At 68.6% G+C, this 461,373-nt stretch carries 429 protein-coding genes, 3 tRNA genes, 4 pseudogenes and 4 riboswitches (1 of these 440 running past the window's edge); of the genes and pseudogenes, 146 read left to right on the top strand and 290 right to left on the bottom strand.

Annotation, left to right across the window (positions count from 1 at the left end; all coding sequences use genetic code 11):
• Positions 1-2,817, bottom strand: partial view of a glutamate synthase large subunit gene (gene gltB, locus BJ970_RS16350; protein WP_184729147.1) — the 5' portion only. 1,734 nt of this gene lie to the left of the window's left edge; 2,817 of the gene's 4,551 nt are visible here — the first part of the coding sequence; the start codon lies at positions 2,815-2,817; its stop codon lies off the left edge, out of view.
• 389 nt (positions 2,818-3,206) lie between these two features.
• Between gltB and BJ970_RS16345 the strand changes: the two genes are divergently transcribed.
• From BJ970_RS16345 to BJ970_RS16330, 4 genes are read left to right on the top strand one after another with little or no spacing between them, the layout of a single operon-like run.
• Positions 3,207-4,148 (top strand): ABC transporter substrate-binding protein, encoded by a 942-nt coding sequence (locus BJ970_RS16345; RefSeq protein ID WP_184727057.1) that lies wholly within the window; start codon positions 3,207-3,209, stop codon positions 4,146-4,148.
• On the top strand, positions 4,145-5,188 hold the full coding sequence (locus tag BJ970_RS16340) for a FecCD family ABC transporter permease (RefSeq protein WP_184727056.1): 1,044 nt from the start codon (positions 4,145-4,147) through the stop codon (positions 5,186-5,188). Before BJ970_RS16345 ends, BJ970_RS16340 begins: the two co-directional genes overlap by 4 nt.
• Positions 5,185-5,958 (top strand): ABC transporter ATP-binding protein, encoded by a 774-nt coding sequence (locus BJ970_RS16335; RefSeq protein WP_184727055.1) that lies wholly within the window; start codon positions 5,185-5,187, stop codon positions 5,956-5,958. Before BJ970_RS16340 ends, BJ970_RS16335 begins: the two co-directional genes overlap by 4 nt.
• Before the next feature lie 57 nt (positions 5,959-6,015).
• Positions 6,016-6,195, top strand: a complete 180-nt coding sequence (locus tag BJ970_RS16330) for a helix-turn-helix domain-containing protein (RefSeq protein ID WP_184727054.1) — start codon at positions 6,016-6,018, stop codon at positions 6,193-6,195.
• Between the two features lie 42 nt (positions 6,196-6,237).
• On the opposite strand, the gene lgt is transcribed toward BJ970_RS16330, so the two are convergent.
• From lgt to BJ970_RS16300, 6 genes are all read right to left on the bottom strand, one after another.
• Positions 6,238-7,272, bottom strand: a complete 1,035-nt coding sequence (gene lgt, locus BJ970_RS16325) for a prolipoprotein diacylglyceryl transferase (RefSeq protein ID WP_184727053.1) — start codon at positions 7,270-7,272, stop codon at positions 6,238-6,240.
• Positions 7,273-7,351: 79 nt separating this feature from the next.
• Positions 7,352-8,146, bottom strand: a complete 795-nt coding sequence (trpA, locus tag BJ970_RS16320) for a tryptophan synthase subunit alpha (protein WP_184727052.1) — start codon at positions 8,144-8,146, stop codon at positions 7,352-7,354.
• 73 nt (positions 8,147-8,219) lie between these two features.
• On the bottom strand, positions 8,220-9,485 hold the full coding sequence (gene trpB / locus BJ970_RS16315) for a tryptophan synthase subunit beta (protein WP_184727051.1): 1,266 nt from the start codon (positions 9,483-9,485) through the stop codon (positions 8,220-8,222).
• A 54-nt stretch (positions 9,486-9,539) separates the two neighbouring features.
• The gene (gene trpC, locus BJ970_RS16310; protein WP_184727050.1) at positions 9,540-10,349 is read right to left on the bottom strand and encodes an indole-3-glycerol phosphate synthase TrpC; all 810 of its coding nucleotides are present in this window, start codon (positions 10,347-10,349) and stop codon (positions 9,540-9,542) included.
• Positions 10,350-10,626: 277 nt separating this feature from the next.
• Complete coding sequence (locus tag BJ970_RS16305) at positions 10,627-11,247, bottom strand: Trp biosynthesis-associated membrane protein (protein ID WP_184727049.1); 621 nt, start codon at positions 11,245-11,247, stop codon at positions 10,627-10,629.
• The gene (locus BJ970_RS16300) at positions 11,225-12,802 is read right to left on the bottom strand and encodes an anthranilate synthase component I (protein WP_184727048.1); all 1,578 of its coding nucleotides are present in this window, start codon (positions 12,800-12,802) and stop codon (positions 11,225-11,227) included. Before BJ970_RS16300 ends, BJ970_RS16305 begins: the two co-directional genes overlap by 23 nt.
• A gap of 87 nt (positions 12,803-12,889) precedes the next feature.
• Here BJ970_RS16300 and BJ970_RS16295 point away from each other — a divergent pair, with 87 nt between their 5' ends.
• Positions 12,890-13,522 (top strand): TetR/AcrR family transcriptional regulator, encoded by a 633-nt coding sequence (locus BJ970_RS16295; protein ID WP_184727047.1) that lies wholly within the window; start codon positions 12,890-12,892, stop codon positions 13,520-13,522.
• 31 nt (positions 13,523-13,553) lie between these two features.
• Here the strand turns inward: BJ970_RS16295 and hisI are convergent, their stop codons facing one another.
• Genes hisI through hisH form a run of 4 tightly spaced genes read right to left on the bottom strand, consistent with a single transcriptional unit; the run spans position 13,554 to position 16,116 of the window.
• Positions 13,554-13,895 carry a phosphoribosyl-AMP cyclohydrolase gene (hisI, locus tag BJ970_RS16290; RefSeq protein ID WP_184727046.1) on the bottom strand — a complete coding sequence of 114 codons (342 nt, stop codon included), beginning with the start codon at positions 13,893-13,895 and terminating at the stop codon, positions 13,554-13,556.
• A complete protein-coding gene (gene hisF, locus BJ970_RS16285; RefSeq protein WP_184727045.1) occupies positions 13,892-14,665 on the bottom strand; it encodes an imidazole glycerol phosphate synthase subunit HisF in 774 nt (257 codons plus the stop codon). The genes hisI and hisF overlap by 4 nt, the downstream gene beginning before the upstream one ends.
• Before the next feature lie 58 nt (positions 14,666-14,723).
• Positions 14,724-15,455, bottom strand: coding sequence for a bifunctional 1-(5-phosphoribosyl)-5-((5-phosphoribosylamino)methylideneamino)imidazole-4-carboxamide isomerase/phosphoribosylanthranilate isomerase PriA (priA, locus tag BJ970_RS16280; protein WP_184727044.1), 732 nt, complete (start codon positions 15,453-15,455; stop codon positions 14,724-14,726).
• A 31-nt stretch (positions 15,456-15,486) separates the two neighbouring features.
• A complete protein-coding gene (hisH, locus tag BJ970_RS16275; RefSeq protein WP_184727043.1) occupies positions 15,487-16,116 on the bottom strand; it encodes an imidazole glycerol phosphate synthase subunit HisH in 630 nt (209 codons plus the stop codon).
• A 192-nt stretch (positions 16,117-16,308) separates the two neighbouring features.
• On the opposite strand from hisH, the gene soxR reads away from it, so the two are divergent.
• Together soxR and BJ970_RS16265 are read left to right on the top strand one after the other, a co-directional pair.
• A complete protein-coding gene (gene soxR / locus BJ970_RS16270; protein WP_184727042.1) occupies positions 16,309-16,767 on the top strand; it encodes a redox-sensitive transcriptional activator SoxR in 459 nt (152 codons plus the stop codon).
• Between the two features lie 75 nt (positions 16,768-16,842).
• Positions 16,843-17,337 (top strand): DoxX family protein, encoded by a 495-nt coding sequence (locus tag BJ970_RS16265; protein ID WP_246470863.1) that lies wholly within the window; start codon positions 16,843-16,845, stop codon positions 17,335-17,337.
• A gap of 11 nt (positions 17,338-17,348) precedes the next feature.
• Here BJ970_RS16265 and BJ970_RS16260 read toward each other — a convergent pair whose 3' ends face one another.
• Together BJ970_RS16260 and BJ970_RS16255 are read right to left on the bottom strand one after the other, a co-directional pair.
• Positions 17,349-18,029, bottom strand: coding sequence for a response regulator (locus BJ970_RS16260; RefSeq protein ID WP_184727041.1), 681 nt, complete (start codon positions 18,027-18,029; stop codon positions 17,349-17,351).
• Entirely contained in the window at positions 18,026-19,645 is a 1,620-nt protein-coding gene (locus BJ970_RS16255; protein WP_184727040.1) for an ATP-binding protein, read from the bottom strand. The genes BJ970_RS16260 and BJ970_RS16255 overlap by 4 nt, the downstream gene beginning before the upstream one ends.
• Positions 19,646-19,790: 145 nt before the next feature.
• On the opposite strand from BJ970_RS16255, the gene BJ970_RS16250 reads away from it, so the two are divergent.
• The 6 genes from BJ970_RS16250 to BJ970_RS16225 all read left to right on the top strand — a co-directional run bounded on the left by BJ970_RS16250 (position 19,791) and on the right by BJ970_RS16225 (position 25,302).
• Positions 19,791-21,155 carry a cation:dicarboxylate symporter family transporter gene (locus BJ970_RS16250; protein ID WP_184727039.1) on the top strand — a complete coding sequence of 455 codons (1,365 nt, stop codon included), beginning with the start codon at positions 19,791-19,793 and terminating at the stop codon, positions 21,153-21,155.
• Positions 21,156-21,346: 191 nt separating this feature from the next.
• Positions 21,347-21,715, top strand: a complete 369-nt coding sequence (locus BJ970_RS16245) for a DddA-like double-stranded DNA deaminase toxin (protein ID WP_184727038.1) — start codon at positions 21,347-21,349, stop codon at positions 21,713-21,715.
• Positions 21,712-22,119, top strand: a complete 408-nt coding sequence (locus BJ970_RS16240) for an Imm1 family immunity protein (RefSeq protein WP_184727037.1) — start codon at positions 21,712-21,714, stop codon at positions 22,117-22,119. Before BJ970_RS16245 ends, BJ970_RS16240 begins: the two co-directional genes overlap by 4 nt.
• A 64-nt stretch (positions 22,120-22,183) precedes the next feature.
• Positions 22,184-22,978, top strand: coding sequence for a Type 1 glutamine amidotransferase-like domain-containing protein (locus BJ970_RS16235; RefSeq protein WP_246470862.1), 795 nt, complete (start codon positions 22,184-22,186; stop codon positions 22,976-22,978).
• 359 nt (positions 22,979-23,337) lie between these two features.
• Entirely contained in the window at positions 23,338-24,552 is a 1,215-nt protein-coding gene (locus BJ970_RS16230; RefSeq protein WP_312864274.1) for a helix-turn-helix domain-containing protein, read from the top strand.
• Between the two features lie 180 nt (positions 24,553-24,732).
• Positions 24,733-25,302: a DUF3039 domain-containing protein gene (locus BJ970_RS16225; protein ID WP_184727035.1), complete on the top strand. Its 570-nt coding sequence runs from the start codon at positions 24,733-24,735 to the stop codon at positions 25,300-25,302.
• Positions 25,303-25,699: 397 nt separating this feature from the next.
• Here BJ970_RS16225 and hisB read toward each other — a convergent pair whose 3' ends face one another.
• Genes hisB through hisD form a run of 3 tightly spaced genes read right to left on the bottom strand, consistent with a single transcriptional unit; the run spans position 25,700 to position 28,778 of the window.
• Positions 25,700-26,317, bottom strand: coding sequence for an imidazoleglycerol-phosphate dehydratase HisB (gene hisB / locus BJ970_RS16220; protein WP_184727034.1), 618 nt, complete (start codon positions 26,315-26,317; stop codon positions 25,700-25,702).
• The gene (locus BJ970_RS16215) at positions 26,314-27,432 is read right to left on the bottom strand and encodes a histidinol-phosphate transaminase (RefSeq protein WP_184727033.1); all 1,119 of its coding nucleotides are present in this window, start codon (positions 27,430-27,432) and stop codon (positions 26,314-26,316) included. The genes hisB and BJ970_RS16215 overlap by 4 nt, the downstream gene beginning before the upstream one ends.
• A 29-nt stretch (positions 27,433-27,461) precedes the next feature.
• Entirely contained in the window at positions 27,462-28,778 is a 1,317-nt protein-coding gene (gene hisD, locus BJ970_RS16210; RefSeq protein ID WP_184727032.1) for a histidinol dehydrogenase, read from the bottom strand.
• A gap of 207 nt (positions 28,779-28,985) precedes the next feature.
• Here hisD and BJ970_RS16205 point away from each other — a divergent pair, with 207 nt between their 5' ends.
• From BJ970_RS16205 to BJ970_RS16195, 3 genes are all read left to right on the top strand, one after another.
• On the top strand, positions 28,986-30,248 hold the full coding sequence (locus BJ970_RS16205) for a M14 family metallopeptidase (RefSeq protein ID WP_184727031.1): 1,263 nt from the start codon (positions 28,986-28,988) through the stop codon (positions 30,246-30,248).
• Between the two features lie 28 nt (positions 30,249-30,276).
• Positions 30,277-30,960 (top strand): YqeB family protein, encoded by a 684-nt coding sequence (locus BJ970_RS16200; RefSeq protein ID WP_184727030.1) that lies wholly within the window; start codon positions 30,277-30,279, stop codon positions 30,958-30,960.
• 72 nt (positions 30,961-31,032) lie between these two features.
• On the top strand, positions 31,033-32,325 hold the full coding sequence (locus BJ970_RS16195; protein ID WP_184727029.1) for a hemolysin family protein: 1,293 nt from the start codon (positions 31,033-31,035) through the stop codon (positions 32,323-32,325).
• 61 nt (positions 32,326-32,386) lie between these two features.
• Here BJ970_RS16195 and BJ970_RS16190 read toward each other — a convergent pair whose 3' ends face one another.
• On the bottom strand, positions 32,387-32,545 hold the full coding sequence (locus tag BJ970_RS16190) for a hypothetical protein (RefSeq protein ID WP_184727028.1): 159 nt from the start codon (positions 32,543-32,545) through the stop codon (positions 32,387-32,389).
• Between the two features lie 257 nt (positions 32,546-32,802).
• Between BJ970_RS16190 and BJ970_RS16185 the strand changes: the two genes are divergently transcribed.
• The gene (locus BJ970_RS16185; protein WP_184727027.1) at positions 32,803-33,594 is read left to right on the top strand and encodes a carbon-nitrogen hydrolase family protein; all 792 of its coding nucleotides are present in this window, start codon (positions 32,803-32,805) and stop codon (positions 33,592-33,594) included.
• Between the two features lie 7 nt (positions 33,595-33,601).
• On the opposite strand, the gene BJ970_RS16180 is transcribed toward BJ970_RS16185, so the two are convergent.
• The gene (locus BJ970_RS16180) at positions 33,602-34,534 is read right to left on the bottom strand and encodes a CPBP family intramembrane glutamic endopeptidase (protein ID WP_312864273.1); all 933 of its coding nucleotides are present in this window, start codon (positions 34,532-34,534) and stop codon (positions 33,602-33,604) included.
• A gap of 240 nt (positions 34,535-34,774) precedes the next feature.
• Here BJ970_RS16180 and BJ970_RS16175 point away from each other — a divergent pair, with 240 nt between their 5' ends.
• Entirely contained in the window at positions 34,775-35,284 is a 510-nt protein-coding gene (locus BJ970_RS16175; protein WP_376775122.1) for a Uma2 family endonuclease, read from the top strand.
• Between the two features lie 35 nt (positions 35,285-35,319).
• Here the strand turns inward: BJ970_RS16175 and nadC are convergent, their stop codons facing one another.
• From nadC to nadA, 3 genes are read right to left on the bottom strand one after another with little or no spacing between them, the layout of a single operon-like run.
• Positions 35,320-36,180 (bottom strand): carboxylating nicotinate-nucleotide diphosphorylase, encoded by an 861-nt coding sequence (nadC, locus tag BJ970_RS16170; RefSeq protein ID WP_184727026.1) that lies wholly within the window; start codon positions 36,178-36,180, stop codon positions 35,320-35,322.
• Positions 36,177-37,781: an L-aspartate oxidase gene (locus BJ970_RS16165; protein ID WP_184727025.1), complete on the bottom strand. Its 1,605-nt coding sequence runs from the start codon at positions 37,779-37,781 to the stop codon at positions 36,177-36,179. Before BJ970_RS16165 ends, nadC begins: the two co-directional genes overlap by 4 nt.
• Entirely contained in the window at positions 37,778-38,794 is a 1,017-nt protein-coding gene (nadA, locus tag BJ970_RS16160; protein ID WP_184727024.1) for a quinolinate synthase NadA, read from the bottom strand. Before nadA ends, BJ970_RS16165 begins: the two co-directional genes overlap by 4 nt.
• A 98-nt stretch (positions 38,795-38,892) precedes the next feature.
• Between nadA and BJ970_RS16155 the strand changes: the two genes are divergently transcribed.
• From BJ970_RS16155 to BJ970_RS16145, 3 genes are all read left to right on the top strand, one after another.
• Positions 38,893-39,597, top strand: a complete 705-nt coding sequence (locus BJ970_RS16155) for an NUDIX hydrolase (protein WP_376775048.1) — start codon at positions 38,893-38,895, stop codon at positions 39,595-39,597.
• Positions 39,598-39,862: 265 nt separating this feature from the next.
• Positions 39,863-40,543 carry an LON peptidase substrate-binding domain-containing protein gene (locus BJ970_RS16150; RefSeq protein ID WP_184727023.1) on the top strand — a complete coding sequence of 227 codons (681 nt, stop codon included), beginning with the start codon at positions 39,863-39,865 and terminating at the stop codon, positions 40,541-40,543.
• 30 nt (positions 40,544-40,573) lie between these two features.
• Positions 40,574-41,557: a DUF8017 domain-containing protein gene (locus BJ970_RS16145; protein WP_184727022.1), complete on the top strand. Its 984-nt coding sequence runs from the start codon at positions 40,574-40,576 to the stop codon at positions 41,555-41,557.
• 50 nt (positions 41,558-41,607) lie between these two features.
• Here BJ970_RS16145 and BJ970_RS16140 read toward each other — a convergent pair whose 3' ends face one another.
• The gene (locus BJ970_RS16140; protein WP_184727021.1) at positions 41,608-42,219 is read right to left on the bottom strand and encodes a DUF2567 domain-containing protein; all 612 of its coding nucleotides are present in this window, start codon (positions 42,217-42,219) and stop codon (positions 41,608-41,610) included.
• 156 nt (positions 42,220-42,375) lie between these two features.
• Here BJ970_RS16140 and BJ970_RS16135 point away from each other — a divergent pair, with 156 nt between their 5' ends.
• The gene (locus tag BJ970_RS16135; protein WP_312864272.1) at positions 42,376-44,409 is read left to right on the top strand and encodes an arabinofuranosyltransferase; all 2,034 of its coding nucleotides are present in this window, start codon (positions 42,376-42,378) and stop codon (positions 44,407-44,409) included.
• A 25-nt stretch (positions 44,410-44,434) separates the two neighbouring features.
• On the opposite strand, the gene BJ970_RS16130 is transcribed toward BJ970_RS16135, so the two are convergent.
• From BJ970_RS16130 to BJ970_RS16120, 3 genes and pseudogenes are all read right to left on the bottom strand, one after another.
• Positions 44,435-45,664, bottom strand: a complete 1,230-nt coding sequence (locus BJ970_RS16130; RefSeq protein WP_184727020.1) for a cytochrome P450 family protein — start codon at positions 45,662-45,664, stop codon at positions 44,435-44,437.
• Between the two features lie 111 nt (positions 45,665-45,775).
• Positions 45,776-46,099, bottom strand: a pseudogene (locus tag BJ970_RS16125) (DNA polymerase III subunit alpha); the annotation flags it as partial.
• Positions 46,099-46,287: pseudogene (locus BJ970_RS16120) on the bottom strand (PHP domain-containing protein); the annotation flags it as partial. The pseudogenes BJ970_RS16125 and BJ970_RS16120, both read right to left, overlap by 1 nt.
• A gap of 222 nt (positions 46,288-46,509) precedes the next feature.
• Between BJ970_RS16120 and BJ970_RS16115 the strand changes: the two are divergent.
• From BJ970_RS16115 to BJ970_RS16100, 4 genes are all read left to right on the top strand, one after another.
• Positions 46,510-47,469 carry an Lrp/AsnC family transcriptional regulator gene (locus tag BJ970_RS16115; RefSeq protein WP_184727019.1) on the top strand — a complete coding sequence of 320 codons (960 nt, stop codon included), beginning with the start codon at positions 46,510-46,512 and terminating at the stop codon, positions 47,467-47,469.
• Between the two features lie 70 nt (positions 47,470-47,539).
• Entirely contained in the window at positions 47,540-48,634 is a 1,095-nt protein-coding gene (locus BJ970_RS16110) for a Re/Si-specific NAD(P)(+) transhydrogenase subunit alpha (protein ID WP_184727018.1), read from the top strand.
• A 26-nt stretch (positions 48,635-48,660) separates the two neighbouring features.
• Positions 48,661-48,966, top strand: a complete 306-nt coding sequence (locus tag BJ970_RS16105; RefSeq protein ID WP_184727017.1) for an NAD(P) transhydrogenase subunit alpha part 2 — start codon at positions 48,661-48,663, stop codon at positions 48,964-48,966.
• Positions 48,963-50,342: an NAD(P)(+) transhydrogenase (Re/Si-specific) subunit beta gene (locus BJ970_RS16100; protein ID WP_184727016.1), complete on the top strand. Its 1,380-nt coding sequence runs from the start codon at positions 48,963-48,965 to the stop codon at positions 50,340-50,342. The genes BJ970_RS16105 and BJ970_RS16100 overlap by 4 nt, the downstream gene beginning before the upstream one ends.
• A gap of 2 nt (positions 50,343-50,344) precedes the next feature.
• Here BJ970_RS16100 and BJ970_RS16095 read toward each other — a convergent pair whose 3' ends face one another.
• The 12 genes from BJ970_RS16095 to ftsZ form a co-directional block, all read right to left on the bottom strand.
• Entirely contained in the window at positions 50,345-50,644 is a 300-nt protein-coding gene (locus tag BJ970_RS16095) for a hypothetical protein (RefSeq protein ID WP_184727015.1), read from the bottom strand.
• 45 nt (positions 50,645-50,689) lie between these two features.
• A complete protein-coding gene (locus BJ970_RS16090) occupies positions 50,690-51,574 on the bottom strand; it encodes an RluA family pseudouridine synthase (RefSeq protein WP_184729140.1) in 885 nt (294 codons plus the stop codon).
• Between the two features lie 41 nt (positions 51,575-51,615).
• Complete coding sequence (gene lspA, locus BJ970_RS16085) at positions 51,616-52,266, bottom strand: signal peptidase II (protein ID WP_184727014.1); 651 nt, start codon at positions 52,264-52,266, stop codon at positions 51,616-51,618.
• Positions 52,267-52,312: 46 nt separating this feature from the next.
• Positions 52,313-53,650, bottom strand: coding sequence for an aminotransferase class V-fold PLP-dependent enzyme (locus BJ970_RS16080; protein WP_184727013.1), 1,338 nt, complete (start codon positions 53,648-53,650; stop codon positions 52,313-52,315).
• A 38-nt stretch (positions 53,651-53,688) separates the two neighbouring features.
• Positions 53,689-53,804, bottom strand: a riboswitch (SAM riboswitch).
• A gap of 313 nt (positions 53,805-54,117) precedes the next feature.
• Positions 54,118-57,270: an isoleucine--tRNA ligase gene (gene ileS, locus BJ970_RS16075; protein ID WP_184727012.1), complete on the bottom strand. Its 3,153-nt coding sequence runs from the start codon at positions 57,268-57,270 to the stop codon at positions 54,118-54,120.
• A gap of 281 nt (positions 57,271-57,551) precedes the next feature.
• The gene (locus BJ970_RS16070) at positions 57,552-58,001 is read right to left on the bottom strand and encodes a hypothetical protein (protein WP_184727011.1); all 450 of its coding nucleotides are present in this window, start codon (positions 57,999-58,001) and stop codon (positions 57,552-57,554) included.
• An 89-nt stretch (positions 58,002-58,090) separates the two neighbouring features.
• Positions 58,091-58,924, bottom strand: coding sequence for a DivIVA-like cell division protein Wag31 (gene wag31, locus BJ970_RS16065; RefSeq protein ID WP_184727010.1), 834 nt, complete (start codon positions 58,922-58,924; stop codon positions 58,091-58,093).
• 47 nt (positions 58,925-58,971) lie between these two features.
• Positions 58,972-59,256: a YggT family protein gene (locus BJ970_RS16060; protein WP_184727009.1), complete on the bottom strand. Its 285-nt coding sequence runs from the start codon at positions 59,254-59,256 to the stop codon at positions 58,972-58,974.
• Positions 59,257-59,275: 19 nt separating this feature from the next.
• On the bottom strand, positions 59,276-59,908 hold the full coding sequence (locus BJ970_RS16055) for a cell division protein SepF (protein ID WP_184727008.1): 633 nt from the start codon (positions 59,906-59,908) through the stop codon (positions 59,276-59,278).
• A gap of 71 nt (positions 59,909-59,979) precedes the next feature.
• A complete protein-coding gene (locus tag BJ970_RS16050; protein ID WP_184729139.1) occupies positions 59,980-60,702 on the bottom strand; it encodes a YggS family pyridoxal phosphate-dependent enzyme in 723 nt (240 codons plus the stop codon).
• Positions 60,703-60,710: 8 nt separating this feature from the next.
• On the bottom strand, positions 60,711-61,430 hold the full coding sequence (pgeF, locus tag BJ970_RS16045) for a peptidoglycan editing factor PgeF (protein ID WP_184727007.1): 720 nt from the start codon (positions 61,428-61,430) through the stop codon (positions 60,711-60,713).
• Positions 61,431-61,527: 97 nt separating this feature from the next.
• Complete coding sequence (ftsZ, locus tag BJ970_RS16040) at positions 61,528-62,949, bottom strand: cell division protein FtsZ (RefSeq protein ID WP_184729138.1); 1,422 nt, start codon at positions 62,947-62,949, stop codon at positions 61,528-61,530.
• Between the two features lie 465 nt (positions 62,950-63,414).
• On the opposite strand from ftsZ, the gene BJ970_RS16035 reads away from it, so the two are divergent.
• Complete coding sequence (locus BJ970_RS16035; RefSeq protein ID WP_184727006.1) at positions 63,415-64,332, top strand: SDR family oxidoreductase; 918 nt, start codon at positions 63,415-63,417, stop codon at positions 64,330-64,332.
• A 35-nt stretch (positions 64,333-64,367) separates the two neighbouring features.
• On the opposite strand, the gene BJ970_RS16030 is transcribed toward BJ970_RS16035, so the two are convergent.
• The 15 genes from BJ970_RS16030 to mraZ form a co-directional block, all read right to left on the bottom strand.
• Positions 64,368-65,339 (bottom strand): helix-turn-helix transcriptional regulator, encoded by a 972-nt coding sequence (locus BJ970_RS16030; protein ID WP_184727005.1) that lies wholly within the window; start codon positions 65,337-65,339, stop codon positions 64,368-64,370.
• 58 nt (positions 65,340-65,397) lie between these two features.
• A complete protein-coding gene (locus tag BJ970_RS16025) occupies positions 65,398-66,300 on the bottom strand; it encodes an IS5 family transposase (RefSeq protein ID WP_312864098.1) in 903 nt (300 codons plus the stop codon).
• A gap of 102 nt (positions 66,301-66,402) precedes the next feature.
• Complete coding sequence (locus tag BJ970_RS16020; RefSeq protein ID WP_221467990.1) at positions 66,403-67,560, bottom strand: nitric oxide synthase oxygenase; 1,158 nt, start codon at positions 67,558-67,560, stop codon at positions 66,403-66,405.
• A gap of 169 nt (positions 67,561-67,729) precedes the next feature.
• On the bottom strand, positions 67,730-68,476 hold the full coding sequence (locus tag BJ970_RS38880) for a cell division protein FtsQ/DivIB (protein ID WP_184727003.1): 747 nt from the start codon (positions 68,474-68,476) through the stop codon (positions 67,730-67,732).
• Between the two features lie 2 nt (positions 68,477-68,478).
• Positions 68,479-69,927, bottom strand: a complete 1,449-nt coding sequence (murC, locus tag BJ970_RS16010) for a UDP-N-acetylmuramate--L-alanine ligase (protein WP_184727002.1) — start codon at positions 69,925-69,927, stop codon at positions 68,479-68,481.
• Positions 69,924-71,054, bottom strand: a complete 1,131-nt coding sequence (murG, locus tag BJ970_RS16005; RefSeq protein ID WP_184729137.1) for an undecaprenyldiphospho-muramoylpentapeptide beta-N-acetylglucosaminyltransferase — start codon at positions 71,052-71,054, stop codon at positions 69,924-69,926. Before murG ends, murC begins: the two co-directional genes overlap by 4 nt.
• A 20-nt stretch (positions 71,055-71,074) precedes the next feature.
• Positions 71,075-72,493 (bottom strand): putative lipid II flippase FtsW, encoded by a 1,419-nt coding sequence (gene ftsW / locus BJ970_RS16000; protein ID WP_184727001.1) that lies wholly within the window; start codon positions 72,491-72,493, stop codon positions 71,075-71,077.
• A 6-nt stretch (positions 72,494-72,499) separates the two neighbouring features.
• Positions 72,500-73,936, bottom strand: coding sequence for a UDP-N-acetylmuramoyl-L-alanine--D-glutamate ligase (murD, locus tag BJ970_RS15995; protein ID WP_184727000.1), 1,437 nt, complete (start codon positions 73,934-73,936; stop codon positions 72,500-72,502).
• A gap of 44 nt (positions 73,937-73,980) precedes the next feature.
• A complete protein-coding gene (mraY, locus tag BJ970_RS15990; RefSeq protein WP_184729136.1) occupies positions 73,981-75,054 on the bottom strand; it encodes a phospho-N-acetylmuramoyl-pentapeptide-transferase in 1,074 nt (357 codons plus the stop codon).
• A complete protein-coding gene (locus BJ970_RS15985) occupies positions 75,051-76,523 on the bottom strand; it encodes a UDP-N-acetylmuramoyl-tripeptide--D-alanyl-D-alanine ligase (protein WP_184726999.1) in 1,473 nt (490 codons plus the stop codon). Before BJ970_RS15985 ends, mraY begins: the two co-directional genes overlap by 4 nt.
• Positions 76,520-78,163, bottom strand: a complete 1,644-nt coding sequence (locus BJ970_RS15980; protein WP_221467984.1) for a UDP-N-acetylmuramoyl-L-alanyl-D-glutamate--2,6-diaminopimelate ligase — start codon at positions 78,161-78,163, stop codon at positions 76,520-76,522. Before BJ970_RS15980 ends, BJ970_RS15985 begins: the two co-directional genes overlap by 4 nt.
• Positions 78,164-78,446: 283 nt before the next feature.
• Positions 78,447-80,285: a peptidoglycan D,D-transpeptidase FtsI family protein gene (locus BJ970_RS15975; protein ID WP_184726998.1), complete on the bottom strand. Its 1,839-nt coding sequence runs from the start codon at positions 80,283-80,285 to the stop codon at positions 78,447-78,449.
• Complete coding sequence (ftsL, locus tag BJ970_RS15970) at positions 80,285-81,100, bottom strand: cell division protein FtsL (protein ID WP_184726997.1); 816 nt, start codon at positions 81,098-81,100, stop codon at positions 80,285-80,287. Before ftsL ends, BJ970_RS15975 begins: the two co-directional genes overlap by 1 nt.
• A gap of 22 nt (positions 81,101-81,122) precedes the next feature.
• On the bottom strand, positions 81,123-82,136 hold the full coding sequence (gene rsmH, locus BJ970_RS15965; RefSeq protein ID WP_184726996.1) for a 16S rRNA (cytosine(1402)-N(4))-methyltransferase RsmH: 1,014 nt from the start codon (positions 82,134-82,136) through the stop codon (positions 81,123-81,125).
• Positions 82,137-82,361: 225 nt separating this feature from the next.
• Positions 82,362-82,793, bottom strand: a complete 432-nt coding sequence (gene mraZ, locus BJ970_RS15960) for a division/cell wall cluster transcriptional repressor MraZ (protein ID WP_184726995.1) — start codon at positions 82,791-82,793, stop codon at positions 82,362-82,364.
• A gap of 598 nt (positions 82,794-83,391) precedes the next feature.
• Between mraZ and BJ970_RS15955 the strand changes: the two genes are divergently transcribed.
• From BJ970_RS15955 to BJ970_RS15945, 3 genes are read left to right on the top strand one after another with little or no spacing between them, the layout of a single operon-like run.
• The gene (locus BJ970_RS15955) at positions 83,392-84,435 is read left to right on the top strand and encodes an AAA family ATPase (protein WP_184726994.1); all 1,044 of its coding nucleotides are present in this window, start codon (positions 83,392-83,394) and stop codon (positions 84,433-84,435) included.
• 2 nt (positions 84,436-84,437) lie between these two features.
• The gene (locus BJ970_RS15950; RefSeq protein ID WP_184726993.1) at positions 84,438-85,685 is read left to right on the top strand and encodes a DUF58 domain-containing protein; all 1,248 of its coding nucleotides are present in this window, start codon (positions 84,438-84,440) and stop codon (positions 85,683-85,685) included.
• Complete coding sequence (locus BJ970_RS15945; protein WP_184726992.1) at positions 85,682-87,928, top strand: transglutaminase TgpA family protein; 2,247 nt, start codon at positions 85,682-85,684, stop codon at positions 87,926-87,928. The genes BJ970_RS15950 and BJ970_RS15945 overlap by 4 nt, the downstream gene beginning before the upstream one ends.
• A 134-nt stretch (positions 87,929-88,062) precedes the next feature.
• Here BJ970_RS15945 and BJ970_RS15940 read toward each other — a convergent pair whose 3' ends face one another.
• Both BJ970_RS15940 and BJ970_RS15935 read right to left on the bottom strand, forming a co-directional pair.
• A complete protein-coding gene (locus tag BJ970_RS15940) occupies positions 88,063-88,482 on the bottom strand; it encodes an SCO2097 family morphological protein (protein ID WP_184726991.1) in 420 nt (139 codons plus the stop codon).
• Between the two features lie 251 nt (positions 88,483-88,733).
• On the bottom strand, positions 88,734-89,465 hold the full coding sequence (locus BJ970_RS15935; RefSeq protein WP_184726990.1) for a class I SAM-dependent methyltransferase: 732 nt from the start codon (positions 89,463-89,465) through the stop codon (positions 88,734-88,736).
• 105 nt (positions 89,466-89,570) lie between these two features.
• Here BJ970_RS15935 and BJ970_RS15930 point away from each other — a divergent pair, with 105 nt between their 5' ends.
• From BJ970_RS15930 to BJ970_RS15920, 3 genes are read left to right on the top strand one after another with little or no spacing between them, the layout of a single operon-like run.
• On the top strand, positions 89,571-90,404 hold the full coding sequence (locus tag BJ970_RS15930; protein WP_184726989.1) for a ParA family protein: 834 nt from the start codon (positions 89,571-89,573) through the stop codon (positions 90,402-90,404).
• The gene (locus tag BJ970_RS15925; RefSeq protein ID WP_184726988.1) at positions 90,401-91,039 is read left to right on the top strand and encodes a LysE family translocator; all 639 of its coding nucleotides are present in this window, start codon (positions 90,401-90,403) and stop codon (positions 91,037-91,039) included. Before BJ970_RS15930 ends, BJ970_RS15925 begins: the two co-directional genes overlap by 4 nt.
• A gap of 7 nt (positions 91,040-91,046) precedes the next feature.
• The gene (locus BJ970_RS15920; protein WP_184729134.1) at positions 91,047-91,826 is read left to right on the top strand and encodes a DNA-formamidopyrimidine glycosylase family protein; all 780 of its coding nucleotides are present in this window, start codon (positions 91,047-91,049) and stop codon (positions 91,824-91,826) included.
• Positions 91,827-91,868: 42 nt separating this feature from the next.
• On the opposite strand, the gene BJ970_RS15915 is transcribed toward BJ970_RS15920, so the two are convergent.
• From BJ970_RS15915 to rimO, 7 genes are all read right to left on the bottom strand, one after another.
• Positions 91,869-93,146: a uracil-xanthine permease family protein gene (locus BJ970_RS15915; RefSeq protein ID WP_184726987.1), complete on the bottom strand. Its 1,278-nt coding sequence runs from the start codon at positions 93,144-93,146 to the stop codon at positions 91,869-91,871.
• A 157-nt stretch (positions 93,147-93,303) separates the two neighbouring features.
• Positions 93,304-94,149, bottom strand: a complete 846-nt coding sequence (gene pspM / locus BJ970_RS15910) for a phage shock envelope stress response protein PspM (protein ID WP_184726986.1) — start codon at positions 94,147-94,149, stop codon at positions 93,304-93,306.
• Positions 94,150-94,160: 11 nt separating this feature from the next.
• Complete coding sequence (locus BJ970_RS15905) at positions 94,161-94,997, bottom strand: PspA/IM30 family protein (RefSeq protein WP_184729133.1); 837 nt, start codon at positions 94,995-94,997, stop codon at positions 94,161-94,163.
• 267 nt (positions 94,998-95,264) lie between these two features.
• Positions 95,265-95,735 (bottom strand): helix-turn-helix domain-containing protein, encoded by a 471-nt coding sequence (locus tag BJ970_RS15900; RefSeq protein WP_184726985.1) that lies wholly within the window; start codon positions 95,733-95,735, stop codon positions 95,265-95,267.
• Between the two features lie 182 nt (positions 95,736-95,917).
• Positions 95,918-96,409: a CinA family protein gene (locus tag BJ970_RS15895; RefSeq protein ID WP_184726984.1), complete on the bottom strand. Its 492-nt coding sequence runs from the start codon at positions 96,407-96,409 to the stop codon at positions 95,918-95,920.
• Positions 96,406-97,029, bottom strand: a complete 624-nt coding sequence (gene pgsA, locus BJ970_RS15890; RefSeq protein WP_184726983.1) for a CDP-diacylglycerol--glycerol-3-phosphate 3-phosphatidyltransferase — start codon at positions 97,027-97,029, stop codon at positions 96,406-96,408. The genes BJ970_RS15895 and pgsA overlap by 4 nt, the downstream gene beginning before the upstream one ends.
• Entirely contained in the window at positions 97,026-98,462 is a 1,437-nt protein-coding gene (gene rimO / locus BJ970_RS15885) for a 30S ribosomal protein S12 methylthiotransferase RimO (protein ID WP_184726982.1), read from the bottom strand. Before rimO ends, pgsA begins: the two co-directional genes overlap by 4 nt.
• Positions 98,463-98,648: 186 nt before the next feature.
• On the opposite strand from rimO, the gene BJ970_RS15880 reads away from it, so the two are divergent.
• Positions 98,649-99,179 carry an amino-acid N-acetyltransferase gene (locus BJ970_RS15880; protein WP_184726981.1) on the top strand — a complete coding sequence of 177 codons (531 nt, stop codon included), beginning with the start codon at positions 98,649-98,651 and terminating at the stop codon, positions 99,177-99,179.
• 114 nt (positions 99,180-99,293) lie between these two features.
• Here the strand turns inward: BJ970_RS15880 and BJ970_RS15875 are convergent, their stop codons facing one another.
• Positions 99,294-100,631 (bottom strand): AAA family ATPase, encoded by a 1,338-nt coding sequence (locus tag BJ970_RS15875; RefSeq protein WP_184726980.1) that lies wholly within the window; start codon positions 100,629-100,631, stop codon positions 99,294-99,296.
• A gap of 267 nt (positions 100,632-100,898) precedes the next feature.
• Here BJ970_RS15875 and BJ970_RS15870 point away from each other — a divergent pair, with 267 nt between their 5' ends.
• On the top strand, positions 100,899-101,468 hold the full coding sequence (locus BJ970_RS15870; RefSeq protein ID WP_184726979.1) for a phospholipase: 570 nt from the start codon (positions 100,899-100,901) through the stop codon (positions 101,466-101,468).
• A 104-nt stretch (positions 101,469-101,572) separates the two neighbouring features.
• The gene (locus tag BJ970_RS15865) at positions 101,573-102,787 is read left to right on the top strand and encodes an alpha-hydroxy acid oxidase (RefSeq protein WP_184726978.1); all 1,215 of its coding nucleotides are present in this window, start codon (positions 101,573-101,575) and stop codon (positions 102,785-102,787) included.
• A gap of 50 nt (positions 102,788-102,837) precedes the next feature.
• On the opposite strand, the gene BJ970_RS15860 is transcribed toward BJ970_RS15865, so the two are convergent.
• Positions 102,838-105,345, bottom strand: coding sequence for an FtsK/SpoIIIE family DNA translocase (locus tag BJ970_RS15860; protein ID WP_184726977.1), 2,508 nt, complete (start codon positions 105,343-105,345; stop codon positions 102,838-102,840).
• Between the two features lie 120 nt (positions 105,346-105,465).
• On the opposite strand from BJ970_RS15860, the gene BJ970_RS15855 reads away from it, so the two are divergent.
• The gene (locus tag BJ970_RS15855; RefSeq protein WP_184726976.1) at positions 105,466-106,302 is read left to right on the top strand and encodes a lysophospholipid acyltransferase family protein; all 837 of its coding nucleotides are present in this window, start codon (positions 105,466-105,468) and stop codon (positions 106,300-106,302) included.
• Here BJ970_RS15855 and BJ970_RS15850 read toward each other — a convergent pair whose 3' ends face one another.
• From BJ970_RS15850 to BJ970_RS15835, 4 genes are all read right to left on the bottom strand, one after another.
• Positions 106,303-107,385 carry a beta family protein gene (locus tag BJ970_RS15850; protein ID WP_184726975.1) on the bottom strand — a complete coding sequence of 361 codons (1,083 nt, stop codon included), beginning with the start codon at positions 107,383-107,385 and terminating at the stop codon, positions 106,303-106,305. It lies immediately after the preceding gene.
• 105 nt (positions 107,386-107,490) lie between these two features.
• Positions 107,491-109,335: a hypothetical protein gene (locus tag BJ970_RS15845; protein WP_184726974.1), complete on the bottom strand. Its 1,845-nt coding sequence runs from the start codon at positions 109,333-109,335 to the stop codon at positions 107,491-107,493.
• Positions 109,336-109,537: 202 nt separating this feature from the next.
• Positions 109,538-111,067 carry a class I SAM-dependent DNA methyltransferase gene (locus BJ970_RS15840; protein ID WP_184726973.1) on the bottom strand — a complete coding sequence of 510 codons (1,530 nt, stop codon included), beginning with the start codon at positions 111,065-111,067 and terminating at the stop codon, positions 109,538-109,540.
• Positions 111,068-111,305: 238 nt separating this feature from the next.
• Positions 111,306-111,539 carry a hypothetical protein gene (locus tag BJ970_RS15835; protein WP_184729412.1) on the bottom strand — a complete coding sequence of 78 codons (234 nt, stop codon included), beginning with the start codon at positions 111,537-111,539 and terminating at the stop codon, positions 111,306-111,308.
• 369 nt (positions 111,540-111,908) lie between these two features.
• On the opposite strand from BJ970_RS15835, the gene BJ970_RS15830 reads away from it, so the two are divergent.
• Positions 111,909-112,769 carry a helix-turn-helix domain-containing protein gene (locus BJ970_RS15830; protein WP_184726972.1) on the top strand — a complete coding sequence of 287 codons (861 nt, stop codon included), beginning with the start codon at positions 111,909-111,911 and terminating at the stop codon, positions 112,767-112,769.
• 15 nt (positions 112,770-112,784) lie between these two features.
• Complete coding sequence (locus BJ970_RS15825; RefSeq protein WP_184726971.1) at positions 112,785-112,976, top strand: DUF397 domain-containing protein; 192 nt, start codon at positions 112,785-112,787, stop codon at positions 112,974-112,976.
• Between the two features lie 72 nt (positions 112,977-113,048).
• Here the strand turns inward: BJ970_RS15825 and BJ970_RS39485 are convergent, their stop codons facing one another.
• Positions 113,049-114,470, bottom strand: a complete 1,422-nt coding sequence (locus tag BJ970_RS39485; RefSeq protein WP_184726970.1) for a restriction endonuclease subunit S — start codon at positions 114,468-114,470, stop codon at positions 113,049-113,051.
• The gene (locus BJ970_RS15815; protein WP_221467187.1) at positions 114,467-118,057 is read right to left on the bottom strand and encodes a DEAD/DEAH box helicase family protein; all 3,591 of its coding nucleotides are present in this window, start codon (positions 118,055-118,057) and stop codon (positions 114,467-114,469) included. The genes BJ970_RS39485 and BJ970_RS15815 overlap by 4 nt, the downstream gene beginning before the upstream one ends.
• Before the next feature lie 220 nt (positions 118,058-118,277).
• On the opposite strand from BJ970_RS15815, the pseudogene BJ970_RS15810 reads away from it, so the two are divergent.
• Positions 118,278-119,102 (top strand): annotated as a pseudogene (locus BJ970_RS15810) (alpha/beta hydrolase); the annotation flags it as partial.
• Between the two features lie 83 nt (positions 119,103-119,185).
• On the opposite strand, the gene BJ970_RS15805 reads toward BJ970_RS15810, so the two are convergent.
• From BJ970_RS15805 to thyX, 6 genes are all read right to left on the bottom strand, one after another.
• Positions 119,186-119,437, bottom strand: coding sequence for a cousin-of-CoaP protein (locus tag BJ970_RS15805; RefSeq protein ID WP_221467186.1), 252 nt, complete (start codon positions 119,435-119,437; stop codon positions 119,186-119,188).
• A 217-nt stretch (positions 119,438-119,654) separates the two neighbouring features.
• On the bottom strand, positions 119,655-121,379 hold the full coding sequence (locus tag BJ970_RS15800) for a ribonuclease J (RefSeq protein ID WP_221467185.1): 1,725 nt from the start codon (positions 121,377-121,379) through the stop codon (positions 119,655-119,657).
• A gap of 7 nt (positions 121,380-121,386) precedes the next feature.
• Positions 121,387-122,319 carry a 4-hydroxy-tetrahydrodipicolinate synthase gene (dapA, locus tag BJ970_RS15795; RefSeq protein WP_184726969.1) on the bottom strand — a complete coding sequence of 311 codons (933 nt, stop codon included), beginning with the start codon at positions 122,317-122,319 and terminating at the stop codon, positions 121,387-121,389.
• 147 nt (positions 122,320-122,466) lie between these two features.
• Positions 122,467-123,093 carry a TIGR03085 family metal-binding protein gene (locus BJ970_RS15790; protein ID WP_184726968.1) on the bottom strand — a complete coding sequence of 209 codons (627 nt, stop codon included), beginning with the start codon at positions 123,091-123,093 and terminating at the stop codon, positions 122,467-122,469.
• 44 nt (positions 123,094-123,137) lie between these two features.
• Entirely contained in the window at positions 123,138-124,604 is a 1,467-nt protein-coding gene (locus BJ970_RS15785; RefSeq protein WP_312864271.1) for a serine/threonine-protein kinase, read from the bottom strand.
• A 236-nt stretch (positions 124,605-124,840) separates the two neighbouring features.
• Complete coding sequence (gene thyX, locus BJ970_RS15780) at positions 124,841-125,593, bottom strand: FAD-dependent thymidylate synthase (protein ID WP_184726967.1); 753 nt, start codon at positions 125,591-125,593, stop codon at positions 124,841-124,843.
• 163 nt (positions 125,594-125,756) lie between these two features.
• On the opposite strand from thyX, the gene BJ970_RS15775 reads away from it, so the two are divergent.
• Positions 125,757-126,323, top strand: coding sequence for a toxin-antitoxin system HicB family antitoxin (locus BJ970_RS15775; RefSeq protein WP_184726966.1), 567 nt, complete (start codon positions 125,757-125,759; stop codon positions 126,321-126,323).
• 14 nt (positions 126,324-126,337) lie between these two features.
• Positions 126,338-127,321: a DUF4097 family beta strand repeat-containing protein gene (locus tag BJ970_RS15770; RefSeq protein ID WP_184726965.1), complete on the top strand. Its 984-nt coding sequence runs from the start codon at positions 126,338-126,340 to the stop codon at positions 127,319-127,321.
• A gap of 33 nt (positions 127,322-127,354) precedes the next feature.
• Here BJ970_RS15770 and BJ970_RS15765 read toward each other — a convergent pair whose 3' ends face one another.
• Complete coding sequence (locus BJ970_RS15765; RefSeq protein WP_184726964.1) at positions 127,355-128,593, bottom strand: winged helix-turn-helix domain-containing protein; 1,239 nt, start codon at positions 128,591-128,593, stop codon at positions 127,355-127,357.
• On the opposite strand from BJ970_RS15765, the gene BJ970_RS15760 reads away from it, so the two are divergent.
• Positions 128,583-129,005 (top strand): VTT domain-containing protein, encoded by a 423-nt coding sequence (locus tag BJ970_RS15760; protein WP_246470860.1) that lies wholly within the window; start codon positions 128,583-128,585, stop codon positions 129,003-129,005. The two genes, BJ970_RS15765 and BJ970_RS15760, sit on opposite strands and share 11 nt — an antisense overlap.
• A gap of 52 nt (positions 129,006-129,057) precedes the next feature.
• Here BJ970_RS15760 and BJ970_RS15755 read toward each other — a convergent pair whose 3' ends face one another.
• The 10 genes from BJ970_RS15755 to BJ970_RS15710 all read right to left on the bottom strand — a co-directional run bounded on the left by BJ970_RS15755 (position 129,058) and on the right by BJ970_RS15710 (position 139,552).
• Positions 129,058-129,510 carry a hypothetical protein gene (locus BJ970_RS15755; protein ID WP_184726962.1) on the bottom strand — a complete coding sequence of 151 codons (453 nt, stop codon included), beginning with the start codon at positions 129,508-129,510 and terminating at the stop codon, positions 129,058-129,060.
• Between the two features lie 21 nt (positions 129,511-129,531).
• Positions 129,532-130,284 (bottom strand): 4-hydroxy-tetrahydrodipicolinate reductase, encoded by a 753-nt coding sequence (gene dapB / locus BJ970_RS15750; RefSeq protein WP_184726961.1) that lies wholly within the window; start codon positions 130,282-130,284, stop codon positions 129,532-129,534.
• 30 nt (positions 130,285-130,314) lie between these two features.
• On the bottom strand, positions 130,315-131,682 hold the full coding sequence (locus BJ970_RS15745; RefSeq protein WP_184726960.1) for a M16 family metallopeptidase: 1,368 nt from the start codon (positions 131,680-131,682) through the stop codon (positions 130,315-130,317).
• 145 nt (positions 131,683-131,827) lie between these two features.
• Entirely contained in the window at positions 131,828-134,113 is a 2,286-nt protein-coding gene (locus BJ970_RS15740; RefSeq protein ID WP_376775046.1) for a polyribonucleotide nucleotidyltransferase, read from the bottom strand.
• Positions 134,114-134,321: 208 nt separating this feature from the next.
• Positions 134,322-134,591: a 30S ribosomal protein S15 gene (rpsO, locus tag BJ970_RS15735; RefSeq protein WP_184726958.1), complete on the bottom strand. Its 270-nt coding sequence runs from the start codon at positions 134,589-134,591 to the stop codon at positions 134,322-134,324.
• A gap of 148 nt (positions 134,592-134,739) precedes the next feature.
• Positions 134,740-135,309, bottom strand: coding sequence for a 2'-5' RNA ligase family protein (locus BJ970_RS15730; protein ID WP_184726957.1), 570 nt, complete (start codon positions 135,307-135,309; stop codon positions 134,740-134,742).
• 111 nt (positions 135,310-135,420) lie between these two features.
• A complete protein-coding gene (locus tag BJ970_RS15725) occupies positions 135,421-135,924 on the bottom strand; it encodes a helix-turn-helix domain-containing protein (RefSeq protein WP_184729128.1) in 504 nt (167 codons plus the stop codon).
• A 155-nt stretch (positions 135,925-136,079) separates the two neighbouring features.
• Positions 136,080-137,066, bottom strand: coding sequence for a bifunctional riboflavin kinase/FAD synthetase (locus tag BJ970_RS15720; protein WP_184726956.1), 987 nt, complete (start codon positions 137,064-137,066; stop codon positions 136,080-136,082).
• Between the two features lie 141 nt (positions 137,067-137,207).
• The gene (truB, locus tag BJ970_RS15715) at positions 137,208-138,116 is read right to left on the bottom strand and encodes a tRNA pseudouridine(55) synthase TruB (RefSeq protein WP_184726955.1); all 909 of its coding nucleotides are present in this window, start codon (positions 138,114-138,116) and stop codon (positions 137,208-137,210) included.
• A gap of 110 nt (positions 138,117-138,226) precedes the next feature.
• Positions 138,227-139,552, bottom strand: a complete 1,326-nt coding sequence (locus BJ970_RS15710) for an MATE family efflux transporter (protein ID WP_184726954.1) — start codon at positions 139,550-139,552, stop codon at positions 138,227-138,229.
• Positions 139,553-139,621: 69 nt separating this feature from the next.
• On the opposite strand from BJ970_RS15710, the gene BJ970_RS15705 reads away from it, so the two are divergent.
• Entirely contained in the window at positions 139,622-140,191 is a 570-nt protein-coding gene (locus BJ970_RS15705; protein ID WP_184726953.1) for a CGNR zinc finger domain-containing protein, read from the top strand.
• A gap of 7 nt (positions 140,192-140,198) precedes the next feature.
• Here BJ970_RS15705 and BJ970_RS15700 read toward each other — a convergent pair whose 3' ends face one another.
• The 7 genes from BJ970_RS15700 to rimP form a co-directional block, all read right to left on the bottom strand.
• The gene (locus BJ970_RS15700) at positions 140,199-141,173 is read right to left on the bottom strand and encodes a DHH family phosphoesterase (protein ID WP_184729127.1); all 975 of its coding nucleotides are present in this window, start codon (positions 141,171-141,173) and stop codon (positions 140,199-140,201) included.
• 143 nt (positions 141,174-141,316) lie between these two features.
• On the bottom strand, positions 141,317-141,817 hold the full coding sequence (gene rbfA / locus BJ970_RS15695; RefSeq protein WP_184726952.1) for a 30S ribosome-binding factor RbfA: 501 nt from the start codon (positions 141,815-141,817) through the stop codon (positions 141,317-141,319).
• A gap of 24 nt (positions 141,818-141,841) precedes the next feature.
• On the bottom strand, positions 141,842-142,135 hold the full coding sequence (locus BJ970_RS15690; RefSeq protein ID WP_184726951.1) for a DUF503 domain-containing protein: 294 nt from the start codon (positions 142,133-142,135) through the stop codon (positions 141,842-141,844).
• A 71-nt stretch (positions 142,136-142,206) separates the two neighbouring features.
• On the bottom strand, positions 142,207-145,146 hold the full coding sequence (gene infB / locus BJ970_RS38865) for a translation initiation factor IF-2 (RefSeq protein ID WP_184726950.1): 2,940 nt from the start codon (positions 145,144-145,146) through the stop codon (positions 142,207-142,209).
• 92 nt (positions 145,147-145,238) lie between these two features.
• Positions 145,239-145,562 (bottom strand): YlxR family protein, encoded by a 324-nt coding sequence (locus BJ970_RS15680; RefSeq protein WP_312864448.1) that lies wholly within the window; start codon positions 145,560-145,562, stop codon positions 145,239-145,241.
• A gap of 104 nt (positions 145,563-145,666) precedes the next feature.
• Entirely contained in the window at positions 145,667-146,737 is a 1,071-nt protein-coding gene (gene nusA / locus BJ970_RS15675; protein ID WP_184726948.1) for a transcription termination factor NusA, read from the bottom strand.
• Positions 146,734-147,291: a ribosome maturation factor RimP gene (gene rimP / locus BJ970_RS15670; protein ID WP_184726947.1), complete on the bottom strand. Its 558-nt coding sequence runs from the start codon at positions 147,289-147,291 to the stop codon at positions 146,734-146,736. The genes nusA and rimP overlap by 4 nt, the downstream gene beginning before the upstream one ends.
• A gap of 261 nt (positions 147,292-147,552) precedes the next feature.
• Here rimP and BJ970_RS15665 point away from each other — a divergent pair, with 261 nt between their 5' ends.
• Both BJ970_RS15665 and BJ970_RS15660 read left to right on the top strand, forming a co-directional pair.
• Positions 147,553-148,044 carry a hypothetical protein gene (locus BJ970_RS15665; protein WP_312864270.1) on the top strand — a complete coding sequence of 164 codons (492 nt, stop codon included), beginning with the start codon at positions 147,553-147,555 and terminating at the stop codon, positions 148,042-148,044.
• Complete coding sequence (locus BJ970_RS15660) at positions 148,041-148,487, top strand: ferritin-like domain-containing protein (RefSeq protein ID WP_184726946.1); 447 nt, start codon at positions 148,041-148,043, stop codon at positions 148,485-148,487. Before BJ970_RS15665 ends, BJ970_RS15660 begins: the two co-directional genes overlap by 4 nt.
• 290 nt (positions 148,488-148,777) lie before the next feature.
• Here the strand turns inward: BJ970_RS15660 and BJ970_RS15655 are convergent, their stop codons facing one another.
• Positions 148,778-149,623, bottom strand: coding sequence for a hypothetical protein (locus BJ970_RS15655; protein ID WP_312864269.1), 846 nt, complete (start codon positions 149,621-149,623; stop codon positions 148,778-148,780).
• A 49-nt stretch (positions 149,624-149,672) separates the two neighbouring features.
• Positions 149,673-150,698: an aminotransferase class V-fold PLP-dependent enzyme gene (locus tag BJ970_RS15650; RefSeq protein ID WP_184726945.1), complete on the bottom strand. Its 1,026-nt coding sequence runs from the start codon at positions 150,696-150,698 to the stop codon at positions 149,673-149,675.
• Positions 150,699-150,751: 53 nt separating this feature from the next.
• Here BJ970_RS15650 and BJ970_RS15645 point away from each other — a divergent pair, with 53 nt between their 5' ends.
• Positions 150,752-151,162: a YjbQ family protein gene (locus BJ970_RS15645; RefSeq protein WP_184726944.1), complete on the top strand. Its 411-nt coding sequence runs from the start codon at positions 150,752-150,754 to the stop codon at positions 151,160-151,162.
• Positions 151,163-151,253: 91 nt separating this feature from the next.
• On the opposite strand, the gene BJ970_RS15640 is transcribed toward BJ970_RS15645, so the two are convergent.
• A complete protein-coding gene (locus BJ970_RS15640) occupies positions 151,254-151,856 on the bottom strand; it encodes a helix-turn-helix domain-containing protein (protein ID WP_312864268.1) in 603 nt (200 codons plus the stop codon).
• A 55-nt stretch (positions 151,857-151,911) separates the two neighbouring features.
• On the opposite strand from BJ970_RS15640, the gene BJ970_RS15635 reads away from it, so the two are divergent.
• The 3 genes from BJ970_RS15635 to BJ970_RS15625 are packed head-to-tail and all read left to right on the top strand — an operon-like array spanning position 151,912 to position 154,372.
• Positions 151,912-152,955: an NAD(P)/FAD-dependent oxidoreductase gene (locus BJ970_RS15635; protein WP_184726942.1), complete on the top strand. Its 1,044-nt coding sequence runs from the start codon at positions 151,912-151,914 to the stop codon at positions 152,953-152,955.
• A 36-nt stretch (positions 152,956-152,991) separates the two neighbouring features.
• Positions 152,992-153,636: a class I SAM-dependent methyltransferase gene (locus BJ970_RS15630; RefSeq protein ID WP_184726941.1), complete on the top strand. Its 645-nt coding sequence runs from the start codon at positions 152,992-152,994 to the stop codon at positions 153,634-153,636.
• 49 nt (positions 153,637-153,685) lie between these two features.
• Positions 153,686-154,372 (top strand): HAD family hydrolase, encoded by a 687-nt coding sequence (locus tag BJ970_RS15625; protein ID WP_184726940.1) that lies wholly within the window; start codon positions 153,686-153,688, stop codon positions 154,370-154,372.
• A 91-nt stretch (positions 154,373-154,463) separates the two neighbouring features.
• Here BJ970_RS15625 and BJ970_RS15620 read toward each other — a convergent pair whose 3' ends face one another.
• Positions 154,464-156,209: a proline--tRNA ligase gene (locus BJ970_RS15620; RefSeq protein ID WP_184726939.1), complete on the bottom strand. Its 1,746-nt coding sequence runs from the start codon at positions 156,207-156,209 to the stop codon at positions 154,464-154,466.
• Between the two features lie 328 nt (positions 156,210-156,537).
• On the opposite strand from BJ970_RS15620, the gene yaaA reads away from it, so the two are divergent.
• The 6 genes from yaaA to cobM (BJ970_RS15590) all read left to right on the top strand — a co-directional run bounded on the left by yaaA (position 156,538) and on the right by cobM (BJ970_RS15590) (position 162,763).
• Complete coding sequence (gene yaaA, locus BJ970_RS15615; protein ID WP_184726938.1) at positions 156,538-157,281, top strand: peroxide stress protein YaaA; 744 nt, start codon at positions 156,538-156,540, stop codon at positions 157,279-157,281.
• A 207-nt stretch (positions 157,282-157,488) separates the two neighbouring features.
• The gene (locus tag BJ970_RS15610; protein ID WP_184726937.1) at positions 157,489-158,451 is read left to right on the top strand and encodes a serine protein kinase RIO; all 963 of its coding nucleotides are present in this window, start codon (positions 157,489-157,491) and stop codon (positions 158,449-158,451) included.
• 225 nt (positions 158,452-158,676) lie between these two features.
• Positions 158,677-160,275, top strand: coding sequence for a DEAD/DEAH box helicase (locus tag BJ970_RS15605; RefSeq protein ID WP_312864267.1), 1,599 nt, complete (start codon positions 158,677-158,679; stop codon positions 160,273-160,275).
• An 87-nt stretch (positions 160,276-160,362) separates the two neighbouring features.
• Complete coding sequence (locus tag BJ970_RS15600; RefSeq protein WP_184726936.1) at positions 160,363-160,770, top strand: pyridoxamine 5'-phosphate oxidase family protein; 408 nt, start codon at positions 160,363-160,365, stop codon at positions 160,768-160,770.
• 23 nt (positions 160,771-160,793) lie between these two features.
• Entirely contained in the window at positions 160,794-162,020 is a 1,227-nt protein-coding gene (gene cbiE, locus BJ970_RS15595; RefSeq protein WP_312864266.1) for a precorrin-6y C5,15-methyltransferase (decarboxylating) subunit CbiE, read from the top strand.
• On the top strand, positions 162,017-162,763 hold the full coding sequence (gene cobM / locus BJ970_RS15590) for a precorrin-4 C(11)-methyltransferase (protein ID WP_184726935.1): 747 nt from the start codon (positions 162,017-162,019) through the stop codon (positions 162,761-162,763). The genes cbiE (BJ970_RS15595) and cobM (BJ970_RS15590) overlap by 4 nt, the downstream gene beginning before the upstream one ends.
• A gap of 872 nt (positions 162,764-163,635) precedes the next feature.
• Here cobM (BJ970_RS15590) and BJ970_RS15585 read toward each other — a convergent pair.
• Positions 163,636-163,830, bottom strand: a complete 195-nt coding sequence (locus tag BJ970_RS15585; protein WP_184726934.1) for a hypothetical protein — start codon at positions 163,828-163,830, stop codon at positions 163,636-163,638.
• 244 nt (positions 163,831-164,074) lie between these two features.
• On the opposite strand from BJ970_RS15585, the gene BJ970_RS39480 reads away from it, so the two are divergent.
• Positions 164,075-165,085, top strand: coding sequence for a transposase family protein (locus BJ970_RS39480; protein WP_184726933.1), 1,011 nt, complete (start codon positions 164,075-164,077; stop codon positions 165,083-165,085).
• Positions 165,086-165,180: 95 nt separating this feature from the next.
• Here the strand turns inward: BJ970_RS39480 and BJ970_RS15575 are convergent, their stop codons facing one another.
• Positions 165,181-165,915, bottom strand: a complete 735-nt coding sequence (locus tag BJ970_RS15575; protein WP_246470859.1) for a zinc-binding dehydrogenase — start codon at positions 165,913-165,915, stop codon at positions 165,181-165,183.
• Positions 165,916-165,922: 7 nt separating this feature from the next.
• Between BJ970_RS15575 and BJ970_RS15570 the strand changes: the two genes are divergently transcribed.
• Complete coding sequence (locus BJ970_RS15570; protein WP_312864265.1) at positions 165,923-166,453, top strand: TetR/AcrR family transcriptional regulator; 531 nt, start codon at positions 165,923-165,925, stop codon at positions 166,451-166,453.
• Between the two features lie 320 nt (positions 166,454-166,773).
• On the opposite strand, the gene BJ970_RS15565 is transcribed toward BJ970_RS15570, so the two are convergent.
• The 7 genes from BJ970_RS15565 to BJ970_RS15535 are packed head-to-tail and all read right to left on the bottom strand — an operon-like array spanning position 166,774 to position 174,951.
• Positions 166,774-167,697, bottom strand: a complete 924-nt coding sequence (locus BJ970_RS15565) for a lysylphosphatidylglycerol synthase transmembrane domain-containing protein (protein ID WP_221467180.1) — start codon at positions 167,695-167,697, stop codon at positions 166,774-166,776.
• Positions 167,698-167,756: 59 nt separating this feature from the next.
• Entirely contained in the window at positions 167,757-168,326 is a 570-nt protein-coding gene (locus BJ970_RS15560; protein ID WP_184726930.1) for a hypothetical protein, read from the bottom strand.
• A 15-nt stretch (positions 168,327-168,341) separates the two neighbouring features.
• Positions 168,342-170,849: a PEP/pyruvate-binding domain-containing protein gene (locus BJ970_RS15555; RefSeq protein WP_184726929.1), complete on the bottom strand. Its 2,508-nt coding sequence runs from the start codon at positions 170,847-170,849 to the stop codon at positions 168,342-168,344.
• Positions 170,842-171,882, bottom strand: coding sequence for a Rieske 2Fe-2S domain-containing protein (locus tag BJ970_RS15550; RefSeq protein ID WP_184726928.1), 1,041 nt, complete (start codon positions 171,880-171,882; stop codon positions 170,842-170,844). The genes BJ970_RS15555 and BJ970_RS15550 overlap by 8 nt, the downstream gene beginning before the upstream one ends.
• Entirely contained in the window at positions 171,879-172,940 is a 1,062-nt protein-coding gene (locus tag BJ970_RS15545; protein WP_184726927.1) for a Rieske 2Fe-2S domain-containing protein, read from the bottom strand. The genes BJ970_RS15550 and BJ970_RS15545 overlap by 4 nt, the downstream gene beginning before the upstream one ends.
• Positions 172,937-174,049 carry a Rieske 2Fe-2S domain-containing protein gene (locus BJ970_RS15540; RefSeq protein ID WP_184726926.1) on the bottom strand — a complete coding sequence of 371 codons (1,113 nt, stop codon included), beginning with the start codon at positions 174,047-174,049 and terminating at the stop codon, positions 172,937-172,939. The genes BJ970_RS15545 and BJ970_RS15540 overlap by 4 nt, the downstream gene beginning before the upstream one ends.
• Positions 174,050-174,051: 2 nt before the next feature.
• Complete coding sequence (locus tag BJ970_RS15535; protein ID WP_184726925.1) at positions 174,052-174,951, bottom strand: polyprenyl synthetase family protein; 900 nt, start codon at positions 174,949-174,951, stop codon at positions 174,052-174,054.
• Positions 174,952-175,407: 456 nt separating this feature from the next.
• Between BJ970_RS15535 and BJ970_RS15530 the strand changes: the two genes are divergently transcribed.
• The 5 genes from BJ970_RS15530 to BJ970_RS15510 are packed head-to-tail and all read left to right on the top strand — an operon-like array spanning position 175,408 to position 178,919.
• Complete coding sequence (locus BJ970_RS15530) at positions 175,408-176,172, top strand: hypothetical protein (RefSeq protein ID WP_184729122.1); 765 nt, start codon at positions 175,408-175,410, stop codon at positions 176,170-176,172.
• Positions 176,173-176,186: 14 nt separating this feature from the next.
• Entirely contained in the window at positions 176,187-176,891 is a 705-nt protein-coding gene (locus BJ970_RS15525; protein ID WP_221467179.1) for a transmembrane-type terpene cyclase, read from the top strand.
• Between the two features lie 4 nt (positions 176,892-176,895).
• Entirely contained in the window at positions 176,896-177,216 is a 321-nt protein-coding gene (locus tag BJ970_RS15520) for a DMT family transporter (protein ID WP_184726923.1), read from the top strand.
• 15 nt (positions 177,217-177,231) lie between these two features.
• Complete coding sequence (locus BJ970_RS15515; protein ID WP_184726922.1) at positions 177,232-178,494, top strand: cytochrome P450 family protein; 1,263 nt, start codon at positions 177,232-177,234, stop codon at positions 178,492-178,494.
• Entirely contained in the window at positions 178,491-178,919 is a 429-nt protein-coding gene (locus tag BJ970_RS15510; protein ID WP_184726921.1) for a protein-tyrosine phosphatase family protein, read from the top strand. Before BJ970_RS15515 ends, BJ970_RS15510 begins: the two co-directional genes overlap by 4 nt.
• 422 nt (positions 178,920-179,341) lie before the next feature.
• Here the strand turns inward: BJ970_RS15510 and BJ970_RS15505 are convergent, their stop codons facing one another.
• The 4 genes from BJ970_RS15505 to BJ970_RS15490 form a co-directional block, all read right to left on the bottom strand.
• Entirely contained in the window at positions 179,342-179,572 is a 231-nt protein-coding gene (locus BJ970_RS15505) for a hypothetical protein (protein WP_184726920.1), read from the bottom strand.
• 238 nt (positions 179,573-179,810) lie between these two features.
• Positions 179,811-180,374, bottom strand: a complete 564-nt coding sequence (locus BJ970_RS15500) for a helix-turn-helix domain-containing protein (protein ID WP_221467178.1) — start codon at positions 180,372-180,374, stop codon at positions 179,811-179,813.
• A gap of 565 nt (positions 180,375-180,939) precedes the next feature.
• Positions 180,940-181,827 carry a transposase family protein gene (locus BJ970_RS15495; RefSeq protein WP_221467177.1) on the bottom strand — a complete coding sequence of 296 codons (888 nt, stop codon included), beginning with the start codon at positions 181,825-181,827 and terminating at the stop codon, positions 180,940-180,942.
• 117 nt (positions 181,828-181,944) lie between these two features.
• The gene (locus BJ970_RS15490) at positions 181,945-182,250 is read right to left on the bottom strand and encodes a hypothetical protein (protein WP_184726918.1); all 306 of its coding nucleotides are present in this window, start codon (positions 182,248-182,250) and stop codon (positions 181,945-181,947) included.
• A 116-nt stretch (positions 182,251-182,366) separates the two neighbouring features.
• Here BJ970_RS15490 and BJ970_RS15485 point away from each other — a divergent pair, with 116 nt between their 5' ends.
• The 4 genes from BJ970_RS15485 to BJ970_RS15470 all read left to right on the top strand — a co-directional run bounded on the left by BJ970_RS15485 (position 182,367) and on the right by BJ970_RS15470 (position 186,532).
• Complete coding sequence (locus tag BJ970_RS15485) at positions 182,367-183,227, top strand: helix-turn-helix domain-containing protein (protein WP_312864447.1); 861 nt, start codon at positions 182,367-182,369, stop codon at positions 183,225-183,227.
• A complete protein-coding gene (locus tag BJ970_RS15480) occupies positions 183,224-183,397 on the top strand; it encodes a DUF397 domain-containing protein (RefSeq protein ID WP_184726916.1) in 174 nt (57 codons plus the stop codon). The genes BJ970_RS15485 and BJ970_RS15480 overlap by 4 nt, the downstream gene beginning before the upstream one ends.
• Positions 183,398-183,800: 403 nt before the next feature.
• A complete protein-coding gene (locus BJ970_RS15475; protein WP_184726915.1) occupies positions 183,801-184,904 on the top strand; it encodes a CRISPR-associated endonuclease Cas1 in 1,104 nt (367 codons plus the stop codon).
• A 371-nt stretch (positions 184,905-185,275) separates the two neighbouring features.
• Positions 185,276-186,532: an IS701 family transposase gene (locus tag BJ970_RS15470; protein ID WP_184726914.1), complete on the top strand. Its 1,257-nt coding sequence runs from the start codon at positions 185,276-185,278 to the stop codon at positions 186,530-186,532.
• Between the two features lie 104 nt (positions 186,533-186,636).
• Here the strand turns inward: BJ970_RS15470 and BJ970_RS15465 are convergent, their stop codons facing one another.
• Positions 186,637-187,725, bottom strand: coding sequence for a cobalt-precorrin-5B (C(1))-methyltransferase (locus tag BJ970_RS15465; protein ID WP_184726913.1), 1,089 nt, complete (start codon positions 187,723-187,725; stop codon positions 186,637-186,639).
• 50 nt (positions 187,726-187,775) lie between these two features.
• On the opposite strand from BJ970_RS15465, the gene BJ970_RS15460 reads away from it, so the two are divergent.
• A complete protein-coding gene (locus tag BJ970_RS15460) occupies positions 187,776-188,531 on the top strand; it encodes a cobalt-precorrin-6A reductase (protein ID WP_184726912.1) in 756 nt (251 codons plus the stop codon).
• Here BJ970_RS15460 and BJ970_RS15455 read toward each other — a convergent pair.
• From BJ970_RS15455 to cobG, 3 genes are read right to left on the bottom strand one after another with little or no spacing between them, the layout of a single operon-like run.
• The gene (locus tag BJ970_RS15455) at positions 188,519-190,039 is read right to left on the bottom strand and encodes a precorrin-2 C(20)-methyltransferase (protein WP_184726911.1); all 1,521 of its coding nucleotides are present in this window, start codon (positions 190,037-190,039) and stop codon (positions 188,519-188,521) included. The two genes, BJ970_RS15460 and BJ970_RS15455, sit on opposite strands and share 13 nt — an antisense overlap.
• Complete coding sequence (locus tag BJ970_RS15450; RefSeq protein ID WP_184729120.1) at positions 190,036-190,662, bottom strand: precorrin-8X methylmutase; 627 nt, start codon at positions 190,660-190,662, stop codon at positions 190,036-190,038. Before BJ970_RS15450 ends, BJ970_RS15455 begins: the two co-directional genes overlap by 4 nt.
• A 32-nt stretch (positions 190,663-190,694) precedes the next feature.
• Positions 190,695-191,939, bottom strand: a complete 1,245-nt coding sequence (cobG, locus tag BJ970_RS15445) for a precorrin-3B synthase (RefSeq protein WP_312864264.1) — start codon at positions 191,937-191,939, stop codon at positions 190,695-190,697.
• 109 nt (positions 191,940-192,048) lie between these two features.
• A riboswitch (cobalamin riboswitch) is annotated at positions 192,049-192,235 on the top strand.
• Positions 192,236-192,329: 94 nt separating this feature from the next.
• Here cobG and cobN point away from each other — a divergent pair.
• Positions 192,330-195,944, top strand: coding sequence for a cobaltochelatase subunit CobN (cobN, locus tag BJ970_RS15440; RefSeq protein WP_184726909.1), 3,615 nt, complete (start codon positions 192,330-192,332; stop codon positions 195,942-195,944).
• A gap of 101 nt (positions 195,945-196,045) precedes the next feature.
• Here cobN and cobA read toward each other — a convergent pair whose 3' ends face one another.
• Both cobA and BJ970_RS15430 read right to left on the bottom strand, forming a co-directional pair.
• Entirely contained in the window at positions 196,046-197,269 is a 1,224-nt protein-coding gene (gene cobA / locus BJ970_RS15435; protein ID WP_184726908.1) for a uroporphyrinogen-III C-methyltransferase, read from the bottom strand.
• A gap of 147 nt (positions 197,270-197,416) precedes the next feature.
• Complete coding sequence (locus tag BJ970_RS15430; protein ID WP_184726907.1) at positions 197,417-198,472, bottom strand: HoxN/HupN/NixA family nickel/cobalt transporter; 1,056 nt, start codon at positions 198,470-198,472, stop codon at positions 197,417-197,419.
• A 77-nt stretch (positions 198,473-198,549) separates the two neighbouring features.
• Positions 198,550-198,675: riboswitch (cobalamin riboswitch) on the bottom strand.
• Between the two features lie 159 nt (positions 198,676-198,834).
• Here BJ970_RS15430 and BJ970_RS15425 point away from each other — a divergent pair.
• A complete protein-coding gene (locus BJ970_RS15425) occupies positions 198,835-199,104 on the top strand; it encodes a DUF1876 domain-containing protein (RefSeq protein ID WP_184726906.1) in 270 nt (89 codons plus the stop codon).
• Positions 199,105-199,171: 67 nt separating this feature from the next.
• Here BJ970_RS15425 and BJ970_RS15420 read toward each other — a convergent pair whose 3' ends face one another.
• From BJ970_RS15420 to BJ970_RS15370, 11 genes are all read right to left on the bottom strand, one after another.
• The gene (locus BJ970_RS15420) at positions 199,172-200,602 is read right to left on the bottom strand and encodes a pyridoxal-dependent decarboxylase (protein WP_184729119.1); all 1,431 of its coding nucleotides are present in this window, start codon (positions 200,600-200,602) and stop codon (positions 199,172-199,174) included.
• 80 nt (positions 200,603-200,682) lie between these two features.
• Positions 200,683-202,437 (bottom strand): precorrin-3B C(17)-methyltransferase, encoded by a 1,755-nt coding sequence (cobJ, locus tag BJ970_RS15415; protein ID WP_312864263.1) that lies wholly within the window; start codon positions 202,435-202,437, stop codon positions 200,683-200,685.
• Positions 202,438-202,549: 112 nt separating this feature from the next.
• Positions 202,550-203,752: a precorrin-6y C5,15-methyltransferase (decarboxylating) subunit CbiE gene (cbiE, locus tag BJ970_RS15410; RefSeq protein WP_184726904.1), complete on the bottom strand. Its 1,203-nt coding sequence runs from the start codon at positions 203,750-203,752 to the stop codon at positions 202,550-202,552.
• Between the two features lie 246 nt (positions 203,753-203,998).
• Positions 203,999-205,456, bottom strand: coding sequence for a precorrin-4 C(11)-methyltransferase (cobM, locus tag BJ970_RS15405; protein ID WP_221467174.1), 1,458 nt, complete (start codon positions 205,454-205,456; stop codon positions 203,999-204,001).
• On the bottom strand, positions 205,450-205,767 hold the full coding sequence (locus BJ970_RS15400; protein ID WP_184726902.1) for a hypothetical protein: 318 nt from the start codon (positions 205,765-205,767) through the stop codon (positions 205,450-205,452). The genes cobM (BJ970_RS15405) and BJ970_RS15400 overlap by 7 nt, the downstream gene beginning before the upstream one ends.
• Positions 205,768-205,982: 215 nt before the next feature.
• Positions 205,983-207,329 (bottom strand): cobyrinic acid a,c-diamide synthase CobB, encoded by a 1,347-nt coding sequence (locus BJ970_RS15395; RefSeq protein WP_221467173.1) that lies wholly within the window; start codon positions 207,327-207,329, stop codon positions 205,983-205,985.
• 29 nt (positions 207,330-207,358) lie between these two features.
• Positions 207,359-207,973, bottom strand: a complete 615-nt coding sequence (gene cobO / locus BJ970_RS15390) for a cob(I)yrinic acid a,c-diamide adenosyltransferase (RefSeq protein ID WP_184726900.1) — start codon at positions 207,971-207,973, stop codon at positions 207,359-207,361.
• A 160-nt stretch (positions 207,974-208,133) separates the two neighbouring features.
• A complete protein-coding gene (locus BJ970_RS15385; protein WP_312864262.1) occupies positions 208,134-208,937 on the bottom strand; it encodes an ESX secretion-associated protein EspG in 804 nt (267 codons plus the stop codon).
• 56 nt (positions 208,938-208,993) lie between these two features.
• On the bottom strand, positions 208,994-210,736 hold the full coding sequence (locus BJ970_RS15380) for a PPE domain-containing protein (RefSeq protein WP_184726899.1): 1,743 nt from the start codon (positions 210,734-210,736) through the stop codon (positions 208,994-208,996).
• 43 nt (positions 210,737-210,779) lie between these two features.
• Entirely contained in the window at positions 210,780-211,319 is a 540-nt protein-coding gene (locus BJ970_RS15375; protein WP_184726898.1) for a DUF3558 family protein, read from the bottom strand.
• Positions 211,320-211,336: 17 nt separating this feature from the next.
• Complete coding sequence (locus tag BJ970_RS15370) at positions 211,337-211,750, bottom strand: hypothetical protein (protein WP_184726897.1); 414 nt, start codon at positions 211,748-211,750, stop codon at positions 211,337-211,339.
• 492 nt (positions 211,751-212,242) lie between these two features.
• Here BJ970_RS15370 and BJ970_RS15365 point away from each other — a divergent pair, with 492 nt between their 5' ends.
• On the top strand, positions 212,243-213,403 hold the full coding sequence (locus tag BJ970_RS15365) for an MFS transporter (RefSeq protein WP_184726896.1): 1,161 nt from the start codon (positions 212,243-212,245) through the stop codon (positions 213,401-213,403).
• A gap of 211 nt (positions 213,404-213,614) precedes the next feature.
• Here the strand turns inward: BJ970_RS15365 and BJ970_RS15360 are convergent, their stop codons facing one another.
• The 4 genes from BJ970_RS15360 to BJ970_RS15345 all read right to left on the bottom strand — a co-directional run bounded on the left by BJ970_RS15360 (position 213,615) and on the right by BJ970_RS15345 (position 219,061).
• Positions 213,615-215,657, bottom strand: coding sequence for a putative cobaltochelatase (locus BJ970_RS15360; RefSeq protein ID WP_184726895.1), 2,043 nt, complete (start codon positions 215,655-215,657; stop codon positions 213,615-213,617).
• 33 nt (positions 215,658-215,690) lie between these two features.
• Positions 215,691-215,863: riboswitch (cobalamin riboswitch) on the bottom strand.
• Positions 215,864-216,017: 154 nt separating this feature from the next.
• Positions 216,018-216,485 (bottom strand): GNAT family N-acetyltransferase, encoded by a 468-nt coding sequence (locus BJ970_RS15355; RefSeq protein WP_184726894.1) that lies wholly within the window; start codon positions 216,483-216,485, stop codon positions 216,018-216,020.
• 171 nt (positions 216,486-216,656) lie between these two features.
• The gene (locus BJ970_RS15350; protein WP_312864261.1) at positions 216,657-217,484 is read right to left on the bottom strand and encodes a S1 family peptidase; all 828 of its coding nucleotides are present in this window, start codon (positions 217,482-217,484) and stop codon (positions 216,657-216,659) included.
• 353 nt (positions 217,485-217,837) lie between these two features.
• Positions 217,838-219,061 carry an MFS transporter gene (locus BJ970_RS15345; protein WP_312864260.1) on the bottom strand — a complete coding sequence of 408 codons (1,224 nt, stop codon included), beginning with the start codon at positions 219,059-219,061 and terminating at the stop codon, positions 217,838-217,840.
• 230 nt (positions 219,062-219,291) lie between these two features.
• Here BJ970_RS15345 and BJ970_RS15340 point away from each other — a divergent pair, with 230 nt between their 5' ends.
• Complete coding sequence (locus BJ970_RS15340; protein WP_184726892.1) at positions 219,292-219,876, top strand: LysR family transcriptional regulator; 585 nt, start codon at positions 219,292-219,294, stop codon at positions 219,874-219,876.
• Positions 219,877-220,010: 134 nt separating this feature from the next.
• Here BJ970_RS15340 and BJ970_RS15335 read toward each other — a convergent pair whose 3' ends face one another.
• The 3 genes from BJ970_RS15335 to BJ970_RS15325 form a co-directional block, all read right to left on the bottom strand.
• A complete protein-coding gene (locus BJ970_RS15335; RefSeq protein ID WP_184726891.1) occupies positions 220,011-220,817 on the bottom strand; it encodes a S1 family peptidase in 807 nt (268 codons plus the stop codon).
• Between the two features lie 386 nt (positions 220,818-221,203).
• Positions 221,204-221,821, bottom strand: a complete 618-nt coding sequence (locus BJ970_RS15330) for a bifunctional 4-hydroxy-2-oxoglutarate aldolase/2-dehydro-3-deoxy-phosphogluconate aldolase (RefSeq protein WP_376775038.1) — start codon at positions 221,819-221,821, stop codon at positions 221,204-221,206.
• 2 nt (positions 221,822-221,823) lie between these two features.
• Positions 221,824-222,795: a sugar kinase gene (locus tag BJ970_RS15325; protein WP_184726890.1), complete on the bottom strand. Its 972-nt coding sequence runs from the start codon at positions 222,793-222,795 to the stop codon at positions 221,824-221,826.
• A gap of 185 nt (positions 222,796-222,980) precedes the next feature.
• Here BJ970_RS15325 and BJ970_RS15320 point away from each other — a divergent pair, with 185 nt between their 5' ends.
• The 8 genes from BJ970_RS15320 (at position 222,981) to BJ970_RS15285 (ending at position 229,905) form a co-directional block, all read left to right on the top strand.
• Positions 222,981-223,526 (top strand): YbhB/YbcL family Raf kinase inhibitor-like protein, encoded by a 546-nt coding sequence (locus BJ970_RS15320; protein ID WP_184726889.1) that lies wholly within the window; start codon positions 222,981-222,983, stop codon positions 223,524-223,526.
• 202 nt (positions 223,527-223,728) lie between these two features.
• Positions 223,729-224,757, top strand: coding sequence for a VanZ family protein (locus BJ970_RS15315; RefSeq protein ID WP_184726888.1), 1,029 nt, complete (start codon positions 223,729-223,731; stop codon positions 224,755-224,757).
• A 14-nt stretch (positions 224,758-224,771) separates the two neighbouring features.
• Positions 224,772-226,169: a mycothione reductase gene (locus tag BJ970_RS15310; RefSeq protein WP_184726887.1), complete on the top strand. Its 1,398-nt coding sequence runs from the start codon at positions 224,772-224,774 to the stop codon at positions 226,167-226,169.
• Positions 226,170-226,333: 164 nt separating this feature from the next.
• Positions 226,334-227,677, top strand: a complete 1,344-nt coding sequence (gdhA, locus tag BJ970_RS15305; protein ID WP_184729115.1) for an NADP-specific glutamate dehydrogenase — start codon at positions 226,334-226,336, stop codon at positions 227,675-227,677.
• 166 nt (positions 227,678-227,843) lie between these two features.
• On the top strand, positions 227,844-228,083 hold the full coding sequence (locus tag BJ970_RS15300) for a hypothetical protein (protein ID WP_221467171.1): 240 nt from the start codon (positions 227,844-227,846) through the stop codon (positions 228,081-228,083).
• Complete coding sequence (locus BJ970_RS15295) at positions 228,080-228,595, top strand: DUF6879 family protein (protein WP_184726885.1); 516 nt, start codon at positions 228,080-228,082, stop codon at positions 228,593-228,595. The genes BJ970_RS15300 and BJ970_RS15295 overlap by 4 nt, the downstream gene beginning before the upstream one ends.
• Complete coding sequence (locus tag BJ970_RS15290) at positions 228,582-229,436, top strand: helix-turn-helix domain-containing protein (protein WP_184726884.1); 855 nt, start codon at positions 228,582-228,584, stop codon at positions 229,434-229,436. The genes BJ970_RS15295 and BJ970_RS15290 overlap by 14 nt, the downstream gene beginning before the upstream one ends.
• A 40-nt stretch (positions 229,437-229,476) precedes the next feature.
• Positions 229,477-229,905, top strand: coding sequence for a hypothetical protein (locus BJ970_RS15285; RefSeq protein WP_184726883.1), 429 nt, complete (start codon positions 229,477-229,479; stop codon positions 229,903-229,905).
• Between the two features lie 563 nt (positions 229,906-230,468).
• Here BJ970_RS15285 and BJ970_RS15280 read toward each other — a convergent pair.
• The 7 genes from BJ970_RS15280 to BJ970_RS15250 all read right to left on the bottom strand — a co-directional run bounded on the left by BJ970_RS15280 (position 230,469) and on the right by BJ970_RS15250 (position 237,853).
• Entirely contained in the window at positions 230,469-231,119 is a 651-nt protein-coding gene (locus tag BJ970_RS15280; protein ID WP_184726882.1) for a hypothetical protein, read from the bottom strand.
• 89 nt (positions 231,120-231,208) lie between these two features.
• The gene (locus BJ970_RS15275; protein WP_184729114.1) at positions 231,209-232,441 is read right to left on the bottom strand and encodes an IS701 family transposase; all 1,233 of its coding nucleotides are present in this window, start codon (positions 232,439-232,441) and stop codon (positions 231,209-231,211) included.
• 632 nt (positions 232,442-233,073) lie between these two features.
• Entirely contained in the window at positions 233,074-233,319 is a 246-nt protein-coding gene (locus BJ970_RS15270) for a helix-turn-helix domain-containing protein (protein ID WP_184726881.1), read from the bottom strand.
• 785 nt (positions 233,320-234,104) lie between these two features.
• Positions 234,105-234,494: a hypothetical protein gene (locus BJ970_RS15265; protein WP_184726880.1), complete on the bottom strand. Its 390-nt coding sequence runs from the start codon at positions 234,492-234,494 to the stop codon at positions 234,105-234,107.
• Positions 234,491-235,849, bottom strand: a complete 1,359-nt coding sequence (locus tag BJ970_RS15260) for a recombinase family protein (protein ID WP_184726879.1) — start codon at positions 235,847-235,849, stop codon at positions 234,491-234,493. Before BJ970_RS15260 ends, BJ970_RS15265 begins: the two co-directional genes overlap by 4 nt.
• 36 nt (positions 235,850-235,885) lie before the next feature.
• Positions 235,886-236,080: a recombinase family protein gene (locus tag BJ970_RS15255; protein WP_184726878.1), complete on the bottom strand. Its 195-nt coding sequence runs from the start codon at positions 236,078-236,080 to the stop codon at positions 235,886-235,888.
• 504 nt (positions 236,081-236,584) lie between these two features.
• Positions 236,585-237,853, bottom strand: a complete 1,269-nt coding sequence (locus BJ970_RS15250; protein ID WP_312864258.1) for a CynX/NimT family MFS transporter — start codon at positions 237,851-237,853, stop codon at positions 236,585-236,587.
• An 88-nt stretch (positions 237,854-237,941) separates the two neighbouring features.
• Here BJ970_RS15250 and BJ970_RS15245 point away from each other — a divergent pair, with 88 nt between their 5' ends.
• Entirely contained in the window at positions 237,942-238,640 is a 699-nt protein-coding gene (locus BJ970_RS15245; RefSeq protein WP_312864257.1) for a FadR/GntR family transcriptional regulator, read from the top strand.
• Between the two features lie 41 nt (positions 238,641-238,681).
• Here BJ970_RS15245 and BJ970_RS15240 read toward each other — a convergent pair whose 3' ends face one another.
• The 10 genes from BJ970_RS15240 to dxr form a co-directional block, all read right to left on the bottom strand.
• Positions 238,682-238,924 (bottom strand): type II toxin-antitoxin system Phd/YefM family antitoxin, encoded by a 243-nt coding sequence (locus tag BJ970_RS15240; protein WP_184726875.1) that lies wholly within the window; start codon positions 238,922-238,924, stop codon positions 238,682-238,684.
• Positions 238,925-238,999: 75 nt separating this feature from the next.
• Positions 239,000-240,520, bottom strand: a complete 1,521-nt coding sequence (locus BJ970_RS15235) for a cobyric acid synthase (protein ID WP_184726874.1) — start codon at positions 240,518-240,520, stop codon at positions 239,000-239,002.
• Between the two features lie 72 nt (positions 240,521-240,592).
• Positions 240,593-241,450, bottom strand: a complete 858-nt coding sequence (map, locus tag BJ970_RS15230; protein ID WP_184726873.1) for a type I methionyl aminopeptidase — start codon at positions 241,448-241,450, stop codon at positions 240,593-240,595.
• 101 nt (positions 241,451-241,551) lie between these two features.
• Entirely contained in the window at positions 241,552-241,947 is a 396-nt protein-coding gene (locus tag BJ970_RS15225) for a type II toxin-antitoxin system VapC family toxin (RefSeq protein ID WP_184726872.1), read from the bottom strand.
• Positions 241,944-242,216: a type II toxin-antitoxin system Phd/YefM family antitoxin gene (locus BJ970_RS15220; protein WP_184726871.1), complete on the bottom strand. Its 273-nt coding sequence runs from the start codon at positions 242,214-242,216 to the stop codon at positions 241,944-241,946. The genes BJ970_RS15225 and BJ970_RS15220 overlap by 4 nt, the downstream gene beginning before the upstream one ends.
• Positions 242,217-242,272: 56 nt before the next feature.
• Positions 242,273-244,060 carry a penicillin-binding transpeptidase domain-containing protein gene (locus tag BJ970_RS15215; RefSeq protein WP_184726870.1) on the bottom strand — a complete coding sequence of 596 codons (1,788 nt, stop codon included), beginning with the start codon at positions 244,058-244,060 and terminating at the stop codon, positions 242,273-242,275.
• Between the two features lie 131 nt (positions 244,061-244,191).
• The gene (locus BJ970_RS15210; protein ID WP_184726869.1) at positions 244,192-245,028 is read right to left on the bottom strand and encodes a GNAT family N-acetyltransferase; all 837 of its coding nucleotides are present in this window, start codon (positions 245,026-245,028) and stop codon (positions 244,192-244,194) included.
• Positions 245,029-245,223: 195 nt separating this feature from the next.
• Positions 245,224-246,378, bottom strand: a complete 1,155-nt coding sequence (ispG, locus tag BJ970_RS15205; protein WP_184726868.1) for a flavodoxin-dependent (E)-4-hydroxy-3-methylbut-2-enyl-diphosphate synthase — start codon at positions 246,376-246,378, stop codon at positions 245,224-245,226.
• A gap of 448 nt (positions 246,379-246,826) precedes the next feature.
• Positions 246,827-248,110, bottom strand: coding sequence for a M50 family metallopeptidase (locus BJ970_RS15200; protein ID WP_184726867.1), 1,284 nt, complete (start codon positions 248,108-248,110; stop codon positions 246,827-246,829).
• Positions 248,111-249,358 carry a 1-deoxy-D-xylulose-5-phosphate reductoisomerase gene (dxr, locus tag BJ970_RS15195; RefSeq protein ID WP_221467170.1) on the bottom strand — a complete coding sequence of 416 codons (1,248 nt, stop codon included), beginning with the start codon at positions 249,356-249,358 and terminating at the stop codon, positions 248,111-248,113. It lies immediately after the preceding gene.
• A 122-nt stretch (positions 249,359-249,480) separates the two neighbouring features.
• On the opposite strand from dxr, the gene BJ970_RS15190 reads away from it, so the two are divergent.
• Together BJ970_RS15190 and BJ970_RS15185 are read left to right on the top strand one after the other, a co-directional pair.
• Entirely contained in the window at positions 249,481-249,753 is a 273-nt protein-coding gene (locus BJ970_RS15190) for a GlsB/YeaQ/YmgE family stress response membrane protein (protein WP_184726865.1), read from the top strand.
• A gap of 190 nt (positions 249,754-249,943) precedes the next feature.
• Positions 249,944-250,228 carry a DUF2631 domain-containing protein gene (locus tag BJ970_RS15185; protein WP_184726864.1) on the top strand — a complete coding sequence of 95 codons (285 nt, stop codon included), beginning with the start codon at positions 249,944-249,946 and terminating at the stop codon, positions 250,226-250,228.
• 120 nt (positions 250,229-250,348) lie between these two features.
• Here BJ970_RS15185 and BJ970_RS15180 read toward each other — a convergent pair whose 3' ends face one another.
• The 3 genes from BJ970_RS15180 to rlmN form a co-directional block, all read right to left on the bottom strand.
• Positions 250,349-251,776 (bottom strand): aldehyde dehydrogenase family protein, encoded by a 1,428-nt coding sequence (locus BJ970_RS15180; protein WP_184726863.1) that lies wholly within the window; start codon positions 251,774-251,776, stop codon positions 250,349-250,351.
• Between the two features lie 110 nt (positions 251,777-251,886).
• Positions 251,887-253,347, bottom strand: coding sequence for a PucR family transcriptional regulator (locus tag BJ970_RS15175; RefSeq protein ID WP_184726862.1), 1,461 nt, complete (start codon positions 253,345-253,347; stop codon positions 251,887-251,889).
• A 460-nt stretch (positions 253,348-253,807) separates the two neighbouring features.
• On the bottom strand, positions 253,808-254,920 hold the full coding sequence (gene rlmN, locus BJ970_RS15170) for a dual-specificity RNA methyltransferase RlmN (protein ID WP_184726861.1): 1,113 nt from the start codon (positions 254,918-254,920) through the stop codon (positions 253,808-253,810).
• A gap of 182 nt (positions 254,921-255,102) precedes the next feature.
• On the opposite strand from rlmN, the gene BJ970_RS15165 reads away from it, so the two are divergent.
• Entirely contained in the window at positions 255,103-255,780 is a 678-nt protein-coding gene (locus tag BJ970_RS15165) for a metal-dependent transcriptional regulator (protein ID WP_376775121.1), read from the top strand.
• Here the strand turns inward: BJ970_RS15165 and BJ970_RS15160 are convergent.
• Positions 255,757-256,245 carry an AAA family ATPase gene (locus BJ970_RS15160; RefSeq protein ID WP_184726859.1) on the bottom strand — a complete coding sequence of 163 codons (489 nt, stop codon included), beginning with the start codon at positions 256,243-256,245 and terminating at the stop codon, positions 255,757-255,759. The genes BJ970_RS15165 and BJ970_RS15160 overlap by 24 nt on opposite strands.
• Positions 256,246-256,502: 257 nt before the next feature.
• Between BJ970_RS15160 and BJ970_RS15155 the strand changes: the two genes are divergently transcribed.
• The gene (locus tag BJ970_RS15155; protein WP_184726858.1) at positions 256,503-257,267 is read left to right on the top strand and encodes a VOC family protein; all 765 of its coding nucleotides are present in this window, start codon (positions 256,503-256,505) and stop codon (positions 257,265-257,267) included.
• A 5-nt stretch (positions 257,268-257,272) separates the two neighbouring features.
• Here BJ970_RS15155 and BJ970_RS15150 read toward each other — a convergent pair whose 3' ends face one another.
• The 6 genes from BJ970_RS15150 to rpsB form a co-directional block, all read right to left on the bottom strand.
• Positions 257,273-258,004, bottom strand: coding sequence for a class I SAM-dependent methyltransferase (locus BJ970_RS15150; protein ID WP_184726857.1), 732 nt, complete (start codon positions 258,002-258,004; stop codon positions 257,273-257,275).
• The gene (locus BJ970_RS15145) at positions 258,004-258,849 is read right to left on the bottom strand and encodes a phosphatidate cytidylyltransferase (protein WP_184726856.1); all 846 of its coding nucleotides are present in this window, start codon (positions 258,847-258,849) and stop codon (positions 258,004-258,006) included. The genes BJ970_RS15150 and BJ970_RS15145 overlap by 1 nt, the downstream gene beginning before the upstream one ends.
• A 36-nt stretch (positions 258,850-258,885) precedes the next feature.
• Positions 258,886-259,443, bottom strand: a complete 558-nt coding sequence (frr, locus tag BJ970_RS15140; protein WP_184726855.1) for a ribosome recycling factor — start codon at positions 259,441-259,443, stop codon at positions 258,886-258,888.
• Between the two features lie 100 nt (positions 259,444-259,543).
• Positions 259,544-260,293, bottom strand: coding sequence for a UMP kinase (gene pyrH / locus BJ970_RS15135; protein ID WP_184726854.1), 750 nt, complete (start codon positions 260,291-260,293; stop codon positions 259,544-259,546).
• A gap of 198 nt (positions 260,294-260,491) precedes the next feature.
• On the bottom strand, positions 260,492-261,307 hold the full coding sequence (tsf, locus tag BJ970_RS15130) for a translation elongation factor Ts (RefSeq protein ID WP_184726853.1): 816 nt from the start codon (positions 261,305-261,307) through the stop codon (positions 260,492-260,494).
• Between the two features lie 187 nt (positions 261,308-261,494).
• Complete coding sequence (rpsB, locus tag BJ970_RS15125) at positions 261,495-262,340, bottom strand: 30S ribosomal protein S2 (protein ID WP_184726852.1); 846 nt, start codon at positions 262,338-262,340, stop codon at positions 261,495-261,497.
• Between the two features lie 407 nt (positions 262,341-262,747).
• Here rpsB and BJ970_RS15120 point away from each other — a divergent pair, with 407 nt between their 5' ends.
• On the top strand, positions 262,748-263,344 hold the full coding sequence (locus BJ970_RS15120) for a M23 family metallopeptidase (protein WP_184726851.1): 597 nt from the start codon (positions 262,748-262,750) through the stop codon (positions 263,342-263,344).
• 46 nt (positions 263,345-263,390) lie between these two features.
• Here BJ970_RS15120 and whiG read toward each other — a convergent pair whose 3' ends face one another.
• From whiG to ftsY, 23 genes are all read right to left on the bottom strand, one after another.
• The gene (gene whiG / locus BJ970_RS15115; protein ID WP_184726850.1) at positions 263,391-264,341 is read right to left on the bottom strand and encodes an RNA polymerase sigma factor WhiG; all 951 of its coding nucleotides are present in this window, start codon (positions 264,339-264,341) and stop codon (positions 263,391-263,393) included.
• The gene (locus BJ970_RS15110; protein ID WP_184726849.1) at positions 264,316-265,293 is read right to left on the bottom strand and encodes a tyrosine recombinase XerC; all 978 of its coding nucleotides are present in this window, start codon (positions 265,291-265,293) and stop codon (positions 264,316-264,318) included. Before BJ970_RS15110 ends, whiG begins: the two co-directional genes overlap by 26 nt.
• A 153-nt stretch (positions 265,294-265,446) precedes the next feature.
• A complete protein-coding gene (gene dprA, locus BJ970_RS15105; RefSeq protein ID WP_184726848.1) occupies positions 265,447-266,604 on the bottom strand; it encodes a DNA-processing protein DprA in 1,158 nt (385 codons plus the stop codon).
• On the bottom strand, positions 266,604-268,121 hold the full coding sequence (locus BJ970_RS15100; RefSeq protein ID WP_184726847.1) for a YifB family Mg chelatase-like AAA ATPase: 1,518 nt from the start codon (positions 268,119-268,121) through the stop codon (positions 266,604-266,606). The genes dprA and BJ970_RS15100 overlap by 1 nt, the downstream gene beginning before the upstream one ends.
• Positions 268,122-268,523: a YraN family protein gene (locus tag BJ970_RS15095; RefSeq protein ID WP_184726846.1), complete on the bottom strand. Its 402-nt coding sequence runs from the start codon at positions 268,521-268,523 to the stop codon at positions 268,122-268,124.
• Positions 268,524-268,878: 355 nt separating this feature from the next.
• Positions 268,879-269,202 (bottom strand): DUF2469 domain-containing protein, encoded by a 324-nt coding sequence (locus tag BJ970_RS15090; protein ID WP_009943624.1) that lies wholly within the window; start codon positions 269,200-269,202, stop codon positions 268,879-268,881.
• 33 nt (positions 269,203-269,235) lie between these two features.
• Positions 269,236-269,988 carry a ribonuclease HII gene (locus tag BJ970_RS15085; RefSeq protein WP_184726845.1) on the bottom strand — a complete coding sequence of 251 codons (753 nt, stop codon included), beginning with the start codon at positions 269,986-269,988 and terminating at the stop codon, positions 269,236-269,238.
• A 7-nt stretch (positions 269,989-269,995) separates the two neighbouring features.
• Entirely contained in the window at positions 269,996-270,910 is a 915-nt protein-coding gene (gene lepB / locus BJ970_RS15080) for a signal peptidase I (protein WP_184726844.1), read from the bottom strand.
• Positions 270,911-271,215: 305 nt separating this feature from the next.
• Positions 271,216-271,575 (bottom strand): 50S ribosomal protein L19, encoded by a 360-nt coding sequence (rplS, locus tag BJ970_RS15075; protein WP_184726843.1) that lies wholly within the window; start codon positions 271,573-271,575, stop codon positions 271,216-271,218.
• Positions 271,576-271,768: 193 nt separating this feature from the next.
• A complete protein-coding gene (gene trmD, locus BJ970_RS15070) occupies positions 271,769-272,563 on the bottom strand; it encodes a tRNA (guanosine(37)-N1)-methyltransferase TrmD (RefSeq protein ID WP_184726842.1) in 795 nt (264 codons plus the stop codon).
• 70 nt (positions 272,564-272,633) lie between these two features.
• The gene (gene rimM, locus BJ970_RS15065) at positions 272,634-273,173 is read right to left on the bottom strand and encodes a ribosome maturation factor RimM (protein WP_184726841.1); all 540 of its coding nucleotides are present in this window, start codon (positions 273,171-273,173) and stop codon (positions 272,634-272,636) included.
• 8 nt (positions 273,174-273,181) lie between these two features.
• Positions 273,182-273,421, bottom strand: a complete 240-nt coding sequence (locus BJ970_RS15060; protein ID WP_010305954.1) for an RNA-binding protein — start codon at positions 273,419-273,421, stop codon at positions 273,182-273,184.
• A complete protein-coding gene (gene rpsP, locus BJ970_RS15055; RefSeq protein ID WP_184726840.1) occupies positions 273,418-273,858 on the bottom strand; it encodes a 30S ribosomal protein S16 in 441 nt (146 codons plus the stop codon). Before rpsP ends, BJ970_RS15060 begins: the two co-directional genes overlap by 4 nt.
• A 190-nt stretch (positions 273,859-274,048) precedes the next feature.
• Positions 274,049-274,804, bottom strand: coding sequence for a CPBP family intramembrane glutamic endopeptidase (locus BJ970_RS15050; RefSeq protein WP_184726839.1), 756 nt, complete (start codon positions 274,802-274,804; stop codon positions 274,049-274,051).
• A gap of 109 nt (positions 274,805-274,913) precedes the next feature.
• Positions 274,914-275,768 (bottom strand): CPBP family intramembrane glutamic endopeptidase, encoded by an 855-nt coding sequence (locus tag BJ970_RS15045; protein WP_184726838.1) that lies wholly within the window; start codon positions 275,766-275,768, stop codon positions 274,914-274,916.
• A gap of 273 nt (positions 275,769-276,041) precedes the next feature.
• Positions 276,042-277,115, bottom strand: coding sequence for a metal-dependent hydrolase family protein (locus BJ970_RS15040; RefSeq protein ID WP_184726837.1), 1,074 nt, complete (start codon positions 277,113-277,115; stop codon positions 276,042-276,044).
• Positions 277,112-278,656, bottom strand: coding sequence for a signal recognition particle protein (gene ffh, locus BJ970_RS15035; protein ID WP_184726836.1), 1,545 nt, complete (start codon positions 278,654-278,656; stop codon positions 277,112-277,114). Before ffh ends, BJ970_RS15040 begins: the two co-directional genes overlap by 4 nt.
• Before the next feature lie 385 nt (positions 278,657-279,041).
• Positions 279,042-280,769 (bottom strand): DEAD/DEAH box helicase, encoded by a 1,728-nt coding sequence (locus BJ970_RS15030; protein ID WP_184726835.1) that lies wholly within the window; start codon positions 280,767-280,769, stop codon positions 279,042-279,044.
• 302 nt (positions 280,770-281,071) lie between these two features.
• Positions 281,072-281,656, bottom strand: coding sequence for an AAA family ATPase (locus BJ970_RS15025; RefSeq protein WP_312864256.1), 585 nt, complete (start codon positions 281,654-281,656; stop codon positions 281,072-281,074).
• A gap of 521 nt (positions 281,657-282,177) precedes the next feature.
• Positions 282,178-282,516: a P-II family nitrogen regulator gene (locus tag BJ970_RS15020; protein WP_184726834.1), complete on the bottom strand. Its 339-nt coding sequence runs from the start codon at positions 282,514-282,516 to the stop codon at positions 282,178-282,180.
• Positions 282,513-283,850 (bottom strand): ammonium transporter, encoded by a 1,338-nt coding sequence (locus tag BJ970_RS15015; RefSeq protein WP_184726833.1) that lies wholly within the window; start codon positions 283,848-283,850, stop codon positions 282,513-282,515. The genes BJ970_RS15020 and BJ970_RS15015 overlap by 4 nt, the downstream gene beginning before the upstream one ends.
• 121 nt (positions 283,851-283,971) lie before the next feature.
• On the bottom strand, positions 283,972-285,192 hold the full coding sequence (locus BJ970_RS15010; RefSeq protein WP_184726832.1) for a CynX/NimT family MFS transporter: 1,221 nt from the start codon (positions 285,190-285,192) through the stop codon (positions 283,972-283,974).
• Between the two features lie 123 nt (positions 285,193-285,315).
• Complete coding sequence (ftsY, locus tag BJ970_RS15005; RefSeq protein WP_221467167.1) at positions 285,316-286,755, bottom strand: signal recognition particle-docking protein FtsY; 1,440 nt, start codon at positions 286,753-286,755, stop codon at positions 285,316-285,318.
• 99 nt (positions 286,756-286,854) lie between these two features.
• On the opposite strand from ftsY, the gene BJ970_RS15000 reads away from it, so the two are divergent.
• Entirely contained in the window at positions 286,855-288,045 is a 1,191-nt protein-coding gene (locus BJ970_RS15000) for an anhydro-N-acetylmuramic acid kinase (protein WP_184726830.1), read from the top strand.
• Positions 288,046-288,053: 8 nt separating this feature from the next.
• Complete coding sequence (locus BJ970_RS14995; RefSeq protein WP_184726829.1) at positions 288,054-289,553, top strand: sodium:solute symporter; 1,500 nt, start codon at positions 288,054-288,056, stop codon at positions 289,551-289,553.
• An 80-nt stretch (positions 289,554-289,633) separates the two neighbouring features.
• On the opposite strand, the gene BJ970_RS14990 is transcribed toward BJ970_RS14995, so the two are convergent.
• Positions 289,634-290,254, bottom strand: coding sequence for a hypothetical protein (locus tag BJ970_RS14990; protein WP_184726828.1), 621 nt, complete (start codon positions 290,252-290,254; stop codon positions 289,634-289,636).
• A gap of 307 nt (positions 290,255-290,561) precedes the next feature.
• On the opposite strand from BJ970_RS14990, the gene BJ970_RS14985 reads away from it, so the two are divergent.
• The gene (locus tag BJ970_RS14985; protein WP_184726827.1) at positions 290,562-290,876 is read left to right on the top strand and encodes an anti-sigma factor; all 315 of its coding nucleotides are present in this window, start codon (positions 290,562-290,564) and stop codon (positions 290,874-290,876) included.
• 39 nt (positions 290,877-290,915) lie between these two features.
• Here the strand turns inward: BJ970_RS14985 and smc are convergent, their stop codons facing one another.
• The 3 genes from smc to BJ970_RS14970 all read right to left on the bottom strand — a co-directional run bounded on the left by smc (position 290,916) and on the right by BJ970_RS14970 (position 295,966).
• Complete coding sequence (gene smc, locus BJ970_RS14980; RefSeq protein WP_312864255.1) at positions 290,916-294,659, bottom strand: chromosome segregation protein SMC; 3,744 nt, start codon at positions 294,657-294,659, stop codon at positions 290,916-290,918.
• Between the two features lie 348 nt (positions 294,660-295,007).
• Positions 295,008-295,301: an acylphosphatase gene (locus BJ970_RS14975; protein ID WP_184726826.1), complete on the bottom strand. Its 294-nt coding sequence runs from the start codon at positions 295,299-295,301 to the stop codon at positions 295,008-295,010.
• A 353-nt stretch (positions 295,302-295,654) separates the two neighbouring features.
• Positions 295,655-295,966, bottom strand: coding sequence for a hypothetical protein (locus BJ970_RS14970; RefSeq protein WP_184726825.1), 312 nt, complete (start codon positions 295,964-295,966; stop codon positions 295,655-295,657).
• Positions 295,967-295,969: 3 nt separating this feature from the next.
• Here BJ970_RS14970 and BJ970_RS14965 point away from each other — a divergent pair, with 3 nt between their 5' ends.
• Positions 295,970-296,158 carry a hypothetical protein gene (locus BJ970_RS14965; protein ID WP_184726824.1) on the top strand — a complete coding sequence of 63 codons (189 nt, stop codon included), beginning with the start codon at positions 295,970-295,972 and terminating at the stop codon, positions 296,156-296,158.
• Between the two features lie 104 nt (positions 296,159-296,262).
• On the opposite strand, the gene BJ970_RS14960 is transcribed toward BJ970_RS14965, so the two are convergent.
• The 7 genes from BJ970_RS14960 to BJ970_RS14930 all read right to left on the bottom strand — a co-directional run bounded on the left by BJ970_RS14960 (position 296,263) and on the right by BJ970_RS14930 (position 301,391).
• Entirely contained in the window at positions 296,263-296,886 is a 624-nt protein-coding gene (locus BJ970_RS14960) for a nucleoside/nucleotide kinase family protein (RefSeq protein WP_184726823.1), read from the bottom strand.
• Positions 296,887-297,042: 156 nt separating this feature from the next.
• Positions 297,043-297,846 (bottom strand): ESX secretion-associated protein EspG, encoded by an 804-nt coding sequence (locus BJ970_RS14955; RefSeq protein WP_184726822.1) that lies wholly within the window; start codon positions 297,844-297,846, stop codon positions 297,043-297,045.
• A gap of 1 nt (position 297,847) precedes the next feature.
• Positions 297,848-299,134 carry a hypothetical protein gene (locus BJ970_RS14950; protein ID WP_184726821.1) on the bottom strand — a complete coding sequence of 429 codons (1,287 nt, stop codon included), beginning with the start codon at positions 299,132-299,134 and terminating at the stop codon, positions 297,848-297,850.
• A 10-nt stretch (positions 299,135-299,144) separates the two neighbouring features.
• Positions 299,145-299,804 (bottom strand): DUF3558 domain-containing protein, encoded by a 660-nt coding sequence (locus BJ970_RS14945; protein WP_246470856.1) that lies wholly within the window; start codon positions 299,802-299,804, stop codon positions 299,145-299,147.
• Positions 299,761-300,135 (bottom strand): hypothetical protein, encoded by a 375-nt coding sequence (locus tag BJ970_RS14940; protein ID WP_246470855.1) that lies wholly within the window; start codon positions 300,133-300,135, stop codon positions 299,761-299,763. Before BJ970_RS14940 ends, BJ970_RS14945 begins: the two co-directional genes overlap by 44 nt.
• Before the next feature lie 111 nt (positions 300,136-300,246).
• Positions 300,247-300,576 carry a DUF397 domain-containing protein gene (locus BJ970_RS14935; protein ID WP_184726819.1) on the bottom strand — a complete coding sequence of 110 codons (330 nt, stop codon included), beginning with the start codon at positions 300,574-300,576 and terminating at the stop codon, positions 300,247-300,249.
• A gap of 23 nt (positions 300,577-300,599) precedes the next feature.
• The gene (locus BJ970_RS14930; RefSeq protein WP_184726818.1) at positions 300,600-301,391 is read right to left on the bottom strand and encodes a helix-turn-helix domain-containing protein; all 792 of its coding nucleotides are present in this window, start codon (positions 301,389-301,391) and stop codon (positions 300,600-300,602) included.
• A 397-nt stretch (positions 301,392-301,788) separates the two neighbouring features.
• Between BJ970_RS14930 and BJ970_RS14925 the strand changes: the two genes are divergently transcribed.
• The 5 genes from BJ970_RS14925 to BJ970_RS14905 all read left to right on the top strand — a co-directional run bounded on the left by BJ970_RS14925 (position 301,789) and on the right by BJ970_RS14905 (position 305,506).
• Positions 301,789-302,319 carry an SseB family protein gene (locus BJ970_RS14925; RefSeq protein ID WP_184726817.1) on the top strand — a complete coding sequence of 177 codons (531 nt, stop codon included), beginning with the start codon at positions 301,789-301,791 and terminating at the stop codon, positions 302,317-302,319.
• Positions 302,319-302,663, top strand: coding sequence for a hypothetical protein (locus BJ970_RS14920; protein ID WP_184726816.1), 345 nt, complete (start codon positions 302,319-302,321; stop codon positions 302,661-302,663). Before BJ970_RS14925 ends, BJ970_RS14920 begins: the two co-directional genes overlap by 1 nt.
• Positions 302,663-304,246, top strand: a complete 1,584-nt coding sequence (locus tag BJ970_RS14915) for a putative T7SS-secreted protein (RefSeq protein WP_184726815.1) — start codon at positions 302,663-302,665, stop codon at positions 304,244-304,246. Before BJ970_RS14920 ends, BJ970_RS14915 begins: the two co-directional genes overlap by 1 nt.
• Before the next feature lie 30 nt (positions 304,247-304,276).
• Positions 304,277-304,717: a hypothetical protein gene (locus BJ970_RS14910; RefSeq protein WP_184726814.1), complete on the top strand. Its 441-nt coding sequence runs from the start codon at positions 304,277-304,279 to the stop codon at positions 304,715-304,717.
• Between the two features lie 84 nt (positions 304,718-304,801).
• The gene (locus BJ970_RS14905) at positions 304,802-305,506 is read left to right on the top strand and encodes a type 2 periplasmic-binding domain-containing protein (RefSeq protein ID WP_184726813.1); all 705 of its coding nucleotides are present in this window, start codon (positions 304,802-304,804) and stop codon (positions 305,504-305,506) included.
• A 39-nt stretch (positions 305,507-305,545) separates the two neighbouring features.
• Here BJ970_RS14905 and BJ970_RS14900 read toward each other — a convergent pair whose 3' ends face one another.
• The 6 genes from BJ970_RS14900 to kdpF form a co-directional block, all read right to left on the bottom strand.
• Positions 305,546-306,226, bottom strand: a complete 681-nt coding sequence (locus BJ970_RS14900) for a response regulator (RefSeq protein WP_184726812.1) — start codon at positions 306,224-306,226, stop codon at positions 305,546-305,548.
• Entirely contained in the window at positions 306,223-308,772 is a 2,550-nt protein-coding gene (locus tag BJ970_RS14895; RefSeq protein ID WP_184726811.1) for a DUF4118 domain-containing protein, read from the bottom strand. Before BJ970_RS14895 ends, BJ970_RS14900 begins: the two co-directional genes overlap by 4 nt.
• A 72-nt stretch (positions 308,773-308,844) precedes the next feature.
• Positions 308,845-309,465, bottom strand: a complete 621-nt coding sequence (locus BJ970_RS14890; RefSeq protein WP_184726810.1) for a potassium-transporting ATPase subunit C — start codon at positions 309,463-309,465, stop codon at positions 308,845-308,847.
• Positions 309,466-309,532: 67 nt separating this feature from the next.
• Positions 309,533-311,545, bottom strand: a complete 2,013-nt coding sequence (kdpB, locus tag BJ970_RS14885; RefSeq protein ID WP_221467940.1) for a potassium-transporting ATPase subunit KdpB — start codon at positions 311,543-311,545, stop codon at positions 309,533-309,535.
• A gap of 59 nt (positions 311,546-311,604) precedes the next feature.
• Positions 311,605-313,266 (bottom strand): potassium-transporting ATPase subunit KdpA, encoded by a 1,662-nt coding sequence (kdpA, locus tag BJ970_RS14880; RefSeq protein WP_184726808.1) that lies wholly within the window; start codon positions 313,264-313,266, stop codon positions 311,605-311,607.
• A complete protein-coding gene (gene kdpF, locus BJ970_RS37845) occupies positions 313,266-313,361 on the bottom strand; it encodes a K(+)-transporting ATPase subunit F (RefSeq protein ID WP_010305839.1) in 96 nt (31 codons plus the stop codon). Before kdpF ends, kdpA begins: the two co-directional genes overlap by 1 nt.
• Before the next feature lie 434 nt (positions 313,362-313,795).
• Here kdpF and asnB point away from each other — a divergent pair, with 434 nt between their 5' ends.
• On the top strand, positions 313,796-315,631 hold the full coding sequence (asnB, locus tag BJ970_RS14870) for an asparagine synthase (glutamine-hydrolyzing) (protein WP_184726807.1): 1,836 nt from the start codon (positions 313,796-313,798) through the stop codon (positions 315,629-315,631).
• Between the two features lie 105 nt (positions 315,632-315,736).
• Here asnB and BJ970_RS14865 read toward each other — a convergent pair whose 3' ends face one another.
• The 4 genes from BJ970_RS14865 to BJ970_RS14850 all read right to left on the bottom strand — a co-directional run bounded on the left by BJ970_RS14865 (position 315,737) and on the right by BJ970_RS14850 (position 321,475).
• Positions 315,737-317,188, bottom strand: a complete 1,452-nt coding sequence (locus BJ970_RS14865; RefSeq protein ID WP_184726806.1) for a sensor histidine kinase — start codon at positions 317,186-317,188, stop codon at positions 315,737-315,739.
• Positions 317,185-317,904, bottom strand: a complete 720-nt coding sequence (locus BJ970_RS14860) for a response regulator transcription factor (protein WP_184726805.1) — start codon at positions 317,902-317,904, stop codon at positions 317,185-317,187. The genes BJ970_RS14865 and BJ970_RS14860 overlap by 4 nt, the downstream gene beginning before the upstream one ends.
• 152 nt (positions 317,905-318,056) lie before the next feature.
• On the bottom strand, positions 318,057-320,198 hold the full coding sequence (locus tag BJ970_RS38855; RefSeq protein WP_184726804.1) for an ArnT family glycosyltransferase: 2,142 nt from the start codon (positions 320,196-320,198) through the stop codon (positions 318,057-318,059).
• A gap of 2 nt (positions 320,199-320,200) precedes the next feature.
• Positions 320,201-321,475 carry a bifunctional glycosyltransferase family 2/GtrA family protein gene (locus BJ970_RS14850; protein WP_184726803.1) on the bottom strand — a complete coding sequence of 425 codons (1,275 nt, stop codon included), beginning with the start codon at positions 321,473-321,475 and terminating at the stop codon, positions 320,201-320,203.
• Positions 321,476-321,770: 295 nt separating this feature from the next.
• On the opposite strand from BJ970_RS14850, the gene BJ970_RS38850 reads away from it, so the two are divergent.
• Positions 321,771-321,893 (top strand): hypothetical protein, encoded by a 123-nt coding sequence (locus tag BJ970_RS38850; protein WP_281399444.1) that lies wholly within the window; start codon positions 321,771-321,773, stop codon positions 321,891-321,893.
• Between the two features lie 27 nt (positions 321,894-321,920).
• Here BJ970_RS38850 and mutM read toward each other — a convergent pair whose 3' ends face one another.
• From mutM to BJ970_RS14820, 6 genes are all read right to left on the bottom strand, one after another.
• Positions 321,921-322,823, bottom strand: coding sequence for a bifunctional DNA-formamidopyrimidine glycosylase/DNA-(apurinic or apyrimidinic site) lyase (mutM, locus tag BJ970_RS14845; RefSeq protein ID WP_184726802.1), 903 nt, complete (start codon positions 322,821-322,823; stop codon positions 321,921-321,923).
• A gap of 52 nt (positions 322,824-322,875) precedes the next feature.
• Entirely contained in the window at positions 322,876-323,622 is a 747-nt protein-coding gene (gene rnc / locus BJ970_RS14840; protein ID WP_184726801.1) for a ribonuclease III, read from the bottom strand.
• A 14-nt stretch (positions 323,623-323,636) separates the two neighbouring features.
• Positions 323,637-323,819, bottom strand: a complete 183-nt coding sequence (gene rpmF, locus BJ970_RS14835) for a 50S ribosomal protein L32 (protein WP_184726800.1) — start codon at positions 323,817-323,819, stop codon at positions 323,637-323,639.
• Positions 323,820-323,821: 2 nt separating this feature from the next.
• Complete coding sequence (locus BJ970_RS14830) at positions 323,822-324,394, bottom strand: YceD family protein (protein ID WP_184726799.1); 573 nt, start codon at positions 324,392-324,394, stop codon at positions 323,822-323,824.
• 334 nt (positions 324,395-324,728) lie between these two features.
• On the bottom strand, positions 324,729-324,935 hold the full coding sequence (locus BJ970_RS14825) for a DUF397 domain-containing protein (RefSeq protein ID WP_184726798.1): 207 nt from the start codon (positions 324,933-324,935) through the stop codon (positions 324,729-324,731).
• 10 nt (positions 324,936-324,945) lie between these two features.
• Complete coding sequence (locus BJ970_RS14820; protein WP_184726797.1) at positions 324,946-325,791, bottom strand: helix-turn-helix domain-containing protein; 846 nt, start codon at positions 325,789-325,791, stop codon at positions 324,946-324,948.
• A 422-nt stretch (positions 325,792-326,213) separates the two neighbouring features.
• On the opposite strand from BJ970_RS14820, the gene BJ970_RS39475 reads away from it, so the two are divergent.
• Genes BJ970_RS39475 through BJ970_RS14805 form a run of 3 tightly spaced genes read left to right on the top strand, consistent with a single transcriptional unit; the run spans position 326,214 to position 326,949 of the window.
• Positions 326,214-326,447 (top strand): HC3 family zinc finger protein, encoded by a 234-nt coding sequence (locus BJ970_RS39475; RefSeq protein WP_312864254.1) that lies wholly within the window; start codon positions 326,214-326,216, stop codon positions 326,445-326,447.
• Positions 326,363-326,617, top strand: a complete 255-nt coding sequence (locus BJ970_RS14810) for a hypothetical protein (RefSeq protein ID WP_184729410.1) — start codon at positions 326,363-326,365, stop codon at positions 326,615-326,617. Before BJ970_RS39475 ends, BJ970_RS14810 begins: the two co-directional genes overlap by 85 nt.
• Entirely contained in the window at positions 326,614-326,949 is a 336-nt protein-coding gene (locus BJ970_RS14805; RefSeq protein WP_184726796.1) for a hypothetical protein, read from the top strand. Before BJ970_RS14810 ends, BJ970_RS14805 begins: the two co-directional genes overlap by 4 nt.
• A gap of 1,637 nt (positions 326,950-328,586) precedes the next feature.
• Here BJ970_RS14805 and BJ970_RS14800 read toward each other — a convergent pair.
• From BJ970_RS14800 to BJ970_RS14790, 3 genes are all read right to left on the bottom strand, one after another.
• The gene (locus BJ970_RS14800; protein ID WP_184726795.1) at positions 328,587-329,171 is read right to left on the bottom strand and encodes a DUF3558 domain-containing protein; all 585 of its coding nucleotides are present in this window, start codon (positions 329,169-329,171) and stop codon (positions 328,587-328,589) included.
• Complete coding sequence (locus BJ970_RS14795; RefSeq protein ID WP_184726794.1) at positions 329,168-329,491, bottom strand: hypothetical protein; 324 nt, start codon at positions 329,489-329,491, stop codon at positions 329,168-329,170. Before BJ970_RS14795 ends, BJ970_RS14800 begins: the two co-directional genes overlap by 4 nt.
• 127 nt (positions 329,492-329,618) lie before the next feature.
• Positions 329,619-330,473: an ESX secretion-associated protein EspG gene (locus tag BJ970_RS14790; protein WP_221467163.1), complete on the bottom strand. Its 855-nt coding sequence runs from the start codon at positions 330,471-330,473 to the stop codon at positions 329,619-329,621.
• Positions 330,474-330,927: 454 nt separating this feature from the next.
• On the opposite strand from BJ970_RS14790, the gene BJ970_RS14785 reads away from it, so the two are divergent.
• The 4 genes from BJ970_RS14785 to BJ970_RS14770 all read left to right on the top strand — a co-directional run bounded on the left by BJ970_RS14785 (position 330,928) and on the right by BJ970_RS14770 (position 332,994).
• A complete protein-coding gene (locus BJ970_RS14785) occupies positions 330,928-331,071 on the top strand; it encodes a hypothetical protein (RefSeq protein WP_184726793.1) in 144 nt (47 codons plus the stop codon).
• 2 nt (positions 331,072-331,073) lie between these two features.
• The gene (locus BJ970_RS14780; RefSeq protein WP_184726792.1) at positions 331,074-332,081 is read left to right on the top strand and encodes a WXG100 family type VII secretion target; all 1,008 of its coding nucleotides are present in this window, start codon (positions 331,074-331,076) and stop codon (positions 332,079-332,081) included.
• A 63-nt stretch (positions 332,082-332,144) separates the two neighbouring features.
• Positions 332,145-332,399, top strand: a complete 255-nt coding sequence (locus BJ970_RS14775; protein WP_184726791.1) for a hypothetical protein — start codon at positions 332,145-332,147, stop codon at positions 332,397-332,399.
• Positions 332,392-332,994 carry a hypothetical protein gene (locus tag BJ970_RS14770; protein WP_184726790.1) on the top strand — a complete coding sequence of 201 codons (603 nt, stop codon included), beginning with the start codon at positions 332,392-332,394 and terminating at the stop codon, positions 332,992-332,994. The genes BJ970_RS14775 and BJ970_RS14770 overlap by 8 nt, the downstream gene beginning before the upstream one ends.
• A gap of 88 nt (positions 332,995-333,082) precedes the next feature.
• On the opposite strand, the gene BJ970_RS14765 is transcribed toward BJ970_RS14770, so the two are convergent.
• The 5 genes from BJ970_RS14765 to rsmD form a co-directional block, all read right to left on the bottom strand.
• On the bottom strand, positions 333,083-333,274 hold the full coding sequence (locus tag BJ970_RS14765; RefSeq protein WP_184729408.1) for a hypothetical protein: 192 nt from the start codon (positions 333,272-333,274) through the stop codon (positions 333,083-333,085).
• A gap of 62 nt (positions 333,275-333,336) precedes the next feature.
• The gene (locus tag BJ970_RS14760) at positions 333,337-334,092 is read right to left on the bottom strand and encodes a DivIVA domain-containing protein (RefSeq protein ID WP_184729110.1); all 756 of its coding nucleotides are present in this window, start codon (positions 334,090-334,092) and stop codon (positions 333,337-333,339) included.
• 223 nt (positions 334,093-334,315) lie between these two features.
• On the bottom strand, positions 334,316-334,741 hold the full coding sequence (locus tag BJ970_RS14755) for a guanyl-specific ribonuclease (protein WP_184726789.1): 426 nt from the start codon (positions 334,739-334,741) through the stop codon (positions 334,316-334,318).
• 112 nt (positions 334,742-334,853) lie between these two features.
• A complete protein-coding gene (gene coaD / locus BJ970_RS14750) occupies positions 334,854-335,336 on the bottom strand; it encodes a pantetheine-phosphate adenylyltransferase (RefSeq protein ID WP_184726788.1) in 483 nt (160 codons plus the stop codon).
• A gap of 118 nt (positions 335,337-335,454) precedes the next feature.
• Positions 335,455-336,009, bottom strand: coding sequence for a 16S rRNA (guanine(966)-N(2))-methyltransferase RsmD (gene rsmD / locus BJ970_RS14745; RefSeq protein WP_184729109.1), 555 nt, complete (start codon positions 336,007-336,009; stop codon positions 335,455-335,457).
• 234 nt (positions 336,010-336,243) lie between these two features.
• Here rsmD and BJ970_RS14740 point away from each other — a divergent pair, with 234 nt between their 5' ends.
• The gene (locus tag BJ970_RS14740) at positions 336,244-338,340 is read left to right on the top strand and encodes a HelD family protein (protein WP_184726787.1); all 2,097 of its coding nucleotides are present in this window, start codon (positions 336,244-336,246) and stop codon (positions 338,338-338,340) included.
• A gap of 107 nt (positions 338,341-338,447) precedes the next feature.
• Here the strand turns inward: BJ970_RS14740 and BJ970_RS14735 are convergent, their stop codons facing one another.
• Positions 338,448-338,969 carry a hypothetical protein gene (locus BJ970_RS14735; protein ID WP_246470853.1) on the bottom strand — a complete coding sequence of 174 codons (522 nt, stop codon included), beginning with the start codon at positions 338,967-338,969 and terminating at the stop codon, positions 338,448-338,450.
• Between the two features lie 147 nt (positions 338,970-339,116).
• Here BJ970_RS14735 and BJ970_RS14730 point away from each other — a divergent pair, with 147 nt between their 5' ends.
• A complete protein-coding gene (locus BJ970_RS14730; RefSeq protein ID WP_184726785.1) occupies positions 339,117-339,398 on the top strand; it encodes a PIN domain-containing protein in 282 nt (93 codons plus the stop codon).
• A 53-nt stretch (positions 339,399-339,451) separates the two neighbouring features.
• On the opposite strand, the gene BJ970_RS14725 is transcribed toward BJ970_RS14730, so the two are convergent.
• The gene (locus BJ970_RS14725) at positions 339,452-342,829 is read right to left on the bottom strand and encodes a pyruvate carboxylase (RefSeq protein ID WP_184726784.1); all 3,378 of its coding nucleotides are present in this window, start codon (positions 342,827-342,829) and stop codon (positions 339,452-339,454) included.
• A 594-nt stretch (positions 342,830-343,423) separates the two neighbouring features.
• Here BJ970_RS14725 and BJ970_RS14720 point away from each other — a divergent pair.
• Entirely contained in the window at positions 343,424-343,627 is a 204-nt protein-coding gene (locus BJ970_RS14720; protein WP_184726783.1) for a hypothetical protein, read from the top strand.
• Between the two features lie 535 nt (positions 343,628-344,162).
• On the opposite strand, the gene BJ970_RS14715 is transcribed toward BJ970_RS14720, so the two are convergent.
• The gene (locus BJ970_RS14715; RefSeq protein ID WP_184729108.1) at positions 344,163-344,336 is read right to left on the bottom strand and encodes a DUF397 domain-containing protein; all 174 of its coding nucleotides are present in this window, start codon (positions 344,334-344,336) and stop codon (positions 344,163-344,165) included.
• A gap of 37 nt (positions 344,337-344,373) precedes the next feature.
• On the opposite strand from BJ970_RS14715, the pseudogene BJ970_RS14710 reads away from it, so the two are divergent.
• Positions 344,374-344,652, top strand: a pseudogene (locus BJ970_RS14710) (transposase); the annotation flags it as partial.
• 114 nt (positions 344,653-344,766) lie between these two features.
• Here the strand turns inward: BJ970_RS14710 and recG are convergent.
• From recG to BJ970_RS14685, 5 genes are all read right to left on the bottom strand, one after another.
• The gene (recG, locus tag BJ970_RS14705) at positions 344,767-347,001 is read right to left on the bottom strand and encodes an ATP-dependent DNA helicase RecG (protein ID WP_184726782.1); all 2,235 of its coding nucleotides are present in this window, start codon (positions 346,999-347,001) and stop codon (positions 344,767-344,769) included.
• Positions 347,002-347,086: 85 nt separating this feature from the next.
• On the bottom strand, positions 347,087-347,548 hold the full coding sequence (locus BJ970_RS14700; protein ID WP_184726781.1) for a hypothetical protein: 462 nt from the start codon (positions 347,546-347,548) through the stop codon (positions 347,087-347,089).
• A 176-nt stretch (positions 347,549-347,724) separates the two neighbouring features.
• A complete protein-coding gene (locus BJ970_RS14695) occupies positions 347,725-348,678 on the bottom strand; it encodes a DUF1648 domain-containing protein (RefSeq protein ID WP_184726780.1) in 954 nt (317 codons plus the stop codon).
• 61 nt (positions 348,679-348,739) lie between these two features.
• On the bottom strand, positions 348,740-349,090 hold the full coding sequence (locus BJ970_RS14690; protein WP_184726779.1) for a GntR family transcriptional regulator: 351 nt from the start codon (positions 349,088-349,090) through the stop codon (positions 348,740-348,742).
• A 139-nt stretch (positions 349,091-349,229) separates the two neighbouring features.
• Positions 349,230-350,783 (bottom strand): fatty acid kinase ATP-binding subunit FakA, encoded by a 1,554-nt coding sequence (locus BJ970_RS14685; RefSeq protein ID WP_312864252.1) that lies wholly within the window; start codon positions 350,781-350,783, stop codon positions 349,230-349,232.
• A 276-nt stretch (positions 350,784-351,059) separates the two neighbouring features.
• Between BJ970_RS14685 and rpmB the strand changes: the two genes are divergently transcribed.
• Positions 351,060-351,251: a 50S ribosomal protein L28 gene (gene rpmB, locus BJ970_RS14680; protein ID WP_184726777.1), complete on the top strand. Its 192-nt coding sequence runs from the start codon at positions 351,060-351,062 to the stop codon at positions 351,249-351,251.
• A 112-nt stretch (positions 351,252-351,363) separates the two neighbouring features.
• Here the strand turns inward: rpmB and BJ970_RS14675 are convergent, their stop codons facing one another.
• Both BJ970_RS14675 and BJ970_RS14670 read right to left on the bottom strand, forming a co-directional pair.
• The gene (locus BJ970_RS14675) at positions 351,364-351,951 is read right to left on the bottom strand and encodes an Rv1733c family protein (protein ID WP_184726776.1); all 588 of its coding nucleotides are present in this window, start codon (positions 351,949-351,951) and stop codon (positions 351,364-351,366) included.
• Positions 351,952-352,058: 107 nt separating this feature from the next.
• Positions 352,059-352,733 carry a uracil-DNA glycosylase gene (locus BJ970_RS14670; protein WP_184726775.1) on the bottom strand — a complete coding sequence of 225 codons (675 nt, stop codon included), beginning with the start codon at positions 352,731-352,733 and terminating at the stop codon, positions 352,059-352,061.
• A gap of 370 nt (positions 352,734-353,103) precedes the next feature.
• Between BJ970_RS14670 and BJ970_RS14665 the strand changes: the two genes are divergently transcribed.
• On the top strand, positions 353,104-354,441 hold the full coding sequence (locus BJ970_RS14665; RefSeq protein WP_184726774.1) for an MFS transporter: 1,338 nt from the start codon (positions 353,104-353,106) through the stop codon (positions 354,439-354,441).
• Between the two features lie 55 nt (positions 354,442-354,496).
• Here BJ970_RS14665 and BJ970_RS14660 read toward each other — a convergent pair whose 3' ends face one another.
• Positions 354,497-355,462 carry a thiamine-phosphate kinase gene (locus tag BJ970_RS14660; protein ID WP_246470851.1) on the bottom strand — a complete coding sequence of 322 codons (966 nt, stop codon included), beginning with the start codon at positions 355,460-355,462 and terminating at the stop codon, positions 354,497-354,499.
• 97 nt (positions 355,463-355,559) lie between these two features.
• On the opposite strand from BJ970_RS14660, the gene BJ970_RS14655 reads away from it, so the two are divergent.
• Together BJ970_RS14655 and BJ970_RS14650 are read left to right on the top strand one after the other, a co-directional pair.
• Positions 355,560-355,793 carry an Lrp/AsnC family transcriptional regulator gene (locus tag BJ970_RS14655; protein ID WP_168585018.1) on the top strand — a complete coding sequence of 78 codons (234 nt, stop codon included), beginning with the start codon at positions 355,560-355,562 and terminating at the stop codon, positions 355,791-355,793.
• Between the two features lie 142 nt (positions 355,794-355,935).
• A complete protein-coding gene (locus tag BJ970_RS14650; protein WP_184729107.1) occupies positions 355,936-356,478 on the top strand; it encodes a DUF3515 domain-containing protein in 543 nt (180 codons plus the stop codon).
• Between the two features lie 58 nt (positions 356,479-356,536).
• Here BJ970_RS14650 and BJ970_RS14645 read toward each other — a convergent pair whose 3' ends face one another.
• Both BJ970_RS14645 and pdxR read right to left on the bottom strand, forming a co-directional pair.
• Positions 356,537-357,628, bottom strand: a complete 1,092-nt coding sequence (locus tag BJ970_RS14645; protein WP_184726772.1) for a D-alanine--D-alanine ligase family protein — start codon at positions 357,626-357,628, stop codon at positions 356,537-356,539.
• Between the two features lie 140 nt (positions 357,629-357,768).
• Entirely contained in the window at positions 357,769-359,181 is a 1,413-nt protein-coding gene (gene pdxR / locus BJ970_RS14640) for a MocR-like pyridoxine biosynthesis transcription factor PdxR (RefSeq protein ID WP_184726771.1), read from the bottom strand.
• 60 nt (positions 359,182-359,241) lie between these two features.
• Here pdxR and BJ970_RS14635 point away from each other — a divergent pair, with 60 nt between their 5' ends.
• The 3 genes from BJ970_RS14635 to BJ970_RS14625 are packed head-to-tail and all read left to right on the top strand — an operon-like array spanning position 359,242 to position 360,731.
• On the top strand, positions 359,242-359,904 hold the full coding sequence (locus tag BJ970_RS14635) for a pyridoxamine 5'-phosphate oxidase family protein (protein ID WP_312864251.1): 663 nt from the start codon (positions 359,242-359,244) through the stop codon (positions 359,902-359,904).
• Entirely contained in the window at positions 359,901-360,092 is a 192-nt protein-coding gene (locus BJ970_RS14630; RefSeq protein WP_184726769.1) for a hypothetical protein, read from the top strand. The genes BJ970_RS14635 and BJ970_RS14630 overlap by 4 nt, the downstream gene beginning before the upstream one ends.
• Complete coding sequence (locus BJ970_RS14625; RefSeq protein ID WP_184726768.1) at positions 360,093-360,731, top strand: FMN-binding negative transcriptional regulator; 639 nt, start codon at positions 360,093-360,095, stop codon at positions 360,729-360,731.
• Positions 360,732-360,742: 11 nt separating this feature from the next.
• Here the strand turns inward: BJ970_RS14625 and BJ970_RS14620 are convergent, their stop codons facing one another.
• The 4 genes from BJ970_RS14620 to BJ970_RS14605 form a co-directional block, all read right to left on the bottom strand.
• The gene (locus tag BJ970_RS14620; protein ID WP_184726767.1) at positions 360,743-361,210 is read right to left on the bottom strand and encodes a cysteine dioxygenase; all 468 of its coding nucleotides are present in this window, start codon (positions 361,208-361,210) and stop codon (positions 360,743-360,745) included.
• 300 nt (positions 361,211-361,510) lie between these two features.
• On the bottom strand, positions 361,511-362,617 hold the full coding sequence (locus tag BJ970_RS14615) for a cystathionine gamma-lyase (RefSeq protein ID WP_184726766.1): 1,107 nt from the start codon (positions 362,615-362,617) through the stop codon (positions 361,511-361,513).
• Positions 362,618-362,705: 88 nt separating this feature from the next.
• Positions 362,706-363,713: an NAD(P)H-dependent glycerol-3-phosphate dehydrogenase gene (locus tag BJ970_RS14610; RefSeq protein ID WP_184726765.1), complete on the bottom strand. Its 1,008-nt coding sequence runs from the start codon at positions 363,711-363,713 to the stop codon at positions 362,706-362,708.
• Positions 363,700-364,476 carry a lysophospholipid acyltransferase family protein gene (locus BJ970_RS14605; protein WP_184726764.1) on the bottom strand — a complete coding sequence of 259 codons (777 nt, stop codon included), beginning with the start codon at positions 364,474-364,476 and terminating at the stop codon, positions 363,700-363,702. The genes BJ970_RS14610 and BJ970_RS14605 overlap by 14 nt, the downstream gene beginning before the upstream one ends.
• A gap of 127 nt (positions 364,477-364,603) precedes the next feature.
• Here BJ970_RS14605 and cofC point away from each other — a divergent pair, with 127 nt between their 5' ends.
• The 3 genes from cofC (at position 364,604) to BJ970_RS14590 (ending at position 368,656) form a co-directional block, all read left to right on the top strand.
• Complete coding sequence (gene cofC, locus BJ970_RS14600) at positions 364,604-365,236, top strand: 2-phospho-L-lactate guanylyltransferase (protein ID WP_184726763.1); 633 nt, start codon at positions 364,604-364,606, stop codon at positions 365,234-365,236.
• Positions 365,237-365,363: 127 nt separating this feature from the next.
• Complete coding sequence (locus BJ970_RS14595; RefSeq protein ID WP_184726762.1) at positions 365,364-367,661, top strand: RNA degradosome polyphosphate kinase; 2,298 nt, start codon at positions 365,364-365,366, stop codon at positions 367,659-367,661.
• Positions 367,662-367,711: 50 nt separating this feature from the next.
• Entirely contained in the window at positions 367,712-368,656 is a 945-nt protein-coding gene (locus BJ970_RS14590; protein WP_376775120.1) for an NUDIX hydrolase, read from the top strand.
• Between the two features lie 372 nt (positions 368,657-369,028).
• On the opposite strand, the gene BJ970_RS14585 is transcribed toward BJ970_RS14590, so the two are convergent.
• From BJ970_RS14585 to leuC, 3 genes are all read right to left on the bottom strand, one after another.
• A complete protein-coding gene (locus BJ970_RS14585) occupies positions 369,029-369,646 on the bottom strand; it encodes an HU family DNA-binding protein (RefSeq protein ID WP_184729106.1) in 618 nt (205 codons plus the stop codon).
• A 232-nt stretch (positions 369,647-369,878) separates the two neighbouring features.
• Entirely contained in the window at positions 369,879-370,481 is a 603-nt protein-coding gene (gene leuD / locus BJ970_RS14580; RefSeq protein ID WP_184726760.1) for a 3-isopropylmalate dehydratase small subunit, read from the bottom strand.
• 22 nt (positions 370,482-370,503) lie between these two features.
• On the bottom strand, positions 370,504-371,907 hold the full coding sequence (gene leuC / locus BJ970_RS14575; RefSeq protein WP_184726759.1) for a 3-isopropylmalate dehydratase large subunit: 1,404 nt from the start codon (positions 371,905-371,907) through the stop codon (positions 370,504-370,506).
• A gap of 89 nt (positions 371,908-371,996) precedes the next feature.
• Here leuC and BJ970_RS14570 point away from each other — a divergent pair, with 89 nt between their 5' ends.
• Positions 371,997-372,698 carry an IclR family transcriptional regulator gene (locus BJ970_RS14570; RefSeq protein WP_184726758.1) on the top strand — a complete coding sequence of 234 codons (702 nt, stop codon included), beginning with the start codon at positions 371,997-371,999 and terminating at the stop codon, positions 372,696-372,698.
• A 287-nt stretch (positions 372,699-372,985) separates the two neighbouring features.
• Here BJ970_RS14570 and BJ970_RS14565 read toward each other — a convergent pair.
• The 5 genes from BJ970_RS14565 to gltX form a co-directional block, all read right to left on the bottom strand.
• A tRNA-Glu gene (locus BJ970_RS14565) sits at positions 372,986-373,061 on the bottom strand.
• 450 nt (positions 373,062-373,511) lie between these two features.
• A tRNA-Glu gene (locus BJ970_RS14560) sits at positions 373,512-373,584 on the bottom strand.
• A 33-nt stretch (positions 373,585-373,617) separates the two neighbouring features.
• Positions 373,618-373,689: transfer RNA gene (locus BJ970_RS14555), tRNA-Gln, on the bottom strand.
• A gap of 174 nt (positions 373,690-373,863) precedes the next feature.
• On the bottom strand, positions 373,864-374,640 hold the full coding sequence (locus tag BJ970_RS14550; RefSeq protein WP_184726757.1) for an HAD family hydrolase: 777 nt from the start codon (positions 374,638-374,640) through the stop codon (positions 373,864-373,866).
• Positions 374,641-374,789: 149 nt separating this feature from the next.
• Positions 374,790-376,286 carry a glutamate--tRNA ligase gene (gene gltX / locus BJ970_RS14545; protein ID WP_184726756.1) on the bottom strand — a complete coding sequence of 499 codons (1,497 nt, stop codon included), beginning with the start codon at positions 376,284-376,286 and terminating at the stop codon, positions 374,790-374,792.
• A 103-nt stretch (positions 376,287-376,389) separates the two neighbouring features.
• Here gltX and BJ970_RS14540 point away from each other — a divergent pair, with 103 nt between their 5' ends.
• A complete protein-coding gene (locus tag BJ970_RS14540) occupies positions 376,390-377,619 on the top strand; it encodes an FAD-dependent oxidoreductase (protein WP_184726755.1) in 1,230 nt (409 codons plus the stop codon).
• Between the two features lie 57 nt (positions 377,620-377,676).
• Here the strand turns inward: BJ970_RS14540 and BJ970_RS14535 are convergent, their stop codons facing one another.
• The 8 genes from BJ970_RS14535 to BJ970_RS14500 all read right to left on the bottom strand — a co-directional run bounded on the left by BJ970_RS14535 (position 377,677) and on the right by BJ970_RS14500 (position 387,721).
• Positions 377,677-378,459 (bottom strand): fumarylacetoacetate hydrolase family protein, encoded by a 783-nt coding sequence (locus BJ970_RS14535; RefSeq protein ID WP_184726754.1) that lies wholly within the window; start codon positions 378,457-378,459, stop codon positions 377,677-377,679.
• Positions 378,460-378,547: 88 nt separating this feature from the next.
• The gene (gene cimA, locus BJ970_RS14530) at positions 378,548-380,185 is read right to left on the bottom strand and encodes a citramalate synthase (protein WP_184726753.1); all 1,638 of its coding nucleotides are present in this window, start codon (positions 380,183-380,185) and stop codon (positions 378,548-378,550) included.
• 362 nt (positions 380,186-380,547) lie between these two features.
• Entirely contained in the window at positions 380,548-381,591 is a 1,044-nt protein-coding gene (locus BJ970_RS14525) for a 3-isopropylmalate dehydrogenase (protein ID WP_184726752.1), read from the bottom strand.
• Between the two features lie 211 nt (positions 381,592-381,802).
• On the bottom strand, positions 381,803-383,398 hold the full coding sequence (gene serA / locus BJ970_RS14520; RefSeq protein WP_184726751.1) for a phosphoglycerate dehydrogenase: 1,596 nt from the start codon (positions 383,396-383,398) through the stop codon (positions 381,803-381,805).
• Positions 383,399-383,729: 331 nt separating this feature from the next.
• Positions 383,730-383,975 carry a DUF397 domain-containing protein gene (locus BJ970_RS14515; RefSeq protein WP_184726750.1) on the bottom strand — a complete coding sequence of 82 codons (246 nt, stop codon included), beginning with the start codon at positions 383,973-383,975 and terminating at the stop codon, positions 383,730-383,732.
• 341 nt (positions 383,976-384,316) lie between these two features.
• Positions 384,317-385,312 carry a ketol-acid reductoisomerase gene (gene ilvC / locus BJ970_RS14510; protein ID WP_184726749.1) on the bottom strand — a complete coding sequence of 332 codons (996 nt, stop codon included), beginning with the start codon at positions 385,310-385,312 and terminating at the stop codon, positions 384,317-384,319.
• A gap of 61 nt (positions 385,313-385,373) precedes the next feature.
• On the bottom strand, positions 385,374-385,880 hold the full coding sequence (ilvN, locus tag BJ970_RS14505; protein WP_184726748.1) for an acetolactate synthase small subunit: 507 nt from the start codon (positions 385,878-385,880) through the stop codon (positions 385,374-385,376).
• Positions 385,881-385,888: 8 nt separating this feature from the next.
• The gene (locus tag BJ970_RS14500; RefSeq protein WP_184729105.1) at positions 385,889-387,721 is read right to left on the bottom strand and encodes an acetolactate synthase large subunit; all 1,833 of its coding nucleotides are present in this window, start codon (positions 387,719-387,721) and stop codon (positions 385,889-385,891) included.
• 386 nt (positions 387,722-388,107) lie between these two features.
• Here BJ970_RS14500 and BJ970_RS39470 point away from each other — a divergent pair, with 386 nt between their 5' ends.
• Positions 388,108-388,512: a PH domain-containing protein gene (locus BJ970_RS39470; protein ID WP_312864250.1), complete on the top strand. Its 405-nt coding sequence runs from the start codon at positions 388,108-388,110 to the stop codon at positions 388,510-388,512.
• A gap of 150 nt (positions 388,513-388,662) precedes the next feature.
• On the top strand, positions 388,663-390,507 hold the full coding sequence (gene ilvD, locus BJ970_RS14490; protein ID WP_184726747.1) for a dihydroxy-acid dehydratase: 1,845 nt from the start codon (positions 388,663-388,665) through the stop codon (positions 390,505-390,507).
• Positions 390,508-390,572: 65 nt separating this feature from the next.
• Here ilvD and BJ970_RS39465 read toward each other — a convergent pair whose 3' ends face one another.
• Positions 390,573-391,331: a DoxX family protein gene (locus tag BJ970_RS39465; protein WP_184726746.1), complete on the bottom strand. Its 759-nt coding sequence runs from the start codon at positions 391,329-391,331 to the stop codon at positions 390,573-390,575.
• A gap of 111 nt (positions 391,332-391,442) precedes the next feature.
• Here BJ970_RS39465 and BJ970_RS14480 point away from each other — a divergent pair, with 111 nt between their 5' ends.
• Positions 391,443-392,408, top strand: coding sequence for an alpha/beta fold hydrolase (locus tag BJ970_RS14480; protein WP_184726745.1), 966 nt, complete (start codon positions 391,443-391,445; stop codon positions 392,406-392,408).
• A 155-nt stretch (positions 392,409-392,563) separates the two neighbouring features.
• Positions 392,564-393,721, top strand: a complete 1,158-nt coding sequence (locus BJ970_RS14475) for a PQQ-dependent sugar dehydrogenase (protein WP_312864249.1) — start codon at positions 392,564-392,566, stop codon at positions 393,719-393,721.
• A gap of 63 nt (positions 393,722-393,784) precedes the next feature.
• Here the strand turns inward: BJ970_RS14475 and BJ970_RS14470 are convergent, their stop codons facing one another.
• Positions 393,785-394,378, bottom strand: a complete 594-nt coding sequence (locus BJ970_RS14470) for a TetR/AcrR family transcriptional regulator (protein ID WP_184726744.1) — start codon at positions 394,376-394,378, stop codon at positions 393,785-393,787.
• Positions 394,379-394,463: 85 nt separating this feature from the next.
• Between BJ970_RS14470 and BJ970_RS14465 the strand changes: the two genes are divergently transcribed.
• Positions 394,464-395,888 carry an FAD-dependent monooxygenase gene (locus tag BJ970_RS14465; RefSeq protein WP_184726743.1) on the top strand — a complete coding sequence of 475 codons (1,425 nt, stop codon included), beginning with the start codon at positions 394,464-394,466 and terminating at the stop codon, positions 395,886-395,888.
• Between the two features lie 262 nt (positions 395,889-396,150).
• On the opposite strand, the gene BJ970_RS14460 is transcribed toward BJ970_RS14465, so the two are convergent.
• From BJ970_RS14460 to gatC, 5 genes are all read right to left on the bottom strand, one after another.
• The gene (locus BJ970_RS14460) at positions 396,151-397,263 is read right to left on the bottom strand and encodes an NsdA family TPR-like regulatory protein (protein WP_512700296.1); all 1,113 of its coding nucleotides are present in this window, start codon (positions 397,261-397,263) and stop codon (positions 396,151-396,153) included.
• A gap of 279 nt (positions 397,264-397,542) precedes the next feature.
• The gene (gatB, locus tag BJ970_RS14455) at positions 397,543-399,048 is read right to left on the bottom strand and encodes an Asp-tRNA(Asn)/Glu-tRNA(Gln) amidotransferase subunit GatB (protein ID WP_184726741.1); all 1,506 of its coding nucleotides are present in this window, start codon (positions 399,046-399,048) and stop codon (positions 397,543-397,545) included.
• Positions 399,045-399,242 carry a hypothetical protein gene (locus tag BJ970_RS14450; RefSeq protein WP_184726740.1) on the bottom strand — a complete coding sequence of 66 codons (198 nt, stop codon included), beginning with the start codon at positions 399,240-399,242 and terminating at the stop codon, positions 399,045-399,047. The genes gatB and BJ970_RS14450 overlap by 4 nt, the downstream gene beginning before the upstream one ends.
• Positions 399,242-400,771, bottom strand: coding sequence for an Asp-tRNA(Asn)/Glu-tRNA(Gln) amidotransferase subunit GatA (gene gatA, locus BJ970_RS14445; protein WP_184726739.1), 1,530 nt, complete (start codon positions 400,769-400,771; stop codon positions 399,242-399,244). The genes BJ970_RS14450 and gatA overlap by 1 nt, the downstream gene beginning before the upstream one ends.
• Positions 400,772-400,992: 221 nt before the next feature.
• Complete coding sequence (gene gatC / locus BJ970_RS14440) at positions 400,993-401,292, bottom strand: Asp-tRNA(Asn)/Glu-tRNA(Gln) amidotransferase subunit GatC (RefSeq protein WP_184729102.1); 300 nt, start codon at positions 401,290-401,292, stop codon at positions 400,993-400,995.
• Positions 401,293-401,557: 265 nt separating this feature from the next.
• Here gatC and BJ970_RS14435 point away from each other — a divergent pair, with 265 nt between their 5' ends.
• Positions 401,558-402,211 (top strand): ACT domain-containing protein, encoded by a 654-nt coding sequence (locus BJ970_RS14435; RefSeq protein ID WP_184729101.1) that lies wholly within the window; start codon positions 401,558-401,560, stop codon positions 402,209-402,211.
• Positions 402,212-402,251: 40 nt separating this feature from the next.
• Here the strand turns inward: BJ970_RS14435 and ligA are convergent, their stop codons facing one another.
• The 14 genes from ligA to BJ970_RS14365 form a co-directional block, all read right to left on the bottom strand.
• A complete protein-coding gene (ligA, locus tag BJ970_RS14430) occupies positions 402,252-404,411 on the bottom strand; it encodes an NAD-dependent DNA ligase LigA (RefSeq protein WP_184729100.1) in 2,160 nt (719 codons plus the stop codon).
• A gap of 119 nt (positions 404,412-404,530) precedes the next feature.
• On the bottom strand, positions 404,531-405,232 hold the full coding sequence (locus BJ970_RS14425) for a hypothetical protein (protein ID WP_184726738.1): 702 nt from the start codon (positions 405,230-405,232) through the stop codon (positions 404,531-404,533).
• Between the two features lie 105 nt (positions 405,233-405,337).
• Positions 405,338-406,354 carry a DUF6461 domain-containing protein gene (locus BJ970_RS14420; protein WP_184726737.1) on the bottom strand — a complete coding sequence of 339 codons (1,017 nt, stop codon included), beginning with the start codon at positions 406,352-406,354 and terminating at the stop codon, positions 405,338-405,340.
• Between the two features lie 243 nt (positions 406,355-406,597).
• Positions 406,598-407,188, bottom strand: a complete 591-nt coding sequence (locus BJ970_RS14415) for an FtsK/SpoIIIE domain-containing protein (protein ID WP_184726736.1) — start codon at positions 407,186-407,188, stop codon at positions 406,598-406,600.
• 56 nt (positions 407,189-407,244) lie between these two features.
• Positions 407,245-407,892: a caspase family protein gene (locus BJ970_RS14410; RefSeq protein ID WP_184726735.1), complete on the bottom strand. Its 648-nt coding sequence runs from the start codon at positions 407,890-407,892 to the stop codon at positions 407,245-407,247.
• A 10-nt stretch (positions 407,893-407,902) separates the two neighbouring features.
• Complete coding sequence (locus tag BJ970_RS14405; protein WP_184726734.1) at positions 407,903-408,307, bottom strand: effector-associated constant component EACC1; 405 nt, start codon at positions 408,305-408,307, stop codon at positions 407,903-407,905.
• Between the two features lie 76 nt (positions 408,308-408,383).
• On the bottom strand, positions 408,384-409,415 hold the full coding sequence (locus BJ970_RS14400; protein WP_184726733.1) for a methionine synthase: 1,032 nt from the start codon (positions 409,413-409,415) through the stop codon (positions 408,384-408,386).
• A gap of 58 nt (positions 409,416-409,473) precedes the next feature.
• Positions 409,474-411,006 (bottom strand): fatty acyl-CoA synthetase, encoded by a 1,533-nt coding sequence (locus tag BJ970_RS14395; protein ID WP_184726732.1) that lies wholly within the window; start codon positions 411,004-411,006, stop codon positions 409,474-409,476.
• A gap of 216 nt (positions 411,007-411,222) precedes the next feature.
• Positions 411,223-412,311, bottom strand: coding sequence for a tRNA 2-thiouridine(34) synthase MnmA (mnmA, locus tag BJ970_RS14390; protein WP_184726731.1), 1,089 nt, complete (start codon positions 412,309-412,311; stop codon positions 411,223-411,225).
• 3 nt (positions 412,312-412,314) lie between these two features.
• Complete coding sequence (locus BJ970_RS14385) at positions 412,315-413,550, bottom strand: cysteine desulfurase family protein (protein WP_184726730.1); 1,236 nt, start codon at positions 413,548-413,550, stop codon at positions 412,315-412,317.
• 63 nt (positions 413,551-413,613) lie between these two features.
• Positions 413,614-414,978, bottom strand: a complete 1,365-nt coding sequence (locus tag BJ970_RS14380) for an MFS transporter (protein WP_184726729.1) — start codon at positions 414,976-414,978, stop codon at positions 413,614-413,616.
• A gap of 127 nt (positions 414,979-415,105) precedes the next feature.
• Positions 415,106-415,951 carry a lysophospholipid acyltransferase family protein gene (locus BJ970_RS14375; protein WP_184726728.1) on the bottom strand — a complete coding sequence of 282 codons (846 nt, stop codon included), beginning with the start codon at positions 415,949-415,951 and terminating at the stop codon, positions 415,106-415,108.
• Positions 415,948-416,712 (bottom strand): GNAT family N-acetyltransferase, encoded by a 765-nt coding sequence (locus tag BJ970_RS14370; protein WP_184726727.1) that lies wholly within the window; start codon positions 416,710-416,712, stop codon positions 415,948-415,950. Before BJ970_RS14370 ends, BJ970_RS14375 begins: the two co-directional genes overlap by 4 nt.
• 282 nt (positions 416,713-416,994) lie before the next feature.
• Complete coding sequence (locus BJ970_RS14365) at positions 416,995-418,215, bottom strand: glycosyltransferase (RefSeq protein ID WP_184726726.1); 1,221 nt, start codon at positions 418,213-418,215, stop codon at positions 416,995-416,997.
• Positions 418,216-418,789: 574 nt separating this feature from the next.
• Between BJ970_RS14365 and rnhA the strand changes: the two genes are divergently transcribed.
• Positions 418,790-419,248, top strand: a complete 459-nt coding sequence (gene rnhA, locus BJ970_RS14360) for a ribonuclease HI (protein ID WP_184726725.1) — start codon at positions 418,790-418,792, stop codon at positions 419,246-419,248.
• A 54-nt stretch (positions 419,249-419,302) separates the two neighbouring features.
• Here the strand turns inward: rnhA and BJ970_RS14355 are convergent, their stop codons facing one another.
• Both BJ970_RS14355 and BJ970_RS14350 read right to left on the bottom strand, forming a co-directional pair.
• On the bottom strand, positions 419,303-420,262 hold the full coding sequence (locus BJ970_RS14355) for an electron transfer flavoprotein subunit alpha/FixB family protein (protein ID WP_184726724.1): 960 nt from the start codon (positions 420,260-420,262) through the stop codon (positions 419,303-419,305).
• A 34-nt stretch (positions 420,263-420,296) separates the two neighbouring features.
• Positions 420,297-421,079 (bottom strand): electron transfer flavoprotein subunit beta/FixA family protein, encoded by a 783-nt coding sequence (locus BJ970_RS14350; protein WP_184726723.1) that lies wholly within the window; start codon positions 421,077-421,079, stop codon positions 420,297-420,299.
• Positions 421,080-421,368: 289 nt separating this feature from the next.
• Between BJ970_RS14350 and BJ970_RS14345 the strand changes: the two genes are divergently transcribed.
• Entirely contained in the window at positions 421,369-422,214 is an 846-nt protein-coding gene (locus BJ970_RS14345; RefSeq protein ID WP_184726722.1) for a DegV family protein, read from the top strand.
• Between the two features lie 374 nt (positions 422,215-422,588).
• Here BJ970_RS14345 and hrpA read toward each other — a convergent pair whose 3' ends face one another.
• Both hrpA and BJ970_RS14335 read right to left on the bottom strand, forming a co-directional pair.
• Positions 422,589-426,533, bottom strand: a complete 3,945-nt coding sequence (gene hrpA / locus BJ970_RS14340) for an ATP-dependent RNA helicase HrpA (RefSeq protein ID WP_184726721.1) — start codon at positions 426,531-426,533, stop codon at positions 422,589-422,591.
• 102 nt (positions 426,534-426,635) lie between these two features.
• The gene (locus BJ970_RS14335; protein WP_184726720.1) at positions 426,636-427,814 is read right to left on the bottom strand and encodes a THUMP-like domain-containing protein; all 1,179 of its coding nucleotides are present in this window, start codon (positions 427,812-427,814) and stop codon (positions 426,636-426,638) included.
• 144 nt (positions 427,815-427,958) lie between these two features.
• Here BJ970_RS14335 and BJ970_RS14330 point away from each other — a divergent pair, with 144 nt between their 5' ends.
• Positions 427,959-429,647, top strand: coding sequence for a transposase (locus BJ970_RS14330; protein ID WP_446689075.1), 1,689 nt, complete (start codon positions 427,959-427,961; stop codon positions 429,645-429,647).
• A gap of 406 nt (positions 429,648-430,053) precedes the next feature.
• On the opposite strand, the gene BJ970_RS14325 is transcribed toward BJ970_RS14330, so the two are convergent.
• Positions 430,054-430,836, bottom strand: coding sequence for an enoyl-CoA hydratase/isomerase family protein (locus BJ970_RS14325; RefSeq protein WP_184726719.1), 783 nt, complete (start codon positions 430,834-430,836; stop codon positions 430,054-430,056).
• 77 nt (positions 430,837-430,913) lie between these two features.
• Positions 430,914-431,681, bottom strand: coding sequence for an ABC transporter ATP-binding protein (locus BJ970_RS14320; protein ID WP_184729099.1), 768 nt, complete (start codon positions 431,679-431,681; stop codon positions 430,914-430,916).
• Between the two features lie 483 nt (positions 431,682-432,164).
• Between BJ970_RS14320 and BJ970_RS14315 the strand changes: the two genes are divergently transcribed.
• The 3 genes from BJ970_RS14315 (at position 432,165) to BJ970_RS14305 (ending at position 434,548) form a co-directional block, all read left to right on the top strand.
• Entirely contained in the window at positions 432,165-432,803 is a 639-nt protein-coding gene (locus BJ970_RS14315) for a cysteine dioxygenase (RefSeq protein WP_184726718.1), read from the top strand.
• Positions 432,800-433,225, top strand: coding sequence for a rhodanese-like domain-containing protein (locus BJ970_RS14310; RefSeq protein WP_184726717.1), 426 nt, complete (start codon positions 432,800-432,802; stop codon positions 433,223-433,225). The genes BJ970_RS14315 and BJ970_RS14310 overlap by 4 nt, the downstream gene beginning before the upstream one ends.
• Before the next feature lie 198 nt (positions 433,226-433,423).
• On the top strand, positions 433,424-434,548 hold the full coding sequence (locus BJ970_RS14305; protein ID WP_312864248.1) for a hypothetical protein: 1,125 nt from the start codon (positions 433,424-433,426) through the stop codon (positions 434,546-434,548).
• Positions 434,549-435,129: 581 nt separating this feature from the next.
• On the opposite strand, the gene BJ970_RS14300 is transcribed toward BJ970_RS14305, so the two are convergent.
• Both BJ970_RS14300 and glgP read right to left on the bottom strand, forming a co-directional pair.
• Positions 435,130-435,702 (bottom strand): TetR/AcrR family transcriptional regulator, encoded by a 573-nt coding sequence (locus BJ970_RS14300; RefSeq protein ID WP_184726716.1) that lies wholly within the window; start codon positions 435,700-435,702, stop codon positions 435,130-435,132.
• A gap of 395 nt (positions 435,703-436,097) precedes the next feature.
• Positions 436,098-438,647 carry an alpha-glucan family phosphorylase gene (glgP, locus tag BJ970_RS14295; protein ID WP_184726715.1) on the bottom strand — a complete coding sequence of 850 codons (2,550 nt, stop codon included), beginning with the start codon at positions 438,645-438,647 and terminating at the stop codon, positions 436,098-436,100.
• Positions 438,648-438,740: 93 nt separating this feature from the next.
• Between glgP and BJ970_RS14290 the strand changes: the two genes are divergently transcribed.
• The 3 genes from BJ970_RS14290 to BJ970_RS14280 all read left to right on the top strand — a co-directional run bounded on the left by BJ970_RS14290 (position 438,741) and on the right by BJ970_RS14280 (position 442,261).
• Complete coding sequence (locus tag BJ970_RS14290) at positions 438,741-439,994, top strand: neutral zinc metallopeptidase (RefSeq protein ID WP_184729097.1); 1,254 nt, start codon at positions 438,741-438,743, stop codon at positions 439,992-439,994.
• A gap of 338 nt (positions 439,995-440,332) precedes the next feature.
• A complete protein-coding gene (locus BJ970_RS14285; protein WP_312864247.1) occupies positions 440,333-441,760 on the top strand; it encodes a neutral zinc metallopeptidase in 1,428 nt (475 codons plus the stop codon).
• An 87-nt stretch (positions 441,761-441,847) separates the two neighbouring features.
• On the top strand, positions 441,848-442,261 hold the full coding sequence (locus tag BJ970_RS14280) for a tyrosine-protein phosphatase (RefSeq protein WP_184729096.1): 414 nt from the start codon (positions 441,848-441,850) through the stop codon (positions 442,259-442,261).
• Position 442,262: 1 nt separating this feature from the next.
• On the opposite strand, the gene trxA is transcribed toward BJ970_RS14280, so the two are convergent.
• On the bottom strand, positions 442,263-443,186 hold the full coding sequence (gene trxA, locus BJ970_RS14275; protein WP_221467915.1) for a thioredoxin: 924 nt from the start codon (positions 443,184-443,186) through the stop codon (positions 442,263-442,265).
• A gap of 328 nt (positions 443,187-443,514) precedes the next feature.
• On the opposite strand from trxA, the gene BJ970_RS14270 reads away from it, so the two are divergent.
• Entirely contained in the window at positions 443,515-443,775 is a 261-nt protein-coding gene (locus tag BJ970_RS14270) for a cousin-of-CoaP protein (protein WP_184726713.1), read from the top strand.
• 67 nt (positions 443,776-443,842) lie between these two features.
• Here the strand turns inward: BJ970_RS14270 and BJ970_RS14265 are convergent, their stop codons facing one another.
• Positions 443,843-444,145, bottom strand: a complete 303-nt coding sequence (locus BJ970_RS14265) for an MTH1187 family thiamine-binding protein (protein ID WP_184726712.1) — start codon at positions 444,143-444,145, stop codon at positions 443,843-443,845.
• Positions 444,146-444,288: 143 nt separating this feature from the next.
• Here BJ970_RS14265 and BJ970_RS14260 point away from each other — a divergent pair, with 143 nt between their 5' ends.
• On the top strand, positions 444,289-444,789 hold the full coding sequence (locus BJ970_RS14260) for a MarR family winged helix-turn-helix transcriptional regulator (RefSeq protein WP_184726711.1): 501 nt from the start codon (positions 444,289-444,291) through the stop codon (positions 444,787-444,789).
• A 1-nt stretch (position 444,790) separates the two neighbouring features.
• On the opposite strand, the gene cutA is transcribed toward BJ970_RS14260, so the two are convergent.
• The gene (gene cutA / locus BJ970_RS40410) at positions 444,791-445,594 is read right to left on the bottom strand and encodes a divalent cation tolerance protein CutA (protein ID WP_184726710.1); all 804 of its coding nucleotides are present in this window, start codon (positions 445,592-445,594) and stop codon (positions 444,791-444,793) included.
• 673 nt (positions 445,595-446,267) lie between these two features.
• Between cutA and BJ970_RS14250 the strand changes: the two genes are divergently transcribed.
• From BJ970_RS14250 to BJ970_RS14215, 8 genes are all read left to right on the top strand, one after another.
• Positions 446,268-447,224, top strand: coding sequence for a LacI family DNA-binding transcriptional regulator (locus tag BJ970_RS14250; RefSeq protein WP_184726709.1), 957 nt, complete (start codon positions 446,268-446,270; stop codon positions 447,222-447,224).
• 14 nt (positions 447,225-447,238) lie between these two features.
• Positions 447,239-448,288, top strand: a complete 1,050-nt coding sequence (locus BJ970_RS14245; protein ID WP_184726708.1) for a class I mannose-6-phosphate isomerase — start codon at positions 447,239-447,241, stop codon at positions 448,286-448,288.
• The gene (locus BJ970_RS14240; RefSeq protein WP_184726707.1) at positions 448,285-449,049 is read left to right on the top strand and encodes an ATP-binding cassette domain-containing protein; all 765 of its coding nucleotides are present in this window, start codon (positions 448,285-448,287) and stop codon (positions 449,047-449,049) included. The genes BJ970_RS14245 and BJ970_RS14240 overlap by 4 nt, the downstream gene beginning before the upstream one ends.
• On the top strand, positions 449,049-450,098 hold the full coding sequence (locus BJ970_RS14235) for an ABC transporter permease (RefSeq protein WP_184726706.1): 1,050 nt from the start codon (positions 449,049-449,051) through the stop codon (positions 450,096-450,098). Before BJ970_RS14240 ends, BJ970_RS14235 begins: the two co-directional genes overlap by 1 nt.
• A gap of 42 nt (positions 450,099-450,140) precedes the next feature.
• Positions 450,141-451,118 carry an ABC transporter substrate-binding protein gene (locus BJ970_RS14230; RefSeq protein ID WP_376775036.1) on the top strand — a complete coding sequence of 326 codons (978 nt, stop codon included), beginning with the start codon at positions 450,141-450,143 and terminating at the stop codon, positions 451,116-451,118.
• Positions 451,119-451,308: 190 nt separating this feature from the next.
• Positions 451,309-451,494 (top strand): hypothetical protein, encoded by a 186-nt coding sequence (locus BJ970_RS14225; RefSeq protein ID WP_184726705.1) that lies wholly within the window; start codon positions 451,309-451,311, stop codon positions 451,492-451,494.
• Positions 451,495-451,677: 183 nt separating this feature from the next.
• Positions 451,678-452,076 carry a TipAS antibiotic-recognition domain-containing protein gene (locus BJ970_RS14220; RefSeq protein ID WP_184726704.1) on the top strand — a complete coding sequence of 133 codons (399 nt, stop codon included), beginning with the start codon at positions 451,678-451,680 and terminating at the stop codon, positions 452,074-452,076.
• A 155-nt stretch (positions 452,077-452,231) separates the two neighbouring features.
• Positions 452,232-453,551 carry a DNA polymerase IV gene (locus BJ970_RS14215; RefSeq protein ID WP_184726703.1) on the top strand — a complete coding sequence of 440 codons (1,320 nt, stop codon included), beginning with the start codon at positions 452,232-452,234 and terminating at the stop codon, positions 453,549-453,551.
• Between the two features lie 3 nt (positions 453,552-453,554).
• Here the strand turns inward: BJ970_RS14215 and BJ970_RS14210 are convergent, their stop codons facing one another.
• From BJ970_RS14210 to BJ970_RS14200, 3 genes are all read right to left on the bottom strand, one after another.
• Positions 453,555-454,304, bottom strand: a complete 750-nt coding sequence (locus BJ970_RS14210) for a hypothetical protein (RefSeq protein WP_184726702.1) — start codon at positions 454,302-454,304, stop codon at positions 453,555-453,557.
• A gap of 89 nt (positions 454,305-454,393) precedes the next feature.
• On the bottom strand, positions 454,394-455,581 hold the full coding sequence (locus tag BJ970_RS14205; RefSeq protein ID WP_184729093.1) for an acetyl-CoA C-acetyltransferase: 1,188 nt from the start codon (positions 455,579-455,581) through the stop codon (positions 454,394-454,396).
• A 241-nt stretch (positions 455,582-455,822) separates the two neighbouring features.
• Positions 455,823-456,830, bottom strand: coding sequence for a hypothetical protein (locus BJ970_RS14200; protein WP_184726701.1), 1,008 nt, complete (start codon positions 456,828-456,830; stop codon positions 455,823-455,825).
• A 131-nt stretch (positions 456,831-456,961) separates the two neighbouring features.
• Here BJ970_RS14200 and mce point away from each other — a divergent pair, with 131 nt between their 5' ends.
• Positions 456,962-457,408, top strand: coding sequence for a methylmalonyl-CoA epimerase (gene mce / locus BJ970_RS14195; protein ID WP_184726700.1), 447 nt, complete (start codon positions 456,962-456,964; stop codon positions 457,406-457,408).
• 60 nt (positions 457,409-457,468) lie between these two features.
• On the opposite strand, the gene BJ970_RS14190 is transcribed toward mce, so the two are convergent.
• The 3 genes from BJ970_RS14190 to BJ970_RS14180 all read right to left on the bottom strand — a co-directional run bounded on the left by BJ970_RS14190 (position 457,469) and on the right by BJ970_RS14180 (position 461,136).
• Positions 457,469-459,856, bottom strand: a complete 2,388-nt coding sequence (locus BJ970_RS14190; protein WP_312864246.1) for a penicillin acylase family protein — start codon at positions 459,854-459,856, stop codon at positions 457,469-457,471.
• Positions 459,857-459,926: 70 nt separating this feature from the next.
• The gene (locus BJ970_RS14185) at positions 459,927-460,589 is read right to left on the bottom strand and encodes a TetR/AcrR family transcriptional regulator (RefSeq protein ID WP_184726699.1); all 663 of its coding nucleotides are present in this window, start codon (positions 460,587-460,589) and stop codon (positions 459,927-459,929) included.
• A 148-nt stretch (positions 460,590-460,737) separates the two neighbouring features.
• Complete coding sequence (locus BJ970_RS14180; RefSeq protein ID WP_184726698.1) at positions 460,738-461,136, bottom strand: SPW repeat protein; 399 nt, start codon at positions 461,134-461,136, stop codon at positions 460,738-460,740.
• Between the last annotated feature and the right edge of the window lie 237 nt (positions 461,137-461,373).

Below are 461,373 nucleotides of genomic sequence, written 5' to 3'. Positions count from 1 at the left end.
GACCTGCTTGACCGCCGAACGCCGCTGCGGGTCGTAGAGCCGGTCCACGTCCTCGCCGCCCTCGCCGGAGTTGGACTTGCCGCCGATCCGGTTCATCGCGATCGCCAGCGTCTCGTGCGCCTCCGCGGAGATCGCGCCGTAGCTCATGGCGCCGGTGGAGAACCGCTTCATGATCTCCGAGATCGGTTCGACCTCGTCGATGTCGATCGGCGCCCGGCCGCTGTCCAGTTTGAACAGCCCACGCAACGTGCCGCCCTCGGTCGACAGCCGGTCGCACTCCGCCGTGTACTTGCGGAACACGTCGTACCTGCCGGTCTTGGTGGAATGTTGCAGCAGGAACACCGTTTCCGGGGTGAACAGGTGCAACTCGCCCTCGCGGCGGTAGGAGTAGTCGCCGCCGGTCTCCAGCCTGCGGTGCACCCGCTCGGTCGGGTTGTCCGGGTAGGCGCGGCGGTGCCGCTGCGCGACCTCCTCGGCCAGCACGTCCAGCCCGACCCCGCCGAGCTTGGAGGTGGTGCCCTGGAAGTATTCGTCCACGACCGCCGCGGACAGGCCGACGGCCTCGAAGACCTGCGCGGCGGTGTAGGCGCCGACGGTCGAGATGCCCATCTTGGACATCACCTTCAGCACGCCCTTGACCAGCGCCTGCACGTAGTTTCGGATCGCGACCTTGGCCCGCGTGCCGGTGATCTGGCCGGTGGCGATCATGTCCTCGATGGTCTCGAACGCCAGGTACGGGTTGACCGCCGCGGCGCCGTAGCCGAGCAGCGTGGCGACGTGGTGCACCTCGCGGGCGTCTCCGCTCTCCACCACCAGCGCGACTCGCAGCCGTTCCTTGGTCCGCACCAGGTGCTGGTGGACCGCCGAGACCAGCAGCAGCGACGGGATCGGCGCCATCTTGTGGTCGGAGTCGCGGTCGGAGAGCACCAGCACGCGCGCCCCGGCGGCGATCGCCTCGGACGCCTCCTGGCGCACCCGCTCGATGGCCGCGCTCAGCGCCTCGCCGCCACCGTCCACTTCGTACAGACCGGACAGCACCGCGGAGGCGAAGCCGGGCAGGTCGCCGTCGTCGTTGACGTGGATGAGCTTGGCCAGCTCGTCGTTGTCGATCACCGGGTTGGGCAACACGATGTGCCGGCACGACGCCGCGGAGGGATCCAGCAGGTTCTGCTCGGGGCCCATGATGCGCGCCACCGAGGTGACGATCTCTTCCCGGATCGCGTCCAGCGGCGGATTCGTGACCTGAGCGAACTGCTGCACGAAGTACTCGTAGAGCATCCGGGAGCGCTGCGACAGCGGGGCCGGCGGGGTGTCCGAGCCCATCGATCCGAGCGGCTCGCCGCCGCCGGTGGCCATCGGCGCCAGCAGCAGGCTGAGCTCTTCCTCGGTGTAGCCGAAGGCCAATTGGCGGCGGACGACCGACTCGTGGGTGTGCACCACGTGCTCGCGGTCCGGCAGCTCGTCGACGTTGAGCAGCCCGGCGTGCAGCCACTCGTCGTAGGCGTGCTCTTCGGCGAGGCCGGTCTTGACCTCCTCGTCGTCGACGATGCGGCCCTGCGCGGTGTCGATCAGGAACATCCGGCCCGGCTGCAGACGGCCCTTGGCCACCACTTCTTCCGGCTTGAGGTTGAGCACGCCGGTCTCGCTGGCCAGCACCACTCGGTCGTCGGCGGTCTGCCACCAGCGGGCCGGGCGCAGGCCGTTGCGGTCCAGCACCGCGCCGACCAGCGTGCCGTCGGTGAAGGTGACGCAGGCCGGGCCGTCCCACGGCTCTATCAGGCTCGCGTGGAACTGGTAGAAGGCCTTGCGCTTGGGGTCCATCTCGGCGTGGTTCTCCCACGCCTCGGGCACCATCATCAGCACCGCGTGCGGCAGGCTCCGGCCGCCCAGGTGCAGCAGCTCAAGCACCTCGTCGAAGGAGGCCGAGTCCGAGCCGTCCTCGGTGCAGATCGGGTACAGCCGCGACAGTTCGCCGGGAATCAGGTCGGAGGCCAGCAGCGCCTCGCGGGCCCGCATCCGGTTGCGGTTGCCGCGGATCGTGTTGATCTCACCGTTGTGCGCCACGTAGCGGAATGGGTGCGCCAGCGGCCACGACGGGAAGGTGTTCGTGGAAAACCGGCTGTGCACCAGCCCGATCGCGCTGATCAACCGGTCATCGGTGAGGTCCGGGAAGAACGCCGGCAGCTGCTCGGTGGTCAGCATGCCCTTGTAAACCAGCGTCCGGCTGGACAACGACGGGAAGTAGAGCTCCAGCCCCTCCCGCGCGGCCGCCCGCTCGGCACGCTTGCGCAAGCAGAAAGCCAGCCGGTCCAGCTCGATGCCGGCCTCGGCGTGGTGACCGGCGACCAGCAGGACACTGAAGTGCGGCATGCACTTCAGGGCGGTCGGGCCGACACCCGCGCGTTCCGGCGTGACCGGCACGTCGCGCCAGCCCAGCACCCGAAGGTTCTCCTCGGTGGCGACCTGTCCCACCAGCTCCACCACCCGGCGCCGCTGCTCGGCGTCGGTGGGCAGGAAGGCTATCCCGGCGGCATAACGGTTCTGCCCGGCCGCGTCCGGCTCCGGCAGTTCGACGTCGGCCTCGGCGCGCAGCAGCTCGTCCGGCAGTTGGAGCAGGATGCCCGCGCCGTCGCCGCTGGTGGGCTCGGCACCGGCGGCACCGCGGTGCTCCAGGTTCGCGAGCGCGGTCAGCGCGTCGGCGACGATGCCGTGGGAGCGACGGCCGCGGATGTCGGCGACCATGGCGACACCGCAGGAATCCTGTTCCGCAGCCGGGTCGTACAACCCCTGGGCTGCGGGGACGGCGGAGAAGACCACTGCGCAGACCTCCCTCGTCATTTCTCGTGCTGGAAGTCGACGGTCGATTCCTGACCTGACTTCATGACTCCTGGGCACGGGACGACGCTGGCCCGCAGATGACTTCCGGTTTCTCGACAGAAGTTTTCGGGCGCAAAAGCCCGCTCGCTGCGACCGGAGTGTTCAGAGAACTTTAACAGTCGCGATACGCAGAAGCAGCACTGCGGGAGTGATGCTGACCATCTTGTAGTTACGCCCTCGCTTGGGTTAGCGCGACCGCGACCGCACGCCGCTGGACACGGTCTGTCGTCAAATTTAACCGTTCGTTCGCGCCGGGGGTACCCCTGCGTGCCGGAAGACACTCCGCGGCATCTCTGACGGCCGATCTCCTCCTGATATCTTTCCAGCTCATGACCGGGTTCCGCCGACTCGCCGCCCTGCTGCTCGCGACGCTGGCCCTGCTCGCCGGGGTCACCGCGTGCGCCACCCGTCCCCAATCTGAGACCCCTGCGCCGGCCGACGATCCGGCCTCCGCGTTTCCGGTCAAGGTCGAACTGCCCGGCCAACCTCCGGTGACACTCGCGCAACAGCCGAAGCGAATCGTCTCACTGTCCCCGACCGCCACCGAGACGCTGTATGCGATCGGGGCCGGTGACCAGGTCGTCGCGGTCGACCAGTACTCCAACTTCCCGGCGCAGGCCCCGCGCACCGACCTCACCGGCTTCACCGCGGACGCGGCCGGGGTCGGCGCGCGCACGCCGGACCTGGTTATCGCTCCGGACAATGCCGGTCAGCTGGCCGAGGGGCTGAAGGTCGTCAACGTGCCGACGCTGCTCACCCCGGCGGCGGCGACGCTGGACGACGCCTACCGGCAGATCGAGGTGCTCGGGCAGGCCACCGGGCACACCAAGCAGGCCGCCCAACTGGTCGAGCGAATGCGCTCGGAGATCGCCGAAATCGTCCGCAACACCCCCCGGCCGCCAGTGCCGCTGAGCTACTACCACGAGGTGAGCCCGGACTTCTACACCGCGAGCTCGCAGAGCTTCGTCGGCAGCATCTACGGCCTGTTCGGGCTGGCCAACATCGCCGACTCGGCCGGCGGGAAGTTCCCGCAGCTCTCCGAAGAGCACATCGTGCACGCCAACCCGAACCTGATCTTCATCGCGGACACCAAGTGCTGCCACGTCAACGCCGCGGCGGTGGCCGCCCGGCCGGGCTGGAACACCCTCGACGCGGTGCACCGCGGCCAGGTGATCGAGCTCGACGACGACATCGCCGGCCGGTGGGGGCCACGGGTGGTCGACCTGGTGCGGGCGATCGGCGAGGGCGTCGCCAAGGCGCAGCACGGGTGACCGAACCGCTCGGCCCGGCTCGTGCCGCCCTGAAGCAGACCAAGCTGCGCCCCCGGCACCTGCTCGTCGGCGTGGCGGTGCTGCTGGTGAGCACCTTGCTGTCGGTGCTGCTCGGGGCCGCCGAACTCGGCTGGCAGCGCGTGCTCGGTGAGATCGTCGCGCAGCTGACCGGCGGCGTCTCGCCGCTGTCGGAGCGGGAAGCGGCGATCCTGTGGCAGCTGCGGGTGCCCCGGGTCGTGCTCGGCGTGCTGGTCGGCGCGGCGCTGGCGGTGTCCGGCGCGGCGTTCCAGGGCGTGTTCCGCAACCCGCTGGCCGACCCCTACCTGCTGGGGTCGGCGGCGGGTGCCGGGCTGGCCGCAACCCTGGTGCTCACCACGGCGCCGCAGGCCGGGGGCTCCATCCCGATGCAGCTCGCGGCGTTCGTCGGGGCGCTCGGCGGGGTGGGCCTAACCTGGGTGGTCGGCCGCTCTGCCGGCCGGGATACCGCGACGCTGGTGCTGGCCGGGGTCGCGGTCGGGTCGTTCCTCACCGCCGGGCAGACGTTCGTGCAGCAGCTGCGGGTGGAGACGCTGGAGCAGGTCTACATGTGGATCCTGGGCCGGCTGATTACCACGGGCTGGCGGGAAGTCCTGATCGTGCTGCCGTACCTGACGATCTCGGCGTTCGTGCTGTGGACCTGCGCGCGGCTGCTGGACTTGCTGGGCACCGGCGACGAGGAGGCGGCCGCGCTCGGCGTGCACCCGGGGCGGGTGCGCGCGCTGGTGCTGATCGCCGCGTCGCTGGCCACCGCCGCGGCGGTGTCGGTGGCCGGGCTGATCGGGTTCGTCGGCCTGGTGGTGCCGCACCTGGTGCGGCTGGCGCTCGGCGGCAGCTTCCGGATCATCGTGCCGCTTTCCCTGTTGTTCGGCGGGGCTTTCCTGGTCACCGCGGACATGCTGGCCCGAACCCTGCTGGCACCGGCCGAAATTCCGATCGGCGTGATCACCTCGTTCACCGGGGCACCGTTCTTCGCGATCCTGCTGCACCGGAGGCGCGCGTGAGCACTCTTGAGGTGCACGAGCTGTCGGCCGGATATCGCCGCAGCACAGTGATTTCCGGCGTTTCGACCACTGTGGACACTGGCGGTTGGCTCGGCGTCATCGGGCCGAACGGGTCGGGCAAGTCGACGCTGCTGAAGGCGATCGCCGGGGTGGTGCGGCACCGGGGCCGGGTGCTGGTCGACGGTCGGCCACTGGCGGCCCTGCGCCGCCGCGAACGCGCCCAAGCGGTCGGCTACGCGCCGCAGATCCCGCAGTTGCCGATCGGCCTGACCGTCACCGATTACGTGCTGCTCGGCCGCACTCCACATCTTGGCGTGCTCGGGCGGGAGGGGGCGGCCGATCTGGACGTCGTCCGCGCCCTGCTGGAGCGGCTCGACCTCACGCGACTCGCGGACCGCGCCCTGGCAACGCTTTCCGGCGGCGAACGCCAGCGCGCGGTGCTGGCCCGCGCCCTGGCCCAGCGGGCCGGGGTACTGCTGCTCGACGAGCCGACCACCGGACTGGACGTCGGACACGCCCAAGCACTGCTCGATCTGGTCGACGAACTGCGCCGGGAATCGGGCACCACGGTCGTCATGACGCTGCACGACCTCACTTTCGCCGCCCAGTACGCCGAGCGTCTGCTCCTGCTGGATACGGGCCGAGTCGCCGCCGAAGGCACCCCGGCGGCGGTGCTCACCCCGGCGGCCCTGGCCGAGCGCTACGCGGCCCGCGTCGCGGTCCTGCACACCCCCGACGGTTCACCGGTCATCGCCCCGGTACGGGACTGACGGGCGACTTCGACCTCCTCCCCCGGCATCACACGAACCGGGCGCTGTCCGAAGCGGATGGGCACCACGCAGTCCTCGGTGGCTCGTTGGGAGAGCGGCGGCAGCCTGCCGACCATCGATCTGCTGGACCGGCTCGGGCGGGCGGTCGACCTCCGGTTGGAGTTGGTGGCATCCCATCGGGACGCCACCGAATCCGAGGATTCGCCGAGCTGCGCGGTGTCCTTCGGGGCTCGGTAGGCGTCGGGCCGTGGCGAAGCCGCCCGCGCCCTCGGCGGCCTTTTAGGGTCGGTCGTCCTTCGCGCCGTTGCCGCCGTCGGCGTTATGCGCCTGCGCACGCTCGCCGTCCTCGGCCGTCGCCTTCGGCTCCGCAGAGGCCGAGGACTGCTCCCGCGCGGGCGTAGCCGCGGTGTCGTCGTCGCCCGGCATCGGATTGCCGCGCAGCAGCTCGGGGTCCTCGCGCTTGCCGCGCACCAGCACCAGGTACAGCACAGCGCCTGCGAAGACGATCAGGGAGGTGAAGACGTTGATGCGGACGCCGAAGATGTGCGTGGCGTCGTCGGCGCGCATCAGCTCGATCCAGAACCGGCCGATGGTGTAGCCGGCGACGTAGAGCGCGAACACCCGGCCGTGGCCCATCCGGAACTTGCGGTCCGCCCAGATGAGCAGAAAGAAGACGCCGACGTTCCACAGCAGCTCGTACAGGAAGGTCGGGTGCACGACGGTGATCGGCGTGTGGTCCATCGCCACACCGTTGATGGGGTCGGCGAGCCCGGTCTCCGGGTCGATGCGCCGGTAGATCTCCAGGCCCCAGGGCAGATTCGTCGGGCCGCCGTAGAGCTCCTGGTTGAACCAGTTGCCGAGGCGGCCGATGGCCTGCGCCAGGATGATGCCGGGGGCAACGGCGTCGGCGAACGCCGACAGCGGCACGCCCCGGCGGCGGCAGCCGATCCAGGCGCCGAGCGCGCCGAGCGCCACCGCGCCCCAGATGCCCAGGCCGCCTTCCCACACCTTGAAGGCGTCCAGCGGGTTGCGGTCCGGCCCGAAGTATTTTTGCCAGTCGGTGGCAACGTGGTAGAGCCTGCCGCCGACCAGCCCGAACGGCACCGCGAACACGGCGATGTCGATGACCGTGCCCTCGCGGCCACCCCGCGCCACCCAGCGGCGGCTGCCGACCCAGACGGCCGCGATGATGCCCGCGATGATGCACATCGCGTAGGCGCGCAGCGGGATCGGGCCGATGTGCCAGACGCCTTGCGGCGGGCTGGGGATGTTGGCGAGGAACGGACTCGCGGAGGCGGCAACCAGGGCACTCACGCCGATACCGTATCGGTCCTGCTACGAAAGGCGAGCACCACCCGGCCCGAAGGCGCAGCGAACGGTTCGTTCGTTCCGCTCAGCGGGACCGCACGCCCCGGGCGAGTTCCGCGGTGAGCTCGCGGACGCCGGCGGCACCGTCCTCCTCGGCGCGGGTGACGAAGGCCGAGCCGACGATGACGCCGTCGGCGAAGCCCGCCACCTCTGCGGCTTGCTCACCGGAGCGCACACCAAGACCGACGCCGATCGGCAGGTCGGTGTGGGCACGGGTGCGCTGCACCAGCCCGGCCGCGGCCGCGCCGACGCGCTCGCGGGCCCCGGTGACGCCCATCACCGACGTGGCATAGACGAAACCGCTGGTGGCCTTGGCCGTCAGGGCCAGCCGCTCCTCCGTCGACGACGGCGCGACCAGGAAGATCCGGTCCAGGCCGTGCGCATCGGTCGCGGCGATCCAGTCCTCGCCCTCGTCCGGGATCAGGTCCGGGGTGATCACGCCGAGGCCGCCGGCCGCCTTGAGGTCGCGGGCGAACGCGTCCAGGCCGTAGTGGTGCACGGGGTTCCAGTAGGTCATCACCACGGCGTTGCCGCCGGCCTCGGCCACCGAGGACACCACGTCGAAAACGTCCCGCAGCCGGAATCCGGCGCGCAGTGCCTTGTCGCTGGCGGCCTGGATGGTGGGGCCATCGAGCACCGGGTCGGAGAACGGGAGGCCGACCTCGACGATGTCGCAGCCGGCGGAGCCGTCAGCGCCGGTCAGCATGGCGGCGAACAGCTCCTTGGATGCCTCGACGGTCGGGAACCCGGCCGGGAGGTAACCGATCAGGGCCGCCCGCTGTTCGTCCCGGCAAGCCTGGAAAACATCGCGCAGGTTCACCGCGTCTCCTCTGTATCTTGCGGGACACCCGCACCGGATCGGCTTACATGAGCGGAAAGGTTGGCGGTGCCGCTCATGACGCCTCATCCCCGCTGTCGACGAGACCGAAGTACTTCGCCGCGGTGTCCATGTCCTTGTCCCCGCGCCCGGAGAGGTTGACCAGAATGATCGTCTCCGGACCGAGTTCGTGGCCGAGCTTGAGCGCGCCGGCCAGCGCGTGCGCGGACTCGATGGCCGGGATGATGCCCTCGGTGCGCGACAGCAGCCGGAATGCCTGCATGGCTTCGTCGTCGGTGACCGACCGGTATTCGGCGCGCCCGGTGTCCTTGAGGTAGGAGTGCTCGGGTCCCACGCCGGGGTAGTCGAGCCCGGCGGAGATCGAGTAGGCCTCGACGACCTGCCCGTCGTCGTCCTGCAGCAGGTAGGACCGCGCCCCGTGCAGTGTGCCGGGGGTGCCCTCGCCGAGGGTGGCGCCGTGCTCGCCGGAGGAGATGCCGTGCCCGCCGGGTTCGAATCCGACCAGCCGCACGCCCGGGTCGTCGATGAAGCCGTGGAAGATGCCGATGGCGTTGGAGCCGCCACCGACGCAGGCGGCGACGACGTCGGGCAGCCGACCGGTCAGCGCCAGCACCTGTTCGCGCGCCTCGTCGCCGATGACCCGGTGGAAGTTGCGCACCATCATCGGGAACGGGTGCGCCCCGGCGGCGGTGCCCAACAGGTAGTGGGTGTGTTCGACGTTGGTGACCCAGTCGCGCAGCGCCTCGTTGATGGCGTCCTTGAGGGTCGCCGAGCCGGACCTGACCGGGATGACCTCGGCACCGAGCAGCTGCATCCGGGCGACGTTGAGGGCCTGCCGCTCGGTGTCCACCTTGCCCATGTAGACGACGCATTCGAGGCCGAGCAGCGCGCAGGCGGTCGCGGTCGCCACACCGTGCTGTCCGGCCCCGGTCTCGGCGATGACCCGGCGCTTGCCCATCCGTTTGACCAGCAGCGCCTGCCCGAGCACGTTGTTGATCTTGTGCGAGCCGGTGTGGTTGAGGTCTTCCCGCTTGAGCAGGATCCGCGCGCCGCCGGCGTGCTCGGCGAACCGGGCGGCCTCGGTCAGCAGCGAGGGGCGTCCGGCGTAGTTGCGCAGCAGGTCGTCGAGCTCGGCGAGATACTGCGGATCGTTCTGCGCCTTGGCGTACTCGGCGGCGAGCTCGTCCTGAGCGGCGATCAACGCCTCCGGCATGAACCGGCCGCCGTAGGCCCCGAAGTGCCCGCGTTCGTCCGGGTCGTGCCCCTCCGGCACGGGCTTGCCCGGCCGGTGGGCGCGCGCAGTCTCTGCGCCGACGGTCATTGCCTTACCTCCTGTGACTTGCGCCGACCCCTGAGTTCCGCGAACACCGGTCCGCTACCGGCTCGGCCGCGGGCAGGCGGGATGCGACCCGGCGGTCACCAGCTGGGTGACGGCCGTCTTGGGATTATCGCTGGTCACTAGCCCCTCACCGACCAGCACTGCGTCCGCACCGGAACCCGCGTAGGCCATCAGGTCGCTCGGTCCGCGAACCCCCGACTCGGCGATCTTGAGGATCTCCTGCGGCAGCCCCGGCGCGATTCTGCCGAACACGTCACGGTCCACCTTGAGCGTATGCAGGTTGCGCGCGTTGACGCCAATGACTTTCGCACCTGCCTCCAGCGCGCGGTCGGCCTCCTCGGCGGTGTGCACCTCGACGAGCGCGGTCATGCCCAGCGACTCGACCCGGTCGAGCAGCGCTTCCAGCGCGTTCTGCTCCAGCGCCGCCACGATCAGCAGCACCATGTCCGCGCCGTGCGCCCGCGCCTCGTGCACCTGGTACGGGCTAATGATGAAATCCTTGCGCAGCAAGGGCGTGCTGACCCGGGCGCGGACCGCGTCGAAGTCGGCCAGCGAGCCGCCGAAGCGGCGCTGCTCGGTGAGCACGCTGATCACCCGCGCCCCGGCGGCCGCGTAGTCGGCGGCCAGATCGGCCGGCTCGCCGATCTCGGCCAGCTCGCCCTTGGACGGGCTGCGCCGCTTGACCTCCGCGATCACGCCGACGCCGGGGGCCCGCAGCGCGGCGAGGACATCGTGCGGCGGTGCTGCCGCAGCCGACATTCGCTTGATCTCGTCGAAGGAGATCACGGATTCGCGAACCGCGAGATCTTCCCGAACACCTTCGATGATGGATTCCAGAACGGTCACGCGAACACCTCGCCGACCGTGCCCCGCACACTCGTCTTCACATGGGTTCGCAAGTAGCTGGATGCGCAGATGAACTCATTGCGCTCGATCACGACACTCCCCTTCCCGCCGTGCCGTCGCATGGCCGATGCTAAACCTCACCGACCACCGACCCCACCAAGGGGTGGCCCAACGTCCCAGCGCAGCAAGGACCTTCGGCCCTGGTAACGATGTTGGGCACCCATTCGCCAGCCGTGCCGAACTGGGCTTTCCACCCCTCGGCCGATTTGAAATCTTTTCAACGATCCTGGTCGTCAGTGGGATCGCGTCCGGCGTCCAAGTCGTTCCACATCTGCCGGTCCGGATCGTGGGATTTCTGCTTCGCGACTCCCGGTGCCGAATATTTTGCGCCCATGGCCGGCATGCGGCCCGCTCGAAACGCCACCACCACCCCGGCGGCGAACAGCAGCAGTGCACCCGCAGCCATCAGCAAGGGCCCGAATGGCTGGCTGGACGCCGCGCCGATCGGCGTGCTGCCCGGCGGCACCCCACCGGCCGTCCCGTGCGCAAACCAGCCGGAGCTGAACTGCTGGTACACCCGCCACGCCAGCAGGACGCCCGCGAGCGCGATGAGGGCACCGATCACGCGCCGAAGCCACCCGCCAGTGGCCAGTACCGCGGCGACGGCGGCCAGCGACGCGAGCGCCATCGGCACCAGTTCCGGACGCAGGTCCTCTCCGGTGATTCCGGCCGCGACCTGGGTGCCGAACGGCGTTCGGTACTGCTGCCCGACCCAGCTGAGCGCGCTGGCGCCCCAGAGCAACCCGGCGGCCGCCAGCACCAGCAAGACCACCGCCCACAGCAGTCCCTTCGACCGCGCGGGCCGCGGAGTCGGCTCAGAGCTCGGCTCGGTGGTCAACGCGCTCCTCCGCCACCTGCTCGCTCGTGGGCTGCGACAGCGTCTCGGCGGTCGCCACCGCATTGAGCACCGCGCGGGCCTTGTTCAGGCACTCCTGATCTTCGGCGACCGGGTCGGAATCGGCCACGATGCCGCCGCCGGCCTGCACGTACGCGGTGCCGTCGCGCACCAGTGCGGTGCGGATCGCGATCGCCGTGTCGGCGTCCCCGGCGAAGTCCAGGTAGCCCACCACGCCGCCGTACTGGGCTCGGCGCGTGGGCTCCAGTTCCTCGATCAGCTCCAGCGCGCGCGGCTTCGGCGCGCCGGAGAGCGTTCCCGCCGGGAAGCAGGCGGCGATCGCGTCGAAGGCCGTCTGCCCTTCGGCGAGCTGACCGGTCACGGTGGACACGATGTGCATCACGTGGCTGTAGCGCTCGATGCGGAAGAAGTCGACGACGTGCACCGACCCCGGCTTGCAGACGCGGCCCAGGTCGTTGCGGCCGAGGTCGACGAGCATCAGGTGCTCGGCGCGCTCCTTGTCGTCGTTGATGAGTTCCTTCTCCAGCAGCGCGTCTTCGTCCTCGTCGGCGCCCCGCCAGCGGGTCCCGGCGATCGGGTGCGTGGTGGCCTGCCCGTCGCGGACCGTGACCAGCGATTCGGGGCTGGAGCCGACGATGTCGAACGGTGTGCCGCCATCCGGCGCATCCAGCCGCAGCAAGTACATGTAGGGGCTCGGGTTGGTGGTGCGCAGGACCCGGTAGATGTCCAGGGAATCGGCATCGGTCGCCATCTCGAACCGCTGCGATACCACGACCTGGAACGCCTCGCCGTCCCGGATCGCCTCCTTGGCCTTCTCGACCGCGGCGTAGTGCTCGTCGGGCTGGCGTCGCCGGACGAAGTTCGGGGCCGGCCGGGAGAACGCGGCGACCGTGGGGGCCGCCGGGGTGCACAGCCGTTCGGTCATCTCGTCCAGCCTGCGCACCGCGTCGTCGTAGGCCGCGTCCACCCGCTCCGGGCTGTCATCCCAGTTCACCGCGTTGGCGATCAGCGTGATGGTGCCCTCGTGGTGGTCCAGCGCGGCCAGGTCGGTGGCCAGCAGCATGACCATCTCGGGGATCCGCAGATCGTCCTCGGTCAGGTCGGGCAGCCGCTCCAGCCGGCGCACCGCGTCATAGCCGAGGTAGCCGACCATGCCGCCGGTCAGCGGCGGCAAGCCGGGCAGCGGGTCGGTGTGCAGCAACTGGATCGTCTCGCGCAGCGCCTCCAGCGGGTCGCCGGTGTCGGGCAGCCCTACCGGCGGCGTGCCGATCCAGTGCACCTGGCCGTCGCGAACGGTCAGCGCGGCCGCGCTGCGGGCCCCCACGAAGGACCATCGCGACCAGGAGCGACCGTTCTCGGCGGACTCGAATAGGAACGTTCCCGGACGGTCCCCGGCGAGCTTGCGGTAAACCCCGAGCGGGGTTTCGTCGTCCGCGAGCAATCGCCGCACCACCGGGATCACCCGGCGGCCCGCCGCCAGGGTGCGGAACTCGCCGCGTCCAGGGCTGATAGTGCCGATGTCACCGTCGCCGACCATGTCGTCATTGTGCCGCGCACCCGTTTCCGGCCCACGCGCGGCCTACGCACTTTGCCCTCCAGCCGCTGCGGCGGCGAGGATGGGCAAGTGAGCAGTGGAATCGACCAGGGCGGCACCGAACCGAAGCGCCGGGGGCGGCGGCGCAGCGGAGCTGACACCAAGGCGGCGCTGCTGACCGCGGCGCGCGAGATTTTCACCGAGCAGGGTTACGACGCGGCCACGGTACGCGCCATCGCGGGCCGGGCCGGGGTCGATCCGGCGATGGTCAACCACTGGTTCGGCGGCAAGGCCGGCCTGTTCACCGCGGCCGTGCGCATCCCGATCAACCCGGACGATGACGTGCCGCAGTTGTTGGCGGGTGGTCCGGAACAGCTGGCCGAGCGGATGCTGCGACGGTTTCTGAGCGCCTGGGACAACGCGGGCGGCGGCCAGTTCGTGGCGCTGATGCGCAGCATCGCCACCCACGACAACGCGGTGACGATGCTGCGGGAGTTCATCCAGAGCGTGGTGTTCATGCGGCTGATCAAGACGCTCGGCACGGACCAGCCGGAACTGCGCGCGGCGCTGTGCGGGGCGCAGATCGTCGGCCTCGGCATGGCCCGCTACGTGGTCCGGCTCGAACCGCTCGCCTCGGCCGACCACGATGTCGTGGTGGCGACCATCGGCCCCAACCTCCAGCGCTACCTCACCGGCGACATCTCCGGCGCCACCGGCCCCTGACCGCCAAGCCCGGTTTCGGCTGAAAGCGCGGTCAGCCGAGGAGCAGGTCGGCGTCGAAGCAGGTGTGGTCGCCGGTGTGGCAGGCCGCGCCTTCCTGATCCACGATCAGCAGGACCGTATCGCCGTCGCAGTCCAGCCGGACCTCGTGCACGTACTGCGTGTGGCCGGACGTCTCGCCCTTCACCCAGTACCGCCGGCGGCTGCGGGAGTAGTAGGTGCCGCGCCGGGTGGTGAGGGTGCGGTGCAGCGCCTCGTCGTCCATCCACGCCATCATCAGCACCTCGCCGGTGCCGCGTTGCTGGGTGACCGCCGCGACGAGCCCCTCGGAGTTGCGCTTGAGCCGGGCGGCGATCGCCGGGTCCAGACCGCTCATCGCACCGTGATCCCTTCCGCCCGCATGGCCTCCTTGACCTCGCCGATCCGCAGCTGTCCGAAGTGGAACACGCTGGCGGCCAGCACCGCGTCCGCCCCGGCGTGCACGGCGGGCGCGAAGTGCTCGACCGCACCGGCACCGCCGCTGGCGATCAGCGGCACGTCGACGACCTCGCGCACCGCGCGGATCATCTCCAGGTCGAAGCCGGCCTTGGTGCCGTCGGCGTCCATCGAGTTCAGCAGGATCTCGCCGACGCCGAGCTGCTGGCCCTTCGCCGCCCACTCCACGGCGCAGATCCCGGTGCCGCGCCGGCCACCGTGGGTGGTGACCTCGTAGCCGGATGGCGTCTGCTGTCCGCCTTCGGGCACGCGCCGCGCGTCCACCGACAGCACGACGCACTGGGCGCCGAAGCGCTGCGAAGCCTCGCTGAGCAGCTCCGGCCGGGCGATCGCCGCGGTGTTCAGGCTGACCTTGTCGGCCCCGGCGCGCAGCAGGCGGTTGATGTCGTCGGTGCTGCGCACACCACCGCCGACGGTCAACGGAATGAACACCTGCTCGGCGGTGCGACGGACCACGTCGAAGGTGGTCTCCCGGTCGGCCGAGGACGCCGTGACGTCCAAGAAAGTCAGCTCGTCGGCGCCTTCGGCGTCGTAGGCCCGGGCGAGCTCCACGGGGTCGCCGGCGTCCCGGAGGTTGGTGAAATTGACACCCTTGACGACCCGCCCCTGATCAACGTCCAGGCAGGGGATCACACGCACCGCAACGGCCATGCCTCCAGGGTAGAGACATGGCCGTGCGGTGCGGCGGAGGGGGCGCGGGGGGTGACCTTCAGCGCACCGCGGCGAGGGCCTCTTCGAGGGTGAAGTTCTGGGCGTAGAGGGCCTTACCAACGATCGAGCCCTCCAGGCCGACCGGCGCGAGCTTCGACAGTTCCACCAGATCGTCCACACTGGACACACCGCCGGAGGCGATCACGGGCGCGTCGGTGCGCGAGCAGACCTCGCGCAGCAGCTCGATATTCGGCCCCTGCAGGGTGCCGTCCTTGCTGACGTCGGTGACCACGTAGCGGCGGCAGCCGGCGGCGTCCAGCCGGGCCAGCACCTCCCACAGGTCGCCGCCGTCCTTGGTCCAGCCGCGCGCGGCCAGCCGGTGCCCTTGCTCGGTGATCCGCACGTCCAGCCCGACCGCGACCCGGTCGCCGTACTCGGCGACCACCCGGTCCGCCCAGTCGGGGTTCTCCAGCGCGGCCGTTCCCAGGTTGACCCGGACGCAGCCGGTGGCCAGCGCGGCCTCCAGTGAGGCATCGTCGCGGATACCGCCGGAAAGCTCCACCTGCACGTCGAGCTTGCCGGTCACCTCGGCCAGCAGTTCCCGGTTCGAGCCGCGGCCGAAAGCGGCGTCCAGGTCGACCAGATGGATCCACTCGGCCCCCGCACGCTGCCAGGCCAACGCGGCCTCCAACGGGTCACCGTAGGAGGTTTCGGTACCGGCGGCGCCTTGCACCAGGCGGACGGCCTGACCGTCGGCGACGTCAACAGCGGGAAGCAAGGTGAAAGTCACGCCCCAACCCTACTGTCAGCCGCTCGACGGTTTACAGGCTGTCCAGCCAGTTCCGCAGCAGCCGGGCGCCCGCCTCGCCGGACTTCTCCGGGTGGAACTGAGTCGCCGACAGCGGCCCATTCTCCACCGCCGCCACGAACGGTTCGCCGTGCTCGGCCCAGGTCACCAGCGGCGGCGCGATCCGCTCCGACGGCGGCAGCTGCCACTTGCGGACGCCGAAGGAGTGCACGAAGTAGAACCGGGTGCCCGGCTCCATCCCGGCGAACAGGGTGCTGTCCGCGGGTGGCCGCACCTCGTTCCAGCCCATGTGCGGCAGGATCTCGGCGTGCAGCCGCTCGACCGTGCCCGGCCACTGGCCGCAGCCGTTGGCCTGCATGCCGTGCTCGACGCCTTCGTCGAAGAGCACCTGCATGCCCACGCAGATCCCGAGGACCGGGCGGTCGCCGGCCAGCCGGTGGTCGATGATCTTGTCGCCGCCGACCTTGAGCAGACCTTCCATGCAGGCCGCGAACGCCCCGACCCCCGGCACGACCAGACCGTCGGCCTCCACCGCGGCACGATGATCGGCGGTCACCTCGACGTCGGCCCCGACACGCTGAAGCGCGCGCTCGGCGGAGCGGAGATTGCCTGATCCGTAGTCCAAGATGACGACTCGTGCCACGGCTCCAGGCTACCGGCGGATGTGCACCGGTCAGCGCCAGGGCACCGGCAACGCTGACCTTCGCCTGCTCCCGGATGCCGACGTCGAGGGTTGCTGCCCTCGTCGAGTTCGGCCTCGCTGGCGCTGGAAGTCAAGGCCGTAGCACCGGGAATACTTAGACCATGCTCGAAGTTTTCGGATAGCCTGGCGGACGTGTCGAAGCTACCGAGCCTGCTGACGATCGGAGAGGTCGCCCACCGCAGCGGGGTCGCCCAGACTGCGCTGCGCTTCTACGAGCAGCGCGGGCTGATCGCCACCACCCGCACCTCCGGCAACCAGCGCCGCTACGACCGCTCGGTGCTGCGCCGACTCGCGTTCATCCGCTCCGCGCAGCGGGTCGGCCTGAGCTTGGAGCAGATCTCCGAGGCGCTGGCGACGCTGCCGGCCGACCACGCTCCGACCAAATCGGACTGGGCCCGGTTGTCCCGCCGCTGGCGCGATGAGCTGGACGCGCGCATCGACGGCCTGCAACGGCTGCGCGACCGCCTCACCGGCTGCATCGGCTGCGGTTGCCTGTCGCTGCGCACCTGCGCGCTGCACAACGCCGACGACAAGCTGGCGGAGTTCGGTCCCGGCGCCCCGCTGCTGCGCCCGACAGGAGACCGCCGCTGAGGCGCACTCGCTCTGCGCAGGTGGAGCGCTGGCGTGATGCTGGTCTGTGGCACCGCCGTCGTAAGGAGCGAGATCATGACCACTGCAGCTTCTCGCCCCGCCTGGCAGATGTGGTTGTTCCACACGACCGCGCCGAGGGCGACCGTGCTCATCCGCATCGCGGTCGGTGGGATCTTCCTCTCGGAAGGCATCCAGAAATTCCTGTTCCCAGGTGAACTCGGCACGGGCCGGTTCGCCAAGATCGCTCTCCTGCCGCAGCCCGCGGTGTGGGCCAACGCCGACGGAATTTTCGAAATCATCTGCGGCGTCCTGATCATCCTGGGGTTGGTGACCCGCCTGGCGACCATCCCGATGATCGTCGACATGGTGGGGGCGCAGGTCCTCACCAAGTTCACGATGGCGGCCCACCAGGGGGCGTGGGTCTACCTCCACGAATCCCGCGTCGAACACGGCCAGTTGCTCGGTTTGGTGTTCCTCCTCATCGTGGGTGCCGGCGGCTGGTCGCTGGACGCGGCCCTGGCAAGCCGGATGGGCATGCGACGCAACGAGAATTCCCCCTTGCGGTCCTGAGCATTGCGCGCTCAGGACTCGCCGATCCATCGGTAGGCCATCTCCGGGCGGCCGACCGCGCCGTACAGCGGGCGCCGCTCGGCCATGCCGTTGTTGACCAGGTATTCCAGGTAACGACGGGCGGTCACGCGGGACACTCCGGCCGCTTCGCCGACCGGGCCTGCCGAGCCACCGTCGGGGTTGGCGCGCAGCGCCGAGACGACCGCCGCGAGAGTCTCCTCGCCCATGCCCTTCGGCAGCGCCGCGCGGTCGACGCCCCGCAGCGCGGAGAACGCCCGGTCGATCTCGGCCTGGCTGCTGACCTCCCGGTCGTGTCCGAGGCTGGTCCGGAATCGCGCGTAGTGCTCCAGTTTCTCCCGCATCGCCGCGAACGTGAACGGCTTCAACAGGTACTGCACCACGCCGCTGGAGACCGCGGCCCGCACCACCTTGAGGTCGCGGGCCGAGGTCACCGCGATCACGTCGGCATCGCTGCCCGCGGTGCGCAGCGCCCGAGCGACCTGCAGGCCGTCCATGTCGGGCAGCCGCAGATCCAGCAGCACTAGGTCGACCGGGGTGCGCTCGACGAACCGCAGCGCATCCTGCCCGGTCCGCACCCGGCCGGCCACCGTGAACCCGTCGAGCCGGTTGACGTAGGTCTCGTGCGCCTCGCCGACCAGCGGATCGTCTTCGACGACCAGAACCGAGATCACCGCGCCCCATCCGATCCGGGCGGCAGCCGGACGGTGAACACCGCGCCACCGTCGTTGTGCACCTCGATGCTGCCGCGATGGCGGCGCACGCTCTGCCCGACCAGCGTGAGCCCGAGCCCGCGGCCGTCGTCCTTGGTCGACCAGCCGCGCTGGAAGACCTGCTGGGCGCTGTCCGGATCGACGCCCGGCCCGCTGTCGGCGACCCGGATCAGCACGCCGTCCGCAGTGGACCGAATGGTCACCTCGACGCGCGGACGCGGGCCTTCCAGCGCCGCCTCGACGGCATTGTCGATCAGGTTACCGAGGATGGTCACCAGATCCCGGGAGTCGATGTGCTCGACATCGACGTCGTCGATCTCGGTGCCGGCACCGAGGACGACCTCCGCGCCGCGCTCCCCCGCCTCGGCGCTCTTGCCCAGCAGCACAGCGGCGATCACCGGCTCGCCGACGGCACCGACGACGCGATCGGTGAGCTGCTGGGCGAGCCGCAGTTCCGCCGTGGCGAACGCGACGGCTTCCTCGGCGCGGCCCAGTTCGATCAACGAAACCACCGTGTGCAGCCGGTTCGCCGACTCGTGGGCCTGGGAACGCAGCGACTCGGCGAAGCCGCGCATCGAGTCGAGTTCGCCGCTCAACGCCTGCAATTCGGTGTGGTCCCGCAGCGTGACCACGGCACCCAGGTCGCGATCGCCGCTGCGGATCTGCGAGACGTTGACCAGCAGCACGCGCTCATCGGTCAGGTGGACCTCGTCGCGCACCGTGCGCCCGGACCCGAGGGTGTCGACGAGAGACTTCGGCAGCCCGAGCTCGGACACGTGTTCGCCTTCGGTTTCGGCGGGATCCAGCGACAGCAACACAGCGGCCCCATCGTTGCACAACGTGACCTGCCCGGACGGTGCCACCAGCAGCAGCCCTTCGCGCACCGCATGCAGGATCGCGTCGTGGTACTCGTACATGCGGCTCAGCTCGGCGGGCCGCAGCCCGTGGGTGTGGCGGCGGATCCGCGCGCTGACCAGGTACGTCAGCAGTCCGCCGACCAGCAGCGCCCCCGCCGCGACCGCGACCATCGCGATCACCTGCTCGCGCAGCGCGGCGGTGAGCACCTGCACCGTGATGCCGACCGACACCAGGCCCACCAGCCGATGCGCGTCGTCGTAGACGGGCACCACCGCGCGCACCGACGGGCCGAGCGTGCCGGTGTAGGTCTCGGTGAACACCTGCCCGGCCACGGCCTGCTCGATGTGCCCGAGGAACCGCTGCCCGATGCGCGTCGGGTCGGGGTGCGTGTAGCGGATCCCGGCCGGGGACATGATCGTGATGAAATCGACCCCGGTGTCGGCCCGGACCCGTTCGGCCAGCGGCTGCAACGTGGCGGTCGGATTCGGCGCCGTCAACCCGTCGCGGACGGCGGGTTGCGCGGCGAGGGTGCGCGACACCGCGACGACCTTGTCCCGGGCCGCGTCCTCGTTGCGCTGCTGCGCGTCGTACCAGGCCAGCGCGGCGCCCGCGAGCACCACGACGGCCACCACGACCACCTGCAGCACGAACAGCTGGCGGGCCAGGCTCCAGCTGGGCCGGACGCGGCCGAACCAGTTGCGGTCACCGGCTGCAGGCATGACGAATCCGTGTCAAATACGTGAACACAATGAACAGAAGGATGACGCTGACGATACCGGGCGTCGATAGTCACTTCCCGGCCATACCGTGACCTGGGACACGGGTGGTTCGAGTGTTACCCGGTAGCCCAGTAGGAGTGCAACAGTGGCAAGCAAAGACGCTGCGCAGACACACCGTCGGGATCGCACGCATTACCTCTACATAGCGGTGATCATCGCGGTCCTGGCCGGGATCGCGGTCGGCTTCCTGGCCCCCGACCTCGGCAAAGCCCTCAAACCACTGGGCACCGGCTTCGTGAACCTGATCAAGATGATGATCTCGCCGGTCATCTTCTGCACCATCGTGCTCGGCGTGGGCGGCGTCCGGAAGGCCGCCAAGGTCGGCAAGGTCGGCGGCCTCGCGCTGGTCTACTTCATGGTCATGTCCGTGGTGGCGCTGATCATCGGGCTGCTGGTGGGCAACGTGCTGCACCCCGGCGAGGGCCTGCACATCACCGACTCGCTGCGCGGCCAGGGTGCTCAGCAGGCCGGCGAGGGCGCCGAGAGCACCACGGACTTCCTGCTCGGGATCATTCCGCACACCCTGGTGTCGTCGCTGACCGAGGGACAGGTCCTGCAGACCCTGCTGGTCGCGCTGCTGGCCGGCTTCGCGTTGCAGGCCATGGGCGACAAGGGCGCCCCGATCCTGCGCGGCATCGAGCACCTCCAGCGGCTGGTGTTCAAGATGCTGGCGATGGTCATGTGGGCCGCGCCGGTCGGCGCGTTCGGCGCGATCGCCGCGGTCGTCGGCGCGACCGGTGTACAGGCGCTCAAGGGCCTGGCCGTGATCATGCTCGGCTTCTACACCACGTGCCTGCTGTTCGTGTTCCTGGTGCTCGGCCCGGTGCTGTGGATGTTCGCCCGGGTCAACATCTTCTCGCTGCTGCGGTACCTGGGCCGCGAGTTCCTGCTGATCCTGTCCACCTCGTCGTCGGAGGCCGCGCTGCCGCGGCTGATCGCGAAGATGGAGCACCTCGGGGTGAGCAAGCCGGTGGTGGGCATCACGGTGCCGACCGGTTACTCGTTCAACCTGGACGGCACCATGATCTACCTGACCATGGCGTCGCTGTTCATCGCGAGCGCGCTGGGCGACCCGCTGTCGATCGCCGAGCAGGTCGGGCTGCTGCTGTTCATGATGGTCGCCTCGAAGGGCGCGGCCGGCGTCAGCGGCGCCGGGCTGGCCACGCTTGCGGGCGGGCTGCAGTCGCACCGGCCGGAATTGCTGGACGGCGTCGGCTTGATCGTGGGCATCGACCGGTTCATGTCCGAGGCACGGGCGCTGACCAACTTCGCGGGCAACGCGGTGGCCACCGTCCTCATCGGAGCGTGGACCAAGGAGCTCGACCGCGACCAGATGAAGCAGGTGTTCGCGGGCGACAGCCCGTTCAACGAGCGGTCCTTTGTAGACGAAGGCCACGGCGGCAGCCCCGAAGAAAAAACCGAAAAGACGCCCGCCACCACGGCCAGCTGACACCGCGCTTTCCCTTGCAAGGGGCACCCTTTCCACCGACCAAGTCGGCCAAGGGTGCCCCTTTCTCCATGGCCTAGGCGCTGGCTCATGCAGACCCATCCGGCGTAGCGCGGTTCAGGGTTCGCCAAGCTGTCGGTGGGGGTCGGCAGGATCGTCGGCACCAACTCGAATGTCGACAGGATCTGGGGCGCATGTCTGCACTCGAAGACGTCCAGCAGCAGCTGGTTGGCGACCGGCCAATCCCTGGACAGTTCCGGTCCAACCAACGAGACATCTGGGTCGACGAGGCAGACCAACGGATCAAGGCGCTCGGTATCCGGGCTCCGTGGTTCCTGCCCTTTCATGTCGAGCTGCGGGCCGCTGCGATGACGATCCGCAGAGGCGTAACCGCTGCGGAAGTTGTGATCAACAACGTCCCATGCGGCTACCAGACGCGCCCGCCAGGCTGTCACCAGGTGCTAGAGCCGTTCCTGCCGGAGGGTTCGCAGGTGACCGTGTCGGGTACGGACAACAAGGGGCGCCCCTACCGGCGCACCTACCAGGGGAAGGCGAAGCGATGATGATCAAGATGGAACTTGACGACCAAACGCCGCTTGACGCGGCCGATGTGCGGGCCACGCTGACCTCCCAGATGTCAGACGAGCACGTGATCGTGTACCTCGTCCACGACAACGGCACGGAGCTCGCAATCGGCTTCCGCGACGGTCGGGGCGTTTGTCTGTGGCAGATCTGCGGCGACGACCCTGCGGTGACGACCGGTGGAACGAACGACGACGTGATCGTCTACGGATGGTCTGAGATTCCGGTCCCGGCGGGCGCGGAACTCGACGCGGAAACCGTGATCGAGGCGGCCGAGGAGTTCGCGAAGACGGGCACGCGGCCGACCGGTGTCCAGTGGCGTCCTTACGGAGTCGAAGCGTTCCCGCTCGAAAGGTCGCCAGGTGACGATCTCGGACTCCGGTAGTCCAACGGGCAAGGCGGCTCGGGCGATCGCCTAAGCCTCGTCCACCACGACGGCACCGGGCCGCTTGCGGGCCATCCAGACTGAAGTCGTCGCGGTCGGCGCGCAGCAGGTAATTCGTTCACTCGCATACAATCTTGAAATTGTGACAGCTGTGGCGCCGACGATCATTGCTACGTCGATGGGCTTGAACCGTGCTCGCGAGCCGTGGCGGCCGGGGCCGATCTTTTCGTATGCCTTCGAGCTGGCGCGGCCATCTGGGATACCGCGGTTGTGCCTTCTGGCGACCGCTGGTGGGGATCAACAGGAGACGTTGGAACGGTTTGCGGTGTCGTTTTCCGGTGACGTGACGTTTTCAGCCTTGACCTTGTTCGACAAGCCCAACGTGCCGAATGTGGCGGCGCATCTCCGCAGCCAGGACGTGATTTGGGTCGATCGGGGCAGTGTCGCCAACTTGCTGGCGGTGTGGCGGGTTCACCGACTGGACATCGTGCTGCGCGAGTGCTGGCAGGCGGGTGTCGTACTCGGTGGCGAGTCAGCTGGCTCGCTGTGCTGGTTTGCGGGCGGCACGACCGACTCGTTCGGCGAGGTGCATGCCTTCCCTGACGGGCTGGGTTTTCTGCCGTATTCCAATGCTGTCCATTACCAGACCAGACGCCAGCAGTTCCAAGCGTTGATTGGCAACGGCGTGTTGCCTTCGGGTTTCGCCACTGATATCGGCGCTGGGCTGCATTTTGAGGGCACGAAGCTGGTCGCAGCGATCAGCGACCGCAAGAATGCGGGAGCGTACCGCGTCGAACGCAGCAGCAACGGCACTGCGGTGGAAACCGCGCTCGACGTTCGTCGGCTCAAGCGTTCGTAGTGTTGTTGTGCAGGCGGCGCAGCGCTAGAGCAACCTCGTCACGCGCGCTCCAGCGGCGTAGAACCGTTACCGTACTGCGGAGCTCGCCCTTGGCGGACAGGGATTGCAGTGCGATGGCGTGGTCAAGTGCTCGTGCGGAGGCGAACGAAGAACGGGGCGGGCGTCCGGCCCGGCTACACCGAAACCAGCGGGACGCCACTACGCCGAACGGGTGCACCGAGCCCGCACAGCGCCGCCCGACTCTTCGTCACCTGATCGGGAGATCGCTACGCTCGGCGGTACCTCCTCGCGGAGGTATGCCGCCGGTCGACGGGCCGGAGGTTTCGCGAAGAGGTCATCCGCGAAGAGGTGATGTGATCGTGTCCTCGAACGGTCCCTCTGTTGGTGCCCGCATCCGGAAAGCGCGGGAACGCGCCGGGATGAGCCGCCGCGTGCTGGGCGGCCTCGTTAACCGCTCCGGCGAGTGGGTCAAAGCGGTCGAAACCGGCCGCTTGCAGACGCCGAAGCTCCAGATGCTCACCAAGCTTGCCCACGTGCTCGACGTCCGAGACCTCGCCGAGCTCACCGGCAATGACGAAGCGGTATCGGTGTCCCGGTTTGCTTTCGGCGCTGCGCATCAGGCGCTCTACGACGTGCAAGCCGCGTTGACCGAATACCGGCTCACGCCCGACACACGGCCGGTCGACCTTGCGCACCTGACGGAACGATTGGCGGTGGCGTGGAAGGTGCGGCACAGCTCGCCGGACCATCGCACCCAGCTCGGCGCACTGCTGCCCGGCCTCATCCGGGATGCGCAGCGAGCTGTGCGAGTACACCAGGGCGCCGAGCGTCGGCAGGCACGGCGCATCCTGGCAGGCGTCTACCAGCTCGCCGACTTCTACGTCGCGTTCCAACCCGCGCCGGAGCTGGTGTGGCTGGTCGCCGACCGGGCCGTCACCGAAGGCCAAGAGGCCGACGATCCGTACGCGATGGCGGCCGGGGCGTGGGCGCTGGTCCAGGCGCTCCGGGAGTCCGGGCGCTGGGAGGAAGCGATCAGCGTCGCCCACGACGGCGCGGCACAGTTGGAGCCTTACCTGGAATCAGCACCGGATGACTGGCACGGCATGGTCGGCGCCTTGCGCGCCGAGAACGCGATCACCTACGCGCGCCGAGGCCGGCATGGCGAAGCCTGGCGCTACTGGGAGTCGGCCCACGGCATCGCCCGGAAGCTCGGCCCCGGATACCGGCACGTGCAAACGAGTTTCGGTCTGCCGGTGATGAAGGCCAACGCGGTCACGCTGGGCGTGGAGCTGCGGCGCGGCGGAGAGGCTATGCAGGCGGCGAACTTCGATCCGGCCGAGATCGCTTCGGTGCCGCGCCGGGCACGGCACATGATCGAGGTCGCTCGCGGTTCCGCCTTGCAAGGCAATCAGACTGCAGTGTTGGCAATGCTCGACAGGGCGGAGCGGACCGCGCCGGAAACCGCCCGGTTCAACGGCTGGGCACGCGAGTTGGCGCATTCGCTTCTCGACCGTCCGCCGGCTGGCGAGTCGGCGGCGGTGCGGTCGCTAGCGCAGCGCATCGGGGTCCGCTGATCGGGTAGGGGTAAAAAACGTACCTATTGCCCGTGTCGGACCGGGCGATCTTGGACTCATGCATGACGCGCTGGGGATGCTTCTCGGCCTACTGGCCTGGTCGGTGATCTTTGTTCCGCTGTTCATCATGTGGTGGCTGCCGGAACACCGAAAGAGACAAGCTTTCAAGGCAGCGGCCCGATGTCGAGCGGAACGGCTCCGCCGTCGCGCTCCGGGGCGTGCAGCGTGAACGGCCAGCGCTCAGGATCGATGATCCTGGCGCGGCTACGGTCGGAGTTCGCGCCACCGGATCGGCCGCCGGAAGTGCACGCCTACCGCGCCGACGGCGATCCGGTCGTGTGGGTGTCGCCGTGCGGTGACCGGATCAAGCCTGGCGAAGCCGAGATCGTCGATCCGTTCACGGGCAACCCGTGTCCTAAGTGCCTCATGCTCGCCGTGCTCGCCAGCGACGCGCCTCCGGTCACTCGCGCAGAAGCCGAAGACGCGCCGCCGCCTCATAGTGGGCCTCCGGAGGTGCCCCCCACGGACGTCGTTGCCGATTCGCCGGGCGTGATGCTGCTTTATGCGCCTTCATGGCGCGAGCGCGTCGTCCACTACGCGAGACCCGATGCACGGAAACGGAAGTACGAGAGCTCAACCGTCACGGTGGGGGTCTGCGGAAAGATCGGGTGGGGGCCGAACGAGCATCCGCCGGAGGACTGGCCGATGTGCCCGGACTGCATCGAGATTGCGAGCAAGGGGAATCCCTAGTCATGGCAACGGTGAAACACCGCCGCACGGGCATCGTCGCGGCCGGGTACAGCGTGAGCTGGTCTGGTGATCTCGCCGCCGACCTCGTCGACCCGACTTTACATTCCTTGACAGTCCTCCATGATCGCTCGGCTTCTCATCTGAAAGAACTGGAAGGCTGTCATGTCGCACCAAGGGCTCGGTGCAGGGTGAATCGGCGTGCCCAGGGAGTTTGACTCGTCACCCCAGCGCATTTTTCGCAAACTCGACCCGCTCGACAGCTGACAGACCCGGCTCGGTGTCGTGATTCCCCCGGCCGACACCGGGCCGCACGGCCGTGGCGGTGCGTGGCCCCCGACGCATCGCCACGGCCGACTCCAAACCTCCCCATCAGCACTGCGAAGCCTCGCGCGAACCCTTACAGGGCGCCCTTTGTCGATGGGACTACGCCGGTGAAGCGGGGGTCGGGTTCGACCGCCGCGCGGAGGGCTCGGGCGATCGCCTTGTACTGGGCTTCCGCGATGTGGTGCGGGTCGCGGCCGTGGATCACCCGGGTGTGCAGGTTGATCTGGGAGTGGAAGGCCAGCGACTCGAACACGTGGCGGTTGAGCACGAACGGGTAGTTCCCGCCGATCGTGAAGCTGTTGTACTGCTCCGGTTCACCTGTCATCACGCAGTACGACCGGCCCGAGACGTCCACCGCCGCGTGCGCGAGGGTTTCGTCCATCGGGATCCAGGCGTCGCCGAAGCGGCGGATGCCCTTCTTGTCGCCGAGCGCTTGGCGCAGGGCCTGGCCGAGCACGATCGCGGTGTCCTCGACCGTGTGGTGCGCGTCGATGTGGGTGTCGCCCGTCGACTTCACCCTCAGGTCGAAGGCCGCGTGGGTGCCCAGCGCGGTGAGCATGTGGTCGTAGAACGGCACCGTGGTGTCGATGTTCACCTGGCCGGTGCCGTCGAGGTCGAGCTCGACCAGCACCGAGGATTCCCTGGTGGTGCGTTCGACCCGGCCGATGCGGGTCCCCGGCTGGAATGTCACTGGCTGATCTCCTCGCTCACGACCTTGCTCGCCGCCAGGAAGGCGTCGTTCTCCTCCGGCGTGCCGATGGTCACCCGCAGGTGGCCGGGAATGCCGACATCGCGGATCAGCACGTCGGTGTCCAGGTAGCGCTGCCACGCGCGGTGCGCGTCCGCGAACCGTCCGAACAGGACGAAGTTGGCGTCGCTGGGCACCGGCGAGAAACCCTGCTCCCGCAACGCTTGCACGACTCGCTCCCGCTCGTCGATCAGCGCCTGCACCGAGCCGAGGGTGGCCTTGGCGTGCCGCAGGGCGGCGCGCGCGGCGGCCTGGGTGACCACCGACAGGTGGTACGGCAGGCGCACCAGCAGCAGGGCGTCGATCACCGCCGGGGCGGCGGCCAGGTAGCCGAGCCGACCGCCGGCGAACGCGAACGCCTTGCTCATCGTGCGGCTGACGATCACCTTCGCGGGATACTGCTCGATCAGCCCGATCGCGCTGGGTCGCGCGGAGAACTCGGCGTAAGCCTCGTCGACCACGACGACACCGGGCGCGGCGTCCAGGACGGCCCGCAGGTCGTCCTGCGACACCGACTGCCCGGTGGGGTTGTTCGGGCTCGTCACGAACACCACGCTGGGCTGCTTCTCCGCGATGATCCGGGCGGCTTGCGCGCCATCCAGGCTGAAGTCGTCGCGGCGCGGCGCGGGCAACCACTCGGTGCGGGTTCCAGCCGACAGGATCGGGTGCATCGAGTACGACGGTTCGAAGCCGAGAGCGGTGCGGCCCGGCCCGCCGAATGCCTGCAAGATCTGCTGCAGCACCTCGTTGGAGCCGTTGGCGGCCCACAAGTTCTCCGTCGCCAGCGGCACTCCGGTCGCCTTGGTCAGGTAGGCGGCGAGATCGGCTCGCAGCGCCGTGGCGTCGCGGTCCGGGTAGCGGTGCAGCGCCGTGGCGGCTTCCTGCACCGCGGCGGTCACGTCGTCGACGAGCTCCTGCGGCGGCGGATACGGATTTTCGTTGGTGTTCAACCGAACCGAGACGTCCAGCTGCGGCGCGCCGTAGGGACTACGGCCGCGCAGATCGTCCCGCAACGGCAGGTCGGCCAGCGTCGTGTCGGCGCCGGGCACGTCACTCATGAGTTCTACCTTCGGTTGTTTCCGGGTGCTCAGCGGGGAAAGCGGGCAGTGATCGCCTGACCGTGCGCGGGCAGGTCCTCGGCGTTGGCCAGCGCCACCACCTTGTCCGCAACGTCGCGCAGCGCCTGCTCGCTGTATGAGATCACGTGGATGCCGCGCAGGAAGCTCTGCACGCTCAGGCCGGACGAGTGCCGCGCGCAACCTCCGGTGGGCAGCACGTGGTTGGAGCCCGCGCAGTAGTCGCCCAGCGACACCGGCGCGTACGGGCCGACGAAGATCGCGCCCGCGTTGCGCACCCGCGCGGCCACCGCATCGGCGTCGGCGGTCTGGATCTCCAGGTGCTCGGCGGCATAGGCGTCCACCACCCGGATCCCGTCCTCCACAGTGGACACCAGGATGCAGCCGGACTGGTCACCGGCCAGCGCGGTGCTGATCCGCTCGACGTGTTTGGTCTGCGCCACCTGGCGCTCCAGCTCGGCGTCCACCGCATCGGCCAGTTCCACCGAGGTGGTCACCAGCACGCTCGCGGCGAGCGTGTCGTGCTCGGCCTGGCTGATCAGATCGGCGGCCACGTGCACCGGGTCGGCGGTCTCGTCGGCCAGCACCGCGATCTCGGTCGGCCCGGCCTCCGAGTCGATGCCGATCAGGCTGCGCAGGTGCCGCTTGGCGGCCGTCACGTAGACGTTGCCCGGCCCGGTCACCATGTCCACCGGCGCCAGCTCGGTGCCGTCGGTGTCGAGCCCGCCGTAGGCCAGCAGCGCCACCGCCTGCGCGCCGCCGACCGCCCAGACCTCCTCAACGCCGAGCAGCTGCGCGGCGGCCAGGATCGTCGGATGCGGCAGGCCGCCGAACTCGGCCTGCGGGGGGCTGCACACCACCAGCGACTCCACCCCGGCGGCCTGCGCCGGGACCACGTTCATCACCACGCTGGACGGGTAAACCGCCAGGCCGCCCGGCGCGTACAGGCCGACGCGGGCGACCGGCACCCAGCGCTCGGTGACCGTGCCGCCGGGCACCACCTGGGTCGTGGCGTCGGTGCGTCGCTGGTCGTCGTGCACCTTCCGGGCACGGGCGATCGACTCCTCCAAAGCCGCGCGTACCGCGGGGTCCAGCTCGTCGAGGGCCCGGCGCAGCTCGGCGGCCGCCACCCTCACCCGTTCAGGTCGAACGGCGTCGAACTTTTCGGTGAATTCCAGGACCGCTTCCACCCGACGATCACGGACCGCCTCGATCACCGGCCGGACCCGATGCAGCACGTGCTCAACATCCATCTCGGCGCGCGGCAGCGTCGCGCGCAGCTCGACGGTGGACGGAACGCGACCGCGCAGGTCGGTACGGGTGAGCATGTGCGTCCTTCCAATCCCGGGGGCTACGTCGACCAGGGTAATCGTCGCGGGTCACGGCTGTCCGCGAACCCGGTCCCCGCGCACACCCGGCGACTCGGCGAAAACGGGAAACTGTTAACTCCAGTCCATTGTTCGCCAGTGCCTTGCCAACACCGGATCACTGTTACAACCTTCCAACATCACCATCAGTGATCGATCGGAGACCCGATGTTCAGCTCACGGCGCAAGGCGACGGCGGTGACGGCCGCCGCGTGCCTGGCCTTGTTGGCACCGATCCAGGCGAGCGTGTCCGCGGAGCCGATTGCCCCGGCCGCCGCTCAGGAATTGGCCATCTACACCGTCCCCAACACCGACAGCCAGGGTCGAACGGAGATCAACCACACCGGCGCCCAGGTCCTCTCGGTGTCCGGCGGGGTGGCCACCGTGGAGGCCACGCCGGCGCAGGCCGAGCAGCTGCGAGCCAAGGGGTTCGTGCTGCGGGAGGAAGGCAAGGTCGCCGACGCGCTCCAGCGGGTCAACCGCGGGCAGCCGACACCGGGCGACTTCCCGCCCGAGGACCGGGGCTACCACAACTACGACGAGATGGTCGCCGAGCTCGACGCGACGGTGAAGGACCACCCGGACATCGCGGCGAAGTCCAGCATCGGCAAGTCCTTCCAGGGCCGCGACATCCCGGTGCTGAAGATCAGCGACAACGTCGGGCGGGACGAGGCCGAGCCCGAGATCCTCTTCGACTGCAACCAGCACGCCCGCGAGCACCTGACCACCGAGATGTGCTTGCACATCGCCAAGCGGTTGACCGACAACTATGCCGACCCGGCGATCAAGGCCGTGGTCGACAACCGGGAGATCTGGGTGATCCCAGTGGTCAACCCGGACGGTTCGGTCTACGACGTGGAGTCCGGCAAATACCGGGGTTGGCGCAAGAACCGGCAGGGTCCCGGCACCGACCTGAACCGCAACTGGGGTTACAAGTGGGGCTGCTGCGGCGGCTCCGACGACAACCCCAACGGCGAAACCTACCGAGGCAGCGCCGCGTGGTCGGCCCCGGAGACCGCGGCGATGCGGGACTTCATCGACTCGCGGGTGGTCGGCGGCGCGCAGCAGATCAAGGCGGCGGTCGATTTCCACACCTATTCCGAGCTGGTGCTCTGGCCCTTCGGACACACCACCGACCACGTCACCGAGGGCATGACGCAGCAGGAGCACGACCGGTTCGCGCGGGTCGGCGGCGAGATGGCCAAGTCCAACGGCTACACGCCGCAGCAGTCCAGCGAGCTCTACGTCACCGACGGCGACATCCTGGACTGGATGTGGGGCCGGCACAAGATCCTGGCGTTCACGTTCGAGATGTACCCGGCCAGCGGTAGCGGCGTCGACGGGTTCTACCCGCCGGACGAGGTCATCGAGAAGGAGACCGCGCGCAACGACGGCGCGGTGGACATCCTGCTCCGGGAGGCCGGGGCCTGACGCTGCGGGCCGCCGCGATAATGGCGGCATGGCAGCAGACCCCGCCACGACCACCGTCGCCGAGCACCGCCTGGTCCGGCATGGTTCGTGGCTCATCTGCCCGCTGCTGGGGGCGTTGCTCCTCTGGCTGTTGCGGCTGGTGGCAGCCTGGGTCTCCGGGCTGCCGTGGGCACCGTTCCAGGGCGTGTTCGAGTTGGCCGCGTCGGTGCCCGACCCGTGGGGCACGGTGGGCGCCATCGCCATCGGCGCGATCATCGGGCTCGGTTTCGCCGGATTGATGGCGCAGGAGCGGTTGACCGTCAGCGTCGCGCCGGAGCGGCTGACGCTGACCGTCGGGCGGTCGGCGCGGCACGTCGAGCGCGCCGAGATCGGCTCGGTCTTCGTCGACGGAAAGCATTTCGTGGTCCTGGATGAAACCGGCGGCGAACTGGCCCGGCAGCCGTCCGATTTGGATAAGGCCGCGCTGCGGCGGGCCTTCGCCGACCACGGCTACCCGTGGCGGGACAAAGATCCGTTCGCGGCCCGCTACAGCTTATGGGTCGAGGACACACCGGAGTTATCGCTGCGGCTCAACGCGCTGATGTCGGCCCGCGACCGTGCGCTGCGCAAACGCGACGGGAAGGAAGCGGCGCTGCTGCGCACCGAACTCGCTGAGCGCGGGATCCTGGTGCGCGACGAGAAGAAGCGCCAGTACTGGCGGGCGACGAGCTGACGATCACCTCTGCCCGCCCGGTCCGGCCGGTGACCGAAGGCCCAAAACGCCCTGGAATGGAACAATCGGACCATGGACGGCGTCGCTTGGAACCTGGGCTTGGTGCTGCTGTTCGTGCTGTTCGGCGGCTACTTCGCGGCTGCCGAGATCGCGTTGGTGTCGCTGCGCGAGAGCCAGGTCCGCAAGCTCGCCGGGCGCGACCGGCGCGGCGCGCGGGTGGCCAAGCTGCGCGCCGACTCCAACCGCTTCCTGTCGGCGGTGCAGATCGGTGTCACGTTCGCCGGGTTCTTCGCCTCCAGCTACGGCGGCGCGACGATCGCGGTGCGTTTAGAGCCCGTGCTGGCGGGCTGGGGACTGCCGATCGGCTTGGCCGCGTCACTGGCGCTGGTGCTGGTGACCCTGTTCGTGTCCTACCTGTCGCTGGTGCTCGGTGAGCTCGCTCCCAAGCGGCTGGCGCTGCAGAAGACCGAGGCCGTCGCTTTGGTGACCGCCGGGGTGCTGGACCGGGTGGCGGCGCTGTCGCGGCCGTTGATCTGGCTGCTGTCGAAGTCCACCAACGCCGTGGTCCGGTTGCTGGGCATCGATCCGCGCGCCGAGGAAGACAAGGTCAGCGAGGAAGAACTGCGGGACATGGTGCGCACCAACGAGCAGTTGACCGTCGAAGAGCGGCGGCTGCTCAGCGACGCGTTCCGGGCCACCGACCGGGTGCTCGCGGAGGTCATGGTGCCGCGCACCGAGGTCGCCTTCCTCCACTACACCCTGCCGTTGGCCGAGGCGATCGCCGAGGTCGCCAACAAGCCGCATTCGCGCTACCCGGTCATCCGGGAAACAGCCGACGACGTCGTCGGGTTCATCCACGTCCGCGACCTGCTCACCATCACCTACGCCAACCGCGAGGGGGTGCGCACGGTCGGCGACCTGACCCGTCCGGTGACCGCGCTGCCGGCGAGCAAGCCGGTGCTGGCGGCGCTGACGCTGATGCGGCGGCGCGGCGGGCACCTGGCGGTGGTGGTCGACGAGTATGGCGGCACCGCGGGCATCGTCACCGTCGAGGACCTCGTGGAAGAGGTCGTCGGCGAGATCTGGGACGAGTACGACCCCAGCGCCGCCCCGGTGCGGTCGGGGGCGGACGGTAACTTCGAGGTCGACGGCCTGCTGCACCACGCCGATTTCGAGCAGCGGACCGGCATCGCGCTGCCGGAAGGACCGTACGACACCGTGGCGGGCTTCGTCGTCAGCCGCCTCGGAAGGGTGCCGACCGAGGGCGACTCCCTAGAAGCTCTCGGCCACCGCTTCACGGTTCGCAAGATGGACGGTCACCGGGTGTCTCGCCTGCTGGTCACCAAACTCGATGGCCAGCAGTGATTGTGGGCGATTTCAACGGAAATCGACGCGCTGATTTCCATTGAAATCGCCTCTCCCTGGGTCAGGACAGCAGCAGGACCAGGGATCCCACCACGATTCCGATGACCACCACGGCCGCCGCGGTGATAAAGACTGCGCGCATCTTGGGGCGGTCGTCCCTGATCTCGGACTGGGCCCGCTCGCGCCACTGCATGAAGGTGGTGCCTTCGCCCTCGCTCAACCTCGACTCCTCGGGTCCGTCGTTAGTGCCGAGCGGTCCCCCGCAACCGCGTTCGCCCCACCATGTCATACCGCCTCGCCGAGACGCATCATCCCGCCAGCAAGACCTGCTGCGTCGCGGACAGGTGTTCGTTGATCGCCGCGGTGGCGGCCTACGGATCGCGGGCGGCGAGCGCGTCCCGACCGCAACGAAACCCCCTGTTTGCATATCGCTGGTATACAAAAATCGTAACGGGTGAGCGAGGGATGGTTGTGGTTATGCGGATTGCGTCGTGCCAGATCGTGTCCGGTCCGGACCCGAAGGCCAACCTGGAACTGGTGGCCGACGGCGTGCGGCGGGCCGCCGAGGCGGGCGCCGACCTGGCGGTGTTCCCGGAGGCGACGATGGCCTGCTTCGGAATCAAGCTCGGGCCGCTGGCCGAGCCGCTGGACGGGCCGTGGGCCAGCGAGGTGCGACGACTGGCCGACGAGGCCGGCATCGCCGTCGTGGCGGGCATGTTCACGCCCACCGAGGACGGCCGGGTCACCAACACGTTGCTGATCACCGGCCGCGGCCTGGACACCAGCTACGACAAGATCCACCTGTTCGACGCGTTCGGCTTCGCCGAGTCGCGCACCGTCGCGCCGGGTTCGCAGCCCGTGGTGGTGGACCTTGACGGCACCAAGATCGGCGTGACGACCTGCTACGACGTGCGCTTCCCCGGCCTGTACACGACGTTGGCCGACCAAGGCGCCTCGGTGATCGTCACCGCGGCGTCCTGGGGGGCCGGCGAGGGCAAGCGGGAGCAGTGGGAACTGCTGGTGCGCGCGCGGGCGCTGGACTCGACGTCGTGGGTGGTGGCCTGCGGCCAGGCCGATCCGCGCAGCGTCGGCCGCGAGCCGAGCGGCACGGCGCCGACCGGCATCGGCTACAGCCTGGTGGCCACCCCGCTGGGCCAGGTGCACGCGCAACTCGCCGACGCCCCGGAAGTCCTGGTCGTCGACCTGGACCCGGCCGCGGTCGATCAGGCCCGCCGGGCCGTCCCGGTCCTCGCCAACCGCCGATTCTGACGCCCGATCACGCGGCACTCGAACGGGCGGCTGAGAGCCGACGGCGGAACGCGAGCGCGGCGGCGACCGCGGCGATGGCAAGCACCACGGTGGCGAACAGGCTTCCTTCGATGCCGAAACCGGCTCCGGTGAGCAGGGGCGTGCTGCCCGGCGCGCCCCTGATGTCCAGCATGGTGGTCCGGATGTCCATTCCGGACACCTCGATGCCGTACACGTTGCCCTGGCACCAGTTCCACACCACGTGGAAGGCGCACACGCCCCACAGGCTCCCCTCCGCCAATGCCCAGAAGCCCAGCAGCAGCCCGATCAGCAGGATGTTGACCAGGGCGATCACGCTGACGTTGTGGTTGACGCCGTGCGACGCGGCGAACACGACCGCTTGGAAGGCGATCGCGGCGGTCAGGCCCCACTTCCGGTAGGTGACCTGCATCAGATACCCGCGGGTGAGGGCCTCTTCGGTGCTGGCCTGCACGACGAACCCGAGCAGCGCGACGAACGCGCCGCCGACCTGCGCGGCGTGGACGGCACCGGCATCGAACTGTCCACTGAGGACGTTAACGCCCACCGGCACGGACAGCAGCGCCACCGCGACGGCGGCGCCCAGCGCCAGCTTCGCGCCGATCCGCGAGGCCGGGAAGAAGCCCACGCTGCCGAATGAACGGCGTTCCTTGCCCCAGACCCACAACGCCAGCAGGCCGGTCGCACCGAGGAAACAGAGCAGCAGCGCCAACTGGTCGCGCAGGCTCATGCCGCTGCCCAGCAGAGCGTTCGGCGAAGCCCCGAGCACCGGGAGCAGCACCAGCGCGGCCGCCGCCTGCCCCACGACGAAGCAAGCCACCACCACGAGCAACCCGACCACCGGCCCGGTGGGCCGACGAGCCCGGTAGACCCCACCCAGCAACGGCGAAGGCAACACCCGGTCGCGCCGCGCAATGCTCACCAGTCCTCACCCCGATCAGTCGAACCCCGGCGAAATCATCTCAAGAGCAACCCGCCCGAACACAACGGGTAGCATCTAGTTGCTCTAGGTTACGGAATCATCGCGCAAGATCCCCGCCGACGGGGCGTTCTGGCTCCGCTGGTCCGGTACGCGCGGGGAGAGGGGTTCGACGATGACTGCGCCGCCCGACTGGATGGTGCTACCGCCCGGGGGGGGCTCAGCGCTGCGGAGTATGAGGCGCTGCCCGAAGAAGTATGCCGCCGCATCGAGATTGTCGATGGAGCCATCGTCGTGACGCCCGCCCCGCGTCGCCTGCACAAGATCATCGCACGGCGTCTCGCGAACGAACTTGAACTCGCCGCTGGAGCCGAGCTCACCGTGGCCACGGACGTCGACCTCCGGTTGCGGGACGTACCGCTGCTCAACCGCAGGCCGGACGTCGTGGTGTACGACTCCACCTTGCCGGATGATGCGGTCCTGCGGCCGCAGCACTGTCTGCTGGTGGTCGAGGTGATGTCGCCGGGGTCGGTGACTGCCGATCAGACTGACAAACCCGCCGAGTACGCCGCAGCGGGCATCGAACACTTCTGGCGATTCGAGAGCAATTCGCTGGACGAACGGCGCCTGACCGCGTTCCGCTACCGCCTCGACCCCACGACCCGCACCTATGCGCCCGCCGGAGCGGACACCGGCAAGTTGTCGGTGTCCGACCCCGTGGAGCTGCGAATCGACTTCGAATCCCTGCTGTGACCGAGTACGGCGCAGACCCGATTACCCGGGCGTGACTACATGTCGAGGCCGAGGTCGAGGGCCGGGGACGAGTGGGTCAGGCCCCCTACCGCCAGGTACTGGACGCCCGTTTCCGCGTAGGCCCGGGCGACGTCGAGGGTCAGGCCCCCCGATGCCTCGAGTTCCGTGCGCGGCGAAGCCGCTTGCACTCGCTGGACCGCTTGCGCGCATTGCTCCGGCGTGAAGTTGTCCAGCAGGACCAGTGCCACGTCCTCCGCCAGCACCGCGTCGAGTTCGTCCAGTGTGGACACCTCGACTTCCATGGGCAGTTCGGGCGCGTGCGCTCGGCACGCCCGCACCGCCGCGACCGCAGAGCCCGCCGCGACCACGTGGTTGTCCTTGATCAGCACCGCATCGCCGAGGCCCATCCGGTGGTTGACGCCGCCGCCGCAGCGCACCGCGTACTTTTGCAGCACCCGCAGGCCCGGCAGCGTCTTCCGGCTGTCCCGGATGCGGCAGCCGGTGCCCGCCACCGCATCGACCCACGCCGCGGTCGCGGTAGCGATGCCGGACAGGTGGCACAGCAGGTTCAGCGCCGTGCGTTCGGCCGTGAGCAGGCCACGGACCGGAGCTTTCACCCGCAGCACGCAGTCGCCGGGCGCCAGCACGTCGCCATCGGAGCGCTCGGACAGCACGGTGTAGGAATCCGCGCCGAGCACCTCGTCGAGCACTAGGCGCGCCAGCGGCAGGCCGGCGACCACCCCGGCGCGGCGGGTGTTGAACCCGGCCTCGGCGATGGCGTCGGCGGGCACCGTCGCCTCGGTGGTCGCGTCCGGCCCGTAGCGCAGGTCCTCTGCCAGCGCCGTGCGCACGACCTCGCGGGCCCCGTCCAGGTCGCTGTCCAGGTCGATAGTCATGCCGCTGTCCTCGCAATCCCGACCCCGGTGTGGATGAGCCACCCCGAGGCGTCCAGCCGGAGCACGGTGCTGCGCCGCCAGCGCAGGTCGTCGGTCTCCGTGAAATCCGTCCGGCGGTGGCAGCCGCGCGACTCGGCTCGTTGCCGGGCCGCCGCGAGCAACGCCTGCGCGGTCAGCGTCAGCGACGAGTCTTCCACCGTCTGCCGGGTCCGCAGTGGACGGACGATGGCGGCCCGGTCCAGCGTCGCCGTTGCGGACGACATTCCCTCGTCATCCCGCCCGATGCCGGCGTGCCGGCTCATGGTGCGCTGCAACAGGTCCCGGTCGACCACGGCCATCGCGGGCTGCATGACCTCGCCGATGGTCGTGCGGCTCAGCAGGCCGCAGCCCAGGTCCCTGGCCACCGCCTCGGCCGCGCGCCCACCGACCACGAGCCCCTCCAGCAGGCTGTTGGACGCCAGCCGGTTCGCGCCGTGCAACCCAGTGCACGCGACCTCACCGGCGGCATAGAGCCCGTTGACCGAGGTACGACCATCCACATCGGACACCACGCCGCCGCAGGAATAGTGCGCCGCGCTGGCCACCGGGATCGGCTCGTGGAGCGGGTCGATCCCGGCCGCCCGGCAGGCGGCGTAGACGGTCGGGAACCGCTTGGGGAACCCAGCACCGATGACGGTCGCGTCAAGGAACACGTGCTCCGCGCCGGTTTCGGCGGCGCGCCGGTTGATCGCCGCCGACACGACATCGCGCGGCGCGAGGTCGGCCAGCGGGTGCTCGCCCCGCATCACGCGCTGCCCGCGCACGTCGACGAGCACCGCACCTTCGCCGCGGACGGCCTCGGTGATCAGCGGGCGCCGGCCTCGCGGCCCACCCGGCATGTAGAGCACCGTCGGATGGAACTGCACGAACTCCAGGTCGGCAACCGACGCACCGGCCCGCAACGCGAGCGCGATACCGTCCGCAGTGGACACCTCGGGATTCGTCGTGGCCGCGTAGAGCTGGCCGAGCCCACCGGTCGCCAGCAGCACGGCCGGGGCGTGCAGCACGCCCGGCCTGCTCTCGGCATCCGTCGCGAGCGCCCCCGCGACGGCTCCGTTGTCGCCGCGCAGCACCTCGACCACGCAATGCTGTTCCAGCACCGGGATCCCGCCGCCGCGTACGGCTTCGGACAGCGCGCGCTGGACCTCCGCGCCGGTGGCGTCGCCGCCCGAATGGATCACCCGGAACGCGCTGTGCCCGCCCTCGCGGGTCCGCGCCAGCGCGCCGTCGGAACCCGCGTCGAACTGGGCACCGGCCGCGCGCAACCGCGCGATCGCCGCGGCACCGTCCGCGAGGATGTCCCGCACGGCTGTGCGCGAGCACAAGCCGACGCCTGCCGTCAGCGTGTCCTCGACGTGCTTGCGCAGGCTGTCGCCCGGATCGAGCTCGTCGGGCCGGACCACTGCGATACCGCCCTGCGCCCAGCCGGTGTTGCCCGCCGAAACGGCGTCCTTGCTGACCACCAAGACCCGCAGGCCCAGCTCCCGGGCCCGCAACGCCGCCGTCAGGCCCGCGACACCGGTGCCGACGACGAGTAAGTCCGCGCCCGCTTCCCAGCTCATTCGCCACCTCCGGGCTTGCCGATGGCGATCATCCGCTCGACCGAGGCCCGTGCGCGGTCGGCGATTTCAGTCGGCACATGCACCTCGTCGGCGCCCTCGCGCAGGCAGCGCAGCAGTGCGGCCGGGGTGATCATCTTCATGTAGCGGCAGGACGCGCGGTCGTTGACCGCCCGGAAGTCGATCTCGGGTGCGGCACGGCGCAGCTGGTGCAGCATGCCGACCTCGGTGGCCACCAGCACCGAACGCGCGCCGGTCTCCTTCGCCGCGCTCAGCATGTCGCCGGTGGAAAGGATCTTCACCCGCTCCTTGGCCACGGTGCCCTCGCCGGCCAGGTACAGCGCCGAGGTCGCGCACCCGCACTCGGGGTGGATGAACAGGTCGGCGTCCGGATTGGCCGCCGCCCGCTCGGCGAGCTCCGGCCCGTTGATCCCGGCGTGCACGTGGCACTCACCGGCCCAGATGTGCAGGTTGTCGCGGCCGGTCTCGCGCTTGACGTGCGCGCCCAGGAACTGGTCCGGGCAGAACAGCACCTCACGGTCGGCCGGGATGGAGCGCACCACGTCCACCGCGTTCGACGAGGTGCAGCAGATGTCGGTCTCCGCCTTCACGTCGGCCGTGGTGTTGACGTAGGACACCACGACGGCGCCCGGATGTTCGGCCTTCCAGTCGCGCAGCTGATCGGCGGTGATCGAGTCGGCCAGCGAACAGCCCGCTCGGGCATCCGGGATCAGCACCGTCTTGTCCGGGCCGAGAATCTTCGCGGTCTCGGCCATGAAGTGCACGCCGCAGAAGACGATCGTGCTCGCCGCGCTGTTCGCCGCGATGCGGCTCAGCGCGAGCGAGTCGCCCGTGTGGTCGGCGACGTCCTGGATCTCCGGGAGCTGGTAGTTGTGCGCCAGCAGCACGGCGTCCCGCTCGTCGGCCAGCTTTCGCACCTCGCGAGCCCAGTCGTCGGTGGGCTCCACACCGATGTAACCGGCATCGGTCCGCTCCCAGGTTGCAGTCGCGGCCATGTCGTCCTCCTCGCCGGATCCCCCGGGAGAACCCGCCCGGAAGCTCCGCTTATCCCCCGGACCAAGCGCCCCGAGGTTTTCGCCTTATAATCGAAAACGTGCCACATACTAACACCTCAAGTCGCGCGGACAAGGGCTATGTTGGTCACGAAGTGCTCGCCGGGGTCCTTCAGATCCGCGACGACCGGTTGCAGGTGATGCTCTGGCAACGCGCCCAGGAACCGGACGTCCACCGGTGGTCGCTGCCCGGCGGGAGGCTGGCCGACACCGAAGACGTCGAGAGCTCGATCCGGCGACAGCTGGCCGAGAAGGTCGACGTGCACAAGCTTTCCCACGTGGAGCAGCTCTCGGTGTTCAGCAAGCCGGACCGGCTGCCCGGCCGCCGGGTGGTCGCCACCGCCTTCCTCGGGCTCGTGCCCTCCGACACCGACCCCGCGATGCCCGCCGACACGGCGTGGCACCCGGTGGACGCGCTGCCGCCGACCGCCTTCGACCACGAGCTGATCGTGCTGGCCGCGCGCGACCGGCTGCGCGCGAAGCTGTCCTACACCAACATCGGCTTCGCGCTGGCGCCCGTCGAGTTCACCGTCTCGGAGCTGCGCCGGATCTACTCCGCCGCGCTCGGCTACCAGGTCGCGGCGACGAACCTGCAACGCGTGCTGTCCCGGCGGGGGGTGCTGGAACCCACCGGTCGCACGCTGCCCGCCGGCCCGGCCGGTGGCCGCCCGCCCGCGCTCTTCCAGTTCACCTCGCGGGATCTACAGGTCACCGACCCGTTCGCGGTGTTCCGCCCGCCGACCTAGCTAGAGAGTGTTTCAAACGTGGTTTGCGTAGCGGTGCGGGTAGCGGAACCTCACACGCCGCCTGGGCTCCGGGATCCCCGACTGATGTATAGCCCAATACACGGCGCTGGGGCTGTCCTCGCCAGGCGACGTCTGAGCCGTTTGGGATCCCTTGGGCAGGCGGTGCAAGCTGAGTCCCACACCACAAGCGGCTTACGCCGCTTATAAGACAGACCCTAGAGGTCAACATGCTGCCTCACCGGCGCCAGGCACGTAGGTTGGAAGCGTGACTGAGGTGCTCCCGCTGTTCCCGCTCGGATCCGTGCTGCTACCGGGCGGTCACCTGCCGCTGCACATCTTCGAACCGCGCTACCGGCAGCTGGTCACCGACCTGGTGGGCGAGGACCTGCCGGACCGCCGGTTCGGCGTGGTGGCCATCAAGCAAGGCTGGGAGACCGGCGAGGACAACGTGGACTCGATGTACGACGTCGGGTGCTCGGCGGTGCTGGATCAGGTGCGGCAATTGCCCGGCGGGCGTTATGACGTCAGCGCCAACGGCGACCGGCGGTTCCGCCTGCTACAGATCGACGGGAGCGCCGCGCCGTACCTGATGGCCGAGGTCGAATGGCTGCCGGACAGTGCCGCGGAGAACGATTCGGCAGCGCGCCGGGAACACCTGACCACCGCCGCGCGCTCGGCTTACCAGCGCTACCACGAGACCGGGTTGCGCGGCGGGCGGCGCGAGGTCCCCGGCGAAGACGCCGACGCCGCGGCGCTTTCCTACCTGCTGGCCGACGATTGCGTGCTGACCGTGGAAGACCGGCAGGAGTTGCTCGCCGAGACCGACCCGCTGGCGCGGTTGCGAAGCATCCGGCGGCTACTGCTGCGAGAGGCCCAGTTCCTCCGCGAGCTGCGCGCGGTTCCGGCCCCGCTGACCGAATTCGCCCAGCACACCAGCGTCAACTGACCCAGTCGGCGGCATCGCTAGGATCTTCGCATGTCGTCACCGGGCAATTGGGGTTCCCACGAGTACGGGCAGTATGATCCGAACACCGGGCAGCCCGTAGCCGGTAATCCTGGAGCGTCGGGGCAGCCCGGCATGCAGTACCAGGGTTTCGGCGCGTTCTCGCAACCCCATCCGGCGCAGCCCCATCCGCCGCAGCCACAGCCGCCCGTTTACCCCGGAATGGTCGGCGGCTTTCCGGCACCGCCGCCACCCCGCAAGAGCCGAGGTCCGCTGGTCGCCGCGATCGCGCTCGCCGCCGTGGCGGTGATCGCCGTCGTCACCACGATCGTCGTGCTCAGCACGGACGGCGGCAGCCAGGCGGCATCGCCCCCGGCAACCACGCGTACCACCGCGCCGTCCCGGACGACCAGCAGCGCGCCCACCACGTCGGCGGCCGCGGCCAACCCGAACCTGAAGCCGGTGGTGCCGGGCTGGCAGGTGGCATCGGTGCCCAGGCGGGGCGCGATCTACGACGTGCCGCCGAACTGGGAACTGGACCCCAATTCGGACAACGTCCACGGCATCGGCCCGCCCGACGACCCGGTGACGATGACCGGCGTGGCCGACTACCAGAAGGGCTTCTGCCCCGGCGACGTAAACAGCTACCGAGCGACGGCTGGCGCGACGGCGCGCAGGGGCTCGAACGACACCACGGTGGCCAACGAGACCCTGCAGAAGTTCGCCGCACTCGCCTACACGCGGGACGGCCACGCGCCCGTGGTCGTGCCGGGCCCGCCGGAGCAGCTCCAGATCGCCGGCGGCACCGTCCCGGCCATCCGGGTCACCGCGCAGGTCACGCTGACGGCACCCGGTCCCTGCGACTCCGCAGCGGTGGCGGTCAGCGTGCTCGCCACCAACAACGACGGGCAGAGCTCGGTGGTGTTCATCACTGCCGCCGATCAGAACGTGCCCGACGCGGTTTCCGTCGACACGCTCAATCAGATCACCCAGTCCTTCCGCGGCGCTTCGGCCTGATCGCCGGGTCCGCGGGGCACGGTTCCACCGCCTGCAGGGGCTTGGGTGGGTCAGCCCAGGCGGCGGCCGAGGTCGTCGAGGCCGTTCCAGGAGGCCGCGAGGCCATAACCGAGCGCAAGCCCAAACGGCTGCACCAGCACCACCCAGTAGCTGCCGACCTCCGGAGCGACCGTGATCAGGTCGCCCAACTGCGGGTTCGCGGGCATCGTGTACAGGCCCTGGGCGAACAACGCACCCATCTGCATGCCCAGCCACGATGCGACCACCGAACCGAGCGCGCCGGCGATGAGCAGCACCGGGCCTCGACGGCCGCGCGCCAGCCACAGCACGGCGGCGGTCAGCAACCCCGCGGCGAAGGCGATCAGTGCGAAGATCGCGATCGCGTCGAACCCGTGGTAGCCCTCCACCAGCATCGGGGTCAGCGACCCGTGCGGGCCGAGGACGTTCTCCTGCGGCGGAGCCAGCCGCGACCACACCCACCCGATCGGCAAACCCAGCAGCGCGATCAACGACACCGCGCTCACCGCGGGCAGCACGTCGGCCTTGACCACCACTCGGGGCGGCGGCGCGATGAGCTGCGGAACCAGCAGCTCCTCCTCGGGTCCGGAGGCGGGCCCGACCTGCTGCGGCGTACCGCCGGACTCCACCGGGCTGTCAGCCACTCGCCGACCTCCTCCTACCGGCTGCCACACACTCTCCTGCTGCGTCACCCTAGCGCTCCGCGACGTCGCGGCCGCATCACCCGATGCCCGGGCGGTCAGCGCACGTCAACTATTCTGCGCGAGCCCCCATGTCAGCTACGCCTAAGGACGCGTGAAGTGGCGGGAATCTTGCCGAGTCCCCTGTTGACCGGACCTAGCCCGATCGACGAACCGCGCCGAGATTCGGCCGTTCGCCTGCCGCTGCGCAGTACCGTCGCCGAGCTCTTCCTAGGCGCGGCGGTGGCCGCGCTGGTCAGCCTGCTGTTGCAGTTCGCCATCGCGCGGCTGAGCATCAGCGAACCCAGCTACGCGCCGGAAGCACTCGCGGCCGTCGGCAGCGCGCTGGTGTTGGCCGTGGTGTTCCTGTTGCTGATGTTCGGATATCGGCGTTCGCCGCGCTGGGCGCGACTGCTGGGCACCTGGGTGGCACTGAGCTCGTTCAGCACGTTCGCCTTGGCGATTCCGTTGGAGTCCACCCGGTTCTACTACGGTGGATCCACTGTGGACAACGGGTTCCGCCTCCAGTACATGACGCGGATGGCGTCCTCGCCCGCCTTGCTGGACATGAACTACGCCGGCGTCGGGCCCTACTACCCGGGCGGCTGGTTCTGGCTGGGCGGTCGCTTCGCGAACCTCATCGGGTGGGAGGGCTGGGCGGCGTACAAGCCGTACGCGCTGGCCTGGGTCGCGGTGACTACCGTCGTCGCGTTCACGCTCTGGAGCGTCGTGGTGCGGCGTCGGCTCGCGCTGCTCGCCGCGCTGGCCACGGCGCTCGCCGGCATGTTGCACGGCATCGAGGAGCCCTACGCGTGGCCGTCGGCGGCGTGGCTGGCGCCGGTGGCCGTGCTGGCCTGGCACGCGCTGCGCCGCCGGGAGCGCGCTCCACGATGGACATTGGTCTGCATCGGCGCCTTCGTCGGTTTTGCCGCGATCACCTACACCCTGCACTTCGTGTTCGCGGTGCTGATGGTCGTGCTGATGGCGGTCGTCATCGGGACGTTCCGGGTGCACCAGGGACAAGCGCCGTGGCCGACGGTACGGCAGTTGTTCCTGCGGCTGCTGCCGATCGGCATCGTCAGTCTCCTCATCGCTTTGCTGGTGTGGTGGCCGTACCTGCTGGAAACGCATTTCCTGCTCGACAACCCGCGTAGCGCGGCCCAGCACTACCTGCCCGAAGACAGCGCGTTCCTGCCGGTGCCGATGATGGAGGCCACCGCGTTCGGCGGCCTGTGCCTGGTGGGCCTGGTGTGGCTGCTGATGCGGTGCCGACGCAGCGAAGTGGCCGCGTCGATGCTCACCATCGTGATCGCGGTCTACGGCTGGTTCGTGCTCTCGACGCTGGCACTGATCGCCAAGACGACGCTGCTGGCGTTCCGTCTCAACGTGATCCTCGACGTGACGCTGACCGTCGGCGGTGTCTTCGGCCTGCTGGAGCTCATCGGCTACCTGCGGCGCAAGCTCGACACCAAGTACGCATTGCGCATTAGCATGGTCGCCGCCGCGCTGGGGCTGCTCGGTGCCATCACGATCAACCAGGGCGCGCTCGGGCTGGCGTTGCGCGACTCCGCCGAACGCGCGTACCAGGACTACTACCCGACCGGCGACAACGCGATGGGACAGCGGGATCCGGCCGAGCCCGGCTCCTGGATCGACGACGAGATCCGCGCGATCGCCGAGCTGACCGGCCGCAAACCGGACCAGAACGTGCTGCTCGGCACCGACTACCAGCTGATGTCCTTCCAGCCGTACTGGGGTTTCCAGCAGGAAACGCCGCACTATGCCAACCCGCTGGCGGACTACGCCGACCGGGCCGCCCTGATCCAGCGGTGGAGCACGGCGAAGACCCCGGACGACCTCCTGCGCATGCTGCGCACGAGCCCGTTCCTGCCCCCCAACGTGTTCGTCCTGAGCAATCCGGCGAGCCCGAATTCACCTACAGCAAGCCAGAATTCCCCCGCACCAAGCCGGGGGTCCACTGTGGAGGCGCCGGCGGACGAGGCGGGCAAGCTCGTCCTGCGGCTGAAGGCCGACGCCTTCCCCCAGCAGCCGAACGTCCGGGACTACGACGTCTACTTCGACCCCGCGGTGTTCGACTCCCCCGCCTTCGTCAAGCGCGAAGTGGGCCCGTACACCATCATCGCGCGGCGCTGACGGGCTCCACCGCGTCGATCGGAGGTCAGCCCTCCGCTAGGCAGACCCGGAGTTCCTGCAGTCCGTGGATGAGCGAGCTGAAGCGCCACTGCACGTCGTCCAGCGAGCCGACGGCACGGAGGTTCGGGAAGCGCTCGACGAGCTGCCGCAGCGCGATCTGCGCCTCCAGGCGGGCCAGTTGCGCGCCCAGGCAGAAGTGGATGCCGTGACCGAACGCCAGGTGCCCGCGAGCGTCGCGGGTGATGTCGAAGCGGTCCGGTTCGGCGAAGCGCTCCGGGTCGTTGCTGCCCGCGGACAGTCCAACCCAGACGATTTCGCCGGCCGGGATCTCCACGCCGCCGTACTCGACGGGCTCGATGGTGTGCCGCAACGTCCCGTGGATTACCGGACCGTCGAAGCGCAGCATCTCCTCGACCGCGTCGGGCACCAAGCCCGGGTCGGCCACCAGCGCCGCCCACTGCTCGGGGTTGCGCAACAGCGCCAGCACCCCGTTCCCGATCAGGTTCACGGTCGTCTCGTGCCCGGCGACCAGCAGCAGGAACACCGTCGCGATCAGCTCCTGCTCGCTGAGCCGGTCCTCGTCATCCCTGGCCTCGATCAGCGCGGTGATCAGGTCGTCGGCCGGTTCGCGTCGCTTGGTCGCGATGAGCTCGACCATGTACGCGGACGCCGACTGCACGGCGTGTTGCAACGCTTGCTCGTCGGAGGCGTCCAGGATGGTGTTGGTCCAGGCCCGGAAGTCGTCCCGACGGCTCTCGTCCACGCCGAGCATCTCGGAGATCACCTGGGTAGGCAACGGGAACGCAAAGGCGTCCAGCAGGTTGACGTCGGACTTGTCGGGGATCGCGTCGAGCAGTGCCGCGCTGATCTGCTCGATGTGCGGGCGCATGCTCTCCACCCGGCGCGCGGTGAATGCCTTGACCACGAGTTTGCGCAGCCGGGTGTGGTCCGGGATGTCCATGTTCAGCATGTGGACGGCCAACTCGGTAGCGAACTCCCCGTGGTCCGCGTCCGGCGGCAGCTTCGCGTTGACCACTTCCTGGGTCCGGATGGCGTTCTTGCCCAACCGGTGGTCGGCCAGCGCGGCGCGGGCGTCGTCGTACCGGGTGATTACCCAGACCTCCATGCCCTGGTGGGTGACCATCCGCTGGACCGGCGTGGTGCTCCGGAGTTGCGCGTTCCGGGTGTGCAGGTGCTGGACGAAATCGTGGTCGAAGACGGGAAGACCGGCCTGGGCCTGGATGTTGGACGACATCGGTTTCCTTCGCGCTCAGCAGCGATGACGAGAACCCTAGTGAACACTTTTCACGTCCTGCTGTCACGTCGCGACCCGGCACCGGTGGCGATTTCCATCGAAATCGCTACGTCAGTGGGCCTCGAAGCAGCCCGCGCCGAGGAGGCCCTTGAGTTCGCCCCGCAGGCCGTTCTCCGTGGACACGAAGTAGTCGCTGGACAGGGCGAGGCGGGTAATGCCGCGGGGGCTCTGCAGCTTCAGGTGCACCGGCGTGGTGCCCGAGTGCGCCCGCAGCGTCCGCTTGAGCTCCGCCACCAGGGTTTGGTCGACCCGGCCCACCGGCACCTTGATCACGAACGCCGGATCGGTGCCCGGGTCGGTCTCCGCCGCCGAAATGTCCACCGGCACCGCATCCGAGGCGAACACGCTGATCGTGCCCTCCCGCTCGTTGATGCGTGGAACCGGCTGGCCGGCGCGAGATACGCCTCGATGCCGATGATCGGTTTGATGCCGGTTTTCTTCGCCTGCTGGTAAAACTCGTCCGCACCGAACATGTTGCCGTGGTCGGTCATGCCCACCGCGGGCATGCCGAGCCGCTCCGCTTCGGCGAATAGCGCCCCGACCTTCGCCGCACCGTCGAGCATCGAGTACTCGGTGTGCACGTGCAGGTGGACGAAGGGGACGACAGGCACGGGGAAGTCCTCCTTCGGCGGCTGTGGGGAGAGGTGTCAGCCTAACTCGCGCCTCCGACGTGATCGGAGATTCCCCCGGCGTTGCGCGAGGTTTCCTGGTGAACACGTGGCTCGGCGAGCAAAAGCGCGTGCCCTTGACGCGACAGCGGGGCGGAGCGGGTAGCGTGGCACGACGTGGCTGGCCCTGATCCCGTGGACGTGCGGCTGTTGAGCGTCGTCGCCGAGATGGGCCGTGCGGCGGTTCCCGAGATCGCCGGCCGGCTCGGCATGGATGTGCGCGACGTCGCAGCGCGTCTTGCTGCCCTGTCCACGACCGGGCTGCCGCTGATCGTCGGCGTCGAGTGCGATGCGCAAGGCATCCGCAATGCGGTCGCCGCGGCGCAGCAATGGGCCGCGCAGAACACGGCAAGCGGTGCCTACCAGGTGTCCGGTCCGGTCAGCGGTGGCTACCCGGTGCAGCACTCCGGCTCCTACCCGCAGCCGTCCGGCGCTTACCCGATGCCCAGCGGTGGCTACCCGGCGCCCGGCTACGGGGGGCCGAGCGGCCCGCAGCCGTTCGTCCCGTCCGGCCCGCCGCCGACGTCCTTCCAGCAGCAACCCGCCAAGCCGGGACCGCAGAACCCGATGAACGTCTGGGGCCCGCCGGGGTCGGCGGCCTGGGCCCGCGGCGACCAGCAGCGGCCGGGCACCCAGCGCGCGCCGCAGCCGGTGCGCACCGGCAAGGTCGGCAGCAAGCTCGACGTCGAGGGCCTGGAGGGTGAGCGGATCACCATCCTGCTCGTCGAGGTCGTGGACCCGGCCGACTTCCTGTTCACCGCGGCGGGTTACGAGCTGCGGGAGGGCGAGCGCGCGGTCGTCGTGCACACCGAGCTGACCAATCGCGGGACCACGCCGTTCGCCTCGCTGCCCGACCTGTACCTGGAGTTGATCGCCAAGGACGGCTCCGCGGTGTCGAAGGCGCCGGTGTCGCTGTCCTCGCGTCCCCCGCACCGCATCGGCGTGCAGCCCGGCGAAACAGCGGGCGGCCACACCGTGTACGTGCTGCCGGAGTCCACGGAGCTCACCACGGTGCGCTGGACGCCCCGGCCCGGCGACGAGCAGCGCACCCTTACCTGGGACATCACCGACCTCTGACCTTCGCGGCCGGTCGTTCCAACGGGCGTGTGCTGTTGCGGTTTGCGCGCTGCTGTGGACACCTGGACACATGACCTCGCATGAGGGTGGTCGCACCAGCGTCGGCGTCCCGCGCGAAACGGAGCCCGGCGAGCGCCGGGTCGCGCTCGTGCCCGGCGTCGTCGAGCGGTTGTGCGCGCAGGGGCTCGACGTGGTCGTCGAGTCCGGTGCCGGGCAGGCCGCGCTGATCCCGGACGACGCGTTCACCAAGGCGGGCGCGCGCATCGGCGATCCGTGGCCGGCCGATGTCGTGGTGAAGGTGGTCCCGCCGACCGAAGCGGAGATCGGCCGGTTGGCGGCCGGGTCGTCGCTGATCGGGTTCCTGGCGCCGTTGACCGACCCGGAGCTCGCCGGGCGGCTGCGCGCCGCCGGGGTGCTGGGCTTCGCGATGGAGTCGGTGCCGCGGATCTCCCGGGCCCAGTCGATGGACGCGCTGTCCTCCCAGGCCAACGTCGCGGGATACCGGGCGGTGCTGCTGGCGGCGACCGAATGCACCCGGTTCTTTCCGATGCTGACCACGGCGGCAGGCACCGTGAAGCCCGCGTCGGTGCTGGTGCTCGGCGTCGGGGTCGCCGGGCTGCAGGCGCTGGCGACCGCGAAGCGGCTCGGTGCCCGCACCACCGGCTACGACGTGCGACCCGAGGTCGCCGATCAGGTGAGTTCGGTGGGGGCGAAGTGGCTGGACCTGGGCATTTCGGCGGTCGGCGAAGGCGGCTACGCCCGGGAGCTGACGGCCGAGGAGCAAGCCGCGCAGACCCAACGGCTCAACTCGGCCATCGCCGGTTTCGACATCGTGATCACCACCGCGCTGGTACCCGGACGACCGGCCCCGAAGCTGGTTCCCGCCGAGGCGGTGCACCACATGCGGCCCGGCAGCGTAATCGTCGACCTGGCCGGCCCGGCGGGCGGAAACTGCGAGCTCAGCGAGCCGGGGCGCACCGTAGTCAGCCACGAGATCACCATCGCCGCCCCGCTGAACCTCCCGGCGACCATGCCGGAACACGCCAGCGAGCTTTACGCCCGCAACGTCCAAGCGCTCCTGGAGCTGATGCTCGTCGACGGCCGCCTCGCCCCCGACTTCACCGACGAGGTCCTGGCCGCCACGTGCATCACCCGACCGGATTGATCTAGCACACGCAGAGAGGAGGAGCGATGTTCCTGGCCAATCTGGCGATCCTGGTGCTGGCGGGATTCGTCGGCTTCGCGGTGATCTCGAAGGTGCCGAACACGCTACACACGCCGCTGATGTCCGGCACCAACGCGATCCACGGCATCGTGCTGCTCGGCGGGGTTCTGGTGCTGGGGTCCGGCGTGTCCACTGTCGGATCGCAGCTGCTGGCGCTGGTGGCCATCGTGTTCGGGACCATCAACGTCGTCGGCGGTTTCCTGGTCACCGACCGGATGCTGGGCATGTTCAAGCGCAAGCCGGGCGCGGCGCGGAAGGGTGCCGACAAGTGATCACGCTGCGGACCGTGCTCTACATCCTGGCGTTCGCGCTGTTCATCTACGGCCTGATGGGACTCACCGGCCCGCGCACGGCGGTGCGGGGCAACGCCATCGCGGCGGCGGGCATGGTGGTCGCCATCGTCGCCACGCTGCTCACCCCGGGCCTGGGCAACTGGGGGCTGATCGCGCTGGGCCTGGTGATCGGCACGGTCATCGGGGTGCCGGCCGCACGGCGGGTGAAGATGACCGCGATGCCGCAGATGGTCGCGCTGTTCAACGGCGTGGGCGGCGGTGCGGTGGCGCTCACCGCGTGGGTGGAGTTCCGGGAGACCACCGGCTTCCGGGCGGAACCCGCCGTCACCACGATCTCGACGCTGTTCGCCGCGATCATAGGGTCAATCTCGTTCTGGGGCTCGCTGGTCGCCTTCGGCAAGCTGCAGGAGATCTTGCCCGGCCGCCCGGTCACCGCCGGTCGGCTGCAGATGCCGCTGAACGTGCTGCTGCTGGGCGGGGCAGTCGCGTGCGCCGTGGCGATCGGGCTGGGCGGCAGCGCCGAATTGCTGCTCGTCGCGGTGCTGGTGCTGGCCGGGCTGGCGGGGATCGCGGTGGTGCTGCCGATCGGCGGCGCCGATATGCCGGTGGTGGTCTCGCTGCTCAACGCGTGCACCGGGCTATCCGCGGCGGCGGCCGGGCTGGCGTTGGGCAACACCGCGATGATCGTGGCGGGCATGCTGGTGGGCGCCTCCGGTTCGATCCTGACCGACCAGATGGCCAAGGCGATGAACCGGTCGATCCCGTCGATCGTCGCCGGCGGGTTCGGCGGCGGCGAAACCGCGGCAGCCGCGGTGACCGGCGGCTCGGTGCGCGCCATCAGCTCGGCGGACGTGGCGATCCAGCTGGCCTACGCCGGACAGGTGATCGTGGTGCCCGGCTACGGCATGGCGGTCGCGCAAGCCCAGCACGCGGTGCAGGACATGGCGAAGTTGTTGGCGGACAAGGGCGTCGGCGTCAACTATGCGATTCACCCCGTGGCGGGCCGGATGCCTGGCCACATGAACGTGCTGCTCGCGGAGGCGGACGTGCCCTACGAGCAGCTCAAGGAGATGGACGAGATCAACGACGAGTTCGCCCGCACCGATGTCGCGCTGGTGATCGGCGCGAACGATGTCACCAACCCAGCGGCCCGCACGGACCCGGGCTCGCCGATCTACGGCATGCCGATCCTCAACGTCGATCAGGCCAAGGCCGTCATCGTCCTGAAGCGCTCGATGCGAGCGGGCTTCGCGGGAGTGGACAACCCGCTTTACACCGACCCCAGGACCGCGATGCTCTTCGGCGACGCCAAGGACACGGTCCGCGAAGTGATCGAAGAACTCAAGGCGCTCTAGTCTTAGGATTTCTTGTCGCGGCGGAAGAGGTCCAGCGGGTTGGCGCGCTTGGGGCGTTCGGGCTTGTTGCGGCTGCGGTATTCCAGCTTCGGCCAGTCGCCCGCATCGCGCTGCGCCCGCTCCGGCTCCGGGGCGCCGAACACCGAGGGCGGTGTCGCGCCGACGTCCTCGGCGCTGATCAAGTCGCGGAGGCTGGTGAAGCCGGCGGGCGTGGTTTCCGCATCGGCGCCGGGGTCGAGCGCCGGCATGCCGCTGGGCGGCGTCGGCGCGTCCGAACCGTCGAACGATCTCGACTCTGCCATCGAACCCCCTTGGTCGTCGCAGGCTTGCCTGCCACCGTACCGGGCTCAGCCGTCCTGCCCGCGCAGCTCATCCAGCGCGTGCTGAAGGTCGTGCGGGTATTCGCTTTCGAAGCTGACCCAGCCTCCGGAGGGATGCTCGAAGGAGAGGCCGCGCGCGTGCAGCCACTGCCTGGTAATGGCCAGCCGCCGGGCCAGCACCGGGTCCGCGCCGTAGGTCAGGTCGCCCACGCAGGGGTGCTTGATCGCCGCGAAATGCACCCGGATTTGGTGCGTGCGACCGGTTTCCAGCTTCACGTCCACCAGCGACGCCGCGCGGAATGCTTCCATCGTCTCGTAATGCGTGATGCTCGGCTTGCCGCCGGTGACGACCGCGAACTTGTAGTCGTGGCGCGGATGCCGGTCGATCGGCGCGTCGATGGTGCCGCGACTCGGGTCCGGGTGCCCCTGCACCACGGCGTGGTACCGCTTGTCCACGGTGCGTTCCTTGAACGCGCGCTTGAGCACCGAATACGCGTGTTCGCTCTTGGCGACGACCATGACTCCCGTGGTGCCCGCGTCCAGCCGGTGCACGACGCCCTGCCGTTCGGAGGCACCGGAGGTCGCGATGCGCACACCCGCGGCGGCGAGCCCGCCGACCACGGTCGGCCCTTCCCAGCCCGGGCTCGGGTGCACCGCGACGCCGATCGGCTTGTCGACGACGACGATGTCGTCGTCCTGGTGCAGGATCTTGAGCCCTTCCACGGGCACCGCGACGACCTGGCGCGGTTGCCCCACGACGGGCAGCATCACCTCCAGCCAGGCCCCGGCGACCAACCGGTCGGACTTGCCTGCGGGATTGCCGTCGACCAGCACGTCACCGGACTCCGCCAGCGAGGCGACGGCGCTGCGGGACAGGCCGAGCAGTTTCGACAGGCCCGCATCCACCCGCATGCCGTCCAGCCCTTCGGGGACCGGCAGCGTTCGAAGGCCGCTCACGACGCCACGGCCTTCTTCTTGCGGTGGACCGTGCCGTCGTAGTCCCGGCCCATCAGCGACAGCAGCACGACCAGGATGCCGCCGCAGACGATGCACGAGTCGGCGACGTTGAACACCGGCCATATCGCGCCGCCCGGAGCGAACACCGATAGGAAGTCGACCACATGCCCCTGCAGGGGGCCGGGAGCGCGGAAGATCCGGTCGACCAGGTTGCCGCAGGCCCCGCCGAGCACCAGGCCGAGGCCGACCGCCCAGCCCGGCGAACGCAGCTTCGGCGCCAGCCAGATGATCACCCCGACCACCGCGATCGCGAGCAGCGCCAGCAGCCAGGTCATGCCGGTGGCCAGGGAGAACGCGGCGCCCGGGTTGCGCAGCACGTCGAGATAGAGCACGCCCCCGAGCAGCCTGACCGGCGCGTGGCCCTCCAGGTTGGCCACCACGGCGATCTTGGTGACGATGTCGATGCCTAGGGCGACGACGGCCACCCCACCCAGCAGGGCGAGCAGCTTCCGGGACCCATCCCGCGGCGACTCGTCGGCCGCCTCGGGCTGCGTCTCAGGGGCTCGTTCCGCGGCGGTCGACCCAGCGTCCGCCTGCTCCGCTGAGGACTGTTCTTGGGGGGACTGCTCGGTGCTCACGAGAGTCATTGTCCCTGAACCGGAACCAAAGCATCGCACCAGTACCCGCTCGGGGTCAGGACAGGAAGTCCGGGGCGGGCCGCGGGTCGCCGACCGGGGTCCAGCGGCCGTCGACCTGCTCGTAATTCCAGCTCGGGCCCTGGGTCACCAGCCACCGCAGGGCGTTGACGAACCGGTCGACTTGCTCGTTGGTCGTGCCCAGCCCGACGCTGACCCGCACCGCCCGATCGGAGTCCGATCCCGCACGCGAGAGCAACCGTCGCGTGGCCACGTGCGCGCAGAACAACCCGTCGCGAACGCCGATGCCGTGCTCCGCGGAAAGCGCAGCGGCCAGCAGGCCGGGGTCCCGACCGTCAACGGTGAAGCTCACCACGCCGACCCGGTCGTGATCGGCGTCGAACAAGCAAAGCTCGCGCAGCCCTGGCACGTCGCGCAGACCGGCCCGCAGCCGATGCAGCAGCGACTCCTCATGCTCGACGACATGCGTCCAGTTCGCCGCGAGCGTCTCGCAGGCCCTGGCCAGCGCGTGCACGCCGACGGTGTTCGGCGAACCGGCCTCGTGCCGCTCCGGCCCGGTGGTCCAGCTGACCGACGCTTCCTGCACCAACCGGGTCGCGCCACCGCCCGCCAGGTACGGCTCGGCGGCGTTGAGCCAGTCCGCACGGCCGACCAGCGCGCCGGCCCCGAAGGGCGCGTACAGCTTGTGCCCCGAGATCGCCACGTAGTCCACGTCAAGCTCGGTGATCCGCACCGGCCGGTGCGGCGCGAGCTGCGCGGCGTCGAGCACGGTGCGAGCCCCGCGGCGGCGCGCCACCCGCGCCAGGTCGGCCACCGGCCACAGTTCCCCAGTGACGTTGGAGGCGCCCGTGATCACCGCGAGCCGTGGCCCTTCCGGGCAGTCGGCCAGCGCGGCGTCCAGTGCGGCGACCGCGCCCGCCGGTGTCTCCGGCGCGGGGAGGCGGCGCACCCGCGGGCCGGTCCAGGGCAGCAGCGCCGCGTGGTGTTCGGTGTCGAAGACCACGACAGACGTGCCGCGCGGCAGCGCCCGGCCCAGCAGGTTCAGGGAATCGGTGGTGTTGCGGGTGAAGATCACCGAATCGGTGCGGCGAGCACCGACGAAGTCCAGCAGCTTGCCCCGCGCCTCCTCGTAGACCCGGGTGCACACCTGGGAGGCGAACCCGGCGCCGCGATGCACGCTCGCGTACCAGGGCAGCAACTCGTTGACCGCCGTCTGCACGGACTCCAGGCAGGGCGCGCTGGCCGCATGATCGAGATTCGCGTAACCGATGCGCCCGCCGGTGACCAGCGGAACCTCCAGCGCGCCGCCGACCACGGCGGGAATCCGGCACTCCACATTGGACTGCGAGGGGATTTCGATGACGGCAGAAGACACGACGCCCTCCTCGGGGGCCTCATCGGACCCGCCCAGGGGGTCCGCGCTTGCCGGATCGCCCTGCACGACCGGCCAGGTCCTCACCCGGGGCACCCCACCGCGGTTGGAGGGTTGCCGGCCAGCAAGCCGGGGCTTGATGCTGGCGCTCATGACCTTCGACTGAACACAGTAGAAAACCGCCCCCACGCCGGGCAACAAGATTCCCGAAACGTGGGAGCGGCGTTGGTCACACCGACAAATGACGAGAGGGCGCTCAGGCCCTGTTTATAAGCGGCGTAAGCCGCTTGCCGTGTGGGACTCAGCTCGCACCGCCTGCCCAAGGGATCCCAAACGGCTCAGACGTCGCCTGGCGAGGACAGCCCCAGCGCCGTGTATTGGGCATACATCAGTCGGGGATCCCGGAGCCCAGGCGGCGTCTGAGGTTCCGCCACCCACACCGCCACGCAAACCACTTTATGATGCACTCGCTAGGCCTTGGTGACAGTGACCTTGATTTCGGTGCCTTCGCCGACGGCGCCGGTGAAGCCGTCGGCCACGTCGCCGGGCTCGACCGCGTTCGCCAGGGTTTCGCCCGCGATGAAGTCGCGGTGCGCGGCGATCGCTTCCTGAACCTCGGCCGGCGCCGACACCGTCACCGTGATCCGGTCGGAGACCTCGAAGCCCGCTTCCTTGCGGGCCTGCTGCACGACACGCACGACGTCGCGAGCCAGGCCCTCGGCCGCCAGCTCCGGGGTCACGTCGGTGTCCAGCACGACCAGGCCCATGCCACCGGGCAGGGCCGAGGCAGCCCCGGGGTCGGTCGAGACCAAGCGCTCGGTGAACTCGCCGTCCTGGAGCTCGATGCCCGCCGCGACCACGGTGCCGCCGGTGCGCTGCCACTCGCCGGACTTCACCGCCTTGATCACCTTCTGCACGTCGCGGCCCAGGCGCGGGCCCGCGGCCCGCGCGTTCACCGCGATCTCGAAGTGGCCGTGCGCGGCGACATCGGTGCTCAGCTCCAGTTCCTTGACGTTGACCTCGTCGCGGATCAGGTCCGCGAACGGGCGCAACGCCTCCGCATCCGGGGTGGCGACCACGAGCTTGGCCAGCGGCAACCGCACCCGCAGCTTGTTGGCCTTGCGCAGCGCCGACGCGGCCGAGCACACCTGGCGCACCTCGTCCATCGCGGTCACCAGAGCCGCGTCCGCGGGCAACTCGTCGACCAGCGGCCAGTCCGCCAAGTGCACCGAGCGGCCGCCGGTCAGCCCGCGCCAGACCGCCTCGGCGGTCAGCGGCAGCAGCGGTGCCACCACCCGGCAGGTCACTTCCAGCACGGTGTGCAGCGTGTTGATGGCATCCCGGTCACCGGCCCAGAACCGGTCGCGGGACCGGCGCACGTACCAGTTCGTCAGCACCTCAAGGAACTCGCGCACGCATCCACAGGCCCCGGCCAGGTCGAAGTAGTCCATTGCGGACTGGACATCGCCGACGAGCTCGTGGGTCTTGGCCAGGATGTAGCGGTCCAGCACATGCTTACTGTCCACTTTGGATTCCCCGGCGACGCCCTCGGCGTTGGCGTAGAGGGCCAGGAAATACCAGGAGTTCCACAGCGGCAGCACCGCCTGCCGCACCGCGTCCCGGATACCGCGCTCGGTGACCACCAGGTCCCCGCCGCGCAGGATCGGGCTGGCCATCAGGAACCAGCGCATCGCGTCCGAGCCGTCGCGGTCGAAGACCTCGTTGACGTCCGGGTAGTTGCGCTTGGACTTCGACATCTTCAGCCCGTCGTCGCCCAGCACGATGCCGTGCGCCACCACGTTGGTGAACGCCGGCCGGTCAAACAGCGCCGTCGCCAGCACGTGCAGCAGGTAGAACCAGCCTCGGGTCTGGCCGTTGTACTCGACGATGAAGTCGCCCGGGTAGTGGTACTCGAACCAGTGCGCGTTCTCGAACGGATAGTGCACCTGGGCGAACGGCATCGAACCCGAGTCGAACCAGCAGTCCAGCACCTCCGGCACCCGGCGCATGGTGGACTTGCCGGTCGGGTCGTCCGGGTTCGGCCGGGTCAGGCCGTCGATCTCCGGGCGGTGCAGGTCCTTCGGCCGCACGCCGAAGTCCCGCTCCAGCTCGTCCAGCGAACCGTAGACGTCGGTGCGCGGGTAGTTCGGATCGTCGGAGACCCACACCGGGATCGGCGACCCCCAGTAGCGGTTGCGGGAGATGTTCCAGTCGCGGGCGTTCTCCAGCCACTTGCCGAACTGGCCGTCCCGGATGTGCCCGGGCGTCCAGTTGATCTGCTGGTTCAGCTCGACCATCCGGTTCTTGAACTGGCTGACCGCCACGAACCAAGACGACACCGCACGCTGGATCAACGCATTGTCGCAGCGCCAGCAGTGCGGGTACGGGTGGTCGTAGGTCTCGTGCCGCAGCAGCAGGCCCTTTTCCTTGAGGTCACGGGGGATCTGCTTGTTGGCCTCGAAGACCTGCAGCCCCTCGTACGGCGGGACCTCGCCGGTGAACTTGCCGTGCGCGTCGACCGGGACCACCGGTTCGATGTTCGCGGCGTCGGTGACGACCTTGTCCTCCTCACCGAAGGCCGGGGCGATGTGCACCAGGCCGGTGCCGTCGTCGGTCGTGACGTAGTCGGCCGGCAGCACCTGGTGCGCGTTTTCCCGGCCCACGAAGAAGTCGAACGGCGGCGCGTACTTGGTGCCGAGCAGTTCCGTCCCCTTGAAGCGGGCGACGACGTGCTCGGCGATGTCGTCGCCGAGTTCCCGCGCGTACGCGCCGAGCCTGGCTTCGGCCAGCACGTAGCGCTCGGCACTGTTGCCCGGCGCGACGAGCACATAGTCGACGTCGGGATGCACGGCGGCGGCCAGGTTCGACGGCAGCGTCCACGGCGTGGTCGTCCACACCAGGGCCAGCGCGCCATCGAAGGCTTTGCCGGGTGCGTCGAGCCGCAGGCCCACGGTCACCGCCGGGTCCTGCCGCTGGCGGTAGACATCGTCCATCCGGGTTTCGGTGTTGGACAGCGGCGTCTCGCATCGCCAGCAGTACCAGAGCACGCGGAAGCCCTCGTAGACCAGACCCTTGTCCCAGAGGGTCTTGAACGCCCACATGACGCTTTCCATGTAATCCAGGTCGAGCGTCTTGTAGTCGTTCTCGAAGTCGACCCACCGGGCCTGCCGCGTGACGTAGTCCTCCCACTCGGCGGTGTAGCGCAGCACCGAGGTCCGGCACGCCTCGTTGAACCCGGCGACCCCCATCTTCTCGATCTCGGACTTGGACGTGATGCCGAGCTGCTTTTCCGCCTCCACCTCGGCGGGCAGCCCGTGACAGTCCCAGCCGAAACGGCGCTCCACCCGGCGACCGCGCATCGTCTGGTAGCGCGGCACCGCGTCCTTGACATAGCCCGTCAGCAGGTGCCCGTAGTGCGGCAGGCCGTTGGCGAACGGCGGGCCGTCGTAGAAGACGAACTCGTTAGAACCGTTGACCCCGGGCTCCCGGGCCTGCACCGAGGCCCGGAATGTCTTGTCATCGGCCCAGAAATCCAGCACCTGGCGCTCGATCTCGGGGAACGCCGGCTGGGCCGCCACGCCGCGCTCACCGGCGTCGCCGAACTGAACCTTGGGATAAGCCATCGCGGATGCGCTCCTCGCGGTGTGTCGTTTCCGCCGCACAATCCGGGGACGACACATCGCGCGCCTGCTCGCGCGTGTTCCGCGGTACCACCCCGATTGCCGCCGACCGGGGTCGGCGACCTCTCGTTGCCGGCTGTGACGGGCCGGACCCGTCCGGTTCTACTGAGGTGCCCTGCCGCTGCTACCGAGCCCGGCAGTGCGCCCGTTCTTCCGGAGGCTCCCCGGTGATGGCCGGATCAACGCCTGGTTGTTCCAGCTTACCGGGTGCCCGCCACCGGAATTCACCGGAGCGCGGAGTCCCGCCGGTGGTCAGATCTGCGGACCTCGGCGGCCAGCGTGGCGTTCGGTGCGCAGTAGGCGCACGGCGTGAAGCCGAGTTCCCGCGCCTCACGTAGCCGCAACGCGATCGTCTTCCGAGCACCGAGCCACTCGCAGGTCCGCACGTGGTAGCGCGGCAGCTCGTCGAGCACCAACACCTCGGCATCCGGATCTGCCGCCGCAGCCGCATTGCTGCGTTCCTCGCCGGGGTCCCTGCCACCGGCCCCCGGCTCGGCCGTCCGCCGCCCGCGCGCCGGGCCAGCCCGAAGTCGCCGCCGATCGGCGACCAGCAACGCCACGCCGAGGGCACTGGCCAGCACCGACAACCACGCCAGGTCCGGTTCGCCGACGAGGACCGCGACGGCCAGAACACCACCGGCCGCCAAGACCAGCAGCAGCACGACCAACAGCACGCGATCTCACGCCCCTCGCCGAACGGTCCGGATACACGTCGGCGGCAACGGGCTCTCCGGCCCGTCGCCGCCGATGCGAACGAACTTGGTCAGCCGGCTTCGGCCGCGCGCGCCCCGAAGCTGTAGCTGGCCTGCTGACCTGACGATCGGCTGCCGCTGCTGTCGGCGGGCGCGGCCGAGCCCCGGTCCTGCAGTTCGCGCAACTGCGACTCCAGGTAGGTCTGCAGTCGAGTGCGGTACTCGCGCTCGAACGTGCGAAGGGTCTCGATCTTCTTTTCGAGAGCGTTCTTCTCCTGGGTGATGTTTCCCATCACCTCGGCATGCTTGCGCTGCGCGTCGCGCTCCAGGCCAGCGGCCTTCTCGCGGGCCTGCCGCTCCAGGGTCTCCGCCCGGGTGCGGGCGTCGTTGAGCATCGTCTCGGCCCGGGTCCGAGACTCGTTGACCATGCTGTCGGACTTCGAGCGCGCTTCGGAAAGCAGCTGCTCGGACTTCGTCCGCGCCTCGGACAACATGCCGTCCGCCTCGGCCTTGGCCTCACCCGTCAGCCGGTCGGCCATCTCCTGCGCGAGGCCCAGCACCTTGGCGGCCTGCACGTGGTGATCACCGCCCGGGGACGTCTGCTCAGTGGCGGTCGGCGCCGGGACCGGGGTAAGCCGGCGGGGTTCCTCCGGTGGGGCGGCGGGGGTCGAGGAAACCGACGCCGCCTGGCTGCGGGCATCGTCCAAGTCGACCTGGGCGGTCTGCAGCTGGGACTCGAGCTGCTCCACCTGGCTACGCAGGTCGTTGTTCTCCTCCACCAGCCGGGCAAGCTCGGCTTCAACCAGGTCGAGGAATGCGTCTACCTCGTCCTCGTTGTAGCCCCGCTTACCGATCGGAGGTTTGCTGAACGCGACGTTATGCACGTCGGCTGGGGTCAAGCCCACAAGATCACCTCACGCACTCCTCGGCTGCGGGTAGCCCGGGTTCCCCGTCACCCGGGCTGCACCAGTCGCATCAGTATGAACACGACCAGCAGCAGCACCATAATCGATAGGTCCAGTCCGACGCCGCCGATCCGGACCGTCGGAATCACCCGACGCACCAACTTTACGGCTGGGTCGGTCACTGTGTAGATGCTCTCCAACGCGATTGCAACCCCCCCGACCGGCCGCCAATCGCGAGCGAACACACGAACGAGTTCGATCACAATACGGCCCGTGAGCAGCAACCAGAAGAAGAACAGAACGTAAAACAGGACGATCTGCACCGGGTTCACGCTTCAACTGTGCCACCACTCACCCGTAGTTGAAAAAGGCACCCTCGGCGAGCCGCCGCTTGTCCTCCGCCGCCACGTCCACGTTCGGCGGTGAGAGCAAGAACACGCGGTTGGTGACCTTCTCGATCGACCCTCGCAGCGCGAACGCCAGACCGGCGGCGAAGTCGACCAGCCGCTTGGCATCGGCCTCCTCCATCTCGGTCAGGTTCATGATCACCGGCGTACCGTCGCGGTACTGCTCGCCGATCGTCCGGGCCTCACTGTAACTGCGCGGGTGCAACGTGGTGATCTTGCTCAGGTTGAACTGGGTGCCGGTGTCGGTGACCGCCCGCAGCCGCGAGACGGATTCCCGAGGTGGGTCGGCGGACAACGTGCTGCGCGCCGGCGGGTCCGGCGTCCACTGCCGACGGGGCCGTGGCGCGGGTTCCCGGTAGTCCTCGACGAAGCTCTCCGGCTCGGCGGCGGCTTCCGCTTGGTAGCCACCGCGGGTACCCACCCGGCGGCGTCCCCCGATCCGGTCAGCTGGGCCGTCGTAAGGGTCTCGGTCGGAGTCGGCGTACCGGTCGCGGTATTCGGAATCGTCGTCGTACTCGTCGACCTCGTCGGCGGGGACCATGCCGAAGTAGGCCTTCAACTTGTGCAAAGCGCTCATCGGCATGCCCTTCCTCTGCGACTCCTTAACACCGAGCACGAGGCGGCCGGCCCTCGACCCCCTGTTCACGGCTACGGCGAGGTTAACCGCCGCCCACCGAGCAACGCGGTTCCGACACGCACCCGGGTCGAGCCGTGGGCAACGGCACTTTCCAGGTCACCGGACATCCCCGCCGACACTTCGACAGCTTCGGGGTGATCTCGGCGCAGCCGCTCGGAGATCACGGAAAGTGTGGCAAATGCCACATCGGGCTCACCACCCAAGGGGGCGACGGCCATCACGCCTCGCAATCGAAGATCACTCGTACGCATGATCATATCGGCGAGGGGCGGCACGTCGTCCGGACGACAACCCCCGCGACCGGTCGCCTCATCCAGGCTGACCTGCAACAACACGTCCAACGGGCGCTGTCGTTCACCCGCGTCGAGGGCGTTGGCGGTGGCCCGGCGCAGCGCCTCGACGAGCCGCTCGCTGTCCACCGACTCGACCACGTCGGCCCACCGGACCACCGCCCGGGCCTTGTTCCGCTGCAACTGGCCGACCATGTGCCAACGCACCGTCGCTTCCGGCCGCAGCGCGGCGAATTCGGCGACCTTCTCGCGCGCTTCCTGCTCCCGGTTTTCGGCGAACTCGGTCATCCCGAGATCGGCCAGCAGGGCCGCGTCCGAGGCTGGGAAGGTCTTGGTCACCGCGAGCAGGTCGACCTCGTCGGGCCGCCGCCCGGCCGCGAGGCACGCCCGGTCGACCCGATCGCGGACCTCGCGCAACGAATCCGCCAGCTCGGCCCGCCGCATTTCCTCGGTCACGCGGTCTCCTCCGGCTCGGCCCAGACGACAGCGGCGAACCGGCCGGTGCGCCCGCGGTCGCGGCGGTGGCTGTAGAGCTCCGGGGACTCCATGGTGCAGCGCGGATCGACGCCGATCTTGGCGATCCCAGCGGCGGCCAACTGCTCCCAGAGCCCCGCGCGCAGGTCGAGCCCGGCCGTGCCCTTGCGGGTCTTGCACGCGCTGCCGGGCAGGTGGCGCTCGACGTCGGCCTGCATCTCGGCGGGCACCTCATAGCACTCGCCGCAGGCCGCCGGGCCGATCAGCGCCTCGATTCGGTCCAGCCGGGCACCGGCGTCCCGCATCGCCTTCAGCGCCGCCACGAGGACGCCGACGCGCGCCCCGACCCGACCGGCGTGAACCGCCGAAACCACACCGGTTTCCGGGTCGCCGAGCAACACCGGCACGCAGTCCGCGCTCAGCGCGATCAACGCCAGGTTCGGCTCAGCGGTCACCAGCGCATCGGCCGCCTCCACCGCGGCGGACTGCGGCCCGTCGACGATGGTCGCGGTGCGTCCGTGGATCTGCTCCATCCACACCAGACGGTTCTCGGGCAGGCCGATGCCCTCGGCGAGCTTGCGCTGGTTCGCCGCCAGGGCCGCGGGGTCGTCGCCGACCCGGCCGCCCAGATTGAAGGAGTCGAACGGCGGCCGGGAACTCCCGCCCTCCCGCGTGGTGATCACGCGCCGAATCCGCACTGCTGCTCAGCCTCCCGCACAAATCGACACCGGAAACGAGCCGTTTCCGGTGTCGATTCTCGCTCATGCGCCGCGCGGGGCGGGGCCGCACACCGCTTCAGCGGCGCATGAAGGGTGGTATGTCGACGTCGTCATCGGTGTCGTCGTTGACCGGGATGGCGCGGTTGGGCAGCGACCCGGAACGACTGGAGGTCGGAGTGCCGCTGTGCGTCGGGTAGCCGCCGCTCGGGCGGCTCGGTACCGAGACGTTCTGCTGGCCGGCCGCGGGACCATCGCTGCCGTACAGGCCGGGCCGCTGGCCGAAGCTGGGCCGCTGCTGGGGCTCGTGCTCCGGGCCGGACTCCGGCTGCGCGGAAGCCACCGGCTGGGCGGACTGCGGCGCGACCGGCTGTTCCGCCTGCGGGGCAGGAGCCGGTGCCGGAGCGGGCTGCGGCGCCGCGGCGGGTCGCGGCGGCTCGGGTCGGATTTCGCCCTCCACCACCTGCGGCGCGGACTTCTCCGCGGCCGGGGCGGGTTCGGCGTCCTCGGTCCGCGAGCCGACCTTGGTCGGGTCGAGCTTCTTGTGGGTCGGCGTGCCCGCGTCGAACCCGGCGGCGATCACGGTCACCCGCACCTCGTCGCCCAGCGAGTCGTCGATGACCGTACCGAAGATGATGTTCGCCTCTGGGTGCGCGGACTCCTGCACCAACGACGCCGACTCGTTGATCTCGAACAGCCCGAGATCGGAGCCGCCGGCGATGGCCAGCAGCACGCCGTGCGCGCCCTCCATCGACGCCTCCAGCAGCGGCGAGTTGATCGCCTTCTGCGCCGCCTGCACCGCCCGGCCCTCGCCGCGCGCCGAGCCAATGCCCATCAACGCGCTGCCCGCGCCGGACATGACGCTCTTGACGTCGGCGAAGTCGAGGTTGATCAGCCCCGGGGTGGTGATCAGGTCGGTGATGCCCTGGACACCGGAGAGCAGCACCTCATCGGCGGACCGGAAGGCATCCATCAGGCTCACCCCGATGTCGCCGAGCTGCAGCAGCCGGTCGTTGGGGATGACGATGAGGGTGTCGCAGCACTCGCGGAGTTCCTTGATGCCCTGTTCGGCCTGGGCCGCGCGGCGCTTGCCCTCGAAGGAGAACGGCCGGGTGACCACGCCGATGGTCAGCGCGCCTAGCTTGCGCGCGATCGACGCGACGACGGGCGCGCCGCCGGTGCCGGTGCCGCCGCCCTCGCCGGCGGTCACGAACACCATGTCGGCGCCCTTGAGGACCTCTTCGATCTCTTCCTTGTGGTCTTCGGCGGCCTTGTGGCCGACCTCCGGCGCGGCACCGGCCCCGAGGCCGCGGGTCAGCTCGCGGCCGATGTCGAGCTTGACGTCGGCATCCGACATCAGCAGGGCCTGCGCGTCGGTGTTCACCGCGATGAACTCGACACCTTTGAGCCCGACCTCGATCATGCGGTTCACGGCATTGACGCCGCCGCCACCGATGCCGACGACCTTGATCACCGCGAGATAGTTGTGCGGGGGCGTCATCGGATCCGCCTTCCTGATCGTGGCTCTGTGCTCTCTGCGTCGACCGCCGGGGCGGTCGCGGTACCGGTCGCCGTCGGCGCGGGTTTCCCCGATCGCTGTCGGCGTGGGATGCGCGGTACTGCCGATCCCGTGCCTGGTCGGGACCGTAGGCATCCAACTGCCTCCGCGTCCAGCAGCCACGCCGCGATCCCCGGCAGGTGTGTTGTGCCGCGCACCTCGTCGCTTCCGTCCCGACCGCGTCCGCCGACGCCCGGCAAATCCGTTCGCCGCAGCAAGCCCAGTCTTGTTCCTCCCCTTGGCGGCGACCACGTCGCGGACGTGATCACCTCCAACACCGTACCCCGAGCCGTGCCCACGCGTTGCGGTAGGCAGTTTCGGACTCGCCCGGAAAAACCCGACCGGAGGTGTCCGGATTCGCTGTCATGGTCGCTCCCCGAGCTATTCGGGAGGAAAGGAAACCAAGGCATGACTGGACAACTGCACGGCAAGGTGGCGCTGGTGGCCGGGGCGACCCGCGGCGCGGGTCGCGGCATCGCCACGGAGCTGGGGGCGGCCGGGGCGACGGTCTACGGCACCGGGCGCAGCACTCGCGCGCAGCGCTCGGATTACGACCGGCCGGAGACCATTGAGGACACCGCGGACCTGGTGACCCGGGCGGGTGGCCGGGGCATCGCGGTCCGGGTCGACCACACCGAGCCGGACCAGGTCCGCGAGCTGGTTCAGCGGATCGAGTCGGAACAGGGGCGGCTGGACATCCTGGTCAACGACCTCGGCGGCGAGCACCTGATGGACTGGCACAAGCCGATTTGGGAACAGGACCTGCACAAGGGCCTGCAACGGCTGCGGGTCGGCATCGAGGCGCACCTGATCACCAGTCATTTCGCCCTGGCGCTGCTCATCAAGCGGCCCGGCGGGCTGGTCGTGGAACTCACCGACGGCACGGCGGAGGTGCACGAGCGGTACTACCGCAGCGAAGGCGGTGTGTTCTTCGACATCGTCAAGGTCGCGGCACACCGCCTCGCGCGGGCGCAGGGCGAGGAATTGAAGCAGCACGGCGGCACGGCGGTATCGCTGACGCCGGGCTGGCTGCGGTCGGAGATGATGCTCGAACTTTTCGGCGTCACCGAGGCGAACTGGCGGGAGTCCACCACGGCCCCGGTAGGCTTCGGCATCTCGGAGTCACCGCAGTTCGTCGGCCGCGCGGTGGTCGCGCTGGCTACGGACCCGGAACTGGCCCGGTGGAACGAGGAGTCGCTGTCCAGCGGCCAACTGGCGAAGGTCTACGGCTTCACCGACGTCGACGGCTCCCAACCCGACGCCTGGCGCTACATCCAAGAAGTCGAGTGGCGTGGCAAGCGCGGAAACCCCGCCGACTACCGCTGACGATCAGGCGCACCCAGGTCCGCTCGGGGTGCGCCTCACCCATCACTGTAAAGACCGGCTAGCCGGGTGGCGGCGTGGGCCAGGCGGTGCCGGAGGCCGGGCGGATCGAGGACTTCTGCTTCCGGGCCCAGCCTGAGGATCTGGTCGTAGGCGACGTCGAGGGATTCCACCGGCAGGGTCGTGGTGACCCAGCCTTGCGCGTCCGGCCCGCTCGCGGCGGCTTCGGCTTCCCGGACTGCCGTGCCCTCGGTGGTGGCGCGGAGTTTGCGCAGGCCCGCCGGGCTGATCCGGATTCCGACGCGTTCGGTCAGCAGGCAACGGGCGAACTCGTCGGCCTTCGCCTCCCAGAAGGTGGGGAGGTCGAATGCCTCGTCGCGGGCGAAGGCTTCGTCGCTGATTTCGACCTGGCGGAAGCGGTCGACGCGGTAGGTCAGGAACCGCTGCCCGTAGCGGGCGGCTAGGTACCAGACGCCGGCCTTGAGTACCAGTCCGTACGGCTGGAGTTCGCGCCGCACTTCCCGGTCGCCGCGCCGGTACTGGGCGACGACCTTGTGGTCGCGCCACACCGCGCGGCTCAATTCCGGCAGCACGGCAGGGGTTTCGGCCTCCCGGAACCAGCGGGGCGCATCCAGGTGGAAACGCTGCGCCACCCGCTGCGGCGCATCGCGGAACGGCGGGGCCAATGCGGCCGACGCCTTGAGCCGCGCGGCAGCGACGGCCTCCCCGAGCCCCATGTCGCACGCCGGGCCCGGCACGCCGGCAAGGAACAGCGCCTCGGCTTCGGCTTGGTGCAGCCCGGTGAGCTTCGCCCGGTAGCCGCCGAGCAGCCGGTAGCCACCGGCCCTCCCGCGCTCGGCGTACACCGGCACCCCGGCCGCAGCCAGCGCGAGCACGTCCCGGGCCACCGTCCGCTCGGAAACCTCCAGTTCCCGGGCGAGTTCCGGCCCGGTCATGACCTCCCGGACCTGCAACAGGCACAACAACGAAACCAACCGCGAAGCCCGCACGCCCCGAGCCTACGGCGAACCGCCGACAATCCTTAGAGGCTGTTGGGTATGTGAGTGATTACGCTGCGAGATGGGTCTCCACGGTGAGTCGGCGGGCGGCTTCGCGTTCGGTGGTGTTGGACCACTGGACGGTCTGGCCGGCCAGCCGGGTGGCCATGAGGCGGATCATCGCGAGCTTGATCATGGTTTCGGAGTTGACGGTCCGGCGTTCGTAGTCTCGTGCGAGGCGGCGATGACGGATCAGCCACCCAAAAGTTCGTTCGACCACCCACCTGCGCGGTAGCACCTGGAACCCCTTGACATCGTCGCTGCGTTTGACGATTTCCAGTACCAGTCCGAGTTTTTCCTTCGCCCAGGCCAGTAGGCCGTTGACGATGGAGTTGGCGTATCCGCCATCGGCCCAGACCAGCGCGATCGAGGGGAACCGGGCGGCCAGGCGTTGCAGGATCTCCCGCCCGCCGACGCGGTCCTGGACCGACGCGGAGGTGACCATGACGACCAGCAGCAGGCCGAGGGTGTCCACGATCAGGTGCCGTTTGCGGCCTGTCGTTTTCTTGCCCATATCGAACCCGCGCGCTTGGCCGCCCTCACTGCTTTTGATGGACTGGGCATCGAGCACCGCCGCCGACGGGTCCGCCTGGCGCCCGGCCTGGATACGGACCTGATCGCGCAGCGCGTCGTGAACACGGTCGATGGTGCCGTCAGCCGCCCAGGTCCGAAACCAGCGGTAGGCGGCGTCCCAGGGCAGCAGATCGCGGGGAATCATCCGCCACTGACAGCCCGAGCGCAGCACGAAGAAGACCGCGTCCAGCACCAGACGATCGCCGTATCTCCTTGCGGCACCGCCCTTTCGGCGGTCTCGTACCGGCATCAACGGTTCCAGGACCGCCCACACCTCATCGGTCAGACTGGACGGATAACATGAGCGGCGATCATCCCCGCCGGTATCGCAGTTGCACACACAACCAGATGACGGCGGGGATGATCTTTTGGTCTTCCCGACACGCCAACCATGATCAACATCACGTGGCGCTACGTGCCCACCCGGTTACCCAACAGTCTCTTAGGCGAAACGGGGTGGGCCGCCTTCGAGGGCGCGGCGGGTGGCGTCCTCGTCGAGGAGGAAGTCCGGGCGTTGCGGGTCTTCGTCGTAGTAGCGGTGGAAGACCGGGGTCTGCGAGCCCGACATCGGCGGCACGATCCAGGACCAGTCCACCGGGCACTTGCGGCCCGCCGCCTCCTCCTTGGCCAGATGCGTCAGGAAGCGCTGCGACTCCGTGTGGTGGTCGGTGATCGTCACCCCGGCCTCTCGGTAGGAGTGCAGCACCGCCCGGTTGAGCTCGACCAGCGCGCGATCCCGCCACAGGGTGTCCTCGCGCGAAATGTCCAGGCCCAACCGCTTGGCGACCACCGGGACAAGGTTGTAGCGCTCGGAGTCGCCGAAGTTGCGGGCGCCGATCTCGGTGCCCATGTACCAGCCGTTGAACGGCGCCGCCGGATACGACACCCCGCCGATGCTAAGCCGCATGTTGCTGATCAGCGGGACCGCATGCCAGCGCAGCCCGAGCTCGGCGAACCAGGGCAACTCGGGGTGGCTCAGCGGGACCTCTTTGATCGTCTCCGCCGGCAGGGCGAACATGTGCGGGCCCTCCTCGGCGGTCTCCACCACCAGCGGGAGCACGTCGAAGGAGGTGCGCTGGGCCGGCGGCCACCAGCCGAAGGTGGTCAGCGCTTCGGTGAAGCGCACGTAGCGAGGGTCACCGAGCACCGTGCCGTCACGGTGCTTGTACCCGGCGTAACGGATGAGCTGTTCGTTCCAGATCCGCGGTGCCGGGCACTGCGGGGTCTCCGGCGGGAACACGCTGATCACCGGGCGGATCTTGCCGTCGTTGGTGGCCATCCGCAGGTGTTGCACGCAGTGCGCCGCGACGCCGGAGACGGTGTGCACGTCCCGCAGGTCGCGTACCTTCAGGCTCCGCCAGTACAACCGGCCGATGCAGCGGGCGCTGTTGCGCCACGCCACCTGCGCGCCGAAGGTCAGTTCCGCCGGCGTGTGCCGGTAGGTGCCGACCGTGTCGATCTCGTAGCGCATCCGGTCCAGCCGCTGCTGCAACGACCCGCAGTCGCGGTTTTCCGCGTGGAACAGCCGCAAGAACTCTTCGGCCTCCGCCACGTCCACCGGCCGCGCGGAGCGATCGGACGACCGCCGCACCACGCGCAACCGCTTGGTCGGCTGCGATGCGGTCACGCTCCCGCCGAACACCGACTCCGGCACGTCGCCGCTAACCTTGAACACTTGCCTACGGTAGCGTCGAGGAAGACGATCTTGGTCGGGACCGGGGGTTTCCCGATTTTGCCTAAAATTGGGCAATTCCGCCACCGGCCAGCGATCAGGCCACAGTGGGCAGTGCCGGGGTGGTCACGTCGTAGACCTTGCCCGGGCGGGTCAGCAGCGGCGGGAGAATCGCCGCCTTCCGGGGGGTTTCCTCCAGGGCTCCCCAGGCGACCTCGCGGTCACCCGTCAACAGCAGGCGGATCGCATTCGACCGCTCCGCGATCACCGCCGTGACCTCGGCCCGCACCGACTGCGGCAGGGCCATCAGGACCGTCATCGCCGCCCGCGTCGTCGCATCGTTCTGGGACGCCGCCCGGACGCGGAGCTCCGGCAAATCGGCCGGAAGTTGCGGAACCACGTCGAACGGCACGCCATCGGCATCGACGAGCTGGATCCCGTTACGCGCCACCAGGAACGCCACCGGAATCCGCTCCGTGACCTGGACCCGCACCGTGGACGGCCAGCTCAGCGACACCTGGGCCGCCGCGATCTTCGGCACCGCCTGCAGCCGGGCGCGGATCTCGTCGACATCGACCTGCAGCATCGGAGTGCCGGATTCGATGCCCGCGGCCCGCACCACCTCGTCCTGGCCGAGCCTCGAGTTGCCGACGACCTGCACCGACCGGACCCCCAGCAGTGGCGTGAAATACAGCACGACCGCCACCAACGTCGCCACCGTTAACAGCGCCGGAAGCGCCCAGCGGCGCCACCTCGGCGGTGCCATCGCGCCGCCCCGCACCGGGCGGCCTCGGGTGCTGCGCAGCCCGGGGCGCGCCGGGGCGCGGCGACGCGTCGGGGTCACCCTTACTCCTCCCCTGCGTCGGGGTCGATCTCGCGGAGGATCTCCGGGCCGAGCATCGTCACGTCCCCGGCCCCCATCGTCAGCACCAGGTCACCCGGCCGGGCCAGGCTCGCTACCCGCGGCGCCGCCGCCGTGAACGACGGCTCATAGTGCACGTTCTCGGCCGGCAGCGGCACTTCGCCGGCGATCAGCTCGCCGGTGACACCGGGCTGCGGGTCCTCGCGCGCGCCGTAGACGTCCAGCACGACGACCTCGTCGGCCAGGCCGAGCGCGGTCGCGAACTCGCCGGCGAACGCCGCCGTGCGGGAGAACAGGTGCGGCTGGAACACCACGATCAGCCGACCGTCGCCGACCACCGGCCGGACCGCGCGCAGCTGCGCGTCCACCTCGGTCGGGTGGTGGGCGTAGTCGTCGTAGACCCGCACGCCGTCGGCGCGGCCCTTGAACTCGAACCGCCGTCGGACCCCGCCGAACGCGGCGAGCCCGTCGAGCAGACCACCGAGCGGCGCACCGAGTTCCAGCCCGGCGAGCAGCGCCGCGACCGCGTTGCCCGCCATGTGCTCGCCCGGCACCGACACCCGCACGTCGACGCGGTCGCCGCCGAGCTCCACACAGGCCACTCCGGAGGCGTGCTCGGGCCGGTACCCGACCAGCAGCGCATCGCCGTCGCCGGTCGCCGACTTCCCGTAGCGCCGCACCCGGACCCCGGCAGCCGCTGCCCGGTCGGCGAGCTCGGCCGCGCCAGGGTCGTCGGAGCAGGCGATCAGCACGCCGCCCGGTTCGATGCGCCGGACGAACTCCTCGAAGACCTCGGTGTAGGCCTCGGCGGTGCCGTGGTGGTCCAGGTGGTCGGGCTCGACGTTGGTCACCACCGCCACCGACGGCGCGAACACCAGGAACGATCCGTCGCTCTCGTCCGCCTCGGCGACGAAGATGCTGCCGTCGCCGTGGTGCGCGTTCGCGCCCGAGTCGTTCAGGTCACCGCCGATAGCGAAGGACGGGTCGAACCGGCAGTGCTGCAACGCGACGGTCAGCATCGAGGTCGTGGACGTCTTGCCGTGGGTGCCCGCCACGCAAGCGACCCGGTGCCCGGCCATCAGCGCGGCCAGTGCCTCGGCCCGGCGCAGCACGGTGATCCCGCGCCGCTGCGCCTCGACCAGCTCCGCGTTGTCCAGCTTGATGGCCGTGGACACCACGACCGCCGTCGGGTCCGCGTCGAACTGGTCCAGGTTCTCCGCCTGGTGGCCGATGCCGATGCGCGCGCCCTGCGCGCGCAGCGCGAGCACGGTGCGCGAGTCGCGGGCGTCCGAACCGGACACCTGCTGCCCGCGAGCCAGCAGGATGCGGGCGATGCCACTCATCCCGGCCCCGCCGATGCCGACCAGGTGCACCCGCGCCAACAAGGCTTCGAGCTCCACGGTTTCAAAGTTTGATGGGGACGGTCCGGTCATTGACCCGCCACCTCCAGCACAATCTGCGCCAGCACCTGGTCCGCCTCCCGGTGGCCGCTGCCCAGCGTCGCCCGGCTCATCTCTTGCAACCGTTGCGCGTCGCGCGCCAGCGGCAGCACCTCGTCGATCACCCGCTGCGCGGTCAGGTCCGCGTCCGCCACCAGCCGCGCACCACCGGCGGTCACCACCGGCTGCGCGTTGAGCGCCTGCTCGCCGTTGCCGTGCGGCAGCGGCACGAACACCGCGGGCAGCCCGACGGCCGAGACCTCGGCGACGGTCATCGCGCCGGAGCGGCACACCACCAGGTCCGCCGCCGCGTACGCCAGGTCCATCCGCTCCAGGTAGGGCACCGCCGTGTAGGCGGGCGCACCGGGAACCTGTTGCACCGCAATGGTGTTCTTCGGGCCGTGCGCGTGCAGCACGCCGATTCCCGCGCGTCCCAACGCTTCCGCCGCACCGGAGAACGCGGTGTTCAGCGTGCGCGCGCCCTGCGAACCGCCGACGACCAGGATCGTCGGGGCGTGCGGGTGTAACCCGAAGTGCTGGCGGGCCTGCGCCCGCAGCGCCCACCGGTCCAACCGGGTAATCGACTCGCGCAGCGGGATCCCGATGGTCCGCGCCCCGGCCAGGCCGCTGTCCGGGGTGGCCGCCAAGACGCGTGCGGCGAACTTCGCGCCCACCTTGTTCGCCAGTCCGGCGCGCGCGTTCGCCTCGTGCACCACGATCGGCACCCGGCCGCGCGCGGCCAGGTAGGCGGGCAGCGAGACGTAGCCGCCGAAGCCGACCACCACGTTCGCGCCGACGCGGTCCAGCACGTCGCGGGTCCGCTTCACCGATTCCCGCACCTTCAGCGGCAGCTTCAGCAGCTCCGGGCTGGCCTTGCGCGGCATCGGCACCGGCGGGATGAGCTCCAGCGGGTAGCCGCGGGCCGGCACCAGCCGGTTCTCCAGCCCCCGCTCGGTGCCAAGAGCGGTCACCCGGGCGTCGGGCCGCAGCCGACGCACCGCGTCGGCCAGCGCCAGCGCGGGCTCGATGTGCCCGGCGGTGCCGCCACCGGCGACCACCACCGACAGCGTCCGCCGCCCCACGGCGGCACCCCGCGGGTCGGCCACGGCGCCCTGGTCGATGCGAACCGTCTGCTCCCCGCTCAACGGTGTCCTCCTCGTGTCTGCGCCCGGGATCCGGGACCGCTGCGCGCACCACGCGCGCGCGTGTCCCCGCCTCCCCGGCGAGTTGCCGCCGTCCCGGAGCTCTTCGCGCCGGGCCGGCTTCGTGGGGTAGTGGGTCGCGCCGGACGCCGCCTGGCCGGCGGCCGGTACGGCACCGGGGTGGGCAGGCGCAGCAGCTTGCCGACCCGACCCGGCCCCAAAGACCGTAGCGCGGCGATCGCCTCGGGTTCGTGCCGGGCGAAGTTCGCCAGCAGGCCGAACACCAGCATGCTGGTCACCACCGACGACCCGCCGGAGGAAATCAGCGGCAGCGGCAACCCGGTGGTGGGCAGCAGGCCCACCACGTAGCCGACGTTGATGATCGCCTGCCCCACCAGCCAGGTGGTCAAGGTCGCCGACACCAGCCGGATGTACGGGTCGGTGTTGCGGAACGCGATGCGCATGCCCACATAGGCGGTGGTGCCGAAGAGCACCAGCACGATGGCGCAGCCGACGAACCCAAGTTCCTCACCGATCACCGCGAAGATGAAGTCGTTGTGCACGTTGGGCAGGTATTGCCACTTCGACCAGCCCTGCCCCAGCCCGCGGCCGAACAACCCGCCGTCGGCCAGCGCGAACAGCGCCTGCATCGCCTGGTAGCCGTGGCCGGAGGGGTCGGCCAGCGGATCCAGGAACGTGGTGAGCCGGGCCATCCGGTAGGAGGCGACCATCGCCAGCGCCACACCGCCGGTCACCGCGCCCAGCAGCATCGCGAAGAACAGCCGCAGCGGCGCACCGGCGAACCACAGCAGCCCGAGCAGCACCACGAACAGCGTGACCGTCGACCCCAGATCCGGCTGCATCATCACCAGCGCGAACATCAGCAGCGCCGCCGGCACCACCGGCACCAGCAGATGCCGGTACTGCGTCATCAGGCCGCGCTTGGTGACCAGCACATGCGCGCCCCACAACGCGAAGGCGACCTTGGCGAACTCGACCGGCTGGAACGACACCCCGGCCACCACGAACCAGCTCTGCGCCCCGTTCAGCTTGGTGCCCAGCGGCGTCAGCACCAGCACGAGCAGGCCCAGGCAGGTCGTCAGCAGGATCAGGCTGAACCGGCGCATCAGCCGCACCGGCACCCGCAGCGCGAGGTAGAACAGCGCCAGCCCGGCGAGGCAGTACATCACCTGCTTGCTGAACACGCTGTAGGACGAGCCGTCCCTGGTGAACGAGTCGACGCTGGAGGCCGAAAGCACCATCACCAGGCCGAAGACCGTCAACAGGCCGAACACCGCGAGCAGCAGGTGGAACGAGGCCAGCGGCCGGGTCAGCCACGCGGTCAGCGGCGACAGCACGGTCAGGCTCGTGCGTCGCTTCGAGCCCCGTGCGGGCGCGGCGTTGGTCGCGGTGGTCACGACGGATCACCCGCCGTGCGTCGATGCCGCCGGAGAATCGGCCACCACCGCGCGCACCGCGTCGGCGAAGGCCCGGCCTCGATGGGCGTAGTCGGTGAACATGTCCATCGACGCGGCGGCCGGGGCGAGCAGGACCACCGAGCCCGGTCGCGCGAACTCGCTGGCCGAGCGAACAGCTTGCAGCATGCCCGCATCGTCCCCCGCGGTCACCTCGCGGACCGGCACATCCGGCGCGTGTCGGGCCAGTGCGGCGGCGAACCGGTCCCGATCCCGGCCGATCAGCACCACGGCGTCCAGCCGATCGGCGTTGGCCGCGATCAGTTCGTCGACCTCGGCGCCCTTGAGCAGCCCGCCCGCGATCCACACCACTCGCTGGTGCGCGCGCAGCGCCGCGTCCGCGGCGTGCGGATTCGTCGCCTTCGAATCGTCTACATAGGACACACCGGCGGCTTCGGCCACCGCCACCGACCGGTGCGCCCCCGGTTGGTACGCCCGCAGCCCGTCGGCCACCGCACCGGGCTCGACGCCGTAAGCGCGCGCCAGCGCGGCCGCAGCCAGCGCATTGGCCACGTTGTGCGGCCCCGCCGGGTGCACGTCCGCGACCGACGCGAGCACCACCCGATCGCCGAAGGCCCGGTCCACCAGCGAGGCGTCCTCGACGCCGAGCTGGCCCTCCTGCGGAGCCGACAGCGTGAAGGAGACCCGCCTGGCGTCCGTCGCGGCAGCCGCGGACAACCGGGTCGACCACGCGTCGTCGGCATTGGCGACGGCAACTGAATTGCCGGAGTACACCCTCGCCTTGGCGTCGCCGTAGGCGACGAGGGAGCCGTGCCAGTCAAGGTGATCGTCGGCGAGGTTGAGGACGACGGCGGCGTACGCCGCGACGGAGTCCGACCAGTGCAGCTGGAAGCTGGACAGCTCCACGGCGAGCACCTGGTGTCCGGCCCGGACCGCGTCGACCACCGGCAGCCCGACGTTGCCGCAGGCCACCACGTCGACCTCGGCGGCGCGCAGGATCGACTCCAGCATGCTGACCGTCGTGGTCTTGCCGTTGGTGCCGGTGACCGCCAGCCACGTGGCCGGCGCTGCTCGCCGGCCCATCGACGCGGCAGGAGATTCCGCTTTCTCCTGGTCCAGCCGCCAGGCGAGTTCGACCTCGCCGATCACCTCGACACCGGCCGCGGCCGCCGCCGCCAGCAGCGGCGCATCCGGCCGCCAACCGGGGCTAGTGACGACCAGCTCGGTGTCTTCCGGCGGCTCGGACAGCCCGGCCACCAGCTCCGCGCCCTGCGCCTGCAGCGACGCCAGCGCGGCCAGCCGATCGGCGGAGGCGTCGGAAACGGTGACCGCCGCGCCCACCGCCAGCAGCGCCTCCGCGGCCGAGCGCCCGGACACCCCGGCACCGGCCACCAGCACGTTCAGCCCCGCGAACCGCCCAGTCACCGGGTCGCCTCCCCAATCTCTCCTCGTCCCTGCACGCTCAAGCGTCAGGGGTTGGCCAACGCCAGCCAGTCCGCGTAGAAAAGGCCGACACCGAACATGCAACTGATTCCGGCCAGCACCCAGAACCGGATGATCACCGTGGTCTCCGCCCACCCGGCGAGCTCGAAGTGATGGTGGAACGGCGCCATCCGGAACAGCCGTCGCCTGGTGGTCCGGAACACCGCGATCTGCAGCACCACCGACAGCGCCTCGACCACGAACACCCCGCCGATGACGATCATCAGCAGTTCGGTCCGGGTGACCATCGAGAGCCCGGCCAGCAGGCCACCCAGGGCCAGCGAACCGGTGTCGCCCATGAAGATCTTCGCGGGCGCGGCGTTCCACCACAGAAAGCCGACGCAGGCGGCCATTGCCGCCGCGGCGACCACCGCGATGTCCAGCGGATCGCGCACCGTGTAGCAGCCGGGCGTCGGGCCGGTCGGCGCGAAGCAGTCGTTGCGCAGCTGCCAGAACGAGATCAGCACATAGGTCGCCAGCACCATCGCCGCGGTGCCGGCCGCCAGGCCGTCCATGCCGTCGGTGAAGTTGACCGCGTTGGACCAGCCGCTGATCGCGACATAGGCGAAGATCACGAACCCGATCGCGCCGAACGAGATCACCGTGATGTCCCGCAGGAACGAGAGCTCCGTGGACGCCGGTGTGACGCCGTTGCGGTTGACGAACTGGATCGCCAGGATCGCGAACAGCACCGATGCGACCAGCTGGCCGACCAGCTTGGCGGTCTTGTTCAACCCGAGGTTGCGCTGCTTGCGGATCTTGATGAAGTCGTCCAGGAACCCGACGATGCCCAGCGCCGTGGTCAGGCCCAGCACCAGCAGCCCGGACGCGGTCAGCGGATCCCCGACCGTCAGGTGGGTCACCAGGTAGCCGACCCACATGGCCACCAGGATCGCCACCCCGCCCATGGTGGGCGTGCCGCGCTTGGCGGCGTGCTGGCTCTGCACCTCTTCCCGGATCTCCTGGCCGAAGCCCTGCTTGGAGAAAACCCGGATCAGGTAAGGCGTGAACAGGATCGAAACGACGAGCGACACGGCGGCCGCCACCAGAATGGGCTTCACGGCGTCCGCCACCCCGCAGAGTCCTCGGTCAACAGGACCTCGGCGACCCGCCACAACCCGGCGGAGTTCGATGCTTTGGTCAGCACCACATCACCGGCACGCAGTTCGGCACGCAGTAGCGCGACGGCCGCATCGATGTCCGGCACCAGAACCGACTCCTCTCCCCACGACCCTTCCAGCGATGCCGCCTGGTGCATCACCCGGGCCTGTTCGCCGACCACCACCAGCCGGTCGATGTTCAGCCGGACGGCCAGGCGCCCGATCTCGTCGTGCGCTTCGGCGTCCAATTCGCCGAGCTCGGCCATCGGCCCCAACACCGCCCACGCCCGAGCCGGGCGCCCGCGGGTCATCGCGGCCAACGTCTTCAACGCCGCGCGGACCGACTCGGGGTTGGCGTTGTATGCGTCGTTGACGATCGTGACGCCGCTCGGGGTCTCGGAGACCTCCATGCGCCGCGCCGACACCCGGCGCACCGAGCTCAGCCGCTTGGCCACCTGCTCGACCGTCGCGCCGAGTTCCAGCGCCACGGCGGCCGCCGTCAACGCGTTGGCTACGTGGTGCTCGCCGAACAGCGGCAGCGTCACTGCCGCCTCGCCCTGCTCGGTGACCAGCGTGAACGTCGGCCGCGCCTGGTCGTCGACCTCGATGCCCTCCGCGCGCACCTGCGCGTCCGGGTGTTCCCCGACGAACACCACGCGCGCCCGCGTGCGGCCGGCCATCGCGGCGACCAGCGGATCGTCCGCGTTGAGCACCGCCACCCCGTCCGCGGGAAGCGCCTCGACCAGTTCGCCCTTGGCCTGCGCCACCGCCTCCTGCGAGCCGAACTCGCCGAGGTGCGCATGGCCGACGTTGAGCACCGCGCCGATGCGCGGCGGCGCCGCCGCGCAAAGATTCGCGATGTGCCCGACGCCACGCGCGGACAGCTCCAGCACCAGGTGCCGCGTGCTCTCGTCGGCGCGCAACACGGTCCACGGGTGGCCAAGCTCGTTGTTGAACGAACCCGGCGGCGCGACCGTCGGCCCCATCGGTTCCAGCAGCTGCGCGATCAGGTCCTTGGTGGAAGTCTTGCCCGACGAACCGGTGACGCCGACCACGGTGAGCCGCGGCAGCCGGTCGACCACGTGGCGGGCCAGCTTGGCCAGCCCGGCCAGCACGGCGGCACCGGAACCGTCCACGTCGCCGGCCAGCGCCAGGGCGCCGGACCGATCCGCAGCAGGCACCGGCGCGACGAGCACTGCCGGTGCGTCGACCTTTCGCGCGGCGAGCACACCCGCCGCACCGTCCGCCACGGCCTGCGTGGCGAAGTCGTGCCCGTCGACGCGTTCCCCCGGCACGGCCACGAACAGCCCACCGGGTTCGATCTTGCGGGAGTCGAACTCGACCCCCGCGCTGACGATCTCCGAGCCTTCCGCACGATGAAGCCTGCCACCCACCGCTTGCGCGATGTCAGCGAGGCTGAGCCGGATCAACTTGCCTCCTCGTCGCCCTGCCCCCGACGAACATCGGTTTCCTCTGGCTCTCCGAGCCTATGGCGCAGCGCAGCGCCGAGTTCTTCCCGGTCGGAGAAGGGGTGCACGACGCCCGCCACCTCCTGCCCCGTTTCGTGTCCCTTGCCCGCGACGACGACGATGTCGCCCGGTTCGGCACGGTCGACCGCCGCGGCGATGGCCGCGCGCCGGTCTCCGATCTCGATCACGTCCCCGCGCTGGTCGGGGGGTATCTCCCGCGTCCCGGCCAGCATGGCCGCCCGGATGTCGGCCGGGTCTTCGCTGCGCGGGTTGTCGTCGGTGATGATCAGCAGATCAGAGCGGCGGGCTGCCGCCTCGCCCATCAATGGCCGTTTCGCGACGTCCCGGTCGCCGCCGCAACCGAGCACGACGATCACCTTGCCGTCGACCTGCGCGCGGGCCGCGTCCAACACCGCGGCCACCGCGCCGGGCTTGTGCGAATAGTCCACCACAGCGGTGAAGTCCTGCCCGAGCGCGACACGCTCCATGCGGCCCGGCACGTCGACTTCCGCGAGCCCGCGCTCGATCGCCCAGGTCGGCACCCCGGCGGCGTGCAGGACCCCGATCGCCAGCAGTGCGTTAGCCACGTTGAACGGGCCGGGCAGGCGCAGCCGGACGTGCAGCTTGAAGCCGTTGGGGCCGTGCGCGGTGAAGGTCTGCTCGCCGGTGGGGAACGCTTGCACGTCGGTGGCGGACCAACTCGCCTCGCCCTCGGTGGACACCGTGATGGTGTCCTCCTTGACCAGCCGACGGCCCCACTCGCCGTCGACGCAGACGACCTCGTGCTCGGCGCGGCCGTCGAACAGCAGCGCCTTGGCCTGGAAGTAGTCCTCAAGATCGCGGTGAAAGTCCAGGTGGTCCTGGGACAGGTTGGTGAACGCGCCGACGGCGAACCGGGTACCGGAGACCCGGCCCATGGCCAACGCGTGGCTGGAGACCTCCATCGGCACGTAGGTCACCCGCTGCTCGACCATCACGGCCAGCAGCGCCTGCAGGTCGGGGGCCTCGGGCGTGGTGAACGCGCTGTCCAGCCGTTCGCCGGCGATGCGGGTCTCGACGGTGCCGACCAGTCCGGTGCCGAACCCGGCCGCCTGCAGCGCCGACTCCAGCAGGTAGGTGGTGGTGGTCTTGCCGGAGGTGCCGGTCACACCGAGCACCTTCAACCGCCGCGACGGGTCGCCGTAGATCAGGGCCGATGCCGCGCCGAGCACGCCGCGTGGATCGTCGTGCACCAGCAGCGAGACCTTGCCTTCGCGCACGGCAGGGTGCTCGGTCAGCGCGGCGCGATCGATCCCGGCCTGGTCCGTGAGCACCGCGACGGCACCGGCTTCCAGCGCGTGTTCGGCGAAGTCGGCACCGTGCACGCGCGTTCCCGGCAAAGCGGCGAAGAGATCGCCGGGGCGCACGTGCTGAGCACGCAGGGTCGCCCCGGTCACCGGCGCTGCGGCAGCGCTGGGACCAGGGACGCGAAGCACACGCGCGCCGATGACGTCGGCGAGCTTCTCGATCTCCACCGGCTCGACACAGGACGGGCGAGGCGGAGCTGTTGCAACCGCGGAAGGCACGTCGCGACAGGCTACCCGTATCACCTGAGAAAGCATCCCCATGGTCGGCAGGCTGTTCGGCCGACCACTGGCTAGACCATTCGATGCATGCTCGTTCGGCCATACCGCCGCCACAACACCACGGGTTTCCCCGGCCGGCGTCCTTTTCTGCGCGGTGCGCGCTTGCCTTGAATTTCAAAGGAAATCAGCGCCCGATGTGTGACCGGCCGGGCACCCTACGTGAAAGTCGTTTGATACACATGGTCGACTGACCGCAGACATGCCGGGGGCCGGTGTGACCGAGGACCAGCGGCCTTCCCAAGCTTAGGGCGTTGCCGCCTCAGGGTTGGAGGATCTGGACCGGCGCCTGCTCCTTGGACACCGGGATCTGGTAGCGCTGGGTGAGAAACGCCGCGATGTTGTGGAACAGCGGGGCCGCCGAGGAGCCCTCGTGGGTCCCGTACGCCGGCTGGTCCAGCATCAATCCCACCACGAATCGCGGATTGTCCGCGGGCACGATCCCGGCGAAGGTGATCCAGTACTTTGACTGGCTGTAGCAGCGGCAGGCCGGGTCGATCTGCTGCGCGGTCCCGGTCTTGCCGGAGATCTGGTAGCCCGGCAGCGCCGCGTCCGGCCCGGTGCCGCGCTGCTGCGGGACGTTCTGCACCACCGCGCGCAGCATGTCCTTCACCGTGTGGGCCGTCTCCGGGCTGACCACCCGAACCCCCTCCGGGCGTGGGCGTTGCACGCGCGTGCCGTCCGGCCGGATCTCCGCCTCGATGATCCGCGGCGGCACTCGCACCCCGTCGTTGGCGATCGCCTGGTACATGCCCGCCATCTGCAGCACCGTCATTGAAAGGCCTTGGCCGATCGGCAGGTTCGCGAACGTCGACCCGGACCAGGATTCGCGCGGCGGCAGGCTGCCCGCGCTCTCCCCCGGCAGCCCGATCCCGGTTCGCTGGCCGATCCCGAACTTCTGGGCCAGGTCGTAGAACCGCTGCTCGCCGAGCTGTTGCGCGACCATCAGGGTGCCGACGTTGGAAGACTTGCCGAGCACCCCGGTGAACGTCAGCGGCATCGTGCCGTGGTCCCAGGCGTCGCTGACGGTCCGGTCCGCGACCTTGATGGAGCCCGGCACCTGCAGCACGGTGTCCGGCTTGACAATGCCGTTCTCGATCGCCCCGGACGCGGTGATCACCTTGCCCACCGAGCCGGGCTCGTAGGGCGTGGTCACCGCCGGGTTGCCGGTGTTCTCGGTCCACGACACGCGCGGGTCGAAGGTCTTGTCGTTGGCCAGCGCGTAGACCTCGCCGGTCTTGGCGTCCAGCACCACCGCGCTGGCGCTCTTCGCCCTGGCCTGCTGGGCGTAGTCGGCGAGCTCTCGCTGCAACATGAACTGCAGATCCGAGTCGATCGTCAACTCCACATCGGAGCCCGGGACCGCCGGTTCCAGTTCCCGTTCGGTGCCCGGAATCACGAGGTCCGAACCCATCGCGGTGTCGGAGACCTTCGTTCCGTCGGTACCGGCCAGCAGCGAATCCAGCGATGCCTCCAGGCCGATCTGGCCCTGAACCTTCTTCTCGTCCATCCGCCAGTTCGCCGCGCCGATGATGTTCGCGGCCAAGCCCCCCGCCGGGTACTCGCGGGTCGCCCGGTACTCGGCGCCGATCTGCGGGTACTTCTCGGTGATCAGGCGCGCCTGGCTGGGATCGATCTCCGGGCCGAAGTAGGTGAACGCAACGTCCTTGAACAGCGCGTCCAGCACTTCCTGCTCGGTGATCTTGCCCCGCAGGACCTGCGCGATGAAGCGCGCGATCTCCTGCTTGTACTGCTCCGCAGTCGGTTTCGAGGGGTCCTTGGCGTGCTCCTCGTCGAATTCCTTGGTCAGCAGCTTCGGATTGGCGTAAAGCTGGCGGGCCTCACCGCTGAAGGCGAGCACGTTCCCGCTGCGGTCCACAAAGGAGCCCCGCTCCGCGGGAATGGGTTGCTTGGTGAGCCGCTGCTTCTGCGCCTGCTCGGACAGCGCGGTGGCCTCGAAACCCTGCAGCTGGATCAGCTTGCCGCCGGTCAACACCAGCGCGAGAACCAGCAGCAACCGGCCGACGAGCAGCCGCCGGTTGCTGCCGGCCACATTGGTGCGCGCGGTGCGTCCCTTGATGCCGGTCGCCCCGCGGGCCATCAACGGCCCGCCAATGCGGCCGCCTCCGGCGGCTGCTGGGCCGGGTCATGCTGGGCAGGGGGCTGCTGGGCCGGGTCATGCTGGGCAGGGGGCTGCTGGGCCGGGTCATGCTGGGCAGGGGGCTGCTGGGCCGGCGGCTGCTGAGCTGGGGGCGGTGGCGCGGCGGTGACCTTCTTCGGCTCACCGATGACGAGCACCGAGCCGTCCGGTTGCTGGACGAGCCGCGCCGGCGGCGGTGCGGGCTGCATACCGGCCTCCGCCGCCCGCCGTTGGATCTCGGGGGTCGAGCTCATCGAACTGACCTCGCTCAGCAACTGCTCCCTGCGCTCACTCAATGCGTTGAGCGCTTCCTCGCCCTCGCGTAGCCGATAACTGCCGCTGACCGCCGCAATGGACAGCCACAATGTCGCCGCCAGCCCGGTGGCCAACACCGACATCACGATGATCACCATCGGCAGCCGCGCGAGCGAAACCCGCTCGTGCAGCTGCTTCGCCTTTGCCCTCGCCTTGGCATTCGTCTTGGCGTTCGTCTTGGCATTCGTCTTCGGCTTCACCGCGGCCGGGCGCCGCTCCTCCACGCCCTGCCGCACCCGGCGCGGCCGCCGCTCTGAGGACTCCCGCGCCGACCGGTCCCGCCGCTCCTCGCGGCGGGCGTAAGCGCGCTCGGCCGCAGCAGATCGCGTCCGGGGCTTCTCGGTCGTTTTCTGCCCGGACTTCTGGCCGCGTTTCTGCGCCGTCTGCTGAGCGGCCTGCTTCGTCCGCTCGGTGGAACCCGCCCGCGAAGCGGTTTTGCCGGCGCGCGTAGGTGCTGTCATGTCGCCTCCCTCGCCTTGCCGCTCATGCGCCCCCCTGCCCAATCCGTTCCGCGGCGCGCAGCCGCACCGACGCCGCCCTGGGATTGGCTTCGATCTCGTGCTCGCCAGCGAGCTCGGCGCCCCGGGTGAGCAGCCGGAATTCCGGTCCGTGGCCAGGCAGTTCGATCGGGAGGTCGACCGGGGTGCGCGACTTCGACCGGTCGGCGAAAGCCCGCTTGACCATCCGGTCCTCCAGCGAGTGGTAGGACATCACCACGATCCGGCCACCCACCGCCAGCGTGTCCAGCGCCGCGGGCAGCGCCCGTTCCAGCACGTCGAGCTCGGCGTTGACCTCGATACGCAACGCCTGGAAGGTGCGCTTGGCCGGATGTCCGCCGGTGCGCCGGCTCGCCGCCGGCACGGTGTCGTAGAGCAGCTGTACCAACCGCGCACTGTTGGTGAAGGGCTCCTTGCGGCGTTCCCGGACGATCGCCGCGGCGATCTTGCCCGCGAACTTCTCCTCGCCGTAGGTCCGCAACACCCGCGCCAGTTCGTCCGCGCCGTAGGTGTTGAGCACGTCCGCGGCCGTGCGCGGCGCACCCGGATCCATCCGCATGTCCAGCGGCGCATCGTGGGCGTAGGCGAAGCCGCGCCCGGTCTCGTCCAACTGCAACGACGACACCCCGAGGTCGAACAGCACACCATCCACTTCGGACAGTCCGAGATCGGCCAGCACCGCGGCCCATTCGTCGTACACCGCATGTATCAAGTGGATTCGCGAGGCGTAGGGCGCCAACCGCTCACCGGCCAGCCGCAGGGCGTCCGGGTCGCGGTCCAGGCCGACCAGGGTCAGGCCGGGATGCGCCGCGAGCATCGCCTCGGAGTGCCCGCCCATGCCGAGCGTGGCGTCGACGACCACCGCACCCTCGCGGGACAGCGCGGGCGCGAGCAATTCCAGCGTGCGGTCGAGCAGCACCGGCACGTGCTTGTCCCGGGCGGATCCGCCCTGATCATGCCGCTGTTCGGCCACGGCGGTCCTCCCTCCCGCGTGCCCCATTGCCGTTGAACACATCGTTGAATACCGCCGATCGCCACGCGCCGTTGCGCGCGTGGCGATCTCCGGTGTGCCCCCTCGTTTTCCGGATCCCGTCAGGTCCCCGCCCGCCCGTCGCGTCCTGGTGCCGGGGAAGATGCACCAGGCATGCGATAGCCGAGCGGACCGAGGCCTCACGAAACCCGGATCTCGTGCCGTCAACGTTCGTTCCGCCGGTCGGCGGGACACTCAGAACACGCCTGGCAACACCTCCTCACGCGCCTGCGCATAGCCCTCCTCGTGTTCGTCGAGGTAGCTCTGCCACCTCTCCGCGTGCCAGATCTCCAGGCGGCTGATCGCGCCGATGACCACACACTCCTTGGTCAGCCCGGCGTAACGCCGCAGCTCCGCCGCGATCGTGATCCGCCCCTGCCCATCGGGCTGCTGCTCGTCGGTACCGGCGAACAGATACCGCTGGTAGGCGCGGACCGCCTCGTTGGTGAACGGTGCCTCGGCGACCTTGCGCGCCATCTGCTCGAACTCGTCGCGCGGGAAGACGTAGAGGCAGTGGTCCTGTCCTTTGGTGACCATCAACCCCCCCGCCAATGCTTCCCGGAACTTCGCCGGCAGCGTCAAACGCCCCTTGTCGTCGAGCTTCGGGTGGTGGGTGCCGAGAAACATCCCGGTCCACCTCCCCCGCCCAGGCCGCCCGCGTGACGGCCCCGGACCCGCCTCGGCGCCGCCCACTCCCCTGAGCGCTCCCCGAACCGGTGCTCCCGCTGGTCGCCATTGGGGCCACCGGAAGCGGCGGGACCCCCGTTTGCCCCACCTTCCCCCACAGTACCCCACTTCACTCCACCGTCAACACGAGTTGCCCCGGTTCCCCCGGCCGTATTGCCGCCGTTTGTGCAGGTAGCACAGCGTCGGGACGAGGTGGGGTGATTCGGGGCCCCGACCTTGATCAACCCGCCGGGCTGCGCCGTTATGCTCATGACCCGCCCCATCCGCCCGCCGACGGAGCATCGCGGTGGGGCGAAGTGGGGCGGCGCCGGTCCGCCCAAGGTCGGTGATGGTGTCCCGCCGGGCACCGCCGGTTTGGCACACTGCACGTGCACGCCGGATCCGATCAGGTGATCGTTTGGTTTGCCCCGGGGACGCCGGCGCGGACCGCCGCAGCCGCCCGTCGGCCGCAGACTTTGGAGGCTTGCATGCGCGACCGTTCCGGCGAGCCGACTCCGCCGAACCCGCTGATCGCGCACCGCACCACGCAGGAGGTGGCGTGACGCCGAAAACCCAGCTGTCCGGCGCTGCGACGGCCAGCGCGACGACCGATCCGCTCGCAGCCGACCCGGCGACGCCGAGCATCGACCGATTGCACAGCACCATTCAGCGCATCGCCGCCAACGTCGAGCAGGTGCTGGTCGGCAAGCCGGAGGTGGTGCGGGTCGCGCTGGTCACCATGCTGGCCGAAGGCCACCTGCTGGTCGAGGACGTGCCCGGCGTCGGCAAGACCTCGCTGGCCAAGGCGCTGGCCCGGTCCATCGACTGCACGGTCAGCCGCATCCAGTTCACCCCGGACCTGCTGCCCAGCGACATCACCGGGGTCTCCATCTACAACCGCCAGGCCGAGACCTTCGAGTTCCGGCCCGGCCCGGTGTTCGCCAACATCGTCGTCGGCGACGAGATCAACCGGGCCTCGCCGAAGACCCAGTCGGCGCTGCTGGAGTGCATGGAGGAGAACCAGGTCACCGTCGACGGCGAGACCTACCCGCTCAGCACGCCGTTCATGGTGATCGCCACCCAGAACCCGATCGAGATGGAGGGCACCTACGCCCTGCCCGAGGCACAGCGGGACCGCTTCACCACCCGCGTGTCGATCGGCTACCCGGACGCGAAGGCCGAGCTCGCGATGGTGGACGAGCACGCCGGGCACGATCCGCTGCACGACCTGCGCCCCGTCGCCGACAGCGGCGAGGTGCGGGCCCTGTTGCGGGCCGTTCGCCAGGTGCACCTGTCCACCGAGATCCGGCGCTACGCGATCGACCTGGTGACCGCCACGCGCCAGCTGCCGGAACTACGGCTGGGTGCTTCGCCCCGGTCGACCCTGCAACTGGTCCGCGCCGCCCGCGCGCACGCCGCGCTGTCGGGCCGCGAGTTCGTCATCCCGGACGACGTGCAGGCGATCGTCGTCCCGGTGCTGGCCCACCGGCTGGTGCTGACCAGCGAGGCCCGCGCCGCTCGCCGCTCGGCGGCGGATTTGGTGCGGCAACTGCTAAACCGGATTCCGGTGCCGCGCGGCGACATCGACCGCGAACGCAGGTAACCGTGCTCTCCGGGCTGACCATCCGCGGACGCTGCGTGTTGGCAGCGGGCGTGGCCGCCGGTATCTGCGCGCTGGTGCTGGATGAACGGGATCTGCTGCGGGTGGCGGCGTTCGTGGTCGCGCTGCCCCTGCTGGCCCTGCTGCTGTCCAGCCGCGTCCGGTTCGGCGTCGGCGCCCGGCGGCAGGTGGTGCCGCCGCGGGTCCCGGTCGGCGCCACGGCCGCGGTCGAACTGCATGTCACCGGCGGCCGGCTCCCGGTCGGCGGGCTGGTGCTGGAGGACGACACCCCGCACGCCCTCGGCGGACGACCGCGGTTCCGGCTGGACGCGGTGCCCCGGCACGGCACGATCCTGGAGTATTCGGTCACGCCGTCGCTGCGCGGCATCCATCACATCGGTCCGTTGCGCACCCGGATCGGCGATCCGTTCGGGCTTTCGGAGTTCGAGCGGGAGCTGGCCGACCGCAGCCGGCTCGTCGCGCTGCCGAAGGTCTTCACGCTCGCCGGACTGCCCGCCGGCTCCGGGTTGGGCACCGGCGAGGACGGCACGACCCGGTTGCGGGCCGGGCACGGCGAGGACGACGCGACGGTGCGCCAGTACCGGCACGGCGACGACATCCGGCGCGTGCACTGGAAATCCACCGCGCGCCGGGACGAATTGATGGTGCGCGTCGAGGAACGCCCCTGGCACGGCGGCGTCACGGTGCTGCTCGACCGGCGATCGGCGGCGCACCGGGGCAGCGGCGCGCGCAGCAGCGTCGAATGGGCGATCTCCGCGGTGGCCAGCATCTGCCTGCATCTGCACCAAAGCGGCCAGCAGGTTCGGCTGGTCACCGAGGACGGCCAAGTGTTAGCAGGCGGTGCCGGGCCGTCCGACGGCGGGCACGACGACGAAGCGGTGCTGGACGCGCTGGCCGCGGTCCGCAGCTCGCCGCAACGCGACTTGGTGGCCACCCGCGATCCGGGCAACGGTCACGAGCTGATCGCGGTACTCGGCGAGACGACCACCGCCGCGGTCACCGAACTGACCAAGCTTCGTCCACAAGAGACTCGAAGCCTCGCGCTGCTGCTCGATGTCGGCGCGTGGAACGGGGAAAACGGAGGCGGTTTCGACCCGTGGCAGACCGCCCGGCGGCTGCGCGCGGCGGGGTGGACCGTGGTCATCGCGGGCGGCCCCCGGACCTCGATCGCGGAGGTCTGGCAGCGGCTCTGCCGGGAAACCACCTCGCCGGACTCGGGGGTTGTGACGTGACCGCGAACCGGGCCCTCATCGACACGTCGCTGGTGGCGACCGCGGCCGGGGCGCTGGCGGTGCTGTGCTCGGCGGCCGCGTTCGCCGGGGTGCTGGCCGACGGCCGGTGGATGTTCCCGGCGGTGCTCACCGTGGTGGGCGTCGCCGCTGTGGGGGCATTGGGACGCCGGTTTCGCCGGCGGCTGGCGCTGACCGGGCTCGCGCAGCTGATCGGCCTGCTGCTGATCTTGACGGCACTGTTCTGCGACCAGGCGGTGCTCGGTGTCCTGCCCGGACCGGCTGCCATCGGCGAGCTCGGCGACCAGCTGGCCAGGGCCGGTGAGCTGGTGCGCACCGGGGTTCCGCCGGTGCCCGCCGAGCCGGCCTTGCAGGCCCTGGTCTGCCTCGGGCTGGGCGTGGTCGCGCTGGTCGTGGACGTCATCGTGGTGACCTTGCGCAGTCCGGCGGTGGCCGGGCTGATGCTGCTGTGCGTCTTCGCCATTCCGGCCTCGCTGGCCGACGACATGCTGCCGTGGTGGACCTTCACCGCCGGCGCGCTCGGCTACGCGGTGCTGCTGGCCTCCGGCGGGCAGCACCGCAAGTGGCGTCGGCACGAGGACCGCAACCGGGTGGCGCACACCCTGTTCGGTCGCACCACCGTCGCGGTCGCCGGCACCGCCGGCGTGATCGCCCTGCTGACCGGCGCGGCGTTCACCGGCGTCGGCACCGAGGGCCGGTTGCCGGGGGCGGTGCCGGAGCAGTTCAGCGGCACCGACGGCATCGGGTTGCAGCCATTCACCTCGCTGCGCGGCCAGCTCAACCGAGATCGCGTCGTGGAGCTGTTCCGGGTTCGTGGCCTGCGGCAGGACAGCTATCTGCGGGCGATGACGCTGCGGAAGTTCGACCCGCAGCGCGGGTGGGAACTGGAGGGCCTCACCCAGGGCGTCGACGCCGGCGTCGACCTGCCACTGCCGGAGGGCACCACCATCGGCCGCGGTATCCCGGAGCGGGTCGAGATCCAGCCGATCGGCTACCGGGACCCGTGGCTGCCGGTGTTCGGCACCCCCAATGCCGTCACCGGCATGGGGCCGAACTGGCGTTACGACCCGGCCGCCGGGATCGTGTTCACCCAGATCAACCAGGAAAGCCGCCCCTACGTCGAACGCGCGACGATTCCCGACCCCACCCCGGAGGAGCTGCGCAGCGCGCGGGGGCCGATGCCGATCACCGCGGCCTACCTCGACACCTCGGGGACCCCGCCGCAGGTGGCCGACCTGGCCAGGCGACTGACCGCGACCGCCCCCACCCCGTTCGACAAGGCGGTCGCGCTCAACCGTTACTTCACCGACCCGGCCAACGGTTTCCGCTACGACCTGAAGACCGCTCCGGCGACCGGCGGCGACGCCCTGTCCGACTTCCTGTTCCGCGGCAAACGCGGGTTCTGCGAGCAATACGCCTCCTCGATGGCGGTCCTGCTGCGGGCCGTCGGAATCCCGTCCCGGGTGGCCATCGGCTTCACTCCCGGATATCGGGACGGCGACGAGCGGGTGATCACCACCGAGGACGCGCACGCCTGGGTCGAGGCGTATTTCCCGGGCTGGGGCTGGCAGACCTTCGACCCGACGCCGCTGAGCGACGGCCGCACCGCGCTGCCCGGGTTTCTCCACCGCGAACTGAACCCGGCGCGGCAGCTGCCATCACAGATGCCCGGTCAAGCCCCGTCGATCGCGCCACCCACGGCCGGTCCGGTGCCCTGGGCCGAGCGCCCCGACGGCGCCGATGCCGGGGCGGCGCACCCACCCGGCGAGACGGCGGGTGCCAGCCCGTGGCCGATCACCATCGGCGTCCTCGTGCTCGGACTGGCGCTGCTCGCGACGCCTGCGGTGGTGCGGGAGGCGCGCCGGAGGCGGCGGCTGCACGCGGTCGCGGCAGGCGCGGAGGGTGCTGCCGGGACCGCTTGGCGGGAGGTGCTGGATGAGTGCCAAGATCGAGGCACCCGGCCGGCGGCGACCGAGACCGCACGACTGGTCGCGACCGGGCTCATCGAGCACTACGGCCTGGACGAGTCCGGCACCAAGGCCATGCGAGCGCTGGTAGTGGCGGTGGAACGGGAGTGGTATGCACCACCGGGGCAGGCGCCGGAGGCGACGCTGCCGGAGACATTGCACGGCGTGCTGGACAGCCTGCGTCGCGCGGCGCCGCTGGACCTCCGCTCGCGCCTGTTTCCTCGCTCAGTGCTGCAGCTCCGCCAAGCGAACTCGTGACGCCCGTGCACTGACGATGGGAACCCGACGTGCTCACGGTGTGTGCACGGAAATCCCGGACAGACAGCGAAGATCGCCGCCCTGGTCTCCTCGGTCGAGAGAGACCTGACGGCGATCATCGGATCATCCAGCCGCTATTGCTCGAAGCGTTTGCGGAAACGCTCCTCCATGCGCTGGGCGAAGGAACTGCGTCCAGCGCTGCGGTTCGGCGCGCCCCGCTTCGGCCGGCCACCACCGCCGTTTTCCGATCCCGATTCGATGTCGTCCCCGGCGCCGCGCAACGCGGACAGGACGATCACTGCTCCGCCGAACATCACGAGGAAGCCGACCACGCTCAATACGGGGATGTCGGCCGGCCTGAGGGCCGGGATCACCGCACCGATTACCAGCAGGGCCAACCCCAGGACGAAGACGGCGATGCCCTGCAGCCGCCGGCGTCTGGATGGGCGATGCAGCCGTCCTCCGCGCACGGTGGAGGCGAACTTGGGGTCCTCGGCGTAGAGCGCGCGCTCGATTTGTTCGAGCTGTCGCTGCTCGTGCTCGGAGAGTGGCATGACTCCTCCTCCGGCACAGGTCTCTCAGTGGCGCCGGAGACCCGCGGGGCGGCTGCCCACGCAGGCTGGAGACCGGCGAACGCTTGGGGGCGTCACTCCTGAGGATACGGTTCCGGCGACGCGCCGACTACCCGGTCCCTGCACTGGAACAATGCGAGGTTGCCGACATCATCCCCTCGGGGCAGTAGTCGTTGCCCGTTTGGTCCCGAGCCTTGCCTGCCGCGAGCCGTGCCCGGCCGAAACCGGCGGCGTCAGGCGGATCGGCGGGCGATGGCGTGCAGGCGGGTCGCGATGTCACGCAGCGGCGAGCGGAGGGCCGCAACCCGCTCCAGCTCGGCCATCGCCTCGGCCGCCCTGGGGTTGTTGTCCAGCGCCGATCCGGGGACCAGGTCGCTGAGCACTGCCTGCCCCTGGATGAGCTCCACGGTCAACCCGGCGACCGCCAGGGCCTGCCGCAGGCCGTCGGTGTCGAACCGGCGCTGCAAGGTGTCCGAGGCGGCGTCGAGCCGTCCGTCCGGGTCCTGGATCAACTGCAGCGCCTCGACGAGACGCCCGGCCAGCGCCCATCCGAGGACTGCCGCGTACCGGTTTGCGACCAGCACGGAGACCGCGCCGCCGGGCGCGGTGACGGCGGCCAGCGCCGAGACCGCGACGTCGACGTCGTCGACGACCTCCAGCAGGCCGTGCGCGAGAACCAGATCGGCGCCGCCTTCCGGACTCAGCGCCGCCAACGCGTCGGTGTCGCCCTGCAACGGGGTGATGTGATCGGCCACCCCGGCGTCGGCGGCCCGGCGCTGGAGCGTGGCCAACGCGTTGGGGCTCGGATCGACGACCGTGACCGAACAGCCCGCCGAGGCCAATGGCACAGCCCAGACGCCGCTGCCGCCACCGACGTCGAGGACCAGCGGCGGACGCCCACCGCGTCGCCGCCGCACATCAGCGAGTTCGGTTTCCAGCACCTGGTAGACGGCGTCGGATCTCATGGTGAGCAGCGTAATGCGGGGGCATGGGCGCGCTTCACCGGTGTGCGGATCAACAAAAGCCCGGCGGCACACCTCCAGCGGCCGTTGGTTCCGTAGGCTACGACCGTGCAGACGGTGGCAGTGCTGAGTCTCAAGGGTGGCGTGGGCAAGACGACCGTGGTGCTCGGGCTTGCCTCGGCCGCCATGCGCCGCGGGGTTCGGACGTTGGTCGTCGACCTCGATCCGCAGTGCAACGCGACCGCATGTCTGGAACCGGAGAAAACCGCCAAGGGGCTCAGCGACGTCCTGGCCGATCCGAGCCCGGAGGTGCTGCGGGCGGCGGTGACCGGCAGCTCCTGGGGCGAAGAGGTCGACGTCCTGGTGGGCTCCGAAGACGCCGAGAGCCACAACGGCCAGCACGACGGCAAGCACCTGTCCTGCCTCACCGACGCACTGTCCGAACTGGACGGTTTGATCGCCGAGGGCGAGCTGCCGTACCAGCTGATCCTACTGGACTGCCCGCCGTCCCTGGGGCGGCTCACCCGCTCGGCGCTGATCGCCGCCGACCGCGCGCTGCTGGTCACCGAGCCGACGATCTTCGCGGTCTCCGGCGTGCAGCGGGCGTTCGAGGCCGTGCAGGCCGAACGGCAGTCGAACAATCCCGACCTGCAGCCGCTCGGCGTCATCGTCAACCGAGTGCGGCCGCGCTCGCACGAGCACCAGTTCCGCATCGACGAACTGCGGGACATCTTCGGGCCGCTGGTGATGCCGGTCGCGTTGCCCGACCGGCTGGCCGTGCAGCAGGCGCAGGGCGCATGCATGCCGATCCACCAGTGGGGCACCCCGGGCGCGCGGGAGGTCGCGCTCGCGTTCAACCTGCTGCTCGCTCGCACCCTGCGGGCGGCTCGGCCGCGCCGCACCGAACTGAGCGATGACGAGTTGCTGGACGGCGTGGAATGAACACGACGGCGTTCTGGGCGTTCGTTCTCGTCGCGCTTATCGGCGTGCTGACGCCCGGCCTGGACACCATGCTGATCCTGCGGCATTCGCTGCTCGGCGGGCGCCGAGTCGGGGTGGCGACGTTCCTCGGTATCAACCTCGGCTGCCTGATCTGGGGCACGGCGAGCGTCGCGGGCCTAAGCGCGCTACTCACCGCCTCCCAGCTGGCCTACGACATCGTGCGGGTGGCGGGTGCGGCCTACCTGCTCTGGCTGGGCGGCTCCGCGTTGTGGAAGTCGTTGCCCCGCAACAGGGTGCCGCAAGCCCAGGAGGTCCCGGCCGAGCCCGTCCGGCTGACCGCATGGGCAGCGCTGCGCTCCGGGATGGTCACGAACCTGCTCAATCCCAAGGTGGGCGTGTTCTACGTGAGCCTGCTGCCGCAGTTCCTGCCGGCCGGCCCCGCCGCGTTGGCCTGGGGACCGCTGCTGGTGGCCACGCACATCTCGATCGGGCTGCTGTGGTCCACCGCGCTGGTGTGGGTCGCCGGTCGGGCCCGCGCGCTGTTCGAGCGGCAGCGGGTGCGCGCCTGGCTGGACCGGGTGACGGCGACGGTGCTGGTCGGCCTGGGGCTGAAGCTGGCGGTCGAGGGGCGGTGAGTCGGCCCTGCCCGAAGGCGACACGGTCTTTTTCACCTGCCACCGGCTGCACGAGGCACTGGCCGGGCAGGTCCTGACCCGCGGCGAGCTGCGACACCCGCAATTGTCCACTATGGACCTCACGGGGCGCGGCGTGCACGAGGTGCGGCCGGTCGGCAAGCATCTGCTGATCCGCTTCGACGACGGCCACACCCTGCACAGCCACCTCCGCATGGACGGTGCTTGGCACCTCTACTCGCCCGAAGCCCGGTGGCGGCGACCCGGGCACCAGGTGCGGGCGGTGCTAGGCACCGCCGGAAAGCTCGCGGTCGGGTTCAACCTGCACGACCTGCGCTGGTTGCCGACCAAGGCGGAATCCCGGTTAATCGGCCACCTGGGACCGGACCTGCTCGACCCGGAATGGGGCGACGAGCACGCGGCCGAGGCGATCCGGCGGCTGACCGCCGATACCGGCCGGGAGCTCGGGCGCGCGCTGCTGGATCAGACCGTCATGGCCGGGGTCGGCAACCTGTACAAGACGGAAGTGTGCTTCCTGCTGGGCCGATCTCCGTGGACGCCGGTCGCGGAGATCGACGCGGCCCGCGCGGTGCGGCTGTGCCGGGAGCTCTTGCTGCGCAACGCCTGGCATCCCGAGCAGTCGACCACCAACAGACTGCGCCGCGGCACCCAGCATTGGGTGTACGGCCGACGCACCTGCCTGCGTTGCGGCGCCCGGGTCCGCCGTGGCACCCAGGGCGAGGACGTCGAAGCCCGCGTCACCTACCACTGCCCGCATTGCCAACCATGACCCCCGGCTCCGGAAATCGTTTCCGGGCGAGAAAGCGGGGTCTCAGCTCTGCTGGGCGGCGTTGCGGGCGTCGGCGAGGCGGCGCAGGAGCGGGTAGACCAGCACGATGCCGACCGAGCCCCACACCATGCCGGTGACCCGGAGCTCACCCACCTGCAGCGTCAGGTCGCCGACGCCGGCGATCACGGCCGTGCCGAGCACCACCAGGTTCACCGGGTCCGCGAAGTCCACCCTGGCGTCCAGCCAGATCCGCGCCCCGACGAGCGCGAGCAGTCCGAAGAGCACCAGCGTCGCACCGCCCAGCACCCCGAGCGGAATGGTGTTGATCAAGGCACCGAGCTTAGGGGAGAACGACAGCACGATCGCGGCCAGCGCGGCGACCATGCACGCGGCCGTCGAGTACACCCGCGTCGCCGCCATGACCCCGATGTTCGCCGCGTAGCTGCTCAGCGCCGAGCCACCCGCCGAGCCGGACAGCGCGGTGGCCAACCCGCCGCCGATCAGCGCATCGCCGACATGCGGGTCGAGGTCGCGGCCGCTCATCGCGGCGACCGCCTTGAGGTGCGCGACGTGCTCCGCGACCAGCACGATCACCAACGGCAGGACGAACGGCATCACCGAGATGTGCACCTGCGGGGCGATCAGCTGGGGAAATCCGAACCAGGGCGCGGCGGCCAGCTCTTGCACGCGTTCCTCGGCCAGCTCGCCGGCCACCGCGGCGTAGCTCCACCCGACCAGCACCCCGATCAACACCGCGGCCCGCCCGGCCATGCCCCGGCTGATGACCGTGAGCAGCACGACCGTGCCCAGCGTCAGCGCCGCGGGCAAGCGCTGCTGGTCGAACGAGGACACCGACTGCGGCGCCAGGCTGAGCCCGATCATCAGCACGATCGCTCCCGTCACCACGGGTGGCATCGCGGACTCCAGCAGCCGCACGCCCAGCGCCTTGACGGCCACCCCAACGGCGATCACCACCAGGCCGACCACCATGACCCCGCCGAGCAGCGCGGACGGGCTTGCGCCGGCCTCGTCCGCCGCCGCCCCCAGCGGCACCACGAAGGCCACCGACGCGCCCAGGTAGCTGGGCACCCGGTTCCGGGTGAGCAGCAGGAACAACAGGGTGCCGAGGCCGGAGAGCAGCAGGGTGGTCGTCACGGGGAAGCCGGTGAGCAGCGGCACGAGCGTCGTGGTGCCGAACATCGCCAGCAGGTGCTGCAACCCGAAACCGACGGTCAGCGGCCAGCTCAGCCGTTCCCCGGAGGCGACGACGGCATCGGGCACCGGGCGTCGACCGTTGCCGTGCACGGTCCACAACGCCACATCGTCCTCCCCCGAGCCGCCCAGTCAGGCGAATCTGCTGCAACGGCATGTGATGACTGGAGGAAGATTACTATTTCGCATCACACAATCAAGCCAACTCACCGATGGACCGGCGAATCGCCGACTACCAGCAGTGATACGCGCCGGGTGTGTCGCCTCAGGCCGGATCGGATCGGCGCCGCGGATCCGGCGCCGGCCCACCTGGACCGAACAACTCCCGCAAACCCGCCGCAAGCCCGGCCAAGCGATCGGTCGCATCCAGCATCAGGTGCTTCTGCTCCGGCGCACCGCTGGCGGCCACCGCCCGGCCCGCCGCCGCGACCAAGGTGCCGTATCCGTCGAGTCCTTCATCCAGCTCCGCCCGCAGCCGCCGCACGTCAGCCCGCAGCGCGGGCTTCTCCGCCGCTGGCGCGTGCGGGATCGCCGCCTCCACGGCGACCAGCCGGTCCGCGACGCGCCGAAGCTCCGCCGCCGCGCTGTCCGCAGTGCTCCGCGCGTCGGTTGCGGCGCTGCCCGCACCCGCCGACGTCAGCTGCGCCAACGCACCACGCAGGCTCTGCTCGGCGTCTCGCAGCCGCTGCATCGGCTCCCGCGCCTCCGACCCCTGCGGCGGCAGCGCCACGGGCTCCGGTAACGGGTCGGGCAGCGGCGTCTTCTTGAGCCGCCGGTACCTCAACCCGGCGCTGACCGCCCCTACACCGCTGGCAACGGCGACCCCGCCAAGGCCGAAGGTCGCCACGTCCTGGAGCAACCACCCCAGATCGCCCAACTCCGCCCAGATCGTCGGCGTGGACGCCGCGACGAAGGAACCCGCCCCGAACGCCCCGGCCGCGACCGTGCTGCTCGCCGCGGCACGCTTGGCGCGCTTTCGCTGCCGGAGCAACCGTGCCCGCGGATCGCGCCAGCTGGCGAACTTCCGGCGCACCTCGGAAAGGACGGGCCCGCGCAACTGTTCCAGCGCGGCCTCACCCAACTGCGCCAGCTCGTGCTTGCGGGACTTCACGCCGCGCTCGCTCAGGCTTGGCCGGCTTGCGGATTCTGCTGCTGCTGAGGCTTGGTGGCCGGTTCGGAGGAGGTCTCCGAGCCCCCGGTGATCTGCTGCTGCTGCCCACCGGTCACCTGCTGCTGCCCGGTGCCCATCGAGGCGCGCAGCTGCGCGAGCCGGCTGGCACCGGCCGCGTCGATGGACGCCTGCTGCACTTCGAGCATCCGGCCCTGCACGCTGTTCTGCGCCAGCTCGGCCTCGCCTAGCGCCGTGGTGTAGCGGCGCTCGATCTTGTCCCGCACCTCTTCCAGCGAGGGCGTGTTGCCGGGTGCGGCGATTTCGGTCATCTGCCGCATGGACGCCGAGACCTGCTCCTGCATCTTGGCCTGCTCCAGCTGGCTGAGCAGCTTGGTGCGCTCGGCGATCTTCTGCTGCAAGATCTGCGCGTTGCGCTCCACGGCCTGCTTGGCCTGCTCGGCGGCCCCCAGCGACTGGTCGTGCAGTGTCTTGAGGTCTTCGACACCCTGCTCCGCGGTGACCAGCTGGCTGGCCAGCTGGGTGGCGGTCTCCTCGTACCTCTGGGCGGTGGCCTCGTCGCCGTTGGCGCGCGCCTGGTCGGCCATCACCAGCGCCTGCTTGGCCGAGGCCTGCAGCTTCTCGACCTCGCCGAGCTGGCGGTTGAGCTTCATCTCCAGCTGCCGCTGGTTTCCGATCACCGAGGCGGCCTGCTGCGAGAGGCTCTGGTGTTGCCGCTGAGCTTCCTCGATGGCCTGCTGGATCTGCACCTTCGGGTCGGCGTGCTCGTCAACCTTCGACGAGAACGACGCCATCAGGTACTTCCAGGCCTTCACGAACGGATTGGCCATCTCCTCCGCCTGCCTTCTCCTGTGCTCGGCTCCCCACAGCCGGCGCGACCGCAGCGGCGTGCCAGCTGGTTCCATCGTGTCAGGTAGTCGTGTCGGCTACCACCAAACACGGTAGATCTCCGGGATTTACCCGGAGTCGTCAACCCAAGATCGAACCAGGAACACCAGCACCGCCCGACACCGGGGCCCCACAATGCTCGTGAGTGCCAAAACGGACATCGGTCCGCTCTGGCACTCACGAGAAAACGCTTATGGGGCTCCGACCGCTTATGCGGCCACTACGACGCCGGGCTTGCGCACCGGCGCGCTGATCCGTTGGCTGAGCATCGGCTGCAGCCGGTCCGCGCAGGCGCGCGGCTCGGCGTCCGCACCGGTTTCGGCGCCGACCAGCTGCTGCTGGGACAGCTCGGCGTCGGACAACTCGGTGCCGATCAGGCTGGGCACCAGGTGGCCACCGTCGATCTCCGCCGGTGTGGACTGATCGACGCCCGACGGCACCACCAGCGTGTCGTCGAGGTCGCCGGCCACGGTCACCAGCAGTTCCGGCAGCGGCAGGTCCAAGGCGCCGCAGATCGAGGCGAGCAGCTCGCTGGACGCCTCCTTACGGCCCCGTTCCACCTCGGAGAGATATCCGAGGCTCACCCGGGCAGCGCGCGAAACGTCCCGCAAGGTTCGAGACTGTGCGGTCCGGGCGCGGCGCAGCCGTTCACCGACCGCCTCCCGCAACAATACGGTCATCGCGCGCCTCCCTTCCTTCGTCGCCTACCGCGTGCACTACGCGTGAACATCCCCTACGTTACTCATCCGAGGGCCCGAACGAGAACGATCGTCGGCAAGTCCGCCCAGGGCGAACGTCCCGTGATCGTTTGGCCGAGCCCGGCCGAGCGCGCACTTGTGCCAGCGCACGGCACCTCGCTGCATCAACGCAGCAGACCCGCGAAGTGTTCCAGCGCCACCCGAACGGCCGCAGCCCGCACGGCGTGCCGATCGCCGTCGAGCCGCACCGAGCGCACTGTCACGCCGCGCGGACCCGCGAATCCTAGATGCACGGTGCCCGGCGGCACACCGTCCTGGGGGTCGGGCCCGGCGACTCCGGTGAGACCGATCCCCCAGTGCGCGCGGCAGCGAACGCACGCGCCTTCGGCGAGCATCTCCGCGACCCTGGGGTGCACGGCACCGTGCGCGGCGAGCACATCGCGATCGACCCCGGCCAGCTCCGCCTTCAGATCCGTCGCGTAAACGATCAGCCCGCCCCGGACGACATCGCTGGCACCGGGCACGTCGGTCAGCACTGCGGCCACCAGCCCGGCGGTCAAGGACTCCGCTGTGGCCACCGTCTCACCACGCTGCCGCAATGCGTCGACCAAGTCCGCTACTTGTGACAACGACAACCCGACAGGCTCGACGATCACGCGTTGACCTTCGCCTGCCCGGCCGCCCGCAGCCGCAGCGCGCGCACGACGTAGTCCACCCCGGTGCCGACGGTGGCGATCAGCGCCACGCCCATCACCGCCCAGCGCAGCAGATCGGCCCAGCCGCCGAGCGGCAGCAGGTAGAGGCCGATGGCGATGGCCTGCAGCAGCGTCTTGATCTTGCCGCCGTGGCTGGCCGCGATCACGCCGTGCCGGATCACCCAGAACCGCAGCAGCGTGACGGCGATCTCGCGCCCGATGATCACCCAGGTGATCCACCAGCTCAGATCACCGAGCAGGCTGAGCCCGACCAGCGCGGCTCCGGTCAGCGCCTTGTCCGCGATGGGGTCGGCGACCTTGCCGAAGTCGGTGACCAGGCCACGCTTGCGGGCTAGGTCACCGTCGATGCGGTCGGTGATCGAGGCGATGATGAATACGCCGGTGGCGATCCAGCGCCACAACGTGTCGTGGCCGCCCGCCCAGAACAACGCCACCAGGAAGACCGGTACCAGCGCCAGGCGGGACACGGTCAGGATGTTGGCGATGTTGACCAGCGGCACTGGCGCGGGCTCGGGCGGATTCGACGCTGCGGAGTTCGATGCCACGCCATCGGCCGTCATGGCTGCTCCCCGGACCGGTTCTCGGCGGGCGTGCTGTCGATCGGGCGCACCACGAGATCCACGCCCTCGCTGGCCACCACCCGACAGCGCAGCACATCGCCCACCCTGACCTCTCCAGGATCAGCGACGAGACATTCGCCGTCTACCTCCGGTCCCTGGTGATCGGCACGACCGGCGCACTCCTCGTCGCCGACGCGCTCGATCAGCACCCGCACCTCGGTGCCGATGCGGTCCTCGGCACGCTGTGCGATCAGTTCGTCGACCAGATCCGAAAGCCGCTCGACGCGCTCGTCGATGGCGTCGGCGTCGATCTTGCCGTCGAGATCGGCGGCCTCGGTGCCGTCCTCGTCGGAGTAGCCGAACACGCCGACGGCGTCGAGTTGGGCGCGGGTGAGGAAGTCCCGCAGCTCGGCGAAGTCGTCCTCGGTCTCGCCGGGGAAGCCGACGATGACGTTGCTGCGGATGCCCGCCTCCGGGGCGAGCTCGCGGATCTGCTCGATGAGCGCCAGGAACGACTCGGTGGAGCCAAACCGGCGCATCCGGCGCAGCACCGACTCGCTGGAATGCTGAAAGGAGAGGTCGAAGTACGGCGCGACGCCGGGCGTGGTGGCGATCGCCCGCACCAGGCCGGGGCGGGTCTCCGCGGGTTGCAGGTAGGACACCCGCACCCGGTCGACGCCGTCGATGGCGGCCAACTTCGGCAGCAGCGTCTCCAGCGCCCGCGCGTCGGCCAGGTCCTTGCCGTAGGAGGTGGAGTTCTCGCTGACGAGGAACAGTTCCTTGGCGCCGTGCTCGGCCAGCCACGCGGCCTCGCCCAGCACTTCTTCCGGCGGGCGGGACAGGAAGGAACCGCGGAACGACGGGATGGCGCAGAACGAGCAGCGCCGGTCGCAGCCGGAGGCCAGCTTGAGCGCGGCGACCGGCGAGTCGTCGAGCCGGCGGCGTGCCACCGCGCGGGCGGCCGGGACCCAGCCGTGGCCGGGGACCGCGACCTCGGCCGCCGCAGCGGGCCGGGCGACCGGGGTGATCGGCAGCATCTTGCGCCGGTCCTGTGGCTGGTGCGGCTGGATCGCTTGGCCGGCCAGGACGTCGTCGAGTCGGTCGGCGAGCTGCGCGTAGTGGTCGAACCCGAGCACCGCGTCGGCCTCCGGCAGGTGCTCGGCGAGCTCGGCGCCGTAGCGCTCGGCCATGCAGCCCACCGCGACGACCTTCGCGCCGGTGTCGGCGGCGGCGAGCAGCGTGTCGACGGAGTCTTTCTTCGCGGATTCGACGAAGCCGCAGGTGTTGACCACCACTACGTCGGCCTCATCGGCATCGACGAGATCCCAACCACGGCCGTGCAGACCGCCGGCGAGTTCTTCGGAATCGACCTCGTTGCGTGCGCAACCGAGCGTGACCATGGCGACTCGGCGGTGATTTTGCTCGGTTGACATGCGACGAGCGTAACGTCCCGGTCACCACGCCCCGCGCACCAGCCTGCCGGGCCGAGTCCGCGACGCCCGCACGATCAAGGCCGAACACTCTGGGCAACACGCGCATGCTGCGGCGGCTGAGGGATGTGACGTGCGGAGCGCGGTAAAGCGAGTGCCACCGCGGGATCGTGGCGTTACGATGACTTCATGAATGACTATACGTCATCTACAATAACGATTCGCCGAGCGCGCATCGCCGACGTGCGGACGATCAAGTCTCTCGTCGACACCTACGCTGGTGAGGTGCTGCTGGCCAAGGAACTCGTCACGCTCTACGAGGACATCCAGGAGTTCTGGGTCGCCGAGCTGGCCGAACCCGACCGCCCCACCCGCGTCGTCGGTTGCGGTGCCCTGCACGTCCTCTGGGAAGACCTCGCCGAGATCCGCACCGTCGCGGTCGACCCGGCGGTGAAGGGCCTTGGCATCGGCCGCCGCTTGGTGCACCAATTGGTCGGCCTGGCCCGCGAACTCGGCCTCTCGCGGGTGTTCGTGCTGACCTTCGAGACCGAGTTCTTCGGCCGCCGCGGTTTCCGCACCATCAACGGCGCACCGGTGAGCCCGGAAGTCTTCGAGGAGATGCGCCGCTCGGCCGACGCCGGGGTGGCCGAGTTCCTCGACCTGGCCAACATCAAGCCCAACACGCTCGGCAACACCCGAATGCTCCTCGACCTCGACTAACGACGCTGCCCAGGAAGAACCACCGTTTCGACCAGCTGCCACATCCCGGTCGACGGGTTGTGGAGGTGTTCGTGCCCGAACTTGTATTCAAACCGCGGCGCCGGACGTCGGCGCCTATTTTCGCGTCTGGTCAATGCCGCCCCCGACAGCAGCGACGAAATCGTCGTGGTCAAGAAATGGAACGGCACCGTAACTCCCACGCAAATACCTGCGTTCAGTATTTTCTCCAGCCCGTGGCTTGAAGTCACTCAACGCATATATATCGCTGGATCCCGAATCTTTTTTACTGACAAACCAGACCTCGTCTCGTTGCAGCACCTCACCGTCGAGCATGGTGCCAAGCAAACTCGTGTCATGCGTTGTGAAAATAAGCTGGGCGCCATTGGGATTTGTTCGCTCGTCCCGGAACAACCCGACCAGTCGAGCCGTCAACAGCGGATGGAGACTCGAGTCTATCTCGTCAACCACCAGTACGGATCCTCGATCAAGCGCCGTCAGCGCAGTGGGGATCAAACGCAGCCAGGAACGCGTGCCCTGGGATTCATCAGTAAGGTCAAACAAGTATTCAGAGTGACCATGCACTGTCTTGATCTGATAAACGGTTCGCGCTGGACCTTGGCGGAATTCATCCAGTTCGCGCCGAAGGTTTTCGATATGCCGCGGATCAACCTCGGTGCCCGAGTCAGCAACTTGAGACTCAACAGCTTTCAGCCTTGCTTCAACTTCCCGCTGCCGACGTCGCCAAAAAGGATCCTCGTTTTCTTCTATCACCAGATCCGTGATGCCCATATCGGCAACCCGGAGAAGTTCCACTACCCTTTCTCGGTTCTCAGGACGAGCATCGACAAACCGTGCAGCCGATGCAGAGACAGGACCCGCGCCTACGCCGGAAAATATTAAAAATCTCGAAAAAAATTGATACACCGGCTTCGCGAAATCAACGTTCGACTGTATGGCAACACTAAGCAAGAGAGCATTATGCCGCGTCATTTCCTCCAACACTTCAAGCTTAGCGTGAGATTCCGCTAGCGTACTACCGAACTTAACTTGATCACGGCTGCGCTCGAACACCTTTCGCGACCGGTTCTTCGGGTAAGAATACAGCCATTCTTCAAGGATTCTCTCGTCGTTCAGGGTGAAACCATACGTGTAAGGAACATCTTCAACCCTGAACTCAGCGACAAAGATCGAAGGGCTCTCCGCCGCGCGTGGGTCCAACCTGAACCGCATGCGGGGAACTCCTTCCAAGGCATCCCAGCGCCGGAACGACGACAGCACGGCCGACCGCATGAACTGCAAGCCATCGAGCAGGTTGGACTTCCCGGAAGCGTTCGCACCATAGATCGCGGTCACCGGAAGTACGAATCGCTTCCGGTCGATGCTGGGCATGAGCATCAGCTCCTGCTCCTCCAGGAACGACTTGTGGTTGCCCAGACGGAAGCTACGAAGCATGAGTCACCTCCTTATTACGACTTTGGAGCCGTTCTGTGCAAGTAAACCGCAAAAAGCAGGACAAGGGTACGCTATCAGGCACTACTTCACTCTAAGTAACATCACTTCGAGGGTCGATCACGGACCCCCAGCCTCGCCGACAGCGTCACCTGTCTGGTCGAATATCGGGTAAACCGTTCTCGTGTACGACGCTCTTGCGTCCCGCGGGCATCACCCGCACCGGCTATAACACTGGGAGTGATCCGCTCGGATTCGAGGAGACCAGCCGTGGAAAGTTCCGTTCCTCGCCGTGGCTTCGTCGCCACCGCCGCCATTGCCGGGACCCTGCTGCTCGCGGCGGGTACCGCACACGCCGAACTCAGCCAGACCCAGCTGCAGACGGTCACCGACCACTACCTGTTCGAGATCTCACTCGACTCGTTCACGTCGACCCGCGCCGGAATGCCCCACGCCGACCAGCTGGACTGGTCCTCCGACGGCTGTTCAATGTCTCCGAATGAGCCGCTGGGCTACAAATTCCGCACCAGCTGCGAACGGCACGACTTCGGCTACCGCAACTTCACGAAGCAGCACCGGTTCACCGAGGACAACCGCAGGCGGATCGACGACAACTTCCGGGCCGACATGTACTCGGTCTGCGGCAATGACCTTGGCTGCAAAGGCACCGCGAACGTCTATTACTTCGCGGTGCGGGAATTCGGTGGCGCGAGCGGATCCACCGCCCATGCCGTCGATCTGGCGCAGATCCAGCCGTTGGTCTCTAGCGTCGGCTCGCTGTTGGAGTACCGCGCGGTCAACACCGAGGGCGCGGTCGTGCGGCTCGGCGCGACCGGCTGACCCTGTCCTAGCGCGGTCCGCGGAACGCGGGCTTCGAACTCTGCTTTCGGCCAGTGCGAAAAGGTAATGTCCCCCTCGCGGTGCCCGGCGAGAGGGGAACACGAATGGTCAAGCGGCGACTTCCGCGCTGGTCCGAACTCCGTCCGCTGCTGCGGGCCAAACCCCCGCAGTTCAATCCCACCGAGCGACGGCTGTCCACCGCCCATTCGATCGCCGACCTGCGCGCCATCGCCCGCCGCCGGACCCCGCGCGCGGTGTTCGACTACACCGACGGCGCCGCCGAAGCCGAGATCAGCCTGCGTCGCGCCCGGCAGGCCTTCCGCAACGTCGAGTTCCACCCTTCGGTGCTGCGAGATGTGTCCGAAGTGGACATCGGTACGACGATGCTCGGCAAGCGTGCCGAACTGCCGTTCTCCTTCGCCCCCACCGGTTTCACCCGGATGATGAACCACGAGGGCGAGCCCGCGGTGGCCCGCGTCGCGGAACGCGCCGGCATCCCCTACGCACTGTCCACAATGGGCACCACGTCCATCGAGGACGTGGCCGCTGCCGCCCCTACCGCCCGGAAGTGGTTCCAGCTCTACCTCTGGCGCGACCGCGAGGCCAGCCGCGAGCTGGTGCAGCGAACGCAGGACGCCGGCTACGAGGCGCTGCTACTCACCGTCGACACGCCGGTCGCCGGCGCACGGCTGCGCGACACCCGCAACGGCCTGACGATCCCGCCGGAGCTGACGCTCAAGACCATCGCCGACGGGGCCATGCACCCGGCGTGGTGGTTCAACCTGCTGACCACCGAGCCGCTGTCGTTCGCCACCTTCAGCCACTGGTCCGGCACCGTGCAGGACCTGATCAACGCCATGTTCGACCCGGCGCTGAACTACGCCGACCTGGAGTGGCTGCGGGAGCTCTGGCAGGGGCCGCTGATCATCAAGGGCATCCAGAATGCCGACGACGCCCGGCGGGTCGTCGAGCTGGGTGCCGACGGAGTCGTGCTGTCCAACCACGGCGGGCGGCAGCTCGACCGGGCCCCGACCATGCTGGAGCTGCTACCGGCGGTCCGCGACGCCATCGGCGACCGGGCCGAGGTGCTGCTGGACACCGGCATCGCGAGCGGCGCCGACATCGTCGCGGCGATCGTGCTGGGCGCGGATTCGTGCCTGATCGGCCGCGCCTACCTGTACGGGTTGATGGCCGGTGGCGAACGGGGGGTGCAGAAGGCGGTGGACATCCTCCGCGCCGAAATCGTCCGGACCCTCCAGCTGCTGGGCGTCCACTCCATCGGCGAACTCAACGCCTCCCACGCCACCCTCCGCCGCTGATTCCCCGGCGATTAGGGGAAACCGACACGCCGGTTTCCCTTGAAATCGTGTCACTCGGCATCCGGCGCCGGTCCACCCCGGATCGAGTACAGCGTGTTCTCCAGCTCGTCCGGCTTGACCAGCACCTCCCGCGCCTTCGACCCCTCCGACGGCCCGACGACCCCCCGCGACTCCAGCAGGTCCATCAGCCGCCCGGCCTTGGCGAACCCCACCCGCAGCTTGCGCTGCAGCATTGAGGTGGATCCGAACTGGCTGGTTACGACCAGTTCGGTGGCCTGCAGCAGGACGTCGAGGTCTTCGCCGATGTCGGAGTCGACCTCCTTCTTCTCGCCCGCCTTGGCGGCCGTGACGCCGTCGGTGTAGTCCGGGTCGGCCTGGTCCTTGGTGAACGCGACGATGCGGTGGATCTCGTCGTCGGCGACGAACGAACCCTGCACCCGCACCGGACGGGACGCCCCCATCGGCAGGTACAGGGCATCGCCCATGCCGATCAGCTTCTCCGCCCCCGGCTGGTCCAGGATGACCCGCGAGTCGGTCAGCGACGAGGTGGCGAAGGCCAGCCGGGACGGCACGTTGGTCTTGATCAGACCGGTCACCACGTCCACCGACGGGCGCTGCGTGGCCAGCACCAGGTGGATACCGGCGGCCCGCGCCTTCTGCGTGATCCGCACGATGGCGTCCTCGACATCGCGCGGCGCCGTCATCATCAGGTCCGCGAGCTCGTCGACGATGGCCAGGATGTACGGGTACGGCCGGTACTCGCGCTCGCTGCCCAGCGGGGTGGTGATCTCCCCCGAGTCGACCTTCTTGTTGAAGTCGTCGATGTGGCGCACCCGGTTGGCCTGCATGTCCTGGTAGCGCTGCTCCATCTCCTCCACCAGCCAGGCCAGCGCGGCGGCGGCCTTCTTGGGTTGAGTGATGATGGGCGTGATCAGGTGCGGGATGCCCTCGTACGGGGTCAGCTCCACCATCTTCGGGTCGATCAGGATCATCCTGACCTCCTGTGGGGTGGCCCGCGCGAGCAGCGACACCAGCATCGAGTTGACGAAGCTGGACTTACCGGAGCCGGTCGAACCGGCCACCAGCAGGTGCGGCATCTTCGCCAGGTTCGCGGTGACCATGTGACCTTCGATGTCCTTGCCGAGTCCCATCACCAGCGGGTGGGTGTCCTTGCTCGCCTCGGCTGAGCGCAGCACGTCGCCGAGCCGCACCATCTCGCGGTCGCTGTTGGGCACCTCGATGCCCACCGCGGACTTGCCCGGGATCGGCGCCAGCAGCCGGACGTTGTCGGTGGCCGCGGCGTAGGCGATGTTCTTGGTCAGCGCGGTGATCTTCTCGACCTTCACGCCCGGGCCGAGCTCGACCTCGTAGCGGGTGACGGTCGGGCCCCGGGTGAAGCCGGTGACCTGGGCGTCGATGTTGAACTGCTCCAGCACCGCGGTGATCGCCTCGATCATGGCGTCGTTGGCCCGGCTGCGGCTCTTCGGCGGATCGCCATCGGTGAGCACGTCCAGCGGCGGCAGCTGGTAGTCGCCTTCGACGCTGCGGCTGATCTGCGGCTTGCTGGCCTTCTTCGGCTTTTCCTCGGCGACCGGGGTAGCCGGCACCGCAGCCGCCTTCGGCTTGGCGGGCTTGGGCTCGGCCGGCACGTCGTCCAGCGACAGCTGGCGGTCCTCGTCGGCCATTGCTGCCTGGCGGCGCCGGGACGGGCGGCGCAGCTTGACCGAAGCCGGATCGGCCTCGATTTCCTCGGCAGCGGCCGCCGGTCTGGCGTCCTCGCCCTCGTGCCCGAGGCCGCGCAGTCGAGCCGGCAGCTCGCGCACCCGTGTGCCGGTGAGCAGAAGCAGCCCGAATATCCCGATCAGTGCCAGCACCGGCACCGCGACCCGGCCGGTGAGTCCGTGCGCGAGCGGCCCGCCTGCCACGAAGCCGAGGGCGCCGCCGGCAGCGGGCCAGTCCTCGGAGTCCAGCGGGGAGCCCGACAGGATGTGCAGGATGCCGAGCGTGGTGAAGATCAGCAGCGTCGATCCAATCACCACCCGGGGCCGCGCCTCGGCGCTGGTCTCGGTGCGCATCAGCAGGACGGCGGTGATCAGCAGCACGATCGGCAGCACGACCGCGGCCATGCCGATGACCGAACGCAACGCCCAGTCGAACCAGTGCCCGACCGGGCCTCCGGCCCGCCACCAGACTCCGGCGGCGGCGATCACGGCCGTCGCGAGGAAGATCAGCGCGAGCCCGTCGCGCCGATGCGCGGGGTCGATTTGCTTGGTCTTGCCGAACGCCCGGACCACGCCACCGATGCCGCGTGCGAGACCGCCGCCCTTGGCGCGCGACCTGGTCGATCGCTTCGGCGCTGGTCGACGGGGTGCGTGCGTCGATCCGGCTCGCGGCTTGGCACTCTCGGTACTCTTCCGGCCGGTGCTCTTCCGAGCGGTGGTCTTCCGAGCGGTGCTCGACTTGGCCGTTCCACCACTTCGGGCAGCGGAGCCGTTACGCTTAGTCGCGCTTTTACTGCGCGCCGAGCCACGTCCCCCGTTCGATGTCCGGCTCGCCATGCCCCACACGGTATCCTCACCCGCCTCTCGCGTCACACCGGCCACGGGAGATCACTGGTCGGAGGTCTTTTCGGGCGATCCGCTCCAACCCGGGCACCGCGCGTGGGATCCTCAATCATCATGGTTGCCTTGCCATCCAGTCCGCACGAGCCGACACGCCGAACCGACCGCGAGAGATTGTTCCGGGACGCGCCGCTGCTGTGGCGTGTGCTAATGCGGTTGGACCGGGCAGTCATCGGGCTCACCGGGCGGCTGGAGGTCACCGGGGGCGTACCGGATTCGCTGCGCGGCAAACCGATCCTGCTGGCGGCCAACCACATCGGCAACTTCGATGCCCTGGTGCTGATCGCGGCCTGCCGGACCCGTCGGCTGGCCCCGCGCTTCCTTGCCACCGGCGGGCTGTTCGATGCTCCTGTGCTGGGCAGGGTGCTTAGCGCTTGCCGACACGTCCGCGCCGATCGCGGCAAGAGCACCGCGGGCGAGGCCCTGGGACGGGTCGTCGCGGCGCTGACCAGCGATCACCACCCGGTGCTGGTCTATCCGGAAGGTCGCATCACCCTCGAACCGGACATGTGGCCGGAACGCGGGAAGACCGGCGTGGCCCGGATGGCGTTGGCGTCCGGGGCCACGGTGGTGCCGATCAGTCAGTGGGGTGCCCACGAGGCCATGTGCTACGGCATGCTCCGCGTGGAACGCGTGAAGGACGTGCGGATCCTGTTCGCATCGTGGCTGCGTGCCGTCCGCCGCCGCCCGAAGCTGAAAGTCCACTTCGGAACGCCGGTGGACCTCGGCGACCTGTCCGCCGACCAGGTCGGCGACGCCGCCCGCGCCCGCGACCGAATCATGCGCGCCATCGCCACCGGACTGGTCCCGCTGCGCGCGGACGAACCCGGCGCACCCCACCACCTGGACCCCACCCGCCCGGCCATCGACAAACCCAGCCCCTGGCGCCCCTGATCAGGCGGCCTCCAGATCACCGCGCGCCGCGAGATGTGCGATGTGGTGGGAGGTCCCGATCGCGATCCAGTCGGGCGAATTTGCGGCCACCGCATCCCCGTTGGAGCAGTCCCGGAGCCGCCGATCCCCCCACGCCCCGGTAGCGCACCGCTGGTATTCCTCAGACGCGACCGTCTCCTGCGCCACCTCACGGAAGTAAGCCCCAGGATCTTCACCAGGAAGCGGTCGTCTCTTGTCGTCGCGAAGCATCGCGCGATAAGCGAAACGGGTGCGGCGCCGGCCCGTGTAGAAAAGGTAGGGATTCGGGCGAGTCCGCGGTTTGTTCGGCTCATCTGGTTGACCGGCCTCCGGGTGGACGACCCCGTAATCCCCGTAGCGGACAGCCGGCGCGCCGGTCCTGACCTGCTGCCAGAGCTCGAATTCGGGACGCGCAAGAACACCCGGCGCAAGCTCTCCGCGCTTCGGCGGTATGGAACCGCCCACCACCGTGATTGATCCGAAACGGTATCGGGTTCCCAGTTCGGTGGCGAGTCTGCCGCAGTCGCGTACCACGGTTGCGCTCCCCGCGAGGAAACCGGCGTCGATCAGCAGCTCAACGGCGTCGGCGCTGATCCGCAAAGCCGCCAAGTGGCGTTCGATCCGCTCTGGGGCTTCCCCGACCGGGCAAGTCACTGGCACTCGAAGGCCGAACGTGCAGTCATACGCCTCGCGAAGCATCGCATAGCCGCGCAGTTCCCGATCCCCTATCCGCAACGGCACAACAGGGCTGAACGGTAGCTCCGCATCGAGAGCCAATTGCCCGTTGGGCCCTTCGGTCATGTTTCGCACGACTGGATCGAGCGGTCCGCCGGGCTGGTCCCGAAGTCGACTCGACGAGTGCACCTTCGTCACATCGAGAAGGGGCTTCTGCCCGTTTCTCTTGAGGTGTTCGAGGGCTGCGGTCAAGCCTTTCATCAAATCAGGACCGTCCGAAACCAGGTCGACGCAGATGCGAACGGCCCGGGCCTCTTCCGGTGCGAGCTCACGCAGCGCCGCCAGCTCGCCGGTCTTGCTCCGCACCACGACCGTGGCCGAGTACGCCACTCCGACCTCCCGCGCCGGACAGCTCCCACACCACCGTAGGAACGTTCCGGGCACGGCCGCGTCGGCTGAACGGATGATCGAAACGGGCGAGCGCGGTCACCTGGCTCAGTTGGTCATCTTCGTGCGCAGGTGCGCGCCGATGTAACCGACGTAGACCTTGCCAGTCGTGGCGGTGGCGTCCAGATAGTGCATTCGCGGACTGATCGTGCCGAATTTGGCGATCTTGAAGTGGGCTCCCATGTATGCCCGACCGCGCTGATCGAACTCGACAGGTACGGGCAAAACTCGGGCGGACCTGAGCCTGGCGTTGTTCCGAACATCCTCACTTTCGTCCCTGGCGTGGTTGCGGGGCGAGAATCCGCGGCAGTCGTCGGGCAAGTTGCGCAAGTAGCCGTCGACATCACGGTCGCATCGCCCTTCGGCCGATGCGCGTGCATAGTCCTCTAGCGCAAGCAGCGCCTCCCAAGTCTTGCCAGCCCAGACACCCACACGGTCCCGTTCCGCTAACTCGAAGGTCTTCTCACGGTCACCTGTGAACCGCACGTATTCCAGTTCCTCGAACCGCGTCAGCACGTCAACGAGGGAATCTGGCAACGTGTCGACTAGGGATTCTTCAGGTTGCGACCAGAGGACGTCCCAACGTTGCGTCTCGCGCAAGACCCGACGGAGGTGCCGGGTCGTATCCGTTTCCGCCTTGAGGTCGGCGCGCGCCTCCGCGAGCTCCAACGTCTCGTCGTCCAGTTGCTTGCTGAGTTCATCGACTGACCGCTGGAGTTCCGCATTGCGTTCTTGCAGTTCTTCGAATCGTCGGGAAAGAGCCAGCCGATTTGCCTGCTCGCGCTGCCCGCTTCGCGCGAGTGCGAGGATCTCGCGCAGCCGCTCGGTGTTGAGGTCCGCATCATCGAGTTCTTCCCGAAGCACCAAGAGCAGGTCGGCGTCTCGGGGGACGACTGCCACGCGGTCGGCCCGGATACCTGGGAAGCCGACGTCGGCCGCCACTTGTTCCGGCGCACCGGTACCGCGCGCGTCCACTGGCTCCGCGCCGTCACCGCCGACGAGGATCAGGTCGAGCTGCTTCTCGAAGTACTGATCCAGTCGAGTCAGCACCTTGGGCAAGGAGCTCTCGATCGCGTGATCACGTGCCCGCCATCCAAGCAACCGGGCCAAGCGCAGCGGATGATCTTCGACGATGCGGCTGGTGCTGAGCACGCGATGCCGCAGGGCATCTGACGTGTCACCGAATTCCGCACCTGGCAAGAACGTCCGGATCGTCCCGGGCAGAACCGCGTGGCTTTTTCCGACGGCTTCCGAGAAGATCCTGGTCGCGTCGGGGTCTAACACGTAGCCGGCACCGATACCGACAGTCTGGCGGAGCAACTTCGCGACGAGATCGAGCCAGGACTGCTGCGGGAGGAATGCGGAACTTCCCGCTATGTAGACCGGCCCACGGCGCTTGGGGTCGCGGACCACGTCGACCAGTTCGAGCGCTTCCTCTCCAACGAACCGGCGCGGGCGGGTATCAAGTCTCGCGCTGCCGTCACGGGCGGGAAGAACAGTGAGGAGACCTCGAACGAGCTTCGGGGTGCCCGTCCACTGCCTGCGTTGCCGTGGTTCGTCATCGTCCTCCGACAGCACTTCCGGGTTGAAAACGTCGAGCCACACCACCGCAGGATCCGCGCCACCCGGCGTCAAAATCGTCAGTTGGCTAGTCCAGGTTCCTCCCGGCATGTTTTCGACGACGCGCACACGCAGTGCGTACGAGCCATCGCGGCCAGTACGTTCGAGCATGACGCCATCGACGTCCTCGGCCAGTCGTGCGGGCACGCCGAGGCGCAATGCGTCGCCGTCGTATTTCTTGTGCACCAGCCAGGAGCGCAGCTGCTCCCGAGTGAGTTCCAGGATGTCGTGCTTTCCCTGCTCTACTTCGAAAACGCTGCGATAGCCCAGCATGCGACTCCTTCACCCTTGATCACCGCTGTCCCGCCCAGTGGCGCAGAACTGCATCGCGCTGAGAGCGCAGGCGCACCGCGGAACCGTTGCGAGCAATCACAACAGGCCGCAACCCACTGATGTCCCAACGTAATCGGGCTGTAACGACGGTCAACCCGTCAAGAGCAGCGACCGACTGTTGCCTCCTGCCGAAGGAGTCCGTTTAGTCTGAGCCCTCGTCCTTTGCCTCAGCACCCAGAGCCTCGGCGACGGCGGCGAATTCCGACAGGGCGGCTTGCAGGTCTTCGACGATCTCGGCCGCGATGACCTCTGGTGGCAGCAGGGAATCCGCGTCTTCGGCGGATTCGTCTTTGACCCAGCCGATCAGGTCGAGGTTGACCTTGTCGCGTGCGACGAGTTCTGCGTGGTCGAAGACCTTGACCAACTCGCTGGGTTTGCGGTCTTCGGGACGCTCGGCCGAGCGGTACCACTCGACGAAGTCGTCGAGGTGGTCGGCGCACAGCGCCTTGGTCTTGAGCGTGAAGTGCTGGTTGGTGCGGAAGTCGTAGACCGCGAGCTTGCTGGTCAACGGCTGACCGGGCGTGGGTGTCTTCGAGTCGAAGAACAGCACGTTGGCCTTGACACCGCCGGCATAGAAGATGCCGGTGGGCAGCCGAAGCAGGGTGTGCACGTCGTAGTCGTGCAGCAGGTTTCGGCGGATGGTCTCCCCTGCGCCGCCTTCGAAGAGCACGTTGTCCGGCACGACGACGGCTGCCCGGCCTGGCATGTCGAGTTGTTTCGCGATGTGCTGAACGAAGTTGAGCTGTTTGTTGGTGGTGGTGACCCAGAAGTCGGTGCGGTTGTAGGCGACGTCTTCGCGGGTCGCCTTGCCGTCTTCGCCGATGACGGTGATGGAGGACTTCTTCCCGAACGGCGGGTTCGCCAGCACCAGCTTGGCTTTGCGACCGCGCTTGGCAAGCGCGTCCTCGATGTGGATCACCTGCTCACCGTCCCAGGAACCGATGCCGTGCAGCAGCAGGTTCATCGCGGCCAGCCGGGCGGTTCCGTGCACCAGCTCGGTGCCCCAGATGTTCTTGCTGGCCAAGCTGTGGATCTGGTCTCGATCGAGCTCTTCGCCGTACTTGTCGACGATGTGGGCGTGAGCGGCAAGGAGAAAGCCACCGGTGCCGCAGGCTGGGTCGGTGATGGTGTCGCGCGGGGTGGGATCGGTGCAACGCACCATCGCGTCGATGAGCGGGCGGGGGGTGAAGTACTGCCCCGCACCAGATTTGGTGTCGGCGGCGCCTCGGGACAGCAGTTGTTCGTAGGCATCGCCGTTGACGTCGGTGCCCTGGACCGACCAGTTCTCCTTGCCGATCAGGTCATTGATCAGCCGCGCCAGGTTGGCGGTGTTCTGGATGCGGTTCTGCGCCTTGCCGAAGATCAGGTTGAGCGGCGTGCCTTCGGCCTGTGCACCGAGGTCGGCGAGCAGCTTTTCGTAGCGGCGCTTAAGTTCCTCGCCCTTCTGTCCCCGGAGTTCGGCCCACCCGCGTCCGTGCCAGCTGCTCGGCAGGATCCGCTGCGGGTTCAGCTGGTCGTTCTCCCGCTCGTGGGCGATCTTCAGAAAAAGCAGGAAGGTCAGCTGCTCGACGTAGTCGATGGTGGAGACGCCTTCGTCCCGAAGGACGTTGCAGTAGCTCCACAGCTTGTCGACCAGCCGACGGGTCTCGGCCTGATTCTGGGCGGTGCTCACCGTTCTCCTCACTGACGCAACCTGGGCGTGTCTTGCTCGTGCCCGGCTGCGCAGCCTACCGAGAGCGCCGGACACGATGCCCCGGAACAAGCAAGTTTTTCACGGTCCGCACGCGGGGGTACGGCCGGTCGGCGCTGGGGGAGGGAGACAGCGCCGACCGGCCGCGCGCAGTTCGATGCCGCAGCTCGGGGGAATCGACATCGAACCGGTTCGGGAAGCTTGGAAGGTTCTGCGGCGTTCAGCGCCGCTGCTCGCCGATCAGTGTTTCGTTGCAGTCGGTGCAGGTGGGCGCGGTGCACCAATCCATTTCGCTGGGCTTGGCCATCGCCACCTGCTTGCCGCACACGGTGTCGTCGGATGCCTGGCTTTCCCAACGACGTCCACGAAAAGCGTGTCGCACGAAAGCCTGCTTATCGGGGTCCGGCGTGGGGAGCCAGTAGTGCCGCTGAACCCGCTGCTCCGGTTCGATCATCAGCAGTCTCCGGAGCCGTGCGACCGCTCAGGGGGAGGGCAGGCGTCAGCCAGCCGGTTTGCGGCGACTCGACTGCGGATCTCGCGTAGTCCGCTGAGTTTGACGCTGCATGCGCCATGCCCGGACGCCCGGAAGATCGCTCAAGACCACCAACCACGGCATCCCCGCCGCAGACCCCATGAACAGCAACAACGCCACTTGTCCAACATCCATGTGCGCACTCATTCGCAGGCCAATCTTCGGGTCGACTTCGTGTTTCAACTTAAACTTACGATCGCAGATTAAGGAATTGCCGAATCAGGTGATGTTCCCGCGAGCATGAAATACGAAACAATGTCGGACAACAGACCCCCGAACCGGAGGAAGTGGATGGCAACCCCGACCGTGCGACGGCTTCAGCTCGGCAACGAACTCCGCCATGTACGGCAGAAGGCAGGCCGCGAGCAGGCTGAAGCCGCAGCGGCGTTGGACTGCGGCATCGGCAAGATCAGTCGCCTGGAGCTCGGCCAAGGCGGGATCAGCAAAGGAGATTTGAAACTCCTGCTGGAGTTCTACGGCGTCGATCCGCAGGAGATGCAGTGGATGTTCGAGCTGGCCCGGACCCGCAGCAGCCGTGGCCGCTGGGGCGACTACCGCGCGGTGTTCCCCGAATGGTTCCGCATGTACGTCGACCTGGAAACCGACGCGGAGAACATCAGACAGGTTCAGGGCGAGATCGTGCCGGGCATCCTCCAGACTGAGTCATACATGCGGTCGCTACATACATCCTCGGTTCGTCGCGACGACGAGGGCGTCGATGCACTTGTGTCTTCGCGACAGGAACGGCAGCAGATCCTCACCCGCGACAAGCCACCGACCATGTCGTTCATCCTGTCCGAATCGTGCTTGCGTCGGCAGATTGGCAACGTCTGGATCATGCGGGAGCAGATCGACCATCTTGCGGAAGTGGCGCTGCAAACGAACATCGCGATTCAGGTCATGCCGTTCACCGCGGAAACTTCGACCGGTGGCATCTCCTACGACTTCACGCTGCTTCAGATCCCATCGCACGGGATCGCCGCCGACCTGGAGTTCGTCTACATCGAGTGCTTCGACGATGCCAGGTACCTCGACGCGAAGGATGCGATCTCGGCGTACACCACGTTGTGGAACCGGCTTCAGGCAGCAGCGCTCGGCCCCAAAGAGTCGCTCGATCTCATACGATCGGTGGGAAAGCAGTACTCGGAGTGAACGCGAGGTCCCACCATGCCCCAGCAGCGCGACCTACGGGACGCGAAGTGGTTTAAGAGCAGCTACAGCCCGACGCAGAACGAATGTGTCGAGGCGGCAATGGTTCCTGGCGTTGTCGGAGTCCGGGATACCAAGGACCGCGACGGCGGCACGCTCGTCTTCGACAGCGCCGTCTGGTCGAGGTTCCTCGACCACGTCAAGCACTGACGGCACCAACGCTGAACGCCTGATCCCGATGCGGGTGCCCGGCCCAGTTCACGGACCGAGCACCCGCATCAATCAAAGCCCAAGATCCAACGCGTCCTGCGTTCCCCTACCCACTGGCTCCGGCAACGGCCGATCAGCGGCAATCTCCGGCTCAGGTGCAGCGGCCTTAGCACGCGCCTTCCGCTCACGCTTCACCTTCGGCGCGCTCCCCCGCTCCGCCCGAATCCGCTCCATCAGAACAGAAGCAGGCTCATCCCCAGGATTCTGCGCCACCAATCGCCCCGCAAAAGCCTCCCGAAGCAGCGACCGCCTTAAATGTTCCGCACGTGAATTCATCCGAAGAACTTCCGTCGCAAGCCGGTCGACGCCTTGCAGACTTTCGTGTACACGCCGAACGATCTGCTTCTGCTCTTGCAGTGGAGGAATGGGGAACTCCACCTTTTTAAATCGCCCCGAAGAAAGGTGGGCAATGTTCGTAGTGATCCGCATGTCTCGCAAGTAGCGACCCGAATGCACGTGACGACGAAATACCAACAACGCCCATTCGGGATCAATACCCGACCCACATTTGAACCGGAGCAGACTATTCGTAAATGCAACTTGCTCCGGCTTGCCTCGATACATCGCAGGCCGACCAAGAAGCTCCGGCGACTGGCCTTCGTTCAGCAAGATGTCACCAGCCTGAAGGCGAAAACGTTCGAACGTATCATCCTGGAAATGCATTTCCATAACGTCGGACGTATCGATTCGATCTTCGAATACGTTGGCAACACGGAGGTAGGGGCGCATATTAGGGCCACTGTGCCAATCAGGATGCCGCTGCCGCCCAAGATCGACTGTCCCAGCGTCACCTACGGCAACCTGTCGCCAGTGGTCGGGAATCGAGGCGGGAACTGCCTCAACCAGGATTCGCTTTACCAAGGAACGAGCCCTCACCTCAGCGCCTTCTTGCAGCCGCGCCCCAGCCTCCACACGGGACAGGTGGTCTTCGAGGGCGGCGACGATGCGGCGCTGCTCCGCCAGCGGTGGAATCGGGACCGACCATTTTGCTAGGCGAGCGACCCCAATGTGGTGGATGCCCACTCCGCGCGAATGCTGCACGAATGCGCCTCGAACAGCTTCGCCTTTCAGGAACCACATCAGAAATCGGGAATCGATGTGTTCACTGCGAACCCTGATCAAAGTGTTTTGAAAACAACATTCTTCGATCTCGCCCTTCCAAATGGCGGGCTTCCCGACTTCACTGGCGCTTCCTGAAGCCTCACTTAGGAGTATGTCACCGGGACGCAAGCAGTACACGGCTACCTCGTCATCCGTGAAGTTCATCTGCTTAACGTCATCGAGCTTCAGACCTTCCCAGCCAATATTCGCCGCTCGAAGGTACGGTCGCATTTGATTGCCGGTGTGGTTCTTGGGCGAGCGCTGCCTCCCAAGACGTACGTCGGCAATCTCCCCCAGGGTCGCCCAGGCCCAGCCGTTGGGTAGGTCGCTCACGCGCTTAGCTCCTGGTTCAGGTCGTCGAGGATGGCTTTGGCTCGTTCGGCGCCAAAGGCGCGGACGAAGCCGTGGCTGCCGCCGTGCTCGCTGAATGGTATCTGGCCGAGGTCTTCGACATGGAAGGTGACGTTCTTCGTGATGCTGTGCGCCACCTGCTCCAGCCACCACCGCTGGTTGTCGTCGAAGGTGACGTTCTGCTGCTCCTGGCGTGCCAGCCACGCCGCGAACCTCTCCTCGACGATGCTCCGATACGGCCGGACCTGTTCGTCGAGACCCAATTCGTGCCGCAGGATCGCGATGAACTCCGCAGCTCCCGGGGTGTCCCCGTTGCGGCGCACCGCCTCACCCAATTTGTCGTACGCGTCGAGCAGGCGCTCCGGGGTCCAGTTGAACGGAGGTTTCGCCAGTTTCTTCGCCAGGTCGCGGACCTTGGCGAAAACCTCGCGCGGGTTGCGGCGTTCGCGGAACGCCACCTCGAACACGGCGATCTCGTCCCGGTGCGTGTTCAGATAGTCGCGGAACGAGTCCACCACCTGCCTGGCCCGCTCCTCCTCGGTCAGGCCCCGGCTGATCGTGATCTCGTCCTTGCTGACCTCGTCGATCACCATGTCGTGCGCTCGGCGGACCTGAAGAATTCGCTCGCGCAACTCCGGGTTCTCCGCAAGCGGCCGGACCGCATCCTCCACCAGCTGCCGCACCGCTCGTTCACCTGCGGCTTCGTCACCATCCGCGGCCTTGACTGCCTGCTCCCGAACCTCTTCCCTGTGCTCGGGATTCGCTGCCTGGAACAACCCTCTGGAGATCTCCTGCAGCGGCTGGCCCGCCAACTCGGCTAGCTCCTGCTTCTCGTCGTCCTCGATCTGGTTGTTCAGCGCCGTCAACCGGGACGCCAAGGTTTGCACCTCGTCGGTGTTCAGCGTCAGCGACCCGGCCTTCCTCAGCAACTTCTCCAAGCTGATCTGTCGTTCGGTGAACTTCTCCAACGGCCTGGTCTCCGGACGCGGCGTGTCGGTGACGCCGACCGCATCGACGATGACGAAATGCGTTTTGGCCGTCACATCCGGTGTCACATGGCGCATGTCGGCCGGGTCGATCGTGCGGGCACCACGGCCTTTCATCTGCTCGAACAACGACCACGTCTTCGGTTCGCGCAGGAAGAACACGCACTCCAGCGGGCGCACATCCGTGCCGGTGGCGATCATGTCGACCGTCACCGCGATCCGCAGTTCCCGCGAATTCCGGAACTCCTGCAACCGGTCCTTAGCCTTCGCCACCTTCGAAGTGATCTTCTGGCAGAACGCGTCACCCTCGCCGAACGCCTTACGGACCTCCGCCACTACCTCCTCGGCGTGCTCATCGGTGCGCGCGAAGATCAACGTCTTAGGCACGTACTTACGTCCCTTGCCGCTGACGGATGGCGGGAAGATGTCGGTGAACAGCTTGTCCCGGAACTCCTGGATCACTGTGCGCTGGCGATCCTTGGAGATGACCTGCCGCCCCTCCTGGTTCGCGGAGTAGATGTAGTCGTCCTCCAGGTCCTCCAGGCGTTCCCGCCGGGTCTTGGTGTCACGGACCTGGACCACGGTGCCGGCACTGATCGTCGAGCCCTGCTCCCCGATCTTCGTGCCTATCCGGTACACCTCGAACGGCACGTTCACGTTGTCAATCACGGACTCTTCATAGCTGTACCGGCTGACCTCGTTGCCTTCGAAGAAGCCGTAGGTCTCCGGCACCGGTGTCGCGGTCAGCCCAACCAGGAAAGCGTCAAAGTACTCCAGCACCGCCCGCCACTTGCCGTAGATCGAGCGGTGGCACTCGTCGATCACGATCAGATCAAACGTCTCCGGCGGAATTTTCGGGTTGTAGCCGACCTCCGCCGGGCCCTCCGGCAAGCCCTCCAGCTCCTCCTCGTCGCGGTCGTCCTCGGCATCCGGAACCTCCCGGCCGGTCAACGCCAGCCACAACCGCTGGATCGTCGAGATCACCACGCTGCTGGAATCCAGCACCGTCGATCCCGACATCCGGCCGACGCCGTAGAGCTCACCGAATTTTCGCCCGGTGTCCGGGGTCGTGAAGTTGTCGAACTCAGCCAGCGCCTGGTCACCAAGGTTGTTGCGGTCCACCAGGAACAGAATTCGCTTTCCCTTGGCGTGCTTGAGAAAGCGATAGCCGAAACCGGCTGCCGCGTAGGTCTTCCCAGCACCGGTCGCCATCTGGATCAGCGCACGCGGATCGTTACGTGCCCATGATCGCTCCAGACCGTTGATCGCGTCGAACTGGGCCGGACGGAGCCGAGACTCGTCCAGCGGCACCTCCGGCAGCAGTTCCAACCGTGAACGAAGCGTGGGCGACTGCTCATCGTCACTGGCCTCGCGCATCCATGCCGCGATCGTCTCCGGCTGGTGAACCGCGAAAACCCGCCTGCTCCGCGGCTTGGGATCCAACTCGTTGCGGAAGCGGGTCTCGTTGCCGTCGGTGACGTATTGGAACGGCAGGGCCTCCCGCCGGGCCGCCATGCGCTGTTCCTTGGTCAGGCTCGTGGCGTACCGGGAGGCTTGCGCCTGGGCCTTCGTCAGATCCTCACCCTCCCGCTTGGCCTCGATGACGCCCACCAACGTCCGGTTCACATACAGCAGATAGTCGGCGTATCCGCCATCCGTGTAGACCTCCTTCACCGCGACACCCGATGTCGCGAACAAGTTCTTGCTCGCGACTTCCTGGACAGCCCAACCGGCCTCGCGCAATAGCGCGTCCAAACGCTCACGCACCTGCGCCTCGGTCAGCGGCGGCTCGCACGCGCGCCGAGCCCGGCGCAGGAAGTCCTCCCTTGCCCGTGCCGACACCTTCTCCGGCTTCGACTGCTCGCGCTCGACCAGCAGACGTTCGAGATCATCTGAAAGCTGACCCGCAACCGCTCGCCAGTGCTCCTGCTCAGCGCGAACCCGTTCCAGGTCCAGCTCGACCCGGTGGCGTGCCGCCTCCGCGCTGTCCAGGGAAGATCGCACATCCCCCAACTCTTGGTGCAACTCGACGAGCCTTCGCCGGTACTCGGCAACCTCCTCGTTGAGCTTGGCCAACTCCGCTCGCTCCGCTACCGAAACGGGCTCCGGCTCATCGGCCGGACGCGGCGGCGGGGTGAACGAGCGCACGGTGCGGTCGCCGGTCTCGATGCGCAGCCGCCAACTGGCCAGGACGAAACACTTTCGTACCGCATCCAACGCTTGTCGGCGCTCGGCGTAGTACTCGTGCACCGCCTTGTTCCCGACCTCGCGCAGGTCGTGCATCACTTGGCACACCGTCCGGTCAACCGCGCCGGCATCCGCCAAGGCATTGATCCGGTGCGCCAGTTTGGCCCGCTGGTGGAACGGCAAGCTCGCCCGCACGCAAGACCACTTCACCAGCGCTTCAACGAACTGCCGGACCCGCACCAGCGCCAACGACGGCTCGGTGAACAGGTGGCGCTCGGCGCTGGCCCCCAGCGAGGCCAAGAGCAGGTCCTCACCGGCCAGGAAGTGGAAGTTGGGTGATGTCTTCGCCAACTCCGCCATGCGGTGCTCGACCGGAACCTGATCTCCAGCCATCATCGCCCTTCCCCAGTTGCGTGAACCAGAACGGATCAACGTAGCAAGTCGGTCACTGAGAGTACAAGAGTCTAGATCGTCTCGCTGTTCCTTCGGGGATTCCGGCCGCCACAACGGGGGAACGCCCGAGCAGGCCAATTCTCGCCAATATCCCCACTTTGCCGGGGTGTATCCCCTTAACTGTCCACACTGAATCGCCGCCGATGGCGAACGCAATGGGACACTGAACCAGGACGTGGCTTTCGACCGCAACATCAAGATCTTCTTCGACTGGATCGCCAAGTACGACGCCACGTACCACCTGGGCACCACGGGCGACGATGTGGAGAAGCTCTACTACGAGCAACTCGCCAAGCTCGACCGGCAACCGGTGGGCGGCCTAATCGGTTCCGACGAGTGGACCGACCTCTTCCTCAGCGCGGGTTACTCGCAGGCCGGTTGGGACCGACGCGCCAAGGCATTCTCTGGTTGGGTCCACAACGGCGACTGGCAGACGCTGAAGACGATCTACGACGGTGCCAACACCCCGGGCGACGACAACGGCTTCGCGGTCTACCTCTCGATGCAGTGCAGCGACGTCAAGTGGCCCCAGAGCTGGGCGACGTGGCGCAAGGACAACTGGGCCGCCTACGCTAAGGCACCGTTCGAGACTTGGGCGAACACCTGGTACAACGCGCCGTGCCTGTTCTGGCCCGCCAAGCCGGGCAAGCCGGTGGAGGTCGACGGCAGCAAAGTGTCCGGCGCGCTGCTGATCAGCGAAGAACTGGACGCCGCGACGCCGTTTCCCGGCGCGCTGGAAGCACGCAAGCGGTTCCCCAACGCCAGCCTGATCAGCCTGCCCGGCGGCACGACGCACTCGGGCTCCCTCGGCGGCAATGCCTGCCTGGACAACCAGATCGCCGACTACCTGGCCACCGGCAAGCTCCCGGCCCGGAAACCCGGCAAGGGCCCGGACACCACGTACGAACCGCTCCCGCAACCAACCCCGCAAACGGTGGAATACAGAGCAAGCGACCCGAGCATCCGGTTTTCCTACAGGAAGCCCTGAAGTCCAACTGGCGCTGATGGTGCCGACGACGAAGGGCCGGCCTCCCGGGGAGACCGGCCCTTTGTCGTGACCTAGCAGAGGTGTCAGTGGCTCCAGACCGGCGCGTTGATGCATTGGTTGAACTGCGGCGACCCGATCGGCACGACAATTGCGAGCACGCCGATGTTGTTGCCGCACGCCTGAATCGGCAACACGCTGGCGTTGTTGCCGTTCAGGATGTGGATCCCGTCGTTGCCGTAGCTGTCGGCGAACGCCGGGGAGCCGATCCCCAGCAATGCGGTCGCAGCGGCGGCAGCGCCGAAGAGTCGAGCGGAAGTACGCACGTCAGACCCCATTCTTCCGAGTGATCGTTTGCGCCGGCCCCGCGAGTCCCCTGTCGGGGCGGATGCTCTCCGAACCGGTGTCACTCACCCTGTCAGTGGATTTCTGAACGAGCGCGCTGAGTGCCTCCAACGAGATTCACAGGCCACCCGTGTGGGGATCAGAGCAACGAGGAGTTATCAAGAAATCCCCACAAATCGGATCAAGGAGTCACCCGTGCGGTCGATCGATTCAGGACCCGACCGGGAGCACGTTCGGCACGATCATCGGCCGCCGCCGGTAGGTCTCGGCCACCCAGCGCCCGACAACCCGGCGTACCGCCTGGGCGATTCGATGCGTGTCGGCGATGCCCTCCGCCTCGGTGCGGGCCAACTCCATCTCCACCAGTGGCACGACCTCGTCCAGCGCCTTCGGGTCGTCGGAGAAGCCGCGTCCGGAGATCGTCGGGGACGACACCGCCCGCCCGGTCGCCGCCTCCACCGCCACCGTGATCGAGATGAATCCGCCCTCGCCCAGCACCAACCGATCGGACAGCGTGGACTCGCCCACGTCGCCGACGGACAGGCCGTCCACGTAGACGTGCCCCACCTCGACCCGACCCGCGATCGAGGCGATCCCGTCCAGCAGGTCCACCACGACCCCGTCCTCGGCTATCACCACCCGATCCGCGGGCACGCCGGTCAAGCGCGCCAGCTCGGCGTTCGCCCGCAGGTGCCGCCACTCGCCGTGCACCGGCATCACGTTGCTCGGGCGCACCGCGTTGTAGAGGTACAGCAGCTCACCGGCCGACGCGTGCCCGGACACGTGCACCTTCGCGTGGCCCTGGTGCACCACGTCGGCGCCCAGCCGCACCAGGCCGTTGACCACGCCGAACACCGCGGTCTCGTTGCCGGGGATCAGCGAACTCGCCAACACCACTGTGTCGCCGGCCCGGATCCGGATCTGCTTGTGCTCGCCGCGTGCCATCCGGGACAGCGCCGACAGCGGCTCGCCCTGCGAACCGGTGGAGACGAACGCGACCATGTGCTCGGGCATCGCCAGCGCCTCGTCGAGGTCGACCAGCAACCCGGCGGGCACCCGCAGCATGCCCAATTCGGCCGCGATCCCCATGTTGCGCACCATCGAGCGGCCGACGAAGCACACCTTGCGGCCATGCGTCTCGGCCACGTCCAGCACCTGCTGCACGCGGTGCACGTGACTGGCGAAGCAGGCCACGATCACGCGCTGGGTGGCCTTGCCGATCACCCGGTCCAGCACCGGGCCGATCTCGCGTTCGGGCGTGACGAAGCCCGGCACCTCGGCGTTGGTGGAGTCGACCAAGAACAGATCCACGCCCTCGTCCCCGAGCCGGGAGAAGCCGGCGAGGTCGGTCAGTCGGCTGTCCAGCGGCAGCTGGTCGAGTTTGATGTCGCCGGTGTGCAGCACGATCCCCGCCGGGGTCCGGATGGCAACCGCCAGCGCGTCCGGGATGGAATGGTTGACCGCGAAGAACTCCAGCTCGAAGCTGCCGTGCGCGCTGCGCTGGCCCTCGGCCACCTCGACCAGCACCGGGTCGAGCCGGTGCTCGCGGCACTTAGCGGCCAGCAGGGCGAGGGTGAACTTCGACCCCACGACCGGCAGGTCCGGCCGCAGCCGCAGCAGGAACGGCACCGCACCGATGTGGTCCTCGTGCCCGTGCGTGAGCACCAGCGCGTCGATGTCGTCCAGCCGGTTCTCGATGGTCGCGAAGTCCGGCAGGATCAGGTCCACGCCGGGCGCGTCGTCCTCGGGGAACAGCACGCCGCAGTCAACGATCAGCAACCGGCCGTCGTACTCGAACACGGTCATGTTCCGGCCGACCTCGCCGATGCCGCCGAGCGCCACGACGCGCAGTCCACCGTCCGCTAGCGGGGACGGTGGGGCCGACGATGTCGGTGTCACCGGGTGGTACTCGGTGGCTGTCGCCTTTGCGCTCAACGCTGGTTCACCTCTGTGCGGCGTCCGGATTGACCAGTACCAGGCCAGCATCCCATAGGTCGCTGGTGATCAACCGCACCTGTTCCTCGGTGGCCGCAGGCAGCGGCAATCGCGGCTGGCCGGTTTCGTAGCCGCACAACCGCAACGCGGTCTTGGAGAAGATCACGCCGCCGACGAAGTTCATCGACCGGTACACCGGCAGAAGTCCATTGTGGACATCGCGGGCGCCGGCGACGTCGCCGGCTTCGTAGGCGTCCAGCATCTGGCGCAGCCGGTCCCCCACCACGTGGCCGATCACGCTGACGAACCCGACCGCGCCGACCGACAGCCAGGGCAGGTTCAGCGGGTCCTCGCCCGAGTAGTAGGCCAGATCGGTGCTCGCCAGCACCTCGCTGCCGGACAACAGGTCGTGCTTGGAGTCCTTGACCGCCTTGATCTGCGGGTGCTCGGCCAGCCGCTTCAGCGTGTCGACCTGGATCGGCACAACGGAGCGCGGCGGGATGTCGTAGAGCATCACCGGCAACTCGGTGGCGTCGGCGACCGCCCAGAAGTGCTGGAACAGCCCCTCCTGCGGCGGGCGCGAATAGTACGGCGTCACGACGAGCAGGCCGTGCGCACCGGCCTTCTCGGCGGTGCGGGCCAGTTCGAGCGAATGCTCCGTGTTGTTGGTGCCCGCTCCGGCCACCACGGTCGCGCGGTCACCTACCGCCTCGACCACGGCGCGCAACAGCTGTTCCTTCTCGCGGTCGCTGGTAGTGGGGCTCTCACCGGTGGTGCCGTTGACGACCAACCCGTCGTTACCGACGCTGTCGACCAGGTAGGTGGCGAGCTCCTGCGCCAGCGTCAGGTCGAGGTTTCCGTCTTCGTCGAACGGCGTGACCATGGCGGTCAGGACGCGGCCGAACGGGCGGCCCGGAATGGCAGTGGGGCAGACGGTCATGCCTCTGACGCTACCTGGTGAGATCCCTGCTCAGAGCCGCCGGATCAACCTCGGCGCACATCCCGGAAACCCGGCGTTCACAAGCCCGGAACGCCGTGTTTCTTCCTGTTTGCCGCACGTTGTGCGAGCGAGTTTCCGCTTGGGCCGTCAGAAAGAACGGCGCAGGTCCTCGACCGCGAGCACGTCGGCCTCGTTGCCCTCGGGAGTGACCTTCGCTGCACGGCGGCTAAAGGCGTGCAGGATCAGCTCGCTGGGCTCGCCGACGAACCGCACGGTGCGCGGACCGCGCTTGGCCGCGATCTCCGTGCCGTCCGGACGGCGCAGCACGACGCCCACGGGGCTGCGCCCGTAGAACATCTTCGCCACCCGGGTCAATGACTTCCACAGCGCTTCCTCGCGCTCCGGGTCGGACGGGCGCGGCTGCCAGCCGGGCTGGGCGCGCCGGACGTCCTCGTGGTGCACGTAGAACTCGGCGGTGTTCACCGCCTCGTCCACACCGGCGAACCCCAGCGGGTTCCATTTCGGCGGCCCCTGCCGGATCTGGTCGATCAACTCCGGCCAGGACAACGCGCGCAGCTCGTTCCGGATGCGCTCGCCGCGATCGGCCAGCGCCTTCACGAACTTGCCTGCCACCGCGTCCGGGCGCCGTTCGCGCACCACGAGGTGCACCGCGAGGTCCTTCGTAGTCCACCCTTCGCACAACGTCGGCGCATCCGGGCCGAGTTGCTCGAACAGGTCGCACAACTGCTGGCGTTCATCGCTGGCCACACCCATGTGCACACTCTAGCCACCGCTGAGCCGCGAGGCGTCGCAGCCGATCACTTCGTGGCGGGCGTCTGCAGCTTGTCGCCGGCCGCGCTGTACAGGAGGCAGTAGATGTCCTGCGAGCCCTCGTCGTTGTCGCTGTTGCCATCGCCCTGGGTCCGCCGCTTGTCGTTCCAGGACTGCTCCGAGGGGATGAGCGTGACGTAGCGCAACGTGCTCTGCTTGCCCGGCGTGACGACCTTGTCCGAGCCGAAGTACACCGAGCAGTAGCCTTCGCCATAATCGGTCAGCGCCGCCTCGCCTGGGTAGGACATGTCGTAGTCACCGGAGCCGAACGCCGAATCCGACGCGTAGAGCTCGAAATCATGCGGATCGGAACAAGACGTCCCGCTGTCGACGGGCACACCGGCCGCGATCTTGCCGATGCCGCACTTGTCGGTGCCCAGGTCGAAGGTCTCGACGTCCCCGCCCTCGCCGAACACCAGGGTCGAATCCATCGCGGCGTGCGCGCCACCGCCGACCGGCACGAACCGTCCTACTAGGACACCGGCGACGAACAGGACCACGGCGGCGACGGCCGCCGCGATGAGCCACGGCCTCCTGGGCCGCTTCGGCTGCGGGTCCGGGGCGAACCGGGTCACCGGCGCCACCGGGTGGGTCTGCTCGGGCACGCCGTTCGCGGGCACGCTGTCCAGCAGTGCCCGGACCTGCGCAGCGGTGAACCGCGCCCGCGGATCCACGATCAGCAGTCCGGTGATCACCGAACCGATGACGCCGTGCGGGCGGGATAACCGGGGCGGCTCGTTGAGCACCGCGTGCAGCGTGGCGGCCGTCGTCTGCCGCTCGAACGGCATCCAGCCCTCGACTGCGAAAAACAGCGTCGCGCCTAGCGACCACAGGTCGCTGGCCGGGGACGCGTCGGCACCTTTGATCCGCTCCGGCGCCATGAACGACGGCGAGCCGACGATCGCGCCGCTGGTGGTCAGCCGCGGATCCTCCAACGTCTGAGCGATCCCGAAATCGGCCAGCTTGACCCGTCCGTCGGCCACCATGATGTTGCTCGGCTTGACGTCGCGGTGCACGATGCCCGCCGCGTGCGCGGTCTCCAGCGCGGAGAGCACCTGGCGGGCCAGGTCGGCGACCTGCTCGGGACGCAGCGGACCCTGCTGGGTAATTTGCTCACTGAGCGTGATCGCCCGCACCAACTCCATCACGATGTAGGTGGTGCCGGATTCGGCCAGCACATCGTGCACGGTGACCACCGCGGGATCGTTGAGACGCCCCGCGGTGCGCGCCTCGCGGAGCACCCGCTCCTCGAAGACCTCCCGCTCGGCCGTGGGCACGCCATCGGGCAGGTGCAGCTCCTTGATCGCGACCTCGCGGCCGATGACCTGGTCCCAGGCCCGCCAGACGATCCCCATCCCGCCGCGCCCGAGCTCCTGGATGACCTGGTACCGGCCGCCGATCACCCGGGGCTGCTGCTGTGGGCCGACCTGCTCCACCACTTCGCCGTCCTCCACCCGCGTCCTCGCGCTCGACCACGCAACGCACATCCCTCCACGTCGCCGATCATCCAATCAGATGATTCGACCCCTATCTCGGACTGCGCGGCGAGACGATCGGTTCCCGGGCAGAATTCCGCGATCAGCGGCGGGAAAAGCGATGCCCGCAAGCCCGGCGACCGCCGGAGCGCAAAGCGAGCCGGGCCGGGCAGCAGCAAACACGCGAGCTGCCCGCACGCGGACTCCGACGCCGTTCAGCCCTCGGTGACGAACGGGCTGGACGCCACCTCGGTGCCGTCCTTCAGCGTGGTGATCTCGAAGTCGCTGAACACGTTCGACGCGGCCTTTTGCAGCTGCCGGAGGCACTCGACGGCGAGGTTGCGGATCTCGACGTCGGCCTGCTCGGACGCGCGCATCGCGATGAAGTGCCGCCACGCCCGGTAGTTGCCGGTGACCACGATCCTGGTCTCGGTCGCGTTGGGCAGCACCGCTCGGGCGGCCTGCCGCGCCTGCTTGCGGCGCAGCGTCGCCTTGGGCTCGTCGGCGAACTTCTCCTCAAGCGCGGCCAGCAGCTCGGTGTAGGCGGCGACGCTCGCCTCGGCGGCCTTGACGAACTTCTCGTGCAGCTCCGGGTCCTCGGCGATGACTTCCGGCTCGACCATCGCGGCGTTGCGCTCCGGCACGTACCGCTGCGATAGCTGCGAGTAGGAGAAGTGCCGGTGCCGGATCAGCTCGTGGGTCAGCGAGCGGGACATCCCGGACAGGTAGAACGACACCGAACCGTGCTCCAGCACGGACAGGTGGCCGACCTCCAGGATGTGGCGCAGGTAGCCGGCGTTGGTGGCGGTGGCCGGGTTCGGCTTGCGCCACGACTGGTAGCACGCGCGACCGGCGAACTCGGCCAGCGCCTGCCCGCCGTCGGCGTCGGTCGACCAGGCCACGTCCTCCGGCGGGAAGAACTCGGTCTTGCCGATCAGCTGGACTTTCGGCCGCACGATCTCGGTCACGACGGGCGGACCCCTTCCTGCTCTGCACGGCGGTCGACGACTGCCGCGAACGACTCCCCAATGTGTGCATCGAGCGTAACCGGCGCGCCCGACAAGATCCCATGACGCCAGATGACACCATCGAGTCATTGTCTGGCGTCAGCTTTAGTGTCATAGTGGCGTCATGGATCTGAGCCCTTACATCGAACAGCTTCGCGAGGACCTGAGCTCCGCGGCCTCCGCCGGGGACGACCAGACCCGGCAGACCGCGGCGGTGTTGTCCGGCGCGATCGAGCCGGCCGCGCGGCTGGCGATCATGAATGCCCTTTCCGACCTAGCCGCGGAGGTGACGACTCACCTGGACGGCCAGGTCGTCGACATCCGCCTCGACGGTCGTGACGTCCGGGTCGTGGTCAGCGGCGGTGCCACGCCTTCCACTGTGGACGACGAGGCGGAGCCACCACCACCCCCGCCGAGCGGCGACAGCGGCGACATCAGCCGCATCACGCTGCGTCTGCTCGAAGAGATCAAGACGCAGGCCGAACAGGCCGCGGCGACCCAAGGCGTGTCGCTGAACACCTGGGTCGCCCAGGCGGTCCAGGGTGCGCTGCACACCGGTCGGCCGCGCGGTCCCTGGGATCACCCACGGCACGGGCGCGGCGGCCGAGGCTGGGGCCCGCCCGGCGGCGGCCCGCGCGGCCGGTGGCGCGGCGAACCCGGATCGCGCGTGCGCGGCTGGGTAGAAGGCTGACGGGAGGAAACACGATGACGAACGACGAGACCACGGGCGCCGGTCCCACCGAGCCCGAGGACTGGCAGGGTGCCGAGGAGCAGTTGGCCGAACTGGTGCGCAGCCAGGACTTCAACACAGCCGGGCCGATCCGCATCGACATCGGCAACAGCCTGGGGCCCGTCGTGGTCGAGTTGGCCGAGACCGCGACCACCCACGTCGAAGTCCGGCACGATCCGGCCGCCAGTGGGCCGGACTGGCGCAGCGGCCTGACCGGGTTGCTGAGCTGGGTCACCGAACAATTCGGCGAGGCCGGGATCCGCACCGGCGGCGACGCCGAGCGCGGTCGCGGGCCGCGGGAGCCGATCTCGGAGGCCGTGCGGAGGACCCGGATCGATCTGAGCGGCAATCGGCTCGCCATCCGGACGCCGGCCAACTCACCGCTGCGCAACATTCCGTTGGCAGTCAAGGTGCGCGCCCCGCTGGCCTCGGAGGTGGGGGTGCACTGCAGTTCCGGCGAGGTGAACGTGACCGGGGAGGCCGGTCGGGTCAGCATCCAGGCCGGCTCCGGCGCGGTGTCGATCGAGCGGGCCGCGGACCGGGCGACCATCCGATCCGGCTCTGGTCAGCTACGGCTCGGCACGATGGTCGGTGGCGTGCACGCGCGCAGCGGCAGCGGCGACGTCGAGATCGGGGCGATCGAGGCGGCGTCATCGGTGGCGACGGGCAGCGGCAACGTCTGGCTCGGCGTGGTGTCCGGCGATGTACTGGTGCGTTCCGGCAGCGGTGACCTGACCATCGCGGATGCGACTTCCGGTCAGGTCGAGCTGATTACCGGATCCGGAGAGTTGCAGGTGTCGATTCACCGCGGAACCACCGCCGAGGTGGATCTCACCTCGTCCACGGGCACCGCCAGCAGCGACCTGCTGGTGTCCGAAGAAGCCCCCGACAAGGAGCCGAAGCTGCAGATCTTCGGCCGCACGGGAACGGGTGATGCCGTATTGACGACCGCGACGTAAAACCGGAACGGGCACCGGATCCGTCGCCCGTGATCAGCTGTTGACCGCACCGAGGGGTTTGGCCAGGTCTCCCCTGTCGCCGACGACGACATCGTCGAGCCCCAGCCAAGTCGCCATGTCGCGCAACGCGGCGGACAGTTCCGGCACCGTGTCGCCCGGATCGCGGCCGGATTCGAGAAACGCGCCGGGCACTCGGAGCACACCGGCCGCTCGGTCGGCTTTCAGATCGACGCGAGCCACCAGTTCACCGTTGAGGAGGAAGGGGAAAACGTAGTAGCCGAACTGCCGCTTGGGTTCGGGCACATAGATCTCGATGCGGTAGCGGAACTCGAAAAGCCGTTCGGCGCGCGAACGTTCCCAGATCAGCGGGTCGAACGGGCAGAGCAATGCCCGACCCGTGACCTTCCGGGGGAGGCGGGCCGCCGCGTACCGGTACGCGGGCTGCCGCCAGCCGTGCACCGCGACCGTTTCCAGCACGCCATCCTCGACAAGTTCGGCTACAGCCTGCTGGGACTGCGCGGGCGAGAGCCGGTAGTAGTCCCTTAGATCCGGTTCGGTGGCAACGCCAAGTGCCTGCGCGGAGCTTTCCACCAGCGCGCGGATCGCTTCGTCGTCCTCGGGGTCGTGTGCGAGCACGTGCGCAGGCAGCACGCGTTCAGGCAGATCGTAGAGCCGTTCGAAGCCGCGTCGGGTGCCGGTGGTCAGCTCGCCCATGGCGAACAGCAATTCGCAGGCCCGCTTCGTATCGGTGCGGTTCCACCACGGCCCCCTGCCCTGGCGTTCGCCGCCGCCGAGTTCGCGTTCCAGCCCGCCCGCGCCGATCGGCCCGAGTTCCTTGACCACGCTCAGCACGTCGTTGATCAGTTCGGGCGAGCGTTCCAGCAGATCACGGCCTCGCCGCCGCCACGCGCCACCGAAGTCCCGCATCCGCCATCGCAACAGCGGCCAGTCTTCGACCGGGATGAGCGACGCTTCGTGCGCCCAGTACTCGACCAGTAGCCGCGGTTGTCGCGCCCGGTGTGACCACGCCGCCGCATCGACGAGATCCGGAGAATAGGCGCCGAGCCTGCTGAAAAGCGGCATGTAGTGGGCTCGGACGGCAACGTTGACCGAGTCGAGCTGGAGCAGTTTTGTGCGGGCCAAGGCGCGTTGCAGGTGTCGGCGGGTCACCTCGCCGCGCGGCGGCGGGTCGGCGAACCCCTGGGCGGCCAGTTTGCTGTCGACCACCTTCGGGGTCTCGGTGGCCTCCGCGCTGCTCCCGTTGATCAGCATCGAGCTGTTCGCGATCGGACTGGTGCTCAAGGGGCCGGAGATCCCGTGGTGGCTGTTGGCCCTGGTCATCGCCACCGGCCAGATCGGCGGGAAGCTGCTGCACTACTACGCGGCGCGCGGTTCGATCCGGCTGCCTCCGTTTTTGCGGCGCAAGAGCGCGAACGAGCGCACTGGCCGGTGGCGCGAGTACCTGGAGAAGTTCCGGGCGAACTGCCACCGGCGACCCGTGTGGACCGGGGCGGTCCTGCTGATCAGCGCGGCGTCGAGCCTTCCGCCCTTCGCCGCGGTCGCGGTGATCGCGGGCTGGGCGAAGGTGCCGCTGGTCACCTTCCTGGTCACCGGCTTCGTCGGACGTTTCGTTCGTTTCGGCGCGCTCGCGATCGCACCAGGCATTGTCATCGGTTGGTTGTGACCGGGCGAGCGGTAGCGCGGCGCGGGGACGGCACTGCTGGGATGCGGGGACGTCACTGCTGGGATTCTGTGTGTTCCAGCTCGATCGCGCGGCGCATCGCCTTGCGGCCGCGGTTCCGGTCGCCGGCCAGGTCGTAGGCCTGCGCTAGCGCGAACCACCGGCGCCAGTCCTGCGGTGCGGCTTCCAGTTCCGCCTGCTTTTCGTCGAAGTACGCGTCGGCCGCCTCCCGCTCCACGCGACCGGAGGGGCGGCGCGGCAGGTGCGAGACGTCCGGCAGCGCGTCCTCGTCGTAGAGCCGCCGTGCCAGGCGCTCGGTGCTCACGCCGAACCGCAGCTGGTCAATGACCAGCACCGCGCCGAGAACCGGCAGCACGAAGACCGCCACGCCGAGCGCGATGAACACCGGCTGCCCGCTGGTGATCATGGTGACCGCGCGGCCACCCATGAGCACCAGGTACACCAGCAGCACGAACGCGACCACGAACGCGGACGTCCGCGGGTTCATCAGTCTGCGCCGCTCGGCCACTCAGATCCCCAGCAATGCTTCTAGGCCGACGGTCAGGCCCGGGCGAGCGCCGACCTCACGGATCGAAAGCAGCACTCCCGGCATGAACGAGCGGCGGTCGTAGGAATCGTGCCGGATCGTCAGGGTCTCGCCTTCGGTGCCGAAAAGGACCTCTTGGTGCGCGACGAGTCCGGTCATCCGCACCGAGTGCACCCGCACGCCTTCGACATCCGCCCCGCGGGCGCCGTCGAGTTCCTTGGTCGTCGCATCCGGCACCGCGCCCAGGCCCGCATCCGCGCGCGCCTGCGCGACCACCTGGGCGGTGCGCGCGGCCGTGCCGGACGGCGCGTCGGCCTTCTTCGGGTGGTGCAGCTCGATGATCTCCACGGACTCGAAGAACTTCGCGGCCAGCTCGGCGAACCGCATCGACAGCACCGCTCCGATCGCGAAGTTCGGCGCGACCAGCACACCGACCTCGGGCCGCTCGGCCAGCCAGGAGCGCACGGTCTCCAATTCCGGAGTGCCGAGCCCGCTGGTGCCGACCACCACGTGGATGCCGTGCTCGATGCAGAACCGGATGTTGTCCAGCACGGCATCGGGGTGGGTGAGATCGACGGCGACCTGAGCGCCGTGGTCCGTGAGCCCCGTCAGGCCGTCCTCGCGGTTGATCGCGGCGACCAGTTCGGTGTCGCGTGCTTCGTCAACGGCGCGAACCGCTTCCGAGCCCATGCGCCCACGGGCGCCCAGCACGCCGACCTTGATCGGGCTGTTCACGTGACGACTACCTTTCCGTCGAGGGCGATTTCAATGGAAATCCGCACGTCGATTTCCCTTGAAATCGACGTGCAGGTCCGCAGGGGTGTCGTAGGGGCCGACGACGGCCGTGGTGAACGGACGGCGCAAGAGCTCGGCGGCCAGCTTCGCCACCTCCTCCGCGGTGACCGCGTCGATGCGCTCCAGGGTCTGCTCGACCGTGTAGTGCCTGCCGTAGTTCAGCTCGATCTTGCCGATCCGGCTCATCCGCGAGGCGCTGTCCTCCAGGCCGAGCACCAGGCCGCCGCGAAGCTGCCCCCGGCCGCGCTCCACCTCGTCTTCGGCCAGCCCGTCGGCCGCGACGCCGGCGAGCACGTCGCGGATCACCGTCACGACCTCACCGAGCCGATCCGGGGCGCAGCCGGCGTACACCGAGAATGTCCCGGCGTCCGAGTAGGCCGTGGTCGCCGAGTACACCGAGTAGGCCAGGCCGCGGCGCTCGCGGATCTCCTGGAAAAGCCGCGAGCTCATGCCGCCGCCCAGCGCGGCGTTGAGCACCCCGAGCGCGAACCGGCTCTCGTCGTGACGGTCGAAGCCGCGGCAACCCATCAGCAGGTGAGCCTGCTCGGTGTCGTCGGTGTGCAGCGCCAGCGGCTGCTGCTTCGGTAGCCGAGCCCGCCCCATGCGCGGCGGCGCGGGCTGCACGTCGCCGTCCAGCCGGTCGCCAAGCGCCTTGCGGAGTAGCCGCAGCACCCGGCCGTGGTCGACATTCCCGGCCGCGGCGACGACCATCTTGGGCATCGCATAGCTGCGGCGGTAGAAGCCGTGCACCCTGGCCCGAGTCATGTTGGTGATGGAGTCCTCGGTGCCCAGCACCGAGCGGCCGAGCGGGTGGTCACCCAGCACGGCCGAGGTGAACAGCTCGTGCAGCAGATCCTCGGGGTCGTCGTCGCGCATCGCGATCTCCTCCAGGACCACGCTGCGCTCAGTGTCCACATCGGACTTCGCGTTCACCGCGTCAAAGACCACGTCGCAAAGCATGTCGATGGCCAGCGGCAGGTCCTGGTCCAGCACGTGCGCGTAGTAGCAGGTGTGCTCCTTGGATGTGAACGCGTTCAGCTCGCCGCCGACCGTGTCGATCTCCTGCGCGATGTCCACCGCGGTGCGCTTGGCCGTGCCCTTGAACAGGAGATGCTCCAGGTAGTGCGCGGCGCCGGCCTGCGGCCGCCCTTCGTCGCGCGAGCCCACCGCGACCCAGATCCCGACCGAGGCCGAACGCACGCCCGGCACGGGTTCGGTGACCAGTCGTAGGCCGCCCGGCAGCACCGTGCGGCGCACCGCCGCGTCGCCAGTGCGACCGAGGACCCGGGTGGTTCCGGGACGCTGCAGGTGCCCGGCGCGTGTCTGGTTCTGCTTCATTTCCCTAGTTCGGTCTCGTCGCGTCGTCGTCGAGCGGCAGTGGTCGCCAGGACGATCGCTGGAACGCGACCATCGCCACTCACGACCATACGGCCCGCCCCGGAAACCGGGGCGGGCCGCAGGGTGCGTCACATTCGTCGATTGGTCACTGCGCCGAGGTCTCGGCCTCCGGCTTGGCCTCGCCCTCGGCCTGCTCCGCCTCGTCGTCGACCAGCACCAGGCTGATCTTGCCACGGCTGTCGATGTCGGCGATCTCCACGCGCAGCTTGTCGCCGACGTTGACCACGTCCTCGACCTTGCCGATGCGCTTGCCGTTGCCCAGTTTGGAGATGTGCACCAGGCCGTCCTTGCCCGGCAGCAGCGAGACGAACGCGCCGAAGGCCGCGGTCTTGACCACGGTGCCCAGGAAGCGCTCGCCGACCTTCGGCAGCTGCGGGTTGGCGATCGCGTTGATCTTGTCGATCGCGGCCTCCGCGGACGGGCCGTCGGCCGCGCCGACGTAGATCGTGCCGTCGTCCTCGATGGTGATCTCCGCGCCGGTCTCCTCGGTGATCGAGTTGATCATCTTGCCCTTCGGGCCGATGACCTCGCCGATCTTGTCCACCGGGATGTTGATGGCGGTCACCCGCGGGGCGTGCGGGCTCATCTCGTCGGGCTTGCCGATCGCCTCGGCCATCACCTCGAGGATGGTGAACCGGGCGTCGCGGGCCTGGCCGAGCGCCTGGGCCAGCACCTCGGACGGGATGCCGTCCAGCTTGGTGTCCAGCTGCAGGGCGGTGACGAAGTCCTTGGTTCCGGCGACCTTGAAGTCCATGTCACCGAAGGCGTCCTCGGCACCCAGGATGTCGGTCAGCGCCACGTAGTGGGTCCGGCCGTCGACCTCGTCGGAGACCAGGCCCATCGCGATGCCGGCCACCGGCGCCTTCAGCGGCACGCCCGCGTTCAGCAGCGACAGCGTCGAGGCGCACACCGAGCCCATCGACGTGGACCCGTTGGAGCCCAGCGCCTCGGAGACCTGCCGGAGCGCGTACGGGAACTCCTCGCGCGACGGCAGCACGGGCATCAACGCACGCTCGGCCAGCGCGCCGTGGCCGATCTCGCGCCGCTTCGGGCTGCCGACCCGGCCGGTCTCACCGGTCGAGTAGGGCGGGAAGTTGTAGTGGTGCATGTACCGCTTCGTCGTCTCCGGGGACAACGAGTCGATGGTCTGCTCCAACCGCAGCATGTTCAGCGTGGAAACGCCCAGGATCTGGGTTTCGCCGCGCTCGAACAGCGCCGAGCCGTGGGCCCGCGGGATCACGCCGACCTCGGCGGACAGGCTGCGGATGTCGGTCAGCCCGCGACCGTCGATGCGGACCTGGTCGCGGATGATCCGCTGCCGCACCAGCTTCTTGGTCAGCGACCGGAACGCGGCGCCGATCTCCTTCTCGCGGCCCTCGAACTGCTGGCCTTCGCCGGTGCCGACCTTCTCCAGCACCTCGGCCTTGATCTCGTCGAGGCGGTTCTCCCGCTCGTGCTTGCCAGCGATCTTCAGCGCCTCGGCGAGCTCACCGGAGACGGCCTGCTCGACGGCGGTGAAGGCGTCCTCGGCATAGGCCGGGAACACCGGGAACTCCTGGACGGCCTTGGCGGCGGCCTGCGCGAGCTGCTGCTGCGCCTGGCACAGGGTCCGGATGAACGGCTTCGCCGCCTCCAGACCGTCGGCGACGACCTCCTCGGTCGGCGCCTGCGCACCGTCGGCGACCAGGTGGACGGTCTTGTCCGTGGCCTCTGCCTCCACCATCATGATCGCCACGTCGTCGCCGACGATGCGGCCCGCGACGACCATGTCGAACACGGCCCGCTCCAGCTGCTCGTGGGTGGGGAAGGCCACCCACTGGCCGTCGATCAGCGCCATCCGGGTGCTGCCGATCGGGCCGGAGAACGGCAGCCCGGACAGCTGGGTGGACGCCGACGCGGCGTTGATCGCCAGCACGTCGTAGAGGTCGCCGGGCGCCAGGCTCATCACCGTGACGACGACCTGGACCTCGTTGCGCAGGCCGTCCACGAAGGACGGGCGCAGCGGCCGGTCGATCAGCCGGCAGGTCAGGATCGCGTCGGTGGACGGGCGACCCTCTCGGCGGAAGAACGAGCCGGGGATGCGGCCCGCGGCGTACATCCGCTCTTCGACGTCGACGGTCAGCGGGAAGAAGTCGAAGTGCTCCTTCGGCTGCTTGGACGCCGTGGTGGCGGACAGCAGCATGGTGTCGTCGTCGAGGTAGGCGACGACACTGCCGGCGGCCTGCTTGGCCAGCCGGCCCGTTTCGAACCGGACGGTCCGGGTGCCGAACGCGCCGTTGTCCAGTACGGCGCTGGCTTCGTACACGCCCTCGTCGATCTGGGGTTCAGTCAAGGTTGACTCCTCAGTTCGTGAGGCCCACGGCAGGAGCATCCGAGTCGTGGTCCGACGAAGCCGGCCATCGATCGAAGCCCCCGGGAACGTCTGTTGCGACGACTTGCCCGGCAGCCACTACCGAGGACCGGCGGACGCCTGCCCGGTGCGTGCCACCGTGAGCGCTCTCCTATTGCGACGGCGCCGGGCGCCGTCCCCTTTCATGCACCGGGGGGAGCGGTCCGTCGGCCACTCCCCCCGGCGTTCGTCAACGACGCAGACCGAGTCGCTGGATCAGCGAACGGTAGCGTTCGATGTCCACCTTGGTCAGGTAGTTGAGCAGTCGGCGGCGGCGACCGACCATCAGCAGCAGGCCACGACGCGAGTGGTGGTCGTGCTTGTGCTGCTTGAGGTGCTCGGTCAGCCCGATGATCCGCTTGGTCAGCAGGGCCACCTGGGCCTCGGGCGAACCGGTGTCGCCGTCCTTCAGGCCGTACTCGGCCAGGATCTGCTTCTTGTCTTCAGTGGACAACGCCACGAGTTGACTCTCCTTCGATGTCCCGTGTCAGCTACGCCCGACCCAGCGGCCGGGTGGCGGGTCGACGTCGTGCGCCGACCGGATGCGGCCGCCACGGACTGCAGCCGTTCCACCGGCCAGGATAACAGGGGGAGCTGCTACGGCCGGGTCAGCCCGGTGACTCGCCCGTTACCGCGGCACGGTGCACCGTCCGGTACCCGCGGGCGCCTTCTTGCAGGTCACTGGCCACGACGGCGAGTTCGCGCGGCCGCCACCACGGGCCGGCGTAGCCGGCGAACAGGCCGGGCAGCAACTCCCGGTCGCCGCGCCCGGCGGCCCACCTGGCGATGGTGAGATGCGCTGCGTAACCGCGCGGATCGCCACCGGCCGCGCGCACCAGCGCCCGCAGCGCGGCTTCGTCGGAGTCGGTCTCAGGCTCGACGCCGACCCACAACACGCCGCGGAAAATCCCCGCGCCGGCCAGCCGGAGGCGCGGCGGGACCGGGTCGGTCTCCCGCAGCCGGGCGACGCGGCGGTCGAGCCGGTCGGTCACGCGCTGCTGATCGGCGTCGTCGCCGTGGAAGCACAGCGTCAGGTGCCAGCGCCGCGCGGGGGTGAAGCGGAATTTGCGCAACCCGGCAGTGGCCTCTGCCACCCGGCCCGGATCGAGCCGGTCCACCGCCGATGCCAGATGCCGCACCGCCTCCTCCGCGGGCCACAACGCGGTGAACAGGCGCATTCCTTCCCCCTGGGTCGGGACCCGTGAACGCCTTTGGCTGTTAACGCCCACAGACGGCTCCGGACCCAACATACGCACGCTCGCCGACTCGGCGAAACGCGTTTCCAGTTGTCAGTCGGGTTCGCCGTTGGCGGCTCGGCGGAGCAGCTGCGCCAGCGCCGGGTAGCGGCCTTCGAGCAGCGACGCCGCCGACTCAAGTTCGCTGGGCTTGGCCACCTCGCGCAACACCGGCCAGGCCGCTTCCTCGCCGTTGGCGACCTGCATGACCGGCAGATTGTCCCGCCCCACCGACGGGCGCGAGTGCCGGACGTCCTCCAACGCCTGCTTGATCGCATCCGATTCGCCCGCCGCGACACCGGGGACGAGCACCTTGCGCTCCAGCATCACCAGCCGGGCCAGCACCGAGGGGTTGCCGATCTTGGCGCGGCGCCCGCTCATCACCTGGCTGAGCATCGGTGCGCTGATCCCCAGCACCTCGGCGAGCTGGGCCTGCGAGATGCGGAACGCAACGACCAGGCGACGCACCCGGTCCCCGAGCGGCTCGCCGTACCACTGCCGTTGCAGCGCCAGGTTCCGCTGGACGTTGCTGCTCTCCGTCACCTTCGCTCCCCCCATGTCGGCGTCGGCCCGACCGCGCACGGCTGCTGGTCCGGCCTTGAATACTGCCAGGGCACCGGCGGGATTCGGGCGGGAATCCGAAATCCGTTCCGATCGCGATGCGCCGGGCAGCGGACGCGGTTGCTCCGTTCGGAATGCCGACATGTCTGGTTTCACCCGTCCGCATTCAGAATTCGCCGAGTTTCGGCGACGTCCTGGTGCATTTGCTCAATCAACGCATCGACGGTGTCGAAGCGCTCCATGGACCGCAGCCGCTGCACGAAGTCCAGTTCGACGTGCTCGCCGTAGAAGTCGGCATCGATGTCCAGCACGTAGGCCTCGACGGTGCGCTCGGTGCCGGAGAAGGTCGGGTTGCTGCCCACCGACACCGCCGCGGGCAGGGTCCGCGTCGGCTGCCCCGAGCCGCGTCGGCGGTGCGTGAACCAGGCCGCGTAGACGCCGTCGGCGGGGATCGCCGCGTGCGGCGGGGTGGACAGGTTCGCGGTCGGGAAGCCGAGCTCCTTGCCGCCGCGTCCGGCGCCGCGCACCACGATGCCCTCCAGCCGGTGATAGCGGCCCAGAGCCGAGGCCGCGGCGACGACGTCGCCGGCGTCGATGCAGGAGCGGATGTAGGTCGACGAGAACGTCACCGAAGTGTCCGCCGCGTCGTCGGCCCGCCGCACCGGCCCGGAGACCAGCGAATCGGATTCGACCTCGAAGCCGAACCGCTCGCCGAGCTTGGCCAGCAGCTCGATGTTGCCCGCCGCCTTGTGGCCGAAGGTGAAGTTCTCGCCGACCACGATCTCCGCCGCGTGCAGCCGCTCCACCAGCATCTCGTGCACGAACTCCTCGGCCGGCAGGCGCGAGACCTCTCGGGTGAACGGCAGCACGCAGAACACCTCGACGCCGAGCTGTTCGGCCAGCTCGGCGCGGCGCCGCAGGGTGGTCAGCTGCGCCGGATGACTACCCGGGCGCACCACCTCGGACGGGTGCGGGTCGAAGGTCATCAGCACACAGGGGACGTTGCGGCGGCGCGCTTGCTGCACCGCGTGCGTGATCAGCTGTTGATGCCCCCGATGCACGCCGTCGAAGACGCCGATGGTCACCACGCACCGGCCCCAGCCGCCGGGGATCTGCTCCAAACCACGCCATCGCTGCACGACCAGGAAGCCTACTGCGCCGCCACCAGGTAGCCGGAACGCCACCGCCCCGTGCCGTGGATCACCCGACCCGGGCGAGTGGGCCGGACCTGCGAGCGAGCTCACACGCGCGCGATCTCCGGCTACCCGGCGAGACGTCGGTCAGTTCGCCGGAATGATCACCAACACCGGTTTCGCGGTCCGGCCACGGTCGCGGACGAGGGCGACCGCCTTGCCGTCCGGGTCGAACATCCCGTAGGTGCCTTCGACACCGGCCGCCGGCACGACCTGCCCGTGCGAGAGGGCGCGGGCTACCGTCGCGTCGACGTTGCGGCGCGGAAAGGCCGCCTCGACCGCCTGATCGAGATCCATCGAAAGCCCGGGCTCCGCTTCCAGCTGCTGCAGGGTCCGCGCGGTGACGAGACCGAAGGGGCCGACCCGCGTCCGGCGCAGCTCGCCGAGATGCCCGCCGACACCGAGCCCGGCGCCCAGATCCCGGGCCAGCGCGCGCACGTAGGTCCCCGACGAGCACTCGACCAGCACGTCCAGCTCGGTGGTGCGCTCGGTGCGGCGCAACGCCAGCACGTCGAAGCGCGAGACGGTGACGGGCCGCGCCGCGAGCTCGACGCTCTCGCCGGAGCGCGCTAGCTCGTAGGCGCGCCGACCGTTGATCTTGACCGCGCTGACCGCGCTCGGCACCTGCTGGATGTCGCCGGTCAGCGCCGAAATCCCGGCCCGGACCGCACCTTCGTCCACTGTGGAAGCATCCACAGTGGATACGACGTCGCCTTCGGCGTCATCGGTGGTGGTGGCGGCGCCCAGTCGGATCGTGGCCAGGTATGCCTTGGTGTCCAGGGCCAGGTGACCGAGCAGCTTGGTGGCGCGCTCCAGGCCCAGCACCAGCACGCCGGTGGCCATCGGGTCCAGCGTTCCGGCGTGCCCGACCCGGCGGGTGCCCATGATGCGGCGGACCCGGGACACGACGTCGTGCGAGGTCATCCCCGCCGGTTTGTCGATCACCAGCAGGCCGGGCGGAACGGTGGGGCGGCTTTTACGGGAGTGCTCGGACACGACGCACCATCATCCCCGACCCGGCCCGACCGGCGTCGCTAGGGTGCGCTCGCCATGCCACAGCGCTGACCACGCGATCGCAGCCGCACGAGCGCTCGGCGAGCCGCCGCCTACGCCATGGCGGCTGCCCGTGTGGCGCCGACGACGGCCCAGCGGCCGGAGCGGGCCCGCAGCAACAGCGTGATCAGGCGCAGGACCATGAACAAGCTCAGCCCGGTCCAGATCCCGGCCAGCCCCCAACCGAACGCCAGCGCCAGCCAGATCAGCGGCAGGTAGCCGATGGCCGCGCTCAGCAACGTCGCGGTCCGCAGGTAAGCGGCGTCGCCGGCCCCCAGGAAAACCCCGTCGAGCGCGAAAACCACGCCCGCCACCGGCTGTAGGAGGACGAAGAACCACCAGGCGTGCGGGACCTCCGACAGCACCGCGCCGTCGGTGGTGAACAACGCGGGCAGCGGGCTCGAAAGCGCCGCGAACACCAGCCCGAGCACGATGCCGAACACCAAGCCGTACCAGGTGACTTGCCGGGCGATCCCCTTGGCGCGCGGAGCCGAACCCGCACCGAGCGCCGCGCCGACCAACGACTGCGCCGCGATCGCCAGCGAATCGAGCACCAGCGCCAGGAACGACCACAACTGCCAGACAACCTGGTGCGCGGCCGCGGCCTCCGCACCGGTCCGGGCCGCCACCGACGTTGCCGACAGGAAGCACGCCTGGAACGCGAGCGTGCGCAGCACGAGGTCGCGCCCGAGACCGAGCTGGGCGCGCATCTTCGCCGGCTCCGGTTTCAGCGGCACCCGTTCGGCGACCAGCGCCCGCACGAACAGCACGGCGGCGATCGTCTGGCCGATCAGGTTCGCAATCGCCGAACCCTCCAGGCCCCAGCCGAACGGGTAGACGAACAGCGGGCATAGCACCGCGGAAATGCCGTTGCCGACCACCACATACCGGAGCGGTCGAGCGGTGTCCTGCACGCCGCGCATCCAGCCGTTGCCGACCATGGTGATCAGCACCATCGGCGCCCCGAGCAACGCGATTCGCAGCCAGGTCGCGGCCGCGTCGGCGATCGGGCCGGGACCGGCCAGCAGTTCCGCGATCGGGACCGCGAGCAGCTGCGCCAGCAGCAGGAGCCCCACGCCGACGCCGATCCCCAGCCAGGTCGCCTGCACACCCTCGGCGACGGCGTCCTTGCGGCGTCCGGCACCGTGCAGCCGCGCGGTGCGCGCCGTGGTGCCGTAGGTCAGGAAGGTCAATTGGCTCGACACCAGCGTGAACAGCGTCCCGCCTAGCGCGAGCCCGGCCAGCGGCACCGCTCCGAGGTGCCCGACCACTGCGGTGTCGACGAGCACGTACAGCGGTTCGGCGGCCAGCACGCCGAGCGCGGGCACCGCGAGCGCCAGCACTCGACGCGGCGATACGCGTTCCCCCGGATCGGACACCTTGCCTCCCGGTAAGCTGCGACTGATGGGTCCGCCCCTGACACGTCAGGGTACCGGTAAGGAGCGCAAATGGATAACGCTGATTACGCAGCCGTGGCGCTCCGGCTCGCCAACGCCGACCTGAGCACCCTGGACGCGGTGCGCGCCGCGCTCCATGACGAGCCGTGGTGGGCCGACCGGTTGCACGAGCACGACCTACCGGTGCTGCACGGCGTGACCGCCGGGCTGCGCCGGGCGCTGGATGCGATGGTGGCCGACGACGGCGAAACCGTGTTGGCCGAGATCAACACGCTGTTGTCGGCGCATCCGCCGCGACCCCGGCTGTCCGGGCACGGCGGCCGCGAGGGCACCCCGAACTGGCACGTCCACGTGGCGGGGCCGGACGCACCTGCGGTCGACGAAGTCGCCGCCGCGGCGGCGTGGGGCCTAGCGCAGGGCGTCGTCCAGCACGGCACCACGCGCTGGGGGTGCTGCGGCGCCGAGGGCTGCCACACCTACTTCCTGGACACCTCGACGAACCAGGCCAAGCGCTTCTGCAGCCCGCGCTGCGCCAACCGCATGCACGTCGCGGCCTTCCGTGCCCGACGCCGCGATTTCAATGGAAACCAGGGCGCTGATTTCCAATTGAAATCGCCTTGAATCGCCATCAGAGCAGGGGCGCCTCGTCGAGAGCCTTGCGCAGCGCCGCGATGATGTCTTCCGCCGAGCCCTGGGCCGTGAAACCGGAGGCGAGTCGGTGCCCGCCACCGCCGCATGCGGCCGCTGCGCGGCCGACGTCCAACCGGCTGTCGGCACGCAGCGAAACGGACCAGTGCTTCGGCGCGGTCTCCTTGAGCACCGCCGCCACCTCCGCCTCGCTGGTCGTGCGCACCACGTCGATGACGCTGTCCACGTCCTCGCTGCGCAGGCCATCGGAATGTGCCAGCCGGACCGTCGCGTGCACCAAGCCGAGCCCCCGCGCCGCGTCCGGCTCTAACCGCGCCTCGCTGAGCACCCGGGACAGCATGTTCATCCAGTCGAACGGGTGCGTGTCCAGCAACGGCCGGGTGGTCGCCTCCGGGTCCACCCCGGCCTCCAGCAGCCGCGCCGCCACCCGATGCGTCCACGCGCTGGCGTGCCGGAAAGAACGGGTATCGGTGACCAAGCCCGCGTAGAGGCACCGCGCCATGGGCAAGTCGAGTTCCTCGCCGAGCTCGTCCAGCAACCGGAGCACGATCATCACGGTCGCCTCGGCGTGCTCGTCGACCACGTGCAGCGTGCCGTAGCGCGTGTTGGACACGTGGTGGTCGATCACGATGACATCGCCACCCGCGGCGATCGTCGCGGCGACCCGGTCGGCGAGCTTGCCGAGCCGCTGCAGACTCCCGGTGTCGCAGACGACGAGCGTGGGCGGAGCGGCAGGCACCTCGTCCGCGGGGACCACCAGCCCGTCGCCGTCCAGGTCGCGCAGCGAGAACGGCGGCTGCTCCGGCTTTCCGAACGACACCCGCACCGTGCAGCCCCGCCGCCGCAGCGCCCGCCCCAGCGCGAGTGCGCTACCGAGCGCGTCGGCGTCCGGGTTGATATGCGCGAACAGCGTCACGTCCGAGGCCTCGGACAGCTTGCGAGCGGCCTCGGCCACCGCTAGTTCGACCGGATCGACGGCGGTCGAAGGACCGCCGCCGGGGCGGCCGATATCGGATTGCCCGCGCACAGGTTCACCTCCACGGCATCGATGGTCGTTGCGACCACCGATGCCTAACGCACCTGATGCTGGGTTGCGACTCAACCACTCTGTGGCCCACGACGCACATCGGCGTCGGAAAAAGGCTCGACCTCCGCACCGTCGGTGGCAAGGTCGTCATCGTCGGTGCTGGTGCGGTACGGATCGGCGTCCCCGGCCGGCATCGCCCCGGAAGCCAACCGGGCCACCTCCTCGTCGGCTTCCTTCGCCTTGGCCAGCAGTTCCTCCATCCGCCGCGCGTTGTCCGGCACGGTGTCGGCGATGAAGGTCAGCGTCGGGGTGAACCGGACGCCGGTCTGCTGGCCGACGCGGGATCGCAGCACCCCCGTCGCGCTCGCCAGGGCGGCGGCGGTGGAGGCGTAATCGGCGTCGTCGCCGAATACGGTGTAGTACACAGTGGCGTCCCGCAGATCGGGGGTGACCCGTGCGTCGGTGATCGTCACCAAAGCCAGCCTCGGGTCCTTCACCTCGTACTCCAGCCCGGATGCCACGATCTGGGCGATGCGCTTGGCGAGTCTGCGGGCGCGCGCCGTATCAGCCACGGCGCACCTCCTTCGGGAGAAAGTTCAGTCCTCCGGCCCGAGCATGCGTTGCCGGGCCGAAAGCAATTCGAGTTCGGGGCGTGCGGCGACCAACCGCTCGCACGCGTCCAGCACTTCGCGCACGTGCGCGGCGTCGCCGGAGACCGCCGCGATGCCGAACAGCGCGCGGCGGTACAAATCCTGATTCCCGGCTTCGGCGACGGCCACCTCGAAGCGCTTCCGCAGTTCGGCCACCACGGGCCGCACGACACCGCGCTTCTGCTTCAGGGAGTGGACATCACCGAGCAGAACGTCCAGTTCGAGCACACCGACGTACATGTGTTCCTCATCGCAGGAGCGAACCGCTGCGCAGGGGGCCGTCGAGTGACGACCCCCTGCGCAGTACCGGCTCAGTTGCGCGGCTTCTCGCGCATCTCGTAAGGCTCGATGACGTCGCCGACCTTGATGTCGTTGTACGACCCCAGGGTCAGACCGCATTCGAAGCCGTCGCGGACCTCGGTCGCGTCGTCCTTGAACCGCTTCAGCGAGTTGATGCTGAGGTTCTCGGCGACCACCACGTTGTCCCGCAGCAGACGCGCCTTGGCGTTGCGCTTGATGATGCCTTCGGTGACCATGCAACCCGCGATGGTGCCGACCCGGGAAGACCGGAAGACCTCGCGGACCTCGGCCTTGCCCAGCTCGACTTCCTCGAACTCGGGCTTGAGCATGCCCTTGAGGGCCTGCTCGATGTCCTCGATGGCGCGGTAGATCACCGAGTAGTACCGGATCTCCACGCCCTCGCGGTTGGCGACCTCGGCCGCCTTGCCCTCGGCCCGGACGTTGAAGCCCAGCACGATGGTGTTCTCCGCGGTGGCGAGGTTGATGTCGGACTCGTTGATGCCACCGACGCCGCGGTGGATCACCCGCAGCTCGACCTCGTCGCCAACCTCGATCTTCATCAGGGACTCTTCGAGCGCCTCGACGGTACCCGAGTTGTCGCCCTTGATGATCAGGTTGAGCTGGTTGGTCTCCTTGAGCACCTTGTCCAGGTCCTCGAGGCTGACCCGCTTGCGCTTGGCCGCGTTCTGCGCCTCCCGGATGCGAGCCCCGCGGCGGTCGGCGATCTGCCGAGCCACCCGGTCCTCGTCGACCACCAGGAAGGTGTCGCCCGCGCCCGGCACCGAGGTGAAGCCGATGACCTGCACCGGCCGCGACGGCAGCGCCTCCGGGACGTCCTCGTCGTTCTCGTTGATCATCCGGCGGACGCGACCGTAGGCATCGCCGGCCACCACCGAGTCGCCGACCCGCAACGTGCCGCGCTGCACCAGCACCGTGGCGACCGGACCGCGACCGCGGTCCAGGTGGGCCTCGATCGCCACACCCTGGGCGGGCATGTTCGGGTTGGCCCGCAGGTCCAGCGTGGCGTCCGCGGTGAGCAGGATCGCCTCCAGCAGGCTGTCGATGTTGGTGCCCTGCTTGGCCGAGATGTCGACGAACATGGTCTCGCCGCCGTACTCCTCGGCGACCAGGTTGTACTCGGTCAGCTGCTGGCGGATCTTGTCCGGGTTCGCACCCTCGACGTCGATCTTGTTGACCGCGACGACGATCGGCACCCCGGCCGCCTGGGCGTGGTTGATCGCCTCCACCGTCTGCGGCATGACGCCGTCGTCGGCGGCCACCACCAGCACGGCGATGTCGGTCGACTTAGCACCACGGGCACGCATCGCGGTGAACGCCTCGTGACCCGGGGTGTCGATGAACGTGATCGGCCGGTTGACGTCTTCCAGACTGGTGACGACCTGGTAGGCACCGATGTGCTGGGTGATGCCCCCGGCCTCGCCGGCCTGCACGTTCGTCTTGCGGATCGTGTCCAGCAGTCGCGTCTTACCGTGGTCGACGTGACCCATCACGGTCACCACCGGCGGGCGCGCCGCCAGCTCGTCCTCGGAGCTGCCCGGGTCGCCGTAGCTGATGTCGAACGACTCCAGCAGCTCCCGGTCCTCGTCCTCCGGACTGACCATCTCGATCTTGTAGTTCATCTCCTGACCGAGGAGCTCCAGCACCTCGTCGGAGACGGACTGGGTCGCGGTGACCATCTCACCGAGGTGGAACATCGCCTGCACCAGCGAGGCCGGGTTGGCGTTGATCTTCTCGGCGAAGTCGGTCAGCGAAGCTCCGCGGCGCAGGCGCACGACTTCGCCACTACCGCGCGGGAGGCGGACGCCGCCGACCGACGGCGCCTGCATGTTCTCCATGTATTCCTGGCGCTTCTGCCGCTTCGACTTGCGACCGCGCTTGGCCGGACCGCCGGGGCGACCGAAGGCACCGGCCGCGCCGCCGCGACCACCGGGGCCACCCGGACGGCCACCGCCGCCAGGACGACCGCGGAAACCGCCGCCACCACCGGCCGGGGCGCCGCTCGGCGCACCGCCACCGCCGCCACCACCGCCGCGGAAGCCGCCGCCACCGCCGCCGGGACGGCCACCACCGCCGCCACCGCCGGGACGACCGCCGCCGCCACCCGGTCCGCCACGGCCACCGCCGCCACGGCCACCGCCGGGACCGCCACCGCCGCGCGGTGGACGGGGCGGCATCATGCCGGGGTTCGGGCGCGGCGGCATCATGCCCGGGTTCGGCCGCGAGCCACCGTCACCACGCGGCGCGTTGCCCGCGGCCGGTGCCGTGCCGGCACCCTGACCGCCGCCCTGCCGCTGGCCACCGTGACCGCCACCGTGCTGGCGACCGGGGCCCTGCCCGCCGCCCTGGCGGCCACCCGGGCCCGGCCGCTGCGGCCGCTGCTGCGGCGCTCCGCTGCCGACGCCGAACGGGTTGTTGCCGACGCGCGGCTGCCGCGGACCCGGCTTGGGCGCCTTCGGACGGGGCGGGACCACGCCCGCATCGCCGTCGCCACCCTGCTTCGGGCCCGGCTTGGGACCGGGCTTGAGGCCTGGCGCCGGCCGGGACTCGGCCTTGGCGGCCGGCGCCCGCTCGGCGGGCTTGACCTCCGGCTCAGGCTTGGGACCGGGCTTCGGTCCAGGCTTGGGGCCGGGCTTGGGACGCTCACCGGCCGGCCCCTCGGAGCGCGGACCGGGCTTCGGACCAGGCTTCGGCGCCGCCGCTTCGGCGCGAGGGGGCCTGGGTTCCGCCGGAGCGGGCTTGCCGCCGCCGTCGCTCTTCTTCGACGCCGAGGGTTTGGCGAGCGCGTCGCGCAGCCTGCGGGCCACCGGGGCTTCCACGGTGGAGGACGCAGACTTCACGTACTCGCCCTGCTCGGCGAGCTTGTTCAGTACTTCCTTGCTGGTAACACCGAGCTCTTTGGCGAGCTCATGTACGCGGGCCTTGCCTGCCACTGCTCTCCTCATCTGGGTGAGGCCGGGCGGCAGTCCCGCTCGACCTCGTCCTATCGCCGATGCGCGTTCATGGCTTCAGCTTCACGGCTGATTCATGACGGGTCGACCTGCTTTCCTTCAGTTGCCTGGCGCGGGACGGATCCCGCGTCGGTCATGTCGTGAGCCACCGGCCGCGGTTGCCCGGCACTCAAGTGGGCCTGCACGGCTGAGGTGTCCAGGGCTCCCGGTGCACGCAGTGCACGCGGAAACGCCCGACGCCGCTCGGCCAGACGAAGACATCCCGGATCCGGATGCAGCCATGCGCCCCGGCCCGGTTGCCGACGTCGTGGATCGGGAACAACGACGGGACCCACCCGAGCGACCTCAGCCACCACACGCAGCAGCTCAGAGGATGACGTCCGGGCACGACACCCCACGCAAGTACGCACCGGCCCACGGCTTTCGCCGAGCTCGCCGGACACACGTGTGTGGATTGTCGCTCTCCTCGCGTCGAACCTCCTCTGATTCTAACCCGACGACGTCACTCGGCCGAACCCACGGTCGGCAGACCCTCCACCGCGGGGTCGAGGCCGGTCGCCTGCGCCGGCGGCTGGCCCGCCGCGGTCGTGGGCGAACCGGGGTCGGCATCGCTGCGGATGTCGATCCGCCAACCGGTAAGCCGCGCCGCCAGCCGGGCGTTCTGGCCTTCCTTGCCGATCGCCAGCGAGAGCTGGAAGTCCGGCACGACCACCCGCGCGGTCTTGGTGCGTTCGTCGACGACCTCGACCGACACCACCTTGGCCGGCGACAACGCATTGCCGACGAAGGTCGCCGGGTCGTCCGAGAAGTCGATGATGTCGATCTTCTCGCCGCCCAGCTCGCTCATCACGTTGCGCACCCGCGAGCCCATTGGCCCGATGCAGGCGCCCTTGGCGTTGACGCCGCTGACCGCCGAACGCACCGCGATCTTGGAGCGATGCCCGGCCTCCCGCGCCACCGCCGGGATCTCCACGGTGCCGTCGGCGATCTCCGGCACCTCCAGCGCGAACAGCCGCCGCACCAGGTTCGGGTGGGTGCGCGAGAGCGTGATCTGCGGTCCACGCGCGCTTCGTGAAACGCCGACGACGTAACACTTAATCCGGGTGCCGTGCTCGTAGTTCTCGCCCGGCACCTGCTCGGCGGCCGGGATCACGCCTTCGCTGTCCCCGACCTGCACGATGACCATGCCGCGCGAGTTGGCCCGCGCGTCGCGCTGAATGACGCCGCCGAGGATCTCGCCCTCCTTGGCGGAGAACTCGCCGAAGGTCCGCTCGTGCTCGGCGTCGCGCAGCCGCTGCAGGATGACCTGCCGCGCGGTGGTCGCCGCGATGCGCCCGAAGCCCTCCGGGGTGTCGTCCCATTCCTCCTGCACGTTGCCGTCGGCGGCCAGGGTGTGCGCGATGACCCGCACGACACCCGTCTTGCGGTCCACCTCCACCCGCGCGTGCGGCTGGTGCCCCTCGGTGTGGCGGTATGCGGTGAGCAGTGCCGATTCGATCGCTTCCAGGACCGTCTCGAACGGTATGTCCTTGTCGCGTTCTATCGCCCGCAGCGCCGCGATGTCGACGTTCACCTCGACTCCTCCGTGTCTTCCCGGTCGTCCCCCGCTTGGGAAACGCCGCTCGCAGCCCGCTCCAGCTTGACCAAATCCTCCGCCGGTGGCTGCTGGAATTCCACCTCGACCACCGCGCGTTCGACATCACGGTAAGCCACTCGGCGCAATTCCCCACCGACCAGCACCGTGACACCTTCATCATCGGCTTCCCCGACCCGAACCACCAACTTCTCGCCGCCGGCGAACCGGATCTTGACCAGCCGGTAGCGGGCCCGCCGCCAGTGCCGCACCCGGGTCAGCGGCCGGTCCACGCCCGGCGAGGTGACCTCCAGCGTGTAGGAGCCGGCCAGGACGTGCTCGTGCGCGTCCAGCACCTCCGACACCGCGCGACTGACGTCGGAGATCTCGTCGAGCCCGACCCCGTCGTCGGAGTCGATGACGACCTTGATCAGCCGGCGGCGGCCGGCCTGCTGCACGTCGAACTCCTCCAGGTCGAAGCCCGTTCGAGCCACGGCCTGGGCTACGACGGGCTCCAGCTGCGCGGTGATCGCACCGCGCGGCGGGCTGGACACGTTGGCACTCCCTAAGTTCTGATCGGGGTCTGTTCAGACCTGGCAATGCGGCGGCACCAGAGGTTTCCCGGCCGGGTCGGCCCGCGGGACTTCCACGACCGTTGCTACCCGGGACTGACCGCGGTCGCCCAGCGTATCGCGTCCCCCCGCATCCGAGCGCGGCGTGGACCTACGATCGGCGGATCGTGCCCGCGGCCCGGCGGATCACAAGGGCGGTGCCGGGGCGTTCGCCGCGATGATCGCCTGGCAGGATAGGCCGACGTGGATTCCCCCTCGCGAGCCAGGTCGGCGCTGGGCCGGCGGAGCTTGCTGCGACTGTTCGCGGCGGTTCCGGTGGCCGCCGCATTGACCACGGCGTGCAGCCCGGCGCCGGACGAGCCCGATCCGTTGGTGGCGCTGGCGGCGGCAGCGAAGTCCGACGCCCAGCTGGCGAAGGCGGTCGCGCACGCGCATTCGGAGCTGGCCGAGGCTGCCAACGAGATCGCCACCGCGCGGGCCGCGCACGCCGACGCGATGCAGCGGGAGATCGACCGGGTCGCTCCGCGCGATCCAGAAGATCCGCCGTCGGTGCCCGATGCGGCGCCTCAGCAGGCCCCGGGTTCGGCGGACGCGGCGGCGAAGGCGCTGCGGGATGCGCTGACCGGGGCGCAGAACCAGGCGGCGCAGCTGGTACCCGGGCTGTCGGCCTACCGGGCGGGACTGCTCGGATCGGTTTCGGCGAGCTGCGCGAGTCTGCGGGAGGTGCTGAAGTGACGGAGCTTTCCGAAGAAGCGGGCAAGGCGCTGCGCAGCGCGTTGGGCGCGGAGCACGCGGCCGTGTGGGTGTACGGCCTGGCGAATGCGTTCGCGGGAGAAGCACGCGTGCACGCCGCGATCAACGACGCGATGACGCAGCACCGGAGGTTGCGCGACACCGCGGAGCAGGCGCTCCGCGACGCGGCGCAGACGCCCCCGCCGGCGCAGCCGGCGTACGACGTCGGGGAGCCGGTAGGCGACCAGAAATCGGCAATCGAACTGTTGGTGAAGGCGGAGAACGACTGCGCGATCGGTTGGCGGTCGGTGCTGGAGAACTGCGAGGACCCCGCGCTGCGCGGCACCGCTCTCGACGGCCTCACCACCGCGGCCACCCGGGCCACCCGCTGGCGGCTCACCATCGATCGGCAGCCGGCCGCCCAACCCTTCCCCGGCCAACCCTGATCTCCGAGTCGGCACGGGCCCTTGGGCCAATGCTCATTTTGCAGCCAACCCTGCCGGCGCTTGGGTCTGTCTAATCAGCGGCGTAAGCCGCTTGCGGTGTGGGACTCAGCCTGCACCGCCGCCCCAACAGGGTCCCAAACGGCTCAGACGTCGCCTGGCGAGGACAGCCCCAGCGCCGTGTATTGGGCCATACATAAGTCGGGGATCCCGGAGATCAGGCGGCGACGGTAACTCCCGCAGGGGGCCGCTACCGCACCGCCACGCAAACCACCTTTGAAACACTCTCTTGGTCAGGGCGTTTGGTCTTGGGGCCAGCCGAGTTTGAGGGCTTCCCTGGTGACGTCGAGCAGCGCCGGGTCGCTCTTCGGCGTGGACTTGTTGATGTAGGCCGAGTCGCCGATCACCACCAGCCGGTCCTGTCCCCCGGAGGCGTAGGCGTCGTCGTCCAGCCTGGGCATGTTCTCGGTGCCGTCGCGTTCGTCGTCCACGAGGTCCCGGATGTTGCCGGTGCCGTCCCGGGTAGTCAGGTCGTTGAGCTGCTGCGCGCTGGCCGCATTCGGCATCAGGACGGTGACCAGCGAGGTCAACACCTCGGTGCCGTCGGGCAGCTTGGTGCGGTAGAGCGCTCGCGTGAGGTGCTCGCACTCCTGCTTCGCGAAGAAACCCTTGATCGAATCCGTGGAAACGTTCTGGCAGCCCTGGAACGCTTCTTCCCTGCGGATCGGGGTGAACGTGTAGCGCGGCAAGTCCGGCGGCGCGGCGTCCTCCTTGTCCGCCGGCTTCAGCATCAGCCAGAGCACCCCGGATAACACCGAGATCACGAACAGCACGACCCCGCGCAGCAGCCAACCGGTCGGCGTGACGCGACGCAGTTGCGACACCGGGGCCTGCGGGCTCGTCGGCTGGCGCACCCGCGGAGGCGGTGCGTCGTGCAGTGGCGGCGCGTCGCGCAGTGGCGGCGCGTCGCGCAGTGGCGGCGGGGCGAAGGCGGGCCGGGTCGCTTCTTGCGAGCCGGGCGTCGCCGGCGCGCGATCCGGGCTGATCCGCGAGTTGTCGCGGCGCAGCGGCGTGGTTTCGCGCTGCGCGTTGGGCTGTGCTCCCGTCATCTCTTCGGGCTCACCTCGTCGGTCCGGCACGAGCAACAACCGTAGCGGTCGCGGATTACGAGATGGACACCCCTGACCGTCATCGCAGCGCACGCACCGCACGTTCGACATCGGCACCGGTGTTGTACAGGTGGAATGACAGCCGGGCCTTGCCCGCCCACGCGGCACAGGTGAGCCCGGCCGCGGTGAGCTTCGACACGGCGTCCGGCACCTGCACCGAGACGATCGCCGAGCCCGCGGCGGGCAGGTCCAGCGCCGCCCGGAACTCGTCGGCCAACCCGACGCAGTGCTCGGCGACGGCGGTCATGTCGAGCCCGGCCAGCCAGTCCATCGCCGCAGCCGCTCCGACTTGCGCCAGCCACGTCGGCGAGAGGTCGAGCGCACGGGCGCCGTCGGCAAGCCGCAGCGGCAAGCCGTAAACGGTGCTCCACGGGTCCGGGCCCGCGTACCAGTTCGCGCTGCTGGGCCGGATCTCGGGCGCATCAGGGTGGACGGCCAGCCAGGCGGCGCCGCGCGGCGACAGCAACCACTTGTAGCCCGAAGCGACGACCCAGTCGGCCCAGTCGACCTGCAACGGCAGCCAGCCGACCGCTTGCGTCACGTCGAGCAGCACCCGCGTCGAGCGCGTGGCGACGACCCGCCGCAGGGCGTCGAGATCGACGATGCGGCCGTCGCTGGACTGCACGACGCTGACCGCGACCACGTCGTAGTCCGCAGCGTGCTCGGCGATCTCGGCCAGTTCCACTTCGGCCACCCGCACGCCGCGATCCCGCTGCGCGGCGAACGGGAACACGACGCTGGTGAACTCGTTCCCGGCGACCAGCACGCGGGTCCCCGCCGGCAGGCTCGCCGCGACCAGGCCGATGAGTTGGGAGGCGGTGGATCCGATCGCCACCCGATCCGCCGTGGTGCCGATCAGCCGGGCGAAAGATGCCCGTGCGGTGACCACCGCGGGATCGAAGTTCTCCGGCCGGTCGAGGCCGCTTCCCCAGCGCGCCACCGATTCCGCGACCGCGCGGGCCGCGGCCGCGGGTGGGACACCGATGCTCGCGGTGTTCAGATATCCGTCCGGGACGTCGAAACTCGCACCGAATGCCTCTCGCATGCCCACATCCTCGCACCGGTCGAGCGGGTCCCGGTACGGCTACGGTTGACCGCATGCACAGCGAGGAAATCGAGGTCCGGACCGGATCCACGGAGGTCGTCTATGACCTGGGCGCGGAGTGCGACCGCTTCCTGCGCTCGGCCGGGGCTAAGGACGGGCTGCTCAACGTCTGGGTACCGCACGCGACTGCCGGGCTGGCGATCATCGAGACGGGCGCGGGCAGCGACGACGATCTGCTCGCCGCGCTGCGGGATCTGCTGCCCGCGGACGGCCGCTGGCGACACCGGCACGGTTCGCCGGGCCACGGCAGGGACCACGTGCTGCCCGCGTTCGTGCCGCCCTACGCGTCGATCCCGGTGCTGGGCGGCGAGCCGGCGTTAGGCACCTGGCAGTCGGTGTGCCTGGTGGACACCAACGTGGACAATCCGGTCCGCCGGGTCCGCTTGAGCTTCCTACCAGGCTGAACTCGGGGGCGCGCCGGAGGATCTTGCGCGCAACGTCGTCGGTACGCACGCTTTGTGACTGCCCCTCGGCACCAGTGGCGCGCGCTGGGAGTTATTGCTCGCCGGGTTGGCGTTTGGGCTTGGAGCGGGCGCGCAGGTGTGCGCGTTCGCCCTGCTTGCCGAAGAGGCTGAGAAATTCGACCGGTTCGGCGTCGGCGGCGCTGAACCAGTGCGGTACGCGGGTGTCGAATTCGGCGGCTTCGCCGGGCGAGAGCACCAGGTCGTGTTCGCCGAGGACGAGCCGCAGCCGACCGTTGAGGACATAGAGCCACTCATAGCCCTCGTGGGTCTGCGGGTCGGGCTTCCTTGCGCGGGTGCTTGCCGGGATCACGAGCTTGTACGCCTGGATGCCACCGGCGCGGCGAGTCAGGGGCACGATGGTCATGCCCCAGCCGGTGACCGGGCGCAGGTGAATGCGCGGGTCTCCGGTGGGCGGGGCGTCGACGAGTTCGTCGAGCGTGACGCCGTGGGCCCGGGCCAGCGGGAGCAGTTGTTCCAGGGTCGGGCGGCGGGCACCGGACTCCAGCCGGGACAGGGTGCTCACCGAAATGCCGGTGGCCGCCGATAACTCCGCGAGCGTAGTTTCGCGCCGTCGGCGCAGGGCGCGTAGCCGGGGCCCAACCGCTCGGAGCGCTTGATCAAGGTCGTCTGCCACGCCACTAGCTTGCCAGATCGGCAATAAGGTTTGCACTCGCGCTTGCCGCGCTCGCATGGTTGTCGCGGAGGTGGTCGTGGTGACCGAACAGTTACGGAACGACTATGACGTCGTCGTGGTCGGCGGTGGCGCCGCTGGATTGAGCGCAGCGTTGATGCTGGCTCGGGCCCGGCGATCGGTGGTGGTGATCGACGCGGGCGCCCCGCGCAACATCCCCGCCGCCGGAGTGCACGGGTTACTGGCCCTGGACGGGATGCCGCCGACCGAGTTGCTGGCGCGCGGTCGGGCGGAAGTCCGTGGCTACGGCGGCCACGTAGTGCCCGCTCAGGTCGCCACCTTGACTGGTGCGGACAACGGCTTCGCGGTGGCGCTGGCCGACGGCCGAGTGGTCCGGGCGCGCCGATTGCTGGTGACCACCGGGCTGGTGGACGAGCTGCCGGACATACCGGGCCTGCGGGCGCGGTGGGGCCGGGATGTGCTGCATTGTCCGTACTGTCATGGCTGGGAGGTCCGTGACCAGGCCGTCGGCGTGCTGGCCAGCGGGCCACTGTCGGTGCACCAGGCATTGCTGTTTCGCCAGTGGAGCGCCGATGTCACGTTCTTCACCCACACCATGCCGCCACCAACCGACGAGGACGCGGAAAAACTGGCCGCCCGCGGCATCGCCGTGGTCTCGGGCGAAGTGGCGTCCCTGGAAGTCGTCGAGGACCGCCTCGTCGGCGTGCGACTCAGCGACGGCACGGTCGTCGGGCGCGCAGCGCTGGCTGTCTCGCCCCGGATGACGGCGCGCGCTGACTTCCTCGCGACGCTCGGGCTGCGACCGGCGCAACATCCATCGGGGGTCGGTCAATACATCCCCTCCGACGCGACCGGCCGCACCGAAGTGCCCGGCGTATGGGTCGCGGGCAACGTCACCGATCTGACCGCCCAGGTCGGTGCCGCCGCGGCCGCGGGCGCCGCCGCGGCAGCCCAGATCAACGCAGACCTGGTCGCCACGGACACCCAGCGGGCGGTCGATGCCCACCGGGGCCCGTTCTCGGCCGAGTCCGAAGCACGGATCTGTGAACGGGTCACGGGCGAGCGACGCCACGGCCTGTGAAGCCACGGAAAGGTACCCCCACGAAAAGGAACCGTTGTGCCCGAAGAATTCGGCAAGGAATTCTGGGAAAAGCGTTGGGAAGAGGCTTACCGCGACCATGCCGCCGCACTCCGGGGCAGGGGCCCCAATCCACATCTGGTGGCCGAGGCCGGGGACCTTGCGCCCGGCACGGCGCTGGACGCGGGCTGCGGCCACGGAGTCGACGCCGTCTGGCTCGCCTCGCGCGGCTGGCAGGTCACGGCGGTGGACATCGCCACCAGCGCGCTGCGCCACGCGCGCGAGCACGCCGAAGTCCTCGGCACCGAGATCACGAACCGGATCGACTGGGTATTGGCCGATCTGAGCAGCTGGACACCGGCCGAAGAACACTTCGACCTGGTCTCCACGCACTACGTGCACCTCCCGGCATCGCGCGACGCGCTATTTCGTCGGCTGGCCGCAGCGGTCGCGCCGGGCGGCACGCTGCTGATCATCGGCCACCACCCGCCAAATCAGCAGGCCACCGGATCGCACGCCGCGGCACAAGAGGTCTACTTCACCGCCGAGGAGGTCGCGGCCGGCCTCGATCCCGACCGGTGGGACATCGCCGTCGCCGAGACCAGAACTCGACGGGACACCGACCACAACGGCCAAGAGATCACCAGGCGCGATGCCGTCCTCCGAGCCCGCAGGTGTCCATGACCCGCACCGGGTTCGGCGCGGACACCCCGCAGGCTGGCAGGATGATGCGGTGACGCGACTCGTGCTGTGGGACATCGACCTGACCCTCGTCGACGCCCGGGGGTTCGGCGCCCGTTGGTACCGCAAGGCGCTCGCCGACGTGACCGGCAAGACGCTGCGGCGCATGCCGGACACGGCCGGGCGGACGGAGCTGGCGATCACCACCGAAGTGCTGGAGATCCACGACAGCACGCCCGACGAGCCCACCATCGCGGCCATGTTCGCCGCGCTGACCAGCGCTGTCGCCGAGACTCGCGATGAGCTGTCGCAGCGCGGCAGCGCGCTGCCGGGAGCGGCGCGGGCGCTGACGGCGCTGACGGCGGCCCCGGGCTTCACCCAGACGCTGGTGACCGGGAACCTCGCGGAGGTCGCCTTCCACAAGCTCGAGTCCTTCGACCTGCACCACCACATCGACTTCGAGATCGGTGGCTTCGGCGCCGCCTCGGTGCACCGCCACGACCTGATCGCGGACTCGGTCGCCAAGACCACCGACCGCCACGGCACCACGATCTCCCCCGACTCCGTCGTGGTCATCGGTGACACACCGCACGACATCGCGGGCGCGCTGCGCTTCGGCGCCGTCGCGGTCGGCGTCGCCACCGGCAGCAACAGCGAAGACGACCTCCGCGCCGCCGGTGCTCACGCGGTCCTGCCGAACCTCGCCGACACCGACGCCGTGCTCACCGCGCTGTCCTGAGCTCAGGAGCGCCCCAAGCCTTCGGGCCCCAGGACGCCGGGAAGCGCTCCTGGGGCCGGTGAAACCTTGCTGCTGCGGTGGATCCGCGTCCTCAGCCGCGCACGGCGGCGATGACGTGCGCCACGGCGTTGTCGACCTCGATCTCCTCGCGGTCGCCGGAAAGCCGGTCACGGACCTCGACGACGCCCTTGGTCAGGCCCTTGCCCACCACCAGGATCGTCGGCACCCCGAGCAGTTCGGCGTCGGCGAACTTCACGCCGGGAGACACCGTCCGGTCGTCCAGGATCACCTGCACGCCCGCCGCGTCGAGCTCGGCCGCGATGGCTTCGCCGCGCTCCCGGATGCTCTCGTCCTTGCCCGCGATCACCACGTGCACGTCGGCGGGCGCGATCTCGCGCGGCCACATCAGGCCGAGGTCGTCGTGGCTCTGCTCGGCGACCGCGGCGACCAGCCGCGACACACCAACGCCGTAGGAGCCCATGGTGATCCGCTTCGGCTTGCCGTCCTGGCCGAGCGCGTCCAGCGAGAACGCGTCCGCGTACTTGCGGCCGAGCTGGAAGATGTGCCCGATCTCGATGCCGCGCGCGGCGACCAGGGTCCCGCGACCGTCCGGCGACGGGTCGCCCGCGCGGACCTCGGCGGCCTCGACGGTGCCATCCGGGGTGAAGTCCCGGCCGCACAGCAGGTCCACCACGTGGTGGTCGGTCTTGTCGGCGCCGGTGACCCACGCCGTCCCGGTCACCACGCGCGGGTCGACGAGGAAACGAACCCCGTTGTCCTGCAACGCCTTCGGACCGATGTAGCCCTTGACCAGGAACGGGTTGGCGGCGAAGTCCGCCTCGTCCAGCAGCGCGACCTCGGCGGGCTCCAGCGATGCCTCCAGCCGCTTCATGTCGACCTCGCGGTCCCCCGGCACGCCGATCGCCAGCAGCTCCCAGTCCTGCGCACCGGGCTGCCGGGTCTTGACCAGCACGTTCTTTAGCGTGTCGGCCGCGGTGAACTTGCGGTCGGTGTTGGCGTTGAGGAAGTCGACCAGGGTCTCGATGGTCGGCGTGTTCGGCGTGTGGTGGACCTCGGCGGCAGGCTTGCCCTCGACCGGCTCGGCGGGCGGCGCGGGGGTGATCACGGCCTCGACGTTGGCGGCGAAGCCCGACTCGGTGCTGCGGACGAAGGTGTCCTCACCGGTCTCGCTCTCGGCAAGGAACTCCTCGGACGCCGAGCCGCCCATCGCGCCGGAGGTGGCCGCGACGATCACGTAGCGCAGGCCGACCCGATCGAAGATGCGGATGTAGGCGTCGCGGTGCAGTCGGTAGGACGCGGCCAGCCCCTCGTCGTCCAGGTCGAAGGAGTAGGAGTCCTTCATGACGAACTCGCGCCCGCGCAGGATGCCGGCGCGGGGCCGCTCCTCGTCCCGGTACTTGGTCTGGATCTGGTACAGCATGACCGGGTAGTCCTTGTAGGAGCTGTACTCGCCCTTGACGGTCAGTGCGAACAGTTCCTCGTGCGTCGGGCCAAGCAGGTAGTCGCCGCCCTTGCGGTCCTTCAACCGGAACAGGTTCGGGCCGTACTCGGTCCAGCGGTTGGTCGCCTCGTAGGGCTCCTTGGGCAACAGCGCGGGGAAGTGGATCTCCTGCGCGCCGATCGCGTTCATCTCCTCGCGCACGATCTCCTCGATCTTGCGCAGCACCCGCAGCCCCAGCGGCAGCCACGAGTAGATGCCCGGCGCGATCCGGCGGACGTAGCCGGCGCGGACGAGCAGCTTGTGGCTCGGCACCTCGGCGTCGGCCGGATCCTCGCGCAGGGTACGCAGGAACAACGTCGACATCCTCGTGATCACGGCTACTAGCTCCTCATCCGGCCTGATTCGTTAACCGGCAGGGTAGCGACCCACCCCGGGGTCAACACCAGCGGATTACCCGCACCGCCCAGCGGCCGCCGGGCATGCCGACTTCAATTGAAATCCATGAAATTTATCCACAGATCGAGGGGCTTACCCACAGATTAACCGCCTGCCGTATCTGAACGAGGGGCTTCTGCCTCTAATCCGTGTGAGATCCAAACAGCGTCCCGCACCCATCGACCGGCAACGTCTTCCTCCGCCTGATTCCGCCGGCGAGCGGCATGCCGCCGCAGGCGAGTCCGCGCGGGCCGCTTACCCTGGCGGGGTGTTGGTCCTGCTTCCCCCTTCGGAGACCAAGGCGGTCGGCGGCGCCGGCGCGCCGTTGGATCTGGACGCCCTGTCCCACCCGGAATTGACGCCCACCAGGCGGAAGCTGATCGACGAACTGTCCACTTTGGCCGATGATGTGCCCGCCAGCCTGCTAGCGCTGGGGCTGTCGGAGCGCCAGGTGGCAGAGGTCGAGCGCAACGCCGAGCTCTGGGACTCTCCCACCGCACCGGCGCTAGAGCGCTACACCGGGGTGCTCTACGACGCACTCGATGTCCGGTCTCTGCCGGCGACCGAGCGAACGCAGGCCGATGCCCGGCTGGCCGTCGCTTCCGCACTGTTCGGGCTGGTCCGCGGCAACGATGCGATTCCGGCCTATCGCCTTTCCGGGGGCAATTCGCTGCCCGGTCTCGGGACACTGCGCAGCGTGTGGCGCCCGGTGCTGGAGCCGATGCTCGCCGATGCCGACGACCTGGTGGTCGACCTGCGGTCGGGCGCGTACGCGGCGCTGGCCAAGGTACCCGAGGCCGTCGAGGTTCGCGTGCTGTCCGAAGATACGACCGGCAAGCGCAAAGTCGTCAGCCACCACAACAAGTCGCACAAGGGGAAGCTGGCCCGGGCGCTGGCCGTGTCCCGCGACGAACCCACCACGATCGAGGACGTCCTCGACGTCGCCAGCGACGCTGGCCTACAGGTCGAGCGCGAGGGCGCCCGCGAGCTCTGCGTCGTCGTCAAGGCCTGATTCCCGGCCGAAAAATCGGTTGCGGCCGCCGACGTTGATCGCCGACACTCTCGGAAAGCACAAGGAGGGAGGTTCGCCGTGATGACCGTTGCCACGGATGTGCGCGTGTTCAGTCCGCGCGAGAGCACCCGAACCCACATCCCTCCGTCACGCGTGCGCTGAAACACCGGTGCTCGGGCGGAGGACCCGCTTGAGGAGCACTCGATCTTGTCTGCATACGACGAGTACGACCCGGATTTCATCCGCACCACGAAGCCGGCCAAGAACCGCAAACAAACGCGGCCGAAACGGCGCCGGTTCGACGACGAGCCGCTGCGGCGCGGCCGGCTCACCGAAGAAGAACGCGAACGGCTCGCCGCGCTGCGCGACGAGCCGGAACCACGACCGCTGCCCAACGACGCCGACCGCTGGTCCACATGGGACTCCGGGGAGCGCGGCCCCAGGCCGCACCCGCCCTGGCTGGTGACCGAGCTGGCCGCGGTCGACCACGAGCTGGGAGTCCTGAAGACCGGCAAGGAAGCCGACGTGCACGTGCTGCGCCGGTCGGTGCCCGGCGGCGACTCCTGCCTGCTCGCGGCGAAGCGGTACCGGGACCTGGACCACCGGATGTTCCACCGCGACGCCGGATACCTGGAGGGGCGGCGGATGCGCAAGTCCCGGGAGATGCGGGCGATGCGGCAGCGCAGCTCGTTCGGCCGCGGCGTGATCGCCGAGCAGTGGGCGGTGGCGGAGTTCGCCGTCCTCTCCTCGCTGTGGGCGGCCGGTGCGCCGGTGCCCTATCCCGTGCAACGCATCGGCACCGAGGTGCTGCTGGAATTCTTGGGCGCCGCCGACGGAACGGCGGCCCCGCGCCTGGCGGCGTTGCGGCCAACGCCCGACGAGCTCGACGACCTCTGGTTGCAACTCGTCAATGCGCTCGTGGCACTGGCGGGCCAGGGTTTCACCCACGGCGACCTGTCCGCTTACAACGTGTTGGTGCACGACGGCCGGCTGCTGTTGATCGACCTGCCGCAAGCGGTTGACCTCGTGGCGAATCCGCGGGGCTTGGCTTACCTGCGACGTGACGCAGCCAACATCACCGGCTGGTTTCGTGCCCGGGGCGCCGACGAGCACCGGACCGACCCGGACGAGCTCGCGGTTCTCCTTGCCACCGCCGCAAATCTGATGTGATCGCGATCTCAGCGCCGGGGCCGGCGAAGGCACATGCCAGCCCTCGGCGACCGCGCTCGATCGGCTAGACTCGGCGCCGAACCGGCCGGGAGAACCACCGGCCCCACCCGAGTCGACGGACTCGAAATCCACCTATCGGCGCCGATGCGCCGGGCTCGTCCTTGCGATCGCGCGCGGTCCCCCGCGAAGCCTCCCCGTGACGTGCCGACTTCCGGGAGTCTCCTCGTGCCATCAAGTTCGTCCGCCACGCCCGCGCGCTCGTCCCGACGCCCCCGTCGGCGCCGCCCGCGATCCCAGCCGCCGGCCCCGAAGCGGAGCCTGTTCGACGAGGTCGGCGTCACGGCCGTCGATCCGGCGCCCTTCGACCAACTCGGGCTGCCCGAACGGCTGGTGCGCGCCTTGGCCGCCAACGGGATGGTTGAGGCGTTCCCGATCCAGGCAGCCACCATTCCGGATGCGTTGACCGGTCAGGACGTGCTGGGGCGGGGCCAGACCGGCTCCGGCAAGACGCTCGCCTTCGGCCTGCCGCTGCTGGCGATGCAGCAGGGCAGTGCCCGCCCGCTGCGTCCGCGCGGGCTGGTGCTGGTGCCCACTCGCGAGCTGGCCACGCAGGTCACGGACGCGCTCAAACCGCTGGCCAAGGCGCTCGGGCTCTACGTGCGGGAGGTCGTCGGCGGCACGTCGTTCACCCGGCAGGCCGATACGCTGCGCCGCGGCGTCGACGTGCTCGTGGCGACTCCCGGCCGACTGGCCGACCACGTGCGCCAGGGCACCTGCGTTCTGTCCGATGTGGAGCGCACCGCGCTCGACGAGGCCGACCAGATGGCCGACATGGGCTTTCTGCCGCAGGTGCGCGAATTGCTCGACCTGGTGCCCTCCGACGGCCAGCGCCTGCTGTTCTCCGCGACGCTGGACGGCGACGTCGACAAGCTCGTCGAGCGCTACATGACCAACCCGGTGGTGCATTCGCTCGCGCCCCCGGCGGCCAGCGTGGACAGCATGGAGCACCACCAACTCCTGGTGTCCGCGGCGGCGAAACAGGCCGTGCTGGCCCGGATCGCGGCCCGCGAGGGACGCACGATCATGTTCGTTCGCACCAAGCACCACGCCGACCGGCTCGCGAAGAAGCTGCGCGCGGCCGGGATCCGGGCCGGGGCGCTGCACGGCGGCAAGGCCCAGAACGCGCGAACCCGGATACTCGACGAGTTCAAGACCGGCCAGACCGAGACGCTGGTGGCGACCAACGTGGCCGCGCGCGGCATCCACGTCGACGACGTGAGCCTCGTGGTGCACGTCGAGCCGCCGGCCGACCCCAAGGACTACCTGCACCGAGCGGGCCGCACGGCCCGCGCCGGGGCGACGGGCACCGTCGTCACGCTGGTCACCGAGGACCAGAAGCAGGCGTTCCGCACCATGGCGAACCAGGCCGGGGTCACGGCCACGACCACGACGGTGGGCCCGGACGACGCCGAACTAGCACGCCTGACCGGCGCCCGCGAACCCACGGGTGTCGCGATCGTCGAACCGAAGCGGGGCGAGACACCGCGTAATCGCGGTGCTAAGCAAGGAGAACCGCCGCGAGGCACGAAGCGGTCGGGCCGCGCCGAACGCGAGGCCGGTGAGCCCAGGGCCGGCCGCAGGCCGGGCCGAGCGGAGCGCGATCACGGTGGTCAGGGGCGACGGGGTCGCGACGCCGAGCGCGATCGGGGCGCGGAAAGCGCCCACGGAGATCGCGGTGGTCGCAGCGCGCACGGGCCGTCTGGACGCGGTGCCAGGCGAGGTCACGGCGCTCGCAACGATCGAGCGCGACGCGGCCAGGTGTGACCAACCCGGCGCCGGCTGCGCGTACCTGCGGGGGCTCGTGGACGATGGGGCAACCTGTGCGAACGATCCCGAGGAGGCGGAAACGCGGTGAGCCAGGAGTCCGCTCTTGACGACGTGAGCGAGGGGTTCCGGCGGTTCTGGCAGGAACGGCACCTGAGCACGCTGACCACGGTGCGCCGGGACGGAACACCGCACGTGGTCCCGGTCGGGGTGACCCTCGACATCGAGGCGGCCACGGCGCGCGTGATTTCCTCAAGCACCTCGCACAAGGTGCGCCAGATCATCGCGGCCGGGCGGGAGGGCGCGCCCGTCGCGGTCTGCCAGGTCGACGGGCGGCGCTGGTCCACCCTGCAGGGCCGGGCCGTGGTGCGGGCCGACCCCGCGGCGGTAGCCGACGCGGAGCGCCGGTACGAGCAGCGCTACAAAAAGCCCCGCCCGAACCCATCCCGCGTGGTGATCGAGATCTCCGTGACGAAGGCCCTCGGCACGGTCTAGCGGCGACGTGGTGAAGTGGTGCGGTGACCGTTCACCAGGAGAAGCCGCGGCTCGTCTACGTCGTGGGCATCGGGGCCGACGGAGTGGCGAGCATGTCCCCGCACGCCCGGAACATCGTGGACTCCGCGGAGGTGCTGTTCGGCAGCTCGCGGCAGCTCGACCTCGTACCCGAAGCGAGCGGACAGCGGGTGACCTGGCCCACGCCGATGCTTCCGGCGTTGCCGGGTCTGCTCGCCGAGCACGCCGACCGGTCGATCTGCGTGCTGGCCAGTGGCGACCCGATGTACTACGGAATCGGCGCGACGTTGGTGAAGCTGCTGGGCCCGGATCGCGTGCGGATCACGCCGCATCCGTCATCGCTGTCGCTGGCGTGCGCTCGGATGGGCTGGCCGCTGCAGGAGACCACGGTCGTGAGCCTGGTGGGCAGACCGGTAGAACTGCTGCACACCCGGGTGCAGCCGGGAAACCGGCTGCTGGTCCTCAGTTCCGACGGCACCACTCCCAACGACGTGGCCGCGCTGCTGCGGGCGCGCGGTTACGGGCCGAGCAGCATGACAGTGCTCACCGAGCTCGGCGGTGTGCAGGAAGGGCGGATCAGCTCCACTGCCGACGAGTGGGACCAGGAAGTCGTGAACCCGCTCAACGTGATCGCGCTTGAGTGCCGCGCGGCTCCCGACGCGATGCACCTGCCGAGCACACCGGGTTTGCCGGACGACGCCTTCGAGCACGACGGGCAGCTCACCAAGCGCGACGTGCGCGCGATCACGCTGGCGCGGCTGGCTCCCTCCCCCGGACAGCTGTTGTGGGACGTCGGTGCCGGGGCCGGTAGCATCGCGATCGAGTGGATGCGCAGTGATCCGTCCTGCCGGGCGATCGCGATCGAGCACCGCGATGACCGGGCGCGGCGCATCGCGACGAACGCGAGTGCGCTGGGCGTCCCCGGCCTCCGGATCGTCACCGAAGCCGCGCCGCGCGCGCTGGACGGGCTGGACGAGCCCGACGCGATCTTCGTCGGTGGCGGTGGGACCGCACCGGGTGTGCTAGAAGCGTGCTGGGCCGCTTTGCGACGAGGTGGTCGGCTGGTGGTCAACGCGGTCACATTGGAGTTGGAGGTACTGGTGGCCGAGTGGTACAGCCGCCTCGGCGGTGAACTGGTCCGGATCTCGGTGGAACGCGCGGCGCCGATCGGCGGCTACACCGGCTGGCGGCCCGCGATGCCGGTGACGCAGTGGGCGGTGCGCAAGCCATGACGGTTCGTTTCGTGGGTGCCGGGCCCGGGGCCGCGGACCTGATCACCGTGCGGGGCCGCGATGTCGTCGCCTCGTCGCCGGTGTGCCTGTACGCGGGAAGCCTGGTGCCGGAGGAGCTGCTGGAGCACTGCCCGAACGGCGCCAAACTGGTGGACACGGCAAAGCTGACCTTGGACGAGATCCTCGCCGAAATGCTGGCCGCGCACGAAGCCGGACTCGATGTGGCGCGACTGCATTCCGGAGACCCGTCGGTGTTCAGCGCCGTCGCCGAGCAGATGCGCCGCCTCGACGCCGCCGGGGTGCCCTACGAAATGGTGCCGGGTGTCCCGGCATTCGCGGCCGCGGCGGCCTCGCTGAACCGCGAGTTCACCGTGCCGGGCGTCGGTCAGACCGTGGTGCTCACCCGCACTTCCGCACGCGCGACGCCCATGCCTGAGCACGAGGACCTCGCCACGCTCGGACGCAGCCGGGCGACCATGGTGCTGCACCTGGCGGTCAACCGCATCGAGGAGCTCGTCAAGGAGCTCGTGCCTAACTACGGTGCGGATTGCCCCGTGGCCGTGGTAGCGAACGCGAGCCGGGCGGACGAGATCATCCTGCGCGCAACGCTTTCCGACATCGCCGAGCACGTGCGCGCCGCGGGCATCGTGCGAACCGCCGTCGTCGTGGTGGGCAAGGTGCTGACGGCCTCCGAATTTCCGGACAGCCACCTATACTCCGCTGCCCGCTGCCGCGATTTGTGAGTGTTTCGAAAGTGGTTTGCTTAGCGGTGCGGGTGGCGGCCCCCCTGCGGGAGTTACCGTCGCCGCCTGGGCTCCGCCGATCCCCGACTCATGTATGCCCAATACACGGCGCTGGGGCTGTCCTCGCCAGGCAACGTCTGAGAACCCGCGGCGGTGCAAGCCGAGTCCCACACCGCAAGCGGCTTACGCCGCTTATAAAACAGACCCAAGCTCGATCCGTCGCTAGTGCCTCGGCGGGACCGCCGGTTTCGCACGAAATGGGCTATGAAGCAGTGGCCCTTCACGCGGCCCCTGCCACCTGATGACCATGATCAAAATAAACGCCCCGATCCGTCTGTACGGACAGTAACCGCTGATGCGGCTGGTGGGTACAGGGTCGTTGGTGTGGCGATGCCCGCACCGTGGGTGCGGGGCATCGCTGCGTCGTGGTCAAGCTTTGCGACGTGCTCTCGCACGCCGTCGCAGGCTTGAGTCGAAGTTTCGCTTTCTGCTCTCTCATGTAATCCCGTCGGGCCTCTGAGCAGCGAGAACAACGACAACCATAGTGGTACCCGGTGGCGGTTCCATGTTTATCGCTAGGTATTGGAGTTTGCCGCCTCTTTTGCATCAAAGCTTTGCGATATGCCGACATACACGTAGAACATTTAGTGCATCTACAACCATACTTTTTATACGCCGCGTGCGATCCGTGCTTCACGCCGTCCACCCGATCGGTCATTACTTTGGCTATTTCTCCAAGTCTCGCGATTGAATTGGAAGCGGCCGGTTGACGCCAAGGGTGAGGGAAGGACGCCAACCGGCCGCGACGGACCGGTGCCGGGCCGGGGGGCCGCTCCGGTTGGAGCAGACGCAGCACCGGGCCGTGTCTGGGGTTAGGCGATGCGCCTATGGCGTCCGCTGTCCACGTCGGGCGGAGACTCTTCCTGCAACGCCTCATCAAGGCATTTGCGGCAGGGGCGGGCGCACGGCGGTTCGTTGGATATGCCCATGTTGAGCCCGCATCGCGACGTCGCGATGGTGCCGGGCTTGCGTTCGTGCGTGAACCCCAGATGGTCAGTCCAGACCACCCGGCCCCCTGGCGGTCCGGCGTCCCCTTCTGTCTCGGGCGCTGGTGCGAATAGGAACGCTGCGGTCACTGCGTGCCCCCAGTGAGCTTTTTCCATCCTGATCTTCGCAGATCAGGAGGCATGGACGTGGGTGGTCAGGTGTGAGTGGGCTGGTCAGAGTCGTGATCATCGAGATTGATCATCTGACACCGTCCCCGCGGTCCACGGCATGTGATCATGATCACGGCCGGAGAAGACGAAAAAGGTGGCCCTCGGCGGGTTTGAATGGTTCGTGACAACACAATCGAGCCCCGCCGAGGGCGCAGAGCCCATTATGTATCAGGTCCGGCTTCCGCTGTCGAGGACCACGATCGACTCCGTCGCCTCGCTGATCACCGCCCACTGCAAGAAGATCGGCTCCCGCTGGCGCAAAGTCACTCCGGGCAGGCAGGCGGTCATCGTGCTGGCCGTGCTGCGTCACGACCAGCGGCTGCTGGACATGGCCGGGGGCAACGCCGTATCGGCCTCCACGATCAGCAGGTGGGTCGCCGAGGTCATCGACCTGCTGGCCGCCCGCGCCCCCCGCCTGGACCGCGTGCTGGCCAAAGCCACCCGCGCCGGAGCGGACATGATGTTGCTGGACGGCACCCTCGTGCGCACCCAGCGCCGCAGCGGCCGTGACAACCGACGAAACTACAGCGGTAAACACAAAACCCACGGCCTGCTGTTTCTCGCCCTCACCGACGCCCACGGCAACCTACTGTGGATCTCCGCAGCCGCACCCGGCCGCGCCTCGGAAATCACCACCTCACGCCGCAACAAGCTCACCACCACACTCCACAGGTCACCGGGCCGGGGAGGGCCTCCCCAGTTCCCGCCGCCACTATCTGAACGTTCCGCGCCCCATACGCCGGGCAGTCCCTCACGGCTGCAATCCAGGAACTACACCGCTTCCATGGCCTTCACCCCGATTCCGAAGGGCTCGGCACCCCCTGCCACCACCCTCACGGGCGGCATGAGTAACGACGCCGCAGGCTTCGCTTCACGCTACCGACCGCTCAGTCGCTCCCCCTACAAGGGCTTTCGACACTGGGCTTCGACACCGCAGGTTTCCCCACGACACCGCCAGTCTGCTACCGGGCCTCCTGGCAACTACCCGGACCGGACTCACACCGGCAAGCGACGACGAGCTGACAACAGAACATCAACCACCTACACGGTCAACCCCCTGTCTGCTGGGCGCACGAAAAACGCTCAATGGAAATCAGCGCGTTGATTTCCATTGAAACCGCCAAACCCGAAAGCCAGGCCCCTCGACCACCGCTCGTCCCAAGCACTCATCGCCCTAGCCACGCTCGTTCGTGGTGCGGTTTACGACAGGTCGGACATGTCCAGCACGAAGCGGTAGCGAACGTCGTTGCGCTCCAGGCGTTCGAGGGTTTCGTTGATGTGCTTGGAGGGGACGAGTTCGACGTCGGCGGTGACGTTGTGCTTGGCGCAGAACTCGAGCATGGCGGTGGTCGCGGGTCGGCCGCCGCTGCCCGCGGAGCTGAGTTTCTTTCGCCCGACGAGCAGGTCGGTGGTCTGCACCGTGACCGGGCCAAGGTGCCCGAGGTGGCTGAGCGTTCCGTCCAGGGCGACGAGCCGCAGGTAGGGGTCGATGTCGTGCGGGACGGCTATGGTGTCGATGACGACGTCGAACCGGTTCCGGGATGCGGTCATCTGCCGTTCGTCCGTGGACACGATCAGGTCGTGAGCGCCGAGGCGGCGGGCGTCATTGGTTTTGTCGGTCGATCGACTGATGACCGTGGTGTCGGCGCCGAGTGCGACGGCGAGTTTGACCGCTAGGTGTCCGAGACCGCCGAGTCCGGCCACCGCGACACGGCTACCAGGGCCGACACCAAGTGCCTGGAGTGGTTCCCAGACGGTGATCCCCGCGCACAAGAGAGGGGCCGCGGCTGCGGGATCGAGTCCGGTGGGCAGCGGGTAGGTGAACTGGTCGTGGACGATGTACTCGCGGGAGTAGCCGCCCAGCGTGGTGGATCCGTCGTGGCGGTCGGTGCCGCTGTAGGTGACCTCGCGTGGCGCCGCGACGCGGCAGCGCATCCTGGACGTGGCAACGCGGGAGTTCGCCGAGCACGGGATCGCCGGGGCGCGCGTCGAACGCATCGTGGCCGCGGCCCGCACCAACAAGGCTCAGCTCTACGGCTATTTCGGTAGCAAGGAAGGGTTGTTCGACGCGATTTTCTTCGGCTCCCTGGAACGGATCATGACCGTCGTCCCGATCGACTCCACCGATCTCGCGGACTGGGCCGTGCGTTTGTACGACGAATACCTCCGCCGCCCGGACCTCATCCGGCTGGCCACCTGGGCACGCCTCGAACGACGCCCGGCCGGTCACCTCGTCGACGATGCCGATCGTCTCGACGACGTAAAACTGCGCGCCATCGCCGATGCGCAAGCCGCGGGCACCGTCCGGGCCGGGGACCCGTTCGACCTGATGGCCGTGGTGATCGCGATGTCCATGGCATGGTCACCGGTCAGCAACGTCTACGCCGCCACCGATCAAGAGCCCCCGGAAATGCACGAACAGCGCCGAACCCTGCTCCGCGACAGCGTCCGACGCGTCGTCACACCAAACTAACTTCGACCTGAAAAAGTTGTTGCGGTGATGGTGGACTGTGCTGGGGTCCGCTGCTGCGGTCGGAAAAAGAGCTCTACTGTGGTGCCCTTGGAGGTTACTAAGTTTGGTCCAGCGACGTGCTTGGGTCTTGATCGGGTGTGCGATTGAATAGCTGTTGATCTCGTTGTCGGGCGCGTGCAGGATCGGCTGACTTTGCGGGCGTGCAACGCCGATGTCCACATAGGTCACTCGTTGGCCAAAGCGAGAACCGATGTCAAATCATGTTCGGAATCGCGGGTTTTGGGCTGCGGCAGCTGCGCTACGACAACCAGGATCGGTGATTAGTCCCTCGTCGCGGATTCGGCAGACGGTGCGTCAAGCGCCGAGCCAGCCCTCCTGCTGGCCAGCAGCTTCAATTCGAGGGGGAGCCCGGTGACGATTTGGGGCAGCACCTGCTGTGCGTGGAACAGCAGGGCAAACGCGAGGGCACTGTCTCGGGACACGTGCATCAGGTCCATCGCGTAAAGCGCTCCGACTTCGAACGTTCCCACGTGACCGGGCGCCACCGGCAGCATGTTCGAAAAATCGATCAAGAACAGGGTCAGCAAGGTCGCCGCGACCGGGAGGTGCAGATTCAGCGCCAGCAGTACGACCGCTACCGCGGCGGCGTCGGTCATCTCTCCGATGAGCATCAGGCCGAGCGCGAAAGGCATGCGTTTCCGGTCGCGCAGGAAGTACATCCCGGCTACTACGCTGCGAAGGTATTTCGGTAGGCGAGCTTTCCCGGCGCGGTGTGCGACGACGAGCAACACGACGAGTTGTAGGAACATGAAGGCGGTGAAGGCCGTGACGAAACCGGTCATCCAGCCGGGTAGACCCGGGAGGAACCACGGCGCGCTGACTGCAAGAATGACCAATCCCACGCCGCCGAGCACCTTCTTCAGCACGATGAGTGCACCTGTGACCCCCGCCGGCACATCGTCCTGCTTGAGCAGCCAGAATCGCAGCACTTCGCCGGCGCGGGCTGGGCTGATCGCGGAGGCCGCCTGAGCGGCCAGCTCGTAGCGCAGCAGCCTGGGGTAAGGGATGGGATGGCGCGGCCCGAGCATGACTTGCCAAGCCTGCGCCCGGACCAGGTGGCCGAGGAAATTGAGCAGCACTCCTACCAGCAGTGGCCACAGCTCGGCCCGCTGGAACGTGTCGGCTAATGCCTGGAGGTCGAGACCGTGCAGGAACCACCACAGCGCCGCGACCGTGGCGACCACGCACAACAGCCGAAACGCTATGCCTAGCCGGGCTTTGACTACTGAGGGTCCAGCTTCCATCAGTACGGGCGCGGCGCGTGACTCGGCAACCGCTGGGCAGCCCGGCTGTCCGGCCACATGGCCCGCTCGGTCTGGTAAACGGTCATCAGCTCGGTGGCGTCCACGCCCAGCGATGCGCGGATGTCCCCGAGCGGGCGGTCCCGCAATTCGGGCCACGGCACGTGGTGCAGCGACTTGATCTTGGAATTCCGCCCGTACTCGGCAGCCATGTCGTAGATCACCAGGTCGCTGCGGGTGAACCGGAACGGAGCGCGGTACAGATGCTGGGTGGCAAGCGCGTACAGCACCTGCTGCCACGGTTTCAGCCGACCGCTGGCGCCCATAGTCACGCCCAGCACGAACGCCTCGTCCGAGGGAAGTGCGCCACGGCCCAGCAGAATGTGCACGCAGTCGTGGCCGAACAGGTCGATCGCACCGGGCAGCGCTAGTGGGCTCCACGGGTTTTCCAGTAGCCGGACGTACCACGGGATCGCTGACGCGTCGTCACCCGGCATCGCGTCGTAAGCCTCACCCAAAGTGATCGCGTCGTCGAGGCCAGGGGTCCACTCGGCCAGACTGACAGTGGTCACGGTCGGCTCCTTTCCTCAGTACACCAGCCCGCAGTCGCCGTCCACGGTGACGATCTGGCCATCCTGAATCAGTTTTGTCGCGTTGTTGGTTCCCATCACGGCGGGTATCCCGTATTCCCGGGCCACGATCGAACCGTGCGAGAGCGCGCCACCGGCGTCGGTCACCACGCCGCCGGCGATGGCGAGCAGTGGCGACCACGCCGGCGTGATATACGACGCGACCAGCACATCGCCAGCTTCAAGCTTGTCGAAGGCACGCACCGAGGTGATGTGCCGGGCCGGCGCGGTGACCCGGCCAGGGCTGACCGGTGACCCGCTGATGCCTGAGCCGCGATTGGCCCGTTTGGTCTGCTGCCCGAGCAGCGCCACCGCGGTGACGTCCAGTCCGCCCATGAAAAGGCGCTTCGACTCCGGCACCTGCGGTACCGGGCTGAGGAGCTTCTGCTTTTCGCGCAGCGCTCGCCGCTGGCGCACCACCTCGTGGCGTCGAGCTGGCGCGTCTGACTGCAGATCGCCCAACAGTTCGTCGGAGGTCAGGTAGAACACGTCCTCTTCGAAGCCCAGCGCGCCTGCCGCGACCAGCCGTCTGCCCAGTTCGAGGTAGGAGCGGCGGATCGTCGGCCAACCCAGGGTGAAGTAGAACAGCGCCCGGTCGCGAACTTGCGCGTAGCGGCGGTTCCAGCGCATTAGCGCGCGGAGGAGCGCCCGGCGCACTGGTGCTCCGCACAACGCCGAGAACAGCTCCGCTTCGGCTTGTTCCCGGCGTTTCGCCAGTCCGCGCAGCCGCTCGCGCGGGGCCTGCAACCGGCCGTCGCGGTAGCCATCGATGGTCTTGACGAGCATCGACGGATCTTCCGCTGGCGTAGGTTCGACGAAGTCGAGGTGGAACACTTGGTGCCCGTACTCGGCGAGCACATCGGCGAATCGTGTTGCGGGGAAGTCGTGTTCAGATCGCGCCAGGTGGTGCAGCGCGGAGTCGGCGTCCGAGGTCTTGGTGGCGTAACCCTGCAACAGCACACCGTAGTGTGGGATCGCGACACCAGTGCGGGCGGCTGGCGCGGTGAGGCCCGCATATGTCCTGTCCAGCAGCCACTCGCCACCGTTCCAATACCAGGCGAGGCCGCCTAGGATCGCCCAGTAGCGTGCGCTGAGGTCCTGCGCCTCGTCGATCAGCGCCAACAGTTCGCCGGTGTTCAGCTGAGTCAGGTCGAGTGCACGCATCGCCGTTAGCCGGTCGATGTGCCGGGGCAGAATCTCGGTGCGCCAGCGTTTACCAAGAAACCCGAGATGGTATCGGTAGCACCGCAGCGCTAGTTTGAGCGTGCGCAGCGGGTATCGGTTCATCGGGTAGTCAAGGCGCAGGTAGCCGAACCCGTTGATGGTGCCGGCCATTGGCTTGGGCAGCAGCGGGTTGGTCAGCTGCTCTGCCTCCGGGCCGGCCCAGTTCTCAAGCCATCTCTTCACCAGGTGCGGGAAGAGGGTGGTGGCGAATAGCGGCGATAACGGTTCGGGCAGCCACGAGTCACAGATGCTGATCCGCGCCCACCAGGCGCCATCGATCGGACTCTCCCAGGCGACCGAGGTCGCCGGACTGTGGTGGGTGAGCGGACGCGCCTGGAGGAGAGCGATCTTTCCGTCCGCGATAGCCCATTCAATGTCTTGGGAGCTGCCGAAGTGCTCCTCCACTCGTAGGCCGAGCCGGGCCAGCTCTGCTGCTTGGGCGCGGGTGAGCGATGCTCTTGCCCGCTCGTCGACAGGAACTTCGGCGACGGCCGTGCCGCCATCTGGCGCCGGAACGACCATCCACTCCTTGCTGCCCAGCGTGACATCCGCTACCCGGATTTCCGGGCGGGAAACGCTAAACCGGTCGGGGGTGACCAATCCGCTCACCACAGCTTCCCCCAGCCCCCAGCTCGACTCGATCATCAGGTGCCCGTCGGCCGGTCCCGCGGTGAACATCACGCCTGCGGCTTCGGCGTGCGCCACGGCCTGCACGACTACCGCCATGCTCGCTGCGGTGTGCGCGATGCCCTGCCGCTCGCGATAGCGGATGGCGTGCGATTCCCACAGCGACGCCCAACACCGCTTCACCGCGACCATCATGTCGTCGAACGAGCGCAGGGCGAGCTCGGTGCGGTACTGGCCGGCGAAGCTGGTGGTCGCGGAGTCCTCCGACGTGCCCGACGACCTGACCGCGACCGCGCCCCGCGCTGGGCACACGGCGCGGAACGCCTCTTCCAACTCAGCCAACAACCCGTCGGGAAGCTCGACCGCTTCGACGGAATCCCGCAGCGCCTGTGTGACCGGTTCGAGGGATTGCCCAGCCTCCACGGCGGCGGCAAGCCGCTCCACTTGCGCGGCCAGCTTCGGCGCGATCAGGGTGTCGTACACCGATGTCATCAGGCAGAAGCCGTCCGGGACGGGCGCACCCAACGAGATCAGTTCGCCGAGATTCGCCGCCTTCGGACCCGCCGCGGCGGCATCATCCGCCCGCAGATCGCGCAACATCACGACATCACGCATCGTCGGCCACCTTGTCCACCCAACCCTGGTAATGCTTGCGGTAACGCAGTACGGCACGGTCGCGGTCGAGGTAGATGCCGTGGCGGTCGCCAGGCTCGATGGTGTTGAAGATCGGCAGGTCCTGATTGGACGCGAAAGTGATCTCTAACCGGTTGGCCAGGTAGCGCCGCAGGTCGGATAGGAACCGTCCGGTGCGGGCGGCCGTGACTGCGATGTGCTGGACAGTCCGGTTCGGCCCGATCGGTGTCGCCGAGAGAAGCAGTCGGTACTGAAGCACGCCGTCGGCGAAGTAGGAGACGCGCTGCCCGGTCGGCCAGCTGTCCACCAGCAGCGAGAATCGCTCGGCGTTGGTGCCGAGGAAGCGCGTGATGGTGCCCAGCCATCCCACGTACCCGGGCCAGGTCAGTTCGGCGCCCAGCCAAGCGCCTGGGTCGATGGGTGCCCCGTGGTGGCGCACTTCGTCCTGGTCGCTGAGCATGCGGAAGCCGAGCGGCCCGCCGACCTCCAAGCCGTGCAGTGCAACAAGATGGTCGGGGTCAAAGGTGTTCTCCATGATCCGGCGCACGGTCGCACCGGTCACGTCGGCGAGCCGGAAGCCGAGAAAACGCTTGCTGAAGGCCGGTAGCTCCGGCAGCGGAAACATCGGCTCAGCACTGCCATACCAGGCCCACACATAGCCCGCGCGTTCGATCGCAGGGTAGCAGCGCAGAGTTGCGGTGGCTGGGATCCGCCGCACGCCGGGGATCTCGGCGCAGGCCCCTGTTCCATCGAATTTCCAATGATGGAACGGGCAACGCAGCAGCCCGCCGATGACGTCGCCGTCGCTCAGGCTCGCTCCCATGTGCGGGCACTGCCGCGCCATCAGTACCGGACGGCCGTCGTAGTCGCGCCAGGCGACCAACTGCCTGCCGAACAGCCGCACCGCCAGCGGTTTTCGCTTGAGCTTGGCGGACGGAAGCGCGATGTACCAGCTCGCGGCGAGTGTGGACGACGACCGCGTGTAGCTCGTCGAGGCGATGGTGTTAGCGCTCATGAGCTCAACGACTCCGTTCGCTCGGCACGCTCAGCCCGTGCTACCCACTCTTGGTAGTGCCTGCGGAACTTCAGCACGCTCTGGTCGTATAGGACCGGGATTCCTTCGCCGGTGACCTCGGCGTTGCGGTAGATCTTCAGGTCCTCGCGGGTGCCGAGCCAGTGCTGCCCGCGGTACATCAAGTACGCGCCCACGTCGCGGAGCTTGCTGCCGGTCCGGCGCACCAGCGACCAACCCTGGAAGATGGTGCGGCCAGCGGCGATCGGTGTGATACCGAGCAGTTCCTTCGCAACCACTTCGCCATCGAGGTAAAAGGTGAGCCGTTGCCCACCAGGCCAACCGTCCACCAACAAGCTGAACTGCTTGCCGTTGATGCCCATCGCGGTCAGTGCTTTGGGCAGGAGGAGGTCATGTGACTGAAGCAAGGCGCCAAGCCACGCATCGACTGCAATCGGCGGACCATTTTCGGCCGCCTCCGTCGGGCGACGCAGCATCCGCAATTCGAGGGGTTCGTTGGATCGCACGCCGTGCAGTGTCATGAAGTGGTAATTGTCGAATGCGTTCTCAAGTATCCGCCGAGGCGGCGCCGGCGTGGCGTTGCGGAAGGGATAGATCCAGTACTTCTCTCGGTCGGCCTCTAGCGCGGGCACATCGGCGAGTGAGTAATCCGCTACGGCGCCGCCGTACCAGACCCAGATCAGCCCGTAGCGCTCGACTACCGGATACGGCCTGCGGCTCGCCGCCGGCGGAATGCGTTTCACGCCGGGGATTTCGACGCAGGTGCCTTCGGTCGCGAACCGCCAGTGGTGGAATGGGCACCGGAGGGCGCCGTCAACCACCGTGCCCAATGCTAGATCAGCGCTCAGGTGCGGGCAATACCGAGGCATCACCACCGCCCGTCCCTCGGAGCCGCGCCAGGCCACCAGATGACGGCCGAACAACTCAAGAGCGCGAGGTTTGCGGCCCAATTCCGTAGCGCGCAACGCCACGTACCATCCTGCGGCCAAGCCCATTCGCAGGGACGGATCCTGCTCTCCGGCGACGATTCCGGCCCTCATGTGCACTCACCTGCGCGCTGCCGTGCGGGCTGTGCGTGGTCCACCCACGACTGGTAGTAGCGCCGCCACTTGATCAAGGCGCTGTCATATTTGATGTAGGTAGCGGGACGGCCGGTCGCGGAGGTGTTGTAGATCGGGATGTCCTGCCTCGTGCCGCCGCGGTTCTGCGCGTAGAAAAGCAAGAGGCGGAGGAACGTCTTCCAATGCTTGTTGGTCTTTCGCACTCCGGCCCACCCGCGCTGGGCTGTTCGGTATGGTGCGGTCGGAGTCGTCCCCATCAGCACCTTCGACATTTCTTGGCCGTCGATGTAGGTCGTAAATCGCTGCCCACCCGGCCAGCCGTCGACGAGGAGTTGGAAGGTCGTGCCTTCGTTGAAGGTGGTCACCACGTTGTGCACCCATCCGGTCGGGTTCTGCCACGGCTTCCAGATCTTGAGCGAGCCCTCGAGCCATACGCCGAACCATGCCTCGCGGGAGATCGGGCGGCCGTTGTCCGCCGCGTCAACTGGATCGTGCAGCAGTTTGAAGCGGACCGGGTCCATGTTCATCCCGTGCAAAGCCATGAAATGGAAGTAGTCGATGCCGTTCTCCAGCAGCTGGCGCACTGTCCCGTCGGTGCGATCATTGAACCGAAAGCCGACATAGGCGTCGCGGTCGTCCTCCAGCGCGCGAAAATCTGGCAGCGGGAACATCGGTTCGGCGCTGCCGTACCAAACCCAGATATGTCCGTAGCGCTCGTTGACCGGATATGGTGATAGACGCGCGGTCGGCGGAATCTTATCCACCCCCGGAATCGACGCACACGACCCCGACGCGTCAAATCCCCACTTGTGGAAGGGGCAGCGCAGCATCCCGTCGACGACTTCGCCCAGCGCAAGGCTCGCTCCCATGTGCGGGCAGAACCGCGGCATGATGACGGGATTGCCCACCTGGTCGCGCCAGGCCACTAGGGGCAAGCCGAACAGCGTGAGCGGTTTTGGCTTGCGGCGCAGTTCGTGCGAGGCCAGCGCAACATACCAACTGGCGGCGAGATTGAGGCCGTTGGGACTAAGCGGCAGCGCCGTGCGCTGACCCCGCTCGACCTGGGTCTCCTGCTGCTCCCTCGTCATGATCAACTCTTCCGCGTACAGATGTGGTCGGCTATCGCCAAGAGCAGGGTCGCGCGATCGCCGAACGAATCGAGCTCCTTTTTGGCCGAGTCCACCAGCTCTCGTGCCCTGCGGGTAGACTCGGCGATGCCGACGAGCCGGGGATAGGTGGCCTTGTGCGCCCGCTCGTCTTTGTTCGGTGTCTTTCCCAGCTGCTGTTGGCTGGCCGTGCCGTCGAGGACATCGTCGATGATCTGAAAAGCGATCCCGATCTTGCGGGCATAGCGCGACATCCGAGCGATCACGTCCTCGCTTGCTCCGCCGATGATCGCGCCGGTCACCACGGCCGCATCGATCATCGAACCGGTCTTGTGCGCATGGATGTAGTCGACTGTTGGCAAGTCGATTTCCTCGATGCCCTCGTGCTGGATGTCGACTACCTGGCCGCCCACCAAGCCATCGACTCCGACACGATTGATCAACGTGTGCAGCACCCGCAGCAGCCGCTCGGCCGGTACTTGCCGCGTGTTGAGGAGAATGAACTCCAGCGCGTAAGACCAGAGCGCATCACCGGTGAGCACGGCTATGCCATCGCCAAAAACCTTGTGATTGGAGGGTTTTCCGCGCCGGTAGTCGTCGTTGTCCATCGCCGGTAGATCATCATGGATCAGCGAGGCGGTGTGCAGCATCTCAAGACCGCACGCAGTGGGCATCGCGGCGCTCGGGTCGCCGCCGACGATATCGCAACTCGCAAGGCACAAAGCGGGCCGGAGGCGCTTGCCGCCGGAGAGCAGCGAATAGCGCATGGATTCGAAGACAGTTGTCGGGTAGCCGACCGGAACGGCCTGCTCCAGCTCTGCTGTGATAAGAGCCGCTTTGGAAATCAGATAGGCTGACAGGTCAAATTCTGCAACGGTGCCCACTGTTCACGTCCCCCAACGGATCTATTCCCCTGGGACCTGGAAATTACCACCGGATGGTCAGCATCAGCAATGCTCCGTTTGGGTAGGAGCGCAACCGGGGTTCGCCTATAACCAGTTGGCTCGCGCGCAGGCGAGCGTAAAGGTTCTCGTGACTCTTTTGTCCGGCCACGGGGTCGAGAGTCCCACCTTGGGGCAATTGGGTGAACTTAAAGCTGTCGCATATTTCCGTAGCGCGCCGTCATGATCGCGTAGTATGCTGGCGCCGTATTGATCGTAATGGAAGGGGGTTCCAGGTCGGTCATGTGTAATAAATCTGCGTGCCGACGCTGTTCTCGTGATTTGGGCGGTTGCTGTGCGCTATTCCTTTGATTCTTCCCTGGTTGCGGCAAAGTCGTGAGCGGGTCCGCGTTGACGTCTGCCGTGAGTGTGCTGCGCAGCAGGCTCCAGGCGTCGTGCGTGGTCTCCAGTAAAGCCTTCCGCATATTTGGCGACTACGTCTTGGCGTTGTACTTCCCGGCGAACGGACTGACAGTCGCGCAGCGCCTCCGCTGCGCGTTGCCGCTGCTGCTGATCGAGCATTTGGTGTACCAGGTCGACGCCATCACCGAGGGGGCGCGCGCCGTCGATCTAGATACCGCGCGGAACCAGGACTACGTCGCGCTGCACGAATACAAGGCGAAGTTCGTCGCGCTCCTGCGCCGAATGCGGGCCTACAACGACGCGGTGGCGAAGCAGATCGAGGCCGCCGAGCAGTACGTCCGCATCGAGAACCGGGTCACTTCGAACGGAGTGCTGGGGCACGCTGAGGCTATGCGGTTGGCCGAGCTGCGGCCGTCCGACGTGCGCCTGTTGCACGGCATGGTTTTTGCGCTCCTGCGCCAACCCGTGGACGACCACTTGCTCCGGTTGCTGTGGCCGGTCGAGGTGCTGGCCGACCTCGCGAACGACCTCGCGCACTACCCGCGTGACCTCGTGGACAAGAAGTTCAACACCTACGCGGTATTCGTCAAGCTCTACGGCGCTGAAGCGCCCACGCGCATGCGGGCCGAGATCGAGCGCTATGAAGCGATGTTCCGCGCCGAGCTCGAACGATTTCCGCGTGCCCGGCAGATGAAGCTGGCGTCGCTCTGCGCGAAGCGCTACGGCAAGCTGACCAGCGCGATTCCCGCGCCTCTGCCGCAGGACGGGTATCTCTCTCCAATCTGGACGGAGGTGCCTTGACCGACCCGACAATAGTGATCGCCGCCGGCGTGCTCTGCGTGGTTTTCTGGGCTATCGCCTACCTTGGGATCATTTACCGCGGGTTCCAAGATGGATCGTTCGGTATGCCGGTGGCTGCGCTGGCTGCCAACCTGTCGTGGGAGTCGATCTACGGATTCATCCTCGATCCGTTGGCCGACCACATTCACATATTAAGCATACCTTGCTTCTTCATTGACTTGGTCATCGCCTGGCAGGTGTTCAAGTACGGCGCCAAGGACTTCGCTGCGCCGCTGGTTCGCAAGTACTTCAGGCTCATCGTGGTCGTCGCGATCGCCATCGCCTTTCCCGTGGTGTACCTGGCATTCCTGGAGTTCAATGACCCGCTCGGTGAATACACCGGTTTCGGTATCAACTTCATGATGTCGATCCTGTTCGTCGCGATGTTCCTGCGGCGGGACAGCATTGCGGGACAGTCGATGTACATCGCGGTGGGGAAGTGGTTGGGCACCCTTTTCGCCTGGATTGCCACCGCGCTCACGGTAACCACCAGCCAGACGCAACCGGTACCGGAGAGCCTGTGGTCCTTCCTGGCGGGCTCGGTTACCCACAGCGAGTACCCGCTGACACCGTTGATCAACCTCCTGTACCTGGTGGTCTTCATCGTCGACATCGTCTACATCGGATTGCTGCACCAGCGAATCAGGCAGCAGGGGCTGTCACCGTGGCGGAGGTTCTGAACGCATGGTATGGGTGCTCTTGCTCGGCGCCATCGCTGCGGAGGTGGTCGCTACTACCGCGTTGAAGCTGAGTCATGGTTTTAGCAAGCCGCTGCCGAGCGTGGTTGTGGCGGTCGGCTACCTGACGTCGTTCGCACTGCTCGCCCTGGCGCTCAAGAAGCTCGAAGTCAGCGTCGCGTACGCGGTCTGGTCGGGCGTCGGAACCGCAGCAGTCTGCATCGTCGGGATCGTCGCGATGAAGGAGCCACTCACCGCGGCAAAGGCCGCCGGAGTCCTGCTGATCATCGGAGGTGTCGTGACGCTCAACCTGACCGGCTCCCACTGAAAGTCTGGAGAAGTCATGACCACAACTCCCGCCGGACCCAGCATTCTCGATCCGGAACTCGTGGCCGACCCATATGGCGGTTTCAACCAGCTGCGTGAACAGGCACCGGTAGTGCGCGGGAGAACCGCCGAGGGCGCTCCCGCCTGGTACGTCAGCCGGCACGACGAGGTGCGCGCCGTGCTCGGTGACCCGCGATTCGTGAACAATCCTGCGTCGGTTCCGGGGCTCAATGTTAACGAGAACCGGGAACGAATGCTGGTGATGCTCGACATCCCGGCCGAACTGCTGCCGTACATCACCGAATCGGTGCTGGACCTCGACGGCGTGCACCACGCCCGGCTGCGCAGACTGGTATCGCGGGCATTTACCGGCAAACGGGTGCAGGCGATGCGTCCGCGGGTAGCGGCCATCGCCGCCGGCCTGCTCGACGGGCTCGACGACACGCCGGATCTGATCCCGGAGTTCGCCTACCCCCTGCCGATCACAGTGATTTGTGAGCTGGTCGGCGTGCCCGAGCGGGACCGGGAGCTGTGGCGCAGCGCGGGTTCCGCACTCACCTCTATTACGCCGGAATCCAAAGGCGAAGCGGCTCGGGAGCTGGTCGCTTACACCCACCGCCTGGTGCGGTCGCGCCGTGCCGAACCCGCCGACGACCTGGTCACCGAACTGCTCGGGGCTCGCGATGAAAGCGGGGACCGGCTCTCTGAAGTCGAGCTGGTAACGATGATCCTGTCGCTGGCGACGGCAGGTCACGAGACCACCGCCCATCTGATTGGCAATGGCGTTCAGGCGCTGCTCACACACCCCGAGCAGTTATCGCTCTTGCGGGAAGACCCTAGCCGGTGGACGAGCGCGGTTCAGGAGCTCGTGCGTTGGTCAGCTTCGATCCTGATCACGCAGCTGCGCTACGCCGCCGCGGACGTAGTGGTCGGCGGGCAGCTGATTCGGCGAGGCGAAGCCGTGCAGACCATTCTCGTCTCGGCGAATCGCGATCCGCGCGTATTCGACGACCCAGAGCGGTTCGACGTGACGCGCCCGCAGAAGAACAACATCGGTTTCGGCGTTGGGCCGCATCACTGCCTTGGGGCACTGCTGGCGAGGCAGGAGTGCGAGGTGGCCTTGCGCTCCTTGTTCAATCGCTTCCCCGACGTGGCCTTGGTGGGTGATCCGAGATGGGCTTCCGTGCCAGGCATGAGACAGCTGGTAACACTACCGGTTACGCTTCGTGGTAGGTCGACTCTGCTAAGTGATCGCGGGAAGGATAATCTCGAACGATGAATGCCACTTGGGACCCCACTACGGCGGGAGTGCTCCGCTTGCCATCCGAACGTCTTGTTCGCGGGCGTGGGCTGCGCAACGACCTCCCACCCGGCCCGAAGCCTGAGTTTGGCCTGTACTTGCGTGGGCGTCGGCCACCGCAGGTTGATTGGGAAAGCCGCTGGCTGCGTTGGCCGGATTTCTGGCTGCCAACCGATCGCGCCGGTTTCGCCGAGGCGCTGCGTGAGTTGTTGGAGCGAGCGAAGACCGAGCGGGTCGAGATCGCCTGCGGTGGTGGGTTCGGACGTACCGGCACGGCGCTGGCCTGTCTGGTCGCGCTTGATGGTGTGCCCAACCACGAAGCCGTTGCATACGTCCGCGAGAACTACTCGAAACGTGCGGTGGAAACCCCCTGGCAGAAGCGGTTCGTCAGCCGGTTCTCGTGAGCTGCGGGCTTGCCGCCTATGCCCCCAGATGCCGCTGCCGAATGTGATGGCTTTTCGTCACCGCTGTGTGCGGGTGGCGAGATTTTTCGGAAACCTCAATCATCTTGAGGGTCGCTCGGAACGGGCGAGGTGCCGTACTGGCGTGAAGCTGTGTGACTGCTGCGAACGGATGCGTTTCCCAGCGGTTTCGATGTTTCCGCCAGCGGCTGTCCTCTTAGGACCTGACTGGGGTCGAGGGGCGAGCGTTCGAATCCCGACAGCCGGAGGAGCCCGCTGACCGGGCGCATAAGCGCAGGTCAGCGGGCTTTTTGTGGCTTGTGTGCAATCCTGCGCTCCGGTGATCGGCCTCGGGGTCCCGGCTATTGGTGAGATGGTCGAGGAGTTTCTCGGACCTGAGCGGTGTCCGTCGCCTCACCAATGTCCTATATGGATTCGTCGTGTCCGCCGGTGTTCAGCCGGGTCGGCACGGAGGACGAGCTCACCCCGGCCTCCGGCTGCGTGGCCTTCCACCGCAGGTTGGGTGAGCTGGGAGTGGTGAATGAGCTGAAGATCGTGCCGGCCGGGGTCACGGTCTTCCAGTGCACGACCACGAGGGCTGCTACCTCGCCACGGTCGACTTCCTGGGGGCGGACGCTGGGGGGCGGCGATTTCATTGAGCGTTTTCGGTGCGCCCAGCAGACAGGGGGTTGACCGTGTAGGAGGTTGATGTTCTGTTGTCAGCTCGTCGTCGCTTGCCGGTGTGAGTCCGGTCCGGGTAGTTGCCAGGAGGCCCGGTAGCAGACTGGCGGTGTCGTGGGGAAACCTGCGGTGTCGAAGCCCAGTGTCGAAAGCCCTTGTAGGGGGAGCGACTGAGCGGTCGGTAGCGTGAAGCGAAGCCTGCGGCGTCGTTACTCATGCCGCCCGTGAGGGTGGTGGCAGGGGGTGCCGAGCCCTTCGGAATCGGGGTGAAGGCCATGGAAGCGGTGTAGTTCCTGGATTGCAGCCGTGAGGGACTGCCCGGCGTATGGGGCGCGGAACGTTCAGATAGTGGCGGCGGGAACTGGGGAGGCCCTCCCCGGCCCGGTGACCTGCGGAGGTTTTTGCCGGCGGGGGTGATGCACGACGGCCAGGTTCGGCCAGGACCACCTCGCCCCCGGTGCGGACGGTGGTGGCCAGCACGCGGTCCAGGCGGGGGGCGCGGGCGGCCAGCAGGTCGATGACTTCCAGGACCCACCGGCGGATCGTGGAGGCCGAGACGCCGTTGCCGCCGGCCATGTCCAGCAGCCGCTGGTCGTGACGCAGCACCGCCAGCGCGATGATCGCCTGCTTACCCGGGGGTGCCTTGCGCCAGCGGGAGCCGATCTTCTTGCGGCGAGCGGAAACCAGGTCACTGACGACCTGAAGCGTGCGGGTGGAGACCGGCAGCTGGACCTGGTACATAATGGGTGCTGCGCCGCGAGGTTTTTGTGTTGTCACGAACCAATCGAACCCGCCGGGGGCCACCTTTTTCGTCTTCCCCGGCCGTGATCATGATCACCCTGCCGTGGGCCGTGGGGGCGGTGTCAGATGATCAATGGAAATCGGCACGCCGATTTCCATTGAGCGTTTTCCATCCTGATCTTTGCAGGTCAGGTGGGGTGGACGTGGGCGGCGAGGTGTGAGTGGGCTGGTCAGAGTCATGATCATCAAGGGTGATCAGCTGACACCGTCCCCCCGGCCCACGGCAGCGTGATCGCGATCACGGCCGGGGAAAACGAAATAGGGTAGCCCTCGGCGGGTTCGGATGGGTTCGTGACAACACAAAGAAACCTCGCCGGGGGCGCAGCGCGCATTATGTACCGGGGCCTGCCGCCGGTCTCCACCCGCACGCCGTCAGCGACGTGATCTCCGGTCTGGCGCAAGGAAATCGGCTCCCGCCGGCGCGAAGCCACCCCCGGGCGTGCAGGCGGTCATCGCGCCGGCCGTGCTGCGTCACGCCCGACGCTTGCCGGGCATGGCCGGGGGGCGACGCCGTGTCGGGTTCCGCGATCGTGGTTGTTCGTCAGCGGGTGATTTCCAGGTTGGTCAGCACCAGCAGTGCTCGCAGCAGGCGGGTGGCGTTGCGGGTGTGCATGCGCAGCCGGGTGAGGATGCGCCAGTTCTTCAGGTCGGCGAAGGCGTGTTCGCAGGCGGCGCGTTCGCGGGCGAGGAGCTGGTTGGCCTGCTTCTGGGCGTCGGTGATCGGGTGGCAGCGGGCGGCGCGGCGGCCGGTGATGATGACCGGGTCGTCGGGGTCGTCTTCCAGTCCGGTGAACCCGAGGTCGGCCACGGCGCCCAGGCCGTGCTCGCGGAGTTTCGTGGTGAGCTTGTTGCGGCGGGAGGTGGTGATCTCCGAGGCCCGGCCGGGTGCGGCCGCGGAGATCCACAGCAGGTTGCCGCAGGCGTCGGTGAGGGCGAGAAACAGCAGGCCGTGGGCTTTGTGTTTACCGCTGTAGTTTCGTCGGTTGTCACGGCCGCTGCGGCGCTGGGTGCGCACCAGGGTGCCGTCCAGCAACACCATGTCCGCTCCGGCGCGGGTGGCTTTGGCCGGCACCCGGTCCAGGCGGGGGGCGCAGGCGGCCAGCAGGTCGATGACCTCGGCGACCCACCTGCTGATCGTGGAGGCCGATACGGCGTTGCCCCCGGCCATATCCAGCAGCCGCTGATCGTGACGCAGCACGGCAAGCACGATGACCGCCTGCCTGCCCGGAGTGACTTTGCGCCGGCGGGAGCCGATCTTCTTGCAGTGGGCGGTGATCAGCGAGGCGACGGAATCGATCGTGGTCCTCGACAGCGGAAGCCGGACCTGATACATAATGGGCTCTGCGCCCTCGGCGGGGCTCGATTGTGTTGTCACGAACCATTCAAACCCGCCGAGGGCGTTCGTCTTCTCTTCCCGCAACATGATCATGATCACGCTGCTTCCGAGTCCCCGTCCGGTGTCAGATGATCAACAGAAACGATCATGCCCTTGACCAGGCCACCCACACCTCCACCACCCGCGTCCACACCCCCTGACCAGCCAAGATCAGGATGGAAAAGAACCAGTGGAATCCTTTGTGTCCAGATAGCCCCTGACGCCACCCGCGACGATCTCAAGGCCGTGGGCAAGGTCGTGCAGCTCTGTATCCGTGCAACGGCTGTGGATCAGGCTGTCGCAAGCGTCCCTGATAGCGTGCTCGGCCTGCCGGAGCAGCAGTGTCAGGTGTGACTGTTCCGAGTAGCGCCGGACGGGCGCAGGCTGGTTGCACGGCAGCAGCGGCTCGTCACCGTCCGTCTGGGGGCCGCTCTCGGCGTCGTTTGGCGGTACTGGCACGATGTCGCCACTTTGCATAACCCCTCCTACGCGTACGTTTGCGAACCTGCGGCTGATGACGCAACTAGCCTCTGATTGCGCATACCGTGCAGGGATCTAATCGGGTGACCGTCTCTTCCGGACCACTCGATAGGATGTGTTGCATGGCTGCTATCGCAGGTACGCCACGTGCAAGGGCACTATCGGCAGCTCTCCGCGAGGCACGTATGGCTAGCGGAGTAGGGCAGCGCGAACTAGCACGGCAGCTCTCACTCTCGAACACCCAGCTCTCACACTGGGAAAATGGCCATCGGGTACCCAACGTTGAACAAGTCGCAATGATTCTCGCAGCTATTCGCGTGTCAGCCGACGAACGGGAAAGAATACTCGACCTAGCCCGAAACGTGGACGAGCCAAACTGGCTTACTGTCGGAATGAACGGAATTCCGCAGCAGCTCGCCGGTGCGGTCGAATGCGAACGTTCGGCGTCCGCAATTACCGAATGGACTCCGATGGTAGTCCCGGGTTTGCTACAGACGCCAGACTATAGCCGCGCAATAATGCAAGCTAGTGGACTTGACCACAAGGACATTGATCTACGGGTCATGGTTCGTATTGGTAGAAGTGAGGTCATAACCCGTAATGATCCGGTGCATTTTAATGGCCTCATCAGCGAGGCAGTTCTACATGAGCCTATTGGATCACCGAATGTCATGGTAAACCAGCTTCTACACTTGGTAAAAATGAGCAGTCGCCCGAACGTTTCGATACGGGTTGTTCCGCTTCGTGTCGGCTGGCATCCGGGTTGGTCTGGTCCGTTTGTGCTCTACGACTTTCCAGACGCGCCGCCGGTCGTTCACTTTGAGCACTACAGTTCGGGCGCATTTGTCCCCACGGAACATGACGTGTCGGAATATAGGAAAGCCGTGGATAAGTTCCACGAAATTGCGATAAATCCAGCCGCTTCTGCGGAACTTATCGAAAAGATCGCAAAGGAAATGGAGAGGACGCCATGACCGCTCATCGTTGGCGAAAGTCAAGCTATTCCAACCCTAACGGCAACTGTGTTGAGTTGACCAACGCCTTAGACCGGCTTCGAGACTCCAAGGACCCGAAGGGGCCGACGCTGAAAGTCGACGTGACTGCGTTCATTCGAGCCATTAAGACAGGCCGATTCGATCGCTGACGAAACAACAGCGGTGCCCCCGGTAACCGACGTACCGGGGCACCGCTGTGTCTGAGGTTCGAATGTGTCGGCTTGGCTTACCGCCCTCTGACACGGTGAGGGTATCAGGTCTTGCCGTTGTGTCTACGGTGATCTTCGATGATGGCTCGCCACGTCATGTATCGCTGTTCGGGAACGTGGAAATCGCAGTGCCGACACTTCCATTTTGTGTGTTCGCGGAATAGGATGTGACCTGTGATGCGGTCGTGGTATTCGTGTCCATTGTTGAACGGGTAGCGTTTGAATTGGAGTCGTACGGTTCCGGCGGGTGCACGTTTTAACATGGATGTTTCCTTTCAGTGCATCATCCGCAGCATCCGCTGATCATCACAACCGTGGACATCGGACAACTAAAATCGGATGCATGACGGAACCGATTACCGAAACATTCACTCGCGAATCCCGTGACCCGTCCGTCGTAGTGGTGGACGGACACGGGATTTCCATCACCGTGAAAAAAGGTGAACTCGTCATCAAAGACGGCATGTGCGGACGCGGACGCACCCGCACCATCGCCCGCAAGGACCGCCACGTGCGGCGAATCGTGGTCATCGGCCAAACCGGACACATTTCCATTGACGCGATGAGCTGGATTCACGGACTAGGCGTAACACCCGGCGGTAAGCGTCGCACCGACCCGATTTCCCTTGTCGTAATCAGCCCCGAAGGCGAATTGATGAATGCCTCGGCACAATCGATGGCAGACACGAGAGTGCTTCGTGCGCAAGCGTGCGCCCGTTCTGTCGGTTTGAAGATCACGAAACACCTTCTGGCCGAAAAGGTCCAGGGACACCGGCAGGTAATTCCGGAATGGGACGCCGCCACCTGGATCGACAGACTCAACGCCTGCACGAGCCAACGGCAGTGCCGCACCGTGGAAGCCGAAGAAGCGCGAGCATATTTCGACTCATGGCGACTGCTAGAGCTGCAATTCGATGGTCAAGTGCCGTATCACTGGCGAATCTTCGACTCACGCACCAGCGAACTCAACCACAACGCCAACGCCAAACAAAACGCCAACCGCAACGCAATTAATCCCGTGAATGCGATGCTGAACTACTGCTACGAAATCGCCAAAGCCGAAACCGTGTTGGCTTGCTACGTGCAAGGTGTCGACCCGAACATGGGTGTATGCCACTCCGACACCTACATGCGATCGATGGCGTTGGACATCGTCGAAGTCGCCCGCCCATTGGTCGAGTCCTACGTGACCCACCTGATCGCAAACCGCACCTTCAAACCGACCGACTTCGTGGAAAAGGACACCGGCGTGGTCCGGGTACTGCGCCCACTGACCAGCGAGCTATCCGAACAGCGGTTGATCTGGCACCGGGCCGTAGCCGAACACGTCGAACACGTCCGCAAACTGATCAACGGCACCGTGAAGGGTTGGAAGCGAGCCGACTCCACCCGGCTTACCGGCACCAACCAGCGTGAAGGCTGGCTCAACGGCGTAGGCGTGGCGTAAGCCGCTGCCTCGGCTAGGGCTAGTAGCCGGGCCAGCGGCCCACAGCGACACAGACTAGAGCAACAGCGGCCCCCGCACCGGCTTCCCAACCCAAGGTGCGGGGGCATCGCCACGTGATGCGCTCTGTCATTCGCCGCGTTCCCATCATGCGCCTTGCTCACCCTGGGCGCATCACGCCGCTTGTTCGCTTCACCCGTTACGGTACGTAGCAACGCCTCAAGGCGTTTGTTTTGATCAAGACCATCAGTCGGCAGGTCCCGCGAGATCAGCCACTGCTTCATAGCCCGTTTCGCGCGAAATCGCCAACTTTCCCGGACTTGGCGCTAGTAGGGCTTTGTTACTTGTAGATCATCGTGTGGGATGATCTTGGGATGCTGCCGGCTGAGCTTGACGCTGTCCGTGACCGTTTGGAGGAATTCGCGGGTGAGGTGTTCACGTCGTTCGTCCGTAGTGAGCAGCGGGCGAATGGTGGGCTGTATCTGCGGGGGCTGATGCTGGACGGGCGGCGTAAGTCGATGCAGCCGATGGCCGAGCGGTTGGGGGTGGATCATCAGCGGTTGCAGCAGTTCATCACGTCCTCGACGTGGGATTATGCGGTGGTGCGGCGGCGGTTGGCGGCGCGGGCGGTGCAGGTGGTGTGCCCGGAGGCGTTCGTGCTGGATGACACCGGGCATCTCAAGGACGGCGAGGCCTCGCCGGGGGTGGCCCGGCAGTACACCGGCACGGCGGGCAAGGTCACCAACTGCCAGGTCGCGGTGAGCGTGCACGCGGTCACCGATGCCTGTTCGGCCGCGCTGGACTGGCGGTTGTTTCTCCCGCAGAGCTGGGATGATGAGTGCGCGACCGGCGCCGAGGCCGAACGCATCGCCGCCCGGCGGGCACGTTGCGGCATTCCTGAGGATCAGGGGTATCGCCCGAAGTGGCGGCTGGTGTTGGAGATGCTCGACGAACTGGCCGCCTGGGGGCACATTCCGCCGGTGGTGGTCGGTGATGCCGGCTACGGCGATAACGCGACCTTCCGGTGCGAACTGGGCGCACGAGGACTGCCGTATGTGATGGCCGTCAAGGCGGCCGCCACCGCTCATCCCGCAGACGCCGAGCCGGTGGCCGCGTCGTATTCCGGCCGGGGACGGCGGCCCGCACCCCGCTACCAGGACACGCCCGCCACGTTGCGGGATCTCGTGCTCGCCGCCGGACGCACGGGCCTGCGGTGGGTGACCTGGCGGCAGGGAACCAAGAAAACCCAGGGCAATCCCACCGCTGCGATGCGCTCTCGGTTCCTGGCCCTGCGGGTGCGGCCGGCCAACCGCGATATTCCCCGGGAGGCTGACGGCAGTCTGCCGGTGTGCTGGCTGCTGGTCGAATGGCCGCCCCGCGAGCCCGAACCCACCGACTACTGGATCTCCACCCTGCCCGAGGACACCCCGGTGCGTGAGCTGGTGAGGCTGGCCAAGATCCGGTGGCGCATCGAACACGACTACCGGGAACTCAAGACCGGGCTCGGGCTCACCCACTTCGAAGGGCGTTCCTTCACCGGCTGGCACCGCCACGTCACCCTCACCTCCGCCGCCCATCTGTTCCTCACCGAACTCCGGTTGACCAGCCCAAAAGCACCTGGGGCGGCCTGACTCTCTACAAGATCCTCCACGCCCTCCAGGTCCTGCTGGCCACCTGGACAGGCCGATGCCCCACCTGCCACCAGCAACCACCATGACCACCTAACAAAGTCCTACTAGGCGGTCCGGCCGACGATGGTGCCTGCACGATCGATGACGATGACGTCCACCGACACCGGTGCCCCGCGCAGGGTTTCGCGGCAGATCTCACGCGCCCGCTCGGCGATGAGATCGCCGAGCGGGAGGCCCGCACCGAGGCAGAGTTGCAGCGCTTCGAGCGCGGTGTTGGCACCACCGATCCGGTCGGCCAGTTCGCTGCCTCCGCCCGCATCACCCACGATCTTGGCGAGCAGGGCGAAATTGACCTGGGAGCGCTTGGAATGCAGGTCCAGGTGTCCGTCGGCGAGCTTGGAAATCTTTCCGATGCCGCCCGCGATCGTGAGCCGCGCAACCGGGTGCCGACGCAGGTACTTCAGCACCGCTCCGGCGAAATCTCCCATGTCCAGCAACGCTTCCTCGGGCAGGCCGTAGAGCTCGGTGACCACCCTCTCCGAGGTGCTGCCGGTGCACCCGGCGACGTGGTCGAGCCCTGCCGCGCGTGCGACGTCGACGCCACGGCGGATGCTGTCGATCCACGCCGAGCAGGAGTACGGCACGACGACGCCCGTGGTGCCCAAAATGGACAGTCCGCCGATGATCCCCAAGCGCGGGTTCCAGGTGTGCCGGGCGAGTTCCGCCCCGTTGTCGACGGACACCTCGACGACGAGGTCACCACTGCCGCCGTGCTCGGCGGCGACGCGCGCGATGACGTCACGGATCAGCTGCCGCGGCACGGGATTGACCGCCGGTTCACCGACCGGCAGCGGCAGGCCGGGCTTGGTGACGGTACCCACGCCCGGCCCGGCGCGAAACAGCACCCCCTGTCCCGGTTCCGCGTGGCTGACCGTGACCGACACGAGAGCTCCGTGCGTCACGTCGGGATCATCGCCGGCGTCCTTGACCACGCCGGCCGTCGCGAAGCCCTCGCCCAGCCGTTCGCGCGCAAGCGCGAAGGCCGGCCGGTGTCCCTTCGGCAGAACGATCTCGACGGGGTCGGGGAACGTCCCGGTCAGCAACGCCGTGTAAGCGGCGGCCGTCGACGCCGTGGCGCAGGCCCCGGTGGTCCAGCCGTACCGGAGGCCCGTTCCCTCCCCTCGCCCGCTCATACCGGGAGAATGCTTCTCATGGGGTTGGCAACGAGAACGAGGCGAGCGGGATGACCCGGGTGCTCATCCTCGGTGGTACCAGCGAGGGCAGGAAACTCGCCGAGCGGCTCGACGAGCAGGCAGACCTGCACGTCACGTCCTCCCTCGCCGGTCGGGTCCGCAAGCCGCAGCTGCCGCCGGGCGAGGTGCGCGTCGGTGGTTTCGGCGGCCCCGACGGGCTGGCCGACTGGCTTCGGCGCGAACGGGTCGGCGCGGTCGTGGACGCCACCCACCCGTTCGCCCGGACGATCACCGACAACGCCGTGGCGGCTGCGGAGCAGGCGGGGTGCCCGCTCCTGGTGCTGCGCCGTCCCGCCTGGCAGCCAGGTATCGGCGACGACTGGCGATCGGTGCCGTCCCTGGCGGAGGCGGCGGCCCTGCTGCCGGAGCTGGGTGAACGGATCTTCCTCACCACCGGCCGACAGGGCCTCGCGCATTTCGCCGCGCTCGACCTCCGGTTCCTGGTGCGGACCGTCGATCCGCCCGAACCGCCGCTGCCGCGGCGCACCGAGGTGCTGCTCGCACGCGGGCCGTTCACCGTCCACGACGAACTCGCCCTGTTGCGGGAACACGACATCGATGTGGTGGTCACCAAGAACAGCGGCGGCGCGATGACGAGCGCGAAGCTCACCGCAGCCCGCGAACTCCGGCTGCCGGTGGTGATGGTCCAACGACCGCCGCAGCCTCCCGCGCCCTCGGCCGAGACCGTCGCGGACGCCATCGCCTGGCTCGATTCCGTGCTGTGCCGAGGAAATCACGCGGGGTAACGCCTCGGTGTGAACACGACCTCGCGCCCGTCGGCGCCGCCGACGAGCCGCGTGGTCGACGAGCCGATCAGCAGCAGGCACCGCATGTCGACGTCGGACTGGTCGAGGTCGGCCAGGCGTACCACCTTGATGCTTTCCTCCGGGCCACCGACGTCGCGCCCGATGACCACCGGTGTGTCGGGCGAGCGGTGCTCCAAGACCGCGTCCCGAGCGGCCGCGACCTGCCAGGTTCGGCTGCGCGATGCGGGGTTGTAGATCGCCATGACCAGGTCTGCCGCCGCGGCGGCCCGCAGGCGTTCGACGATCACCTCCCACGGCTTGAGCCGGTCGGACAGCGACAGCACGCAGAAGTCGTGGCCCAGCGGCGCGCCGACGCGGCTCGCCACTGCCTGCGCCGCCGTTAGGCCGGGCAGCACCCGCACCGGTACGTCCGAGCGCTGCGCCGCGACCTCCAGCACCGCGCTGGCCATCGCGAACACACCCGGATCGCCGGAGGAGACCACCGCGACCTTGGCTCCGCGCCTGGCCAGATCCAGCGCGAACTCCGCGCGTTCGGCCTCGACGCGGTTGTCGGAGGCGTGCTTGCGCTGACGCGGGTTGTCCGGAATCCGGGCGAGGTAGGGGCCATACCCGACCAAATCGTCGGCCGTGGACAGCGCTGCTTGCGCTTCCGGTGTCATCCACTCGCGCCCGGCGGGGCCGAGCCCGACCACGACGACCTCGCCCCGCTGCGCATCGTCGGCTGCCGCCGCACCGGACGCGTCGGCCCTGAGGTCCGAGCCGGCCGGGCCGGGCAGCAGTGCCAGCGAAAAGTAGGGAACCGAGTCCGGATCGACCTCCGCCAGCGGCCGGAGGCGCTGCCGATCCGTGGTCACGCGCTCGACGTACCACGCCTCGTCCAGTCGCCCGGCCTTCTCGAACGCGTGCTGCACGCCTTCGAAGGTGCGGCCCAGCTTGAGCACGGCGGCGGCATCGGTGGCGGCCAGTCGTTCGGCCAGGGCGTCCGGCGGGAGCGTGCCCGGCAGCACGGTGAGGACCTCGTCGCGTTCCGCGAGCGGAAGCCCCAACATCGCCGAGGCGCCGCTGACGGACGTGACACCGGGGATGACCTCGGCCCGGAACCGGCCCGCCAATCGCTTGTGCATGTGCATGTAGGACCCGTAGAAAAGCGGGTCGCCCTCGGCGAGCAGGACCACGTCCCGCCCGGCGTCGAGGTGCACGGCGAGTCTGGCCGCGCAGTCCGCGTAGAACTCGTCGATGGCCCCCTGGTAGCCGCCCGGGTGGTCGGTGTCCTCGGTGGTCACCGGGTAGACGAGGGCTTCTTCGATCTGCCCCGGCCGCAGGTACGGCTCGGCGACCGATCTCGCGATGCTCCTGCCGTGGCGGGCGCTGTGGTATGCGATCACCTCGGCTCGTTCGATCAGCCGGGCGGCTTTGATCGTCACCAGCTCCGGATCGCCGGGGCCGAGACCCACGCCGAAAAGCGTGCCTTTGCCGTTGCTGCTCACTCTTCCTCGCTCGCGATCGCGTTGATGGCGGCCACCGCCATGGCGCTGCCGCCTCGGCGGCCGTGCACCACCAAGTGATCCAGGCCGCTCGGGTGCGCCGCCAACGCCTCCTTCGATTCCGCGGCGCCGATGAATCCGACGGGCAATCCCAGCACCGCAGCGGGTTTCGGGGCCCCGTCCTCGATCATTTCCAGCAGCCGGAACAGTGCCGTCGGCGCGTTGCCGATCGCGACGACCGAGCCCGCTAACCGGTCGCGCCACAGCTCCAAGGCCGCGGCGCTGCGCGTCGTCCCCAGTTCGCGGGCCAGCCCCGGGACGCGCTCGTCGGACAACGTGCAGATCACGGCGTTGTCGGTGGGCAGGCGGCGTCGGGTCACGCCGGCGGCGACCATCGCGGCGTCGCACAGCACCGGCGCTCCGTCGCGGAGCGCGGCTCGCGCGTTGATCACCACGTCCCGCGAGTACGCGAGATCATCGACCAGGTCGACCATGCCGCAGGCGTGGATCATGCGTACCGCTACGCCGGCCACCTCCGGCGGCAGGCCGGCCAGGTCGGTTTCCGCACGGATCGTGGCGAAGGAGCGGCGATAGATCTCCGCTCCTTCCCGGATGTATTCGGGCACCCCGCGGTAGCGGGACGGCCCGTTGTTCTCGTTCACACATTCCTCCGTGCCGCGTCGAGCGCGGCGGACACCTGGTCGGCATCGGCTTCCGACATCCATGCCTCATCGTCGAGACCGACCTCATAGCCGGCATCGGTGGCGAGTACTTCCACAACGCGCCCCTGCGGTCGGCCGCAGCGCCGCTCGCAACCCGACCAATGCACCGGCAGCGCACCGCCGGACGGGGCTCGCAGCGTGCGCCGGGCGTCCTCGCGGACATCGGCCCGTGCTTTCGCGCACCCGGGACGACCAGTGCACGCGGTCACCCCGACACCGTCCGAGAACGGATCTACGAGCAGCCCTCGCGCGCCCAGGTCCGACATCCACCGACCGGCTTCGTCCGGCCGCAAACCGGGCAGGACGACGGTCCGCCAAGGCGTCAGGCGAAGTTCGCCCGCGGTGTCGGACGCTGCGCCGATGATATCCATCTGGTCTCGCGACAGGCGGCCCAGTGGTGCCCCGGCCACCACCGCGACCGTCCCGTCGAGGCGGCGCGTCTGGCCGACCTGCGCATGCGTGGCCAACTGCGCCGACGGCACCGGGAGCGGCTGCGCCGGGACGACGCCCAATGTCGCGGCCAGCCGATCGGTGACCCGTCGCACTCCGTCGTCGAGCTCGGCCAGCCGCCACGCCGAGCAACCCTGCGCGGTCTTTTCCGCCAGGAACGCCTCCGCCGCGGCGATCGCGACTGCGGCCGCCCGGCTCGGGGTCGATCGCACCCCGGAATCCACGCCCGCGAGCACCAGCGCCACGCTGTCGGTGCGCAAGGCGAGCAGTCCGACATCGGCACCGAGCGAGATCACGTCTGCCCGGCCGTCATCGACGGCGAAAAGAAAACGTCCGGGTAGCACGGCCAGTGACGGTGTCTCACACAGCGCTGTATCGAGTTTTCCCGCCACCGCTCGCACGTCCATCAGCTCGCCGCCGTCCGCAGACGGAGAGCCGATGATGTTGCGGACCCGCTCGTGCGTTGCCGACGGCAACAGCCCGGCGGCCCGAAGCCGCGCGGCGAGCTCCCGCTCCGCTCCCGCCGGTAGGCCGCGCACCTGCACATTCGCCCGCGAGGTGAGCTCCACACCGCCGTCGCCGAGGGCCGCGACCTCCGCCAGCGCCCGCACCTGGCTCGGCGTGAGCACGCCCCCCGGAACACGGATCCGTGCCAGCCCCCCATCGGCTGCCTTGTGCACCCGCAGCGCGCCGGGACACGCATCCCGCTCCGGTCTGGCTCTGTGTGACACCCGGCCGATACTACGGGCCCCGGTAATTGCGGACGCAAACCAAGCGCGACCTGGCGCGAAGGTCTGGCGCGGTGCGACACGTATCATGCCTGGCGAACTTGACGAAAGATCACTTCGTTGCGGAGAGTGGTCGCAGCATTCAGCGGCGACAAGCGGAGGAAGCCGGTGCGAATCCGGCGCGGTCCCGCCACTGTCACCGGGGAGCGGACTCCATGAGGTCACCATCCGGACCGGATGGGAAGACGGGGCGAGCATCGATCCGGGAGCCAGGAGACTCCGGTCGCCGCGACCTACGAACCGGGGCGAGGACCCCGAGAGAGGTGCCGTCATGCGCCGCGCACGCGCGCCCAGGCCCAGCCACGCAGCTCGCCACGCCGAGGAGCGACCCGCATGATCCTACTTCTGTCCACTTCGGACACAGATCTGCTCAGCGCGAGGGCCGCCGACGCCGAGTACCGGCTCGGCAACCCGGCACGGTTGGGCGCGGACGACCTGCCCCCGCTGCTGGAGGGCGTGGACCTCGTCGTCGTCCGGCTGCTCGGTGGCCTCCGAGCCTGGGAGGAGGGCCTGGACGCACTGCTCGCGGGCCCGCGCCCGGTGGTCGTGCTCGGTGGTGAACAGGCCCCGGACGCCGAACTGATGGAATGTTCGACCGTGCCGGGCGGCGTGTGCGCCGAAGCGCACCGTTACCTCGCCCACGGCGGCCCGGACAACTTGGCGGAGCTGCACCACTTCCTGTCCGACACGATTCTGCTCACCGGACACGGCTTCGAGCCGCCGGTAGAGACCCCGACCTGGGGCGCACTGGAACGGACGCCCCGGCGCAACGAAGGGCCGACCGTTGCGGTGCTCTACTACCGCGCGCACCACATGGCTGGCAACACCGCGTTCGCGCACGCGCTGTGCGAGGCGATCGAGGACGCCGGGGGCCAAGCGCTGCCGCTGTTCTGCGCGTCCCTGCGGACACCCGACCCCCAACTGCTTGAGCAGCTGGGCCGCGCCGACGCGCTGATCGTCACCGTGCTCGCCGCGGGAGGCACCAAGCCCGCCACCGCTTCGGCCGGCGGTGACGACGAGGCGTGGGACGTCGGCGCGCTCGCCGAACTCGACATCCCGATCCTGCAGGGGCTGTGCCTGACCAGCACCCGCGCCGCCTGGGAGGAAAACGACGAGGGCCTGTCGCCGCTGGACATGGCCACCCAGGTCGCGGTGCCCGAGTTCGACGGCCGGCTGATCACCGTGCCGTTCTCCTTCAAGGAAAACGACTCTCAGGGGCTGCCCGTCTACGTGGCCGACCCGGAACGGGCCGCCAGGGTCGCCGGAATCGCGGTCCGGCACGCCACGCTGCGGCACGTCCCACCGCAGGACAAGCGCCTGGCGCTGATGCTGTCGGCCTACCCGACCAAGCACTCCCGGATCGGCAACGCGGTCGGTCTGGACACCCCCGTCAGCGCGGTCCGCCTGCTGCGAGCGCTGCGGGAGCACGGCTACGACATCGGCCCAGCAGACGGCCCCGACGCACTGCCCGGCGTCGCGGCCCAGGACGGCGACGCCCTGATCCACGCGCTGATCGCCGCCGGTGGTCAGGACCGCGACTGGCTGTCCGAGGAACAGCTCAGCGGCAACCCGATCCGCATCCCCGCTACCCGCTACGCGAGCTGGTTCTCGACGCTGCCCGAGGACCTGCGCGCCGAGATCGAGCAGCACTGGGGCCCGCCGCCAGGAGAGCTGTTCGTCGACCGCTCCCAGGACCCGGACGGCGAGATCGTCCTCGCCGCCATCCGAGCGGGCAACGTCGTGCTCATGGTGCAGCCGCCCCGCGGTTTCGGCGAGAACCCGATCGCGATCTACCACGACCCGGACCTGCCACCGAGCCACCACTACCTGGCGGCCTACCGCTGGCTGATCGACGAGTTCGGCGCCCACGCAATGGTGCACCTGGGCAAGCACGGCAACCTCGAATGGCTGCCCGGGAAGACGGCGGGCATGTCCGCCTCCTGCGCCCCGGACGCCGCGCTGGCCGATCTCCCGCTGATCTACCCGTTCTTGGTCAACGACCCCGGCGAGGGCACGCAGGCCAAACGCCGGGTGCACGCCACCCTGGTCGACCACCTCGTGCCGCCGATGGCCCGTGCGGAGAGCTACGGCGACATCGCCCGGCTGGAACAGCTCCTCGACGAACACGCCAACATCGCCGCGATGGATCCGGCGAAGCTGCCCGCCATCCGCAGCCAGATCTGGACGCTGATGCAGGCCGCCAAGCTCGACCACGATCTCGGGCTCGAAGAACGGCCGCACGACGCGGAGTTCGACGACATGCTGCTGCACGTCGACGGGTGGTTGTGCGAGGTCAAGGACGCCCAGATCCGCGACGGCCTGCACGTGCTCGGCGATGCCCCGACCAGCGAAGCCCGGGTCAACCTCGTCCTTGCGATGCTGCGCGCGCGCCAGATGTGGAGCGGGCAGAGCGGCGCGCTGCCCGGATTGCGGGAAGCGCTCGGGCTCGACGAAGACGGCAGTGCGGCTCGCGGGCAGGTCGACGACATCGAGACCCGCGCGCACGCCCTGGTCCAAGCGATGGAGGACCGCGGCTGGACCCCCGGTTCGGCGCCGGAGGTCTGCCGGGAGGTGCTCGGCCACGCCGAGGACGCGGTCGTCCAGGTGCTGGAATTCGCCGCGACCGAGGTGGTGCCGCGACTGGCCGCGACGACCGACGAGATGAGCGCGACGCTGCACGCCCTCGAAGGTGGTTACGTTCCGGCCGGTCCCAGCGGGTCGCCGCTGCGCGGGCTGGTCAACGTCCTGCCCACCGGCCGCAACTTCTACTCCGTCGACCCCAAGGCCGTGCCCAGCCGCCTGGCCTGGGAGACGGGGTGGGCGATCGCCGACTCCCTGCTCGAACGCTACCGCGCCGACACCGGCGACTGGCCCCGCTCGGTCGGCCTGTCGGTCTGGGGCACCAGCGCGATGCGCACGTCCGGCGACGACATCGCGGAAGTGCTTGCGCTGCTTGGCGTTCGGCCGACCTGGGACGAGGCGTCGCGCCGGGTCAACGGGTTGGAACCGATCCCGCTCGACGAGCTGGGCCGGCCCCGCATCGACGTCACGGTCCGCATCAGCGGCTTCTTCCGGGACGCCTTCCCGCACGTAGTCGCCCTGCTCGACGACGCCGTGCGCCTGGTCGCCGCCCTCGACGAGCCGGACGAGCAGAACTTCGTGCGCGCGCACGCGCGGGCCGACATCGCCGAACACGGCGACGAGCGCCGCGCCACCATGCGGATCTTCGGCTCCAAACCCGGTGCGTACGGCGCCGGGATCCTGCCGCTCATCGACAGCCGGAACTGGCGCGACGACGCCGACCTGGCCGAGGTGTACGCGGTGTGGGGCGGCTTCGCCTACGGGCGCGAACTCGACGGAGAGCCGGCCCGCGCCGATATGGAGAGCGCCTACAAGCGGATCTCCGTGGCAGCGAAGAACACCGACACCCGCGAGCACGACATCGCCGACTCCGACGACTATTTCCAGTACCACGGCGGCATGATCGCCACGGTCCGCGCGCTCACCGGCAAGGCGCCGGCGGCCTACATCGGCGACAGCACCCGGCCCGACTCGATCCGCACCCGGTCCTTGACCGAGGAGACGTCGCGGGTGTTCCGGGCCCGTGTCGTCAACCCCCGGTGGCTGGCGGCAATGCGCCGCCACGGCTACAAGGGCGCGTTCGAGCTCGCGGCGACGGTGGACTACCTGTTCGGCTACGACGCGACGACCGGCGTGGTGGCCGACTGGATGTACGACAAGCTTGCCGAAACCTACGTGCTGGACGAGGAGAACCAGCGGTTCCTCACCGAATCCAACCCGTGGGCGCTGCACGGCATCACCGAGCGGCTGCTCGAAGCCGCCGACCGGCAACTGTGGCAGGAACCGGACCCCGAGGTCCTGCGGGCGCTGCAGGAGGTCTACCTGCAGACCGAGGGCGATCTGGAGGACGGGCCGGGCCAGCGCTGACCCGCTGGCGAGGCGGTTTCGCGAGGAGTCGCCGCCGGTGCTTCGCGAGACCGATCCGCACCGGGCATCGCCGGGCTGACCGCCCGGCGATGCGGCTGTCACTACGGACGTGACTTCGGCGCGAGGTCCGCCACGGGGCCGACGACGATCACCGCGGGCGGCTTGATCGCCGCGTCGCGCACGGCCTCGGCCACCTCGCCGAGCGTGGTACGCAGCGTGTGCTGACTGCGCGTGGTGGCCTCCTGCACGACCGCGACCGGCGACTTCGGGTCGCGGCCGTGCTCCATCAGGACGGCCGCGAACTCCCCGATCCGCTTGACCGCCATCATCAGCACCAGGGTGCCGCGCAGCCGGCCCAGCGCCGGCCAATCCACCAGCGACTGCTCGTCATGCGGCCCGACGTGCCCGGACACGACCACGACCTCGTGCGCCACACCGCGATGGGTGACCGGCACGTCGGCCGCGGCGGGGGCCGCGAAGGCACTGGTGATCCCGGGAACCGCGGTCACCGCGACCCCCGCCTCGACGCACGCCAAAAGCTCCTCGAAGCCGCGTCCGAACAGATAGGGATCGCCACCCTTGAGGCGCACCACGAACTTCCCGGCCTTGGCGTGTTCGATCAACAGCGAGTTGATGACATCCTGATTGGCCGCTCGCCCGTACGGGATCTTCGAGGCGTCCACCACCTCCACGTGCGGCCCGAGCTCTTCGAGCAGCTCGCGCGGCGCCAGGCGGTCGGTGATCACCACGTCCGCGCGGCCCAGGAGCTGACGACCTCGGACCGTGATCAAGTCGGGGTCGCCCGGCCCGCCCCCCACGAGCGCGACGCCCGGCGCCGGTGGCTCGGACCGCTCGTCGACCGCACCGGTGCGCAGCGCCGCCACGAGTGCGTCGCGAACCGCGGCGGAACGACGGTGGTCGCCGCCCGCCAGCACGCCGAGCAGCAGCCCGCCGTGCTGGGCCACGGCAGGGGTGACGGCGGTCCCCTGGGAGGCGTCGTCGGCGCGAACGCAGAAGATGCGGCGCTGTTCGGCCTCGGCCGCGACGGCGGCGTTCACCTCGCCACCGGTCGCGCACGCCACGGCGTACCAAGCGCCCTCCAGATCGCCGGCGGCGTAGCGGCGCCGGTGCCAGGTCAAGTCGCCGGCCTCGGCCATCGCCTCGACGGCCGGGGTTGCTTCCGGTGCGATGACATCGACCAGCGCACCGGAGTTGATCAGCCGCGGGACCCGGCGTTGCGCGACGGTGCCCGCGCCGACGACAACCACCCGCTTCCCGGCGAGGTCGAGCCCTGCGAAGTAGTGATTCTCAATGTGCGTGGTCATGTCCGTAGTCCGTGTCGGGCTTCGCCCCGGCGATCCCGCCGGGGTCTCTTGCTCAAGGGGCGCAGCAACGCGGTAGGCCACCTCGTCGTGGCTCACGATCACCGGCCTGACCGCAAGGCGCCACCCGGAACAGCAGGCGGACGCCGGTCACGCACGCTCCGCGTCGTCGCCGGGGGCGGCGAACTTCCACCAGAGTGCGGCGCCGCCCCATACTGCCATGAAGGCGGCCAGGGTCAGATATCCGAGCAGCTCAAAGTGGTCGCCGACGGACGCGACCGGCGCGACGTAGGGCACACCGAGCTCGCCGAGCAACCCGGCCAGGACGACCAGCGCGACGACCCCGGCGAGCACCACGGTCAGTGCCGTCGTCGTCACGTTGACGGCCAGCCGCCGCAAGGGCCGCGCCAGCGACCACGTGTAGGCGCGGGACATCAACATGCCGTCCACACTGTCCACTGTGCACATTCCGGCGGCGAACAGCAGCGGCAGGCTCAGCACCGCGACGGCCGAGAGCTGGTCGGCCGGGGACACCATGGCCAGCACCGTGATCTCGGTGGCCGTCTGCATGCCGAGTCCGAACAGCAGCCCGATGCCGAACAGATGCCAGGACCGGCCGACACTCCGCATCCGCCCGCGCAGCAGCCGGGCGAGCAGGCCGCGCCGCCCCAGCACGAGCTCGACCTCCGCCTCCGCGACCGCGCCGCGGCGGGCGCGGCGCAGCAGCCGCAGGGCATCGCGCAGCACCAGCGCGTTGAGCACGGCCAGCGTGGTCAGCACGGCGATCACGATGATGTCCACGACCGTGGCCACCTGCACCCCGGTGTCCTCGGCCCAGTGCTGCGCGGCGGGTCCGGCGATGAAGGCCACCGCGACCGCGAGGAACAGCACGACGCTGGCGTGGCCGAGCGCGAACCACATGCCGGTCGACACCGGGCGTCGACCGCGCTGCATCAGCAGCCGCGTCGCGTCGTCGATCACGGCGACGTGGTCGGCGTCGAATCCGTGGCGCAGGCCGAGCAGGTAAGCCGTCAGGCCCGCGGTGGCCAACCCGCCTACCGTGCCGAATGCGTCCTGTTGCAGCAGGTAGGCGCTCCAACCCGCTAAGTGGAGCGCGCCGACCGCGGCCAACACGATCGCTGCTTTCCGGCGCTCGGTGGCGCCCCAACCGGCCTGCGGCCGACTTGCTTCGGGATCCCGAATCATGGGAGCTCCGATCTCCTGGGTTTCCCGCCCGAGGGGCTCGGTGTCCGCGTGCCGCGGCGCGACACGGGGCCGACGCGCAGTGTCCTGACTCCCGGATCGACGTGGGTTCCCCGGCCTTCCAGCTGCTGGCAGCCGTGGCACCGAGTGGGGTCCACTCCCCGGTCACAGTGGCGGGACCGCCCCGGATTCGCACCGGGTTCCTGCACTGTCGGCGGCCGTATCCTTCCCTGCCCCACAACCGAAGGTCAAACCCCGTGAGCTCGATCACCGGTTCGACCCGGAAGGGTGCTAGCGGCCCTTTCGCGGTCACGGTCGCCCAGCGCATGCTTGGTCTACGGCGGCCGAGGGGACAGGAGACGATCATGAACGAGACCCACACGATCACGTTGAACCTGCAGGTCGTGGAGGCGGGTGCGAAGACCACCGCCGACGTCGGCTTCACCACTCCGGGCGGGCAGGCGCTGCACGGCCACGGCACGGCACGACGGCACCCGGACGACCCGGAGGTACCGCAGATCGGCGACGAGATCGCGATCGCCCGCGCCCTGTTCGAGCTGGCTCACAAGCTGCTCGACAGCGCGGCCAGCGACATCGGCGACCGCCTGCACCGCCGCGTGCACCTGCCCGCCTGACGCGGCGGGCGGGGGCGATTTCAGTGGAAATCGGCGCGCCGATTTCCACTGAAATCGCCGACACGGGTCACCCCAGCGCCCCCTGGATCCGCTGCCAAGCCGCCAGCACGTGGCGCCGTTCGGTCTGCGGCGAGCCGACCGCGAACCGCAGCAACGTCCGGCCGTCCACTTTGGTGTGCGTCAGGTACAGCTGCCCCGAGTCGTTCAGGGATTCCATCAGCCGATAGGTCCGGTCGTTGGCTTCGTCGATGGACAGTTCCGGAAACAGCGGCCGGAAGCAGACCAGGCCCAGCGGATGCGGCTCCAGAACCGCGAACCGCGGGTCGTCGCGGACCCAGTCGGCGAACTCCTGCGCGAGGCCGACGGTGGTACGGATGTGCGTGCGCAACCCGGCGGCGCCGTACCAGCGCAGCACCGACCACAGCTTCAACGCCCGGAACCGGCGCCCCAACGGCACCTGCCAGTCCCGGTAGTCGATCACCTCGCCGGACGCGGTCGCCGGATTGCGCAGGTATTCGGGCAGGATCGACAGCGCGTCGATCATGGGCTGCCGGTCGGCCATCCACAGCAGGCTGCAGTCGAAGTTGGTCAACAACCACTTGTGCGCGTTGGTGCAGTAGGAATCGGCGAATTCGGCGACACCGTCGTTGATCCAGCGCAGCTCCGGGCACACCGCGGCAACACCCGCGTACGCCGCGTCCACGTGCAGCCAGACCCCGCGCGCCCGGCACACCTCGCCGACCTCTCGGACCGGATCGATCGCGGTCGTCGAGGTGGTGCCGATGGTCGCGCATGCCAGCGTGGGTACCGCGCCCGCGGCGAGGTCCTCGACGATCAGGGCGTCCAGGTGCTTCGGGTCCATGCCGAGCGTGTCCGGGTCGACATCGACGACGCGGAGGTTGTCCGCCCCGACGCCGACCATCCGCGCCGCCCGCTCCAGGGATGAATGGGTGTGCGCGGAAATGTAGAGCGGATGACGGCGGGTGATGCCCTGGCTCGCGATCCCTCCGCCGCTTTCCCGCTGCAAGGCCGCTAGGCAGGCGACCAGCGCGGCGCTGGAGGCCGAATCCTGGATCACCCCACCGCCGACGGCGTCGGTCCGGAAGTGCTCGGGCAGGCCCAGCAGTTCGGCCATCCAGTCGACGACGACGGTCTCCAGTTCGGTGCACGCCGGGCTGGTCGCCCACACCATGCCCTGCACGCCGAGCCCGCTGGAAAGCAGATCGCCGAGGATCGCCGGCCCGGTGGCGTTGGCCGGGAAGTAGGCGAAGAAATTCGGGTGCTGCCAATGCGTGACGCCCGGCATCAGCACGGCGTCGAGGTCGCTCAGGACCCGCTCGAAGGACTCGCCCCGCTCGGGCGGATGAGCCGGGAGCTGTGCCCGGATCTCCCCGGGCGGCACCCGGGACCGCACCGGGTGTTCCTCGACACCGGCGTAATAGTCCGCGATCCAGTCGACCACCTGCCGACCGAACTTCCGGAACTCCTCCGGCGACATGTGCCCACTCATCACCGCCAGCTTCGCACGCCCCGCCGAGCGCGGCCAGGGACAAACGTTTGCCCTGCTCACGGGGTCGGTCAGCGGGTATCCGTGGGCGTGCACCGGTAGCCCCGCGGCGTCACCAGCCGACCACCGACCACAGTGGACCGCGAGGAGCCAACGAGCACCGCGGTGAACATGTCCACCTCGGCCGGATCGAATTCGCCGATCGGAGCGCACCACACCCGCTGCCTGGCGCGGTCGGCGAGGCGGACGGCGCCGACGGGCGTGGTCGCCGGGCGGTGCTCGGCCAGGATCTCCAGGGCACGGCCGAGCTGCCAGTGCCGTTGCGCCGAGCTCGGGTCGTAGAAGCACACCACCAGGTCGCCCTCGGCGGCCGCACGGACGCGGCTCTCAATGACCTCCCACGGTGTGTGCAGGTCGGACAGGCTGATGAGCGCGTGGTCGTTGCCAAGCGGTGCGCCCAGCAGCGCGGACGCCGCCAGCGCCGCAGTCACCCCGGGCACGCCGACGACCTCGATGTCGACGTCGGCTTTCTCCAGCGCCGGGCCGGCCATCGCGTACACGCCAGCATCGCCGGAGCCGATCAGCGCCACCGCACGCCCCTCGCGAGCCAGCTCCACCGCCTCGGCGGCGCGGTCCTCCTCGGCACCGGGCCCGGTGCCGCGCACCTCGGTGCCGGGGCGCAACAGGTGCCGCACCTGGTCGAGGTACTGGTCCAGGCCGACGACCACGGAAGCGCGCCGCAGTTCCAGGTCGGCGCGGGGGGTGCGCAGGTCGGGCGCACCCGGGCCGATGCCGATGATCGCCAGCCGACCGCGAGGCCGGATGCGGGCGGCGGCGACGGTCACGTTGTCGCCCTTGATCTTGCTCGCGACCAGCTCGATGGGCGCGCCCGCGCCGAGTTCGGCGGCCGCGTGCAACGCCGAAGCCTCAGCGACCGACGGCGTGCCGACCTCGCGGCCCACCACCTCGCTGGGGTTGGGCACCTCGATACCGGCCAGGGTCTCGGCCGGATACGTCAGCAGCGACAACTCGTCGCCGCCGTCCGAGTGCCAGAAACCAAGGTCCTGCACGGCTTCCAAGATGCCGGCCTCGCCGGCCTTGAGGTCGACGCTGGCGACCGCTCGGATCGCCCGCGGGTCCAACCCGTGCTCGCGGTCCAGCCGGGCGATGGCCTCGGTCACCGCGGTCCGCGAGACGCCGCGCGCGGACCCGACGCCCACCACGAGGGTGCGCGGGATGAGCCGCAGCGTCCGCTCCTCGTCCTGCGCCGGCCGCCGGTCATCGACCACGACCGTCCACAGTGGTGCCGCAGGGTCCGCGGCGACGTTGGACGGCAGTGCGGGCAGCGGGAAGCCGTGCGGGTTGACGAGGCGGACCGGCCAACCGTCGAGGATCGCGCCACCGCAGGCCGCCAGATCCCCGTCCACCGCCGCGTCGAGCCGGTCGACGAGTTCGTCCAGCGGCGTGGTGCCGGTGCTGTCGGTACCCGTGGTGATCACCGGGGTGCAGCCGAGGACGTCGGCTACCTGCTCGGCAAGCGCGTTCGCGCCGCCGGCCTGGCCGCCGACCAGCGAGAGGGCGAAGCGTCGCTCGTCGTCGACGCAGACCACCCCGGGATCGGTGTGTTTGTCCCGCAGCAGCGGCGCGATCAACCGCACCGTCGCGCCGCTAGCCAGGAAGAACACCGCCGCGCCCAGGTGATCCCATAGGCGGCGCAGGGCGGGCCCGATCGGTCCGTCGGCGACCACCGCGTCCGGCCCCAGCCGTCCCGCCAGTTCGGCGGCGGCCCGCCGTCCCGCCGCGGTCACCGCGAACAGACCGATCACTGCAACTCCCCTACCTGGTTGATTGTGCTCACCAGCGCACCCGCCGGCCGACCTAGCTTGACACGGCATCAGGTCGCACCGGACGGTCACGACCAGCCAAAGCCGGGGCCGTTCAGCGTTGTTTCCGGTAGCCGGAGATCAGGACGACCGGGTTGGCCGCTTCCAGCCGGGATTCGCCGTCGGGCAGCTCGGCCAGCCGGGCCGCCGCGAGTTGCACGCCCTCGACCTCGTAGTCCGCCGCGCGCAGGGCATCGCGGGTCGACGCGACCCGGTCAAGCGCCGCCAGCGCCACCACGACGCGGGACGCCCCCGCATGCGCGCACGCGGTAACGACCTCGGTGCCGCCGCCACCCACGAAGATCGCGTCGGGACGCGGCAGGTTGCGCAGCGCCTGCGGCGCCGAGCCCTCCTCGACCCGGACGTCCACGCCGTGACTCGCGGCGTTGGTGATCAGCCGCACGACCTGCGCCTCGTCGGACTCCACGGCGATCGTCGCGGCGCCCATCCGGGCGCACTCCACCGCGACCGAACCGGAGCCCGCACCCACGTCCCAGACAAGCGTGCCCGGTCGCGGAGCGAGCTTGGCCAGCGCCACCGCTCGCACCTCGGCCTTGGTGATCATGCCGTCGCGGTGGGAGAACTCGTCCTCGGCCAGCGCCCAGCCGCCGGTCGGCGGCACCGGCTCGCCACCGGCGATCCAGCCCCGGTGCGGTACGTCATCGATTTCGGCCAGGCACAGCACGATGTTCGGCTCGTACCAGTGGCGCTTGGCCGCCTCCGCCGGTTCGAGGGTCACCACGGACTCGTTGGGCCCGCCGAGATCTTCGCCGACCACCAGGCTGCGGCGCCACCCCACCAGCCCGGAACCGATCTGGGCCGGACCGGCCTTCGGCGCGGTCAGCACGACCACGGCCGACCGGGCGCGGCAGACGTTGATCGCCTGGGTGAGGTCGCGGCCGTAGGCGCTGACCACCACGACGTCGTCCCAGGACCGGCCGACGCGGGCCATCAGCTGCTGCACGCTGGAGGTCGACGGCAGCACCGTGCACCGGATACCGCGTTCGCGCAATGCGCGGACCGCGCCAAAGAAGCCGGGGTCTCCCGAGGCAAGCACCACGCCATGCTCGCCACCGGACAGCGACGACAGCGCATTGAGCGCCGGTTCCAGCGGCCCCAGCTCCAGCTTGCGGGCATGCGCCGGCGCGTACGCTTCCAGGTGCCGCTTCCCTCCCACCACGAGCCGCGCGGACTCCAGCACGTCGGCACTGCCCTTCGGCAGGTCCGCACCATCGACCCCGATCACCGTGACTGCCACGTCACCCACCTTGCCTCGGCGGCCGCCGCCCCGTGTTCGCCCCGCAAGCCCACCATCGAGACCCGAACACGCAGCCGACGGCCGCATACTTCGCTGAACCGCTCCAATACTGCTGCCCCCCGCGCGTGGAGCCGAGGCGCACACGCCGAAAGCAACTTGCTGTGCTGCGCACACCTCGTCCGGCGGTCCGCTCGCCCGGCCCGCGGCGCGGGCCGGAAGCCGCCTGGGAGCGTCGGCCGCGCCTCGTTATCGACCCTGCTCATCCTGCTTCGCCGGGGACTTGCGCTTCGCGGCCGGTTTCGCCTTCGCTGCCGCCGTTGTGGCGGTCGCGGACTTCGTCCGCTTGGACTGGACAGACTTGGACTGGGCCGACTTCGCCGTGGTGGGCCGCTTCGCGGGAGTGGCCTTCGCGGTGGCCCGGGTGGTCGTGGTTTGCGCGGCCGACGTCCGCGACGAGTTGGCCTCCGACGCTTCGCCACCGGCCTGGCTCCCGGACAAATCCGCCGCGCCGGTTTCGGCGCGAACGGGACCATCGGCCACACCTCCGGCGCGAGAGCTCCGTTCGCTCGAAATCCCATCCGGCTCGGCAATCGCGGCGGGCTCGGCGCGAACAGGACTATCGGCCACCCCTTCGGCCCGCGAGCTCCGTTCGCTCGAAACCTCGCCCGGACCGGGATCCGCCGCGGGTTCGGCGGTGAACAGCTGGGACTGCGCCTCGTCGACCCGCCGGGCCGTGGTCGAGCGGCTCGCCGCCACCCGCGCTGCCCCCCGCGCGCTCTCCTGCCAGTCACGCACCGCCCACCAGGCGACGTCGGAGTCGCGCACCCGGCCGCTCTCCCCGGATTCTTCGCTGCGGGGCGCTGGCTTCGTGGAGTTCTCCGTGCGGCGGCGCGAAACGCTGGGGCGTTCGGCCCGCAATGCGCGGCGCGTGGCCGGGTCGACGCGCCGGTAGGTGTGGAAGTTCCCGGAGTGGTACGGGTGCGAACGGGTTCCGTTGCCGTTGAGCCCCTTGCCGACGATGAACAGCGTATGCCCCCACAGCTTGTGCTGTTTGACGGTCTTCTCCAGGTCGGCGAGATTGGCGCGGAGCAGCAACTCGTCGGGCCAGGTGACCTTGTAGGCCACCAAGACCGGGGTGTCGTCGGCGTAGCCACCGGCGCGCAGTTCCTCGACCAGCTGGCCGGTGCGCGCCGCCGAGAGGAACAGCGCCATCGTGGTGCCATGCTTGGCGAACTCGCGGACCTTCTCGCCGTCGGGCATCGGCGTCTTGCCGCCCCCTAGCCGGGTCAGCACCAGCGACTGGGCGACTTCCGGCACGGTGAGCTCGCGACCGGCGGCGGCCGCGGCGGCGGAGAACACCGCGACCCCGGGCACGATCTCGACTTCCAGATTCATCCGCGCGCACGCGTCGTACTGCTCCTGGACCGCGCCCCACAGCGACGGGTCGCCGGGGTGCACGCGGGCGACGTTGAGCTTGTCCCGCTCGGCGCGGCGGTAGATCTCCAGCGCCTGTTCATGGGTCAGCCGGGAGGAGTCGACCAGTTCCGCGTCGCCGCGCGCGTGTTCCTGGATGCATTCCGGTGCGACCAGGCTCGCGTCCCACACCACGATGTCGGCCTCGGCGATCCGTTGGGCGCCGCGAACCGTGATCAGGTCGGCCGCGCCCGGTCCGGCACCGATGAACGAGATCCGGCCAGTCACCATTGCTCTCCTCTTCCGCCTCGGGGTGGAAGTACTACCACAGTGGACAGGCACGGCGCATCGTCCACTTCGGACAGCAGCACCGCGCGTCCGGCGCGCCCAACGTTCGGCGTAGACCGAGCGCTCCAGGCTGCGGTTTCGGCGATCGCGGCGAGCAGCTCGCCGAGCCGTCGGCCGCCTCTGCAGGAAACGACCGTACCGCGTGCCGGTAATGCCTTTTGCGGCGCGGTCACCTCCCGCGTCACCGGAATCACCGTGCGTGAATCCGCGTCCTCCGGCGCCGCACCGCCGGCTCGCGCGACTGTGACCTGCATCGCGAAGACCTCGGCGCGGTGGCCAACTCGCCCCGGGGGAACAGCATGACGACGGCGACCGCGAGATAGCTGAAGAGCGAATGCACGGCGGGATCTCCGAAGGTGGCGAAGACCACGCTGCCGCCCTGATCATGCATCCGTCGCGCGACCACTCCGGCGGCGTCCCGATGCCTGCGCCGCCGGTCCCGGGTCAGCGGAATCTTCCCCGACGGGCCTCATCCCGCACACCTCGCCACGAACCGTTGCACCGAACCTGGTTGCCCGGCCGGGTGTGTGTGCAGGTAGGAGGCGTGCACACCGCCGTGGACGAAGCCTTCCCGCAAGGGCTTCGTTTCGCCGGCCGGTCGCCAGAGCCACGCGGATCGCGGCCCACTGCCGGGTTCCAGGACCGTGCGGTGGAACTCGTGTCCGCTCACGCGTGCTCCTTCGGCGAAGAGGACCGAATCGGCGGCAGCCACCGCGTCGCGATAACCGAGCGTCAGCCGCGGCGACATCCGCGCCCGCGCGTCGAGCACGCCGCACAGCGGATGTCCGTCCAACTCCTCGGCCAAGTACAGCAGCCCACCGCATTCCGCGTGGACCGGCGCCCCGGTAGCGGTGAAGGCCGCGATTTCCTTGCGCAGAGCGGTGTTCGCCGAAAGTTCAGCGACATACTGTTCGGGGAAACCACCCGGCAGCACCAGGCCGGCGGTGCGCTCCGGCAGCCGCTCGTCGTTGAGCGGGTCCAACACGGCGACCTCGGCACCGGCGGCTTCGAGCAGCTCCACGTGCTCGGCGTAGGCGAAGGTGAACGCCCGCCCACCGGCCACCGCGACCACCGGTCCCGCCTGCGGCTCGACCTCCTCGCGCGGATTCCAGGGGGCACCGGGCAGTTCGGTGGCCGAGCAGGCAAGCGCCCGGACCGCTTCGAGATCTACTGACCGGGCGACGATGTCGGTCATCGCGTCGACGGCGCGGGTCGCTTCGCTGCCGTGCTCGGCGGCCGTGACCAAGCCCAGGTGTCGCGATGGCACGGCGAGGCCCGCGGCGCGCGGGATGGCGCCAAGGACCGGAAGGCCCGCGTTGTCGGCTGCATCGCGGAGAACCTGCTCGTGCCGCTCGGAAGCGACCCGATTGAGGATCACGCCTGCGACCGTGACTTCCGGGCGGTAGCTGCGGAAGCCGTGCAGCAACGCGGCGAGGCTGTGGCTTTGGCCCCGGGCATCGACAACCAGCACGACCGGCGCGTTCAGCAACTGCGCGACGTGCGCGGTGGAACCAAAGGCAATGCCGTCGCCGGGTCCGATGCGGCCGTCGAACAGCCCCATCACACCCTCCACGATCGACAGCTCGGCGCCGGCCGAACCGTGCCGGAACAGCGGCGCGATGCGGTCTTCGCCGACCAGCACCGGATCGAGGTTGCGGGCCGGGCGGCCCGCGGCGAGCCGGTGGTAGCCGGGATCGATGTAGTCCGGGCCGACCTTGAAGGGCGCGACCTCGGTGCCCCGCCGCCGCATCGCGCCCAGCAGCCCGGTCACGACCGTCGTCTTGCCCTGCCCGGACGCCGGAGCAGCCACGATCAAGCGAGGTCGGCTCCGAACCTGTGCACCGGTTACCACTCGATGCCCTTCTGCCCCTTCTGGCCGGCGTCCATCGGGTGTTTGACCTTGGTGGTCTCCATGACGAGGTCGGCGGCGTCGATCAGCGCCTGCGGGGCGTAGCGGCCGGTGATCACGACGTGCTGGTGCCCGGGGCGGTCGCGCAGGGTCTCGACGACCTCGGCGACGTCGACCCAGCCCCAGTGCAGCGGGTAGGTGAACTCGTCCAGCACGTAGAGGCCGTGGCGCTGCGCACCGATCCGGCGGGCGATCTCCCGCCAGCCTTCCAGCGCGGCGGCGGCGTGATCCTCCTCGCTGCCCTTCTTCCGGGCCCACGACCAGCCTTCGCCCATCTTGTGCCACTCGACGGGGCCGCCCTCACCGGTTTCGTCGTGCAACCGTCCCAAGGCGCGAAACGCGGACTCCTCGCCGACGCGCCACTTGGCGGACTTGACGAACTGGAACACGCCGATCGACCAGCCCTGGTTCCAGCCGCGCAGTGCGAGCCCGAACGCGGCGGTGGACTTGCCCTTCATCTCGCCGGTGTGCACCACGACCAGCGGTCGGTTGCGACGCTGACGAGTGGTCAAGCCGTCCGCCGGCACCGTCGATGGTTGTCCCTGAGGCATGCCACGACCCTAACCAACCGACCCGCCGCAACCCGAACCACACGGTCGATATCGGGGTGCCTGCTCGCGTGCGCCGCGGGCCGGCTCTGGCGGACCACCGCAAGCATGGCTCCTGACCAGGCGAAACGCACGAGGATTGGGCGGTGCGGGCGGGGTGTTCTCAGCGGTCTGCGCGGAAGTTGTCGATCTGTTCGTCGAGGTAGCGCGCCAGGCGTGGTTTGTCCGCCGGGGTGAAGGTGTTCCAGTCTTCGCCGTCGTTGTTGCGTCGCGTCGTGACGCTGTAGCGCCCGTCCTCGGTGTCCCGCCATCCGACTGCCGGGAGCCGGACCAGCCGGCCGTCGCCGTCCCGGCCGCTCACCACGAAGTAGCCGATCCGCCGCACCGGCAGCGCCATGATGTTCTGCACCTTGCGGAGCTCGTTGCCGCCACCGGACCAGGTGGGCGTCGCGGAAGCCATCCAGGAGTCCGGTTCGGCGTCGTCTCGCTCGAGCTTGGTCTCGCCCTCGGCGAAAATGGTGCCGCCTTCGAGTTTCCCGGCCGCGACCTCCGGCAGCAGTTCGACGCAGACCCGCGCGAGCCCGCGGAAGTCGATGAACTCGATCCGCAGCCCGCTCTCCTCCTGGATCGCCACCACTCCGGCGCGCCCGGCCACCGCGACGCGCGCGCGGTAGACCTCATCCGATTCGCGGTCGTAGGAGGTGACAGCTATGTCGATCTCCGGGCCGTGCAACAGGTTCAGCGCCTGCTCGACCTCCGGTTCCGCCCGGCCGCGGTCGGCGAGCCGACGCTCCTCGAGTTCGGCCCAGACGTCTTTGCGGAGACGGGCGCGCTCGTCGAGCGTCGCACCGGAGTGCGGGATCTCGAACGGAGCGCGTCGCAGGTTCACCGCCAGGTCTTCGCCGAGGATGTCGGCCGCCACCAAGGAAAGGGTGAAGGAATCGAGCAATTTTTCTCCTCTGGACACGGTTCGGTTCCCCGAGAAACGAAGACTTCTCGGGGAACCTTGCGAACCAAACGCGCTTACGCGCCGAACACCGGCGGCGCGACCTTCGGCAGTCCGAGGTCGTCCCAGGCGTCGTCGGAGTCCAGCACGTACTTGCTCTCGTGTTCGTTGTCCTCCTCGGACTTGTCGCCGTGGCCTCGTCCGGCGCCCTCGCCGGCCATCCCGGCGCCGCCCTTGGCACCGGCAGCGCCGGTCGCCCCGGAACCGCCCGCGCCCGCTGCGCTGCCCGCGCCCGCTTGACCGCCGACACCTGCTTGACCGCCGACACCTGCTTGACCGCCGACACCTGCTTGACCGCCGGCGCCGAGCCCACCGATACCGGCACGGCCACCCGCACCAAGTTGGCCACCCGCGCTACCAGCACCGCCGGTGCCGATACCACCGAGACCACCGGTGCCGCTGGTACCACCGGTGCCGCTTATGCGGCCGGAGCCACCCATGCCTGCGGGCCGTTCGCCACCGCCATCCAGGCCGCCGGGCCGTCCCCCGGCACTGCCGCCCACGCCCCCGGAGCGCCCGTCGCCACCGCGACCCGTACCCCCGGGGGACCCGTCGACGCCGTCCGGCGGCGCCGGCTGCCGACCGGGCGGCAACGGCGCCCAGCACCTGTTGTGGGGGTTCTGGCGCTCCCACTGGCCGGTCTCCGGATTCCACCGCATTCCGCTCGGCCCCGTCCGCGCGGAAACGTGCTGCTGCCACACGGAATTCGTGGGCTGCGAGGTCGTCGGCTGTGACGTCGTGGTCTGCGGCAGCGTGGACTTGGTGGTCGATGTGTCGGAATCCGCCCACGACGACTCTGTCTGGTTGGGCGTGTCCGTCTGATTAGGCGTGTCCGTCCGGTTGGACGTGTCCGTCTGGTTGGGCGTGCTCGAGTCGTCGGGCGTCCCGACCAGCGGCTGCACCGGCTCTTGAGGTGTAGGCAGCGACCGCCTCCGCTCGTGCGGCGTGAGCGCCGACCGCCCACGATGTTGAGGCGTGAGACGCCCCCGCTCCCGGGACATGCGCGGCTCGGGCACGAACGCGGGGGTCTGCGCGGCGGCTTCCCCGAAGCGCGTCTCCATCGTCGTCATCACCCGGGCCGCTTCCTGGTGCGCGGCCTGGCTCTTCTCGTGCTTGTCCACGATGGCGTTGGCCCGGCTGATCGCCGTGAACGGATTGGGGTCGGAAAAGTAGTTCTGTAGTTCCTGCTTCATGTCGAACTCGATGACCTCGGGCATCGCGTTCCGCGCGTGCTCTCCGGCCTCGGCCTGCATGCCGACCTGGGTTGCGGTCAGCTGTGCGGCCTTGCCGGAAAGCGACATGTGATCGGCCAACTTCGTGACGTGCGTCCGCATGGCGTCGCCCGCCTCGCCCTGCCAGGTCTGCTCGGTCTTCGTCGCGGCCTGCTTGATCTGGTCGGCAAAGTCGACGAATGTCTGGCCGTGGCCGTGGTAGACGCGGCCGACGTCGTGCACCGCGCCCGGATCGAAGTTCTCCTTGACGAACCGGGCCATCTCCTTGTGCTCGAAGGAGAGGTAGTTCGTTCCCCCCAGCGCGCCCGGTTTCTCCCGGAGTTTCTGGTCTACCGAGAGGGCCTCGACCTGCTGCTGCGCGTACTTCGCGGCCTCCTGCTGTGCCTGTGCCCGCGACAGCGCCTGGCTCAGCACATCGCCGACAAACGGCAGGTTGGTAAGGCCTTTGTACTGCTCGCGCCCTTGCTCGTAGGCGGCCTGTTCATAGTCGGCGATGTACTCAGGCCCGCCACCCGGTGGCGAAGTCATGACTTCCCCCTCAATGCACCCTGATAGGTTCTCCAAATTGCGTTCAGTTGTTCCGCAGGTTTGCCGCCACCAAGGACGCAGCCTGTTGCGCCGCTTGGCACGCTGTTTCGGTATCCCGGGGCAACGAAACGTTGATCTGGATGGAAGTTCGCGGCGAACTCGGAAAGACCACCGCACACCCCCCAGGCCCGAGGGCTTCGCGGATGAGCTTGGCGGCCACGCTCCCCACCGAGGTCGCCTCCACCTGGCCATCGGTGAGGTTCAGCTCATCCACTGCCTTGTCGTTATGCGCGACCACGGACATGATTCCGCCCGCCGACACCTTGAAATCACATACCGGAGCACCGGCGATGCGCTTGGCCAGGCCAGCGCCTTCGAGCCCGAGCCTCGCCGAATCAGCCGGTTTCAACGTCTGGCACGGATCGATCGCGACCGCCTCGGCGCTGGTTGTCGTGGTGCTCTCGCCGCTTTCGCGCGAACCACTGGCGGTTCCGTTGCTGCGCGGTGGCTCACAGCCCGCGACCCCCAACGCGAGCAGGGCAAGCGCACCAACGGTCACCGCATTCGACAACGACTTAAGCACCCGAGCAATCCCCGTTCTCAATCCTGCGCGCCGATATCGGTGGCGTTGCCCTCGTCCACGTCCTGGTAATCCTCGATGCCCTTCCGGATCGCCTCGACCACCTGGGGCACTTGTTCTTGCAGCTTGGTGATCAACTCTTCGTACGACCGACCGTCGCAACCCGCTGCGACCTCTGCGTTGAAATCGGCTATCGCCTGCCCGGCCGGACTGTCCCCCAGCGGGGTGCGTGTCTTCAAGGTGTACATGTCCGAACGGATCGTTCGCAGCGCGGTGTTCTGGAAATCCTCGAAGATCCTGATCAGCTCGTTGCCCGCATCGGGCGCGACCCGGAACCTACCGTTATTGGACGCGCTGATGATGCCCTGCATGGCTTCGCTCGTGGCGGCGAGCCCGGCGGTCGTTTTGGCCGCCGCTCGAACTGGCTCCGTCATCGCGGTTGTCCCCAGTTTTCGATTTGACCTTTCCCACAGTGGAACCTAGCACCAAGATCTGCCCATAGCCCCGGCCAAGAAGTGAAAAAGCAATTCTCAGCGGAAAATGCCGCCCCAACGGACTAACCGGTTCCGCCGGAGGAGTTCACGGCGTCTTGGATCGGCGTGGTCGACGAACACACAAGAACGCCCCGATGCCCCCGGCGCATGCCCCAACCAAGGTTCCTGGACGAGGCACTACCTCAAAACCTTCCCGCAGCGGCAGCTTAGATTCTTTCAGTTTCTAGTTTTATATTCAGTTTTTCGGAAAGATTCGCTAATACCCACGACGCGGCCTGCTGCGCCACCCGGCACGCCGCTTCGGTATTCCGTGATTTAACGGCGCAGACCTGTATGGACGCGGTTCCACCAGACGTGGTCAACTTCACGGCGTCCTGGATCGGTGTGGTCGATGAACATGGACGAACGTCCCAATCCCTCAGGAGCCACCCGATGCCGACCAGGCCACCGCTGGTGCTGTCCTTCGCCTCGCTGATCTCCAACTTCGACCGCTTCGCGGTCACCCCGATGCTGGTGCTGATCGCGCTCGCGCTGCACGTGCCGCTGGCCGCGGTGGTCACCACGGCCAGCGGTTATTTCCTCGCTTACGGGCTTTCCCAACCGCTGTGGGGACTGCTGTCGGATCGCTTCGGCCGGCTGCCGGTCATCCGCGGCACGCTGCTCGGCGCCGCCGCCGCGGGCCTCGTTTCCGCATTGGCACCGAACCTGACGGCCTTGATCGCGGCGCGCGTGGTCACCGGGGCGTGCATGGGGGCCGTGGTACCGGCTTCGCTCACCTACGTCGGCGACACGGTGCCGCAACAGCACCGGCAGAGCGCGCTGTCGGATCTGATGGCGGCCTCCGCGATGGGCACCGCAATGGCCACCGCCATCGGTGGGCTGCTGGCCAGCTTCCTGGACTGGCGTGTGGTTTTCACGGTTCCGGCGGTATGCGCGGCACTGTGCGTCTTCCTGCTTCGCAAGCTGCCGGAACCGGAGCGCGCCCGGGTCGAAGGTGCGCGCAACCACCTGGTGGCGGTGCTGACAAATCGCTGGGCGTTGCTGGTTTTCGGCCTGGTCTTCGTCGAGGGCGCGATACTGCTGGGCACCATGACCTTCCTCGCTTCGGCGCTGGTGCATGCGGGTGTCGACGTGGCCTTGGCGGGCCTGGCCACCGCCACCTACGGACTCGGCGTGTGGGGGTTCTCCCGGCTGGTCAAGGTGCTGGGACGGCGCCTGGCGGTCTGGCAGTTGATCGCGATCGGCGGCACCTCGATGTTCCTCGGCTACCTGGTCGTGACCGCCGAAGCCAACATCGCGACCGTGGTGGTGACGGCGCTGCTGCTCGGGGGCGGCTGGTCGTTCATGCACTCCTCGCTGCAGACCTGGGTGACCTCAGTGGTCCCGGAAGCCAGGGGCACCGCCGTGGCATTGTTCGCCTCGGCGTTGTTCCTGGGCAGTGCGGTCGCCTCGGCCGCCGCCGGTCCTTTCGCGGAACGCGGTTCGTACGCGCTGGTGTTCGGCGTCGCCGCGGGCCTCGCGGTCCCGCTGGTGATCACGGCCTCCTTCTACCGAAACCGGTACCAACGCCGCGTACTGACGACCACCGGATGATGTCGCCAGTACTTGACGGTGCTGCGGCACCCTGACGTGCACGAGTCAGAGACAGACAAAATGTGCCCCCGCGCTCAACCGGCCTGGGGGTCGCTGGGAGCGCGGGGGCACTTTCAAGTCCACCCCTGGGGGTCAGGTGGACGACAGTTACCGTACCAATCAGTCGACTGGGTCCGTAGGCATAATGCGAGATCTCGTAATCAAAACGAGATCAAGCCGCGTGGCGGTTCTCGTCCCGGACCGCGCGAACCACCCCCGCCACGTTGTCCGCGGAAAGCTCCGTCAACCGCAGGCAGGCTCCGCCGAGCGCGGCCGCGAGTCGACCCGCCAAGCCGAGCCGGACCGGACCGCTCTCGCAATCCACCACGACGGACGCCACATCCGCCGCGGCGAGCAGTCCCGCCGACCGCAGCGCGTCATCGACCGCGCGCTGCGCCCGAAGCCGCCCGGTGAGCCCGGATTCCACCGGCACCGTGGCCTTCCCATCGGTCAGCACCACGACCAAGGGCCGCCGGTGCGGATCGCGCATCCGCTCGGTCTGCACCACTCGATGAACTCGCAGCAACCCATCGGCCAGCGGGGTGCGACCACCGGTGCGCAGCTGCCGCATCCGCGCCGCCGCGATGTCCACAGAGGACGTAGGTGGTAACGCCAGTTCCGCCGAGTCACCCCGGAAGGTGACCACCCCTACCTTGTCGCGCCGCTGGTAGGCGTCCCGCAGCAGCGACAACACCGCGCCGCTGACGGCCGACATCCGCTCCCGCGCGGCCATCGACCCGGACGCATCCACCGCGAACAGCACCAAGTTCCCCTCGCGCCCCTCCCGGATGGCCCGCCGCAGATCGTCCCCTCGCAGCACCAGCCCGGGACCGCTGCGCCCCCGGGCGACCTGGTGCGGCGCCGCGGCAGCCAGCGTGGCCGGCAGGTGGAGACCATGTCCATCCACAGTGGACGATCGCGTGGTCCGGCCGCTCCGCGCCCGGGACCGCGACCGCCGCCCCGGCGCGCCGTCGCCGAGCCCCGGCACCTCCAGCAGCCGCGCCCGAAACGCCGGTGCCGGTGCCGCCGGCGGATGATCCGCCGGCGCCCGGCCGTTGCCGTGCTCCCCCGAGTTCTCCGGGCCTTCCGAATTCTCCGGGCCCTCCGAGCCGCCACCGTCCGGCTCGGTCGGCCCCTCCGGCGGCTGGCCGCCACCGTCGGGGCCCTCCGGCGGCTCGTCGTCGCCGCCGTCGTCGGCGTGTTCCGCCGCCTCGGCCAGGGCCTGTTGGAGCTGGTCTTCGGCCATGCCGGGCTCGTCGAACGGGTCGCGGCGGCGCCGGTGCGGCAGCGCGAGCCGCGCCGCCGCTTCCACGTCCGATTCGGCGACCGCGTCGGCACCGCGCCAGGCAGCGTGGGCGACGGCGGTGCGCGCCAGCACCAGGTCGGCACGCATCCCGTCGACGTCGAACGACGCGCACAGCGCGGAGATCCGGCGTAGTTCGGCGTCCGGGAGGGCCACCGAATCCACCCGGCTGCGGGCCGCCGCGATCCGCGCCGCGAGTTCGGCATCGGCCGCGGCCCATTGCGCGGCGAACCCGGCCGGATCGGCTTCGAACGCCAGCCGGCGGCGCACCACCTCGGTCCGGGTCACGACCTCCCGCGACGCGACGACGTGCACGGTGAGCCCGAACCGGTCGAGCAACTGCGGACGCAGTTCGCCTTCCTCCGGATTCATGGTTCCCACCAACAGGAACGACGCGGCGTGCGACACCGAAACGCCTTCCCGCTCGACGTGCGCACGTCCCATCGCAGCCGCATCCAGCAGCAGGTCCACGAGGTGGTCGTGCAGCAGGTTCACCTCGTCGACGTAGAGCACCCCCCGGTGCGCGGCGGCGAGCAGACCGGGCTGGAAGGCGCGAACGCCTTCGGTCAGGGCGCGTTCCAGGTCCAACGAGCCGATCAGCCGGTCCTCGGTGGCGCCCACCGGGAGTTCGACGAGCTGGGCGGGCCGCTGCGTCGCGGCGCAACCGTGCGGCCCGTCCGGGCATTGCGGGTCGGGGGCCTGCGGCGCGCATCCGAATCGGCAGTCGTCGATCACGTCCAACGGCGGCAGCAGCGATGCCAGCGCACGCACCACCGTCGACTTCGCGGTGCCCTTTTCGCCGCGGACGAGAACCCCGCCGATGCGCGGGTGCACCGCGTTGAGCAGCAACGCCAGCCGGAGGTCGTCGTGGCCGACGACTGCGGTGAAGGGGAAGCGTGGGGCAGCGGCCATGCCTGGTGTTCCTTCCTCGGGGTTCGGGCGCCCCGGTGGCGGGAACAAGGGGCCGCAGTGTCCTGACTCCCGGATCGTCGCGCCCCTCCGGCCTTCCCAGGTCGCCCCGGTGGCTCGCGAGGGGAGGGCCGCTCCCCGGTCACAGTGGCGCCGACCGTGCCGGACTCGCACCGGCTTCCTCGCGCACCCCTTGCTTCGGATCAACGTGCATCGTCGCAGAACCGGGACGGTGGACCAACCGACCACCGCCGCGACGAGACCTGCGCCACTGGTATTTCCGGTGCGCGGGGCGCTAGGGGAAGCCAACGACGCCCCACCAGCGAGTCGAGTTTCCGCCGGAGAGGTGCGGATCAGGCGCGGTCAAGCCCTGCGGCGGGGCTCGCGGCGCATGTCGATGTGCGGGATGCCGTCCTCGATGTATTCCGCACCGTCTTCGACGAAGCCGAAGGAGCGGTAGAAGTCCTTGGTGTAGGTCTGTGCGGCGAGCACCGCGGGAGAATGCTGCACCTCGGCGACCGCGGCGCGCATCAGCTTGCGGGCCAGCCCCAGCCCGCGCGCACCATTAGCGGTGCAGACCCGGCCGATGCGGAAGGTGCCGTCGGGATCTTCCAGCAGCCGCAGGTAGCCGAGCACGTAGCCATCGGCCGCGTCGATCCAGAAGTGCCGGGTGGTCTCATCCAGGTCGCGACCGTCCAGCTCCGGATAGGGACATCCCTGCTCGACGACGAACACGTCGACGCGCAGGCGCAGCATCCGGTAGAGGTCACCGGCGTCCAGGTCGGCGGTGTAAGCGCGGTGGACGGCGGTGGCAAGCGGCTGAAGGGTCACCCTTACCTGGATATCACAGGCAGGTCTCAAACCCCCATTCACCTGCATCAGGAGTAGTCAACACCACTCCGGCGTCCGGCTGACCGAACCGAGCGGTTTCAACGGAAATCGCCGCGCGGATTTCCCTTGAAACCGCCACCGAAGGTCCCCTCGCCGCGCTCGGGGCGAGCTTCAGGACTGCACCGGCAATTCCCCGGCGTAGCTGCTCAGGCGGGTGTAGACGCCGGGGGTGTTGGGGCGGCCGCATCCGGTGCCGTAGGAGACCACTCCGATCAGCCGGCCGCCCGCCACGAGCGGACCGCCCGAGTCACCGGCGCAGGCGTCCGTGCCGCCCGCCGGGACTCCCGCGCAGAACATGCTCTGGGCGTCGTAGTTCGGGTAGGCGCTTCGGCAGGCTTCGTCGGTGGTGACCGGGATTTCCACCGAGCGCAGGGTGTCCGAGGGCGGGCCCGACTCGCTGGTCCGGCCCCAGCCGTAGACGCGGGCCATCGACCCCGGCCGGTACGGCGCCGCTTCGCCCTGCCCGACCATTGCCAGCGGGCGTTGCGGCACGGGCTGGCGCAGCGTCAGCACGGCCACGTCAGAACCGCGGGTGTAGTCCCGGAAGCCGGGGTGGACCCAGATCCGCTCGACCTCCGCGACCACACCTCGTTGCGTGCGCAGATCGGTGCGTCCGGCGATCGCCCGCAGTTCCTTCGGGGGACGCTGGGCGCCGGTGGTCGGGTCCATCGCGCAATGTGCCGCGGTGACGACCTTGACCGGGCTCACCAGGGTGCCGCCGCAGAACTGGTGACCGTAGCCATCGGTCAGTGCCACGACCCACGGTGCGTCGTCGGTGGTGGAGTCCGCGCCGCCGAGCACCCGCGCCTCGGGTTGTTCCTCCGCGCTCGCCGCCACCGGGTGCAGTCCGGCCAGCGCCGTCACCGCGCTCGTGACCACGAGCCGCAGTAGTGCACCACGGCGCGCCGTCCCGGTCCTGCCCTCACTGCCACGCCCCACGTCGTGCCTCCACCTGATTGCGGATCTTGCCGACTGGTCACCGTAGCCACCCCGATGCCGGAACATCGCGCGGTGCAACTTCCAAATAATCAGGAGAATATTTCATCAATATCTATTTCTCCGGGATGTATTGCGGAATACATGACGGTCGGCGACCACTCATCCTTCCTGATCCATTGCGAACCGGGAGCGGACGCCGTCCCCGAACTGCGCCCGAACAGGTGATAGATCTACCCCGATCAAGTGATCACTGCCGCATGCCGTCGCGAAGAAGGAATGGGGCTCCTTGACCTGACCCCGTTGCCCGCCGGCGCAACTGGTGCTGCGTGTTCGGCGCCGTCCGCATCGCTTGGCTACAGCACCCCCGCGTCGCGAAGTCGCTGGGCGCGATCAGCGCGGCGGCGTTCCTGACCATCGCGATCGGCCTGGTCGCCGGTTAACACTGCGACGCACGTCACCAGCGCCAGCCCGAACAGCGCGGCCAGCTGCACCGGCGCGGCGACGAAGCCAGCCAGCAAGCTGACCGCGAACGGTGTGCAGAAGCCGATGTAGGCGATCGACCAGAACACCGCGGTCATTCTGGCCAAAGCGGACGGTGGCGCGATCCGGCCGACCACGGTCAGGCAGAACGTCACGCAGAACCCGTAACCGATGCCCAGCAGGAGATCGCCGAACAACGCCAGTCCCGGCCGCACCCACCACGCCGCGATGGCCGCCAACGCGAGTCCGACAGCCAACGCGAGCAGCCCGACCACCGCCAGCGCCCGCTCGCCGCGCCGCGCGACCCGTCGCGCCAGCGGTTGAACGACCGCGCCGAACCCCGGCGTGATCAGCGTCGCGACCCCCGCGTAGACGAGCCCGAGCCCGGGCAGATCCGCGGTGACAAGGCCGGGGAGAACACCGAACGCCACCGTCGGCCCGACAAATACCCACAGCGCCACCGGCACCACCACCCGCCAGAACCTCGGGTCTCGGAGGCTGCGCAGCGGCCCGGGCGAGACGTGGCGCGGCTTGGTCTCCGGACATGAAAGCGCCAACGCCAAGCCCACAACGCACAGCACCAGGTGCGGCAGATACGCGCTGACCAACGGATGCGGTCCCCACTGCGCGATCAACGCCGACACCAGGCCGCTCACGCTGAACCCCACCGACAGCAACACCCCGCCACGACGCGCCCCCGCGCCATCCTCGACGGCACTGCCGAACGGCGGGTGCGACAGGTCGCGCACCCATGCGCTGCCCGCGGCCAGCACCGCGCCCGTGCTCACCCCGGTCAGCAGACGCCCCACCACCAGCCACGGCGTGGCGAGCACGCCGGCGATGAGTGCGGCGGTTTCGGCCGCGCTGATCACGATCGCGCAGAAGACGACTGGTCGGCGACCGTACCGATCCGCCAGCGGGCCACCCAGCACAAGCCCCGGCAGCATGCCGACCACGTAGAGCGCGAGCAGGCCGGTGGCGGCCTGGCCGGACAGCCCGAGCTCGGACTGGTAGCCGGCGAGCAACGAGGCGAACTGATTCGCGCCCCAGCCCGCCGCGGTCAGCAGGAATGCGGCCGGTAGCCACTTGTTGTGCACGACATCGGTGCTATGCCGGTCGAACGCGCGACCGCACCGGCCGTTCAGGAATCGTGAACAGCGCCGTGAAGTTCGCCTCACGACGAGCGAGCCGGAAACCCTTCCGCGACTTATGCGCCGTTTCGGGTGGTTTCGCCCGGCCGTGCCAGGCGATCCGGCACCGGTTTCCGGCAGCGGACCGGCAGCGCTGTCCCCGGGCGGCTCTTCCGTTGGTTCGTACGCTTCGAGGTATGGATTTGAGTCGGGTGGCGTCATTTCTGGCGGTCGCCGAAGAGGGCCACTTCGGCAAGGCCGCCGAAAGGCTGTTCCGGTCACCGGCTTCCGTCACGGCGCACATCAAGCAGCTGGAGCACGAACTCGGGACCCGGCTGCTGGACCGCTCCCCCGTCCGGCTCACCCCGGCCGGTGAGCGGTTCGTCGGGCACGCGCGGTCCCTGCTGGCGGCGGTCGACGCCGCGGTCGCGGACGTGGCCGAGGTCACAGCCGAAACCACGCTGCGGGTCGGCATCATGAGCAACGGGTCCGCCGAGCTCACCCCCGCCGTGGTCCAGGCGTTCCACCGCGCCCGCCCCGAAATCCCGGTCGAATTCCTGGCTCTGGACTTCACCGAGCACGTCTGCGCGCTGGTGCAGCACCGGGTCGACGTGGCGTTCGTGCGACCGGCCCCGGTCGACGAGCGGATCGCAGTGGACATCATGACCACCGAGCGGCGGATCGTGGTCGTGCCGGCCTCCTGGGAGCTCCGCCGGCCTGGCTCGCGAGCTCGGCCCGCGGATAAACCGTTCCCGCCCCTGAAGCGCTTGCTCCCACACTGAGCTCGGTCCTGTGGCCGGCATGACGCGGCCGGGGCGTTCAGCTGCGCCCCGGCCGTGTCATCTTTCTCGTTCTCAAGCGGCTTCTGCGGCTCCGCGACTCGCACCGCCACGCGGAAATAGCCGCAGGAGCGGTACTAAGAGCCCAGTTGTGCCTGGACGTCGTCGTGGTAGGTCGACACCCGGGTGTAGATGCCCGGGGCGTTGGGGCGAGCGCAGCCGTTGCCGGTGGAGACGATCCCCACCAGCTTGTTTTCGACCACCAGCGGTCCGCCGGAGTCACCCTGGCAACTGTCCATGCCCCCCTGCGGAAGTCCGGCGCACACCATCGCGTCCGCCTTGTACTGCGGGTACGCCTTCTGGCAGTCCTGGTCGCTGAACAACGGCACGTCGGCCTTCTGCAGGGTCTGCGACGCCTGTCCGCCTTCGGCGGTGGCCCCCCATCCGAGCACAGTGGACATCTTCCCCGGCTGGTAGAGCGGGGCGTCTTGCTTGGCGGCCACCGCGAGTGGCTGATGCGGCAATGCCTGGTCCAGGGTCAGCACGGCGACGTCGGCGCCGCTGTTTGCGTTCTGGAAGCGTGGGTGCACCCAGATTCCGGTCACCTTGGCGACCTCGCCGGCGGTGGACTGCTTGTTCTCCCGCCCCGCGACGACCTGGACCGCCGCCGGCTGCTCCCCGGTGACGCAATGCGCGGCGGTGACGATCTTGTTCGCCTTGGCGACGGTGCCGCCGCAGAACTGGTTGCCTTGGGTATCGGTTAGGTAGACCACCCACGGGTGCTCGGCGATCTTGGCGGGTTGGCCGCCGACGATGGGCGGTTTCTTGGCCTCCGGCATGTCGGGCTCCGTCGCGCTCGCCGTCGTGGTCAGCAAGCCCGACGACAGCGTCGCCGCCGCCAGCAGCCCGGCCATCGACCAAATCCGGCGCCTGGTGTCTGCCATGTCGTTGCCTCCTCCCCCGGAGCCATCCGGCATGCCGTCGTTCGACCTACCGTCTCCGGCTCGACCACGAGTCTCCCTGAGATAGAGGAGCAGAACCCGTCGTCGGATACACCTGAGCCAGAGAGGGCAACTCAATCGGGTGGAATATCAGCCCATTTGCCACCCAATCGGTTTACCTAGACACTCCACTTAGGACATTGCAAGTGTGCGGAATTGTATTTGCTCAGGACAAGTAATTCCACGCTTGCGGCGTCGATGAAGCCGATTCGCTGATTTCCATTGAAATCGCGGACCCTCACGTCGATTTCAGTAACCCGCGGTGCGGTCGACGACGCCGAGGACCGGATCCGCGCCCGGCCACCGCTCTGGCCTGGTAGGGCGGCACTTCACGACCGTTGCGCCTCTGATGTCGATTTGTCGACCAATTTCGCCAGTTCGGGCAGCTGCTCGACGTCCTCCAACGCCGAACCAACCGCCACCACAGTGGCCCCCGCCGCGAGGAACTCCGGCGCGTTGCGCGCGTTCATGCCGCCGGTGGCCACCATCCGCAGGCCGGGGAACGGGCCATGCATCGCCTTGAACCAGCCGGTGCCGAGTTCGGCGGCCGGGAACGCCTTGACCCACGAAAGCCCGAGCCGGTGGGCTTTCTGAATCTCGCTGGGCGTGGCCACGCCGGGCAGGTGCGGCACGTCGAGTTCGGCGCTCAGCCGCACCACCTCGGGATCCAGTCCCGGTGCCACGGTGAACGCCGCACCCAGTTCCTTGGCGGTGTGCACTTGCTCAAGGGTCACCACGGTTCCGGCGCCCACCGGGCGATCCCGTTTGGCGCCCGCCTGAACGGCCGCGCGCAGCGACGGCTCGGCGCGCTGCGTCTCGATCGGCACCTCGACCGCCTCGATGCCCAGATCCCACGCCCGTTCGGCCAGCTCGACGGTCCGCTGCGGATCCATCCCGCGCAGGATCGCCATGACCGGACCGGTGAAAAGGTCGTCGAAGAAACCCACGATCACTCACTTCCGCCGAAGCTGAGGTTGCGCCAGTGCTTTTCGTCGTAGCCGAGCCACTCCGCCAGCGCGGCGCGGTCCGGCAGTGGCATGTGGTCCTCGGTGCTGAGCAGGCTGTGCGCGGCCAGAATGTGCCCGAGCCGCAGGCAACGGACGCCGTCTTCGCCGCGCAGCAGGCCGGAGAGGTATCCGGCGGCGAAGGCGTCCCCGGCACCCACCGGCTCGACGACGTCGACCTTGGGGGCGGACACGACGACTGTCCCGGTGCTCAGCGCGTAGGCGGCGTCGGCACCGTCCTTGACCACGACGACGCCCGGCCCGTCCAGCAATTTCCGCACTTCATCGGGGGTTTCGACGCCCCAGAGGGTGGTCGCCTCGTCCAAGCCTACGAACACGATGTCGGCGAGTTGGGCGAGCTCGCGCAGCCGTGGCCCGGCCTGCTCGACCGGCCACAGCGCCGGGCGGTAGTTCACGTCGAAGGTGATCAGCGAGCGGCGATCGCGGCTGAGCAGTCGCCGGACGAGCCGGTCGCAGGTAGCCGACAGCGCGGGCGTGATGCCGCTGATGTGCAGTAATCGCGGCGCGTCGAGCTGCTCGTCCGAGAGGAACTTCTCGTCCATTGTGGACGCTGCCGAGCCCGCCCGGTAGTAATACACCTCGGTGCCGTGCGGGGCGGGGTCCTTGAAGTAGACGCCGGTCGGCGCGTCCGAACATATCTCCACCAGGCCGGTGTCCACCCCGGCGGCGGCGATGGACGCGACCATGCGGCGGCCGAGCGGATCGGCTCCGACCCGGCTGGCCCAGCCGACGCGGTGCCCCAGCGATGCCAGGTGAATGGCCACGTTGGACTCCGCACCACCAGCGGAGAGGGTGAACGCCGGCGCCTGCTCCAGAGACACCGGGGCGGCCGGGGCGACCAGCGACATCGTCTCGCCCAGACACAGCACCTCAGCGCCGCCGCTCGGCTCCGCCACGTTCGCCTCCTCGATCCCACGACACCGTCGCCGGACAGCCTAACCTCAGTCCTGCGAAATGCACACAACCGTTGCACAAAGTGCAATGGATACTGCTGGCGTACGCCGCAAGGGTGGCGAGCGGCGGCCCACTAGGCTGAAAATCAGGTGATCACGCACATCCCGAGGAAAGTGAGGATGCTCGAATGAGCTTGGAGCGCCCGATCGATCCGGACCCGTATTCGCTGCTGCCCGCCGTTCCGGCGTTCACCGTCACCTCCGACGACGTGACCGACGGTCAGCCGATGGCGCAGGCCCACGCCTACGACGGCATGGGCGCCGACGGCCAGAACCACTCGCCCCAGCTGCGCTGGACGGGTTTCCCGGAGACCGCCAAGAGCTTCGTGGTGACCTGCTTCGACCCCGACGCCCCGATCCCGGGCGGCTTCTGGCACTGGGTGCTGGTCGACGTGCCGGCCGATGTGACCGAGCTGGCCACCGACGCGGGCAACCGCAACGGGCAGGGCATCCCGGCCGGGGCCTTCCACGTCGCCAACGACATGGGCGAGCGGGCTTTCGGCGGCGCCGCCCCGCCGCCCGGCGACCGGCCGCACCGCTACTACTTCGTGGTCCACGCGGTGGACACCGACAAGCTCGGGGTGGACGAGAACGCCAGCCCGGCGGTGGTCAGCTTCAACTTGGCCTTCCATACCGTCGCCCGCGCCGTCATCACACCTACCTACCAGCGCTGACGCTTCGCGGAAACCGCTCGCCGCGCTGCGCGGCAGCGAGACCGCCCAGAAACCGCACGATCTCGTGAAAAAGCCGTGCCTGTCCGGTGTTCCGGCAGGCACGGCTCTTTCACGCGCACAAGATCACCCGATCGATATGTATCTGAACCGCACCCCCGCATCTCTTTAACAATAGGGAGGTTCCGGACGTCAGGAGATCGGGATGAGCGTGCTGCCGGGTTCGTTCGCCGCGCTGGTCGCCATCGGTGTCGCGGCGCTGCTGTTCGTGCCGTTCGTCGCCGGTGAGCACCGGAGGCATGGTGAGCTCCGCGTGGGCATCGCCGCCCAGCGCTTCGCCATCCTGCTCTATGCGTGCGGGCTGCTCTCCTACGTGTTCTTGCCGTTCTCGTCGGACACGACGACCTGCTTCGCGCCGCAGTGGCAGCCATTTGCGGGGTTGACGGACCTCACGATGTTGGAGCAGTTCGCATGCAACATCGCGCTCTTCGTCCCGCTGGGCGCGCTCGCGCCGAGCAGTTTGCCGACCTCGGTGCTGGCCGGATCGGCGACATCGGTGGCCATCGAGCTGACCCAGCTCACCGGGATCTGGTTCGCCTTCCCCTGCGCGTATCGGGTTTTCGACGTCAACGACGTCATCGCGAACACCATCGGCGCGCTGCTCGGCGGCTTGCTGGCACCGCTGCTGCGGCGCCTGCCGACCGGCGCCAGCGGTCGGCCCGCCGCCGAACCGCGTCCGGTCACCGCCGCCCGCCGACTGCTGGGCATGTGCTGCGACGCACTGATGCTGTGGTGGCTCGGCATGGTCTGCGACCGAGCCGCGGACATCGCGCTCCGGCTCGCCCACATCACCCCCACCCGCGTCTGGGAGGCGGTCGCGCTGTGGTTTGCCCCGTCCGCACTGTTGCTGGCCACGATGCTGATCGGGCGCGGCAGCTCGATCGGCCAGCACGCAGTTGCGCTGCGGGCCAGGGCCCCCAACGGTCGCCCCGCACGGGCCGCGGTGCTGCGCCGCTGGGCGGTCGGCATCGGCGGGCTGGCCCTGGCTCAGGGCGCACTCGAAGTCCTGTCCGGGGAACCGAATGCGGCGCTCGGGCTGCTGTGGTGCGCCGCGCACGCGTGGGGTGTGACGAACACCCGAGATCATCGCGGAATCACCGGCCTGGTCGCCGGGTTGAAAATGATCGACGCCCGACCAAGCCGGCGCGGGTTGAATGCGGCCCGCTCGATGTGAGGCAGGATGGACCAGTGCGGCACTTCGATCTAGTCATCATCGGTTCCGGTTCCGGCAACTCGATCATCGACGACCGGTTCGCCGATTGGGACGTCGCCATGATCGACAAGGGTGTCGGTCCCAACGACGCCTACGGCGGCACCTGCCTGAACGTCGGCTGCATCCCGACGAAGATGTTCGTGCACACCGCTGACGTCGCCGGCGCCCCGGCGGGCGGTGCGAAGCTCGGCGTCGACCTCGAACTGCGCGACGTGCGCTGGCGCGACATCCGGGACCGGATCTTCGGCCGGATCGACGAGATCTCGGCCGGTGGCCGCCGCTACCGCGCCGAAGACAACCCGAATGTCACCCTCTACGAAGGCCTCGCCCGGTTCACCGGCGTCAAGCAGCTGACCGTGGACACCGCCGCTGGGCCGGAGACGATCAGCGCCGACCGGATCGTGGTGGCCGCCGGTGGTCACCCGGCGATCCCGGACATCCCGGGCCTGGACCAAGTCGGCTACTACACCAGCGATTCGGTGATGCGGCTCGACGAGCTGCCCGGCCGGATGATCATCATGGGCACCGGGTTCGTAGGCGCGGAGTTCGCGCACGTGTTCTCGGCCCTGGGCGTCGAGGTCACCATGATCGGCCGCTCCGGTCGGGTGCTGCGCGCCGAAGACGTCGACGTATCGACGCGGTTCACCGAACTCGCGGCACAGCGGTGGGACCTGCGGCTGAACCGCAAGGTGATCGCCGTCGAGCGCGAAGACGGTCTCGCCCGCCTGCACCTGGAGGGCCCGGAGGGCGCCGAGGTGCTAGAAGCGGAGGCAGTGCTCGTCGCGGTGGGGCGGGTGCCCAACTCCGACCTGCTCGACGCCACCGCCGGTGGGCTCGAGCTCACCGCCGACGGCAAGATCAAGACCGACGCCACCCAGCTGACCTCGGTGGCCGGCGTCTGGGCGCTGGGTGACGTCAGCTCCGAGCACGAGCTCAAGCACGTCGCCAACCACGAGATGCGCGTGGTGCAGCACAACCTGCTGCACCCCGACGAGCCGATCGAGTCCGACCACCGGTTCGTACCGCACGCGGTTTTCTCCGCACCGCAGATCGCCGCAGTGGGCCTCACCGAGCAGGAGGCGCAGGAAAGCGGCATCGACTACGTGACGTCGACCCAGGACTACGCGGGCATCGCCTACGGCTGGGCGATGGAGGACACCACCGGCTTCGCCAAGCTCCTGGCCGACCCCGAAACCGGCCGGCTCCTCGGCGCCCACATCATCGGCCCGCAGGCGCCGACGCTGCTGCAGCCGCTGATCCAGGCGATGCAATTCGGCCTGGACGCCCGGACGATGGCCCGCGGCCAGTACTGGATCCACCCCGGCATGCCGGAACTCATCGAAAACGCCCTGCTCAATCTCCCCTTGAGGTGATCGGCGCCCGCAACCACCCGCCCTGCGCCGGGCGGTGTGTTGGGCATCATCTTGAGCAATTCCGATCAAAGCGTCAGCTTGAAGGTGATCGGGTTGGCCCGTAGGGCTCCGCCGCCACGCGGTGGCGCCGGTCAATTCGCGACGCCATCGAACAAGGGAGTTTGATAGTGCTCCACGAACGCCTCGAACCGGTCTACGAGAACGTGGTCAGGCGCAACCGCGGCGAAGACGAGTTCCACCAGGCGGTTCGGGAAGTGCTGGAGAGCATCGGCCCGGCGGTGGACAAGCACCCCGAGTACGCCGAGCAGAAGATCATCGAGCGGATCTGCGAGCCGGAACGGCAGATCGTCTTCCGCGTGCCGTGGGAGGACGACCGCGGCGAGGTGCACATCAATCGCGGCTTCCGGGTCGAGTTCAACAGCGCGCTCGGTCCCTACAAGGGCGGCCTGCGCTTCCACCCGTCGGTCTACCAGGGCATCGTGAAGTTCCTCGGCTTCGAGCAGATCTTCAAAAACGCGCTCACCGGGCTGCCCATCGGCGGCGGCAAGGGCGGCGCGGATTTCGACCCGAAGGGCCGCTCCGACCGGGAGATCATGCGGTTCTGCCAGAGCTTCATGACCGAGCTGCACCGGCACGTCGGCGAGTACACCGACGTGCCGGCCGGTGACATCGGCGTCGGCGGTCGCGAGATCGGCTACCTGTTCGGCCAGTACAAGCGGATCACCAACCGCTACGAATCGGGCGTGCTGACCGGCAAGCACTTGTCGTTCGGCGGCGCCCGCGTGCGCACCGAGGCCACCGGCTACGGCTGTGCGTTCTTCGTGCAGGAAATGCTCGCCGCCCGCGGCCAGTCGTTCGACGGCAAGCAGGTCGTGGTCTCGGGGTCGGGCAACGTGGCCATCTACACGATGGAGAAGGTGCATCAGCTCGGCGGCACCGTGGTGGCTTGCTCGGATTCCTCCGGCTACGTCTTCGACGAGCAGGGCATCGACGTCGAACTCATCAAGCAGATCAAGGAAGTCGAGCGAGCTCGTATCGGCGTCTACCCCGGGCGCCGTCCGGGCGCGAAATTCATTGCGGCACGCAGCATCTGGGAAGTGCCGTGCGACGTGGCGTTACCCTCGGCAACCCAGAACGAGCTCACCGGCGCCGACGCGGCCGCTCTGATCGCCAATGGCTGCATCGCCGTTGGCGAGGGCGCGAACATGCCGACCACACCGGACGCGGTGCGCAGCTTCCAGGAGGCCGGTGTCGCGTTCGGCCCCGGCAAAGCGGCCAACGCCGGTGGCGTGGCGACCTCCGCGCTGGAGATGCAGCAGAACGCATCCCGCGACAGCTGGAGCTTCGAGTTCACCGAGCAGCGGCTCGAAGAGATCATGAAGGACGTGCACGCCCGCTGCTATGCCACGGCAGCCGAGTACGGGTTGCCCGGCAACTATGTCGCCGGCGCGAACATCGCGGGTTTCACCAACGTCGCCGACGCGATGCTGCGACTCGGCCTAGTCTGAGCCGCAGTCCTGGGGAGCTGCGGCGATTTCGCGTACACGGTTACCGGTTTTACACACCATCCGGGGCAGCTGTGCGTCTAGTACGACCAGGGGCAAGTTATGCGAGATCGCGACTAGACCCTGGGAGAAGCTTGATCCTCCCTGCCTGATCGCTAACGCTGTGACCATGAAGCTACGCAAGGTGTCCGGTTGCGATGACAAGACATGCCCCACCGTGTACGTCTCAGACCGAGGTACGGCCGTAGTCCAGGGCGACCACGTGACCAGCGCTGAGGGCCTGACACTCGGAGAGGGTGAGACGGCCGTCGAACTACCCCCTGAGATCATCCTCAATGCGGTTTCGGCGCTAGTCGAGTCCGGGGTAAGCGCGGACGTCGTTCAACGGCTCAGGGAGACACTGAAGTGATTTTGACCGGCGAGCAGTTCGGCGACCGGTTCGACAACTGCCAGCGGTCCGCATGGCGGTTCGAGTGCCAACCGACCTACACCATGCCGAGGGAGCAAGAGAACCTGCGCCGCTGGCGCGCAGGGGAGTCGAAACCCGAGGGCCACAACGCGGGTTGGCATGAGACCGTCCGAGAGATCGTGACCTCTGGACGAACCATTGGACGTGTCCGAACCGTTCGGCAGCCGTTGACCGAGTACCAGCGGTACCAACTGGCCTGGGGCATCCCCGGCAACATCGCGGCCGGGGAAGACATCAGGATCTTGGACCTGACGGACCTTGATCTCGATCTGCCTTCACACGATTTCTGGTTGTTCGATGAATCATTGGTGGTTGACCTGAATTTCAACCCTGACGGAACACTGCTCAACATCGACCAGCGGGAAAATCCGGACCTCACCCAGTACCTCAAATGGCAGGCCACAGCGCTAGCGCACGCTGTGAGCTTTAGCGAGTGGAATGCTCGAACCTGACACAGAACAGCAGCAACGCAAGAACCTTGCGGACACGCTGAGGCAGCTACGCAAAGCGGCCGGGCTCTCTGGGGAGAGGCTGGCCGTTCGTGCTGCTATGTCTCAGTCGAAAATCAGCCGGATTGAATCCGGTAGGACTCTCCCGTCCGTCGCTGACGTAGAGCGCATCATGACGGCGCTAGACGTGCCGCCTGATGCTAGGGAAGAACTTCTTTCGCTCACTCGTTCAGCAAACGTCGAATACACGTCGCTACGGTCATCCGCCAGGCTGGGGATCTGGCGCAGCCAAGCGGAGATCAAAGCACTCACAGAATCAGCCTCGGTTATCCGCCAGTTCTTACCCGCTATCCCCTCCGGGCTAATCCAAACACGCGACTACGCGCGTGCTGTACTCACACCCGGAGTCGAAGGCAGGCCAGCTCGGGACATTGACCGCGCCGCACAGGCGAGGCTAGATAGCCAAGGCACGCTCAACAACGGATCTCGCCGGTTCTACTTCCTCCTCACCGAGCAAGCCGTAAGGCTCAAGCGTGCATCAGCTAGCGTCATGGTCGAACAGCTACGGCACATGGTAGATGTCTCCCAGCGGCCAAACGTAGACCTAGCGATCCTCCCTAACACAGCATTAGTGAATGCCTCGCCGCTAAACGTGTTCGTCGTCTACGACGATCGACTAGTGCTTACCGAGATTTTCGCGGGAGAGGTAGCGCTACGCGACTACCGCGATATCACGTATCACCTCAATCTGTTCGAGCACTTCCGTGAACGTGCCGCATCCGGCGATGACGCGAGAAGCATTTTCGAATCGGCCGCCGACGAATTTATGCGAGCACAAGACTAAAACTCGCCTGCGCGTACTGTCGCCTTTTACCGTTAAGGCTATGGCGACACTGACCGCCCCGGAACGGGAATTCGCTCTCGAACTGAAAGACCTTCTCTGCGAGCTACGTAGACGGCATTGGACACTGATCCGCTGGGGACCTGAGGAAGGCCCTCAGATCATGGCAGCGATGTTCAAGCACCAGACGTGCGCTGATGTGTTCATTCTTCGCAGTGAGCACCAGGCGACCGCCTACAGGGTTCCTACGCTGGACGATACCGGAGTCTTTAACCCGCAGAACGTGACCTACCAGTATCACGCTAACCCGTTGTGGACTCTCCGGGCGATTCTTGCACTTCCAGCACCAGGACACCCTGATGCGCCTATCGGTATCGAAGTACCGGCGAATGAGTGCTTCCTGCCTGAAAAGCTGCCACAGCCGACTCTAATACGGCCGTTGTCACCGTCTGCGAGCCTGACGAATAACTAGGCTCCCCTGCCCAGCGGCAGGGTTTCCCAACTCGAACGGGAAAAGCTGGCAGACGCGCTAACGACGCTGGCCGAACTACTCCGGGAATCCGACTGATGCCACAGAAGCCAATCAGCCGCCACTACGACTATGGCTGCACATTCCGATGGATTCAAGGGGAATCCCACATCGCAGTGAAGCGCGGGTACGTCTGCGAAGGTAAATCGTTCGTCATCATCAAAGCACCACGGACATACGAAATCCAGGACCGGCCCGGCGAAAACCCTCACGACGATAAGCACACGTGGCTAGCCACGATCCCGGTTAACCCAAGTTATTGGTCCGAGGATCGATATTTCGTCAACGCGGTCAATACGTGGGTGAGGAACAACCCGACGCTAGTCAATGTACACGACCGCGCTGGGAGGGCAGTAAATCATGGCATGTGACCACACTTACCAACCCGACGCTGATGGCATCTGGAGGTGTACCAAATGTAGCAAGCGTATGTGAATTAGTCAGACAACAAAGGACCACACGAACCTAGCTGTAACCCCTCCCACATGGGAGGGGTTTTGTTTTTCCTACGATCCAAGCAAGTCCAAGTGGAAGCCGACCACAATTGCAAGGAAAGCTGCGACCCTAATCGGATGACCCTGCTTTTTTCCCGCTCCAAATAACCACTCAGAGACTACCGAAGGCACTCTGAGTATTAAGACAGGAAGATACAGAGTTGCCCCAAATATCACCCAAAGAATCAGTATTGCGACCACTAACAGGAACAGCCATCCTGCAATATGAATGAGCCAATCCGGATAGCCGGAAACCAGTTCATTGAAATATTTTCCACCAACGTATAGTACACCTACCGTCGGAACAACGTAACAAAAGAAGATTATAAAATACCTGTTGTAGTAATAGTCGATCTTCGCGCGGCGCTCTGCAATCAATTGGCGTTCCCCTGGCGTCGCCCCCTCGGGATACCCGTAACTAGACTCATCGAGATTCCTCACGTAACGCCTAGCCTTCTCTGCGTATTTATCACCCTTGTTTCTCAGAGCTCGTAGGCGTTCAGGCCCTACAAGGTCGAGAATTACAATTGCCGTACCGGCAAACTGAAGGCACTTCCCGATACGTGCCCACCACAGCATCGGAAGTCCCCACATAGCGAAGTCTTCCAACTTTGTGCCGGACCACCACAACGACCAGGCTTCCCAATAGCCGACTGATTGCACCCCAGTACACCTCCCAAGTTAGCGGAGATCGTACCGGGACGATCAGACGGAAGTGAGAGAATTAGTACTCCAGTCGTAGATCTTGATCGTCATGGTTCATGCCGTTGTTGTCGCTGGTAGTGGGCTTGTCGGGCGCGGTATTGGTGCCGTCGTCGCCAGTGGGACCACTGCAGATGGTTGATGGTGGATCGTGCCGGTTCGATGATCAGTGCATTGAACAGGTGCCGGATTTCGTTGAGTGTCAACGGGATCATCCCGGCGGGACCGACTCTTGCGGTGGCGGTGAGGATGGCCAGGAACAGGTGTGCGAGCAGCACGAGGGTTATCCACCGGTACCAGGAGGTCCAGGTGCGGACCTGGTGCTGGTCCAGCCCGGTTTGGCCCTTCGCAGTCTGAAACGACTGCTCGATCGTCCAGCGTCGGCCCGCCACGCGCACCAACGTGTCCAGGGAAACCGGGTGCGGGTGATGGCAGCGGTAGAAGGCCAGCTCGCCGGTGCGCCGGTGACGGCGGAGGAGCAACCACCGGTGTCCGCCCGGATCAGGGGCGTGGATATCAACCCAGGCCCAGTCGTAGTACCGGTGTCCCTTCGCGCCGGTTCCGCATGAAATGCGTTGCCACGCCCTGCTCGGCACCATTCCGGCCACGGCATCGGCCCGCAACGTTCCCGCCGCTGTGGTGATCGGCGCATCGCAGGCGACGGCGAGCACATAACCCACCTCGCGGGCCTCCAGTTCGGCGCGCAGCCGGGGATCGGCGCCATAGACCTCGTCACCGGCCACCCAGCGGGCGGCGACCCCGGCATCCAGCGCACGGCCGATCATTCGTGTAGCCAGCTGCGGTTTCGTGGCGAACGTGGTGCCGGCCGGAACCCCGGCCGCGGCGCACCTGGCAGGATCACCGGTCCAGCTCTGCGGTAGGTAGAGCTCCCGGTCGACCAACGTGTGCCCGGCCGTGGACGCATACGTGACGAACACCCCCACCTGCGCGTTCTCGATCCGCCCCGCCGTACCGGCGTATTGACGTTGCACACCAACGGTTTTCGTGCCCTTCTTCAGGTCACCGGTCTCATCGACCACCAGCATCGCCTCGCTGGTTCCCAAACGCTGGACCGCGATCCGGCGGATGTCATCACGCACGGCATCGGCATCCCACACCGCCCGCGACAGCAGATGCTGCATGCCATCCGGAGTGACATCACCGGCGTGCTCGGCAATGCCCCAGCAGTTCTTACGAGGCAGGTCCGACAACAACCCGAGCACGAACGCCCGCACCCGTCGACGCAGCTCCACCCGCGTGAACCGCCCCGCCACCCCCGCCATCAACGACTCGAACGACTCCCGCCACACCGCAGGGTCTACCCTGTGACCTGCGGCCACCACGTGATCTTCGTTTGTCCACACAACACCCGATGATCACTGGTGGCCGCACCCGTCTCGACGCCCCGTCTGACCAGACAAGATCACGAAATCCAGCTGGAGTACTAGCAGGCACCGGGCGCAGCGTGCGCATGGCAACGTCACGGGCCTGGACCAGGTCGGCAGGCACCTTGATACCGGCATTGGTCAGTTGGTTAACCGCCGAGTTGATCGGCGAGAGAGTCTGAGTAGCGAGTGGGTTAGTCATCGGCCAAAGTCCTTTCGAGAGAGCTTGCATTTCCCATCTTGGCGTTTCCAGGTGGATTCGTGAAACCGGGTGTTTCGTTTTCGTCCGGTTTTCCGGTACGTCTTCCGACAGCAGTAGTCGGGTATAAAGAACGGTGTCACTTGTGCTTGTTGGTTTTCTTGTTGGTGATAACCACAGGTGTCCGTGGCCTTGGCCAAGCAGCGTTAGAGTTCCTGCGAGGCATTCTGTTCCCCCCTCGTTTGCTCGATAGCTGCAATCAGTAGCAGCATGATCTCTTTGTGAACCTGGATCAGTTCACGGAACAGGGCTAGCTGATGCTGTACCTCTGTCATCCCAAAGGCTCCCACTCTTCAATAAGAACGGTTCGGACATCTACGCCGATCTTCCGGCAAATCGCGAACAACCGACCGGCGCTAGGCGGATACGCTGCATGCAGGTAGGCGTTAATCGCACCTTCGGACTCGCCCAGCTCATTGGCTAGTTCGAGTTGGGTTAGTTCATTGGCGTTCTTGTATTCCCATAGAGCCGAGGCAAACAGCCTCGGATCACCAGGACTACGGTAGTTACTGCTCATGGTTTGTTCACCTCAATCTGTCTGAGTTTAAAGGGCACATGAAAAACCCCCGTGGTGACCGGCGACACTCCGGAGACAAAGCCACCACGGGGGAAGACCAGAGGAATCCAGGCCACCGTAAACCTGGCTTCCTACAGGATCTCAACTAACCGTTATGTCAGCCGGAGAGAGGGAACCGACACAACGGAATAGGAGATCATCAACCAACTCTCAGGTTGGTTGAGTTTCAAAACCAAATAAGAATCAGCCGCTTTCGGCGGCTGTTTGTCCCTTCATAATAAAGATAGTGGTCACACTTCGTAAATCCGCACCGTTGAAGGTGCTCTTGCGACGAAGACCGCCAAGGTTGTTTGTTAGTGGTCATAGGTCGGTCGAAAAACTCCGCTTGGGGCTCCGTTTTTCTCCTTCCCCTTGTTAAGAGGTGTTCTTGGAGCCAAACCCGAATATGGACCACTAGATTTGTGATGAAGACCACTCTAATGGAGTAGCCAAGACCAGCGTTTCCGCTGGTCAACGGGTTAACCGTTAGGTCCACTGTAGCGGCTGGTCACGAAGTGGCCAGCCGGTTAACCCCTTCATAAGAGACCAGGGACAGGAAAAGTTCGTCTACGTGGCTTTCAGGACCGTTTACCGGCCTTCTGGGCTGCGTTGTGAACATCGCAAGCACAGGGAGCAGGGCACCAAAAAGCCGCCCAGCTTGGTTGCTGAGCGGCTGAATGGTTGTCCGGGTAGTTCGGTCGGGGGGTGCCCCTACGGTCCCGGAGCCACACAGGGGCTCTGAGCGTTTACAGCACCCGGTAAACCGTAGTGATCAAGGACCACATCCAACGGTCATCTTCGGTTTCCTCGGAGCTGACTAGCTCGGTCCGGTTGTCGGCAAGGAACTCACGAACCGGAGCAAGAACCGGGTCATCCTCGGGAACCAGGCCGGACCGTTTCACGGTCAACCCGTTGTGATCTATCCACGCCTGGACCCAACACGGACGGTTGATCAGGGTCCGGCATTCCTTGGGGTTCTCCACCCGGACCCAACCTGAACCGACAGGTTCGTAACCGTCTTCACCGACCGGGTTCATTTTGCCAACCAAGGTCATGGTGGTGAGGAATTCGTCAACGTCCATGCCACATTCTGCGGCTGCTTCCGCAATGCTCAGCGTTTCTAGTTCCTCGTTCACTCGGTCTCTCCCAAGTGTTCCATCAGCACGTCTGCTTCCGCAGCGCTGAGCCGGTAACCGTCGTCGGCGACAACGGGGATAGCGCCAGGGTTGATCAGGTTCAGGATCGAACCGGCACCCAGCACAGCGACGAACGTAGAATCGTCCCATATGACCCGAACCTTGGCATTACGCAGGAACGCGTTCCGCTGGTCAGCGTCAAACGCTTCGAAGTGCGCAGAGAACGTCTCCCCGGTCGGTTCCATCCGGTACCCGGCAAGCTGCACCGCTTGACCTTCAAGCTCAGTCCTGCGAGCGTCCAGGGCTTCAAGACGCTGGTTCAACTTGTCCCTGGTCTTGCCCCGGAACGCTGGGGACATGACCATCTCAGCAATGTTCTCGATCTCTGCTTCGATCGACGCGAGTTCATCAGCGTTGTTGGTCGCTGGGACGTAGACACGCTTTTGCATCGCGTGGTCCCCGTAGTGCTCCATCAGAATCCGGGTGAAGTTCTCATTGGTCGATTCCAGGCGAACCGTTGTGTTCCCGCATGCCTGCCCCTTGTTGGCGCTGGCGCATCGGTAATACGCCTTGGACCCGTTGAAAACCCGGTACATCGGTTCACCACATTGGCAGAACAGCACCCGAAGTAGCAACGCGGTTTCAGTGGTCCGGCGCTTCGGAGCTGACCTGGTTTTCTTGCTCAGGGCTTCCTGTAGTTCGTCGAAACGGGAACGGCTCAGGATCTCCTCAGCCCGCTTCACCGGTGCTCCGGTTTCGTCCCTGACGACGTACTCCTTGCCGAACTGCTTCTCCCCCTTGGCGTTACAGATGGGCTTACCGTCCGGACCGGTGATCACCTCACGCCGCAGCGTGTAACCGAGCAACGTCTCAGACGACAGAATCCGGGTAAGGCTCTGGTTACTCCACTGCTCACCCTTGGGTGCTTTTCCGTTGTTGACCCTGTTCTGATCACGCGGAGACGGGACACCACGTTTGTTCAAATCGATCAGAACCGACCGTAGCGACTCCTGATCAATGATCCGCTGCGCAGCTTCCAGGATGATCGCTTTCGCATCGTGGTCAACCACGTACTTGTCGCCATCGGCCTTGTAGCCGTACGGCGTCATGCGGCCCTTGTACTTGCCCTGTGAGTAGTTGTAATCGAACGTGTTGGTGTTGCGTTCCCGGATCGCCTCAAGCTCACCAGCGGCAACCTCAGCCAGGATGAACGCGACCATCCGCCCAGGACCCGAACTGAGATCGAAGGTCTCAGAAGTGGAGACGATCGACTTGCCGTGATCCTGACACCAGGACATCACTCGGCTCAGGTAGATCGAACCCGTAGCCAAACGGTCAAGGCGGTACGCGGCCACGATGTCCCACGCATCGATCCGCTCAGGCTCGGTGAACTACTTCGACAGTTCCGGAGCAGTCAACGGGTCAACCGACCGGCCAAGGTCCAGATCCTCAGCCCAACCAACGATCTCGTGACCGTTCACGTCGGCCCACTTCTCGATCGCGAGCCTCTGACGTTCCGGCGACGTGGTGACGTCTTCCAGCCCTTGAAACCGGCTCAGCCGGATACGGCCCAACACCCTTGCCACTTGCAGCTCCCTCACTTACAGGGGCCTGTTCGGCAACGTCTGGCCCGACGTTACCGACCTGGCCTGCGCGGTGGCCTACACAGATCATCGGGCGTGGTGGGAACCTTCGGGTTCCTGGCCTACTGGCGTCGGGTCGGGGGTATTGCCGCTGGTAACGGTCTGCCCGGTGGTCCGGCGCTGGTCTGTGTAAAACCCGTAAGTGGGAGCGCGAAATCGGCGCTAGCTCCCCACCGAGACCGCCAGTTTCGCGCGGAATCGCCCGCCCGGCGAACGGCACTATGGTCGTTTATAAGCGGCGTCAGCCGCTTGCGGTGTGGGACTCTCAGCTTGCACCGCCGCCCCAACAGGGTCCCAAACGGCTCAGACGTCGCCTGGCGAGGACAGCCCAAGCGCCGTGTATTGGGCATACATCAGTCGGGAATCCCGGAGACCAGGCGGCGACAGTAACTTTCGCAGGGGGCCGCTACCCGCACGGCTAAGCAAACCACCTTTGAAACACTCTCTCTAGATGGTGCGCGGGCGGCCCGCGATGACGCCGAAGACCGCCTGCACCGCGACGAGAACCACGATCGCCGACAGCGAGACCGACCACGTACCGGTGACGTCGTGCAGCACGCCGAAAAGGAACGGCCCGACGGATGAGATCAGGTAGCCGATGCTCTGCGACATCGCGGACAGCGCCCCGGTGTCGGCCGCGTTGACGGTGCGCAGCGAGATGAACACGAGGGCCAGCGGGAACCCGCTCATCCCGACGCCGATCGCCAGCGCCCACACCACCGGCATGGCCATCGGTGCCAGCAGCAACCCGGACACACCGGTAAGGGTCAGCACCGCGAACCCAATGGCCCAGCCGGACTGGCTGCGTGTCCTGGTCACCAGTGGCGGCAAGATCATGTTGCTCGGCACGCCGACCAGCAACAACAACCCGAGCAGCATGCCTGCGGTCGCGCCGTCCATCCCAGCGTCTTTGAGCACCTCGGGCATCCAGCCCATCACGACGTAGGCGACCAGTGATTGCAGCGCGAAGTAAATGGTGATCACCCACGCCAGCGGGCTGCGCATCAGCGAACGGCGTGGCCCTTTCGAAGCGGGGCCCGCCACCTGCCGGGTCGGAGTGCGGCGAGCCGTCGCGGGCAACCACACGCACAGCGCGGTCAGCGCCACCACCGCCCAGGTCGCCAGCGATAATCGCCAGCTGCCGGTGGCGGAGTTCAGGTAGGGCGTCAGCGCCGAACCGGCGGAGCCGCCCGCTGCCATCGCGGTGGTGTAGAGCGCGGTGGCCATCCCGACGCGGGTCGGGAAGGACTCCTTGACCACCACCGGGATCAGCACGTTGCACATCGCGATCGCGGCGCAGACCAGGACGGTGCCGCCCAGCACCGCCCACGGGCCGTTGACGACCCGCAGCAGCATCGCGCCGGTCAGCACGGCAAGCGAGCCGCCGACGACCTTGTTGATGCCCATCCGCCTGGCCAGCAGCGGCGCGCCGATGCCCGCGAGCCCGAAGCACAGCGTGGGCACCGAGGTCACCACGCTCGCCCAGGTGCTGGAGGCACCGAGCGAGTCACGAACTTCACCGAGCACGGACGCCAGGCTGGTAACCGCCGGGCGCATGTTCGCCGCTGCCAGCGCAACCCCGGCCAGCAGCAGCCCACCACCGGCGACGGCTACGTGCCGGTTGGGCAGAACCGTCTCGGCTGCGCCCTCGTTCTCGAGCGAAAGCGCGTCCGGGTGGCGATCGGCTGCGGGTGGGGTGGCATTCTGGTCAGCCACATGGTCGGGGACATGCTGGGATCGTGACCTCATGGACATCGCGGCCTAGTATGTCAAACATAGGATGTTTGGACGAAAGGACCTGTCAGTGCCTTTGGTCACCGCCAAACGGACCGGGCTGGTCGATCAGGTCATCACCCAGATCCGGGAGCTCGTGTCGTCCGGGGAATGGCCGCTGGGCGAGAAGATCCCGCCCGAGGCCGAGCTCGTGACCGCTCTCGGCGTCGGACGCAACACCGTTCGCGAAGCGGTGCGTGCGCTCTCGCACGTCGGCCTGCTGGAAGTGCGGCAGGGCGACGGCACGTTCGTGCGCGCCACGAACGAGATCTCCGGGGCGGTGCGCAAGCTCTGCGGCCCCGAGCTGCGCCAAGTCCTGGAAGTCCGGCGCGCGCTGGAGGTGGAGGGCGCGCGGCTGGCCGCCGGGGCGCGAACCGATGACGACCTGCGCGAGCTGGAGGTTTGCCTGGCCGACCGCAACGCCGCGGTGCAACGCCTGGACCGCGCGGAGGTCGTCGCCACCGATGCCGAGTTCCACCGCCGGCTGGTCGCGGCTTCGCACAACCCGGTGTTGATCTCGCTCTACGAGGGGATCCGCGAGGCGGTGGCCTCCAGCGTGGCAACCACTTTCGACCCGGCGATCCCGCCGGAGCAGCACGTCTCGCACACCGAACTGCTGGCCGCCGTGCGCGATGGCGAGCCGCGCCGAGCCGCCGAGGAAGCGGGCGCGTTCCTCGACGAACTGCTCGCCCAGATGGGGTCGGAAGGGCAGTCGCCGAAGTCGGTTTGATCTTCGCCCTCGGCGACGGGAGCGCGTCCGGAAACGGATGCTCAGGCCGAGGAGTCCGGCCAGTAGTCCGTTCCGACGTCGAACGCGTCGCCCGTGTCCGGGGCGACCCATGCCGCCGCGATCACGCCTGCGGCGAAGCGTCCGGTGGATCGGGCGGGCGCGGCTTGCAGCCGCACCGAGGGCGCGCCGAAGCGAGTGATCACGATCTCCTCCCCCGATTCGGCGCGATCGAGCAGCTCCACCAGCCGCTCGCGGGCTTCATCAACGGAGAACTCGGCAGCCATGCACATGACGTTACCCGCGCCACACCGATCACGGGAACCCGAAGCGGGTAGCGGCAGTTCGACTGAAACTGCGGGTCACCCGAGCTCCTGGCGCAGCCGTGGAAGACCGGCGGGCACGCCCCGGTCGAGGAGGCGGCGCAGGGCATCGGTGTCCAGGTGCTTTTCCACCAGGTCCCCGAGCAGGTCCAGTTGCCCGGCGCGGACCTCGGCGAAGACCGTGTCGGCGGCCGGTTCGAAGCCCTCCCGCCCGGCCCGCTCCGCTGCCCAGCGCAGGAAGGCCCGCCGGAACGCGTCGTTCTCGAACAGCCCGTGCCAGTGGGTGCCGAGCACCGATTCGGCCACGCCTCCTTCGGCCTTCCCGTCGGGCAGACTCACCAGCGGTGCCAGGTCGCCGCGGCGGACCGCGACACCGTGGTGGATCTCGTAGCCCGCAACGGGTTCGCCGAAGGCCCGGCCGCTCGGCCGGGCCAGGATCTTGCTCGGCGCGAACTCGATCTCCAGGTCCAGCAATCCGAGCCCGTCGACCACGCCCATCCCGGACTCGACCTCGTCGCTGATGTGCCGGGTCAGCATCTGGAAACCGCCGCAGATCCCGGCCACCGGCATTCCGGCGCGGGCATGCGCCCGGATCGCCTCGGCCAGGCCGCTGCGTCGCAGCCAGTCCAGGTCCGCGACCGTCGACTTCGAGCCGGGCAGCACGACCAGGTCCGCATCGGCCAGCCGCGACGGCTCGGTGACGAACCGAACCGCGACGCCCGGTTCGGCGGCCAGCGCCTCCACATCGGTTGCGTTGGAGATCCGCGGCAGCCTCGGCACCGCGACGCGCAACCACTGGCCGCCGCTTGGCGGGGCGGGGCGCCCGACCACCCCGTCTGCCACGTAGGACAGCGAGTCCTCGGCGTCCAGCCACAGCTCCTCGGCCCACGGCAGCACGCCGTGCACCGGGCGGCCGGTCAGCGAGCGCAGTTGGTCCAAGCCCGGTTCCAGCAACGCCGGATCGCCGCGAAACTTGTTGATCAGGAACCCGGCGACCAGCGCCTGGTCCGCCGCGTCCAGCAACGCGAGGGTGCCGTAGAGCTGGGCGAACACCCCGCCGCGGTCGATGTCGCCGACTACCAGCACCGGCAGCCCGGCGGCCTGCGCGAGGCCCATGTTGGCGATGTCGTTGGCCCGCAGGTTGATCTCGGCCGGCGACCCGGCACCCTCACATACCACGTAGTCGTAGTCGGCGCGCAGACCGTCCAGTGTGGACACGACAGTGTCCAGCAAGGCGGCCTTGCGGGCCCGGTAGGACATCGCGGTCACCTCGCCGGAGACGTGCCCCAGCACCACAACCTGCGAACTGCGGTCGCTACCGGGCTTGAGCAGCACCGGATTGAACCGCACCGAAGGCTCGACACCGCACGCGGCGGCCTGCAATGCCTGGGCCCGCCCGATCTCGCCGCCATCGGGCGTGACCACGGAGTTGTTGGACATGTTCTGCGCCTTGAACGGCGCGACCCGAGCGCCGCCGCGCGCCAGCCAACGACAGATCCCGGCGGTGACCACGCTCTTCCCGGCATCCGACGTCGTCCCAGCGACCAGCAGTGCGTTCACACGACGTTCCTACCGCACCGGCTCAGTCCCCTCCGCAACCCGCCCCGCAAGACGACTCTGGAATGCCGGCGGCTACGGCAGGGTGAGGATTTCGTTGCCTTCTTCGGTGATCAGGATGGTGTGTTCGAACTGGGCCGTCCAGCTCTTGTCCTTGGTGGTCACCGTCCAGCCGTCGTCCCACATGTCGTACTCGTGGGTGCCGAGGGTGATCATCGGCTCGATGGTGAAGGTCATCCCCGGTTCCAGGACGGTCTGCACCGACGGCTCGTCATAGTGCAGGATCACCAGTCCGCTGTGGAACGAGCGACCGATGCCGTGCCCGGTGAAGTCGCGCACCACGCCGTAGCCGAACCGCTTGGCATAGGACTCGATGACCCGGCCGATCACGTTGAGCTGACGCCCCGGCTTGGCCGCCTTGATCCCCCGCATCAGCGACTCGTGGGTGCGCTCCACCAGCAGCCGCACCTCGTCGGAAACCTCTCCCGCCAGGAACGTCGCGTTGGTGTCGCCGTGCACCCCGCCGATGAAGCCGGTCACGTCGACGTTGACGATGTCGCCGTCCTGGATCACCGTCGTATCCGGGATGCCGTGGCAGATCACCTCGTTCAGCGAGGTGCAGGACGACTTCGGAAAGCCCCGGTAACCCAACGTCGACGGGTAGACCCCGTGGTCGCAGAAGAACTCGTGCACCACCGCGTCGACCTCGTCGGTGGCGACGCCGGGCTGCACCGCCTTGCCCGCCTCGACCAGGGCCTGCGCGGCGAGCTTGCCCGCCACCCGCATCGCCTCGATGATCTCGGGCGGCTGCACGTAGGGGTCGGTGTTGCGCTTGGGGGCCGGTTTGTCGACGTATTCGGGGCGCTCGATGTGCGCTGGGACTGGGCGACGCGGCGTCTGCACGCCTGGCTTCAACGGAGCTCGAACCGGCATGCCCCCACTGTAACCGCGCCGCTGCCCCGAGCTGTCGTGAGTGGCGGGTGCCCGCCACGGCGACCACGCCACTCACGACACCGACGAGCAACGACCGGCCGTCAGTTCACGCCGGGGGATGCGGTGGCCAGGCCCGCGTCTTCGGCCGCCGCCAGCAATGCCGGGTCGTAGGAGACGTAAGCATGCAGGCCGTCCTTGATCTTGCAGGCGGACGCGAGGTGGATGGCGTCCACCGGCCCGACGTTGCACCGCAGCTCGGTTGCCACGTCCAGCACGTCTTGCTTCACCGGCAGCTGGTCGATCTTCGACACGATGATCGACGCTAGATCTTCGGCGGCCGGGCCGACCTCACGGAACGTGCGCAGCACGTCCACCTTCGACAACGCGCTGGTGACGCGGGGGCGCTCCCAGCGCTCGCGGATCCACTGGCTCAACGCCCTGCTCTCCGGCTCGGGCGCGATCAGTTTGACCAGCGCGGAGGAATCGAAATAGATCAAAACCGCTCCTGTTCACGCCTGCGCAGCAGCCGGTCGGACACATTCGGGGTCGGCGCTGCCGGCAACGGTTCGGGGAGCTCGCCGCCGTCGCCGGGCACGAGTTCTCCGGTGGCGACGAGTTCGTCGTAAAGGGCTTGGTCCCGCTTGGGCGGATTGAGTACCGCGACGACCCGACCGCGATCGGTCACCAGGATTGACTCCCCGGCGGCGACCCGCTTCAGGTATTTGCTGGCGTTCTGCCGCAGCTCGCGGACGCCGATCCGCTCCATGCGCTACAACGTAGCACAATGCTGACCCTCGGTGATCATCCGAACACGTCACGCGATCAGGTGGTCGCCAGGAACCGCTTCGCCGCCTCGACGGCCGGTCCCGACGAGCCCGCGTCGGTCACCAGCACCGCGAGCGCCAGGTCACCGCGGTAGCCGACGAACCAGCCGTGCGAGTGGGTGCCGTCACCGAACTGCGCGGTCCCGGTCTTGCCCCGGACGTCGCCGGAACCGGCCAGCGCGACCGCCGTCCCGCCGGTGACCACCTCGCGCATCATCGCGCGGAGCTGGTCCAGGGACTGCTGCGAAGGCGGCTGCGGGGCGGCGTCGGCCTTGGTCTGGGTGCCGCGGATCAGTGTTGGCACCGGCATCTGTCCCCGGGCGATCGACGAAGTCACCAGCGCCATGCCGAACGGGCTGGCCAGCACGGTGCCCTGCCCGATGCCGTTTTCCGCGCGCAGCACCGTGCTGTCACCGGGCGGCACCTTGCCGGTGATCGTGGTCGCACCGGCCATGTCGAAGTCCACGCCGAGGCCGAGCCGGTGCGCCGCATCGGTCAGCGCCTGGCCGGGGAGATCGACCGCGAGCTGCGCGAACGACGTGTTGCAGGACCGCGCGAACGCCGTCCGCAACGGGACCCGGCCGAGATCGAACTCCTTGTCGTTGGGCAGCACCCGGCCGTCGAACACCTTCGTTCCCGGGCAATCCACCGGCGTATCGATGCCGACCTTGCCGGCCTCCAGCCCGGCGGTCGCGGTGACCGTCTTGAAGGTCGAACCAGGCGGGTATTGACCGGACAACGCCACCGGGCCCTGCGCGTCGGCGGCGGCGTTCTGTGCCACGGCGAGCACCTCGCCGGTGGACGGCTGCATTGCCACCAGCATCGCGGCCTGCGGCACCGGATCCACCGCCTGCTCGGCGGCTCGCTGCGTGCGGTCGCCGAGTGTCACGTTGGTCGGTGCGACCGGCCGTGCGGCCACGGCGTGCAGCTCCGCGACCTCGTTGCCGGTCGCATCGCGCGTGACGACGCGCCACCCGGCGTTGGCCTCGACCTGCTCGTCGACCTTGCGGGCCACGCCCCCGAGCACCTGCGTGCCGTACCCGCGCTCGGTGGTGATCAACCGGGTTTGCGCCGGGAACCGGACGCCCGGCAGGTCGTAGATCCGGGATCTGACCTTGTCGTAGTCGCCCTGCCGCAGCGTAACCACCACGTACGGCTGCCCCGGAGGCGTTTTGGCCGCACCGTCCATAATGGACTCCCGCGTGATGGCGGGATCGACGCTGCCCAGCGCACCGGCCAAGGATGCCGCGACCCCGGGCACGTCACCGGCCTCCTGCGGGCTCAGGCTCACGGTGATCAGCTGCTCCGGAGCCATGAGCTGCTTTCCGTCGCGATCCAGCACCGGCGCCGGATCGGGCCGCTGTTCCTGGTAGGACAACGTCTGCCCGGCGCCCAGTTGCGGATGGATCACCGCCGGTGCCCAGCGGACCTTCCAGCCCTGGTCCTGGCCGACGAGCTTGAACTCGTTCCCGTAATTCCAGACCTTGCCCGCGCCGAAGTCCCAGGACATGTCGAACCGCGCCGTCGGCACCCCCTGGGCGTCTTCGGTCACCTCTCGGACGGTCGCGTGCGCGGCCGTCGGCGCGAGGTTGCGCCGAGCGGTCTCCAGCGCTTGCCGCGCCTGCTCCGGCGCGTCGGTCTGATTCGCCGCACCCGCCACGTCGCCCGACGCGACAGCGGTCACGAAGGACGCCGCAACGTCCTTTTCGGAGGGCCCGGTGCTGCACGCGGCCAACGGCACCAGCAGCAGTGCCGCCACGCTGGCCAAGATCCGCGAGGAAACCATGCCCGCGAGTATGCCGAAAACGCCCTAAACGTCCACACCGCCTTTCCGGCCTGTTGCCCCTGCGGGCAGCCATCGGGCACCGGGGGCCGGGAGCCCGGCCGAGCCGCCAGCCAAATCCACAGTGGACGAGACTAGAAGAGGACGGTGCTGAAGGAGCCGACGCGGCGGAAGCCGACCTTGCGGTAGGCGAGCCGGGCCGCGACGTTGTAGTCGTTGACGTAGAGGCTCGCGGTGCGGCCCAGGCCGCGCACCAGGCGATCCGCCACCGCGGCGGTGCCCGCGGTACCCAGCCCGGTGCTGCGCCGATCCGGGTGCACCCAAACCCCCTGGATCTGCCCCACGGTGCCCGACAGCGCACCGATCTCGGCCTTGAACACCACCTCGCCGCCCTCGAAGCGGGCGAACGCCCGGCCGCTGGCGATCAGGTCGGCGACGCGCGCCCGGTAGGTCGCGGCGCCGCCGTCGCTGGACGGGTCCACCCCGACTTCCTCGGTGAACATCGCGACCGCCGCGGGCAGGTACCGCTCCAGCTCGTCCGGGCGCACCGGCCGCACCAGTGGATCCGGCGTCACCTGCGGCGGGTCGGCGAGCGCCATGAGCGGCTGCTCGGCGCGCACCTCGCGCGCCGGACCCCACTGCGCGGCGACCTCCTCCCAGAGCGCCAGCACCTGCTCGGTCGGCCCGACCAGCGACGAGCACACGCGGCGGCGGCGCAGCGCACGATCGGCGAAGGCTCGCATCGCGCCGGCCCCGCCCCGCAGCGGAATCAGGTTCGCGCCCGAGAAGCACATCCCGGTGAGCTTGCCGCCGTACCCCCAGAGCTCGCCGCCGAGGCGCAACGGGTTGAGGCCGGCCTCCTCGACGCGCGCGGCCACCATGCAGGCCGCTACCGGGACAGAATCCAGTACGGAACGGACCAGCAGCGCGTCGCGTTCCTCCAATAGCCGTGCACCGGCGAGCTTGAGCACCTGCCAAGACTGCCAGAAACCCTGGACAGCGAGCCTCCCCGGCCGATGTGCGCCACACTCACCCGAACAGTACTCACCCATTCGGAGTAGCCCGGTCGGCGGGATAGCGCGGATTCATCGCACACGCTGCGCGGAAAGGACCGGCAATTCGAGACCGGCTTCCCACCTGAAACGGGGACGGCCGGTCCCGCAAGATCAGCTGACAGTGACGACCGGCGCTCCGGTCTCGTCGTCGGCGGGTTCCATGTCCTCGGCGATGCGCATGGCCTCTTCGATCAGGGTCTCGACGATCTGGTGCTCGGGCACCGTCTTGATCACCTCGCCCTTGACGAAGATCTGTCCCTTGCCGTTGCCCGAGGCCACCCCGAGATCGGCCTCCCGCGCCTCACCCGGACCGTTGACCACGCACCCCATCACCGCCACCCGCAGGGGCACCTCCATGCCCTCCAGTCCGGCGGTGACCTCCTCGGCCAGCTTGTACACATCCACCTGCGCCCGTCCGCACGACGGACACGACACGATCTCCAACTTCCGCGGCCGCAGGTTCAACGACTGCAAGATCTGCGTGCCGACCTTGATCTCTTCCACCGGCGGCGCCGATAGCGACACCCGGATCGTGTCCCCGATCCCCTGCCGCAGCAACGCCCCGAAAGCCACCGCCGACTTGATCGTGCCCTGAAACGCCGGCCCGGCCTCCGTCACCCCCAGGTGCAGCGGGTAATCACAGCTCTCGGCCAGGATCTCGTACGCCCGCACCATGACGACCGGATCGTTGTGCTTGACCGAGATCTTCAGATCTTGGAAATCGTGCTCGGCGAACAGGCTCGCCTCCCACAACGCCGACTCCGCCAACGCCTCGGGCGTCGCCTTGCCGTACTTCCGCATCAACCGCGGATCCAGCGATCCCGCGTTGACCCCGATCCGGATCGGCGTCCCGTGGTCCTTGGCCGCCTGGGCGATCTCCTTGACCTTGTCGTCGAACTTCTTGATGTTGCCCGGATTCACCCGCACCGCCGCGCACCCGGCCTCGATCGCCGCGAACACGTACTTGGGCTGGAAGTGGATGTCGGCGATCACCGGGATCTGCGACTTCGCCGCGATCGCGGGCAACGCCTCCGCATCATCGGCACTCGGACACGCCACTCGCACGATGTCGCATCCCGCCGCGGTCAACTCCGCGATCTGCTGCAACGTGCCATTGATGTCCGCGGTGTTGGTCGTCGTCATCGACTGCACGGAGACGGGGAATTCGCTGCCCACCCCGACCGCTCCGACCTGCAACTGCCGGGTCTTGCGCCGTTCCGCTAGCACCGGCGCCGGCGCCGCGGGCATGCCCAGATCGACGGTCATCGATACCTCTCCACCTCTTCTGGTGTTCTCCGGACGGCTTACGCCGCCCGTGCTTCACGATACCGGCGAGGGTTCATCCGGCCGGTTGTTGCGGCACCCCTCCGAGTCACGTTGCGTGATCGTCTCCGCTCGTTCATGACACCTTTGGCCTAGCGTCACGCAGCGCCCTGCACCTAATCAGCGCAGCCGGTACAGCACACGCGACGGCTCCTCAGGACTGCCGATCGCACGTCGCAGGCACCCGCGAGTCGTCAACCTCACGGGTGAATTCGCGTTCCTTACCGTCGGCGGCGCAGCCGCTCACCCCACACACGTACGAGGACCACCCGCGGGCTCACACACTGCGTCAACGGGCACGAGTTGTACCCGGGACGTCGGCCCCGAGCGCGCCGGCGTCCGAGGTTGCGCCCAGCGCCCACGGTCATGAACCAGCCGCATGCGTCGGTCCCTAGAAAAGCGTCACCGGGTTCACGATGTCGGCGACCAGGACCAGCAGCGAGTAGGCGATGAAGATCAGGCTCACCGCGTACGCCAGCGGCATCAGCCGGGCCGTGTCGAACGGGCCGGGGTCCGGCCGCCGCACCAGCTTGGCGAACCGGCGGCGGATGCCCTCCCACACCGCGCCCGCGATGTGCCCGCCGTCCAGCGGCAGAACCGGCAGCATGTTGAACACGAACAACGACAGGTTCACGCCCGCCAGCAGGTTGAACATCAAGATGATCCGGTCGTCGACGCCGATGCTGTCCGAGGCCAGCACCTCGCCGCCCAGTCGGCTCGCACCGACGATGCCGACCGGCGAATCCTGGTGTCGTTCGCCGCCGAAGATCGCGCTGACCAGGTCGGGCACCCGCTGCGGTAGCTCGACGACCTTCTGCGCGGTGAGACTGACGAAGCCGCCGATGGTCTTCACCACGCCGCCGAAGTCCTGCTTGACCAGGTGCGAGGTCGGGGTGAGGCCGAGGAATCCGACCATCTCGTACTCGCTGGTCGAGCCGATCTTCGGCCGCTCGGTCCGCAGCAGGTTCGCCGTCAGCGTCACCCGGTGGCCGTCGCGCTCGACGACGACCGGCACCGCACCCGCGGTGCCGCGGATGGCCAGTTGCAGGTCGTCCCACGAGCCGTAGGGCTTGCCGTTGAACTCCACGATCCGGTCGCCCGGTTTGAACCCGGCGGCGGCGGCCGGAGCGGGGGTCGCGCCGGGCGGGCAGACCGCCGTGTTCTTGGCGTCGGCGGGCAGCACGCACTCGCTGACCGTCGAGACCGTCGTGGTCGGGGTCTGGATGCCGTGGCCCATCAGGATCGCCGTGAAGATGCCGACCGCGAGGATGAGGTTCATCACCGGCCCGGCCATCATCACGATGACCCGCTTCCACGGGCTGCGCTGGTAGAACTGCCGGTGCGCGTCCTCGGGCGTGATCTCCTCGGCGGACATCTGCCGGGCGTCCTCGATCATCGCCCGCCATGGCGCGGACGACGCGGTGCGCCCGTACTTCTCGTCCTTCTTGGGCGGGAACATGCCGATCATCCGGATGTAGCCGCCGAACGGGATGAGCTTCACGCCGTATTCGGTGTCGCCCGTCCGCTTCGACCAGATGGTGCGGCCGAAGCCGACCATGTACTGGGTGACCTTGATCCCGAACAGCTTCGCGGTGGCCAGGTGCCCCAATTCATGCCACGCGATGGAGAACAGCAGCCCGAGGAAGAAGATCAGGATGCCAACTACGACCAGCATCTACTCCGCCTTCCCCGCGGCCACGAGCTCGCGAGCCCGAGCCCGTGCCCACTCCTCGGCCGCGAAGACCTCATCCAAGCCCGCCGGTTCACCCCGCCACTGGTCGGCGTCGGCGAGCACCTCACCCACAGTTTGCACGATCGCGATGAAACCGAGTCGGCCATCGGCGAACGCCGCCAGCGCCTCCTCGTTCGCCGCGTTGTAGATCGCGGGCAGGCAGCCGCCGCCGGTGCCCGCCGAGCGGGCCAGCTCCACAGCCGGGAAGGCCTCGTTGTCGACCGGCTCGAAGGTCCACTCCTGGGCGTGCTCGAAGGTCAGCGCCGGGGCCGCCTTGGGCACCCGGCGCGGCCAGTCCATGCTCATCGCGATCGGGATTCGCATGTTCGGCGGGCTGGCCTGGGCGATCGTGGACCCGTCCACGAAGGTGACCATCGAGTGCACGATCGACTGCGGGTGCACCACGACGTCGATGCGGTCGTAGCCGATGCCGAACAGCAGGTGCGCCTCGATCAGCTCCAGGCCCTTGTTCACCAGGGTCGCCGAGTTGATGGTGACCACGTTGCCCATCGACCAGGTTGGGTGGGCCAGCGCCTGCTGCACCGTGACATCGGCCAGCTCGCCGCGCTTGCGGCCGCGGAACGGGCCGCCGGAGGCGGTGAGCACCAGGCGCGCCACCTCGTCGGAACGGCCGCCGAGCAGGCACTGCGCCAGCGCCGAGTGTTCGGAGTCGACCGGCACGATCTGGCCGGGCGCGGCGGCCTCGAGCACCAGCGCGCCGCCGGCGATCAGTGATTCCTTGTTGGCCAGCGCCAGCTGGGCGCCGGTCGCCAGCGCGGCCAGCGTCGGCTTCAGCCCGCGTGAGCCGTCGACCCCGTTCAACACCACATCCGCCGGGGCGCATTCGATGAGATCGGTCACCGCGTCCGGCCCGGCCAGCAGCCGGGGCAGGTGGAACTCACCGGCCGAGTAGCCGCGCTTCTGGGCCTCGGCGTAGAGGGCGAGTTGGACGTCTTCGACGGCGGTGCCCTTGGCGACCGCCACGACCGGGACGTCGAACTCCAGCGCCTGCGCCGCAAGAGTCTGCGGGTCGCTGCCGCCCGCGGCCAGCCCGGCGACCCGGAACCGGTCGGGGTTGTGCCGGATCACGTCCAGGGCCTGGGTTCCGATGGAACCGGTCGAGCCGAGCACCAGGACGGTGCGGGGGCCGGGGTCGCTCGGAGCGCTCTGATTCGAGGTGTCGGCGTACATCACGGCCATTGTCCCCGAAGAAGGTGAGGACCCGTCGCTCGCGGTGCGCAAAGCACGTCCGAGGCCAACGATCAGGTGGTAGGCCCCGGCCCGGTACGCGGGACGATGTGAGGAGTACTGCGATGGGCATCATCGGATGGATCGTTCTCGGCCTGATCGTGGGCGCCATTGCGAAGGCGATCATGCCGGGCAAGGACCCGGGCGGGATTCTGGTCACCATGCTGCTGGGCGTGGTCGGCGCGTTCGTCGGCGGGCTGATCGGCAACTGGATCTTCGGCGTCGGTGTCGACCACTTCTGGTCGCTGAGCACCTGGCTGCTGGCGATCGCCGGCTCGGTCCTCGTGCTGGCCGTCTACCGGTTCATCGTCGGCCGGACGCCGGTGGGCGGCCGGTAGTCCCGGTCGGGATTTGCCGGGGGTGTTGCGGAAAACGCTTCCGCAACACCCTTTTCGCTGCTCGTGCGGGACAGGCGGGCGCTCGGGCGCCGATGGCGTGTGCGAGGATGAGTGCCGAGTGAATCGCCGGGTGGCGATCGCGCACCAATGTCTTCCGGCCCGCGCGGCCGGCGTGGCACAGGAGGGGAACGTGGCGAGCACCGAGCTGGAGAAGAAACCCAGCCAGGCCATCGACCCGGCCGAGGAGCCGTCGGTCGAGTGGGGCTGGCACGGCGGTTTCCCGAGGGGCACCCAGTTCATGGGCTGGTTCTCCGTCGTCGCGGTCCTGGCCATGCTGATCGGCAACCACCAGGGCATCCTCAGCGGCGGCACGGGCTTCAAGACCGAGGACGTCTTTCTGATCGGCACGGCCGTGGTGCTGGTTATCGGCCTGCTCGTCGACCTGCGCCGCAGAAAGAACGCCTGGCGCCGCTGACGCCGAAGCAAGCACGAACAACGCCGCCCCGGTCGCCGAGGCGGCGTTTTTCTTGGTGTGCCGATTCTTTTCATTCCGTGCCGGGGTGGCTGCCCGACGGCCCCGTGGGCGGCCACCGGGTCATGGCGTGATGCCGGTGAGAACCGTGACGTGCTCTTCGGTGAGGTCGGTCATCGCGGCGTGCACGCCCTCCCGGCCGACGCCGGATTCCTTGACCCCGCCGTAGGGCATCTGGTCGGCGCGGAAGCTCGGCACGTCGCCGATGACCACGCCGCCCACCTCCAGCTCCGATGACGCCCGGAAGGCCAGCCGCAGGTCGTGGGTGAACACGCCGGCCTGCAGGCCGTAGCGGGAGGCGTTGGCCTTCTCGAAAGCCTCGTCCACCGAGTCGACCGGCGCGATGGTCAGCACCGGGCCGAAGATCTCCTCGCACGAGACCTTCGCATCCTCCGGCGCGTCGACCAGCACCGTCGGCGCGTGCGTCGCGCCCTCGCGGGTGCCGCCGGTGAGCACCCGTGCGCCCGCCGCGACGGCTTCACCGACCCACTGCTCGACCCGTTGCGCGGCTGCCACATCGATCAGCGGCCCGACCTTGGTGGCCGGGTCCTTCGGGTCGCCGGTGCCCTGGGCCTCGACCGCCTTGACCACGCGGGCGGTCAGGTCGTCGTAGATGTCGCGGTGGGCGTAGACGCGCTGCACCGAGATGCACGACTGACCGCCCTGGTACATCGCGAAGGTGGCGATCCGGTCGGCGGCGTAGTCCAGGTCCAACCAGTCCGGGCTGACGATCACCGCGGCGTTGCCGCCGAGTTCCAGCGTCACGTGCTTGCGCGGCACCGAGTCGCGGATGCCCCAGCCGACCGGGCCTGAGCCGGTGAACGACACCACCGGCAGCCGCGGGTCCGTGACCAGCTCGGCAGCCTTTTCGTTGGTGGTGGTCAGTACCGACCAAGACCCGGCGGGCAGCTCGGCCTCGGCCAGGATCTCGCCGAGCAGCAACGCGGACAGCGGGGTTTTCGGCGCGGGCTTGAGCACGATCGGCGCGCCGACGGCCAGCGCCGGGGCGACCTTGTGGGCGACCAGATTGAGCGGGAAGTTGAACGGCGAGATACCGAGCACCGGCCCGCGCGGCACCCGGCGGATCAGTGCCATCCGGCCCGTTGTGCCCGCATCGGTGTCCAGGCGCTGCAACTCGCCCGAGAAACGGCGGGCTTCCTCCGCACCCCAGCGGAAGGTGGAGGCGGCGCGGGCGACCTCGGCGCGCGCCCAGCTGATCGGCTTGCCGTTTTCGGCGGTGATCAGTTGCGCGATCTCCTCGGCCCGCTCGGTGAGACGTCGGCTGACGTGGTCCAGCGCCGCCGCACGAGCGTGGGCTGGCAGCGCGCCGAATTCCCGGCGGACCGCGTGCGCCGCGGCCACGGCTCGCTCCACATCGGAGTCGGTGGCGTAGCAGGTAGTGGCGACAGACGCGCCGTCATAGGGGTTTTGCACCTCGAAGGTCGCGTTGCTGGTGACCCGCTCGCCGGCGACCCAGAATCCGGTGACCATCGGTACCTCCTGTCGATTTCATCCCTGCCGTGACGCTACGAGCGCGCTCGCACATAGTGGAGTGCCAATCTGTCCACTCGTGGCCAGCCCGATGGACGGATCGGCATTCATCACCGCGCGTCGCCGTGGACCTGCAGCGCCAGCCACAGTTCCGCGCGCACGCCGGGCCGGTCGAGGCTCCGCCCGAGCAGTTCCTCCACCTTGCGCACCCGGTTCCGCAAGGTGTGCCGGTGCACGCCCAACCGACTCGCGGCCGGATCCCACTGACCGTGGTTCGCCAACCAGGTCCGCAAGGACTCAAGCAGCACGTCTTGCCCGCGCAATGGCGCGAGAACGGCCTCGGCGAAGGCCTGCGCGTCGGCGCCCGGAACAAGGTTGAGCAGGCCGTACCCGGCGAGGTCGCCGAAGCGCACGACCGTGTCGTTGCGCTTGGCCGCCCGCGCCGCCTGCTGCGCCTGGCGCAGGCCCTCGGCGAGCCCGGCGATATCGCACGGTTCGGACACCCCGATGGCGACGCCGGGCCAGCCGGTGAGCCAGTCCAGCGCGTCGTCCCCGACGAGCCCGACGATGGTGTCGCCGTGTTCGGCCAGGTAGACCGGCGCGCTCGGCTGGTCCGCCGCCAGCCGGGACAACAGCTCGTCCCGGTCGCGGGCACCGGCCAGCACCACGACCCGGAACGGTTCGGGCGGCAACTCCGCGTGCAGGTAGGCGAGCACGTCGTGCACGGATTCGCCGTGCAGCATCAGCGTCAGGAAACCGGCACGCAGTCGACGCCGGGCGGCGGCGAGCGCTTCGACCTGTTCCAGTGCCAGTGTTAACAACGACGCCGCCGAGTTGATCACGTGATGGTCGGTGGTAGCGAACGGCCCGCTGCGGCCGACGACGAGGAAGCCCCGCGCCCGGCCACCCAACGCCTGCATGCTCACTTCCTGGTCGCCGCAGGCGAATCCGGCGGCAACCAGACCGCGCTTCGACCGCACCTTCTTCACCTCCGGCTCGATCTGCGGCAGGCGAGAAGCTGCCGCCGTCGGCGCGCTGTGCAGCAGTCGGCCGCCGCCTGCGTCGAGCAGCAGGACCCAGGCGTCCAGCAGCCTGGAGAGCTTGCGCACCAACGCGGCGACGCCATTGGCGGTGCCTGCTGCCTGCGCTAGTTCGTGTTGAGCCCGGCTGGTGCGGCGCAAGCTCGCGTACTCCTCGGCGGCGATGGCGCGCGAAACCGCCTTGCTGATCGCGATGAACGGGGTCGGCCGGGGCACCGCGAGCAGCGGCAGACCGGCGCATTCGGCGGCCGTCACCAACTCGGCGGGGATCTCCCGGTGGCTCAACCCGACGCCGAATCCGAGCCCCGCGACGCCGACCTCGGTGAGCCGCCGCACCAGCGCCTCGCAGTTCTCGGCGCGCAGGGCCAGCCCGGTGGTCAGCAGCAACTCGCCGCCCTCCAGGAACGGTGCCGGATCCACCAGTTCGCTGGTGTGCACCCACGAGATCGGGCGGTCGAGCGCCTGCTCACCAGCCCGCGTGGTGAGCCCCAGTGCGGCGTCAGCGACCAGGTCGCGCACGGTCAACGACACCGAACCCTCCTGACACTGTGTCGAATCCGGCAATCCGAGTTAACCAGATCGTCCACAGTTTGGAGGGTCGGTGCGCGCCGTTCGGGGGTTGGGACGGCGCGCACCGACCGGATGCGGAGCGAAGCCGGGCCGTCGGCTTCGCCCTGGGTCTGTCGGTTCAGCTCAGCGGGGGCTGCGGGTCATCCCGCCGGAGAAGGTCGGTGGGCCTTCAACTTTCCCGATGCGGCGGCTGGGGACTTGCCGCGGCCGGGCGACCGTCTACTTCGGACAAGGCGAGGCGAGCAGCGGACGAACCCATGCGTTGCACGGCACGGCACCATTGCCTCCCACCTTGATTGACTCCGGTGCGAGGATCATTGGCCACCGGCGGTCGCCGGTCACCCTTTTGTTCATTACGGTCACGGAAATCCCGCCGTCAGCGCGACAATTCCGGACAGAACGGCCTTTCGCCCGGAGAGGATCAGCCTTCGGCGGCGAGTTGTCCGCAGGCCGCGGCGATCTCCTGACCGCGCGTGTCCCGAACGGTGCACGGGACACCTGCTTCGCGAACCCGGCGGACGAATTCGCGCTCCACCGGCTTCGGGCTGGCATCCCACTTGCTACCCGGCGTCGGGTTCAGCGGGATCAGGTTGACGTGCGCGAACGGCCCGAGGTGCCGGTGAAGCAGCTTGCCGAGCAGATCCGCCCGCCACGGCTGGTCGTTGATGTCGCGGATCAGCGCGTACTCGATCGACACCCGCCGCCCGGTGTGGTCGGCGTACCCGCGAGCCGCCTCCAGCACCTCGGCGACCTTCCACCGGTTGTTCACCGGCACCAGCGTGTCGCGCAGCTCGTCGTCCGGCGTGTGCAGCGAGACCGCCAGCGTGACGTGCAGGTTCTCCGCGGTCATCTTCTTGATCGCGGGCACCAGCCCGACCGTCGACACGGTGACCGACCGCTGCGAGAGGCCCAGCCCGTCCGGGGCCGGGTCGCAGATGCGGTGCACGGCGTCGATCACCCGCCGGTAGTTGGCCAACGGCTCGCCCATGCCCATGAACACCACGTTGGAAAGCCGGCCGGGTCCGCCCTGCACCTCGCCGTCGCGCATCGCCGCTGCGGCCGAACGCACCTGGTCGACGATCTCCGCGGTCGACAGGTTGCGCTGCAGCCCGCCCTGCCCGGTGGCGCAGAACGGGCAGGCCATCCCACAGCCGGCCTGGCTCGAAATGCACACCGTGGCCCGGTCCGGGTACCGCATCAGCACGCTTTCCAGCAGCGTGCCGTCGTGCGCGCGCCAGAGCGTCTTGCGGGTCGTGCCATCGTCGGTGTTGAGATGGCGGACCGTGGTCAGCAGCGGCGGCAGCAGGTGCTCGGCGAGCTTCGCGCGGCTGGCCGCCGGGATGTCGGTCATCGACTCCACGTCGGCGTTGAGCCGACCGAAGTAGTGGTGCGCGAGCTGCTTGGCGCGAAACGGCTTCTCCCCCAACTCGGTCACCGTGGCACGCCGTTCGTCGGCGGAGAGGTCGGCGAGGTGCCGTGGCGGCATACCACGGCGCGGGGCGTCGAAGACGAGCGGAAGGGAAGTCGCAGACATAGCGCCGACCAGTGTCCCACGCCCCGGAACGACCTTGGTCGCCGCGGTGCGCCACCGGCGATTTCCATGGAAATCGATGTTCTGCCGGAGCACCATCCCTCGAACCCTGCGCCGTCGGGTGGTGATCAACGGCCGTGCGCCCATCGGCTCGTCGCCGCCCGTATCTTGAAGGTATGACGAGTATGGCCGAGCGCCCCTCGCCGTCCGTCGAGGATTACCTCCGGGCGATCTACGGGCTCAGCGAACGGGGCGTGCCCGTCACCAACGCGACCCTGACCCAGCGGCTCGGTCTGAGCCCGTCCTCGGTGTCCGGGATGATCAACAAACTCGCGCAGCTCGGTCTGGTCACCCACGTCCGCTACCGCAGCGTCGAGCTGACCCCGGAGGGCCGCCGGCTGGCCTACGACGTGCTGCGGCGGCACCGGCTCATCGAGTTGTTCCTGGTCGAGGAGCTCGACTACAGCTGGGACGCGGTGCACCGGGAGGCCGACGCGCTGGAGCACGCGGTCTCCGACGAGTTGGTCGCGCACATCGCCGCCAAGCTCGGCAACCCCACCCACGATCCGCACGGCGACCCGATCCCGACCGCGGAGGGGACCGTGGAGAAGCCGGCGACGCTGCTGCTCGACCAGGTCGAGCCGGGCACGGTCGGCACCATCGCGCGGGTCTGGGACACCGATTCGGAGCTGCTGCGCTACCTCACCGAGCACGGCATGACGCTGGGTTCGCGAATCGAGATCGTCGAACGCAAGCCCTTCGGCGGGCCGCTGGTGGTGCGCATCGGAGAACCGCCGGACGACGAAACCCACTTCGTCGGCGACGAGATCGCGGCGGCGCTATCGATCAGCGTGCACCGGTGAACAACCCGACCCGTCGGTGAGCCGGGAACCGACCGCGCGGGAGGCGACCATCCGCGAAGTCGGCCACTCCAGCGGATCCGCCGGGGGATCATCGCCGTAGACCTGCTCGGTCACCAGCCGACCGTGCAGTTCATCGGTGCGATGCGCGCCCAACACCGCGAGCAGCAGGTCGAACCTGCTGTCGGTGAGCGCGACCGCGACGTAGCAGAACCCGGCGAGGCCGGTGAACACGAGACCGGCCACCCACCACACCGAAACGCCCTGGACCAGGAACATCACCGCAAGGGCGAGCACGAGGCCGGAGGCGAAGGCCACCCCGCGGGCGATCGTCACCTGCTTCAGCAACGAGCGGAATGCCGGGTACTGGTGGCACAGCTGCCGGATGATGCGGGCCCGCTCGCGGCGGTCCAGCTGAGCAAGCCGGCTCAAGCCCGCGGTGACCGGCTGCGCCGCGCGGTTGACCATGGCTGCTCCTGTAACCCTGGTGCGTGCTTCGATCGGGTCCCCTCGCATACGAATACGCACACTGAGTGACCAGTACTAGTCGATCACGAGGAAGGTTCAGTATCAAGGCGTCATTCGGGGGCGTTCCCATTGCGGAAAGGGCACCGAACAGTAACGACGCCGAATCCGAGCTGCGGCTTCGATCCGCCACGCGAGTTTTCCGCGCCGAGGCTACGGTCATCCTGGGGTTATCCGGAGTGCGCTTCGAAGGAGTAGCGATGACCATCGCATTGGGTGCGCCTGCCTGGGTGGATCTAGCCACCCACGACGTCGCCGATGCCAGGGACTTCTACACCGGCTTGTTCGGCTGGCACTGGATCCAGCGCCCGGACTACAACATCGCGTTGAAGGAGCAGAAGCCGGTCGCCGGACTGCTCCTGCCGGAGACCGACGTACCGACCGCCTGGACGCTGTACCTGGAATGCGGTTCGGCCCGCCGCGCGGTGGAACGCATCCGCGCGCTCGGCGGCAAGGTGCTGGTCCCGCCGACGGAAACGCCCGCCGACGAGACGTTCCTGGTCGCCGAGGACCCCTCCGGCGCGATCATCGGCCTGTGGGAGGCGCCGCCCAACGGCACCTTCGGCCGCGATCACGCCGGCATGCTCTGCTGGGCGGAACTGCACACCCGCGACGGTTCGTCGGCCGATCCCTTCTACGCCGAGCTACTCGGCTACCGGCAGGAGCAGATCGGCGAGCCGGGCGACACTTTCGACTACACGGTCTGGTACGTCGATGACCTGCCGACCCTGGGCCGCTTCGAGACCAGCTCGGCGCTGCCCGAGGACGTGCCCGCGCACTGGCAGTTGTACTTCCAGGTCAACCCGGACAACAACACCGACGCCGCGGCGGCGAAGGCGGTGCAGCTGGGCGGCAAGATACTGCGCGAACCGTCGGATTCCCCGCATGGCCGCCTCGCGCTGCTCCAAGACGTCGTGGGCGCCACGTTCTTCATCATCGACACGGCTCAGCGAACCGGCGAATAACCGGCTCAGGCGCGCAGCAGCCCCGTCGGCTTGCGGCGGGTTCGGAGGCGGTAGCCGACCTGGATCGTGCAACCCGGTGTTTCGCGGGCGGCCCGGGTGGCGACCTTCGCGGAGAACTCGATGCCCAGCACCGCTTCGAGCGTTTCCCGGTCGTCGAAGCGCCACAGCGTGTCCACCGAGACGCTGTCGAAGTCGTGGCGCAGGAAGAACGACTCGACGGCCGCCGGATCGATCTGCGGCGCGTCCGCACGCATCCAGTCCCCGTACGGCGGGCGGGACGCGTCGAGGTCGACGATCGCGATCATGCCGCCTGGGCGCAACACCCGCTCCGCCTCGGCCAGGCCGGGTTCGCAGCCGGGACCGAAGAAGTACGCCGTGCGGGCGTGCACTAGGTCGACGCTGGCGTCGGCAAGCGGCAACTGCTGGGCCAGCGCGACCCGGATGTCCGCACCGGGGATTCCGGCCAGTCGGCCACGGGCTCGCTCGGCCAGCGGCGGATGCGGCTCGATACCGATCACCGTGCCGGCCGTAGCGGCGAACAGCGGCAGGTGGAAGCCGTCGCCGCAGCCGATGTCGACCACATCGAGACCGGCCCAATCACAGCGCTTCCGCAGCGCCTGCCAAAGCGCGCCGGTGGAGTCCTGGGCGCGATTCTCGGTTTCGAAGAGCTCCGGCCAGTGCCAGATGTTCGGGCTCGGCGTGACCTGCGGCCGGGCCGGTTTCTGCCAGGTGCGCATCAGGTCGGGATCAGCCAGAAGAGCATCAACCAGGCGACCACCGCCGACGGCAGCAAGGAATCCATTCGATCCATCAGGCCGCCGTGGCCGGGCAGCAGGTTGCCCATGTCCTTGATGCCTAGATCGCGCTTGATCAGCGACTCCATCAGGTCGCCCAGCGTCGCGCTGCACACCAGGGCGGCCCCGAACAGCGCGCCCTGCCACCACTGGCCGTCCAGCATCAGCGTCACCGACAGGATGCCGGCAACGATGCCGACCAGCATCGATCCGCCGAAGCCCTCCCAGGACTTCTTCGGGCTGACCTTCGGCGCCATCGGATGCTTGCCGAACAAGACCCCGAAGGCGTAGCCGCCGGTGTCCGATGCGACGACGCCGATCATGAAGGACAGCGCCCGGAAGGCACCGTCCTCCGGGCGCACCAGCATGGCCGCGAACGCGGCGAATAAGGGCACGTAAGAAGCGGTGAACACCGACGCCGTCACGTCGCGCACATACCCGTCGACGCCGTCCCGGAATCGCCACGCCAGGCACGCCAGCACGGTGATCGCGAACGCGACCAGGATGCCGGGCAGTCCGAAGTGCCAGGACAACCAGATCATCGCCTGCCCGCCCACCAGCACCGGGATCAGCGAAATCCGGATGCCGGCGCCGCGCTTGAGCGCGCTGGCCAGCTCGACGGTGGACACGGCCACCGCGGCGGCGACGATGCCGATGAAGACGAACCGCACCATCAGCAGCGAGAGGATGATCGCGGCACCGAGCACTACCCCGACGCCGATGGCGGCCCGGAGATCTCTTCCAGCCCGGGAAGGACGCGAAGGCGGGTCCGGGCTGTCAGCGGACATTCCGGACTCACCTTCGCACTGGCCGGCCGTCACCACTCAGACCTCTAGCAGTTCTGCTTCCTTGTGCTTGACCAGTTCGTCGATCTGCGCGGTGTAGCGGTGCGTCAGGTTCTCCAGCTCCTTCTCACCACGAGTGCCCTCGTCCTCGCCGGCCTCGCCGTCCTTGACGATCCGGTCGATCTCTTCCTTGACCTTGCGGCGGATGCCACGGATGGTGATCTTGCCTTCCTCGCCCTTGTGCTTGGCGAGCTTGACCATCTCCTTGCGGCGCTCCTCGGTCATCTGCGGGATGGCCACCCGGATGAGCTGGCCGTCGTTGGACGGGTTCACGCCGAGGTCGGAATCGCGGATGGCCTTCTCCATGGCGGCCAGCTGGCTGGCGTCGTAAGGCTTGATGACCACCAGCCTCGCCTCCGGCACGGAGACGCTGGCCAGCTGGTTCAACGGCGTCGGCGAACCGTAGTAGTCGACGACGATGCCGGAGAACATCGCGGGGTTCGCGCGGCCGGTGCGTACGGTGGCCAGGTCGTCCTTGGCCACCTCCACCGCCTTTTGCATCTTCTCCTCGCCTTCGAGAAGAGCTTCGTCGATCACGGCTGCTCCTTAAGTCTGCCGACCGGTGGACATTGCAAGTGTCGCCTGCTGGGCAGCGCGGCCCCAGTCCGGGCCCGCCCCTGATCAGGATCCAGCACCCTCAGGCCGTTGGGGCGGCCGGGGTGCTGACCAGCGTGCCTATCTTGTCGCCGCTGACCGCGCGGGCGATGTTGCCTTCTTCCAGCAGGTTGAACACCAGGATCGGCATGTGGTTGTCCATGCAGAGGCTGAAGGCGGTCGCGTCGGCGACCTTCAGGCCGCGCTCCAGCACCTCGCGATGCGTGATGCTGTCGAACAGCTGTGCGTCCGGGGTGGTCTTCGGGTCGGCGGTGTAGACGCCGTCGACCGCCTTGGCCATCAGCACCACCTCGCAGCCGATCTCCAAGGCCCGCTGCGCCGCGGTGGTGTCGGTGGAGAAGTACGGCATGCCGGTGCCGGCGCCGAAGATGACCACGCGACCCTTCTCCATGTGCCGCATCGCGCGCCGCGGGATGTAGGGCTCGGCGACCTGCCCCATGGTGATCGCGGTCATCACCCGGGTGTCGATGCCGTGCTCGCGCTCCAGAAAGTCCTGCAGCGCCAGGCAGTTCATCACGGTGCCCAGCATCGCCATGTAGTCACCGCGCGCGCGTTCCATACCCCGCTGCTGCAGTTCAGCGCCGCGGAAGAAGTTGCCACCACCGATCACGATGGCCACCTCGACCCCGTCGGCGACGATCTCGGCGATCTGCCGGGCAACCGTGCCGACCACGTCCGGGTCGATCCCGACGCTGCCCCCGCCGAACATTTCGCCGCCCAACTTGAGCAGCACTCGGCTGTAACCGCGCTGTGCTGCGCCGTCGTCGGTCACTGGTTCCTCCCGCGAGGTTCGGAATGGCTTGTCAAGATTGCGCGGATCGGTCCGCCTGCCGACGTCGCGCTCTGCTGCCGCGATCTTGCGAAAGCGCCCCGCCTTGCGAACGAAGGCGGGGCGCTGATGCCGTGCTTCGCGGACACCGGCCGAGCCCGGTGCACCGCGCCCGGTGAGCCGGTGCGGCACCACTACCGGTCAGGCCTGGCCGACCTCGAACCGAACAAAGCCGGTGACGGTCACGCCGGCCTCGTTGAGCAGGGCCTTGACGGTCTTCTTGTTGTCCTGCACGGACGGCTGGTCCAGCAGCGCGTTCTCCTTGAAGAACCCGTTCAGGCGACCCTCGACGATCTTCGGCAGGGCCTGCTCCGGCTTGCCTTCGGCCTTCGCGGTCTCCTCGGCGATGCGCCGCTCGTTGGCGACGATGTCTTCCGGGACGTCGTCGCGGCTAAGGTACTTCGGCTTGAGCGCCGCGACCTGCATGGCGGCGCCGCGCGCGGCTTCCTGGGCCGCGCCGGTGTACTCGACCAGCACCCCGACCGCCGGGGGCAGGTCCGCGGAGCGGCGGTGCAGGTAGGTGGCCACCTCGCCGTCGAACTTGGCGACCCGGCGCAGTTCCAGCTTCTCGCCGATCTTGGCGGACAGCTCCTGGATGACCTCGGCGACGGTCTTGCCGTCCAGCGGGGCCGCCAACGCGGCTTCGAGGTCGGCGGCGCCGGCGGCCTTGACCGCGGCGACGATCTTGTTGGCCAGCTCGATGAACTCGTCGTTCTTGGCGACGAAGTCGGTCTCGCTGTTCAGCTCGATCAGCACGCCGCCGTCGGCGGCGACCAAGCCCTCGGCGGTGGCGCGCTCGGCGCGCTTGCCCACGTCCTTGGCGCCCTTGATGCGCAGGCTCTCGACGGCCTTGTCGAAGTCGCCGTCGGCCTGCTCAAGAGCCTTCTTGCAGTCCATCATGCCGGCGCCGGTCAGCTCGCGAAGACGCTTGACGTCGGCCGCACTGAAGTTCGCCATCGTGCGTTATCCGTCCCTCTTAGTACGCAGCTTCGAAGGTCTTGCAGACATCGGCCGGGCCGCTCCCGTGGCGTTCAACCAGCTCAGCGGGATGCGAACCCGGCCCGGGTGGCACCTGCCAGTGTGCCTGGCGGGTAGCCGGACCGCGCTGCGCGCCCGCCTCGCGGCAGGCGCGCAGCAAGCGGACTCAGGACTGCGCGGCCTGCTCGCCGCCCTCGGCAGCGGCCTGACCGGAGCCCTCAGCGGCGGCCTGACCGGAGCCAGCCAGCAGCTCCTTCTCCCACTCGGCAAGCGGCTCGCCACCGGCCGGCTTCTCCTCACCCTCAGCGGCACCGTTGGTGCGGCCGCTGCGGGCCATCAGGCCCTGAGCGACACCGTCGGCGACCACGCGGGTCAGCAGGGCGGCGGAGCGGATCGCGTCGTCGTTGCCCGGGATCGGGTAGTCGACCTCGTCCGGGTCGCAGTTGGTGTCCAGGATCGCCACGACCGGGATGCCCAGCTTGCGAGCCTCGCCGACGGCGATGTGCTCCTTCTTGGTGTCCACGATCCACACGGCGCTGGGCACCTTGCTCATGTCGCGGATACCGCCGAGGGTCTTCTCGAGCTTGTCCTTCTCGCGGGTCAGCATCAAGATTTCCTTCTTGGTGCGACCCTCGAAGCCCCCGGTCTGCTCCATCGTCTCGAGTTCCTTGAGACGCTGCAGACGCTTGTGGACGGTCTGGAAGTTGGTGAGCATGCCACCCAGCCAACGCTGGTTGACGAACGGCATGCCGACCCGCTGGGCCTGCTCGGCGATCGCTTCCTGCGCCTGCTTCTTGGTGCCGACGAACAGGATGGTCCCGCCGTGCGCGACCGTCTGCTTGACGAAGTCGAACGCCCCGTCGATGTAGGTCAGCGTCTGCTGCAGGTCGATGATGTAGATGCCGTTGCGCTCGGTGAAGATGTAGCGCTTCATCTTCGGGTTCCAGCGCCGGGTCTGATGCCCGAAGTGCACGCCGCTGTCGAGCAGCTGCTTCATGGTGACGACGGCCATGGCCAGATTCGCACCTCTTGGGTCGGGCGCGCCGGTGGCGCGCGATTCGGTTGCCGCGACGGGCCGGGTGGCCCGTCGCCCTGGTACCCGCCCGGCCACCCTCACCCGGGCTCGTTGGCGAGCTCGGGACCGCGAGGGCACCGGCACCCTGCCGGGAGCAGCACCATCCGAAGCGTTCAGCTCGGTACTGTTCCACCTGGTGGCCGACCGCGAAGTCGGGCTACCTGCGCAGGCGTGGCGTGCGGGCACGCGAAGTCGGTCCGTGCGGACACGAAACCGCGCGGATAGTGTACTGGACGCCCCGGCCGACCCGATCGTGGAGTGCGAGTTCTCCACAGCCGCGCGCCTTGTCCACAGATCTGGTTTTCCCCCTGTTCACCTGGGCTGCCGACGGCCACGGTTGGACCATGCGCCTGTTGATCTCCACCGTTCTGGGCTGCGCCGTCACGATCGGATCGGTCGTTTCGGCCGCAGCGCCCGGCACACCGCCTGCGGCGTCGACGCCTGCCCTTCCCCGGCCGGTTCCTGCCGTGTCAACGGCTGCCGCGCCGGTTGTGGTGTCGGTGCCTGCGCCGCGGACGGCGGTCCGGTTCGGCTGGCCGCTGGACCCCACGCCTGCGGTCGCACGGCCGTTCGAGGCCCCGGCACATGCCTTCGGCCCAGGTCATCGGGGTGTCGACCTGGTTGGCGAGGTCGGCCAGGCGGTGTTGGCGGCCGGAGACGGCCTGGTCGTGTACGCGGGCTGGATGGCGGATCGCAACCTGGTGTCGATCGAGCACGCCGGAGGTCTGCGCACCACCTACGAGCCGGTCGCCCCGGTGGTCGCGGTGGGCGATCAGGTCCTCCGCGGGCAACCGATCGGCCACCTGGAGCCCGGCCACCCCGGGTGCACCGCCGAACCACCGGGAGCGTGCCTGCACTGGGGCGCCCGGCGGCGCCTGGACTACCTCGATCCGCTGCGCCTGCTCGGCTTCGGCCGCGTCCGGCTGCTGCCGTGGGACTGACCTCAAGGTCCGCGCGGAATACGCTCCCGTTCCGGCGAAGCGCAGGTCAGTTCTGTTCGGTGAGCTTGGTGCGCAGGCGCAGCACAGCGCGGGTGTGCAGCTGGCAGACGCGGGATTCGGTCACGCCGAGCACCTTGCCGATCTCGGCCAGCGTCAGGTTCTCGAAGTAGTAGAGCGTGACGACGACGCGGTCCCGCTCGCTGAGCCGCTCGACCGCTTCGGCCAGCTGGCGCCGGCTGTCCCGGTCCACCAGGGCTGCCACCGGGTCCTCGGCGCGGTCGTCGGGCAACGTCTCGGCCAGCGACGCCTGCGCCGGTCCGGCTCCGATCAGGTCGTCGAGCGCGATCACGCTGGTCATCTGCAGTTGCGCGAACAACTCTCGCAGCTCGTCGACGGAAAGTTCGAGCTCACGCGCCAGTTCGGCGTCGGTCGCGGTGCGCTGTAGCTTGGCTTCGAGGCGCTCCAGTGCCCGCTCCACGTCGCGGGCCCGGCTGCGCACCGATCTCGGGACCCAGTCCTGGGCCCGCAGGTCGTCGAGGATGGCGCCGCGGATGCGCTGCATCGCGTAGGTCTCGAACTTCAAGCCGCGTTCCGGTTCGAATTTCTCGATCGCGTCGACCAGGCCGAAGATCCCGGACTGGATCAGGTCGGAGACCTCGACGTGCGAGGGCAGCCCCGTGCCGACCCGACCGGCCACGTACTTGACCAGCGGCGCGTAGTGCAGCACCAGCCGATCCCGCAGTTCCTGATCGCGCCGCTGCCCGAACGCCTGCCACAGCGCGACGATGCCGGCCTCGACCTCGTCACCGCTGCGCTGGTCCCCGGCGGCGGGCTCGGCCGTGGCCACGGACAACCCCCGTCGCGAAGTGCGGTCGTCGAAATGGCCGTTGGTCAAGCCGCCTTGGTTACGGGCGGTCACCTGTACCGAGGTCGATCTCGCGGCCGCCGCATTGGCGCCGCCCCCGGCATGGTCAGGAACGGGGGTGAGTTCGGTCATGGATCGCCTTCAGCCGTTCAACGGTCACGTGGGTATAAAGCTGGGTCGTTGCGAGCGTAGCGTGACCAAGCAACTCCTGAACGCTACGGAGGTCCGCACCGCCTTCCAACAAATGGGTCGCAGCCGAGTGCCGCAGTCCGTGCGGTCCGACGTCCGGGGCGCCGGAAACCGCGCCGACCGCGTCGTGCACGCTGCGTCGCACGGCACGCGGGTCGAGACGTCCACCTCGGACACCCAGGAACAGGGCGGCACCGGACGATTCCCGGACGAGTTTCGGCCGACCGTCGGAAAGCCAGCGGCCGAGCGACTGATCCGCCGGTACGCCGAACGGCACAGCACGTTCCTTGTCGCCTTTACCGATCACGCGGATCAGTCGGCGCTCGCGGTCGACGTCGTCGACGTCCAGCCCGCAGAGCTCGGCGACGCGGACCCCAGTGGCATACAGCAGTTCGAGCACCGCGTGATCCCGCAATGCCACCGGATCTCCTTGTTCCGCGCCCATCGCCGACGCCTGCATAGCCGAACCTGCCTGGTCAACGCGCAGCACCGCGGGCAATTTGCGCTGTTTCGACGGCACCGCGAGCCGCGGTCCCGGATCGACCGGCAGCAGCCCGGCACGAAAGGCCCACCCGGTAAAGGTGCGCGCCGACGCGGTCCGCCGCGCGAGCGTCGCCCGGCTCGAACCGTGCGCATGTTGCGCCGACAGCCATTCCCGCAGGACGGAAATGTCCAGCGCAGCAAGGGTTGCCTTGTCCGCCGCGCCTGCCAGGTGGCCCAGCAGCGAGACGACGTCGCCGATGTACCCGCGAACGGTGTGGCCGGATAGGCCGCGTTCCGCGGCGAGGTGCCGCTCGAAGCCGTCGACCGCGACACCGAGCGACTCGGGCAGTTTCGCCCGAGCCGCCCGCAGATCCGGTCTTCGCGATTCGGCGGAACGTGTGCGGCGGGCCATGACTTCGACGCTGTACGTTGCACCGGCATCGGTCAAGCATCGCCACGCCGGAACATGATCACTTGAACGGTGCGGGAATCGGCTTGCACAGCGAAGAATGCGCAGGCAAATCCGAGGTGCCGGGCCCGGGGCCGTCACCATGCTGTCGCTCGCTCACTCCGTTGCCGACCACCCCCGTTCGGACCGGGCCACGAACCCGGCCAGTTCGAGCTCCGGCAGCAAGGCCCGGACTTTGCCCAGCGGTAGTCCCGAATCCCGCGCCAGCTCGTCCGGGCTCGCGCAATCCATGCCGACCAGCGCATCGTGCAGGCGACGCGCGTGCGGGTGCAGTTCGTCGGTTCGGCGGTGCTGGGCGGGAAGTTCGACCGACGACTGTGCGCCGAGCGGAGTCAGCGCCTCGACGACGTCCTGGGTGCGGGTGACCAGCACGGCCTGGCCGGACCGGACCATCCCGTGGCATCCCACCGAGTTCTTCGATGTCACGGGGCCCGGCACGGCCAACACGGGACGCCCCAAGGCATCGGCGGTGTTCGCGGTATTGGCGGCGCCGCTGCGAGCCCCGGCCTCGACCACCACGGTAGCGCGACCGGCCGAGGCGATCAGCCTGTTACGAACCAGAAAACGATGCTTGCGCGGCGGTGTGCCGGGCGGGTACTCGCTGACGACGACGCCTTGGTCGGCGATGGCGCGGAGCAATCTGCCGTGGCCTGCCGGGTAATCGACGTCGACACCGCAGGCCAGGAACGCCACCGTCAGGCCGCCCGCCGCGAGCGCACCCCGGTGCGCAGCCCCGTCGATCCCGTACGCGGCCCCGGAGACGACCGTGAATCCCGCCGTCGAGAGTCCGTGGCCGAACTCCGCCGCCACGTGCTCCCCATAGCCCGACGCGGCTCTGGCACCGACGACGGCCACCGCGCGTTCCGCCGCGTCGCCCAGCCCGGCCTTGCCGCGGACCCACAGCGCGATCGGTTCGGCCATCCCCGGTAGCTCGACCGTTCGCGCCCCGGACAAGCAGGCGAACGCCTCGTGCGGCCACTCGGGATCCTCCGGCACGACAAGTCGAGCACCGGCGGCCTCGGAAGCCGACAACAGCTGTTCGCCGGAGACGTGCGCGCGCCGCGCCTCCACCTCTGCGCCGACTTCCGGCGGCGCCTTGTCCCGCAGGATCAGGTCGACCGCCCGACGGGGGCCGTGCTCCGCGACGAACCCGGCCAGCGCCGGCGCGGGCGGCTCCGCAACACCGACCAGAAAAGCCCTTGCGACCAGCAACTCCTGCTTCGTCTTCTCGCCTATCGAAGCCCAGTTCGTCATCACGCCGCCCTCCTGTCCCGGAATTCCAGTGCCGCCGCCACATGCTCCGCATCCGGCTGATCGCGGCCGTCGAGATCGGCCAGCGTCCAGGCGACCCGCAGGCACCGATCGGCGCCCCGGGCCGTGATCGCGCCGACCTCCAACCCGCGATCCAGCAGCCCCGTCGACGCGGCGGGCAGCCCGAATTCGCGCCGCAGCACCGGCCCCGGCACCTCGGTGTTGGTTTGCCATCCATGCGCGGACCACCGCTCCCGCGCGGCGGACCGAGCCTGCTCCACCCGCTTGCGTACCGCCGCGGAGCCCTCCGGCTCGGCACCACTGTGGACGGTCATCGCGGTGATCGGGCGCATCCGGACGCGCAGGTCAACCCGGTCCAGCAACGGTCCGGACAGCTTGCCGAGGTACCGTCGGCGAACCTGCGGCGGGCACTGGCAGTCCAGGTCCCGAGCAGGTGCGCACGGGCACGGGTTGGTCGCCAGGACCAGCTGGAACCGCGCCGGGTAGCGCAGCGTTCCATCACGCCGCGCCAGCCGGACCTCGCCTTCCTCCAACGCCGTGCGCAGCGCCTCCAGTCGTTTCGATCCCAACTCGCATGCCTCGTCTAGCAGCAGCACCCCGCGGTGCGCGCTGCTGACCGCACCCGGTCGGGCCAACCCGGTGCCGCCGCCGACCAGGGCCGGGATCGACAGCGAGGGGTGCGGTGCCACGAACGGCGGCGTCCGGATCAGCGCAGCCGATTCGGGCAAGTCGCCGGCCACCGAACGGATCGCGGTGACCTCCAGCGCCTCCGCCGCCGTCAGGCTCGGCAACAACCCGCACAACCGCTTGGCCAGCATCGTCTTGCCGGTGCCCGGCGGCCCGACCATCAGCAGGTGATGACCACCCGCCGCGGCCACCTCCAAGGCCCATCTCGCCTCCGGCTGGCCTAGCACGTCGGAGAGGTCTGGCACGTCGTCGGCCGGTGGCTCGTCGATCGGCGGCGGCCGGCGCTCGAGCTCGGCGAGGTCACGCAGCCACGCCACCACGTCCCGCAGGTGCTCGGCTCCGAGCACCTCGATGCCCTCCACCAACTGCGCTTCGGCCAGCCCCACCACCGGAACCACCGCCCGGCGCATGCCCGCTCGACGGGCTGCTAGCAACGCCGGTAGCAACCCGCGAACCGACCGTATCCGGCCGTCCAAGGCCAGCTCGCCGAACAACACCGTGCCCGCCAGCCGGTGCGGCGGGACCAGTTCGGCCCCGGCCAGCACCGCGCAGGCCAGCGCCAGGTCGTAGGACGTGCCGGTCTTGGGCATCGCGGCCGGGGACAGCGCCAACGTCACGCAGCTCGCCGGCCAGTCCTCCCGACAGTTCTGGATCGCCGCCCGCACCCGGTTCTTCGCCTCCTGCAGGGCGGTATCGGGCAGGCCCAGGAGCTGCACGGACGGCAGACCGCCATGACGCACGTCCGCCTCGATCTCGACGAGCACGCCGTCGACCCCGAACAGCGCGACCGCCCAGGTTCGCCGCAGTGCCATCTAGAACGCCCCCTCCAGATGCTTGATGCACGGCCGCTTGCCCGGTGGCCACAGCACCGACACGACGTCGAACCGCACCCGGCAACCCACCAGGTCACGCGCGGCCAGCCAGGACCGCGCCACACCCCGGATCCGGTTCATCTTCTCCGGCCCGATGGCGTAGATCGGTCCGCCGTAGTCGACACCGGAACGCGCCTTGACCTCGCAGCACACCACGGTGTCGCCGTCGGTGGCGACGATGTCGAGTTCTCCTTGCGGGCATTGCCAATTCCGGTCCAGCACGGTCAGGCCGCGGCGTTCCAGGAGCGCGGCCGCCAGCCGCTCCCCTTCGACGCCCAACGCGTGTCTGCGGCCCCTGGTGTCGTCATCGGACAGCTGACCCACGACCTTTTTCCGGCGCACGGCGTCCTCCTCGGTTCGGCATTCGGGTATCCATGCCGGTCCGCCGGGAGCACGTGAGAGAGTTTCACCAAGTGCGCCAACGGATCCGGGCACGTCGATACCTCCAACGTGCCCGGGATCGACAGCAATCTCTAGTACCGATCGGAAATCTGTGGAGTAAGCGGTCCCCTGTGGACAACTCAGCTCACCCGGACGGGTCGGAACGATTCGCAAATGCCTGCACTCACCGCGAGGCAAACGCGCTCAATCGCATTCCGACATCACGATGCGGCGCAATCTGCCGCGTGCGGCACTACTGCGCAAAAAAGCTCGGGCGGTCGGAATTCGACCGCCCGAGCCGCTTCGACGCCCCAGATCAGGAACCGAACGGGCCGCTCTCCGGCAGCCGGAGATCCGGTTTGTCCAGCTCCTCCACGTTGACGTCCTTGAACGTGATCACCCGCACGTTCTTGACGAACCGTGCCGGTCGGTACATGTCCCACACCCATGCGTCCGACATCGCCACCTCGAAGTAGACCTCCGAGTCGGAGTTACGCACCTGGACGTCCACCGCATTGGCCAGGTAGAAGCGCCGTTCGGTCTCCACGACATAGGTGAACTGCCCGACGATGTCGCGGTACTCCTTGTAGAGCTGCAGCTCCATCTCGGTCTCGTACTTTTCGAGATCCTCGGCGCTCATCGCTGTGCGAGCCCTTCTGCATTGCCGTTCGGACTACAACGCCTCATTGTCCACCACATCCCCGTCAGAAGCATCGAACAAGCCGGGCTTGCTGGTCACGGTTCGCGGCGAACGCATCCCGTGCCGCTGCGCCGCGGCCACCACGTTCACGTAGGACCAGCGGTGTTCGGCGCAGGGACCGAACCGCGTCAGCCGGGCCGAGTGCACCGGCGTGCTGTACCCCTTGTGCTCGTCGAACCCATAGTCCGGGAAGTCGACGTGCAGCTCAGCGGTCATCAGCCGGTCGCGGGTCACCTTCGCGAGCACCGACGCGGCGGCCACGCAGGCCGCCACCAGGTCGCCCTTCACCACCGCCACGCTGGGCGAGGCGAGCCCCGGCACCCGGAAGCCGTCGGTGAGCACGTAGCCGGGGTGCGTGTTGAGCTGCGCGACCGCGCGCCGCATGCCCTCCAGGTTCGCCACGTGGATGCCGAGGGCGTCGACGTCCTCGGCGGAGATCACGATGGTGGACCAGCCCAGCGCCCATTGGGTGATGCGGTCGAACAAACGTTCCCGATCCGCCTCCGAAAGCACCTTAGAATCCGTCAGCCCGTCGAACCGCCGCGCGTCCCCGGGTTTGAGCACGCACGCGGCCACCACGAGCGGACCCGCGCACGCGCCGCGCCCGGCTTCGTCCACACCTGCCACCGGCCCGAGTCCCCGGCGGTCCAACGCGCTCTGGAGGGCCCAGTTACCACTGCTGCGCCGGATCACCGACCTCGGCGGCCGGAACTCCGCCACCGTCACGTCGACGTCACTCCGGCGACCGTCGTTTGTTCACCACACCGAGGAGCCTACGACCCAGCCACACCGTCGGGAACGCCGCGGCAAAACCGACACCCACCGGCACCCCCGTCTGCCAGCCGGGCGCGCCCAGCGCGGTGGTCTGCGGGTTCGGTTCCGGGATGCTCTGCCAGCGGGTCGGCGGCAGCACGATGACCTGCGCCTTGCCGATCACGTTGTCCAGCGGCACCGCGCCGCTGAGGCCGCCGCCGCCCTGCACGCGCGAATCGGCCGAGTCGTTGCGGTTGTCGCCCATCACCCACAGGTGCCCCGGCGGGACCGTCACCGGCTTGAACTCGTCCTGGCCAACCCCGCGGCCCGGCTCCCAGTACAGGTAGGGCTCATTGAGCGGCTTGCCGTCGACCAGCACCCGGTTCTGCGCGTCGCAGCACTCCACGGTCTGGCCGCCGACGGCGATCACCCGCTTGACGAAGTCCTTCTCGTCCGGGGCGCCGAAGCCCAGCAGCGACGCAGCGCCCTGGAAGAACTTGGCGACCGGGTTGGTGGTCTCCTCGGTCTCGAACTCGTTCTGCACCCAGGCCTGCGGGCCGCGGAACACCACCACGTCGCCCGGCTCCGGATCGCCGAACCGGTAGGTGATCTTGTCCACCAGCACCCGATCGTTGTTGCAGCCCGTGCACCCGTGCAGGGTCTGCTCCATCGACTGCGACGGGATCACGTACACCCTGGCCAGGAACGCCTGGATGAGCACCGTCAGCACGAGGGCGGTGACGATCAGGATGGGTAGCTCGCGCCAGAACGAGCCCTTCTTCTTGCCCTTGGGCTTGCGACGGCGGGAGCGGCCCCCCGACTCCTCCGGGGCACCGCTGTGGTGCTCCTCGTCGTGGGGGTCTTCTGCTGATCCGCTGCGCATGACGTCGGCCACCCGGCCAGGCTACTGGAACCACGGCGCACGCCGACGCGCTCCCCCGCCACAGGCAACCGACTCGGAGACCCGAGGAGACCGCTGTGACGTGCTCTTTTCCGCTATATCCGATTCGCCTGGGCGGCGCATTGAAGATCGGACGGGGCGGCGATCACTCAAAGGTGGAGCATTCCGCTCTCGGCGTTCGCGCGCGTCGCCCGCCGGGAATCCGGGCAAAACGCCCGCCTGTCCGGGTTGCCGGATATGCGGAACGGCCCAGATGCGAGCGCACCTGGGCCGTTCGGTGGTTCCGCGTAGATCGTCGATCAGGAAGCCGGCGCGGTCTCGCGCTTTTCCTTGATCTTCGCCTTCTTGCCGCGCAGCTCGCGCAGGTAGTACAGCTTCGCCCGCCGAACGTCACCGCGCGACGCGACCTCGATCTGCGCGATGTTCGGGGTGTGCACCGGGAACGTCCGCTCCACACCGACACCGAAGGAAATCTTGCGCACGGTGAAGGTCTCCCGGATGCCATCGCCTTGCCGGCGGATGACCACGCCTTGGAAGACCTGGATCCGCTCGCGCGAACCCTCGATGACGCGGACGTGGACCTTCAGCGTGTCGCCAGGCCGGAAGGCCGGAATGTCGGAACGCAACGACTGGGCGTCCAGCGCGTCCAGGGTGTTCATCGGTGGTCCGTCCTCATCCGTGTCGAAGGCACCCGTGTTCTCGCATGTCGATGACCCAACCCAATTGATGGGCACCGCCTGACACGGGATGAACTTGCTTGTGCGCACGCCGAACCTGCCGTTCGGCTGCATCAACCGTTCCAGTGTGCCAGATCCGCTTTTCGACGTCTGAACCGCCCCCACCGACGCGGGGTCAACGCGGCGCGTCTCCGGCATCCCGGGACTCGTCGGAATGCTCCGACTCGCGCAGCTTATCGAGTTGTGCGCGGTCGGCCGCGTCCAGGGTCCCCGTCGGCAGCGCGGCCAGCAGGTCCGGGCGCCGCCGGTAAGTCCGGGCCAGCGCCTGATCGCGGCGCCAGCGGGCGATCGCGGCGTGGTTTCCGGAGCGCAGCACGTCGGGCACGGCGTGCCCGCGCCACACCTCGGGCCGGGTGTAGCAGGGGCCTTCGAGCAGCCCGTCGGAGAACGAGTCCTGCTCGGCCGACAGCGGGTTGCCCAGCACGCCGGGCAGCAGCCGGGCCACCGCCTCGATCATGACCAGCGCGGCGACCTCGCCGCCGACCAGCACGTAGTCGCCGATGGAGACCTCTTCCACCGGCATCCGGGTCGCGGCGTCGTCGATCACCCGCTGGTCGATGCCCTCGTAGCGGCCGCAGGCGAACACCAGCCACGGCTCGGCGGACCAGCGGATCGCGGTGCGCTGGTCGAACGGCCGTCCGGCCGGGGTCGGCACCACCAGCCGCGGCACCGGGGTTTGCGCGGTACCGCAAACGGCGTCCAGCGCCTCGCCCCAGACGTCCGGCTTCATCACCATGCCGGGGCCGCCGCCGTACGGGCTGTCATCCACCGCCCGGTGCACGTCGTGCGTCCAGTTCCGCAGGTCGTGCACGCCGACCGCGATCCGGTCGCGCTCGATGGCCTTGCCCAGCAGCGCTTCCCGCAGCGGGGCCAAGTAGTCAGGGAAGATCGTGATGACGTCGATGCGCATGGGGCCCTCGAAATGGAAACACCCCCGCCGGACGGCGAGGGCGGTTTTGCTCGCTGTTGCCGGTCCGGCGTTACTCCGCGTCGAGCAACCCTTCCGGCGGGTCTACGACGAGGCGGCCGGCGGCGAGATCGACCTCGGGGACGATCTCGGCCACGAACGGCACCAGGACCTCCCGGCCATCGTCGGTGCGCACGGCCAGCAGTTCCCCGGCGGGCGTGTGCAGCACTTCCTGCACCGCACCCACCGCGGCACCGGAGACCTGCACCACCAGCAGGCCGATGAGCTCGTGGTCGTGGAATTCGTCCGGGTCGCCGGTCGGTTCGAGGACGTCGGAGCGGACCGTGAGCAGCACGCCGCGCAGCTCCTCGGCGGCCTCCCGGCCCTCGACGCCCGCCGCGCGCACGAGCAGCCGCCCGGCGTGCTGCCGGGCGGCTGTCACCGTCAGGTTCTGCGCGCGGACCACCCCGCGCCGCTGGACCCCGAGCACCGAGCCGGGAGCGAACCGCAGCTCCGGGCTGTCGGTGAGCACCTCGACGACAAGCTCCCCCCGCACGCCGTGCGGCCGGACGACGCGACCGACAGCGAGGATTTGCGGCTCGGACTCGCTCATGATCATGTTCAGCGGTCGGTGTCCACCACGTCGACCCGGATACCGCGACCGCCGATGCCGGACATCACAGTGCGCAGCGCGGTCGCGGTGCGCCCACCGCGACCGATGACCTTGCCCAGGTCGTCCGGGTTCACGTGCACCTCAAGGGTGCGACCGCGCCGGGTCGTGAGCAGCTGTACGCGGACATCGTCGGGGTTGTCGACGATGCCGCGCACCAGGTGTTCAAGCGCGTCCGCGAGGACTGTCACGCCTGACCTTCCTCGGACTTCTGCTCTTCAGCCGTGTCCTCGGCCTTCTTCGCACCCTTCTTCTTCGGGGTGGTGGCCTCGGTGGTGGGCTCCTCGCCGGCCGCGGCCAGCGCGGCCTCGAACAGCTCCTGCTTGCTCGGCTTCGGCGGGGCGACCTGCAGACGCCCCTCGGCACCGGGCAGGCCCTTGAACTTCTGCCAGTCGCCGGTGATCTCCAGGATGTTGCGCACCGGTTCGGTCGGCTGCGCGCCGACGCCCAGCCAGTACTGCACCCGCTCCGAGTTGACGACGATGCCGCTCGGGTTCTCCTTCGGGTGGTACTGCCCGATCGTCTCGATGGCCCGGCCGTTGCGGCGGGTCCGGGCGTCGGCGACGACGATGCGGTAGTGCGGCTCGCGGATCTTGCCGATCCGCGCGAGCTTGATCTTCACAGCCACGGGTGCTGGTGCTCCTCAGACTCTCGTTCGTGCTCCGGTGAACATGCCAAGCCGTGTGGGGCAGCGGAGTGGAATGCTCGTAGGTCAATCGGCCACGAGCGGTGAGAGGGACCCCTCGCGGCGAACAGCATCCCATTCTGCCAGATACCGCGAACCCCGAAAGCTTGCGGGGCCGGTTCGCCCGCCGGGCTCAGGTCGGTAGCAACCCCAGGGAGATCAGCAACAACCCCAGCGCCGGCAGGAAGTTGTTCACCTGGTGCGCGACCACGCTCGCGGTCAGCCTTCCGGTCACCATCCGGGCCACGCCGATCGGGATGGCGATCACCAGCAGCAGAGCGGTTCGGTTCGGCTCCAAGTGACCGATCGCGAACACCGCGGTGCTGAGCACGAACACGTTCAGCTGGCTCCACCGGAGCCGTTCCATCGCGCCCCAGAGCAGCCCGCGGTAGAGCAATTCCTCGCACAGCGGCGCCACCAACCAGATGTGCAGGAAGATCACCACCGCCAGCGCCGGCGGCAACTGCACGCCGTCGAGCAGGCTGCTCACAGTGGACTGCCCATCTCCCGGCCCCATCCAGCGGATCCACAGCATCGAGGCGATGGTCGTCGTGACCAGGCCGATACCCCCGATCGCCAGGCCGGTGGTGACGTCCGACCAGTGCCATTCGAGGCCGAAGTCGAGCCGCGGGCCGTTGCCGCGCACCAGGGTGATGACCACCGCCACCGCGCCGGCCAGCACGGTCGGCAGCACCAGCATCAGGACCATCGCCATGCCGTCCGGGCTGCCCAGCGCGGCGGCCAGCGTCACCGAAACCAGCACGAAGATCGCCTGCGCGAAGAAGAACGCGCCGAGCCCCCAGCGATGGGTCCGGCCCAGTGCGGGTTCCGGCGGGTTGGGCGGCAGCGGCGCGTTCCCGGCGCGATCTGGCTTTTGCGGTACGTTCACGGGCGCCTCCGTGGTGCCGCTAGGCGGCCACTTGCCTGGCGATGTCGACGTGCGGACACCGGCGGAGCCGCCAGGTTACCGTCGCCCGCGCGGCGGACGGCAGCGATATTCACCCGGCGACGGCGAACAACAGCAATGCAGGCAGAAAGTTGTTCGTGGCGTGGGCGATCATGCTCGCAGCCACCCGACCGGTGATCATGCGCGCAGCGCCGATCGCCAGGCCACCGACGAACAACACGGGAGTACGCCACACCTCCTGGTGAATCAGGGCGAAGATCAACGCCGTGAGCACCAGGATCGCGTATCGCGGGATTCGGTAATGCTCCAAGGCACCCCAGAGCGCACCACGCATGAGCAGTTCCTCGGTCAGCGGCGCGCCCAGGAAGGCGAACAGCGCGAACAGGAACAGCCACACGGTCCGCTCGCCCTGCATCAGCCGCGCCAGATCGCTCGCCGGCGGCGGCCCGGAGATCGCGATGATCACCATCGTCAGCGCCCAGGACCCGAGCAGCGCGACGACGCCGCAGGCCAAGCCGACTTTGAGGTCGCGCCGCTTCGGCAGGATGCCGAAGTCCGAGCGCAGGCCGTTGCCGCGCCACCACGAGAACACCGCCGGCACCAGGCCGAGCAGGATGTTCGGGGCGAAGGCCAGCAAGAGCAGCGGGCCGGTGTGCGGCGGTTTGGTGGGGTCGAACCCGCCTGCCCGCTCCGCCCGGATCGCGTGGAGGATCAGCACGGCCAGGTAGTAGCCGCCGTAACCGATGAAGAACGCGGCGAAACCCCAGGCCAGGGAGCCGCGGCGGGCAGCTTCCAGCTGCGCTTCCCAGAACCGCGGGTGCAGGTCCGGGTCGGTGCTGTCCTGCGCCGGATGCATCGGTCGCGAGAACGGCGCCGACGGCTTCGGGCCCGGTTCCCCCGGCGGTTCCGGAAACTCCGGTCGTTCCCGCTCGGGCTGCTCACCCACGCTGCGCTCCCCTCATCAACCTCAGCCTAGGCGATCACCGGGCTCGGCAGCGACGCCCGGTCCTCGCTGCCGAGCTGCACATTCGAGCGAGCAAGGTCACACCGCGAAGGCGTATCCAGTCGCCGCCATGTCTCACGAACAGGCAAGGTCTCACGAACAGGCAAGCCGCATCGGGCTTCCGGGAACAGGGTCATCCGCCACCTGAGGAAGCGATCACGCGATCCGGCCGGGTCGGGAAGGCGGCCGGAACCGACTCCATGCGCCCGATCGCGCTCAGCCGACGACGTTGCCGCGCAGGACGATGCGCTTGGGGTGGCCCAGGACCGTCAGGTCCTTGCGCGGATCCGCGTCGTAGCAGACCAGGTCGGCCGGGGCGCCGTGCTCAAGCCCGGACCAGCCCAGCCACTCACGCGCGGCCCACGACGCCGCGCCCAGGGCCTGCTCGGCCGACATCCCGACCCGGTGCAGCGCGAGCACTTCGTCGGCCAGCAAGCCGTGCGCGATACCGCCACCGGCGTCGGTGCCTGCGTACACGGGGATGCCCGCCTCGATCGCCTTGGCGACCGTCCGGTCGGCCCGCTCGTACAGATCGGTCATGTGCGCGGCGTAGGCCGGGTACCTGGTCGCAGCCGCCGCGAAGGAGGGGAAGTTCTCGACGTTGATCAAGGTCGGCACCAGCGCCGTGCCGTGCCGCGCCATCATCTCGACCGTGTCGTCGGTGAGCCCGGTGCCGTGCTCGATGCAGTCGATGCCCGCCGCGATCAGGCCGGGCAGCGCGGACTCGCCGAAGACGTGCGCGGTGACGCGGGCACCCAGGCGGTGCGCCGTCGCGATCGCCTCGGCCAGCGCCTCGTCGCTCCACAGCGGCGCGAGGTCGCCCACCGACCGGTCGATCCAGTCGCCGACGAGCTTGATCCAGCCGTCGCCGTAAGCGACCTGTTCGGCGACCGCGGCGGGCAACTGCTCCTCGTTCTCCAGCTGGTCGGCCAGGTACGGGAGGTAACGCTTGGGGCGCGCCAAGTGCTTGCCAGCTCGGATGATCCGGGGCAGGTCCGCGCGCTCCCGCAGCGGCCGGGTGTCGACCGGTGAGCCGCAGTCGCGAATCAGCAATGTTCCGGCGTCCCGGTCGGCTTCTGCCTGCGCCGCGGCCTCGTCGAGCTCCACCGGGCCGTCGGCGCCGATCCCGACATGGCAGTGCGCGTCGACCAGACCCGGCAGCACGTAGCCGCCGTCGAACACCGTCGTGGCCCCGGGCACCGGCTCCAGGCTGATCCGTCCGTCGCGGACCCACAGTTCGCGATGCACGCCGTCGGGCAGCACGACGGCGCGCAGGTGCAGCGCGGTCATTTCTTCTTGCCGAAGTTCAGCTTCGACGGGTCGAAACCGGGGGGCAGGTCGTTCATGCCGCCCTCCAGCTTGGACAGGTCTGGGCCGGAGCCCGGCATGCCCATGCCGCCCGGGGGCAGCCCGGGGAAACCGCCGGGCAGGCCGCGCATGCCCTTGGGCTGGGTCGGGCCGCGCCCCTTCTTGCCCTTCTTTCCCTTCTTGCCCTTGCGGTTCCGGCTGCCACCGCCGCCGAATCCGCCGAACTGCCCGGCCATCTGCTGCATCATCTTGCGGGCTTCGAAGAAGCGGTTGACCAGGTCGTTGATCTCGCTGATGGCCACCCCGGAACCGCGCGCGATGCGCTGCCGCCGAGACGCGTTAATGATCTTCGGATCGGCCCGCTCGGCTGGCGTCATGCCGCGGATGATGGCCTGGATGCGGTCCAGGCTCTTCTCGTCGAAGTTGGCCAGCTGGTCCTTTATCTGGCCCGCGCCCGGGAGCATGCCCAGCAGGTTCTGCAGCGGCCCCATCCGGCGGACCGCCTGCATCTGCTCCAGGAAGTCCTCCAGGGTCAGCTGGCCGGTGCCCAGCTTCTGCGCGGCCTGCTCGGCCTGCTCCTGGTCGAAGGCCTGCTCGGCCTGCTCGATGAGGGTCAGCAGGTCACCCATGCCCAGGATCCGGTTGGCCATCCGGTCCGGGTGGAAGATGTCGAAGTCTTCGAGCTTTTCGCCGCTGGAGGCGAACATGATCGGCTGGCCGGTGACCTCGCGGACCGACAGCGCGGCACCACCGCGGGCGTCGCCGTCGAGCTTGGTCAGCACCACGCCGGAGAACCCGACGCCGTCGCGGAATGCCTCGGCGGTGTTCACCGCGTCCTGACCGATCATCGCGTCCAGCACGAACAGGATCTCGTCCGGGGTGATCGCGTCCCGGATGTCGGCGGCCTGCTTCATCATTTCTTCGTCGATGCCCAGCCGGCCGGCGGTGTCGACGATGACGACGTCGTGCTGCGCGCGCCGGGCCTCGTCGAGGCTGCGGCGGGACACCCCGACCGGGTCGCCGACGCCGTTGCCGGGCTCCGGCGCGAACACCGGCACCCCGGCGCGCTCCCCGACCACCTGCAACTGGTTCACGGCGTTCGGGCGCTGCAGGTCGCAGGCGACCAGCAGCGGGGTGTGGCCCTGCCCGGCGAGCCACTTGGCGAGCTTGCCGGCCAGCGTCGTCTTACCGGAGCCCTGCAGACCCGCCAGCATGATCACGGTGGGCGGGTTCTTGGCGTACTCCAGCCGACGCGTTTCGCCCCCGAGGATGGTGACCAGTTCCTCGTTGACGATCTTGATGACCTGCTGGGCCGGGTTCAGCGCCTGCGAGACCTCGGCCCCCTTGGCGCGATCCTTGACACCCTTGATGAAGTTGCGCACCACGGGAAGCGCCACGTCGGCTTCGAGGAGGGCGATGCGGATTTCCCGCGCGGTGGCGTCGATGTCCGCGTCGGACAGCCGCCCCTTGCCGCGCAGGTTCGTCAGGACCGAAGTGAGCCGGTCGGAGAGAGTGTCGAACACGGGTTCACGGGCTCCAGAGTCGATGGATGTACCTGGGTACCTATGCGAGGGTAACCGGCCGGGCCGCCGGCCCGGAGTGGGCTGGAGAGTGTTTCAAAAGTGGTTTGCGTAGCTACGTGCCCCACCCCGAGATCCGGCGGCTGCGGGATGTCACCCGCTACCGCAGCGATCGCCGGTAGCGGAACCTCAGACGCCGCCCGGACTGCGGGATCCCCGACCTATGTATGCCCACCTAGGAAGCGCAATTCCGCAGTAGATTGCGCGGCCACCGGGTGACGGTTGCCTCGTTGTGGGTGCTCAGCGTGATCGGACGGCCGTCAATCCGGCCCGGGCGTCGCCCCGGTGGGTTGGTCGATTTCGACCAACCCACCGGTCGCTACGCCGCTCAGCTGTGTGAATAGTCCTCGCGGCGCTTGCCCCCGGCGGAACGCGACTGCGGCGAGCGTTGGCCCTTGCGGTGCGGGCGCGGCTTGTCCCGATCCCGGCCGGGGCGGCGCGGGCGGCGGTTGATGAACTCGCCATCGGCGCGGCTGATCCGCAGGCCCCGCCCGGCCACCTGGGTGGTGCGCAGCTTGCTCAGCAGCTCCTCGGGCAGATCGGCGGGCAGCTCGATCAAGGTGTGCTCGTTGCGGATGTCGATGTGCCCGATGTATTTGCTGGGCACGCCGCCCTCGTTGGCCAGCGCTCCGACCAGGGCCCGCGGGGTGACCCGGTTGCGGCGGCCGACCTCGACCCGGTAGGTCTCGGTCTCCGAGGTCGCCGATTCGAAGGACGCACCGTCGCGCCGGGACGGCGGCTCGACCGGCTCCGCGTCCAGCAGCAGCGGCCGGTCGCCCTGCGCCATGCTGGCCAGCGCCGCGGCGATCTCCGCGGCAGGCACGTCGTGGGTCCGCTCGTACTCCGCCACCAGGTCCTGGAACACCTCCAAGCCGCCCTTGGCCAGGGTGTCGGTGATGCTCTGGGCGAACTTGGCCAGCCGCCGGTCGTTGACCGCGTCGATGCTGGGCAGCTCCATCTGCTGGATGTGCTGCCGGGTGGCCCGCTCGATGGCCCGCAGCAGGTGCCGCTCGCGCGGCGAGACGAACAGGATCGCCTCCCCGCTGCGCCCGGCCCGGCCGGTGCGGCCGACGCGGTGCACGTAGGACTCGGTGTCGTGCGGGATGTCGTAATTGAGCACGTGCGAGATGCGCTCGACGTCGAGCCCGCGGGCGGCGACGTCGGTGGCCACCAGGATGTCGATCTTGCCGTCCCGGAGGTGGCCGATGGTGCGTTCCCGCTGCGCCTGCGCGATGTCGCCGTTGATCGCCGCCGCGCTGAGGCCGCGGGCCTGCAGCTTCTCCGCGAGTTCTTCCGTGAGCTGCTTGGTGCGAACGAACACGATCATCGCGTCGAACGACTCGACCTCAAGGATTCGGGTCAGCGCGTCGAGCTTGTTCGCGGCGCGCACCGGCACGTGCCGCTGGTTGATGTTGGTCGCGGTGCTGGTCTTGGTCTTGACCGAGATCTCGACCGGCTCGTTGAGATAGTTCTGGCTGATCTTGCGGATCGCGCCGGGCATGGTCGCCGAGAACAGCGCGACCTGTCGACTGGCCGGCACGGACTGCAGGATCTTCTCGACGTCCTCGATGAAGCCCATCCGCAGCATCTCGTCGGCCTCGTCGAGCACCAGGTGCTTGAGCCCGGTCAGGTCGAGCGAGCCCTTCTCCAGGTGGTCGATCAGCCGGCCGGGGGTGCCGACGACGACGTGCGCGCCGCGACGCAGGCCGCCGAGCTGCGGGCCGTAGCTGGTGCCGCCGTAGATGGGCAGCACGTGGAAGCCGGGAATATGCGCGGCGTAACGCTGGAAGGCCTCGGAAACCTGGATGGCCAGCTCGCGGGTGGGCGCGAGCACCAGGGCCTGCGGGCCGGTGGCGTCCAGGTCGAGGCGGGACAGGATGGGCAGCGCGAACGCGGCGGTCTTTCCGGTGCCGGTCTGGGCCAGGCCCAGCACGTCGCGGCCCTCCAACAGCAGCGGGATGGTCTTTTCTTGGATCGGCGACGGGGTCTCGTAGCCGATCTCGCTGAGCGTCTGGCGGACGCGGGGGTCGAGATCAAGTTCGTCGAAGGTCGACATGCTAACCGCGGGTCTCCTCGGTGGGCTCGGCAGGGGGCTGATGGATTGCGGAAACGGCCCGGCACTACCGCCCGGAGGTCCGGGGTGATCGGCGAGGCGTCGGCTCGGAAGCTCTGACCGCCGCGGGGCGCCGCTTGCGCATTTCGAACCGCGCGCTCAGCTGGACGCACACCCTGTTGCCAGTCACCCGCAGCTCGATCGTTCTCAGCCTGGCGTCGCGGCGTCCTGCCGCAGCGCCAAGCGTCTACCTTAGCGATCGAGATCCAGGCATTGGGCAGCGGCCCGGCACAACGGGACGTAGGTCACGCCACGACGTCCAGCCGGAGGCCGTACTCGACCTGGCTCCTGGTGAGCAGGTGCACCTGGTGCCAGCCGCGTGGCTGCCCGCCGCCGAGCAACCGTAGGTGCATCCGGTGGGCTCGCTGCACGTGCCGGAGGAACGACCTCGGGCGGATCAGTCGCCCGCGTGCCTGCTGCCCGGCCAGCGCCTCGCGCGCGTCCGCGTGCAGCCACACCAGCACCCGCTGCCGCCCGGTCAGCCAGCCGAACAGCATCAGCATCGCGCGGGTGGTGCCGCGGGTCGCGGGTTCATGCGCGACAACCGGCCCAGGCGCACGCAGGCAGCACATGGCTATGCGGGCCCGGTGCGCTAGGTGCACCAGCGGGCGGTAGAAGCGGTACGGCAGTCGGGTCGGCAGCACCTTGCGCAGCTGGGCACGAACCTGTTCGGAATCCAGCGTGGAAATGTCCGAGCCGCCGCGCAGTTTTCCGAGCGCCGTGCTCTTGCCCGCGCCCGGTAAGCCGGCCAGGACGACGAGCGAGCGCCGACCAACGCGCACCATCGGCGGCGGGCTGGCGTAAATGGGAAGTGCGTCCGATATGTCCACGACGGCCCCAAGGCTACGCGTTGCTCGATCTTGTCCGAGGAGCCGAGTGCGCAACGCCACCGAACGCGAAAAACGGGAGGCGGCTCGTTCCCCCCCGGACGAACCGCCTCCCGCACCACCCCTGGTGCGTTTCGGGATATCGCACCTGGTCCGCGTGGGCGACCGTGTCCCCCCGGCCGCCCGCGCGGTTTCCCCGTTGCGATCGCGAGGCCCGGTCTTTCCCCGCCCGACCCCCAGTGCGGGCGGGTCCCCCTCCGGTTCTGCCTGATGACCGCGTTATGCCGAGAAGTCTGCCGCCTGGCGGGCCGCCGCGAGACCGTGAAGCCCCCTGAGTGCGGCTGCGTAGTGTTACGCAGCCGTCGCCTACAACTCCGCGAAAAACACTCAGCCCGAGCGGCTGTCCAGGTGTCGCCCGGCACCCTCGCACCCGGCACACGCGCGGCCCCTGAACAGGAAAAAGTGGAGGGCATCTTCGATCGACTCAGTCGATCGGAGATGCCCTCCACTCGGCCCGGAACGGGTCAGATCGCTTCGACTCCGGTTTCGCCGGTGCGAACCCGGACCACGGTGTCCACCGAGGTCACCCAGACCTTGCCGTCGCCGACCCTGCCGGTCCGCGCGGCGGACACGATCCCGTCCACCACCTTGTCCACATTGGATTCATCGACCAGGACCTCGACGCGCAGCTTCTCGATGAAGTCCACGGCGTACTCGGCGCCCCGGTAGACCTCCGTGTGGCCCTTCTGGCGGCCGTAGCCCTGCACCTGGCTCACGGTCATGCCCAGCACCCCGAGCCGACCGAGCTCCTCCTTGAGATCGTCCAACTTGGACGGCTGAACGATCGCGGTCACCAATTTCATGCGCGGCTGCCCTCCAGCTTGCGTTCGACCTCGTCGGCCGGCACCGGGGAGCGGCGCACAGAGCGACCGTCACCGAAGTGGTACGCGGTCTCGGCGTGCTCGGTCTCGTCGATGCCCACGGCCTCGTCCTCGGCGCTCACCCGGAACCCGACGACCGCCTTGACCAGCAGCGCCAGCACCAGGCTGAGCACGAACGAGTAAACCAGCACCGCTCCCGCACCGACAGCCTGCCGCCACAGCTGGTCCAGCCCGCCGCCGTAGAACAGCCCGTCCACCCCGGCCGGGGCGGCCGACGACGCGAACAGACCAATCAGCAGGGTGCCCATCACGCCGCCGACCAGGTGGACGCCGACGACGTCCAGCGAGTCGTCGTAGCCGAACTTGTACTTCAGGCTGACCGCCAGCGCGCACACCGCGCCGGTGATCGCGCCGATGGCGATCGCGCCCAGCGGCGACACCGAGGAGCAGGCCGGGGTGATCGCGACGAGACCGGCGACGATGCCCGAGGCGGCGCCGAGTGTGGTGGCGTGCCCGTCGCGGATGCGCTCGACGAGCAGCCAGCCGAGCATCGCGGCACTCGTGGCGACCAGCGTGTTCACCAACGTAACCGCCGCGGTGGTGTTCGCGGCCAGCGCCGAACCGGCGTTGAAGCCGAACCAGCCGAACCACAGCAGGCCCGCGCCGAGCACCACGAACGGCAGGTTGTGCGGCTTGCCCGGGTCCTTCGGCCAGCCCTTGCGCTTGCCGAGCACCAGCGCCAGCGCCAGCGCGGCGGCACCCGCGTTGATGTGCACCGCGGTACCACCGGCGAAGTCGATCGCGGCCAGCCTGTTGGCGATCCAGCCGCCGACGGCGGTCACATTGCCCGCGTCGTCTTTCGTGTCGAAGGCGAAAACCCAGTGCGCGACCGGGAAGTACACCACCACGGCCCACAGCCCGGCGAACAGCAACCAGGGACCGAAGCGGGCGCGGTCGGCGATCGCGCCGGAGATCAGCGCGACGGTGACGATCGCGAACATCGCCTGGAAGCCGACGAACGCCAGCGTCGGGACGGTGCCGGAGAGCTGGTCCTTACCGAGCAATTGGCCCAGCCCGAAGAACTCCGCCGGATTGCCGAGCAGACCGAGCCCACCGACGTCGGAGCCGAACGCTGTCGAGTAGCCAATGAGCGCCCACAACACGCCCACCACGCCGATGCTTCCGATGCTCATCATCAGCATGTTGAGCACGCCGCGAGAGCGCACCATGCCACCGTAGAAGAACGCCAGACCCGGGGTCATGAGCAAGACCAACGCCGCGCTCACGAGCACCCATGCGGTGTCGCCTGAATTCACATTGCCTCCCCGTACGGACCGAGTTGGCCGCATCTTGAGAAATGCCTGTTTCAGGCGGTCCGTTTCGATGTAACGCGGCCGTGAACTCCGACTGACCGCGGGTTACGGCCGCGTTGTGATGTCACCGGCGCGTTACCTCGCCGATCACCGACGGCACCTGGACCGGTCGGCCGGCCAGCAGTCCCGCGCCCAGCCAGACCGCGGAGCAGGCAATCAGCAGCGCCCACGGGACGGTCCAGCCTCCGGTCATGTCGTGCAGCAATCCGATCAGCAACGGACCCGCCGCGGCGATGAGATATCCCCCACCTTGAGCCATCCCGGACAGCGCCGTCGTGGTGTCGCTGTCCGGCGAACGCAGTCCGAACAGCGTCAGTGCCAGGCCGAACCCCGCGCCCTGGGCCAACCCGAGCACGACGGTCGCCGGCCACAGCCCGGCGGCGGGGCCCACCAGGATGCCGGTGAAGCCGAGCGCGACCAGCACGGCCAGCACCACGGCGATCGGACGCTGGTCGCGGAGCCGGTGGCACAGCACCGGCACGCTCATCGATCCGGCGGCCTGCACCGCCGCCTGGATGCCCAGCGCCAGGCCCGCCAGTTCGGGACTCATGCCCCGGCTCTGCAACATGGTCGGCAGCCAGCCGAAGACGACGTAGACCAATGCCGACTGCAACCCCATGAACACGGTGAGCTGCCAGGCCAGCGGGTTCCGCCACAGCCGGCCGGGGCGGGCCGGCAGCGGCGGCACGCCGGTGCCGCGCCGCAGCGCGAAGACGCTGATCCCCAGGGCGAACAGGACGGGAACGGCGAGCAATCCGAGTGGGGCTCGCCAGGCCGAGCTCATCGCCGCACCGATCGGTACGACGACGCTAGCCGCGACCGCGCCGCCCAGCGTCAGGCACATCGCGTAGATCGCCGTGATCACCGGCACTTTGTGCGGGAAGTCGCGCTTGATCAGGCCCGGCAGCGCGACGTTCGCCACCGCGACCCCGGCCCCGACCACGACCGTCCCGGCAAGCAGCGTCCCGATCGATCCCAGCGCACGCATCGAGTTGCCGACCAGCAGGACCACCAAGCAGCCGACCAGCACCTTCTCGTCGCCGAAGCGCTGCCGCAGCTTCGGTGCGACGAACGCGAACGCGCCCAGGCACACCACCGGCAACGTGGTCAGCACCCCGCCCAAGGTGTTCGATACGCCCAGGTCGTGCTGAATCTGCTCCAGCAGCGGCGCCACCGCGGTGAACGGCGCTCGCAGCGCCAGCGCCACCAGGACGACCAGAACCAGGGTGGCCGCCGCGGCCGTGCGCACGGGAGGGGCCGGTGTCTGCTGGACTCGGGTGCTCACTGCGCGTTTCCCTTCTCCGCCAGAACGCCGCACAGGGACTCCAGACTCGGCTCGATCACGGCGTCCACGGCCGCGGCGTCCGCGTCATGAACTCCGAGTTGCGGGGGCTGTTGGCCGGGGGTGTCAGCCGAGGAGGGCGTCCACGAAGGCGCCTGGCTCGAAGGGGGCCAGGTCGTCCGCGCCCTCGCCGAGGCCGACTAGCTTCACCGGAACACCCAGTTCGCGCTGGACCTGGAAGACGATGCCGCCCTTGGCGGTGCCGTCCAGTTTCGTCAGCACGATGCCGGTCACGTCGACGACGTCGGAGAAAACCCGCGCCTGAGTCAGGCCGTTCTGCCCGGTCGTCGCGTCCAGCACCAAAAGCACCTCGTCGACCTGAGCTTTCTTTTCCACGACGCGCTTGACCTTGCCGAGTTCGTCCATCAGCCCGGTCTTGGTGTGCAGCCGGCCGGCCGTGTCGACCAGCACCGCATCCACGGCGGTGTCGCCGCCCCTGCTGACCGCCTCGAACGCCACGCTCGCCGGATCGGCACCTTCCTTGCCGCGCACCACTTCCGCACCCACCCGGTGTCCCCAGGTGGCAAGCTGATCGACGGCCGCGGCGCGGAAGGTGTCCGCCGCGCCGAGCAGCACGGTCCGTCCGTCCGCGACCAGCACCCGCGCCAGCTTGCCCGTGGTGGTGGTCTTGCCGGTGCCGTTGACTCCGACGACCAGCACGACGGCCGGCTTGCCGCCGTCGGCGGGGTTGCCGTGCGGCAGCGCCTGCACCGCACGCTGCATGTCCGGACCGAGGGCATCGACCAGCACCTCGCGCAGCAGCGCCCGTGCCTCGTCCGGGGTGCGGACGCCGCGGGTGGCGATCTCGGTGCGCAGCCGCTCGGTGATCTCGGTGGTGGTCGCCGCGCCGAGGTCGGCCATCAGGAGGGTGTCCTCGATTTCCTCCCAGGAGTCCTCGTCGAGGTCGCCCGCGCCGAGCAGGCCCAGCAGGCCCTGGCCGAAGGTCGACCGGGACCGGGAGAGCCGGCCGCGCAGCCGCTCCAGCCGCCCCGAGGTCGGCTCGATCTCCTCGATCTCCTCCGGCACCGCGGGTGCGGGCTCCGGCACCGGCTCGACGCGCTCGTGCTCGGGAACCTCGACGGGCGGCTCCTCGACCGGGGCTTCCCGTTCCGGTGGCTCCTCGACCAGGGCCTGTTGGGTCGCGGTCGGGCCGTCCGGCAGCGGCACGTCAACGATGCCGCGTCGCTCGCTGTCGCGGGGTACCGCCGCGTCGTCACCGACGCCGGGTTGCCCCTCCACCTCGGTGCGTTCTCCCGCGGGATGCTCCGGCGGAGCGGTCGTGGCGGTGCCGCCGCTGGACAGGCTGATTCCGCCGTCGGCGCGGTATCCGCCGCCCTTGACGGCCTCGCTCGAGCTGGCGGCTTCGTCCCGTTCGCTCAGGCTGATCCGCCGCCGGCGGTTCAGCACGACACCGGCGACCACGGCGATCGCCAGCACCACCGCGACGACGACGATGATCAGAATCAGGGTTGAGGTGGTCACGCGCCTATCCTCCCACCTGGTCATACCGGCCACGGAACGCGCCCGGCACACTAAGTGGGCAAATCACCAACCAGGTCCGCGAAGCGCTTGCCTTTACCCGCGACTGTGCAATACACCACACATATGACTTGGTGTCGGGTACTCGGACTGCTCTCCGGCACGTCGATGGACGGCGTCGACGTGGCCGCCGCCGAGCTGCGACTGGACGGCGACACCGTGGAACTGCGCCCGCTCGGCGCATCCGTGCTCCGCTACCCGGGCGTGCTGCACGAGAAGCTGCTCGCCGTGCTGCCATCGGCCCGCAACGGCGCAGCAGAACAGTGCGGTGCCGAAGACCTGTGCCAGCTCGACACCTACGTCGGGCAGCAGTTCGCGGCGGCGGCCCGGCTCGGGGTCGAGCTCGCCGGCGGCCGCGCGGACCTCGTCGCGTCGCTGGGCCAGACGCTCTATCACTGGGTTCAAGGCAGCGGGCGGGTGCGGGGCACGCTGCAAATCGGGCAGCCGGCATGGATCGCCGAAGCCACCGGGCTCCCTGTGGTGTCCGACCTGCGCGCCCGCGACGTCGCTTCGGGCGGCCAGGGCGCCCCGCTGGCCGGCGTGTTCGACGCGCTCTGGCTGGCCGACGAGCCCGGCACGACCGTGGCGCTCAACATCGGCGGCATCGCCAACATCACCGTGGTCGGCGGACGATGCCCGCTGGCTTACGACACCGGCCCCGGTAACGCGCTGATCGACCTCGCCGCCCGCCGGGTCACCGGCGTACCGCAGGACACCGACGGACGGATCGCCGCGACCGGCACCGTCCACCCCCAGCTGCTCGAAGAGCTGCGCGCCGACGCCTACTATCGGCGGCCAGCGCCGAAGTCCACCGGCAAGGAGTACTTCAACGCCGATTACCTGACGCGGGCGCTGGACAAACTGCACGACGAGGTCAGCGCCGGCGATCTGCTGGCGACGCTGACCGAGCTCACCGCCCGCACGATCGCCGACGCCTGCCGTACCGAGCAAGCGGCGAAGGTCGTCGCATCCGGCGGCGGGGTGCGCAATCCCGTCCTGCTGGCCGCCTTGCGCCGCCGGCTCGACGTGCCACTGGTAGTCAGCGATGAGCTCGGGATGCCCGCTGACAGCAAGGAAGCGTTCCTGACCGCTCTGCTCGGATTCCTCACCTGGCACGGCATCACCGGCAACACGCCGGGCACCACCGGAGCCACCGTCCCCCGGGTGCTGGGCAGCATCACACCGGGAAGCGGTGCGCTGCGGCTGCCCGAACCCGCCACTGAGCAGCCGAAGCGGCTGCGATTGCAGCTCGCGTAGGAGGCCCAGTGCGTCCGGTCGACATCGTCATCATCGTCGGGTACCTGGTTCTGGTCCCCCTCCTGGGCGTGCTGCTGGCCGGACGGCAGCGTTCGGCGAGGGAATTCTTCGTCAGTGACCGCAACATGCCGTCGTGGGCGGTGTGCTTCGCGGTGGTGGCCACCGAGACGTCCACATTGACGGTGATCAGCACCCCGACGGTCGCCTATCTCGGCTCCTTCACCTTCCTGCAGCTGGCGATCGGCTACCTGGTCGGCCGGATCGTGGTGGCCTTCGTGCTGCTGCCGCGCTACTACGGCGGCGGGCTGGTCACCGCCTACGAGTTCCTGGGCAAGCGGTTCGGCTCGGGGATGCAGGTCACCGCGTCCGCGACGTTCCTGATCACCCGGCTGCTGGCCGACGGGGTCCGGCTGTTCGCCACGGCCATTCCGGTTAAGGTGCTGCTGGCGGCGGCCGGGGTCGACGTGTCGTTCGGGCAGATCATCCTGGTGATCACGATCGTCACCGTGCTCTACACCTATCTGGGCGGCACTCGCGCCGTGGTCTGGATCGACGCGCTGCAGATGGTCCTCTATGTCGTCGGCGGCGTCGTCGCGGTCGTGGTACTGGCCGGGAAGCTGCCCCCCGACTGGTTCGGCGCCGCCCTCGACGCCGGCAAGTTCCAGATGTTCGACTTCTCGTCGTCGATCGTGACCCAGCCTTACTCCTTCGTCACGGCGATCATCGGTGGCGCGATGCTCTCGATGGCCTCGCACGGCGCCGACCAGCTCATCGTGCAGCGGTTGCTCGCGACCCGGACATTGAAGGCCAGCCAAGGCGCGCTGATCGGCAGCGGCGTGCTGGTGTTCTTCCAGTTCGGCCTGTTCCTGCTGATCGGCACCATGCTCTGGTCGTTCTACAGCGGGGTGAACCCCAAGGACATGGGCATGGCCACCAACGACGAACTGTTCCCGACCTTCATCATCACCCAAATGCCGCCGGGCATCTCCGGGCTGATGATCGCGGGCATCCTCGCCGCGGCGATGAGTTCGTCGCTGAATTCACTGGCGACCTCCACGGTCACCGACGTCTACCAACGGCTGATCAAGCGCAAGCTCAGTGACCGGGCCGTGCTGCGCCGGGCCAAGATGTGGGTGCTGGTGTGGGGCGTCCTGCTGTTCGTGTTCGCCTCGATGTTCACCAGCACCGACGACCCGGTCATCGAGCTCGGGCTGAGCATCACCGGCTACACCTACGGCGCGTTGCTCGGGGCGTTCTTCCTGGGGTTGGCGGTCAAGCGGGCGACCCAATCCGACGCGGTCATCGCTTTCCTGGTCACGGTCGCGGTGATGGCGGTCGTGATCCTCGGTGTGACCTTTCCGAACGGCGCGGGCGGCCAGGCCCCGCTGGCTTTCCCCTGGTACACCCCGCTCGGCGTGGTCGTGACGCTCGTGGTGGGCGGCCTGCTGTCACGGCGCCATGCCCGCCCCGCGATCGAGGTATCCACGGCGCGGGTCGACAACGCATGATCGGTCCGGTGCCGTGAGTCTTCCGGGGAGCTACCGCCGCCCGGAAGACCCACGGCCGACATGGCCCCCAGTGGGCGAGATCAGAGTGCGATGACCGACAGCAGGATGATCAGGAAGCACAGCGCGAGGGTACCGGCCAGGACCCCGATGGCCAGGCCCATTCCGGGTGCCTTCTGCGGAGCCGGGCCGATGGCACCGTTCATGAAGACGATCACCGGCGCCGCGTAGTAGACGTCGATCTGCTGACCGGCGTTGACCGGGATCACGGCGCTCGCGCTGCCGACCTGCCACAGGTAGTTGACGTGGATCTGGATCTGGTGCTGGCCGGGGGGCAGGTCGATCGGCATCTTGCCCCAGGTCAAGATCGGGCCCGGCTGCCCGTTGATGGTGAGCTGCGGCTTGAAGAACATCAGCATCCAAGCCAGCCAGAAGTACGAGCAATCGATCATCAGGCGTCCCATGCCGGGGGCGGGTGGCGCCATCGGCTGCCCCATCGGCGCGACCGGGCCGGGCTGCTGCGGATAGCCGCCCTGCTGCGGCATCGGCTGGTACGACATTCCCGGCTGCATCTGGGGCTGCTGCGGCATCGGTTGCTGCGGCAGCGGGCCGGATGGCGGGCCGTAACCCGGTGGCGGCGTCATCGGCTGGCCCTGCTGGGGGTACGCCTGCTGCCCCGGCGGCGGGCCGTACGGATTGGTCATGGAAGGCCTCCTGTACCTGGTGAGATCCCGTGCTTTGGAGTGCTGCGGGAACATCCGCGCCCGGCGTCTTTCGTCGACACCCGCCCCGAGGATCGATGCCGGACCGCCGACCATCGTCCCGCACCCTGATCCGGGAGCCGAAACCGACATGGCCGCCAACACCGGGGTCTGTTTTATAGGCGGCGTAACCCGCTTGCCGTGGGGGACTGTGCGGGACTCTGATGCCTGCGCTCGGCCCTTCAGCGAATGTCGCGTCGCGTCGATGGATAACGCAGGCGATCGCCGAAGCTGAGAGTGGGAGCTGCGGGTGCAACACATTGATCACGCGGGGTTCCAGGCGAAGCTCAACGCCTATTCGGCGGGAATGCTGAGCGACGTGGAATGGCTGATGGTTCGCACTCATTTGGCGGAATGCACCTCATGCCGGGCCGAACTGAGTCGGCCGGAAACATGGAATCGTGCCGCGCCGCAGTGGATTTCGCCGTCGGAAGCGGGGCCATCGCGTACCTTGTGCGCCCGCCGGCAGTGCTCCCGGCCGGGCTGGGCGGTGGTGTTCGGCTTGGCGATGGTCGCAGCTCTCGTCGCCTTCGCAGTCGGCTACGCGCTGGGCACCGCCGCCTGACTCGTTAATGGCAATGGTCGCGCCAGCGGCCACAATCGCTCACGAATCCGCACCGTCCGACCCGGCCGCCGGTGCGTCCGCATCTGCGGGAGGGCCGTCGGTTTCCGGCGTCGCTCCAGCCGGAACCGCGCTCGGGCCGTCCAACACGGCCGCGACATCGCCCTCCGCCGGCTCCTCGGGTGAGTCGCCCTTGCCGCGCTTGCCGGATTCACCGCGCAACCGCTGGGAAATGACCTGCGTGATGCCGTCGCCGCGCATCGTCACGCCGTAGAGGGCATCGGCGATCTCCATGGTCGGCTTCTGGTGCGTGATGATGATCAACTGCGACGTCGTGCGCAGCTGGTCCAGCAGCGTGATCAGGCGCCGCAGGTTGGTGTCGTCCAGCGCCGCCTCGACCTCGTCCATCACGTAGAACGGCGACGGCCGGGCGCGGAAGATGGACACCAGCATGGCCACCGCGGTCAGCGACTTCTCGCCACCGGAGAGCAACGACAACCGCTTGACCTTCTTGCCCGGCGGCCGCGCCTCGACCTCGACGCCGGTGGTCAGCGGGTCGTCCGGATCGGTGAGCGTCAGCCGCCCCTCGCCGCCGGGGAACAGGACCTTGAAGACCGTCTCGAATTCCTTGGCCACGTCGTGGAAGGCGGAGGTGAACACCTCCAGGATCTTCTCGTCGACCTCCTTGACGACGCTGAGCAGGTCGCGGCGGCTGTCCTTGAGGTCTTCCAGCTGCGTGGACAGGAACTTGTAGCGCTCCTCCAGCGCGGCGAACTCCTCCAGCGCCAGCGGATTCACCTTGCCCAGCAGGGAAAGGTCCTTCTCGGCGCGCTTGGCGCGGCGCTCCTGGGTGGCTCGGTCGAACGGCACCGGCGGCGGGGCGGTGACCTGCTCGCCGCGTTCCTTGGCGGCCTCGTACTCGGCCACCTCGGCGGGACTCGGCGGAATCGGCACGGTGGGCCCGTATTCGTCGACCAGGTCCTCCAGCCCAATCCCGAAGTCCTCGATGATCTTGGTTTCCAGCTGCTCGATCCGCAACCGCTGCTCCGCGCGCACGACTTCGTCGCGGTGCACCGCATCGGTCAGCTTCTCCAGCTCGCCGCCGAGCTCGCGTACTCGCGCTCGCACGACGCCGAGTGCCTGATCGTGCTCGCTCTGCTTCGCCTGCGCGACGTCCCGCTCCTCCGTCGCGGCGCTCAGCGAACGGGCGATGCGCTCCAGCGCTGTCTCGCACCCGGAGACCACGGCCTGCGTGACGCGCGCTGCGCGTTCCCGGCCCTTGCGCGCCGCCTCGGCGCGGGCGCGCGCTTCGCGCTCGTGGCGGGCTGCGCGCCGCAACTGGTCGGCGCGCCCCTGGACGGCGCGGGCCCGTTCTTCAGCGGTGCGCTGCCCGAGCCGCGCGTCCATTTCCTGCTGCCGCACGGTGCTCAGTTCGGTGCTGAGCCGGTCGCGTTCGCCGGTGTCCGGCTCTGCCGCTTCATCCTGTTCGGACTTGACCGCCGTCAGCCGCTCTTCGAGTTCGGCCAGTTTGACCAGGGCTTGTTCGCGGGACTGCTCGACCTTCACCCGCTGCTGCCGGACCCGGTCGACCTCGGCGATGGCGGTGCGGGCGGCGCGCTGCAGGCTGGACAGCCGCTCGGTGCTGCGGGCGCGCTGCACCTTGGCGTCGTTGATCTGCTCCTGCACGGCCCGGACTTCGGCGCGCCGCGCCTCTTCCTCTGCTCGCGCGCCTTCCAGCGCCGCGGCGTGCTGTTCCAACCGTCGCTCGGCGGCGGCGAGTTCGCGTTCGGCTTCGTCGACGGCGGCCTGCACCTCGATGGTGCTCTGCCGGTCGTCGGAGCCGCCGATGGCCCAATGCGTGCCCAGGACATCGCCCGCGGCGGTGACGGCCCGGATTTCGGGCTGGCGTTGCACCAGTTCCCGCGCGTCGGCCAGGGTCTCGACGACCGCGACCCGGTCGAGCGCCTCGGTCACCGCGCGACGCATCCCGTCCGGGGCGCTGACCAGGTCGACCGCCCAACGCGCCGAGCCGGTCAGCTGCGGCCAGCCGGACCGGTCGGGCTCCCCGGTGGAACCGATGATCAGCCCGGCGCGGCCCGCTTCGTCGGCCTTGAGCATCTCCAGCGCTGTCACCGCGTCGGTGACACCGCGAACCGCGACCGCGTCGGCGACCGCGCCCAGCGCAGCAGCGAGGGCGGACTCGGCACCGGGTTCGACGCTGAGCAGTGCTGCGACCGAACCGAGCAGACCCGGCACTCGGTCCCCGGCCGACATGAGCGCACCGGCGCCGTCCTTGCGCTGCAAGCCCATCGACAGCGCCTCGACCCGCGCCTTCCAGGACGCGATCTCCCGTTCCGCAGCCCGCTCGGCCTTGACGAGCTCCTCGACGCGAGCGCGTGCCACGTCGCGCGCTTCGGCAGCGCCTTCGCGGCGCTCTTGCAGCCCTGCGTCGTCGGAGTCGTAGCCGCCGCTTTCCTCCTCCGCATCGGCCTGCGCGCGCTCCGCTTCTTCCGCGCGCGCGGAAGCCTCCTCCAACGCGTCCGACAGCCGCTCGATCTCCTCGGCGGTGTCGCTGACCTTGCTGCGCAGCGACTCGACCTGGCCGGACAGCCGGGCTGCGCCTTCGCGGCGGTCGGCGATCGCCCGCACCGCGGCCAGGTGCGCCTGCTCGGCCTGCTTCAACGCGGATTCCAGTTCCGAACGGCGCTGCACCACCTCGTGAAGCGCCTCGCGGGCCTCTTCGACCTGCTCGCGGAGCTCGATCTCCTGCTCCGCGGCCTCTTCGGCCTCGGCGTCGAGCTGGTCTGGGTCGCGGCCGGGGCGGTGTTCCTCGGTCTGCGCGGTCAGGTGCCGGTGGCGCTCGGCGGCCAGCCGCAGCGTGCCGTGCAGGCGTTCTTCCAGCGCGGACAGCCGGTACCAGGTCTCCTGCGCCCGGGCCAGCCGCGGCGCGTCGGAGGCTACCTGCTCTTCGAGGGTCTTCTCCTCGGACTGCGAGAACTGCAATGCACGCTCGACCTCGGTGCGCTTGGACCGTGCGGCTTCCTGATCGGCTTCGTCGCGAGCCAGGTCGGCGCGGGCGGTGACCAGGTCGTCGGCGATGAGGCGCAGCCGGGCGTCCCGCAGGTCGGCCTGCACTGTCTGCGCCTTGCGCGCGATTTCGGCCTGCTTGCCGAGTGGTTTGAGCTGGCGGCGCAGCTCGCTGGTCAGGTCCGTCAGCCTGGTCAGGTTGGCCTGCATCGCGTCGAGCTTGCGCAGCGCCTTTTCTTTGCGCTTGCGGTGTTTGAGCACGCCGGCGGCCTCTTCGATGAGCCTGCGGTGCTCGTCCGGTTTGGCCTGCAGGATGGTGGCCAGCTGCCCCTGCCCGACGATGACGTGCATCTCGCGGCCGATGCCGGAGTCCGACAGCAGTTCCTGCACGTCCATCAGCCGGCACGAGTTGCCGTTGATCTCGTACTCGCTGGCCCCGTCGCGAAACATCCGGCGGGTGATGGAGACCTCGGTGTACTCGATCGGCAAGGCGCCGTCGGAGTTGTCGATGGTCAGCGTGACCTCGGCGCGGCCCAGCGGGGCGCGGCCCGCGGTACCCGCGAAGATCACGTCTTCCATCTTGCCGCCGCGCAGCGCCTTCGCACCCTGCTCGCCCATCACCCAGGTCAGCGCGTCGAGCACGTTGGACTTGCCCGAGCCGTTCGGGCCGACGACGCAGGTGATGCCGGGTTCGAAGCGCAGCGTGGTGGCCGAGGCGAAGGACTTGAACCCCTTCAGCGTCAGGCTCTTCAGGTGCACGGCTGCGATCGACCTTCCCGTGGTTCGTCCGGTGGACCGGCTGTCACATCCGGCAGAGCCTACCGCTGAGCCCAGCCGCGCTTGCGCAGAACCGCTGGTAACGGCGATTTGGCCGGAGATCCCATAGCCGCCAAGATCAACGACACCCAGGGGGCCACAACGCGGAAACGGCCGGCCTGACCATCGTGACCTGGTCCTGAGCACAAACCCAGGAAATCACGATCTTCGCAGTCAAGATCCGTGCGTTTCGGTCGTGGAGCCGAGGTTGTCAACACTCGCGTTCTGCATCCCGGAAGACAACGACACGCCATGCCCCGCACGCTCCGCGATCAACGTGCCGCCGCGCGCTCAGCGTTCGACGAAGCCGCTGAGGCCGCCCTTGGGATGGGACCACTGCTCGGCGACATGCTCCACGTGGCCTGGGGTTTCGCCGGAACGCAGGGCGGCCAGGAGCTTTTCACAAGCTTCCCGGGGGCCTTCGGCGACCACCTCGACCCGCCTGCCCGGCAGGTTCGTGGCGCTGCCGACCAGGCCGAGCTCCAGCGCCCGGGAAAGTGTCCACCAGCGGAAACCCACGCCCTGAACCCGTCCGTGCACCCATGCGGTCAATCGTGCCCATTGCGAATCCGTCACGCTCGGCATGATGCCCCACGAGCGCCCGGGGCGCGGCCCTGCGGTCCGGCGCCTTGCGCCGATCGCTACGGTTACCGGCGACGCGGGTGCACCCGCGCCATTTCGGTCAGCGGCCGGACGTTTCGGGGCATCCGGCGCAGGCCGCCCGACGAGCCGACGAGTGGGGCACGCATGGACCCGATGCTGGTGGAAGATTCGGATGCCCGGTCGAAAAGCCTGGTACTGCTGACGGCGTCGGGCATCGCCGTCGCAACGGTTTTCGCGACCGCGGCTGCGATGGTCGCCGGCGCCCAGCAGCGGGACGAGGCGACACCGGACTTCACGTTGAAGCCGACCGCCACGTCCCGGCCGCCACAGACGTCCTACGGGTCACCGCCGCCGCTGCTGCCGCCGCCCCCGATGAGCAGCAGCGAAACGTCGCCGCGGTCCTCGACCACCAGCGAGACGACGTCACACGTCGTGCCGAGCAGCGAAACGCCGACGGGAATCCCGACGCAGACTCCGACGCCACCGGGCCCCGGACCGGGACCTTGGCGGCCCCCGGCGCCTCCTGCGTCCACTCGACCGTCGCAGACGTCGCCGTCGCACCCGGTTTCCCCGACCACACCCAAGCCGACCGCGACGTCCTCGTCGACGCCGACGGAGACCAGCGGCTCGGAGACCTCGAGCGACAACTCGTGACGCTCGCGGTGCACGCCTGCCGGTCGCTGTGCTCGTGGCACCGGACACCCAAGCAGCTCAACGGGTTTCCGCTGCTGGCCTGCCGAGGCTGCGGGTCGCAGTGGATCCGCAGCGAGCCGTGGACGCCCATCGACCACACCGGGCGGATCCCCGACGACGTGCGCGCCGAACTCGCCGAACGCTGACCCGTGCGCGGGCCTGTCGCACCCGCCCAACGCCGAAGATCTCCCCACCTTGGGCAAATCGGTGCGGCACGATTCGGAAAATTATTCGAGCCCGACCGGGGAAATCACCGCGGGTCGCCGCGAACGACAAGATCGGCACGGCCTCGACTGGCCGAGACGATCGCCGCATTCCGTTCGTCGCTGCGATGAACCCATTCCGCCGCCTCGCCGGGGGTCCGGCCGTAACCGATGTGTCTGGCAATGAGCCGCTGCACCCGGATGTCGTCATCGGGCGCGAGGAACCATGCCTCGTCGAGCAATTCCCGGACCGCCGCCCAAGGCGGGCTGTCCAACAGCAGATAATTGCCTTCGGTGATCACCAGCGGAACATCGGGCTCGACGGCAATGGCACCGGCATAGGATTCCTCGATCTCCCGATGGAACTCGGGCGCATAAACGGTGTCCGGTCCGCATTCCCGAATCCGCCGGAGCAGCGCAACGTACCCCGCGCCATCGAAGGTGTCGGGCGCCCCTTTCCGAGCCGCCCGCCCAAGCCGCCGCAACTGCGCATTGGCCAGGTGAAACCCGTCCATCGGCACCAGCACGGCGGAGCCACCGAGCTCCCGGAGAAGGTGCTCGGCCACGGTCCCCTTCCCGGCACCGGGAGCCCCGGCGATCCCCAGGATCCGCCGTTGCCCCGCCCCGGCCAAAGCCCGCGCCCGCTTGACCAACTCTTCGTACCCGACCACACCACACCTCCAGAGCATCTGGAGCTCAGGCTACGCAGCACCGAACCGGGCTACGAAGTTCGCGTGCTTGTCCGAATTGCCGAGGGCCAGCGTGATCGTTTGCACGCCGTCCCGCTGCCCAACATGGGTTCGGCACAGTTCCGCGGCGGCGTCGGTTCATTCCTGCCAGAGGTCGGCGAGGAGTTCTTTGGTGTATTCGACGATTCTCGCGTTGTCCGCCGGGGCTACCGTGCTCCAGCGGCGACCGTCACCGCTCGCGCGGACCACGTGGCTGTAGCGGCCCTTCGCGGTGTCGTGGAAGGCGACCACCCGGTCGGCCCGCTCCGGTTTGCCGCCCCGGTTCGGGCAGCATTCCACGCCGAACTGGCCGCGGATGCCCATGCCGTCGGCCATGTTGGCGACGTCGGCGGCATCGTCCGGGGCGATGCCGAGGGCGCGAAGTTCGTCGGTGAACACGAGCACGTTGTTTGGGCCCGCATAATCGCTGGCCGCGCGGAGGATCTCGTTGGGCAGGCTCACCGCCCGGCCCGGGCCGGGCGGCATTTCGCCCGCCACCGACACCGCGGCCTCGGCCAGCGAGCTCCCCCGGATCGGGGTGAGCTCGACGATGTCACCGTCCACAATGGTCAACAGACCGTCGCCGCCGTTGGCCGAGGCCAAGGCGCGGATCGGCCGGTCGGCCCAGATCCGCACGTCGATGCTGCGCTGCGGACGGTCCAGCAGGCCGAGCAGGTCGGCGAAGCCGACGTCGACGCGGTCGCGATTGCCCTCGGCGAGGCGACGCTTGCGGAGCCCGGCCCACACTTGCGCCACGAGCTCGGCGCGCTCGGCGTAGGTCGCTCCCGGGCTCGGCACGTTGAGGATGATGTGCCGGCGCTCGGTGAGCTTCTCCGCCTCGCACACCACGTCGAATTCCAACGCGGACAACACGATCGGGTCGGCTTCTGCTCCAGGGCGCACGTCAATCCTGCTTCGTCGGCTCGTCTCCGGCGGTGCGTTCCTCGCCGGATTCGTCTTCGGGCTCGAAGTGCCCCAGCACCGCCGGGGCGACCAGCCGCTCGTCGTCGAAAGGGGTTTCCTCGGCGACGTACTTGTTCTCGTGCTCCGCGTCCTCGCTGCGCTTCTCGCCACGAGTCGCCGCCGGACCCATCATCGAACCGGTCGCCGGCCGGCTCCCCGGCGTGTTGCCCGCGGCCCGCCCGGCGGTGGTGTCGCCGGGACCGCCACCGATGCCGGACGCGCCGCCACGCCCCACTCCGCCGGACTTGCCCTCCACACCCGAGCCGCCGCGCAGGTTTCCGCCACCGGCTGTCGCACCGGCCGGGCCTCGTCCCCCGAGCATCCGGCTCGCGGCATAAGCGCCGACACCGGCAACTGCCGCACCACCCGCCGCGATTCCGATCACTGCGCCGGTGTTGATGCCGTCACCGGCCTCGGCGGCCAGCGGAGTCCTGTCCGCCTTGCCGCCGGTGTCCTGCTCGTCCGGATGCAGGTCGCCGCCGCTGCGCCCGCCGGGCACCGGCGGAGCCGGGCGCTCGCCGCGCCCGGTCCCGCCACCGACACTGCCGCTGCCACCGACGACCGCGCCTGGCACACCTACATCCCGCGCCGAGCCGTCGCCGCCGTAGAAGCCGCCGACCGAACCCACGCCGATACCCGGCATGCTCGTCCCGGACGTCGACTGCGCGAACACCGCGGCCGGGGCTACCTCGGGCAGCGGCCGGTAGGAGTCGGCTTGGTTGACCGAGGTGTCGCGATACGAATGCAAGGCGGCCTGCGCGGCCTGCTTCTGCGCCTCGATCTTCTTGGCTTCGACGTCGTAGTCGCTCTCGTAGCCGAAGCCACCACCGACCCATTCGAGCAAGTTTTCTGACTGCTTGTGCTTGAGTTCGTCGTTGTTCGGCAGCCGGTTGCGGGCGGACTCGTAGCCCCGGCCCTGCATGTCGACGCTGTCGGCCGAAGCCTTCAACGGATCCGGCGCGTCGGACATGACGACGGACTGCTGCTGGGTAGCGGCCGCCGCGAGACTCCCGGCGTTGCCCTCCCACGCGATCTGCAGCTTGCCGAGCTCGCGGCGCAGGGTTTCGTCGAGATCGACGACCACCTGCACGCACTCGTCCAGCGCGCGCACGGCGCCCTGCATCGACTCCGTGCCGCGCCCCTGCTTGATCTGGGTGATCCATCCCTCCAGCTGGGGGATGTCCATCCCCTCGAACCGGATGTCGCGAATCGGATCGATGCTGGTCACGACTTTCCCCCTAGCTACTCTGCAAGGTCGTCACGGCCGCTTCGGCGGCCTGCTTCGCCCGGTCGCACATCTGCTGATTGTTCATCCCGCCGGGAGTTTGGAGCATCATGTTGATCCAGAGCGTCTGCCCTTCGGCGGCATCGACGAACACGTCACAGCCGAGGCTTTCCCCGCCGGCGAGCTGGCCTTGCACAGCACCGAAACCATTGATCTCGTACGCCGTTTCGGATTCCGGCGACGAGTTGACCTTGTGCATGAACGAGTTGATACCCTCGGGCACCACCCGAAGGGCGACCCCGAACTGAGCATTTCCGGCCTCGCCGAGGAAAGCGCAGCCGTTGTAGTTGTTCCCGTTCTTCGGTACTGGCCGACCTGACCCGCCGACCTGCACCGATCGCTTTTGGTCGGACCTCAGCCAGTTGCAGATCTCGGTGTCCTGCTTACCCGCAACGGCCAGCTCCCGCGGCCGTTGGGGCAGATTCAACGAGGAGTTCTTCGTCGTCGGAACCGAAGTGGCCGGGGCGGCGTCCGGGGTCGGGCCGTTTACCGTGCAACCAGTTAGCGCGACTGCGGTCCCAGCCAACGCGATCAAACCGTACCCGATACGCACCCGCAACGAGATCCCCTCACATCTGCCTTTGCTGCAGTTCGAACGACGCCTTGATCTCATCGTCGGTATAGCCGTACTGCTTGGCCGCTGCTCCGATTTGATCTCCCAGATCGATAACGTTCTGCACGTACTGCATTAGCCGCTGGAAGTGGGAATCCCGGTTGCCGACCAGGTTCGCAGTCCACACCGCTGCGGCCGTCTTACTGATGTCGTCGGTGGCAGGTGCGGACACTCGCAGGCTGGGCGCGAGATCCGTGAGCTTGAACTTCGCGTCCTCCGCAGCCATCAGGATGGCCTTTCGCACCTCTAGGACGTTGTCCTTGTTGACGGCGATGGTCTGACCGGTACCGCCGGGGACCGGCGGCGGTGGCGGTGGTGCTGGCGTCGTCATCGCGGGAAACCCCCAGGTCGCGGCGTCTGATCACCGGGTCGACGCAGACCCTAGCAGCGCGCCTTTCCGCGATACACAGACTCGCGGAAACTTCACACCAACCCCACGCCCTTATGCCCCAACGCGCATGAGCTCACCGACGAAGTCGGCCCATCGAGCAGCGGAAAACACCAGCACGCCGCCATCGGGCGCTTTCGAATCCCGAACGCCGACGACACCAGCTTGCCGGGCGATCTCGACGGAGTTACCGCTGTTCGCGCTGAGGCTCGACTTCCGCAACGTGTCACCGCTGAACGCAACTTCAACGCAGTTGGAGTTGGCGGAACTTCGGCTGGACTTCAGCCACGTGTTACCGATAAAAGCTACTTCAACACAGTTGGAACTAGCCGTACTACGGCTTGACTTCCGCCAGCACGCGGCGGCTAGGTCATCGGGCCTCATACCTGCATGATGGCACGCAGCGATCAAGCGATGAGGGCTTGCAGGATCTTGACCGAGTCACCCGGCTCCTTCGCCTTGCCCACCAGTTCGTCCCACGCTGCCGAGTACACCGCCAACTGGTCATCCTCGTCCATGAACAAGTTCACCGTCTTGTGCTCAAGCAACACCAGGCTTGCTTCGGAGCCGTACTCCAAGATCACGAAGGAACCGTTCAGACCCGGGTGCAGCCCGGCATCATGAGGCATCACCTGGATCGTGATATTCGGCCGCGACGCGGCATCAGCCAGGTGCCGAAGCTGCCGTTCAAGCGCGCCGTCCGGACCAATCGGACGCGTCAAGGCCGTTTCTTCGATGATCACATGCAGTTCAAGCGGCTCTTCCTTGCCGAGAAGGCCTTGTCGGGCCATCCGCGCGGACACCAGCGAATCAACCTCACGAGCGCTCAGGCGGCCAGTCGCATCAATGATCGCCCTTGTGTATTCCGGCGTTTGCAATAGCCCAGGAACGACCAACGGCTCGTAGTTCAACAGCGCACTTGCTTCGTACTCGAAATCCGTCCAGGTCTGCCAGTCCTCCGGCAGGTTCGCGTTGCTCAACCGCAGCCAGCCGCGTTCGTCGGCATGGCGCGCAATGTCCAGCAGTTCGACACGGCGCTTCTTCGACGGCCGGTAGAAATCAAGCAGTTTCTCCAGATCGTCCAGGTAGATCCCGCTCTCGCAGTTCTCGAAGCGACTGACCTTGCTCGCTGACATGCCGGTCGCCTTCGCAAGCTCGGCGGCAGTCAGTCCGGACCCGATCCGCTGCTTGCGCAACACATATGCCAACCGTCGGGAGCGAACCGACGGGCCCGCACGACGTGCCAATGAAACCTCCCTGAGTCAACGGAAAACGGTAGCTCCGCGAGCTCGGGCGATCGATCACCGAATCGTGTACTTGAGACAAGAAATGCATCCAACCGATTAACTCTAGTATCCACCGGACCGCAACATCGGGAGGAAGAGATGGCGGCGAACGTTGGGGAGTCTCTAGTGCGCGCGACAGCGGGCGCCGACCGGGTTTTCACTTCAGGACGCCTTACCGCCGAACGGAGCAACCCGGAACGTGATCTTCTCGATGCGGTGAGTGATACCCAAGTCGCTCATGGCACCGAGTCCTCTTGGTACCGTTCCGCACCATTCGATTCCATGATCCACGTTGGGGAGGCGTGGCTCCATGACGCTTGTACAACGCCGTCCTGGCGTGGGTTTTCCACGCTCTAAGGGCGTACTGCGGCTCACCGGCTCGGTCTTCGACGAGCCGGATCCCGCCGCCGAACCGCTCGACCCCGCCGCCGAACTGCTCGACCCCGCCGCCGAACTGCTCGACGCCGTGCGGCGGTTCCGCGGCGACCAGGTGACCATCGAGCAGCTGGCCGCCGCCCTGCGCGGCACCACGGTGTACGTCGCGGTGTCCGATGAGGATGGTGGGTTCGCGCTGTCAACCGGGCGCAACGGCGAGCTGTCCTGGCTCGCGGTGTTCACCTCGCTCGGCCAGATGGCCGAGTCCTACCGCGCGGCCGGTCGCGGTGCCGACACCGTGCGCTACGGCATGTTGACCGGCGCCGAGCTCATCGACGAGTGTCTGCCGGACCTGCCGCGGGGCACCGGTCTGGTCCTCGATCCCGGCGGCGAACACGGCACGGCGCTCGCCCCGGTACCCGGGCTCGTGCCCGATGAACTCGCGGTCAAAAAAGGCGGAAAGTGATGGCGCACAACAGTTTCACCGTCGACGTGGGGGCCTTGCAGAGCGCCGAGTCGGGGATTCGGGACGCCGTGGCCGTGCTCGGCGAGATGGCCGGGTGGGGCATGGCCGCTTCCGGCAAGCAGGGTAAGGGTTTGGTGGAATACCTGTTGCAGTCGGGCGACATCGGCCACGGAGAGCTGACCAGGGCGCTGCTCCAGTTCGGTGAATCTTGGGAATTCGGCGTCCGGTACCTGGTCGAGGACGGCTACGCGGCCGCGGACGCGCTCGGCGAGGCGCGCGTCGCCTACCAGCAGCTGGATGCCGAGGCGGAGCAGCGGCTCGTCGCGGCCCTGCGGGAGGACTGATGGTCAGCAACAGCAGCACTTTCCAGCAGGACATCGACGAACTCGGCCACGAAGCGAAGAAGCTCGGTCAGGCGACCGGCTTGGTCGCGGAGGACATCATCCCGGGGGATCTCGCGGCAGTCGCCGAGGTCGGCGAGCACCTGACCAAGCTCGGCGACGCCTTCGAGCGGGCCGGTCAGGGCATCAAGTCGATCGACTCCGGCGGCTGGACCGGGCAGGCCGGGGATGCCTTCCGGGAGAACTACCTGGAGAAGGCCCCCGCGGAGTGGCTGAAGGCGGCCGATGCGTTCGCCGATGCGGGCAAGGCCGTCCTGGACTTCCAGAAGGTCCTTGCCGAGGCGAAGGAAAAGGCCACCCGCGCCGAGGAAGACCTGGAGCGCGCCAACGCGGCCTCGCAAGCAGCGGCGAGCAAGCACAATGCGGCGGTCGAGGCATACGAGTCCGGCAGTTCGGGTACGGCACCGGCGGACTTCGTGGATCCCGGTGCCGAAGCGCGCGCCCGCGCGCAAGCGGAGATCGCCGCGGCCAAGGCTGCGGTGCAGGAAGCCGGTGACCGAGCAGCGAAGGCCGTTACGGAAGCCGCCACGGCCGCCCCCGCCACGCCGAGCAAGCTCGCCCAGATAGGCGCGAACTTGATCGACAACGTCCAGATCACCGGGGATATGCTCTACGACTTCGGCGCTGGAGCGGTCGAGGGCGTCGTGGGGGCGGCCCAGGGTCTGTGGGGCCTCGGGGAGGCTTACTTCTACAGCCAGCCGGCCGCGTGGGCGATCGACCCCGAAGGCAAGGCCGCGTTCGACAAGGCCGCCTCGACCACGGCGATGTCCGCTCTCGAAAACCCTTACCAAGCGGTCAAATCCGTCGTCGACGTCGACGGCTGGAAGCAGAACCCGATGAAAGCCGTCGGTTCGATGGCTCCCGACGCGGTCGCCTCGGTCGTCGGCGGTGCGGGCGTCGCATCCAGGGCCGCCAAAGCCGGCGGCAAGATCGGCGATATGGCCCGCGACCTCGGCAAAACCACCAAGACGGCCGACCGGCTCGGCGATGTCGGACGCCACACCCCGGATGCCCCCAGGAACACCCCGCCGTGGGGCGACTACGGCTCGCTGCCGCCAGAACGGCCCGCGGGCTGGCACGATGCCCCGCCGCTGTACGACAAGTTCGACCCGGACGACGGGAAACCCTTCGGCCCGCAAGGGAGCCCGGAAGCGCACGCCCCCGAACCGGAACCTCCCCACGCCCCAAGCACCGAGACGCCAGGCCGCCCTACGCCGGATTGGTACAACGAAGCACCCGACAACTGGCTGGACGAAGGCGCGCACCAACCCGAACCGCACAACGCGCCGGACTCCCAACCGCCACACGACTCAGAATCGCCGCACCACCCGGACGGTACGCGCCCGGACGATCCGCTACCGCAGACCGAGCCGGAGATTCTGCAAGAGCTGGCGTCGATCGAAGCCATCAAGGAAAAGCTCTCCCAGGCCCTGGACCAAGGGCCCCCGCCGCCGGAGCGCGCTCGCATCGAAAGCCAGATACGTGAACTGTCCGCACGTGAGAGGGTGCTCCGAAGCAGAATCTGACCGGACCGAATCATCGACCACGAGGGAGACATGCAGCCGACCCCGCAGACCAGCACGCCGAGATCCCGAACGGTTCGGGTGTGGGCCAAGCACCCGGAAACCGGCGAACCAAGCGCGCTGAACGCGCAGGTGACCTGGCAAGCAATCGGCGACGACGAGGTGCAAGTGTGGGTTACCGTTGGCCCCGACACCTACACAGAGACGGGTACCAACCTGTTCTACGCGCTCTTCATGATCCGGCTGAAGTACTTGGAACCGAACTGGATCCTGCTGCTCACCAAGGGATGCCGCCACGACGTGTGGTCCCCGAGCCCCCTTGATCCCCGCTACTTCCCCGGTGATCTCGGTGTTGTCGAGGTGCCCGGCCAGGGCGTGGTCGAGACCGTGGACCTGCTCGAACCGGCCGGGGACGATGTCGACAAGGTCGTCCGCTCTGACCAGCAGATGAAGCAGCACAGCCAGAACCGTTGAACCTGTGGTGAACAGCGGGTGATCGGGCCCGGCAAGGCTCGCTCGCGCACCTACGTTCCTTGATCACTGGCGCGGGAGGAGGCGATGTCGGTGGTCAGCTGGGGAGAAACCGTTCAGGCGTTGGCCGCGTTGTTCGGCGATCACGTCGGCAGTTCGGTGCTCGCCGTGCTGGCCGTCGTGACCATCGCCGCTCCCGTGGTCGATCGGTTCATCATTCGGCGCAAGCGGCTCCACTACCGAGTGCTGTACAACTCCAAGATCGGGTTGAGCCCCATCGAGTTGCACGACGGCGAGGTGCCGCCCGCCGATCCGCAGCTGATCAGGATCGCCCGGTTGGTGGACCGGATGAGCATCGTGATCATCCGCATCCGCAACACCGGCAGCTTCGGCACTGTTCGGGAACGGCTCGCGCAGCGGCTGGCCGGCGCCAAGACGACCCGCTGCGAACGCACCGAGACCCAAGATGCGATCGCCGCGATCGCCGCGACCCCCGGCGCTATCGGGTACGCCGATGCGCCCGCCGCGAGCCGGACGATCGCCGAGGGGCGCACGCTCGAAATCGTCGAGCTCGACGGGCAGTACCCGGAGGAGAGCAGCGCCCTGCACGGCTACCGGTTCAAGACCGTGGAATACCTCTACACCAAGGGAAATCCGTCCGAAGGCAGTCTGCTCGACCGCTTCATCGACTACCTGGGCAGCGACACCGGCCGCGCCGAGCTGCGCGACGGCGGATACGCCCCGTGCATCGGCCGAGACGGCCTTCTCCACCCGCTGTGCCGCGGCTCGTGATCCTGGTGGTGTTTGCGGCGCATTCGCACCGGCAAGAGCTCATGTTTCGAGGCGGTAGCCCATGCCTGCTTCGGTGATGAGGTGGCGGGGGTGGCTGGGGTCGAATTCGAGCTTGCGGCGGAGCTGGGCCAGGTAGACCCGCAGGTAGTGGGTTTCGTTGGCGTACTGGGGCCCCCAGACCTCCCTGAGGAGCTGTTTCTGGCCCACCAGGCGGCCCTTGTTGCGAGCCAGCACCTCCAGCATGCCCCACTCCGTCGGCGTCAGGTGGATCTCGACGCCGTCGCGCAGGACCCTCTTCGCGGACAGGTCCACCGTGAACGTCGAGGTCTCCACCACCGGTTGGTCGGCGGACCCGCTGGTGCTCGCGCGCCGGACCGCCGCGCGCAGGCGGGCCAGCAGTTCGTCCATGCCGAAGGGTTTCGTGACGTAATCGTCGGCTCCCGCGTCGAGGGCACGCACCTTGTCGGTGGAATCCGTGCGCGCCGAGAGCACGATGATCGGCACCATCGTCCAGCCACGCAGGCCGGCGATTACCTCGCTGCCGTCCATGTCCGGCAGCCCGAGGTCCAGCACCACCGCGTCGGGTTTGCCGTCGCTGGCGGCGTGCAGCGCGGACGCGCCGTCCACCGCGGTGGCCACCTGGTAACCGCGTGCGGTCAGATTGATCCGCAAGGCGCGCAGCAGCTGTGGTTCGTCGTCGACGACCAGAACCCTCGTCATTGTCTCCCCTGTCCGTCAGCAGTGACCGCCGGTAGTGAAAGTACGATCGTCAACCCGCCGCCGGGGGTGTCCTCGGCGCGGATCGTGCCGTGCATCGCCGCCATGAAACCCTGCGCCACGCTCAGCCCGAGCCCAACCCCGGCCACTCCGCTGTCACCGCGCTCGCCGTGCTCGCCGAGCCGCTCGAACGGCGCGAACACGGTGTCGACGGCGCCTTCCGGCAGCCCCGGCCCGTGGTCGACCACGCGCAACTCCACCCACGCCGCATGCTCGCTGGCCCGCACCCGGATCCGGCCGCCGTCGGGTCGCCCGTACTTCAGCGCGTTCTGCACCACGTTGGCCACCACGCGCTCCAGCAGCCCGATGTCGGCGAGCACCTGCGGCAGGCTTTCGTCGATGTCGACGTCGACGTGCTGCCGCCCGCCCAGACCGGCCAGCGCGATCGCCACGACTTCGTCGTAGCTAACGGGGCGCAGCCGCGGTGCGATCGCGCCGGTCGCCAGCCGGGAGGAATCCAGCAGATTGTCGACCAGTTCGGTCAGCCGGTCCGCGGACTCCTCCACCCCGCTGAGCAGCTCGGCGTTGTCCTCGTCCGACAGTTGCAGGTCGGGCGCGCGCAGGCTGCTGACCGAGGCTTTGATGGATGCCAGCGGCGTGCGCAGGTCGTGGCCGACCGCGGACAGCAGTGCGGTGCGCAGCTGCGTCGCGTCCGCGCGTCGCTGGGCTTCCCGCGCTTCCGCGGCCATCCGCTGCTGGCGCAACGCGACCAGGGCCTGCCCGGCGGCGCCGTCCAGGGCCGCTCGCTCGGCGGCCGGCAGGGGCCGACCGCCCGGTCGTTCAAGCACCAGGTGCACATCGGGGTTGACCTCGATGTCCACACCGGACTGACCCGGTTGGGTGCAGGGCTGCGCCCCGATCGCGGCCGCCACCTGCCAACCGCCTTCGGCGCGTTCCAGCAATGCCGCCGAGGTCAGGCCGAAGTTCTCCACGAGCTTCTCCAGCAGTCGGGGCAGCGGGTCGGGGTGGGTCAGCACGGTGCGGGCGTAGGAGCTCAGCAGCGTGGCTTCGGTTCGGGCGTTGGCGGCCTGGTCGGCCAGCCGCGCGGCGCGGTCGACCATGTATGCGACGATCACGCCGACGATCATCATCGCGCCCAGCGCCACCAAGTTCCGCGGATCGGCCACCGCCAGCGAATAGCGGGGCGGGGTCAGGAAGAAGTTCAGCATGCCGCCGGAGAGCAGAGCCGTGATGATTGCCGGCGCCATGCCGCCGACGAGCGCGACGACGACGGTGACCAAAAAGTAGCCGACGACGTCGGTCGAGAACGCGACATCGGTGAACGAGTAAGCCACCACGGTGACCAGGCCCGGCAGCAGCACCGCCAGCACCCAGCCCCACAGCAGCCGGGTCCGCGACAGGGAGGTGCGGGCGACCTCCCGCAGAAACCGGTGCCCGCGTGACTCGCCGTGGGTGACCATGTGCACATCGATCGCGCCGGACTTCTGCACCGTGTTGGCGCCGATGCCCTCGTCGAAGAGCCTCGCCCAGCGGGAGCGCCGCGAGGTGCCGACAACCAGCTGCGTGGCGTCCGCAGCCCGCGCGAACTCCAGCAGCGCCTCCGGCACGTCGTCTCCGACGACGGTGTGGAAACTGGCGCCGACGGCGTCGGCGAGCCTCCGCGCGCGGGCGATGCCGCCGGGGGCGGCCCCGACCAGCCCGTCGCCCCGCAACACGTGCACCACCTGCAGCTCCGCACCCGCCCGGGCCGCGATCCGGCGGGCCCTACGGATCAGCGTCTCGCTCTCGCGGCCGCCGGTGACGGCGACCACGACGCGCTCACGGGCCTCCCAGGTGTCGGTGATCTTCTGCTCCGCGCGGTAGCGACGCAGCGCCACGTCGACCTGGTCTGCCAACCACAGCAGCGCGAGCTCGCGCAGCGCCGTCAGATTGCCGGTGCGGAAGTAGTTGCCCAGCGCGGCGTCCACCCGGTCGGCCGCGTAGACGTTGCCGTGCGCCATGCGGCGGCGCAGCGCTTCCGGAGTTATGTCGGTGAGTTCGATCTGCCCGGCGCGGCGCACCACCTCGTCCGGCACGGTTTCCTGCTGCCGCACGCCGGTGATCGTCTCCACCACATCGTTGAGGCTCTCCAGGTGCTGCACGTTCACCGTCGACAGCACGTTGATCCCGGCCTCAAGCAGTTCGTCGATGTCCTGCCACCGCTTTTCGTTGCGGGAGCCGGGCGCGTTGGTGTGCGCGAGTTCGTCGACGACGGCGACCGTGGGTTTGCGCTCCAGCACGGCATCGACGTCCATCTCGGTCAATTCGACCCCGCGGTGGCCGAGGCGCCGGCGCGGCAGCACCTCCAGCCCGTCGAGCAGCGCGGCGGTCTTGGCTCGGCCGTGGTCCTCGACGAAGCCAACCACCACGTCCGTACCGCGCTCGACCCGACGGTGCGCCTCGTTGAGCATCGCGTAGGTCTTGCCGACCCCTGGCGCCGCACCGAGGTAGATCCGCAGCTCGCCGCGTCGTCGTCCTTTCTCCGCCACGCGTCCAGTCTCCTACGAACCGTTGTTATCAGCGGTTGCCATCGCCGGGTACCAGGCCCCATCTCAACGTACTCATGAGCCTTGACCAGGCAAATCGGTCCGGTGGACGGCGACGTTGAGGGTTGTCGCGTTCACCACGCGTTCGGACACGAACCCGCCGGTGGTGTTCTCGGCGATCAGCCGCCGGACCTCGTCCACCGGGAGGCCCGTGACGCGAGCCACCCGAGGCGCCTGCAGCTGCGCGTAGGCCGGGCTGATGTGCGGGTCAACGCCGCTGGCGGACGCGGTGACCGCGTCGGTCGGCACCTGCTCGGGCGCCACGCCCTCGCGAAGGGCGATCGCGGTGCGCCGCTCCCACACCACCGCCAGCAGGTCCTCGCTGGCGCCGCCATAGTTGGAGCCGCCCGAGGTCGACGGGTCGCCCGGCCCCAGGCCGCCCTCGGCGGAGGCAGCTGGGCGGGTGTGGAAGTACGGGTCGTTGGCCGGGTCGGCCGGCACCGGGTCGATGCCGATCAGCGACGAGCCGACGACCCGGCCGTCCACCACGATCTGCGATCCCTCGGCCCTGGCCTGCAAGCCGGGGATCCGGCTGATGGCCCAGATCGTCAGCGGGTAGGCCACGCCGAGCACAACGGTCGCCACCAGCAGCAGCCGCAACCCCGCCAAGGTCTGGCGCAGGAGTGTGTTCTTCATCGGTGCCTCTCTGATCGACGTGCGGATTTCCCTTGAAATCGCCGTCCACCACGACGGGAGCCGGGCATCAGCCGATGCCCGGGAGGAAGCGGATCGCGAGATCGATCAGCCAGATGCCCAGGAACGGCGTGACGATGCCGCCGACCCCGTAGATCAGCAGGTTGCGGCGCAGCAGCGCGCTCGCGGTGGTGGGCCGGTAACGGACACCGCGCAGCGCCAGGGGGATCAGCGCGATGATGACCAGCGCGTTGAAGATCACCGCGGCCAGGATTGCCGAGGTCGGGGTGGCCAGCCGCATGATGTTCAGCGCGTCCAGCTGCGGGTAGATCGCCACGAACATCGCGGGCAGGATCGCGAAGTACTTGGCCAGGTCGTTGGCGATGCTGAAGGTGGTCAGCGCGCCTCGGGTGATCAGCAGCTGCTTGCCGATCTCGACGATCTCGATCAGCTTGGTCGGGTCGGAGTCGAGGTCGACCATGTTGCCGGCCTCTTTGGCCGCCGCCGTGCCGGTGTTCATCGCGACGCCGACGTCGGCCTGCGCGAGCGCGGGCGCGTCGTTGGTGCCGTCACCGGTCATCGCGACCAGCCGGCCGCCTTCCTGCTCGGCCTTGATCAACGCCATCTTGTCTTCGGGCCTGGCCTCGGCGAGGTAGTCGTCGACGCCCGCCTCGGCGGCGATGGCCTTGGCGGTGAGCTCGTTGTCACCGGTGACCATCACGGTGCGGATGCCCATCGCGCGCAGTTCGGCGAACCGCTCCTTCATACCGGGCTTGACCACGTCGGACAGCCGGATCACGCCGACGACGCGGGTGATCCCGCCGCTGCGCGCGGCGACCACCAGCGGCGTGCCGCCTTGCGAAGCGATGCTCTCCGTCGCCGCCTCCACTTCGGACGAGATGCCGCCGGCCCAGGCGCACACCGCGCTGGTGGCGCCCTTGCGGATCTCGCGGCCGTCGATGTTGATGCCGCTCATCCGGGTCTGGGCGGTGAAGGCGACCTCTTCGGTCTCCGGCTCCGAGCCCTGCGGCCGCGCCGGTAGCCCGAATCGCTCGGCGCAGTACGCGACGATGCTGGTGCCCTCGGGGGTCTGGTCGGCGAGGCTGGACAGCCGCGCGACCTCGGCCAGCTCGCCGAGCGTGGCGCCGCCGACCGGCATCAGCTCGGTGCATCGCCGGTTGCCGAAGGTGATCGTGCCGGTCTTATCCAGCAGCAGCGTGTCCACGTCGCCGGCGGCCTCCACGGCGCGGCCGGACTTGGCGAGCACGTTGCGCTGCACCAGCCGGTCCATGCCCGCGATGCCGATCGCCGAGAGCAGCGCGCCGATCGTGGTCGGGATCAGGCACACCAGAAGCGCGGTCAGCATGATCACCGACAGCAGCGAGCCGGAGTAACCGGCCATCGGCTGCAGGCCGACCACCGCGAGCAAGAAGATGATCGTCAGCGTCGACAACAGGATCGTCAGCGCGATCTCGTTCGGCGTCTTCTGCCGCTGCGCGCCCTCCACGAGCGCGATCATCCGGTCGACGAAGGTTTCGCCGGGCTTGGCGGTGATCTCCACGACGATTCGGTCGGACAGCACCGTGGTACCGGCCGTGACCGCCGAGCGGTCGCCGCCGGATTCCCGGATCACCGGGGCGGATTCGCCGGTGATCGCCGACTCGTCGACGGTCGCGATGCCTGCGACCACGTCGCCGTCGCCGGGGACGGCCTCGCCGGCTTCGACCACCACCCGGTCGCCGACGCGCAGCGCCGTGCCCGGCACCCGTTCTTCGACGCCGTCGACGAGCCGCCGCGCGACCGCTTCGGTCTTGGTGCGCCGCAACGATTCCGCCTGCGCCCGGCCGCGGCCTTCGGCGACCGCTTCGGCGAGGTTGGCGAACAGCACGGTGAACCACAACCATCCGGCCACCGAGATGCCGAATACGTCCGGTTCGGTCACGGCCAGCACCGTGGTCAGCACCGAACCGGCCCACACCACGAACATGACCGGGTTGGTCAGCTGGTGTTTCGGGTTCAGCTTGCGCAGGGCTTCCGGCACCGAGGTCCAGAGCTGGCGCGGGCTGAAGGCGCCCGCGGACATCTTCCGGGGAGCGGTTTCCCGCGCCGACTGGGGTTTCTCTGGTTTCTCCAGGATCGTGGTCACGCGAGGGCCTCCGCGATCGGTCCGAGGGCGAGCGCGGGCAGGAAAGTCAGGGCCGCGACGAGGATGATGGTGCCGCCGAGCAGCCCGGCGAACAGCGGGCCGCCGGTGGGCAGGGTGCCGGCGGTGGCCGGGACTGGGTGCTGCCGGGCCACCGCACCGGCCAGCATCAGCACCGCGAGGATGGGCACGAACCGGCCGAAGAGCATCGCCAGCGCCAGCGTGACCTGGAAGAAGTCGCCGGTCACGGTCAGCCCTGCGAAGGCGCTGCCGTTGTTGTTGCCCGCCGAGGCGAAGGCGTAGAGGACCTCCGACAACCCGTGTGCCCCGGTGTTGGCCAAAACGTCCTCAGTGGACGGAAATGCGAGCGCGGTACCGGCGCCGAGCAGCACCATCGCGGGCATGGCAAGGATCGAGATCGCCGCCGCCGTGATCTCTGCCCGCCCGAGCTTCTTGCCCAGGTATTCCGGTGTGCGCCCGACCATCAACCCGGCCAGGAACACCGCGATCACGGCCAGCACCAGGATGCCGTACAGGCCGGCACCGACACCGCCGGGCGCGACCTCGCCGAGCAGCATGTTCAGCAGCGGCACCAAGCCGCCGAGGCCGGTGAAGCTGTCGTGCATCGAATTGACCGCACCGGTGGAGGTTCCGGTGGTCGCGACCGCGAAAAGGCCCGAGAGGAAAAGGCCGAAGCGGGCCTCCTTGCCTTCCAGCGCCCCGCCGGCGGCCAGTGTCGCCGGGCCGTTCGGGTGGCTTTCGGCCCACCAGACCACCGCAGTCATCGAAGCCATGATCGCGACCATCACCGACAGCAGCACCCGGCCCTGGCGGCGGTCGCCGACGAGAGTGCCGAACGTGCGGGTCAGAGCCAGCGGGATCACCAGGATCAGGAAGATCTCCAGTAGATTGCTGATGCCTCCGGGGTTGGCGAACGGGTGCGCCGAGTTGGCGTTGAGCACCCCGCCGCCATTGGTACCGAGCTCCTTGATGGCTTCCTGGCTGGCGATCGGCGCGGTGGCGATGGTGTGCGGCTGCCCGTCCAGCCCGACGACATCGAGCCCGGGGGCCAGGCTCATCGTCGCGCCGAGCGCGACCAGCAGCACCGCACTGATCGCCGCGATCGGCACCAGGATTCGGGTGCAGCCCCGGGTGATGTCCACCCAGAAGTTGCCGATGCGGCCGGTGCCCGCGGCGACGAATCCGCGCACCAGCGCGATCGCGACGGCCATGCCGACCGCCGCCGAGACGAAGTTCTGCACGGTCAGCCCGGCCATCTGCACGGTGTGTCCGAGGACTTTTTCCGGCACATAGGACTGCCAGTTCGTGTTGGTCACGAAGCTGACTGCGGTGTTGAACGCCATCGCGGGCTCGACCGAGCCGCGGCCGAAGCTCAGCGGCAACAGCGGTTGCAGCCGCTGCATCAGGTAGAGCAGCGCGATGGACATGAACGAGAAGCCCAGGACACCGGCGGCGTAGGTGGCCCAGCGCTGCTCGGTGTCACCGTCGACGCGCACCAGGCGGTACACCGCTTTCTCGATGCGCCAATGCTTCTCACTCGTGTACACGTGGGCCAGGTAGTCACCGAGGGGTCGGTAGACCACGCCGATGGCCAGGATCAGGAGGCCGACCTGGACCAGGCCGACCGTCAGTGAACTCATCAGAACTTCTCCGGCCGGATAAGCGCGACGAACAGATAACCGATCAACAGCAGCGCCAACACGCCCCCGGCGACGTTGGCAAGCACAGTGCTCACAAGCGCTCCAAACCGCGGAGGGTCAGCGCGAGTACGAGGAACCCGCCGATTAGCAACACGGCGTAGGCGAGATCAGCCACCGCTGCGCACTCCTCACTGGCAACTGGGGTCACCGGCCTTCGGTGACCACCCGGGTACATCGAAATCTCCGGTGCCTGGGGCGGCCAAGGTCCATGACGGCTCCTTGATGCCGGCGCCCCACGCCTTGATGCCTCCTTGATGTCACCCGAACGAGTTAATTGGTCGCGCCGGGTTCGAGTGGTTTCGTGGATCCGCACGGTTTGCACGTGGGTGACTTCACCCGGTTACTTGGTTTCGTCGATGCAACGATCTCGTTACTCTCGCTAAGGAACGCGCGTGGGGGCGCCAGACCCGAGACCCGGTATCTGCGGTCCCGCGCGTGAAGCCGACGAGACCGAAGGAGGGCACCTGACATGTGCGGCATCTCCGGCTGGATCGACTTCCAGCGCGACCTGACCCGCGAGCAGCCCACGATCGACGGGATGTGCGCGACCATGACGTGCCGCGGCCCGGACGCGGGCGGCACCTGGGTCGGCCCGCACGCCGCGCTGGGTCACCGACGGCTGGCCGTCATCGACCTGCCCGGCGGGGCGCAGCCGATGGAGGCGGGCACCCCCGACGGCAAGGTCGCGATGGTCTACAGCGGCGAGGCATACAACTTCACCGAGCTGCGCGACGAACTGCGGCGCCGCGGTCACCGGTTCGACACCGACAGCGACACCGAGGTCGTGCTGCACGGCTACCTGGAATGGGGCGCACAGGTCGCCGAACACCTCAACGGCATGTTCGCCTTCGCCGTCTGGGACACCCGCACCGAGCAGTTGCTGCTGATCCGCGACCGGATGGGCATCAAGCCGCTGTACTACTACCCGACCGAGCAAGGCGTACTGTTCGGCTCCGAACCCAAGGCGATCCTGGCGAACCCGCTGGCCGACAAGACCGTCGACGCCGAAGGCCTGCGTGAGCTCTTCGTGACGCTCAAGACGCCGGGGCAGGCCGTGTGGTCGGGCATGCGGGAGGTCGAGCCGGGCACCATCGTCACCGTCGATCGCAAGGGCCTGCGCGAGCACACCTACTGGCGGCTGCGGGCCGTCGCGCACGCCGACGACCAGGAGACCACCGTCGCCCACGTCCGCGAGCTGCTCGACGACATCGTTGCGCGGCAACTGATCTCCGACGTGCCGCGCTGCGTACTGCTCTCCGGCGGCTTGGACTCCAGCACCATCACCGCGCTCGCCGGGCTCCAACTGGGGCGCATCGGCGAGCAAGTGCGCAGCTTCTCGGTCGACTTCGTCGGTCAGACCGAGAATTTCGTGCCCGACCCGATGCGAGCCACACCGGATGCGCCGTACGTGCACGATGTCGCCCAGCACGTCGGGTCGCGGCACCAGGACATCGTGCTCGACCCCGACACGCTGGCAGACCCCGAAGCACGACGCGCGACCGTGCAGGCCAGGGACCTCCCGTTAGGGTTAGGCGACCTGGATCAGTCGTTATACCTGCTGTTCAAGGCCATCCGCGAGCACTCGACGGTGGCGCTGTCCGGCGAGTCCGCGGACGAGGTCTTCGGTGGCTACAAGTGGTTTCACGACCCGCAGGTGCGGGAGGCGCAGACCTTCCCGTGGATAGCCGGGATACGCATGCATTCCGGTGGGCGGGAGAACGTGCTCAGCCCGGACCTGACGTCGGCGCTGGACCTGAAGTCGCATGTGGCCGACAGCTACCGCGACGCAATCGGCTCGGTTCCGGTGCTCGACGGCGAGAGCGCCTTTGAGCGCAGGATGCGGGAGATCTGCTATCTGCACCTGACCCGGTTCGTGCGGATGCTCCTGGACCGCAAGGACCGGATGAGCATGGCCGTCGGCCTGGAGGTGCGGGTGCCCTTCTGCGACCACCGGCTGGTGGAGTACGTCTTCAACGTGCCGTGGTCGCTGAAAACCTTCGACGGGCGCGAAAAGAGCCTGCTGCGCCACGCCGCCGCCGACACGTTGCCGAAGTCGGTGGTGGAGCGGGTGAAGAGCCCGTATCCGTCCACTCAGGACCCGAAGTACGCGGCGGTGCTGCAGGGACAGGTCGCGGACCTGGTCGCCGCGGGCGACAAGGCGCTGTCGCTGCTCGACGAGAAGTGGCTACGCAAGGCGCTGGCGCAGGACCCAGCCCAGATCGACCAGGCGGCTCGCCTCACCTTCGAACGAGCCCTCGACCTGGCGACCTGGTTCGACCTCCACAACCCCACGATCAAGCTCTGAAAACATCCGATTTTGCCTAAAATTGGGGACTTCCGAACTCCGGCCAGTTCGGCCACCCTTATCGGGTTCCCGATTTTGCCTGAAGTTGGCGTTCGGCTTTCCGCGTCATGTAAGGGGTATCAGGAGGCGGAAGGTGCTGCCGCCGTCGGCGTTGGCGTGCAGTTCCACCCTGCCGTTGTGGGCCTCGGCAATCGCGGTGGTGATCGCGAGGCCGAGGCCGGCCCCGCCGGCCGCGCGGTTGCGGCCGTCGTCGACGCGGTAGAAGCGGTCGAAGATTCGCGGCGCGTGCTCCGGTGCGATGCCGGGGCCGGCGTCGCCGACCGAAGCCATCGCGACCGGGGTTCCCGCGCGCAGCTCCGCGCCCGCTGCGGCGAGCGCATGGCCGCCGGCGGAGCCCTGCGAAACCTCCACGCTGATCGGAGAGCCCGGCGGGGTGTGCATCAGGGCGTTGTTCACGAGGTTCGTCAAGACCTGTCGCAGGCGGGGACTGTCGCCAAGCACCCGCATCGGTCGTTCCGGTTCCCGCAGCTTGATCTCCCGCTCGGGGTCGCGCGCCCGCGCGTCGTGCACGACGTCCTGCACCAACGGCACCAGATCGAGGTCGACGAGATCGACGGTGCGCTCCCGGTCCAACCGGGCCAGCAACAGCAGGTCGTCGACCAGGCCGCCCATCCGCACCGCCTCGGACTCGATGCGCCGCATCATCATCCGCACGTCCTCCGGACGGTGCCGGTCACTGCGCCGGTACAGCTCGGCGAACCCCCGGATCGACGTCAACGGCGTGCGCAGCTCGTGCCCGGCGTCCGCGACGAACCGCCGGAGTCGAAGCTCGGAATGCTCGCGCTGCTGCAACGCGTCCACCAGCCTCCCGAGCATCGTGTTCAAGGCCGCACCGAGCCGCCCAGTCTCGGTGCGCGGATCCTGGTCGGGCACCCGCCGGTCGAGCTGCCCGGCGGCAATGGCGTCGGCGGTGTGCTCGATCCGATTCAGCGGCCGGAGGCTGAGCTGCACCGTCATCGCGGCTACCGCCGCCAGCACGAGGAGCACGCCGGCGCCGACCGCGAGCTCGATGGTGATCAGCTGATGAACCGCCGCCTCGGCATTGGCGAGCGAGAGCGCGAGCACGGCGAACCGCCCGTCGGGCAAGATGATCGTCCGCACCCGCCATTGCGAACCACCCGTCTGGTCGGGCACGGTCTTGATCTCCGGTCCGCGCTGCGGATCCCGCAGCACCGGCCCGCCCTGGTCGCCCGAGGTCTGCCCGATCATCCCGCCGACCTGAGCGCCGCCGGGATCAAAGATCAGCACCCGGAAGTCGGTGGGCAGGTCGCCGCGCCCTCGCTCGTCCGCAGGCGGCGCGGCCTGTGGCGGCTCCGGTGGCAAAAGCCGTCCGTGTTCCCACGGTCGGGACATTTCGATCAGCCGCTCGTCGGTGCGCTCGACCAGCGAACGACCCAGCAGGGCGACGCTGGTGGCGCCCATCAGCAGCAGTCCGGTCACCAACGCGCCGACCAGTACGAACACCAACCGCCCGCGTAGCGTTCGCAGGATGGTCATCGCCGCTCCGGTGGCAGGCGCAGCACGTAACCCACGCCGCGGATGGTGTGGATCAGCGGCGGCAGCGCCACCGAGTCGATCTTGCGGCGCAGATAGCTGATGTAGGACTCGACGATCCGGCTGTCCCCGCCGAACTCGTAGTTCCACACCCGGTCCAGGATCTGCACCTTGCTGACCACCTTCTCGGCATTGATCAGCAGGTAGCGCAGCAGCTTGAACTCGGTCGGCGACAGGCTCACCAGCTCACCGGCGCGGCGGACCTCGTAGGTTTCCTCGTCCAGTTCGAGATCGTGGTAGCGCAACCGCGAGTCGTTGACCTGGGCGGGGCGCACCCGGCGCAGGATCGCGCGCAACCGCAGCACGACCTCGTCCAGGCTGAACGGTTTGGTTACGTAGTCGTCGCCACCGGCGGTGAGCCCGGCGATGCGGTCTTCGACGGCGTCACGCGCGGTCAGGAACAGCACCGGGACGGCGTTGCCGTCGGCCCGCAGCTTGGTGGCGACCGAAAACCCGTCCTGGTCCGGCAGCATCACATCCAGCACCACGATGTCCGGCCCGAACTCCGTGGCGGCCCGCAGCGCATCCGCCCCGGTACCGGCTCCGCGCACCTCGAAACCGCTGAGCCGCAACGCCGCGGTCAGCAACTCCAGGATGTTGGGTTCGTCGTCGACGACCAGCACGCGCGCACTATTGGTATCCGCCACGTCGTCAAGCATCGCTCACCTCCCTGGGAAAAAGCTGGGCGCATCCTGGGAACCACCAACGACCTCGCCGAGGCTTCCGCGACCCGAAATCCCGTTTCGCTGGGACCGGGCCGTGCGCGCCTCGGTGCGCTGGCACCCCGCCGCGCACACGGCCCGTCACCTGGTCATTTGCAGCTGTAGAGCTCCACGGTGGTGTCCGCGGACCCACCCCAGACGGCCGGTTTGACCAGTGTGCAGTTCTGCTTGACCCACGCCTCGCGTGCCGCACTGGCCTCGCCGCCCGGACCGCCCTGGCCCTGCATGCGTTCCGGCTGTCGCTCGCTGTCTGACGATGCCGCGCCGTCTTGGCCCCACTCGCCACCCAGACCGCGCATCCCGCGAGCCATGCCGAGCTCGACGAAGCCGAGCCGCCCGGACCGCTTCCACTCGGTCAGCTGGGCCACCGACGGGGCGTCATCGCCGCCGATGAAGCCGCCCATGCCGATCACCGTCAGGTCCGAGTTGATGATGTAGGACGCGGCGCCCATCGAGCCGCCCTCCACCGCCAACGGCACCTCCAGGTCACCCGCGTTAGCCCGGACGTAGCCGATCACCTTCTGCTGGTCCTCGCTCAGCGACTCGCTTCCGCCGCTGAACATGCCCCACCCCTGCTCGGCCGGGTTCTGGCCGTCGGGGACCGCGCCAGGCGACTGCGCGCCGTCATCTCTCCCGCCGGACCGCTGCATGCCGCGCGTACCCCCGCCGGGTCCACCCATGGCCGTCTCCGGACCGGCCATCGGGTTCGACCCGCCCATGCCGCGCGGGCCGCCGACGGCACCGATCGCCGACCACGCGGTCGGCACCGTGAGTGCCGCGGCCAAGCCCAGCACCAGGCCGGTTCTCGCCAACCCAGCCCCGCCGCGCCGCCCGACGAGCAGCACCACCAGCGCCAGCACGCCGAGGCCCACGGCGGCATACCCGGCCCACGCGTGCCAGCTCAGGTCGCGCGCGACGATGACCATTGCCCACGCCACGGTGATCGCAACAGCGATCGGCAGCAGCAGCCACGCCTTGCCCTGCGGTTCGCGGTACCAACGCCAGAACCGGACCACGCCGGCCCCGACCAGCGCGCCGACGGCGGGCGCGAGCATCGTCGTGTAATACGGATGCGCAATGCCTTGCGCGAAGCTGAGCATCGGTCCGATGACCACCAGCCAGCCGCCCCACAGGACCCAACCGGCGGCCTGCGCCCGCTCCAGCGGGCGGCCACCGCGCCAATGCCGGATCCCGACGACGAGCATCGCGCCCAGCACCAGCAGGCAAAGCGGCAACAACCAACTGATCTGCCCGGCGTACTGGTCGTTGAACATCCGCAGGAGCCCGGACCTTCCGCCGAAACCAGCACCGCCGCCGAAACCACCACCACCGCCAAAACCACCACCGCCTGGCCCGCCGCCGCCCGGACCGCCGGCTCCCCCGAGGTTGCCGCTGCGGCCGAGAATCCGGGCGAACCCGTTGTAGCCGAACACCAAGTTCCACGCGGAACCGTCCGAGCTGCTGCCGATGTAGGGCTTCGGCGACGGCCACAGCGCGGTCGCGGCGACCCACCAGAACGAGGTGACCAGCACCACCACCGCGGCGACGCCGAGGTCCAGCAACTTGCGGCCCCACCCGGCACGACTACCGATCAGGTAAGCCGCGATGAATGCGGGCAACACCATCCACGCCTGCAACATCTTGGTCAGAAAGCCGCAGCCGACCAGGAATGCGGCCAGCGCCAGCCAGCCGGTGGCCTTCCGGGACTCGAACGCTCGCGTCATCGCATACGCGGCCGCCACGACCAGCAGCACCAGCAAGGTGTCCGGGTTGTTGTCCCGGTTGATCATGACGGTGATCGGGGTCAGCGCCAGCACCAGCGCCGCCAGCAGCGCCGCGTGCTCGCCCGCCCAACGCCGAACCGTGCGGTGCAGCAGGAAGATCGCCGCAACGCCGGCCAACGCCTGCGGGAACAGCACGGCGAACTGGTTGAACCCGAACGCTTTCACCGACAACACCTGCAACCACAGGGCCATCGGCGGCTTGTCCACCGTGACCACCCCGACGGGGTCGAAGGAGCCGAAGAGGAAGTTCTCAAAGCTCTGCGACATCGATTTCACGGCCGCCGAGTAGTACGAGTTCCCCCAGGAACTTCCGATGCCCCAGCAGTACAGCACCCCGGCCAGCACGCAAATCGCGGCGAGCGAAAGCCGCTGCCACGGCGCTGTCGCGCGAGGCGATTGCGGCTCCGCTATCCGGTGGGGCGAAGTCGTCGTCTCAACCGACGTCATCTCTATTCCTTTTCCTTCGAGGGTGCTTCGGGTTCCGTGGAGGTTGCTTCGGGCCGGAAGACCCAGGACCGGAGCAGCACGAACCGCAGCCCGGTACCGACCACCGAAGACACCACGAGCACCAGAACTTCCAGCCACCGCGACGGATCCGGCTGCCAGGCGTGCAACCCGAGCAGGGCGCCGGAGGTGACCACGTAGTAGAGGGCGAACACGACCAGGCCCTGCAGGTGGACTCGGCCGGACGAGCTCGGCTGGTTGAGGAAGGTGAACCTGCGGTTGGCCTCGGTGTTCCACAGCGTGGTGACGGTCAGCGCTACCAGGTTGGCCAGCAGCGGCGGCCACCACGAACGCAGGACCGCGTACAGCACCGAGGTGATCACAGTGGACACCAGGCCGATGACGCCGAAGGAGACCAGCTGCCACAGCAGGCCGTTCTCCCGCTTCGCCAACACCGCCTGCGGATGCGCGGCACGCGGTGCGGGCCGCTGCGGCAGGCCGGAGACCTTCGCCGCACCGGTGATCTTGGCGCGGGCCACCCGGACGAGGCCACCGATGTCGTCAGTGGCGGTCTTGACTAATTTGACCCGGGTGTCGACGTCCTCGATCCAGTCCACCGGGACCTCGTGCACCCGAAGGCCGTTGTGCTCGGCCAGCAGCAACAGCTCGGTGTCGAAGAACCAGGAATCGTCTTGCACCCGCTTCAACAGTGGCTTGACCACGTCGGCGCGCGCCGCCTTGAACCCGCATTGCGCATCGGTGAACCGGGCACCGTGCGTCCAGTGGATCATCTTGTTGTAGCAGCGGGAGATCAGCTCCCGTTTCCCGCCGCGGACCGTGCGGGCGCCGGTCGCCAGCCGGGAACCGATGGCCAGGTCCGAATGCCCGTTGACCAGCGGCGCCACCAGCGGAAGCAGCGCGTCCAGCCCGGTCGACAGGTCGACGTCCATGTACGCCACGACGTCCGCGTCGCTGTAGCCCCAGGCGGTGCGCAACGCCAGCCCGCGCCCCTTGCGGTCCAGATGCAGCACCCGCACGTTGTCCATCGACCTGGCCAACTCGCGCGCGACGCCCAGTGTGCCGTCCGTGCTCGCGTTGTCCACCACCGTGATGGTCCAGGAAAACGGGAAATTCTCGGACAGATGCTTGCGCAGCACCTCCAGGCATCCGGGCAGCGAACGTTCCTCGTTGAAAACCGGGATCACCACGTCAACCGTCGCGGTCCGGCGCGACGCGCGATGCGCTTGCGCGGCGACACCGAGCTGCGGCACACCACTCATCTCCCACCACCTCACATCCGGCCTCTTGCGGTCTCCATGAAGCCGGGCGGAGGTGCGAGGCCCGTGGGCATCGGCTGGGAAATTCCTGGGAGTCGGACCGCCGCGCTCCGCGCGGCCGAGTTTCCGCTGTTCAGCGGGCCGGATTCCGGGCCGGATCAGGTTTCTACCGGTGAATTCCCAGGATCTTCCCAGCCGCGCGGTCCACGGTCTGATCGTTCGCTACTCGGCGCCGCGCCGTGGTCGTCCACGTGTGACGCCGCCCGCGACGCGAGGCCCAGCCCGCGGATTTCCTGCTGTGGGAGGGAACCTTGTGGTCACGGCCGCGGTGTTCAGCTTCGCCGCCGGGATCTGGCACACCTACTTCACCGTCGCGCGCGCAGCACCGCTCGCCGTGGTGGTTGGCATGGGCGGTCCCTGATGGCGCGATTTCCGTTGAATGCGCCCATCACGGGTGGGCGTTGCGCGGTTTGGGTTGGCACACCGGGCAGGTGTAGGACGAGCGGTTCATGAACGCATCGCGCCGCACCGACGCCCCGCACCGCCGACACGGGCGCCCGGCCTGCCCGTACACCGCCAGCGAGCGGTCGAAGTAGCCGGACTCGCCGTTCACGTTGACGTACAAGGCGTCGAACGAGGTCCCGCCGGCGTGTAACGCCTCCTGCATGACCGCGGTGACGGCATCGAAGAGTTCGCGGATCTTGGGGCGCGTCAAGCTCGCCGTGGGCCGAGCCCAGTGCAGCTTCGCCCGCCACAGAGCCTCGTCGGCATAGATGTTGCCGACCCCGGAGACCAGGCTCTGGTCGAGCAACGCACGCTTGATTCCGGTGCGCCGCGCACGCAGCCGGGCCGCCACCGCAGCCGGGTCGAACACCTGCTCAAGCGGGTCGGGCGCGATATGCGCCACCGGCTTCGGCAACGCGATCCCGTCCACCTCGACCAGGTCGGCGAGGTGCAGACCACCGAAGGTGCGCTGGTCGACGAACCGCAGCTCCGGCCCGCCATCGGCGAACCGCAACCGTACCCGCAGGTGCTTCTCATCCGGGTTGTCGCCGGGCTGCACGAGCAGCTGGCCGCTCATTCCCAGGTGCACCACAAGCGCCTCGCCGCCGGACAACAGCGTGGCTTCGCGAGAAGAGCCTTCATCGCCGAGCTCCAGCCACAGGTACTTGCCGCGCCGCCGCGCCGCGCTCAAGCAGCGCCCAGCGAGCCGACCGGCGAAGTCAGCAGGGCCAGGCACGTGCCGACGCACCGCGCGCGGGTGCAAAACCTCGACGCTGGACAACGTTCGACCGACCGCGTGCTCGGCGACCCCGCGCCGGACGACTTCGACCTCAGGCAACTCAGGCACGAAAACATCTTCGACCACCCGCACCCGCCCGGGGTGCGCGGCCCCCGCAAACTCAGGCGGAAGGTGCCTCCGAGTCGGCGGTCTGATTTTCGGAGAGCTGGCGCCAAGCCGCTTCGGCGGCCTTCTGCTCGGCTTCCTTCTTGGTGCGGCCGTCGCCGCGACCGTAGGTCTGCCCGCCGACCGCCACGAAGGCGCTGAACTCCTTGCGGTGGTCCGGGCCCTGCTCCTCGACCCGGTATTCGGGCACGCCGAGCCCGCTCGACGCGGTCAGCTCCTGCAGGCTCGTCTTCCAGTCCAGCCCGGCACCGCGCTGCGGCGCCTCGGCCAGCAGCGGCTCGAACAGGCGGTGAACGACGCCGCGGGCGACATCGATGCCCTCGGCCAGGTACACCGCGCCGAGCACGGCCTCCAAGCCGTCCGCGAGGATGCTTGCCTTGTCGCGGCCCCCCGTGAGCTCCTCGCCCCTGCCTAGCAGCAGGTACTCACCGAGGCCGCCCTCACCGAGACCGCGGGCGACGCCGGCCAGCGCGTGCATGTTGACCACACTGGCGCGCAACTTCGCGAGCTGTCCCTCGGGCAGGTCCGGGTGCTCGTTGTACAGGTGATCGGTGATCACCAGGCCGAGCACCGCGTCCCCCAGGAACTCCAGCCGCTCGTTCGGCGGCAAGCCGCCGTTCTCGTAGGCGTACGAGCGGTGGGTGAGAGCAAGGTTGAGCAGCTCGGCGTCAAGCTCGACGCCGAGCGCTGCCAACAGCGGAGCCCGATCAACCTTCCGGGCCCGCGACTGCTTTCCCCCCACTACGCGACCGCCGTTCAGGCAGGCTGGACGACCTGGCGGCCGTCGTACTGACCACAGGCCGGGCAAACCACGTGCGGCAGCTTCGGCTCGCGGCAGGCGCGGTTGGAGCACTGCACCAGCGTCGGCGCCGAGGTCTTCCACTGCGACCGGCGGTGACGGGTGTTGGCCCGGGACATCTTGCGCTTCGGGACGGCCACGACTACTTCTCCTCCTCGGTCCCGCCGAGCCGCTCTTGCAGCGCAGCCCAGCGAGGATCAATGGTCTCATGCGTGTGATCGGGGGCGAGTTCGGCCCACTTCACGCCGCACCCGGAGCACAGCCCCTGGCAGTCCGGCGAGCACAACGGTGCCGAGGGCAGCGACAGCAGCATCGCGTCCCGCACCACCGGTTCGAGGTCGATCAGGTCGTCCACGACCCGCTCCACCTCGTCGTCATCGGTGCTGGCGTCCGTGGCGCTGTCCGGGTAGGCGAACAGCTCCCGCACGTCCACCTCGACCTCGTCGGAGACCGGATCCAGGCACCGGACGCACTCGCCGACCAACGTGGCCGTGGCGGTGCCCGATACCAGCACGCCCTCCACCACCGACTCGGCCAGCAGATCGAGCTCCACGGACTCGCCTTCCGGCACCTTGATCATGTCCAGTCCGAATCCGGTCGGCGCCGGAGCGCTACGCGTGTAGGCGCGGCTGCAACCGGCCCGGTGGCCGATCTCCCGGGTATCGATCACCCAGGGGCCGACATGCGCGGTGTGCGCTGAGTGGTTCTGAGACATCACAAGTTTCGATGGTCAATTTCGAAGCGGACAGGTGGTGCGGCATCGGCGGATGAGACAACTGCGCATCATCCGCAGCCAGCTTTCCCAGGGTACGTGACACCCGCACGGCTGCGACACCAGGCCCTCCGCGGCGAAACCACCGCGGCGGACCAGGGAAAGATCAGTTCGCGCCAGTGTTGTTGCCGGCGTGCCATTCCTCGTAGTCGAACGGCCGAGCAAGGCGCCTACCTGCGGCGGAACGAGACTCGTGGGACAGATGTAGGACGCACCCGGCTAGAGCTGCGGGCCCCCGGCCCAGTTGGATCGGGGGCCCGCGGCGCTAGGCCATCCTTCAGAAATCGAAGCGGCCAGCCTTGAGGCCGGGGAGGAAGGCGTCCCACGTGGAGCGGTCGAACACCAGGGTGCCGCCGTCGCGGTCCTTGGTGTCCCGAACCCCAACCACCTCGGTCGCAAGCCCCACCTCGACGCAGTTGCTAGCGCCGCCGCTGCTGCGGCTGCTCTTGCGCCAGGGCACCTGGGCCAGGTCCGGGTTTTTCATCGTTCACCACTCATGACAGTCGAGCTATCGCTGCGTCAAGCGCGGCAAGTGTCTCACGTTCACTCAATGCGGCTACCCCAAGCCGCGAGAACACCAGCTCGTAGACGTCAGTGTGCGCCCGCTTGTCCCAGAAATCGGAGCTCGTCAGATCCTCGAGGTAGACGTACGTCGCGCCGACGTCGAAGAGATCCACGAGCGTGAATCCCGTTCCCAACGCCGCGTGCTCGCCAGCGGCGAAAGAGAGGACTTGAAGAGTTGCGTTCGGGAGTGCCGCAACTTCCTTGAGATGCTGAAGTTGCTCTTTGAGCACGTCCGGGCCACCGACCTGCCTATACAACGCCGCTTCGCCGAGAATGACGTGGACTTCGGACGCATTTTCGCGGGTCAGGAGTTCGTGTCGCTTGATCCGGTTGTGCACCGTTCGATCGATCTCCGCGGGCGCCACGACCACGGACGTTGAGATCACCGCCTTGGCGTACCTCTCGGTCTGCAGCAACCCGTTGACGAGCTCGGCGTCGTAGATCCGAAGCCGGTCTGCATCGGACTCCATCCCGATGTAGCCGCGCGCCCAGTCCGGGACCTTGCCGTACGAGCCGCGCTTGCGCGCCTCCTGGCCGAGCTTGCGAACCCGCTCCGCTGTCTCCTCCGACGCCTCGAACAGGTCGAGGAGGTTGTTCACCTCCTCCGCCGCGACCGTCGCCTGCCCCTGTTCGATGCGGCTGACCTTCGTGGCGTGCCATCCGAACCGGTCGGCAAGTTCCTCGCGAGACAGCCCGACCTCGTCGCGCAGGGCCCGCAGCTCCCGACCGAGCTGAACACGCAACACCTTCGGGCTCCGGGACTGCCTACCGGCCATCCACGACACCGTCCTCTCCACCTGCCTCGGGAGTTCTCGATCAGTCTGCACGAGTGATGCGGCCTTCAATGTGAGTGACGCTTTCGGCGGAATAGAAAGTCGCAGTGCGACTTATATAGTTACCTGCACAGCCAGTGATGCTATACACAGCACGAGTTGTTTCTGTGCAAGTTCGAGCCCCGTGGGGCACGACGAAACGGAGGTGCCCCAGATGGCAGTTGCGATCGCTGCCAGGGCGAAGTTCTTCGGACCGCTCCTCCTCTCGCACCGCCCACGCAGGCCACTGAGCTCCGCCGTGACGCGAGGAGCCAGCACTCACTCGGCGCACGGCGGTACCGCGGGACCGGTGGAGATCACTGCGTTGACCACCGGTCCCGCACCCTCGAAGGCGGTGGGGTGATGTACCGGCCGCACCCCTTCTCGTGGGTTCCTGCTGGCATCAGCGGCACGCCACCCCCGATCAGCGCCCGGCCGGCGGCTGGCCAGAAGACGCGGAGGTCACGGCCCTGTGCAATCGGCGCATCCGCCCGGAATCTGGGGAGCTGGCGTGGCTGTGGCCGACGTGCCCTGAATGCGACGTAGCTGCGCATGTGCTCGCAGGGGCGCCGATGGTGGGTTCGCGGCGACCGACCATGCCGAACTCGCTCGGCGCATGAAGCTGGCGATCGTGATGCTCGGCTACGCCGTCGACGACATCGAGCGCGGCCTGTGGAGTGTCGCCGAACGTGAGCCCCTAGCCGCCGAACTTGACCAGTTGTCCGCCGCGCTGCGCGGCAAGCCCGAACCCGGCCTTGTGCACATCGAGTCAGAAAGGACAGATCGGTGATCTGGGGCATCGTTCTTGGGGTTGCCGCTGTCGCGGTGCTGGTGGTTCTGGTGGCCCGGCGCTACTGGGCTCGGCCGCAGCACGGCGGAGGCGGCGAAGGCGCGCTGACAGTGCCGTACTTGGTCGAGCGGGTCGAAGCCGAAACCAGCGGCGGCGGCCGTCACCAGCTACACGAAACCGTCACGATCCGCGGAGATCTCGCCGACGCACTCGCAGTCCAAGAGCCCCGCATCCTGCCGCTGCCGCGCGAGCTGCTGTCGGCCGAACTCTGGGAGCTCTCCCGCGACTTGAGGGTCTTTCACCGTGTTCTCGCCGGGGTCCGGCGCTTGTAGACCCGGCTCGGCGCCGCTGCCCCCGAACCTCGGCGCCGAGTCGCGCGGCTGGTTCGGTGCGTTGCCCCTCGGCGCACCGAACCAGCCGAGACCACAAGGAGAGAAAGGTGGATCAGGTAGTGACGGCGATCGACGCCAACCAACTCAACCTCGGCGGACTACTCGCGGATCTCGCCGATTACCTTCTTTCCGCCCCGAACAAGGAAGACCGCGCCATGACAGACGATCAGTCGACAAAGGACATTCCTACGGGCTACTGGGCCGCATTACCACAACCACGTCCTGCCCACCGAGACGCCACCACGCAAAGACGGCAAGCTCACCGCCGTGTGCGGCGTTCTCTCCCCGCCCGCCGATGTGTCCGAAAGGGACGATCGTCCGGTGTGCTCGTGGTGTGCTGAGCAGGTCCGCACCGGCCAGATTCGGATCGTACCCAGGCCGGGCATTGCCTGAAATGCGCGCTGGCCGCATGCTTGCCCGAAAGGGGATACGGGACGCACGCGGCCACGCTTGCCGCGCCCTGCGGCGCCAGCGCCCGCAGCGACGCCGCTTGTGCCGCCGCGAGCACCTGCCCCGCTGGAGCCTCCCGGCGTCGAGCCACCGACGCCGGAGGAACCGCCTGGAACGCGGCCGACTCCGCCGCCAGCCCCTGGGCCTCTGCCAAGACTGCCAGCACCGCGGCCGGTTCCTGTTCCGCCTCCGCCAATTCGGCCGCTGGTCCCAGCGCCCGGCCCTCCGGTGCTGCCGGGTGGGATCACCGCGCCCCCGACGAAACCTCCCCCACCTGGCCCCGGCGTCGGAGCGCCGCCACCAGGCACGGGCGGGGTCGTGCCGGACGCAGGCGGGGTTGCCCACGCCGAACCGGACTCGGCGGGAGCCTGCGGCGTCGGACTCACTGCCGACTGCTGGCCCGAAGACGGCGAGGGCGTGTCGGTTGACGAAGTACGGTAAGTCGATGCCTGGCCTGAGCCCGTGTCGGTCGTGCCCGTGTATCCGGTGCTGGGGTCGACCTTCTGTACCGGTGTGGTCGAAGCTGGAGTGACATCACCGGTGAACGATGGCGGCGGTGCGAACTGCTGAACACCGTTGACCCGGTCGTTGGTGCTATGGGTGTAGGACTCGTACTGCTGCCGCGCCTGAGCGTCAACTTGATCGTGGTGCTCTTCATGGGCGGCCCGCACACCGCTCTTAACGCTGTAGGAGACTGGGTTTACGTAGTCGCCCCAGCCGATGTTGTCCGGCGGCACCTGGTACGGCGCCGGAAACCCGTTCTTGAAATCCGCCGACCCCTGGGCCTGCTGCTCTACCACCCCACTGACCTGCGCGGCTATCTCAATCGATGCTCGCGTTGCCAGCGACAGCGGTGTAACGCTCTCCTTGGCTTGCTCGCCCGCGCTGCCGTGCATTACCGCGTCGAACTTCTTCAGCACCCTGTCCAGGTCTGAGTCGGCCTCAGCGAACGCAGTGCTGACCCGATCTCGCCAACTTGCCGCGGCCTGCGACGCAGCGGCGACGCCCGGCCCGGACTCGACCTCGCCGTAAATCTTTGGGTGGTCAAATTCGGCTTGCGCCTGCCCTGGGATCTCCCGCTTGCCGAACAACCAGTCAAACGCCCCCATGTTCGCTCAATCCCTTTCTCACGCTGGAGGAAGATTCGACAACACCAGCCCAGCCACCTTGTCTGCCATCGCACAAGGATCCGCATACTCGGGGTTACTGCGGCCCTCGCTGCCTGTGGTGAAGGAAACGGACAGCACCTGCTTGTCTGAGACACCAACGAAGACATTGCACCGCAGATCGTTGACGCCACCGTGCACAGCCGGATATCCGCTGACCTGCGCGTTGGGGTTACCCGAACCGTCGCCGTAGATCTTTGCCGTGTAGTCCAAGCCCTGGCCCTGAACCGTGTCTGGCGAAACCTTGATCGCAAGCTGCTGATTGCGCCACCTACAGGCCGCCTGCCCCCACTCGGACTTGTCTTGCTCAGATGCCCCCGCGCCGAGTTCCTGCAACTGCTGCGGTGTGAGCAGCTGGCACGGGGCAGTGAGGCCTGCAAGGTTCTTGGGCTGATCGATGTGCAGTGGGTCGCTCGCAGCCGAAATCGTCTGTCGGCCGGTATTCGGTTCCGGTTCACCGCCCTGTGTGCTGGAACAGCCCGCCAGACCAAGGACGAGCAGGCTTACTGCGGCGGTCAGGGTGCTGCGTGTGGTGTGCACGGTCATGCCATCCGATTGTCGTTGTCGATGCGCTTGTGCTCGTCGAATGCCTTCTGCACTGCCGCTTTGAAGTCGTCGATCCACTTGATCATGCCCTCGGCGGTGTCGTACAGGCTGCCTTCACCGCCCTGCGCCCGTTCGCTGAGCCGCTTGAATGCCGTGACCGTCACGTCGTCCGCGAATGGCGGTGTGATCCGACCAAGCTCCGCCGCGACGTCTTGTGCTGCCTCGTATTTCGCTCGCACCCCATCGAGCTCGGCTAGCAGCTCCGGTGCACGGTCAAGATCGACGTGGAATGTCGTGTGGCCGTTAACGCTCTCAGTCACGCCTGCGCTCCTCCCCAATCCGATCTTCCGCCCGCGCGTGATCCTGGCACCGGTCGCAGCGGCCGTAGTGAAAGTCGAGTAGAACTACCCAAATCGCCGCAACGACGTCCCGGATTTGGGTGCTGACTCATCGCCCGTCCCTGACTTGCAGCCGTAGGTCGTCACGGTAGGCGCGCAGTGCCTCAGCGAGAACCTTGGTGCTCGCGGGGGTGACTAGCGTGTTCTCGCCCCGCGGCGGTTGAGGGATCTGCGCCACGCGGCCCGAGGGGCTGTGGTGTGTTGTGATGGCCCACTGCGCCAGGTGGCTCCTGCCGTTGGAGTCACGGACTCCAACATTGAACTGTCCGGTCGCGCGGTTCGCGAGCTTCGTGAGCTTGCCAACGGCGCGGGCGTCCTCGGTGCGGATGCTGGCCTGGCCGAGCTCGTAGGCGATCCAGTCGCTCTGGTCGGCCTTGTGGTTCTCGGCTTCGATCGCGGCCGTGGCCAGGATCTTGCTCGGAACCTTGACCCCCCGGCCCGATGCGGGCTGCACGTCGGGCAGGCACGCGACCAACACCTGTTCCGCGGCGTTCGGGCCGACTTCGTCGATCCACACCCGGTCGCCGCGCAAAACGAAGCGGAACGCCAGGTGGTTAACCGCGACCATCGCCCGCGTCTCGGGCTTGTCGGGTTCGGCGAGGTAGAGGTAGGCGAAGGACTCGCCGTAGACCAGCGCGGAGACGATCTCATACCACTGATCGTTCAACCGACCACTGCGCTCGACCCAGTCCTTGGCCCGAACGCTGTCTTCGGCGGCCTCCAACGTGGCCCTGGGATCATTCGGCAGGTCAAGCCCACTGCTGCGCGAAGTCACGAACGTCGGAACGTCGAACTTGCGTTGCGCCTCCGCCGCCGAGACTGCCCCGGCTTCGTGACGGGCCTTCTCGTGACGCACGATGGCGCCGAACTCCCAGAAACTGCACTCCACCCCGAACCCCTGCATGGCTCCACATTGGATATGTCGGGCCGATCGGCCGCACGGCAGCATATCGGCACCGTGCATGCCGCATGCCGAAACGGGCTAAGAGAACGCACCCTCACTCGAATGGTCTAGTCAATGGATTCCGGCTGCTACGGTCTCCCAGTGCGCGAGAAGGGCAGCTGAATTATGCGACGGCTCACACGGAGAGTTTGGGCGAGTGACCGCGTCGCTGGCTTGTCTGTGGTTCGCCGGGTCGGCAGGCCAGCCTGCCGCACAGCAAACGACTTTGAGAGGGGGACGATAGGCAGTGACGGGATTTGGTGTTAGTCGCGAAGATCTCGCTGCGGTTGGGAAATCATTCCAGGCAATTGCGGGACCACTTGAGGGCAAAGCCAATGACGTGGGCGGCAGCCCCGTCTCTGGGGGAAATGTAGGGGAACCGTTCCATTATGCGGGCGAGCAGTACCGCGCACTCGTGAGCGATATCAGCAAGAGCGTTCGCGACTATGCGTTGCGCATCGCAGGCATCGCGAATGCCCTGCAGGCTTCTGCGGACACGTACGGTTCGATCGACGCAGACAACACTCGAGACGTCGGTTCCATCAAGGCTGGGGATTGAACATGAGCGAGTGGGACGAAGTCAAAAAGGGCATCGATTATCTGGGACGCCTCAGCCCAGCCTCCACCATGCGGGAGATGTGGGAAGTAGGCGCCAAAACGGCGCGCTCCGTCAGTGACTACGCGCCACACGGCAGGGCGGCGAAACAAGCAGTCGAGGGAGCCAAAGGTGAACTGGCGCAGATGGCCAGTGCCGGGGCGGGCCGATCCGATGACCTGCTGAATATCGGACTGCCCGGGCTGCGCTTCTTTGATGAGTACCTGCCGCTGTACAACGATTGGAAAGGCACCGGGCTCGATCTCGAACGCGACATCTACGGCAAGTACCGGAAGCTCTACGGCATCGACTTCGGAGCCTTCCGGCACGACGTCGGCACACTTCAAGGCGCATACGGCGCGATGCAGGACACCTATGCCGAGGTCGATACGGAGTTCCGCGGGTTGGTGGCAACCTGGAGCGGCGATGCCGCCGTAGCCGCGACTGGTCACATCTCGAAATTCCTGGAAGCCGGCCACAATTTCCAAGAAGGCGTCAACCAGTTCCAGCACAATGTCGAACACCACGTGACCGCTATGGAGACCGTCGTTCGGCTCTGCACCCAGTCGGCTCTTGAACTTTTCAGTATGGACTGCGGCGGGCAAATCCCGCCCTCAATCGAGCAGTACATCAAGATGGCACGCCACCAGTCCGGCGTCACCTTGTACGACACCATCGGTGCCGTGGTCGGCGACTGGGGCGAGCAGATAAAGACGAGCGTTGGCAAAATCCCCGTTGCCGGCAGTGTTGTAGAGGTAGGTGCAGATTTTTTGCTGGAGGCGGCCAACAAAGCGAAGAAGCTGCTGGACAACGAGTTCGTGCCCGCCTTCGAGTCGAAGCTGAACAAGTTCAACGAGATTGTGTGCGCCAAAACACAGGACGATCTGCGGAGCCTGTGGGACGAGTTCATCGCCGCATCCGAGTGTGTGCCCGGCAACCCGTTCGCGGATGTGCCACCACTGTTTTCGGCATAGCGGAACGACAGACGAAACTGACGCGAACAAGGGTGAGGCAGTATGGACTCATACGAATCCCGTGTGACGGCCATCGTAGATGCCGCGCATGAACGAGCCGCACGATTCGCCGCCGAGCTACGCGACGAGGAACAAGCTTTTCGTGAGGCGGCGGTTCGTGATTCGGAGCAGCTGGAGCAGAGCCTGCAGCGTGCCGCAGAGCGCAAACACCAGCCAGAGCAGCCGCAGGAAACGACGAAAACAAGCCGTGACGCCAATCCGTCGTGGGCAGACGACGATCTGTCCGAGCACACGTGGCTGGAGGACGTCGATGAGTAACCAGGAATACCCCCATTCCGGTCAGCCAAACGGTTTTCCTGTGCCCCCACCAGCCGCTGCGGCGCCGCGGCGGCCCGCCGTGCTGGACGTGGTGACCTGGGCGTGGGGCCTGGTAGCAGTCCTGATGTGCGTAGGCATTTTCGGTGCGCCCGGTGGCACAGCATCCGACTATGCCATTGCCCTGGTATTCGCCCTCGCGCTTGCCGCGCTCATCGGATTTGGGTGCTGGAAACTCCGGTCAGGGGCCAACGGCTGGCGCGTATTCTTCACGATCTTGTCGATCATTTTCGCCGCGACGTTTCCCTTCGAGCTGATCGATCCCTCACGGACTCTGCTGCAGAAGACGTTCGGCTCCTTGATTTCCGCCTTGGCCGTCGCAGGACTGGTGTTCTCGTGGCTTCCAGCCTCGAACCACTACTTCCAGGACGCCGCCAACTATCGGCGCGCGGTGAAAGCTCAGCAGTATGCGGAGTTCATCAGGAACAATCCACCGCCTGAGAGCGTGCGCCGGAAAATGTACCCCAACCAGCCGCCCCAACCTCCAATGCCGCCACCAGGACCACCCAACCAGAACCAGCCACCGAACCACGGCTAACACCGGCCCTCACGAACAAGGCCGGCCGACGAGACTGGAAACGCCGAAAGCGCCCCGCGCACCCGACGAGGGGTGCGCGGGGCGCTGATCATTTCCTTGCCGGGATGTCGGCGGGCGGGCTGTAGGTGGGTGGGGTGTTGGAACCGAGCAGTACCCGTGTTGCCCACGGTGGCAGGTGTGGTTCGAGCTTGCGTAGTCCGGCGTAGACCAAGGCGAGCACCAGCGGCACGACGATCGTCGCTCCGGCGTCGCCGAGTGGTGCACGCGGCCACCGGGCCACCCCAAAGACCCCGAGCGAGGACGACCAAAAGCGGCTGACCTGCCGAAACCGGCTAGAGGACCCTACCGGCCCCCATTGCCCCCGTTTTGCGAAACCCCAGGTCCGCCAGCGTGCCATTCCTCGTAGTCGAACGGGGCGCCCATCGGGCTGCGCAGTTGCTGACGGCCCTTGCCGACGGTGCGCAGCGTGCGGCCGAGCAGGTCCTCGAAGTCCGCAAGCCGCGAGTCGACGTAGGCGTCGCACTCGGTGCGCAGCCGCTCGGCGTCGTCGTTGGCCTCGTCAACAATGCGCTTGGCCTCGCCGTTCGCGGCCTGCACCACCTCGGTATCGGCCACCAGGCGGGCCTGCTCGGCCTTGCCCTCATGGACCGACTGCTCGTAGGCGGCCCGGCCGGCCTGCACCATGCGGTCGGCCTCGGACTGGGCGCGGCCGATGTAGTCCTCGTACTCGCGGCGGCCGGCGGTCACCGTCTGCTCGGCCTGCGCCCGCGCCTCGGCCAGCAGTTCGTCGGCCTGCTCGCGGGCATCGGCGAGCAACTGCTCGGCCTCGGCACGCGCCGTGGCGATCGTGCGGTCGGCCTCGTTGCGGGCGTCGGTGACCGACTTGTCGGCCGCGGCCTCGGCGGTGGACACCATTTGATCGCGGTGGTCGAGCACGTCCTGGGCGTCGTCGAGCTCCTGCGGGATCGCGTCCCGCACGTCGTCGAGCAGCTCCAGCACATCGCCGCGGGGCACCACGCACCCGGACGTCATGGGTACACCACGTGCTTCCTCGACGATCGTGACCAGCTCGTCGAGCGCCTCGAACACCCGATACACCTTGATCTCCCTGCCGTCGTAGCCGCCCGCAGCGGCAAGCATGTCAGAACACCCGCAGCCGCCGATCGTGGGTTGTTCTGCCTACCAGTCTGCCCGCGCCGGGCAGCGCGGCGCGGGAAATCCGGCGTCCGCGTGTCAAGGCCCCGAATGGAGTCGTGTCCATTCCCGGATGGCGGCTGTCCCGAGTGGCGATTGCCTTCCTGCGTCCGCCCGGGGCCGCGGACTACGCGTTGACGTTGGTCAGGCGGAAGCTCGCGTAATGGTCGTCGGTGTAGAAGTATTCGCCGCCGCCACCGACCACGAAGCGGCGGGCACCGCGGTCGTCGCTGCCGGGGGTTTTCACGGTGTACTCGTGGTAGTAACCATCGGCGCAGTCGGGCAGGATGCCTTCCCTGTTCTGGAAGACCGTGCCGTCCTGTGGGTACGGGTAGGGGCCGCCCCGCTTGATCAGATTCACGGTGTCGGTCGCCTCCGGCGGCAAAGCCGAAAGGTCGACCTTCTGAAAGCCCGTGGTGTCCCCGCACGGCGCTTGCGCGACGACGGCCACCGGTGCGGCGGACGGGGCGCCGGTCTGGAAGCCGACCAGCCCCATGACTGCGATCAGACCGGCGAGCAGGATCTGCATTGACTTCGACGTGATCCGCTTCATAGCCGTGCACGCTACGTCGACCGCTTGATCACGCATTGAAGCTGGCGTGAACCCGAAATGTCACAGACACGATCGAGTGGCACCGGCTAGGCCGGACGGCGTAGCCGGTGGCTCAGTTCTGCTCGGCCAACCGCTCGCGGAGCCGCTGTTCGATCTTCGGCGGCAGCAGGTTCGACACGTCGCCGCCGTAGGTGGCGACCTCCTTGACCAGCGAGCTGGCCAGGAAGCTGTACAGCGGGTTGGTCGACATGAACATCGTCTCCACCCCGGACAGCTGCTGGTTCATCTGCGCCATCTGCAGTTCGTAGTCGAAGTCGCTGACCGCGCGCAAGCCCTTGACGATCGCGCCGATGCCGTGCGCCTTGCAGTAGTCCACGAGCAGGCCGTGCCAGGCGTCGATCCGGACGTTCGGCCACTGCGTGGTGACCTCGCGCAGCATTTCCAGCCGCTCCTCAACGCTGAACAGGCTCTTCTTGTTCTTGTTGATGAGCACCGCGACGACGACCTCGTCGAACAGCTTCGACGCTCGCTCGATGATGTCCAGATGACCATTCGTCACGGGGTCGTAGGAGCCTGGACACACGGCACGCCTCATGAGCTGGACGTTAGCAGCAGCCGACGGTCACCCCCAGGACGACGTGGCGTGGCTCACCGGGACGGGCCTGGTCAGCGCGGTTACTCGTGGACAGCGCGGTTACTCGTGGACAGCCCGGTTACGCGTGGACAGCCCAGTGGACCGCCGTGTCGCCGTAGCGCTTGGTGCGCAACGCCTGCAGCGGGGCCGGCCAGTCCGGTTCGCCGCTGCGCACCGCGCGTTCGACGATCACCAGGCTGCCCGGCGCGGTCCAGCCGTTGGGGACCAACCCGGTCAGCACCCGTCGCAGCTGTTCGGACGCGAGGTCGTACGGCGGGTCTGCCAGCACCACATCGAAGGGTTGCGCCGTCGGGGTGCCGATCAGGGTCTCGGCCTTCGCCTGTTCCACCCGTACCCCGCGGAACCCGAGCGATGCGGCGTTGCGGCGCAGCAGCTGGGCCGCGCGCCGGTCGGCCTCGACGAAGGTGGCATGTCCCGCGCCACGGGACAAGGCCTCCAGCCCGAGCGCCCCGGAGCCGCCGTAGAGGTCGAGCACTCGCGCGCCGGACAGCTCGATGGCCGATTCCAGCGCGCTGAACAGGGCTTCTCGCACCCGTTCCGAGGTTGGTCTGGTGCCTCGCGGGGGCACCTCGATGCGCCGTCCACCCACGCTTCCGGCCACGATCCGCGTCACCGCACCATCGTCGCGCACGCGCTGTCGGCCGGAACGTGGCGGGCCTGGTACCTCGTGCCGATCGGCGAATCCGGCCCTTTCCCGGACCGCGGCGTCGAGCACGGAACGCCTCATCTCCCTGGAGCTTACGCCTGGGAAAGTGGCTTCTTAGCTCCTGGGAGCAGCAACGCGGCGCTTCGGCGGGTCGTACGCTGACAGGTCTGCCCACAGCGCCAGACGGGGAGTACGACTCAGGTGTCCGAAGCGTCCATCAAGCAGGCCGAGATCGCGGTCGAGCAGCAGCACGTCGACCGGGTTTACGCCCGACTCGACGAGCTGCGTGCCGAAGCCGAGGCGATGCGCGACAAGAGCTACGAATATGGGCAGGAGGCCACGCCGGAGGCGCTGAACGAGCGGGACGTGATGCTCCACCATGCGAACCGGACGCTGCAGGCGCTGAACGCGGAGTCCGAGGGGCTCGTGTTCGGGCGCCTGGACTTCGCCAACGGCGATGCCGCGCACATCGGCCGACTGGGCATCCGCGACGCGCAGTTCGACAACCTGCTGGTGGACTGGCGGGCCCCGCTGGCGGCGGCGTTCTACCAGGCCACCCCCGAACATCCACTGGACGTGGTGCGCCGCCGGGTGATCCGCTCCTCGCGCGAGCAGGTCATCGATCTCTCCGACGACCTGCTGGACCCCGACCGGGCACCGGCGGACATGCGGGTAATCGGCGACGGCGCGCTGATGGCGGCGCTGACCCGCTCGCGCGGTGACTCGATGCGCAACATCGTCGCCACCATCCAGAAGGAGCAGGACGACGCGATCCGGGCGCCCGAAGGCGGGGTCACCGAGATCACCGGCGGCCCGGGCACGGGCAAGACCGCGGTGGCGCTGCACCGCGCCGCCTACCTGCTCTACCGCGACCAGCGTCGGCTGGGCGGCCCCGGGGTGCTGGTGATCGGCCCGTCGCCGGTGTTCATGTCCTACATCTCCCGCGTGCTGCCGTCGATGGGCGAGCACAACGTCGAGCTGCGGGCGCTCGGGGAGGTGCTCGACGGCATCGGCACGGCCCGGATCGATGATCCGCGAACGGCCGAGATCAAGGGCTCGTCGCGAATGGTCAAGGTGCTCCGGCGGGCGTTGCGCTTGCCGCCGCCGGACGCGCCGGAGCAGTTGCGGATGTTCTACCGCGGCACGGTCCTGAAGCTGCAGGCCGACGACCTGAAGCGGATCCGCCGCTCGCTGCACGGCAAGGGCGGGCAGCCCAACCGGTCCCGGATGCGCGCGGCCGACGCGTTACTGGAGGCCCTGTGGCAGAAGGCGAAACAGGCCGCCGACGCGAACTTCCAGCCGGACCGCGAGCGGCTGATCGGCGAGATCGGCGAGCGCATCGAGTTCCACCGGTTCCTGGTCACCTGGTGGCCTCCGCTGTACCCGATGCAGGTGCTGCGTTGGCTGTCCGATCCGGCGCGGCTCGCGCAGGCCGCGCGCCGGTTGCTGTCGGCCGAGGAGATCGACCTGCTGGCCAAGTCGTGGGCCGAGGTGACCGAGTGGACGGTCGCCGACATCGCCTTGATCGACGAGTTACGAGTGCTGGCCGGCGCACCGCCGAAGCGGCGGCGGATCGATCCGGAAGCCGAGCAGGTGCGCCGGGCGGTCAATTACGACGAGTACGCCCACGTCGTGATCGACGAGGCGCAGGACCTCTCGCCGATGCAGTGGCGCATGGTGGGCCGCCGCGGGCGGCACGCGAGCTGGACGATCGTGGGCGATCCGGTGCAGTCGTCGTGGCCCGACCCGGCGGAGGCTGCCGCAGCGCGGCAGGAGGCCCTGAGCGCGCAGCGCACGCACCGCCGGTTCATGCTGCGCACCAACTACCGAAACTCGGCCGAGATCTTCGCCCTCGCCGCCGAGGCCGTGCGCGACCTGGTTCCGGCCGACGACCTGCCGGTCGCGGTGCGCAGCACCGGAATCGACCCGACGGTGCGCGAGGTGTCCGACCGCCAGTTGCCGCAGGCGGCGCGGTCGGCGGCGGCGGAGCTCTTGGCGGCAGCCGAGGGCACGGTGGGTGTGATCACCACGATGGCGCGTCGCGACGAAGTCCGGGAATGGCTGTCGAGTGTGGACACCGGAGACGCCGCCGACGGCGCAGGTGCCGGGGGCTCCGATCGGCTGCGCGTGGTCGGCAGCCTGGAGGCCAAGGGCATGGAGTACGACGCGGTGGCGGTGGTCGACCCGGACGGACTGGCGACCGAATCCAGTACCGGGCGCCGCGCCCTCTACGTCGCCCTCAGCCGGGCCACCCAACTCCTGACGGTTCTCACAACGTCCGCGGCTAAGACGCGCTAACGGCTGCGGACTTCGCTGCGAGCGCCTGTCGCGGTGGGCGGGTTCCGCACCATTGACGATCGGCCGCCCGTCACTTTCCCGCTAGGTGCCGAATCGGCGGTGCGTGGTCACCGGCCGTCGACGCGAACGAACGCCCGGGCCGACTGTGCCCAGCGGTAGTGCTCGGTCCAGTTCTGGCCGGTGTCGAAATCTTCCAGGCCCACCGCGATATCGCCTTGCGAGATGGTGAACCGGTTCGGCACCTGCGTCCACACCGGCGGGCTGACCACAGTGCCCAGGGGCCGCACGGCGACGCCGTCCGGGCCAGTCGTCATGGCGATCAGTGCCCGGGAGTATTCCGAGTTCCGCGGCCCGCAGTCCATCAGGATCAGCGCATCCTCAACGCCTTCGCCGGTGACATCGGCGTAGCCGATCTCCCGCTCCGGCGTGAACCGGTACACGGAGTCCCCTGCTTCGGCCGCACCATCGGCGAACCGCACGGATTGCTCCGGGCACGGCCCCACGGGCGGCACGGTGAACTCCGCGTTGCGCCAGTCAACGTCCCGCACGCCCGGCGCGGCCTGTCCCGACGCCGCACCACCGCCCGCCAGCAACCCCGCGGCGAGCACGACCGCCGAAACCGCTCGCATCCATGACTGCTGCATGACACCCCCGATGCTCGAACGAAAGAAGAATCCCGCTAGCACACCGAAGACGCCGGGCGCCCGCAGCCGGTTGCCCCGAGAAACCCCAATCGTGTGCATACGCCGACCGAGTCCGGCACGCTGAGCACCCAGGTGCTCCAGGAGTTCTACGCAGTCGCCATCCGAAAGACACAGCTACCCCGTGAGGCCGCCCGCAAAGTGGTGGCGAAATACGCCGAGTGGGACCCCATCCGAACAGACCCATTGCTGATCGTCTCGGCGAGCAAACTGGAAGAAGACCACAGCCTGGCGTTGTGGGATGCGCTCATCGTCGAGGCAGCGCTGCGGGCAGGGGCGACGAAGTTGCTTTCCGAAGATATGCAGCACGGCCGGCGTTTCGGCGGTCTGTTGATCGAGAACCCGTTCCGCCCTTGAGACGCGAATGCGGGCCGCCCTCGGCAGGACGGCCCGCGTCGCGGTTGCGATTGTCAGCCGAGTTCGATGATCAGGTCGCCGCCTTCGACCTGCTGGACCCCGCCGATGGCCAGGCGCTTGACCCGACCGCCCTGCGGGGCCGTGACCGCGGCCTCCATCTTCATCGCCTCGATGGTGGCGATGGTCTGACCCGCCTCCACCACGTCGCCCTCGCCGACCGACAGCGTCACCACACCGGCGAACGGCGCGGGCACGTGGCCGGGGTTGGACCGGTCGGCCTTCTCCGCGACCGGCAGGTTCGTGGCCACCGAGCGGTCGCGGACCTGGATCGGCCGCAACTGCCCGTTCAACACGGCCATCACGGTGCGGATACCGCGCTCGTCGGGCTCGCTGATCGCCTCCAGACCGAGGAGCAGCCGCACGCCCGGCTCCAGGTCCACCGAGTACTCCTCCCCCGGCCGCAGCCCGTAGAAGAAGTCCTTGCTGCGCAACAGGGAAGTGTCGCCGTACGCCGCGCGGTGCTCGGCGAACTCCTTGGTCGGCTTGGCGAACATCAGCCGGTTCAAGGTGCCCCGGCGGTCGGACGCCAGCCCTTCGCGGTCCTCCTCGGACAGATCCGCGAGCTTGCGCGAGGCGGTGCGCCCCTCCAGCGCGCGGGTGCGGAACGGCTCCGGCCAGCCCGCCGGCGGGTCGCCGAGCTCGCCCTGCAGGAATCCGATCACCGAGTCCGGGATGTCGAACCTGCGCGGGTCGGACTCGAAGTCGGCCGGGTCCACGCCCGCGCCCACCAGGTGCAGTGCCAGGTCGCCGACCACCTTCGACGACGGGGTCACCTTGACCAGCCGACCGAGGATCCGGTCGGCCGCGGCGTACATCGCCTCGATCTCCTCGAACTTGTCGCCCAGCCCGAGCGCGACCGCCTGGGTGCGCAGGTTCGACAGCTGGCCGCCGGGGATCTCGTGCTTGTAGACCCGGCCCGTCGGCGAAGCCAGACCCGCCTCGAACGGCTGGTAGACCTTGCGCACCGACTCCCAGTACGGCTCCAGGTCGCACACCGCCTGCAGGTCCAGTCCGGTGGCCTGCTCGGTGTAGTCGGTGGCGGCCACCACCGACGACAGGGCGGGTTGGGAGGTGGTGCCGGCCAACGACGCCGTCGCGGCGTCGACCGCGTCCACGCCGGACTGGATGGCCGCCAGGTAGGTGGCCAGCTGGCCACCCGGCGTGTCGTGGGTGTGCAGGTGCACCGGCAGGTCGAATTCCGCACGCAGCGCGGACACCAGCTTCGCCGCGGCCGGCGGGCGCAGCAGCCCGGCCATGTCCTTGATGGCGAGCACGTGCGCACCGGCATCGACGATCTGCTCGGCCAGCCGCAGATAGTAGTCCAGCGTGTACAGCTTCTCGTCCGGGTTGGACAGATCAGCCGTGTAGCACAGCGCCACCTCGGCGATCGACTTCCCGGTCGCCCGGACGGCCTCGATGGCCGGGCGCATCTGCTCGACGTCGTTGAGCGCGTCGAAGATGCGGAAGATGTCGATGCCGGTGTCGGTGGCCTCCTGCACGAAGTGCTCGGTCACCTCGGTCGGGTAAGGCGTGTAGCCGACGGTGTTGCGGCCACGCAGCAGCATCTGCAAGCAGATGTTGGGCACCGCTGCGCGCAGCTTCGCCAGCCGCTCCCACGGGTCTTCGGCCAGAAACCGCAGCGCCACGTCGTAGGTCGCGCCGCCCCAGCACTCCAGGGACAGCAGCTCCGGCGTCATCCGCGCCACGTACGGCGCGACCGCGAGCAGGTCCCGGGTGCGTACTCGGGTCGCCAGCAGCGACTGGTGGGCGTCCCGGAAGGTGGTGTCGGTGACCCCGACCGCCTTGGATTCCCGCAGCCAGCGGGCGAAACCCTCCGGGCCGAGCTCGACGAGCTTCTGCTTCGAGCCGGCGGCGGGCTCGACCGAGATGTCCAGCTCCGGCAGCTTGTTCGCCGGCTCCGGGGTGGTCGGGCGCTCGCCGTTGGGCCGGTTGACCGTTACGTCGGCGAGGTAGTTCAGCAGCCGGGTGCCGCGGTCGGCCGAGTGCCGGGCGGTGAGCAGGTGCGGCCGCTCGTCGATGAACGAGGTGGTGACCCTGCCCGCGGCGAAGTCCGCGTCGTCCAGCACGGCCTGTAGGAACGGGATGTTCGTGGACACGCCGCGGATCCGGAATTCGGCGACCGCCCGGCGGGCCCTCGCGACGGCGGTGGCGAAGTCGCGACCCCGGCAGGACAGCTTCACCAGCATCGAGTCGAAGTGCGCGCTGACGCTGGTGCCGGCGAACGCGGTGCCGCCGTCCAGCCGGATGCCGGCGCCGCCCGGCGACCGGTAGGCGCTGATCATGCCGGTGTCCGGGCGGAACCCGTTGGCCGGGTCCTCGGTGGTGATGCGGCACTGCAGCGCCGCGCCGCGCAACCGGATCGTGTCCTGCGTCAGGCCGAGGTCTTCAAGCGTCTCGCCGGCCGCGATACGCAACTGCGATTGGACCAGGTCGGCGTCGGTGACCTCCTCGGTCACCGTGTGCTCGACCTGGATGCGCGGGTTCATCTCGATGAACACGTGGCGGCCCTGCTCGTCGACCAGGAACTCCACGGTGCCCGCGTTGACGTAGCCGATCTTGCGGGCGAAGGCGACGGCGTCGGCGCAGATCCGCTCCCGCAGCTGCGGGTCGAGGTTGGGCGCCGGGGCGATTTCGATGACCTTCTGGTGGCGGCGCTGCACCGAGCAGTCCCGCTCGAAGAGGTGAATCACGTTACCGGCGGCATCGGCGAGGATCTGCACCTCGATGTGCCGCGGCTTGACGACCGCCTGTTCCAAGAAGACCGTCGGGTCGCCGAAGGCCGATTCGGCTTCGCGCATCGCGGCTTCCAGCGACTCGCGCAGTGCGGGCGGCGCGTCCACCCGGCGCATGCCGCGCCCGCCACCGCCGGCGACGGCCTTCACGAACACCGGGAACGTCATGTCCTCGGCGGCGGCCAGCAGCTCGTCGACGTCGCCGGACGGCGCCGAGGAGTCCAGCACCGGCACCCCGGCCTCGCGGGCGGCGGCGACCGCGGTCGCCTTGTTCCCGGTCATCTGCAGGATTTCGTGGCTGGGACCGACGAAGGTGATCCCGGCCTCCTGGCAGGCCCGCGCCAGTTCGGGATTCTCCGAGAGGAACCCGTAACCGGGGTAGACCGCGTCGGCGCCGGACTGGCGCGCGGCCTTGATGATCTCTTCCACGGACAGGTAGGCGCGGACCGGATGACCAGGTTCGCCGATCTCGTACGACTCGTCGGCTTTCAGACGGTGCAACGAGTTGCGGTCCTCGTGCGGAAACACCGCGACCGTGCCCGCGCCTAGCTCGTACGCGGCGCGGAACGCGCGGATCGCAATCTCGCCGCGGTTGGCGACGAGAACTTTGCGGAACATGCCGGCTCCTCCTGGACAGGTGTCGGTCGGTGTGAGCACACTACCGCGAAAATTCCTCCTACCGGGAGAACCTCCCAGGTGATGGACGCCTCGCCATGGCGATGACCTGCTCAAATGTCAATTTGACACAAGAACCCACCGAAAGAAAAAGAGCAAAATTTTCTCTATTTCCAATTTTTGATCTCGTTTTTGGCCCGCGGGTCGGCCGTTGGCAACCGAAGATCACCAGAACGTGGGTCCCGTAGCGGCCCGGCGGTCACCCGGGGTCGAGCGATTTCAAGGGAAATGGGCTATGAAGCAGTGGCCGATCTCGCGGGACCTGCCGACTGATGGTCTTGATCAAAACAAACACCTTGAGGCGTTGCTACGTACCGTAACGGGTGAAGCGAACAAACGTCGTGATGCGCCCAGGGTGAGCAAGGCGCACGATGCGAACGCGGCGAATGACAGAGCGCATCACGTGGCGATGCCCCCGCACCTTGGGTTGGGAAGCCAGTGCGGGGGCATCGCTGTTGCTCTAGTCTGAGTCGCGGTGGGCCGCTGGCCCGGCTACTAGCCCTAGCCGGGGCAGCGGCTTACGCCACACCTACGCCGTTGAGCCAGCCTTCACGCTGGTTGGTGCCGGTAAGCCGGGTGGAGTCGGCCCGCTTCCAACCCTTCACAACCAACCGCGAGGGTTACCACTTCGACCACGGCAAAGAACGGGACGCCAACAACGCCGTCACGACGGTTGTGTTCCGCACCCTGGACAAAGGCGACCCCAAACGGGGCACCAAACAGGCGACCGCGAAAGCCTGAACAGTCCAGAACCGGCCCAAACGCCCCGCAGCGTTTGGGCCGAAATCATATCGACAGGAGTCACCGACATGCCCATATACAGCGCAGAAATCAACGAAGCAGAAGGCCGCTACGATCACCAACCACCGCCTCAACACAACACAAACCCTGGAACTCCCACCACACGTAATCGACCAAATCCCAATGGCACTCAACATGCTGCGGATGATGCACTGAAAGGAAACCTTCATGCTAAAGCCTGCACCCGGAACCGTGCGACTCCAATTCAAACGCTACCCGTTCAACAACGGAAACGGCTACCACGACCGCATCACAGGCCACGTACTACGCCCAGTTGACGGCCAGTGGAAGTGCCGCAACTGTATGTTCAGCGTGGCCGAACAGCGCTACCTCACCTGGAAAGGAACCATCGAAGACACAACGGCAAAACCTGATACCCTCGCCCACGTCAGAGGGACGGCAAAGCCAAGCCGAGACATTTCGAACCTCAGACACCACGGTGCCCCCGGTACGCCGTACCGGGGGCACCACTGTCTCAGCGGTCGAAACGACCCTGCTTCACGCCATCGATGAACGTCAACACATCGACGGCCAACGTTGGTCCGTTCGGGTCCTTAGAATCGCGGATACGGTCAAGCGTAACGGTTAATTCGACACACGCGCCGTTTGTTTGGCTGTAGCTAGATTTCATCCAACCGTCGGTACTCATAATGCAACCTCCATTTTTTGAGTCGTTCGAGTCGTTGATGGCGGGGGTGGCGGGGCGGTTCACGCGGGTGGAGCCGCGTCGACGGGTGCGGGCGTTCGTGCTCGGGTTGTTGTCGGACCTGCCACGGAAGAATTGCTGGAGCATTGCCGAGCACGCCGGTGATGTCACTCCGGATGGCATGCAGCATCTGCTGTCGCGGGCGGTGTGGGACGCCGATGCCGTGCGTGATGACATCCGCCGGATCGCGGTCCAGCGTTTGGGAACCAGCGAGGCGATGCTGGTGGTCGATGAGACCGGTGACCTGAAGAAGGGCACGGCGTTCATTTTGATCATGGTCATCAGGTGGCAGAGGCCGCGTGATCGGCCACTGCTTCATAGCCCATTTCAAGGGAAAGCAACGCGCCGATTTTCCCTTGAAATCGCCATCGGGTCAGCTCTTTTCCAGGTACTCCGCGCGCTCGGCATCGACGACCTCGGCGACCATCCAGGCCAGGCCGGGGTGTCCGCGCAGCCGGGGATCGGCGCCGACGATCCGGTCGGCCTCCTCCCGCGCCTGGGCGATCACGTCCTCGTCGCGCAGCAACGACAGCAGCTTCAGGCCCGACTTCCGGCCGGACTGCGCCGCGCCGAGGATGTCGCCCTCGCGGCGCAGCTCCAGGTCCAGGCGGGCGAGCTCGAAACCGTCCGTGGTGGAGGCGACGGCGTCCAGGCGCTCCCGCGTGGTGGTGCCGCCCATCGCATCGGTGACCAGCAGGCACAGGCCCGGCGCACTGCCCCGGCCGACGCGACCGCGCAGCTGGTGCAGCTGGCTGACCCCGAACCGGTCGGCGTCCATGATCACCATGACGGTGGCGTTCGGGACGTTGACGCCGACCTCGACGACGGTGGTGGCGACCAGCACGTCGAGTTCCCCGGCGGCGAACGCGCGCATCACCGCGTCCTTGTCGTCGGCGGCCAGCCGACCGTGCAGGATGCCCAGCCGCAAGCCCGCCAACGGCCCGGCGCCTAGCTGTTCGGCGACGTCGAGCACCGCCAGCGGCGGTCGCCGTTCCTCGCCGTCCTCCGGCGGCGGCTCCTCGCCGCCCCCGTCGCTGTCGTCCACAGCGGACTTCGCGGCCTTCTTCTTGCCCTTGCCCGAGTTCTCCTCGTCGTCGCCGATCCGGGGACAGACCACGTAGACTTGGTGCCCGGCCCGGACCTCCTCGTGGATCCGCTGCCAAGCCCGGTCCAGCCAAGCCGGTTTCTCCGCCACCGGAACGACACTCGTGCTGATCGGCGAGCGGCCGCGCGGAAGTTCCCGCAGCGCCGAGGTTTCCAGGTCGCCGTAGACCGTCATCGCCACCGTGCGGGGGATCGGCGTGGCGGTCATGACCAGCACGTGCGGCGACACGTCGTCCCCACCGCGCGCCCGCAGCGCGTCACGCTGCTCGACGCCGAAGCGGTGCTGCTCGTCGACCACCACCAGACCGAGATCGGCGAACGACACCCGGTCCTGGATCAGCGCATGCGTGCCAACGACGATCCCGGCTTCACCGGAAGCTGCCTCCAGCAGAGCCTTCTTGCGTTGCGCCGCGTTCAGCGAGCCGGTTAGCAGCGTCACGCGGGTGGCGTCGTCCGCGCCGCCGAGTTCGCCGGCCATCGCAAGGTCGCCAAGCAGCTCGCGCAGCGAGCGCGCGTGCTGCGCCGCGAGTACCTCGGTCGGGGCGAGCATCGCAGCCTGCCGACCGGAGTCCACCACCTGCAGCATCGCGCGCAGCGCCACCACGGTCTTGCCGCTGCCGACCTCGCCCTGAACCAGGCGGTTCATCGGGTGCTCGGTGGTCAGGTCCAAGGCGATCCGCTCGCCGATCTCCTGCTGCCCCTTGGTCAGCTCGAACGGCATTCGCTGGTCGAACGCTGCCAGCACCCCGTCGTCGCGGGGCTCGCACACCGGGGCCGGGTGCGACTTCGCCGCTCCGCGCAGCTGCGCCAGCGCCAGCTGCACCGCCAACGCCTCGTCCCACTTCAGCCGGCCCTGCGCGGCGCCCACATCGGCGTAGTTCTGCGGCCGGTGGATCTTGCGCAGCGCCGCTTCGAGGTCGGCCAGCCGCATCCGGTCGCGCAGCTCCACCGGCAGCGGGTCGTCGGTGCCGTCCCAGACGTCCAGCACCTGCCCCACGCACCGCGCGATGGACCACGACGGCAGGCCCTGTGCGGCCGGGTAGACCGGGATCAGCGCGGCGGCGAACTCCTCGGCCGCCGAACCGAGGTCCGTGTCCGAATCGAACAGCTGGTACTCCGGATGCGCCAGCTGCAACTGGTTGCGGTAGGCGGTCACCTTGCCGGCGAACATCCCGCGCCGGCCCGGCAGCAGCTCACGCTCCCGCCACGCCTGGTTGAAGAACGTGCAGCTCAGCGATCGGTGACCGTCGGTGATGCGGGCCTCCACGATGGTGCCGCGGCGGGACTTCATGGTGCGCTTGCCGACCCGCTCCACCTGGGCCAGCACGGTGGCGTGCTCGCCGATCTCCAGACCGGCGATGGCGGTCAGCTCACCGCGCTCGGCGTAGCGCCGTGGGTAGTGCCGCAGCAGATCCCCCACCGTGGCCAGCCCCAGCGCCGATTCGAGCGCCTTGCCGGTCTTGGCACCGAGCACCCGGTCGAGCTTCGCGTCCAATGTGGTCACTGGTTGTCCTCCGCCGTGCGCTTCGTCACCGGTCGTCCAGCCGGGCGGGCACACCGCAAATTATCGGACGGCACCGACGAGACCATCAGTCGGTGGCGGCGACCCGAGCGCTGTTGCTGCCCAGTCGCCACCCCAGCCAACCCGCAAGCGGTCCGCCGAGCAACAGCCAGCCCTGCCCGGTGAGGTCGGCGGCGTGCCGGAAGTCCGGGGCGTCCAAGTTGGCCACCGCGGTCAGCACGACGGTGCCGAGCATCAGCGAGCCGAACACGCCCAACGCCGCCCCGGCCCAGGCCAGCCCGCGCCGCCGCAGCACTCCGCGAATCCCGAACACGCTCCAGACCGCGGCCACCGCCAGCCACCAGACGAGCTTGCCGAAAAGGAAGTCGCGCAACGTACTGGAGCTCTCCGGCGCGCCGGAAGAGGCCCACTCGACCGCGATGGGCTCCGGCAGGCGGGCGCGCAGCAGCACCGGCACCGCGATCATCAGTAGCGCTACGAGCAGGGTCCAGCTACCGACGAACCACAGGTATCGGCTTCGGACACTCACTGGGCGCTCCCGGGTCAATCGACGACCGGTGACGACAGTAGCGCCACGCCACGGGTGCGGGTCGGCCCGGCTCACCGTCGGTACCGGTCAGAGCCGGTTCGCCGCCACCACGGACATCTCGCCGCCACGACGCCCCGGCTCGCACGAGCGGCTGCGCCGTCGGCGGAAAGACGAACTCACAGCGCCGAGCGTTCGGTGATGAACGCGTTGACCAGCTCGGCGCCACGCTCGGGGTGGTCGACGCTGATGAAGAAGTCGCGGCCGGAAGTCAGCCGCAGGACCAGGCATTCGCCGCCGCGCAGCATGATCGCGGAGCTGCCGGGACGAACCCGGTAACCCCAGCCGCCGACCTCCAGCGCTCGCCGGGTCTCGACCCGTGCACCCTCGATCTGCGTCAGCCGGATCCGCCGAGCGGGCCAGCGCTGCGGGCCGAACGCGACCCGCGCGCCGTGCTCGTCGATCTGCACCCGTGCGGAGGAGATGGCCAGGCACACGAAGCCGGCCAGGAGCGGAACCAGCGCGAACTGCCAGGGCCGGAAGACGAAACTCACCGCTGCGACCAGCACCACGAGCCCGCCGACCGCGCGGAGCACCGGGCTCGACACCGACGACAACCACACCGCGCGTTCGCCCGGTTTCAGGGTCAGCTCGTTGCCGGTTTCGGCCTCCTGCCCGGCCGGTTCGTCCGGGCCGCGATTCCCCGCCAGCCACCCGAGCCGGCCCGCGAATCCGGCGACCGCGAGGTTCGGGAGCACCTGCCAGTTCAGCGACCGCGCCTGCTGCCACTCGGCGACGTCGAGGTTCGCCCACACCGTCAGCGCCCCGATTCCGGCGAAGAACACCGCCGCGGCGCCGAGGATCGCGCCCGTGGTGGCCCGGCTGCGCCGCCGCCGCCAGCCGAGCGCGCCGAACACCACCGCGCCCACCGCGACCACCAGCCAGCCGGCCAGCACGAAGATCAGGAACCCCGTGGCGGCCATCGAATCGTCGGGCGCACCGAAGAAGCCCCAGTGCGAGGCGAGCGGATCGGGCACCCGATCCCGGAAGGCCAGCGCGCCCAAGGAAAGTGCCGCCGTCACGACCACCACCCACAGGCTCGAAACGGCCAGGAACCGGGCCCGGTAGGTCATTTCGCCCCCCGCGTCCGGTGGGACATCCGTAACCGGTCGGCGGATGTTGCGGAGAAGTAGCTCATTTCGCCCCCTGCCTGATCCATTCGATGACGTCTTCCGGTCGGTAACCGTGGCGCTCCGCCTCGGTCAGCAGCTCGCCGAGTTTCTGCTGCAGCGCGGCCCGCGGGTCGGGACGGCGCAGCACGGTGACACCGCGCCCCCGGCGGAACTCCAGCAATCCCTCCTCCCGCAGCCCGCGCAGTGCGCGCAGCACGGTGTTGGCGTTGATCCGTAACGCGACGGCGAGATCCCGCGCGGGAGGCAGCCGGTCACCCGGTTCGATCTCGCCGTCGGCGATGGCGCGCCGGATGGAGTCGGCGGCCTGCTCGTGCAGCGGCCGCTGATCGTGCAGATCCAACGAAAGCAACATGGTGCCAATGACATTAGCACCATTCGATTCTTGGTCCCCAGCAGAAGCGTTCCGCTCGACAAGTGTTCGCCCAGCGCGACGGGGTGAAGATCGCGAGGCACCACGGAGTGCTCGCGAGAACGACTTGCGGCGGTGGCCGCTACTCGACGCCGAGGAGCAGCAGGGCGTCGAGATCGCCGCCGGGATAGCAGGCCAGTTCCACCTCGGGCCGGGCCTGCCGGAGGTATTCGGCGAGCGCGCCCGAGAGGCCATCCGGGGCATCCGCCCCGACCAGCGCGGTGAGCAATTCGCCGCCAGCGGTGAGCATCCTGGCGGCGAGGTCCCGGACCGCGGTCAGCACATCGTCGCCGATGAGCACCACCTCGCCGTCGATCAACCCGAGCACATCGCCGGGCAGACAACGGCCCACCCAGGTCAGCGCCTCGGCGTCGGCGATGCGCAGTTCACCTCGCCGGGTGGCGGCTGCCGCCTCGGCCATCGCCACCTGATCATCCGCGCGACGCCGACTCGGGTCGTGCACCGCCAGCGCGGCCAGCCCCTGCACCGGCGATGCCGTCGGCACCACGACCACCTCCTGGCCTTCGCCGAGCAGCCCGGCCCGTTCCACCACGGCGGCGGTGGCGGAGTCGTTGGGCAGCACCAACACGTGCGCGGCTCCGGTCGAGCGGAATGCCTCGCCCAGCTCGTCGGCCGTCAGCTCCGGGCCGACGACCAGCACATCCGCCCCCTCGGCGGCGAACAGCTCGCCCAACGCGCCACCTGGAACGCAGGCGAGCACGGCGACGTCCCGCGCGAAGGCGGCCTGCTGATCGGCGAACCTGGTGACCTTGATCTTGTGCACCCGCCCGGTCTCGATGCCCGATTCGATCGCCGCCCCGATGTCGTCGCAGTGCACGTGCACCGCCCAGGAAGCGGCGCCGTCACCGACCACGGACACGCAGTCGCCGAGCCCGCACAGCGCATCGCGCAGGGCGAACGCACGATCCTGATCGGTGTCGGCCAGCAAGTACATGACCTCGTACTCGTACTGTGACTCGTGCTCCAGCACACCCGGGTCGCCCGGGACCGGCGCCTTCGGCGCGAGCCGCTCGCCGTCGCGGACCACGGCGTGCAGCGCGTCGAGCATGATCACCAAGCCGCGCCCACCGGCATCGACGACACCAGCGTCGGAGAGCACCGAAAGCTGTGCCGGCGTCGCCGCCAGTGCACTGATAGCTGCGCGGGTCGCGTTCTGCACTACCACGCCCAGCTCGTCCGAATTCGCCGCCGCGCGTGCCGCCGCGCGCAGCACCGAGAGCAGCGTGCCTTCGACCGGCTCGGCGACGGCCTGCCGGGCCATCTCCTCGGCTCGGAGCAACGAGGCACCGAATGCACGGCCGTCCGCTTCGGCGACATCGCGCAACTGCTCGGCGATGCCGCGCATGGCCTGCGACAGCAGCATGCCGGAGTTGCCGCACGCGCCGCCGAGCGCGCCCTTGGACAGCGCGGCGAGCACGCCGCCGAGGGTGTCCGGCTCCGCCGCATCCAGCGTTTCCACCGCCGCCCGCATCGTCTGCAGCAGGTTGGTGCCGGTGTCGCCGTCGGCGACCGGGTAGACGTTGATCCGGTCGATCGCGTCGCGTTCGGCGGCCAGCGCGGCCAGGGCCAGGTCCGCCCAGCGGCGGGCAGCCGCCGCAGTCAGCGTCCGCAACACCCGCGACCTCCCACGCAGTCTCCGACGGTCGGATTGTCCGAGACTAGTCGCTGCGTGCGCCGCATACGCAGGCATCGGACTCGCCCCCACCGCCGAAGCCGCCGCCGACGGTGGGCTACACTGATCCGGTCCCAGGGTGGCGATGACCCAGGACAACCGGGTTCTCCGGGATCTGGCCGCCGTCCACGGCGGTGAACAGCAAGCCTTCACGCAAGTGTGGCGTGCTTGCGTGACTTTCATCGCTGTAACCGTCAAGCAAAGTAAGGGGTGTCTGACGTGGCTGCCGTCTGCGACGTCTGTGGCAAGGGACCAGGCTTCGGCAACTCGGTCTCGCACTCCCACCGGAAGACCAGGCGCCGGTGGAACCCGAACATTCAGACCGTGCACGCCAAGATCGGTCTTTCGCAGCGCAAGCGCATGAACGTGTGCACCTCCTGCCTGAAGGCCGGCAAGGTCGCCCGCGGCTGACGCGACTGCGCGCGAACCCCGAGGCCAAGCGCCTCGGGGTTTTCTGCGTTCGCACCCACGGCAAGACTCGCCCGCATCGAGCGTCGAGTGCTTCGCAACGGCCGCACGCCGTTTAAGGAGCGTGCTTGCGCCATTGGGGGCCGATCTTCTCCCATTCGGCCGCCCACGCCGCCAACCGCCTGCGAGTCACCAGCAGGCGCGCTCCGACCAGGGCCACGCTGGTGATCGCCGCCGAGCCGACCAGCACGCCCGCCCCGGCTAGTCCGGCGGCCTCGGCCGCGTCGGCTCGGGTGAGCGGAGGCGCCGTCGGCCCGCCCTGCTGGTCCAGCCACACCGGGAGCGTGCCGGTCACCGGGGCGCGCGGCGGCAACTGGACGACGGCGAAGCGCTCGTCCGGCGGTTGCCCCCAGCGCACCGCGACCGACCGGTGCCCGGCCGCGTTGGGATCACCGACCTCCGTCACGATAGTGGCCACGACCTGGTGTTTGGCGGCCTGCTCGTGCTCCACTTCGATCAGCCGGTCGCGCAACTCTGCCTGCGCGATGAAGAGGGCCACCACCACGGTGACGGCCGCGATCAGCGCGACGATCAGCAGCGCAAAGGGTTCGAAATAGTCGGTGCGTCGCCGCAGCGGGTTCGCACCCGGGAATATCCTGCGGACCAGACACCGCAGGTCGCTGCTGCTCCGGTCGGCTCTCATGGCGAGCCTTCTTCCGCCCCGAACGCATCTCCCGGCAAGGGTCAATGTACGGCCGGGCGGAACCGAAATCCATACGCGGCGACCAGGCAAAACACCCCTGGCGCAGGCTACGGCAGCTTCCAGTCCACCGGTTCGGCACCGCGGCGGGCGAGGATCTCGTTGACCCGGCTGAACGGGCGGGAGCCGAAGAACCCGCGGTCGGCCGACATCGGGCTGGGGTGCGGCGATTCGACGCACTCCACACCGGGCATCAGCGGACGCAGGTCGCGGGCGTCGCGTCCCCACAGGATCGCCACCAGCGGCTCCTCGCGGGCGGCCAGCGCGCGGATGGCCTGCGCGGTGACTTCCTCCCAGCCCTTGCCGCGGTGCGAGCCGGCATTGCCGGGCCGGACAGTCAGCGACCTGTTGAGCAGCAGCACGCCGCGCTGGGTCCACGGGGTGAGGTCGCCGCTGGAGGGCATGGGGTGGCCGAGGTCCTGGGTGTACTCGCGGAAGATGTTGACCAGGCTTTTCGGCGGCGCGACGCCGGGCGCGACGGAGAAGCTCAGGCCGACCGGATGCCCGGGCGTCGGATACGGGTCCTGGCCGACGATCAGCACGCGCACGTCGTGGAAGGGCTGCTCGAAGGCCCGGAGCACGTGCTCGGGAGCGGGCAGGTACTTCCGCCCCGCGGCGACCTCGGCGCGTAGGAACTCGCCCATCGTCTTGATCTGCTCGGCGACCGGTTCCAGCGCTTGGGCCCACCCGGGCCCCACGAGTTCGTGCAGTGGACGTGCGACCATGCGAGCACCCTAGCGAGCCGCCGAGATCAACCTCTCGACAGCCCCCGCGATGCGGCCGCAACCGTCAATGTGTCGCACGTCACACTCGATAGTAGGAATGTGGCGAGCGATATAGCGCACACCGGTATTCAACCTTCACTCGAAAGAGCCATTTTCGCCCGTCATCGAGCTAATTCGGCTGTCAAATCAGCGACTCCGCGAGACAACGGGCGAACGGACCGATCGGTGACGTTTTGCATAACGGGAATAACATCGGGATAACGCAATCCCGGTCTTTTGGTGGCCTCCCCCAGGCCGCTCAGCTAGGTTCTGCGGAGTTGCGAATGACCGCGGCGGTGGATGGATTGACCCGGAGGTGGGCCGCAATCTCATGACTTCGCAGGAAACAGCCGAAACGGCAGCCGAGCAGCGATCACTGCTCCGTCGCGCGGTCGGCGCAGCGGCAATCGGCAACTGCACGGAGTGGTATGACTTCGGCGTATATGCCTATGTGGCCGCCTATGTGGGCCACCAGTTCTTCCCCGGGCCGTGGGAGACCGTCTCGGCCTTCGGCGTGTTCGCCATCTCCTTCCTGTTCCGGCCGCTGGGCAGCCTGTTCTTCGGGCCGCTGGGCGACCGAATCGGCAGGCAGAAGGTGCTGGCGGTGACGATCCTGCTGATGTCGGGCTCGACCTTCGTCATCGGCCTGCTGCCCACCTACGGCGCGATCGGCATCATCGCGCCGATGCTGTTGCTGCTGTGCCGGTTGCTGCAGGGCTTCTCCACGGGCGGCGAATACGGCGGCGCGGCGACCTACATCGCCGAGTTCGCCCCCGACCGCCGTCGCGGCTTCTGGGGGAGCTGGCTGGAATTCGGCACCCTGGTCGGATTCGGATTCGGCGCGCTGGTGCCGACGATCCTGATCCTGAATCTGGACAGCGCCTCGATGGAAAGCTGGGGCTGGCGCATTCCGTTCCTGATCGCCGGTCCGCTCGGCGGCGTCGGGCTCTATTTGCGCAGCAAGCTGGAAGACACCCCGGCGTTCAAGAACCTGGAGGCGACCCACCAGGTGGCCAAGTCGCCGCTGAAGGACTTGATCAGCCAATGGTGGCGGCAGCTGCTGATCCTGATGGGCATCGTGGTGCTGATCAACATCGCCAACTACACCATCCTGACCTACATGGAGACGTACCTGAAGGACACGCTCCACGTGCCGGAAGGTCAGGAGTCCACGGTGCTGATCCCGCTGCTGCTCACCGTGGTGTTCATGATGGTGGTCATCACCCCGGTAGGTGCGCTGTCGGACCGGATCGGCCGCAAGCCGCTGTTCCTGTCCGCGGCGATCTGCTTCCTCGTGCTGCCGATCCCGGCGTTCATGCTGATCGCGCAGGGCACCGTGCTGACCACGATCCTGGGGTTGGGACTGCTGGCGATCGGGCACGTGCAGCTGATCGGACCGCTGGCCGCGACGCTACCGGCGATGTTCCCGACCAAGGTCCGCTACGCGGCCTTCTGCGTCGGCTACAACATCTCCACGGCGGCGTTCGGCGGGACCGCTCCGCTGGTCAACGACGCGGTGGTCACGGCGACCGGCAACACCCTCTTCCCGGCCTTCTACCTGATGGCGGCGGCCCTGGTGGCGCTGGGGCCGATCCTGCTGATGAAGGAGACGGCACGCAAGCCGCTGATGGACGACGCACCCGCGCCGAAAACATCGGCGACGAGCTAACCACGTCGAACGCGAAGAACCCCGATGTGCCAACGGCGCATCGGGGTTCTTCGCGTCAACGCCAGTGCTCCCAGCCCGACGAGCCCTCGTACAAGGCTCCGTCCACTGTGACTCCGGTGCCCTCGGCGACCACACCGATCGCGCGCCACTCCGCCGGCAGCGGGCGGCTCGGCGGGAAGGTCGCGGCCAGCGCCTGGTCCTCGCCCCCGGTCAACACCCAGTGCCGGGCGTCCGCGCCCAGCGCGGAGGCGACCTCGGTCAGCCGCTGCGGCACTTCCACCTGCTCGGTGCGGATGTCAATGGCCACCTGGGAAGCCGCGGCGATGTGCCCCAGATCGGCCAGCAATCCGTCCGAGGTGTCCACCATGGACGTCGCCCCGGCGACGGCCGCCTGCGGCCCGGCCCCGTAAGGCGGCTCCGGGACGCGGTGCGCGCCGACGACCGCGACCGGGGAGCGGAAACCCCGCCCCAGCACGGCCAATCCGGCCGCCGACCAGCCGAGCCGGCCTGCCACCGCGACCACGTCACCGGGCCGCGCGCCGGACCGCGTTACCGGCGCCCGGCCCTGCAGGTCGCCCAGGGCTGTGATCGAGATCGTCAGTGAGGTCGCCGACACCATGTCACCGCCGATGATGCCGATGCCGACCTGCTGTGCTTCTTCCCACATGCCGCCGGCCAGCTCATCGACCACCTTCGTCGGCAGCTCCGGCGAGCAGCCCAACCCCACCAGCAGGCCGGTGGGCACGGCCCCCATCGCGGCGATGTCGGACAGGTTCACCGCGACCGCCTTGCGACCCACCTGGTGCGGTGTCGACCAGTCGAAACGGAAATGCACCTGCTCCACCAGCACGTCGGTGGTAGCCACCACCCGGCCGTCCGGGGCCGCCAGGACCGCGGCGTCATCGCCCGGCCCCAGTAACGTGCCGGGCGACTGAGGCTGCCCGGCCGTAACTCGATCGATGAGACCGAACTCACCCAACTGGGAAACGGTCGGTGCGTCCTGCGACGAATCAGGACCCAACTGGGACCTCCCTTCCTTGAGCATTCGCTCGGTCCGATGGGGTAGCTTTCTGCCAGTTTCCTACCCCGAGCACATCGGCACGACGAAGGGGCACGCCGTGGTTCAGGCATACATCCTCATCCAGACCGAAGTCGGCAAGGCCGCCGCCGTGGCCAACGAGATCGCCGGTTCGCCGGGCATCATCAGCGCGGAGGACGTCACCGGTCCGTATGACGTGATCGTGCGCGCCGAAGCCGAGAATGTCGACCAGCTCGGCAAGATGGTCGTCGCCAAGATCCAGAACGTGGAAGGCATCACCCGGACCCTGACCTGTCCCGTGGTGCACCTGTAAGGAACTTGTCGCTGAACTCATTTTGCGTGACGGTGCCGGTCGCGGAACCTCAGGCGCCGCCAGGCCGGTGCCGATACCCGGCGAAGGCCGTGCTGTAGTGGACGACGTGGTTCACCAATCAGCGCCCGGAGTGCCCCGGCCGGTGTTGATCGTGGCGGTCACGCTCGGCGCACTTCTCGCCCTGGCGGTCGCCGGCATCGGCGCGTACGGCTGGTACGGCGAACACCAGGCGCGGCAGGCCGCGATAGCGGCCGAAGAGGCCCGGCGCAGCGGGCCGCTGGCGCTCCCCCCGATCCCCGCGCCAAAGGCGGCGACACCGGAGTGCGCGACGGTACTTGCGGCGCTGCCGCGCGAGCTGACCGTAGACAATGAGCGCGTTCCGCGCCGCGCGCTGGCGGAACCCGCGCCGGCGGCGACGGTCGCGTGGGGAGATGCGAAGCACGACCCGGTGACGATGCGCTGCGGAATCAGCGCGCCGGCGGAGCTGACGCCGACTGCGCAGCTGATGGACGTTTCCGGCGTCAGCTGGTTGGAGATCAACCAGGGCGGCGACACCTCGTGGCTGGCGGTCGACCGCCCGGTCTACGTCGCGCTAAGCGTCCCCGAGGGCACCGGCACCGGTCCCCTCCAAGACCTCTCCGCGATCCTCCGCGACGCCATGCCCAAGCAACCGGTCTTCCCCTGACACCACGGGGAAAATGCCCAACTTCAGGCAAATCGGGAATTCCCTTCGGCGGCGCCCGTCAGCGCAGTCCGGTGCCTCGGGTGATCGCCGTGTCGATGAGGGTGCTCAGCAGCGTCGGGTAGTCGATGCCGGTGTGCGCCCACATCCGCGGGTACAGCGAGATCGCGGTGAATCCCGGCATCGTGTTGACCTCGTTGACGATCAGCTGGCCGTCTCCGGCGAGGAAGAAGTCGACCCGCGCCAGGCCCTGGCACTCCAGGGCGCGGAAGGCCCGCACCGCGGCGTCGCGCAGCTCCTCGATCGCGTCGTCGCCGATCTTGGCCGGAATGTCGAACTCGGTGACGTCATCGAGGTACTTGGATTCGTAGTCGTACCAGTCGGAATCGCCGACCACCCGCAGTTCGGCGGGCTGCGAGGCCGCGATCCGGCCGTCCGGGAACTCCAGCACGCCGCACTCGATTTCGCGGCCCACCACCGCGCTCTCGATGATCACCTTCGGGTCCGTGCGGCGTGCCTCGGCGATCGCCGCGTCCAGCTCCGCCCAGTCGGTGACCTTGGTGATGCCCAGTGACGACCCGGCCCGCGCCGGCTTGACGAACACGGGCAGCCCGAGCCGCTCGCGCTGCCGATCGTCCAGCGTGGCCTGGTCGCGGCGCAGCACCTCGTAGCGGCCCACCGCCAGACCCTCCGCGGCGAGCAGCTTCTTGGTGTACTCCTTGTCCATCGACACGGCGCTGGACAACACGCCCGGCCCGACGTAGGGCACGTCGGCCATTTCGAGCAGCCCCTGGATGGTGCCGTCCTCGCCGAAGGCCCCGTGCAGCACCGGGAACACGACGTCGACCGACGACAGCACCTCGCCGCCCCGGCCCGGCTCCAGCAGCACCAGCTCGCGGCGGGTGGGGTCACCGGGCAGCGCAAGAGCGGTGTTCGCCGCGACCTCGGGCGCCTTGCGGTCCCGGATCTCCAGCTGCTTCGGGTCGTCGGTGCCCAGCACCCAGGCGCCCTCGCGGGTGATGCCGACCGGCAGGATCTCGAAGCGGTTCCGGTCCAGGTGCGAGAGCACGCTACCGGCGGACACGCAGGAAATGCCGTGCTCGGTGCTGCGCCCGCCGAAAACAACGGCCACCCGGGTCTTGCGCTGTGTCATGCGCCGGACCATACCTGGCATACGCTGAGACCGTTTCACAAAGGTTTGGTTGGTCGCGCGGTCGACGGCGCTGTTCGGGAACCGTGCCGCTGCCCTACCTGGGGTCCCCGGCATGATGGGTGCCAGGTCCGCGAGGTGGTTCATCCGGCGCCGCAGAGCCGGGCCAAGATCGGCAGTGCCCGCTCCAGTTCGCTGCGCGAGCACGCGGCGTACCCGAGCGCGAGCCCGAACCACTGCTGCGGACCGCAGTGATGCCGGCGCAGCCCGTCGAGCACCAGGCCCCGCTCCCCGGCCGCCGCGACCACCCGCTGCTCGGCTTCCGCGTCCGGCAGCGGGAGCACCACGTGCGCCCCGGCCCGGTCCCCGAACACCTCGACGCCCTCGGCGGCGAGCCCGTCCACCACCAGGGCCCGGCGCTGAGAGAGTTCTCGCCGCAGCCGCCGCAGGTGCCGCCCGAGGTCGCCGTGGCGCGCGAGCTCCACCAGCACGCGCTGACCGGCGGGGGCCGGGCCGGTTCCGGTGCAGTCCCGGTGCTGCAACACTGCCGCGGCGACCTTGTCGGGGGCCAGCATCCAGCCCACGCCCAGGGTTGGCGTGAGGATCTTGCTGGTCGTGCCGAGGTGCACGACGACGTCGGGGGCCATCGACGCGAGTACCGGCAGTGGTGCCACGTCGTAACGGAGCTCACCGTCATAGTCGTCTTCGATGATCAACCAGCCCTCGACGCGGGCGCGCTCGACCAGTTCGATCCGGCGCTCGGCGGGCAGCCGACCGCCGATCGGATATTGGTGCGCGGGCGAGCAGTACACGGCCCGCACGCCTCGCGGAATCGCGTCGACGACGATGCCCGCGTGGTCGACGGGTGCGGGCACCACGCGCACACCCGCCGACCGCAGCGCCCCAACCGCGCGCTGGTAACCGGGCTCCTCCACCGCGACAGTCGCGCCGCGCCGCAGCACCGCGGAGGCCAGCTCGACGACAGCCGACGTGGTGCCGCCGGTGGCCAGCACGTTTTCCACCGTCAGCCCGCCGACGACCAGACCACGGTGGCGCAGCAGGTGCTCGACGACGGCCTCGCGGTACTCGACGACTCCCGCACGGTGTGGTTTCGAGTCCGGCTCCGTGTCGGCCGCCGCGCGCCAGGCCCGGCGCCAGGCCGCCCGATCGACGCCCTCCGCCCACGGCACGCCCGGCGTGAGCACCACCACGGGTTCGTCCGGCTCCCGCTCGCCGCGCTTGGCACCGGTAGCGGGCTCGATGCGCGATCCGGGCGGGCTGGTGGTGACGTAGGTGCCCGAGCCGTGCCGGCCGGCGATCCACCCCTCCGCGTACAGCTGCTCGTAGGCAGCGGCGGTCACTGTGCGGCTGACCACGAGGTGACGCGCGAGGGCACGCGTCGACGGGAGGCGGTCGCCGCCGCGGAGTTGACCGATCGTCGCCGCGTGTCGCAGCGCATCGGCCAGCTGCACGGCGAGCGGGCGCGGATCGTCGCGGTGCAGGTCGATGGCGAGCTCCAGCAGCGGTGAGCTCGCCGCGGGCACGGCATGTGGCATTTCAAAATTCTCCCTGATTGGCACTTCGATAATGCCACTTGCGGGAAGATCCTGTTGCACGTGACCCGACACCTCTCCACCACAGACCGGACCACCATCCGCCGCAGCAGCGCCAGGGCCCGCAGCGACCGCAGCGACCTGTACGCCAGCTTGGACGCTGGCCTGATCTGCCACCTCGGGCTGCTGATCGACGGCTCGCCCCGGGTCCTGCCCACCGGTTACGGCCGCCGCGGCGACACGCTCTACCTGCACGGTTCGACCGGCGCGCGGAGCCTACGCGAGGCCGCCGGCGGGGTCGAGGTCTGCGTCACGGTGACCCACCTCGACGGGATCGTCTACGCGCGTTCGCTGTTCCACCACTCCGTGAACTACCGCTCCGCGATGATCCACGGTCAGGCCCGGGAAGTCGTGGACGCCGACGAGAAGCTGCAGGCGCTGCGGGTGATCACCGACCAGCTCGCCCCCGGCTCGTGGGAACACGCGCGGCAGCCGAACAAGCGGGAACTGGCCGCGACCGCCGTCCTCGCCGTCGACCTCGCCGAAGCGGCGGTGAAGATCCGCGACGGCGGGCCGAACGACGACACCGAGGACATCGAGGCGGGCAAGGCATGGGCCGGGGTGCTCCCGCTACGAATGCACTGGGGCGCGCCGGAACCGTCGACGGATCTTCCGGCGGGGTTCGCAGTTCCGCCGCACGTGGGCGAACGGACGTACCCGGCATGACAGTCGTGGAATTGGCGGATTCCGGGCCCGCTTTCCCGACGCGGCGAGAACCGCGGCCGGAACTGGCTTGGCTGGACGGCTTCCTCGCGTGGCTCGACGGCGGCGGTGCGGCCGCCGATGCGCACCGCCGCTACCCCGGGTTTGTGTTCCCGGCCCGGCACCTCGCAAAACCCACGCCGGAGGCCTGAATGCTGGTCCACCCCTGGGACTCGCCGATCGACGAGCAGGAATGGCGGCACCAGCTGGCCGACGGGCACGACTTCGGCCAGCTGGTGGCCGTCTACCCGGATCGGCGCCCCGTCGTGCAGCCGGTGCATTTCGCGTTCGACGGCGATCGCGTTCGTTTTCACCTCGCGCGCCCCAATCCGATCCTGCGCGCGCTGGAGAACGATCCGCACTGCGTGTTGTCGATTGTGGACGACTACGCCTACATCCCCGGCCCGTGGCGGGTCGAGGGTGACACCCCGCCCAGCTCGGGCGTGCCGACCAGCCACTACGCCAGCGTGCAGCTATCGGGCTTGGCGGAGCTGGTCGACGACCCGGCGGCCAAAGCGGCTTTGCTGCAACGGCAGCTGGAGCACTTCCAGCCCACGGGCGGGACGGCCGAGGTGACCGCCCATGACGGCCCGTTCCACCGGATGCTGAAGGGAATCCGCGGAGTGATCGTGCACGTCGACTCGGTGACCGCGAAGTTCAAGTACAGCGACAACAGGTCAGTTCAGCTGCAGGACTCCGTCGCCCGACGACTGGTCACAAGGGACCGTCCCGGCGACCGGGCCGCCGCTGCCCAACAACTCCGCCGCATGCGCCTGCGGACCGAACCCTGACCGGGCGGCGGTCACATCCGGCGGAGGCCGGTGATGGGGTCGTGGGCGTAGAGCGTCATTCGGGCCCGCGTGGGGCGGTAGACGTGGATGCTCACCGCCGGGTCCGGGCCGTTGTTGTGCACCTGGTGCACGTAGTTCGGCCCGAAGACCCGGGACTGGCCCGCAACCAGCGGGTGCAGCACCTCGGTTGCGCCGCGTTGGATGACGCGCTCGGTCAAGGCGCCGGAGACCACGGTGAAGGCTCCGGTGGCGCCGCCGTGGTCGTGCAGGTCGGTGTGCTGGCCGGGCAACCAGCTCAGCAGCCATGCCTCGTAGCTCTCGGTTCGCGTGAGCAGGCCAACCCAGCGCTGCTCCGGGTCGTAGCGCAGCAGGTGCGCCCACGAGCCGCGGTCGGCGGCGAGCTCGCGAGCGATGCGGACCGGGTGCGCGATGGTGAGATCGGCAGGCGCGGCAACGGTATTCGGCGGAACGGCGAACAAGACGATTTGTCCTTCGGGATCGTGATGAGCTCCGGGTCATCAGCGCACGCGAGCACAGCACGCCGGATACCCGGGAATTACGGGAGAACGATCAACACGAAGAACACAGACAGAGCGCGCTGGCGACACGGCGCAGGTCGATGTGACCCCGTCGATCGGTCATAGCACGCAGCAACACGACGCAAACTGAACCAGCCCGCCGAACCCGCGTCAACCGGAGCGCGCAAGATCTCACACTGTGGAGTGGCGGGCGTGCTCCCCGGCACCCGAAACACGCAGCTTCGAGCGAACCGCTACGCCTCAGCCCAGGGCTTGGTGGACGTCGGCGACCAAGTCTGCGGGATCTTCGCAGCCCGCGGAGAAGCGGACGAAGCCCTCCGGGACCGGGTCGCCCCACTGCGCCCGGCGGTCGACCGTGCTGTGCAGGCCGCCGAAGCTCGTCGCCGCCACGACCAAGCGGCTGCGCCGCACGAACTCGTCGACCGCCGCCGCATCGGCCAGCTCGAACCGGAACACCCCGCCCCAACGGCGCATCTGCCGCCGTGCGAGATCGTGCGAAGGGTCGCCCGGATCGCCCGGCCAGCGCAGCCCGGAAACCGCCGGATGATCGCGCAGGGATGCGACTAGCGCGGCGGCGTTCTCGGCCTGCCGCGCCAGGCGCAGGTCGAGCGTGCCCATGCTGCGGTGCGCCAGCCAGGTCTCGAACGGACCGGGAATCGAACCGGACAGCGTCCGCGCCCGCACCAACCGCTGCGCCAGCTCCGCGTCGCGAACCGACACGTGCCCCAGCAGCACGTCGCTGTGCCCGGCCAACGCCTTGGTGTCGCTGGAGACCACGATGTCCGCGCCCAGCTCCAGCGGTCGCTGCCCGAGCGGCGTCGCCGTGGTGTTGTCCACCGCCAGCAAGGCGCCCGCCGCGTGCGCGCGTCCGGCGAGCCCGGCGATGTCGCACACGTCGAGGCCGGGATTGGACGGGGTTTCCAGCAACACCAGCCGAACTCCGGCGAAGACCTCGTCGTGCCACGGACCGGGCGTGGCGATCTCCCGGATGTTCAGCTCCAGCTCGGCCAGCTCGTCCCGGACGAACTGGCGCGTCGCGTAATAACCGTCGCCGGGCAGGATCAACGCGTCGCCGTTGCGCAGCACCGCGCGCAGCAGCAAACTGATCGCCGCCATGCCGGAGGGCAACAGGATGCAATGACCGCCGTCGAGGTCGCCGATGGCCGACTCCAGCGCCCGCCACGTGGGATTGCCCGCGCGCCCGTAGAAATCGCCCCCCTGGAAGTCCTCGCCCAGGTGGAACGGCGCGGCGAACACCGGGCCGGGCAACAGCGGCGTCCCGCCGACCGGTTCCGGATGTCCGCCGCGAACGCACCGCGTGCCGTCGCCGAATTCCGATGTCGCCACAACTCTCCTCCGTGTCTTGCCGGGGCCCGAGCCCCACGGGCGGGCGATTGCAATGGAAATCAACGTGCCGATTTCGCTTGCAATCGGCTCACTCCGGTTTGCGTTCGCGGCCCAGCAGTTCGGCGGCCGCCGGTGCGGGGGCGAGCCCTTCGTGGCAGACCCGGTGCACCACATCGGTGATCGGCATCTCGACGCCGTGGCGCGCCGCCAGCTGCCGGATCGACGAGCAGGACTTGACGCCCTCGGAAACCTGCCCGTGTGCCGCCTCCTGCGCCTGCGCCATAGTCTCGCCGCGCCCCAGCCGCTCGCCGAAGGTCCGGTTGCGCGACAACGGGGACATGGCCGTGGCGACCAGATCGCCCAGCCCGGCGAGCCCGGCGAACGTCATCGGGTCGGCGCCGAGCGCGACGCCGAGCCGAGTCGTCTCGGCCAGGCCACGGGTGATCAGGGACGACATCGTGTTGTGCCCGAACCCCAGCCCGGCGGCCATCCCGCACGCCAGCGCGATCACGTTCTTACATGCCCCGGCGATCTCGATACCGACCAGATCGGTGTTGGTGTAGGGCCGGAAGTACGGCGTCGAGCAGGCGTGCTGGAGCGCGACGGCGCGGTCGTGGTCCGGGCAGGCCACCACGGTCGCGGTCGGTTGTTCGGCGGCGATCTCCTTGGCCAGGTTGGGACCGGAGACCACCGCGACATGCGCCATCGGCACGTCGGCGACCTCGCCGATCACCTCGCTCATCCGCTTCAGCGTGCTCAGCTCCACGCCCTTGGCAAGGCTAACCAGCGTCGCCTCGGGCGGCAGTAGGGGCTGCCAACCGGCCAGGTTTTCGCGCAGCGTCTGGCTGGGCACCGCTAGCACGACCGCGCCCGCACCATGTACCGCCTCGGCCGCGTCGTCGGTGGCGCGCAGCGTCGACGGAAGCCGGATGTCCGGTAGGTACGCGCTATTGCGGCGGGTTTCGTTGATCGCCGCGGCGACCTCCGCCCGCCGGGCCCACAGGACCACGTCGTTGCCCGCGTCGGCAAGCACCTTCGCGAACGTGGTGCCCCAGGATCCGGCACCGAGCACCGTGATCCGCTCAGGCGGCGCCATCGTTGCCCCGGCTCTTGCGGGCGGAGCTGTAGAAGTCGGTGGGCGGCTGCTCGCCGCGGATCTCACCGAGAAGTTCCCGCACGCGCGTCATCGCCAGGTGCGTGACCTCCCGCAGCGCGTTCGTGTCGTGCTCCATACCCCGGTAGGCCGTCAGGTCCAGCGGCTCGCCGAAGGCGAGGGTGACGGACTTGCGCGGGACGGGCCGAAAGCGCTTCTGGTAATGGTCGTAGATTTCCCGAGTACCCCACCGGGCGGCCGGGATAACCGGAATGTCGTGCGCCAGCGCCAACCGGGCCACCCCGACCTTCGGGGTCATCGGCCAGCCGTCCGGATCCTTGGTGATGGTGCCGTCCGGGTAGATCACGATCGTCTTGCCGCGCTGCAGGGCGTCGTGCGCGTCCTGCAGGCTCTTCTGCGCGTCGGCGGTGCCGCGATAGACCGGGATCTGCTCGACACCGACGAGAACGCTCTTAAGCACCGGAACGTTCCACAGCGTGTTCTTCGCCAGGAACCGCGGCACTCGGCCGGCGCGGTGCACGGTCACGGCGTCGAAGACCGGGTCCAGGTGGGAAACGTGGTTGAACACCAGCAGCGCGGGGCCCTCGGCCGGGATGTGCTCCAGCCCGGTCACCTTGGTGCGCGCCAACACGGCGGTCAGCGGGTAGAAGACGCCGCGGGCCAGGCCGAGCCAGAACCTGCCCATCCCCCGCGCCTTTTCGCTGGTCTGCCTCCGCTGGCGCCGGAGGCTCTTCGGTTCCGCCACGGCAACTCCTTCAACTGGTCGCAAGCGCCAGTCAAGTTACCTGCCTGGCCCAGCGGCCGGACATCCCGGACGGCCGAATGCCGGGCCTCGGTGACGCGCTCCGGCCGCACGACGCAAGATGGCTGTCGTGAGCGCAGGCTTCCACCTCATCGTGCCGATCAAACCGCTGCATCTGGCCAAGTCGCGGCTGCTTGGCGCCGCCGACCGCGGAGCGCGCCAGCCGGCCGCGCACGCCGACCTGGTCACGGCCGTGGCATTGGACACAGTGTCCGCCGCGCGCCGGGCTCCCGGCGTCGCCGGAATCGTCGTGGTGACTTCCGATCCGACGCTCACCGAAGCGTTCACGGCCGATGGCGTCGAGGTACTCGCGGACGTGCCGGCCGCCGGGCTGAACGCCGCTTTGCGGCACGGCGACACCCAGTTGCGAAGAAGGGCGGCCGTGTCGCGGGTCGGGGCATTGCAGGCGGATCTGCCCGCCCTGCGACCCGGCGATCTCGCCGCCGCGATCAACGCCGCCGGCGACGACCGCTCGTTCTGTCCGGACCGGCACGGCACCGGCACCACGCTGCTGTTGGCCGAGCCCGGTCGCCCGCTCGACCCTCGGTTCGGGCCGGGTTCGGCCGACGCGCACGCCGAGTCCGGCGCGAAAGTCCTCCTCGGCGCGTGGGACTCGCTGCGCTGCGACGTGGACACCGAGGCCGACCTGACCGCCGCGGCCGCGCTCGGTCTCGGCCCGCGCACCGCCGCGCGGACCTCTTGAGCGCCGCGCCCGCCGCACTCCCCTGGACGCGTCTGCGCAATGCGGCATTCAAGAGGCGCTACCGGAAGATTCACTCGCGTCCACGAACGTCACATGGCCACCTCAGCGGTCGAACCGAACCGGTCCGATGGGTGACAATGGGGCCGTGAGCACCGACAGCAGCGATCGGGCCCCAGAACAGCCCGCCAAGCGAACCCCCAGCGGACGGTCCACGAGCCACGCGCCGCTCCCGGCTCGCGGCGCCGGCGATCCGGTCGCTGCCGACAGGCCGGCAGCCACCAACACCGACGCGAACACCGCCGCCAACAACGAAGGCGCACGGGTGCCGTCGGCCCCGCCCGCGGTGACCCGCGCGGCGGCCACCACCGACCTGCCCGAGGACCGCTACCTCAACCGCGAATTGTCCTGGCTGGATTTCAACGCGCGGGTGCTGGCGATGGCCGAGGACCCGTCGAAGCCGGTGCTCGAACGCGCCAAGTTCCTCGCGATCTTCGCGTCCAACCTGGACGAGTTCTACATGGTCCGGGTCGCCGGGCTGAAGCGCCGCGAGGAAACCGGCCTTTCGGTCCGCAGCGCCGATGGGCTCACCCCGCACGAGCAGCTGGTCCGGATCTCTGCCCGCAACCAGGACCTGATGGAGAAGCTGAGCCGGGTTTTCCTCGACGAGCTGCTGCCGGAGCTGGAGGCGCACGGTATCCGGATCCTGAACTGGGCCGAGCTGGAGACCGCCGATCATGCCAAACTGACCCGCTATTTCGAGGACCACATCTTCCCGGTGCTCACCCCGCTGGCGGTCGACCCGGCGCACCCGTTCCCCTACATCTCCGGGCTGTCGCTGAACCTCGCGGTCACCGTCGCCGATCCGGACGCCGGGCTGCGGCGCTTCGCGCGGGTCAAGGTTCCGGACAACGTGCCTCGGCTGATCCGGATCGAAGCCGACCGGGAGAACGAGCACGCCACTTTCCTGCCGCTGGAAGAACTCATCGCCGCGCACCTGGAGAAGCTGTTCCCGGGCATGCGGGTCTCCGAGCACCACATCTTCCGGGTCACCCGCAATGCCGACCTCGAGGTGGAGGAGGACCGCGACGAAGACCTGCTGCAGGCCATGGAGCGGGAGCTCGCGCGTCGTCGCTTCGGGCCGCCGGTGCGGCTGGAAGTGACCGACACGATGAGCGAGAACATGCTCGAACTCCTGCTGCGCGAGCTGGAGGTCGACCAGCACGACGTGGTGGAGGTCAAGGGACTGCTGGACCTGTCCTGCCTGTTCCAGCTGGACCGGTTGCAGCGCCCCGATCTCAAGGAACCGCCGTATGTGCCCGCGACGCACGCCGCGTTCGCCGAGGGACAGACGCCGAAGAGCATTTTCTCCACGCTGCGCGAGGGTGACGTGCTGTTGCACCATCCCTATGACTCGTTCTCCACGTCGGTGCAACGATTCATCGAGCAGGCCGCGGCGGATCCGCATGTGCTGGCCATCAAGCAGACTCTGTACCGGACTTCCGGTGATTCTCCGATCGTCAACGCCCTCATCGACGCCGCCGAGGCCGGCAAGCAGGTGGTGGCGCTGGTGGAGTTGAAGGCGCGGTTCGACGAGCAGGCCAACATCCAGTGGGCGCGCACCCTGGAGCGCGCCGGGGTGCACGTCGTCTACGGCCTGGTGGGGTTGAAGACGCACTGCAAGACCGCGCTCGTGGTGCGCCAGGAGGGTTCGACGATCCGCCGCTACTGCCACCTGGGCACCGGCAACTACAACCCGAAGACCGCGCGGATCTACGAGGATCTCGGCCTGCTGACCGCCTCACCGGAGATCGGGGCCGACCTCACGGACCTGTTCAATGTGCTCACCGGCTACGCCCGGCACGGTCAGTACCGCCGGATTCTGGTGTCGCCGCAGGGCATCCGAAACGGCATCGTGGAGCGCGTGGAGGCCGAGATCGAGCGGGCCCGGCAGGGTTTGCCCTGCGGCATCTGGATGAAGGTGAACTCGCTGGTCGACGAGCAGATCATCGACTCGCTGTACCGGGCTTCGCTGGCCGGGGTGCCGGTGCGCGTGGTGGTGCGCGGGATCTGCGCGCTGAAGGCCGGCGTGGAGGGGCTCAGCGAGAACATCGAGGTGCGCTCGATCCTGGGCCGCTTCCTGGAGCACTCCCGCGTGTTCCATTTCGTCGGCATCGACGAGCACTGGATCGGCAGCGCCGACATGATGCACCGCAACCTGGACCGGCGGATCGAAACCCAGGTCCAGGTCACCGATGCCAAGCTCACCCAGCAGCTCGACGAGATCCTCGACTCGGCGCTGCACCCGGCCACCCGCTGCTGGGTGCTCAACGCCAAGGGTGACTGGGAGGCCTCGCCACTCGGCGGGGAACAAGTTCGCGATCATCAGGTGGAAATGCTGCGCCTGCACGGCGCGAAGGTGTCTTGAGGAAGATGAGCGTGACCGAGAACGAGCCGGTGTCCGGTGGAATCGACGAAATGCAGACCGCGGCGCCGGCCAGCCCGGTCCGGGCGGCCGGCGCCGTGCTGTGGCGCGCGGGCGCAAAGGGGCCCGAACTGGCCGTTGTGCACCGGCCCCGCTACGACGACTGGTCGCTGCCGAAGGGCAAACTCGACGGCGGCGAGCTGCCCGCGCACGCGGCCGTCCGGGAGGTCGCCGAGGAGACCGGCTTTTCCTGCGTGCTGTCCCAATTCCTCACTCAGGTGAACTATCCGGTGCCGGAATCCGGCGGCGGCCGCACGATGAAGGTGGTCGACTACTTCACGGCCCGTGCCGGCGACGGGGCATTCGCCCCGAACGACGAAGTGGACGAACTGCGTTGGCTGCGTACCGACCAGGCGCGCGGGCAGCTGAGTTATCCGCACGATGTGGGCGTGCTCGACGCATTCGAGCAGTTGCCCACCGAGTCGGCGACCGTGTTGCTGGTGCGCCATGCAAAAGCGGGCAAACGGTCCGAATGGTTCGGGGACGACACGCTGCGCCCACTCACCGAAGCGGGCCAACGACAGCGCGACGCATTGCATTCGCTGTTGCGATTGTTCGGGCCATCCCGGATCTATTCCGCTCCGCGGCTACGCTGCGAACAAACGGTGGCACCGATCGCCGCCGAGACCGGAATCGAGATTGCCACCGAGCCGCTGTTTTCCGAAGAGGGCTATCTGGGCGATCCGGACGCGGCCGCCGACCTGATGCGGCGAGTGGCGGCCGGTACCGGCACCGCGCTGGTATGCAGCCAAGGCGGCGTCATCCCGGATCTGGTGACGCGGCTGGCCGATTCCGCCGGGTTGCCGCTCGGCGAGGTGGCTAGCCGGAAAGGCAGCGTCTGGACGCTGACCTTCAGCCGGGACCGGTATTCCGGCAACGGCGGCGGTCCGGCGGTGCGGCTGGCCGCCGCCGATTACCTCGCGGACCCGCTCGCCTGACCGGAACCCCGGCCGAGCGGCAGGTACCGGGGGCGCGCGAGAGAAGAGAGACGGATGCGTCGGCGAATTCGATGCCGGCGAAATGATCCGCCGACGCCCCGGCTGCAACGAATGACTGCGCCCGCGCTCAACGGGCGCTGTCCGGCGCTGACCGCGCCGTGTGGGCGTTGCGCATCGCCCACGGGTTACTTTGCTGCGTCCACCGGAGATCCGGCGGCCACGGCCTTCTCATGTCGTTATCCGGCCATCGCCTGATATCGGGGCGATGGCCGGGCGACGGAGGAACGCCGTGAGCGGGCGGCTCGTGTTCCCCTTGCCGGGGTCAACTCGCCGCCCGCTCGGTCCACTGCTGCTCGCCGCAGAAGCGAGCGGTCACTTCTTCGTGGACTTGCGCGTAGTCGTCGCCTTCTTGGTCGCAGGACGGGTGGTCTTGGCCGCGGTGGTCTTCGCGGCCGTGGTCGCCCGCTTCGCGGTGGCCTTCGCCGGGGTCGCCTTGGCGGCGGCCGCCTTGGCGGCCGTGGTCGCCCGCTTCGGGGCGGCCTTGGCGGCGGTGGTGGCGGCCTTCGCCGTGGTGCGGCCGGCGGTCTTCGTCGCGGCCGCACGCGTGGTGGTGGCCTTGGCGCGAGTACCGGCAGCTGCCCTGGTGGCGCCCGCGGTCTTGGTGGTCGCACCACGGGTGGTGGCCGCCTTGGCCGCGGAAACGCGCGGCAGTTTCCGCTGTCCGCCCACGACTTCCTTGAACTGGGTGCCAGCACGGAAGGCGGGAACGTTGGTCTTCTTGACCTTCACGCTCTCACCGGTGCGCGGGTTGCGAGCGGTGCGCGCGGCACGGGCCCGCTTCTCGAAAACCCCGAAGCCGGTGATGTTGACCTTCTCGCCTTTGTTGACGTTGCGAACGATGATGTCCACAACGCTTTCCACAGCCTGGCTGGCGGTCTTCTTGTCTCCGAGGCGTTCTGCCAGAGCCTCGATGAGTTGGGCCTTGTTCACTTCAGTCCCTCCCAGGACACAACAACGGCCCCGTTGGGCCGACTCAATGTCAACGGTAAAGCCCCGGACAAACAAATGCCATTCGCCACGCACATTTTTTTTGTTGGGGCGTGGGCATTCGAGTCCGGGCAACGGGGTCCGCATGTCTCCTTGAGCAACTGTTCAGTTGTTCTCCGAAAGGCGAGTTTTTCCTTACATAAAAGGAAAAACTCGCCCCCGAAAGGTACCGCGATCAGCCCTGTCGAGCGGGCAGGGTGGCCGGTTTGAAGCTCGGCCGGACTTGCTCAAAAGTGTCGATCGTCTCGGCGTGGCGGAGGGTCAGACCGATGTCGTCGAGCCCTTCCAGCAGCCGCCAGCGGGTGTAGTCGTCGATCTGGAAGGGCACCGTGAGGTCCTTCGCGTGCACGGTCTGCTGCTCCAGATCGACCGTCACGGCGGTCCCGGGCTCGCTCTCCAGCAGCTTCCACAGCAGTTCCACATCGGACTGCTCGCACTGGGCCGCCAGCAGCCCCTGCTTGCCCGAATTGCCACGGAAGATGTCCGCGAAACGGCTTGAAATAACCACCCGGAACCCGTAGTCCTTCAGCGCCCACACGGCGTGCTCGCGCGACGATCCGGTGCCGAAGTCGGGCCCGGCGACCAGCACGCTGCCGTTGCGGAAGGCCTCGTGGTTGAGGATGAAGTTCTCGTCCCCGCGCCAGGCGGCGAACAGGGCGTCCTCGAATCCGGTCCGGGAGACCCGCTTGAGGTAGACCGCCGGGATGATCTGGTCGGTGTCCACGTTGGACCGGCGCAGCGGGACGCCGACCCCGGTGTGCGTCTTGAACGGTTCCATCGTCACTGCTCCTGGTGGGTTTTTAGTCGAGGTCTTCGGGCGAGGACAACGTGCCGCGCACCGCGGTAGCGGCGGCGACCAGCGGCGAGACCAGGTGGGTCCGGCCGCCCTTGCCTTGCCTGCCCTCGAAGTTGCGGTTGGAGGTCGACGCGCTGCGCTCACCGGGCGTGAGCTGGTCCGGGTTCATGCCTAGGCACATCGAACAACCGGCCGAACGCCATTCCGCGCCGGCGGCGGTGAAAACCTCGTGCAACCCCTCGGACTCCGCCTGCTTGCGGACCTTCATCGAGCCGGGCACCACGAGCATCCGCACGTCCGCGGCGACCTTGCGGCCCTTGATGACCTCCGCCGCGGCGCGCAGGTCCTCGATGCGGCCGTTGGTGCAGGAACCGAGGAAGACGGTGTCCACGGACACCTCGCGCAGCGGCATCCCCGGTGTCAAGCCCATGTAGGCCAATGCCTTCTCGGCGGCGAACCGCTCGCCCTCGTCGACGATCCGCGCCGGGTCCGGCACTCGTTCGCCCAGCGGCAGTCCCTGCCCCGGGTTGGTGCCCCAGGTGACGAAGGGGGTCAGTTCGTCGGCGTTCAGCGTGACTGCTGCGTCGAAAGTGGCGTCGTCGTCGGTGTGCAGCGTCTTCCAGTACTCGACGGCGGCGTCCCAGTCCGCTCCTTCGGGGGCGTGCGGGCGCCCCTTGAGGTAGGCGAAAGTCGTTTCGTCCGGCGCGATCATGCCCGCCCGAGCGCCCGCTTCGATCGACATGTTGCAGATCGTCATGCGGGCTTCCATGGACAGCTGCCGGATCGCATCGCCGCGGTATTCCAGCACGTAGCCCTGCCCGCCACCGGTGCCGATCTTGGCGATGACGGCCAGAATCACGTCCTTGCTGGTGACTCCCGGCCGCAAAGCACCGTCGATGTTGATGGCCATGGTCTTGAACGGCTTCAGCGGCAGCGTCTGGGTGGCCAGCACGTGCTCGACCTCCGAAGTGCCGATGCCGAAGGCCAACGCGCCGAACGCGCCGTGTGTCGAAGTGTGGCTGTCGCCGCACACCACCGTGGTGCCCGGCTGCGTCAGCCCGAGCTGCGGCCCGACAACGTGCACGATGCCCTGCTCCGCGTCGCCCATCGGATGCAGCCGGATGCCGAATTCCTCGCAGTTTTTCCGCAAGGTGTCGACCTGTGTCCGGGAAACCGGGTCGGCGATCGGCAGATCGATCCCGGTCGTGGGCACATTGTGGTCCTCGGTGGCCAGCGTCAGATCGGGGCGGCGCACGGGTCGACCCGCCAGCCGCAGCCCCTCGAAGGCCTGCGGACTGGTGACCTCGTGCACCAGGTGGAGATCGATGTAGAGCAGGTCTGGCTCGTGCCCCTCACCGCGGCGCACGATATGCGCATCCCAAACCTTCTCCGCGAGTGTTTTTCCCATCGCTGCTCCCAGTCGAGCCTGCCGAGACCCAAGATCGGGCCTCTCCCACAGAGTGGACTTCCCAGATGACGGGAAGTTAGTATCGGTACGTGGGACAGCATAGCGGCATCGGAGTGTTGGACAAGGCGGTGGCCGTTCTCCAGGCCGTCGCCAACGAGCCATGTGGCCTCGCCGAACTGTGCAGCCGAACGGGGCTGCCGAGAGCTACGGCGCACCGCTTGGCGGTGGGCCTGGAGGTTCATCGCCTCCTGAGGAGGGGCTCGGACGGACGCTGGCGCCCGGGAGCGGCCCTGGCGGAACTGGCCGGCGGAGCGACGGATCCGCTCTTGGAAGCGGCGGCAACGGTCCTGCCCAAGCTGAGGGACGTCACGGGCGAAAGCGTCCAGCTCTACAGGAGAGACGGAATGCAACGCCTGTGCATAGCGACGGCGGAACCGCCAAGCGGCCTGCGGGACACGGTCCCGGTAGGGACGGCCCTCCCGATGACGGCGGGCTCAGGAGCCAAGGTCCTGGCGGCCTGGTCGGACCCGGCAACCCAAAGAGCGGTCCTGGCCGAGGCGGTTTTCGGCGAGAGAACCCTGATGGAGGTCCGCAGAAGGGGCTGGGCGCAAAGCGTGGCCGAAAGGGAAACAGGGGTAGCCAGCGTCTCTGCCCCGGTCCGAGACGCCCAGGGCAGCGTAGTAGCGGCGATATCGGTCTCCGGCCCCATAGACAGAATGGGCCGCCGCCCAGGAGCCCGCTGGGCAGCAGACCTACTAGCAGCAGCAGATGCCCTACAAAACCGCCTTTAACCCCAAACCCAACCCCCAAAATCAACCCACAACAACCCCACCCAACACGGCGCGAAGCGCCGACAAACCACAACAACCCCACCCACCACGGCGCGAAGCGCCGACAAACCACCACCACACCACCCAGACACGGCGCGCAGCGCCGACCACCCACCAGCTCCTCCACCCAGACACGGCGCGCAGCGCCGACCACCCAGCAGTTCCTTCGCCCGGGCACGGCGCGCAGCGCCGACCTCAAGCAAGCACAAAAGAAGCCCCACTCACAGACTCGTAAGTGGGGCTTCTGCTGGTAGTCCCGACGGGATTTGAACCCGCGCTACCGCCTTGAGAGGGCGGCGTCCTAGGCCGCTAGACGACGGGACCGCGCAACACGAAGAACTCTACAACACCCCAGGAACCCCCAAACACCCACCCCCGCCTAACCAAAGATCGACGCCCCCAACGACAACCAAGGCAGCCGAATGGACTTTCCACGCAGGGCAGTGTGCTCGCAGGGCAATGCGCTCGCAGGGCAATGCGCTCGTAGGGCGGGGAAGCGAGTGGCACAGGTCGCAATTGCGACGTCGACCCAACGACGCAAGCCAACCCGGATCGAAAGGGACGCAATACACGGAAGGTCGATGTGGGTCGGAAACCCAGGCCGGGATCCACGGAAGGTCGATGCTGGTCGGAAACCCAGGCCGGGTACGAATCCCCACGCAAGGAGCCAACGGAGGGTGACCCCCGCACCGTGGGGGGTTTGGGGGGCTCGGCCCCCCAATGAAATAACGGAAAGAGCCCCATCTGCAAAGCAGATAGGGCTCTCCACTCTTGTAGTCCCGACGGGATTTGAACCCGCGCTACCGCCTTGAGAGGGCGGCGTCCTAGGCCGCTAGACGACGGGACCGCGTTGTTGAGTGATCACGTGGTGATCTGCTCGCTGGGGTACCAGGACTCGAACCTAGACTAACTGAACCAGAATCAGTCGTGCTGCCAATTACACCATACCCCATGGTGTCGGACGGGCAGCTTCCTTTTCCGATCTCCGCTGAGAGAAGTTCGGCTTCCGGGCCGCTGTCCGCCGCGTTGATGAGAATATTAGACCATCCCGCCGGGGGCTCGAAATTCGCCCCCTCCGCGGGAGGATCGTCGCAGGTGGCGGCGGCTGCAGCGGCCCGGATGCGGGTTATTGGCGGACCAGTTCGGTGGCGCGGTGTCTGGTGGCTTGGCCGCGGGCGGGGATGGCGGGCAGGTCGGTCACGAGGAGCTCCGGGAGCTCGTAGAGGCTTGTGATGGTCGGCACGTGGGCCGCTGGCGCTCGGGCTTCGTCGCGGTTGAGCCAGACGCCGTGCAGGCCGGCTCGGGTGGCGCCGAGCGCGTCGGTGTCGAGTTTGTCTCCGACGTGGACGACTTCTTCGGGGTCTAGGCCCAGTGCGTCGCAGGCGGTGTGGAAGATGCGCTCGTCGGGTTTGGCGACTCCGATTTCGTCGGAGATGATCAGTGTGTCGAAGGTGTCGGCGAGGCCGACTGCGCCGATTTTTTTGCGTTGGTAGGCGCTGGGCGCGTTGGTGATCACGGCGAGTTGGAGGCCGCTGGCGCGCAGCCAGTCGAGGCATGGCAGGGCGTCGTCGTATAGCCCCCAGGCTTGTTGCATGGCGGCCATCCGCAGGGTTTCGCGGCGGGCGGCTTCGGCGGGGTCGAGTTCTTCGCCGAAGGCCGCGAAGAACGCTTGGGTGCGTTCGATGCACATCGCGTCGAAGTCGATCTCGTTGGTGACGAACCGCGCGTAGTGTCGGTCCGTGGTGCGCTGCCATACCGGCCAGGCGCGGTCGCTGCCGACGAGTTCGCGTAGGCCGTGGCGGGATGCTCGTTCGCTGTTGAGCAGGGTGTCGTCGACGTCGAGGCAGACGGCTTTGATCTGTCCGAGTTCGTGGGTGGTTGATGTTTCAGGCGCGGATGTCACTCCGAGAGGCTAGGCGTTCACCCGCTGCGTCCGACTCGGCCAAGACGGTGATCCTGTTGGCCTGTTTCGGTTGAGTCCGGTTGGCGGCGTGCGGGGGTCGTGAGTGCGGATGCGGGCGCCTGCGCGCTTCCGCGCTCACGACCGGTTGCTCAGCCGAGGGCGTTGCGCAGGCGCGCGAGGGAGACGTCGCGTCCGAGGAGTTCCATCGACTCGTATAGGGGCGGCGACACCGTGCGCCCGGTGATGGCCACCCGGACGGGCGCGAAGGCTTTGCGGGGCTTGATGCCGAGCCCTTCGACGACGGAGTCTTTCAGCGCCTGTTCGATGCCCGCCGTGGTCCATTCGGGAAGCGTTTCGAGGGCGTTGATGGCGGCTTCCAGTACTGGTTTGGCGTCGTCGCCGAGGGCTTTGTCGGCGGAGGCGGGTTCGGGCGCGAAGTCTTCGCCGGCGAACAGGAAGCCCATCATGCCGACCGCGTCGGAGAGCACGATCAGCCGCTCCTGGACTAGCGGCGCGGCGGCGCGCACGATGGCGAGTTGTTGTTCGCTCGGTTCGGTGGGCAGCACGCCGCCTTCGATGAGGTAGGGCACGACGCGGTCGACGAAGTCGTCGGGTGCGAGGGCGCGTAGGTGCGCGGAGTTGATCGCGTCGGCCTTTTTCTGGTCGAAGCGCGCCGGGTTGGCGCTGACTCGGCCGATGTCGAAGGCGTCGACCATTTCGTCGAGGCTGAATACGTCGCGGTCGTCGGAGATGGACCAGCCGAGCAGCGCGAGGTAGTTCAGCAGGCCTTCGGGCAGGAAACCTCGGTCGCGGTGGTGGAACAGGTTGGACTGCGGGTCGCGTTTGGAGAGCTTTTTGTTGCCTTCGCCCATGACGAATGGCAGGTGGCCGAATTCGGGGGTGAAGTCGGTGACTCCGATGCGTTGCAGTGCCTCGTAGAGCGCGATCTGGCGGGGCGTGGAGGACAGCAGGTCCTCGCCGCGCAGCACGTGGCTGATGCGCATTAGCGCGTCGTCGACCGGGTTGGTCAGGGTGTAGAGCGGTTCGCCGTTGCCGCGCACCAGGACGGGGTCTGGGACGCTGCCGGCCGGGAAGGTGATTTCGCCGCGCACCAGGTCGGTGAAGGTGATGTCGCGGTCGGGCATCCGCAGTCGTAGCACGGGCTTGCGGCCTTCGGCGCGGAAGGCGGCGAGCTGGTCTTCGGTGAGGTCGCGGTCGTGGTTGTCGTAGCCCAGTTTGGGGTCGCGTCCGGCAACCCTGTGGCGGGCCTCGACTTCTTCCGGGCTGGAGTACGACTCGTAGAGTTCGCCGGCGGCCAGCAGGCGCTGGGCGATGTCGGCGTAGCTGTCGCGCCGTTCGCTCTGCCGGTAGGGTCCGTAGGGGCCGCCGATTTCGGGGCCTTCGTCCCAGTCCAGGCCCAACCAGCGCAGCGCGTCGAGGAGCGCCTGGTAGGACTCTTCGGTGTCCCGGCTGGCGTCGGTGTCCTCGATGCGGAACACCAGGGTGCCCTTGTTGTGCCGGGCGAACGCCCAGTTGTAGAGGGCGGTGCGGATGAGGCCGACGTGCGGGATGCCGGTCGGCGAGGGGCAGAACCGGGCTCGGATGGGCCTGGCGTCGGCTGTGGCTGCGGCTTCTGGCGTGCTCATAACATATTCAGCCTAGCCATTGGCCATCGGAGGTTGACGGGCGCATCCGGGCGAGGCATTCTGAGTTTATTCAACACATGTTGAAAATCTGGAGGGGATCGCAATGGAGCGAACCACCTGCTGTGTCGTCGGGGGCGGACCGGCGGGGATGGTGCTGGGGCTGTTGCTGGCCAGGGCCGGCGTCGAGGTGACCGTGCTGGAAAAGCACGGCGACTTCCTGCGGGACTTCCGCGGCGACACCGTGCACCCCACCACCTTGCAACTGCTGGACGACCTGGGGCTGGCCGAGCAGTTCGCCGAGCTGCCGCAGCGGCACCTGAGCAGGGTGCGGCTGCCGCTCGGCCCGGGGGGCGAGATGTTCACCTTCGGCGATTTCCAGTCGCTCCCGGTCAAGTACAACTACATCGCGATGGTTCCGCAGTGGGACTTCCTGGACATGCTGGCCGACGTGGGTAAGCAGGAACCGACCTTCACCCTGCGGATGAACACCGAAGCGACCGAACTGATCCGCGAAGGCGGCCGGGTCAACGGCGTGCGTTACCGCACCGCTGATGGCGAGACCGGTGAGCTGCGCGCCACCATCACGGTCGCCTGCGACGGGCGGACGTCCTTCGTGCGCACGATGCCCGAGCTCAGGCTGCAGGACTTCACGACGCCGATGGACGTGCGGTGGTTCCGGGTGCCGCGGCGGGCCGGCGACCCAACAGGCGCGATCGGCCTGATCCGCGAACGCACTTTCATGGCCATGCTGGACCGGGGCGACTATTTCCAGGTCGCGTCGATCATCGCCAAGGGGACCGACGCCAGCGGGCGCAACCGCCCCATCGAGGAGTTCAACGAGTCGCTGGTGCGCTACCTGCCGTGGCTGGCCGGGCGGGAGCTGGTGCAGGGCTGGGATGACGTCAAATTGCTGCATGTAAGGCTGGACCGGCTCCGCAAGTGGCACGTTCCCGGCCTGCTGTGCATCGGGGACGCGGCGCACGCGATGTCCCCGGTCGGCGGCGTCGGCATCAACCTGGCCGTGCAGGACGCCGTCGCGGCCGCCCGCCACCTAGCTGAGCCGCTGCGCGATGGACGCTTGCAGCGAAAGCACGTCGCGGCGGTGCAGCGGCGACGGTGGCTGACCACGGTACTGATTCAGCGTCTGCAACGCGTGATCCACGACAACGTGATCGCGCCGGCACTGCACGGGGAGATCGACTTCGGCGACACCGCACACCTCCCGCTGGTTCTGCGGGCGATTTCGAATTTGCCGTCGCTGCGCAAGATCCCGGCATACTTCCTCGCCTACGGGGCCCTCCGCGAACGCCCGCCCAAGGCCGCGCTCCGCTGAGCCGGGGGCCGTGGGTCTTCCGGGCACCGTTGGCAACCCGAAAGACTTCACGACGACTCAGCCTTGCTGGACCGGGTTGGTGAGGGTTCCCAGGCCATCGATGGAGACCGACACCTTCTGGCCGGGCTGCATCGGGCCCACGCCCGCCGGGGTGCCGGTGAGGATCACGTCACCGGGCAGCAGCGTCATCACCCGCGAGATCCACGACACGAGCGCGGCGACGTCGTGCAGCAGCTGTGAGGTCCGCGAGTTCTGCTTGATTTCGCCGTCCAGTTCGGTGCGGATCCCGAGGTCCGCCGGGTCGGCCGCGGTGTCGATCCACGGCCCCAGTGGGCAGAACGTGTCGTAGCCCTTGGCCCGCGTCCACTGCCCGTCGGCCTTTTGCTGGTCGCGCGCGGTGACGTCGTTGGCGATCGTGTAGCCCAGCAGCACCTCGGTGCCGCGGGCCTCCGGCACGTCCTTGCACGGTTGCCCGACGACAGCGGCGAGTTCGCCCTCGAAGTCCACCCGTTCCGAGTTCGGCGGCAGCTTGATCGCGGCGTTGGGACCGATCACCGAGGTGGACGGCTTCATGAAGATCACCGGGTTCTCCGGCGGTTCCCCGCCCATTTCGCGGGCGTGGTCGGCGTAGTTCTTGCCCACGCAGACCACCTTGGTGGGCAAGATCGGGGCGAGCAGCCGGACATCGGCCATCGGCCACTTGCGACCGGTGAACGTCGGGTCGCCGAACGGGTGCTGGTCGATCTCGACCGCGAGCACTTTCTCCTGCGGGGCAGCAGGATCCGGCTCCAGTGCGACGAAGGAGACCCCCTCGGAGTGGGCGACACGTGCCAAGCGCAAGACGAACCTCCGGATTCGGAAATGGACCGGCCACCACCCTAACTCGGGCCCGGTACCGCCGGTGGTGAGCGGGCCAGGACCGCAGCGGTCAGCTCCGGGCGCCGACCGCGTTGCGGTCCAGGGCCTTGTACGCCAATGCATCGCACAGGGCCAGCCAGCTCGCCTCGACGATGTTGCCGTGCACGCCCACAGTGGTCCATTCCTCCTCCCCGTCGCGGGATTCCACGAGCACGCGCGTGACCGCGTCGGTGCCCGGGGCGTCGGTGAGGATGCGCACCTTGTAGTCGGCGAGCTCGACGGCTTGCAGCCACGGCAGGTGTGGCACCAGCGCCTTGCGCAGCGCGGCATCGAGCGCGTTGACCGGCCCGTTTCCCTCGGCGGTGGCGATCACACGCTCCCCCGCCACGTGCACCTTGACGGTCGCCTCGGAAACCACTTCGCCGTCCGAGCGGTGGTCGAGCACCACCCGGTACGACTCCAGTTCGAACGGCCCGTCGACCGGTTCGGTGCCCTCCGCGGCGGCCATTTCGCGGCGCAGCAACAGTTCCAGCGAGGCGTCGGCAGCCTCGAAGGACCAGCCGCGGGCTTCGAGTTCCTTGACCTGACGCACCGCCCCGGTCACGGCGGCCGGCGACTCGGTGAGATCGAGACCGAGCTCGGCGCCCTTGAGCTCCAGGCTGGCGCGCCCGGCCATTTCGGTGACCAGGACCCGCATCCCGTTGCCCACCACGGCCGGATCGATGTGGTTGTACAGCTCCGGGTCCACCTTGATCGCACTCGCATGCAGACCCGCCTTGTGCGCGAAGGTCGACTGGCCAACGTAGGCCTGGTGGGTATCCGGCGCGAGGTTGGCGATTTCGGCCAGCGCGTGCGAAACCCTGGTCAGCTCGCGCAGCTTGCCCTCCGGCAACACCGGCATCTCCAGTTTTGCCGCGAGATTGCCGATCACGGCGAACAGATCCGCGTTGCCCGCGCGTTCGCCGTAGCCGTTGGCGGTGAATTGCACGTGTGTCGCGCCGGCTTGCACGGCCGCGACACTGTTGGCAACGGCGCAGCCGGTGTCGTCCTGGCAGTGGATTCCGATGCGCAACCCCGTGCGTGAAAGGACTTCGCCGACCGTCTCGGCCAGTTGCAGCGGCAATTGGCCGCCGTTGGTGTCGCACAACACGACGACATCGGCGCCCGCGTTGGCGGCGGCTTCCAGCACGCGCAGTGAAGTGTCGGGGTCGAAGGCGTAGCCGTCGAAGAAATGCTCGGCATCGAGAAACACCCGGCGACCCTCGCCGACCAGGTGGCGGACGGTGTCCGCCACCATCGCGCAGTTCTCGGCCACATCGGTGCGCAATGCTCGCTCGATGTGCCGGCGGTCCGATTTGGCCACCAATGTCACCACCGGGGCACCCGAGTCGAGCAGCGCCCGCACCTGCTGATCTTCGTCCACTTTGGCCCCTGCGCGACGGGTGGAGCCGAAGGCCACCAGCGCGGCGTGCCGCAGGTCGAGTTCGCCTTCGGCCGCGCGGTGGAAGAACTCGGTGTCCTTGGGCAGCGCGCCCGGCCAACCGCCCTCGATGAAACCGACTCCCAACGAGTCCAGCAGGCGCGCTACCGCGAGTTTGTCGGTGACCGAGTAGGAAATGCCCTCGCGCTGCGCGCCGTCCCGCAGGGTCGTGTCGTAGACGTGGAAATCGTCGCCCAGAGGCGTTCCGGCCGGGTTGGTGCGGGTCACTTGTTTCTCCCGTCGGCGTTGAAGATGGAGATCGGGTGCGGCGCCCTGTGCTGGCAACAAAAAAGACCCCCCGCGGATGCGAGAGGTCAGCGCGCCGGGGTGCGGAGTCGTTACCCGGCGCGCTTGCCAATAATGATCAGACTGCGGAAAGCCACGGCCCTATGCTGCCACAACCCACCCGGTGTGCAACAAGTGCACCGTGACTTCCCACACGCGCGGGTACCGACTGCGCAGGCGCCCTACCGTCCGGATTCGGCCCGGCGCTTGATCGCCTTCTTCGGGAAAGTGCCGCCCGCGGGTTGCACATCGGAGCGGCGAAAAGGGCGCCCCGCCCCGGGACGCCCTTTTCGTGATTACCTGGTTCAGGCCTGCGGAGCGACCTCGCGGGAGGAGACCAGGGCCGCGAGGCGGTCGCCGATCGCGAAGGTCGCGCCCGGCGCCGCGTGGTCGCGGGTGGCCAGGTCGAACGCCACCGACGCCTCGACTCGCTTGGCGGCCTCGGACAGGCCGACGTGATCGAGCAGCATCGCGACCGACAGCACCGCCGCGGTCGGATCCGCCACGCCCTGCCCGGCGATGTCCGGCGCGCTGCCGTGCACCGGCTCGAACATGCTCGGGTTGCGCCGGGTGGCGTCGATGTTGCCGCTGGCGGCCAGCCCGATGCCGCCGGTGATCGCGCCGGCCAGGTCGGTGATGATGTCGCCGAAGAGGTTGTCGGTGACGATCACATCGAACCGGCCCGGGTCGGTGACCAGGTGGATCGTGGTCGCGTCCACATGCTGGTAGGCCACGGTGACGTCCGGGTACTGCAGCGAGACCTCTTCGACCACGCGCGACCACAACGAACCGGCGTGGGTGAGCACGTTGGTCTTGTGCACCAGCGTCAGGTGCTTGCGTGGCCGCGAGGCGGCGCGGGCGAACGCATCGCGCACCACCCGCTCCACGCCGAACGCGGTGTTGATGCTGACCTCGGTCGCGATCTCGTGCGTGGTGTCCTTGCGCAGCAGGCCGCCGTTACCCGCGTACGGGCCCTCGGTGCCCTCGCGCACCACGACCATGTCGATCTCACCGGGATCGGCCACCGGGCTCTTCACACCCGGGTACAGCCGGGCCGGCCGCAGGTTCACGTGGTGGTCAAGCTCGAAACGCAGCCGCAGGAGCAGGCCGCGCTCCAGGATCCCGCTGGGCACGGACGGATCGCCCACCGCGCCGAGCAGGATCGCGTCGTGCTGGCGGAGTTCCCCGAGAACGGACTCGGGCAGCAGCTCCCCGGTCGCGTGCCAACGGGCGGCGCCCAGGTCGTATCGAGTGATCTCGATATCCGGCACGACCTCACCGAGGACCTTGAGCGCCTCGGCCACCACCTCCGGCCCGATCCCGTCGCCGGGGATCACAGCGAGCCGCATCTACACACCTCCCGGGAACCACCCCGACCCGCGGGGCTCGAACTGTTGAGCCGAAGGCTACCGGCATGGCTGTGGGCAGCGGCACGCCGGGCCCACCAAGTGGATGATATGTCCCGTACCGTGGGACATCCTTTCGGGTGATAGAGCCGGTAGCTCACCGGCACGGCGAAGGGGCCGTGCCGCAGAACGGCCCCTTTCTCACCCGACTGGGTTACTCGAAGCTCACGGTACGCACGATGCGAGCACCCACGGCGGCTCCGATCGGCTCCAGCACGCCCGGTTCGACGGGCCGGTCCACCCGCAGCAGCATGATCGCGTCCGAGCGCTCGGTGGTCTGGCTGACCATGGCCGCCTCGATGTTCACGCCGACCTCGCCGAGCAGCGTGCCGACCTTGCCCATCACGCCGGGCCGGTCCGGGTACTCCAGCAGCAGCACGCTGCCCTCGGCCCGCAGGTCGAAGTGGCGACCGTTGACCTCGACCAGCTTCTCCACCAGGTTCGGCCCGGACAGCGCGCCGGAGACCACGGCGGTGCGGCCGTCCGGCAGACCCGCGTGCAGCGACACCACGCTGCGGTGGTTCGGGCTCTCCGAGGTGGTCTTGACCTCCACCTGCACACCCAGGTCCTCGGCCAGCTGCGGCGCGTTGACGAAGGTCACCTGGCTCTCCACCGCGCCGGCGAACACGCCGCGCAGCGCCGCCAGCTGCAGCACCGAGACATCCTCGGCGGCCAGCTCGCCGCGGGCTTCGATGGTCACCGAGCTCGGCGTGCTGCCCAGCAGCGCCGCCAGCAGCTGTCCCAGCTTCTGGGTCAGCGACAGGTACGGCCGGACCTCTTCGCCGACCGCCCCGCCCTGCACGTTGACCGCGTCCGGCACGAAGTCGCCGCGCAGCGCCAGCCGCACCGAGCGGGCCACGTCGGTGCCCGCGCGGTCCTGCGCCTCCACTGTGGACGCCCCCAGGTGCGGAGTGACGACCACGTTGGAAAGCTCGAACAGCGGGCTGTCGGTGGTCGGCTCGGTCTTGAACACGTCGATGCCCGCACCGCCGATCTGGCCGTTGCGCAGCGCGTCGACCAACGCGTCCTCGTCGATCAGACCACCGCGAGCGGCGTTGACCACCAGCAGGCCGGACTTGGCCTTCTTCAGCTCCTCGGCGCCGATGAGGCCAAGCGTCTCGGCGGTCTTGGGCAGGTGGATGGAGATCGCGTCGGCGCGAGCCAGCAACTCGTCGAGGGAAACCAGCTCGATGCCCAGCTGGGCCGCGCGGCCTGGCGACACGTAGGGGTCGTAGGCGATCAGCTTGGTGCCGAAGGCGGCGACGCGCTGCGCGAACAGCTGGCCGATCTTGCCGAGGCCGACCACGCCGACGGTCTTGCCGTTGAGCTCGACGCCGGTGTAGGAGCTGCGCTTCCACTCGCCGCCCTTGAGGCTCGCGTCGGCCTGCGCGACGTTGCGCGCCACCGCGAGCAGCAGCGCCATCGCGTGCTCGGCGGCCGAAACGATGTTGGAGGTGGGGGCGTTGACCACCATCACGCCACGCTCGGTGGCGGCGGGCACCTCGACGTTGTCCAGGCCCACCCCGGCGCGGGCGACGACCTTGAGCTTCTTCGCCGCCGCGAGCACCTCGGCGTCGACCTTGGTGGCGGAACGGACCAGCAGCGCATCGGCGTCGGCGACGGCCTCGAGCAACGCCGGCCGGTCGGTGCCGTCCACGTTGCGGATCTCGACCTCGCCCCCGAGGGCCTCGATCACGGACGGTGCGAGCTTCTCGGCGATCAGGACCACAGGACGGCTTGCGTTGGTCACGGGCGAACTCCAGTTGGAAGATCACGGTCGGCACGGCGATGTGCCCGGACGGGATCGCAGTTTAACGGGAGATTGAGAAAGTGTTCACAAGGGTGTAGCCCGGATCACCGGCCCGGAACCACTCGCCCATTAAACCCGATTGTTCCGCATTGTCGCAGATCAGCCGGGTCGCGGGAGCGACATCGGGAGTCGGCTGGGGCGGCTGGCCACCCGAGTCGCTCGCGGTTCGGCGGTTCCCCGGCGGCGGCCGGGCACCGGCATTCCACCGGCTCGAAGGCGAATCGGGGCCCGGTCGCATGATCTTCGCAACCGGGCACCGCCGCGGGTTCGATCACGGCTCGTCGAACTCACCGTCCTTGGCGCCGGCCACGAATGCGTCCCACTCCTCGGGAGTGAAGACCAGAACCGGACCATCTGGCTCGGCACCGTTGCGCATGCCGATGTAGCCGTCAAGGAAGGCGATCTCCACGCCCGGCTCGTCCGGGTCATCCGTGCTGGTGATCCACTCCGCGTCGGTGAAGTCCAGCCGGTGCCGGATGTGCGCCTTGTCGTCGACGATCTCGTTGTCTGCACTCACGATGCGTACTGTATCCCTCACCCGTGGCAACCGACGTCCCCTGGCCAAGCGAAATCCAGGCCCGCCGTAACTTACCGACTCTCGAAGCCAGGACGCCGCGTGCGCATACCCGCACGTTGGCGTGGGCGGTCGGGCACCCCGGAGCCGGGACCGGCGGTACGGCCACGGGGTCAGCTACGCAACCAGCCGCGCACCTGGCACAGCGCGAGGCCCGGCGCTCCCTTGTGGGGCTCACCGGGCCAATTCGCGTCGGCCGGACGCGTGGGTGGCGCGCGGCCGAGACTTGAGCGGGCGAGCAATCGCTCCGGCGAGCACCGGAGGAGCCGCCCACGATCGCGTTCTTACTTGTTGGTCCAGGACATCAGCGCGCGGAGCTTCTTGCCGACCTCTTCGATCTGGTGGGCGTTGCCCTCCGCCTGCAGCCTGGTGAAGTTCGGGCGGCCGGACTCGTCCTCGGCCACCCACTCCTTGGCGAAGCTGCCGTCCTGGATCTCGCCCAGGATCTTGCGCATCGACTCCTTGACGTGCGCGTCGATGACCCGCGGACCGCGGGTGAGGTCGCCGTATTCGGCGGTGTCGCTGCAGGAGTAGCGCTGACCGGCGATGCCGCCCTCCCACATCAGGTCCACGATCAGCTTGAGCTCGTGCAGCACCTCGAAGTAGGCGATCTCCGGCTGGTAACCGGCCTCGACCAGCACCTCGAAGCCGTTCTGCACCAGCGCGCTCGCGCCGCCGCAGAGCACCGCCTGCTCCCCGAACAGGTCGGTTTCGGTCTCTTCCTTGAAGGTGGTCTTGATGACCCCGGCCCGCGCGCCACCGATGGCGGCGGCGTAGGACAGCGCCAGCGCCTGAGCGTTGCCCGAGGCGTCCTGCTCCACGGCGATCAGGCACGGCACGCCCTTGCCGTCGACGAACTGGCGGCGCACCAGGTGACCCGGCCCCTTCGGCGCGACCATCGCGACGTCCACGTCGGCCGGCGGCTGGATCAGGCCGTAGCGGATGTTGAAGCCGTGGCCGAAGAACAGCGCATCGCCCTGCTTTAGGTTCGGCGCGATGTCCTCGGCGTAGATCTGGCGCTGCTTGGTGTCGGGCGCCAGGATCATGATCACGTCGGCTTCCGCGGCGGCCTCGGACGGGGTGAGCACCCGCAGGCCCTCTTCCTCCGCCTTGGCACGCGACTTGGAGCTCTCGGGAAGACCGATCCGCACATCCACGCCCGAGTCCCGCAGGCTCAGCGCGTGGGCGTGGCCCTGGCTGCCGTAGCCGATGACCGCGACCTTGCGCCCCTGCACGATGCCCAGATCGGCGTCCGCGTCGTAGAAGATTTCAACTGCCATGATGATTCAGAATTCCTTTCGGGACTTCTTCGGTTTTCGGCCCGGTGGCGGGGGCGCCGGATCAGCGCACTGCGGTGGCCGTGATGGAACGCGGGCCACGCCCGATCGCGATCGTTCCCGACTGCACCATCTCGCGGACGCCGTAGGGTTCCAGCATTCGCAGCAACGCGTCGAGCTTATCCGCGGTCCCGGTGGCTTCAATGGTCAGCGCCTCCGGGGAGACATCCACCACTTTCGCGCGGAACAGCTGGACGGTTTCCAGGACCTGGCTGCGCACCGAAGCGTCGGCGCGCACCTTGACCAGCAGCAGCTCCCGCTGCACCGCCGCATCGGTTTCCAGCTCCACGATCTTGATCACGTTGACCAGCTTGTTGAGCTGCTTGGTGACCTGCTCCAGGGGCTGGTCGCGGACGGCGACCACGATCGTCATCCGGGAGATCTCCGAATGCTCGGTCGGGCCGACCGCGAGCGATTCGATGTTGAAGCTGCGTCGGGAAAACAGGCCGGCCACCCGGGCGAGCACCCCGGGGACGTTCTCCACCAGCACGCTCAGCGTGTGTCGGGTCATGGGCGCGCTCACCCCTCGTCCTCTTCGAACAGCGGGCGGATGCCGCGCGCCGCCATGATCTCGTCGTTCCCGGTGCCCGCGGCGACCATCGGCCACACCTGGGCGTCCTTGCCCACCACGAAGTCGATCACGACGGGTCGGTCGTTGATCTCCATCGCCCGCTGGATGACGCTGTCGACGTCCTCTTTGGACTCGCACCGCAGGCCGACGCAGCCATATGCCTCGGCCAGCAGTGTGAAGTCCGGGATGCGGTGCTTGTGGGTGCCGAGATCACTGTGTGAGTAGCGCTCGGCGTAAAACAGGTTCTGCCACTGCCGGACCATACCCAGGTTGCCGTTGTTGATGACGGCCACCTTGATGGGGATGTCCTCGATCGCGCAGGTGGCGAGTTCCTGGTTGGTCATCTGAAAGCAGCCGTCGCCGTCGATGGCCCACACCGTCTTGCCCGGCGCCCCGGCCTTGGCGCCCATCGCGGCGGGCACCGCGTAGCCCATCGTGCCCAGACCACCGGAGTTCAGCCAGGTGCGCGGGTTCTCGTAGCCGATGAACTGCGCGGCCCACATCTGGTGCTGACCGACGCCGGCGGCGTAGATCGCGTCCGGCCCGACCAGTTGGCCAAGACGCTCGATGACGTACTCCGGAGACAGGCTGCCGTCGGTCGGCCACTGGTAGCCGAGCGGGAACCGCCTGCGCAGATCCTCAAGCAGCGCCCACCAGGGCGCCAGGTCGGCGGTGCCGTGCGCCTCGGAGTTCGCGGCCACCGCGTCGATCAACTCGATGAGCACGTCCTTGCAGTCCCCGACGATCGGCACATCGGCGTAGCGGTTCTTGGAGATCTCCGCCGGGTCGATGTCGGCGTGCACGACCTTGGCGTCCGGCGCGAACGAGGCGAGCTGGCCGGTGACCCGGTCGTCGAACCGCGCGCCCAGCGAGATCAGCAGGTCGGCGCGCTGCATCGCGGCGACCGCGGCGACCGTGCCGTGCATGCCGGGCATGCCCAGGTGTTGCGGGTGCGAGTCCGGAAACGCGCCGCGCGCCATCAGGGTGGTGACCACCGGGATGCCGGTGCGCTCGGCCAACTGCCGGAGTTCGGCGTGCGCCTCGGCCTTGATCACCCCGCCGCCGACGTAGAGCACCGGCTGGTGCGCCTCGGTGATCAGCCTGGCGGCCTCCCGGACCTGCTTGCCGTGCGGCTTGCTGGTCGGCCGGTAACCGGGCAGCTTCATCTCCGGCGGCCAGGAGAACGACGTGGTCGCCTGCTGAACGTCCTTGGGGATGTCCACCAGCACCGGTCCGGGGCGGCCGCTGGCCGCGATGTAGAACGCTTCGGCGATGGTGCGCGGCAGGTCGTCTGCGTCGGTGACCAGGAAGTTGTGCTTGGTGATCGGCAGCGTGATGCCGCAGATGTCGGCCTCCTGGAAGGCATCGGTGCCGATCAGGCCGGTGCTCTGCTGACCGGTGATCGCGACGACCGGGACCGAGTCCATGTTCGCGTCGGCCAGCGCGGTGACCAGGTTGGTCGCGCCCGGGCCGGAGGTCGCCATGCACACCCCGACCTTGCCGGTGGCCTGGGCGTAACCGGTGGCCGCGTGCCCGGCCCCCTGCTCGTGGCGCACCAGGACGTGCCGGACCTTGTCCGAGTCGAGGAGCGGGTCGTAGGCGGGCAGGATCGTGCCCCCCGGAATCCCGAAGACGATCTCGCAGCCGACGGACTCCAGGGAGCGCACCAGTGCCTGCGCACCGGTCATCTTGACTGGGGCACCGCTGGGCGGCGCGGGCTTCGGACGGCGTCCTGGCGGGGGCGCCGGGACCGGATTCTGCCGTGTATTGGCGCTGGTCATCGGGTCTGCCTCGGGGTCGGTAGTGGGACCGGACACGAAAAAACCCCCGTAGGCCACAAATAGCCTAACGAGGGTTGGCGCGTCGACGCTGCGAACTTCCTAGGCGTCGACGCGCCAGGGAAGTACGAGAATGTTGTGCAGTCGCAGCATGGCTAGGACGTTAATCAACGCGACCCGCTCCGTCAAACGATGCGGGACGATCTTCCCGCATGATGGACAGCCGCGACACACCGACAAGCCTCCTCTTTCGGGGATAATGCCTGCTCAACAACGACTTTGCGACTCGTCCGCATTTCGAGATGTGACGTGCGCCGCGTTGTTCGGATGTACTAGAAGATCTTGCCGGTGCGGTTGTCGCGAGATTCGCGGGTGAGACCATCAGGGGTGTGAGCGAGACCCCTCAGGCCGAAGAACCGAAGCCGTTGACATTCCGGATCACCCCGGTAGCCCTGCTGGCCGTGCTGGCGATCATCATTTGCGCCACCCCGCTGGCCACCACCGCGGGCACCTGGGCGCTGCTGCTCTACCTGATCCCGCTCGTGCTGCTGGTGTGGATCTTGCGGACCCGGACCACGGTGGGCCCGCAGCAGGTCGCGGTGCGCACGATCGTCGGCCGCACCAGGTTCAGCTGGGACGATGTGGCCTCGCTGCGGCTGGACGAGCGGCGTTGGCTCAAGGCCGTGCTGCGCTCCGGCAAGGAGGTCCGGCTCCCGGCGGTCCGGGTCCGCGACCTGCCGCGTCTCTCGGCGATCAGCAGTGGGCGCCTGCCCGACCCGACCTCGCAGGAGTAATGTCGGCCGCACCGTGACTTTTCGCGCCCACAAGGCGCCGCGACGGGTGGGCTGCGATTTCAGGGGAAATCGACGCACCGGCGATTTCCCCTGAAATCGCCGTTGACTCGCCCCGAGACGAAAACACGCGCTTTCCCAGAGAAGGTGGATATGCCCCAGCTGCGCTCTCGCACCACGACACACGGACGGAATGCCGCCGGCGCCCGCTCGCTGTGGCGTGCCACCGGCATGACCGACGACGACTTCGGCAAGCCCATCGTGGCGATCGCCAATTCCTACACCCAGTTCGTGCCCGGCCACGTGCACCTGCGCGACCTCGGCGACGTGGTCGCCGCCACCATCCGCGAGGCCGGCGGCGTGCCGCGCGAGTTCCACACCATCGCGGTGGACGACGGCATCGCCATGGGCCACGGCGGGATGCTCTACTCGCTGCCCTCGCGCGAGCTGATCGCCGACTCCGTGGAGTACATGGTCAACGCGCACCAGGCCGACGCGCTGGTGTGCATCTCCAACTGCGACAAGATCACCCCCGGCATGCTCAACGCCGCCATGCGGCTGAATATCCCGACCGTGTTCGTTTCCGGCGGCCCGATGGAGGCCGGCAAGGCGGTCGTGGTGGACGGGGTCGCGCACGCGCCGACCGACCTGATCACCACCATCTCGGCATCGGCCAACGCCGCGGTGGACGACGCCGGGCTCAGCGAGGTCGAGCGCTCGGCCTGCCCGACCTGCGGTTCCTGCTCGGGCATGTTCACCGCCAACTCGATGAACTGCCTCACCGAGGCCCTCGGCCTGGCGCTGCCCGGCAACGGGTCCACATTGGCCACCCACGCCGCGCGCCGCGCCCTGTTCGAAGAGGCCGGCCGCACGGTGGTGCGCATCGCCAAGCGCTACTACGGCGAGGACGACGAGTCGGTTCTGCCGCGCTCGATCGCGAACGAGAAGGCGTTCGCGAACGCGATGGCGCTGGACATGGCGATGGGCGGCTCCACCAACACGGTGCTGCACACGCTGGCCGCCGCGCAGGAAGGCGAGATCGACTTCACCCTTGACGACATCGCCGAGACCAGCCGCCGGGTGCCCTGCCTGAGCAAGGTCAGCCCGAACTCGGACTACCACATGGAGGACGTGCACCGGGCTGGCGGCATCAGCGCGATCCTCGGCGAGCTCGACCGGGCCGGGCTGCTGCACCGCGACGTTGCCTCGGTGCACAGCGCGAACCTGACCGAGTGGCTGTCGGCCTGGGACATCCGCGGCGAGTCGCCGTCGCAGGAGGCCGTCGAGCTGTTCCACGCAGCGCCCGGCGGGGTTCGTACCACGCAGGCGTTCTCCACCGAGAACCAGTGGTCATCGCTGGACACCGACGCGGAGAAGGGCTGCATCCGCGACGTCGCGCACGCCTATACCGCCGACGGCGGGCTCGCGGTGCTGCGCGGCAACCTCGCCAACGAGGGCGCGGTGGTCAAGACCGCCGGTGTCGAGGAAGAGCTGTGGCACTTCCAGGGTCCGGCGCGGGTGGTGGAAAGCCAGGAGCAGGCCGTGTCGGTGATCCTGAACAAGGAGATCCAGCCGGGCGAGGTGCTGGTGGTCCGCTACGAAGGCCCCGCGGGCGGCCCGGGAATGCAGGAGATGCTGCACCCCACCGCGTTCCTCAAGGGTTCCGGGCTGGGCAAGAAGTGCGCGCTGATCACCGACGGCCGGTTCTCCGGCGGTTCCTCCGGGCTGTCCATCGGGCACATCTCGCCGGAGGCGGCCAACGGCGGCACGATCGGGCTGGTGGAGGACGGCGACCAGATCCTCATCGATGTCCGCGAGCGCAAGCTGGAACTGCTGGTCTCCGACGAGGTGTTGGCAGAGCGCCGGGCCAAGATGGAGGCCAGCGAGCACCCCTGGCAGCCGGTCGGCCGGGACCGCAAGGTCACGGCCGCGCTGCGCGCCTATGCGCGGCTCGCGACCTCCGCCTCCTACGGCGCGGTCCGCGACGTCAGCAAGTGATTCCTGCGATCCGAGAACTGAAACAGGCCCGGTACCTGGGGTACCGGGCCCGTTTCGTGCTGCGGTCAGGGGCGGTGGAACAGAATCAGGACCGCTGCGGCCGCCGCGGCCGCGATGATCAGGCAGATGAAACCGAAGAGCACCGGGCGGCGGAACCACGCCCGCCCGTAGTCCAGGGCCACTCGGCCGGGTCCGGCGAACATCAGCCCTAGGCCCAGCGCGCCCAGCGTCGCCTCCAGCTCGAAACCACCGGAAGCGGCGAAGAACCCGGCACCGAGTTTGACGAAGATCGCGCTGGCCATCAAACCCACGATCCCGGCGCCGGCCAGCGGGGTGAACAGGCCGAGCACCAGCAGCGCACCGGCACCCAGTTCGGTGCCGCCGGTGATCAGGGCCAGCACCGCGTTCTGGTGGAAGCCCATGTCGCCCAGCGTTTCGGCGAACCTGTCGGGTCCCGGACCGCCGAGCACGCCGAACAGCTTCTGCGCGCCGTGCGCGAGGAAAATCCCGCCCACTGCCAGGCGCAGAATGAGCAGGCCCATGTCGGTGCCCGCGTTCCAGCCGAACGGCTTGCGGTTCGGGCCGAGCTCGTCGTAATACTCGGAGAGAGCACTGTCGCGCCGATCGACCAGCGACGTGGCTTCGGCGTCGCTGTAGCCGTCTTCGTCGTCGTAGTAGTTGTATTTCTGCGCACCGAGGCTCTGCGTCTTGGCAGTTGGTGCACCCGTTGCGCTCGCACCGGCAGGCTGCCGGGCTTGCGCGTCATAGCTGCGATCGTCGGGGTAGCCGCCCGCACCGCCGGGGCGATCGTCGTGAATCCTCACGCCGGTGGAGGCTAGGGCATGGTCACCCCAAAGTGCGACCTTTTCCGGGAAAAGCTTCTCGACAGTGATTTGTCTGATACAGCCGGCCCGCGGCTGGGGGAAAATGGTTCGATGGTCGACGAGGTGTTCTGGGAATTCGATGTTTCCCCAGGTGGCTTCCGGTCTCAAGGGTGGACGTCCGCGCCTTGGGCGCGGGAGACCGGGGTGCCGCAGGCGGTCCTGGTGTGCCCGGATGTCGGTGCGATACCCGAGCTGCTACCGGTGGATTCGTCGGCCCGGCTGTTGGGCTGGACTCCAAAGCACAACCAGGCCAACACCCTCGGTGATCACGTCGACGACGCGTTGGCGGTGCTCGACGACGCCGGGGTGAAGGACTGCGCGGTCGTCGGCTGGTCCGCCGGCACGGTGGTGGCGGTAGAGCTCGCCCGGCGGTTCCCGGACCGGGTCCGCGGGCTGATGCTGCTCGCCGGGCCGCCGACCGGGGGCGCGGACGCGCTGCTCGGTGCGCTCGGCGTCCCGGAGCTCGCCCGACAACTGCTCGCCGCGGGTGGTTGCGCCGCGTTGCAGCTCGTTGGCGGCTTGCTGGCGTCGATCAGTTCGCGGCTGCCGGTGACGGACCTCTCGGCTCGGCTCGTGCAGTACGGCGGCTTGATGCATCCCGACTCGGACCGGACCACCGCCGCGGCGGTGCTGCGGCAGTTGCTGCACCAGGACTGGCAGTGGAATGTGGCGTCGAGCCTCGCCTGGCGCGCGTCGACCCGAACCCCGGCGGTCGGCCTTAGCTGTCCGTTGACCGTTCTCACCGGACGGCACGACCTGCTGGCGGACTTCGCCAGCATCACCAGGTCGGTCGCGGCGCTGCCGCAGGCCCAGGTGCGGATGCTGGCGACCTCGCACTTCATCCCGTTCGAAGCGCCGGACGCGGTGCGTGCCGAGCTCGCCCTGCTGCTGCGCCGGATCGACGCGGTCGAGCGCGCCCGCCTCGGCATCGACCCACCCGCGCCGCCGATACGACCCATTCGGCTACCAGTCCCGGAGCCTGACACTCGCCGCCGGACCGAACGCCCGTCCCGCTGACCCTGCGGGTAGTTTCGCATCGCGGAATGCCTCTTGTGCCGGTGCGGCGATCTTGTCGAGCGCCGAGGCCACTGCCTGACGAGCGCGCCATCCCACCGATCGAAACCCGCAGGTCTCACCCGAGGTTTACCCCTGGGCCGATAGGCTCGGGCGTCGTGGCAGTCTCGTTTCGCATGCGTCGTCTGCTGCTGGGCATGGCCGCCGTGCTCGGCACGCTGCTGGCGGGCTGCGCACAGTTCCCAGACGAACATCCCCGGCCGTGGGGCGACCAGCCATCGCTTGAGCCGCAGGCCGGTCCGCAACCCTCGTTCGAGAACGAGTCCCCGCCGCCGGAGTCCAGCGCCGCGCCGCAGCAACCCAAGCCGCCGGTCGGCTGCGAAGACCCCGACCCGGCGGTGGTGGCCACCTGCCTGGATCCGGTCGGCGCGATCGCGGTGCTGCCCGACGGCCAAGGCGCGCTGGTCGGCGAGCGGTCCACCGGGCGGGTGCTGCGCGTCCAGCGTGGCGTGAAACCCGTTGAGCTGGCCCAGATTCCGGTCGACCCGAGTGGCGGCGGCGGACTCACCGGACTCGCCCTGTCCCCCACCTACAACGAAGATGAGCTGTTCTACGCCTACGTCACGACCTCCGACGACAATCAGGTCGTCCGGGTCGCGGCCGGGGACCGGCCCAAGCCGGTGCTGACCGGCATTCCGAAGGGCTCGACGGGCAACGGCGGGGCGATGCTCGACGACGGCCAAGGCTCGCTGCTGATCGCCACCGGAAACGCGGGCAGCCCGGCCAACGCCGCGAATCCGCAATCGCTGGCGGGGAAAGTGCTGCGCATCGACGGTTTCGGCAAGCCGGCCGCGGGCAACCCGGATCCGAAGACGCCGGTGGTCGCCGCCGGGTTGACCGAACCGGGCGGGCTGTGCGGCACCCCCGGGCTCGGCATGTACTGGGTGACCGACCGCACCGGCGCCCAGGACGCGTTGTATCGGGTGCAGCTCGGAAAACCGCTCGGCTCACCGGCGTGGACCTGGGTGGAACGCCCCGGCGTGGCCGGCTGCGCCGCCGACCCGTCGACGGTGGTGGTGGCGCTGCGCGATGCCGCCGCGCTGTACACCCTGCACCCGGCGCCCGACGGGAGCTTCACCGGTCAGCCGACGAAGGTCATGGAGAACACCTACGGCCGGTTCTCCGCCGCGACACTCGGCCCGAACGGTCTGATCTGGCTGGGCACCGCGAACAAGGACGGCGGTCGCCCGGTCCCCAGCGATGACCGCGTCCTGCGCATCCAGCCACCGTCCGGCGGCTCCGCGGGCAAGGACTGAGCCGCGCAGTCCTTGCCCGCGCGCCCATCAGGCGGCGACAGTGTCCACTAGGGACATCTGTGGTCACTTGCCGCTCAGACCCCGGTGCGTCAGATCGGTGAGCAGTTCGATCGCCTCGTCGTCGGTGATCCCCTCGACCAACGGGTTCCGGTCCACCAGGAGCGCGTAGGCGAACCGGTGCCACATCGAGGACACCGCGAGCGCGACCGCCGCCGGCTCCGCCACCCCGGCTTGGCGGATGTGGTCCGCCAGATCCCGGAGATCCGGTTCCAGCAGGGTCGACAGGCGGTCGGCGAAGCGCTGGTCCACCAGCGCAGCCTGCTGCAATGCGATGACCACGCTCTGGTTGGCGCGGAAGAACCGCCAGTACTGCGCGATGTGCCAGCGGATGGCTTCGCGGTTGGTGAAGTCCGGATCGTGGGTGGAGTCGGTTTCGACGATCCGGTCGCCGGCCGCGAGCATGTCCGCGAGCAGCGATTCCAGCAGTTCTTCCTTGCTGGCGAAGTGGTTGTAGAACGACCCGGCGGCGCGACCGGCCTCCGCCGTGATGTCGGTGATCTTGGTGTTCAGGTACCCGATCCGATCGAAGACCCGCCGCGCCGCCGCCTTCAGCGCGGCCTCGGTCTCGGCGGCCTTCGCCTTGCGGCTGCCCGGCATCGCACTCCTCTCCTTGACGGGAACGCTAGCAAGTCACATACTGAATATGAATTCACTGAATTATGATTCATCAAGGAGTTGGCGGATGGACACCCGAGTGCTGATCGCCGGAGCCGGCCCCACCGGCTTGACGCTGGGCATCGAACTCGCCCGGCGCGGCGTCGCCTGCCGCATCGTGGACGCCGCCCCGCAACCGCCGAGCGGTTCCCGGGGCGACGGCCTGCAACCCCGCACCCTGGAGGTCTTCGACGATCTCGGGGTGCTCGACGAGGTGCTCAGCAACGGTGCGCCACCAGTCCCAATCCGCGCGCACATCGGCGGCGAATACGTCGGCCAGCGCCGGATGACCGAGCTGGTCGAACCAACGCCCGACATCCCGCACCCCAACCCGTGGGTGCTTCCGCAGTGGCGCACCGAGGAAATCCTGCGAAACCGGCTAGCGCGGCTCGGTGTCCAGGTCGAGTGGGGTACCGAATTCCTCGGGTGCGAACAGGATTTGCGCGGCGTCACCACGACGTTGAACACCGCAACGGTGCGCACGGATTTCTTGGTCGCCGCGGACGGTGGCCGCAGCACGGTCCGCAAGGCCCTTGGCATCGATTTCGCCGGGGAGACCGACGATTCCATCCGGATACTCTTCGGCGATGTGCGGGCCACCGGACTAGACCCCACCTGCGCACACTGGTTCGGCGCAGCCGAGGACCCCGCCCGAGGCATCGCCCTCACCCCGCTGCCCGGCACGGACTCGTTCCAGTTCAGCGCGGCGCTACCCGACGACTGGGAACCTCGCGCCACCCTGCCCGACCTGCAACGGCTGCTTGACAGCTACTCGGGCCGCGCGGATACCCGGTTGCACGATCTGACCTGGTCCACGGTGTGGCGGCCGAACGTGCGGATGGTGCGGCGTTTCCGGGAGGGACACGTCTTCCTCGCCGGGGACGCCGCGCACGTGCACCCGCCAACCGGCGGGCAGGGCCTGAACACCGGTGTGCAGGACGCCTACAACCTCGGTTGGAAACTCGCCGACGGGGCATCCGACCTGCTCGACAGCTACGAGGCGGAACGGCTGCCGGTGGCCGCGTCGGTGCTCGGCATCAGCACGGAGCTCCTGCGCAAGTACACCGAGGGCCACCCGGACGCACATCGCCGCGGAACGGAGACCCAGCAGCTGGACATCTCGTACCGCAACGGCCCGCTGGCGCGCGACGATCGGCTGGAACCCGGTCGCGTGCGGGCGGGCGACCGGGCGCCGGATTCGCCGGTGCGCGACCAGGACGGCCAACCGGTCCGCCTCTTCGACCTGTTCCGGGGGCCGCACTGGACGTTGTTGGCATTCGACGCGGAACCACCGAAGACCGGCCCCGAGGTACACGTCCACCGCATCGACGCATCCGCTGCGGACGCTTGGCAGGCGTACGACGTGGCCGGCGCCACCCTGGTGCTGGTGCGCCCAGACGGCTACATCGGCCGAATCACGCAAACTGCGACCGTCGCCCCCTTGCACTGGTAGGTGGGCTTTCCGGCAAGAACGGGGATTTTCACCCACGAGCCTTCCCGACCGGAACCGGCGAAGATCCGCAACGACGCCGACCACCACCCGACCCAGAAGTCCACAGTGGAGTAACCACGAACCCAACGGGCGAAAGGCGGGCGGGCGACTGACACGACGCCAGCGCCCGCCTTGTCCCGGCCGTCTTGGTTCCCTGAACGAACCGGGCGGGCCGGGCTACGCGCAGAGCCGACGAGCCACCACTACGCCGATCGGGCGCACGCTATGAGACTCGGCGTGCGATGTGATCGAGTGCGTCGCCAAGGGTGGATGGCAACGCCGGGCGTTGCTCCGGGAACGCCACGGTCCGCCGGAGAATGCCTTCCGTCCGTGCCGATGCGATCTCGCCGACCATCGAAGCCACGTCGGCGGCGACCCGTTCGGCTTCGGCCCACGATCCGGCACGCAGGCATGCCCGGAGCAGATTCGCCCGGTGAATGTAGAGCGCCCACCGGAAGTGCTCACGTCCTTCTGATCGTTCGACGGCGGTCGCCAGGCGCGGGAGCGCCTTGGCGTGGTTGCCGAGGCTGGCATACACCATGCCCTCGTGCCCGGCGAGTTCGCGTTCGTCGAACCACCACGACCAGACCGGATCGCGGCCGGTGGTGCCGTCGGTGAATGCGGAGCGGGCGCGGTCGAACACCCACAGGGCTTCGGTCTCGTCGCCGAGCGAGGCCAGGGCGCGGGCGGCGCGCACGTCGAACAGCGCCCGGACCCGTCCCGGCAGTTCGGCGCGGTCGCTCATGCGGGTCGAGATCCGCAGTGCCTCGCGGTCGCGGCCGGTGTGCACGCTGGCGAGTGCCTGATTTGTGAGGATGAACCACTGCATTGAGGTGTCGCCTGCGATGTGGGCGAGTTCGAGCGCTTCAGCGTTGACCGCCCGTGCCTCGTCGTGGCGTTCGGCGTCGAACAGCAACCATCCGGAGAGCTCGCCGAGTTCGGCGGTGACCGCTTCAAGGTCTCGTTCGATCGCCGAAACATAGCGGCCTTCGCCGAGGATGCGTTGCGCCCGCCGGAAGCACCGCAGGGCGATCGGGGCGACATCGGCACCCCCGTGCACGCCGTCGAGAGCGACGAGGTGGGAGAGCGTCCGCCGCATCTCGTCGAGGTAGTCACTCGTCGCGGGCGCTTCCTGATCGGCCATCGGGACGGGCGATCCCTCGGATTCGGTGAGTTCGGCACGAGACAACGGTTCCCCTGGTACTCGTGGCGAGGGGATCGCCTCGCGGGCAGCGCGGAGTCGATCGTTACGGGCGCGGGCCATGCTGATGATGCTGCCAGGAGCCCCGGTCTGCCCCCACCTGCCCAACCCGAATGCCCTAGGTCTGACGCCGATGCGGCCTGTGGGTGTCGCCTTGTGGCGACCGGATCGAGCAGGGCGAAGGCCAGATCGTCGAGTCGTTCACGGGCAACCCGTGCCCGACGTGTCTCATGTTCGCCGTACTCGCCCGCGAAGGGAGCACGCTAGCCCGCGTGGGGCGGTCGCGTCGAGCACGGAAGATGATCTCGTGGGCTGTTTCGTGGGGCACCTCAGTGCCCCATCCCACATCCGTACAGGTCACGACCGGTCCCAGCGCGGAGCCGCGAAAAGTGCCCTTCACTCGGAAAAACGCGGCTACTGGCCGCAGGCGGCCAGGACGAGTTCGCGGACCCGCTTCGCGTCGGCCTGGCCCTTGGTGGCCTTCATGACCGCGCCGACGATCGCACCGGCGGCCTGCACCTTGCCGCCGCGGATCTTGTCCGCGATGTCCGGCTGCGCCGCCAGCGCCTCGTCGATCGCGGTCTGCAGCGCCGAGTCGTCGGACACGACCTCCAGGCCGCGGGCCGCGACCACGTCGTCCGGCTCGCCCTCACCGGCTAGCACCCCGTCGACGACCTGGCGGGCCAGCTTGTTGGTCAGCTTGCCCTCCGCCACCAACTCGATCACCCGCGCCAGCTGCTTCGGGGTGATCTCCAGGTCGGCGAGCTCGACGCCGCGGGTGTTGGCCTGCTGCGCCAGGTACGAAACCCACCAGGACCGGGCATCGCCGGCGGGTGCGCCCGCGTCGACGGTCTGCGCCACCAGCTCCAGCGCCCCGGCGTTGACCAGGTCGCGCAACTCCTCGTCGGAGAGCCCCCACTGCTCCTGGGCGCGCTTGCGTCGTTCCCAGGGCAGCTCCGGCAGGGTCTTGCCTAGCTCCTCGACCCACTTCCGGGACGGCGCGATCGGCACCAGGTCGGGCTCCGGGAAGTAGCGGTAGTCCTCGGAGGTCTCCTTGCGGCGGCCCGCCGACGTGGTGCCGGTGGACTCGTCGAAGTGCCGGGTCTCCTGCAAGATCGAGCCACCCGAGGAGAGCACCGCGGCGTGCCGCTGCATCTCGAAGCGCACCGCGCGCTCCACGCTGCGCAGCGAGTTGACGTTCTTCGTCTCGGTGCGGGTGCCGAACTCCGAAGAGCCCTTCGGCATCAGCGACACGTTCGCGTCGCAGCGCAGCGAGCCCTGGTCCATCCGCACGTCGGAAACGTCCAACGCGCGCAGCAGATCCCGCAGTGCCGTGACATAGGCGCGGGCCACCTCGGGGGCCCGCGCGCCCGCGCCGACGATCGGCTTGGTGACGATCTCGATCAGCGGCACCCCGGCCCGGTTGTAGTCCAGCAGCGAGTAGTCCGCGCCGTGGATGCGCCCGGTGCTGCCGCCCACGTGCAAGGACTTGCCGGTGTCCTCCTCCATGTGCGCCCGCTCGATCTCGACCCGGAAGGTCTCGCCGTCGTCCAGCACCACGTCAAGGTGACCGTCGAAGACGATCGGCTCGTCGTACTGCGAGGTCTGGAAGTTCTTCGGCATGTCCGGGTAGAAGTAGTTCTTCCGGGCGAACCGACACCACTCGGCGACCCGGCAGTTCAGCGCCAGCCCGATCCGGATGGCCGCCTCCACGGCCCTGCCGTTGACCACCGGCAACGAGCCCGGCAGGCCCAGGCACACCGGGCAGACCAGGGTGTTCGGCTCCGCGCCGAAGGCGTTGGCGCAGCCGCAGAACATCTTGGTCCTGGTGGAGAGCTCGACGTGCACTTCGAGCCCGAGCACCGGGTCGAACCGCGCGAGGACCTCGTCGTAATCCATGATCTCGGCGACGGCGGTCACTTGTCGTCCTCCCCCTTGCGCAGGGCCCGCACGGCCAGCGCGGTGCCGGTGATCAGCCCGAGGGCGGTGATGATCGCGTCCGCCAGCGCGAGCTTGTCGTTCTTGTGCCGCGCCTCGCGGAAGCTCGCCCGCAGCCCAAGTGCGCCCGAGAGCACGGAGGCGAGCTGGAACGCTGCTTTGATCTTCGGGTTCATCACGCGACCTCCAGCTGCGGAACACGATTGATGAGCGGGCCGTCCTGGCTCGCGTTGCGCGCCGCCTCGTAGGCGGCGCCGACCCGGTAGAGCCATTCGTCGGCCATCGCCGGGGCCATGATCTGCAACCCGACCGGCAGACCGTCCTCATCGGACAGTCCGCAGGGAACGCTCATGGCGGCGTTGCCGGCCAGGTTGGACGGGATGGTGCACAGGTCGGCGAGATACATCGCCATCGGGTCGTCGACCCGCTCGCCGATCTTGAACGCCGTGGTCGGCGTGGTCGGCGACACCAGCACGTCGACCTTCTCGAACGCGGCGGTGAAGTCGCGGGTGATCAGCGTCCGCACCTTCTGCGCCTGGCCGTAGTAGGCGTCGTAGTAGCCCGACGAAAGCGCGTAGGTGCCAAGCATGATGCGGCGCTTGACCTCGGGCCCGAAACCGGCCTCGCGGGTCAGCGACATGACTTCCTCGGAGCTGCGCGCGCCGTCGTCACCCACGCGCAGTCCGTAGCGCATCGCGTCGAAGCGGGCGAGGTTCGACGAGCACTCGCTCGGCGCGATCAGGTAGTACGCTGGCAGCGCGTAGTCGAAGTGCGGGCAGGAGACCTCGATGACCTCCGCCCCCAGGGCGGACAGCTGCTGGACGGCGGCGTCGAAAGCGCGCTGCACGCCCGGCTGGTAGCCGTCGCCGGAAAACTCGCGGACCACGCCGACGCGCACGCCCTGGAGGCCACCCGAAGCGCCCTGCTCGGCGGCGGTGACGACCTGCGGCACCGGCTGGTTGATCGAGGTGGAGTCCATCGGGTCGTGCCCGGCGATCACCTCGTGCAGCAGCGCGGCGTCCAGCACCGTGCGTGCACACGGGCCGGGCTGATCCAGCGACGAGGAGAACGCGACGAGGCCGTAACGGGAGACCCCGCCGTAGGTGGGCTTGACGCCGACCGTGCCGGTCACCGAGCCGGGCTGGCGGATCGAGCCGCCGGTGTCCGTGCCGATCGCCAGCGGTGCCTCGAACGCGGCCAGCGCCGCCGACGACCCGCCGCCGGAGCCGCCGGGGATCCGGTCCAGGTCCCACGGGTTGCGGGTCGGGCCGTACGCCGAGTTCTCGGTCGACGAGCCCATCGCGAACTCGTCCATGTTCGTCTTGCCGAGGATGACCACGCCCGCCTCACGCAGGCGGCGCGTCACGGTCGAGTCGTACGGCGGAACCCAGCCCTCCAGCATCTTGGAGCCGCAGGTCGTGGGCATGTCGGTGGTGGCCAGCACGTCCTTGAGGGCCAGCGGCACGCCGGTCAGCGGCGACGCCGCGTTCCCGGCGGCGCGGTCCTCGTCGGCCTGCCGCGCGGCGGCCAGCGCGCCGTCGGCGTCGACGTGCAGGAAGGCGTGCACCGCCGGGTCCACGGCGGCGATCCGGTCCAAGTGCGCCTGCGTCACCTCGACCGACGTGACCTCGCCCGCCTGCAGCTTGGCGGCGAGCTCGGATGCGGTCAGCCCGGTCAGGCTGCCGCCGGATGCGGTCGACGTCATCAGGCCTCCTCAGTGTTTTGCGGGACACCCGCACCCGGTCGGCCCCGACGAGCCGGCGAGAAAGTGTGGCTCATCAGGCCTCCTCAGTGTTTTGCGGGACACCCGCACCCGGTCGGCCCCGACGAGCCGGGGCGAAAGTGTGGCTCATCAGGCCTCCTCAGTGTTTTGCGGGACACCCGCACCCGGTCGGCCCCGACGAGCCGGGGCGAAAGTGTGGCTCATCAGGCCTCCTCGGTGAGAATCCGCGGCACGCGGAACCGGTCTTCTTCGGCGGCGGGCGCCGCGGCGAGCGCCTGCTCGCGCGACAGCCCCGGCCGCACCTCGTCATCGCGGAAAACGTTGGTCACCGGCACGGCGTGGGAGGTCGGCGGGATGTCGTCCGCAGCGACCTCGCCCACCTTTGCCACCGCATCGAGGATCTGGTCGAGCTGGCCGGCGAAGATGTCGAGCTCGGCCTCGGTGACGGCCAGCCGCGCCAGGCCGGCGAGGTGCGCGACCTCGTCGCGGGAGATCTTGGACACTGCGAAGGCTCCCTGGTCATGTCCGGTTTCACGGGTACTCCCCAGTCTATGGCGGGCCCGGACCCGGCCCGGGAGGGGGCGCAACGCCGGGATCAACGCGCCGATTTCCATGGAAATCGGCGAGGGCACGTCGGGAAACCGCAGGTCTTTCCACTGCATGGACGCCAGGGGCACCGTCGCCGCGTCGCGTCTGACACAATTTCAACCGCTGGCGAACGGCGCGGCCGGCGAGGCGTCGCGCACGAACCTGGAGGCGTTGAGTCCGGTGTCCTTCCTCATCCGGGTGCAGATACCGGACCGGCCGGGCAACCTCGGGTCGGTGGCGCGAGCGCTCGGCGAGATCGGTGCGGACATCCTCAGCGTCGACGTCGTCGAGCGCAGCAACGGCGTGGCGGTCGATGACCTGGTGGTGGAGCTGCCCTCCGGTCGGCTGCCCGACGTGCTGATCACCGCCGCCGAGTCGGTCGATGGCGTCGAGGTCGACGCGGTCCGGCCGTACGCGGGCGTGCTGGATACGCACCGCGAGCTGGAACTCGTCGAGGAGATCGCCGCCGAGCCGGCGCGCGGGCTGCAGATCTTCGCCGAGGGCGTGCCGAAGATCATCCGATCCGGTTGGGCGATCGTTTTCGGCCACCGCTCGGGCGGCGCCGAGCAGCTGGCGGCCAGCACCTCGGCCCCGCAGGAGGGCTACCTGGAGCTGCCGTGGCTCCCGTTGCCGCGGGCGACGATCTTGGACAGCGACGAGTCGTGGGTGCCGGAGACCTGGCAGGAGCTGGGCACCGAACTGGCCGCGACGCCGATCGGCAAGCCGGATCGGGTGCTGTTGGCCGGGCGACCGGGCGGCCCGATGTTCCGCGCGGCGGAACTCGCCCGCCTGACCCACCTGGCGGGCATCGTCGCGGTCGTCCTCGACGGCTGAGCCGCGATCTCAGGGGAAATCGGCGCCTAGGCTCGCGCCCTCATTCCCCGGCTTCCTCGGCCGGTAGCGCGGCCTCGGCGGCGGCCTCCGGGCCCTGGTCGAGCAGCACCCGGAAGCCGTTCTCGTCCAGTACCGGGACCTTGAGCTGCATGGCCTTGTCGTACTTCGAGCCCGGCGAGTCACCGACCACCACGAACGCGGTCTTCTTCGACACCGAACCGGCCGCCCGACCGCCGCGCGCCATGATCAGCTCTTTGGCTTCGTCGCGGGAGAACGTCTGCAGCGTCCCGGTGACCACGATGGACAGGCCTTCGAGGGTGCGCGGGATCGACTCGTCCCGCTCGTCGGCCATCCGCACCCCGGCGGCCCGCCACTTACGCACCAGCTCGCGGTGCCAATCGACCTCGAACCACTCGCGCACCGCAGCGGCGATCGTGGGACCGACGCCGTCGGTGGCCGCCAGCTCCTCCTCGGATGCCGCCTCGATCCGGTCCAGCGAACCGAACTCGCGGGCCAGCGCCTGCCCCGCGGTCGGCCCGACGTGCCGGATCGACAGCGCCACCAGCACCCGCCACAGCGGCTTCTCCTTGGCCGTGTCCAGGTTGGCGAGCAGCTTGGCGCCGTTGGCCGACAGGTTGCCTTCCTTGGTGCGGAACAGCGGCGTCTTGAGCAGCTTCGGCTCGTCCAGGTCGAACAGGTCGCCCTCGTCCTCCACCACCCCGGCCGACAGCAGCGCGTTCGCCGCCTCGTAACCGAGCGCGTCGATGTCCAGCACCTTCCGGCTCGCCAGGTAGAACAGCCGCTCGCGCCGCTGTCCGGGGCAGCCCTGGGCGTTCGGGCAGCGCAGGTCGACGTCGCCCTCCTTCTGCTGCGACAGCGGCCACCCGCACTCCGGGCACACGGCCGGCATGACGAACTCGCGCTCGTCCCCGGTGCGCACGTCCACCACCGGGCCGAGCACCTCGGGGATCACGTCGCCGGCCTTGCGGATGACCACCCGGTCGCCGATCAGCACGCCCTTGCGGCGGACCTCGTCGGCGTTGTGCAGGGTCGCCATCGACACCGTGGATCCGGCGACCTTGACCGGCTCCATCACGGCGAACGGCGTGACCCGGCCGGTGCGCCCGACGTTGACCTGGATGTCCCGCAGCGTCGTGGTGGCCTGCTCCGGCGGGTACTTGTAGGCGATGGCCCAGCGCGGCGCGCGGGAGGTGGTGCCGAGCCGACGCTGCAGCGGGACCTCGTCGACCTTGATCACGATGCCGTCGATCTCGTGCGCCGCGGAGTCGCGGTGCTTGCCCCAGTAGCCGATGTGCCCCACCAGATCGTCCATAGTGGACAAGACGACGGTGTGTTCGGACACCGGCAGGCCCCACGCCTTCAACGCGGCGTACGACTCGGACTGGCGGTTCGGTTCGAAGCCGTCCCGCTTGCCCAGGCCGTGGCAGATCAGCCGCAGCGGCCGGGTGCGGCTGACCCGCGGGTCCTTCTGCCGCAGGGATCCGGCGGCGGCGTTGCGCGGGTTGGCAAACGGTGGCTTGCCCGCCTCGACCAGCTTGGCGTTGAGCTCGGCGAACTCGTTGACCCGGAAGAACACCTCGCCGCGGACCTCCACCAGCGCCGGCACCGGGTACTCGTCGGTGCCGGTGAGCTGCTCGGGGACCTCGCCCATCGTGCGGACGTTGAGCGTCACGTCCTCGCCGGTGCGGCCGTCGCCCCGGGTCAGGGCACGCTCCAGCCGTCCGTCCCGGTACAGCAGGTTGATCGCGAGGCCGTCGATCTTCAGCTCGCACAGGTAGTGCGCGTCGGCACCCACCTCGCGCTCCACCCGGTCCACCCAGGCCTGCAGTTCCTCGGTGCTGAACGCGTTGTCCAGGCTCAGCATCCGTTCGAGGTGCGCGACCGGGGTGAACTCGGTGGAGAAGGTGCCGCCCACGACCTGCGTCGGCGAGTCCGGTGCCTGCAGCGCCGGGTGCTCCGTTTCCATCCGCTGCAATCGGGCGAACAGCTCGTCGAACTCGCCGTCGGAGATCGTCGGCGAATCCAGCACGTAGTAGCGGAACTGGTGGCCGCGGACCTCCTCGGCCAGGTCCGCGTAGCGCTCGCGCACGTCGGCGGGCACGTCTTCGACGCCCTCCGCCGCGCGGGCGGCGGCGGGGTCGTCTGGCACGACCTCCTCAGCGTTGGCTTCCGCCTCGATTGCGGCGAGGTTCCGGTCCACGTCCTTGCTGGTCACGCCCCGAGACTAGCGAGCGACCCCGACAACAGCACGCAGGACTCGGCAAGCGCGGCCGATCCGCCAAGAACCTGAATCCGAGTTCACGACTCGGCGGCCGTGGAAGCGCTGCGGTCGAGCTCGCGGACCAGGTCGCGGAGTTCGAGCAGGCCGATCGCGCCCTCCGGTTCGAGCTCCGCGGTCTCCACCCGGCCCAGCCGGTCGGCCGCCAGCCGTTCGCCGAGCGTGGCGTCCAGCGGCAGGAAGGTCAGGGCCCGCCGCGCATTCTCCTCCAGTCCGCTGAAGCCGGGGTGGTAGACGGCGACATCGACCAGGCCCTCGGCCTCGTCGACCTGGGCGACGACCCGCACGTCGGCCAACGGGTACTTCTCGCCCCGCAGGTTCACGGTGACCTCGGTCGGATCCGGCACCGGCGGCACCGAGTCGTGGTATTCCCAGAGCGTGTCGGCCGCCGGGGCGGCGGCCATCCAGGCGTCGGTGTACGGGCGCAGTTCCGGGTCGGCCTGACTGCTGATGACCAGCGCGTACACGGCCTTCTCGCCGTGCTCGATGGCGAAGGTCAGGTTCGGATGCACCGCGGCGAGGGCATCGGCCACCAGGCTCTCGATTCGCTGCGGCATGCTGTCGCCGAGCGCGGAGGCGATCTCCGGCAGCAGGTCGTCCCACCGCTGCCAGAACCGCTCGGCTCGCGCGGCCGCGTCGGCGCGGACGTCGACCGGTTCGGCGGTCTCGGCGTTGCCTCGGGTGCTGTCTTCGGCTTCGCGACGACGGAGGAACCTGAACATGCCCACCATTGTGCCGGGCGCGGTGCGCTGTTCGGGGCCGATTCCGTGGACTCGGTCGCGAGCGCTCGGGCCGCTACGCGGCTGCCGCGGGCGCCCCTGAAGTGGTTACGAACGCTGGTCGTCCAGCTCGTCTGCGACGATGCGGGCGAGCTCGCAGGCATCCACGCCGCGCACACGCCGCGCCTCGGCCAGCAGGCTGACCAGCGCGGTCAGCAAATCATCGTGGGTGGCCTGCCGCAGCACCTCCACCGCGCGCAACTGGTTGCGGACCTTGCTGCACGGACGGTGCCGGAAGCTGTGCCACGTCCAGTCCCGGACGACCTCGCTGAGCGCGCCGTGGTCGATCGGCAAGCCGCTGGTCAGCGACGACAGGGTCCGCCGCACGACGGGGTGGTCGAGGCAGCCGGCGGTGGCGACCACGTGCCGCGCCGCCACCGCGACGGCCCGCCGCCGGTCGCTCTCGGCGGCGGCCCGCAGCGCCGCGACCAGTTCGAGCGGATAGCCGACGACGTCGTCCAGCGGATTGGGCACCGCGACCAGATCATCCGGCCACGGCGACACCGGGAAGGTCTGGAAGTCACCCGCGAGCCAGCCCGGATTCGGCGACAGCCCGGTGAGCCGCCCGGCCAACGCCAGCATCAGCGCCACCGGATCGGCCTGGGACCAGGGCAATCCGGCGCGGATGGCCTCCAGCTCGTCCGGCCGGGTGCCCTCCCGGAATTCCGGGAGCACCGCTTCGAAAGACGTCCGAACGTCACCGAGAACCGCGTGGGAAAAGCGGGTGAGCGCGCTCGCATCCCAGAACACCGACACGGCGGCCAAGCGCGCGGCCCTGCGCAGCACCTCCGGCCGCTGCCCCTGCCTGCCGTTTTCCTCGACCACCAGTATCCAGTCGCCGAGCCGCCGGAGCGCGATCATGGGGTGCTTTTCCTGGTGGGCGAAGGCCTCTTCGCAGAACTCGTCGATGTCCAGCCGCCGACCGAACCCGGTCACCCCGCCGAAGGCTTCCGCCACCTGGCCGATGTCGTCGCCCCGCACGAAGGTCAGGCACGCCGCCTCTTGGATGGTGCTCCGCCGGATCCACTCGGCCCGCACGAGTTCGCTGACGCAATGACTGCCCACACCATTCTTCCTACCAGCGCAACGACTTCCACAAGGCCGATTCCGAAAAAGACCTGTCTGCCCGAAATCGGCACCATGCCCGGCGCGCCGATCGCGAACCGAAACCGTCCACTGAGGACACATCATCGCGACGGCATCTCGGCCACCTGGATCGTGCCGGTCTCCGCTCCGCAGACAAAGCGCCCGCGCCCCGGCGGCCGAGACGCCGACAGCACACCGGGCAGGAGCTCACCGTCCCGTTCATCACCGCTGAGCACCACCACCGCGCAACCGGCAGCGCGCAGCTTTCCGAGGAAACCGGTGGTCAGCGCATCCCCGATGTTGATCGAGTTCCAGGTCGAATTTCCAGCCGGGGCGCCGGTCCTGCTTTCGCTGCGCGATGGACTCGATCATCGACACCATGTCCTGGTGCCGCGGCTCGGCGTCCGTCGCGTTCGGTGCAGCGACCTGGAAGACCCCGGAGGTCGACGTGGCTTCCAGTGGCCGCCCCGCGGTTCCGGCCAGGTCGATCTTGTCGCGCAGGTGGTGCAGCAGCCCGCCGGAAATCCGCGACCACGAACGCGCGGCGGCGACAACGTGCACGCCGAAGCTGGAGCCGTTGTCCGCGATCCGCTCGACCTGGTCGACCAGTGCCGGGTTCTCGGCGGCGAAGGCTTCCCAACGGTCGATCACCAGGACCACGTCCTGCTGCGGGCCGTCGCCGGGCAGGTCGCGATTGCGCCGCGCGACGCGGAACTCGGCAAGCGATTCGAACGCGTGCCGCCGGAACATCGCCCGTCGCGCGGAGATGCTCCGGTCGATCTCGTCGAACCTGCCGGACCTCGACGCTCTCATCCGGCCCGACCACCCTGCCGACGTGCGGAAGTTCCGCGAAAGCCCCTAACCTGCTTTCAGAGAGGGGCAGACGCCCAGCCGGGAGATGCAGATGTCCGGCGACCTCTACGTCGCCCGGACCGCTGCGGCGCCCGCTGCGGAGATTCGACGTTCCCCACGGCGCCGGATCGGTGACGGTCAGCTGCTCGCCTTCGTAGGCGTACTCCAACGCGCTGGTCGCGGTGATGACGTATGTTCCCCGCCCGCCCAGCTGGCGCAGATCGATCTGCCCACCGGCCGACTTCGGCGTCAAACCGTGCGAGAAGGCGCCGCTGTAGCAGCAGTCCAGCAGGACGACTTTCGTGCCCGCCTGGGACGCGTGCAGCTGGTGCTGGACGAAAACCGAACTGACCGCGGAGGACTCGATCCGATCCTTCGGTGTTGCAGGCGGCGAACAACAACTGGCCGCCATCGTTCTTGATCCCGTGGCAGGACAGGTACAGCAGCACCAGGTCGTCCGGCCCGGCGCGCTGGAACAGGTCCTCGATGCCCCGCTCGATCTGGCTCTTCGACTCGTTTCGCAGGACCTCCGCGGTGAAGTCGCCCTGCGATCTCAGGACCTCCTTCAGCTCCTCGGCTTCCCCGGCAGGCGCGCGGAGCCCGCGCAACCCTGGATCGCCGTACAGCGAAGTCGCGACCAGCAGCGCGATGCGGCGCCCCGCCATGTCGTCGGCCCTACTGCTGCTCGGCTGACGGCTCGGCCTCCCGGGGACCGCCGTCGAGGAGTTTCGCCGCGATGGTTTCCACCAGCAGGTGCTGGTCCTCGACGGACAGGCCGTCGATCTCGACCTTGTCGCCGTCCTTCTCGATGCTGACGCGGCGGGCCTTGGCCCGCTCGAAGCGAGCGACCATGACCTTGGCGAAGGCCACGGCGGTGGCCGCCGAGAACACGCCGCTCAGCACGAGGCGGCCGATCTCCAGCGCGGCACCGGATTTCGCGCCCTCCGGGCCCTGGCCGCGCAGGCGGTCCACCCGGACCCCGCCCACCTGACGCAGTTCGGTGAGCAGCAGCTGCGTCAGGTGCTCCAGCCGCTCCGGCGTGTCCTCGGGGAGGTCGAAACCGACCAGCCAGCGGGCCATCTCGCCAACCTTCCGCAGCTCGGGTTCTCGATCTTCCTCACGGTAGCCGATCGATCACGGCGCGGAGGCCGGTTCGCTACCGGTCGGCTTCGTCGGCGAAGAGGTTGGCGAGGTCTCGGGTGAGGCTGATCGCGCGACGGGACCAAGCCGGGGTCGCCCGCGCGAGGCCGCAGGTCGGGGTGGGCACGCTGCGTTCGGCCAGCGCCCGGCGGGCGAAGCCGAGTCGGGACGCCAGATCGTAGGCCGGCCGGGCAAGGTGGCGCGGGCCGGTTTCGCCTGCCGGTTCGGTGCTGGGGACTAGGCCGAGGAACAACGACGTGCCCTCTTCCCATGCCTCACCGAGCTCGTCTGCGAACGAACCGGACACGTTGCCGAGCCGGGTGGCGTCCAACGCGATCGCCCCGGCGCCCGCGCGGCGCAGCAACGCGACCGGCGGGCGGGCGGCGCAGCAGTGCACCACGACCGGCGAGCCGGTCGCGGCCGTTAGCCTCTCGATCACCTCGGACAGCAGCCGCTGCGCGTCCGGTTCCGGCACTGCGGGCACCTTGCCGTAGCCCGAGGGCGTGGGCAGCGAACCGGCCAGCACGGCGGGCAGCGAGGGTTCGTCGAGCTGCACGACGACTCGTGAGCCGCTGCGGGCGGCGACCTGTTCGGCGTGCGCGATCAGACCTTCGGTCAGCGATTCGGTGAAGTCCCGCAGGGCGCCCTGGTCGGTCAGCACCCGGTGGCCGCGATGCAGTTCGATCCCGGCCGACAGCGTCCACGGGCCGGCCGCCTGCACCTTCACCGCTCGCGGCGCGCCGGCTTCGGCGATCGCCTGCTCCACGGCGTCCAAGTCCCAGCGAAGCAGGTCGACGGCGCGCCGGTGATCGTGGCCGGGCCGGGAGGCGACCCGATAGCCGGAAGGCACCACTTCGACGGCGAGGGCCACCAGCAGTCCGGCGGTGCGGCCCAGGACGTCGGCGCCAACGCCGCGACCCGGCAACTCGGGGAAGGGCATCAGGCCGGGCAGTTCGCCGACGACCGTGCGCGCGGCTTCCACCGGATCGGTGCCGGGCATCGACCCGATCGCCGTTGCCATGCCGGGGCCCCAAGCTACGTCACTCACCCCGCCATTATCGACGGTCCGCCAAGCCCCGACCGACCGGGCGAGGCCACTCCCGGCGCTACTCGGCGAACTGGGCCCGCAAGACACGCTTCAGGAGCTTGCCGGAGCTGTTGCGCGGCAGCTCGTCAACGAACCGGATCTCCTTTGGCACCTTGAAACCGGCCAGGCTCAGGCGCGCGTGTTCGAGCAGCTCCGCCTCGGTCGCCTCGGACCTCACCACCACGACCGCCGTAATGCGCTCGATCCACTTGGGATCGGGTACCGCGATAACCGCCACCTCGGCCACCGCCGGGTGGGTGTAGAGGGCGTCCTCCACTTCGCGGGAGGCGACCAACACGCCACCGGTGTTGATCACGTCTTTGATGCGGTCGACGACGAAGAAATAGCCCTCCTCGTCGCGCCGCACCAGGTCGCCGGAGTGGAACCAGCCACCGCGGAACGCCTCGGCGCTCTCCTGCGGCTTGTTCCAGTACCCGGTGCACAGCTGCGGCGACCGGTAGACGATCTCGCCCGGTTCTCCCGGCGCGACCTCCGCGCCCCGCTCGTCGACGACCTTTGCCTCCACGAACAACACCGGCCGCCCGGCGGAATCCGGTCGTTCGTCGTGTTCCTCCGGGCGCAGCACCGTCGCAAGTGGAGCGATCTCGGATTGCCCGAAGCAGTTGTAGAACCCGAGCTCCGGCAACCGCTCGCGTAGCCGCCGCAGCACCGGTCCGGGCATGATCGAGGCGCCGTAGTAGGCCTTGCGCAAGGTTTTCAGGTCGCGGCTGGCGAAGTCGGCGTGATTGGCCAGCGCCACCCAAACCGTCGGTGCGGCGAAGAACGAACCGATCCGCTCGCTTTCGATCCGGCGCAGGATGTCGGTCGGGTCGGGCGCCTCCACCAACCGGTTGGTGGCACCGATCATCACGCACGGCATGAGGAACACGTGCATCTGCGCCGAGTGGTAGAGCGGCATCACGTGCAACGGCAGATCGTCCTCGCGGAAATCCAGTGCGACCACGCAGGACACGTACTCGTGCAACAGGGCTCGGTGCGTCATCATCGCGCCCTTGGGCTGGGATGTGGTGCCCGAGGTGTAGAGCAGCTGGACCAGCGCATCGTCCGGGACTACGACGTCCAGCTCCGGCAGCGGTCCGTCGATGCACTGCGCCAGCAGCGAATCCGCGCTGTCACGCAACGGGATCATCCGCTCGACCGATGTGCCGGCGCGGACTTCGGCCAGCTCGTCGGCCAACTCCGGGTCCACCAGCGCGATGCTGCTGCCGGACTGTTCCAGCAGATAGGCCAATTCGCCCGAAGTCAGGTTGTCATTGATCGGCACGTGCACCAAGCCGGCTCGGGCGCAGGCGAGGAATCCGATCAGGTAAGCATCGGAGTTCTTGCCATACGCCGCGATCCGGTCGCCTTGGCGCGCACCGGCGGCGAGCAGCGCCCCGGCGGCACGAGTGACCGCGTCATCCAGCTCGGCATAGGTCCAAACCCGCTCCTGGCCGGCATGGTCGACGAATCGCAGCGCCTCGCGGTCCGGGACTCGCGCGGCGCTGCGCCGCAACACGTCGGCGACTGTGCTGGCACGAAGATCGAGCATGAGCGCTCCCATTCCGCCGTGTGATGCCAGACACTAACGACCAAACGCACTACGCACTAGGCCGTCAACGGGATGTCCGGCAGGTGCGCCGTCCGGTAACGCGTCAACGTCGCACTGGGCGAAAATCCCGCTTACGGGCCGGTGTCCGTGCGACCAGACGTTCCGCCTTCGCCGAAGACCGAGCGCAGGCACAGCAAGCGCCAGCGTCGACGCGTCTTAACGAGTGGCGGAGATGATGCCGCTGCCGAGGACGAGGTCGCCCGCGGAATCCGGGCGGTACAAAACGATCGCCTGGCCCGGGGCCACGCCGCGTAGCGGCTGGCGGAGCTGGACGCGGATGCCGTGCTCGTCGGCCACTGCGACCGCCTCGGCGGTGCCGCCGTGGGCGCGGACCTGGATCACGCACTCCGTCGGGCCGTCCAACGGTCGTTCGGACGGCCAGATCGGCCGCTTCGCTTCGATCTCGGTGACCGACAGCCGATCCGCCGAACCCACCTGTACGGTCCCCGACACCGGCTCCAGCGAAAGCACGTAACGCGGCCGACCATCCTCGGCCGGGGCGTCGATGCCAAGACCCTTGCGCTGCCCCACGGTGAACCCGTGCACGCCGGTATGCTCACCGAGCACCGCACCGGTTTCGGCGTCGACCAGCTTGCCCGGCTTCTGCCCGAGCTTGGTCTCCAGGAACTTTTTGGTGTCGCCGTCGGGGATGAAGCAGATGTCGTGGCTGTCCGGCTTCTTGGCCACCGCCAGGTCCCGTTCGGCGGCTTCCACCCGCACCTCGGACTTCAGCGAGTCGCCGAGCGGGAACATCGAATGGCGCAGCTGCTCGGCGGTCAGCGAGGCCAGCACGTAGGACTGGTCCTTGCCCCCGTCCCGGCTGCGCCGCAGCACCGGCACACCGTCCACGATGGACAGCCGGGCGTAGTGGCCGGTGCAGACCGCGTCGAAGCCCAGCGCCATCGCCTTGTCCAGCAACGCCTCGAACTTGATCTTCTCGTTGCAGGTCAGGCACGGGTTCGGGGTGCGGCCCGCGGCGTACTCGCCGACGAAGGTCTCGATGACCTCCTCGGTGAACCGCTCCGCGAAGTCCCACACGTAAAACGGGATGCCCAGCAGATCGGCGGCACGGCGCGCGTCCCGGGAGTCCTCGATGGTGCAGCAACCGCGAGCACCGGTGCGCAGCGTGCCCGGCTTCGCCGACAGCGCCAAGTGCACCCCGACTACGTCGTGACCGGCCGCGACCGCTCGGGCGGCGGCTACGGCGGAATCCACCCCACCGCTCATGGCTGCCAGTACTCGCACGCCTCACACCTCCGTGGCGGCAGTCGTCGACTCCGCCGAAGATCGGCGCAACCCGGCCAGGCCGGCGCTACGCGCTCGTTGCACCACCGGCCCGATGGCTTCGGTGAGTGCTTGTACATCGGCCGCGGTCGAGGTGTGCCCCAGCGAGAAGCGCAGCGAGCCGCGTGCCGCCTTCGGGTCCGCCCCCATCGCCAGCAGCACGTGGCTGGGCTCCGAGACGCCGGCTGTGCAGGCGGAGCCGGTGGAGCACTCGATCCCCTTGGCGTCCAGCAACATCAGCAGGCTGTCGCCTTCGCAGCCGGGGAAGGTGAAGTGCGCGTTGCCGGGCAACCGCGACGGCCCATCGCCGACGACGTCGTGCCCCGGATCGCCGTTGAGCACCGCGTCCGGCACGACGGCGCGAACACCAGTGATCAGCTCGTCGCGCAGCTTCGCCAATTGCGGCGCATGCGATTCACGCGCGTCGACCGCTTCGCGCACCGCCGCCGCCAGACCCAGCACACCGGGGGTGTCCAGGGTTCCGGATCGCACCTCGCGTTCCTGGCCGCCGCCGTGCAGCACCGGGGTGCACTTGACGTCTCGCGACAGCAGCAGCACGCCGACCCCGTACGGACCACCGACCTTGTGCCCCGTCATGGTCAGCGCCGCGACCCCGGAGGCCGCGAAGTCCACCGGCAGCGTCTCCACGGCCTGCACCGCGTCGGTGTGCAGCGGCACCCCGTACCGGTCGGCGATCGACGCCAGCTCCGAGATCGCGTTGACGGTGCCGACCTCGTTGTTGGCCCACATGACAGTGGCCACCGCCACGTCGTCCGGTCGCTCGGCGAGCGCCGTCTCGAACACCTCCGGGCGCACCCGGCCATGCGAGTCGGCCGCCAGCCAGGTCACCTCGGCGCCCTCGTGCTCGGCCAACCATTCGACGGCGTCCAGCACCGCGTGGTGCTCGACGGTCGAGACCAAGATGCGGCGTCGTGCCGGGTCAGCGGTCCGGCGCGCCCAGAAGATGCCCTTGACCGCAAGGTTGTCGCTCTCCGTGCCGCCCGCGGTGAACAAGATCTCCGATGGCCGCGCGCCCAACGCGTCGGCGATGTCCTCCCGCGACTCCTCCACCGCACGGCGTGCCCGGCGACCCGAGGTATGCAGGGACGAGGCGTTGCCGATCCGGGTCAACGCCTCGCTCATCGCTGCGACCGCCCCTGGCCGCATCGGTGTCGTGGCAGCGTGGTCGAGGTAAGTCATCGCGCCATCCAGGGTAATGCAGGCGAACCGGCGCCCACCCCGCGGTCCGGCGGAAGGCGCAGGTCAGGACGTTTGACGGCGGCCCGAGCGGACGAGCAGCCAAGCCGCCAGCGCGGCGCCCACCATCAGCGCCACGTCGAGCGACACGACTCCCCTGGTCGGCGCGGTGGAGGTGGCCAGCGCGCCGACCACGACACCGCCGAGCCCGACAAGCGCGGCCTGGCCCAGCATGTCGGAGATCTGCAGCGCCGCCGAGTTGAACCCGCGCTCGCTCGGCGCCGACAGCGCGAGCACCCGCACCGAGGTGCTGGCCACCCCGATGCCCATCCCGCCGCCGGCGACGAACCAGAACGCGACCACCAGCCAGTGCGGCCCCCACTCGGGCAGGGTCAGCGCCAGCCCGGCCATCCCGACCCCGACCAGCAGGAACCCGGCCGCGACCAGGTACTCCCGGCGAACGTCACGCTGCCTGCTCTGCCACAGGGCACCGGCGGTCCACCCCAGCGATCCAACGGTCAGCGGCACGCCCGCGGTCGTAGGTGAATAGTGGTGCACCACCGACAGCATCAGCGGCACGAACGCCTGCGCGGTGAAGAACAGCCCGGCGAGTAACCCGCGCGAGAGCACCATCACCGGAAGCCCGGGCCGCGCGAGAAGAGTGCCATCGGGCAGAAGCAACCGGATCGAGGGTGCCAGCACCACGAACCCGGCCAGCCCCAGGAACAGCGACAACAGCGAGGGGTTTTGCGCGGCGAAGTTCAAGATCACCACGCCACCGGCGGCCCCGACCGCCGCGAGCGGCAGCCCGCGCCGCTGCCTCAAAGGCTCTTCCGAGCGTGCGCCGAAGCGCCGCACCGCTGGGATCAGCATGGCCGTGCCGATGCACACCAGCGGCGCCAAACCGAGAAACACCCAGCGCCAGCTCACGTGCTCGGTGAGGAAACCCGCGATCACCGGCCCCACCAACGCCGGTACCACCCAGGCCGAGGAGATCGCCCCGAATGTCGCCGGCCGGTGCTCTTCGGGGTAAACCCGGGCGATCATCACATACAACGCGACGATGAGGACCCCGCCGCCCAAGCCTTGCAACGCACGTGCGGCGAGCAAGACCAAGACGTTGGGCGCGGCGGCGGCAACGACCAGTCCGAGCGCGAACGTCGGCAGCGCGAGGAGCAACGCAAGCGCGGGTCCATGCCGATCCGACTGCCGCCCGCCAATCACCGTGCCGATCGCGCTGGCCGCAAGGAAGACGGTGAACGGCCAGGCATACCAGCGCTGCGCATGGAGTTCGGCGACGATCGTGGGTAACGCGGTACCCAGCCCCATGGCCTCGAAGGCGACGAGGGTGATGACCAGAATCAGTCCGGCGGTGAAGGTGCGACGTTGGGGATTCCACAGAGCGTTCTGGGATTTCTCAACAGTGGCCACCCGACAAGCGTGCAACCTTGACCCCGGTCGAGGTCCAGCCATTTTCGGTTACCCGCCAACGCAGGTGCCCCCGACCACTCCAGCGGTTCATTGCTTTGGCTGGTCAGGTGCCCTGCATGCGGGGTGATCAAGCGGCGATGCCGGGCGCGGCTCGCTGTTGCGGCAAGCTCTCGTGCCCCAGCACAGAACCTGTGGTCGCCGAGATCGCGTGCTGGGCTCGCCTGGCCAACTCCCGGCGGTCGGTGCCCACCAGTTCCGGCAACACCACCAACTCCACGACCAGATCCCGCATCCGGGCCACCGCGAGAACCGAATCGACGAGCGTGGCATCCCCCAGGAAGGCCGCCGCCGTGGTGGGCAGGCCGGCCGCGGTCCGGAACCGCAACGCGACCGGCTGCATCCGCGCGCCCGCATCGATGGCGGCCTGGAAAACCGCGGGCCGGAATCGCCCGGAAGCCCGCCCACACCAGGTCGTCCCTTCCGGGAAGGCACCGATCACGGCCCCGGCGCGCAACTCCTCGGCGATCGTTCGCACCGCATCCGGCAGCACCGAGAGCCGATCGCGCTCGATGTACACGGTGCCGACCCGCCCGGCGAGCGCGCCCAGCACGGGCCAGGACCGGACCTCGACCTTGGCCAGCATCCGCATCGGGCAAAGCGCCTGCAGCGCGACGATGTCCAGCCAGGACACGTGGTTGCTGACCACCAAGGCACCACCCGGCGGGATCCGTTCCCCTAGCAGGAGGCCGATTCCCAAGGCGCGCAACAGCATCCGGAACCACACCGCCAGCGCCCGGTCCCGCCAGGCGGTCCGCAACGGCGACAGCGCCAGGACGAGAACGCAGCCGACCAGCAGCAGCCCAGCGGTCCGGCCCAACCGCAGCACCACCCGGGGCAGCCCGACTTCCGCCCGCTTGTCGCGCGGCGGAAGGCATTCCGGCCCGCACGGCGATGCGGGTATCCATTGAGTCATGCCGACTCGCCCAGGAAGAACCGCATATAGCGCTGATCGGCGCGCTTGAGATCCAGGAGCACGAAGAAGTCGGCCACCCCGAAATCCGGATCGTGCGCCGGGCGGCCGCACACCTGAGCGCCCAGGCGCAGGTATCCCTTGAGCAACGGCGGCATCGCCGCACGACCCGCGGACTCTACTGGCGCCCACGGCCGGTATGGGTGCACCCGGTGCTCCTCCGGTGCGTAGTGCTTCGCCGAAACCGTGTTCCACACGTGCGCCGCTTGCACTCCCCCGTCATCCAGCGGCACAGATGCGCAACCCGCGAGCATGGTGTGGCCGTGCAACAGCATGTACCGCGCGATCCCGGTCCACACCAGGCTGACCACGGCGCCGTTACGGTGGTCCCGGTGCACGCACGACCGCCCGGTCTCCACGAGCGCCGGGCGCAACGAGTCGAGCGCCGACAGGTCGAATTCGGTTTCCGAATAAAGCATTCCGGCGGCCTTCGCCCGCTCTGGCGGCAGCATCCGGTAGGTCCCGACCACCGCGCCGGTGCGGTCGTCCCGGACGATCAGGTGGTCGCAGTACTCGTCGAAGCAATCCCGGTCGACACCGAATTCCCGACCGGTGACCGTGGCCCCCATCTCCTCGGCGAACACCTGGTATCGCAGGCGCTGCGCGGCGTGTACTTCATCGGAGTCTTTGGCGACCAGCAGCGAGTAGTGGACGTCGGCCGCCGCACTCGGTGCGGCGCTGGCCAGCAGCTGCGTCTCGGACATGCCGCAGGTGTATCGCCGCGCGGCGAACACCCAACACACCAGCCGATGACACGGAGCGGGAACTTTCGGTGAATCCCAGGTGCGGCACCGGACAATTACGCCGAATGGCCGGAAAGCCGCGCCGCTGCCCGACGGTGCCCCCGACTGCGATTCGCAGGCACAACACCGTGGGAGCACGGGCTTTGAAACCCCTGTTCACATTGTTACTCACTCAGCAGAGACAACGCCGCGAATGCCTTGCTTGCCGGGACACCAGCATTCGCAAGCGCTGCCTCGATGAGGTCACTGGTTGATCAGGGCGATCGTTCGCTCGATGACCGAATGCGGGCTGGGTTGAGTGGCCATTTCCTCGCTCACTTCGCGTGCCGCCGTGCGGAACGCGGGTTCGGTGAGCAGCCGTTCGGCCATCGCCCGCACCGTGGCGACATCCGCGGTGGCCGGGTCGTGGGAGAGCCCCACACCCCGGTCGACCACCCGCTGTGCGGACATCGGGTTGTCGGCGAAAGCGGGCAGGACCAGTTGCGGAACGGCGTAGTGCAGTGGCGCGGCGGTGGTGCCGGAACCGCCGTGGTGGACCATCAGCGACGCGGTCGGCAGGAAGGCCGACAGCGGCAGGAAGCCAACTGAATGCACGTTGGCCGGAAGCGGACCCAGGTCGGCAAGGTCCGTCTTGCCGGCCGCCAGGATCACCTCCACGTCCATCCCGCCGAGCGCCTCGATCACCACCGACAGGTTGCTGGTGCCGGTCATGATCGGCACCACGGTGCCGAGCGTGACACCGACGCGCGGCCGCTCTGGCCGCCGCAACGCCCACTCGGGCACCACAGCGCCGCCGTTGAACGGCACGAACCGCATGGGCCACCAGGGGATGCCGTCCTGCGGATCCGGCTCGTCCGCGGCCAGCCCGCCCATGCTGGGCGCCCGCGGGTCGATCCGCGCGAACACCCGCGGCGGACCATCCGGAATGTCCAACTTGGCCCGCAACGCGAGGGTGATTTCGTCGTCGCCGTAGAACTCGGTTTTGGCGCGGAAATCAGCATCCCGCGACGACCAGGAAATCCGGTTGCCGACCTCCAGCACCGGCAGCCCGAGCGCAGCGGCGACTAATCGGCCGGCGACGTGGTCGGTGGTGTGGACGACGAGGTCAGGGCCGAACGCACGACCCGCGTCGATGGTGCCTTCGGTCATGGTCAGGGTGAACAGCCCGAACGGATTGCCCGCCTGCGATGCCTTCTGGTACTCCTCGGAGAGCCCCTTGGCGGCGGCGAGCCGCTCCAGAACGGGCGATTCCCCGTCCGAACCGATCCCCCGCAGCAACTCCGCCCACACGTCGTGTTGCGGGAACACGTCCACCATGGGAAGCCCGGCCCGCGCGCCGACATCGGTCATCTCGGCGGTGGTGGCGACCAGGACTTCGTGCCCGGCAGCCCGAGCCGCCCAGACCAACGGGACGATGGGCAACATCAGCCCATAACCGGGCGCAGCGGTAAAGAGGATTCGCACGTCAGCCGAGCATGCCAGGCCCCAACAACGCACGCATCCAATTTTCGATCACGCGAGCAAGGGAACCTTCCTGTCACAACAAGCGGCGCGAGACGCAAGCAAGGGAACCTTCCTGCCACGAGTAGCGGCGCCAGACGCAAGCAAGGGAACCTTCCTGCCACGAGTAGCGGCGCCAGACGCAAGCAAGGGAACCTTCCTGCCACGAGTAGCGGCGCCAGACGCAAGCAAGGGAACCTTCCTGCCACGAGTAGCGGCGCCAGACGCAAGCAAGGGAACCTTCCTGCCACGAGTAGCGGCGCCAGACGCAAGCAAGGGAACCTTCCTGCCACGAGTAGCGGCGCCAGACGCAAGCAAGGGAACCTTCCTGCCACGAGTAGCGGTCCAGCGCCCACGCCCGCGCCTGCGCGGTCGACGAGGAGACGCAAGCAAGGGAACCTTCCTGCCACGAGTAGCGGCGCCAGACGCAAGCAAGGGAACCTTCCTGCCACGAGTAGCGGCGCGAGACGCAAGCAAGGGAACCTTCCTGCCACCGCTGCGGGATCGGCGCGATCCGCCGACGACTAGATTCCGGGGTATGCAGCGAACGACCGAGCGCGTCGACCTCTACACCGACGGCGCATGCAGCGGGAACCCCGGCCCCGGCGGCTGGGGCGTCGTACTGCGCTACGGCAACCACGAGCGCGAGCTCTACGGCAAGGACGCCGCGACGACGAACAACAAGATGGAACTCCTGGCGGTCATCGAGGGTCTGGCCGCGTTGACCCGACCGGTGCCGCTCGTGTGCATTTACACCGACAGCACCTACGTGCTCAAGGGCATCACCCAGTGGATGCACGGCTGGAAGCGCAACGGCTGGTTGACGTCGGCCAAGCAGCCGGTCAAGAACGCCGAGCTGTGGCAGCGCCTGGACGCGGAGTGCATGCGCCACGGCGACGTGCAGTGGGAATGGGTGAAAGGGCACAACGGCCACCCGGAGAACGAGCGCGCCGACCGGCTCGCTTGCCGAGGCCGGGACGAAGCCCGAGCGGGCTGAAGCGCAAAAGGCGGGCCGCACCTGGGTGCGACCCGCCTTCCGCTCGGCCCGGGCTCAGCCCTTGCGCTTGGTGATCTCCTCGGTGAGTTGCGGGGCGATCTTGAACAGGTCGCCGACGACGCCGAAGTCGGCGATCTCGAAGATCGGGGCCTCCGGGTCCTTGTTCACCGCGACGATCGTCTTGGACGTCTGCATGCCCGCACGGTGCTGGATCGCCCCCGAGATGCCCAGGGCGATGTAGAGCTGCGGGGAGACGGTCTTGCCGGTCTGGCCGACCTGGAACTGATGCGGGTAGTAACCGGAGTCCACCGCGGCACGCGAGGCACCCACCGCCGCGCCCAGCGAGTCGGCCAGCTTCTCCACCACCTCGAAGCTCTCCGCTGAGCCGACCCCGCGGCCACCGGAGACCACCACGGAGGCCTCCGTGAGCTCGGGGCGGTCCCCGGCCTCAGCTGGCTGACGACCCGTGATCTTGGCGGTCCGGGCCGCATCCACCGCCGGAACCTCCACGGACTCCACCGCCGCCGCGCCCGCGGCCTGCTCCGGCTCGATCGACCCCGGCAGCACCGTGATCACCGGCGTCCCCGTGGTGACCTTCGCCGTCGCGTCGTAGGCACCACCGAACAACGAGTGGCTCGCCACGCCCTCCGCGTCGAGGTCCACGACCTCCGACAACAACCCGGAGCCCAGCCGGATCGCCAGCCGCCCCGCGATCTCTTTGCCGTCGATCGAGGCCGGGACCAGCACCGCCGCCGGCGACGCGCTGCCCACCAGGCTCGCCAGCACATCCACCTGCGGGGTCACCAAAAACTGGCCGGCCTCCGCGGACTCGGCCGCATACACCTTCGCCGCGCCATAGGCGCCCAGCGACTCGGCCAGCTTGCCCGCCGTACCCGGCTCACCCACGACGACCGCCGAGGGCTCACCCAACCGGCGCGCCACGGTCAACAACTCGAACGTGACCTTCTTGACCTCGCCGTCCACGTGATCGACGAGGACCAGAACCTCAGCCATGAACAACTCCTCCTCGCAAAACCGTGAACAGCACTCAGAGCAGCTTCTCGCCGGCCAGGAACTCGGCGACGGCCACGCCACCCTCACCCTCGTCGGTGACCTTCACACCACCGGACTTCGGCGGCTTCGGCGCCGAGGCCACCACCTGCGAACCGGCGTTCGCCAGGCCGACCTCGGCCGCGTCGATCCCCGCATCGGCCAGGCTCAGCACGCTAACGGGCTTCTTCTTCGCGGCCATGATGCCCTTAAACGACGGGTACCGCGGCTCGTTGATCTTCTCTGTCACCGACACCACGGCCGGCAGGGCCGCTTCCACATTCCAGATCCCCGCGTCGGTCTCCCGCTCGATCTTCACGGTGGAGCCATCAATCTCCACCTTGCGGGCGAAGGTCAGCTGCGGCCAGCCCAGCGCCTCGGCCACCATCGCCGGCACCGCACCCGTGCGGCCATCGGTCGCCTCGTTGCCGGCGATCACCAAATCCACACCCTCCACGGTGCCGATCACCTTCGCCAACGCACGAGCCGTCGACGGCGCATCCGTACCGTGCAACGCCTCATCCGAGAGGTGTACCGCCTTGTCCGCACCCATCGACAACGCCTTGCGGATCGCATCCGTAGCGCGCTGCGGGCCCATGCACACGACGGTCACCTCACCGCCCTGAGCCTCCTTGATCAACAGCGCTTCTTCCACCGCACGCTCGTTGATCTCATCCAGCACTGCATCCGCCGACTCACGATCCAACGTGTGATCCGCAGCAGACAGCTTCCGCTCGGAATACGTGTCGGGCACCTGCTTGACCAGGACGACGATGTTCATGGGCCCTCTTCGACCTCCTGCGGACAGACGACGCTCGCTGGCCCTCCAGCGGCTTTGCTTGCGGACCCGGCGCTATACGGTCCGGGTAGGTCGACCTTGCCATGCCCCTGTTTGAAAAGCACAGTGATGCCAACCACCTCGGTATGTTACTAGCCAGTAGTACCGGGACAAACCGGGGCACACACGTGACAGTACTCACCTTCGGCGCCCCGGTCCTCGCGCTCTGCGACGACAACGCATTCAGCGGGGCGTATATGAAGAATATTTACCAATTAGTAGCCTTGGGCGCATGAGGCAACGCGTCGCCATCGTGACGGACTCGACGGCTTCCATCCCGCTCGACGTCGCCGAACAGCTGGGCATCTCCGTCGTCCAGCTGGAGCTGAGGGTCGGCGACGAGTACAACGACGAGCGCCGGGTGCCGCACCCCCGACTGGCCCAGGCGATGCGCGACGGCGTCGCGGTATCGACCGGCGAGCCACCGCCGCCGGCCTTTTTCTGGAACTACACCGACGCCGCGGCCAGCGGGGTCGAGGCGATCATCTCGATCCACATCTCGGAGGGCCTGTCCCGCACCTGTGAATCCGCCCGCATCGCGGCCGCCGAGGTCGGCATCCCGGTCTATGTGGTCGACTCCCGATTAGTCGGGCTGGGCCTCGGCTTCCCGGTGATGGCCGCGGCCGAGGCCGCCGTCACCGGTGCGACCGCGCAGGGCGTGATGAACGTGCTGGACCGGCGCCTGCGCAGCACGACGCAGTTGCTCTACGTGGACACCCTGGAGTACCTGCACCGCACCGGCCGGGTCGGGCGCGCCCAGGCGTGGCTCGGACAGGCGCTGTCGATCAAACCGGTACTGATCCTCAAAGAAGGCATCATCGACCAGCTGGCGAAAGGCGTCGGGCCGGACCGGGCGCTCAAGAAGGCGGTCGCGAACGTGGTTCAGCGAGTCGGCGGCGCACCTGTCGACATCGGCGTCGAGCACTTCCAGTTCGGGGATCGCGCCCAGCGCGTGCTGGACGACTTGCGCTCCCAACTACCCCAGATCCGCCGCGTCACCCTCGAAGAGACGAGCGCGATCCTGGGCGCCCATGCCGGACCCGGCGCCCTGGGCGTGACCGTCTCCCCCGTCACCTAGACGCGGCGGCACTCCGCTCCTCAAGCAATGGCGCCCAGCAATTGCCGAAGTGGCGCTTTTCTTGCTCTCAAAGGCTTTTCCGGCCGCGATCTCGTCGGAGGGAAGAAATCCGGCTGCTCTCCCCGGATTCCACCCCGTCGAGTGATGCGAACGACTGTTCGAGCGCGAATACTCGATGTTGGGCGGTCCGAAGCACCCAGTCCGCAAAGCGCACGGTCCCAAGCAGACGGCGTTTCGAACGCACCGAAACCCGGCCACCGGTCGCGGGGTGCTCGCCCAAGTCACCAGCACGCATCGCGGAGGGAATCCGTATGAACGTCATGACCGTGTATGCGCGGTTGTCCGGCTCGTCGACACTGGCGACGAGCGTCGGATCAGCTCGCCAACTTGTCCATCTCGCGGTGGATGCGCTTCACCGACACCGGCTCCGACGTGCCGAGCGTCTGCGCGAAAAGGCTCACCCGCAGTTCCTCGATCAGCCACCCGATCCGCCGCAACGGCTCACCCGGGGAACGCCCCTGCGGCACCCCGGCCAGCAGATCCCGATACCGCTGCCGAACCTCGTCCACCTGCTGCATCCAGTCCCGGTCGCGCTGAGGGTGGTACGAGAGCTTGTCCAGCCGCTGCTCGATGGCGCGAAGATAGCGAGTCAGATCGGGCAGCCGCGCAAGCCCGGTCGCGGTCACGAAGCCGGGGAAGAGCAGGCCTTCCAGCTGGGCGTGGATGTCGGAGAGTGCGGCGGCGTGCAGCCCCCTCGGCTGGTCGGCCAGCATCGCCTCGACCCGCTGCGCGACCACGAGAACATTCTCCACTTTGGACACCGCGTCCACGGTGACCGCGCCGAGCTGCGCTCGGACCTTCGACTGGAGGGAGGCGAAGGCCGCCTCGTCCCACACGGGTCCACCGTTGTCGGCCACCAGTTTGTCGACGGCGCAGCGCACGCAGTCGTCGAGCACGGCGGTGAGGTCGCCGTACCGGCTGCTGCCCAGCACCAACCGGGTGGTGCCGCTCAGGCCGCGCTGGATGGACTTCGCCGGCGACGGGACGTTCAGCAGCAGGAGCCGGCGCGTGCCGTCCCACAGCGCGTGCCGCTGCTCCTCTTCGGTGTCGAACATCTGGACCGCGACGCTGTCCCCGTCGTCCACCAGCGCCGGGTACGCCTTCACCGCGTGTCCCGAGCGCTGCCGCTCGAAGGTACGCGGCAGCCGACCGAAGTTCCACGAGCGCAACCCGCGTTGCTCGATGTCGTCGGCGGCGGCGGAGATCTCCGCGCGCAGCTTCGGTTTCAGCCGCTGCTTGAGCGACTCCAGGTCCTTGGACTCGGCGAGTTTTCGGCCCTTGCCGTCCACCACCCGGAAGGTCATCTTCAGGTGGTCCGGCACCCGGTCGAGGTCCCACTCGGAGCGCGGCACCGCGACGCCGGTCATGCTCTGGAGCTGCCGTTGCAGGCCGTCCAGCAGCGAGCCGTCCGGCGAAGCCATCCGGGACAGCGCCGCCTTGGCGAAGTCCGGTGCCGGCACGAAGTTGCGGCGCACGTTCTTCGGCAGCGACTTCAGCAAAGCGGTCACGAGTTCCTCGCGCAGTCCCGGGATCTGCCAGTCGAAACCGTCCGGCTCGATCTGGTTGAGCACCGCCAGCGGGAGGTGCACGGTCACACCGTCGGCGTCGGCACCCGGCTCGAACTGGTAGGACAACGGCAACCGGTGCCCGCCCTGCGGCCAGAAGTCCGGGTAATCGCGGTCGCTCACCGCAGCCGATTCCCGGTTGATCAACATCGACTTCTCGAAGTTGAGCAGGTCCGGCTGCTCCCGCCGAGTCTGCTTCCACCACGCGTCGAAGTGGCTGCCCGAGACGACGTCCGCGCCGATGCGCTGGTCGTAGAACTCGAAAAGCGTCTCGTCATCGACCAGGATGTCGCGTCGCCGGGCCCGCTCCTCCAGGTCCTCGACCTCGTCGAGCATCGCCCGGTTCTCGTGGAAGAACGCGTGCCGGGTGTCCCAGTCGCCCTCCACGAGCGCATGCCGGATGAACAGCTCCCGGCTCAACTCCGGGTCGATGCGCCCATAGTTGACCTTGCGGCCCACCACCAGCGGAATGCCGTAGAGGGTGACGCGCTCGGCGGCGACCACCGCAGCACGGTCCTTCTCCCAGTGCGGCTCGCTGTAGTTGCGTTTGACCAGGTGCTGCGCGAGTTGCTCCACCCAGTCCGGTTCGATGCGGGCCACGATGCGCGCCCAGAGGCGGGAGGTCTCCACCAGTTCCGCGGCCATCACCCAGCGCGGTGGCTTCTTGAACAACGAGGATCCGGGGAACACCGCGAACCGGGCACTGCGCGCGCCCTGGTACTCGTTCGAACCGCGGCCGGGCGGGCTCGACTTCTTCTCGACGTCCTTGAGACCGATCTGCGACAGCAGGCCGGCCAGCACCGACTGGTGGATCCGCGCCGCGTCGGCCTGCTGGTCGCCGAGCGTCATGCCCATCGACTTGACCATCTGCCGCAGCTGGCCGTAGAGGTCCTGCCACTCGCGGACCCGCAGGTAATTGAGGAAGTCGGTACGGCACAGCTTCCGGAACTGGTTGGACGACAGTTCCTTCTGCTGGGTGCGCAGGTACCGCCACATGCCGAGGTAGGTGAGGAAATCGGACTCGGCGTCCTTGTCCACGAAGCGCGCATGCTTCTGATCGGCGGCCTGCTGCTTGTCCGCTGGGCGTTCGCGCGGGTCCTGGATGGACAGTGCGGCGGCGATGACCAGGACGTCGCGCACGCAACCATTGCGGTCCGCTTCGAGCACCATCCGGGCGAGCCGGGGGTCGATCGGCAGCTGCGCGAGCTTGCGGCCCACCGGGGTCAGCCGCTTGTGCAGTTCGGTCTTCGACCGGTCCAGTGCGCCCAGTTCGTGGAGCAGGTTGACGCCGTCGGTGATCTGGCGGCGGTCCGGCGGCTCCAGGAACGGGAAGGACTCGATCTCGCCAAGCCCCAGCGAGGTCATCTGCAGGATGACCGAGGCCAGATGGGTACGCAGGATCTCCGGGTCGGTGAACTCGGGGCGGGACTCGAAGTCCTCCTCGGAGTACAGCCGGAGGCAAATGCCCTCGGAGACCCGGCCGCAGCGCCCCTTGCGCTGGTTCGCCGACGCCTGCGAGATCGGTTCGATGGGCAGCCGCTGAACCTTCGTCCGGAAGCTGTAGCGGGAGATGCGGGCCGTGCCCGGATCGATGACGTACTTGATGCCCGGCACGGTCAGCGACGTTTCGGCCACGTTGGTGGACAACACGATCCGCCGACCGGTGTGCGACTGGAACACGCGGTGTTGCTCGGCGGCCGACAGTCGCGCGTACAACGGCAGGACCTCGGTGTTGCGCAGGTTCCGCTGCTTCAGCGCGTCGGCGGCGTCCCGGATCTCCCGTTCACCGCTGAGGAAGACCAGGATGTCGCCCGGCCCCTCCGCGCTAAGCTCGTCCACCGCATCGCAGATGGCCTGCGTCTGGTCGCGCACCACATCCTCGGTCTCGTCCGAGTCGTCCAGCAGCGGGCGGTACCGCACTTCGACGGGGTAGGTGCGTCCGGAGACCTCGATCACGGGCGCGTCGTCGAAGTGCCGCGAGAAGCGCTCCGGGTCGATGGTGGCCGAGGTGATGATCACCTTCAGGTCCGGGCGGCGCGGCAACAGCTGCTTGAGGTAGCCGAGGATGAAGTCGATGTTCAGGCTGCGCTCGTGCGCCTCGTCGATGATCAGGGTGTCGTAGCGGCGCAGCAGCCGGTCGTGCTGGATCTCGGCCAGCAGGATGCCGTCGGTCATCAGCTTGACCAGCGTGTCGGCGCTGGCCCGCTCGGTGAACCGCACCTGGTACCCGATCGCGCTGCCGAGTTCGCTGTCGAGCTCCTCGGCGACGCGTTCGGCGACCGTGCGGGCGGCCAGCCGCCGAGGCTGGGTGTGGCCGATCATGCCCTGAATGCCACGGCCGAGTTCCAGGCACATCTTCGGCAGCTGCGTCGTCTTACCGGACCCGGTCTCACCTGCGACGATGACGACCTGGTGGTCGCGGATCGCCGCGAGCAGGTCGTCCCGGCGCTGACTGACCGGCAACGCCTCGGGATAGCTGATCTTGGGCACGTTGGCCCGGCGCTGCTCAATCCGGCGCTCGGCAGCCTCGACGTCCCCGGCGATCTCCGCCGTCACGGCCTGCAACGCCTCTGGATCGCGGATTTTGCGGGCACCCTCGATGCGCCGACGCAGCCGACGCTGATCGTGCAGCATCAGCGCTGGCAAACGTTCCCGCAGATCGACGAGCGGAGATTTCACAGACGACGTACCCATACTTCGACCAAGCATAGAGAAAGCGCCGCGCCCCCTGCCTCAGGTTTTCGCCGTGCTCACACCGTGCTCACACGGAAGGGGAAATCGAGTGAGCTAGCGCACTCAAACCCGTTCGGCGTGACACAGGTATGCAATCGCGGCATCGCCGACCCGGCTCAGCACGACGGTCGCTTCCTGCGCGCCCTTCGGCTTGAGCCGCCGGCGCAGCGCGTCCGGGTCCACGTCGAGGCCGCGGACGAGGATTTCGAGTCGGCCCACCCCGTGCTTGCGCACCATCGCGCGCAGCGACTTCTCGTTGTACCGGGCGTGCTCGAAGACCCGAAAGGCGCGAACTCCCGGCGGCGGCTCGTCCCCGGTCAGGTAGGCGATGTGCGGATCGAGTTGGGCAAGTCCGTGCCGCGCGGCGTAGTGCCGGACGAGCCCGGCGCGCACCACCGCGCCGTCCGGGTCGACGATCCACTGCCGCACCTCGACGACCGGGCAGTCGTCCGGCTCCGCGTCGGTGATCGTCCAGGCGGAGCCGTCCGGCCGGAGCACCGATGCCCGCCGCCGAACCCGCCGGTCGGCCAGCCCGCCGAACCACAGCGCGGCTTCCCGGACCTGACCGGACAGCGACACCACCTCGGCCTCGGCGGTGTCCGGAACCGCCGCGAAATCGAGGCCCGGAGCGCACTTCACCACGAGATCACGATGGGCGTACACGTCGAGCAGGTCGTCCAGCGGGGGGACGAGGTCCGCCGGATTCCAGCGCCGCCGACCGGCGTCGTCCCGACGTGCCGGATCCGCGACGACGGCGGTACCTCTGGTCACCGGGCGCAGCGCATCGGCCTCCGCGAGCACCGCCGACCGTCCGGCCACCGCGAGGTTGTGCTGGGCCATCGACAACCGGACCCGATCGACGTCGGAACCCACGCAACGCTCGGCGAACTCGGTCAACGCGACCAGGTCCGCGCCGATGGAACAGGTCACATCGTGCACGTCGCGTCCGGTCAGTCGTTGCGCACGGTGCCGGGCCACCACGCTCGCCGTAGCTTGCTGCAACGCCGCGTCGGTGAACAGCCAGTCAGCGCAATCGTCCAGTTTGGACCGCGCACGACGACGCAACACGGCCGTCTCCAACGCGGCGGCCGCGAACCGCTCGCCGACGAGCTTGCGAGCGGCGGCGACATCGTTGAGCCGCGTCGATGTGGTCAACGCGAGCCCGGAGAGCTCGGCCACGGCGTCCCGGCCAGTCGCCGAGCGCAGGAAGACCACGTCTTCGAGATCGAAACCGTACCCCACCTAAGTTCCTTAACCCCGCTTCTCAAACCGCGCGCCGACACCGAAGGCGCAGTGCGGGCTGGCTAGGTGGCTGGTGTTTTGGGTTGCTAAGGATCGGGGTGTGTCGGTGTTCCGTCGGGGTGATCGTTTGGCAGGATGTCGGGGGTGACGTTGGGACGCGCGCCGCGGCAGGGTGATCTGCTGCGATCGACGGTGGATTACTGTGAGGGCCGGGTCGCGGCGGGTTCGATTTATGGGGTGTTGCATCGGGAGTGCTTCAGTCTGTTCCCGGATGAGATGTTCGCGGATCTGTTCACCGATGTGGGTCGCCGGTCGGTGCCGCCGATGATCGTGGCGGTGGTGATGGTGTTGCAGCGTGTCGAGGGCCTGTCGGATCGGGAGGCGGTGGAGCGGTTCGCATTTGACACGCGCTGGAAGTACGCCGCCGGTGGCCTGGATTTCGACTATCCGGGGTTCGTGCACACCGTGCTGGTGGACATGCGGGCCCGGTTGGCCCGCTCGGCTCGGCCGGACCGGATCTTCGAGACGGTGCTGGATGTCGCGCGTCAGGCGGGTCTGGTCGGGTGCAGGAGGGTGCTGGACTCGACCCCGTTGTATGACGCGGTCGCGACGATGGACACCATCACCCTGATCCGCTCGGCGATCCGTGGTCTGCTGGCCACCGCTGAGGCCGGACTGGCCGCCCGGTTGCGGGCGGTGCTCACCTCCGGAGATGACTACGCCGGAGCGGGCAAACCCCTGATCGACTGGGACGACCAGGCCGCCCGGGAGGCGTTGATCGACTCCCGGGCCCGGGACGGGTTCGCGATGCTGACCCTGATGGAAGGCCAGAAGTGGACCAAGTGCGTGGATGAGGCCGCGCGCCTGCTGGCCACGGTGCTGGGCCAGGACCTGACCGAAGACAGCGACGGGGTGTTCCGGATCGCCCGCCGGGTCGCCCCGGACCGGGTCATCTCCACCGTCGATCCCGAAACCCGCCATGGCCACAAAACGCAGGCCCGCGGTTTCGACGGCTACAAAGGACATCTCGCCATCGACCCCGACAGTGAGATCGTCACCGCCACCGAAGTCACCCCCGGCAACAGCGGCGACGCCGAGACCGCCGAGACCCTCCTGTCCGACATCCTGCCCTCCGAAGCCGAAGCCGAAGCCGAAGCCGAAGCCGAAGCCGAAGCCGAAGCCGAAGCCGAAGCCGAAGCCGAAGCCGAAGCCGAAGCCGAAGCCGAAGCCGAAGCCGAAGCCGAAGCCGAAGCCGGGGATGAGGGTCAGGCCGCGGTATATGGGGATGCGGCCTATGGGGCGGGGGAATTGCTGGAAAGGCTGGACGAGAATGGGATCCACAATGGGCTCAAGGTGCAACCGCCGGCTGCGGTGAAAGGCCATTTTCCCAAGGACCGTTTCGATATCGACCTTGAGCAGCAGACCGTGACCTGCCCGGCCGGGCATACCGCACCCATTCGCGCCCGTGAGCGTCACGCTGGGGCGGCCAACTTCGGCGTCGTGTGCGCCACCTGCCCGCTGGCCGCACAGTGCACCACCGCCAAGACCGGCCGCACCATCACCATCAGCCCCCACGAAGCCGCACTGGCCGCCGGTCGTGCCCGCCAGACCGACCCCGCCTGGAAGGCTGACTACCGCGCCACCAGGCCCAAAGTCGAACGCAAGATCGGCCACCTGATGCGCCACCGCCACGGCGGACGACGGGCCCGTGTCCGAGGACTGCGGAAAGTGGCCGCTGATTTCTCGCTGCTGGCCGCCGCGGTCAACCTCGCTCGACTGGGCGTGCTCGGGATAACCCGCAAGGCAGGCGGATGGGCCGTGACGACCGCCTGACCAGACCAACGCCCAGCCCATCACCAACACCACACGTCCTCCCCACCGATAACCGGCACACGCGACACACAAACCCACCGACCACACTCGAAAACGATCGGCAATCACACCCACCGCCCGCCACGCTAAGACCAGAGCAAACACCTCAAAACCCCGTTCGACACCAGCCACCTAGGACCCTGTTCTACACGGCGGCAGCCGCTTGCGGTGAGGGATTCAGCTTGCACCTCCGCGGGTGCTCAGAGGTCTTCTCACGAGGACAGACCCGACGTGGTGCGGCATTCACGTCTTCGGGGCTCCCACAGCGGCCTCTGAGGTTCCGCTGCCCGTACCTACGCAAAACACTTTCGGACCAGTTTTCGGGGAGGTAAGCGGTCACCACTCGTTCCGTCCGGCCCTGCCGGAGTCAGTTCCCGGTGAACTTCGCCTTCCCCGGCCCATTCTCGATGAAGGAGCGCATCCCGATCTTCTGGTCCTCGGTGGCGAAGGTACCCGCGAACAGATGGGTCTCCAGCTGCAGCCCGCTTTCCAGGTCGAGATCCAGCCCGCCGTCGATCGCCGCCTTGGCCGCGGCCAGCGCGCGAGCGGCACCGCCGGTGAACTGCTCGGCCCAGCGCCGAGCCGCCGCGTACACCTCGTCAGGGGCCACCACCTCGTCGATCATGCCCAGCGAAAGCGCTTCCTGGGCCTCGACGAAACGACCGGTGTAGACGATGTCCTTCGCCTTGCTCGGCCCGATAAGGCGGGCGAGCCGCTGCGTGCCGCCGGCACCGGGGATCACGCCGAGCAGGATCTCCGGTTGACCAACCTTGACGTTCTCCCCGGCGATGCGCCGGTCGCAGCTCAGCGCCAGTTCGAACCCACCGCCGAGGGCGTACCCGGTCAGGGCTGCCACGGTCGGCTTCGGGATGGCCGCGACATGGCGTATCGCATCCGACAGGCCGCGCTCTTCCTTGCGAGCCATGTCGGTGTAGGACATCTCGGCCATTTCCTTGATGTCCGCGCCCGCCGCGAAGACCTTCTCCCCGCCGTAGACGATCACGGCGCGAACCTCGGGGTGCTCTGCGGCCTCGATCGCGGTCTCCCGCAGCTCGGTCTCGATCTGCCGGTTCAACGCGTTCATCGGCGGCCGATCCAGCCGGATCGTCCCGACCGCGCCGTCCACCTCAAGCCTGACGAACTCGCCCACGCAGCAACCTCCTCATCGAACCGCCACTCTGCGGGGAGGTTATCGCGCCCCGTCCGCCCGGCGCTGTGTCACGGGTCTCAGCCGCGTCGGCGGGCGAAGTACCGCGCGCCGCTGCGCTGCAGTTCCAGGTCCTGGTCGAAGGTCTTGGACAGGTTGTCCTCGGTGAGCACGTCGTCCAGCAGACCCTGCGCGACGATGTTTCCCTCGCGCAGCAGCAGGCCGTGGGTGAAGCCCGGGGGGATCTCTTCGACGTGGTGGGTGACCAGTACCGATGCGGGCGCGTCCGGGTCCATGGCCAGCGCGGACAGCCGCGCTACGAGGTCCTCCCGGCCACCCAGGTCCAAGCCCGCAGCCGGCTCATCCAGCAGCAACAGCTCGGGATCGGTCATCAAGGCCCTCGCGATGGTGGTGCGCTTGCGCTCCCCCTCGGACAACGTCGCGTACTCGCGCTCGGCGAGGTGTGCGACGCCAAGCATGTCCAGCAGTTCCGCCGCGCGGTCGGTGTCCATCGCCTCGTATTCCTCGTGCCACCGGCCGAGCACCGAGTACCCGGCGCTGACCACTACGTCGCGGACCAGTTCGTCGCCGGGAATGCGGGCCGCCAGGGCCGCCGAGCACAGTCCGATGCGGGGACGGAGGTCGAACACGTTGGTCTTGCCGAGCCGCTCGCCGAGCACGTCGACGCTGCCCTCGCTCGGGTGCATCTCGGTGCTGGCCATCTTCAGCAGGGTCGTCTTGCCCGCCCCGTTGGGGCCCAGCACGACCCAGCGCTCGTCGAGCTCCACCGACCAGTTCACGTCGGCCACCAGCGTGGTCTTGCCTCGCCGGACACCGACGCCATCCATCCGGATGACCAGGTCGTCCACGTCTACCTCCCAGCCGTGACTGACCGCAGCGACGCGGCGACGCGCCGGCGGTTCGTCTCCGTCCGGACCGCCGCAGGTGTCCGGCAGGTCCCCTCGGCCACCCATTGTTCCGTCTCCACCTGCGGAGGCTGCGGCCGGGAGCATCCTGCGCTCAACCGGCCCGGTGGTCCTGTGACCGAGCGAACACCGGGTGCCCAGATACCGGGACGACCCCGGGCATGCTGGCACGACCGGCGGAGCCGTGCCACGATCGCTGATGTGTCCGATTCGTTGCTCACCCGCGATCGTGTGACCGACCTGTTCCTGGTCGTCACTTCCGCCTGTCGCTGAAGCGGTCCGGCACCGCATTCCCAGGCTTTCATCGCGCGGCCCGACGAATCCATCCACCGAAAACCACCCCGGCTTGTCGCGGGGTGTGCGTGTCGTGCCGTGCGCACCACAAGACACCAACTGGAGACACGCATGAGCGCTGTGCGACAGCACCCGCCCAACAACCAGCCGTCCATCCTCCTGTCCGAGTACACCCCGACGGAGCCCGTCCCCGAACCGGGCGCGCTGGAACTGCACCCCGGGCTCGACCTCCCGCTGCTACACGACCTGATCCGCCCCGACCATTTGTTGTGGACGCCGCGCGAACTGCGCGACCTCACCGGCTTGGTCACCTCCGAACTGACCGGGCCGCTGCTCGACATCGTCCGGGTTGATGACGAACAACGGTGGTGGGCCAAGCTCGCCCTGACCGCAGGTGTCGAGCTGTGGTTGCTGACGTGGGCGCCCGGTCAAGGCACCGAGCCGCACGATCACGGCGGCGCGTCCGGATCGTTCTCCGTGCTGTTCGGCGCGCTTCGAGAGGACTACCGGTATCCCGCTGGCCCGATCCGCACCGTGCACCACGACGTCGGTTCGAGTGTCGGGTTCGGCAGCGGTCGCGCCCACCAGGTCCGCAACGTCAGTTCGGTGAACTCGGCGAGCGTGCACGCGTATTCGCCGCCGCTGCTGCCGGTCCGCTATTACTCGGACTTGGCCGCTGTGCAACCGGTGCCGCCACAGCAAGCGCACGCACTGCGGCCGAATGCACCACAGCCGAAGGAACTCGGATGAGCGAAAGCCCGATACAACGACAAAGCAGCGTCACGACCGGCCCGTTCGGCATAGAACACCTGCTGGCCGAATCACGCGCGAAGCTCACGCGGGTTTCCCCGTGGGAGGCACTCGCGGTGCAGCAGCAGGGCGGCCTGATCATCGATATCAGGCCGCAGTCCGATCGGCTCGCCGAAGGCGAGATCCCCGGCGCGCTGACCGTCGAGCGAATCGTGCTGGAGTGGCGGCTGGACCCGGCCGGTGGCCACCGGCTGGGCGGCCTGCATCCCGACCGCCCGGTCGTCCTGGTTTGCAACGAGGGCTATGCCTCCAGCCTCGCCGCCGCCCAAGCGAAGGGGCTCGGCCTGACCAAGGCCACCGACCTCGCCGGTGGCTTCCGAGCCTGGAAGGCCGCCGGCCTCCCGGTCACGACCAGCTCCTAACGCCCGCACCCCGTTGCGAGCAAGGGAACCTTCCTGTCACAAGTGACAGGAAGGTTCCCTTGCTCCGATTAGGCGGTGCGATCGCGACGAAACGTCTTCACGGGTATTCACCTGGCCAAACGGCATATCTGCGGGGACCGTGTCCCGTAGGCTTCCCACCTTGTGCGAGCTCAGAGTCTCTTGTTCCGCCCTTGGTTCGTGACCGCCGTCGTGGGCGGGTTCGTGGTAGCGGCCGTGGAGCTGGTCGCGGGCACCGGCCCGACCGGCCCGGCCATTGGCTGGCTGGGCGCCCTGGCCGGGGTGATCTTGCTGCCGATGGCCACGCAGCTCGGCTTGCTCGCGGGTTCGGTGGTGTTCGGACTGCGCGTCCGGCACGTGATCTTCGGCGCAATGCGGGAAGTCGCGTCGCGCAAGTTCGGTCGCGTGACTTTCACGATCCGCTCGCTGCCGGTCACCTTGCGCTGCCAGATCGGTCCGTGGCGGTCTCCGGTGATCCTGCGGTGCTGGTTGGCCGGTTTGCTGTCGGCGCTGGCGGGTGTGGCGGTGGTCGCGGCGGGCTGGTTACTCGCCGACGGACCGTTCGGTCGCGGCTTCGTAGTCGCCGCGACCCCGCTCATGCTTTACAAGTTGTGGCCGAAGCGGGTTCCGCTGACCACCTCGACCGGCTGGCTGCTCTTCTCGCTGCCTCGAATGCGAGACCCCGAACGCTCCGAGTTCCTAGCCGCGCCGCTGGCCGCCCGCGCGTACGAGGCCCTGCGGGAAGGCGCTATCGAGCGCGCACAGACCCACGCCGACGAACTGGCCACGCAGTACCCGGGTTTGAATGCCACGGTCTCGTGCCAGATCGCCGTGATGGAGTCCCGTGGCGAATACGCGCCGGGCGTCATGCTGCTGCTGAAGTTCCTGGCGGAGAACGACGAGATCCCGCCGCGCAAGATGTCCTACCTGCTGGCCGGTTTGGCCGGTCTCGGGTTCAAAGCGGTGGAAGCCGGTCAGCTGCCAGCGGAAACCTTGTTGCCGACCGCGAAGAAGGCGCTCAACGACGCGATCCGGCTCGGTTATCCCGAGTTCGAGCTCAGCGGCGCCAACGGACTGCTCGCGCTGATCGAGGGCGACGCGGACAATGCCGTCCGGCTCGCCGCGACTGGTGCCGAGTACAACCACTCCCCGCTGTCACGTGCCGACGACTTCGCCACGCTCGCCCGGGCGCACATGGCATGCCACGACAACGCGTCCGCGCGAGTTGCGTTGGCGAAGGCCGAAGAATTGGCCCCGTGGTCACCTCGGGTCACCGAGACCCGCCAACGACTTTCCGTGGCATAAGCCGCACAGTGCGGTTTTAGCACCGACTTCCGTGCGGTTCGTCTCGCCGAGGTCGTGTCCCGAGGCGGCCCCCGCGAACTCCGCACTCAGTCTGCCCGATTCACGGCGATGGCGCTCAACCCCACCAGGTCGGCCTCCGAAGCGAGCAGTTCAGCCCTAACGGCAGGATGGACACCAAGACGCCGCCGCGACGCAGCCCGCGCGGTGAACGGGATAGCCGGTAATCCACAGTGGACCTTTTCGGACACGAAAGCGCGTCCGGGCCACTACCGCCTCGACGACGCCAGAGACGTCCCAGCCAACGACGAACGGGGGTGCCGAGAAACAACTTGTGAGGTGGTGCGCCCCGGATTTCCACCGAACCAACGCAATCGGTGCCCCACGCGCTTGCTTTGACCCGGCACCCGCATCGCGTCGATCCGCACCGGAGTTCAGAGGTCGCCACCCAGGTTCGCCACGGTCGCATTGCAGCGCCAACGCACCCGCACACCGCGATCGGCGTCCCACCCCTTGCCTACCGCCGCACCCGCCGCGCCAGCGCGGGGGCCGGCGAGAAAGGCAGGTCCGGTCCTTTCGTCTGGTCAGCGAGGCTCGGTGAGGCGCTCGACGGCTTTTCGGGCGGCCGCCTGCAGGGCTTCCGGCTTCGCGTCGCGCAGCATCATGCGGCGCAGCTGCGGTACGGCCAACGGCCAACTGATCATCCCGATCGACAGCAGCGCGAGCATGCCTGGGTCGAATTCGTCGGTCACCTCGCCGCTTTCCTGGGCGCGACGGACGTTATCGGTCCGCTCCCGGTAGTGCGTGCTGCGCTCGGAGTCGGTGATGACCCCGGACTCGCCGCGTTCCAAAGACTCCCACAGCAACAGCCGCAACACATGCGGGTTCTTGACGTGGTACGTGGCGAGCCGGTCGACGTAACCGGGTAGGTCGTCGCCCTCGATCGGGACTTCGGCGGCCAACTCGTCCATCGTTCGTTTCAGCACCGCCGAGAAGAGCTCGTCCTTGCTACCGAAGTAGGCGTAGATCAGCTGCTTGTTCGCCCGCGCCTGCTGCGCGATCCGGTCCACCCGCGCACCGGCGATGCCGTAGGCGGCGAACTCGACGATCGCCGCCTCGAAGATCCGTGCTTTGGTGGCTTCGGCACTACCGGGCACAACCAAACTGTACTCCCGAACTGCCACTACCTGCCGTCGATGCCGGTCGTTTCGGACCTCCCCGGCTGCCTGAGCGGCCTGCCGAGACCTTCGCCTGGCACCGGGCGCTCGTGGACGTCTCGTCGGCGAAAATGGTCAACCCCTCGCGGTCCAGCCGCAGGGTTTGCGTTCCCCGGCCCGCAATTCGGTGGGCGCCGGCACCGACGCGAAAGCCCGCCAACCGACGAAGACAGCTCCCGTCATCCCCAGGACCAGGGCCGCTTCGGCCGCAACCGCTGCTGGCCCCCTTCTGTCCTACGGATACTCCTCATGCGCGGACACTATCGACCCGCATACCGCCGAAAGTGGTCATCGGACTAACTCACCCGGCAAAGGCGCGCGAAAGTCCTGCCTGCTCAGCCTGCAAGGACGACCTTGCCCAGTTCGGCGGGGCCGGACAGCAGCGGGTGCCGGGGCAGGACGCGGACGGTGTAGCCCGCGGGTCCCGCGTGCGGGAGGGTCACCGTCGCCTCGTAGCGGCCGTCCGCTACCGGGTGCATCGACTCGGTGATGAAGTCGTGCAGCACGTCGGAGTCGTCCACCCGGCCGACCACCACCTCAACATCCACATCGGACGGATCGAGTCCGGCCAGGTCCACCCGCGCCCGCACCGTGACCTGCCCGCCAAGCAACGGCGTGCCGTTGCTGGGGGACATCTCGGTGTCGCTGATCCGAACCCAGGTCCAGGCGGCCTGCAACCGGGCGCAGTAGTCGGCGATCTCCCGCGCGCCGCGGAACCCATCCGCGGCGACGGCCCGCACCGACTGCGCGGCCGGTGTGTAGTGTTTGTCTACGTACTCGCGGATCATCCGCGACGCCTGCACGCGTGGGCCAAGTGTCGCCAGCGTGTGTCGCACCATCGACATCCACTTGCCCGGCACCCCGTCGGTGTTGCGTTCGTAGAACGTCGGTGCCACATGTTCGGAGATCAGCTCGTACAGCGCCGCGGACTCCAGGTCGTCCCGCCGGTTCGGGTCGCCGACCCCGTCGGCGTTGGGGATCGCCCAGCCGTTGTGGCCGTCGTACATCTCGTCCCACCAGCCATCTCGCACCGACAGGTTCAGGCCGCCGTTGAGCGCCGCCTTCATCCCCGAGGTGCCGCACGCCTCCAGCGGGCGCACCGGGTTGTTCAGCCACACGTCGCAACCGGACACCAGGTATCTGGCCACCGACATGTCGTAGTCCGGCAGAAACACGATCCGGTGCCGCACGTCGGCCTGGTCGGCGAACCGCACGATCTTCTGGATCATCGCCTTGCCGCCCTCGTCGGCCGGATGCGACTTCCCGGCGACCACGATCTGCACCGGGCGGTCGGCGTCGAGGAGCAGTTCCCGCAGCCGCTCGGTGTCGCGCAACATCAGCGTTGCCCGCTTGTAGGTCGGGACTCGGCGGGCGAATCCGATGGTGAGCACGTCCGGGTCGAAAACCGCGTCGCACCAGCCGAGCTCCAGGTCCGAGGCGCCGCGCCGCAGCCACGCCGCACGCAGCCTGCGCCGCACCTCGTCGACCAGCCGCTGGCGCAGCGAACAGCGCAGCTCCCACAGCAGCGAGTCGCTGACCGGTTCGATGCCGCGCAGCCCGGCCCCGCTGTCCATTTCGGACTCGCCGAGCAGTTTGCCGAGTTCCCGCGCCGACCAGGTCGGGCCGTGCACCCCGTTGGTCACCGAGCGGATCGGGATCTCCTCGGTGCCGAAGCCCGGCCACAGGTTGCGGAACATCTTGCGGATGACCTTGCCGTGCAGCTCGGAAACTCCATTGGCGCGCTGCGCGAGCCGCAAGCCCATGTGGGCCATGTTGAACATGCCCGGGTTTTCCTCAGCCCCTAGGGCCAGCACCCGGTCAGTGGGGACCCCGGGCAGCAGCGCCTGGGCGGAACCGTCGCCGAAGTAGTGCCGGACCAGGTCCACCGGGAAGCGGTCGATCCCGGCCGGGACCGGGGTGTGCGTGGTGAACACCGTTCCGGCACGCACCGCGGCGAACGCCTGGTCGAAGTGCAGACCCGGGTCTTCCTGCAGTTCCCGGGCCCGTTCCAGGCCCAGGAAACCGGCATGGCCCTCGTTGGTGTGGAACACCTCGGGCTGCGGGTCGCCGGTCAGCTCGCAGTAAGCGCGAACCGCGCGCATGCCGCCGATGCCTGCCAAGATCTCCTGGCGGATCCGGTGCTCCGCGTCGCCGCCGTAGAGCCGGTCGGTGGTGCCGCGCAGGTCCTCGTCGTTCTCCTGAAGGTCGCTGTCCAACAACAGCAGCGGAACGCGGCCGACCTGCGCCTTCCAGATCCGGGCGTGCAAGGTGCGCCCGGCGGGCATCGCGACCCGCACCAGGAGCGGCCGCCCGGACGGCTCGGTGAGCATCTCCAGCGGCAGACCGCGCGGGTCCAGCACCGGATAGTGCTCGACCTGCCAGCCCTCGGACGACAGCGACTGCCGGAAGTACCCGGACCGGTACAACAGCCCGACCCCGATCATCGGCACGCCCAGGTCGGAGGCCGATTTCAGGTGGTCGCCAGCCAGCACGCCGAGTCCGCCCGAGTAGTTAGGCAGGGCCTCGGTGAGGCCGAACTCCATCGAGAAGTAAGCGATCGAGGTGGGCAGCCCGGCGCCTTCGTCCTGCCGCTGCTGGTACCAGCGCGGCACCGTCAGATACCGGCGCAGGTCGTCGTCGACGGCCCTGGTGCGAGCCAGGAAGTCCTGGTCACCGGCAAGGTGCCGCAACCGTTCGGCGGGCACCTCGGCCAGTAGCCGCAGCGGATCCGCGCCAACCGCCGACCACACCTGCGGGTCGACAGCCGCGAACAGGTCCTGGGTCGGCGGATGCCAGGCCCAGCGAAGGTTGGTCGCCAGCGTGCCCAGTGCGCTCAACGGCTCGGGCAGGTGCGCACGCACGGTGAAGCGGTGAACGGCTCTCACAGCAGCGGACCATATCTCGGACCGGCCCGGTGCGTGCGGACGTACCAGTCCCGCTGGCACCCCGCCACCGATGGGAAGCTTGGCAACGTGCGCATGCTTGGACTGGTGGCGTTGGTGATCATGCTCTGCGCTGGTGCTTGCACGTCGGCGCCACCGGAACCGGCTCGTGTGGCTGATCACACCGTCGACCCGTCGTTCGTACACGGCACTGACCAAGGCGAGACCGACCGCCTCGCCGCGACAGTCGTCACTGACGCGCAGAAGTACTGGGCCATGCAGTTCCCGGCGACGTTCGGCGCGCCGTGGCGGGACCTCGACGGCGGGTTCTTCTCTGTCGATGCCAATGGCACCGGCGCCCCGCCACCTTGTGCGGGCGATGTGCACGACATCGAAGGCAACGCGTATTACTGCGCCACTGTCGATGCCATTGCTTGGGACCGCTCAGCGCTGCTACCCGTCCTGCGTGAGCACTACGGGGACGCGTCGGTCGCAGTCGTGCTTGCGCACGAGATCGGACACGCGGTGCAACAGCGCGCCGGAATGGACGCCAGTGGCGGTGCCGTGCGTCTTGAACACATGGCCGACTGCTACTCGGGGTCGTTCATCAGCTGGGTCGTCGACGGCCATTCCGAGCACCTGCACATCAGCCCCGAACAACTGGACAGCGCAATGCGCGCGCTCACCGTCTTCCGCGACCCGGTGAGCCCCAACCGCACGAAGGACACTGATGCGCACGGCACCGCTTTCGATCGCATCTCGGCTTTCCAGAGCGGTTTCGTCGAAGGACCGCGACGATGCGCGGACGTGACCGGAAAATCGCTGGCCGCACCGGCGCCCGACAATCCCAACATGCCGCTGGACGATGCCATGCGCACCGACCACGTGTCCGCCTACTTCCGCGATCTCGTCGCGCGGCGCGGCGGGCAGTGGACCCCGCCGGTCGTCCGCGCCGCTCCCGGATGCCCGGAAGCGAGCGGCCCCGCCGCGTTCTGCGCGCAGCCTCCGACAGTTGTCGTGGACCGCGCAGCGCTCTCCGAGCCGTACCGCAGCATCGGCGACCAAGCCGTTACCACCCTGCTCGTTTCCCGGTTCGCGCTGGCGGCCCTGACCGAGATGGGCCGACCCACCACCGGAGCCGAAGCGGGCAAGCAGATCGCCTGCCTCACCGGCGCGTACACGGCCGCACAACCGGCGTTGTCGCCGGGCGATCTCGATGAGGCCCTTGAGATCGTGCTCGAATCCGACGCCGTCTCCCGCGATGCGCACGGCACGAATTCGCTGACTGGATTCGACCGGGTCGCGGCCTTCCGCACCGGCGCGGTCGGCGGCGCGCCGGCATGCGGCTAACCAGAAACACGCATCACAAACCACCCGCGCCGGATGCTCCCGCGCGACCGAAGCAAGGGAACCTTCCTGCCACCACACCCCGCCAAACGCAAGCAAGGGAACCTTCCTGCCACCACACCCCGCCAAACGCAAGCAAGGGAACCTTCCTGTCATCGGGAGAACCAGGGATCGGTCGAGATCGCCCGTGGAGTCGATCAGTAGCAGATAGGCTGCTTCGGGCACCGGGCCGCGCAGGGACCGGCTCGGCGGCGGCAGCAGGACTTCGGCCAGCAGGATGGGGCACGTCAGTGGTACCGGTATCGAGAACAAGCCGACGGCGCAAGCGGATCCTCAGCACCGTGGTCTCCGTGCTCGCGTGCGCCGCGCTGGTCGGCGGGTGTTCGCGAGCGATCAGCGGCATCCCCACGACGCTCGGCGGCTACTCGACCACTGATGTGGCGGGGCTGCCCGCCGCCAACGGCCCGAGCGGCCCGAAGGAGGGCGCGCCGGAGTCGCCCCTGAAGGTCGAGGGCACGGACAACGGTGCGATGGACAAGCTCGCGCGCAACGCGGTCGCCGATATCGACGCCTACTGGACCGCGACCTTCCCAAAGGCATTCCCGGGCAAGCGGTTCGAGCCGGTCAAGCGGCTGGTCTCCTACGACTCGGCGGGCCCGGGCGTCCAGCTGTGCAGGGAGAACACCGCGGGCGTGGTCAACGCCTTCTACTGCTCATCGGAGGACTTCGTAGCGTGGGACCGCGGCACCCTGCTCCCGCAGCTCAACAACAGTTTCGGGCCAATGGCCGTGGTGACGGTGCTCGCGCACGAGATGGGGCACGCCGTGCAGCACCGCGCGGGCACGGTCACTTCGAACGACCAGGTGATCGTGCTGGAGCAGCAGGCGGACTGCTTCGCCGGCGCGTATTTCCGCCACGTCGCCGAGGGTTCCTCGGAGTACTTCCGGGTTTCCACCGGGCAGGGCCTCAATGAGGTCATGGGGGTGCTGAACTTCATCCGGGACTCGCCCGGCGATTCCGACTTCCGGGACGGAAACGCGCACGGCAGTGCCTTCGACCGGGTCACGGCGTTCCAGTACGGCTTCAGCGAAGGCCCGCAGCGTTGCGCCAAGATGGATTTCAACGACGTCCAGAATCGCACCACGCTGTTCCAGGCCTGGAAACCCATCCAGAAGGCGGACACCGACCTCCCGGTGGACCAGCAAAGTCTCGATGCGGTGGAGAAGAGCCTGCGCGCGGTCTTCCGCGACACCGGCGCGGAGCCACCCAAGATCGTCACGGAGCCCAAGGGGTGCGGCAGCCAGCGGCCCACTTCGCCGGCTTCGTACTGCCCGAACACGAACACCATCTCGTTAGACATGTCCGCCTTGCAGAAGATCGCCCGGCCGCCGAACAAGGACGCGGCGGCCACCGGCTACGGCGATTTCGCCGCATACGCCCAGGTGGCATCCAGGTATGCGCTGGCGGTGCAGAAGGCTGCGGGCCTGCCACTGGACGACGAGCAAACCGGGCTGCGCACTGCCTGCATGGTCGGCGCTTGGAGCGGCCTGCTCGTGGAGGACCCGATCGGCCAACGCAACCCGGTCGGCAACCTGCGGATCGTGCCGGACGACATCGATGAGGGGGTGTCCGCGTTGCTCGGCGAGAAAAGCCTGATCGCCGCGAACGTCAACGGCGACCAGGTGCCCGTCGGGTTCGCTCGGGTGGAAGCCTTCCGGATCGGTGTGCAGGAGGGATTAGCTCCGTGCAGCACCAAGTACGGCGCGTGAGCTGACGGCGAACCGCGGTGTCGTCCGAGGGACTGCACCGCGGCCGGTTTTTCCGACACCGAGTTCTGGGCGCGGTGGGGCGGCGGCATTTCCTGCACTCCGCTGTACTACCAGGCGTTTCTCAACCGGTTCCCGCAGCGCACCGCCGCCGTGTGCAGCGCAATCGCGCAGGCCGAGCCGGGTGGTGTGCTGGTGCACTGCGGCGGCGGCCGGGACCGCACCGGCCTGATCGTGCTGGTCCTGCTTGCCCTGGTCGGCGTCGCCACGGCCGACATCGCCGCAGACCACGCCCTCAGCCACCTTCGCCGCGCCGAACTGTGCGCTCGGGCGGGCCGGGGCGAGGACACCCCGGCGATCGAGCGAATCATCGCCGATAACGGCACGACCGCGCACGACCTCATCGGCGACATCGTGGGCTCGCACGACATGGCTGCGTACCTGCGCTCGGGTGGCCTCCCCGAGACGGGTCTGATCGCCTTGCGCGACCGGCTGCTCGACTAGCTCAGAACAGGGCGCTGGCCAGCGCCCGGCGAGCCACCGCGACCCGCTCGTCGCCGTCGGCGAAGACCTCGAACATCTCGATCAGATGGCGTCGAATCCGGTCCCGGTCGTCGCCGGAGGTGCGCTTGATCGCGCGGATCAGGCGGTCGAAACCCTGGGGGACCCGGCCGATGGCCACTTCGGCGTCGGCGGCGGCGAGCTGCGCGTCGATGTCCTCCGGAGCGGCGTCGGCACGCTCGATCGCGGCCGGGTCGGCCTGCTCTGCACGAGCAGTGAAGCGGACCTGCGCGAGCGCGGCTTTGGCCTGCTCGTTGTTCGGCTCGCTGTCGAGGATCTGCTGGTAGGCGGCCTCGGCGGCGGCGTAGTCACCGCGCTCCAACGCGTCTTCGGCGGCGGTGAACCGCGGGTCCTCGGGCTCCTCGGCAGCGGGCTCGGCGCCTTCCTCGGCGGCCCTGATGCCGGGCAGCTGGTCGCGCAGGGCGTTGAGCAACGAATCGATCCACTGCCTAATCTGCGGTTCCGGCTGGGCACCGGCGAAGGCGTCTACCGGCTGCCCGCCGGCGATGGCGATCACCGTGGGCACCGACTGCACCTGGAACAGCTGCGCGATCCGCGGGTTTGCGTCGACATCGACCTTGGCCAGCACCCAGGCGCCGTTGCCTTCCCGGGCGAGCCGCTCTAGCACCGGCGAAAGCTGCTTGCACGGCCCGCACCAGGTCGCCCACAGGTCGACGACCACGGGCACCTGCATGGACTTGTCGACCACCTCGCTCTGGAAGGTGGCCTCGGTGACCTCGACGACCGCGGCATCCGCCGACGCGGCACCGCCGTCGCCGTTGGCATTTGCCTGAGCGGCGCGAGCGGTCGCTTCGGCCCGGTTCTTCAGGGCCGACAGGTCGATTGCGCCCGCCATCGCGGCGGACATCGCTGCTGCGTTCTGGCGTGGATCCGGCCTCGTCACCTCTCCATCCTGACACGTCCCACCGATCGCGTGGTGGCTGGGCGGTACATGTTTCGCGGTCCGCGAACCCCGACTAACCGGAGTCGACACGCCGACGAGGGCCCTTGATCAAATCGAAGAAGTGAACACCAGTCACCTGAACCGGTGACCTAGTCCGTTCACCCCTAAGGTCCAGCGACCGTGATCGCCGAAGGGGGAACTGAGCCCGCGAGGGACGGTTGTCTTGTCGCGGGCTGCGGGACCTCCGATTGGGGGACCTCCAGTCAGTAGTTCCAACGAGAGGTACAAGACAGTGCGTATTGCAACCCGTGTTGCCGGTGTCACCGGTGCCGCCGCCCTCGGCGTTATCACCCTCGGCACCGCCGCGTTCGCGGACAGCGCCAGCAACGAAGGCATCAACTTGGTTGACGACAACAACGCCAGCGTTGCCCCGGTGCAGCTGTGCGGCAACAACGTCGGCGCCGCGGTCGGCGTCGTCGTGCCGGTCCTGTCGCCGCAGGCCAACAACTGCGTCAACGCGCCGGTCGTGGACCACCCGAAGGCCGGGAGCTGACGGGGTGGTTGTCGGACCGGGGGTGGCCTCCTGGCCGCCCCCGGTCTTGGGCTGTTCGGAAACACCCCTACTCCCCGCTCAGGTGCTCCTCGACTCGCCGCACCTTCGCGTGCAGTTGGTCAGTGTGCCCGGGGCGGATATCGGCCTTGAGCACCAGGCTGGTACGCGGTGCGTTAGCCGATACCGCCTCGGTGGCGCGCTTCACCACATCCATCACCTCGTCCCACTCCCCTTCGATCGTGGTGAACATCGAGGTCGTCTCGTGCGGCAAGCCGGAGTCCCGCACCACCTTCACCGCGGCCGCGACCGCTTCGCTGACACTGTCGCTGTCCCCGGCCCCGCTCGGGGCCACGCTGAACGCCACCAGCACGTTTGCTCCTCCAATCCGGTCCGGCGGCGACATCCGCCGACCGACACGATCATGCTCGACACCGAAGCGACTTCGCAGATTTCACAAATCGCAGCAACCACGGCCATGAACCAACCGGGTTACCGCTGCTAGCGTCGAGCACCATGAGCACCCGTAGTCCACTGCCCTTCGACCCCATCGCTCGCGCGGCCGAGATCTGGGCCGACCGGGTGGGCCCGTCGACGACGATGGCCGCGGTGACGAGCGTGATGCGGGTCCAGCAGATCCTGCAATCGGCGGTTGACAACGCGTTGCGACAGCACAACCTGACCTTCGCCCGCTACGAGGCGCTGGTGCTGCTGGCCTTCTCCCGGCGCGGCAGCCTCCCGATGCGCGTGATGGGCGACCGGCTCCAGCTGCACCCGACCAGCGTCACCAACATCGTCGACCGGCTGGAGCAGGACGGCCTGGTGCGGCGGCTGCCGCACCCCACGGACCGCCGCACCACCCTGGTGGAGATCACCGAGGACGGTCGCGACCTGATGAAGAAGGCGACTGAGTCGGTCATCGAGGTCGACTTCGGGCTGCGCGGCATTACCGAGCGCCAGACCCAGCAGCTGACCGAGCTGCTCGGCAAGGTGCGGCACGCGGCCGGCGACTTCTGAGTCAGTTCAACTCGCGCAGAACATAGCGGACGCGGCCCCAGAACGTCGGCTCGCCGGAGTCCGACTCGGTCAGCAGCTCGCGCCGGTTGGCCCAGCGCTCGAACCACACCGACGCCAGCGGCGGGATCGACGCCACCAGCGCCAGCACCAGCACCGCGAACCGCCAGCGCAGCGGACTGAACACGACGAGGCAGGTCACCACGTAGGCGGTGAAGACCAGCCCGTGGATCCAGCCCATGACCGTCACGCCGAGCGGCTGCTGCAGGCCGTACTTGAACGCCATCGCCACCAGCAGACCGACCCACGAGACCGCCTCAGCGATCGCCACTGCCCGAAACCACCCGGCATACGTACGCGGCACGTCACACCCACTTCCGTTCCAACGGCACCCCCTGCGAGTCTGCCGGGTGTCGCCGCTCACACCGATCCCGGTCCACCGGACACGGGTCTGGTCCTCAGCCCAGGGCAAGTAGGCGGCATTGCCGCCGATGATCGGGGGAGTGATGATCTCCGGCAGGTCGCAGCCGTGGCTGGCCTGGAGGTGCTCGATCAGTGCGCCCAGCCGCCTAGCCGCAGTCTTCGGTTCTGCACGGCGTTGAACGCGTGGCGGTGTGCGCAGCCACCGGCGACTCGGCCGCGTAGAACGAGGCGAGGATGCTCTGCCCGCAACTCGAAATTTCCCCGCTGAACACCCCCACCTGCGGAAACCGTAACCAGGCTCGGCCCGATGGAGTGCTTTTGAACGAAGAAGTCCTCCGGCCTCCGGAGATCGGCCTGACGTGGCAGGCGCCCAGGGCCCGCTCAACGTAGTGCTGCTACACCCACGGATATGAGCGACGGACCGCCTCGGCGACGAGTTTCCGTTCCCGCCGATCCGATGCCACCGTCAACAGTCCACCCGCAACAATCGCGCTGCCCAACAAACGCGGCAGGGTCCTATTGGACAAGCATCGGGGCTTCGTCGGCTCCGCGTTACGGGACAACCTTGCCAAGCCACACCGGTTCACCGCCCTACCAGACGCCATTCAGGTCAATTCAAATTCTCCACCCATGTCTGATTGCGGCACCAAGACCCGCCATTCAGCTGTCTTTCATTCCAACGTTTGACGGCTTGACCGACCACCTAAATCGACAAGATCGCCGCCGAAACCCCGACGCCGACGCGAGCATGGGAACTTTCCTGTCACTCTGCCCCTGCAAAACCGCAGGATGGGAACCTTCCTGTCACCGATCGGGCAAGCGGTGTCGTGGCGCGGCGCGGAGGACCGGCTGCGGCGCGGTGCGAGGATGGGAACCTTTCTGTCACTCCCGCCAGGGTGCTGCGGTGGGATGCCAGGCGGCGTTGGCGATCAGCGGCCAGTGCGGATTTAGGTGCACGCACGAGATGGAGGTGCCATTGACAGGCACCGGCGCGCCGGGGTGCAATTCCGATTGCGATGACAACGTTGTCCGAATTTCGGAACGTACGTCGCGCCACGATGAACGACGTGGCGCGGCTCGCGGGTGTGAGCATCAAAACCGTTTCGCGGGTCGTCAACGGCGAGACCGGCGTGCACCCAGCAACCGCAGAGAGGGTGCTGACTGCCATCGACCAACTCGGTTTCCGCTGCAACCTCAGCGCCCGCAACCTTCGTCGAGGCACCGGCACCGGCACACTCGGCTTGGTCCTGGGCGATCTGGCGAACCCGTTCTATTCGGTGTTGACCCGCGCGGTCGAGGAAGTCGCGCGGGTGCAGGGGAAACACGTGCTGACTGGTTCGTCCGATGAGGACCCCGCACGGGAACGCGAGCTGGTCCTGGAGTTCTGCGCCCGGCGAGTCGATGGCCTGCTCGTCGTTCCCGCCGGTCACAGCCACGGTTACATCGCACACGAGATCAACTCCGGAACACCGGTGGTGTTCTTGGACCGGCCGCCGGGCAACCTCGACGCCGACACCGTGCTGATCGACAACGCCGGGGGCGCCGCGCTCGCTGCGCGCCACCTGGCCGAGCAAGGGCATCGGGAGATCGCGTTCCTGGGCGATGCTCCCGAAATCCACACCGCTGCCGAGCGACTGCTGGGTTTCCGCGAGGGTTGTGCGCAGGCCGGCGTGCCGTTCGTCCCCGACCTGGTCCTGATGGGCCCGCACACCGGCGAGTCGGTGGCGCACGCGTTGCGTTCCTCGCTGCACCGCGCGACCGCGCTGGTGACCGGCAACAACCAGATCACCATCCACGCCCTGCGTGCGCTGGCCGGTCGACCGCAGCGCCCGGCGCTCGTCGGCTTCGACGACTTCGAGCTCGCCGATCTCGTGGACCCGCCGGTCACCGTGGTCACTCACGACACTTGGGCGCTGGGACGGTCGGCGGCCGAGCTGCTGTTCGCGCGGCTTAATGGCGACCTCGCTCCGCCACGCCGCGTGGTCATTCCCACTCGGCTGCTCGCCAGAGGTTAAAGAGAGGTGACACGGTGAGTTCTGTCCACAGTGATCAGGTCAGCGCGGCATCCGCGATCGTCCTGCCGGCCAACCAACCCCGACAGTTCTACCGAGGCGGCGCATCGATCACCGCGTTGCGCGGGGGCGGTGAACACCCCGAGTTCGGCCCGGAGGACTGGGTCGCGTCCACCACGACGCGATTCGGCCAAGCCGAGTCGGGGCTGTCCCGGCTGCCGGACGGGCGGTGGCTGCGCGACGCGGTGACCGCCGAACCTGATTGGTGGCTGGGCGCCGAGCACGTTGCGGCTTTCGGCGACAGCACCGCGCTGCTGGTCAAGCTGTTGGAAGCGGAGCAACGGCTGCCGGTGCACTGCCACCCGTCGGACGTCTTCGCCCAGCAGCACCTGGGCTCCCGGTTCGGCAAGACCGAAGCATGGGTCGTGGTCGGCACTTCGGGCTCGAACCCGGTGGCGTACCTGGGTTTCCGCGATGATGTCGCGCCGGAGACCGTCGCCCACTGGGTGGCCACCCAGGACTCCTCGGCGATACTCGGCTCGCTTAACGAAATTCCGGTCCGGCCGGGCGACACCGTGCACGTGCCCGCAGGCACCCCGCACGCCATCGGACCGGGCGTGTTCATCATCGAGTTGCAGCAGCCGACGGACTTCTCGATCACGTTGGAATGGCAGGGCTTCCTGGCCGACGCCGAGAGCGCGTTCCTCGGCATGGACACAGGGACGGCACTGGAGACGGTCAACCGCTCCGGCATCGACGACGCGGTCTTGGCCTCGCTGATCAAGCACACCGCGGATCAGGCCGCGCCGCGCGTTCCGCTATTGGCCGACGACGCCGCGCCCTTCTTCCGCGCCGACCGGCTGCACGGTACCGTCGAACTCGAACCTTCCTTCGGTGTGGTCATCGTGCTAGATGGAAGCGGGAAGGTGCGCTCGCAAGGCGGTGCCGACCTCCCGCTGCACCGCGGCAGCACCGCCGTCATCCCGCATTCCGCCGGGGCCATGCAACTCGAAGGCGACCTCACGGTGGTGCATTGCCGCCCGCCGTCGGCTGGAAGCCCAAGATGACCGAAACGCTGCTGGAGGCGCGCGACCTGTTCAAGCGCTACGGGAGCGTGGAGGCACTGCGCGGCGCGTCGTTCACCGTGCACCCGGGCGAAGTCGTCGCGCTCGTCGGCGACAACGGCGCGGGCAAATCGACGCTGGTGAAATGCCTTTCGGGCGTCGAGCAGCCGGACTCGGGGCAGGTTCTGGTCTCCGGCAAGTCGGTGTCGCTCGACTCCCCCGCCGCGGCCCGAGCGCACGGCATCGAGACCGCCTACCAGGACCTTGCGGTGGCACCGGACCTCGACCCGGCCGCGAACCTGTTCCTGGGCCGGGAGATCCGGCGGCCCGGCATGCTCGGTCGGCTCGGCATGCTGGACAAGGCGAAAATGCGCGCGCAGGCGGCCGAGCAGTTCGCCAAGTTCGGGGTGTCGCTGCCGGATCTGTCGGTGCCGATCGGCTCGCTGTCCGGTGGGCAGCGGCAGAGCGTCGCGGTCGCGCGGTCGGTCGCGTGGGCCGACAAGCTCGTGTTCATGGATGAACCCACCGCAGCGCTGGGCGTCGTGCAGCGGGAACGCGTGCTGGAGGTGATCCGCCGGGTCCGCGACACCGGCATCTCGGTGGTGCTGATCAGCCACAACATGCCGGAGGTGCTATCGGTCGCGGATCGGGTCGAGGTGTTGCGCCTCGGTAGCCGGGTGGCGCGGTTCAGCGCCACCGGGGCGACCTTGGAAGACCTGGTCGGCGCCATGACCGGCGCACTGTCGCAGGAGGACGCGAGCTGATGCCGACCCAGCAGGAAACACCGGACTCCGCTGCGGCGGGCAAGGCCGCCCCACCAGCCAAAGGCCCCGGCGCGCGGCTGGCCGCTTCGAACACGCTGTGGACGGGCCTGGTGCTCATCGGGTTGTGCGCGCTTTTCAGCGTGCTCCGCCCGGATGCCTTCCCGACCGTGTTCAACGCCCAGAACCTGCTGGTGCAGGCAGCGCCGCTGCTGATGCTCGCCGTCGGCATGACCTTCGTGATCATCACCTCCGGCATCGACCTGTCAGTGGGCTCGGTGCTGGTGTTCGCCGGGGTTGTGTCCGCGATGACCATGGAATGGCTCAGCGGCGGCGACGCCAAGAACGCGGGGTGGGGGGTGATCTCGGTCGGCTTGCTGGTGGCGCTGGTCGGCGGGGCGCTGTGGGGCTTGCTCAACGGGTTGCTTGTGGCCGTCGCGCGAGTTCCCGCGCTGATCGTCACGCTCGGCTCGTTCGGTGCGGCACTCGGTGCCGCTCAGCTGCTGACCAATGGTGTCGACGTGCGCACGGTCCCCAGCGCACTGCGGAAGACCCTCGGTACCGGAACGTCTTTTCTCGTCGTGCCGAACCTGGCCATCCTCGCGGCGGTGATCACGCTATTCGCGCTCTGGCTGCTGCACACCACGGCCTTCGGCCGCTACACCTACGCGATCGGCTCGAATGCCGAGGCCGCCCGCCGCAGCGGCATCAAGGTCACCCGCCACCTGGTCGCCGTCTACACCCTGGCCGGCGTACTGGCCGGGCTCGCCGGGTTCATGTCGCTGGCCTACTTCGGCACCACCACGATCAGCGGGCACAGCAACGACAACCTGAACGCAATCGCGGCCGTCGTGCTCGGCGGGACCAGCCTGTTCGGCGGAATCGGCTCGGTTCTCGGCAGCGTCATCGGCGTTTTCATCCCGGCGGTGCTCGATGCCGGGTTCGTGATGGCCGGGGTGCGCCCCTTCTGGCAACCGATCGCGGTCGGCGCGGTCCTGGTCGTCGCGGTGTGGCTGGACCAGCGCCGTCGGCGGGCCCGCAACAACCGCTGACCTTTCGGCTTCGGCACATCGGCGTGTGGAGGTAAAACCCTGATGAGAATGCACAAGACCGTGCTGGCACTCGGCGCCGCGCTGCTGCTGACGGGCTGCGGATCTGGCCAGATCGGTGACACCGGAAGCGGCCAGACCGACCCCAACAACAAGAACCTCGCCCTGATCACCGGAATGCGCGGCGAGCCGTTCTACGTGTCCATCGAGTGCGCGGCACGGCAAGAAGCCTCCGCGCAGGGTTACCAGCTCAACGCGCAGGCCCCGGAGAAATTCGAGCAGGCGGAGCAGTCGCAGATCCTGGGCGGCATCGTCAGCACCAAGCCGGGCGCGGTGATCATCGCGCCCACCGATGACAAGGCGCTAGCCGCCCCGTTGCAGCAGGCCAAGAACAACGGCCTAAAGGTTGTCGAAGTCGACACCGCGCTGGAGGACCGTTCCGTCGCGGTCGCCTCGCTGTCCTCCGACAACTATGAGGGCGGCAAGCTCGCCGCGCAGACCCTGGCGCGGCTGGTCGGAGACAAGCCGGGATCGGTGCTCGCGCTGAACACGAAGGCGGGTACCTCCACCACCGACGAACGGGCCAAGGGTTTCGAGGAGGAAACGGCCAAGCACCCGAATCTGAAGCTGCTGCCCACCCAGTACACCGAGAACGAACCGGCCACCGCCGCGCAGATCGTGTCCTCGACGCTGGCCGCGAACCCCGATCTGGTCGGCGTGTTCGGCACCAACCTCAACACCGGCGAGGGTGCCGCGACCGCACTGTCCAACGCGGGCAAGTCCGGGCAGGTGCAGCTGGTCGGTTTCGACGCCAGCCCCAAGCAGGTGGACGACCTGCGCAACGGCCGGGTGCAGGCGCTGATCGCGCAGAATCCCGGCAAGATCGGGCAGGAGGGTGTCAAGCGCGCCATCGCGGCGATCAAGGGACAGCCCGTTGAACGGGAGACCAAGACCGAAATGCTGGCCATCACCCGCGACAACATGGACCAGCAGGCGCAGTACTTCTACAAGTCCCAGTGCTGATCCCCGACACCCGCCACGGAGACGGGGCTGTCAAGCCGCCGGAGCATGGGAACCTTCCTGTCACCTTCAGTCGCCTCAGGCGCGAGCAAGGGAACCTTCCTGTCACCTTCAGTCGCCTCAGGCGCGAGCAAGGGAACCTTCCTGTCACCAAGAACGGCTCGAGCGCGCTGGGCGCGGCTACTTTGGAGGCATGGCGAACTACGGCGAACTGCTCCCCGGCCGCAAGCTGAAGCACGAGGGTGATCAGGGCGGCGTCTCGCGCGAGCACGATCCAGGTGGGCCGCTGGACCTGGAGCGCGGTGTGGTGTTCCTCGCTCCGCCCGACCAGCCGGCAACCGACGACCGTGACGACTCCGCTGGTCCGGCCCAGGACTGACCCCCGACATACCGCATCGCGCGATGACGTGGTCATTACAGGGTGATAGCGGATCTCAACAATCACCCGCAGCGTCCCCCCGGCTCAATTAATGTGCCACGGGCAGATGAACACCTTGGCGAGATCGCGCGAGGGTGATCACTACGTGTGCTGCCCGCGCGCGTGAGTGGAAGAAGGGACGCCGTGCAGCCGGACAAGGTGCTTGGGAATTCCGCTTCTGACCAGACCGAAGCCATCGAGGACGCCACCGCGCTGATCGGCAACCTCACTCCGGTGGGAGTCCGCGGCCCCACGACACCCGACCAGCGGCAAGCGATCGCCCAGCGCCTCGGCCAGGACTGGAACCGGATCAGCTCCGCTATCGCGGAACTTTTCGCCACCGGTGTCCCCGGCAACGATCCCCGCACCCAGCAGGTGATCCACGAGCACTACCGCTGGATCTGCCACTTCTGGACCCCGGACCGGGCCTCCTACCTGCGGTTGGCGGAGATGTACGTGAACCAGCCGAAGTTTCGCAGGCGCATCGAACGCAAGAAGCCGAAGGGCATGGCCGCCTACCTGCGCGACGCGATGACCACCTAAGCCTGGGCAAAACTGCGCTGACCACCCGCTCCCGTTGGCCACCACGTGACAGAAAGGTTCCCATGCTCCGGCGTCGGTGACAGGAAGGTTCCCTTCCTCTCATTCCTCCGACGCCAGGACCGCGGATGTCAGAGGCGTCCCGTTGAATGGCGGGTATGCGGAGGTGGGTGCTGCACATGGACATGGATGCGTTCTTCGCATCCGTGGAGCAGCTGACCCGCCCCACCGTTCAAGGACGCCCGGTGCTCGTCGGCGGGCTCGGCCCACGCGGCACCGTCGCCGGTGCCAGCTACGAAGCACGGGAGTTCGGCGCGCGGTCGGCGATGCCAATGGCGGAGGCGCGTCGCCGCTGCCCGGTAGCTGTGGTGCTCCCGCCGCGATTCCGCGTCTACCAGGCCGTCAGCAAACGGGTGCTGGGCATTGTCCGAGAGGTTTCGGACGTCGTCGAGCAGGTTTCGGTCGACGAGGCCTTCCTGGAGCCCACCGAGCTCGCTGGCGCCACGACGGCCCAGGTGGAGAAATTCGCCACCCAGCTGCGCGCGCGGGTGCGCCGCGAGGTCGGTGTGACCGCGTCGATCGGCGCGGGCGCCGGCAAGCAGCTCGCGAAGATCGCGTCTGGCCTCGCCAAACCGGACGGCATGCTCGTAGTGCCGCCGGATCAGCAGCTCGAACTATTGTCGGGGCTACCGGTGCGCAAGATGTGGGGCGTGGGGCCGGTGACGGAGTCCAAACTGCACCGCATCGGCGTGCAAACGATCGGCGAACTCGCCGCCCTGCATCTCAACGACGTGACGTCGCTGCTGGGGCAGGCGCACGGAACCGAACTGCACCGCCTCGCCCACGGCATCGACGACCATCCGGTGGCCGAGCGTGCCGAGGCGAAGCAGGTCAGCGCCGAGACGACGTTCGACACCGACATCACCGACCAGGTAAAGCTGCTGTCCGAGGTGACCGGGATGGCCGAGTCCGGGCATCGCCGGCTGGTGTCGTCGGGGCGCGCGGCGCGCACCGTGACCATCAAGGTCCGGGACTCCGGCTTCACCACGATCAGCCGCGCGGAGACGTTCGCGTCGGCGACCAGCGATCTCGCGGCGCTCTCCGCCGCTGCGCGGCGGCTGCTGCCCATCGCCGTTCCGCCGGGGACCCCGGTTCGGTTGGTCGGCGTCTCCTACTCCGGGCTGGCGACCTCGGAACAGGAGCCGCTGTTCGACAACCCCGCGGACCAGCCAGAAGCCGCGGCCGCCACCGCCCAGTCGGCCGCCCAGCCCAGCCAGGAGCCACCGGCCAGGCACTGGCGTGCAGGCGACGACGTCCGGCATGCCGAGTTCGGTCACGGCTGGGTACAGGGCGCCGGGCATGGCCGGGTCACGGTCCGGTTCGAAACCGCGATCAGCGGGCGCGGGGTGGCCCGCACCTTCGCCTTGGAAGACCCGCTGCTGTCCTCGGCGGATCCGGTGGACAGCCTCGGCTGGTAGGCGCTAGGCCGGGGGTGGTGGGAGGTGCCGCTTGTAATGCCCGACCCACTTCTGCGGGGCGACGGTCTGCACCGCGCCTTCCAGCTCCTTCGGCAGTCGGCTGAACGGCGGCAGGTGAAACCGGTAGCGCTCGCCGGGCAGCCCCGGCATCGACGGCGACTCCTCGACCCGCCAGCGCTCGAGCTCCGGGTGCCGCGTCGGGAACCCCGGATCCGCCGGGTAAAGCTCCAGCGCTTGACGGCGCTCCGGGGCGACCGGGCGTCGGTGCTGGATCCACGGCAACGTGCCGATCCCGACTGCCTTGATCTCGTCCCACGAGACGCCGAACACCTCGCCGCGGGTGCGCGCGTAGAAGCCGCTGCGGTCGATCAGGAATCCGCGGCTGTTGAGCATGCCCCGGGACGCCGTGATGAACCACAGGAAGAGCACGCCGAAGACGAGCTGCCAGATCCACATGAAGACGCTGCTGCCGCTGTTGACCAGCGCCGCCGCGACCAGCACGGTGAGCAGACCGCTGACGCCTCCGCCGATGAGCAGCGCCTTGAAGCTGCTAGCGCTTACGTCCACGTCGTGCGCGTCGGCGCCCAGCAGCGTCGGGCGGTGCCCGCCACCGGGCTGCACCCGAGTGGCGGGGTCCGGCGACCCGGCCTGCCCCGAGGCGTAGCGGGCGGTGCCACGGGACCGTACCGGTTCGGTCGCCCGCTCGTGTTCGACCTGGTCAGCCCGTTGCCATCCCCCTGGAAGCCACTTCATGCCATCCAGGGTAGCCGCGCCGGGGGTAGTCGATCATCGACAGTGCGGGATCTCCGGGTCGATTTCAGGGTCTGCCGGGGGTCGGCTGGTCAGGCCTTCGGCACCCGCAGGATCAGGGCATCGCCCTGGCCACCACCGCCGCAGAGCGCCGCCGCACCGACACCGCCGCCGCGGCGCCGCAGCTCCAGCACCAGGTGCAGCGCCAGCCTGGCACCGGACATGCCGATGGGGTGGCCGAGCGCGATCGCGCCGCCGTTGACGTTGACCTTCTCCTCGTCGATGCCCAGCGCACGGGTGGACACGATGCCCACCGCGGCGAACGCCTCGTTGATCTCCACGAGATCGAGGTCGGCGGCGTCGATCTGTTCCTTGGCGCAGGCGGCCTTGATTGCGTTCGACGGCTGCTCGTGCAGGCTCGCGTCGGGGCCGGCGACGACGCCGTGCGCGCCGATCTCGGCCAGCCAGGTCAACCCCAACTCTTCGGCCTTGGCCTTGCTCATCACCACGACCGCGGCGGCGCCGTCGGAGATCTGTGATGCCGAACCCGCGGTGATGGTGCCGTCGGCGGCGAACGCCGGGCGGAGCTTGCCGAGCGTTTCCGTCGTGGTCTCGGCGCGAACGCCCTCGTCGGTGTCCACGAGCACCGGGTCGCCCTTACGCCGCAGCACCTCGACGGGGGCGATCTCTTCCGCGAAGATCCCGTTCTCCGCAGCCGCGGCGGCGCGCTGGTGCGAGCGCGCCGCGAAGGCGTCCTGCTCCTCGCGGGTCACGCCGTGCCGCGAGTTGTACTTCTCGGTGGACACGCCCATGGCGACATGGTCGAACGCGCAGAACAGGCCGTCGTGGGCCATGTGGTCGAGCATCTCGACATCGCCGTACTTGAAGCCTTCTCGCGAGCCGGTGAGCAGGTGTGGCGCCTGGGTCATCGACTCCTGGCCACCGGCTACCACGATCTCGAACTCGCCGGCGCGGATGAGCTGGTCGGCGAGGGCTACCGCGTCCAGGCCGGAAAGGCACACCTTGTTGATGGTCAGCGCGGGCACGTCCATCGGGATGCCGGCGGCGACGGCCGCCTGACGGACCGGGATCTGCCCGGCACCGGCGGTCAGCACCTGACCCATGATCGTGTACTGGACCTGGTCCGGACGCACCCCGGCGCGCTGCAATGCGGCCTTGATGGCGACCCCGCCGAGCTGTGCGCCGGAAAAGTCCTTGAGCGAGCCGAGCAGCCGCCCCATCGGAGTGCGTGCTCCCGCCACGATCACAGAGCTACCCACCACTGCCTCCCGGTGCATCTTCATCGACATGCCACACCATCGCTGCCTCGCAGCACCATCATGGCCTCGCGGGCACCCTCGGGACCATACCCGCGATGACACCCAGTGCCGCCTGTGACGACCGCCATAACCGACGCCCGGGAATGACAGAAAGGTTCCCTTGCTCTCAGCAGACGCCCATGCCGCCCCGCCACGACCGCAACAACCGACACCCGGGAATGACAGAAAGGTTCCCTTGCTCTCAGCAGTTGCCGGTGGCGGTGGTGGTGTCGCAGAGATCGGATTCCGCGGCCCAGAAGAGCTTGGTGCGGGCGTTGACACCGAGTTCCCTGGAAGCGGAGACATCGGTGTTCGCGCCGGAGTCGGTTTTCAGCCAGTACCGCACCTCGTACGTCTTGCCGCCTTCGGCGTAGGTGAAGACGTAGAAGGGCGACGGGACGGGCGCGGGGCCGAAGTCGGGCGCGGTCCAGGCGTCGTCGCCTTGCGCCGCGCTCGGGTCGACGTACAGGCAGTCGTATTTGGCACCCTCGTAGGTGCAACTGCGCGGCTGCGCACCGCCGTAACGTGTGACGTTGGAATCTTTGGTGACGCCGTCGTCTCCTAGCCGCTGGTAGATCGACTCACAAGCGCCTTGGTCGCAGGCGTGCCAGGCCGACCACGCGGCGGCGCGGGCCCGCGCGGCGGATGATCCGCGTTTCACCGCGTTGCAGTACTTGCCGACCATGTACGGCGCCACTTTCTTCGCCGCACCGGCCGAGTCGATGGCGGTACCGGCGGTCTCCCGGGCGCCGAGCCCGGCCGAGTCGAGCTGCCAGATGCCGACGCCCGGGTTGAAGAACAGGCCTCTGGCGCGTTGTTCGGGGTCGGCGAGGGCGGTTTTGTCGTCGTAGCGGGAAAGCGCCATCGGCGACGGCGCTTCGCCGGATCCGGCCACTTCGGGCCAGGTCGTGGACAGGGTCAGGCGGGTGGCGTCGGCCGCGCTGATCGTGCAGTCGGCCTGCCTTGCGGCCGCGGTGGCGGCCGAGCGCACCTCCTCGTACGCCTCAGCCCCGAACCGCAGCGGCCCGGGCCGCACCCAGGCCCGCTCTCGGCGCAGTTGGTCTGCCTTGGGATTGCCGCCGTCCCCGCCGCTGATCACACCGTCGCCGCCGGCGGCAAGCGCGGTGGGGATGCCCACTCCGATGGTGAATCCGAGCGACGCCGTCAGGACCACGAGCCTGTGAACCGGTCCACGTTGCTTCCTGGCCATCCTTGCCCCCCTCACGTGAATCAGCCACATGCCGATGCGTTGCAAGGTGACCTGACTCCGCTCGCCGGGGCAATTCGATCTTCGGTTTCGCCGGTATTTCGGGTAAACGGGCCGGGAGCTAGGCTGCGGCTATGCGAGCGGACTTGAAAGGCCTGGTCACGGCGGTGGACCACGTGGGCATCGCGGTAGCCGATCTGGACGCGGCCATCGCCTTCCAGCGGGACACCTTCGGCCTGGAGGTCACCCACTCAGAGGTCAACGAGGAGCAGGGCGTGCACGAGGCGATGCTGCGCGCGCCCGGCGACGCCACCGGGGCAACGCAACTTCAACTGCTCGCGCCGCTGCGTGCGGACTCGACTATCGCGAAGTTCCTGGACCGCAACGGCCCCGGGCTGCAACAACTAGCCTTTCGGGTGACCGACATCGAGGCGGCCATGGCGGTCATCCGAGCTAAGGGATTGCGGCTGATCTACGACGAACCGCGCCGCGGCACCGCCGGCAGCCGCGTCAACTTCGTGCATCCCAAGGACGCCGGTGGAGTGCTCGTCGAACTCGTCGAGCCCGCCGGGGTCCACTGAGGACGCCGAGGAGCCGTGAGTCGTTGTGCGGCCACCGCGACCAAGAGACTCACGGGTTCGTCAGCCCGGCAGCAGCAGCATTCGGCGTTCTGCGTATTTCTCAACCGCGGCCCGGCTGTAGGCAAGCGGGAAGTATTCCCCGGTGCGCCAGGATTCGGCCAGGTCGCGGTAGTGCGGGTCGTCCGGGTCGCCGGACTGCCCGGGGGTGTTGACCGCGATCGAGGAGTCCCAGTCGCCCACGTCGAGGATCATCCGGAACGACGGGCCATTGATCTGCCGGAAGTCCGTGGTCCGGTAGGACGATTGGTTCACGGTGTCCGGGGAGCCGCCGCGCGGGAGCGGGCCGACGTTGAAGCGGGCGCGGTCGATCTCGTTGAACGCCCCGGCCGCCGGATGCTGGAAGAAGCTGTGGTGCAGCCTGCCCCACTGCCAGTTCCCGTCGCCGGGCCCGAGTCGTTCCCGCACCTCGGCGTAGGCCGAACGCAATGTCTCCAGCAGCAAATGGTCGCGAGCGGCCTTGTCCGGCAACCACTTTCCGGGTTTTTCCAACTCCTCTAGCAGGACCAACGTGTCGGCGTCCTCGATCACCTCGGCCGCCTCCGGCACCACGGCGCGCACGAAACCGGGCCCGAGGTGCTTCGACAGCCACACCTCGAACAGCGCCGCGGCGTTCGAATCGGCCGCCTCCACCGCGTCCCACTTCCGCAGCAGGCTCAGCGCCCGACGGAGGCCGGACTCGCCGCCGTCCAGGTTGGACAGCAGGGCGACCAGCCGCCGGGCCGGGATCGACAGCTGGTCGTTCTGCAGCGCCACCGAGTCGGCCACGGTGTGTTTGCGCTGCTGCGACAGCACTTCGACGATCCGCTGGTGGCGGAACGGGTTGGTCCACTCGAACCCGAGCCCCTTGTCCTGGAACTCCGGGGGCAGGTTGAACTGGTTCGCGGTGGCGATGAACCCCGCCACCGGGTTAAGCCGTCGCGGCAGGTCGTCACCGGAGTAGAAGCCGTTCCACTCGTAGCGGCCATCGCCGGGCACCGGCAGCAGGCCGTCGTAGCCGACCCGCTTGGGCGCCAGGCCACCCGGCACCCAGCCGATGTTGCCGTCCACATCGGCATAGACCTGGTTTTCCGTCGGCGCGCCCCAGTCGCGCATCGACTGGGTGAACTCGGTGAAGTTGCGGGCCCGCAGGTAGGCCACGCTGCCGAAGTACGGCGACATGCCCGGTTCGAGCCACCCCGTCCGCACCGCGTACGCCAGGTTCCGCTGCTCGTCGACCCGGATCACCGGTCCGTGCCGGGTGAAAGTCAGCTCGATGGTGCGGTCGGCCGCGCCGAGCACGGCCACCTGCTCGCGCCGGACCGACATCGACTCCCACCCGCCTCGGTAGCGGTAGCGGGTGCGGTCGGCCGGGTCGAGCTCGTAGACGTACAGGTCTTCCTGGTCCATCGGGAAGATGGTGAGCCCGAAGGCGATGGTCCCGTTGTGCCCGATGGAGATCCCCGGCAGCGCGGGCTCACCGGCGCCGATGATGTCCAGACCCGGCGCCGACAGGTGCGCGATGTAGCGCAGGGACGGCGCCGAGTAGGCGCGGTGCGGGTCATTGGCCAGGATCGGCCGCCCGGTGGCGGTCCGCCGCCCGCTGACCACCCAGTTGTTGCTGCCCTCGGTGGCCGGGTCGCCAACCGCCTTGGCGCGGATCTTGCCGTCCTTGAACTCGACTTCCTGGGTGGCCAGGTCGAACACGTCGAGCACGTCCGCCGGCATCGCGCACGGGTCGAAGCCTTCGGGCACGGTCGTGTGCCGGTCCGGTTGCAGGCTCTGCCGGACCAGGTCGGCGTCCACACCGGCGACGCAGGCGACTTTGGCGCGCTTGACTTCGCTGGTCAGGTTGCGGGTCAGGCCGTGGCTGCGGATTCGCACCACGTCCGCCGGTTCCCACCTGGCGGGCCGGTAGCCGAGGATGCCGAACTCGGGCGGCAGTTGCACCGGGTGTTCTTCCAACCAGTCCAGGTAGGCATTGATCCCGGCGGTGAACTGCGTCGCGATCCGCTGCGCGTCCTTCGAGTAGCGCGCCCATTCCACGTCCATCTCGCCCCGGTAGAGAAACAACCGGGTGGCGCGGTCCTGTTCGACGTAGTCGGGGCCGAGCACCTCGGCGAGCCGCCCGAGGCCGCGCCGGCGCCACAGGTCGATCTGGAACAGTCGCTCCCGCGCGGCGTTGAAACCCTGGGCGAGGAAGACGTCGTCCTCGCTGCGCGCGTAGAGGTGCGGGACGCCGTATCGGTCCTCGATCAGCTCCACGGGAGCCCGCAGGCCCCGCACCCGGTAGTTCACGCTGTTCTCGGGAGTCGTTTTCGCCGCGGACACCATCACACTCGCTCCGGCGAAACCGGCCGCTGTCGCGGCGAACCCCCGTCGTCGGGAAAGCCGAACCCGCCCAAGACTCACCCCAACCTCCCGCCGATCACCTGCAGGAGTTTTAGCGCGGGTAGCGATCTTTCACAAACGTGAAAGCATTTCAGGCGGGCTTGATCTTCCTTGGCTTCCCGACCCCGAGTTCCAGCGCCTTGGCGATGAAGCTGATCTCGCGGTCCAGCTCGTCGTCGTGCGCGCCGTGCCGGGCCACCGAATGCCGGTGGTTGACAACCCGGGCCAGCAGCACGGCGGCGGTATCGACATCGGAGCTGATCGGCCCCGGGGGCGCCGCCAGCTCGATCACCCGGCGAATCTGCTCGGCCACCGCGCGGAAGCGCCGCTGCAGCGCCTGCCGCACCGCGACATGCGTATCCGCTTCCCGCCACAACAGGTGACTGAGCAGCAACGACGACTCCAGCCGCGCGTCAAGCTCGCCGACCAGTCGGCGAAGGCTGCCCGCGATGTCGCCCCGGACGGCGACCCGATCGGATTCCACCAGTTCCTCGGGCAGCTGCTCGACCAGCGCCGCCAGCAGGTCCTGCTTGCGCCGGAAATAGTAGTGAATAAGTCCTTTGGGGACTTCTGCCCGTTCGGCGATCCGGGAGGTGGGCGTGGCGTCGAAGCCGTGTTCGGCGAACAACTCGCCGGCCGCGGCCAAGATGCGCTCGCGCGCGGACGAGCCCTGATCCCCCGGCGCCGCCTCGACGACCAAGTCCGAAGTGGACGGCTGCTTGCCGGCGCCGCGCTCCCCAGGTGCCTGCGCCATGAACCCGACCTCCCACTTCCGGCCGGCATGCTCCACCGGGCGAGTTGACAAAAAGAAACGCGCGGCCCGGACGTTACCGCCGGACCGCGCTGTGTCGCACTCGTGAGTGGTTGTTGTCGCCCTAACGGCCGGTACCGCTCACGACCCTCTAATGCTGGCCGGCCACCCCGCGATGCGCGGCGTTGGCCTCGGGCAGTGCGGCGGCACCGGCGATCACGGCCAGCACGCCGACGATCCACGAAGTCCACGAGGCACCCATGAACTCGGTGTAGCCGAGGACCCACGGTGAGATGAAAAGCAGCACACCCAGCAGCATGTGGCTGTATTCGCTGGTCATCGAACCCGGCATGGCCAGCGACCACACGCTCGCGATCACCAGCAGCGCACCCAGCACGATCATCGCGGACATCGCTGAGCCATTCGTCAACGTCCACATCGTCGCGAGGATCAGGTAGGCACCCAGCACCACTGCAACCCAGTCCTGCCAGCGGATCCACGGTTTCACAATCGAACCGTTCGACCTATCGGCCACGTCGATCACCTCCACTGAGCCCGACGTACAACTCCATGTTCGCCCTTGATTGGCCAGCCGGTCAAGACATTGAATCCCGTACTTTCGACCCGTTCACCACTCGCTGCGGCCGGGTTCGCCCGCAGCGCCGAACCACACTCGCGGATGCCCGTCGACACGCCTAGGCGAAACCTCGGCCGGGGTGCTCGGCGGGGGCTTTGCCGCCGGCGAGGAAAATCCGGCAGATACGCGCCACACCTCCCACAACAACGT

The sequence above is a fragment of the Saccharopolyspora phatthalungensis genome (assembly GCF_014203395.1).
Taxonomy (GTDB): Bacteria; Actinomycetota; Actinomycetes; order Mycobacteriales; family Pseudonocardiaceae; genus Saccharopolyspora; species Saccharopolyspora phatthalungensis.
The sequence above is the reverse complement of the archived record's forward strand: the minus strand, read 5'-3'. Positions and strand labels throughout refer to the sequence as shown.

Bases quoted from the DNA above. Each gene is read 5' to 3' on its own strand.
- cobN (WP_184726909.1), top strand. From the start codon at position 192,330: ATGATCCTACTTCTGTCCACTTCGGACACAGATCTGCTCAGCGCGAGG.
- map (WP_184726873.1), bottom strand. From the start codon at position 241,450: ATGCCGGTTCGAGCTCCGTTGAAGCCAGGCGTGCAGACGCCGCGTCGC.
- BJ970_RS15365 (WP_184726896.1), top strand. From the start codon at position 212,243: ATGCCGACCAGGCCACCGCTGGTGCTGTCCTTCGCCTCGCTGATCTCC.
- BJ970_RS14260 (WP_184726711.1), top strand. From the start codon at position 444,289: ATGAGCACCCGTAGTCCACTGCCCTTCGACCCCATCGCTCGCGCGGCC.
- BJ970_RS15835 (WP_184729412.1), bottom strand. From the start codon at position 111,539: ATGATCGAACCGGAGCAGCGGGTTCAGCGGCACTACTGGCTCCCCACG.
- cobM (WP_221467174.1), bottom strand. From the start codon at position 205,456: ATGGTGACTGGCCGGATCTCGTTCATCGGTGCCGGACCGGGCGCGGCC.
- BJ970_RS15370 (WP_184726897.1), bottom strand. From the start codon at position 211,750: ATGACGGAGCCAGTTCGAGCGGCGGCCAAAACGACCGCCGGGCTCGCC.
- BJ970_RS14645 (WP_184726772.1), bottom strand. From the start codon at position 357,628: ATGACACAGCGCAAGACCCGGGTGGCCGTTGTTTTCGGCGGGCGCAGC.
- BJ970_RS14215 (WP_184726703.1), top strand. From the start codon at position 452,232: ATGCGGAGGTGGGTGCTGCACATGGACATGGATGCGTTCTTCGCATCC.
- BJ970_RS15315 (WP_184726888.1), top strand. From the start codon at position 223,729: ATGAGCGTGCTGCCGGGTTCGTTCGCCGCGCTGGTCGCCATCGGTGTC.
- BJ970_RS16055 (WP_184727008.1), bottom strand. From the start codon at position 59,908: ATGAGCGCTTTGCACAAGTTGAAGGCCTACTTCGGCATGGTCCCCGCC.
- BJ970_RS15805 (WP_221467186.1), bottom strand. From the start codon at position 119,437: ATGGGGTCTGACGTGCGTACTTCCGCTCGACTCTTCGGCGCTGCCGCC.
- BJ970_RS14200 (WP_184726701.1), bottom strand. From the start codon at position 456,830: ATGGCCAGGAAGCAACGTGGACCGGTTCACAGGCTCGTGGTCCTGACG.
- rimM (WP_184726841.1), bottom strand. From the start codon at position 273,173: ATGAGCGAGTCCGAGCCGCAAATCCTCGCTGTCGGTCGCGTCGTCCGG.
- BJ970_RS15475 (WP_184726915.1), top strand. From the start codon at position 183,801: ATGACGGAACCGATTACCGAAACATTCACTCGCGAATCCCGTGACCCG.
- BJ970_RS15290 (WP_184726884.1), top strand. From the start codon at position 228,582: ATGCTCGAACCTGACACAGAACAGCAGCAACGCAAGAACCTTGCGGAC.
- ileS (WP_184727012.1), bottom strand. From the start codon at position 57,270: ATGGCTTATCCCAAGGTTCAGTTCGGCGACGCCGGTGAGCGCGGCGTG.
- BJ970_RS14830 (WP_184726799.1), bottom strand. From the start codon at position 324,394: ATGTCTCAGAACCACTCAGCGCACACCGCGCATGTCGGCCCCTGGGTG.
- BJ970_RS16200 (WP_184727030.1), top strand. From the start codon at position 30,277: ATGGCAGCAGACCCCGCCACGACCACCGTCGCCGAGCACCGCCTGGTC.
- dapA (WP_184726969.1), bottom strand. From the start codon at position 122,319: ATGACCGTCTGCCCCACTGCCATTCCGGGCCGCCCGTTCGGCCGCGTC.
- BJ970_RS15635 (WP_184726942.1), top strand. From the start codon at position 151,912: ATGGTTGTCGCGGAGGTGGTCGTGGTGACCGAACAGTTACGGAACGAC.
- BJ970_RS15270 (WP_184726881.1), bottom strand. From the start codon at position 233,319: ATGAGCAGTAACTACCGTAGTCCTGGTGATCCGAGGCTGTTTGCCTCG.
- cobO (WP_184726900.1), bottom strand. From the start codon at position 207,973: ATGCCTCAGGGACAACCATCGACGGTGCCGGCGGACGGCTTGACCACT.
- BJ970_RS15155 (WP_184726858.1), top strand. From the start codon at position 256,503: ATGACCATCGCATTGGGTGCGCCTGCCTGGGTGGATCTAGCCACCCAC.
- BJ970_RS14945 (WP_246470856.1), bottom strand. From the start codon at position 299,804: ATGAGATCAAGGCGTCGTTCGAACTGCAGCAAAGGCAGATGTGAGGGG.
- BJ970_RS14345 (WP_184726722.1), top strand. From the start codon at position 421,369: ATGAGGCAACGCGTCGCCATCGTGACGGACTCGACGGCTTCCATCCCG.
- BJ970_RS16345 (WP_184727057.1), top strand. From the start codon at position 3,207: ATGACCGGGTTCCGCCGACTCGCCGCCCTGCTGCTCGCGACGCTGGCC.
- BJ970_RS15000 (WP_184726830.1), top strand. From the start codon at position 286,855: ATGACTTGGTGTCGGGTACTCGGACTGCTCTCCGGCACGTCGATGGAC.
- BJ970_RS15100 (WP_184726847.1), bottom strand. From the start codon at position 268,121: ATGGCACTGCGGCGAACCTGGGCGGTCGCGCTGTTCGGGGTCGACGGC.
- BJ970_RS16330 (WP_184727054.1), top strand. From the start codon at position 6,016: ATGGGCACCACGCAGTCCTCGGTGGCTCGTTGGGAGAGCGGCGGCAGC.
- BJ970_RS14540 (WP_184726755.1), top strand. From the start codon at position 376,390: ATGGAGCGAACCACCTGCTGTGTCGTCGGGGGCGGACCGGCGGGGATG.
- BJ970_RS14820 (WP_184726797.1), bottom strand. From the start codon at position 325,791: ATGGCCGGTAGGCAGTCCCGGAGCCCGAAGGTGTTGCGTGTTCAGCTC.
- BJ970_RS15830 (WP_184726972.1), top strand. From the start codon at position 111,909: ATGGCAACCCCGACCGTGCGACGGCTTCAGCTCGGCAACGAACTCCGC.
- mce (WP_184726700.1), top strand. From the start codon at position 456,962: ATGCGAGCGGACTTGAAAGGCCTGGTCACGGCGGTGGACCACGTGGGC.
- ilvC (WP_184726749.1), bottom strand. From the start codon at position 385,312: ATGGCAGTTGAAATCTTCTACGACGCGGACGCCGATCTGGGCATCGTG.
- BJ970_RS15510 (WP_184726921.1), top strand. From the start codon at position 178,491: ATGAATGCCACTTGGGACCCCACTACGGCGGGAGTGCTCCGCTTGCCA.
- BJ970_RS14695 (WP_184726780.1), bottom strand. From the start codon at position 348,678: ATGACCTACCGGGCCCGGTTCCTGGCCGTTTCGAGCCTGTGGGTGGTG.
- BJ970_RS14470 (WP_184726744.1), bottom strand. From the start codon at position 394,378: ATGCCGGGCAGCCGCAAGGCGAAGGCCGCCGAGACCGAGGCCGCGCTG.
- BJ970_RS15285 (WP_184726883.1), top strand. From the start codon at position 229,477: ATGGCGACACTGACCGCCCCGGAACGGGAATTCGCTCTCGAACTGAAA.
- BJ970_RS15470 (WP_184726914.1), top strand. From the start codon at position 185,276: ATGCTGCCGGCTGAGCTTGACGCTGTCCGTGACCGTTTGGAGGAATTC.
- BJ970_RS15240 (WP_184726875.1), bottom strand. From the start codon at position 238,924: ATGGCTGCCGAGTTCTCCGTTGATGAAGCCCGCGAGCGGCTGGTGGAG.
- rnhA (WP_184726725.1), top strand. From the start codon at position 418,790: ATGCAGCGAACGACCGAGCGCGTCGACCTCTACACCGACGGCGCATGC.
- BJ970_RS14990 (WP_184726828.1), bottom strand. From the start codon at position 290,254: ATGACCAATCCGTACGGCCCGCCGCCGGGGCAGCAGGCGTACCCCCAG.
- BJ970_RS14735 (WP_246470853.1), bottom strand. From the start codon at position 338,969: ATGCGAGCGGTTTCGGCGGTCGTGCTCGCCGCGGGGTTGCTGGCGGGC.
- BJ970_RS14405 (WP_184726734.1), bottom strand. From the start codon at position 408,307: ATGGCCCGCTGGCTGGTCGGTTTCGACCTCCCCGAGGACACGCCGGAG.
- ilvN (WP_184726748.1), bottom strand. From the start codon at position 385,880: ATGACCCGACACACGCTGAGCGTGCTGGTGGAGAACGTCCCCGGGGTG.
- cobA (WP_184726908.1), bottom strand. From the start codon at position 197,269: ATGACCACGCACATTGAGAATCACTACTTCGCAGGGCTCGACCTCGCC.
- BJ970_RS15550 (WP_184726928.1), bottom strand. From the start codon at position 171,882: ATGAGCGCTAACACCATCGCCTCGACGAGCTACACGCGGTCGTCGTCC.
- BJ970_RS15110 (WP_184726849.1), bottom strand. From the start codon at position 265,293: ATGGCCCGCCGCACACGTTCCGCCGAATCGCGAAGACCGGATCTGCGG.
- BJ970_RS16035 (WP_184727006.1), top strand. From the start codon at position 63,415: ATGACTGGACAACTGCACGGCAAGGTGGCGCTGGTGGCCGGGGCGACC.
- BJ970_RS15645 (WP_184726944.1), top strand. From the start codon at position 150,752: ATGCACAGCGAGGAAATCGAGGTCCGGACCGGATCCACGGAGGTCGTC.
- BJ970_RS16255 (WP_184727040.1), bottom strand. From the start codon at position 19,645: ATGCCTGCAGCCGGTGACCGCAACTGGTTCGGCCGCGTCCGGCCCAGC.
- BJ970_RS15705 (WP_184726953.1), top strand. From the start codon at position 139,622: ATGGATAACGCTGATTACGCAGCCGTGGCGCTCCGGCTCGCCAACGCC.
- hisF (WP_184727045.1), bottom strand. From the start codon at position 14,665: ATGGCCGTTGCGGTGCGTGTGATCCCCTGCCTGGACGTTGATCAGGGG.
- whiG (WP_184726850.1), bottom strand. From the start codon at position 264,341: ATGACCGAACTCACCCCCGTTCCTGACCATGCCGGGGGCGGCGCCAAT.
- BJ970_RS15160 (WP_184726859.1), bottom strand. From the start codon at position 256,245: ATGGTCAACCGCGCGGCGCAGCCGGTCACCGCGGGCTTGAGCCGGCTT.
- BJ970_RS16110 (WP_184727018.1), top strand. From the start codon at position 47,540: ATGACCTCGCATGAGGGTGGTCGCACCAGCGTCGGCGTCCCGCGCGAA.
- BJ970_RS14780 (WP_184726792.1), top strand. From the start codon at position 331,074: ATGAGCGAGTGGGACGAAGTCAAAAAGGGCATCGATTATCTGGGACGC.
- BJ970_RS14480 (WP_184726745.1), top strand. From the start codon at position 391,443: ATGGTCGACGAGGTGTTCTGGGAATTCGATGTTTCCCCAGGTGGCTTC.
- BJ970_RS14935 (WP_184726819.1), bottom strand. From the start codon at position 300,576: ATGAGGCCCGATGACCTAGCCGCCGCGTGCTGGCGGAAGTCAAGCCGT.
- BJ970_RS14235 (WP_184726706.1), top strand. From the start codon at position 449,049: ATGCCGACCCAGCAGGAAACACCGGACTCCGCTGCGGCGGGCAAGGCC.
- nadC (WP_184727026.1), bottom strand. From the start codon at position 36,180: ATGACTATCGACCTGGACAGCGACCTGGACGGGGCCCGCGAGGTCGTG.
- murC (WP_184727002.1), bottom strand. From the start codon at position 69,927: ATGACCGGACCGTCCCCATCAAACTTTGAAACCGTGGAGCTCGAAGCC.
- BJ970_RS15425 (WP_184726906.1), top strand. From the start codon at position 198,835: ATGAACGAGACCCACACGATCACGTTGAACCTGCAGGTCGTGGAGGCG.
- BJ970_RS15180 (WP_184726863.1), bottom strand. From the start codon at position 251,776: ATGGTCACCGGATTCTGGGTCGCCGGCGAGCGGGTCACCAGCAACGCG.
- pdxR (WP_184726771.1), bottom strand. From the start codon at position 359,181: ATGCCACATGCCGTGCCCGCGGCGAGCTCACCGCTGCTGGAGCTCGCC.
- BJ970_RS15515 (WP_184726922.1), top strand. From the start codon at position 177,232: ATGACCACAACTCCCGCCGGACCCAGCATTCTCGATCCGGAACTCGTG.
- BJ970_RS15725 (WP_184729128.1), bottom strand. From the start codon at position 135,924: ATGGGGGGAGCGAAGGTGACGGAGAGCAGCAACGTCCAGCGGAACCTG.
- BJ970_RS16090 (WP_184729140.1), bottom strand. From the start codon at position 51,574: ATGCGGGTGGATGCGGGCCTGTCGAAACTGCTCGGCCTGTCCCGCAGC.
- BJ970_RS15150 (WP_184726857.1), bottom strand. From the start codon at position 258,004: ATGCGCACCTGGCAGAAACCGGCCCGGCCGCAGGTCACGCCGAGCCCG.
- BJ970_RS14725 (WP_184726784.1), bottom strand. From the start codon at position 342,829: ATGTTCCGCAAAGTTCTCGTCGCCAACCGCGGCGAGATTGCGATCCGC.
- BJ970_RS15340 (WP_184726892.1), top strand. From the start codon at position 219,292: ATGGATTTGAGTCGGGTGGCGTCATTTCTGGCGGTCGCCGAAGAGGGC.
- BJ970_RS15120 (WP_184726851.1), top strand. From the start codon at position 262,748: ATGCGCCTGTTGATCTCCACCGTTCTGGGCTGCGCCGTCACGATCGGA.
- BJ970_RS15215 (WP_184726870.1), bottom strand. From the start codon at position 244,060: ATGGTTTCCTCGCGGATCTTGGCCAGCGTGGCGGCACTGCTGCTGGTG.
- BJ970_RS14850 (WP_184726803.1), bottom strand. From the start codon at position 321,475: ATGAGTGGTGTGCCGCAGCTCGGTGTCGCCGCGCAAGCGCATCGCGCG.
- BJ970_RS15730 (WP_184726957.1), bottom strand. From the start codon at position 135,309: ATGCGCCTGTTCACCGCGTTGTGGCCCGCGGAGGAGGCGGTGCGGCAT.
- BJ970_RS15360 (WP_184726895.1), bottom strand. From the start codon at position 215,657: ATGGCCGCTGCCCCACGCTTCCCCTTCACCGCAGTCGTCGGCCACGAC.
- asnB (WP_184726807.1), top strand. From the start codon at position 313,796: ATGTGCGGCATCTCCGGCTGGATCGACTTCCAGCGCGACCTGACCCGC.
- BJ970_RS15845 (WP_184726974.1), bottom strand. From the start codon at position 109,335: ATGCTGGGCTATCGCAGCGTTTTCGAAGTAGAGCAGGGAAAGCACGAC.
- BJ970_RS15575 (WP_246470859.1), bottom strand. From the start codon at position 165,915: ATGCGCTGCCGCGTCGCGGCGCCACGCGAGGTCACCTACAGCGGCACC.
- BJ970_RS15165 (WP_376775121.1), top strand. From the start codon at position 255,103: ATGGCCGAGCGCCCCTCGCCGTCCGTCGAGGATTACCTCCGGGCGATC.
- BJ970_RS15430 (WP_184726907.1), bottom strand. From the start codon at position 198,472: ATGATTCGGGATCCCGAAGCAAGTCGGCCGCAGGCCGGTTGGGGCGCC.
- leuD (WP_184726760.1), bottom strand. From the start codon at position 370,481: ATGGAACCGTTCAAGACGCACACCGGGGTCGGCGTCCCGCTGCGCCGG.
- BJ970_RS38855 (WP_184726804.1), bottom strand. From the start codon at position 320,198: ATGACGTCGGTTGAGACGACGACTTCGCCCCACCGGATAGCGGAGCCG.
- BJ970_RS15465 (WP_184726913.1), bottom strand. From the start codon at position 187,725: ATGAGCGGGCGAGGGGAGGGAACGGGCCTCCGGTACGGCTGGACCACC.
- BJ970_RS14790 (WP_221467163.1), bottom strand. From the start codon at position 330,473: ATGCAGGGGTTCGGGGTGGAGTGCAGTTTCTGGGAGTTCGGCGCCATC.
- BJ970_RS14350 (WP_184726723.1), bottom strand. From the start codon at position 421,079: ATGAACATCGTCGTCCTGGTCAAGCAGGTGCCCGACACGTATTCCGAG.
- BJ970_RS14625 (WP_184726768.1), top strand. From the start codon at position 360,093: ATGCTGGTCCACCCCTGGGACTCGCCGATCGACGAGCAGGAATGGCGG.
- BJ970_RS15755 (WP_184726962.1), bottom strand. From the start codon at position 129,510: ATGAACCCGCGGACGTCCGCGTTCGTGGTCGCGTTCGTGCTGCTGGTG.
- BJ970_RS14860 (WP_184726805.1), bottom strand. From the start codon at position 317,904: ATGCTTGACGACGTGGCGGATACCAATAGTGCGCGCGTGCTGGTCGTC.
- BJ970_RS15145 (WP_184726856.1), bottom strand. From the start codon at position 258,849: ATGTCCGCTGACAGCCCGGACCCGCCTTCGCGTCCTTCCCGGGCTGGA.
- leuC (WP_184726759.1), bottom strand. From the start codon at position 371,907: ATGGGAAAAACACTCGCGGAGAAGGTTTGGGATGCGCATATCGTGCGC.
- rplS (WP_184726843.1), bottom strand. From the start codon at position 271,575: ATGAACACCCTGGACGCGCTGGACGCCCAGTCGTTGCGTTCCGACATT.
- BJ970_RS15975 (WP_184726998.1), bottom strand. From the start codon at position 80,285: ATGGCCCGCGGGGCGACCGGCATCAAGGGACGCACCGCGCGCACCAAT.
- BJ970_RS14250 (WP_184726709.1), top strand. From the start codon at position 446,268: ATGAACGACGTGGCGCGGCTCGCGGGTGTGAGCATCAAAACCGTTTCG.
- kdpA (WP_184726808.1), bottom strand. From the start codon at position 313,266: ATGAGTTCACTGACGGTCGGCCTGGTCCAGGTCGGCCTCCTGATCCTG.
- BJ970_RS15775 (WP_184726966.1), top strand. From the start codon at position 125,757: ATGGATCTGAGCCCTTACATCGAACAGCTTCGCGAGGACCTGAGCTCC.
- BJ970_RS15380 (WP_184726899.1), bottom strand. From the start codon at position 210,736: ATGACTTCGCCACCGGGTGGCGGGCCTGAGTACATCGCCGACTATGAA.
- BJ970_RS14465 (WP_184726743.1), top strand. From the start codon at position 394,464: ATGGACACCCGAGTGCTGATCGCCGGAGCCGGCCCCACCGGCTTGACG.
- rpsB (WP_184726852.1), bottom strand. From the start codon at position 262,340: ATGGCCGTCGTCACCATGAAGCAGCTGCTCGACAGCGGCGTGCACTTC.
- BJ970_RS15460 (WP_184726912.1), top strand. From the start codon at position 187,776: ATGACCCGGGTGCTCATCCTCGGTGGTACCAGCGAGGGCAGGAAACTC.
- BJ970_RS15090 (WP_009943624.1), bottom strand. From the start codon at position 269,202: ATGAGCGCCGAGGATCTCGAAAAGTACGAGACCGAGATGGAGCTGCAG.
- BJ970_RS15900 (WP_184726985.1), bottom strand. From the start codon at position 95,735: ATGACCGTATTGTTGCGGGAGGCGGTCGGTGAACGGCTGCGCCGCGCC.
- BJ970_RS14385 (WP_184726730.1), bottom strand. From the start codon at position 413,550: ATGACTTACCTCGACCACGCTGCCACGACACCGATGCGGCCAGGGGCG.
- trmD (WP_184726842.1), bottom strand. From the start codon at position 272,563: ATGCGCATCGACGTCATCACGATCTTCCCTGACTACTTGGCCCCGCTG.
- BJ970_RS14665 (WP_184726774.1), top strand. From the start codon at position 353,104: ATGACTTCGCAGGAAACAGCCGAAACGGCAGCCGAGCAGCGATCACTG.
- BJ970_RS16145 (WP_184727022.1), top strand. From the start codon at position 40,574: ATGTCGTCACCGGGCAATTGGGGTTCCCACGAGTACGGGCAGTATGAT.
- BJ970_RS14900 (WP_184726812.1), bottom strand. From the start codon at position 306,226: ATGACGAGGGTTCTGGTCGTCGACGACGAACCACAGCTGCTGCGCGCC.
- coaD (WP_184726788.1), bottom strand. From the start codon at position 335,336: ATGAGGCGTGCCGTGTGTCCAGGCTCCTACGACCCCGTGACGAATGGT.
- BJ970_RS14810 (WP_184729410.1), top strand. From the start codon at position 326,363: ATGCGACGTAGCTGCGCATGTGCTCGCAGGGGCGCCGATGGTGGGTTC.
- BJ970_RS14690 (WP_184726779.1), bottom strand. From the start codon at position 349,090: ATGTTGCTTTCGTTGGATCTGCACGATCAGCGGCCGCTGCACGAGCAG.
- BJ970_RS14320 (WP_184729099.1), bottom strand. From the start codon at position 431,681: ATGGATGGCGTCGGTGTCCGGCGAGGCAAGACCACGCTGGTGGCCGAC.
- BJ970_RS14910 (WP_184726814.1), top strand. From the start codon at position 304,277: ATGCAGCCGACCCCGCAGACCAGCACGCCGAGATCCCGAACGGTTCGG.
- BJ970_RS15400 (WP_184726902.1), bottom strand. From the start codon at position 205,767: ATGCAGGTCACAGTCGCGCGAGCCGGCGGTGCGGCGCCGGAGGACGCG.
- BJ970_RS14290 (WP_184729097.1), top strand. From the start codon at position 438,741: ATGCTTGGACTGGTGGCGTTGGTGATCATGCTCTGCGCTGGTGCTTGC.
- trxA (WP_221467915.1), bottom strand. From the start codon at position 443,186: ATGTCCGCCGCGATGGCGGGCGCAATCGACCTGTCGGCCCTGAAGAAC.
- BJ970_RS15650 (WP_184726945.1), bottom strand. From the start codon at position 150,698: ATGCGAGAGGCATTCGGTGCGAGTTTCGACGTCCCGGACGGATATCTG.
- lspA (WP_184727014.1), bottom strand. From the start codon at position 52,266: ATGACTCTCGTGAGCACCGAGCAGTCCCCCCAAGAACAGTCCTCAGCG.
- BJ970_RS15275 (WP_184729114.1), bottom strand. From the start codon at position 232,441: ATGGCGGGGGTGGCGGGGCGGTTCACGCGGGTGGAGCTGCGTCGACGG.
- BJ970_RS15320 (WP_184726889.1), top strand. From the start codon at position 222,981: ATGAGCTTGGAGCGCCCGATCGATCCGGACCCGTATTCGCTGCTGCCC.
- ilvD (WP_184726747.1), top strand. From the start codon at position 388,663: ATGCCCCAGCTGCGCTCTCGCACCACGACACACGGACGGAATGCCGCC.
- BJ970_RS16205 (WP_184727031.1), top strand. From the start codon at position 28,986: ATGTTCAGCTCACGGCGCAAGGCGACGGCGGTGACGGCCGCCGCGTGC.
- BJ970_RS15860 (WP_184726977.1), bottom strand. From the start codon at position 105,345: ATGGCGAGCCGGACATCGAACGGGGGACGTGGCTCGGCGCGCAGTAAA.
- dxr (WP_221467170.1), bottom strand. From the start codon at position 249,358: ATGTACGCCGACACCTCGAATCAGAGCGCTCCGAGCGACCCCGGCCCC.
- BJ970_RS14800 (WP_184726795.1), bottom strand. From the start codon at position 329,171: ATGACCGTGCACACCACACGCAGCACCCTGACCGCCGCAGTAAGCCTG.
- BJ970_RS15300 (WP_221467171.1), top strand. From the start codon at position 227,844: ATGAAGCTACGCAAGGTGTCCGGTTGCGATGACAAGACATGCCCCACC.
- BJ970_RS16050 (WP_184729139.1), bottom strand. From the start codon at position 60,702: ATGCGGCGGGCCGAGCTGGCGGATTCGTTGCGCGAGGTCCGCGATCGG.
- BJ970_RS14375 (WP_184726728.1), bottom strand. From the start codon at position 415,951: ATGACTCAATGGATACCCGCATCGCCGTGCGGGCCGGAATGCCTTCCG.
- BJ970_RS14590 (WP_376775120.1), top strand. From the start codon at position 367,712: ATGCAGACCGCGGCGCCGGCCAGCCCGGTCCGGGCGGCCGGCGCCGTG.
- ispG (WP_184726868.1), bottom strand. From the start codon at position 246,378: ATGACCGTCGATCTGGGCATGCCCGCGGCGCCGGCGCCGGTGCTAGCG.
- BJ970_RS15485 (WP_312864447.1), top strand. From the start codon at position 182,367: ATGTGTTGCATGGCTGCTATCGCAGGTACGCCACGTGCAAGGGCACTA.
- BJ970_RS16130 (WP_184727020.1), bottom strand. From the start codon at position 45,664: ATGTCGTCCAACATCCAGGCCCAGGCCGGTCTTCCCGTCTTCGACCAC.
- BJ970_RS15555 (WP_184726929.1), bottom strand. From the start codon at position 170,849: ATGCGTGATGTCGTGATGTTGCGCGATCTGCGGGCGGATGATGCCGCC.
- BJ970_RS15865 (WP_184726978.1), top strand. From the start codon at position 101,573: ATGGTCAAGCGGCGACTTCCGCGCTGGTCCGAACTCCGTCCGCTGCTG.
- BJ970_RS15690 (WP_184726951.1), bottom strand. From the start codon at position 142,135: ATGTACGTCGGTGTGCTCGAACTGGACGTTCTGCTCGGTGATGTCCAC.
- BJ970_RS14500 (WP_184729105.1), bottom strand. From the start codon at position 387,721: ATGACCAGCGCCAATACACGGCAGAATCCGGTCCCGGCGCCCCCGCCA.
- BJ970_RS14920 (WP_184726816.1), top strand. From the start codon at position 302,319: ATGGCGCACAACAGTTTCACCGTCGACGTGGGGGCCTTGCAGAGCGCC.
- BJ970_RS16240 (WP_184727037.1), top strand. From the start codon at position 21,712: ATGATGATCAAGATGGAACTTGACGACCAAACGCCGCTTGACGCGGCC.
- BJ970_RS14415 (WP_184726736.1), bottom strand. From the start codon at position 407,188: ATGAGAGCGTCGAGGTCCGGCAGGTTCGACGAGATCGACCGGAGCATC.
- BJ970_RS15220 (WP_184726871.1), bottom strand. From the start codon at position 242,216: ATGGAGCGGATCGGCGTCCGCGAGCTGCGGCAGAACGCCAGCAAATAC.
- BJ970_RS14905 (WP_184726813.1), top strand. From the start codon at position 304,802: ATGTCGGTGGTCAGCTGGGGAGAAACCGTTCAGGCGTTGGCCGCGTTG.
- ftsY (WP_221467167.1), bottom strand. From the start codon at position 286,755: ATGACCAGGTGGGAGGATAGGCGCGTGACCACCTCAACCCTGATTCTG.
- BJ970_RS15880 (WP_184726981.1), top strand. From the start codon at position 98,649: ATGAATGACTATACGTCATCTACAATAACGATTCGCCGAGCGCGCATC.
- BJ970_RS14925 (WP_184726817.1), top strand. From the start codon at position 301,789: ATGACGCTTGTACAACGCCGTCCTGGCGTGGGTTTTCCACGCTCTAAG.
- cobM (WP_184726935.1), top strand. From the start codon at position 162,017: ATGACGGTTCGTTTCGTGGGTGCCGGGCCCGGGGCCGCGGACCTGATC.
- BJ970_RS14410 (WP_184726735.1), bottom strand. From the start codon at position 407,892: ATGGCGGGGCGCCGCATCGCGCTGCTGGTCGCGACTTCGCTGTACGGC.
- BJ970_RS14890 (WP_184726810.1), bottom strand. From the start codon at position 309,465: ATGAAGAACACACTCCTGCGCCAGACCTTGGCGGGGTTGCGGCTGCTG.
- gltX (WP_184726756.1), bottom strand. From the start codon at position 376,286: ATGAGCACGCCAGAAGCCGCAGCCACAGCCGACGCCAGGCCCATCCGA.
- BJ970_RS14185 (WP_184726699.1), bottom strand. From the start codon at position 460,589: ATGGCGCAGGCACCTGGGGAGCGCGGCGCCGGCAAGCAGCCGTCCACT.
- BJ970_RS14825 (WP_184726798.1), bottom strand. From the start codon at position 324,935: ATGAAAAACCCGGACCTGGCCCAGGTGCCCTGGCGCAAGAGCAGCCGC.
- nadA (WP_184727024.1), bottom strand. From the start codon at position 38,794: ATGGCCGCGACTGCAACCTGGGAGCGGACCGATGCCGGTTACATCGGT.
- BJ970_RS16105 (WP_184727017.1), top strand. From the start codon at position 48,661: ATGTTCCTGGCCAATCTGGCGATCCTGGTGCTGGCGGGATTCGTCGGC.
- BJ970_RS15540 (WP_184726926.1), bottom strand. From the start codon at position 174,049: ATGACGAGGGAGCAGCAGGAGACCCAGGTCGAGCGGGGTCAGCGCACG.
- pgsA (WP_184726983.1), bottom strand. From the start codon at position 97,029: ATGACGGCCGATGGCGTGGCATCGAACTCCGCAGCGTCGAATCCGCCC.
- BJ970_RS15335 (WP_184726891.1), bottom strand. From the start codon at position 220,817: ATGGCAGACACCAGGCGCCGGATTTGGTCGATGGCCGGGCTGCTGGCG.
- ftsL (WP_184726997.1), bottom strand. From the start codon at position 81,100: ATGACAGCACCTACGCGCGCCGGCAAAACCGCTTCGCGGGCGGGTTCC.
- BJ970_RS16245 (WP_184727038.1), top strand. From the start codon at position 21,347: ATGTCTGCACTCGAAGACGTCCAGCAGCAGCTGGTTGGCGACCGGCCA.
- BJ970_RS15770 (WP_184726965.1), top strand. From the start codon at position 126,338: ATGACGAACGACGAGACCACGGGCGCCGGTCCCACCGAGCCCGAGGAC.
- BJ970_RS15495 (WP_221467177.1), bottom strand. From the start codon at position 181,827: ATGATCATGTTGCGGGAAGAGAAGACGAACGCCCTCGGCGGGTTTGAA.
- rimO (WP_184726982.1), bottom strand. From the start codon at position 98,462: ATGTCAACCGAGCAAAATCACCGCCGAGTCGCCATGGTCACGCTCGGT.
- rsmH (WP_184726996.1), bottom strand. From the start codon at position 82,136: ATGGGGCACGCGGGAGGGAGGACCGCCGTGGCCGAACAGCGGCATGAT.
- BJ970_RS15980 (WP_221467984.1), bottom strand. From the start codon at position 78,163: ATGCTTTCTCAGGTGATACGGGTAGCCTGTCGCGACGTGCCTTCCGCG.
- BJ970_RS14670 (WP_184726775.1), bottom strand. From the start codon at position 352,733: ATGGTCGCACGTCCACTGCACGAACTCGTGGGGCCCGGGTGGGCCCAA.
- BJ970_RS14595 (WP_184726762.1), top strand. From the start codon at position 365,364: ATGGGTGACAATGGGGCCGTGAGCACCGACAGCAGCGATCGGGCCCCA.
- BJ970_RS15420 (WP_184729119.1), bottom strand. From the start codon at position 200,602: ATGTCGCCGGAGGAGTTCCGGAAGTTCGGTCGGCAGGTGGTCGACTGG.
- BJ970_RS14450 (WP_184726740.1), bottom strand. From the start codon at position 399,242: ATGAACCCGAAGATCAAAGCAGCGTTCCAGCTCGCCTCCGTGCTCTCG.
- BJ970_RS16195 (WP_184727029.1), top strand. From the start codon at position 31,033: ATGGACGGCGTCGCTTGGAACCTGGGCTTGGTGCTGCTGTTCGTGCTG.
- BJ970_RS14865 (WP_184726806.1), bottom strand. From the start codon at position 317,188: ATGACCATCCTGCGAACGCTACGCGGGCGGTTGGTGTTCGTACTGGTC.
- BJ970_RS15875 (WP_184726980.1), bottom strand. From the start codon at position 100,631: ATGCTTCGTAGCTTCCGTCTGGGCAACCACAAGTCGTTCCTGGAGGAG.
- BJ970_RS16225 (WP_184727035.1), top strand. From the start codon at position 24,733: ATGTCGAGCGGAACGGCTCCGCCGTCGCGCTCCGGGGCGTGCAGCGTG.
- BJ970_RS14975 (WP_184726826.1), bottom strand. From the start codon at position 295,301: ATGCCGAGCGTGACGGATTCGCAATGGGCACGATTGACCGCATGGGTG.
- BJ970_RS14525 (WP_184726752.1), bottom strand. From the start codon at position 381,591: ATGCGGCTCGCTGTGATCCCCGGCGACGGGATCGGGCCGGAGGTGGTG.
- dprA (WP_184726848.1), bottom strand. From the start codon at position 266,604: ATGACGAACTGGGCTTCGATAGGCGAGAAGACGAAGCAGGAGTTGCTG.
- BJ970_RS15020 (WP_184726834.1), bottom strand. From the start codon at position 282,516: ATGAAATTGGTGACCGCGATCGTTCAGCCGTCCAAGTTGGACGATCTC.
- BJ970_RS14675 (WP_184726776.1), bottom strand. From the start codon at position 351,951: ATGAGAGCCGACCGGAGCAGCAGCGACCTGCGGTGTCTGGTCCGCAGG.
- BJ970_RS16300 (WP_184727048.1), bottom strand. From the start codon at position 12,802: ATGGTCGGCGACGGTGACATCGGCACTATCAGCCCTGGACGCGGCGAG.
- ftsZ (WP_184729138.1), bottom strand. From the start codon at position 62,949: ATGACGCCCCCGCACAACTATCTCGCGGTGATCAAGGTCGTCGGCATC.
- BJ970_RS15740 (WP_376775046.1), bottom strand. From the start codon at position 134,113: ATGCTCCTGCCGTGGGCCTCACGAACTGAGGAGTCAACCTTGACTGAA.
- BJ970_RS14355 (WP_184726724.1), bottom strand. From the start codon at position 420,262: ATGGCTGAGGTTCTGGTCCTCGTCGATCACGTGGACGGCGAGGTCAAG.
- BJ970_RS15935 (WP_184726990.1), bottom strand. From the start codon at position 89,465: ATGAGATCCGACGCCGTCTACCAGGTGCTGGAAACCGAACTCGCTGAT.
- BJ970_RS14610 (WP_184726765.1), bottom strand. From the start codon at position 363,713: ATGGCGCCGCCTGAGCGGATCACGGTGCTCGGTGCCGGATCCTGGGGC.
- BJ970_RS15030 (WP_184726835.1), bottom strand. From the start codon at position 280,769: ATGTCGACCTTCGACGAACTTGATCTCGACCCCCGCGTCCGCCAGACG.
- gatA (WP_184726739.1), bottom strand. From the start codon at position 400,771: ATGACGTCGACCGCATCCGGCGGCAGCCTGACCGGGCTGACCGCATCC.
- mraZ (WP_184726995.1), bottom strand. From the start codon at position 82,793: ATGTTTCTCGGCACCCACCACCCGAAGCTCGACGACAAGGGGCGTTTG.
- BJ970_RS15040 (WP_184726837.1), bottom strand. From the start codon at position 277,115: ATGACCGCGCTGCACCTGCGCGCCGTCGTGCTGCCCGACGGCGTGCAT.
- BJ970_RS15505 (WP_184726920.1), bottom strand. From the start codon at position 179,572: ATGAAATCGCCGCCCCCCAGCGTCCGCCCCCAGGAAGTCGACCGTGGC.
- BJ970_RS14915 (WP_184726815.1), top strand. From the start codon at position 302,663: ATGGTCAGCAACAGCAGCACTTTCCAGCAGGACATCGACGAACTCGGC.
- BJ970_RS15190 (WP_184726865.1), top strand. From the start codon at position 249,481: ATGGGCATCATCGGATGGATCGTTCTCGGCCTGATCGTGGGCGCCATT.
- BJ970_RS16095 (WP_184727015.1), bottom strand. From the start codon at position 50,644: ATGGCAGAGTCGAGATCGTTCGACGGTTCGGACGCGCCGACGCCGCCC.
- hrpA (WP_184726721.1), bottom strand. From the start codon at position 426,533: ATGGGTACGTCGTCTGTGAAATCTCCGCTCGTCGATCTGCGGGAACGT.
- BJ970_RS15200 (WP_184726867.1), bottom strand. From the start codon at position 248,110: ATGCTGGTCGTAGTTGGCATCCTGATCTTCTTCCTCGGGCTGCTGTTC.
- BJ970_RS15905 (WP_184729133.1), bottom strand. From the start codon at position 94,997: ATGGCCAATCCGTTCGTGAAGGCCTGGAAGTACCTGATGGCGTCGTTC.
- BJ970_RS14425 (WP_184726738.1), bottom strand. From the start codon at position 405,232: ATGTTCAGGTTCCTCCGTCGTCGCGAAGCCGAAGACAGCACCCGAGGC.
- BJ970_RS16265 (WP_246470863.1), top strand. From the start codon at position 16,843: ATGACCACTGCAGCTTCTCGCCCCGCCTGGCAGATGTGGTTGTTCCAC.
- BJ970_RS15480 (WP_184726916.1), top strand. From the start codon at position 183,224: ATGACCGCTCATCGTTGGCGAAAGTCAAGCTATTCCAACCCTAACGGC.
- BJ970_RS14715 (WP_184729108.1), bottom strand. From the start codon at position 344,336: ATGAGTACCGACGGTTGGATGAAATCTAGCTACAGCCAAACAAACGGC.
- BJ970_RS15815 (WP_221467187.1), bottom strand. From the start codon at position 118,057: ATGATGGCTGGAGATCAGGTTCCGGTCGAGCACCGCATGGCGGAGTTG.
- BJ970_RS16185 (WP_184727027.1), top strand. From the start codon at position 32,803: ATGCGGATTGCGTCGTGCCAGATCGTGTCCGGTCCGGACCCGAAGGCC.
- rlmN (WP_184726861.1), bottom strand. From the start codon at position 254,920: ATGTCTGCGACTTCCCTTCCGCTCGTCTTCGACGCCCCGCGCCGTGGT.
- BJ970_RS14315 (WP_184726718.1), top strand. From the start codon at position 432,165: ATGAGCGCTGTGCGACAGCACCCGCCCAACAACCAGCCGTCCATCCTC.
- BJ970_RS15790 (WP_184726968.1), bottom strand. From the start codon at position 123,093: ATGGGTGTGGCCAGCGATGAACGCCAGCAGTTGTGCGACCTGTTCGAG.
- BJ970_RS14630 (WP_184726769.1), top strand. From the start codon at position 359,901: ATGACAGTCGTGGAATTGGCGGATTCCGGGCCCGCTTTCCCGACGCGG.
- BJ970_RS14395 (WP_184726732.1), bottom strand. From the start codon at position 411,006: ATGCTCGATCTTCGTGCCAGCACAGTCGCCGACGTGTTGCGGCGCAGC.
- BJ970_RS15490 (WP_184726918.1), bottom strand. From the start codon at position 182,250: ATGCAAAGTGGCGACATCGTGCCAGTACCGCCAAACGACGCCGAGAGC.
- BJ970_RS14770 (WP_184726790.1), top strand. From the start codon at position 332,392: ATGAGTAACCAGGAATACCCCCATTCCGGTCAGCCAAACGGTTTTCCT.
- BJ970_RS14370 (WP_184726727.1), bottom strand. From the start codon at position 416,712: ATGTCCGAGACGCAGCTGCTGGCCAGCGCCGCACCGAGTGCGGCGGCC.
- hisD (WP_184727032.1), bottom strand. From the start codon at position 28,778: ATGCTCACCCGTACCGACCTGCGCGGTCGCGTTCCGTCCACCGTCGAG.
- trpB (WP_184727051.1), bottom strand. From the start codon at position 9,485: ATGACCGTCGGCGCAGAGACTGCGCGCGCCCACCGGCCGGGCAAGCCC.
- hisI (WP_184727046.1), bottom strand. From the start codon at position 13,895: ATGAGCGGTCTGGACCCGGCGATCGCCGCCCGGCTCAAGCGCAACTCC.
- BJ970_RS16165 (WP_184727025.1), bottom strand. From the start codon at position 37,781: ATGAGCTGGGAAGCGGGCGCGGACTTACTCGTCGTCGGCACCGGTGTC.
- BJ970_RS15825 (WP_184726971.1), top strand. From the start codon at position 112,785: ATGCCCCAGCAGCGCGACCTACGGGACGCGAAGTGGTTTAAGAGCAGC.
- BJ970_RS15765 (WP_184726964.1), bottom strand. From the start codon at position 128,593: ATGCTGATCAACGGGAGCAGCGCGGAGGCCACCGAGACCCCGAAGGTG.
- BJ970_RS14940 (WP_246470855.1), bottom strand. From the start codon at position 300,135: ATGACGACGCCAGCACCACCGCCACCGCCGCCGGTCCCCGGCGGTACC.
- BJ970_RS14230 (WP_376775036.1), top strand. From the start codon at position 450,141: ATGAGAATGCACAAGACCGTGCTGGCACTCGGCGCCGCGCTGCTGCTG.
- BJ970_RS14210 (WP_184726702.1), bottom strand. From the start codon at position 454,304: ATGAAGTGGCTTCCAGGGGGATGGCAACGGGCTGACCAGGTCGAACAC.
- BJ970_RS14225 (WP_184726705.1), top strand. From the start codon at position 451,309: ATGGCGAACTACGGCGAACTGCTCCCCGGCCGCAAGCTGAAGCACGAG.
- BJ970_RS16215 (WP_184727033.1), bottom strand. From the start codon at position 27,432: ATGAGTGACGTGCCCGGCGCCGACACGACGCTGGCCGACCTGCCGTTG.
- BJ970_RS15520 (WP_184726923.1), top strand. From the start codon at position 176,896: ATGGTATGGGTGCTCTTGCTCGGCGCCATCGCTGCGGAGGTGGTCGCT.
- BJ970_RS15925 (WP_184726988.1), top strand. From the start codon at position 90,401: ATGAACACGACGGCGTTCTGGGCGTTCGTTCTCGTCGCGCTTATCGGC.
- BJ970_RS14310 (WP_184726717.1), top strand. From the start codon at position 432,800: ATGAGCGAAAGCCCGATACAACGACAAAGCAGCGTCACGACCGGCCCG.
- BJ970_RS15545 (WP_184726927.1), bottom strand. From the start codon at position 172,940: ATGAGGGCCGGAATCGTCGCCGGAGAGCAGGATCCGTCCCTGCGAATG.
- BJ970_RS14755 (WP_184726789.1), bottom strand. From the start codon at position 334,741: ATGAAGCGGATCACGTCGAAGTCAATGCAGATCCTGCTCGCCGGTCTG.
- BJ970_RS15940 (WP_184726991.1), bottom strand. From the start codon at position 88,482: ATGCCACTCTCCGAGCACGAGCAGCGACAGCTCGAACAAATCGAGCGC.
- tsf (WP_184726853.1), bottom strand. From the start codon at position 261,307: ATGGCGAACTTCAGTGCGGCCGACGTCAAGCGTCTTCGCGAGCTGACC.
- BJ970_RS15855 (WP_184726976.1), top strand. From the start codon at position 105,466: ATGGTTGCCTTGCCATCCAGTCCGCACGAGCCGACACGCCGAACCGAC.
- kdpB (WP_221467940.1), bottom strand. From the start codon at position 311,545: ATGTCCGCGGGCGCCTTCAGCCCGCGCCAGCTCTGGACCTCGGTGCCG.
- BJ970_RS14240 (WP_184726707.1), top strand. From the start codon at position 448,285: ATGACCGAAACGCTGCTGGAGGCGCGCGACCTGTTCAAGCGCTACGGG.
- BJ970_RS15745 (WP_184726960.1), bottom strand. From the start codon at position 131,682: ATGAAGCAGAACCAGACACGCGCCGGGCACCTGCAGCGTCCCGGAACC.